This window comes from Limnohabitans sp. MORI2 (assembly GCF_027925025.1).
Taxonomy (GTDB): Bacteria; Pseudomonadota; Gammaproteobacteria; order Burkholderiales; family Burkholderiaceae_C; genus Limnohabitans.
Genome location: NZ_AP027058.1, coordinates 1,704,056 through 2,158,248, shown reverse-complemented (window position 1 = coordinate 2,158,248; position 454,193 = coordinate 1,704,056). Strand labels below are relative to the sequence as shown.

Sequence of the window (454,193 nt, the reverse complement as noted above, 5' to 3'; positions counted from 1 at the left end):
CTGTTTTATCAATACAGCGGTCGCTTCTCATCAGCCATCCGTTCGACGGACTTTCTGAATAACGTGTTCGTTGGCGAGTACATCATCGAGGGTGACACGAAAGCAGAGCCCGCCGACACAGTCTTGATCGATGTTGCCGTGCCAATGCCACCGGGCAAAGATGCTTTTGGCGAGGTGGAGTTGTTGATCACCGATCTCAAAACCAAACGCACCCTTGCACGCATGCAGCATGACATTGGCAAATTCAGCGAAGCAGGGGTGTCGCACGTGGCTTTCCTCTTCCCCTTTGGTTGCACTGGCGTCAGGTTAGAGGCGCGTGCCAAAACAGCAGGTATCCCTGCTTATTCAGCTTCTAAATGGATGTCGCTGCCGTTTGGGTGCGGTGAGTAATTGACCCCACACTCGCTTTAGGTGCGGGGTTTGTAAGACGACACCACAATCCCACCAATGATGAGCGCGAACGCGGCAGCGTGATAGAGCTGTGGCATCTCGCCCAAGACCAACGCTGACAGCGTGGCGGTGAATACGGGGATGAGGTTTACAAAAAAACCAGCGATGTTGGGGCCCACGCGTTGCACGCCCAGCCCCCAAAAGCGATACGCCAACACAGCAGGCCCTACGGACACATACACCAGTGCGGCAATCAAGGGCCAGCTCCAGCTGATGTGGGGATCAGCGATGCCTGTGAGGCCTGACCACTCGGCTGTACTGAATGCCGCAGACCAGAACAAACCAAATACCAGTTGCGACATCAAGAAGTTCGCCCAATTGCTGCGCGCTTCGACAGGTTCGTGGGTGCGCGCCAAGAGCCAGCTGTACCAAGACCAAGCCGCTGTCGCCAAGAGCACAAACACATCACCGATGACCAAGTGCACATTGGCCAAAGCGTGCCAATCACCTCGGCACAACACCACCAACACCCCAACGATGGACAGCAAAGCCCCTGCGATTTGGCGTTTACGCACGTGTTGTTGGAAGAACAAGGCACCGACCAACAGCATGAACACGGGCATGCTCGAGCCCACCAAGGTCACGTTGATGGGCGTTGAGGTTTGCAGCGCCAAATAAAGAAAGCTGTTGTAGCAGCCCACGCCCAACAGACCCAGCACGGTGTAGTGCTTCCAATGCGCCCACAACGGGCTGTTGCGACGCAAGATGGTGTGTGCCAAGGGCAGCAGGAGCACAAAGGCCAACACCCATCGGATGAAGTTCAGCGTGATGGGCGGAATCAGGTCCGCAATCATGCGACCAATCACCGCATTACCGGCCCAAAGGAGTGGAGGAATCAACAAAAGCGCCGCATTGCGCGGCGTCAAGGCATGAGGAACAACAGACATAAGGCCAGCACTGTACCCGAGCGGTGAATAACCCATGTGACAGCTTTGCCAGGGGTTTCGTGGCAGGATTCGGCATCTTAAAAATTCAACCTCTCTGGAGCATCACCCATGACCCAAGCAGTCATCATCGAACAACACGGCGGCCCCGAGCAACTCAAGCTCGTCAACGTGACCGTGGGCCAGCCCGGCCCTGGCGAAATTCGCATTCGCCACAAAGCCATCGGTTTGAACTTCATTGATGTGTACCAACGCAGCGGCTTGTACCAACTGCCCATGCCCTTGCAGTTGGGTATGGAGGCCAGCGGCATCATCGAAGCCGTGGGCGAGGGTGTGACCCATTTGAAAGTCGGCGACCGTGCTGCCTACGCCAGCCAACCACCCGGCAGCTATTGCGAAGAGCGCGTGATGCCCGCTAAGTGCGTGTGCAAATTGCCCGATGCGATTTCGTTTGAAACAGGCGCAGCCATGATGCTCAAAGGCTTGACCGCACAGTACTTGCTCAAGCGCACCTTGCCTCAAGGTGGTTTGCACGCCGGTGACTTCATTTTGTTCCACGCGGCCGCTGGTGGTGTGGGTCTGATCGCTTGCCAATGGGCCAAGGCCTTGGGCTACCAACTCATCGGCACAGCTGGTAGCGATGCCAAGTGTGCATTGGCCAAGGCCAACGGCGCTGCGCACGTGATCAACTACAACACCGAAGACTTCTTGGCCCGTGTGAAAGACATCACCGGCGGCAAAGGCGTGAAGGTGGTGTACGACTCGGTGGGCAAAGACACGTGGGACAAGTCGCTCGACTGCTTGGCCCCATTTGGTTTGATGGCCAGCTTTGGCAACGCCTCAGGCCCCGTGGACCCCTTCTCGCCCGGCATCTTGGGCCCCAAGGGTTCGATTTACGTCACACGCCAAACGCTGTTCAGCCACATCGTTACACGCGAAAGCACACAAGCGATGGCCGACGATTTGTTTGAAGCGGTGACCAGCGGCAAGGTGAAGATCCACATCGACCAAACTTATCCGCTGGCTGACATTGCCCAAGCGCACCGCGACTTGGAAGCCCGCAAGACCACGGGCTGCACCATCATCACCTTGTGATGACAGCGCAGGCGTTTCAGGCGCTAGGCTCGGCGTCTTGAAATTTGTCTGCGCGGCAGGTGAGCACCAGCGTGTCGCGATGGCCACCTTCAGCCAACGGCTGAATGGGCGTACTTTCGTGAATCACGCGGGTGTCGTCTAACAACATCAACGACCAAGGCTCGCTCAGGGTGAAGCGTTCGCCATGTGGACCGTTGGCATCAAATACGCGGGTTTCGCCGCCTTTGATGCCCACGCGTCCGAGCATGAATACCGCCACAAAATCCACGCCATCGCGATGCGCGCCTTCAGGCGTGGGGCGGCCAATGCCGTCGGTCGTGTCGATGCGGAATTGATGCGCTTCGATGCACCATTTGGTGTGGGGTTTGCCGCGCACTTGGGCGGCGGTATTGGCCAATGCGGTGAGCAATTTCGTCCATGCAGGTGTGGTTACCGTCGCCTCGTGCATAGGCTCAAACCAACGCTCCATACCGCCGTGCAAGGCGTTGTAGCTAAGGGGTTGCCAATGCGCGCGGTGAGGCACTTGGCTCAATGTGTTGTGCTCAAACACAAAGCTGCTGTGGCGACGGCGGCGGTAGCGGCCACCATCCTTCAGGTAGTTGTCGGGCGGCATGTTGTCCCAGTCGGGTGACAGGGCGAGCAGTTCGCTCAACGCACACCCCGCCCATTGCGCCACGCTGTGCGCGTTGAGCACGCCATAGCCTTTGTGAGCCAGTGTGGTGTTGAGTTGCTCAACGTTGACGGTGGTGGGGGCGAGTATTTGCATGCTCAGTTGCCTCGGCGCACGCGCAGCACTTCATCCAAGATGAGACACGCAGCGCCCACGCTGATGCCGCAGTCGGCCACATTGAACGCGGGGAAGTGAATGCCGGCGTAATAAAAATCGAGAAAGTCCACCACGTAGCCATACAGCACGCGGTCCATCACATTGCCTACTGCACCACCCAAGATGCAAGCGATGGCAAAGCCAAACAGTTTTTGGCCGGGGTGCTTTTTGAGCATCCACACCATGCCGAGCGTGGCAACCACACCGAGACCCGTGAAGAACCAACGCTGCCAGCCACCTGCCGTCGCGAGGAACGAAAACGCAGCGCCTTCGTTGTGCACACGCACGATGTTGAAAAAGCTATTAACGGCAAAACCTTCACCCAGCTGATACGTGCTGACCATCAACACCTTGGTGAATTGATCGGCCACCAAGACCAAGGCAGCCATGGCGATCCACACCCAAAACGACGTGGTGTTGCGAATGAAAGTGTGGCGTGCCATGTGTGTTGAAAAGCGTTAAGCGAAGTAACGCACTTCACCGTTGCCATGTAAGTTGCTGTCGCAACGACCGCACAGGGTGGGGTGAGCGGGGTTGTGGCCCACGTCGTCGCTGTAGTGCCAGCAGCGTTCGCACTTGTGCGCTTCGCTTGCTTTGACTTCAACAGTCAAGCCTGCGCCTGCAGTCTTCACCAAGGAAACCTGTGATGTGATGAACACAAATTTCAAATCGTTACCCAGCGAGGCCAACGCGTCATACGTCGCACCATCGCAGTGGATGACCAACTCAGCTTGCAGTGATGCGCCCACAACGCCAGCCGTGCGTTGGTTTTCGATTTCCTTGTTAGCGATTTCGCGCACCTGCTGTAGCGTGCCCCACTTATCCATCAACGCTATGTTGGTTGCGCCGAGATGGATGAAGGTTTCCAAGAAGATGGACTCCGACTTGCCAATCGTGCGCCATGCTTCTTCAGCGGTGAAGCTCAAGAACGGTGCCATCCAGCGCACAAATGCATGGGTGATTTGGTGCAACGCGGTTTGTGCGCTGCGGCGTGCAAGCGACTTAGGCGCTGTGGTGTACAGGCGGTCTTTGAGCACGTCGAGGTAGAACGCCCCCAAATCTTCTGAGCAATACAGTTGCAACTTTGAAACGACGGGGTGGAATTCGTACTTTCCGAAATGGCCACCTTCAAACACTTTTTTGTCGGTGTTGTAAGTGCCCAAAATTTCAGCTTGCAATTGCGCTGCGCGTGACAGCGCGTACTTGTCGATTTCTAACAAGTCATCAAATGCCACGGCGTCTTGGGTGGCATCGAAGTCGCTGATGTTGGCCATCAAGAAGCGCAGCGTGTTGCGGATGCGGCGGTAGGCATCGACCACACGGGCCAAGATTTTGTCGTCGATGTTCAAGTCGCCCGAGTAGTCGGTGTTGGCCACCCATAGGCGCAAAATTTCGGCGCCCATTTTGTCGCTCACTTCTTGAGGCGCGACGGTGTTGCCCAAGCTCTTGCTCATCTTGCGACCTTGGCCGTCGGTGGCAAAGCCGTGGGTCAGCAAGCCTTTGTAGGGCGCGCGGTCGTACAAGGCGCAGCCGAGCAGTAACGAGCTGTGGAACCAGCCGCGATGTTGGTCGTGGCCTTCCAAATACAAGTCGGCTTCTGGGCCTTGGTCGTGGTGTGGCGCGCGGTCGTAGGCGTCTTTGTGGCTGCCGCGTAGCACGTGCTGGAAGGTCGAGCCAGAGTCAAACCAAACTTCCAAAATGTCGGTGCTCTTGGTGTAGCTGCCTGCGTCGTCACCCGGTTGGTTGAGGATGTCCTCGACTGTCACACGGCTCCAAGCTTCGATGCCGCCTTTTTCAACGATGTCTGCCGCTTGGTCCATGATGGCCATGGTGCGTGGGTGCAACTCGCCGCTGTCTTTGTGCAAGAAGAACGGCACAGGCACACCCCAACTGCGTTGGCGCGAGATGCACCAGTCGGGGCGGTTGGCAATCATGTCGCGCAAGCGCGCACGGCCGTTCTCTGGATAGAAGCTGGTTTGGTCAATCGCGTTCAAAGCGAGTTCGCGCAATGATTTGCTTGACTTGTCGGTGATGAACTTGCCCGTGGTTTTTTCGGTGGTGCTGTCAAACGCGTCCATGCGGATGAACCACTGCGCTGCTGCTCGGTAGATGACGGGCGTTTTGTGACGCCAGCAGTGTGGGTAGCTGTGCGTGATGGTTTGCGTGGCCATCAAGCGGTCTGCGTTTTGCAACGTTTCCAGAATGACAGGCACAGCTTTCCAGATGTGCAAGCCACCGAACAGCGGGAAGTCTTCGGCGTAGCAGCCGTTGCCTTGCACGGGGTTCAAGATGTCGGTGTACTTCATGCCATTGGCCATGCATGAGTTGAAGTCGTCCACGCCATACGCGGGTGCGCTGTGCACGATGCCTGTGCCGTCGGCTTCGCCCACGTAGTCGGCCAAGTACACGGGGGCGGTGCGTTGGTAGCCAGCGTCCACATGGGCGAGTGGGTGGTTGAACTCAATCAAGCCCAGCTTGTCTCCCTTGGTGGTGGCGACCACTTTGCCTTCGAGCTTCCAGCGCTCCAAGCATTTCTCGGCTAACGAGGCGGCGCAGACAAACATGCCACGCTCGGTGTCGACCAAGGCGTACTCGATTTCGGGGTGCATGTTGAGCGCTTGGTTGGCGGGAATGGTCCACGCGGTGGTAGTCCAGATGACGGCAAAAGCTTCTTTGTCGATCTTGGCCAAACCAAAGGCTGCGGCCAGCTTTTCGGGTTGGGCGCACAAGAAGGCCACGTCCAGCGTGTCGCTCTTTTTGTCGGCGTATTCAATTTCAAACTCGGCCAGTGATGAGCCGCAGTCAAAACACCAGTACACGGGTTTCAAGCCGCGGTAGACAAAGCCACGCTCCATCACGCGTTTGAAGGCGCGCAGTTGGCCGGCTTCGTTGGCGGGGTCCATGGTGCGGTAGGGGCGCTCCCAATCGCCCAGCACGCCTAAGCGTTTGAAGTCTTCGCGTTGTTGGTCAATTTGCTCGGTGGCGAATGCACGGCTCTTGGCCTGCATGTCGTCGCGGCTCAATTTGCGGCCATGCAGTTTTTCGATGGCGTTTTCAATCGGCAAACCGTGGCAGTCCCAGCCGGGGATGTATTGCGCGTCAAAGCCAGCCAGTTGGCGGCTTTTCACAATCATGTCTTTCAGCACTTTGTTCAGCGCATGGCCGATGTGCAGCTTGCCGTTGGCGTAGGGCGGGCCGTCGTGCAACACAAACAGTGGTGCGCCGTGGCGCGCAGCGCGTAGCTTTTTGTACAAGCCTTCTTCGTTCCACGCTTGGGCCCACGCGGGTTCGCGTTTGGGCAAATCGCCACGCATGGGAAACGGCGTGTCGAGCATATTGAGCGTGTCGCGGTAGGTGCTGTTTTTATCGGTCATGGCTATCTCGGGTATCGGCGTCTCTGAGGGAGAGACTGGAAAGAGGGTGGGCAAGTGCTGGGTCAGTCAAGGTTTAGCCAGCAAGTTGAGAGGCGCGGGGCAATGTGCAGCAAGAGGGGGCTGCACGCCCCGTCAAATTCGGGCTGCAAGCCAGGCGCGTGCATCGTCGCAGTCTTTGTGTATGCCTTGCATCAAGGCGTCCAGACCGTCGTACTTCAGCTCGTCGTGTAATTTGTGCAGCAGTTCCACGCGGATGATTTTACCGTAGCCCCCCTCAGCGCCTAGGCTGTCGGGCCAGTCGAGGCAATGGGTTTCTAGCAGCACGCGACCGCCGTTCACATCGGTCGGGTCAAGCGAAGGGCGAATGCCCAAATTGGCCACGCCTGCCAAGGGCTGGTCGGTTAAACCGTGCACCTGCACCACGAAGATGCCGCTGGCCGCGGACTTCCAGTGGCTGAAGCGCAGATTGAGCGTGCGGCAGTTCAGCTCGCGGCCCAACTTGCGGCCATGCACCACATGGCCCGAAATGGCATAGGGGCGGCCCAGCAACTGCGCCACTTCTTGCATCGCGCCACGGCCCATGGCCTCGCGCACGGCAGAGCTGGAGACGCGCAGGTTCTTCACCTCGTAGCTGTTCATGCGGGCCACGTCGAAACCCAGCTTTCCACCTGCCGCATCCAGCATGGCGTAGTCGCCTGCGCGTTTGGCGCCAAAGCGGAAGTCGTCACCCACCAGCACGTATTTCACGCCGAGGCCTTTGACCAGCACGTCTTCGATGAAAGCTTGCGGTTCTTGCGAGGCAAAAGCTTGGTCAAACGGCAACACCACACATTGGTCTACGCCACAGGCCGCGAGTTCGTTGAGCTTGTCGCGCAGCGTGGCAATGCGGGCGGGGGCGAGCTCGGGCTTTTTGTGCTGCTCGGCGAAGAAGTCGCGGGGGTGGGGCTCAAACGTCATCACGCAACTGGGCACACCGCGGTGGCGTGCCTCGTTGTTGAGCAACGCCAGCATGGCTTGGTGGCCACGGTGCACGCCGTCAAAGTTGCCAATCGTCAAGGCACATGCCTTTGCTAACTGGGGGTGATGAAAACCGCGAAAAATTTGCATAAGTGAGTGAAAGGTGACAGACCTGAAACTGTCACGCAATGAAGGTATATTGTCCCCGATAGATGTGCATTCCCGATCGGTCGTTTGAGAAGCGAATGGAGGTGAGGTGTGAAGGTCTTGAAACTGTCTGCCCAAGGGCTACCGCAGTCGTGGATATCGCTGGAACAAGCGGTCATTCATTACGCGGCCGACGAGGTGCGCTGGGAGTCTGGCGGCGAGGTAGCGGTGTTTCATGGCGGCACCAATGCCATCACAGGGCAGCAGTCCATCATCACGGTCAACAGCATCATTGGCACCAAGGGCGTGCCCAACATCAACCCGTTTGATTTGAAATCGGGCCTGACCAACGACAAACTTTTCACCCGCGACCGCAACATCTGCGCGTATTGTGGTGACCACTTTCACGAATCAGAGCTGACCCGAGAGCACATTCGCCCCATCGGCCAAGGCGGCCCGAACACGTGGATGAATGTGGTGACGGCGTGTAAATCGTGCAACCACCGCAAGGGTAACCGCACGCCTGAGCAAGCGCGTATGCCTTTGTTGTATGCGCCCTATGAGCCATCGCTGTGGGAGGACTTCATCTTGAGAAACCGCCGGATCTTGGCGGATCAGATGGAGTTTTTGATGGCGCATGTGCCTAAGAGTTCGCGGCTTTTGGCTTGATTGTTTGCGTTCGCTCCGGCGAGGAGGCTGACTGCGGCTTCCTCATGCTGGAGTACCAGAAATCGTCAGCCGCAGCCAGCCTCCTCGCCTTCGGTGATTAAGATAAATATCAGCAAACTACTCCATTTGTGATGCGCTGTTTTTTCACATCAATGCCAAACCAGCATCGGTGCTCTTTGCGGTCTGCAGATTCAGTGCATTGCATTTCTTTGATGCGTTTGGTGAATGAACCATCGTCTGTGCATTCATCACGAAAGGGTTTGACTTTCATCGACTCAAAAAGATCTTTCGCTGCTGGCCCAGTAAGGTTGAAATAAATGTGCGGGTCGTTAGGTTCGTTGTCTGGCGCATCGTAGAAAGTTTTACCTCCGATGGAGTAACTGCCAGTGAGGAGTTGATATTCCCTAGCTCCAGCTACGAGATGGAGCATTAAAAAGATGATTGTTGCAATCGTGCGCATTTCGATTTTTAAATAGCCGGTACTGTTATGAAATTTTTTGCAAGTCGCCCATTCGCAAAATAGACTTTTGCTCCAGCTGATGAGTGGCTGAATCTAGCGAGTTGTGACTTGATTTGATGACTGTCACTTTGCCATTGATGTCTTTAGAGATTTTTAGGCTGTATCTGTTGTGAGCTACAACATCTAATTGAACTAGTTCTGTCACCGCTTCGCCAGTTGTAGTTGCGTAAGAGCATGATGCTTCTAATTTTTCCGCAGACAGCACGTTATCTTTAGTTGCGGTTTGCCTAACTTTTGTCTCGCTACTAATTTCAGACTTGTATAGAAATTGGATGAGCTTCACACCCACTATCGCTGTGATGAATCCACCTGTAATAGCTCCATGCCTAGGATTAACAAAGATTACGGTATCAAAAAATTCTCTTAAAGAGTCTAGCCACATGTGTCAATTTTTAATTCAAAAGAATTCATTCTATGTGACGGTTTTTATTCCGCATTCAATCAAAGCAGCTCCGCCACCGCCTTCGGATAAATCAAATGCTCCTGCGTCAACACCCGCGCAGCCAGTGTGTCTGCGGTGTCGTCGGGTAGCACGGGCACAACGGCTTGGGCAAGGATGGGGCCGTGATCTAGTTCGGCGGTTACGCGGTGCACGGTGGCTCCGGCAAATTTGCAGCCGGCGTCAATGGCACGTTGGTGGGTGTTGAGTCCGGCAAAAGCGGGCAGCAGTGAGGGGTGGATGTTGACCAAGCGGCCTTCGTAGTGCGCCACAAAACCTGGAGTGAGGATGCGCATGAAACCAGCTAACACTACGAGGTGCGGCTGGTGTTTGTCGATCTCGGTCATCAAGGCAGCGTCAAAGGCTTCGCGGGGTTGAGGGGCGCTGGCGAATGCTTTGTGGTCGATCACCGAAGTGGCGATGCCATGTTGTTTGGCAAAGGTTAAACCTTCCGCATCGGCTTTGTTGCTGATGACGGTGCTGATGCGGGCGTTGTAGCGTTGAGCCCAGTTTTGTTCTTCTGCGGTGCGCACGATGGCGGCCATGTTGGAGCCGCTGCCGGAGATCAGGATGACGATGTTTTTCATTGCCGCGAATTATCGGCGGGTGTGAATGAGCGCCTGCATACACAGGGCGTTTTAGGCGTCTGGCACTTTCTCAAAACGCTGGCGCACCACGCCATCGATCTCTACTGTTTCGGCAAACATGGCCGCAGGACGCACCCACAGACCGTGTGCTCCGTACAGGGCGCGGTACACGGTCATGGGCTCTAGTGTTTCGCTGTGGCGCGCGGTGCCAATCACCTCGTATTGGCCGCCTTTGTAGTGGCGGTAGAGGCCGATGGGCGTTTCTTGCAATGGGGGGAGGTCTTGGTCGTTCATAGGATGGGACAATACACCCTATGCATCCTAAAGCCCTGATTGAAGCTTGTACCGAGCTTGTTCGCCTCACTTTGAAGTTTGACCACCCTGCTGATGCGGTGGTGTCTAAGTTTTTCCGTGACTACCGTAAAACCTATGCCTTTGGCCCGCGCGAGCGTGCCGCCTTGGCCGAAACCGTCTACAACGTGTTGCGCAACAAGCTGCGCTATGACCACTTTGCGCCGTCTGGCTCTGGCCCCAAAGAGCGCCGTTTGGCCATTCTCGGGTTTGCCGACCACTTGAAACAGCAAGCGCCCAGCAAGGCCGCGCCCAAAAACGCGAAGCATGCCAACAACGGCCCGCTCGATTTTTTGATGGGCGCATTGAATAAACAAGAGGCCGCTTGGCTTGAAGCTTGTGAATCGGTGAACCCCTCTGACCTGATGGAACGCCACCGTCACAACTTGCCCGAGTGGTTGGTCGAACCCCTCAAAGCACAAGTGGGCGAGGGCTTTTGGCCCTTGGTGGAGCGTATGAACGGCGGCGCGCCGCTGGATTTGCGCGTCAACACCTTCACCGACAAACGCGCCGATGTACAGCACGAGCTGCAACTTGCAGGCATCAAGGCTGAAAACACGCCGTTCTCGCCTTGGGGTTTGCGCATTGACGGCAAGCCGGCGCTGAGTCAGCTCGATGCTTTTGCCCGTGGCGCGATTGAGGTGCAAGACGAAGGCTCGCAGTTGTTGGCCCTGTTGCTCGACGCCAAGCGCGGTGAGATGGTGGTGGATTTTTGCGCGGGCGCTGGCGGCAAAACATTGGCCATTGGCGCGTCGATGCGCAGCACCGGCCGCTTGTATGCGTTTGATGTGTCAGCGCATCGCTTGGAATCGCTCAAGCCGCGTTTGGCACGCAGCAAGTTGTCCAACGTTCACCCATCTGCCATTGCGCACGAGCGCGATGAGCGCGTCAAGCGCTTGAGCGGCAAGATTGACCGTGTGTTGGTCGATGCGCCTTGTTCGGGCCTCGGCACTTTGCGCCGCAACCCAGACCTCAAGTGGCGCCAGTCGCCCAAGGCGGTGCAAGAGCTGACCGAAAAACAGACCTCTATCTTGGCCAGCGCCGCGCGCATGGTGAAGTCTGGCGGTCGTTTGGTGTACGCCACTTGCAGTGTGTTGCCCGAAGAGAACGAAGCGATCGCGCAGGCTTTCAGTGCAGCCCACCCCAACTTTGTGCCCTTGTCAGTGGCTGAAACCTTGACGGAGTTAAAAGTTCTCAACGCCGCCAGTTTGTGTACGACAGACGGGATGTATTTGCGACTTTGGCCACACTTGCACGCCACAGATGGCTTCTTTGCTGCAGTTTGGGTAGCCAAATAAGTACCCAAACCTTAAAATCAAAAGTTGATTTCCACGCGTTGAAAGAGAAGACATGTTGTTACCCGATTGGGCTTGGCTAGACCCTGTGTTGAACTGGCTGAGCAATGGCTTGCTGAACTTTTCTGGTTGGCAAGTGTTCGCCGCCACCATGGTGTTGACTCACATCACCATTGCCAGTGTGACCATTTATTTGCACCGTCATTCGGCACACCGTTCGCTGGACTTGCATCCCATTCCCGCTCATTTCTTTCGCTTTTGGCTGTGGCTCACCACGGCTCAGGTGACCAAAGAGTGGACATCGATTCACCGCAAGCACCACGCCAAGTGCGAACAAGCTGAAGACCCACACAGTCCCCACATTCACGGCATCAAAACCGTGTTGTTCACAGGCGCTGAGCTGTATCGCAAAGAGGCTGAAAACCTCGAAACCCTTGAGCGTTATGGTCACGGCACGCCCAATGATTGGATTGAGCGCAACCTCTACACACCACACTCGGTGTGGGGTGTGGCGTTGATGCTCATCATCGACTTGGCCTTGTTTGGTGCCTTGGGCCTGACCGTGTGGGCCGTGCAGATGATGTGGATTCCTGTCACTGCCGCCGGCATCATCAACGGCGCAGCGCACTACTGGGGCTACCGTAATTTCGAAGCGCCCGATGCCAGCACCAACATCTCCCCTTGGGGCATCATCATCGGTGGCGAAGAGTTGCACAACAACCACCACACCTATCCCACATCGGCCAAGTTGTCGGTCAAGCCCTACGAGTTCGATTTGGGTTGGCTGTACATCCGCATCTTGGAAACCATTGGTTTGGCAACCGTCAAGAAGACGCCGCCCAAGCTCGCTTTTGGTGACATCAAGCCTGTGGCTGACGAGAAAACTCTAGAGGCTGTGATTGCCAACCGTTACGAAGTGATGGCCAATTACGCCACGCAGTTGCGTTTGGCCTTGAAGCAAGAACTGGCCAACATGCCTACTCTGCCTACAGATGCACTGCAGACGGTGGCCAAACGTTGGATGCACCGTGATGCTGAGAAAGTACCTGCATCTGTGGTGGCCCAGTTGGCCGCGGCTCGTTTGGCTTTGCCCGATGTCGACACCATGGTGAAGATGCGTGAAGAGTTACGCCAAATTTGGCTAAACACCCACCACACCCGTGCTCAGTTGGCGCAAGACCTGCAAGCTTGGTGCAAACGCGCTGAAGCCAGCGGCATTGCTGCTTTGCAAGAGTTCTCAATGCACTTGCGTGCGGCGCGTGTGTAAACACTGCAACACTTAGACAAAGGCACCTTCGGGTGCCTTTTCTTTGGCTTGTTGTTTTTGTTGAGGCAACAAAAAACCCGCCATCTTGCGAGAGCGGGTTTTTTATTGGGCCAGCCTGAATTACTTCAGTTTGGTTTCCTTGTATTCCACGTGCTTACGAGCTTTGGGATCAAACTTCATGATCGCCATTTTCTCGGGCATGGTTTTCTTGTTTTTGCTGGTCGTGTAGAAGTGACCAGTACCGGCTGAAGATTCCAGCTTGATTTTTTCGCGTCCGCCTTTAGAAGCCATGATCGTGTCCTTTCAGTGTCTGGAATTAAGCTTGACCGCGTGCGCGCAAGTCAGCCAACACGGCGTCGATGCCGTTTTTGTCGATCAAACGCAGAGCTGCGCTAGAAACGCGCAAGCGAACCCAACGGTTTTCAGACTCTACCCAGAAACGGCGGTATTGCAGGTTAGGCAAAAAACGGCGTTTTGTTTTGTTGTTTGCGTGGGAAACATTGTTTCCCGTCATTGGGCCTTTGCCCGTTACTTCACATACGCGTGCCATGTTGGACACTCCATATCAACGGCGGTCGTTCCCACGAGCGCCTCACCTCGCCAAAAAGGGTGGCGGTAACCCATCTTCTTCGCTGAATTCAGCAAAGCCTGAGATTGTAGCGCCTTTTACAAGGCGTTGGATCAGTGGCTGCCTTGCTCTAAGAAGCGTTGGGCGTCCAAAGCAGCCATACAGCCCGTGCCCGCGCTGGTGATGGCTTGGCGGTAGATGTGGTCTTGCACGTCGCCTGCAGCAAAGATGCCGGGCACGCTGGTCATGGTGGCAAAGCCCTCAGAGCCGCTCTTGGTCAGCAAATAGCCGTCTTTCATGGCCAATTGGCCTTCAAAAATGCCGGTGTTGGGCGAGTGACCAATGGCGATGAAGCAGCCTTGGGTGGCAATCTCACGGGTGCTGCCATCTTTGGTGCTCTTCAAGCGGATGCCTGTCACGCCAGACGCATCGCCCAAGACTTCGTCCAAGGTGCTGTCGGTTTCGAGCACGATCTTGCCTGCGGAGACTTTTTCCATGAGCTTGTCGATCATGATGGCCTCGGCCTTGAAGGTGTCGCGGCGGTGCACCAAGTGCACTTTAGAAGCGATGTTGGAGAGGTACAGGGCTTCTTCCACAGCGGTGTTGCCGCCGCCGACCACGCTGACCACTTGGTCGCGGTAGAAGAAACCGTCGCAGGTGGCGCAGCCAGACACGCCACGGCCCATGAAGGCTTCCTCAGAGGGGAGACCCAAATACTTGGCGGACGCGCCGGTGCAGATGATGAGGGTGTCGCAGGTGTAGGTGCCGCTGTCGCCCATCAAGGTGAAGGGGCGCTTAGAGAAGTCAACCTTGTTGATGTGGTCAAACACGATTTGGGTGTTGAAGCGCTCCGCGTGTTGCTGGAAGCGTTGCATCAGCTCTGGGCCTTGCACGCCGTGCACGTCGGCAGGCCAGTTGTCCACTTCGGTGGTGGTCATCAATTGGCCGCCTTGGGCCATGCCGGTGATCAACAGAGGCTTCAAATTGGCGCGGGCTGCGTAAACGGCGGCGGTGTAGCCAGCGGGGCCGGAGCCGAGAATCAAAACTTGGGCGTGTTGGGTCGTAGACATGGTTGGGGACAGCAATCAAAGAGACAATAAAGCCAAGATTGTAAGAACCTCTTTTTACCCTTGACGGCGCATGGTTGCCGCTCGGGTAAGCTCTGCCTCTAGACATGACTTACTCGCTCAATACATTAAAAAACGATCCGCGTGCCTCTTCTGCCGATGCGGACCATAAACCCACAGGCTTTCGCCGCTTTGCGCAAGAGATTGCGCTGACGGCGGGCTTTGTGTTCATGACCTTTTGGTTGCTGGCGCTCATCACCCATTCGCCGCTAGATCCTGCATGGACCACCTCTGGTGCGGGCAATACGGTGCGTAACTTTGGCGGTCGGGTGGGCGCAATATTTGGTGATCTGAGCTTTTTCTTGCTTGGCTATTCGGTGTGGTGGTGCTATGCAGCAGCCTTGGTGGCATGGTTGTCGGCCTTGGCCAACCGCTTGCGTGATGAGGATGAGCCCGCGCAGGAGCACAACAGCTGGCGCTACACGCGCTTTGCGTTTTGGGCTGGCTTGACCTTGTTGTTGATTTCAAGCACGGGCTTGGAGTGGACCCGCATGTACCGTTTTGAAGACCGCTTGCCCGGACACAGCAGTGGAGGGGTGTTGGGTTATTTGGTGGGGCCGTCGAGTCTGAGCTGGTTTGGCTTTAACGGCTCGTGTTTGATTTTCATTGTGTTTGGCGTCGTCGGCGCTTCGTGGGTGTTTCGCTTTTCATGGGGGCAAACCGCTGAAAACATTGGCGCGTTCATTGATGGCCTGTATGAAAAATGGCGCGAGCGCCGCGAACGCGAAGAAGACGTGGCTTACGGTTTGGTAGCTGCCCGTGAACGTGAAGAAGTGGTGTTGGAAGAGCGTGTAGAAATCAAAGAGCATCCGCCCATCGTGGTTCACATTGAGCCAGAAATTATTGAAGTACCCAAGAGCGCGCGCGTGGCCAAAGAGCGCCAGAAAACCTTGTTCACGGACATAGCCACCGATTCGCGTTTGCCGCAGGTTGATTTGTTGGATGACCCACTGACCCGACAAGACACCGTGTCACCCGAAACGCTGGAAATGACCAGCCGTTTGATTGAGAAAAAGCTCAAAGACTTCGGCGTTGAAGTCCGCGTGGTGGCGGCGTCTCCCGGGCCTGTGATTACCCGCTACGAAATTGAGCCGGCGACGGGTGTGAAGGGTTCGCAAGTGTTGAACCTCGCCAAAGATTTGGCGCGTTCACTCTCGCTGGTGTCGATCCGCGTGGTGGAGACCATCCCTGGCAAAAACTACATGGCGCTGGAATTGCCCAATGCCAAACGCCAGTCGATTCGCCTGAGCGAGATTTTGGGTTCCGACATTTACAACGAGTCCAAGTCGATGTTGACGATGGGTTTGGGCAAAGACATTGTGGGCAACCCCGTGGTGGCCGACCTTGCCAAGATGCCGCACGTGTTGGTGGCGGGTACCACGGGTTCGGGTAAATCGGTGGGTATCAACGCGATGATTTTGTCCTTGCTCTACAAGGCCGAAGCACGCGATGTGCGCTTGCTCATGATCGACCCCAAGATGTTGGAAATGTCGGTGTACGAAGGCATTCCGCATTTGCTGGCCCCTGTGGTCACCGACATGCGCCAAGCCGCACACGGCCTCAATTGGTGCGTGGGCGAAATGGAAAAACGCTACAAGCTCATGAGTAAGCTGGGCGTGCGCAACCTCGCGGGCTACAACGCCAAGATTGACGAAGCAGCGTCGCGCGAAGAGTTCATCTACAACCCATTCAGCCTCACGCCCGAGCAACCTGAACCGCTGCAACGCTTGCCACACATCGTGGTGGTGATTGACGAGTTGGCCGACTTGATGATGGTGGTGGGCAAGAAGATTGAAGAGCTCATTGCACGCTTGGCACAAAAGGCGCGCGCGGCGGGTATTCACTTGATTCTTGCCACACAACGCCCCAGCGTAGATGTGATCACGGGCCTCATCAAGGCCAACATCCCTTCACGTATTGCGTTCTCTGTGGGCTCCAAAATTGACAGCCGCACCATCCTTGACCAAATGGGCGCTGAAGCGCTTTTGGGTATGGGTGACATGCTTTATATGGCCAGTGGCACGGGCTTTCCGGTGCGTGTGCACGGTGCGTTTGTGAGTGATGAAGAAGTCCACCGTGTGGTCGAGTACCTCAAGAGCCAAGGCGAGCCTGACTACATTGAGGGTGTGCTTGAAGGTGGCACAGTCGATGGTGACGGTAACGCTTCAGGCCCTGATTTGTTTGGCGATGTGCCCGCTGAAAAAGACCCCATGTATGACCAAGCCGTTGAGGTGGTGTTGAAGAACCGCAAGGCCAGTATTTCGCTCGTGCAGCGCCATTTGAAAATTGGCTATAACCGTGCCGCCCGTTTGGTGGAAGACATGGAAAAAGCGGGCATGGTCAGCGCCATGAGCAGCAATGGTCAACGCGAGATTTTGGTGCCCAAGCGTGATGAATAAGTGTGTGGCTTTCGCGGCGCTGGCACTGAGCGCCAGTATGGCCTGTGCCAATGGCTTGGACACATTGGAAACGTTTTTGAAATCCACCAAGAGTGGCCGTGCTGATTTCACGCAAGTGGTCACACCACCCGCAAAAGCAGGGCAAACCACAGTGCGCAGCAAAACTTCAACGGGCCAGTTCTCGTTCATGCGCCCCACACGTTTTCGGTTTGATTACCTCAAACCTTTCCCGCAAGTCATCGTGGCCGATGGTCAAACATTGTGGTTGTACGACGCCGACCTCGAGCAAGTGACGGCACGTAAACAAGCGCAAGCGTTGGGCAGTACACCTGCGGCTTTGGTCGCTACCGCCGCAGACTTGAGTGCGTTGCAAAAAGAGTTCAGCCTCGAAGCGCAGGCGGATGCCGATGGCCTGCAATGGGTGCAAGCCACACCCAAGAACCGCGAGAGCACCATCCAATCGGTGCGCATCGGTTTGCGCACGGACGGTGCACAGGTCAGCCTTAGCAAGCTTGAGATTTTTGATGCCATGGGGCAGCGGTCTGTCTTGAGCTTTGAGCGTTTTGAAGTGAACCCTGCGAACTTTGGTGCTGCGCAGTTCAACTTTGCGTTGCCCAAGGGCGTGAGTGTGATTCGTCAGTGAGACTCGCCGAGCGCTGCGAAGAACGCAGTTCATGCATGTCGAATAAATAATTTAATACTTTAGTGCTTACATGTTTTAAATATAAAGAAATTTATTAATTGCGTTGATTTTTATGAGTTATAAACTCGTACTTAAAGATAAGTAAAGAGATACGCAAAGCCATGAGAAAAGTTCTGGTCGTCGACGATAACGCGGTCAATCGCAAGCTTGCTGTGGCGTTGCTCAAACGCCGTGGCATGCATGTGGAAGAAGCGGATGGCGGCAGAGTGGCGCTGGAAATGTTGCTAGCAGGGCAGTTCGATTCGGTATTGCTGGATATCAGCATGCCCGTGATGGATGGCAAAGAGGTCTGTCAAATTATTCGCAACACCCCAGCATTGATCGGCTTAAAGGTGGTGGCATACACAGCGCACGCCATGGAGTCTGAGCGGCAAAGCATCATGGCCGCAGGTTTCGACGACTTGTTGGTGAAACCCATCAGTGGCCAAGACTTGCTGCGTGTCCTACCTGATGAGCTTGCTTGAGTTCAGGAATAGAAAACTCAAAATAAGAGCCGACACCGATTTCTGAAGTCAGCTTTAGTGTGCCGCCCATGAGCTTCACAAACTCGCGAACCAAAGCCAAACCCAAGCCTGTGCCGCCATGTTCGCGTGTGACAAATGAGGTGGCTTGACGGAACCTCTCAAACACCACTTCTTGCACATGAGGGGCGATGCCCGGCCCTGTATCTCGGACACCCACCACCAAGGCTTCACCCATCCAATCGGCGGTTAGCGTGATGTTTCCCGCATTGGTGAATTTCACTGCGTTACTGAGCAAGTTGTTGATGACTTGACGCAACCGCGTGGGGTCCGTGTACATGCGCTCAGGTAAGTTGTCCGCGAGTTGAGCGTTCAATTGCAGGCCTTTTTGAATCGCGCAGTTGGTGTGCAACAGAGCCACTTCGTCAAGCAGGGTGCGAACATCAACCGCGACACACTCGAGTGTCATGTGACCTGCTTCAATCTTCGCCACATCCAGCATGTCATTGACGACAGATAACAAGTGCTGACCACTTTGATGGATGGTCTGAGCGAATTCACGCGTTTCAGAGTCTTTGGCGTCTTCCAAGATGATTTCTGAAAATCCCAAAATGCCATTGAGTGGTGTTCGCAACTCATGCGACACATTCGCCACGAAATCGCTTTTCATTTGGCTGTTCTCTTCAGCTTGACGACGCGCAGCTTCGCTTTGCTCTAAAGAGGATTGCACGCTGTCTGCCATGTGGTTGAGTGAGTGGTTCAAATGCCCGAGCTCATCGTTGGCACCGCGTTCAAAACGAAAGGACAAGTCGCCCGCTTCGATGCGTGCCAGACCTCCGACCAAGTCGGTGACGCGTCGTGTGAGGACTGAGGCTAACCAAATGGCAACGACCAGCACAAGAATCAACATCACCATAGTTGAGCCAGAGAGGTCTGCCGCGGTGTAGTTGACCGAGCGCTCAATCATTTCCTGCAACCCAGCTTGCTTACGCTTGAGCCGCTCAGTGAATTCAGTGACTTTGTTGTTGATTAACTCAGTTGTTGCAACAGCTGGTGCATGGAAGTCTTCTACATTCGCACCAATCGTGACGTAGCCAAACCCTCGGGGTGAGTTGGCATATTGGCCCGTGAAATAAGGAATCGCTGCAGCAGTCGTTCGCTTCCAAACGCCAGACCACAAAATCAGAAAAGAACCTGATCCGCCGTATTGCGTTAAGTCATGCCAGCCTTGGCACTGCGGTGCAAAGTTGAGGTAGCGACAGTCCAGTCCTAGCAAGCCAGCGCGCGTGAGTTCTTTGGCGGGTTTCTTGTCACGGCTTTGGTTATCAAACGTACGGATGTTGCGCAAAAAATCGGTGAGGGGTTGTTTGCTCGCCTTCCACTGTTGGTAAATGCTGTTTTCCAACCATGGCGTCGCGTACTCGCCCGTATCAGGGTCAAAACCAGTGATGGAGTGGTGGCGGGGGTGTGCGATGTTGCGATCTTTGTGGTCCCACATGAAAGCGTAGTTGCCGCTGCTGGCATCGGGCACAGCGGTGTAACGCTCGGGCGTGGGGGTGAGGTTGTCTGTGAAGCTGCGAATGTGCGTGTGGTTGAGCGCCATCGTCACATAGCCAGTGATGACATGGTCTTTGACCACGGGTGTCGCCCAGCGCACGATGCCCTGAAAGGGTTTTCCGTAGGGGTTCTCCTGCCCGGCAAAAGCTTCTTTCTCTGGCTCGTAGGGGATACCAGCTTGTTTGGCATGGTGCGGCGTGACAGGGCCAATCAAGCGAGAGGGAACATAGGGGCCGATGACCTCTGAAACATAAATTTGCCCAGGCTTCAAGCTTTTGAGGGCGCTGAAATACGTTTCGGCTTTGCTCCATGTGTTGGCTTTTTGTGAGACATCTCGCAGCTCTTTCGGCAGCACGTTGCCTTGTGTAGCTTTGATGATTTCTTGCCCGTTCAAATCGACAAACGTCAATTCGTAATAAAGCGGGCTGGGGTTGTTGCGGTTCACTGCTTCAGGCGGACGAGAGTGAAAGTCTTGCAAGTTTTCTGCGTTCTGCGATGACGCAAGTTCAAACGTGGGCTCGATTTTGTTTGTTGGCTCCCAACTTTGACCATCAGATGCAAGTTTCCAAGCGCCAATTTCGGTGGTGAAGCGGGTTCTTGTTTCAAGAAAGGTCTTGTACTGTTGCTCGTTGGTTGGCAAAGCCGCCGCCAACAAAATGTCGCGGTCACGGTCATACAAAAAATCGGCGACTGCACGTGCTGTATCTGTTGTGAGGCGTTCGAGTTCTTCTCGTGCGCGGTCGTCCAAGGCGCGTACGGACTCCTTGGCAAAACGGGCGCTCATGTCCGCCACCGTGGTTTTGACTTCTTCAGCGAGCTGATCGGTTTCTTGGGTCAGACTCTGTCCCAGTTGTTCCACCCCTTGCCAAGCCAAGTACGCGAGCAAGATGAGCGGCACGACTTTGATGACCACGAACAAGGCGATGAGCTTGGAGCGGATGCCAAATTTGATCACCGTCCAGTGATCTTGCGTTTTCATTTTTTATTTAAACTTAATAAATTAATGCTAGTTAATTATAGGTTCTGATTGCTTTGGCGGACTAAGCATCCCATCGGATGCTTAGCTGTAGATGGCTACACTTCCCGCACACTTTGAGAAGCCAATAACTTGATTGCCACTCACATTCCTCTCGCTGAACGTCTGCGCCCTCGCAACTTGGGTGAGGTCATTGGCCAGCAGCATTTGCTGGGCGAGGGCATGGCGCTGCGCGTGGCGTTTGAGTCGGGCCAGCCGCACAGCTGCATTCTGTGGGGGCCGCCGGGCGTGGGTAAAACCACCATCGCGCGCTTGATGGCCGATGCGTTTGACGCGCAGTTTTTGTCCATCAGCGCGGTGTTGGGTGGTGTGAAAGAAATCCGCGAAGCGGTGGAGCTGGCCCAAACGGCTCGCGATTCGCTCGACCCCAAACGCACCATCATGTTTGTGGATGAGGTGCACCGCTTTAACAAGAGCCAGCAAGACGCTTTCTTGCCACACGTCGAATCAGGCCTGTTCACTTTCATTGGCGCGACCACCGAAAACCCATCGTTTGAGGTGAACTCGGCCTTGCTCTCGCGTGCAGCGGTGTATGTGTTGCAGTCCTTAAGCGTAGACGACTTGCGCCAAATCATTGCCAAAGCACAAGCCATTGGCGCGGTGCCTGCCCTGCAAGACGCGGCGCTGCAACGGCTCATTGCCTATGCCGATGGCGACGCACGTCGCTTGCTCAACACGCTTGAAACCTTGGCAGTGGCGGCGACGCGCGAAAAGCACAACGAAATCACCGACGAATGGCTCCTCAAAGTCTTGGGCGAGCGCATGCGCCGCTACGACAAAGGCGGCGAACAGTTTTACGACACCATCAGTGCCCTGCATAAATCGGTGCGTGGCTCCGATCCCGATGCCGCGCTGTATTGGCTGGTCCGTATGTTGGACGGTGGGGCCGATCCGCGCTACATGGCTCGTCGCCTCATTCGCATGGCTGCTGAAGATATTGGTTTGGCTGACCCCCGCGCCTTGCGCTTGGCACTCGACGCGGCCGAGGTGTACGAGCGTTTAGGCTCGCCCGAAGGCGAGCTGGCGCTGGCCGAGTGTGTGGTGTATTTGGCCGTGGCGCCCAAGTCCAACGCCGTGTACAAGGCTTACAACGAAGCCAAAGCCCTGGTAAAAAAAGACGGCAGCCGCCCCGTGCCCATGCACCTGCGCAACGCCCCCACCAAGATGATGAAAGACATGGATTGGGGCAAGGGCTACCGCTACGCGCACGACGAAGAAGACGGCTTTGCCGCAGGCGAGAACTACATGCCACAAGGCTTAGAAGGTACGGGCTTTTACCGACCTGTCGAGCGTGGCTTAGAGATCAAAATCGCCGACAAATTGCGCCACTTGCGCGACAAGAACAAACAAGCAGGTCAATAACAAATGGACGTTTTGCTTCAACAAGTCATCAATGGCTTGGTGCTCGGTAGCATGTACGCGCTGGTGGCACTGGGCTACACCATGGTGTACGGCATCATCAACCTCATCAACTTTGCGCACGGTGAGGTGTTGATGGTGGGGGCCTTGTGTAGTTGGTCGGTGGTTGGGATATTGCAGCCTCTCATGCCCGACACACCAGGCTGGGTGCTTCTCTTGATTGCCATGGTGTTGGCCTCTATCGCAGCAGCGGCCCTGAACTACGCGATTGAAAAAATTGCTTATCGTCCGCTACGCAACGCCCCTAAGCTGGCCCCGCTCATCACCGCAATTGGCATGTCCATCTTGCTGCAAACCCTGGCCATGATTGTGTGGAAGCCCAACTACAAACCCTTTCCCACGCTGTTGCCCACCACGCCGTTTGAAATTGGTGAGGCTGTCATCACGCCCACGCAGTTGATGATTTTGGGTTTGACCGTGGTGGCCTTGGCGGTGTTGTCATGGTTGGTGAACCGTACCAAGTTGGGCCGTGCGATGCGCGCCACAGCCGAGAACCCACGCGTGGCCAGCCTCATGGGCGTCAAACCCGATGTGGTGATTTCAGCTACCTTCATCATCGGCGCAGTGCTGGCCACGATTGCAGGTGTGATGTGGGCCATGAACTACGGCACGGCCCACCATGCCATGGGCTTTTTGCCGGGCCTCAAAGCGTTTACCGCTGCAGTGTTTGGCGGTATTGGCAATTTGGGTGGTGCGGTGCTTGGCGGTGTGTTGCTGGGCTTGATTGAGTCGATTGGCTCGGGCTATTTGGGCGAGCTCACCGGTGGTGTGCTGGGGAGTCACTACACCGACATCCTCGCATTCATTGTGTTGATCGTCACACTGACGCTGCGCCCCTCGGGCCTGTTAGGCGAACGCGTGGCTGATAGGGCTTGATCACCATGACACACAAACTCTTTTCTAATCGTTGGCTGATGGCCGCCGTGTTGTTGGCGTTGCCCTTGCTTCTGCAAAGTTTCGGCAACGCGTGGGTGCGCATTGCCGATATGTCGTTGCTGTATGTGTTGCTTGCGCTGGGTCTGAACATCGTGGTGGGTTACGCCGGTTTGCTTGATTTGGGCTATGTGGCTTTCTTTGCGGTGGGGGCCTATATGTTTGGCCTCTTGGCTTCGCCGCATTTGACGGATGTGTTTCCGTGGATTGCCGCCATGTTCCCCGAAGGCTTGCACATGAGCTTGTGGCTCGTGTTGCCTTTGGCAGCTGGTTTGGCGGGCTTGTTTGGTGTGCTGCTGGGTGCGCCTACTCTGAAGCTGCGGGGCGACTATCTGGCCATCGTTACCTTGGGCTTTGGCGAAATCATCCGCGTGTTCCTCAACAACATGGACCATCCTGTCAATCTCACCAATGGCCCCAAAGGCTTGGGCCAGATTGATGCGGTGAGTGTGTTTGGTTATCCCTTGTCTAAGCGTTTGGATTTGGGTTTTATCGAGTTGCCATCGGTGACTTTGTACTACTACCTGTTCCTCGCCTTGGTGGTGTTGAGTGTGATCATCTCGCATCGTTTGGAGTACTCACGCATTGGCCGTGCATGGATGGCGATTCGTGAAGACGAAATTGCTGCCAAAGCGATGGGCCTGAATACCCGCAATTTGAAGCTCTTAGCCTTTGGCATGGGTGCCACATTTGGCGGTATTTCGGGGGCCATGTTTGCGGCCTTCCAAGGCTTTGTGTCGCCTGAGTCGTTCAGCCTCATGGAGTCAGTGATGATTGTGGCCATGGTGGTGCTGGGAGGCTTGGGACATCTGCCTGGCGTCATCCTAGGAGCCGTGCTGTTGGCTGCGTTGCCCGAGGTGTTGCGCTATGTGGCCAGCCCCTTGCAAGCCATGACCGATGGGCGTTTGGATGCCGCCATCTTGCGCCAACTGCTGATTGCTTTGGCCATGATTACCGTCATGCTCTGGCGGCCACGCGGTTTGTGGCCCACACCTGAACATGGCAAAAACCTCAACCCACAAGGAGGTGCGCGATGAGCGACCTCGTGTTGAATGTCTCCGGCATCTCCAAGCGCTTTGGTGGTTTGCAAGCCTTGACCGACGTGCGTATGCAGATTGAGCGTGGCCAAGTGTATGGATTGATTGGTCCTAACGGCGCAGGTAAAACCACGTTTTTCAATGTCATCACAGGTTTGTACACCCCCGACAGTGGTCGCTTTGAATTGGCGGGCCAGCCGTATGAACCCACCGAGGTGCACCGTGTGGCCCAAGCCGGTATTGCGCGTACCTTTCAAAACATCCGTTTGTTTGCTGACATGACGGCTCTAGAAAACGTGATGGTGGGACGCCATGTGCGCACGCACTCGGGCTTGTTGGGTGCAATTTTCAGAACGGCAACATTCAAAGCGGAAGAGTTGGCGATTGAACAACGTGCCCGCGAACTACTTGACTACGTGGGCATTGCCAGCTTGGCCGACTACAAAGCGCGCACGCTGAGTTACGGCGACCAACGTCGCTTAGAAATTGCACGCGCTTTGGCGACCGACCCGCAACTCATCGCGCTTGATGAGCCTGCGGCTGGCATGAACGCCACCGAAAAAGTACAGCTGCGTGAGCTGATCGACAAGATTCGCAGTGACCATCGCACAGTGCTCTTGATTGAACATGATGTGAAGTTGGTCATGGGCTTGTGTGACCGCGTGACCGTGCTCGACTACGGCAAAGTCATTGCGCAAGGCACACCTGCTGACGTGCAGCGCAACCCGCAAGTGATTGAAGCCTATCTCGGCACGGGAGGGCACTGACATGAAACACAACAACGCAAGCGTGCTCTTGAGCGTCCAGGATGTGAAGGTCGCCTACGGCGGCATTCAAGCCGTCAAAGGCGTGAGCCTAGAGGTGCGCGAGGGTGAGCTGGTCTCGCTCATTGGCTCCAATGGCGCAGGTAAAACGACCACCATGAAAGCCATCACGGGTCTGCTGCCCTTGGGTGGCGGTCATATTCAGCTGAACGGCAAAACCATTGACGGTCAAGGCCCTTGGGATTTGGTGCAACAAGGCCTCGCCATGGTGCCCGAAGGCCGCGGTGTGTTCACGCGCATGACCATTGTGGAAAACTTGCAAATGGGCGCCTACATCCGTGATGACAATGCAGCCATTGCCGATGACATCGAGCGCGTGTTCACCACCTTCCCGCGTCTCAAAGAACGCCGTGATCAATTGGCAGGCACCATGTCAGGTGGTGAGCAACAAATGTTGGCCATGGGCCGTGCGTTGATGAGTCGCCCCAAAGTGCTGTTGCTCGATGAACCATCGATGGGCTTGTCACCCATCATGGTGGACAAAATCTTTGAAGTGATTCAAGATGTGTCCGCTCAAGGTGTGACGATTTTGTTGGTGGAACAAAACGCCAGCCGTGCACTGCAAATTGCCGACCGTGGCTATGTGATGGAGTCGGGTTTGATCACCCTCAGTGGTAATGCACACGACATGTTGCACGACCCTAAAGTGCGTGAAGCCTATCTGGGTGAATAAGCCTGTGTCGGTGAGGAGGGTTTAGCCCTCCATCATCCAAATCAACACTTGTTTGGCAATGAAGCCCACCATGCCAAACGCCAACACCAAAAACAGCACAAACGTGCCGAACTTGCCCGCTTTCGATTCGCGTGCAAGCTGGTAGATGATGAATAGCATGTACAGCATGAAGCCGCCCACGCCAAAGGTCAGCCCAAATTGGGCAAATTGTTCTTCTGTCATAAAAATCAGTGCACCGTGGGGTCGTAAGCCACCAAGTCACGGTAAGCATGCCAACTGGCGTGGCCCAACATGGGGACAACGCCTAACAAACCCAAAAACGCGGAGCCAATGCCCAGCGCCGTGAATAAACACAAAATACCCGCCCAGCAAGCCATAGCCACTGGGTTCATGGCCACCACACGCCAGCTGGTTTGCACGGCTTGTTGCAAGGTTAGGCTGGGGTGATCCATCAACAAAGGAATGGTGACCAAGGTGGAGGCAAACATCGGCGCAGCGAGCAACGCCCCCATGATGACCCACAGCTCAAACAATCCGAATTGCGGCTGCAACACAACCAAACGCACAAAATCGGCAGGGGTGTGCACACTGGCGGGCAGCATCCACTGAATCAGCGCTGCCGAGCAGACCAGCCAGCCCGCACTTGAGACTGCAAGCAACAAACCAAACTGGATCAAGCGCTTGTCGCCACAGGTCCAAATGCGAAAAGCGTCGGTGAGCGTTGCTTCTTCGCCGCGTTCTAGGCGACGGCTGATGTCGTACAAGCCCGTGGCTAGCAGCGGTGCAATGATCATGCTCACAGACAACATGGCCGCAATCCACCAAAAGTCGTGACGTGCAAACCAAAACAAACCACCCGCCACCAAAGCCAAAATCAAGCCGTGGGTGACGCCTGCGGTGGGGCAGCGTTCCATGTCTTTCCATGCCAAGGCCAGCCAGTGCATGGGGCGAAATGCCTCAATGTCTTTGACTTCGAGGTGGGGGTGTGCAGGGGTGGACATGCGGATCAATCGATGCGTGCGCCGGAGCGTTTGATGATGGGGGCCCATTTCACCGACTCATCGTGAATGAGTTTGGTGAATTGTTCAGGCGACCCTCCAATGGGTTCAAGGCCTGCACCTTTGAGGCGATCTTTCACAGCGCTGTCGTGGATCGCAGTGTTCAAGGCCGTGTTGATGCGATCCACCACATCACGCGGGGTGCCCGCAGCCACCAGCACGCCGTTCCATGCCAAAGCTTCAAAGCCTTTGAGCTCTGGAACGCCGCTTTCAGCCACGGTGGGTACATCCGGTAACAAGGGGTAGCGTTGTGCGCTGGTGACGGCCAAATACTTCAAACGCCCTTGCTTGACTTGGGGCGCGATCACTGTGGGAACAGAGGCCATGAACTGGGTTTCGCCAGACATGGTGGCCATCACGGCAGGGGGGCTACCGTTGAAGGGAATGTGCACCGCATAGGTGTTGGTCACAGCCTTGATGTATTCCATCGTGAGGTGTGAGGAGCTGCCATTGCCGACCGATGCGAAGTTGTAGGTGCCTGGTGACTTTTTCATCAAGGCAATCGCTTCACGCATGGTGCTGACGGGCAGCTGGGCGTTGACGGCAATGACATTGGGCTGTGAGGTTGTGATCATCACCGGCTGCAAGTCTTTGAGAGGCTGATAAGGCAGCTTGGGATAAAGATAAGGCGCAAATGACAAGGGGCCGTTGTAGGACATCACCCATGTGTAGCCATCCGGTGCGGACTTGGCCACCTCGTTGGTGCCCAAGGTGCCACCAGCTTGCGGCTTGTTTTCAATCACAACGGCTTGTCCCAAGCTGTCTTTGAGCTTGTCTTGCATCGCGCGTGCAATGACGTCGAGTGACGAGCCAGCAGGTGCGACCACGATCCAACGAATTGGTTTGCTGGGGAAACTTTGCGCATGAGCGCTGGAGATGCAAAACCCTGCACCCAAGCTCAGCAAAGCAGGCAAGAGACAAAGCAGTTGGCGGCGAGGAAATGTGTGAGGGTTCTGCATAGTTTTCTCGTGTTTAGGCTTTGTCGGCCGCAGAGGTGAACGAGTCGGCGTAGAACTCGTCCGCTGGCAAACCCGCTTGTGTGTAGGCGGTGCGTGCTGAGTCCACCACGATCGGTGCGCCGCAGGCATACACCTGATGGCCGCTGAGATCGGCGTGGTCTTGCAATACGGCAGCATGCACAAAGCCTGTGCGACCCGTCCAGTTATCTTCCGGCAAGGCGTCTGACACCACGGGGATGTAGGTGAGGTTTGGCATGACAGCCGCTTGCGCTTGCACCCAGTCGTTCATGTACAGGTCCGCAGGGCGGCGGCCACCCCAGTAGAGCGACACAGGGCGTCTGAGCCCCAAGTGTTGCATGTGCTCCAAGATGGCTTTGATGGGCGCAAAGCCAGTGCCAGAGGCCAAGAACACCAAAGGCTTGTCTGAGTCTTCACGCAAGAAGAAGCTGCCTTGTGGGCCTTCGATGCGTTGGATTTCTTTTTCCTTCATCGCACCAAACACGTGGTCGGTGAACTTGCCGCCGGGCATGTGGCGGATGTGCAGTTCAATCGCGGGTGCACCTTCGACAAATGTGTGCGGTGCATTCGCCATGGAGTAGCTGCGGCGATCGCCATCGCGCAGCAAGAAGTCGACGTACTGACCGGCATGGAATTTCATCGGGTCAGTGGCGGGCAGTTGCAGTTTGACGATCATCACATCGTGTGAGGCCTTCTCCAGCGACATCACGCGCACGGGCATCTTCTTGATGGGGAAGGCGCCTTCTTCCACCACTTGGCGCGACTCCAGCACCACATCGCTGTGCGCGGTGGCGCAGCAGGTGAGCACAAAGCCATTGGCGGCTTCTTCAGCGCTCAGCGCTTTTTCTTGGTGGTTGCCGTGGGTGACTTCACCCGAAATCTTTTTGCATTTGCACGAGCCGCACGCGCCGTCTTTGCAGCCGTAGGGCAGGCCAATGCCTTGGCGCAGGCCAGCGGCCAGCAAGGTTTCGTCAGAGGTGGCGGTGAATGCGCGGCCACTAGGTTGGACCGTGATGTTGAAACTCATCTTTGGGTATCCTTGAACTTTTATAGGGTGTATTTTGCCTTCCAATCAATCCCCCCTCGGCGCTTTGCCCTCTCGCTTCAAACGCGAGCGTTTGCTCATCATCGGTTGCGGTGATGTGGGGCAACGCGTGGTGCGCGTGCAGCGCCATGTGCGTGTCGTGGCTCTCACCTCTAGCCCCGAGCGCGTGGCCGCTTTGCGCGCCCAAGGCGTAACGCCTGTGGTGGGTAATTTGGATGTGCCAGCCAGCTTGCAACGCTTGGCCGGTTGGGCCACACGGGTGTTGTATTTGGCGCCCCCGCCATTGCAAGGCAGCACCGACCCGCGCACTTTGGCGTTGACCCGCTTGTTGATGCGCCGCACCGCACCGCTGAGCTTGGTCTATGGCTCAACCAGCGGTGTGTATGGCGACTGCGCGGGTGAGTGGGTGAGTGAGAGCCGCACGGTCAAACCCATCACGCCCAGAGCGCAGCGGCGTGTGGATGCCGAAGCACGTGTGCGCCATGTGGGGCGTTTGCGTTCGAGCGCGGTGCGGGTGAGTGTGCTGCGCATTCCGGGTATCTATGCGCCTGACCGCGAGGGCGGCACGCCGCGTGAACGCCTGATGCGCGGTACACCGGTACTTGCCCGAGAAGAGGATGTGTTCACCAACCACATCCACGCCAACGACTTGGCCCGTGCCTGCCAGCTGGCGCTGTGGCGTGGCAAGCCTCAACGCGTTTACAACGTGAACGACGACTGCCAGTTGTTGATGGGCGACTACTTTGACATGGCGGCTGATTTATATGGTTTAGCCAAACCACCGCGCATCAGCCGTGCACAGGCGCAAACCGAGCTGCCCGCCATGCAGCTGAGTTTCATGGGCGAATCACGCCGCATGGTGAACACACGCATGAAGCGCGAGCTGCGTTTGCAGCTGCGCTACGCGAAAGTGGAGGATGGGTTACTTAGTCGAACTTGATGTTGCCTGCCTTGATAGCCTTGGCCCAGCTGACGGTGTCGCGCTCTAGCAGCTTGGTGGTGTTCTCAGGTGAGAGGTAGCGCACTTCCACACCTGCAGCATCGGCGCGTTGCTTGGTTTCGGCTTGCTCCATGCTGCGCTTGACGTCGGCCGATAGCTTTTGCACCACGTCTTTTGGGGTGCCGCTGGGCACGTACAAGGCCACCCACGACTCCAACTCAAAACCACTCAAGCCCGCCTCTGACACCGTGGGCACTTGTGGCATTTGTGGATGGCGTGTTTTGCCCGTTACCGCCAATGCTTTGAGCTTCCCGCTTTGCACATGGCCCATCACAGACGGTGGCGTGGTGATGAACACCTGCACTTGGCCCGCCAGCACATCTTGAATGGCTTGACCTGAACCCTTGTAAGGGACGTGCGTCATTTCAATGCCAGTTTGTTGTTTGAAGATTTCCGTGCCGATGTGAGACACCGAGCCATTGCCCTGCGAGGCGTAGTTGAGCTTGCCTGGGTTTTGTTTGGCCCATGCGATGAACTCTTTCAAGTTGTTCGCAGGCACGGAAGGGTGTACCGCAATCACGTTGGTGGCCACTGTGATGAGGCCGATGGGTGTGAGGTCTTTCAAGTCCCAAGGGAGTTTGTCCATCAGGATTGGGTTGGCAATGTGATAGCCCGAGTACGACACCAACACGGTGTAGCCATCTTTCGCGCTGCGTGCCACGTTGGAGTAGGCCAAGTTGCCGCTGCCGCCTGGCTTGTTGTCCACCACCACAGATTGACCTGTCACGCGAGACAAGGGCTCGCTCACCAAGCGTGCCGATGTGTCCACCAAGCCGCCGGGTGGGTTGGGCACCACCAAGGTGATGGGCTTGCTGGGGTAGGCGTCGGATTGCGCGTGTGCGACCAGGGGCGCGATGAAGGTGCTTGCGCTGATGACGCTGGTCGCCAACAGCGCTGCGTTGAGGTTGCGGCGTGTGAGATGTTTCATGTCATGTCTCCTGTTCGTGTTCTATCGTTGGCGCTTAGCGCTGCCCCATGTGCACGGACTCAAAAATGCCTTGTGCTTCGCGCGGCATGCATCGCCAGTACTGCGGGCTGGCTTGCACTTTGCCGTTCAAAGCGGCAGCTGCTTCCCACACCCAACGGGGTTTGTAGAGGAAGGCGCGAGCGAGGGCAATCAAATCCGCATCGCCGCGCGCCAAGATGTTTTCGGCTTGCTGCGGTTCGGTGATGAGGCCCACGGTGATGGTGGGCATGCCTGTCTTTTGCTTGACTAGTTTGGCAAACGGCACTTGGTAGTCAGGGCCAATGGCGATTTTTTGTTGTGCGGCCACGCCACCCGAAGAGATGTGCACAAAGTCTGCGCCTGCGAGTTTCAAACGCAGCGAGAAGTCGGCTGTTTCCTCGGGCGTCCAACCGTTCTCCACCCAGTCTGAGGCGGAGATGCGCATGCCCAGCGTGCCTTTGTAAACCGCGCGCACAGCTTCAAACACTTCCATGGGGAAACGTGTGCGGTTGTCAAAGTTGCCACCATAGGCATCGGTGCGATGGTTGGCGATGGGGGACAAAAACTGATGCAACAAATAGCCGTGTGCGCCATGCAGTTCGATGGCTTCAATGCCCATAGCTTCGGCGCGTTGGGCAGCTTTGGCAAACGCTTGTTTGATGCACTCTAGGCCTTGTGCGTCTAACTCATGCGGCGCAGTTTCTTGGGGCAGATGAGGAATGGCTGACGGGCCAACGGTGGACCAACCGCCTTGATCCATAGGCAGTAACTGCCCACCTTGCCAAGGCGCTGCGCTAGATGCTTTGCGCCCTGCGTGCGCAAGCTGAATACACACTGGCACATGGGGCGCGAGCTTGCGTGCGCGATGCAATTTGTCTTGCAAGGCTGCTGCTGTGGCGTCACCCCACAAGCCTAAGCATAGGGGTGTGATGCGCCCCTCTGGCACCACCGCAGTGGCCTCGATGATGAACATGGCTGCGCCGCTGTTGAGCAGGTTGGCCCAATGCGCCAAGTGCCAGTCGGTGGCATGGCCGTTTTCTGCCGAGTATTGGCACATGGGAGCCACGATGGCGCGGTTAGCCAGAGTCAGCGGGCCACGAGGCGAGGTGAGGGTGAATTCAGAAAATAAGTGGCTCACAGAAAACTCCAGAAACAAAAAAGCCTGCGGTTGAGGCAGGCTGGATCCTAATCAGGCGGACGACAAATCTGTGGCATCTGGGCGACAGTGCTTAGCCCAAATCCACCTTGAAGTCATCTGGGTTGCCTTTGTCGAGCTGGGTATCTTCTTTGTGTACTTTTTCTTCGAAGTCGGTGAGGCGGCTGTTGAGTGCGTCCACGTTGTGTTTGATACCCGCCAAGCGGCCATGAAAGGCGTCGTTGATTTGCTCGCGCTTGAGCTTGGCTTGCAGCTTTTCTGCCTCGGTCGCAGGGGCGCGTGGTGCTGCGGCAGGCTTGACTTGCGCTTTAGCCGTGGAGGCTTTGGCTGCTGCAGCTGTGTTTTGTGCAACGCCGCTGGCGCTACTTCCGCTGGGGAAATCGACCTTCTTACGCTCAACTGTGTCAGAGGGAAGTTGCTCGAAATGTGACTCAATCTTGCCGTTGTCAACGCCTTGGCGATTGATGCCAGGCGGCGCATTTTCAGGCGCAGCCTGTCGGTTCAAGATGGCTGCGTCTGTGGCGATGGGTTGGTTGTTGGGGCCAATGCCCGCAGGGGTTTCAAGCACTTGGTTGTTGGTGGCCAAGTTCTCTTGAGGCAGGGGCTGCTTGTTGTCTTGAATGGCGAGCTTGGCAATTCCTTGCTCATTCGATGAATGGGGGGTGCTTTGGATGCCTTGGCGGTTATCTGCTGTGCCATCATTTGGCAGCGTTTGACGATTGTTGATCGACTCATCTGCTGGCAGTGCCTGCAAGTTTGGCGCAGCGGCTGGATCGTTGCCGATACCTTGGCGATTCACACCAAGTGTGTCTTGTCCAACGGCTTGGTTGTTAGCGCTGAAACCACTTGCCTCCAAGGCTTGTTTGTTGGTGGCGACGCCATCAATCGCAATGTTTTGCACGTTGGCGCCAATGACATCGGTGGGGATATTTTGGCGATTGGCTTGAATGCCTTTGTCAGCCGCAATGTTCTGAATATTCGCTTGGATGTTGTCCGTGCCAATGTTTTGAATGTTGGCATCTATCACGTCCGTTGAGACGCTTTGCACATTGGGCGCTGCCGCTCCACTGTTGGCAATGGTCTGACGATTTTGTGCCGTTTGATCAGCCGTGATTTTTTGGATGTTGTCGTCAGCGGATGTTTCAGTCGCTATGTGTTCGGTGTGCTCAGCCAATGCGTCTGCTAAAGCTTTTTTTGCTTCTAGCTCGGCGAGTGCTTTTTGCTCGAACGCACGTTTGCGCGCCTCGGTCTCTTCTTCGTGAGACGTGACAATGTTTTTTGGGGTCTTGGCGTTGCCTGTGTGTTCGGAAACCGAAACAGAGTGCTCTGTGCCACTTCTGACTATGTTGGAAAACTCGTCGTCATGCATAGGATTGATGGCGCGTTATCGAGTCAGGACGGTAAGAGATACCGATGGTGCCCGGGGCCGGAATCGAACCGGCACGCCTCGCGGCGGGGGATTTTGAGTCCCCTGCGTCTACCAATTTCACCACCCGGGCACGGGAGAGAAGACCAAGATTATGCCACAGATTTTTTGGCGTATTGGCCTGCTGTGAAAAAACTTGTGTCATGCTGGTGAATCCGGATGGGGTGGGAGAGTTTGGGGTAGCGCAAGACCGTGTCTAGTAAGGTATCGACAGAATGCCTTAGGTCTTGAGAGATAGCGCTGAGTGCGGGTATCGGCTGTCGAGGGCTACTGGGAGATTTCCGAGAACTTGGACTCAACAACGGCAATCACTTGTTGGAAGCTCACGGGCTTGTGTAGCACGGGGATGTTGAGTTCTGAGAAATATTGGATATGCGACGGCGAGGTGTCGGCCGTGACAATCATGGCGGGTATTTCTTCGTTGTAAAGCTCCCTGAGCTTGCTGATCATTTCAGCACCTGAGCTTGTTTTTAAACGGTAGTCGCTGATGATGAAGTCGATGGTGCTTGCGTCAAGTAGTGCCATTTGATTGGCGAAGGCATCTCGCTCTAAAGCGACTTTGATGACGATGGCCCCCCGTGTTGTTAAGGCTTGCGCGTAAGCCTCCAACACAACCGGATCATCCTCGATCACTGCAATGGTTTTCCCCAGAATGGATGCAGAAGAAATCTTTTTTCTTTGTGTGCGATAGGGGTGTTCATCTAAAACGTCAATCTGCTCTGAAACAGGAAATTTAGTCGACACGGTAAAGACTGTGCCATGGTCGATTTTTGAATCGATAGAAATCTCAGCGCCAATCAATTTGCAAAGCCTGCTCACAATCGATAGACCTAGCCCTAATCCGTCGTGATGATCGCGTGTTTTGTCGACGCGGAAAAACTCTTGAAAAATTCGTGACTGGTCATCAAGCGAAATGCCACACCCTGTATCCGTCACGGATATGTGTAAACAGTTGGCATAGCTGAAAAAATTGACAACGACTTCGCCTTGATCTGTGTAGTGGATCGCGTTGTTGATCAAGTTCAGCAACATTTGACTCAGCAAGGCCTCATCTCCAACGGCATATTTAGGGCCTATGTTGAATTGAATTTTGAGTTGCTTATGCAGCGCATGAGGTTTAACAACCGCTTTGAGCGATTCAACCAATCGTTCGATTTCAAACGGCTGATTGGTGGATCTGAAGCTCATGCTGTCCAACTTGCTGATGTTCAACAAGGCTTCGAACATTTCATTGAGCGTGACGACGCTGTTCTTGATTTTGCTGATGGTGGCTTTTTCTGTCGGTGGCATCGCATCGGTATTCAGTGAATCTAGATACATGTTCACCGCATACATGGGCTGGCGAAGATCGTGGCTTGCTGACGCTACAAAATTTGACTTTGCCACGTTGGCTGCAATCGACTGATCCCTTTCAACGGAGAGTTCTTGATAGAGTTTTTCGTTGCGTAGTCTGAGTCGCACAGACTCTTCAAATGTTTTCGAAAAGTTCTTGGCGATTTTGATGACGCAGATGAACAAGATCGAAATTCCGATCGCAAAAGGCCATGGAAAAATATCACGATTCCACAAGACAGTCGAAATCGCAGGCACCATGGTTGGAATGATGAAACTGTAGAAAGTGGGCCAGTGAACGCAGTAGCCAAACATCGCGTTGAACATGCCGCCTGCTGTGACGTAGAGATAAATCATGCGATTCATCGTGTCTAAGTCTGGGACCAACAAAATCCAGCCGAGTCCCCAACCAAAACCGATCAGTGCCACACCGAATGTGACAACCGCCAAGTCTTTATTGGGGTTGTCGATTTTTTCTTCTTGGTATTCGAGTTTTGCAGTGAACCAAGTTCGGATGAACGTAGCAACCGCCATGTAAGCCAGCCAAATGGTTAACTTAAGAGGATCCGCGTCGTCATAAAAAAGTAGGAGTGCAAATAGCGGAGCCAGAATGTTGGTCACAGTCACCGAACGGGCTGTTTTAACAATGTAGGCAGATTTTTGTTTTGCGATCTGGCTAGACGAAAAGTTATTGAAATCAGTCGTGTTGAGGGTGTGGGGCATGGCACGTCGCTGTGGCAGCTCTTTGGAAAACTAAAGGCACGCAGTTGGTAAGCCAGCTGGACGTGTGTCCATCCATTGCTCACAATCTGGGTATCAACATATCTATTTTTTGAAAATATTGCCATAGCACATTAGATCTATCCCAAGTATTTAAAAAGTGCTCAAATCTTTAGTCTATTTGTCGTACAACAGATTGACTATTGTTCATCAGCATGTGATTGATTAGCATCGAAGAAAAATTAATCCATATGCGTAAAAAAGCACTTCTGATAGTTGATGATCATCCCGTTTACAGAGATGCTTTAGGCGATAAATTTTGTTCTGAATTTGCTAAGTTACAGGTTGCTGTAGAGCTTGCAGCTGATGCAACTGAAGGCCTTGAAATTCTGCAAAGACTGAGTGACCACGATTTGGTGGTGGTGCTTGATATTCTTTTACACGGCATCAGTGGCGAAGATGCCATTGCGTTATTCAAGTCTCAGGCAAACGTCAAGCATGTGGTGGCGATTTCTGGGCTCGACGAAAGTGAATGGAAGAAAAAAGCACTTCGCTCAGGTGCTTCAGCCTTTATTTCTAAAAACAACGTTAGTCAATTCATTTGTGATGAAGTCAAAGCACTGATGGATATGCCGAGTCTGCAGTTGAATGCGGCAGCGCAGGAAGGGTTGGAGTTTCGTTTGACAGCGCGACAACGCGAGGTCTTGGAACTCATTGCCAACGGTCATCCCAATAAGATCATTGCAGATCGACTCTCAATCAGTGAGCAGACTGTGAAGATCCACATCAATCAGATTTTTCGTGAATTAAAAGTGTTGAACCGTACTCAAGCGGCTCTGAAAGCTCAGAAGTACATGATTGTTTGAGTGATTCAATTTAAGTACATATTGCCGATCATTACAACCTTAGTTACGTTTTGAAATGTACGGTAATAAAACTTTGGAGCGATTCATAAAAATCTTTGGTAACGCGCATGTTGCGAGTTGCTGGGTGATCTTTTTATGACGCAATCGTATAAACAATTGTTGGCGCAGCTTGCACCAACCTCCGCTGATGCTCAGTTGGATCAACCGACTGAAAATAAAAATAGATTTGAAAAATTGCTGGTTTGGATTGACCAAAACATTGATTCGCCCATTTCTTTGAATGACTTGCTGGCGCAATCAGGTTTGTCATTGCTTGAGCTGAACAGGCAGTTCAAGCTACATACCAAACAGTCGCCCCTTCAATTCATCAAAGAATTTCGAAAATTCAAGCAGGAAGCGGCGTTGGCCAATCAGCCGATCATCGATCAAACCTACGCTTTGTTTGACCCATTCAAAAAATGAGGATTTTTGGGTGTCAATGAATGGGGTGTGAAGCAAGGCATAAGACTTATGGCACAGTAATGCCTTATGAGCTCACATCCGATTTATCCCACGATTGAAGGCGCCATTGGCAAAACACCGCTGGTGGCCTTGCAGCGCATTGGCGCAACTGACAATGCCAAGCGCGGCAACATCGTTTTGGGCAAGCTAGAGGGCAACAACCCGGCTGGCTCTGTGAAAGACCGTCCTGCGTTGTCGATGATTCAGCGCGCGCAAGAGCGTGGCGATATCAAGCCTGGGGACACCTTGATTGAGGCGACCTCAGGCAACACGGGGATTGCGTTGGCGATGGCGGCTGCCATCAAGGGCTATCGCATGGTGCTCATCATGCCGGAGGACTTGTCGATTGAGCGTGCCCAAACCATGAAGGCGTTTGGTGCAGACCTGATCTTGACGCCTAAGAGCGGTGGTATGGAATACGCCCGCGACTTGGCTGAGCGTATGCAAAAAGAAGGCAAAGGGCGAATGCTCGATCAGTTTGCCAACGAAGACAACCCACGCATCCATTACGAAACCACAGGCCCAGAGCTGTGGGAGCAAACGCAGGGCCGCATCACGCACTTCGTGAGCGCCATGGGTACGACGGGCACCATCACCGGTGTGTCGCGCTTTTTGAAAGAGAAAAACCCTGCCATTCGCATCATCGGCGCGCAGCCCTCAGAGGGCTCGCGCATTCCTGGCATTCGCAAATGGCCGCAAGAGTATTTGCCAAAGATTTACGACGCTAGCAACGTGGATGAGTTGGTTTACGTGAGCCAAGACGATGCCGAAGACATGTGCCGCCGCTTGGCCCGCGAAGAAGGCATTTTTGCTGGCATTTCAGCGGCGGGTGCTTGCTGGGTGGCGATGCAAATTGCCCAGCAGGTTGAGAACGCGACGATCGCTTTCATCGTGTGTGACCGAGGTGACCGCTACTTGTCGACTGGAGTGTTTCCCGCATGAACTTCGATGTAGAAATTGACACACGCGGGTTGAATTGCCCCTTGCCTATTTTGAAAGCCAAAAAGGCATTGACGGCGATGGCCAGTGGCCAAGTGCTGAGAGTGGTGTCCACCGACACAGGCTCGGTTCGCGACTTTGCGGCCTTTGCCAAGCAGACTGGAAATGAACTGTTGTCGCAAACCACCGAGGGCAGCGACTTTGTTCATATCTTGAAGCGACGCTGAATTAAGCGTCGCTAAGTCAGGCGACGTTGAGTTGCTTCAAGTAATCGCGAAACTCTGCGCCGACTTCGGCGTGTTGCAAGGCGAGCTCAACGCTGGCTTGTAAGAAGCCTACTTTGCTGCCGCAGTCGTACCGCTTGCCTTCGTAGGCGTAGGCCAACACTTTTTCGGTGGCCAACAAACCTGCAATGCCGTCGGTGAGTTGAATCTCACCTTGCACACCTCGGCCACCTGCGCGAATGCGTTCGAACACGGCTGGTGTCAAGATGTAGCGACCAGCCACCGTGGTGCGAGAGGGGGCCACTTCGGCTTTGGGCTTTTCGACCATTTGTTGGATGTCAACCAAGCCATTGCCCAAGTCTTTGCCCGCGACCACGCCATAGCGGTGCACATGCTCCAAAGGCACTTCTTGCACGGCCAGCACAGAAGACTGTGTGCGTGCAAACACATCGGCCATTTGCTTCAACACACCTGGACCACCTGGCTTGCCACGCATCAAGTCATCAGCCAGCAAAACGGCAAAGGGCTCGTCACCCACCAAGTGTTCGGCACACAACACGGCATGGCCTAAGCCCAGCGCGCGTGCTTGGCGCACGTAGACGCATTGCATGTCGTCGGGTTGCACGCTGCGCACAATGTCGAGCAAGGCTTGCTTGCCTGCGGCTTCGAGTTCAGTTTCCAACTCGTAGGCCATGTCAAAGTGGTCTTCAATGGCGCGCTTGCTGCGGCCTGTGACGAAGATCATTTCACGAATGCCAGCTTCATAAGCCTCTTCCACGGCGTATTGGATGAGCGGTTTGTCCACCACGGTCAGCATTTCTTTGGGGCTGGCTTTGGTGGCGGGCAAGAAGCGTGTGCCCATGCCTGCAACAGGGAAAACGGCTTTGGTGAGAGCTTTGGTCATATGCGAGAAATTAATAGTTTTGGCAAGTTTAGCGGCGCTTTATTTCTGCAGCTTGACAAGTTGCTCCTGCACCTTGGTCAAAGTGGCTGTGAAGTCGGCCACGCGTTTTTTGGCTTCTTCAATCACCGCAGGTGGGGCTTTGGCGACAAAGGCTTCGTTCTTCAACTTAGAGCCGGCTTTTTCAATTTCGTTTTGCAAGCGCTCGACTTCTTTGCCCAAGCGAATTTTCTCGGCGGCTACGTCCACTTCGATGAACAAGCACACACGCAACTCACCAATCACGGCCACAGGTGCGGCTTGTGCAGCGGCCGACCATTCGGCTTCACTGTCAAACACCTTGACTTCGCTGAGCTTGGCCAAGGCTTGCAACACTGGCGCGACGCTTTGCATGAAGGCATGTTCTTCGGCGCTGCCAGCCAGCGCAAACAAAGGCATCCGCGTGGCGGGTGACACGCCCATTTCGCCACGCAAGTTGCGGCAGGCATCGACCAGCGATTTCACGCGGGCGACATAGGCCTCAGCTTGCTCGTCAATGCGCTCAGGCTGGCTCACAGGGTAGGCTGCGATGCTGATGGACGCTGATGTGTCGTCAGCCGCTTTGCGACCCGCCACCACCGCCACGGTTTGCCACAGCTCTTCGGTGATGAAAGGGGTGATGGGGTGGGCCAAACGCAAAATGGTTTCGAGTGTGCGAATCAATGTGCGGCGCGTTGCACGTTTTTGCGAGTCATCGCCCACATTGATTTGCACCTTAGCGATTTCTAAATACCAATCGCAGAACTCGTTCCACACGAAGTCGTAAATCGTGTTGGCCACGTTGTCTAAGCGATAAGCTGCAAAGCCTTCTGCCACTTCGGCTTCCACACGCTGCAGCTTGGACACAATCCATCGGTCGGCTTGGCTGAACGTCAAGTACCCATGGGCTGAGCCACCCACGCTGCATTCTTCTTTGGTGTGTTCTTTGAGGCCGCAGTCTTGACCTTCGCAGTTCATCAGCACAAAGCGGGTGGCGTTCCACAGCTTGTTGCAGAAGTTGCGGTAGCCCTCGCAGCGCTTGCTGTCGAAGTTGATCGAACGACCCAACGTGGCAAGTGCCGCGAACGTGAAGCGCAGCGCATCTGCACCGTAGGCCGGAATGCCTTCTGGGAATTCTTTTTCAGTTTGCTTGCGCACCTTGGGTGCGGTCTCGGGCTTGCGCAAACCTTGGGTACGTTTTTCGAGCAGAGGCTCAAGTGTGATGCCGTCGATCAAGTCCACAGGGTCGAGCACGTTGCCCTCTGACTTGCTCATCTTCTTGCCTTGGGCGTCGAGCACCAGGCCGTGGATGTACACATGTTTGAACGGCACACGCCCTGTGAAGTGCGTGGTCATCATGATCATGCGGGCGACCCAGAAGAAGATGATGTCGTAGCCGGTGACCAGCACAGAGGATGGCAGGTACAGGTCGTAATCCGTGGAGCCGCTGGCGAGGGTGCCGGAACCGGCCTTGCTCCCACTCTCTTCGCTCGCAATGTCGCTGCGTCCAGTCCCGACACCCTCGCCAGCTACTGGCCAGCCTACAGTGCTGAAAGGCACCAATGCGCTGGAGTACCAAGTGTCGAGTACGTCTTCGTCACGCTTCAAGGTTTTGCCCGCACCCGCCTTGGCCTGTGCTTCGGCTTCATCGCGAGCAACGTAAACATTGCCGTCTTCGTCGTACCAGGCCGGGATCTGATGGCCCCACCACAGCTGGCGCGAGATACACCAGTCCTGGATGTTGTTCATCCACTGGTTGTAGGTGTTGACCCAGTTCTCGGGTACGAAAGATACCTGGCCGCTTTGCACGGCGTCGATGGCTTTTTGCGCGATGCTCTTGCCGGTGGCATCGCCTTTGCCGACTTGGTTCATGGCGACGAACCACTGGTCGGTCAGCATGGGCTCGATCACCTGGCCGGTGCGGGCGCAGCGCGGCACCATGAGCTTATGTTTCTTCACCTCGACCAACTGGCCTGCGGCTTCGAGGTCTGAGACGATACGTTTACGTGCCTCGAAACGATCAAGCCCTTGCAGGTGCGCTGGGATGAAGTTGCGAGCTTCATGCAAGTCATATGCACGGCTGAGTGTGCTTCTCAAGCTGTCATGAATTTGTTGAAGTTGTGCGTCTTTATGGACGATCTTCGCGTCCAGCGTTAATACGCAAACCATTGGCAGGTTGTGGCGAACAGCCACGGCATAGTCGTTGGTGTCGTGCGCGGGGGTGACCTTGACCACGCCCGTGCCGAATTCCTTGTCCACATACTCGTCCGCAATCACGGGAATGGTGCGGCCGCACAGCGGCAGGTTCACTTGCTTGCCGATCAGGTGTTTGTAGCGCTCGTCTTCTGGGTGGACCATCACGGCCACGTCGCCCAGCAGGGTTTCGGGTCGGGTGGTGGCTACGGTCAATGATCCGCTTCCATCGGCCAGGTCATAGCGGATGTGCCACATCGAGCCGTCTTCTTCCTCGCTCTCGACTTCCAGGTCAGACACCGCGCTCATCAGCACCGGGTCCCAGTTCACTAGGCGCTTGCCGCGGTAGATCAGGCCTTGCTCGTAGAGCTTCACAAAGGTCTCGGTCACTACCTTGGAGAGCTTGTCGTCCATGGTGAAGTACTCGCGGCTCCAGTCCACGCTGTCGCCCATGCGGCGCATCTGCTGGGTGATGGTGTTGCCCGATTGCTCTTTCCATTCCCAGACCTTGCTCACAAAGTTCTTGCGCGCTTCGGCGGGCGTGGGGCCCATGTCGTGGCGGCTGATGCCTTGGCCTTGCAGCTGGCGTTCCACCACGATCTGCGTGGCAATGCCCGCGTGGTCGGTGCCGGGAATCCAGGCGGTGTTGAAGCCACGCATGCGGTGGTAGCGCGTGAGCGAGTCCATGATGGTTTGGTTGAACGCATGGCCCATGTGCAGCGTGCCGGTCACGTTAGGTGGGGGCAACTGGATGGCGAAGTTTTTGCCGGCAGCGCTGGCCTCGGTGTTGGGTGCTGACGTGCCACGGTAGCCGGCCACGCCGTAGCCGCGTTTTTCCCACTCGGGGCCCCAGTGGGCTTCAAGGGCGGCGGGTTCGAACGACTTAGATAAGCTGTTCAAACCGGGTTGTTCGAGTGGGGTGGCGGATGCGTTGCTCATAGGGGTCTAGACAAATAAAAACGGCAAGCGCCAAGGCTGCCGTTGGGCCGAAATCGGGAATACACCATTTTACCTAGGGTGTAGGTAGGCAAGGTTGCGAGCGCCACTCTGAAGATTTGAGGTGTAACTTTGAAAAAATAGCCTTTTATGTTTAACAAGGGGTTTCCATGGGACGTATTTGCGGCATCGCCATATGCATGGTGTTGAGTTTGACCATGGCTGCCGTCGAGGCCAAAACATTGACGTTTTGTTCCGAGGGCGATCCAGAGACTTTGTCTCCCATTTTCAACACCAACACCACATCGGTGGACGTGACCACACAAATGTATGAGGGGTTGGTCGCATTCAAGAAAGGGACGACACAAATTCGTCCAGCACTGGCGGAGCGTTGGTCGATTTCAGACGACGGGCTGACGTATAAGTTTTTTTTGCGCAAAGGCGTGAAGTGGCATGCCTCAGACGATTTCACACCCTCGCGTGATTTGAATGCGGATGATGTGTTGTTTTCAATCCATCGTCAGTGGAATCCAGCCCATCCATTTTTCAAAATCAGCAGCGACCGACACCCGTATTTCAACGACATGAACATGGGGCAGGTGTTGGCATCGGTTGACAAAGAAGACCCCTACACCGTGGTCATTCAACTCAGCAAACCCATGGCTCCGTTGTTAGCGAATTTGGCCATGCCGTGGGCGAGCATCTATTCGCAAGAATATGCACAAGCCATGTTGCTGAAGGGAACGCCTGAGCGTTTGGATGAGAAACCGATTGGCACAGGTCCGTTTCAGTTCATCAGTTACACGAAAAATAAGACCATTGAGTTCAAGGCCTTCGATGCCTACTGGGGAGGGCGTGGCAAGGTTCAATCCTTGGTGTTTCTGATTGAGCCGAATTCTGAAATACGGCTGGCACATTTAGAGTCGGATGCCTGCCAAATTTTGGCTTACCCACCGCCTGTGGATTTGCAAAAAATCATGCGTAGCCACAAGCTCAAGTTGCTGAGTCAAACAGGATTGAATGTGGGGTATTTGGCCTACAACACAGAGAAAAAACCTTTTGATGATGTGCGTGTTCGACGTGCCTTGAACATGGCGATCAACAAAAGAAAAATATTGCGCGCGGTCTATAACCACACGGCCGTTCCTGCTGTGAATCCGTTTCCACCGATCCAATGGAGTTATAACCGCGAGGTGGACGATGACGAGTACAACCCCGCACGGGCTGTCCGTCTGCTGGCTGAGGCGGGCTATGCCCAAGGTTTTCAGGCTGAGTTGTGGGCCATGCCTGTGGCACGACCTTACAACCCAGATGCAGCGGCCGTGGCTAAGTTGATTCAAGAAGATCTGGCACAAGTGGGCGTCAGATTGGTGATCAAAAGTCCTGACTGGGCCGTGTATTCCAAAGGGATGCAAGCCGGTGCGCACCAGATGGCTTTGTATGGTTGGACCAGTGACAACGGCGATCCAGACAATTTCTTGAACACCTTGTTGGGGTGTCATGCCGTCAGAGGGAGCAATGTGGCCAAGTTTTGTCATATGGCCTACAACGATTTGGTGGTTCAAGCCAGTCAAACCACACGCATCGAAGATCGGACACGTTTGTACGAACGGGCGCAAAAAATCTTCAAAGCGCAGGCACCATGGTTCACCATAGCACACACCACACAATTCAAAGCCACGCGAGCTGATGTGGTTGGCTTTGAGTTAAGCCCGATGGGCATCAGTGAGTTCTTTGGTGTTGAGTTCAAGTCTCCCTGAGCTTGTCCAGGCATTTTCGATGCCCTTCATAATTCAGGCTTCTTCGTGAAGCCTTTTTTTGTGCCATGTTGTTTGTACTTTCCCCCGCCAAAGCCCTTGACTACGACACACCGGCAGGTGATGTGCCGCATACACAACCCATGTTTACTAAGCAGTCGGCTGAGCTGATTGCCGTGCTCAAAGACAAAACGCCACATGACATTGCCAGTTTGATGAGCTTGAGCGATGCCTTGGCTGCTTTGAATGTGACGCGTTACCAAGCGTGGTCGCCAAAGTTCACTGCTAAAAATTCAAAACCAGCCGTGTTGGCTTTCAATGGCGATGTGTACGAGGGCTTGGATGCCAAAACACTCAAGCCCAAACAACTCGATTGGGCACAAAACCATCTGGCCATCTTGAGTGGCTTGTATGGTGTGTTGCGCCCTTTGGACTTGATGCAACCTTATCGCTTGGAAATGGGCACCAGCTTAGCCAATGCACGCGGTAACAACCTCTACAAATTTTGGGGGGCTGACATTGCGGCTTATTTGAACGAGCGACTGCAAGGCGAGAAAGAACCCATTCTCATCAACCTAGCCTCACAAGAGTATTTCAAAGCGGTCGATCGCAAAACGCTCAAGGCCCGTGTGGTTGAGTGCGTGTTTGAAGACTACAAAGGGGGCAAGTACAAGGTCATCAGCTTCAACGCCAAGCGCGCACGCGGCTTGATGGCGCGTTACGCCATCACTACCCAAGCTAAAACGCCCAAAGACTTGGAAGGCTTTGATCTTGAAGGCTACGCTTTTGATGCTGCCGCTTCAGAGCCTGATCGCAAAGTTTTCCGCCGCAAACTCTGAACGCCCTATGAACACCCCCGAACAATCACAACTCGGCAAAACCTCGGCGTATGTGGATCAATACGACGCGTCGTTGTTGTTCCCAATTCCGCGCCAAACCAAACGCGACGAAATCGGCGTCCCCGCCCAGCCGCCATTTTTTGGCGCTGATTTTTGGACTGGCTACGAGCTCAGTTGGTTGAACCCCAAAGGCAAGCCGCAAGTGGCACTGGCGCGTTTCATGGTGCCTGCAGAGTCCACACACATCATTGAAAGCAAGTCGTTCAAGCTCTACCTGAACAGTTTTAACAACACGCGCATTGCCGATGTGGCCGAGTTGCAGCAGCGTTTGCGCGACGATCTGAGCGCCGCCATTTGGCACGGACAAGTTGTCAAGGCCCCTGTGAGCGTGCAACTGGTGTTGCCCGAAAACTTTGACCGTGAACCCGTGCACGAGTTGGACGGTCAAAACCTCGACCGTTTAGATTTGGACTGCGATGAATACCAGCCCAACCCAGCCTTGCTCATTGCCAACTTCAACGAAGCGCCTGTGACTGAAACCCTCACCAGCAATTTGCTCAAAAGCAATTGCTTGGTCACGGGTCAACCTGATTGGGGCAGTGTCCGCATCAGCTACACCGGCCCGCAAATTGACCAAGCGGGTTTGCTGCGTTACATCGTGAGCTTTAGAAATCACAACGAGTTTCATGAGCAATGCGTGGAACGCATCTTCATGGACATCACGCGCCAGTGCAAACCATTGCGCTTAGAGGTGTATGCGCGTTACACACGACGCGGTGGTTTGGACATCAACCCTTGGCGTACCAGCCACCCGCAAGCCATGCCAGCCAATGTGCGCACGGCGCGGCAGTGATCAGCTGCGCAGCGCTTTCACAAACGCATCGGTCATCTCAGGGCAAAACAGCGTCCCCTTGTTGCTCAAAATCACACGCACGGCATCGGCGGGGCTGCTTTCGCTCTTGGCGTAGTCACCTGATTGCAACTCTTCGTAGGCTTCCACAATCGCCACGATGCGTGCGCCAATGGGGATGTTGTTGCCCGACAAGCCATCTGGAAAACCCGTGCCGTTGAAGTATTCGTGGTGCGAACGAATGATGGCTGATACGCCTTGCATGTCGTCGAGGGTGTTGAGCGTTTGCTCGCCCATAGTGGTGTGTGTGCGATAGACCTTGGCATCGGCCAGTGGTAGTTCGATGAATTTGGTGTTGAGCACGCGGTCACTCAGGCCGATTTTTCCGATGTCGTGCAGCAAGCCCGCGATGTACACCGACTGACATTCGTCATCACTCAGCCCAGCCAACTTGGCCATCTTCATGGACAGCGTGGCCACACGGCGCGAGTGCGGCAACAAATCAGCACGACGCAGCTCTAGCAAGTTAGAGAACGCTTTGATCGATGCCACGTATGCCGCACGTAAATCTTTGGTGCGTTCTTGCACGCGTGACTCCAGCGTGTCCACCATTTCATTGAGTGATTCTTTTTGCGCTTCGGTCAGCGCCTCCAAGCGGTCATGTTCATTGGCCAAGGTACCAAACGCAATCGCAGATTTGATGGTGCCCAACAGTTCTTCGTCGTTCCACGGTTTGGCCGTGTATCGATAAATGGCGCCTTGATTGATGGCGTCAATCGCGCCTGACACATCAGATGCACCTGTGAGCATGAGGCGCATGGTTTGTGGCCATTGCGCTCGGACTTTTTCTAGCAACTCTTTGCCATTCATGCCAGGCATTTGCATGTCCGAGATGATCACGTTCACCGGTTGTTTGGCGAGCAGCTCAAGGGCTTGTGCACCACTGTCTGCGGTAAATACTTCAAAGCCTTCGAGTGACAACATGCGGCGTAGCGCCGACAAGATGTGGGGCTCATCGTCTACACACAGCACCTTGTATTGGCTGGCGTCCAATGATTCGTTGCTCTCGCTCATGCTGATCCTTTGGCCACAGGGCGTTTGATGGGAAGGGTGATTCTGAAAGTGGTGCCCACACCCACGGTGCTGTTGACGTCGAGCTTGCCTTGGTGTTGCTCCACGATGTTCAGCGACACCGACAAGCCTAAGCCCGTGCCCGTGCCTGGGTCTTTGGTGGTGAAGAAGGGGTCAAAGATTTTTTGCAAAATCTCAGCGGGTATGCCCGGGCCGTTGTCTTGTACCTCGATCCAAACTTCGCGTTCATTGCAATCGGTGCGAATGTCGATCAAGCCCATTTTGCCCTCAGGCATCGCTTGCGCTGCATTGACGATGAGGTTTAAAAACACTTGGTCAATCTGTGAAGGCGTGCATTCCACCAAAGGCAAATTGCCAAGACTGAGGCGCACATCGGCACGGTTTTTCAGTTGGTTGCGCGCGATGTTGAGGCTGGACTTGAGACCCACGTGAAGGTCAGATGCCACGTAATGCGAGGCCACATTGGTGCGGGCGTAGTCTTTCAGGTCTTGGATGATGGCCTTGACGCGGCCCACGCCCTCTTGCGTTTCTTTCACCAAGTTTTGTAGGTCTTCGCGTATGAAGTCGTATTTGTGTTTTTTCTTCACCGCCAACATGTCGTCGGTGTTGGCCTCTGGCGCATCCAACACTTTTTCGTAGACGGTCAAATACTTTTGCAAGCTGGTGAGGTTGGATGACACATAGCCCACCGGGTTGTTGATTTCGTGAGCCACGCCCGCCGCCAACTCGCCCAGTGAGGCGAGCTTTTCAGACTGCACCAAGCGCTTGGTCGCCTCGTCGAGCTTGGCTTCGGCCACATGCCCGCGCTTGACCACTGTGAAATACGCGCGCCACAAAAACACACTCAAAATCACGATGCCCGAAAACACCGACAGCACCGACAACCAAAACGTTTGCTGGCGCAAGCTGCCCAAGTCGGCGCTGTCGAGTTGGTTGTAGGTTTGCAGCTTCACCCAGCCGAGGTCAGAGCCTAAGTTGACCTTGGCCCAAGTGGTGATGTAAGCGTCATCGCGCGATTGGATGACTTCTTCATGGCTGTCGGGGGTAGGAATCCAATACGGGTCAAACAGCAAGCGTGGCTTTTGGCCAGGGTCGCGTTTGAGGGCGGACAGCACACGCCCCGACATGTCGGTGAGCATGACCGACGCCACCTCGGCGTTGGACATGGTTTGCAAAATCCGGGACTCCACGGTGGCGTAGTCTTTGACCACCATTTGGTCGGCCACTGCCACCACCAGCCCAACCGAGAGGTTGTGTGCGGTTTGGTATTTACCTTCCCACAGCAAGCTTTTGGATTGGTAGTACGCTGCCACGCCCGAGCCGATTTGCAGCAGCGCCAAGGCCAGCCCAATCAGCAAGGCGGGTTTGATGCTTTTCCACTCGGCGGCGCTCAGGCGGTGTAGCATGTTACTGTCCTGTCAGCACCAAAAACTTTTCCAGCTGCAGCGACTCCAAAGGCTTGTAGTGCTTGGCGTAGGTCACGGCTTGTGGCTTGTTGAGGTTGATGGCATCCAGCAGCTTGCGCCCTTCTTCGTCTTGGGTGAGCTTGAGCATGGCCTTCAAAAAGCGTTCACGTACCGCAGCGGGTACTGTGGGCAGCGTGGCAATGGGGTGGGGTGTGTAGGCGGGGGTTTCGAACAGCACGCGCAACTGTTGGCGAACTTCTGGCGCCTCGTTGTCGAGCGTGTTGTTCACGCCGCCACCCGCAGCGGCGTCTTGGCTGATGACGGAGCGATACACATTGCTGTGGGTTTTGACAAACATGGTGTTCGTATTGACTTTGCGCTTGGCCAGTTCAGCACGAATCAGCAACGATGCGGCAAACGCATTGGGTGCAGGGAACGACACCGTTTTGCCTTTGAGGTCGTCCAGGGTTTTGATGGGGCTGTCTGCACGCACCACCAAAATGCCGGTGAGCAAATCTTCGCTGTCGGCCAGCAAGGGCTGGTACTTGCGCTTTTGATAGCCCAGCACCGCGTGATAGGGGTTGAGGTACACAAACTGCGGGTCGCCTTTGAGCAAACGTTGCTCAAACTCAGGAATGGTGGGGGCCACGCGCAGATCAAAGCAAAGCCCTGTGTCTTGGCCAATGCGTTGCAGCAAGGGCGACCAAGAGCTGTAGACCTTGGCCGCAGTGAATTGAGGCACGACTTCGAAAGAATAAGTTTGGGTGGTGTTTTGCTCGCCTAGGCAGGCAGCATGGGCGCTGCCGGCCAGCAGCAGTGCGCAGGTTCCTAGCCGAAGAAAAAGTGAAGTCAGCATGCGCATAGATCAAACCCTAGTTTTGTTGGTTTTGCTATTTTGGCGCACGCAAACCATTTCTCAATTTGAGGTTTGGTTATCCCCAAACAACGATTCGGTATAGGGGTGTTGCGGGCTTTCGTGGGCTTGTTGCCCCTGCGCTTGCCAGTCTTCATGCTTCATCAGCGAGCCCACACGCACACCTAGCAAACGCAAGCGGCGCTTGAGGTCCACACGCTTCAAGCACAGCCCCGCTGTGGCCCGAATGGCGTCGGCTTGGTCAATGTAGTGGTCCAGCGTTTGGTCACGCGTCACGCTTTGAAAGTTGTCATAGCGCAGCTTGATGCCAATGGTCTTGCCCACATAGCCTTTGCGCTTGAGGTCACTCGCCACTTGCTCGCACAAGCGGGTGAAGATGCGGCCTAGCTCTTCACGGTCGGCCACGGCGTGCAAGTCGCGCTCAAAGGTGGTTTCGCGGCTCAGGCTCACGGGCTCGCTTTCGGTTTCCACGGGGCGGTCGTCTTTGCCGTGGGCGGCGTCAAACAGCCACGCGCCATAGCTTTTGCCAAAGTGCTGCATCAGCCACACGCGGTCGCGCTGCGCCAACTCGCCAATGGTGTGTATGTCATGCGCGGCTAGCTTGGCCTCGGCCTTGGGGCCAATGCCGTTGATCTTGCGGCAGGGCAGGGGCCAGATCATGCTTTGCAAATCCTCGGGCTGCACGATGGAAATGCCGTTCGGCTTGTTGAACTCACTCGCCATCTTGGCCAGCAGTTTGTTGGGGGCCACGCCCACCGAACAGGTGAGGCCCGTGTCGTCATAGATGGCTTTTTGAATCAGCCGCGCCAACACACGCCCGCCCTCGCGCTGGCCGCCGGGCACGTGGGTGAAGTCGATGTACACCTCGTCCACGCCACGGTTTTCCATCACGGGCGCGATGTCGGTGATGATGTTTTTGAAGCGTTGCGAGTAATGGCGGTATTGATCAAAGTCCACGGGCAGCAATATCGCATCGGGGCACAGCTTGGCCGCTTTCATGACCCCCATGGCCGAGCCCACGCCAAACTGCCGCGCCGCATAGGTGGCCGTGGTGATGACGCCGCGCCCTGTGTAGCCCGAGATGCGCGGGAAAAAGTCCAGCGGAATTTCGTGCAGCTTGTCTTCAGACCAGTTGTAGTCGGGCTGCTCGGCACGCAGCCGACCCAGCATGTCGTCCACCTTGCGCCGTCCTCCGCCAATCACCACGGGCAAGCCCTTGAGCTGCGGATAGCGCAGCAACTCGACCGAGGCGTAAAACGCGTCCATGTCGAGGTGGGCAATGCGGCGGGTGAGGGCTTCACTCATAATCGCAGCCACTTTCAAACCAAGGAGAACCCATGCCCACCATCCGCGTTGAACTCATCGAGGGCCGCACGCCCGAGCAGAAAAAACAACTGGCCCAAGCCATCACCCAAGCATGTGCTGACAAGCTGGGCAGCAAGCCCGAGAGTGTGGACGTGTTGTTCTTTGACATTCCGCGTCACGATTGGGCCACGGGTGGTGTGCCTTGGAGCGAGAAACTTTAAATTGCTTTTTGCACCAACCAGCCTTTGAAGAGCAAAGGCTGGCGCGGCTTGCCATCGCGTGGGCCGTTGTCTTTGTTTTCCACGCTGATGGCCAAGCTTTGCGCGCCTTCTAAGGCTTGCGCTGGCACTTCAAGCTGCTGTGTTTTGTATTTGTTGGTGAGCACGCCCAACATGCGCGGCGCATCACCCTCGGTCAGCGCCCACACGTGCAGGGCTTGTTCACGGCCCTCTTTCACATCGTTCAAACGCTGGACTTGCAGCTTTTGATTTTTTGGGTCGTAAGTCATCAGCATGGCGGGGGCTTGCGCGTCGTCAAGCAACACGGCCACTTCACGCACTTGCGGAATCTCCACCAGCTTGGCTTCAAGGTGATGAATTTGCGCTTTGAACTGCTCGTACATGCTGGCGCCCAAGGCCCAACCGAGCAAGACGACGAGGGCCAGAAAAATACTCAGGGCGCGCCACCAAGCACTGACGCCGGTGGAAGAGGGGGATGTGGTGTCAGTCATCCCCCAAGTATCCCCGACCCCGCAGGGGCCGCGCTGACTTAGCTCAAGCTTGACTTAGGCGACGGGAAACGTGCCGGGAATCAAGATGCCCTTGTCCACGTTTTGGATGTTGGTGTGGCCGCAGAAAGCCATGGTCACGTCCAACTCTTTGTGGATGATTTGCAGCGCCTTGCTCACGCCTTCTTCGCCCATAGCGCCCAAGCCATAGACCATGGCGCGGCCAATGAGTGTGCCGCGTGCGCCCAAGGCCCAAGCCTTGAGCACGTCTTGACCGGAGCGAATGCCGCCGTCCATCCACACCTCAATTTGGTCGCCCACGGCAGCCACGATGGCGGGCAGCGCTTCGATGCTCGACTGCGCACCGTCCAACTGACGGCCACCGTGGTTGCTCACCACAATCGCGTCAGCGCCGCTGCGTGCGGCCAGCACCGCGTCTTCCACGTCTTGAATGCCTTTCAAGATGAGCTTGCCGCCCCATTGCGCTTTGACCCAAGCCACGTCTTCCCACGAGAGGCGAGGGTCAAACTGTTCGTTGGTCCAGGAGGAGAGCGACTTCATATTGCTCACGCCTTTGACGTGGCCCACCAAGTTGCCAAAGGTGTGGCGGCGTGTGGTCGCCATGCCCAAACACCAGCGGGGCTTGGTCATGAGGTTGATGATGTTGGCGATGGTGGGGCTAGGGGGCGCGGTCAGGCCGTTTTTCAGGTCTTTGTGGCGCTGGCCAATCACTTGCAAATCGAGGGTGAGCACCAAGGCGCTGCACTTGGCTTTGCGCGCGCGCTCAATCATGTTGGCCATGGCTTCGCGGTCGCGCATCATGTAGAGCTGGTACATGAAAGGCGCGGTGGTGTGCGCCGCCACGTCTTCCATCGAGCAAATGCTCATCGTGGACAAAATGAAAGGAATGCCAAATTTTTCGGCAGCGCGTGCGGCTTTGATTTCGCCATCGGCGCTTTGCATGCCGGTGAGACCCACGGGCGCAATAGCCACGGGCATCTTCACATCCAAGCCCGCCATCTTGGTGGCGGTCGTGCGGTTTTCCATGTTCACCGCCACGCGCTGGCGCAGCTTGATTTTTTGAAAGTCCGCTTCGTTGGCGCGGTAAGTGCCCTCGGTCCAGCTGCCGGAATCGGCGTAGTCGTAGAACATGCGGGGCACACGCTTTTCGGCCAAAACGCGCAGGTCTTCAATGTTGGTAATCACGGGCATGAACAGGTCTCCTAAATTTGAAACCGATGGTAGCTCGAGGTTGGCAAGACGCCCTGTGAAGAGTGCGACAGCTGAGATGAAAAAAATTACACGCTAGTACTGATAGCCCATTCGAAGTCCAAGCCCATTGCCGTGGGATGAAAAGTCCATGTCGTCAAAGCCATTTTTTTGCCTTGCCCATAAAACTTGGGCAATGCCAAACATGCCGTTTGGCCAGTCGTGCCGCCAGGCTGCACTGAACTGTCGGGTTCGAATGTAAAACGGAGCGTCCTGGGCTGCGAATGTGCGTTGTGCGGTGTAAAAACGCCGATCGGTATCAAACTTGGTTTCGCTCATGCCAATGGACCACAAGTCAGCGGAGGTCGCTCGATAGGACAACTCTAAGGCTGTGGCAGTTTTTTGCTGTGTGACGCGCGTGTTGCACCAAGGATCTGACTCTAGCTGTGACCAGCATTCAATGTTTTGGTGTTGCATGAATTGCGTGAGTCGCACATGCAGCCTATTCGTGATCGGGGCTGCAACACCGAGGTACCAAAGATCTGATGTTTGTGGCGCTGTGCCACGTATGTTTTCCTCGGGCAATGTGGCGCGTTGATTGGCACGAATGTAGGACAAGCGTGTCTCAAAGGCTTTGTCCAAATGCAGCACATTGATGTTGAATCCCAGCTTGTGATTTTGCGTCACTTGAAAGTTGGGGCTCGGGGTGTAGTTGCCAAATTCTCGTGGTGCATAGTTGAACGCCAGCGGTCGGTAGAGGCCAATTTGGTTTTGAACCAAGTAGTTGCCCCATCGGGTGCTAGTGAATGCTTGAGCCCCGGGGGCACCGCCAGTGACATCACGCAAGCTCTTTGTCAAACAAACGGTTTCCACCTCACGTATCCATCCGTTGTCTGGCTCGTAGGTTCGGCACCAACTTGTTTTGTAATTCACAACCCCGGCTCGAACGCCAAAAGACGGGGAGATGTCGTGTTGCACCATGGCTTCATCGACGCGGAGCCCTTTGGTTTGATCTGCTTTCGCTTTCAGGCTGAAAAATGTGTTGTTTTGAATGTATTGATTGCCGATGACGGCCGCATAGGGCGATGTGTCGGCATAGCGCCACTTGGTCGCGGCATTGGGGAGTAACAGATTCGTGTTTTGTGCATTCCATGGCGCAGGGTCTTGCGCAACGGAAGCGTTCAATTGCCATGTGTCTACGCCAAGCTGATAAGACCATTTGGAAATCTCTAGGTCTTCTGCGGCATGAATGCTTTGACATACGAAAAGACCGAAGAGGCTCACAAGCCGAGCAAATTCATGGCGATTAATTTGTATTAATTTCTGATATTCAATGAGCATTTGCTCATTTTATGAGTCATAAAGATTTATTTGTCAAATCTTATGAACTCACCATCAATTCTGGAACTAATCTGTGCACATCTGCAGCCTGACTGAGTGATGTGCCGGGGGCCAGCAAAGCGGCTGCGCCAGATGCCATGGCGAATTGAAACGCTTTGAGCAAGCTATCGCCTCGCGCCAGGGCCCACACCATGCCAGCGACAAAACTGTCGCCTGCGCCCACAGTGGTTTGCACATCGACCTGGAGGGCTTGTGCTCGCCAATGCTCGGTGGCACTGACCACCATCGCCCCCTCAGAGCCCAATGAAATGGCCACAACGGCGGCCTGTCCACTTTGAATCAGTTCTTGAGCGGCCGCCATTTGGCTGGCTTCATCCGGTAAGGGGTGGCCCGTGAGCTCGCGCAGTTCACGCAAGCTCGGTTTGAATAAATACACGCCTACCTTCAGTGCTTCGGCCAATGCGGGGCCGTTGGCATCTAGCACCACGCGCACACCGTGTTGTTTCGCCAAGCTGGCCAAGCGGGCATAAAAGTTCTCAGGCACGCCAGGCGCTAAGCCTCCGCTGATGACCAAAAACTTCTTGGGCATGTGCTGTGCTACATAGTCAAAGCAAGCTTCGTATTCGGTGGCAGACACATTGGGGCCGGGAAGCACAAAGCGAAAGTCGTTGCCGCTTGAGGTTTCGTGTGCGGTAAAACTTTCGCGAGTCTCCTGCGTGATGGGCATCACATGGCAGCGCACCTTTTCGGCGCTCATCAGCTTGTGGTGGCGTTCTCCTGTCACACCGCCTGCCAAATACAAAGCCACGCAGTTTGCACCCAAGCGGTGCAGCACGCGCGCCACGTTGACGCCGCCACCCCCAGGGTGTTTGAGCGTGGGACCGCAACGCATCTTGTGTGTGTCGCTCACTTTGTCGATGGTGGTCAACACATCCAAGGCGGGGTTGAGGGTGATGGTGAGAATGTCAGTCATGCGTTTGATTTTGTTGATGGCGTCGCCACAAAGCATGCGTGAGGTAGCCCACGATGACGGCATTCAACACGACGATGAAGGCATTCAACCACGAAGGCTCGCGCACCCAGTGCACCACTTCAAACGGAATGTAGATGCCGCCCGACAGTGCGCCCAAGTATTCGCCCCACACTTTACAAAGCCACAAGCCCGTGGCTTCAATGAAGCGCAGCGTAATGTAGGCCGAGCCCAGCGCGACGAGCATTGGCACATCGGTCTCTGGAAGCAAATCAGCGTAATGCAGTAACAGCGAGGGGTAATGGGCGGTGGGGTCGAGGCCGAAGCGGCCAATGAGTGTCATCATGGCCGCACGCGCATCGTGGTGCAGCAAGTCGAGCACGCCAATCAAACCCGCCAACGCGGCCAAGCCTTTGGTCGCTTCAAAGATCGCGATGGCGTGGAGGGCGCTGCGCTGATCTTTGACTTCGGGCATGTCAGGCAAGACGTTTGTGATGACGCTCAATCTGCGCCCGCACTTGCACAGGTGCAGTGCCGCCCAAAGTGTTGCGTGCATTGAGCGAGCCATGCAGGCTCAGGCAGTCGTACACATCTTTTTCGATGGCTGGGTGAAAGCTTTTCAGCACTTCCAGTGGCAACTCCGACAAGTCGCAGTTGTGGCTGGCAGCTGCCTTCACCGCGTGCGCAACAGTCTCATGCGCATCGCGGAAGGGTTGACCTTTTTTGACCAAGTAGTCGGCCAAGTCGGTGGCGGTGGCAAAGCCTTTTTTGGCCGCGTCTTCCATGGCTTGGGCGTTGACGGTGATGCCGCCTTCTTTGTGGCCCGTAGCTGGGTTGACTTGGCCACCCACCATTTCGCTGAAGATGCGCAGCGTGTCTTTGAGCGTGTCCACCGTGTCAAACAAAGGCTCTTTGTCTTCTTGGTTGTCTTTGTTGTAGGCCAGTGGCTGGCCCTTCATCAGGGTGATCAGGCCCATCAAGTGGCCCACCACACGGCCAGTTTTGCCGCGTGCGAGTTCGGGCACGTCAGGGTTTTTCTTCTGCGGCATGATCGACGAGCCGGTGGTGAAGCGGTCGGCAATTTTGATGAAGCCAAAGTTTTGGCTCATCCACAAAATCAACTCTTCGGACATGCGGCTGATGTGCACCATGCACAGCGAAGCGGCGGCGGTGAACTCGATGGCAAAGTCGCGGTCGCTCACGCCGTCCAGGCTGTTTTGGCAAACCTGTGGGTGGCCGTGCTCGTCCACCATGCCTAGGGTGCGGGCCACGCGTTCGCGGTCAAACGGGTAGGTGGTACCTGCCAAGGCGGCTGATCCGAGGGGCAAGCGGTTGGTGCGGCGGCGCACATCGCTGAAGCGCTCGGCATCGCGGCTGAACATTTCGACGTAGGCCAGCAAGTGGTGTGCAAAGCTCACGGGCTGCGCCACTTGCAAGTGAGTGAAACCGGGCAAGATGACGTCGACGTTTTTCTCGGCCACTTCGACGAGTGACTTTTGCAAGTCAACTAGCAAGTCGATGATCAGGTCCATCTCGCCTCGCAACCACAGGCGCACGTCGGTGGCTACTTGGTCGTTGCGGCTGCGGCCGGTGTGCAGGCGTTTGCCCGCATCGCCCACGAGTTGGGTGAGGCGCGCTTCGATGTTGAGGTGAACGTCTTCGAGGTCGAGCTTCCACTCGAACTGGCCGCTTTCAATTTCGGCCCAAATTTGCGCCATGCCTTTTTGAATGGCTGCATGGTCGTCTTTGCCGATGATGCCTTGATGAGCCAGCATTTCGGCGTGTGCCAAGCTGCCAGTGATGTCGGCTTGCCACAAGCGCTTGTCAAAGAACACGCTGGCGGTGTAGCGCTTGACCAACTCGCTCATGGGTTCAGAAAACAGGGCGGACCAGGCTTGGGATTTTTTGTCGAGTTGGTTTGTCATATAGGCTAGATTTTATCGGGCTGGCAGCCGCTTGCTGCTGGGGGGACTCAGCTTTCCTGTTTGCTTATTGCAAGATCGGCGCGGTCATTGCAGAGATACGCCTGCTAACATTTGCCGCAATTGATTTCGCCACGTACCGCGTGGTCCCAGAAAAGCGAGTTTTGTTTTGTCTACTGCCCTCACATCCCCTGTTTTCTTGACCATCGCCACCCGCGAAAGCCGTTTGGCCATGTGGCAGGCCGAGCATGTGCAGGCCTTGCTCAAGGCCCAGGGCCACAGCGTGACGCTGTTGGGCATGACCACGCAGGGCGACCAAATTTTGGACCGCAGTCTCAGCAAGGTAGGCGGCAAGGGCTTGTTTGTGAAAGAACTCGAAGTGGCGCTCGAAGAAGGCCGCGCCAACTTGGCCGTGCATTCGCTCAAAGACGTGCCGATGGATTTGCCCGAAGGCTTTGATTTGGCTTGCGTGATGGAACGCGAAGACCCGCGTGATGCCTGGGTGTCGTCCAAATACGCACACCTCAATGATTTGCCGCAAGGCGCGGTAGTGGGCACGTCTAGCCTGCGCCGTACCGTGCTGCTGCGCGCCATGCGCCCCGATTTGAAGATTGAACCCCTGCGTGGCAACCTCGATACCCGTTTGCGCAAGCTCGACGAAGGCCAGTACGACGGCATTGTGTTGGCCGCTGCGGGCTTGAAGCGTTTGGGCTTGGGTGAACGCATTCGCCACATTTTTGAAACCACCGAAATGTTGCCCGCTGCAGGGCAGGGTGCGTTGGGCATTGAAGTGCGCAGCAATCGCGCCGATGTGGCCCAAGCTTTGGCCCCACTGGCCGATGCCGCCACGTGGCTGACCGTGACGGCCGAGCGTGCGGTGAGCCGCGCCATGGGCGGTAGCTGCTCCATGCCGCTGGCCGCGCACGCCACGTTTGCCAATGGCACATTGCATTTGCGTGCTGCGTGGGGCGACCCATCGGGTGAGCCTGTGTTGCTTCGGGCTGAAGTGGCGCAGGCGATAGATTTGGCCGCAGCGAATGCTCGCCAACAGGCGGAAGAGTTGGGCTTGCTGGTGGCGACGCGTTTGCGAGAGCAAGGCGCGCACTGAACTGCATGACGACCATGCGCGTTGTCATCACCCGCCCCGCAGGCGATGCCTCCGCATGGCGCGAGGCGGTGCAAACGGCAGGGTATGAAGCCCTTGTGTTGCCATTGATTGACGTCGGGCCTGCACACCATGCAGAACCCACTTTGCAAGCTTGGGCGCAATGGCCTCAGTGGCAAGCGGTGATGTTTGTCAGCGCCCAAGCCGTGCGTTATTTTTTTGAACGTCAACCCGACCACATGCGCTCTCATGCGGGCGATGCCGCGCGTGCAACATGGGCCCATGCGCCCCGCTGTTGGGCCACAGGCCCTGGCACGCACAAAGCCTTGCTACAGGCGGGTGTGCCGGAGGCTTGCATTGACAGTCCCAGCGCAGATGCCATGCAGTTTGACTCGGAAGCCCTGTGGGCACGGGTGGCTTCGCAAGTTCAAACCAAGCAACCCGTGTTGATTGTGCGAGGCCATGATGTGCGTGATGCCGCTAAGAGTGACGAATCGGCAAACGGGACGGGACGCGATTGGCTCGCGCAGCAGTTGCAAGCTGCGGGTGCCTCGGTGCACTTTGTGGTGGCGTATGAACGCCGAGTGCCGCTGTGGTCTGCCGAACAAATCGCGCAATGCCGTGAAGCCGCCGTCGATGGCAGCGTGTGGTGTTTCAGCAGCTCGCAAGCGATTCAACACCTCGCACAGCTGTGTCCTCAGCAAGACTGGTCAACCGCACGTTGCATCGTGACGCATGAGCGCATTGCCCAAGCCGCGCAGGCCTTGGGCTTTGGGGGAATTCACCTGTCTCGCCCCAGCGTGGCCCATGTGCTTGGCTCATTAGAATGTCTGGCATGAAGCCAGATCACGACGACACTTCCAATCTCCCGCCCTTGGGGCCTACCACCGAACCGTTGGCCAACGTCAGCGATCTCGCGCAAGCTCCGAACGCAGCGGGCCATAGTCAGTGGCTCATGCGCAGCATTGGCGTGTTGGCCGTCTTAGGTGTGGTCGGTTCGGGCCTGATGTGGGCCAAGCTCTCAGGCATTCAAGAACAACTGGCACGCCAAAGTGCTGACACGGGTAGTCAAGCTGTGGAAGCGCGTGTGACGTCCAAACAAGCCGAAGAACTGGCACGCGAAACCGCCGCCCGTTTGTCGGTGACCGATGCCAAGCTCAGCGAAGTGGCTCTGCAACGCAGCCAGCTCGAAGAGCTGATGCAAAGCCTCTCACGCTCACGCGACGAAAACTTGGTGGTCGACATCGAGTCAGCCATCCGCTTGGCGCAGCAACAAGCCCAGCTCACGGGCAGCGTGCAGCCTTTGTTGGCTGCACTCAATTCAGCCGAGCAACGTTTGACCAAAGTCGCGCAGCCGCGCCTTGCCCCCGTGCTGCGTGCTGTCACCCGTGACATTGAACGCATCAAAGCCACAGCCGTGGCGGATACGCCTGCGTTGCTGTTCAAGCTCGACGAGCTGGTGCGTGTGGTGGATACCTTGCCCTTGCTCAATGCCGTGGGCAACGTACCTCAACCCAAAGTAGCGCAACCCGTGCCTGCCACCAGTTGGGCCAAAGCCATCAGCATGAGCTGGTGGGAGAAGGTGTGGTCTGACATTTGGAGTGATGCGCAAAGCCTCATTCGTGTGAGCCGCATCGACAAACCAGAGGCCAGCATGCTCGCCCCAGACCAAAGCTACTTTGTGCGCGAAAACTTGAAGCTGCGTTTGCTCAATGCCCGCTTGGGTTTGTTGGCTCGCCACTTTGATGCGGTGCAGTCCGACATGAAGCAAGCCAACGATGACTTGGTGCGTTACTTCGACATGCAAACCCGCCAAGGCCAAACCACCTTGGCGTTGGCGCGCGAGGTGCTGGCGCAATCCAAACAAATCGAGATTCCGCGCGTGGACGACACCATCGCGGCACTCACCACAGCTGCAGCGGGGCGCTGATATGAAAGCCGCTCTTTGGTTGGTGGGCTTGTTTGGTGTTGCCGTCGCTTCGGCCTTGTTGGCTGGTGGCAACCAAAGCACGGTCACAGTGTTTTGGTCGCCTTACCGTGTCGACCTGTCGCTGAATTTGGTGTTGTTGGTGTTGGTGGTGTTGTTTGTCATGCTGCACTTGGCATGGCGTGCCATGTCGGCCTTGTTTGAATTGCCGCATCAAGCCCGCCGCTGGCGCTTGCAACAAAAAGAGCGCGCCATGCATGCTGCGTTGCTCGACGCTTTGTCTGAGTTGTGGAGCGGTCGCTATGTGCGTGCTGTGAAGTCGGCTGAAAAAGCTTTGGCCTTGGAAGAATTGCTCGCTTCGGTGCGCACAGCAGATGACCCTGCGCCACGTCATGCGCATCAACTGCGTGCGGTGGCTCATTTGGTAGCTGCTGAAAGCGCACACGCCTTGCGTGATCGCGACACACGTGTGACGCACTTGCAAGCTGTGATGGCCATGAACCGAGACGAAGCGGGTGAGACGGTGGAAGAAACCATGGAGTCCGCCTACCTTGCTGCAGCGCGTTGGGCCATGAGCGATCGCGATGCGCCCGAGGCGATGCGATGGTTGGATGGTTTACGCCACGGCGCTGCACGCCGCATGTTGGCTTTGCGCATGCGTCTCAAAGCCGCACGCTTGAACCAGCAACATGCGACGGCGCTTGAAACGACGCGCTTGTTGGCCAAGCACGGTGCGTTCTCCGATGCCGCCGGCCAAAGCCTGTTGCGTGAGCTGGCTGTGGCCAGCTTGAACGACGCGCACGACAGCGCCCAGCTGCAACGCGCGTGGGAGGGGTTAGAGACCAGCGAACGCTCACAACCTGAAGTGGTGCTGCATGCAGCGCAGCGCATGCTCAAACTCAGTGGTGAAGCCACAGCTGTCATGCCTTGGCTGACGCCCTTGTGGAACCGCATGGTGCAGCAGCCCGACAGCTGCGCGCCCGCCATTCGCGAGCGTGTGGCGCAAACCTTGGCCCGTGCTTTGTTGATGTTGCCCACCGATCCCGAGTGGCTGGCCAGCATTGACCGTGCGCGTCAAACTTACCCACGTTGGGTGGAGTTGCAGTATTTGGCAGGCATGGTGTGTTGGCATCATGCGCTGTGGGGCAAAGCGCAGCAAATGCTGGAGCAAGCTGCCCCCCAACTCACCAACGCAGACATGCAACGCCAAGCGTGGCGCACTTTGGCCCAATTGGCTGAGCAAAAAGAAGACGCGGGACGCGCCCAGTTGTGCTGGAAGCGAGCAGCGGAGGTGGTGGCATAAAGTGGCTGCACTTGCGGTGCAGTAAGAGACGCACAAGCAGCGCGTCGACGCAACAAACAAAAACGGCCTAGATTTCTCTAGGCCGTTTTCTTTTGGGGTTCACCACCCCGTGGGTAGTTTATAGATCCTTGCGGGTCTCAACCAACACCAAGGGGCCTTCATCCACGATCACCAAAGGCTTGCGCTCGCGAGGCACATGCACAGGTTTGGGTTCGGCGGCGATGGCGGCTTGTACAGCAGCGATGCGCTCAGGGTTGGAGTTGATCCACTCTAAGCCACTGCTTTGGGCCACGGCTTGCATGTCGGCCACGGGCAAGGTGAACGCTTGAATGCGTGGCATGCCCGTGCGTGCAGGGGCTTGCGTTGAAGGTTCAGCTTGTGGTGCTTCGTCGCGCGCTGTATGACGTGGGGTACGATCTTGACGCTCACCACGAGGCTCACGCGGTTGACGTGGTTCACGTGGCTCGCGGGCTTCTTGAGGGGCTTGCTCTTGTGAAGCGTGGTCGTGCTCAGCAGCATGGGCCTGATCGGCGTGTTCTGCTGCACCTTCTTCACGCGGTGCGCGGTCGCCACGCTCGCGGCGGTCACGGCCGTAGCGGTCGCGTGAGCGGCGCTCACGACGCTCGCCACCGTTCTCGTCGGTTTGCGGTGCTTGGCCTTCCACGGCTGCTGCGTTGTCGAGTGGCAAGACTTCTTGTGTGCCGTTCTCGTCAGCGCGAGGGGCGCGTTCTCGTCGGTTGTCGTTGCGCTCGCCGCGTGGGCTGCGTTCACGACGGCCTTGGCCACCTTCACTGCGTTGTTCGCCGTTTTCACTGCGTTCTTCGCGGGCGATGCGCTCGTTGCGTGCTTTGGCACGTGCTTCGGCTTGGGCTTCTGGAGAAGCGTTGTTGTCGAGCGCTGCTTGGCCTTCGGTGTTGCGTGGCTCACCACGACCACCGCGGTTGCGGTCTTGGCGTGGGCCGCGACCTTCGTTGCGAGTGCCTTCACCACGCTCAGCACGTTCACCGCGTGCGGGACGTTCGCCACGGGCTTCCACGCTTTCAGCGTTGCGTTCGTTGCGGCCTTCTTGACGCTCACCGCGTTCGGCGCGGTCACCACCACGGCCACCGCGACCACCACGGCCGCCTCGGCCATTGGCGTTGCGGCCATCACGGCGCTCGCCGCGTTCGCCTGGCTTTTTGTCGCCAGCGACGGGTTTGGCTTTTTTGTCGTCATCGCTGCTGAAGAGCGATGTGAACCAGCCCCACAAGCCGCCAGATTTGGCTTCTTTCTTGTCCGCATGCTTGGCCTTGGCGTGTGCTTTGGCAGGTGCCGCGGGCTTGGGTTCGTGGGCCGGTGCGGGTGCATCGGGTAACACGCCTTTGATGACGGGCGTTTGCTTGTTGGTTGGCTCTTGCGAGCGACGTGTCACGGCGGTTGGATCTTCGAACTCCTCGGCCATTTTGTAGCTGGCTTCGATCTTGTCCAAACGTGGGTCGTCGTGCTTCAAGCGCTCCAACTTGTAGTTGGGGGTTTCGAGCGTCTTGTTCGGCACGAGCAAGACGTTCAAGCGTTGTTGAATTTCGATCTTCGCAATTTCGGTACGTTTTTCGTTCAACAAGAACGAGGCCACTTCCACCGGCACTTGGGCGTGCACGGCGGCGGTGTTGTCCTTCATGGCCTCTTCTTGGATGATGCGCAAGATTTGCAGTGCCGAGCTTTCGGTGTCGCGCACGTGGCCTGAGCCACCGCAGCGTGGGCAGGGGATGGACGCGCCTTCGCTAAGCGCTGGGCGTAAGCGTTGGCGGCTCATTTCCATCAAGCCGAATTTGCTGATGGTGCCAAACTGCACGCGGGCACGGTCATGGCGCAAGGCTTCGCGCAAGCGGTTTTCCACTTCGCGTCGGTTCTTGCTTTCGTCCATGTCAATGAAGTCGATGACGATGAGGCCACCCAAGTCGCGCAAGCGCATTTGGCGGGCCACTTCGTCGGCGGCTTCGAGGTTGGTGCGGGTGGCGGTTTCTTCGATGTCGCCACCTTTGATGGCACGGGCCGAGTTGACGTCCACCGACACCAAGGCTTCGGTGTGGTCAATCACAATCGCGCCGCCCGAGGGCAGGTTGACGGTGCGGGCATAGGCCGATTCGATTTGGTGTTCGATTTGGAAGCGGCTGAACAACGGGGTTTCGTCGCTGTAGCGCTTCACACGGGCAGCGTGCTCAGGCATGACGTGGGCCATGAACTGGTGCGCTTGCTCATAGATGTCATCGGTGTCGATCAAGATGTCGCCGATGTCATGGTTGAAGTAATCGCGGATGGCGCGAATGACGAGGCTGGATTCTTGGTAAATCAAGAATGCGCCTTTGGCACCCTTGGCGCCGTCGATGGCGCTCCAGAGCTTGAGCAAGTAGTTCAAGTCCCATTGCAACTCAGGGGCGCTGCGGCCAATGCCAGCAGTGCGCGCGATGATGGACATGCCCTTGGGGTATTCCAGTTGGTCCATCGCTTCTTTGAGTTCAGCGCGGTCGTCGCCCTCGATACGGCGGCTAACGCCACCACCACGTGGGTTGTTGGGCATGAGCACCACATAGCGGCCAGCCAAGCTGATGAAGGTGGTGAGCGCCGCGCCTTTGTTGCCACGCTCTTCTTTTTCCACTTGCACCAAGAGCTCTTGGCCTTCTTTGATGACGTCTTGAATGCGAGCTTGGCTCGGCGAGACGCCTTCAGCAAAGTACTGCTTGGAGATTTCTTTGAAGGGCAAGAATCCGTGGCGGTCTTCGCCGTAGTCCACAAAGCAGGCTTCGAGCGAGGGCTCGACGCGGGTCACGATGGCTTTGTAAATATTGCCTTTGCGTTGTTCGCGACCTTCGATTTCGATTTCATAGTCGAGCAGTTTTTGACCGTCGACGATGGCCAGGCGGCGTTCTTCCGACTGGGTTGCATTGATAAGCATCCGTTTCATGATGCGGCTCCTTCACGTAAAACATCACAGGCCCATGACGGGCCAACGATGCCAGAGGGACGCTAGAAAACGAAGGGAATTGCCGCTGAAACCGCAGCCACTGTGCTCAAAGAAGCGCAGTGGTGTGGTGGTTGGGCGCGTGGATAAGGGCAAGAAGTCGCGGTTGTCCTGTGGTCGTGTGCGTGGCTTGATGAGCCGGTGCAGGGGAGACAGGGCTGGTCCAGCTGGCAAGGGTGCGACGCGCAACGCTGCACACAGTTGGTGGCAAAAGCCACTCTGTGCAGAGTTCCATCAACATCAACATTGCCACAACCATCGTTTTTGCTTCTCGCAGTGATCCGTCATGAAGGCTTTTCAAAAAGAGCCTCCACAACTTGGGGTATTCCGTTTCAGTGTTTTCTTAAGCGTCGGCTCAACTTCTGGGGCGAGTGCCACACCGTCTCTTGGGTACGGTGTCTGCGTCTCGAGCACAAAAGGGGCATCGACCTTACCGCGTTCGTCAGTACATGGTCTAATCTGTGTTAAATCAAGCACTTAGAGCAAAACGCTGGTGAATCACATTATAGGGGTTTCAAACCCCACCCCCACCCCCTCGGTCAAAACTCTCACAGTCGATGAAGACTCGGCGGGTCAGCGCCTCGATAACTTTCTGATGCGCCACTTGAAGGGCGTGCCGAAAACCCACGTCTACCGCATCATTCGCTCCGGCGAGGTTCGGGTCAACAAAGGTCGGGCCTCGGCAGAGCAGCGCGTGGAAGCGGGCGATTTGGTGCGTTTGCCGCCCGTGCGCGTGTCCGCCCAAGTGCAGGCCAAAGCCGAAGCACCGGCCCCAGCCCGTGAATTCCCCGTTCTGATGGAAGACGAGGCCTTGATGGCCATCGACAAACCCGCTGGCGTGGCCGTGCACGGCGGCAGTGGTGTGAGCTTTGGCGTGATTGAGCAACTGCGTCGCGCCCGACCTGCTTTGGCCAACCTTGAGTTGGTTCATCGTTTGGACCGCGAAACCTCAGGCGTGCTGTTGGTGGCCAAAAAACGCAGTGCCCTTAAAAACTTGCAAGACCAGTTCCGTGATCGCGAAACGGGCAAAACCTATTTGGCTTTGGTGCTGGGTTTGTGGCCATCGAACAAGAAGGTGATTGACTCGCCTTTGATGAAGTACACCATTCCAAATGGGGTGGGCGAGGGCGAGCGCCGCGTCAAAGTGGTGGGCAAGGACGACCCGAACGGCATGCGCTCCATCACGCTCGTGCGTGTGGCACGCACAGTGGGCCCGTACACGCTGCTGGAAGTGACCATCAAAACGGGCCGCACCCACCAAATTCGCGTGCACTTGGCCAGCCAAGGTCACCCAATTGCGGGTGACGACAAATACGGCGACTTCGAGCACAACAAACTTTTGCAGAAGATGGGACTCAAGCGCATGTTCTTGCATGCGTGGCAGCTCAAGTTCCAGCACCCGCAAAGCCATCGCCCTGTGAGTTTGCAGGCCCCGTTGCCGCCCGAGTTGAAAAGCTTTGTGGACGGCGTGCAACCTCCCATTCATCAACCGCACCTCGACGTATGAGCACACGCCCACGCCAGTTTGATTTGATTGCCTTCGATTGGGACGGCACGCTGTTTGACTCCACGCAAATCATCACCCGTTGCATTCAAGATGCGGTGGTGGATGTGGGTGGCGTCAAGCCCACCCAAGAAGCGGCTTCGTATGTGATTGGCATGGCCCTTATGCCTGCGCTGGCGCATGCCGCGCCCGATGTGCCGCAAGACAAATACCCGCTGTTGGGCGAGCGCTACCGCTTTCACTACATGAAGCACGCCAATGACATCGCCTTGTTTGATGGCGTCTTGCCTTTGCTGGCCGCTTTGCGGGAGCGCCACCACTGGCTGGCCGTGGCCACGGGCAAAAGCCGCCGAGGCTTGGATGACGCTTTGCACACCGCCGAACTCAAAGGCGTGTTCGATGGTTCGCGCACCGCAGACGAAACGGCAGGCAAACCTCACCCACGGATGTTGCACGAGCTGATGCGCGAGTTTGGGGTGGAGCCCGAGCGCACCTTGATGATTGGTGACACCACACACGACCTGCAAATGGCCGTGAATGCAGGCTGCGCCAGCGTGGGTGTGAGCTACGGCGCACACGACCACGGCCAGTTTGAACCCCTGAATCCACGCTTTGTCGCGCACTCTGTGAAGGAGTTGCACGACTGGTTGTTAGCCCACGCTTGACCGCCATGACTGACCTCGCTTCGCCCATCATTCCTCTTTGCAACAGCGCCGATTTGGCTGAAGGTGGCCGCGCTGTGCCGTTTGACGTGGTGTATGCCGGACAAACCTGCCGTGCGTTTGCCATTCGCTTTGAAGGTCAGCCCCACGCCTACCTCAACCGCTGCACCCATGTGGCGATGGAAATGGACTTTCAGCCAGACCAGTTTTTTGATGCCTCAGGACGCTGGCTGCTGTGCGCCACCCACGGTGCCGAGTACGCGCCTGACACGGGTGAGTGTGCAGGTGGGCCTTGCCGAGGGGGCTTGGTCAAAATTGAATTGAGCGAGGCCGATGGCGTTGTCCACTGGCATACTGCGTACAACTTGAAACCTTTCGAATTTCTAGATTAATCTCCAAAATCACTGTCATGTCAGAACATCACGAAAACCATGAAAAACCCAGCCACAAAACGGCTTGGGAGCGCGACACCCTCGAGCGCTTGGCGTTTGCCACGTTGGCCGAGCAACGCGCCAACCGCCGCTGGCGCATCTTTTTCCGCTTTGCATGGTTGGCTTTGATCATCGTGTTGCTGTGGACAGGTGCTCACAAAGGCGGCATGGGTGGCTCTAACCCTAGCCAGCCACATACCGCAGTGGTGGCCATCAAAGGCGAAATCGCCGATGGCGCCGATGCCAGTGCCGAGTGGGTCGTGACCGCTTTGCGAGCCGCGTTTGAAGACGAAGGCTCGCAAGCCGTGGTGTTGCAAATCAATTCACCTGGCGGTAGCCCTGTGCAAGCGGGCATCATCAACGACGAAATCCGTCGCTTGAAAGAAAAGCACAAAAAGCCTGTGTACGCTGTGGTGGAAGAATCATGCGCCTCAGCGGCGTATTACATCGCTGTAGCCGCCGACGAAATTTATGTGGACAAGGCCAGCATCGTGGGCAGCATTGGTGTGCTGATGGACGGTTTTGGCTTCACCGGTTTGATGGACAAGCTCGGCGTGGAACGCCGCTTGATGACCGCTGGCGTAAACAAAGGTTTCTTGGACCCGTTCAGCCCGCAAACCAAACCCCAGCGTGCTCACGCGCAAACGTTGTTAGACCAAATTCACAAGCAGTTCATTCAGGTGGTGCGCGATGGACGCGGCAAGCGTTTGAAAGAAACGCCAGAGTTGTTCAGCGGTTTGTTCTGGAGCGGTGAGCAAGCGGTGGAACTTGGTTTGGCTGACGGCTTGGGTAACCTTGACTATGTGGCCCGCGAAATTGTGAAAGCCGAAGACGTGATTGACTACACCCGTCACGAAAACGTGGCCGAGCGTTTGGCCAAGCGCTTTGGCGCGGCAATGGGCGAGGGGGCGGTGCGTGCGTTACAAACGATGCCTCAAGTTCGCTGATTTGCTTTGATATTTCAGAGATGGCTAGCGACTTTCACGCATGGCTGCAACAGAAAAAGGCTCCGAAAGGAGCCTTTTTCATGGTGCCTGTGCGCGTTATTTGCCAATCAAAAACACGGTTGGCTCTCCTGAGATTTGCACCTTGCTTGCACTGCGCCAGGCTTGCACAGTTTTGCAGTGCACTTGCATGCTGGCCAGGGTCAAGCCGCTGGCGCGTGCCAACCGGGTGTTGCCTTGCAGGCCATTCACCAGCGCGTCCCACAGGGCTTGGTTTCGGTAGGGTGTTTCAATGAACAGTTGGGTTTGCCCGTGTTTGGCTGCGAGGTTTTCTAACTCGCGCAAGCGCTGCGTGCGGGCTGCAGCGTCTTGCGGCAAGTAGCCCACAAACGCAAAGTTTTGACCGTTCAAACCGCTGGCCGCCAAGGCCAGTAGCAACGACACAGGCCCGATCAAAGGCACGACACGAATCCCTAGTTCGTGCGCAGCACGAACCACCGACGAACCGGGGTCAGCCACGGCAGGCATGCCCGCTTCGCTGACCAAGCCCACATCGTGACCCGCCAATGCAGCCTTGAGCAGGGGTTTGGCGTCAAAGCCACTGGTGTGATCGCCTTTTTTGTGAACCTCGCGTGGCAGCTCGGTGATGGTGTTTTCTTGAATCGTTTTGGCAAGCGGAACTTGGGCGTCGACGCGCTTTAAAAACGCGCGGGTGCTTTTGGCGTTTTCCGTGATCCAGTGGGTCACGCCCGCAGCCACGCGCAAAGTCTCTTGCGGCAGCACATCGGTGATGGGCGCTTGGGTGTCGCAGCCAAAGTCCAGTGGGGTGGGGACGAGGTAGAGGGTGCCTTTGTTCGCGGTCATTTTTGCAAAGCTCCCAGCAAGTCAACGCCAGCGGCGCGTAGCAAGCGGGCGGTGCGAATCATGGGCAGGCCAATGAGGGCGGTGGGGTCGTCGTTGTCGATGGCGTCGAGCAGGGCAATGCCTAGTCCTTCGCTTTTGGCGCTGCCAGCGCAGTCGTACGGTTCTTCGGCGCGAAGGTAGGCTTCGATTTCGGCATCGCTCAAGTCGCGAAAGCGCACTTTGATTTGCGCGAGTTCAGTTTGCGCAAAGCCGCTGGCTTGGCACACCACGGACACGGCGGTTTGAAACACCACGGTTTGGCCGCGCATTTTTTGCAGTTGCAGTACGGCGCGTTCGTGGGTGCCGGGTTTGCCCAGTGGCTCGCCGTTCAAATCGGCGACTTGGTCGGAGCCAATCACCACGGCGTTGGGGTGCTGTGCCGCCACAGCTTGCGCTTTGGCCAAAGCGAGGCGCATGGCCAAGTCGCTTGGGGCTTCGTGGGGGTGGGGGGTTTCGTCCACTTCGGGGCTGACCACGTCAAATGGCACACGCAGGCGTTGTAGCAGTTCGCGGCGGTATTTCGAGGTGGAGCCCAAAATGAGGGGGCGTGAGATGACGTGGGAGGCTTGGGACATGGGTGGATTCTCTTACACTGCCGCACATGCAAAAACCAAAGAACCTCCGAAGCCTTGATGTCAAAGCCTTTGCCAAAGCGCAAATGCGTCTTGAGGGCGAAACTCCCGTGGTTGAGTTTGAGCGCTTGGCTGAAGACTGTGTGGGCGATGTGACAGGCCAAGTTATTTGGTCCGTTGAAGGGGCCGTGCAACCAGATGCCAGTGGTAAAGATGCGATTTGGCTCCATCTGGAAGCCAAAGCCAACGTGCCGCTGACCTGTCAGCGTTGCTTGCACCCCGTGCCGGTCGAGTTGCTGATCGAGCAAGATTTCCGTTTCGTGGCCGATGAGGCCACGGCGGTGGCCGAAGATGATGAGTCCGAAGAGGATTTGTTGGTGTTAGAAGATCACTTCGATGTGTTGGCCTTGATCGAAGATGAGTTGTTGATGGCTTTGCCGTTGGTGCCCATGCATCCGACTTGTCTGAGTGAGCAGGCGCCAACTTCAAAAGAGGAAGAGGCCATCTTGGCTGAAGCCAAACCCAACCCATTTGCCGTGCTGGCATCGCTCAAAACACGTAAGCACTAAGAGCGGGTGAGTTGGGCTATAATCTTAGGCTTCGTGTCACGCTGACCCTGAGTTGGTTTGTGGCCCAACGGTTAACCCATATTTAGTTTCAGGAGCCAATCATGGCTGTTCAGCAAAACAAAAAATCTCCTTCCAAGCGCGGCATGCACAACTCTCACGCAGCGTTGACAGCTCCCGGTACAGCCGTTGAGCCAACAACTGGTGAAGTTCACTTGCGTCATCACATCAGCCCCAACGGTTTTTACCGTGGTCGCAAAGTGTTGAAGACCAAGTCTGAAGCCTAATTACTTCATACCTCATTGGCCCGTGGCTGTCTTTGGCGCCTCGGGCTTTTGTTTTTTTGACGAGAAGAAACCTGCATGACCACTCTGGCTGTTGATTGCATGGGTGGCGACCATGGCCCGCGTGTCACGCTGGTGGCCTGTCGCCGTTTCTTAGACACGCACCCAGACGCCAAGCTTTTGTTGGTTGGCCTGCCCGATGCGCTATCGTCTTTCTCGCATCCCCGTGCTCAAGTAGTCGCAGCTTCCGAAGTGGTGGCTATGGATGACCCCATCGAAGTCGCCTTGCGCCGCAAAAAAGACTCGTCCATGCGTGTGGCGATTGAACAAGTCAAGACAGGTGCTGCTCAAGCGGTGGTATCTGCTGGCAACACGGGTGCATTAATGGCGATCGCACGCTATCTTCTAAAAACTATTGACGGTATCGATCGTCCAGCTATTGCGGGCCGCATGCCCGACTTCAAAGGCGGCGGCACAACCATGCTCGATTTGGGTGCCAATGTGGATTGCACGCCGCAGCATTTGTTGCAATTTGCGGTCATGGGCTCAGCCTTGGTGTCAGTGCTCGACAACATCGAAAGCCCCACGGTTGGCCTGTTGAACATTGGCGAAGAAGATATCAAAGGCAACGAAGTCATCAAAAAAACAGGTGAACTGCTGCGAACTGCTGCGAACTCCGGTGATTTGAACTTCTTTGGGAATGTGGAAGGTACAGACATTTACCAAGGCACGGTCAATTTGATTGTGTGCGATGGCTTTGTCGGCAATGTGGCCTTGAAAGCCAGCGAGGGCCTGGCGCATAAGATCAGTGAAACGCTTAAAAATTCGTTTACACACAATATCTTTACGAAAATTGCAGCCATCTTTGCTTATCCTGTTCTTTCTGACTTTAAGGATAAGGTGGATCACCGTCGCTACAACGGTGCTGCGCTGCTGGGTCTCAATGGCATTGTTTTTAAGAGCCATGGATCAGCCGATGATGTGGCCTTTGGTACTGCTTTGAACCGCGCGTATGATGCAGCCCACCATAACTTGCTCGAACGTGTGCGTTCTCGCATTGCCCATGCGGCTCCTTTGTTAGCCCTAGGACAATCAGACGCCTCGGCCTGAGCCTCCTGATTAATGACCCTTTTCTCCCGAATCACTGGCACTGGTAGTTTTCTTCCTCCTCGCCGGTTGACCAACGCAGACTTGGTTGCGGAACTGGCCACACTGGGTGTGGAAAGCTCTGACGAATGGATTGTTGAGCGCACAGGCATCCGTGCCCGCCACTTTGCTGGCGCTGACGTGAGCAGCAGCGACTTGGCCTTTGAAGCTTGCAAGCAAGCTTTAGACGCAGCTGGTCGTCGCCCCCAAGACATTGACCTCATCATCGTGGCCACGTCCACGCCCGATATGGTGTTTCCCTCTACTGCCGCTATCTTGCAGCACAAGCTGGCGCAGTTGGACGAAGACGCGGCCGGTATTGCTGGCGCTCCCGCGTTTGACGTGCAAGCAGTGTGCAGCGGCTTTATTTATGCACTGACCGTGGCTGACGCCATGATTCGTGCGGGCAACGTCAAACGTGCGTTGGTGGTGGGTTCAGAACTTTTCTCGCGTTTGCTCAATTTCCAAGACCGCACGACTTGTGTGTTGTTTGGTGATGGTGCGGGTGCTGTGGTGCTTGAGGCTTCTGAAACGCCCGGCGTGTTGGCCACTGACATCCATGCCGATGGCAAACATGTGGGCATCTTGTGCGTGCCCGGCCATGTGAAAAACGGTGAAATTTTGGGTACGCCCATGTTGCAAATGGACGGTCAAGCCGTGTTCAAGCTGGCCGTAGGCTTGCTCGAAGGTGCTGCCCGCAATGTGCTCGATAAAGCTGGCTTGCAAGACAGCGACATTGATTGGTTGATTCCGCACCAAGCCAATATCCGCATCATCCAAAGCACGGCTAAAAAGCTCAAGCTCTCCATGGACAAGGTGGTGTTGACGGTGCACGACCACGGCAACACGTCTGCAGCGTCCATTCCTTTGGCATTGGACAAAGCAGTGCGCTCCGGCCAAGTGAAGAAAGGTCAAAACCTCATGCTCGAAGGCGTGGGTGGTGGCTTCACTTGGGGTGCTGTTCTCGTCAAGCTGTAAGCCTGCGCAAGGCTTGCAGTGACAAACTTCTAAACACGTTATGACTTCATTTGCATTTGTATTTCCAGGTCAAGGCTCGCAATCCGTCGGCATGCTTGACGCTTGGGGCGATAACCCTGTGGTTGCCCAAACTTTGGCCGAGGCGTCTGACGCCATGGGCGAAGACATTGGCAAGCTCATTCACGAAGGCCCTAAAGAAGCTCTGGCTTTGACGACCAACACTCAGCCCGTCATGTTGGTGGCTGCTGTGGCCGCTTACCGCGTGTGGTTGTCCGAAGGCGGTGCCAAGCCTGCAGTGGTGGCGGGGCACTCTTTGGGTGAGTACTCAGCTTTGGTCGCTTCTGGCGTATTGACGCTGGCTCAAGCAGCGCCGCTGGTGCGTTTCCGCGCCCAAGCCATGCAAGAAGCGGTGCCCGTGGGCACAGGTGCCATGGCCGCTATTCTTGGCTTGCCTGCTGACAAAGTGATTGCCGGTTGCGCCGAGGCGCAAGCCACGTTTGGCGCAGGTTCTGCTGAAGTGGTGGAGGCTGTGAACTTCAACGACCCCGGCCAAACCGTGATTGCAGGCAGCAAAGCGGCGGTTGAAAAAGCCTGTGAAGTGCTCAAAGCCAATGGTGCGAAACGCGCCTTGCCTTTGCCCGTGTCTGCGCCTTTCCACTCCAGCTTGATGAAGCCTGCGGCGGAACGCCTGAAAGAAAAACTGGCAGCCACCACATTTGCCGCTGCGCAGATTCCCGTGGTCAACAACATTGACGTGACGGTGGAAACTGATGCTGACCGCATTCGCGATGCGCTGTATCGCCAAGCCTTTGGCCCTGTGCGTTGGGTCGAATGTGTGGGCGCGATCAAAGCCCGTGGTGTGACCACTTTGGTCGAGTGCGGCCCAGGCAAGGTGTTGGCTGGCATGGCCAAGCGCATTGACGCTGAGCTCAATGGTTTGCCTTTATTCGATCCCGCTTCTTTGGCCGAAGTCAAAGCGGCTCTGGCCTGATAGGAAACAAGATGTCTGAAAACAAACAACACGTGGCCTTGGTGACCGGCGCTTCGCGCGGCATCGGTGCTTCGATTGCCCAGCAACTCGCCAACGAAGGCTACCTCGTCATTGGTACGGCTACATCGGATGATGGCGCAGCCAAAATTTCTCAAGCCTTGTCTGCCCACGCAGGTTGCCGTGGTGCGAACTTGAATGTGAATGACGGCGCGGCTGTGGAAGCCTTGATTGATCAAATCGTCAAAGACCACGGCGCATTGCATGTGTTGGTCAACAACGCTGGCATCACCCGCGACACCTTGGCCATGCGCATGAAAGATGACGACTGGGACGCTGTGCTCGACACCAACCTCAAAGCCGTGTTCCGCGTGTCGCGCGCTGTGATTCGTCCCATGATGAAGCAACGCTATGGCCGCATCATCAGCATCACCAGCGTGGTGGGCGCATCGGGTAACCCTGGTCAAGCCAACTACGCAGCGGCCAAAGCTGGCGTGGCCGGCATGACCCGCGCTTTGGCGCGTGAGCTGGGCAGCCGTGGCATCACCGTCAACTGCGTGGCCCCAGGCTTCATCGAAACCGACATGACCGCCGCATTGCCAGAAGAGCAACAAAAAGCTTTGCTGGGTCAAATTCCATTGGGCCACTTGGGTAAGCCCTCTGATGTGGCGCATGCCGTGGCTTACTTGGCAGGCGAAAAAGCCAGCTATGTGACGGGACAAGAATTGCACGTCAATGGCGGTATGTTCATGGCGTAAAGCCATTGAAATAGTAGCCTGCGAACAAAATCAATACGGTTAGGTTGTCCGGTTAAAATAACAACCTTATTTAACAACCCTTAGAGGGAATCCATGAGCGATATCGAAACACGTGTCAAAAAAATCATTGCTGAACAACTCGGCGTTGAAGAGTCCCAAGTGACCAATGAAAAAGCCTTCGTGGCTGATTTGGGCGCTGACTCCCTGGACACAGTGGAATTGGTGATGGCGTTGGAAGACGAGTTTGGCATCGAGATCCCAGACGAAGACGCTGAAAAAATCAACACCGTGCAAAACGCGATCGACTACGCGTTGGCCCACAAAAAAGCCTAATTAAGCTAGGAAATTTCGCATGAGCCGTCGTCGCGTTGTCGTGACCGGCCTTGGCTGTATCAGCCCCGTGGGTAACACGGTTGATACCGCTTGGGCCAATCTTTTGGCTGGTAAATCTGGCATTGCCAACATCACGCGTTTCGACGCGTCTGGCATCAATTGTCACTTTGCCGGTGAAGTCAAAGATTTAGACCTTGACCAATACATCGCCCCGAAAGAGGCGCGTGCCATGGACAAGTTCATTCATTACGGCATTGCTGCGGCGGTGCAAGCGGTCCAAGACTCAGGTCTCGCCACTGGCGAGGCCTTGAGCGAAGAAGAAGCGACGCGCATTGGCGTCGTGATTGGCTCTGGCATTGGCGGCTTGCCGCTCATCGAAGACATGCACAGCGAATACCTGAATAAGGGTGCGCGTCGCATTTCCCCATTCTTTGTGCCAGCGTCCATCATCAACATGATTTCTGGTCACGTGTCCATGCGTTACGGCTTTAAGGGCCCTAACTTGGCCGTGGTCACAGCCTGTACCACAGGCTTGCACAGCATCGGCGAAGCCGGTCGTCACATTGAGTACGGCGATGCCGACGTGATGATTGCAGGCGGCGCTGAATCCTGCATGTCGCCATTGGGCGTGGGTGGCTTTGCCTCCATGCGCGCTTTGTCGACCCGCAATGACGACCCCGCTACTGCTTCACGCCCTTGGGACAAAGACCGCGACGGTTTTGTGCTGGGCGAGGGCGCAGGTGTGTTGGTGCTCGAAGAGTACGAACACGCCAAAAAACGCGGCGCCAAAATTTACGCCGAATTGGGTGGCTATGGCTTGAGCGCTGACGCGGGCCACATGACAGCCCCCAACATGGACGGCCCACGTCGCGCCATGTTGAGCGCCCTGCGCAACGCTGGCGTGAGCCCTGATCAAGTGGATTACTTGAATGCCCACGGCACTTCCACCCCATTGGGTGATGTGAACGAAACCAACGCCATCAAGGCTGCCTTGGGCGATCACGCCAAGAAGACCGTGGTGAATTCCACCAAGTCGATGACGGGCCACTTGTTGGGTGGTGCTGGCGGTATCGAAAGCGTGTTCACGGCGCTGGCCGTTTACCACCAAAAGAGCCCACCCACCATCAACATCTTCAACCAAGACCCCGAGTGCGACTTGGATTACTGCGCCAATACTGCGCGCGATATGAAGATCGACGTGGCTTTGAAGAACAACTTTGGCTTCGGCGGCACCAACGGTGCCTTGGTATTCAAACGCGTTTAAGGTCTTAGCCTCATGCACAACGCCCCATCGGTGTCTTATCCGGTGGGGCGTTGTGCTTTTCAGTGTTGGCTTTACGCTGGGTTGACTGTGCTGACGTCAGCGGTGTTGTGGGCTTGGGCGTTGAACCTTGGCTTGTCATGGGTTTGGTGTATCGCCGCAAGTGCAACTGCAGCTGGTGTGTGGCAAGGTTGGCGCGCGCTGAAGGCGCTAGGCGTGCTCACTTGGGATGGGCAGGTGTGGTGCTTGCATGACCAAGGTGCTAACCATGAAGACGCCTTGGGTGAAGTTCATGTGATGTGGGATGTACAAAAAGCCTTGCTTTTGCGATGGCTGCCCGCATCTGACACACTGCACGCCAAGCCACAGTGGTTGTGGTTGGGTATGCATGACTCTGACAACCATTGGCAAAATTTACGTCGCGCTGTGTATCAACGCGGTGCTATGCGATGAAGGAAAGAAAAATGACACGTCCGTTGGCAATGAAACGTTCGATCTCTATCGGTTTGTTGTGCGCCTCTTTGTGGAGCGTTGGCTTGCAGCTGGTTGTCGTGCAACCTGCTGCTGCGCAAGTGGTGAAGGGTTTGCCCGATTTCACAGAGTTGGTCGAACAAGTGGGGCCTTCTGTGGTGAACATTCGCACGCTAGAGAAAGCAGCTGCGCGCGAGGTGCAAGGCAACGAACCCGATGCCGAGATGCAAGAGTTCTTTCGTCGATTCTTTGGTGTGCCGCTGCCGACGCCCAATATGCCTCGACAGCAACGCCCTAACCGTGGTCAGCCAGAAGAGGCTCAGCCCAAAGGTGTGGGGTCCGGCTTCATCTTGTCTGCAGACGGTTTTGTGATGACCAATGCACACGTGGTGGATGGTGCGGACCAAGTGGTGGTCACCTTGCCAGACAAGCGTGAATTCAAAGCCCGTATCGTGGGTTCAGACAAGCGAACCGATGTGGCTGTGGTGAAGATCGATGCCACAGGCTTGCCCGCAGTGAAGGTTGGCGATGTGAGCCGACTCAAAGTGGGCGAGTGGGTCATGGCGATTGGGTCGCCGTTTGGTCTTGATAACTCTGTGACGGCAGGCATCGTGAGTGCCAAGCAGCGTGATACGGGTGACTACTTGCCGTTCATTCAAACCGATGTGGCGATCAACCCTGGCAACTCTGGTGGCCCACTCATCAACATGCGTGGCGAGGTGGTAGGCATCAACAGTCAAATTTATTCGCGCTCAGGTGGTTTCATGGGCATCTCATTTGCCATCCCGATTGACGAAGCGGTGCGCGTGAGCGAGCAACTGCGTGCCACAGGCAAGGTGCAACGCGGGCGCTTGGGGGTGCAAATTGACCAAGTCAGCAAAGAAGTGGCTGAGTCTTTAGGTTTGTCCAAGGCGCAAGGGGCCTTGGTGCGTGGTGTTGAGCAGGGCTCGCCTGCAGAGAAGGCAGGCTTAGAGCCGGGTGACATCATCTTGAAGTTTGAAGGTAAGACCATTGAGAAGTCGAGCGACTTGCCACGGATGGTGGGCAATACCAAACCAGGTACACGTAGCGCTATTCAAGTGTGGCGTCGTGGCAGTGTCAAAGAGATGCACATCACGGTGGGTGAGTTCGAATCGGAGAAGCCAGTCAAAAAAGCATCTGCTCCCGACAAGTCATCCTCTGACGCAGTCGCCAAGGTGCTGGGCTTGACCGTCAGTGAGTTAACCGATGCGCAGAAAAAAGAACTCAAATTGCGCGGTGGTGTGCGCGTGGATGCAGTCGCTGAGCCTGCATCTCGTGCTGGCATCCAAGAAGGCGATGTGATTTTGGCGTTGGCTAATATCGAAACACCCAATGTGCAAGTGCTAGAGACGCTGACGGCGAAATTGGATCGCAGCAAGCCTGTGAGTTTGTTGGTGCGTCGCGGTGAGTGGGCGCAATACACGGTGATTCGACCTGCGCGTTAAACCCCTTTGTGGAAGTCGGGAATCTGGGGCTTGAAAAATATTTCTCAAGTTGGCGCTTGCTAACTTAAGAAATGTGTTCAAGCCCTTTTTGTATAGAATCGGGGGGTTGAATGCGTTTTTGCGATATATCGCAAGCCAAAAACTCCACGATACGGGATTGGTTGCTCAACTCCACAGGTGCTCCACAGATCGCCCACAAGTTGTCCCATAACCCCTTTGTCAAATTGTTAATAAGTTGTGGATAGATTCATGTTGCGAACCCGCAACGAGGCCGTGGTTGCGTTTAGATCACTGTGCAATTCGGGGTTTTTGCCTACAATGAACTCCCAACTTATGCAGTTGCCATTGCTTGTTGGTTCTGGGCGCGTCAGCAGATGACGCGCCCTTTTTTCTTGGCGCTGCCCCTTTGAATTCAATCACTTAAGTGCTCCCGTTGATGAACAACATCAGAAACTTTTCAATCATTGCCCACATCGATCACGGCAAATCAACGCTCGCAGATCGCTTGATTCAACGTTGCGGCGGACTAGAAGAGCGCGACATGGAAGCGCAAGTTCTCGACTCGATGGACATCGAGAAAGAGCGTGGGATAACTATCAAGGCGCAGACCGCTGCGCTGCAATACAAAGCGAAAGATGGACAGGTCTACAACCTGAATTTGATCGACACACCGGGGCATGTGGACTTCTCCTACGAGGTGTCGCGTTCGCTCTCAGCATGTGAAGGTGCGTTGTTGGTGGTCGATGCGTCGCAAGGTGTGGAAGCGCAAACGGTTGCGAACTGCTACACCGCACTCGACCTCGGTGTGGAAGTGGTGCCTGTGCTCAACAAAATGGATTTGCCCAACGCAGATCCAGACAATGCCAAAGCCGAAGTGGAAGACGTGATTGGCATTGATGCCACCGATGCAATTCCTTGCTCCGCCAAAACAGGCATGGGCATTGAAGAAATCTTAGAAGCCGTTGTGGCCAAAGTGCCGCCCCCCAAAGGCAACAAAGATGCACCGTTGCGCGCCATGATCATTGACAGCTGGTTCGACAGTTACGTCGGCGTGGTGATGTTGGTGCGCGTGGTCGATGGGCGTTTGGCCAAAGGCGAACGCTTCAAGATGATGGCGACCAATGCCGTCTATAACGCCGATAACTTGGGTGTGTTTACCCCCGCCAACGAGCCACGTCAGTCGCTCGAAGCCGGTCAAGTGGGCTACATCATTGCTGGCATCAAAGAACTGCAAGCGGCCAAAGTGGGCGACACCATCACTTTGGAAAAGAAGCTGCCTAACAACCTGGGCCCTGCCGAAGAAGCGTTGCCTGGCTTTAAAGAAATTCAGCCCCAAGTGTTTGCTGGGTTGTACCCCACCGAAGCGAATCAATACGACGGCCTGCGCGACGCGCTGGAAAAACTCAAACTCAATGACGCCTCGTTGCAATACGAGCCAGAAGTGTCGCAAGCCTTGGGCTTTGGTTTCCGTTGCGGCTTCTTGGGGCTCTTGCACATGGAAATCGTGCAAGAGCGCTTGGAGCGCGAGTTTGACCAAGACTTGATCACGACTGCGCCGAGCGTGGTGTACCAAGTGGTCATGCCCGGTGATGAAGTGATCATGGTGGAAAACCCATCCAAGATGCCTGACCAAGGCAAGCTGCACGAAATTCGCGAGCCCATCGTGACCGTGCACTTGTACATGCCGCAAGACTATGTGGGCCCCGTGATGACGCTAGCCAACCAAAAGCGTGGTGTGCAAATCAATATGGCCTACCACGGTCGTCAGGTCATGCTGACCTACGAGATGCCGCTGGGCGAGATCGTGCTCGACTTCTTTGACAAGCTCAAATCGGTGTCACGCGGCTATGCCTCGATGGACTATGAGTTCAAAGAGTACCGCGCGTCTGACGTGGTGAAGGTTGACATCTTGCTCAACGGCGAGAAGGTGGATGCTTTGTCCATCATCGTGCACCGCTCACAGTCTCAGTACCGTGGCCGCGCGGTAGTGGCCAAGATGCGCGAGATCATCAGCCGTCAGATGTATGACGTGGCCATTCAAGCCGCCATCGGCTCCAACATCATTGCGCGCGAAACCATCAAGGCTCTGCGCAAGAACGTGCTGGCAAAATGCTACGGGGGTGACATCACCCGTAAACGCAAACTGCTTGAGAAGCAAAAAGCAGGTAAGAAACGCATGAAGCAAATTGGCTCGGTGGAAGTGCCGCAAGAAGCCTTCTTGGCTATTTTGCAAGTGGAGGAATGATGGCAACGTTGACCGCATTTGTGCTGGCCGCCTTTGTGGGCTACGCCGGTTTTTGGTATGTGGGCATGATCGAAGGCAACTTTGCCTTGCTCATGTTCATGGCCACCGTGGTGACTGGTATTTACTGGTTGGCCGAGCAGTTCTACTTCTTGCCACAACGCAAAGCTGCGGCTGACGCGCTGCAAGCCCAAGCCGATAAACGCACAGCAGAGTTGCATGCACAAGGTATCACCCAAACCGATGTGAATGTGGCTGAAGCCAAAGAACGTTTGTACATGCAGCCTTGGTGGCTGGATTGGACAGCGGGCTTGTTCCCCGTCATCGCCGTGGTGTTTGTGCTGCGCTCGTTTTTATTTGAGCCGTTCAAAATTCCATCGGGTTCGATGATCCCCACCTTGCTGGTAGGCGACTTGATCTTGGTGAACAAATACCACTACGGCGTGCGCTTGCCTGTTCTCAATATCAAACTCACTGAGGGCAACCCAGTGCAGCGCGGCGACGTGATGGTGTTTCGTTACCCCCCCAAACCTAGCTTGGACTACATCAAGCGTGTTGTAGGCGTTCCCGGTGATGAAGTGGCTTACTTGAACAAGCAGCTCACCATCAATGGGCAACCCGTGGCTAAGACGCCGCGCACCGATTTCTTCGATCAAGACAGCATGCGTTACATCACCCAGTTTGAAGAAAAGTTGCCTCTGGGCAGCAAGCCAACTGAGATGACTGGCATGCGTACGCATAACGTGTTGAACGACAAAGATCGCCCTGCATTCATTCCAGGTGCTGATGACTTTGTGTTCAAAGACAACTGTCGCTACACCGTCGAGGGTGTGACCTGCACAGTGCCAGAAGGTCACTACTTCATGATGGGCGACAACCGCGATAACTCACTCGACTCGCGCTACTGGGGCTTCGTACCAGAGAAAAACATCGTGGGCAAAGCCTTCTTTGTCTGGATGAACTTTGGCAGCCTCTCGCGCATCGGCGCATTTCAATGACATCACGCGCACGCACAGTCCGTCCGAGCCTGTCTCAACAACAAATCATTGAGACACTCCAAGCCCGCTTGGAATACACGTTTCAAAACCCTGCGTTGCTCACGCAGGCCTTGACGCACCGCAGCTTCAGCGCTGACCACTACGAACGCTTGGAGTTTTTGGGCGACTCAGTGCTCAACTTGGCGATTGCCAACTTGCTCTACAAACGGTTGAACACCTTGCCCGAGGGCGACCTCTCACGCGTGCGCGCCAACTTGGTCAAGCAAGATACCTTGCACCACTTGGCTGTCGAGTTGGGCTTGTCGGGCATCTTGCGCTTGGGCGAGGGCGAAATGAACTCTGGTGGCCAAAAGCGCCCCTCCATCTTGGCCGATGCCTTAGAGGCCGTGTTGGGTGCGGTGTACCTCGATGCGGGTTACGCCACGGCTGACGCGTTGGTTCAACGCATTTTTGCCAAGGTTGAAATCAACCCTGAAATGCAAGCGGTTGGCAAAGACGCCAAAACCGAATTGCAAGAATGGCTGCAAGCACGCAAGTTCAAGCTGCCCATTTACCGAGTGGTGGGCACTTTGGGTGCCGCGCACAAACAAACGTTTGATGTGGAATGTGAAGTTCCAGAACTGGCCCGCTGCGAGCGTGGCATTGGCGGCTCGCGCCGCGCCGGAGAGCAAGCCGCCGCAGCAGCCATGCTCCAAGTGATTAAAGAACTCAAATAAATGGCTTCCTCTGACAACAAACCACAAACCCTGCAAGACATCGACGCCATGCTCGCTGCCAGCAAAGGCAACCGTGTCGTCGCTAGCCAAGCCGTGGTAGCACCTGCGGACCAGCGCTGCGGCCTGATTGCCATCGTGGGCAAGCCTAACGTGGGCAAGTCCACCTTGCTCAATGCCTTGGTCGGCCAAAAAATCAGCATCACCTCACGCAAAGCGCAAACCACGCGGCATCGCATCACGGGCATGCATACGCAAGGTGCATCGCAATATGTGTTTGTGGACACACCCGGTTTTCAAACCATCCACGGCAATGCCTTGAATAAGTCGCTCAACAAAGCCGTGCAAGGGGCAGTGGGCGATGTGGACGTGGTGTTCTTGGTGGTCGAGGCGGGCAGCTTCACGCCCGCTGACGAGAAAGTGTTGTCTTTGTTGGCCAAAGGCATCCCCACGATCTTGATTGCCAACAAGCTCGACTCGATGAAAAACCGTGACGAGATCATGCAGTGGTTGCAATCCATGCAAGACCGTCACCCCTTTGCTGAGATCGTGCCCATGTCGGCAAAGAACGACAAAGACGTGCAGCGCCTCTTGGGCATCGCCGAAAAATACCTGCCCGAGCAAGCGTGGATGTACGCCGCTGACGAGCTGACCGACCGCAGCGAAAAGTTCATGGCTGCTGAAATGGTGCGCGAAAAATTGTTCCGCCTCACCGGTGACGAATTGCCCTACACATCGACCGTCGTGATCGACAAATTCGAAGAAGAAAAAGGCAAAACCAAAGGCGTCAAACGCATGGTGCGTATTGCCGCCACCATCGTGGTCGAGCGCGAAGGCCACAAAGCCATGGTCATTGGTGACAAGGGCGAGCGCTTGAAGCGCATGGGCATGGAAGCGCGCACCGAGCTCGAAAAAATCTACGATGCCAAGGTGTTTTTAGAGCTGTGGGTCAAAGTGCGCTCGGGTTGGGCCGACGATGCAGCGCGGGTGCGTAGCTTTGGCTACGAATAAGTCCAGCACCTTCACGATGTCGCGGGGCATTCCCCGCATTCAGGACGAGCCTGCGTTCGTGGTGCACCGCTACGACTGGAGCGAGTCCAGCCTGATTTTGGAAACCTTCACCCGCCACTTTGGTCGGGTGGCCTTGGTGGCCAAAGGCGCTAAAAAACCTACCTCTAACTTTCGCCCCGTGTTGCTGCCTTTGCAGCCGCTGCACGTCAGCTATTCGGGCGATGCCGAAATTCGCACTTTGAAGGGCGCTGAATGGGTGGGTGGTCACATCATGCCCACGGGTGAGGCGCTGCTGTCGGGCTACTACATCAACGAGTTGCTGCTGCGCCTGCTGGCGCGTGACGACCCGCACCCTGGCTTGTTCGACCTGTACCGCCAAGTGGTGCAGGTGCTGGCCTCTGGCCATGAGGGCACGATTGCCCCTGCGCTGCGTGCCTTTGAGCTGCTGCTGTTGCGCGACATTGGCTTTTTGCCCGAGCTCAATGCGCAAACCCTTACTCTCAGCCCTTTGCAGCCCGATGCCTTGTATGTGCTGGTGGCCGAAGGTGGCCTGCGCACCCACAACGCGCAAGACCGCACAGGCCTAGCCGGTAGCGTGTGGCTGCAGCTGCATGACAGCCTCTCTACAGACGCACCATTCACCGCCACGCTGCGTTTGTGTGCCGAGATGCCCCCAGAGCAACGCAACGCCTTGCAGGGTCAGCTACGCGCCTTGCTGCACTACCATTGCGGGGTCAACACACTGCGCACACGCCAGATGATGATTGACATGCAATCGCTTTGAACCACGTCATGTCTGAACACACCCACACCGCGCTGTCCGTCAACCTCAATAAAGTGGCCTTGGTGCGTAACACGCGCCATTTGGGCATTCCCAGCGTCACGCGTGCGGCCACGCTGTGCCTAGAGGCGGGCGCTGCGGGCATCACCGTGCACCCGCGCCCTGATGAGCGCCACATCCGCGCCGGCGATGTGCATGATCTGGCGGCCTTGCTCAAAGCGTGGCCTGACCGCGAGTTCAACATTGAAGGTAACCCGTTTCACAACCTCATGGACTTTGTGCGCCAAGTACGCCCCCATCAGGTGACCTTTGTGCCCGATAGCGAAGGCCAGTTCACCAGCGACCACGGCTGGACGTTTCCGCAAGATGCCGAACGCTTGAAGCCCCTGATTGCCGAAGCCAAAGCCTTGGGTGCGCGCGTGAGTCTCTTTATGGATCCGATCCCAGAAGCGATGGCTGCCGCCAAAGCAGTAGGCGCTGATCGTGTGGAGCTGTACACCGAGACCTATGCCTCGGCCTATGGCACACCCAAACAAACCGAGGTGCTGGCTGCCTTCAAAGCCACCGCCGAAGCGGCTTTGGCAGTGGGCCTTGGCATCAACGCCGGCCACGACTTGAACCGCGACAACCTGCACACCTTCCTCACCACCGTGCCCGGTGTGCAAGAGGTGTCGATTGGCCATGCCCTCATCGCCGATGCGCTGGAGATGGGCTACACAGAAACTGTTCGCGCCTACAACGCGTGCATGCCTGCATGATTTACGGCATCGGCACAGACATTTGCGACATTCGCCGCATTCGTGCGTCTTTGGAAAAGCACGGCGAACGCTTTGCGCAAAAAGTGCTGAGTGATGCCGAAATGCAAACCTATCGCGCCCGCAGCGAGCGCTGGCCCGAGCGCGGTGTGCGCTATGTGGCCACACGCTTTTCGGCCAAAGAGGCGTTCAGCAAAGCCATTGGCATGGGCATGCGCATGCCGATGACCTGGCGCTTGTGCGAAGTGGCCAAGCTGCCCAGCGGCCAGCCCACCCTCGTGCTGCACGGCGTGCTCAAAGAATGGTTTGAAGCCAAAGGCCTCACCGCCCATGTGAGCGTGAGCGATGAAAGCGACTATGCCACCAGCTACGTGGTGGTTGAAACAAAGAACTGAAATACACACGATATGTCCCACCACGCCCCTCTTATCTTGGACGTTGCAGGCACCACGCTCACGGCGGTGGACCGTCAACGTCTCAAACACCCGCTGGTAGGCGGCGTGATTTTGTTTGGCCGCAACTGGGCCAACCGCCAACAGCTCACCCAGCTATGCGCCGACATCAAAGCCGTGCGCTCTGACTTGCTCATTTGCGTAGACCACGAAGGCGGGCGCGTGCAGCGCTTTCGCAACGATGGTTTCACGCACATCCCACCCATGCGCGCCTTGGGCGAGTTGTGGATGAAAGACAAAAAAGGCCAGCCTGGCAGCGGGGCCATGGCCGCGATGGACGCCGCCACGGCCAGTGGCTACGTGCTCGCCAGCGAGCTGCGTGCCTGCGGTGTGGACTTCAGCTTCACCCCCGTGCTCGACCTCGATCACGGCGAAAGCGGCGTGATTGGTGATCGCTCATTCCACCGCGACCCCCGCGTGGCGACCGCGCTGGCTAAGAGCGTCATGCATGGTTTGTTGCAAGCGGGCATGGCCAATTGCGGCAAACACTTTCCCGGCCACGGCTTTGTCAAAGCCGATTCGCATGTAGACATTCCTGTGGACAAGCGCAGCCTCAAGGCCGTGCTCAACGACTGCGCCTTGCCTTACCAATGGCTCACCACCACGCTCACCAGCGTGATGCCCGCTCACGTCATCTACCCCAAGGTCGATGCACTGCCCGCAGGCTTCTCGCCGCGCTGGTTGCAAGACATCTTGCGTGGTCGGTTGCATTTCAACGGTGCGATCTTCAGCGACGATTTGTCGATGGAAGGCGCACGTCGCATCGAAGGCCGCTCGGTCAGCTTTGCCGAGGCTGCAGTGGCCGCACTCAATGCAGGCTGCGACCTTGTGCTCTTGTGCAACCAAAGCATTGGCGATGGCCATGCGGTGGACGAGATGCTCGAAGGCCTGACCGAACGCCTCGTTAAAAACCAATGGCATGCCAGTGACGCGAGCGAACAACGCCGTCGCGCACTGCTGCCCAAAACTTCGCCGCTAGCTTGGGACGCGCTGATGACTCACCCCGCATATTTGCGGGCTTTGGACTTGTTGCCTTAAACCGCACACACGTCCACCACTTTTCACGAAAGCCGCAATGGCAACGCCCAACTACAACTACGAAAAACGTCAACGCGAATTAGCCAAAAAAAAGAAAAAAGAAGAAAAGCTGCGCGAACGTGATGCGCGCAAAAATTCGCCTGATGGCGAGTTCGGCCAAAATCCAAGTATGGACCTTGAGCCAGACCACACCCAAAGCCCAGATGGCGAAGCTCCAGTAGCTAGCCCAACCCAAACTTGATCTTTTAGGAGTTCAGCCATGTTTCCTTCCCGTCGTCACTTTGCCCTCTTAGCCTTGGTCCTGAGCTGCGGCTTAGCTTCTGCACAAAACGCAAAACCCATCAAGCTGATGGTTGGTTTCCCCCCAGGTGGCGGCACCGATGCGGTGGCGCGCATCTTGGCTGACAAACTCAAAGACGAGTTGGGGGCCCCAGTGGTGGTGGAGAACAAACCAGGTGCGGGCGGCCAGTTGGCAGCACAGGCTTTGAAGGCAGCGCCTGCAGATGGCACTGTGTTGTTCCTCTCGCATGACCACACCATTTCCATCTTGCCTTTGGTGGTTAAGAACCCAGGCTACGAGCCCGCGAAAGACTTTGCCCCTGTGGCGGGTTTTGCCACCTTTGTGAACGCCTACGCTGTGTCGGGCGGCACACCTGCCAAAACGTTCAGCGAATACGTGGCATGGGTGAAAGCCCAAGGCGGCAAAGGTTCAGTGGGTATTCCTGCACCAGCTTCCACGCCAGAGTTTTTGGTGAAAGTGGTGGGTGACAAGTTCAAGCTCGATTTGGTCTCTGCACCGTATCGCGGCAGCGCACCCATGATGGCCGACATGTTGGGTAATCAAATCGCTGCTGGTGTGGGCTCTGTGCCAGACTTCATCGAGAACCACAAGGCAGGTAAGGTGCGTGTGGTGGCGGTATTGGGCGCTAAGCGTCAAGCGGCATTGCCTGATGTGCCTACCTTTGCCGAGCTGGGTCTGAGCGGCTTAGAGGACATGCCTTACTACGGCATCTTCGCGCCCACCGGCACACCACAAGCCACCATCAACCACTTTGGCTCAGCCTTGTCCAAAGTGTTGGCCATGTCTGATGTGCATGAGCAGCTCACCAAAATGGGCTTGACCGTGGGCTACATGAACTCACATCAGTTGGAGCAGCGCGAACGTGCATACACACAAGTGTGGACCAAGCTCATCAAGAGCAGCGGTTTTCAGCCTCAGTAAATCTGCCTTATGCTGATCAGTCCAGCTTCGCGCCGGACGCTTTTGCAACTGCCGCCCAGCGCGGCAGTTCTGCATTTAAAAACTTCGCAAATGCCTCGTGACCTAAGAAAGCAGGGTCTGCGCCTTGCGTCACCATTTTGTTGCGCACCTCCGGTGTGTTCAGCACTTGTTGGAATGCGTTGCTGAGCTTGGCTACCACATCGGGTGGTGTGCCTGCAGGCGCTAAGAAGCCATAAAAGCCCACCACGTCAAAGTTGGGCACGCCAGACTCGATCACCGTGGGTATATCGGGTAGGGCGGGGTTGCGCTCTTTGCTGGTCACGGCCAAGGCCTTGACCTTGCCTTGTTTGTGATAGTTTGCTGCTTGCGGAATGGACTCGGCCATGAACTGCACTTGCCCCGCCATCAAGTCGGTGAACGCAGGTGCACTGCCACGATAGGGAATGTGCACCATGAACAAACCCGTGGCTGTTTTGAACATCTCAGGCACCAAGTGGCTGATGCCGCCATTGCCCGCCGAGCCGTAGTTGATTTGCCCAGGCTTGGCGCGTGCGTAGCTGATGAATTCTTTGAGGTTGTTCACAGGCACGTTAGGGTTGACCAACAGGGCCAACGGTTGCATGGCGGTGCGTGCCACGGGCACAAAGTCTTTCAGCGTGCCATAAGGCAACTTGCTGTACAGCGCAGGGTTGATCACCATGACGCCCGTGTTGGCCAACATGAGGGTGTAGCCATCGGGTGCGGCTTTCATCACGTCTTGCGCGCCCACTGTGCCGCCTGCACCGCTCTTGTAGTCAATGATGATGGGTTGGCCTAGCACCTGTTGCAAACGCTCGCTCAGCAGCCGTGCATGCTGGTCTAAGGGGCCACCCGCTGGGAAACCAATTACCACGCGAATGGGTTTGGTTGGAAATGTGGTTTGTGCGGTCGCTAAGCCGGAGCTGGCAATGAGCAACCAGGACAGGAAGATGCGAGAGAGTTTCATCAGTGTGTGTGTGTTCGTGAGAAATTGCCACAAGCATAAACAAAAACGCCTCCTAGTGAATTCACTAGGAGGCGTTGGAAGCTAGGGCTACTTGTTTAAGCTTCGCGGCGCAAAGCAGGGAACAGAATGACGTCGCGGATGCTGGGGCTGTCGGTTAGCAACATCATCAAGCGGTCAATACCAATGCCGCAGCCGCCGGTGGGTGGCATGCCGTATTCGAGGGCGCGCACAAAGTCATGGTCGTAGAACATGGCTTCGTCGTCGCCGCTGTCTTTGGCTTCGACTTGGGCGTGGAAACGCGCCGCTTGGTCTTCGGCGTCGTTCAACTCGCTAAAGCCGTTGCCGAACTCGCGGCCAGTGATGTAGAGCTCAAAGCGCTCAGTCACATCGGGCTTGCTGTCGCTGGCGCGGGCCAAAGGTGAAATCTCGACGGGATGTTCGCAGATGAAGGTGGGCTGCCACAGCTTTTCTTCCACGGTTTCTTCAAAGTACATCACTTGCAAGCTGGCCAAGCTGCGTGTGCTGAGTTTGTCTTTCTCTTCTTTGAAACCGAGTTTTTGCAAGGCGTTGATCAACCAAGTGGCGTTGTCCACGTTGTCGCCCGCTTCGGTGTGCTTCAGAATAGCTTCACGGATGGTCAAGCGCTCAAACGGCTGGCTCAAGTCCACTGGCTTGCCGCCGTAGGTGAGCAGCGTAGTACCAGCCGCCTTCATGGCGGCGTCGCGCACCAGCTCTTCGGTGAAGTGCATCAGGTCTTGGTAGTTCCAATACGCGGCGTAGAACTCCATCATGGTGAACTCGGGGTTGTGACGCACCGAGATACCTTCGTTGCGGAAGTTGCGGTTGATCTCAAACACGCGCTCAAAGCCGCCCACGATCAAGCGTTTCAAGTACAACTCTGGCGCAATACGCAGGTACATCTCTTGGTCGAGCGCGTTGTGGTGGGTGATGAAGGGCTTGGCGTTGGCGCCGCCGGGGATGGGGTGCAGCATGGGCGTTTCAACTTCGAGGAAGTTGTGTTGCACCATGAACTCGCGAATGCCGCTGACTGCTTTGCTGCGTGCCATGAAGCGTTTGCGTGCGGTCTCGTCCGTTATCAAATCGACGTAGCGTTGGCGGTATTTGATCTCTTGGTCAGCCACGCCGTGGAACTTATCGGGCATGGGGCGCAGGCTCTTGGTCAGCATGCGGATGCTGGTGGCGTGGATCGACAGTTCGCCTGTGCGGGTTTTGAACAGCCTGCCTTCGCATGCCACGATGTCGCCCAAATCCCAGTGTTTGAAATCGGCGTAGAGGTCTTCGCTCACGTCATCGCGTGTCACGTAAATCTGAATGCGGCCTGTGCTGTCTTGCAGTGTGGCAAAGCTGGCCTTGCCCATCACGCGCTTGAGCATCATGCGGCCCGCCACTTTGGCGAACTGGCCTTCTTCGGTCAACACCTCGGCGGTCTTGTCGCCATGCAACTCGTGCAAGGTGGCTGCGTGGTGCGCGGGTTTGAAATCGTTGGGGAAGGCAACGCCTTGGCCCGCAGCTTGACGCTCGCGCATGACCTTGAGTTTTTCGCGGCGCTCGGCAATGAGTTGGTTTTCGTCGACGGGAGCGGCTTCGGGCGTGGCGGGGGTGTTGTTGTTAGACATCTAAAGAGGCGTGAGTAGGGAGAGGGGCTGCCTCCAACGTGAAAAGCAGCAAACCGCTTATTTTAAGTGGAAGCCCTAGCTGTTTATGGCCTGTAGGCAGTGCCGCACGTACTACCCTTGAGCGGTTCGACAGCTACACCAATTCAATCTCATGCTTTCTCGTTTCACATTGCTGCGTACCGCTTGCCTCACCCTCGTGACGATGATCGCCTTCGCCGGCAATTCGGTGCTCTGCCGCATGGCGTTGAAGCACACCACGATTGATGCGGCCACGTTTACATCGATCCGCTTGGTGTCGGGTGCGGTGGTGCTTGGGTTGATCGTTCGCTTTGCGCCTGCGGGACGCGCGGGCGCTGGCAATTGGTGGTCGGCGCTGGCTTTGTTTGTGTATGCGGCGGGGTTTTCGTTGGCGTATGTCAGTCTCAGTGCGGCCACGGGGGCATTGCTGTTGTTTGGCTCTGTGCAGGCCACGATGATTGGCCGTGGCATTTGGCAGGGTGAGCGTTTGGCGCGTTTGCAGTGGCTGGGCCTTGTGCTGGCGCTGGCGGGTTTGGTGGGATTGATGCTGCCGGGTTTGGCCGCGCCCCCATTGCTGGGTGCCGCGCTGATGGTGTTGGCCGGTGCAGCGTGGGGCGAGTATTCGTTGCGCGGCAAAGGCGCGGGTGACCCAACGCTGGTCACAGCGGGTAACTTTTGGCGTGCGGCGGTGCTGGCTTTGGCGCTGAGTGCAGTGATGCAAGTCAGCGCAGTTTTAGATGCAAGCTGGGATGCCGAAGGCTTGGTTTATGCCGTGGCCTCGGGCGCGGTCACATCGGGCCTTGGCTACGCGCTTTGGTATTCGGTACTGCCCGCGTTGAAGGCTACGCAAGCCGCCACGATTCAACTGAGCGTGCCCGTGATCGCTGCTTTGGGTGGGGTTGTTTTGCTGGGCGAGGTGATGAATGAGCAGTTTGTGTTGGCCTCGGTGGCCACGCTCGGCGGGATTGCGCTGGTGATTTGGGGCAAGCGCTCAAGTTAAAGCCCCCAAGAAAAAAGCCACCGCTTTTCAGCGGTGGCCCATCCAACTTAGCCTAGCACCCAATGCAATCATCCAAGGCTACAAAGTGCATCAACCAAGGCCTACATGATATTTCAAGCCACAGCGTCTGCAGGTTGGCGCTGCAACATGGCCAATGTGCTGGCAATGGTTTTGCGCAGTTCGCGGCGATCGCAAATCATGTCCACTGCGCCTTTTTCTTGCAAGAACTCGGCGCGCTGGAAGCCTTTGGGTAAGGTGACGCGTACAGTGTTTTCAATCACGCGCGGACCGGCAAAGCCAATCAGGGCGTTGGGTTCGGCAATGACCACATCACCCACAAACGCAAAACCTGCTGACACGCCACCCATGGTGGGGTCGGTCAACACGGCGATGTAGGGCAAACCTTTTTTGGCCAAGCGAGTGAGCGAGGCGTTGGTTTTGGCCATTTGCATGAGCGAGAGCAAGCCCTCTTGCATGCGTGCGCCACCGGTGGCGGTGAAGCAAATGAAAGGTACTTTTTGTTCGATGGCAGTGTGCACGCCGCGCACAAAGCGCTCACCCACCACAGAGCCCATCGAGCCGCCCATGAAGTCGAATTCAAAACAGGCCACGACCACATTGATGTTGTGCACCGCACCGCCCATGACCACCAAGGCGTCTGTTTCGCCGGTGTTTTGCATGGCTTCTTTGATGCGCTCGGGGTACTTGCGGCTGTCCTTGAATTTCAAGGCGTCCACGGGCAACACTTCTTGGCCCACTTCGTAGCGGCCTTCGGCGTCGAGGAACATGTCCAAGCGATCGCGGGCGCTCATGCGGTGGTGGTGGCTGCAAGTGGGGCACACGTTGTGGTTGGCTTGCAAGTCGCTCTTGTAGAGCACGGTCTCGCAGCTGGGGCACTTCACCCACACGCCTTCGGGCACGCTGCGGCGCTCAGAGGGTTCGGTGTGTTGAATTTTTGGGGGAAGCAGTTTTTCGAGCCAACTCATGGTGAGCCTTTCGTCAATTCTTTTGGAATGCCGTGATTTTAACGGGCGGGGTGGTGGTGGCTAGGCAGAGCGCCTTAAGCGTCCAAAGCCTCACGAATGCCCGCCAAAAAGTCTTGCGCCGCAGCCACTTCTTGACCTGCCGGTGCGGCTTCGAGCAGCTGGATGATGCGGCTGCCAATCACCACCGCATCGGCTACGCGGCCCACGGCTTTGGCGGTGGCAGCATCGCGAATGCCAAAGCCCACGCCCACGGGGATGTGCACATGCTGGCGAATGCGCGGCAGCATGGCTTCCACGGCATCAGTGTCGAGGTTGCCTGCGCCGGTCACGCCCTTGAGGGACACGTAGTACACATAGCCGCTGGCCACGCGTGCCACTTGGTCCATGCGCTTGTCGGTGCTGGTGGGCGCGAGCAAGAAGATCAAGTCCATGTGGTGCGCACGCAAGGTGGCGGCGAACTCTTCACACTCTTCAGGGGGGTAGTCCACGATGAGCACGCCGTCCACGCCAGCGGCGGAGGCGTCTTTGACGAACGAATCAGCGCCGTGCTTGAGGTTGTAGCACTCCACGGGGTTGGCGTAGCCCATGAGCACCACGGGGGTGGTGTTGTCTGTCTTTCGGAATTCACGCACCATGTCCAGCACTTGGGCTGTGCCAATACCAAAGCTCAGCGCGGTTTCGCCCGCTTTTTGAATCACTGCGCCATCGGCCATGGGGTCGCTAAAAGGGACCCCGAGTTCGATGATGTTAGCGCCCGCTTTCACCATGCCATGCATGAGAGCAGGGGTGATGTCGGCTTTGGGGAAGCCCGCCATCACATAAGGAATGAGGGCTTTGCGGCCTTGGGCCTTGAGGGCGGAGAGGGTGGCGTCAATTCGACTCATGGTGCGCTCACTTCTTGATTTGGATGGTTTGCTCGCCACCTTTGACCGATTGGCCTCGGCAGCTGGGGCGACAGTAAAAGTCGGCTTGGCTTAAATCGGCCACGGTGCCAATGTCTTTGTCGCCACGACCTGAGAGGTTGACCAAGATCGATTGGTCAGCGCGCATGGTCTTGGCCAGCTTCATGGCGTAGGCCAAAGCGTGGCTCGATTCGAGCGCGGGGATGATGCCCTCGGTGCGGCACAGGTAATGGAAGGCTTCGAGCGCTTCCTTGTCGGTGATGCCCACGTACTCGGCGCGGCCAATGTCTTTGAGGAAAGCGTGCTCGGGGCCCACGCCCGGGTAGTCTAGGCCCGCGCTCACGCTGTGCGTTTCGGTGATTTGGCCGTTCTCGTCTTGCAAGATGTAAGTGCGGTTGCCGTGCAACACGCCGGGCGCACCCAGCTGCAACGAACAGGAGTGCTTGCCACTGTCCATGCCTTCGCCTGCTGCTTCGACGCCAATGAGGCGCGTTTTCTCGAACGGGATGTAGGGGTAGAAGATGCCCATGGCGTTGCTGCCGCCGCCAACGCAGGCCACCACGGCATCGGGTTGTTGCTCTGCCATCTTCAGGCTCTTAAACATGTCTGGCATTTGCGTGAGGCACTCTTCGCCAATCACGCTTTGGAAATCGCGCACCATCATCGGGTAGGGGTGTGGGCCAGCCACCGTACCGATGATGTAGAAGGTGTTATCTACGTTGGCCACCCAGTCGCGCATGGCTTCGTTCAGCGCGTCTTTGAGGGTGCGGCTGCCTGATTCAACGGGTACCACGGTCGCGCCCAAGAGCTTCATGCGGTACACATTGGGGCTTTGGCGTTTCACGTCTTCCGCGCCCATGTAGACCACGCATTCCAAGCCGTAGCGTGCGCAAATGGTGGCGGTGGCCACGCCGTGTTGGCCTGCGCCGGTTTCTGCAATCACGCGGGGCTTGCCCATGCGCTTGGCAAGCAAAGCTTGGCCAATGGTGTTGTTGATTTTGTGCGCGCCGGTGTGGTTGAGGTCTTCGCGCTTCAAGAAGATTTGCGCGCCGCCCATTTCGCGGCTCATGCGGTCGGCGTGGTAGATGGGTGAGGGGCGGCCCACAAAGTGCGCGAGCTCTTTTTTGAACTCGGCGATGAACTCGGGGTCGTGTTGGTATTTGGCGTACGCGTCTTTGAGCTCTTCAATCGCGTGGGTGAGCGTTTCGCTGATGAAGCTGCCGCCGTAAATGCCAAAGTGCCCCTTGGCGTCGGGTTGTTGGTAAGTGGACATACACATGCCTTGAAAAAATGGCCCACAGGCGTTGGGCTGAAAACAAAAAAGGGGAGAGAGGGCTTAGAGCGGATGCTCGGCGTCTGCGGCGCGCACGGCTCGGACAAACTCGCGAATCAGGTGAGCATCTTTGATGCCTTTGGCTGATTCCACGCCAGAGCTCACGTCCACTGCCAATGAATGGCCGTGGTTACGCAGCGCGCGAATGCCATCGGTCACGTTGGCAGCGTTGAGTCCACCAGACAAGACGAGGTGAGCGTTGACGTTTGGAGGAAGCTGTGACCAATTGAATGTTTTGCCGCCGCCGCCATAACCGTCAACATGAGCGTCGAGCAGCACAGCTTGGGCGTCTGAGTAATCTTGGGCGTATTTTAGAAGGTCGAAAGGTTCTTCGCCTTCAGGGGTTTCTAGCGGGATGCGGGCAGCGCGAATCCAGCGGCGGCCTAAGGTGCGGGCAATTTTGCGGCAGTGATCGGGCGTTTCATCGCCATGGAACTGCAGCCACGCGCCTGGCACTTGCACACAGGCGTGGGCAATGGCCTCAGCAGTTTCATTCACAAACAGCAGCACGGGTGTGACGAAGGCGGGCAATCGCAAGGCCAGCTCGGCGGCACGCTCCACCGTCACGGCACGGGGGCTAGGTGCGTACATGACAAAGCCAATGGCATCCACGCCAGCGGCCACGGCGGCGTCGACGTCTTGCTCACGGGTGAGTCCACAAATTTTGATACGCGTGCGGTTCATGGCAATCCATCATACGCAGGGGTACGGTCAGGCAAATCCCACTGTGCGTCATAGCGGGGGCCCAAGAAATACAAACCATCGGGGCTGAAGGTGGGGGCGGCGGCATCGCGGTCGCGGGCGGCCAGCACTTCGGCCATCCACTCCGGCGGTTTGTCGCCACTGCCGATCTTCACAAAGCAGCCCATCAGGTTGCGAATCATGTGGTGCAAAAACGCGCTGGCCTCAAACTCAAAGCGCCACACGGCCGAGCCGGGCTGTGTGCTTTTGCGGGTGATGTCGATGCGCGTCATGGTTTTGACGGGCGTGAGCGCTTGGCAGCTGGAGGCGCGAAACGAGGTGAAGTCGTGCTCGCCCATCACATACTGCGCGGCTTTTTGCATGGCTTCAAGGTTGAGCGGGCGGTATACCCAGCCCACGCGGCCCACTTCGACGCTGGGGCGAATGGCCGATTCCAGCACCACATAGGCATAGCGGCGCGCAATGGCGCTGCCACGGCAGTGAAATTCACGGGGCATTTCACGCGCCCACTGCACCGCAATGTCGAGCGGCAAATAGCGGTTGGTGCCCCTCACCCACGAGTAGGGCGTACGCTCGAGCTCAGTGTCAAAGTGAATCACTTGCATGAGGCCATGCACACCGGCATCGGTGCGGCCTGCACACAATGTAGAGACAGGGGTTTGGGTGAACTTGGACAGCGCTTGTTCAAGCTTGTCTTGTACCGTTTTACCCGAGGACTGGCTTTGCCAGCCTTCGTAGGCTTGGCCGTTGTAGCTCAAGCCCATCGCAATGCGCATGAGGGTTAGCCTCGTTCAGCCAGCCACTTGAGGGCTTTTTGCTCGTCTTCGCCAGAGGCTTCCATCGCCACTTCTTCCATGAGCGCTCTGCTGGTGTGCAGCTGGCCTAGGTTCCACAGTTCGTCAGCCAAGTCCATGCGTACTTGGTAGGGGCTGGCGGGAGCGGCTGTTGCTTCGTCGAGATCTAAATCCAAAGAAATATTGGGCATTTCTAAGGTAGGACGCAAGCTAGTTGCTTCATGATGTGGATGATCTTCTTCTTTCAGATCATCTTCATCATGCCCATGGCTTGTGTGTGCGTGGTCATGGGGATGCTCGTGCACATCGTGTGTGTGCGTGGCGACATCGTGGATGTAGGCGCGCTCGACAGGCTCTTGGGCATCATGGTCGGGCAAGTCAAGGTTGAACTTGACGTTGAGAGGAGGCAGGCCCTCAATGTTGTCTGCTTCTTTCTTTTGCGCACTGCGTCGCCACAAGCCAATCAGCACCAACAAGGCGATCAAGCTGCCTGCAGCGATGGGCGTGAGGCTGTTGTCACGTAGTTCGTTGAGCCACTCGCCATTGGCCTCAGCGGCGCTCGCTGGCACATCAACGGGCAATACGCCGGTGGAAGATGCTGGTGTTGACGCAGACTCAGCGGCAGGACTGGCGTTACCACCCACTGTGGCCGCTGCAATTTTGCCTAGTTCTGCAATGTTGCGGCTGAGTTCAGCTGCACGGCTCGCTACATCTTGAGCTTCACGTTGTTGTGCAATTTTTTCTTCGGCAACCGATTCTTTGCTGCCGGGTTTTGCCAAAGTCAACTTGTCTTGGTTGGCTTTGTCATTCTTGTTTTGGACCTTTGCCTCAAGCTTGCCGGCGCTGTCGCGCGCTACTTTGGGGACCACTCCGCCAGGGGCGCGTGCAGCCAGCTCAGCGCGGTAGGCTTCAAAGTCTTTGGCTTGCACTTGAATTTCACGGCGAGCGTCTTCGCGTGAAACGGCTTTGGCTTCTGCTTCAGAAGGCAAGGTGAGCAAAGCGCCTTCCTTCATGCGGTTGACATTGGACTCGACAAACGCATCTGGGTTACTGCGAAGCAGCGCCACCAACATTTGCTCAAGCGAAACGCCTTCTGGGGTTTGGCCAGCTGCTAGCTCACTGGCAGTGTCACCTCGCTTGACGAGGATCTTGCCGTCTTGTTCGCTTGCGCTTTTGCTCTTGGACGCTGGTTTTTCGACCTGCGTCGCTGTGCGCTCGCTCAGGCTTGGCATCAAAGGTGCAGTGGGTTTTTTGCTGCCCGTGTTGTCGATCGACAGCGTGACATCGCGCAGCATGCGACCCGTGGCCCAGCTCAAATCGATCAACAAATCAACGAAATTACTGGTGACGGGCTGTTTGCTGGTGATCTTCAAATAGGGCCAACCGTGGTCTCGGCGCAACAGTTGCACCTGAACATCGAGCGGTTGGCCGTTCACCATCGGCACATCCATCTTTGCCGCGTTGTAAACCTCGGGGCTGGCGATTTTGGCTTCGAGCTCGATTTGTTCAGCGATGGTGATCTCGCTGACATCAATCTCAACGCGCAAAGCCTCGCCCTGCTTGCTTTGTACGACGGGTCGGCTCAAGGTGAGCGCTTGCGCACTGCCGAAAACCGACAGTGATAAAGCGGCACATAGCGCAGTTCGTTTGAACAAATGGGAAGCAGAGCAGTAGGCTTTTTTCATACCCAGAGATATTACTTTGTTTTACGCTTCGAGCAGGATGCGCAGCATGCGGCGCAAAGGCTCGGCAGCGCCCCACAAGAGCTGGTCACCGACGGTGAACGCGCCCAAGTAGTCGTTGCCCATGGCCATTTTGTGCAAGCGACCCACTGGTACTGTCAAAGTACCGGTCACGGCTGCGGGTGTCAGGTCACGTTCGCTGATTTCGCGCACGTTAGGCACCACTTTGACCCAGTCGTTTGCACTGGCCAAGATGCTTTCGATCTCGTCCATCGGCACGTCTTTTTTCAGCTTGATGGTCAAGCCTTGTGAGTGGCAGCGCATCGCGCCAATGCGCACGCACAAACCGTCGATAGGAATCGAACCCGCTGTGCGGAATGCTGGGTTGCCCAAGATCTTGTTGCACTCAGCGCCGCCCTTCCACTCTTCCTTGCTTTGGCCGTGTTCAACAGGCACGTCGATCCAAGGGATCAAGCTGCCAGCCAAGGCGGTATTGCGGAAGTTTTTGGTGGGGAACTCGGCGCTGCGCATGGTGGCTGACACTTTGCGGTCGATGTCCAAGATGGCAGAAGAGGGGTTGGCCAAGTCGTCTTTGACGGCGGCGTGCAAAGCGCCCATCTGGCTGAGCAACTCGCGCATGTTTTGTGCGCCTGCACCTGAAGCCGCTTGGTAAGTCATCGCGCTGACCCACTCAACCAGGTTGTGTTGGAACAAGCCGCCCAAGCCCATGAGCATCAAGCTCACGGTGCAGTTGCCGCCGATCCAGTTCTTGCCGCCTTTGCCCAAGGCGCTGTCGATCACGTTGCGGTTGACGGGGTCCAAGATGATCACGGCATCGTCTGCCATGCGCAGGCTAGAGGCTGCGTCAATCCAGTGGCCGTTCCAGCCCGCTGCGCGCAGCTTGGGGTACACCTCTTTGGTGTAGTCGCCGCCTTGGCAAGTGATGATGATTTCGCAACGCTTCAGTGCGTCAATGTTGTTGGCGTCTTGGAGCGTGGTTTCGTTCTTGGCTTGCGCGGGGGCTTTGCCACCAGCGTTAGACGTGGAGAAGAACACGGGTTCGATCAGATCGAAGTCTTTCTCTTGAATCATGCGGTCGATCAACACCGAGCCGACCATGCCGCGCCAACCGACTAAACCTACTAACTTGCTCATTTTTCAACGCCTTTTCAAATGTAGAAAACAGTGCCAGACCTGACTGTTTGCCCGGCTCGTCTGGCCGGGGTGGCGCACGACGAACCGGAGCTGATTAGCCCTTAATGGTCGTGGTTTTGATGGTGATTGCACGCGCGCCAACAGCCACCAGTGCGGTGGCAGCGAAGTTCAGAGAGAACGAGCGGGCGTGAAACATGACAACTATTGTAGTGGATGGGGGCTTGTGGCTGGCTGACAAATTTAGAGGTTCAAGTCAGTGCGCTGAAATGAAAAACGCGCCCGAAGGCGCGTTTTCTAGGGTGGGACAGGAAGCGAATTAACGCAACGCCTTCACCACCGCATCGCCCATTTGCGCGGTGCCCACTTTGGTGGTGCCTTCGCTGTAAATGTCGGGGGTGCGCAGGCCTTGAGCCAGCACGGCTTTGACGGCGGTTTCAATGCGCTCGGCGGCTTCGGGCTGATTGAGCGAGAAGCGCAGCATCATGGCCGCAGACAAGATGGTGGCCAGCGGGTTAGCCACGCCTTTGCCGGCGATGTCGGGGGCGCTGCCGTGGCTGGGTTCGTACAGGCCTTGGTTTTTGCTGTTGAGCGAGGCCGAGGGCAACATGCCGATGGAGCCGGTGAGCATGGAGGCTTCGTCGCTCAGGATGTCGCCAAACATATTGCCGGTCACCACCACGTCAAACGCCTTGGGCGCTTTGACCAGTTGCATGGCCGCGTTGTCCACGTACATGTGTTGCAGCTCCACGTCGGGGTATTGGGCGTGCACTTCGGTGACCACGTCTTTCCAGAGCTGGAAGGTTTCGAGCACGTTGGCCTTGTCCACGCTGGTGACCTTTTTGTTGCGCTTTTGCGCGGCTTGGAAAGCCACATGCGCAATGCGCTCGATTTCGGGCTTGCTGTAGCGCATGGTGTCAAACGCTTCCAGCGCGCCGGGGAAGTGGCCGTCCACGGCGGTGCGGCGACCACGGGGCTGACCAAAGTAAATGTCGCCCGTGAGTTCGCGGATGATCAAAATGTCCAAGCCCGCAATCAGCTCAGGCTTCAAGCTCGATGCGCCCACCAGCTGCTCGTAGCAAATGGCGGGGCGGAAATTGGCAAACAGGCCCATGTTTTTGCGCAGGCCCAAAATGGCTTGCTCGGGGCGCAGGGGGCGGTCGAGTGTGTCGTATTTCCAGTCGCCCACGGCGCCAAACAACACGGCGTCGGCATCCATGGCGAGTTTCAAAGTGGCTTCGGGCAGGGGGTGGCCGTGCGCGTCAAACGCGGCGCCGCCGACCAAGGCCGATTCCATTTCAAACTTCAAGTCGAGGACATTCAAGACCTTGACGGCTTCTGCGACGATTTCGGTACCAATGCCGTCGCCGGGCAAAACTGCGATTTTCATTTTTCTTTTCTTTCTGAATTACACGGTGTGTGCCAACCAAGGCTTGGTGGCCAAGCGCTCGGCTTCGAAGGCGGCAATTTTGTCTTTGTGGCGCAGGGTCAGGCCAATGTCGTCAAAGCCGTTGAGCAAGCAGTATTTGCGGAAGGCCTGCACCTCAAACGGAATTTCTTCGCCTTGGGGGCGCACGATGACTTGGCGTTCCAAATCAATCGTCAACTCATAGCCGGGGAAGGCGTGCACTTCGTTGAACAGCAAGTCCACGGTGGCTTCGGGCAACACGATGGGCAACAAGCCGTTTTTGAAACAGTTGTTGAAAAAGATGTCGGCAAAGCTCGGCGCAATCACGGCGCGAAAACCGTATTGGTCAATCGCCCAAGGTGCGTGTTCGCGTGACGAGCCACAGCCAAAGTTCTTGCGGGCTAACAAGACCGAGGCACCCTTGTAGCGCGGCTGGTTGAGTACAAAGTCGGGGTTGGGTTTGCGTTCAGACTCAGGCACGCCAGGCTCGCCGTGGTCGAGGTATCGCCACTCGTCAAACAAGTTGGGGCCAAAGCCGGTTTTGCGGATGGACTTCAAAAATTGTTTTGGGATGATCGCGTCGGTGTCGACGTTCTCGCGGTCCATCGGGGCCACGATGCCTTTGTGGAGGGTGAATTTCTGCATGTGCGTCTCTCTTAGGCGAATTTGCGAATGTCCACAAAGTGGCCGTGAATGGCCGCAGCGGCGGCCATGGCTGGGCTGACCAAGTGGGTGCGACCACCATTGCCTTGACGGCCTTCAAAGTTGCGGTTGCTGGTGGACGCGCAGCGTTCGCCGGGCTCCAAGCGATCGGCGTTCATGGCCAAGCACATGGAGCAACCGGGCTCACGCCACTCAAAGCCAGCGGCTTTGAAAATTTCGTGCAGGCCTTCTTTTTCGGCTTGCTCTTTGACCAAGCCCGAGCCAGGCACGACCAAGGCTTGCTTGATGTTGCTCGCCACTTTTTGGCCGAGTTTTTTGACCACGGCAGCGGCTTCGCGCATGTCTTCAATGCGGCTGTTGGTGCATGAGCCAATGAACACTTTGTCCACATGGATGTCGCTCAGCGCCTTGCCGGGTGTGAGGTCCATGTAGGTCAGGGCACGCTCAATCGCGCCACGTTTGTTCGGGTCTTTTTCTTTGTCGGGGTCGGGCACCACGGCGCTCACACCCAGCACCATTTCGGGCGAGGTGCCCCAGGTAACTTGCGGTTCGATCTCTTCGGCTTTCAACTCCACCACCGCGTCAAATTTGGCGTCGGCGTCAGAGTGCAAAGTTTTCCAGTACGCCACGGCTTGGTCCCACTCCACGCCCGTTGGGGAGAGTAAACGGCCTTTCACGTACTCGATGGTTTTGTCGTCCACCGCCACCAAGCCAGCGCGTGCGCCGCCTTCGATGGCCATGTTGCACACGGTCATGCGGCCTTCCATGCTCAAGGCACGAATGGCCGAACCTGCAAACTCAATGGTGTAGCCCGTACCGCCAGCGGTGCCGATTTTGCCGATGATGGCTAGCACGATGTCTTTGGCGGTCACGCCCTTGGCCACTTGGCCTTCAACTTTCACCAACATGTTTTTGGCTTTTTTGGCCAGCAGTGTTTGCGTGGCCATGACGTGTTCGACCTCAGAGGTGCCGATGCCGTGGGCCAGCGCGCCAAACGCGCCGTGGGTGGAGGTGTGGCTGTCGCCGCACACCACGGTCATGCCGGGCAGGGTGGCGCCGTTTTCAGGGCCAATCACGTGCACGATGCCTTGGCGCTTGGACATGAAGGGGAAGAACGCGGCCGAGCCAAATTCGGCAATGTTGCTGTCCAGCGTGGTGATTTGCTCTTTGCTGATGGGGTCGGCAATGCCGTCGTAGCCCAGCTCCCAGCCGGTGGTGGGGGTGTTGTGGTCAGCGGTGGCGACGATGGAGCTGACGCGCCAGACCTTGCGGCCCGCTTGGCGAATGCCCTCAAACGCTTGGGGGCTGGTCACCTCGTGAACCAAGTGGCGGTCGATGTAGAGGATGGACGTGCCGTCCTCTTCGGTGTGAACAACGTGTTCATCAAAAATTTTGTCGTAAAGGGTGCGTCCCATGCGTGTTCCTTTTGTGCAGCCTTAGATTTTATGCGGGAGCACGCAGTAAGAAGGGTTAAAAGTGAACTAGGCATAAAAAAGCCGCTTTTAAAAGCGGCTGTGAAAGGCGAATAACCACCTACCTTAGAGAATTCAATTGGAAGCTTGGCTTGTAGCTGGCTGCAAGCCAAGATCGTGGGAGTGACTTTAGAAGTCGTAGCGCATCCCTAAAGCAAAGCCTTTTGTCTCTGTTCCACTAGCACTTGGAGTTACCTTGCTTCCATCTGCTTTACCCTCAGACCAAGGGGCAACTTTTGCTGCAGAGCCGTTTGTCACCATGGCGTAGTTCGCATAGAAGCGGAGTTCTTTGCTGATGATGCGGTCGATACCGATGGCTGTCATCTTTGAGTCAGAGTTAGCCTTGTTGGCTTTGCGATCCATGACATGTGCACGCAATACTGTGTGATTAGGAATAATTTGATATTCAGCACCAAACCCTGTCACTTTGCTGCCTTGGTCATCGTTTGCAGCTTTCATGTATGAAGCGTCTTGGAAGAATCCGACCAATTTGAGGTCATTCATCAACTTATATGACAAGGCCAAGCGTACGGCATCACGTTTCCCATCTGCATGATCTTTTTGATAGCTTTCTTGTGCCAGAGCAGCTGACATATCGCCTGAGTTGTAGGTAACGGACATGCTGGTCATCGCAGTCTCTTTAACTACGCCTGTTGTTGTGTTCACGTCTGCGACACCCGTGGATTGCGGTGAGTAGGCTAAAGCCAAACGCACACCACTCATATCAGGCGATTGATATTGGATGATGTTGTTGGGACGTTCATCAAATTTCGCACCTGCGCGAGTGATGTTGCGCATGTCACCCAATTGGTCACCAAACAAGTCTGCAGCTGCTCGGGCCACTTTCATTGGGGTGTCAAATTTACCTACTTTGACTTGACCAAAGCTGCCTTCAACACCAGCGAAAGTGTCACGAGAGGCAAATGTATTCGTTCCGGCTTTGTCAGCTGCTTGGGTTGTAGGTGCTGTGCCAGCAACAGCTTCTGTGCGGTTGAATTGAATTTCTGATTCAATTTGCCAGATGCCTTTCAAATCGCCAAAGCTTTTGTCGCCACGCAAACCTAAGCGAGACGAGTTACTAGACAAGTTGGTTTGTTTGTATTTGCTGCCATCATCTTGATTTTCCAAGGCGAGGTGCGCACGTCCATAAAACTCCCAATTACCAGCAGTTTTGATGGTGTTCGATTGTGCTTGTACTGATACGGCGATCGTGCCGATAGCCAAAGCCAAAGCTACATTTTTTTTCACGAGAGATACTCCTAGTTGGTTAAATAGACCTAGGTAGTTTTGGTTTGTTTCGTGACGTAGGTATTAAGTTTTTTTGAAGTTTTTGCTACACGATCATGTGCTCGAGTCTGATAAATGTTCACAGGAGTGACACAAAGCCTTCCTACAATGACTGATCTAGTACATCCACTTTGTCTTTTTGTCTACTCGATGCTTCAATTTCCGCGCCAACGACTTGCAGTTTTTGTGACGAGCAGCTTGGCTGCAGTATGCGCGTGGGCGCAACAGGCCCAAACGTTTGACATGGAAGACACCAGCGCTCGCTATCAGCTGACCTACAACTGGCAGCACCACGATTCATTTCGCGCGTCATATTCGGGTGCTAACAGTTTGTCTTCTCAAAGCGAGCAGATGTACACCTTCAGCACCACCGCACACTGGGGCTTTCGCCCATGGCAAGACGGTGAGCTGTATTTCAACCCAGAGGTGGCAGCAGGCGTGCCGTTCTCGGGTAATTTGGTGGGCCTAGGCGGCTTCACCAATGGCGAGATCACCCGTGCGGGCGGTAGCACGCCCAAGTTGTACCGCCAGCGACTGTTCTTGCGACAAACTTGGAACCACGGCGGCGAACAAGAGCAGATCGAGCCCGATTTCAACCAAATGGCAGGGCTAGTCGACAAAAACCGCTTTGTGTTGACGGCGGGTAACTTTTCTACGCTCGACGTGTTTGACGACAACGCCTATGCCAAAGACCCACGCACCCAGTTCATGAACTGGGGTAACTGGACGTATGCCTCCTACGACTATGCAGCGGATGCGCGTGGTTTTGGCTGGGGTTTTGCGGGCGAGTGGTACCAAGACAACTGGGTGCTGCGCTTTGGCCGCATGACCGGCCCTAAAACCCCCAATGGGTTGCCTGTGGACTTTGCCATTGGCAAACACTATGGTGACCAAGTAGAAATTGAACGCGGCCACATATTGGCTGATCAGCCAGGCAAGGTGCGTGTGTTGGCGTGGCGCAACCGCGCGCAATTGGCGAGCTTCAGCGACGCAACGCATGGGTTGCAAACACAATATGGCGTGCAGACCACACCGCAAGCTTTGGTCGATGTGCGTGGTGGCGAAAAAATCAAGTACGGCTTGGGCGTCAACATCGAGCAAGCGATCAACACCAGCGTGGGCTTTTTCTTGCGCGCCATGAAGGCCGATGGCAAAACCGAAACCTACGCCTTCACCGAAGCCGATGGCTCACTCTCAACGGGTTTGGTTTTCAAAGGCGGGTTGTGGGGCCGAGCTGACGATGCAGTGGGTGTTGCCTTCATGCACAACACCTTGTCGCCCGAGCGTCGTGGTTTCTTGGCGGCTGGCGGCATGTCGTATTTCATTGGTGACGCTGCCAGCACCACGCAAACGCTGAGCTACAAACCAGAGCAAATTTTGGAAGCCTTCTACAGTTTTCAAATGACGCGCGGCACGTGGCTCACCACCGACTACCAACGCATCCAAAACCCTGCATATAACGCGGACCGTGGGCCGGTCAATGTGTATGCGCTGCGCTTTCACGCTGAGTTCTAACTGCCTCGATGGGCGGCTGGCGCTGTCACCTGCGTGAAGACACGCGTGCGCACCTCGCATGCATTCGGCACAATGCCAAGCATGAAAAATCCAGCGACTCCAAGCACAACTCAAACCCCTCTTGACGGCCTGCGCGTGGTCGAACTCGGCCAGCTCATCGCAGGACCTTTTGCCGCCAAAACACTGGCCGACTTTGGTGCCGATGTGGTGAAGATTGAAACACCCAAAACAGGCGACCCGCTGCGCAAATGGCGCTTGCTCAAAGATGGCACATCGGTGTGGTGGCAAGTGCAGTCGCGCAACAAGCGCTCGGTGGCGTTGGACCTCAAAGACAATGAAGCCCAAGACATCGTGCGTCAACTCGTCAAAGACGCGGATGTGTTGATCGAGAACTTTCGCCCAGGCGCGATGGAAGGCTGGGGCCTCGGCCCCGATGATTTGTTGGCTCTCAACCCGCGCCTCATCATGTTGCGCATCAGTGGCTATGGGCAAACTGGGCCGTATCGCGACAAGCCAGGCTTTGGCGTGGTGGCTGAGGCCATGAGTGGTTTGCGCCACCTCACCGCCGAGCCAGGGCGTGTGCCTGTGCGCGTGGGGGTGAGCATTGGCGATACGCTGGCGTCGTTGCATGGCGTGATTGGCATTTTGATGGCCTTGCACGAGCGCGAGAAAAGCGGACAAGGCCAAGTGATTGACGTGGCTTTGTACGAAGCCGTCTTCAACTGCATGGAAAGTTTGCTGCCTGAGTACAGCGCGTTTGGCGCGGTGCGCGAAGCTGCGGGCAGCGCCTTGCCTGGCATCGCACCTAGCAATGCCTACCGCTGCAAAGACGAGGGCTACGTGTTGATTGCGGGCAATGGCGACAGCATCTTCAAACGCCTCATGCACACCATGGGCCGCGATGATTTGGGCAACGACCCAGCACTAAGTGACAACGCCGGGCGCGTCCAGCGTGTGGCCGAGATTGATGCTGCGATTGGCATGTGGACCGCGCAACTGACTGTGGCACAAGTGCTGGAGGCTTTGGATAAAGCCGACGTGCCCGCAGGCCGTATCTACACCGTGGCCGACATTGCGGCTGACCCGCACTACCAAGCACGCGGCATGATTCAACAGGTGCAGATGGATGACGGCACATCATTGGCGGTGCCCGGCATCATTCCGAAACTATCACGCACACCCGGCAGCCACCGCCGCAACGCGCCCACCATTGGGCAAGACACAGATGCCGTGTTGCATGAAATTGGGTTGAGTGCTGAGCAGATTCAAGCGCTCAAAGACAAAGGCATCGTGGCCTAAGTCGCTCACTTGGCGTTAAGGCGCAGCAAATTGCTCCGTGCCCACAATGCCAATCTTGGTCAGGCCTTGGCGTTGCGCACTGGCCAACACACCGGCGACCGCTTCGTATTTGGCTTTACCTTGCGCTTTGATGTGCAGCTCGGGTTGCGGCTCTTGGGCTTTGGCTTCTAGCAACAAAGCGTCGAGTGCGGCACGGTCAGCCAAAGGCTTGCCGTTCCAGTTGACCACGCTGCGTGCATCCACTTCGATGCGAACCACATTGGGCTTTTTGGTTTGCGGTGTGGCGCTTTGCGGCATGTCGAGGTTGACCGAATGCAGCTGCACGGGGATGGTGATGATGAGCATGATCAGCAACACCAACATCACGTCGATCAACGGCGTGGTGTTGATGTCCATCATCACTTCGGGTTCGTCTTGGCCGTTGGTCAAAGAGGGCAGGTTCATCGCCATGCTTATTTCCCTTGCGGCGCTTGTGTGGCAGCCCCTTGCGGGTCGGTGACAAACCTCACCTTGGTCAAGCCCGCTACTTGTGCGGCATACAGCACACGGCCTACCGCTTCAAAGTCGGTTTTGGCGTCACCGCGAATTTGCACTTCGGGCTGCGGCGTTTTCTCGGCAAAGCTTTGCAGCTGCTTGATCAAGTCCGCATTGCTGCGCACCGGTGCGTCATACAAATAGGCTTGGCCTTGCGCATTGACCGACAAGATGATGTTGTCGGGCTTTGTTTCACGTGGCTGTTGCACCTCGTGTGGCAGTTCCACTTTGACAGAGGTGGTCACTACCGGAATGGTGATGAGAAAAATGATGAGCAGCACCAGCATCACATCCACCAAAGGCGTGGTGTTGATGGTGGTTAGCAATTCATCGTCGCCCTCACTGGGGCCGAGGTTCATGGCCATGGTTATTTCTGAGCCGAACCCAACAACACCGCATGCAAGTCAGCGCCAAAGGCATGCACTTCTTCCATCGCCACTTTGTTACGACGCACCAGCCAGTTGTAGCCCAACACCGCAGGCACAGCCACGGCCAAACCAATGGCGGTCATGATGAGCGATTCGCCCACAGGGCCTGCCACTTTGTCGATGCTGGCTTGGCCTGACATGCCAATCTTCACCAGCGCGTTGTAAATGCCCCAGACCGTGCCGAACAAACCAACAAAGGGCGCTGTTGAACCGACAGTCGCCAACACTGCCAAGCCATCCTGCATGCGGCTTTGCACATTGTTCATGGCGCGTTGGATGCTCATGGTCACCCAGTCGTTGAAGTTAATGCTGCCAAGCAAACCCGTGTGCTTGCTCGCACCTTCCAAGCCCTTTTCGGCGATGAAGCGAAACGGGCTGTCCTCTTCCAAACCGTCTGCACCTTGGCGTACATTGCCTGCGTTCCAAAAATTGTTTTGCGCTGTTTGGGCATAACGCATCACGCGGTTTTGCTCGGCCAGTTTGGTGAAGATCACATACCAGCTGCCCATGCTCATGATGACCAAAATCAGCAGCGTGGCCTTGGCTACCACATCGCCTTGCGCCCACAGAGCGGACAAGCCGTAGGGGTTCTCAACGACTTCTTCAGCCATGACGCTGGCGCTAAATACCAGTGTTGAGAGTGCCGCAGCGGCGCGTGTGAAGATGTGTTGCAACATGGGTGTTTCCTTGTGACTGACTTTGTGTGGGGGCGGCGCTTATTCCAAGCGCCAGGTGTATTTGATGCTGGCCCAGCTTTGCTCAGGCTTGCCGTCCACCGTGCCGGGGCGGAACTGGCATTTCGACAGCGCATTGCGAGCGGCTTCGTCTAAGCGTGTGAAGCCGGATGATTTTTCAATCTCGGCTTGGAGTACTTTGCCGTCGATGCCAATCAAAAACTTAAGCGTGACGGTCCCTTCCTCCTCCATGCGCCTTGAGGCGCTTGGGTAATCGGGCTTAGCGCAAGATGCACCTGCTTGGATGATCGCCCCAGTGCGGATGGCTGGCGCAGCAGGTGCAGCAGCTGGTGGTGCGACGGGCTGCGTAATGGCTGGCGCGTTGGTGGTAGGTGCAGGAGGGGGCGGTGCAGGTGTTTTGGGGGGCGGCGCTTTAGGTGGTGGGGCAGGCGGTGGCGCTTCCGACATCAACACCGCTTCCACCGTGTTCTCGGTCATGCGTACGACTTGACGAGCCAATCCAGACGAAATCGCCCACAGCAACACAGCGTGCAGCAACACAACCAGTCCAATGCCGGTTAAGTGTTTGCGAGGGGAGCGTTGGCGCGCCGCATAGGGCGAAGACGCCAAATTTGACGCTGCAGACGCGCTGTGGGTGAAAGACGAGTGAGACAAACGAGGTAGCTCTGAAAGTTTCACTAATTCTAGGCGGGCTGCATCTCTCGCTGTATGCAGCAGCCTCAAGTGATACGGCCTTTGCTAGGGGCAAAGGCCGTGAGTCGGTGAAACCTTAGACCTGCTTCATGGCGCCTTTGATCTTGCCGCCACGTTCGATTTCAATTTCGCCATAAGTCACATCGCCTGTGACTTTGCCAGTGTTGCGCACAATCAACACATTTTTGCTGGTGATGGACTCGTTCAACTCACCTTTGACGTCGATGAAGTCAGCTTCGGTGGTGCCGGTCACGATGCCCGATGCGCCAATCAACACATCTTTGGCGACCAAATCACCTTCCACCGTACCTGAAATAATGGCTTGGTTGGGCGCAGTGATAGAGCCTTTGAACACCACACCGGTGCCAATGAAAATGCTTTTGTCTTTGGTGCCTTCGCTCATGTTGAAATCCTCTAAAAGTGATTGCTGGATATAGTTTATATTGCTATTGTGAATTTAAACAAATAAATACGCTTTTCGGTGTATGTTTTTGTCATCATTGAATTTTTTGGAGGTCGGGTATATGAAAGTTGTTGTTGTCGCGAACCCCAAAGGCGGTGCTGGCAAATCTACTTTGGCGACCAATATTGCCGGGTACTTTGCGTCCCGCGGTCACCATGTGATGTTGGGCGATGCAGACACCCAGCAGTCCTCCAGGTTTTGGTTGCAGCAGCGGCCTAGCCGTTTGCCACCCATCGTGACGTGGGAAATCGAAGCTGGCAAAGTACCCACAGCTAAGCCGCCCAAAGGCACAACCCATGTGGTGATTGACACGCCTGCTGGCTTGGGTGGTTCAGCCCTCAAGGAGTTGGTGCAACGGGCTGACAACGTGATCGTACCCTTGATGCCCAGCGTGTTTGACATGCAGGCGACCCATGCGTTCTTGATGGAACTGACCCAACTCACACGCAAATTACCCGCCCGAGTTGGGGTGGTTAGCAACCGTGTCGATGCGCGAACGTTGGCCAGTGGTCGTTTGAAAGAGTTTGCCCAAGCCTTGGATGTGCCAGTGTTAGGGTACTTGCGCGACACCCAGTACTACGTTCACATGGCGGCTCACGGTTTGTCCATGTTTGACATCACACCCACACAAATTGAAAAAGATTTGGAGCAGTGGGAGCCTATCTGTCACTGGCTCGATCAGCGCTGAGCTGCGTCAGCAGTTGCGTCAAGTTCAAGCCGCGTTGTCGACGTAGCGACCTTTGTAGCCGTGTGTGCTGAACGCCATGGCTTGAAAACCGTGGAAGTTAATTTCACGGATGAACTCACCCGACTGCTTGTTCACCACTTTCACGGAGAGTGTGCTGGATCGCTTGTCAAATGAGTAGTTCAGTTGACTGCGGTCCAGTGATTGGTTGAGTCGCTGTACACGCACTTCCTTGTCGGCTTGCATTTGTTGCACAGGATCTACTTTTTTGACCGCAGGCTCTGCCGAGGCCTGCTGTGCGTTACCCACGCTCACCTTCGCCGGTGCTTGCTTGATGGCAGGCACAGCTTGAGCGGGCGCAAGGTGTGACGAAATCGTGGGCACGGCTGTTCTCGGAGATGGTCGAGATTGATTTTAAGTTACACAAATTGTAAGCAAAGCATTGAAAACCCTAGTTGGGCGTAAAAAAACCCGCCAAATTGGCGGGTTTTCAGAGCTTTTAGGCTGATCAGTGGTTGTCTGTCAGCTGATCCAAGATCGCTGGGTTTTCCAGTGTCGAGGTGTCTTGTGTGATCGCCTCGTTCTTGGCCAAGCTACGCAACAAGCGACGCATGATCTTGCCAGAGCGGGTCTTGGGCAAGTTGTCGCCGAAGCGGATGTCCTTGGGCTTGGCGATGGGGCCAATTTCTTTGCCCACGTGGTCGCGCAAGATCTTGGCGATTTGCTTGGCTTCCTCGCCTGTGGGGCGTGGACGCTTCAACACCACGAACGCGCAGATGGCTTCACCGGTGGTGTCGTCTGGACGACCCACCACCGCAGCTTCGGCCACCAACTCGGTGCAGCTCACCAAAGCAGATTCGATTTCCATCGTGCCCATGCGGTGGCCCGACACGTTCAACACGTCGTCGATACGGCCGGTGATGGTGAAGTAACCGGTTTTCTCGTCACGGATCGCGCCGTCGCCAGCCAAGTAGTACTTGCCTTTGAAGTCGTCTGGGTAGTAGCTCTTCTTGAAGCGCTCTGGGTCACCCCAGATGGTGCGAATCATGGAAGGCCATGGCTTTTTCACGACCAAGATACCACCTTGGCCATTGGGCATGTCTTCGCCAGTTTCGCTGACGATGGCAGCTTGAATGCCAGGGAAGGGCAATGTGCAAGAGCCGGGAACCATCGGTGTCACGCCAGGCAGTGGGGTGATCATGTGGCCGCCAGTTTCTGTTTGCCAGAAGGTGTCCACGATGGGGCAACGGCTGCCGCCCACATGCTTGTAGTACCACTCCCATGCGGCAGGGTTGATGGGCTCGCCCACCGAACCCAGCAAGCGCAAGCTGGAGAGATTGAAGCTCTTGGGGTGCACAGCATCGTTGGCTTCAGCAGCTTTGATGAGTGAACGGATGGCTGTTGGTGCTGTGTAGAAGATGGAGACTTTGTGGTCTTGGATCATCTTCCAGAAGCGGCCAGCGTCTGGGTAGGTTGGCACGCCTTCGAACACGATTTCAGTGCCGCCCAAAGCCAAGGGGCCGTAGGTGATGTACGTGTGGCCTGTGACCCAGCCGATGTCGGCGGTACACCAGAACACGTCGTTGTCTTTCAAGTCAAACGTCCACTTGGTGGTCAAGGCTGCGTGCAGCAAATAGCCGCCGGTGCTGTGTTGCACGCCTTTTGGCTTGCCGGTAGAGCCTGATGTGTAGAGCAAGAACAAGGGGTGCTCAGCGCCCACCCATTCTGGTTCGCAGGTGGTGGCTTGCTTGTCTGCCAACTCGCCCAACCATTGGTCGCGGCCAGCGGCCATGGCAATGTCGCCACCTGTGCGCTTGACCACCAACACGTTTTTCACAGAGTCGCAACCGCCCATGGCGATGGCTTCGTCCACGATGGACTTCAGGGGCAGGTGCTTGCCGCCGCGCACTTGTTGGTCAGCGGTGATGATGGCCACGGCACCTGTGTCCTCAATGCGGTCACGCAAAGATTGGGCAGAGAAGCCGCCGAACACCACCGAGTGGGTTGCGCCGATACGGGCACAGGCTTGCATCGCGGCTACGCCTTCGATCGACATCGAGATGTAGATCATCACGCGATCGCCTTTTTTCACGCCGACAGATTTGAGCGCGTTGGCGTATTGGCAAGTCTTGGCCAGCAATTGGCTGTAAGTGGCTTTGGTCACTTCGCCGCCGTCGGCTTCGAAGATGATGGCGGTCTTGTCGCCCAGGCCTTTTTCAATGTTGCGGTCCAAGCAGTTGTAAGAGGCGTTCAATGTGCCGTCTTCGAACCACTTGAAGAAAGGTGCGTTGCTCTCGTCGAGCACTTTGGTGAATGGGGTCTTCCAGCTCAGCAGTTCGCGTGCTTGCTCAGCCCAAAAGCCTTCGTAATCTGTTTCTGCTTTTTTGCACAAGGCTTCGTAGGCGGCCATGCCGGACACGTTGGCTTGTTTTACGAATTCAGCTGATGGCTGGTGAATGGTGATGTCGCTCATGAACCGGTCTCCTCTTATATGGCGGTATCTGTCAAAACCCTGCGACTGTGAAACTGCGCTCTTACAAGGGTCTGACTTAGACAGTTCTGACAAACCCTTGCCCTTGAGCTAAATCAAAAGAGTCGGGCTAGAGGCGGTTTAATTTTGAGCGTCAGTTGGCATCAAGTCAGCCAAACTCAGGTGAATCCCTAGGTGCTGATCAATGAAGCGGCGAGCTGTGTCCTGCCAGCCGCCCAGTTCGGATTCGTAGTGCAACAGGCCGGGGTCATCCAGTTGGCCATCGTTGAAGTCCAGCGTGGTGGGAAAACGCAACTGGAACAGCTCGTACTCGTTTTGGTAGAGCTTTGGCGCTTGCTTGGCGTTGTATGCAATCGCGCGCAAGCGGCCTTGGTGGCTCCAGTCGCAAAACAAGATATTGCCCATGCGCAGCATCAGCACACATTGGTTGGGCGCGATCTTGCCCAAGATCTTGGCATAGCTCAGCTCGCCTGTCGGGTCAATTTTTTGCAGTTCTGTGACAGCTTGCTCGCCCAAGGCAATCCAAGCTTCCAAGATGTGGCCCGCGTGGAAATAGGCTTCCCAAAAACGGCGACGGTAAGGGCCAATCTCGTCTTCGGTGTGACGCAAGATTTCAAAAAACGCGTCCATCGTGCGGCTGGTCAGCCAGCGGCTGGCCGTCTCGATGGCTTCGCGGCGCACGCCCAGCCAGCCTGCGTGGTTGTGGCGCGGGTCGCCCAAGGTGCGCAGCAGCTCTGATAACAGCGCGTTCTTGATGTCTTGCGGTGGGTTGCGCTTAAACCAAGGCGAGAGCAGGCTGTAGGCAAACTCGTCGCGGCACAGCGGGTAGCGCAGGCGTTGCGTGGGCTTGCCCATGTCGTGCATGGCCCATTCGCACATGCGCATGACATAGCCGATGGTGCTGCGAATTTCTTCGGGCGCTTGCAAGGCTTCTAAAAACGCTTGCTTGCAAAAGTTGTTCAGCCAAAAGCCTTGGGTGAGCGCATGGCGCTCTTGCCATTGCTGCAAAGTTTTGTCGGCTGGCATACCCAAAATGTCATTGGCCACATGCACGGGTCCATTGAGCGGGTCCAACACATCAAGGGTGGTGATGAGCCGCTCCAAACCATTGGCTTCGGTCTCGGACAACGAGGCCAGCACGCGTGGGTCTAAAAAGAATGCGCGAGCTGTGTGGGCCAACTTTAAGAACACAGGGCTCTCTGGGTTGAAGCCTTGCAAATACGTGTGCAGCAAACCACGGCCCCATTTGAGTGGGCGGCGCGCATTCAGCGCCTCGGGCACGGCTTTGTCAAAGTAGCGATCAGTCAGCGGTGTGTGGGTGTGTAGGCCACGCTCACCATCAAGCCACAGCGCGTAGGGAATGTGTCGCCAATCGCGCTGGCGCGGTGCGGTGCTGTTGGGTGAAAACGCCACGCGCTCAAACGCGCTGTAGGTGCGCTCGCCCACGGTGCGCAAGTCTGGGTCTTTGCCAAAGCCGCCGCCGCGCTTGGTGCGCACAGCATGGGCCAGCTGGTCAAAGTCTTGCGGCAGGGGGGCGAAGAACTCTTGCATGGCGATGGCTTCTTAGCGCACGGTCTCTTGCATCTTCTTCAAGGTGCTGCTTGGGCCTTTCGCTGCGCCCGCTTCGGTGGGCTGGAAGGCCAGCACAAAGCGCAGCTCTACGCGGCGGTTTTGTGCGTCGTTGTCTTTGCTGGTGGGGCGCTCGTCGGCATACGAGCTGATGCCAAACACCGGTTGCTCGCGCTCGTTGCGGTAGCGCTGCATGCCCTCAGAGCCCAGCACTTTGTACACCGCTCGCGCGCGGTCTAGGCCCAAATGCCAGTTGTTGTAGTCGCCACGGTGCAGGGGCACAGAGTCGGTGTGGCCTTCAATCAGGATGGTTTCAATCTCCACCTGTTGTGGGTTGGGCGGGCAGTCGGCGGGCAGTTGGCGGCGCTGCGAATAGATGTAGCAAGGCAACACCTGTTGCAACTGCTCGGCAGATTGGCGCAGCGTGCGCACGCCCAAGGTTTCAAGCTCGGCGCTGCCGCGTGCAAACAAGGTGTCGGCTGGCAAGCTGATGACGCCTGACACTTGGTTGATTGTCACGGGCACACCCGCGTTTTGCAGCTTGGTCCCGATGGTGTGCACCACAGTGGCCAGTGGGTCGGCGGGTGGCTCGGGCGGTTCTTCGGGCTTGCGTGAGAGCAGCACCATCACCATGACGATGAAGATGAACAGGAGGCCAATCATCAAGTCACTGGCGGAAGCCATGTAACCTGACTCTTCCACCTGCTCGTTGGTGGCTGCAGTGTTGCGGCGTGTTTTGATGAGCATGTGTTACGCGTTTAGCTTTGACTTTTAGGCGTTATGCCTTGGGTGGCAAAGCGTCGATGAACTCGTCCAACACTTCTTCCAGGTTGGTGATGCTGCCGCTGAGTTGGTTGACCGCGCTGGCCAAGTGCTGGTCCATCTTGGTATGCAAGTCGGCAATCTGTGTGCTGTAGCCCGACACGCCTTTGGTGAGTGCATCTACCGTGCCGTTGAGCGCTTTTTGTGCATCTTGCAAATGCGTGCGCACATGGCCCAGCGCTTCTTCGGCGGTCACCGCGCTTTGTTTGAGCGTGTCCACGGTTTGGCCGAGGGCTTGGTTCATCGGAATCAAAGCTTCTTTGAAGTCAGTGGCCGCCGCACGTTGCAAGCCCACCGCGCCTTCGATGGCGCTGGCGCTGTCTTTGAACTTCTCTGCCGTTTGGTCAATGCGCTCGACCGTGCCTTGCAAGCCCGACATGGCGCCTTGCACCGTTTGCACGGTTTGCCCCAAGTTGCCCAGCAGGGTTTCGAGGTGTTGCGTGCCGGTTTGGCCCATGGCGCTGGCGCGGGCCAGCGAGGCGTCGAGCTCGGTGATGGTGGCGCGCGTGGCTTGAATGGTTTGCGACAAGGTGCCCACTGCATCGCCAAACGAGGCGAGGCCGCTGGAGATGCCTTGGGTCAAGGTCTCGCCCGCTTTGCTCAGCTCCACCGCCGCTTGGCTGCCGGCGTTGCCAAAGCTTTGGCTGGAGGTTTGAATGCTGTCGGCCAGTTGCGCCAACTTGTCAAACGCGGGCTGCATATTGCGCGACAGCGCATCGCCAATCGCATTGGCAAAGTCGCCTTCAAAGCGGCGCAGTTGGCTGACCTGTGAACGGTTCTCGTCCAAGATGTCTTGGAACAAAGCCAGCTGCATCCGCACGCTGGCTTCGGCTGCGTTGTCGGGCACTTTGCTGCGCAACGTGTGGCACAGCGTGTCGATGCTCGACTGCAAGTTTTCCAGCGCCACTTTGGCGCGCCAGTTCCACACCAGTGAACACAACAAACCCGCGATGGAGGTGATGAACTTACCGCCTGCTGTGGCAATGAGCGACTGCAAGGCTTGGTCTTGTTGACGCGCTGATACATCCAGTGCATTGAGCGCCAAGCCTGCTTGTTGCAAGGCCACCGCCAAGAAGATGAAGGTGCACATCAAGCCAAAACCAATCAGCAAATTGGGCATGGTCTCGAACAAGGCCAAGTTCATGCGGCCACCGAGCACGCTGCGCACCGTCCAAGTGTCGGCGTGGCTGCGAAAGCTATAACTACTGCGTGGGCCTTGGCTCACACTGTGTTGCGTGGGCAGGTCAATCAGGCCCGCCTCGGTTTCGCGCAACAAAAACTTCAGCTCGTCGTCGGTGGTTTTGCTTTCGGCCAACGCCAACGCTTCGCGGCTGCTGCCCTTGTGTGCGCCTAGGCGGGCATCGAGTGCTACGACCTCCGCACGCACGCGGCGAATGCGCGAAGCCCACACGCCGAAGCTGATGAGCGAGAACACAAAAATCACGGCCGCGATGGCCAGTGGGACAGCCAACTGTTCGAGTTGGGCGAGGTATTGATTCATAAGCATGGCTCTATTGTGAACAAGTCTGAGGCGCTACTTACCAAGTGTGACTGCAGCTGTTGTTCAGTCGCCCAAACCACCGCTGCGCAACACGCGTTGCGCACAGCCGTTCCACAGCACACCCAGTTGTGGGGCCCACATTGTGAGGCGCTGGCGCGCGCGCGTCAGACCGGTGTACACCAGCTCGCGTGTGAGCACGGGCGACTCTTGCGCGGGTATCACCAGCAACACATGCGTGAACTCTGAACCCTGCGATTTGTGCACCGTCATGGCAAACACGGTTTCCACACTGTCCAAGCGCGATGGCATGACCCAACGCACGCCGCCATTCACCGCAGGGAAGGCCACGCGTAGCGCACCGTCCGGCCCGGGCAGGCACAGACCAATATCGCCGTTCATCAGGTCGAGCGCGTAGTCGTTGCGTGTGACCATCACGGGGCGGCCGGCATACCAAGCGCTTTGGCCCAAGCCCAGTGCGTGCTCGACTTGCGCGTTGAGCTGCACCACACCCAGCGGGCCTTCGCGAATGGCGCACAACACACAAAATTCGGTGAAGGCTTTGAGCAGCTCAACGGCTTGTGCATCGCTGCACGGTGCAGCTGGCGCTGTTTTGCTGGGGCGGTGTGCGTCTAGCAAAGCCAGCCAGTTGCGCCATCCGTAGCGCAGGCCCACGGCCAGCTTGGGGTCGCTGGCGCTGGTCAGTTGCAGGCGTGTCACATCGGGTTCGGGTGTGTCTCCGTCAATGGTTTGTTGCAAAGGCAATGTCGCCAGCCAATCGGGCGCGGCGTTCCACAGCGTTTTGAGGGCGGGCGTGTTGTCAGCCGCGTCCGCGTTCACGGTGCGTGCCCATTGGCCAATGCCACTCTTGGCATCAAAGCGGTGGCTGTGAATGAGCGTCACGGTTTGCGCTTTGAGCAAACTGCCCGTGCACAGCTGCGACATCACCGCACCAGCTTCCACCGACGCCAGCTGGTCTTTGTCGCCCAGCAAGATCAAGCGTGCGGTGGGTGGCACGGCTTGCAGCAAGCGGGCCATCATCTCTAAGTCAATCATCGACGCTTCGTCGACCACCACCACATCGGTGGCGAGCTGGTGCACCTGTGCCGCTTTGCTATTCGTTTGCAACAAACGGTGCAGCGTTTGCGCTTGCGTGGGAATGCGCGCTTGCACATCGGCGGGCATGTGGGCGAGCGCGTTGCTGATGGACTCGGTCAAACGCGCCGCCGCTTTGCCCGTGGGCGCAGCGAGGTGAATTTGCAATTCTCTTGAAGACGTGCCCACTAAAAGCGACAGCAGTTTCACCACCGTGGTGGTTTTGCCCGTGCCGGGGCCACCCGTGATGAGCGTGATGCGATTTTGCGCGGCTACCTCGCAGGCGAGGCGTTGCATGTCGGGCTCGCGATCGCTGGCTGGTGTGAACAACGCATCCAAGCGTTGTTGCAAATCGGCAGGCACGTCGCAGGGTAGAGCCAAACGCTGCGCGATGTTGTGACGGATGTTTTGTTCAGCGGTCCAAGCGCGGCGTAAATACAAACGTGTGCCGTCTTTGTCTTCGGCCAGCACCAAGGGGCTGGCGTCGCCATGCGTCCACGGCAATGTGTTGGCGGCAAGGTGCAGGTCTGCGGGAAGAGCAGCAGCTTGTTCGTCGCTCCAGCCCAGCAATGCAGTGGCTTGAGTTTGCAAGGTGGTCAGATCAAGGCACGCATGGCCGCGTCCCCATTGGTGGCTGGTGAGGGCTGCTAGCCACAGGTGGCGTGGGTCATCGCTGGGTTGCTTGCTTTGAAGCAAGTTGGCTAGTGATTTGTCTAAACCTGTTAAGGGTGCGGCTTGCGCCCAAGATGCTTGGAGGAGCGGGGATAAGGCTTGCATTGAGTTCAAAGTGCGTCCGCAGACAGTGGGTCGCATTCAAATCGGCGCAGCACCAAATCAGAAGCTGCAGGCGCTTCACCGTTGGCCAGTATCAAGTGTTTGTTCAGATGGCTTTCAGAGGGCGCAAGCAAACGGCGGTAGAGCTCTTTGGTGAGCATGCGCGCAGTTTGACCTGGCCATTTGGCCGGCAACAGCACTTCTGGCAGCTCAGGGTCGCGTAAGAGCAAACGTCGGTAATCGTGGATCAACAGCGTGCGTGTGAGGAATGCGCTTTCTTCATCAATGCTCGGCTTCTTAGCTTTTTGCAACGCGTCCAAGATGCCTTTGTAGGTTTTGACAAACGCAACATAGTCCTCACTCAAATGCGCCAAGTCCCAGGCTGAGCGAACAATGTCAGCATCATTGGCTGATTGGCCTAGACGTGGGTTCACGGCCACGAGCGGCATGAGTTGAGGCAGGACATCGGCCATGCCGTCGACACGCAGCGCATCAAAGGCTGCTGCCAAGTCGGCGCTGGGGTGCACAAAACAGTTAGCGTTGAGTTCACCAAACCCTTGCCAATAAAACGCGCGGCGCAATTGCTCACGCACCTTAGGCGGCAATTCCGCCACCAACATGACGAGGCGCCAACGGTGGTCCCAGTGGGGTGCGTTGGAGGCGTAAATTTGTTTCGAGGCTTCTTCAAACCGTCGCCACCCGCTGGCCGACAGTTTGTAGTCGGTGCGACGGCCTTGGGTTTGCGTGGTGAGCCACTCGTCTTTGACCAAACGAAACACAGTGGTTCGAATGAGCCGCTCATTGAGATCAAGTGGGGCGAGCAAGTTGATCAACCCACCCAGCCAGATTTCGCCACCACGGGGCAAAACGGCATCGCCAAAAACCGAAATGATCAACGAGCCAGCTTTGACTCGATTTCTTTCGCGAAATTTGTCCAAGAGATCTTGAACAGGTTTGATGGAACATTGACTCATTGCATTTGATTTTACAGAGCCGTTGTTGAGTGATTAGAGAGACGCAAGTGTTTGAAGGTCAATCACAAATCGGTACTTCACATCACTTCGCTCCATGCGCTCAAAGGCGGTGTTGATGTCTTGCACGGGCATCAACTCAATGTCTGCCGAGATGTGGTGCTCGGCACAAAAATCAAGCATCGCTTGCGTTTCGGCAATGCCGCCAATGAGTGAGCCTTCAAGCGAGCGTTGGCCAAAAATCAACGGCGAGGTGTTGAGTGGCGGCTCAAGTGGCCCAAAGTAGCCCACCAAAACCAACTTGCCACCGTGCGTGAGCAAGCCCATGTACGGGTTGACGTCGTGCGCTTGAGGAATGGTGTCAAGGATGAGATCGAACCTGCCTCTGAGAGCAGACATGCTTTTCTTGTCGCCCGACAAAGCCACATGGTCAATGCCCAATGCCTGGGCTGCTTCAGCTTTGTCATGCGAGCGGGTGATGAGTGTCACCTCTGCCCCCAAGCCTTTGGCCAACTTAACGGCCATGTGGCCTAAACCACCCAAACCAACCACCGCCACTTGGCTGCCCTTGGTGATGTGAGCGCGCTTGAGTGGTGACCATGTGGTGATGCCTGCACACAGCAGGGGTGCGGCGCGACTGAGTTCAAGGCCATTCGGGATGCGCAGCACAAAGTCTTGCGACACCACGATCACATCCGAGAAACCACCTTGTGTCGCTTGTCCATCATGACGATCCAAGCTGCCGTAGCCATACGTGGGTTGCTTCACGCAAAACTGTTCATCCCCTTTTTGGCAAGGCTGGCATGTGCGGCAAGAATCAACCAAGCACCCCACACCCACGGCGTCATCGACTTTGAACTTCGTGACGCTTGCGCCTATTTGGATGACGCGCCCCACGATTTCATGGCCGGGCACCATGGGGTATTTGGAATAGCCCCAGTCGTTGCGGACGTTGTGCAAGTCGGAGTGACAAATGCCGCAGTAAAGAATTTCAATCACCACGTCGTCAGCGCGAGGGTCACGCCGCACGAAGTGAAACAAGCTTAAGGGGCTGGTGCTGGATAAGGCGGCGTAGCCACGAGAGGGAAATGGCATGTGAAATTCAATGGGGCACAGCGTGTGCTTTTTTCAAGCGTGAAAACAACCAAACGCTGATGGAGACATTGAGCAAGTTCCAAGCAATGCCGTTGAGAAACGCGGCCTTGTAGCTGCCGGTGAGGTCAAAAATCCAACCCGACATCCAACCGCCCAAGGCCATACCCAACAGCGTGGCCATGATGACACTGCCCACGCGTTCGCCCACTTGCTGGGGCGAAAAATGCTCACGCACGATGATGGCGTAAGAGGGGACGATGCCCCCTTGAAAAAGGCCAAACACGGCAGAGATCACATACAACGGCACCAAACCATCAAACGGCAAGAAGGCGACCAACGCCACGCCTTGCAACATCGAACCCAGCAGCAAAGTGCGAATGCCACCAATGCGATCGCAAATCATGCCCGAGACCAAACGGCTCACAATGCCGCAGCTGAGCATGAGCGACAACATTTCAGCGCCCCGTGCGGCCCCGTAACCCAAGTCGGTGCAATAGGCGACGATGTGCACTTGCGGCATGGCCATGGCGACGCAGCACGCCACACCCGCCACACACAACATGAACTGGGCGTGTGAGGCCTTCAAGCCAAACGGACGCGAACCATCGTTGTGCAGTGTCGAACTGGAGGCCACAGACACTTTGGGGATGGGCGGTTTGGCGCGCATCTTGAGTGACAGCAGCAGCATGCCCACGCCACACACAGAGCCTAGCAAGAGGTAGGTGGGGCGCCACCCGATGGTGGTGATGCCGTGTTGCACCAAGGGTGGCCAAATGGCGCCTGCAATGTAGTTGCCACACGCGCAAATGGCCACCGCAATGCCGCGTCGTTTTTGCCACCACAGGGCGGTGTCGGCCATTAACGGCGCAAAAGTGGATGAGCTGCCAATCAGTCCCAAGATGCCATGGGCCAGTCCAAATATCCAAATATTGGCCGCTTGCGAGGCCAGCGCGAACCCCGTGAAAACCGCCAGAGCTCCGCACCACAACACGGGGGGCAGGCCATAGCGGTCGGCCAAGCGACCAGTCCAAATACCACCCAACCCTAAACACACCATCATGAGCGTGTAGGGCAACGATGCTTCACCGCGACCAATGCCAAACTCAGTTTGCACCGCCGGCAACACCACCGACACCACGTACATGCTGCTGTTGCCCAAGATGACCAAGCCCAGCGTCACCAACAGGCGTATTGCTGCCTGCGGTGAATCGATCAGGCTCTCATCGGTGGCGGTGTGAGGCATGCAGGGTGGGGCAGAGTTTTAACGGTGGTCGAAGCTGATGACCAGTTTTTGCGTGGCCGCACGGGCTTGGCAGCTCAGTGCAAAACCTTGGCCCACTTCGTCGGCTTCGAGGGTGAAGTTTTTGTCCATGGTCACCTCGCCGTGTGTCACCTTGCAGCGGCAGGTGCTGCACACACCAGCCTTGCAAGAGAACGGCAAATCAAGCCCTGCATTCAGTGCAGCATCGAGCACATGCTCGTCGGGGCTGAGCGAGACTTCGTGTTCTTTGCCGTCGAGCACCACCGTCATGTGCACGCTCTTGGCTGAGGCTTGTTTGACTTTGGACGCATCGGTGTCGGCTTGCACCTTGTGCGCTTGCGATGCCGACGTGGTGAAGCGTTCGCTGTGCACGCGGTTGGCCGGCACGCCGCATTCGATCAAGGTTTTTTCGGTGATCTCAATCATGGCCTCAGGCCCGCAGATGAACACCTCGTCCATGCTCTTGGCGGGCAGTAGCGCGTTGATGATGGCTTTGATCTTGTCGCCATCGATGCGGCCTTGTAGCAAGTCCACCTCTTGCGCTTGCTGCGACAAGATGTGAATCATGGTGAAGCGACTGGGGAAGCGGTCTTTCAAGTCTTGCAGCGCTTCGTTGAACATCACACTCGACATGCGACGGTTGCCGTAAATCAGTGTGAACTTGGATTCGGTTTGCTCTTCGAGTGTGGTCGCAGCCATCGACAAAATGGGCGTGATGCCCGAGCCTGCCGCAAACCCCACGCGGTGAATGGCACGCGGTTTTTGGATGGTGAAGCGACCTTCGGGGGGCATCACTCTCACCGTGTCACCCGCTTTGAGTTGGGTCGCGGCCCAATTGGAGAACACACCACCTTCAACCGGGCGAATGCCAATTTCAAGCTCGCCGTGTTTTAAAAACTGGCTGCGTGGGCTGCTGATCGAGTAATTGCGGCGCACGTCTTGACCGTTGATGTCCGCGCGCAGGGTCAAAAACTGACCGGGTTCGAAATGAAACTTGTCCCGCGCATCCGATGGAATGTCAAAGGTGATGGCCACCGAGCCAGCGGCTTCAGGGCTGACTTTCTTGATGGCTAAGGCATGAAACGATGGGGAGGACATGGGGGATTTCTCCGGAAAACTTAATAAGGTTTGAAGTAGTCAAAAGGCTCTTGGCAATCCAGGCACTTGTAGAGCGCCTTGCACGCGGTTGAGCCAAAGTGCGAAGACTCCACCGTGTGGTGCGAACCGCAATGCGGGCATTCCACCGCTTGCTCGGCTTGCGCCGGTTTGCGCATGAAATGCACCACGCTGACTTGTTGTGACGGCGCACCACATTGCCGATTCGGCGGTGCAATGCCATAGGCTTTGAGCTTGGCTTTGGCCTCTTCGCTCATCCAATCGGTGGTCCAAGCGGGGGCGAGTTGCGTACGCACCTCCACTTGCAAGCCCAGCGCCTTGACGGTGCTACGCACATCGTCGTTGATTTGCTCCATGGCGGGGCAGCCGCTGTAGGTAGGGGTGATGACCACCACCACCGCGTCATCTGCGACGCGTTCCACGTCGCGGATGATGCCCATCTCACGCAGCGTCACCACAGGGATTTCTGGATCGGTCAAACCGTCCAGTGCATCCCACACCTGGTGAACCACGGGGTGCAAGTCGGCGCTGAGTTCTTGGCTCACCACACACCTTCTGGATGTGCACGGGCCAAGCTTTGCATCTCGCTCAGCAAAAAGCTCAAGTGCTCAGAATGACCGCCGTGTTTGCCTGTGGTCACAAAGCCTTCGGTGGAGGGCATCTGCAACGTGGCTTCTTCTACCGTGTGACGCACCATGGCTTCCCAGTCGGCTTTGAGTTGGGCTGTGTCCACGCCTGCACCTGATGCGAGCGCTGCTTTTTCAAAATCGCTCGATGTCCAAAACTCTTGGGTGTAGGGCATCAAGTGGTTCAACGCTGCTTGTGCGCGGGCGTGTGATTCGTCAGTGCCATCGCCAAAACGCACCAACCAGTCATGCGAGTGGCGCAGGTGGTAGCGCACCTCTTTGAGCGACTTGGCTGCAATGGCGGCTAAGTGTTCGTCTTTGGAGGTTTGCAGTTTTTCCCACACCAAGGCCATGAACGCGCTGTACAAAAAATTGCGCACAATCGTCACCGCGTAATCACGGTTGTCGACGGCATAGCCCACCAACGCGCCGTGATGGGGCAGCTCAAGCAGGGTGTAGTTGCGAAACTCTTGCGCGTCACGAAAGTAGGCCAGCGAGTCTTCGGTCGCATCACCGCCTTGGAGCGTGGCGGCGTACTGGTACAGCATGCGGGCTTGGCCAATCAAGTCCAAGCTGTTGTTGGCCATGGCAATGTCTTCTTCGAGGATGGGGCCGTGGCCACACCACTCGGCATTGCGTTGCCCGAGCACGATGGCGCTGTCGGCCAAATGCAGCACGTAATCTAAGTTGGCCATCACATGTGCCCCACTTCTTCAGGGATGGTGTAGAACGTGGGGTGACGGTAAATCTTGTCACTCGCGGGTTCAAAGAATTCGCCTTTGTCGTCGGGGGCGCTGGCTGTGATGCTGTTGGACTCCACCACCCAAATGCTCACACCTTCTTGGCGACGTGTGTAGACATCGCGTGCCATTTGCAGGGCGTGTTGGGCATCGCTGGCGTGCAAGCTGCCGCAGTGTTTGTGTTCCAAGCCTTGTTTGCTGCGAACGAAAACTTCCCACAAGGGCCATTCGCTCAGGGCTTTGGTGGTTTTGGTGGCGGTGTTCATGCGGCTTCCTTCATTTTGTTTTGTTTGCGTGCGTGGGCCAGGGCGGCATCGCGCACCCATTGGCCTTCGTTCCAAGCTTTGACGCGGGTGTTCAAACGCTCTTTGTTGCAAGGGCCGTTGCCGTTGACGGTGGCCCAGAATTCGTCCCAATCAATTTGGCCGTAGTCGTAGTGTTGGCGTGCTTCGTTCCACTTCAGATCAGGGTCGGGCAAGGTGATGCCCAAAACTTCGGCTTGTGGCACGGTGGCATCGACAAACTTTTGACGCAAGTCGTCGTTGCTGATGCGCTTGATGCCCCAACGCATGCCTTGTGCGCTGTTGGGGCTGTCGGCATCAGGCGGCCCAAACATGGCCAAGCACTTCCACCACCAGCGGTTGACCGCGTCTTGCACCATGGCTTTTTGTTCGGCAGTGCCGGTCATCATCACCAACAAAGCTTCATAGCCTTGGCGTTGGTGAAAGCTTTCTTCCTTGCACACGCGAATCATGGCGCGGGCATAAGGGCCGTAAGAGCAACGGCACAGAGGAATTTGGTTCATGATGGCTGCACCATCGACCAACCAACCAATCACGCCGACGTCGGCCCAAGTGAGGGTGGGGTAGTTGAAGATGGAGCTGTATTTGGCGCGCCCTGAATGCAAGGCGTCGAGCATTTGGTCGCGGCTGGCACCCAAGGTTTCAGCGGCGCTGTACAGGTACAAACCGTGGCCACCTTCGTCCTGCACCTTGGCAATCAAAATGGCTTTGCGCTTCAAGCTGGGGGCGCGGCTGATCCAGTTGCCCTCGGGCAGCATGCCCACAATTTCGCTGTGCGCGTGTTGGCTGATTTGTCGCACCAAGGTTTTGCGATAGGCCTCTGGCATCCAATCTTGCGGTTCGATGCGGCCATCTGCGTCAATGCGGGTGTTGAATGTTTCCATCAACTCGGGCGGTTCAATCGCTGCCACTGAGGGCTTGCCCTTGGGCGCAGAGTCATCAGGAACGCTGAAAGATTGTGTGTACATGAAATTTCCTTTGTAGGTACGGTCTGGCCGCACCGTTCAGAACGGGCCCACCGTGTGCGGTGTGCCGTGTTCTGAACGTGCGGTGGGCTTACTTGACCAAAGCCCAGTTACCGTTTTTGACTTCCAACATGCGGAAGGCAGACAGGTTCAAGCCCATGTGGTCTTCAGGGCTCATGTTGAAGGTGCCGCTGGTGGCGACCAAACCTTTGGTGGCTTCGATGGCATCACGCACCTTGGCTTTGTCGGTGCCGCCAGCACGCTTGATCGCGTCCACGCCGATCAACAGCGCGTCATAAGCGTAGCCACCAAAAGTAGAAGCTTCGGTTTTGTATTTCATCTTGTAGGCCGCGTCGTAGGCGCTCACGATGGCTTTTTGTGGGTCATTCGCTGGCAGTTGTTCTGGGATCAACTGAGCAGGCGAGGGCAAACGCACGCCATCCGCAGCAGGGCCAGAGAGCTTCAAGAACTCGTCAGAGGCCACGCCGTGTGATTGGTACAGCGGCAAGGTGATGCCGAGTTGACGGTAGTTCTTGGTCACGATGGCGGGGCCTTGACCCAAGCCAAACACAAACACGGCTTGCACGCCTTCGGTGTTTTTGATTTTGGTCAGCTGTGGGCTGGTGTCGGTGTCTTTGGGGCCGTAGGTTTCGTTAGCCACCAAGGTGATGCCGTATTTGGCAGCCACGGCTTCGGTTTCTTTTTTGCCCGATTGGCCAAAGCCGCTGGTCTCAGACAACAAAGCCACTTTGGTGAGGCCGCGTTTTTTCATGTCGTCAAACACTTTTTCGGCAGCCATGCGGTCGGTGTGCGGTGTTTTGAACACCCACTTTTTCACAGGCTCGACCACCACCACTGCACCGGCGAGAGAGATGAAAGGAACTTCGGCTTTGGTAACCAAAGGCACCATCGACATGGTGGCGCCGGTGGTGGTGCCGCCAATCAAGATGTCGATCTTGTCGTCTTCAATCAAACGCTTGGTGAAGCTGTTGGCTTTGTTGGCATCGCTGCCATCGTCGTAGTGCACGAGTTCGAGTTGACGGCCGAGCACGCCGCCTTTTTTGTTCAACTCTTCCACATAGAGTTGCAGCGTTTTGAGTTCAGGATCGCCCAAAAATGCGGCGGGGCCAGTGACCGAAAGCACCGAACCAATTTTGATAGGGTCGGCCGCCAAGGCTGACAGAGCGCTCACTGCCAGCGCAGTACCGAGGGCGATTTGCTTCAAAGAAAATTTCATAGTTGTCTCCTAGGGTTGTTCAAATGCGTTCGATGATTAAGGCAATACCTTGTCCGACACCAATGCACATCGTGCATAGGGCATACCGACCACCACGACGTGCCAGCTCGTAGCTGGCGGTGGTGATCAGACGTGCACCGCTCATGCCCAAGGGGTGGCCCAAGGCAATCGCACCGCCGTTGGGGTTGACGTGTGCGGCGTCATCGGGCAGGCCCAAGTCGCGCATCACTGCCAAACCTTGGGCAGCAAAAGCTTCATTCAGTTCAATCACATCCATTTGGTCGAGCGTTAAGCCGGTCTTGGCCAGCACCTTGCGTACCGCTGGTGCTGGGCCAAAGCCCATGATGCGAGGTGCCAAGCCCGCTGTGGCCATGCCGACCACACGCGCTTTGGGGGTGAGGCCATGCTTGGCGGCAGCGGCTTCGGAAGCCAGCAACAACGCGCAAGCACCATCGTTCACGCCCGAGGCGTTGCCTGCGGTCACAGTGAGCTCGGGGCCGTTGACACCTTTGAGTTTGGCCAACATGGCTGGGGTGGTTTCGGGCCGTGGATGTTCGTCGGTGGTGAAGACGATGGGGTCGCCTTTTTTCTGTGCGATGGTGACGGGCACGATTTCATCGGCAAATCGACCTGCGGCATGTGCGGCGGCCCAGCGTTGCTGTGAGCGAACGGCGAACGCATCTTGGTCTTCGCGGCCAATGTTGAAATCAGCGGCCACGTTGTCTGCGGTTTGCGGCATCGAGTGCGTGTCGTACATTTTTTTCATCAACGGATTGACGAAGCGCCAACCGATGGTGGTGTCGTACACGGCGTTGTTGCGGCTGAAGGCGGTGTCTGCTTTGGGCATGACAAACGGGGCACGGCTCATGCTCTCCACGCCGCCTGCGATCATCAGCTCCGTCTCGCCCGCTTTGATCGAGCGCGCAGCCAAGCCCACCGCGTCCATGCCCGAACCGCACAAGCGGTTGACGGTGGTGCCTGGCACTTCAGCGGGTAAGCCTGCCAACAGGCTCGCCATGCGGGCCACGTTGCGGTTGTCTTCGCCAGCTTGGTTGGCGCAACCGTAAATCACATCTTCCACCGCCGCCCAATCGACTTGGGGGTTGCGCGTCATCAGTGCTTTGATAGGAATCGCACCCAGGTCATCCGCACGAACCGCGGCGAGTGTGCCGCCATAGCGGCCAATGGGGGTGCGAATCGCGTCGCAAATAAATGCTTCAGTCATATGTGTTCAATTAATTTTGTTTGGGTCGCACGTCGATCACACGACGTGCCTTGCCCACTTCTGTACGTTGCATGCTGTTGGCTGGCATGACCTTCACATAGGTGGAGATACCGATCACGGTTTTGATGTGGTGCTGAAGTTCTTTCGTGATCTGTTGCGTTTCTGCAGGGTCCGCTGTTGGCAACAATTCGCAATGAACCTCCACGTTGTCCAAGTGGCCGTCGCGGTTGAGGTGAATTTGGTAGATAGCAGCCAAGCGTTTGTCGCGCATGATTTGCTCTTCAATTTGGCTGGGGAACACATTCACACCACGCACGATCAACATGTCGTCCGAGCGGCCGGTGATTTTTCCCATGCGGCGGAAAGAGCGTGAGGTGGGCTCTAACAGTCGCGTCAAATCGCGGGTGCGGTAGCGGATGACGGGGAACGCTTCTTTGGTCAACGAGGTGAACACCAGTTCACCCAACGAACCTTCGGGCAACACTTCGCCAGTTTCGGGGTCGATGATTTCTGGGTAGAAGTGGTCTTCCCAAATCACGGGGCCATCTTTGGATTCAACGCATTCAGAAGCCACGCCGGGGCCGATCACTTCTGTCAGGCCGTAAATGTCAACCGCATCAATGCCCAATTTGGCTTCGATGGCACTGCGCATGCCTTCACCCCAAGGCTCGGCGCCAAAAATGCCGACCTTCAACGAGATGTCTTTAGGCGCAATGCCTTGACGCTCAAACTCTTCGGCAATCACCAGCGAATACGAAGGCGTCACCATGATCGCGTCGGGCTTGAAGTCCATGATGAGCTGAACTTGTTTCTCAGTTTGGCCGCCCGACATGGGCACCACGGTGCATCCTGCACGCTCAATGCCTGCATGTGCGCCCAAGCCGCCAGTGAACATGCCGTAGCCATACGCGTTGTGCACCATCTCGCCAGGCTTGACGCCTGCGGCGCGTAGCGAGCGGGCCATCAAGTTGGCCCAATGGTCCAAGTCGCTCTTGGTGTAGCCCACCACCACCGATTTGCCGGTGGTGCCGCTGGACGCGTGCAAGCGTGCCACTTTGTCTCTTGGCACGGCGAACAGACCAAAGGGATAGTTGTCGCGCAAATCTGCTTTGGTCATGAAGGGGAACTTGGACAAATCGGCCAAGGTCTTCAAGTCATCAGGGTGCACGCCTTTGGCCACGCATTTCTCGCGATAGGGAGCCACGTTGTCATAGGTGTGGCGTACCGACCATTTCAGGCGCTCGAGTTGCAGAGCGCTGATTTCATCGCGGCTGGCTTTTTCAATCGGATCAAGCAAGGCGCTGTTGGGGCTTTGTTGGGCTGTCATGTTGTCTCTTCCACGTTTATTTTTTAAATCACGATTGGCCTTCTAGGCCGGCGATGACTTCGCCTTTGATGCGGTAGCTCTTGCCGCGGAACAAGGCCACGGTGTGGCCACCGACCACTTTCACTTCCACGTCATACACGCCGGTGCGGCCAGAGGCCGAACGTTCGACGGCTGTGGCTTCTAACACTTCGCCCTCGCGGCCAGGCGCTAAGAAGTCGATGCTGCACGCCGACGCCACGGTGTTGAGGTTGTAGCTGTTGCAGGCATAAGCAAATGCGCTGTCGGCCAAAGTGAAGATGAGTCCGCCGTGGCAGATGTGATGGCCATTGACCATGTCGGGTCGTACCTTCATGCGCAACACGGCGTGGCCGGGTGTGACCGATATCAGTTCCATGCCCAGTGCATGGGTGGCGTTGTCGCGGGTCCACATGGCTTGGCTGGCTGCCAGTGCCAACTCTTGCGGGGTGGTGTGCTCAGAGATGGGTTGGCTCATGGTCACTCTCCTGTGAATTGAGGGGCACGTTTTTCGAGGAATGCCGACACACCTTCCACATAGTCGGCACTCTTGCCGAGTTCGCGCATGAGCGTGCCCTCGTAGGTGAGGTGTTCTTCAAAAGTGTGGGTATGGGCCAATTGCATGGCTTGGCGTGTGCGCACCAACGCTTTGGTGGGCATCGTGGCGAGCTTGGCAGCCAAGGCATCGACGGTGCTGGCAAAGGCGGCGTCTTCGACCGCGTCCCAAATCATTCCCCAGTCTGCGGCTTGTTGGGCCGAGAGCTTTTTGCCGGTCAGCGCCAAACCCATGGCGCGTGCTTGGCCAATGCGTTGCGGCAAATGCCACGAGCAGCCCGTGTCTGGAATCAAACCAATGTTGGCAAAGGGCAGCACAAACGCTGCCGACTGGGTGGCCAACACCATGTCGCAGGCCAATGCCATGCTGGCGCCCGCACCGGCCGCAATGCCGTTGACGGCGGCGAGGGTGGGCACGCGCAGTTGGCTCAAGCGCATGACGAGCGGTTTGTAATGGCGTTCCACCACATCGCCCAAATCAGGTGGCGTTTCGCCTGGGGTGAAGCGCACCTCCGCGTCGGCCAAGTCTTGGCCCGCGCAAAAGCCTCGGCCTGCGCCGGTGAGCACCAGCACGCGCACGGCTGTGTTGGTTTGAATGCTGTCCAAAGCATGACGAATTTCTGCATGCATCTCTGCATTGAAGCTGTTCATCTTGTCGGGACGGTTGAGGGTGAGGCGAGCCACGCCCTCACGCACATCGAACTGAATGAGTTGGTAGTTCATGACGCGGGCTCTGGTTTAGACGTGGTAGCGGCGTTGCACCACGCGGAAGCGGTTGGCCACAAAGGCCGAGTCTGCGTAAGACGCGTTGGCCGATGGGTTGCCGCCGGTGCCGTGGTAGTCAGAGAACGCAGACGATTGGTTGACGAACACCCCGCCGGTGAGGTTGATCGACAAAGCCACTTTGCCGCGCCAGCTGGCATGGGTCATGGCATCAATCACGCTTTGTTGGGTGGAATACAAACCGACGGTCAACGCACCGTGGGTGCGCACAATGCGCTCAGACAACGCAATGGCCGCTGCTGTGTCTGCGGCTTTGACGATGAAGCTGATGGGGCCAAAGCGCTCTTCCATGTAGGCGCTCTCATCCGCGGCATCGCAGGCCAACAGCACAGGGGTGCGCACGTCAGCGCCTGTGAATTCAGGGTTGCTCAGCTTGGTCGAGGCCAACACCACTTGGCCTAGCTTGCCACTGTTGGCGAGGTCAATGCGGTCTGCCGTGGCGCTGGATTGGATGGCGCCCAATACGGCACAAGCCACTTCGGGTTTGCTCAAAAACTTCTCGACGGATTTCGCCAAATCGGCGCAGACCTCGTCGTAGCTCTTGTGGCCTTCGTCGGTCTCAATGCCGCCTGCGGGCACGATGATGGCTTGCGAGGTGGTGCACATCTGGCCTGAGTACAACGACAAGGTGAAGGCCAAATTGCCCAGCATGGCTTTGTAGGCGTTGGTCGAGTCGATGACGATGTTGTTCACTCCCGCCAGCTCGGCGTACACCTGCGCTTGCTTGCAGTGGTCGATCAACCACTGACCAAACACATTGCTGCCCGTGAAGTCCACTGACTTGACCAAGGGGTGTGTGGCCAATTCTTGGGTGGTGCTGCGTTGATCGGTCACGCACAGCGTGACCAAGTTGGGGTCGATGCCGTTTTCGCTCAACACCGCGCGGATGGTGCGCACCGTGATGGCCGCAGGCAACACCGCGTTGCTGTGGGGTTTGATGATCACGGCGTTGCCCGTGGCGAGTGCGGCAAACAAACCGGGATACGTGTTCCAAGTTGGGAAGGTGCCGCAACCGACGACCAAGCCCACGCCACGACCGACGATTTCAAAATGTTTCTTCATCACCAGCGCGGGGTTTTTGCCTTGTGGCTTTTCCCAAGTGCTCTCGGTGGGGACAAAGCTTTGTTCACGCCAAGCGTAGGCCACGGCTTCGAGGCCACGGTCTTGGGCGTGTGGAGCACCCGCTTGGAAGGCCATCATCCAGCCTTGGCCGGTGGTCATCATCACGGCGTGGCCGAGCTCAAAACTTTGCTTGTTCAAGCGGTCCAAAATTTCCAAGCAAATGCCCGTGCGACCTTGTGCGCCAACCGCTTGCCAGCCAGACATGGCCGCCTCGCCCGCGTTCAACAAAGTGTTGTGATCACACAAGGGGTACTTCACATTCAGTGCCACGCCATAAGGCGACGATTCGGCGCCCACCCAACCGTTTTGGCCTGGCTGGTTGAGTTCAAAGTTGTGGCCCAAGTGCGTGTCAAAGGCTGCTTTGCCGTCTGCTGCTGCGGTTTCACCATAGACCTTGGGGCTGGGCATTTCGCTGTAGGGTGACCAGTAGCCGCGCGTGGCGATGGCGTGCAAAGCACCATCCAAGGTGGCACGGTGTTTTTCAAGCAAGGGGTGAGACATGCAGTGGCTCCAATGAGGCGTGTGTGTGGTTTAAAACGTTACAAAATATCAATTTATGTCGATAAAAATGTATCGCAATGAGGGTTAAAAAAAGATCAGGGTTTTCCCACTGATCTTTTCTTTGGGTTTACATACCAAGGTAAGCAGCGCGCACCTTTTCGTTTTTGATGAGGTCTTGACCGTTGCCGGTCAAGGTGATTTCGCCCGTCTCCAGCACATAGCCGCGGTCGGCCAAGGCGAGTGCGGCAAATGCGTTTTGTTCGGCCAAGATGATGGTCATGCCTTCGCGTTTGAGGGCCTTGACCACGTTGAACACTTCTTCGACCAACAAAGGGGCTAAGCCCATGGAGGGTTCGTCTAGCAACAGCAATTTGGGGCGGCCCATCAGGGCGCGACCAATGGCCAGCATTTGTTGTTGTCCGCCCGAGAGCGTGCCCGCAGGCAAGTGGCGCTTTTCTTTGAGGATGGGGAACATGGTGTAGACCCGATCCAAATCGCGCGCCAAATACTCTTTGGGTTGTGTGTAAGCGCCCAAGCGCAAGTTGTCTTCAATCGACAGCGGGCCAAACACTTGGCGGCCCTCAGGGCTGTGACAAATGCCACGGCGCATGCGTTGGTCAGAGCGTACTTTGGAGACGTCTTCGCCATCAAACCAAATTTCACCTGCGCCCATGGGCTGCACACCCGAGAGGGTGCGCAAGAACGTGGTCTTGCCTGCACCGTTGGCGCCCACCAGCGCCACGGTTTCGCCGCGACGCACTTCGAGGTTCAAACCCTTTAAGGCTTTGATGCGACCGTAGCTGCTTTCCAGTCCTGTGACTTTCAGCACGATGTCGCCCGACACTGGTTTGGCGTGGCGATCCAGCGTGCCACTGCTGTGGCCGCCCAAGCCAATCGACTCAGGGGCCAAGCTCACCACGCGGTGGTAGAGCTCGCGAAAGTCCGCGCGCGCTTGCTCGCCAAACAAGGGGTCTTGGTTGTCTAAAAACTTGGCGTCAATTTCTTGCCAGTCTTCAGCTTTCAAAATTTGACGGGCCAGCGGCATGGCCTCGGTCTCTTCTTGCGTGATGTGGTTTTTCAGGCGGCGTGTGTAGTCACGCAGTGACGCGGTGAGGGAGGCGTAGTCGCCGTGTGGGGCTTGGGCAAATGTCGCTTTGAGTTGCGCCAAATGTTGCTCGGCCATGCGGTGGTCGTCTTCCAGCCCATCGATCATGGCTTTGGCGCTGTCCGAGCGCAAACGCATCAGGCGAAAGAGGTGGTCGTCTTCTTTCAGATGGTGGGCATGGTCGGCAAAGTTTTCGAGGTAGTTGAAGACCGATTCAAAAAACGCAGGATCGACCTTGACGCCTTGGTCGATCTCGTCGGCCACATGCTCGAGCGTGACGGCAATGCGCCAGAAGTTTTTGTGCTCGTCAGAGATGATGCGAAGTGCTTCCATGTTTGGGTCCTCAGGCGTGTGCGCCCAAATACGCGGCAATCACGTCGGGGTTTTTGCGCACTTCGGCGCAGGTGCCTTCGGTGAGCTTTTTGCCGTAGTCCAGCACCAAGATGCGGTCGGACAAGTTCATCACCATCTTCATGTCATGCTCCACCAACACCACGGTGATGCCCGAGTCGGCGAGCTTGCGCACCAAGTGGTCGATCTCGATGGTTTCCTTGGGGTTCAAGCCCGCAGCGGGTTCATCCAAAAAGATGACGCGTGGTTTCATGGCCAGTGCACGTGCAATCTCCAAACGCTTGAGCACGCCATAAGACAAGGCATCAGAGCGGGCATGGATGTGCTGCTCAAGACCCACAAACTTCATCAACTCAGCCGCTTCTTCACGCAGCTCGGCGTCGCGGCGGCGCAGGCTGGGCCAGCGCAGGGCGGCTTTGAAAAGGTTTCGGTCTAGCCGCAGGTGGGCGCCGACCATGACGTTTTCCAGCGCGCTCATGTTCATGCAGATTTGCAAGTTCTGAAACGTGCGTGCCACACCGCGCTCGGCGAGCTCGTTGGGTGACTTGCCTTGGATCATTTCGCCATCCAAGCGAATCTCGCCTGAGGTGGGTTTGTACACGCCAGTGATGAGGTTGAACAGCGTGGTTTTGCCCGCACCGTTGGGGCCGATGACCGAATACACAATGCCCGCGTCAATGTTGAACGAGACATTTTGAACAGCCTTCACGCCGCCGAAATGGATAGAGAGGTCTTTGACTTCAAGCAGTGACATGCTCACTCTCCCTTGCCCAATTTGGCTGCCAGTGTGGGCACCAGACCCTTAGGCAAAAAGATCATGCACAGCATCAGCACTGCACCGAACACCACGGTTTCCCAACCCTCAAAGGTGGCCAGTGCTTGTGGCAGGGCCGTCAGCAACACTGCACCCACGATGGAGCCAAACACCGAGGCCATGCCGCCGACCACCACCATCGTCACCAACTCAATAGAGTGGAAGAAGTCAGCAAAGTTGGGCGTGACAAATCCGATGTAGTGCGCGGTGATGCTGCCCATGAGGCTGGCAAACACGGCGGACATGACAAAGATCGCCACCTTGTATCGCACGATGTTCACGCCCACCACTTGTGAGGCGACTTCTGAGCCATGCAAGGCACGCAAGGCACGGCCAAAGGGCGAGTCGATGAGGTTGAGCGATGCCCACACGCTGATGGCCAACAAGGCGGCGACCACCCAGTACCACTGCTTGTCGCTGCTGAGTTCAAACCCCAACACACTGAGCGCAGGCACGGCCATGCCATCAGGCCCACCTGTCCATTGCGCTTCGTTGCGCAGCGCAATGTTGATGATGATGCCCAAGCCCAAAGTGGCCATGGCCAAGTAGTTGCCTTTGAGTTTGAAAATAGGCTTGGCCACCACGCCCGCAATCACGGCGGTCGCTGCAGCACCTGCGGCCATTGCCAACAAAGGGTGCATGCCAAAGTGGGTAGGCAGCACCGCCGAGGCGTAAGCGCCAATGCCCAAGAAACCCGCATGTCCCAAGCTGATTTGACCTGCAAAGCCGATGAGCAAATTCAAACCAATCACGATGATGGCGTTGATCGCCATGCGAATGGCCAAGTCGGTGTAATAGCTGTTGGGCAAAACAAAGGGCAATACCAACAACACGGCCACCACAAGGCCCAAACCTAAGTAAGCGTTCTTGTGCATGGTTACACCCGGTCTGTCGATTTGCCGCCAAACAGGCCACGCGGCATGAAGAAAAGAATGAACAAGATGAGCACAAATGGCACGGCGTCTTTGTAGGCCGACGAGATGTAGCCCGCGCCCATCGCTTCGAGAATGCCCACCAGCAAACCACCCAATACAGCGCCCAAGCCATTGCCCAAACCGCCCACCACTGCGGCCACAAAGCCTTTGAGGCCAAGCATGATGCCCACGTCATACGACGTCATGGTGATGGGCGTGACCAAAATGCCACCCACCGCGCCGAGGCCTGCCGACATGGCAAAGCTCAAAAACAACACAAAGTTGGTGTTGATGCCCACCAACTCAGCAGCTGTGCGGTTGAACGAGGTGGCCAACATGGCTTTGCCCGTCAGGGTGTGGCTGAAGAAATACCACAAGGCCGTCACCAACAAAGCGGTGACCGCGAGTACCCATAAGCTTTGAGGCAACAAGGTGGCGCCCAAAATGTGAATGGGCGCGTCCCCTGAGAAAGCGGGCAGGCTGAACGTGCCTTTGCCCAACCACACCTGAATGAGGCCACGAATCACCAGCGATGCACCAATGGTGATGATGATGAGTGACACCGTGTCCGCGCCCTTGACGGGTTCGATGGCGATCTTCTCCATCAAGATGCCCACCAGTGCAGGAATGACGATGGCCAACACCAACACCACAGGCAAAGGCAAACCCATTTGGGCAAACAACACTGCCAACATGCCACCCAACATGATGAACTCACCTTGTGCAAAGTTGATGACGTTGCTGGCGTTGTAAATGAGTGTGAAGCCCAGTGCTGCGAGGGCATAGGTTGCACCAACCGTGATGCCAGAAAACAAAAACTGCAAAAACTGTGAAAGCATCACATACCCTCTATTTGCGTTGGATCAAATCAAGCTGCTTTTCAATGTGTTACTTATTATTGTGGAAAAACGTAAAAAAAGTATCGCTTTGAAGTGTGAATACCCTATTTCTAGGGTAAGTCCTTATGCGCGAATCAAGGTCAAGGCACGGTCGGCGCGCTGAATTTCTCGGTCTTTTTCTAAGCTGGCCAAGGTTCGATACAAGGCCTCGTGAGTCACGCCGAGTTGGCTGGCCAGCGATTTCAGACCAGCGTCAACTGCGTAGGTGCCTTCTCGGCCTTCTGTGAGGATGAGGTGGCGCACACGCTCTTTGACCGACTTCAAACTCAACCGCTCGCATTGCAGACGCAGGCGTTTGACTTCTTGGTTGAGCATGCTGATCCAGCGTGCCGAAAAATCTGCGTCCTGCTGCAGCGCCTCTGCCAAGGCTTGAATGGGGATTTGCACCACATTCGAGTTGGTGACGGCGCGGGCATCGCAGTGGTATTTGGCCGATTGCAAACTGGCTTCACTCACAAAACCGTGCCGTGTGCGCTGTAGCACCACTGGGTCGCCCTGCTGGCTTAGACGTTCCAGGGTGACTTCGCCCTCGACCACAAAAAACATCCATTGCGGCTTTTTACCGGTTTGAAACAGCAAGCTGCCTTTCTTCATAAAGGCGGCAGTGCACTGGTCATGAAGGCGGATGGGCAGTAATTTGTGCAGGGAAGGTGGCAGATGGGCGGGGCTTGTTTTCATATGATTTGAATCATATGCGTTCGTGGTGACTCGGTTCACACTAAGGGCATACGTTGCAAGAAAAATTAAACAACGGATGTTTGTAAAAGGAGTTCTTATGACCATGAATCAAATTCAAGTGCATGTGGAAAACATCAAATGCGGTGGCTGCGAAAAGTCCATCGTCAAAGGCTTGGAGAGCATGGCCGGTGTGTCCAACATCGTGATCGATCGTGAACAACAACTCATCAGTGTCAACGCCGATGCGTCGTTACGCGAAGCGTTGATCGCCAAACTCAAATCCATGGGTTATCCAGAGCATGGCAGCGTCAGCGGCCTAGATGCTGGTTTGACCAATGCCAAGTCATTTGTGAGCTGCGCCATCGGGCGCATGTCTTGAGTTTTTAGGCGCCTGAAAACAAAGCGTCTAAAGCTTCGATCAGTTCTTGCGGTGGGCGCTGCAAATGCACGCCCGCACCTTCGGCGTGAATGCCGCGCAAAAACATATACACCGCGCCACCCATGTGTTGGGCGTAGTCGTAGCTGGGTAGGCGCACTTTGAGCAAGCGGTGCAGGGCCAAGGTGTAGAGCACATATTGCACTTCGTAGCGTTTGTGCAGCACGGCGTCTTGCAAGGTGGCGCTGTCGTAGCTGGGCAGTTTGTTGGACTTGTAGTCCACCACCCAATAGCGGCCATCGTGCTGCAGCACCAAGTCCATCGAGCCGGTGAGCAAGCCTTGCATCACACGCGCTTGTAGTGCAGGGCGTGGCGTGCCTTCAAACACATGGCGTTGAATGAGCTGGTCCAGTGCTGTGGCGCTGACATGGCTCACTTCTAAGTTGAACTCCATCTCGGGCCACATGTGCTCGGTGCTCAGGTCGCGCAGTGTCAAAGGCGCAGCGTTCAGCGCGTGCAAAGGCAACGGTGTTTGCACCACGGCTTGTAGCCATGGTTCGAGTTGCGCACGCGGTGCATCGTCGAGTTGCAACCAACTGACTTTGCGTTCTAGCAAATTGCCCCATGCTTGTTTGGCCCACTCAGGTGCGTTGTCATTCGCCACGGGCCAATGGTTTTGCGACAGCCATTCCAGCAAATCGTGCAGCAGTGTGCCGTAGCGCGCACCAGCGGGGAAGCTTTGCCACGCGCTGATGCTCTCGGGTTCAGGCGCAGTGGCAAGTGATGCAGCCACGACATCGGGCTGTGCATCCGTCATCGCATCAGCCACCGCTTCGTCGCGCTTCGATTCCGACACCAGCCCGCGCGTGATGGCACTGAAGCTTGCCGTCCACCACAGGCTGTGGTGGGTGCGTGTGGGTGTGAGCGCGTCTTGGGCTGCGGCTGATTCGCTGGGCGCTTGATAGACCACCTTGTCTTTTTCGGGCATGGTCTGAACGGCGATGTCTTTGCAGCTGCCCCACAAGGTATTGAGCTGAGTGCCCAAGTCGCCACGCGTTTGGCGTTTGAGCAGCTTGGCTGTGGCACTTTGTTTGAGCGTGCCTTTGGTGGCGTCGCCGCTGATGTCGCCATACGTTTCAGCCATGCCCAGCCACAGCGCACGTTGGGCGCGGGTGAGGGCCACGTACAGCAAGCGCATGTCTTCTTCTACCGATGAGGGTGCTTCTTTGTCTGAGGTGTCCTCATCGTCATCGGCGTAGCTGGACTTGGCTGCCGTTTCAGTTTTGAAGCTGCCTGCAAAGGGCACAAACACCAGCGGGTATTGCAAGCCCTTGCTCTTGTGATACGTGATGACTTGCACGCACTGCGCGTCGGTTTCGAGGCGCATCTTTTGTGCATCTGCGCTTTCTGTGGGCGAATGAATTTGCTCGCCTAAGAAACGCACCAAGGCGTGCTCACCTTGCAAACCCTGCGCGGCGTGTTGCAGCAGTTCGCCCAAGTGCAGCAGGTTGCTCAACCGTCGCTCGCCATCCATCTGTGCGAGCAGTCGTTGCGCCACACCTTGGCTGTGCATCCAGTGATGCAACATAGGCAGCACGCCTTGTTGTTGCCACATCTGATGCCATTGGTGAAAACTGTCGAGCAAGTTTTCCCACTCAGCTTCTTGGTCGGTGAGGTGCAGCACCTCGTCAAGCTCTAGCGCCCACAAACCACTGCCAACGGCGGAGCGCACCCACACGGTTTGGCGTGGTGATGCAGCGGCACGCAGCAAGCGCCACAGGTCTAGCGCCTCGGGAGATTTGTACACATTGCTGCGGTCTGACAAATACACACTGGGTATGTGGCGCTCGCGCAGCGCTGCGCGAATGGCGTCGGCGTGTTGTTGGCCGCGTACCAGCACGGCCATATCACCCGGCTGTGCCACACCCTCGTTGAGCAGCTGCGCCATGTGGTTGGCAAATGCCTCTGACATGCTGCGCACATACGCGCTGGCTTTGGTCGGTTTCTCGCCGCAGGGTATGTGCCACACCGTCATGGCGGTGTGGGCTTTGCCATCGGCTTGTGTGAGTGGTTCAACGCCACCTTCTGCGCTCACGCGCACGAAATCAATGTGTGATGAAAACGGTGTGTCGGTTTGTGTGAACACATGGTTCACCGCATTCACCAAACCATCGCTGGAGCGGCGGTTGCCGCTGAGGGTGTGCAGCGCGAGTGGGTTGTGTTCTAGCGCATCCTCACGCGCTTTCAGGTAAGTGCCCAAGTCTGCGCCACGGAAGCTATAGATGGCTTGCTTGGGGTCACCAATCATCACCAAGGCATTTGCATCGGTGCAGGCATGTGTGTCGTAGATGCGGTTGAGCGTGCCGTACTGCCAAGGGTCGGTGTCTTGAAACTCATCCACCAATGCCACGGGGTATTGCTGGCGAATGGCCGTGGCTAGTCGGCCGTCTTCGGCCATGACCGCGTGATACAGGTTTTGCAGCAGGTCTGAAAAGTCAAATGCAGCGCGTTGCGCCTTGGCTTCTTTGTACGCCGTGCCGATGGTGTGCGCCGCATGCAGCGCGATGTGCTTGTGCGTGTCGGGCTCTTCGTGCAGATAAGCCACGTAGTCTTCAACCGCGGCAAAGAACGCAAATCCTGTGGCATCAGCCCAGCCCTTATCGGTCAGCTCGCTGGTGGCAAAACGGTTGAGCCATTCGGTTTTGATGGGCGTGCCTTGCTCGGCCCATTCTTTCAGTGCATTCGACCAACGTGCCAAGTTGGGTGCGGTGATGCCTCGGCCTTTGATGGTTTTGTTGGCAATCGCTGCATCTAGGGCTTGCCACACGCTGTCAGTCCAGAGGGATCGGGCGTGTGTGGCTTTGGCTTCCAGCACAGTTTGCCAAGCCAAATATTGCGCCACCAGTTGTGTGGGCGTGGTGTCAGGTGCCTCGATGGTTTTTGGTGTGCGTTCTTGGTCACGCCAAATGCCTTGCACCGTGGTCAGCAAATCATCAGGTGCATGGCCGATGAGTGGTGTGATGTGTTGCAGCGTGTCGGCGCTGAGTGGATAAAACCATTCGCGCCAATAGTCTTGCACCAAGGTGCGTTGCAGGTCTTCGGCGTTGTCGAGGTGGTTTTGCTCAAACAGGTTGCGGCTGTCGAGTGCGTGTTGGCTCAGCATGCGGCGCGACCATCCATGGATGGTGTAGATGGCAGCATCGTCCATCCACTCGGCAGCACAGTTGAGCTGCATGGCGCAGCGTGGCCACAGCGATGCGTCAAAGCTATCGCGCAAACTCACCAAGAAAGGGTCAGGCTTCAAGCCTTGAGGCAATGCACGGTTTTGTGCGCTGGCATCAAAGTAAGCCGCAGCTTGACTCAGGCGTATGCGAATGCGGTCACGCAGTTCGGCGGTGGCGGCATCGGTGAACGTCATCACCAAAATTTGCGGTGGCAATAAAGCGTCTTCGCGCAGATGGCCCAACACCAAGCGCACATACAAAGCAGCGAGCGTCCAAGTTTTGCCTGTGCCTGCGCTGGCTTCGATCACTTGCCGCCCATGCAGCGGCAAGGTGAGGGCGTCTAGCGCTTGGGCTTGATGGTTGGGCTTTTGCGTCATGCGTCAGCCTCCTCAGACGCCTTCGCTGCACTCAGCAGTCTGGCGCTTTTCACCATCTTGCCGTACATGCGTTCGGCCATGTCTGGCAATTCGTTTTGCAAATCGGCAAAGCTATGGAACACACGTTGCAGCGTGGTGCTGCTTTCGTATTCGCCGGTGAGGTTGCGGCTGCCATCAAACACCACTTGTGCGGCTTGCAGGGCAAGGTCTCTTGCGTTTGTGTCTTGGCTTGTGAGCTGAGTCATTACAAACGCACACGCCGTCTTGCGTGCCACAGGCAGTGGCTTGTGCCATGCCTCTTGGTAGAGCGTGACCAAATTTTGCAATTCAGCCAAGGCGTCAGACGGAGACAGCGCATCTAACTGTACCGCACCGTTGAGGCCAATTTGCACGCTGGTGGTGGGCGTGCCACTGGCGCAAGCCACGAGGTGATTGAGCCACAGCGTGGTGAGTGTTTGCGCACGTGGGTGCTTGGCTTTTTCTTTGCCTTCCAGCACCGAGCCGGGGCGCATCTCTACTTGTAGCCACGCGGATTGATCAGCCTTGCTTTTCCAAATCTGTTGCCCATTCGCCCATTCGGCGCTCAGGCTGTGTGCGCCCAGTGCAAAGCGGCTGGACTGCACGGGTACATCCATGGGCCAGTTTTTGGCAATCTCGTCAAAGCGCTCTAGCAACTCGTCGCGTTGTTGCAGCAGCATGTCTTGCTGCGCTTGACCAAAACCAGCCAAGGCCAGCTCGCCGCTCAGGCGCAGCACTTGCAGCGCGTGTTCGGGGTCGGGCGCTTGCACGATGCTTTGCGTGAGGGTGTAGCTGTCGAGGTGGTCGAGCGCAAAGGGTTCTTCTTGAGCGCTGGCTGCTTCGGGTGTGTCTAGGTGCAAGCGCAAACGGTCGCGCACAAACACATCCACGGGTTGTTTGAGCAAACGGTTGAGCTGCTTGAGGGTTAGCTCTGTAGGGGCTTGGTCTGCCGCTTCTTGTTTAGTGTGCGGTGTTTTGCTATTTGAATTGCTTTGCGCTTGTTGCCAATCGGCGGCATAGGTTTGCACACCCGTGCCTTGGCGAAAGTAGGCTTGCGAAAACGCTTGCAGCGGCTGCAGTGGTGCAACGCATGCGGGCATGGGTTCGCCTTTGTCATTGCGCTGCGTCCACACCGCATTGAGGTAGTCCATCAGTTGTGCCACCAACACCGACGGTGGTTTGATTTCGTGGTCCGTCGTGCGGCGGCCTTGCCAGCTGATGTAGAGCTTGTCGCGTGCCGACAGCAACGCCTCTAAAAACAAATAGCGGTCGTCCTCGCGGCGCGATCGGTCGCCTGCGCGCCAATGTGATTGGGTGCTGCCTGCATGTGCGGCGTCGCTCATCAAGTCAAAGTCGCGTGGGGTTTGGCTGCGTGGGTAGTCGCCATCGTTCATGCCCAGCAAGCACACGCACTTGAAGGGGATGGAGCGCATGGGCATAAGCGTGGCGAACTGCACGCCACCGCCAAAGAAGCGGCGTTGCATGGCGGGCTGTTGCAGCTGGGCCATCCAGTGTTCGCGCACCACCACCAATGGCAGTGGGCTGTCGAGGCGCGCCAGTTGGCATTCGGCCAGCCATGTTTCTAGCGGAGCCATCACGCGCTCGATCAATCGCTCATCGGCTTCGTCGTTCGGCTTAAAGAACAACGCGACGAGCTGCTGCAGCACTGCCACCCATTCGGTAGGTGTGTGTTCTTGGCGCAGTTTGATCAGCGCTATTTGTGTGTGGCGCAGCCACTGCAACAGGCCATCGACCACGCGTGCGTCTAGCCCGCCCACGCCTGCTTGGGGCAGGGTGTCGGCCCACGGTGTGGCGAGGTCGTCGCTTGCGCCCGTGGCGTAGCCCAGCAGCAAACGCTCGATGCCAAACAGCCAACTGTTTTGGTTGGCGTCGGCCATGTCGGGCGCAATGCCCCACGGTTTGCGGTGCGGCGCGTCGAGGCCCCAGCGCACGCCGGCGTCGGCCAGCCAGGTGTCGAGCTGGGCCACGTCGTGTTCTTCTAGGCCAAAGCGTTCGCGCACGGCGGCCACTTCAAACAGGCTTTGCCACTCCACGCGCGTCACGCGCAGTTGGGGCAGTTGCAGCAGGGTGTCGAGGGCTTGCACCAGTGGCTCGGTGCGCGGCGTGGTGTCGGCCACGGTGTAGGGAATGTGGCGTAACTCATGCGACGCAAAACGGCCAAACACCGCATGGATGTGCGGCGCAAAGTTGGCCATGTCGGGCACCATCACCATGATGTCGGCGGGCTTCAAAGTGGGGTCGGCATCGAGCCACGCCAGCAAGCGGTCGTGCAGTACCTCGACCTCGCGCTGGGCCGAGTGCGTTTGCACAAAGCGCACGCTGGTGTCGTCTGCGGGCACGTCGGTTAAGTGGTCGGGCAGTGGCGCAAGGTTGAGCAGGGACGACTGCAAGTGCTCCAGCATCGTGGGCTTGCGGCCTTCGTCGGCGGCTGTGTCTGCGGGGTCGACAAACACATCCACGCGGTTGAACTGGCCTTTGTATTGGTCTACGTCGTCAAAGCCATCGAGCAAGTGCAAGTAGTCGCGGCCATGTTTGCCCCATGCGGCCAGCAGGGGGTGCGTGTCGGTGTGCAACTTGTATTGATCGGCTTCGCTCAACGAGCCATCGTCTTGCGGAATCGGCAAATCTTTTTTATGGGCTTGGCGTTGCTTGCTCAACTTAGCCAATGGCACACGGCTTTCCACCACATGGCCCCAGTAGTGCTGACAGGGGTTTTGCACCAGCATGAGCACTTGGCACACGCGGCCCAAAGCGGCCAGCGCCTGCACGGTTTGCATGGGCAGCGATGTGACGCCAAACACCATGATGCGGTGCGGCACACCCGCAGGGCGTTGGCCTTCGGGCAAGGTGGCCATCTTGGCCATGAACGCCTCGTGCACTTTGGCGCGTGAGCTGTAGCTGTGTTGCAGCTCAGCCTTCACCTCGGCGTCAGCCGCAAGGTCGTCTAGCAAATCGCGCCATAGCTCTGGCTGCCAGCTTTGTGCGGCGGGCAGGGGTGTGGCTGTGCCTGTTTGCGTGCGTAGTGTGTCTTTGTGATTGGCCCAGTCTTCTAGCCAATCGGCGCGGTAGTTTTGGTAGCCGTCTAGCACGTCGGCCAGCTGCGCGGCCAGTTGATACGCGCGGCGGTTCATGGGCGACGCGTCAGCCTCGGCTTGGCCTAGGTAGTTTTTCAGTGGCGCAAAGCTGGGCTTGGCCAACAAACTGGGGAGCAAGCGCATGATGCGCCACACCAGTGGCGACTTGTCCAGCGGCATGTGCGCGGGCACATTGCTGGGGCCCAGCACGGCGCGGTAAATCTGCCACAGCTTGGCAGACGGCAGCTCCACCTGCGTGGCCGCGCAAATGCCTAGGTCTTTGGCCAAAGCCAGTTCTAGCCAATGCTTCATGCCGTTGCTTTGCACCAGCAGCACCTCGGGCGCGAGCACGGGCAGCGGGTGGTTGCGGATGAACTGCACCGCCAACTCGCGCAGGCCCTCTAGCTGGTTGCTATGAAGCACCATAAAACCGGTGGCGTGGGGGCTAGACATGTGGGGCAGAACGGGCGAAAAAAGGGGCTTAATAGGTGCGTGAGCCAGTGAGCATACTGGATGGCTGGGTGCAAACCGTGAGCCTGCTAATTGTCGATAAACAGACACAATAGAATTAACTTAAATTTAATAAACGAATACATGACGGTTAATTGACATGCATCTGCCGCAAATTGCCACCTTCTGCGCTATTGCCATAGCCAGCTGCGCCTGCACGCCGTCTGAACCAGCCACCAAGCCCGCCACCGAAATGGCCAACCCCGCATCGGTGCACTGCATCAACGCTGGCGGCAAGCTGACCATCAAGCGCACGCCGCAAGGCGAAGTTGGCATGTGCGAATTGCCCTCGGGCAAGGTGTGTGAGGAGTGGGCTTTGTTTCGGGGGGAGTGTTTATGAATAACAAAAGGAAATTTGAAATGAATGAGCTGTTTACGAAAGTCAAGGGCTACTTGCAGTCAGTTGGCAAGTTGACATTAGCGCTGTTTGTTGCTTTGCTGGGAGTTGTAGTTGTCGTAAGTGTTTACGGAAAAATTGAAGATTTCTATCGAAAGAAAAACGACGAAAAATATGAAAAGGTTCAAGAGTGGGTGTCTGACCTGTCAGTTATCAACTTGAAGGTGACAGCAAAAACAAAGGTGGTCGATCGCAAGCTATTGGTTTCACTTGATATTGACGGCTATCCAGAGTACTTTTCGCACCCTCAATTAGCAAAGAAAAATCAACAAGAGAGTTTCATCGTTACCTTTTCAGATAACGATAATTTTCAAGTTTTTCAAAAAAGAATTGGATTTTCTGAATTCTCTACAAACGTTGATCCGACTGGAAAACCTAAAGGCTTATCGCACCAGTTTTCACAATTTTTAGATACGTCTGACTATGTGAAGTTTGCGAGTATGAAAGTTCTGTGGACCTTCGATACGCAAATTCCCAAGGTGGTTACTAACAATGCCAAGCCATCTTCGACTGCTGGCGCTGATCATTGCGCGCCGAGCTTAAGTAAGTCTGAACGTTTGAAGCGACTTGCGGCGTTCGGTACGGTTCGGGAAACAGGTAAAGACTCGTATTCAGCTGGTGGACGTAGCGTACTGTTTGGTTGGGATGGAGGTGTGATTTATTGCAATTAACCAAAAATTGATTGACTAAGCAAATGCATCTTCTCGTATTTTTAAAACGCCCCAATTTTTGGATCTGCCTTGTTGGGGTTTTGTCGTTGGCTTTAGTTGCCTGGTCTGTTACTGGTTTAGTAGATGAAAAAGATTTCAAGCAGATTGCTTTTGATTTTGGATTGGCAATTCTTGTTAGTTTACTAATCTACGTATTGATCTCGTGGTGGCCGGAGAAGAGAAAGAAGATTGCACTCCAGCGCTATCTTAAAAGCCAGTATGAAGAACTGCTAGATGACCTAATTCCAGAATATTTGTTCGCATGTGGCAATCACTCAGATTTAGGCACTCCAGAGCAATTGAAGTCTCAGGAAGTTTTCAGAGCGTATTTCAAAGAGAAATTTAGTGACTCACAAGATCGGTGGCACGCAGTAGCTAGCTGTTTACAAAGTGATACCGATATGTATGTCCGAGTTATTTTGACTCTGAAGCGATTTCAGTCAGAACTAGATGTTTGCGTTACGTTATCAGCAGTCAATATAGAGCAGGGTGGATTCGCGCAATTGCGTCATATGTCGCAGGTGTTGAGGCAAACCATTAATCAATCAACGGAACAAGACTATGACGGCATCAAGCAGCTTTGTCGTTTCTTATGGTCCTTGCATACAGGGTGGAGTTTTGCTGATGGCTATACAGGTGAAGATCACTTCAAAGAGACAATCCGAAACGTCTTTTAAAGAACTATTAAGTGCGAGTGTATTGAGCGTATGCGCCCTAAGGCGAATGTCACCCAATATAGCCATTCACCCACCGCACCAAATCAGCTGCTGATCGCGCACCCGAAATGCGATCCACCTCACGCCCACCTTTAAAGATAGCCAGCGTGGGGATGCTGCGAATGTTGTGCTGCGCGCCCGCATCTTGGTGGGCTTCGGTGTCGACCTTTACCAGTCGAGCTTTGGGCTCTAGCGCGGCGCAGGCTTTTTCGTATTCGGGGGCCATCATGCGGCAGGGGCCGCACCACGGGGCCCAAAAGTCCACCACCACGGGTACATCGCTCTTGGCAATTTGAGCGTTCAGTCCTGCGGTGTTGAGTGCAGCGGGGTGTTGGTTAAACAGAGGCTGATGGCATTTGCCACACGACAGTTCAGCGCTGCCATCGAGCTTGTCTTTGGGTACGCGATTGGTGCTGTGGCAGTGTGGGCAAACAATGTGTTGGGTCATGGCAAAACTCTTTGTCTTTAAATAAGTGTGTGCTGATGTAGTTGGGGTGGGGTTGCGATAAATCAAGCGCTTTTAATTTTGATGAACTTATGCTTTTCGTTGATTCAGCGAAAGGGAGTTCCATCATGCATAAAAAAACAATCATTCAATTCATCACATTGGCTTTGGCCACGTCTGCTGCCTGCGCACAAGAGCCCGCCAAAGCCCACACCATTGGCGCACCTGAAAGCTACGACGTGTCGAACTTGCCCGATGACCACTACGGTCGCTTGGTGCGCTACGGCAAAGAACTGACCGAACGCACCTTTGCCTATATTGGCCCTGAGGTGAAAAACCCCAAGATGCGCTACGCAGGCAACAACTTGGCTTGTGTGTCGTGTCACGAAAACTCGGCCACCAAACCCTTTGCCATGCCATGGGTGGGGGCACATGCCACATTCCCGCAATACCGTGGCCGTGAGGACGAAGTCAGCACCATTGACGAACGAGTCAACGGTTGCATGGAGCGCAGCATGGCCGGTAAGCCCTTGCCTTTAGACAGTCGTGAAATGAAAGCCTATGCCACCTACATTCACTTTTTGTCCAAGGGCGTGCCCACAGGCGGCAAGGTTGAAGGCCAAGGTTTGCCACCCTACAAAGCCCCAGACCGCAAAGCCGATGTGCAAGTGGGCGAGGGCATTTACAAAGAGAAATGCGCCAGTTGCCACGGTGACAAAGGTCAAGGCGTGCGCGCAGGTGCGGTAGGTTCAGCCACGGGCTATGTGTTCCCGCCGCTGTGGGGCAACGATACCTTCAACACCGGTGCAGGTATGAACCGTTTGCTCACAGCTGCAGCCTTCATCAAAGGCAATATGCCTTTGGGTTCAAGCCACGCGCAGCCACAACTCAGCACCGATGAGGCTTATGACGTCGCCGCCTTTGTGTTGAGCCAACCCCGCAAGGTCAAACCCAACTTGGACAAAGACTTTCCCGCACGTTGGAACAAACCTGTGGACGCGGCCTTTGCCCCCTATGTCGATGGCGCATCGGCTGATCAACACAAGTACGGCCCCTTCGCACCTTTGCAAGCCAATATGAAAGCGCTCAAAGACAAGCTGTCTGGTGGAAAATAAGCGCTTTCTTATGAAAGGGTAGGCATGCAATTCATCGAGCAGTATTGGCCCCTAATGGCCTTGGTCGCTTGGTTTGGCTACAAGTGGTGGGCTGCCAAGCAAGTGGTGCGCATGCTGCCCGAGTTGCGCCAAAACGGCGCGGTGTTTGTGGATGTGCGTTCGCAGGCCGAGTTTGCATCGGGCAACGCGCCGGGCAGCATCAACATTCCGTTGAACGAGTTGCCATCGCGCATGGGCGAACTGCCGCAAGACCGCGATGTGGTGGTGTTTTGTGCCAGCGGCTCGCGCAGCGGCATGGCCAAGATGATGCTCAAGACCAAAGGTTTTCAAAAAGTGCACAACGCGGGCACATGGGGCAATGTGTGTTGATGCAGGTGCACCATGCAGTGTGACCCAGACCAGTTGCCCTTAGCTGGCGACGAGCTTGATGTGCTGGCCCAGATGGTGGCCGCACAAGGTCAGCCCCTGCAAGCCCAAGCCATCATCGAGCTGGGCTGCGGCAACGCCCGCTTATCTTGCAGCTTGGTGCAGCGCTATGCGCAGTGCACCGTCACGGGCTTAGAGGTGGATGCTGTGCAGCACGCCAAAAATCTAGCGCGTGCGCCTGCTGGCGTCACGTTTGTGGCCGCAGGTGCGCAAGACGTGCCGTTTGGCGATGCCACGTTTGACCTTGCACTCATGCTCAAGTCGCTGCACCATGTGCCGCTTGATTTGATGGATCAAGCTCTGCGCGAAGTGGCGCGTGTGTTGCGCCCCGGCAGTTTGTTTTATGTGTCAGAGCCAATTTATGGCGGCGCGTTGAACGAGATCGTGCGTCTCTACAACGACGAAGGCTTGGTGCGCCCCGCGGCGCAAGCCGCCTTAGATCGCGCGATTGCCAAAGGCGAGCATTGGCAGCAAATGGCTGAGCATCGGTTTGCGCAAGCCGTGCATTACGCGAGCTTTGACGAGTTTGCCAAGCGCATGCTGTACCCGACGTTTGCCGACCACGGCATTGACGAAGCCATCACGCAGCGCGTGCGTGAGGCGTTTGAGCCGCATTGCACCGCAGAGGGTGCATCGTTTGTGCGGCCCATGCATGTCAGGCTGTTCAAGCGCGGGGCTTAAATGCCTTCAGGCTTGATTTGCGCCCTTGCAATCACAGGCTTCCAACGCGCTTGTTCGAGTTTGATGAAGGCTTCAAATTCGGCACGCGTGTTGCCAATGGCCAGCGCCGTGTCTTGGCTGAGTTTGTCGTGCACCACTTTGCCGCGTGCGGCAGCCACAGCTTCTTTCTCTAGCTTGTCGATGTAGGGCTTGGGCATTTTGCTGGGTGCCATCAAGCCGTACCACTGCGTCATCTCAAAACCTTTGAAGCCTTGCTCGGCCACGGTCGGCACATCGGGCAACAACGGCAAGCGTGCGCTGCTGCCCGTGGCGATGCAACGCAACTTGCCTGCTTTGATGAATTGCATCAGCGCAGGTGCACCTGCTGCTGCGGCATCTAATCGGCCAGCCATGAGGTCGGTCAGCATGGCGCCCGTGCCACGGTAGGGCACATGCAGGATGAAGGTGTCGGTAGCCATCTTCAAATATTCAAATGCCAAGTGCCCCGCGCTGCCGTTGCCTGCCGAGCCGTAGCTGAGCTTGCCGGGGTTGGCCTTGGTGTAGGCGACAAACTCTTTGAGGTTCTTCACGGGTAGATCAGGATGCACCACATACAGGCTGGGCACTTTAGAGATGAGTGTGATGGGCGTGAAATCTTTGTTAGGGTCGTAGGGCAGTTTGGGAAAGATGTATTGGTTCACCGCCAGTGTGCCGATGTGACCCAAGATGAGGGTGTGGTCGTCGGTGGCGTGTGCCACTTCTTGCATGGCAATGTTGCCTGCACCGCCTGGCTTGTTGTCCACAAACACGTTTTGGCCAATGGTCTTGGCCATCTCACCCGCTAAGGCGCGCGCCACAATTTCGCTGCTGCCACCAGGGGCAAACGGCACGACCAAACGCAAGGGTTTGGTCGGCCAAGCTTCTGCGTGCGTACTTGTGGCGCAAAGCGCAAGTGCCGATGCGGCTGTGTGCGCTACAAATTGACGTCGTGTGGTGAACATGGGGGTAAGGGGCATAACAGCATCCATTCGCAAGCAAGGGAGAAAACTAGCCCTGTAGTATGCCAAGCCATTCAAGGTTTAGGATGTGGTGATGAAACGCTCAATCTTTCTCATGACATTGGCTGCTTGGCTCGTTGGCCCTGTGTGGGCCGATGCCGTGTATCCCAATAAGCCCATTCGCATCATCGTTCCCTTCACGCCGGGTGGCAGCCCCGATGTGTTGGCGCGCGCCATGGGCCAAAAAATTTCCGAGAACACAGGCACACCTGTGGTGATTGAAAACGTGGCCGGTGCAGGCGGCACGGTGGGGGCTGATCGTGCATCCAAAGCGGCACCCGATGGGTACACGCTGCTGATGGGGCATGTGGGCACCTTGGCGGTGGCACCGGCGGTGTACCCCAATTTGCCGTATGACCCTGTCAAATCATTTGCGCCCGTGGCATGGGTGGCCAAAGTGCCCAATGTGTTGGCGGTTCACCCATCGATGCCTGTGAACACGGTGGCTGACTTGGTGAAGTACCTCAAGGCCAATCCAGGCAAGGTCAACTACGGTTCGGGTGGTAATGGCAGTGCCGCACATTTGGCGATGGAGTATTTCAAGCTGTCCACCCAAACCTTTGTGGTGCATGTGCCGTACCGTGGCACGGCCCCGTCGGTGACCGACGCCGTGGCGGGACAAATTCAAATGGTGTTCACCGGTGCGCCTGCACTGGTGCCGATGGTTAAGGCAGGTAAGTTGAAGGCCATTGCCGTGTCGAGCCCCAAGCGTTTGGACTTGTTGCCTGATGTGCCCACTTTGGCCGAGTCAGGTGTGAAAGGGTTAGAGGGTTTTGAAGCAGACCAGTGGTATGGCTTGGTGGCACCTGCTGGCACGCCGGCTGCAGTGGTGCAAAAACTCAACCAAGTGGTCAATGCCAATTTGACGGCACCAGAAATGGTGGCCCGACTCAAAACCGAAGGTGCCACCGCAACACCCACCACGCCTGAGGCATTTGGCCAACTCATTCAACGCGAGATCAAACGCTGGCGACCCGTGGTGCTCAACGCCAAAATTTCTGCCGATTAATACTGAAAGGAAAACGCATGCTTGCCCAAGCCATCCCCGACTTCATTCGCACACTCACAGCCCTGAGTGGCATTCTTGAAAAAGGCGCAGCCTCTGCGCAAGCGCGCAAGATTGATCCACTGGTGCTGACCAGCGCACGTCTGGCCCCCGATATGTTCCCGTTGACCAAGCAAGTGCAAATTGCCTGCGATGTGGGCAAGCTAGGCTTTGCACGCTTGAGCGGCATTGAAGCGCCGAAGTTTGCAGACACAGAAACCACGTTTGAAGAGCTGCAAGCGCGTATTGCCAAAACGATTGATTACTTGCGCACGGTCACTGCCGAGAGTTTGGTGGGTGTGGAAGACAAAGTGGTGTCGTTTCCCGCTGGCCCCGAGCGAGTGTTGAAGCTCAAAGGCCGCGACTTCTTGTACCAGTGGATGACGCCGAATTTGTACTTTCACACGACGACGGCTTACGCCATCTTGCGCCACAACGGGGTGGATGTGGGCAAGCTGGATTACCTCAAGGGCGCTGACTTGCTGCCTTGAGGTGCTCAGTGTTGTTTGCCTTGTTTGGGTGCGCCTGAGAACCACGACACATACAAGGCTGGCAACACCACCAGCGTGAGCAAGGTGGCAGTGATCAAGCCACCAATCACCACGATTGCGAGAGGACGCTGAGTTTCAGAGCCAATGTCATGGCTCAAGGCCATGGGCAACAAGCCCAAGGCTGCGAGCATGGCAGTCATCAACACAGTACGCAGGCGTTGTAGGGCGCCTTCTTTGACTGCATCAATCACGGTGTAGCCTGCATTGCGCAGTTGTTGGAACACCGAGAGCATCACCACCCCGTTGAGTACAGCTTGGCCCGACAACGCGATGAAACCAATCGCCGCAGAGACCGACAACGGAATGTGAAACACCCACAGCGCCACAAAGCCACCGATCAAAGCCAAGGGCACGTTGATCAAAATCAGACCTGCGGTTTTGAAGGAGCCAAAGGCATCGAACAACAACACAAAGATGAGCAGTAACGAAATAGGCACCACCACGCCCAAACGTTGCATGGCGCGTTCTTGGTTTTCAAACTCACCCGACCAAGTGACCGAGTAGCTGTCTGCAATCGTTACGTTTTTGGCCACGCGTGCTTTCATGTCGGCAACGACTGACCCCATGTCACGCCCCTTCACAAAGATGCCAATCGCCATGGTGCGTCGGCCCGCTTCACGTGCAATGTTCATCGCACCGCTGCCTTGGCGAATGGTGGCCACGTTCTCTAATGTGGCGTAGCCACCGCTAGGTAAGGCAATGGGGGTCGCGGGTAAATTGATGACTGAGCGACGGTCGCCTGACAAACGCAACACGACTGAAAATTTGCGTTCACCTTCCCAAATTTGAGTGGTGGCACGGCCCGCCAAGGCAGACTCGACCACATCTTGGATGTCTCCCACGTTCAGCCCTAAGCGGGCGGCACGATCGCGGTCAATGTCGATGATGAGTTGAGGTACTTCGCCCAAGCGGTCAATCTCGGCACGCTGTACGCCCACCACTTGTTTGAACTCGCGTTGCATGGCCTCGGTGGTGGTGCGCAGCACATCAAGGTCGTCCCCTGATACCTTCACCACAATCTGGCCTTTGATTTGAGAGATCGATTCCAGCACGTTGTCGCGAATGGGCATTGAAAACGCGGGGTCAACACCGGGGATGACCGAGAGCTTTTGGTCCATCTCTTCGATGAGCATGTCATGTGTCATGCCTTTGCGCCATTCTTCGGCAGGCTTCACGTCGACAAACACCTCGGCCATGCTGAGTGTTTTGGGGTCGGTTCCGTCTTCAGGTTGACCTGCTTTGGATACGACGGTGCGCACCTCTGGAATGGTGAGCAGTTGCAAGCGTGCCTTGCGAAGTACCTTGGCCGCCTCTTCTTGCGACACGCTGGCTGGCATGTCCCAGTTGACCCAGAAAGTGCCTTCGTTGAGTTCAGGTAAAAACTCAGAGCCCAAACTTGCAGCTGCCAAGATGGAAGCCGCAAAACCTGTCAAAGCAATTTTGACCACCTTGCGGGGTTGTTCGAGCGCCCAGTTCAACACCGGTTCATACACACGCTTGGCCCATGACACCAAGTTGTTGTCGCCGTGGGGCACGCCTTTGCGCAGCATCCAGTAGGCCAGCAGTGGCACGAGGGTGAGTGAGAAGATGAGTGAGCCAATCAGCGCCGTCGTCACTGATAACGCCATGGGTTGGAAGATGCGGCCTTCATGGCGTTGCAGCGCAAAAATCGGAATGTGCGCCGCAATGATGATGAGCATTGAGAACAAAGTAGGGCGGCCCACTTCGTTGGCTGCGTTGGTGATGAGGGTGCGACGCTCTTTCTCATTCATGCCTTCGCCGCGTTCGGCCAAGCGGTGCATGATGTTTTCAATCACGATCACCGCACCGTCGACGATGATGCCAAAGTCCATCGCGCCCAAGCTCAGCAAGTTGGCGGGCACGCCCATGATCTTGAGGCCTAAGAAAGTCGAGAGCAGGGCCAAAGGAATGACCACCACCACCGCCAGCGAAGCGCGCATATTGGACAAGAACAGGTACAGCACCAGCGACACCAACAGTGCGCCCTCGACCAAATTCTTGAACACGGTGGTGAGGGTCTTGCCCATCAACCATGTGCGGTCGTAAAACGGCACGATTTGCACGCCCTTGGGCAACACACGGTCGTTGAGGTCAAGTAATTTTTCTTTGACGCCCTTGAGCACCACGCTCGGGTTCTCGCCCTTGCGCATGATGATGATGCCGGTGACCACATCGTCATCCATGTCTTGGCCCACCGTTCCTAGGCGGGGCACTGCACCAATCGCCACGTTGGCCACGTCTTTGACCAGCACAGGCGTGTTGCCGCGTGCCGTGACCACGATGTTGCCAATGTCTTGCGCCGAGTGCAGCAAACCAATGCCACGGATGGCGAACTGCTGTGTGCCTTGAGCCACATAGCTGCCGCCTGCGTTGGCATTGCCACGGCCCATGGCATCTTGCAGGTCTTGCAAGGTGAGTTTGTAGGCACGGAGCTTTTGCATGTCCGGCTGCACTTCGTATTGCTTGATGTAGCCGCCCATGCCCACCACATCGGCCACGCCCGGAACTTGGCGCAACGCACGTTCGACGGTCCAGTCTTGAATGGTGCGCAGCTCGGTCGATGTTTTGCCATCGCCTTTGAGTCGGTAGCGCATCACCTCGCCCACAGGTGTGGCGTTGGGCATGACGTTGGCTTGCACACCCGTGGGCAAGTCGACGCTGCTCAAGCGTTCGTTCACTTGTTGGCGTGCTAAGTTGACTTCAGCTTTGTCGTCATAAGTGACCACGGTGAATGACAAACCAAACTGCGTGTGTGAGAACACGCGAATGGAATTGGGTAAGCCAGACAAGGCCACTTCAATCGGCAACGACACTTCTTTCTCGACCTCTTCAGCCGCACGGCCTGGGTAGAGGGCAATCACCGTCACTTGCGTGTCGGTGACATCAGGAAAAGCTTCGACCGACAGGTTTTTAAAGGCGAACACGCCTGCCATCACAAACAGCAAGGTACCCAGCAGGATGAACAGAGGCTGGTTCAGCGCGTAGTCAATCAGACGCTTCATTTTTGACCTGTACTGCTAGCGGCTGTAGATGCAGATGTGGCGCTGGTGTGTGGTCGGGCTTCGTCTTGTGCGTTGCGAAACTCACGCGCTAAAAGCAAACTGTTTTCTTTGACCACCAATTCGTTGGCTTGCACGCCATCGACGATGAGCACTTCTTGCAGCCCCTCGTAGCCGAGCTTGACGCGGCGGGGTTCAAACACACCGGGTTCGGTTTGTACATAAGCCCAATGCTCGGTGCCACGCAATTGCACCGCACTGGCAGGCACCAATACGCCAGCCGTCAATTTGCGTTCAATGTGCGCAGTGCCCAGCATTTCAGCTTTGAGCAATCGTTGCGCGTTGTCAATCACGGCACGCACTTTGATGGAGCGGGTGTTGCTGTCGATGAAGTCACCGGTCGCGGTGATCTTGGCATCAAAGCTTTGGTCAGGGAAATTGGGCAAGCTCAGCTTGATTTTCGTGCCGGGTTTGAGGGACGCCGTGTCAGATTCACGCGCATCAATTTGCACCCACAGCACACTGGGGTCGCTCACCACAAACAAAGCTTGGTTGCCGGGACCACCTTGGTCGGGGCGAACTTCTTGGCCTGCGCTGAGGTTGCGCTCGACCACCACCCCTTTGACTGTCGCGGCCAAGCCCAGTTGTTGGTTGACGGTATTGGCACTGCTGCCGTACATGCGTGTGCGGGCTTGTGCACGCGCCAACTCTGCGCGTGCGCGTAAGGCATCTGCTTCGGTCAGGTCGAGTTCTTTGCGAGAGATGACGTCGGCTTCAAACAACGTTTGGTGGCGAGCCAATGCGCGGTCTGCCACTTGGGCATCTGCCAAGGCCTTGGCTGTGTCCGCTTGCGCAGCACCGAACTCTGGGGAGGCCAAGGTGGCCAGTACTTGACCCGCATTCACGCTTTGACCAATGTCGGCGTTGAGCGTCAACACACGACCGGCAAAGGCGGGATAGATGCGTTGCGTGCGTTCCTCGTTCCAAACCAAGCGTGCTGGCAGTTCGATGGTGATGCTATCGGCAGCTTTCGCCTCGATGGTGCCTAGCAAAACCAGCTGCGGGTGACCTGCAGGGAAACGCAGCTGTTGGCCTTGCACAATGGGCAGGGGCGCGGGTGGTTTGATGGGGGTGTCGGTATTCAACAAGGCATAAGCCAGCACGGCAATGGCCAATGCGCTACCCGCCGCCACATAGCGTTTGGTGGGGGTGTTCAGCAATTGATCAGCGGTTGTACGCAAGCGGTCTGGAAGGTTATGTCGTATGCTCATGCCACGTTTATCGTTGATCTTCACTGACCAGTTCCTGACCTGTGCTTTGATTTAACTCTGGCGAATACTTTTGTGCGAATTTTGTTGATTGAAGACGATGCCGTCTTGCAGACGGTCATGCTGCGCAGCTTGAGCGATGCAGGTCACCGCGTGGACGCCGCCAGCCATCTGGAAGAGGGTGGGCATTTTTGGCGCGTACAGGCGTATGACGCGGTGTTGCTAGATTTGAATTTGCCACTCAATGTCCAACCTCATGCCGCACAGGGCAGCGGCTTGCAGCTTTTGCGTGAAGCGCGTGCGCGTGGGGACCGGACCCCTGTGTTGGTGTTGACGGCTCGCAATCGAACCGATGAGCGTATTGCAGGCCTAGACGCGGGCGCCGATGACTATTTGGGTAAGCCATTTGATTTGGATGAGGTCGAAGCCCGTTTGCGAGCCTTGGTTCGACGCACCCAAGGTGTGAGCGATGAGGTGCAAGTGGGCCGTTTGCGGCTCAATCGCAAGCTAGGCCGTGTCTTTATGGGGGATGCCGACTTGGCGTTGCCAGCCCGCGAGTTTGAGGTGTTGTGTGAATTGATGACGCCACCAGGTCGAGCCGTGAGTAAGCGGGTGTTGTCAGAAAAACTGTCTGATTTTGATGAGGCTTTGGGGGACAACGCGCTAGAAGCCTTCATTTCAAGGTTGCGCAAAAAGCTAGCCGACAGTGGTGCCAAGATTCGCACGCTGCGCGGCATTGGCTACGTTTTAGAGGAACAGCCATGAGCGATCTACACGCCAAGCCTTCGCTTCGTAACCGTTTGATGCGCCATGTGCTGGTGCCCTTGGCCGCCACGTGGTTGGTGGGTGCAGCCTTGGTGGTGGGCATCGCGTCGTACTTCGCACAGCAGGCGTTTGACCGTGCGTTGTTGGATGATGCGTACTTGGTGGCTAGCCATGTGCAGCGCTCGGCTGATGAGTCGGGCAATTTGGATTTAAGCCTGTCCGCACAAGAGATGAGCACCGTACTTTTTGACCAAAGCGAGTCGCTGTACTTTGCGGTGTTGGGCCCTAGCGGTAATTTGTTGGCAGGTCACGCAGGCTTGCGTCCGCCACAGTTTTTTGAAGGAAGCAAACCGCAGTTTGCTGCCATGGAATATCAAGGGCGTGTGCTGCGCACGGTGACTGTGCATCGTCATCAGCCCGGTGAGTTTTATGTGGTGATGGCACAAACCACAGCCAGCCGTGATCGGTTGTTGCAGCGTTTGTTGACCTTTTCCATCGTTCCACAGTTGCTGTTGTTGGGTTTGTTGGCCGCTTGGCTGCAACGTGCGATTGAAGACGACCTGACGCCTTTGGCTGCTTTGGAAGAAGCCGTGGGGCAACGTGATGCGCGTGACCTGACGCCTGTGCCCGTGAGCGCCACGACCCGCGATGTGCAGCGATTGGGCAAAGCCATCAACGCCTTGCTAGGGCGTATTGCGGCGAGCGTGCAGGCGCAGCGCGAGTTCTCGGGTAATGTGGCGCATGAGTTGCGCACACCTCTGGCAGGCATTCGTGCGTTGGCCGATTACGGCTTACGCCAAAACGATCCGCAGGTATGGCGCGAACAACTGCAAGGCATTGCGCAAAGCCAAGAGCGAGCCAGTCATTTGGTGGACCAGTTGTTGGCCTTGGCGTTGGCCGACGAAGCCAAACAGACACTGGAGCAAACCGAGCTGGCATTGGATGTTTTGGTGGGTGAGGCTGTCTTGCGCTTCTTGCCACGTGCCGATGCCGCAGGTATTGATTTGGGGGCAAAGGGCATTGATCACACGGTCAAGGTGCATGGCAACGCCGCACTGATTGAAGGCATTTTGAACAACCTCATTGACAACGCTTTGCGTTATGGCCAAAGCCCTCATGGGGAAAGCCACATCACGGTGTCTGTGACGCAAACCTACACGCACGTGACCTTGTCCGTCACGGATAACGGTCCAGGCGTACCCAGCGACAAACTTGAGCAAATCAGCCAGCGCGGCGTACAAGGAGCAGCAGGCGAGGCACTCAAAGCTGGTGTCGGACTCGGTTTGGCGATTGTGGGAACCTATGCCAAGTTGTTAGATGCGCGTATGAGCCTCACGCCTGCGCAACCGAATGGTCTGTGTGTGTCCGTGCAATTTCAAACGCGCGCTGATCTCACATGATTAATTTTTCGGACGCCACATCTTGAACAATTGTTCAGGCCCGATGGTGAAGTAATCAGCAGGTCCACCTCCTCGCAAGATATGTCCTGCACTGGCGGTGTCGTAAATGCCGTCCTTGAGCAAGTGTTCAGCAATGTGCACGCCCACCACTTCACCCAAGACCAACCACGTTGGGACTTTCTGTTTGTCCAAACCCTCGAGTTGAATGATTTGCGTGCTGCGGCACTCAAACGATACGGGGCTATCGGCCACGCGCGGCACATCCACCACGCGGGATGGTGCTGTGGCTAAGCCAGCCAGTTCAAACTCATTCACCTCTGGACCCACAGGCGCGCAGGTTTGGTTCATGGCTTCAGCCAAGGGACGTGTGACGAGGTTCCACACAAACATGCCGTTCTCTTGCACATTGCGCAGCGAGTCTTTGGGGCCTGTGCTTGAGAAACCCACAATGGGCGGGATGTAGTTGAAGGCGGTGAAGAAGCTGTAGGGGGCGAGGTTTAACACACCATCGTTGCTGCGGGTGGATACCCAACCAATGGGGCGAGGGCCGACGATGGCGTTGAAGGGATCGTGGGGTAGGCCGTGGCCTAAACGGGGTTCATAGAAGTAAGTCATACCCGTACCTTAAACCCAAACGCGCAAGTCAGCTGTCGCCGACTTGCAAGACCACGTCAAACGCTGGGCCTAAAGCGTTCGCTTTGACACAAGGGCCAAGACATCCAGTTCGATCTGATGTTCGGTGGGTATCTGTTTGAGATGTTTGCGCAAGGCATCTTCCCCTGCTGCTTGTGTAATGAGTGCCAACTGATCCACCAGTAATTTGAACTGAGCACTGGCCAATGCAGGGTGTGCTTTGGCATCCAAGACTAAACCGTTGGCGCGTGTTTGATCTTCTACTTCTTTGGCGGCGAATTCTGCGCGTGCCTCTTCAGTCAGGCGTTTGACTTCTTCATGTGACAAGTGCAAACGTTCAGACTCTGCCACGATCAATTCGCGCTCAGCGTTGTCGAGCATGCCGTCTTCGTAAGCCAGCATCAGACGTTGCTTGAAAGCATCGCGGTCAATGCGGAGTTGGTCGGTGAATGCAGACGCCAACAGACCAGCGGGGATGGCGAAAATGCCGATGCCTACCAGCGCCAACACCACGGTGAGTGCGCGGCCCATGGGCGTGATGGGTGAGATGTCGCCATAGCCCACAGAAGCCAGAGTGACCACAGCCCAGTAAATGGATTGAGGAATGTTTTCAAACTTATCGGGTTGTGCTGTGTGTTCAAACAAATAGCCCAAGCTAGCAGTCAGAACCACCAACAACATCATCACAAAGACCGACGCGAAGATGACCTGCCATTCGCGTAACACGACTTTGTAGAGCGTTTCCATCGCAGAGGTGTAGCGTGTGAGCTTGAGCATGCGCATCAAGCGGAAGACACGCAAGAAACGCAAATCGATGTGTTGGCTAAAGAAGCTCTCTAAGATGAAAGGCAAGATGGTCAGCAGATCAATGACGGCTTGGCCAGACCGCATGTGCGACCAATGCGGCATGCTCAGGTGCTTGTACTTTGGGTTTTCAGGGGCACAGTAAACACGAGCGATGTATTCCACAGTGAAAACGCTGAATGCGATCACGTCAATGACGGCGAATTCGGTGGCAAATAAGGCGCGTACAGATTCAACGGTTTCGAACACAACACAGATGATCGACAACGCAATCCAAAACACAATGAAATTGTCGATGTAGGTGTGCAGGCGGCCAGAGTGGCCGGTGGGTTCCAGCATCGCATAGACCTTGGCTCGGAAACTGCGCCCTTGGTTCAGTTCTTGAAACTCGTGCCATGCAGGAATGATTTGGCGTGAGAGTTTGAACATTCGCGCCAGTCGCATGATTCGCAAGACACGCAACATTTCCACATCGACATCGACAAAGCGTGCGAAGTAAAACGGTGCGATGGCAATCAAGTCGATCAGTGCGTAAAAACTGAAGGTATATCGCAAACGTGGAAAGTTTTTATTTGCAAACTCAGGATTGAGATGAGCAGTGGCTACCCGCATGACATATTCAGCCGTGAAGATACCGACGGTGAGAACATCAAACCAATGAAACCAATGCTTGTAGTCGTTGTAAATTTCAGGTGTGTTCTCGAGCAATACCGCAATCACACTCGCCACGATCAAGAACGCGATGGTGCGTTCAACTTGACGTTGGAAGCCGTGCTTGAACTCTGGGTCAAACACCCATTTGTAAAAGCTGGCGAGTGGCGATGTGTGATGGGTGGTCATCGTGTGTTCTTTTCAATCAGTAATTGACGCAGCTCTGCCATTTCTTGGCGAAGCGCTTGTAACTCTTCTTGCACGCTGAGTTGGTGGTGGTGATCGCGATGGTCTTTGTCTTTGTCTGCAGTGATGGAATCCACGATCACGGCAATGAACAAGTTGAAGATGATGAAGGTGGCGATCAAAATGAACAAAATGAAGAAGACCCAAGAATAGGGGAACACCTCCATCACTGGTCGTGCAATGCCATCTGCCCAGCTCTCAAGCGTCATCACTTGGAATAAGGTGAAGGCACTGGTGGTTAGGCTGCCAAACCAGTCTGGAAAATCTTTGTGATACAGGTTGGTGGCAATGACCGATGCCACATAGAAGATGATCATGATCAGGCCGAACACCGAGCCCAAGCCTGGCAGTGAGCTGAGCAAGCCACCCACGACTTTTCGCATGCTCTCGACTTTGTTGATGAGGCGCAGCACCCGTAACACGCGCAGCGCACGCAACACAGACAAGGAGCCAGAAGCAGGCACCAAGGCAATGCCAACGACGATGAAGTCAAACACGGACCAAGCATCTTTGAAAAAAGAGAAGCCACGTGCAGCCATGAGCAACACGATTTCTAAAATGAAAATGCCCAAGATGATGTGATCGAGCAAGAACAACTCATGGCCCCATACGTCCATCACATCGTGGTTGGTTTCAATGCCCAAAATGGCCGCGTTGACGACGATGAGGAAAACTAAAAAACTTTGAATTGTGCGGTGCGTGATGAATTGCTCAATTCGTTCACGCCAAGGTGTTGCCGAAGAAGTGCTTTGCATTGCTAAGAAATGGATCAGAGTGAACGTGACAAAAAAGCCCCTTGCGGGGCTTTGATGATTTTTATGCTTAGATGAAAAGCATAAAACCGTTGATGGTCGAGAGGATGCCTAAAGCTCCCAAGGCACAAGGTACCCAGAACAGCACATGTGCGCCGGTGAGGATGGCCACCGAAGTCAACACAATGGCGATTTGTAGCAACGCTTCTGCATAGTCAAACCAAGGGTCTTGGCGCAAAGCGATATCACGCTCGTGCTCGTGCGCTTTGGCTTTTTCCATCAGCTCTTTTTTGCCATCGCCCGTTTCTGGCTCTGACTCATAGCGAGCGATGTTCTTTTCATAAGCTTCGAGTTTTTTCTCTGCCATTTGTTTGGCGGCAGAAGATAGCTTGTCGTTGGCGATTTGAATGCGCAATTCATCAGCAGCGATTTTGTAATCGGTCTGGCGAATGTTCTTGGCTTGATAGAACGCATACGCGTTAGAGGCCAAGATGTTGTTGCTCATGCTCTCTTTAGAGGCATTGTTGCCGCCCAAGCTGGCAATGGCCAAGCACATGGCCAAGCACGACACCAGCATGGCGCAGCGCGTGCGGAATGGATCGTTGCCGTGTTCTGGTAATTCAGTTTCTGGAACTTCACTCATGGTTCTTCCTTGTTATTCGTCGTGATGATCTTCAGATTGCTTGTCTTTGTTGCGTGTGAAGATTTTGTAAATGGCGATGATCGCTAAAGCAATCGCTACGCCGCATACGACCAGTTCTGTATTGGTGAGTTGGTGCACAAACTTGTCGAGGTAGTCATAGGTCGACAGAGGTGTGTAAACGTCTGGATTCTCTTGCTTGTATTTTTCGTATGCGCCGTTGTCCATAGGGTCACCTCTGCTGAGTTATTTAACTTGTTTATTGGCGTCAGAGATTTGCTTCTCTTCTTCCATTTGGTGTTTGATGGCTTCGACTTGTTCATCAGACATGCCAAGTTTGGCTTGCATGATTTTAAGTTGTGCTTGCTCTTCTTCGGTCACAACACCGTCGGCGAGCACGTTTCGCACTTCCATTTCATACAAAGCTTGACGTCGCTCAACTTGCGCCGTGTAAGCAGTAGCCACCACACCGGTCAGGATGGCGGCCAAAGCGATGGACAAAATTTGCGTGAAGATCACCAAGATCGTGCCCACGAAAGTGACAGGGTCCACGTTGCCCCAGCCAGAGATGATGGTGATGACAAACCAGTGCATCGCGGCCGGAATAGAGGGGAATACTTCAGGCTGCTCATGGCCTTCGATGATGTAAATCAGCGAAGAGAACAGCAAGCAACTGATGAACAGCAAGAACACCGCAGAGGAGAAAGAATCTTTCTCGGCTTTAACCGCTGCCACCATGTCTTCAAACGCGCTGTTGTAGCGTGAGAGTTTGAAAATCCGCATCAAACGGAACATCCGAAGCACGCGCAAGTCAGCGCCAGGGAAGATCAACTGCAAGTAAAACGGCACAGTGCTCACAAAGTCGATGATGCCGTAGAAGCTAAACACATATTCTTTGCGGCCATCCCATGCGGTGCCACCGCTGTGAATGTACTTTTCGCTGTACGACCAAACGCGCATGACGAACTCAATCGAGAAGACAGCCACGCTGAACATGTCAAACAAATGGAACTCGTGTTCTAAAGCGTCGTGGATCTCAGGGACTGATTCCAAGATGATGCCAATCACGTTGGCCACCACCAGCAAGGCGATGAAGATTTCGACGAAGTTGCTGTACTTGTCCGGTACTTCACCTTCCATGATTTCGAAGGTGCGGCGCTTGATGCGCTGGTAGGTAGAGGGGGTCGGAACTGCTGTGGTCATGGTTCGCTCAGTCCTTGGCGGACGATTTGTTTTTGGCGCGAAGCATCATGGCTTCGACTTGTTCATCTGACAGGCGGTAGTGCGCTTGCAAACGCTTCAATGTTTCTTGCTCTTCTTCGGACATATTGCCGTCTTTGAAGACTTCGCGCAGTTGAGCCTCAAACGCGGCTTTCTTGCGTGCCACTTGGTTGGAGAACGCTGAGGCCACGATACCGGTCATGATGGCGGCCATACACACGCCCAAGAAGCCGGTGATCAGTGCGATGGCTTCGCCCGCTTTGGTCATCGGTTCGACGTTGCCATAGCCGGAAGTGATGGTCACGATCGACCAGTAGATCGAGTGAGGAATCGTGCCGAAAAACTCGGGCTGATGGTGGCCTTCTGCAAAGTGCATCAAAGAGGCCGACACAATGGTGGCGATGGTCAGCAAAAACACAGCAGAGCCAAACGCTTGACGCTCTGAGTGGATGGCGTGAAACAAGTCTTGCAGCGCTGTGTTGTACTTGGAGAGCTTCAAAATTCGCAGCAGTCGCAGCACACGCAAGATACGCAAATCGAGCGTCGGGAAGAACATGTGCATGTAGTGAGGCATGGTGGCAAAAAAGTCCACCAAGCCAAATGCACTGAACATGTATTCGAAACGTCCCTTCCATGCGCCACCGTTTTCTCGGCTGTATTTGGCGCCCAAAGACCACACGCGTGCGATGTATTCCACGGTAAAGAACATCACGCTCCAAAACTCCAACTCGTGGAAGAAGTCTTTGAATTCAGCGTGAATTTCTGGAACGGAATCAAGAATCACCGCCGAGCAGTTCACCAGCACCACAAGGGTGATGAGCCACTCCACGTATCGGCTCGCCGTATGTTTGGGCGAGCCGTCCAGTATTTCCATCAGGGTGTTTTTAAAACCTGTAGTCATTGCGAGGGTCTAACGAATGGGAAGGTAGGTCGTGTTGGAATAGAAAAGCGGCCACACAGTCAAGCGTGGCCGCTTTGTTTGGGGCTTAAGCCTTACCTTGAATTTTTTGCCACAAGGCAAATTCGTTGGCAGACAGACGCTCGCCTTGTTGAGCTGCTTGGTCAAACTGCGCAGCATCGACTTGCACGCCGAGTTGACGAATCTGGCCCAACAGGACTTTGTAATGCTCCACAGCCAAGGCTGGGTTTTCGGCAATCTTGTGGATGGGCAGCGGGTTGCGCTCTTCGAGCTCGTGCTCTTTGATCACCACCTCAATCAGCTTGTTCACTTCTTCCACCGTCAAATGCAGGCGCTTGGCTTCTGCACGGATGATGGCGGCTTCTGCTTCACTGATGTGGCCATCTTTCAAAATGGCAAACAAGTTGGCTTTCAATTGGTCACGTTCTTTCACCAATTCGTCGCTGAAGGCAGAAGCCAACAACGCAGCAGGGATGGCGAAGATACCAATGCCCAACAGCGCCAAGACGCTGGTCATGGCACGGCCCATGGGCGTGACGGGTGAAATGTCACCGTAACCCACAGAGGCCAAGGTAATGACCGCCCAGTAGATAGAGGTGGGGATGTTCTCGAACTTCTCAGGTTGAGCGTCGTATTCAAACAAGTAGCCCAAGCTGGCGGTCAAGACCAACAGCAACATCATGATGAAGGTGGCAGCGCCCATCACTGGCCACTCGCGCACCACCACTTTGACCAACACGGCGGTCGCATCGCTGCCGCGTGTGAGTTTGAGCAATCGTGCCAAACGGAACACTCGCAAGAAGCGCAAGTCGATGAGGTGATGCAGGAACACTTCTAAGAAGAAGGGCAAGATCGCCAAGAAGTCGATGAAAGTCGATGGATTCTTGGCCTGACGGAAACGACCCAAGAAGGCACCTTTGTAGCCAGGTTCTTCCACACAAGCGTACATGCGCATGCAGTACTCAACTGTGAAAATGGCCACAGCCACGGCGTCCAAGATGACGAATTGCAAATGCAAGATGTAGTTGATGCTCTTGACGGATTCCAAGATCACGGCCATCACAGACAAGATCACCCATACGCCAATGAACACTTCAAAAATGTGTTGCATGGTGCCGCCGTACTCGCTGGGGAACACGAGTGCATGCACTTTTTGACGGAAGGTGCGGTTCTTGTTGAGCTCTTTGAATTCAGCCAGCGCTGGAATCAACACACGGAACAACTTCAAGATTCGCAAGAGTCGCAGGAATCGCAACACGCGCAAATCGATTGGAATGAAGGCTTTCAAGTAGAAAGGAGCCACAGCCAAGAAGTCGATGATGGCAAAGGGGCTTGTGACGAAGCTAAAGCGCGCATGCTTGCGGTTTTTAAATTCCTCGTCTTCAGGAGCGAGGTACAAGCGCAAGGCGTATTCAATGGTGAACACGGCCACTGAGAAGATGTCGAACAGCTCAAACCAGGTGCGGTAGGGCTCATACACCGCTGGCACGTGTTCAAACATCAGGCTGAACAAGTTACCGATGATCAAGTAGCTGATCCACTTGTCGAGTTCTTTTTGGAAGTTGCCGGGGATGTTTGGATCCAGCAACCAAGAGTAGAGCCACTTGCGCATCGGCAAGTTGCGGTCGATGTTGGCTTCTTCGTCTTGGCCCAGAATGGATTTGACGTCGAGGTCTTCCAGGAATTTGTCTTGTTTTGTCGTGGTATTCATGTCAGACCTCAGAATTCAAATTCAGCAACTTTGATGGCATAGCCGCCTTTGTCACATACGGACAAACGCAGTTGCATCTTGTAGTCAATGGCATCCGTCTCAACCAGTTGAGAGGCCACGAATGGGGTGGCTGAACCGGGAGGTGTCGGCATCAAGTCTTCTAACAGGATGGCGCCCATCAACGTACGGTCTTTGGGATCGCAAGCGGCCACAAAGTGAGGCGCTACGTTGAAGAATGGGTTGATTTGATCTTTCAGCTCGGTGGTTTCCAAGATGTGAGTCAAACAAGCGCCCCAAGTGCCGGGTGTACCAGCTTTGGCATCGGCCGCTGGTTTGACGCCGCCTTTGCAGGCTGGGTGTTGTGTATCAGCTTCAAAGCGTGTGGCGCCGGTTTCGGTCAGCCATGCCACCCAAGCCTCGCCATTGCTTTTGGAGGTTTCAACCTTGATGGCTTCTTTGTAGTTGACGACACCCAATAAGGTGACGGCAGCAACAACGAGCACCAAAAAGGCAATAAAGAGCTTGTCTGCGGTGGTTGTGCCGAGGTGTTGATGCTCGGAGGTGTGATCTGTGGAAGATGCCATGGGTATCGCCATTCAAGTAAAGGAAATCCGGCTTCAACATAGGGTTATTTGAGCCGGGCGAAAGTGGGTTTGATGATATTCGCAAATAACGCGAATTTATCGAATTAACACTAGATATTCGGCGAAGTTAGTGTTTTTAATGAATATTAAAGACGTAAAAAAGCCGCTCTCGAAGCGGCTTTTTTGTCTCTCAAACCTCAGTGGTTTTGCGAGCCTCGGTGCGCCCAAGCCGTGGTGTGTTTCTCCACCCAGCTAAAGAGCTCGTACATGACCATGGCCATCGCACCCACCACCACCAAGCCCGCAAACGCCAAGCCCATTTGCATGGCCGACCCTGCGGAGATGAGCAAGTAGCCAATGCCTTCGTTGGCAGCGGTCATCTCTGACACGGTGGTACCCACAAACGCCAAGGTGATGGCCACTTTGAGCGAGCCGTAGAAGTATGGCAACGAGCGGGGTAAGCCCACCTTCACCAACACGTCCCAGCGCTTGGCACCCAGCACGCGCAACACGTCTTCGAGCTCAGGCTCTAAGGTGGCCAAACCGGTCGCGATGTTGACCATGATGGGGAAGAAGCTGATGAGGAATGCGGTCAAGATGGCCGGGCCTACGCCAATGCCAAACCACACCACCAAGATCGGCACAAACGCCGCTTTGGGCAGCGCGTTAAAGCCGGTCATGAGCGGGTACACGGCGGCATAGGCCAAGCGCGAGCTTCCAATGACAAAGCCCAGCAACACGCCCACCACGATGGCAATGCCAAAGCCGACCATGGTCACCCAGAAGGTGCGCCAAGCGTGGCCGGCAATCACATCGCGGTACTCGACCATTTGCTCCCAAATGCGCAGCGGCGAGGGGAACACAAACTCAGACACATTCAGCGCCGTGCACAGCACTTGCCACACCACCAGCGTGAAAACCAGCAAGCCCCAGGGCGCCCATTTTTCAAGTTGTTTTTGATTCATCTTCATTGCCCCAAGTTGACGCCGTCTTTGCGCATGGCCCCAATGTGGCCGCGCAGTTCGTGCACGATGTCGGTGAACTCGGGCGTGTAAGTCACTTCCAAGTCACGCGGGCGGGGCAGGTCGATGTGGCGCTTGACCACAAAGCGGCCTGGGCTCTTGCTCATCACATACACGGTGTCAGCCAAAAAAACCGACTCGCGCAAATCATGGGTGACCAAGATGACGTTGAACTTTTGCGCCGCTTGCAAGTCGCGCAGCGTGCACCACAGCTCTTCGCGGGTGAAGGCGTCGAGCGCGCCAAAGGGCTCGTCGAGCAACAGCATCTTGGGCTCGTGAATCAGCGCACGGCAAATGCTGGCGCGTTGTTGCATGCCGCCAGACAGCTCCCATGGAAACTTGCGCTCGTAGCCTGTCAATCCCACGCTTTGCAGCAGGGCAATGGCGCGGGCTTCGTACTCGGCTTTTTTAGCTTTGAAGTTGGAGCGGTAGGGCTCCACGATTTCCAAGGGCAGCAACACGTTGTCTAGCGTGGTACGCCAGGGCAAGAGCGAAGGCGACTGGAAAGCCATGCCACTGATTTTGAGCGGACCGTTGACGGGCTGACCATCCACATGAATCGTGCCACGGCTGGGCTTTTTCAAACCCGTGGTGAGCTTCATGAAGGTGGACTTTCCACAACCCGAAGGCCCCACGATGGCGATGAACTCGCCTTGTGTGACTTGCAGGTTGATGTCTTCTACCGCAAAGTGGTTTTGCGCTAACAACTCGTCGTTGTAGGCCAGCCAGACATTTTGGAAATCAACAAAGTGTTCAGGAGATGCGGTCATGCAACAGTGCCTAAATTACTTTTTGCCTTTGGGCAACACGTCGAGTTCTTTGGCCGTGGGCAAGAACGAACCGTTCCAAATGTCTTCTGCCTTCACGCGGGTTTTGGTGTTGAACACATCAGACACTTGAGAGGCCATCAAGCTCAGGCGAGGGCCTTTGACTTGACCAAAACCTTCAGCGCGTGCGTCAGGGCTGTTGATGACGGTGTCAATTGCCAACTTCAAGCGGCGTGTTTCGAGTTCGGTATTGATGATGCCATCGCGTGCCTTGACGGTTTCAATGGCTTTGGCGGGATCAGCGATCACGTCTTTGGCGCCCTTGGCGAAGGCGGCCAAGAAAGCTTTGAGGGCGGCGGGGTTCTCTTTGATCAGCTTGGGGGAAGCGATGATGGCATTGCCATACAACTTCACGCCAAAGTCTGGGTATTGCATGATCACCACATCTTCAGCTTTCACGCCGCGTGCTTCGATGTTGAGCAACGATGTGAAAGTGAAGCCAGTGATGGCGTCCACATCGCCGCGAACCAACATGGTTTCACGCAGGGGTGGGTCCATGGACACCCAGTTGACGGTGCCCACTTTGTTTTCTTTGGCGAAGATGGGGAAGCCACGACGGCCTGCATCAAAAACGGGAGCACCCAGTTTTTTACCTGCCAAATCAGCTGGGGTTTTGATGCCTGATTTTTTCAAGGCCATCACCGAAGCGGGCGTGTTGTTGTAGACCATCATCACGGCCACAGGTTTGTTGGGTGCGTCTGGGTTGTTGGCGTGGAATTCCATCAAGGCAGCCAAGTCTGCAAAGCCCACGTCATAAGCGCCAGAAGCCACGCGGTTGACCGCGCCGCCAGAGCCGTTGCCAGCGTCCACGGTTACATCCAACTTCGCATCTTTGAAATAACCTTTGGCGGCGGGCACCAAGAAGAAGGCGGAAGGGCCTTCAAAGCGCCAGTCCAGTTGGAATTTCAAAGGTGTGGTTTGCGCTGAAACGCCTGCAAAACTGGCAGCCAGTGCCAAGCCGAGGGTGGTTTTGATGAAGGTACGTTTGATCATGAGGGCCTCTGAAAACAAAATGAGAAAGGATCGATGTATACGACCTTGCAATAAAGGTGCCTGCTGTGTGCGCCCGATTGCGTGGTGTTGAGCGCAAATTGTGCGCGACTTTGGTTTGTATACAAGCTGACGATGCACCAACACAGGGAGCTGCACTTTTGCGGTGCGCTCCTCGTCGCTCATGCGGGTATGAAAAAAGCCAGCACGAAGGCTGGCTCTTGGGTCGTAGTGAAAAAGCAGATTGGCTTATTCAGCTTCTACAGCCTTGTGATGTTGTGCAGACTTGAATTTGCCCCAGCCCAACACGATCACAGCACCTGCGGCAGCACATGCCATGTGGAACCATGTATTGGCTTGGCCAAATTCTTTAAGGACCACATCGTTGGCCACGGTTTCGCCGCCCACCCAGCCGATCAAACAGGCACCTAGGGTGATGATGATGGGGAAGCGCTCCATGAGTTTGATCATCAAGGTGCTACCAAAGATGACCAACGGAATGCTGATAGCCAAGCCGATGATGAGCAACACTTCGTCGCCCTTGGCTGCAGCAGCCACGGCAATCACGTTGTCCAAGCTCATGACCAAGTCAGCGATCAAGATGGTGCGAATGGCGGCAAACAAGTTGCTGTGCTCGCTGGCTTCTTCATCGCTTTCTTCTTCGGCTTCCAACAATTGCGCGCCAATCCACAGCAGCAACAAACCGCCAATAATTTGCAGGTATTCCAAAGTCATCAACTTGGCCGCAACCACGGTCAAGCCAATACGCAACACCACCGCTGCGCCAGAACCAAAGAAGATGGCTTTCTTTTGTTGCTCGGGAGGCAAGCTGCGCGCGGCCAATGCGATGACCACAGCGTTGTCGCCTGACAAGATGATGTTGATCCAAATGATCAGCATCAAGCCCAACCAGAAGTCAGTGCTTTGCAGAATTTCCATGTTTGATGTGCTCCAAGAGGTGTCTAGTTTTGGTGTGCCGAGGTGGCCGCTTATTGAGATACGAGTGTAACGGCCGAGTAGAGCCGAGGCGTTGGTATTACTGCTTATGCGACACCTGACGCTGTATGCGCTGTGCAGTCCTCAAAGAAAAAGCCCGTCATTTTGACGGGCTTTTCAACAGAGCGTGAGCGCCGATCAGTGGCTATCTGCTTGACGGGCTGCGGCTACTGCTGCGGATTCGTCTTCTGACGCGCCGTTGAAGAACAAGTTCAACAACACAGCAGACAACGAAGCCAACAAGATGCCAGACTCAATCAGTGGGTGCAGGTTGTGGGGCATCCATTGCTTGAAGTTAGGCGCAATCAGCGGAATCATGCCGATGCCGATGGAGATGGCGACAACCAAGCTGTTGTAGCGGTTGTTCTTGAAGTCCACACCACCCAAGATGCGAATGCCGGTGGCCGCCACCATGCCAAACATCACCAAGCCAGCGCCGCCCAAGACGACGGTGGGGAGCGACTCAACCAAAGCTGCCATCTTAGGAATCACGCCCAAGATGATGAGGATGATGCCGCCAGCCACACACACAAAGCGGCTCTTCACGCCCGTGACGGCAACGAGGCCCACGTTTTGCGAGAAGCTGGTGTAGGGGAAGGTGTTGAAGATGCCGCCAATCAGCGTGCCCAAGCCGTCGGTGCGCAGACCACGGGTGAGTGCAGGGCGGTCGACATGACGGTCAGTCATTTCGCCCAACGCCAAAAACATGCCGGTGGATTCGATCATCACCACGATCATCACCAAAGTCATGGTGAGGATGAGCACGGGGTCAAACACAGGCATACCAAATTGGAACGGTGTGACGATGCCAAACCAGTCGGCCTTGCCCACTTTGTCAAAGTTCATCAAGCCCATGCTGGTGGCCACGATGCCACCAATGATGATGCCCAAGAGCACCGAAATGTTGGCGATGAAGCCTTTGGCGTATTTGGCAATCAACAAAATGGAGCCCAGCACCAATGCGGCAATGCCCACGCCAGTGAGGTCAGCGTATTTGGGGTTGGGCATCTTGGCCATCAGGGCCAAATCTTTAGGCACTGCAGGCAAGGTGGAGCCGGGGGCTGATGCAGCCGCAGCAGCGTCAGCCAGCCACTTGGCGTGTTCTGGGTTGACGATGGAGGGTGCAGTGGGGCCGAAGGGGTTGCCAAAAATCCAGTTGATGCCAATGCGCATCAAACTGATGCCGATGACGGCAATGATGGTGCCGGTCACCACGGGTGGGAAGAAGCGCAACATGCGACTGACCAGCGGTGCAATCAATATCGAGATGGCACCTGCGCCCATGATGGCACCGAAGATGAGTTGTGCACCTGCGTCGCCGGGGTTGGCGTTAGCCATGGCCACCATCGGCGCAACAGCGGCGAAGGTCACGCCCATCATCACGGGCAAGCGAATACCAAACCATTGTGTAGCGCCCCACGACTGAATGAGCGTGACCAAGCCACACACAAACAAGTCAGCAGAGATAAGCATGGCCACTTGTTCGGGGCTGAGCTTCAAAGCACGGCCAACGATGAGTGGCACAGCCACAGCGCCTGCATACATGACGAGCACGTGTTGCAGACCGAGAGCGGCGAGCTTGCCGGTGGGCAAGTGTTCGTCGACGGGGTGAGTGGATTGGGTCATCGGTTCTCCTTGAGGATTTTTCGCATACAAAACTGTATACAAAATTGCCTTGGGTTGTTTTAAGGAGAAACCCTATTTCTGCTTTTGTTTTGCTGAGCTCGCTGAAGGTGGACGCAGTGGGCAGGTTCCTCATGCTGGAGTACCAGAAATCGTCACCTGCCCACTGCCTCCACCTACAGACTGCGGCGAGCAGTTTTTCAGATGAAACAGTTGAGCCGCTTGGGTACGGCGGCCAACGATTTCTGGTACTCCAGCATGAGGCGGCCGCCGTACCCAAGTGGCTCAACCCTATCCGGAGAGAGCCCCCACGAGTTAGATTTAGCTCAACAAATCCAAGAGAGTGCGCGCCACCACCTTGGTCGCCCGACGCACATCTTCCAACATCACACGCTCATCGTTGCGCTTGGCGTGGCTCTCCAAGACCGTGCGTGGGCCTGCGCCGTAGATGACGCCGGGGATGCCCTGCGCCACATACAAACGCACATCTGTGTAGAGCGGTGTGCCCACAGCGGGGATGGGTTCGGCAAACAACTCGCCGCCATGTTTTTGAATGGCGTCCACCAAAGGCTTGTTGCCAGCGAGCGGCACCATGGCTTTGGCGAGTAAGAGCCGTTTGATGTCGACCTTGAGTTGCTTGCCGCCACGCGGTGGGTTGAAGGAGGCAGCGGCTTGCTCAATGGTTTGGCGAATTGACGCTTCCACCTCGGCAGGGTTCTCTTCGGGAATCATGCGGCGGTCGAGTTTGAACACGACTTTGCCTGGCACCACGTTGGTGTTGGTTCCCCCGCTGATTTGCCCCACGTTCAGATAAGGGTGGGTGATGCCTTCAATCTTGGAGGTAACTTTTTTGTAGTCCTCATTGAGCGCGTGCAGCGCATTCAGGATATGCACCACGCCTTGCAGCGCATCGGTGCCGCTGTCGGGAATGGCGGCATGCGCCATTTCGCCTTGCACGGTGACTTCCATTTGCAAGCAGCCGTTATGGGCGGTGACCACTTGGTAACTGAAGCCTGCTGCAATCATCAAGTCGGGTTTGGTCAAGCCGTGTGAGAGCAACCAGCCTGGACCTTTTTCGCCGCCGAATTCTTCGTCGTAGGTGAAGTGAAGTTCGACGCAGCCTTTCAATGGAAGGCCGAGTGACTCCAATGCGCGCGTTGCAAAAGTGAAGGTGGAGAAGTCGCTCTTGCTCACCGCTGTGGCGCGGCCATACATGGCACCGTTTTCAATCTCTGCGCCGTAAGGCTTGTGGGTCCAGCCGTCACCCGGGGGCACGACGTCGCCATGGGCGTTGAGCGCAATGGTTTTGCCGCCTTCAGCAAACTTGCGACGCACGATGAGGTTGGTGATGCTTTCCAAACCATAGGCCTTCACCTCGTCGCTCGGCACGGCATGCTTTTCAGCTTCGTAGCCAAAGCCTTGGAGCAACTCGGCGGTGCGCTCGGCATGGGGGGCGTTGTTGCCGGGGGGCGTGTCGGTGGGGACTTGCACCAAGGCTTGCAAGAACTTCACTTGCTCGTCAAAGTGCGCGTCAATCCAAGCGTCGAGTTGGGCGTATGGGGTTTGGCTCATGGTGTGTCTCTGGTTGTTATGGGTGGTGCGCAGGCTTTAAGCGTGCGTGTTTTGCAGCAAGTGCATGAAGGCGTCGATGGCCAGTTGCATGTCGTCGCTCGTTGTCGACTCAAGCGGGTTGTGGCTGATGCCTGCGTTTTGGCCGCGCACAAATAACATGGCTTGTGGCATGACTTCGTGCAGCTTCATCGCATCGTGGCCCGCACCGCTGGGCAGGTGGAACACGGGCACGCCCAAGCTTTGCACGGCGTGTTCCCACGCAGCTTGCAGCTTGGCGTCGCTTGGTGCAGCGCTGGCGCGCATGGTTTCTTCGAGGGTGAAGTGCAAGCCACGGCGTTCGCAAATGGCTTTGAGTTCGGCCAACACATCGTGCATTAGGCTGTCGCGCAACTCATTGGTGGTGGCGCGCAAGTCGAGGCTGAATTGGCAGCGGCCCGGCACCACGTTGATCGAGCCATTGGGCACAGTCAGCATGCCGATGGTGCCCACCAAGTTCGGCTCTTGCGCGGCGCGCATTTCAACGTACAACGCAAGCTCGGATACAGCAGTCGCTGCATCACGGCGGCGGTCCATCGGTGTTGTGCCTGCGTGGCTGGCCATGCCTACCACTTCGCCGACAAAGCGCACGCTGCCGTTGATGGAGGTGACGATGCCCAACGGGATGTCGAGTTCGTTCAACACAGGGCCTTGCTCGATGTGGACCTCCACAAAGCCTAAGTAGTCAGCCGCGTTGCGAGTGAGTTGAGGGATGTCTTCAATCTTCAAGCCGGCTTGCTTCATGGCTTGGCGCATGGTGACGCCATCGGCATCTTGTTGGTCCAGCCACTCTTGTTTGAAGTCGCCCACCAAAGCACCAGAGCCTAAGAACGTGGCTTTGTAGCGTTGGCCTTCTTCTTCGGCAAAGGCCACGACTTCGAGGTTGAAGGGCAAACGTTGGCCCGCACGGGCCAGCTCGCGCACGCAGGCCATGGGCACAAAGATGCCCAAGCGCCCGTCGTATTTGCCACCGTTGCGCACCGTGTCGTAGTGCGAGCCGGTCATCAAAGTTTTGGCACCTTGCGTTGCAGCTTTGTAGACGCCCACCACGTTGCCCACGGCGTCGATGCGCACATCATCAAAGCCGCACGCTTTCATGCCTAACTCAATCGTGCGGGCGCATTTCAGGTGTGCGTCAGTGAGGTAGGTGACGGTGAGTGCATCGGGTGCGTCGCTGAACTGGGCCAGCCATTCGTGCCAGTCCCACACCTCGTGGCCCAGCGCGGGCTCGTAGCCGAGTTTGTCGTTCAAGCGAATCTCCACAATGCGGTGGATGTTGCGCAAGCATTCGGCCAGTTCGTAGTCGGGGTGGTTGTGCAAACGGCGCTCGAAGGTGCTGATGATTTGCTGTTTGTTCAGGCCCGAGCCGCGTGGGCCGCGCACGGCCAAGATGAACGGAAAGCCGAACTTGTCGTTGTAACTGGCGTTGAGTTGCTGGATGTGCGCAAACTCTTCGGGGGTGCAGTTGGTCAAGCCCGCTTTGGTTTGCTCGTTGGTCGATTCAGCGGTGAGGCTTTTGCTCACCATCGCTTTGCCAGCCAACTCGGGGTGGGCACGCACCAAGGCGACTTGGGGTTCACGGCCTGCGTCGTTGAGCACCTTGACCATCGCGTGTTTGAGCGCGGCAGCCGATGCGAAGGGGCGCATGTCCAAAGCTTGCGCAGCAATCCAATCGGAGTGCTCATACAAGCCAGTGAGCAAAGCCGCAGCCTCGGCGTGGGGCAGGGTGTTGATTTGGTTCAGCGTGATGTGGCTCATGGGGTTGTCCTGCTGTTTAGTTGCCGCTGTAGGGATGCGCTTGTTTCCAATGGCGTGCAATGTCGATGCGACGTGGCACCCACACGCGGTCGTGTTTGGCAATGTGGTCTAAAAACTTTTGCAAGGCCACAATGCGCCCGGGCTTGCCGAGCAAGCGGCAGTGCATGCCCACGCTCATCATCTTTGGGGCTTCGTCACCTTCTGCATACAGCGCATCAAAGCTGTCGCGCAAATACACAAAGAAGTCGTCCGCTTGGCTAAAGCCTTGGGGCAGGGCAAAACGCATGTCGTTGCAGTCGAGTGTGTAGGGCACAACGAGTTGGGGCACGACATCACCATTGCTTTTTTTGACCTTCATCCAAAAGGGCAGGTCTTCGCCGTAGTAGTCGCTGTCGTATTCAAAGCCGCCGTGGTCGGCCACGAGGCGGCGGGTGTTGGGGCTGTCACGGCCGGTGTACCAGCCTGCGCCATGAATGCTGTTGCCGTGTGTTGTGCTGGTGAGGCGCTCGATGATCTCGATGCCTTGCTTCATGTGCGTACGTTCGGTGGCTTCGTCAATGGTTTGGTAGTTGATCCAACGGTAGCCGTGGCAGGCAATTTCGTGGCCTAGTTCTACAAACGCGGCTGTGAGTTCGGGGTGGCGCTCCAGCGCCATGCTCACGCCAAACACGGTGAGGGGCAGGCCGCGTTTTTCAAACTCGCGCAGGATGCGCCACACGCCCACGCGTGAGCCGTATTCGTAAATACCTTCCATGCTCAAGTGGCGGTCTGGAAAGCTGGGCGGGTTGAACATCTCGCTCAAAAACATTTCGCTGCCAGCATCGCCGTGCACCGTGGCGTTCTCGCCGCCTTCTTCGTAGTTCAGTACAAATTGCACCGCAATACGGGCTTGGCCCGGCCACTGGGCGTGGGGCACATTGCGGCCGTAGCCCACCAAGTCGCGGGGGTAGGCGGCGGTGCTGTCGTAAATGGCTTTGGGGTTAGACATGCGGTTGAACTCCAAAAGATTTAAGACAAAGCCATGGCAATGTCGTTGCTAGGCACTTTGCGGTCGAGGGCCAAGCCTTCTTCCACGTTCCGCAAGTGTTCGTCCATCAGCTTGACGGCTAGCTTTTCGTCTTTGGCCACGATGGCTTTCAAGATTTCCGCGTGCTCTTCGGCTGAGTGTTCGGCGGCATTGCTGCTTTGGTACATCAGCGTGATGAGGGCGCAGCGTGAAATAAGTTCGCTCAAGATTTGGGCGAGGACTTGGTTGCCCATCAAATCGGCCATGCGCACGTGGAAGTCGCCTAGCAAATCGGTGCGGCCAGGCACATCGCCTCGGCTGACGGCGGCTTTCTCTTCGGCCACGTGGTCCTTGAGTGCTTTGATTTGTGCGGGGGTGACGTGGCGCACAAAACTGCGCGTCATCTCAAGCTCCAGCATGCGTCGTACAGCAAACACTTGGCGGGCTTCATCAGAAGAGGGCGTGGCCACAAACGCGCCACGTGCGGGCTCCATGCGAATGAGGCGCTTTTGCACAAGTTGAAACAGCGCCTGACGAATGAGGGTGCGTGACACACCAAAGTGATCAGCCAGCTTTTGCTCGGCCAGTTTGGTGCCGGGGTGCAGGCGGTGCTCCACAATGGCTTTGGTGAGGGCATCCACAATGCTGCGGGTGGCGGTTGAGCTGTCCATGTTGGGTCTCCGGCGAATTCACTGAGGTCCATGATAGACCTAAATGGAAAAATTGTATACACTTTCAGTCGACCAAGTCGGTCGCTAACCATTTTCGGAGCATTTCATGGGATTGAGCACACACGTTTTAGACACCATGCACGGCGGCCCTGCAGCGGGCATGAAAGTGTCGTTGTTCACCACCGCCGAGGACGGCCACGCCACCTTGGTCAAGTCGTTCCACTTGAACCACGATGGTCGTAACCCCGACGGCCCGCTGTACGACAACGACAGCTTGAAAAAAGGCACCTACCGCTTGGTGTTTGATGTGAAGGGCTACTTTGCCTCTAAGAACGTTGAATTGCCAGAGCCCAATTTTTTAAACCAAGTCAGCCTTGACTTTGGCGTGGCCCACACCGACCAGCACTACCACGTGCCCTTGTTGGTGAGCCCGTGGAGTTACTCGACCTATCGCGGTTCTTGAGTTCAACTTACGGGTAACTCCCGTCAAACTTTCATTTAAATGCATCAATATCGCCAATAATGCCGAAATAATTAATTTAGTCGTTATTGGAGATTTGCTTTGGAAAAGTTTGATGTCTGCGTGATTGGTGCCGGTCCGTCCGGTTTTGCGGCGGCCATGCGCGCCATCGACTTTGGCAAGCGTGTGGCGCTGGTCGAGCGCAACAAGGTGGGGGGCGCTGGTATTTTTGACGGTGCGCTGTCTTCCAAGACGTTGTGGGAGCTGTCAGAGAGCTACCAACAAACGCACAACACCAATTTGGGCTACACCGTGTATGACTCGGAGGTGCATTTCTCCAGCGTCATGCACCAAGCGCACCGCGCTGTGGCTGAAAAGCATGTGCAGCTCAAAAAGCAAATTGCGTATTTCCAAAAAACGGGGCAGATCACGTTTTTCAACGGCCACGCCAAGTTTGCATCCAAAAACGAAATTGGCATCACCGATGCCGAAGGCCAAACCCAAACCATTTGGGCCGACAACACCGTGATGGCCGTGGGCAGCCGCCCACGCTATCTGCCCCACATCCCGATTGACGAAAAGATCATCCTGACCAGCGATGGCGTGTCGTCGTTGCCTGATTTCCCCAAGAGCATCGTGATTTTGGGCGCGGGTGTGATTGGTTGTGAATTCGCCACCATCTTCTCGAACTTTGGCAAAACCAAGGTTTTCTTGATCGACAAGGAAGAGCGCATCTTGCCCTTCGAAGACGAAGACATTTCACATGCCGTAGCGGCCAATTTGGAAGACAACGGCGCGGTGATTCACCACGGCGCAGCGCTTGAAAAAATGAGCATCGTCGACGGCAAAGTCGAATATGTGCTCAGCTTCAAAGATGGGCGCAAAGAAACCCACACGGTTGAAAAAGCTCTGATTTCCGTGGGGCGTGTGTCTAACCACGAGAACCTCGGCCTTGAAGCCGCAGGCGTGACCTTGAACGACCGTGGCTGTATTGACGACGAGCACACCCGCTCCAACGTGCCCAATATTTACGCGGTGGGCGATTTCACTGCCGACATTTCATTGGTCAACGTGGGCGAACTCGAAGGCCGCCACGCGGTGGAGCGCATGTTTGGCGAGCCTAAGCGCGAGCTGGTGTACGAAAACATTTCCACCATCATGTTCTTGAACCCCGAAGTGGCTGCCGTGGGCTTGAACGAAACCCAAGCGCGGAAAAAGAAAATTCCGTACCGCTTGGCGTCCATGCACTACCGCTACGTCAACCGTGCTTTGGCCATGCACAAGCTCGATGGCTTTTTCAAAATCTTGGTGTCTGACGACGACGAGATGAAGATTTTGGGCATGCGTGTGATGGGGCCGCATGCCTCAAGCACCATCATGGCCGTGGCATTGATGATTTCGATGGACATTGGCATCGAGCATTTGGCCGAACTGATCTTCCCGCATCCCTCGATTCCAGAAGGCATTCAAGAATGTGCCCGCATGTTGATGGGTACCTCGATTGTGAAACCAGAGGTATTCAATTTGGACGTGCGTTGCTACCGCGTGGATGCCGAGGGCCGCATCGAAGACCTGTAAATATTTGTATACCAAGCGGCATACCTGCTGCGGATTTGGGGTGCAAGTCACTAAAATCTGGGTCTTTCCCCCAGATTTCACACCCCACCATGTCACAAGTCACCAACACCGTGCGCTTTGTGCTCGACGGCCAGATCGTCGAAGCACAGGGCGAGCGCCGCACCACCACTGTTTTGGACTATCTGCGCGAGCAGATGCACCGCACCGGCACCAAAGAAGGTTGCGCCGAGGGCGACTGTGGCGCTTGCGTCATCATGGTGGGCGAGCTCAACGCCGCTGGCACGGGCGTGGACTATGTGCCCACCAACGCCTGCATTCAGTTGCTGCCTTCGCTCGATGGCAAATCGGTCAAGACGGTCGAGAGCCTGAAAAAAGCCGATGGCACCTTGCACCCCGTGCAAGACGAAATGGTCAAGTGCCACGGCTCGCAATGCGGCTTTTGCACACCCGGCATCGTCATGAGCTTGGTGAACTTGGTGCAAACCAACACCGCGCCCAACCGCCAAGAAATCACAGATGCTTTGAGCGGCAACCTGTGTCGTTGCACAGGCTATGCGCCCATCATCGATGCGGCCTCTAAAGCCTGCCAACACAAAGCCGCTTTGAAAGTGGATGACAGCGCCGATGTGCCGCTGTTGAAAGAAATCAAACGTGCCAGCACGCCCACCATGAGTTTGGATGGCGAAATCATCGTGCAACCCGTGGTGCGCACGCGCAAGGGCAACGAGTTTGTGTCGCCCTCGACCTTGGCCGAAGTGGCCGACTACTTGGTCAAGCACCCCACCACCACTTTGCTGGCAGGTAGCACCGAAATTGGTTTACAGGTGAACAAGCAGTTCAGCCGCCCCGACCACATCATGTATTTGGGCAACGTCAAAGAGCTGCGCCAAGTGAGCGAGACCGACAAAGCCTGGCGCATTGGCGCGGCGGTGTCGCTGGCCACGGTAGAAACTTTGGTCGCCAAGGCCTACCCCGACTTTGCCGAAGTGCTGCGCCGCTTTGGCTCCACGCCCATTCGCTCCACCGCCACGCTGGCTGGCAACATTGCCAACGGCTCACCCATTGGCGACTCCATGCCTTGCTTGCTGGCGCTGGGCGCCAACCTTGTGCTGCGCCGTGGCGAGAAGACCCGCAACGTCTTGCTCGAAAACTTCTACAAAGGCATGAAGCAAAACGTGCTCGAAGCGGGCGAGTTCATTGAAGCCATTGAATTGCCCAAGCCTGTGGCCGGTCAAGTGTTCCGCGCCCACAAGGTGAGCAAGCGTTTTGAGCAAGACATCTCGGCCACGTGTGCCGCCATCAGCTATACGCTCCAAGGTGGTAAGTTGAGCGGCGTGAAGTTGGCCTACAACGGCCTGAGCCCATTCCCAGCACGCGCACCCAAGCTCGAAGCCGTGCTTGAAGGCAAAGCCCCAGCCGATGTGAAAGCAGCTGACTTGGATGCCGCGATTGCCGCAAGCTTCACCGCTCGCGACGGCCTGCGTGCCACATGGGCCTACCGTGCTTTGGTGGCCCGCAATTTGGTGCTTGAATTCATTGAAGAACAAACGACGGAGGTGGCATAAATGAACGCTCCTACCAACCTGAAAAACCTCTTGCCTGCCTCTCATATTCAGCAGGGTACTGATGTGGTCCACGAGTCTGCCCACTTGCACGTGACAGGCACGGCCACCTACATCGACGACATTCCCGAGCACGCAGGCACTTTGTATGCGGCGATCATCAAATCGCCCGTAGCGCATGGTGAATTGATTGGCGACGGCATTGACCGCGACGCCATTCTCAAAGAGCACGGCGTCGTAGCCGTCTACACCGCCAAAGACATTCCGGGCGAAAACAACTGCGGCCCCATCGTCCATGATGACCCGTTCCTCGCTGCTGGCAAGGTCGAGTTCGTGGGTCAAGCTGTGGCCGTGGTGGTCGCGCGTGAAATGATTTACGCCCGCGAAGCTGCCAAAAAGGCCAAGGTCTTGGTTAAAGAACTCAAACCCATCTTGACGGTGGAAGAGGCCATGGAAGCCGGCAGCTTCATCATGCCGCCCAAAGGCATCACACGCGGTGACGCTGCGGCTGCCATTGCCAGCGCGCCACACAAAATCAAAGGCACGACTCGCACAGGCCAGCAAGAACAGTTTTACCTCGAAGGCCAGATCACCTATGCGGTGCCCAAGGAAGACGGTCAGCTCACGCTGTACGTGTCGACCCAGCACCCAGATGGCAATCAGCGCGAAGCCGCGCACGCCCTGAACCTGCACACCAACGACGTCGAAGTGATTTGCCGCCGCATGGGTGGTGGCTTTGGTGGCAAAGAGGGCAATGCCAGCATCTTCAGCCAGAGCGCTGCCCTGGCCGCGCACAAACTGGGCAAGCCCGTCAAGCTGCGCGTGAACCGCGACGACGACATGACCATCACTGGCAAGCGCCACGACTTCCGCATCGACTACGAAGTGGGTTTTGACGACAACGGCCGTGTGCTGGGCGCCGACATCACGCTCATGTCGCGCTGCGGTTACAGCACCGACTACTCCGGCCCAGTGAACGACCGCGCCTGTTTGCACATAGACAACAGCTACCACATCCCAGCACTCAAGCTGGTGAGCCACCGCTGCAAAACCAACACACAAAGCGCCACGGCTTTCCGTGGTTTTGGCGGCCCACAAGGCATGTTCGGCATCGAAACCGTGATGGACGAAATTGCGATGACTTTGGGCAAAGACCCACTGGAAGTGCGCAAGCTCAACCTCTACAAAGACCCCGCCATCAGCGGCACCCCCGACACCATGACCACCCAATACAACCAGCTCATCGAAGACTGGGTGGGCGACAAGGTGATCGCGCAAGTCGAGCAAGAGTCGAAGTACGCCGAGCGTCGCGCAGCAGTGCAAGCCTTCAACGCCAAGAGCAAAACCCGCAAACGCGGCATTGCGCTCGTGCCTTTGAAGTTCGGCATCAGCTTCACCGCCACGCACTTGAACCAAGGCGGCGCATTGCTTGTGGTCTACATGGATGGCTCGGTGAGCTGCAACCACGGCGGTACCGAAATGGGACAGGGCTTGAACACCAAGATGGCGCAGGTGTGCGCCGATGGTTTGGGCATTAGCGTGGACCATGTGCGCATCACTGCTACTGACTCGCAAAAAGTGCCCAACGCTTCTGCCACCTCGGCATCGAGCGGTGCAGACATCAACGGCGCGGCCATCATGAACGCGACCGCGCAAATGCGCGAGCGCTTGAAGCCTGTGGCTGCCCGCATGTTGGGTTGCGCAGCCGAAGAAGTGACGTTTGCCAATAACGAACTGCACGGCGGCGGCAAGTCGGTCAAGTGGGCCGATGTGACCAAGCAAGCGTGGCTCGACCGCGTGGGCTTGTCAGTCACGGGTTTCTACATGACGCCTGAAATCAAATACGACTTCACCACCCTGAACGGCCGTGCTTTCTATTACTACTGCTACGGCGCGGCCGTAAGCGAAGTGGAGATCGACACCCGCACCGGCGAGTGGTGGCTCAAGGCCGTGGACATCGTGCACGACGTGGGTCGCAGCATCAACCCCGCATTGGACAAAGGCCAGATCGAAGGCGCCTACGTGCAAGGCATGGGCTGGCTCACCATGGAAGAGTGCATTTGGGACAAAAAGGGCAAGCTGCTCACGCACGGCCCCAGCACTTACAAGATTCCAGTGGCAGGCGATATTCCTGAACACTTCAATGTGTCGTTGTTCGAGAACCAGAACATCAAGCCCACGCCGTTCAACAGCAAGGCCACGGGCGAACCGCCTTTGATGCTCGGCTTGTCGGCCTTCTTCGCCTTGCGCGACGCAGTGGCGGCCAGCGCCGACCACAAGGTGGTGGTGCACATGGATGCACCGGCTACGCCCGAGCGCATCTTGATGGCGTGCGAAGCCGTCAAAGCAAAAGCCGCTGCTTGATGCACAGCAAGCCCGTCGCGTGCGCGTGACGGGTTTTGCTGGCTTCACATCCATGCCTCGCCACACGGCAGAACTTTTGCAACAACTCCAACATGCCGATGGTGTGTTGGTGTCGGTTGAGCGTGTGCAGGGCTCTGGCCCACGCGAGGTAGGGTCTTGGATGGCGGTGTTTCCGCAGACTTTGGTGAACACCATTGGTGGCGGGCATTTGGAGTTTCAGGCCATCACCGAAGCGCGTGCTTTGTTGTCACGGCCCGCGCACATCAATCCCTCGGATAACGCTGCGTCGTCTGCACACGGCAATGTGCCATCGCCACTTACGCACGAAGACAACACCCTCACCACGCGCTACGCCCTAGGCCCCGCCTTGGGCCAATGCTGCGGCGGCGTGGTGCATTTGAAATTCGAGCGCATCAGCGCTGCCGATGCATCAGCACTCAAACAACGCTTGCTGGCTAACGGCCAACCACTTGCCTTGTTTGGCGGTGGTCATGTGGGCCGCGCTTTGGTGAGCGTGCTCAGCACCTTGCCCTACAACGTGCAGTGGATTGATAGCCGAGACGAAATCTTTCCTGCGCACCTGCCGCCCAATGTGGTGTGCGAGCATTCCGACCCCGTGCAAGCGGCTGTGGCCGATGTGCCCAGCGGTGCCAGCGTGCTCATCATGAGTTTTAGCCACGCAGAAGATTTAGATGTGGTGGCTGCGTGCTTGATGCGCCAACGCATCCACGGTGATTTGAAGTTTGTCGGTCTCATTGGCAGCAAAACCAAATGGGCCACGTTTCAACACCGCCTCGAAGCCAAAGGCTTTACCGCCGAAGAATTGGCTTTCATCACATGCCCTATCGGGGTGAGTGGTATCACGGGCAAAGAGCCAGAAGTCATTGCCGTGGCTGTGGCCGCGCAGTTGTTGCAACTGCGCTGAGCTTTAGTCCTTCATCACCTCGTGCATCAAAGCACGCACCTTGCCGAGCAGTGGCGGTTCGGTCCGTGTGGCGATGGTGACCAAGCCGAAGCGTGCTTTGGCATTCAAGGCGGGCGTGACAGCGAGCTCCACCAAATCGGGGGCCGAAGCGCGAATGGCCAGCACGATGGCGTTGCTGCTGCGCGCCACATCAAGCAAGCTGGAAATTTCTTCACATCGCAAATTCACCAATGTGTTGGGGTGGGCTTGTGCGCCGAATCGCTCCATCAAAATGCGAGCCACCTCATCGCTCAAAGGGGTGGAGGCGATAGGGTAGTCACGCAGCATGTCAAATGTCACTTGGCGTTTTTTGGCCAGCGGGTGTGTGGGCCGACACATGAACGTGCCCTTCATTTCTTTGAGCGCTTCTATTTTTAAATCAGCAGCGGGTTGCAGTGAGCGAATGTCCAAGATCAACGCATCCAACAAACGATCTCGGAGTGCTTGTACCAAGAGCTGAGTGCTGCCCCGCGAAATGTCGATATGGGCCTGTGGATGTTCGTGGGCCATGACCATGAGCAGTGGGGTCATCAACATGGCGCCGGGGCCAGAACCCATGCCCACCCGAAGTTGCCCTAGCTCTCCGGTTTTGAGCAATTGGCCGGTGCGGCGCAATTCGTTGGCCTCGTCTACCAAAGCGCGAGCGCGCTGAACAATCTGCGCACCAAACGTGGTCAGCTCATTGCGCCGTCCCACACGGTCAAACAAAGGTTGGCCGAGTTCATCCTCCAATGCTTTGATGCTTCGGCTCAATGCAGGCTGCGTCAGGTGGAGCTTGTTGGCCGATTGACTGAACGAGCCACTGCTGGCCAATTCGATCAAATGTTTGAGTTGAACCAAGGTCATGGCATCTCCAATCTATGCATTTAAGTTATTGAATATGACACAAAAATGCATTGGACATTATAGAAATCGCTTTTCACAATGCCCCCATAACAACCACTTTGGAGTGAGACATGTCTTTTTCTTTCAAATCATTCAGCACAGCGCTCGCAGGCTTGTTGTTGGCAGGCTCTGTGGCTGCGCAAACTTACCCTAGCAAACCCGTCACCTTGATGGTGCCGTACCCCGCAGGCGGTTTGTCGGACGTGATTGCACGCACAGTCAACAACACCTTGTCTAAGAACATGGGCCAGCCCGTGATCGTGGAAAACCTCGGCGGTGCCAGCGGTTCCATTGCGGCACAGAAGGTGCTCAATTCACCTTCCGACGGACAAATCATTTTTCAGGGCTCACCCAATGAATTGATCTTGGCCCCTTTGGCGATTTCCGCTGTGAAGTTCAAGAGCGAAGACTTCCGCTTGGTGCAAATGATTGCGACCGCACAAATTGCATTTTTGGCCCGCAAAGATTTGCCTGTGAGCAATGTGGATGAGTTTTTGGAGTACGCACGTAAAGAGGCCAAAGAAGGTCGCCCCATCACCTACGCTAGCGTGGGGCCTGGCTCGTTTTATCACTTGCTGGGCGAGCATTTGTCCAAGGTGACCAACATACCGATGACCCATGTACCCTACAAAGGCGCAGCCCCTGCTAACCAAGATTTGTTGGGTGGTCAGGTCGATATCTTTTTGGCGCCCTTTGGCAAGTCATATGAAGAGTTGAACAAACAAGGCAAGCTCAAAGTCTTGGCCATGCTCAACCACGATCGCTTGGAGTCGGTCAAAGACTACCCCGCCATCAGCGAGAGCAAGTCGCTCAAAAACTTCACCTTCAACATCTGGACCGGCTACTTTGTGAAGAAGGACACGCCCGAGCCCATCGTGCAAGTGATTCACAAAGCCATCACCGATTCACTCAACGACCCTGCTGTGCGCGGCGGTCTCGAGGCCAACAGCCAATTGGTGGCCAAGCCTTTGTCTTTGCAAGCGGTGGGCAAGGCCTACAGCGATGGCACAGCGCAGTTCCGTGCGATTGCCAAGTCGATCAACTTGCAACCTCAGTGATATGACGTATTTGCGTGACGCCATCAGCGCGCGTGTGGGTGAGTTCATCCAACTGCGCCGCGACATTCACCAACATCCAGAGCTCGCGTTTGAAGAACACCGCACGGCAGACTTGGTGGCTAGCAAGCTAGAGAGCTGGGGCTATGCCGTGCACCGTGGTTTGGGTGGCACTGGCGTGGTGGGCACGCTCAAGCGTGGCAGCAGTGCCCGTCGTTTGGGTTTGCGTGCCGACATGGATGCCTTGCCCATTCAAGAAGCCACCGGTGTGGATTGGGCCAGCAGCACGCCTGGCCTTATGCACGCGTGTGGCCACGATGGGCATACCGCCATGTTGTTGGCCGCCGCCAAAACCATTGCGAGTGACGCCACGTTTGACGGCACTTTGAATTTAATTTTTCAACCTGCCGAAGAAGGCGGCGGTGGTGCAGTGCGCATGATGGCCGATGGCTTGTTTGAGCATTACCCGTGCGACGCTGTGTTTGCCATGCACAACATGCCAGGCGTGCCGCAAGGCCACTTTGTGTTTCGCGATGGCGCGGCCATGGCGTCGAGCGACTATGTGACCATTCGCGTGCATGGCACAGGTGGGCATGGGGCCATGCCACATCGTGCGGCTGACCCGCTGGTGGCCGCTGCGTCCATCGTCATGGCGCTGCAAACCATCGTGGCCCGCAATGTTGACCCCTTGCACACCGCAGTGGTCACGGTGGGGGCGATGCACGCAGGCCAAGCCAACAACGTCATTCCGGCTTTGGCCACTTTGGAGTTGAGTGTGCGTGCCTTGGATGCCGATGTGCGCCGCTTGCTAGAGCAGCGCATCAAAGCCTTGGTGGCTGCACAGGCTGAGAGCTTTGGCGTGACGGCCGAAGTTGATTGGCGGCCCGGCTACTGTGTGCTGGTCAACAGCGTGGAGGAAACCAACTTCGCGCGTGACGTGGCGCTCAGTTTGGTGGGGGCAGAGCACGTCACCTTGCACGGCCCCGCGCTCACGGGCAGTGAAGACTTTGCTTTTATGCTCGAAAAAATTCCTGGCAGCTATTTGCTCATCGGCAATGGCGACGGCGACTCGGCTGGTGCGTGCATGGTGCACAACCCCGGCTACGACTTCAATGATGACAACATCGCCACCGGTGCGGCCTACTGGGTGGCGCTGGTAGAGAGGTATTTGTCCGTCTAGAATGATTTGAAATTCAATCGACGACACGTCGACGTGTTGACCGGGAGAGACTGCCAGCGTTTTCAAGCGTGTGGGCAGCGCCGAAGGAGCAACCGCCCCGGAAACTCTCAGGCAAAGGGACCGGTCACACGCACTATCTCTGAAGAGCTATTGGCGCTTACGTCCGCCAGTGCACCGAAGGAGCAAGCAAACCGCGTGAGTGGTTTGTGAATCTCTCAGGTCAAGATACAGAGGGGGCGCATTGGGCACGCGGCTTGCGTGCTTGGCGCACAACCCCTTGACGTCTTGAAAGCTCTTAATCATGAAAACCATCGCAATCATTGGTGGCGGCATCACCGGCGTGACCACCGCTTACGCACTCGCCAAGCGCGGCTTTGACGTCACTTTGTTTGAACGTCACCGCTATGCCGCCATGGAAACCTCGTTTGCCAACGGCGGCCAACTCTCGGCATCTAACGCCGAAGTGTGGACGCACTGGAGCACCATTCTCAAAGGTTTGAAATGGATGCTCAAGAGCGATGCACCGTTGTTGGTCAACCCCGCACCGACTTGGCACAAGCTCTCGTGGTTTGCCGAGTTCATGGCCTCCATTCCAGACTATGAACGCAACACGGTAGAAACCGCACGCATGGCTGTGGCCGCCCGCCAGCATTTGTTTGCATGGGCGGCGGAAGAGGGCATCGACTTTGACCACAAGCGCGAAGGCATCTTGCACATTTACCGCGACAAAAAAGGCTTTGACCATGCGGGCAAAGTGTCCGAGCTGTTGGCCAAAGGCGGCCTGCCACGCCGCGCGGTGACACCCACTGAAATGAAAGCCATCGAGCCCACGTTGGCAGGTACTTACTACGGTGGCTATTTCACCGAGAGTGACTCGACAGGCGACATTCACAAATTCACCAACGGTTTGGCTGCTGCTGCGGCTCGTTTGGGTGTGCGCACCTTGTATGGCCAAGACGTCGCAACCGTGCAAAGCAACGGCACACAAGTCGTTATCACCGTGGCACAAGAAGACGCCGCACCGAGCGTTCACACCTTTGATGGCGTGGTGGTGTGTGCGGGTGTGGCCAGCCGCGACTTTGCAGCGCAGTTGGGCGATCGTGTCAACATCTACCCCGTCAAAGGCTATTCCATCACCGTCAACTTGAACGACGCGGCCAGCCAAGCGGGCGCACCCAATGTGAGCTTGCTCGACGATGAAACCAAACTCGTCACCAGTCGCTTGGGGGTAGACCGCTTCCGCGTGGCGGGCACAGCCGAGTTCAACGGCGTGAACCGTGACATCCGAGCTGACCGCATTCGCCCATTGATCGATTGGGTGGAGCAATGTTTCCCCAACATCAACACCCGCTCCGTGGTGCCATGGGCAGGCTTGCGCCCCATGATGCCTAACATGATGCCGCGTGTGGGTAAGGGGCGTGCGGCCAATGTGTTCTACAACACGGGGCATGGCCACTTGGGCTGGACCTTGTCGGCAGTCACGGCCGATATGCTGGGCAACGTGGTGGCAGACACCGCCCGTGCCGTGCAAGTGCCGGGCCATTTGCAAACCGCTTGACCTGCCCAACGGGGCCTGCATGGCGCAGGCCTTGCTAGGGTTTATCCGAGACCTGTCCGTTTTGACTGGCGACAAAAATTGTATACACTTCATGTCACCTGTCGCAGCGGAGCAGGCCTTGGAGTCGAGGCCTTGTTCGCGACCCTCGTGCCATTCACAGCGCCCGCAGTGGTGAAAGGCAAACTAGCATCAAGTGACTGAGGTCTCGACATGGACGCATATTTTTTAGACTGGGCCAACCTGCTGTTGCGTTGGGTGCACGTCATCACCGCCATCGCATGGATCGGTTCTTCGTTTTACTTTGTCTTCTTAGACAACAACCTCATCAAACCCAACTCGCCTGACCTGCTTGAAAAAGGCGTGGACGGTGCGATGTGGGCTGTGCACGGCGGTGGTTTTTACAACCCGCAAAAGTACATGGTGGCGCCAAAGAAGATCCACACCAAACTGCACTGGTTCTATTGGGAAAGCTATTCCACTTGGCTCACGGGCTTTGGTTTGTTCACCGTTCTGTACCTTTGGAACGCGAGCACGTTTTTGATTGACAAGTCGCTCATGGACTGGTCGCCCGCTGCGGCCATCAGCGCAGCTTTGGGTTTCTTGGTCGCGTTTTGGTTGATCTATGACACCGTGTGTCGCGTGTTTGGCTTCCGTGAAAACGGCGAGCGCATCGTGGCCCTCACCATGATCGTGGTGGTGGCGTTTGCGTCTTGGCTGTCGTGCCAGTTATTTGCAGGCCGTGCAGCTTTCTTGTTGGTGGGCGCGATGATTGCCACATCGATGAGTGCCAACGTGTTCTTCTGGATCATCCCAGGCCAACGCAAGGTGGTGGCCGCCATGACATCGGGCGTGGCGATGGACCCCAAAGAGCTGGCCACGCACGGCAAGCGCGGCAAGCAGCGCAGCGTGCACAACACCTACTTCACGCTGCCCGTCATCTTTGCAATGCTGAGCAACCACTACAGCTTTCTGTACACGCACGAAAACCACTGGATCATCTTGGTGATGATGATGTTGGCCGGCGCCTTGATTCGTCAGTTCTTCGTGCAACGCCACGGCTACCACTTGGGCCGCGCCAAAAACCCGCTGCCGTTTGCCATTGCAGGTGTGGTGATTTTGCTGAGCGTCATTGTGTGGATGCGCCCAGCGCCATCTGCCACCGTAGCTGCAAGTGATGCGCCTGTGACGTTTGCAGAAGTGAATGCCATCTTTGTGCAACGCTGCCAAAGCTGCCACGGCGAGCAAGTGCAAATGAAGAACGTGCGCTTCGACACACCAGAAGGTGTGAAGCAACATGCTTTGGGCATTTACCAACAAGCCGTGGTGACCAAGCAAATGCCGATGAACAACGCCACAGGCATCACCGAGGCCGAACGTGCCACCATCAAGCGTTGGTACGAAGCAGGAGCCGCGCTGAGATAATCAGCGCCTATGACACTACGCCTGATGCTGGCTTTCGCCAGCACTCTTTTTTTTGCTGCTGCACAAGCGGGTGAAGTGACGGTGGCTGTCGCAGCCAACTTCACCGCTCCCATGCAAAAAATCGCCAAGGCGTTTGAGCAGGACACGGGGCACAAAGCCCAGTTGGCATTTGGTGCGACGGGCAAGTTCTACGCACAAATTAAAAACGGTGCGCCGTTTGCTGTGTTGTTGGCCGCCGATGACGAAACCCCTGCACGCTTAGAAAAAGAAGGCCTCGCTATTGCAGGCACGCGCTTTACTTATGCCACGGGCCGGTTGGCGCTGTGGAGCAAACAAGCCAACGTGGTGGATGACAAGGGGGAAGTGCTGCGCAGCAACAGCTTGAACAAGTTAGGGATCCACAAGATAGCCATTGCCGACCCCAAGCTCGCACCCTATGGCATTGCGGCGATGGAAGTGATTCACAAGATGGGCGTGCAGGGCAGCGTGATACCGAAGCTCGTGCAAGGCGAAAGCATTGGCCAGACTTACCAATTCGTCAGCACCGAAAACGCGCAGCTGGGTTTTGTGGCCTTGTCGCAAATCTCTGTTGATGGTCGCATTCCCCAAGGCTCGGCGTGGGTTGTGCCGCAACACTTGCACACGCCTTTGAAGCAAGATGCTGTGCTGCTCAATGCAGGTAAAGACAACGCGGCTGCAACGGCGCTGCTGAAATACCTGCAGGGCGACACTGCCAAAACCATCATCAAAAGTTACGGCTACGCCTTGTAAAGTGTGGGCATGAACTTAAGCGCCGAAGATTTTCAAGCCATCTCGCTGACGCTGCAACTCGCCAGCGTCACCACGGTGTTGCTGCTGTTGCTGGCCACGCCCGTGGCGTGGTGGCTGGCGCATACGCAGTCGGCTTGGCGTGCGCCTGTGGCCTCGCTCGTCGCGCTGCCTTTGGTGTTGCCGCCTACGGTGTTGGGTTTTTATTTGTTGCTGGCGCTCGGGCCCAATGGCCCGATTGGCCAATTCACCCAGTGGGCGGGCTGGGGCACGTTGGCGTTTAGCTTTTGGGGCTTGGTGTTGGGCTCAATCGTGTATTCGTTGCCGTTTGCTGTGCAGCCTCTGGTTAATGCTTTTGAGGCGATGGGCCCACGCCCGATGGAAGTGGCTGCCACTTTGCGAGCCAGCAAGTGGGATGCTTTCTTTACCGTGGCCGTGCCTTTGGCCAAACCTGGTTTTGTGATGGCTGCGATGTTGAGCTTTGCGCACACCGTGGGCGAGTTTGGTGTGGTGCTGATGATTGGCGGCAACATCCCCGACAAAACGCGCGTGGTGTCCACCCAAATTTATGGCCATGTGGAAGCGATGGAATACAGCCAAGCGCATGGTTTGGCGGGCGTGATGTTGGTGTTCTCGTTTGTGGTGTTGTTGGGCTTGTCGTGGTTTAACCGTCGTACGACTCGTCATCAAAAGGTGGGTGCATGAACATCCACCTGCAGCTCGATATTGCGCGTGCCGACTTTGATGTGTCAGTGGATGTGCAGCTGCCCGCACACGGCATCACCGTCATCTATGGCCCCTCCGGCTGCGGCAAAACCACCTTGCTGCGCTGTGTTGCAGGCCTAGAGCCGCAAGCGCGTGGCATGGTGCAGCTGGGTCATGAGGTTTGGCAAAACGATGCGCAGAACGTGTGCCTACCCACGCACCAACGTGCCTTGGGCTATGTGTTTCAAGAGGCGTCGTTGTTTGACCACTTGGATGTGGCGGGCAACTTGGCCTACGGCCATCAGCGTGCGGAAAAGCTCAGCCGCAACGCGATGAGCCAAGCCGTGGTGCAACAGGTGACTGAGCTGCTGGGCATTGGCCACTTGCTCAAACGCCGCAGCCACGAGCTATCGGGCGGCGAGCGCCAACGCGTGGCGATTGCCCGTGCCTTGGTCACACAGCCGCGTTTGTTGTTGCTCGACGAACCCTTGGCTGCACTCGACCACGCACGAAAACAAGAAGTGTTGCCGTGGCTTGAAAAACTGCGCGACGATTTAAATATCCCCATGCTCTACGTCACTCACGCGGTTGATGAAGTGGCGCGCTTGGCCGACACACTTGTAGTGATGAACCAAGGCCGTGTGCAAGCCAACGGCCCTGTTGCCGAGGTGCTGACCCAAGCCAACTTACCCGTGGTGGTGGGTGAGGATGCAGGCGCGTTGCTCACAGGCATCGTGCTGGCCATCGACACACAATGGCACTTGGCTCAGGTCGGCTTTGCCGGTGGTGTGCTGTGGGTGCGTGACAGTGGCTTGGCGGTGGGTCAAACCGTGCGCCTTCGTGTGCTGGCCCGCGATGTGAGTGTGACCTTGCACGAAGCCACACACACCAGCATTCAAAACCACGTGCCCTGCGTGGTGGACGCCATCACGCCAGAGGCACATCCGTCACAAATGCTGCTGCGTTTGAGTTGTGGCGATACCGTGCTGCTGGCACGCGTCACGGCGCGTGGCGTGCATGACTTGGAGTTGCAGATGGGCATGCCTGCGTGGGCGCAGGTGAAGTCGGTGGCGCTCGTTAAATAAACGCAAGTGTTTGTGTACTTGCGGGCTTAGGCAGACTCGCAAAATTGTGGAACCACCACAAGTAACGTATGTGTTACCATTAACATGCCAATCAAAGTAGAAGAGTACCTACGCGAGGACGCCTCAAGCCCTTATAAAACTTGGTTTGACAGCTTGCCAGCGCAAGCTGCTGCCAAGGTGACGGTGGCCAAACTTCGCATGGAGTTAGGCAACACGTCAAATATCAAGTGGTTTGACGGCATGGGCGAATACGTCATCGACTGGGGGCCGGGCTACCGGATTTACCTAGCCAAAGAAGGTGACACGCTCATCATTTTGTTTGGCGGTGGAACCAAGCGCGGGCAACAGCGCAACATCGACAAGGCCAAGGTTTTGTTGGCTGAGTACAAAGCCCGTAAAAAGCAAAAGAGGTGAACATGGCGCTGACCAGAAATTTCAAAGAAACCGTCATTCAACGCGTGCAGACCGATGCATCGTTTGCACAAGCCTTGCTCGACGAAGCCGCTACTTTGTTCTTGAATGGCGAGCCAGAAACCGCACGACTCATCTTGCGCGACCTCGTCAACGCCACGATTGGGTTTGAGCAACTCGCCACGATGACGCATAAACCTAGCAAGAGCTTGCACCGCATGTTGTCGCCCACGGGGAACCCGAGCATGGACAACTTGGCAGCTATCTTTTTGGCGATGCGCGAGAAGCTGCAAGTGAGCTTGTCTGCCCACTCAGTGGCGGTTTAAAACCACCAAGCCACCGCATAAGGAATCATCACCGCACCCACAATGCCGTGTAGGCCCATGCCTAGGCTGGCATACGCACCGGCTTCTGGGTGCACGCTGAACGCGCGCGATGCGCCTAAGCCGTGCGCGGCCACGCCGAGGGCAAAGCCGCGTTGCCACCATCGCGTGACGCGCAAGGCGTCAAGCACGTAGCGACCCAGAATGGCGCCCAAGATGCCTGTGCTCACCGCAAAGATAGCCGTCAACGTGGGTGAGGCTTGCACCCGTTCGGCAATGCCCATCGCAATCGGCGCGGTGACCGACTTGGCCACTAAGCTGCTCACCAACGATTCGTCCACACCCAACCAACGCGCCATACCCACGGCGGTGAACACCGAGGTGATGCCACCCGCTATCAGAGACAGCAGCAACACGCCCATACGCCCTTTGAGCGACGCAAAACCTTTGTAGATCGGAATGGCCAGCGACACCGTGGCCGTGCCCAGCAAGAAGTGCACAAACTGCGCACCCTCGAAATACTTGGCATACGGCATGTCGAGCACGCTGATGCTGAACGTGACCACCACCACCGCAATTAATACAGGGTTGGCCAGCGGGTTGCGCTGGCTGCGCTCGTACAGCGTGAGGCCCAACAAATATGCGCTCAGTGTCAGCACCAAGGCCAGTAGCGGGCTGCCCGAGAGGTACACCCAGATGTCAGAGATGGGCGGCAACTGCGTTTGAAATTCGTTACGCATCGGTCGGCTCCTTCTTGGCCAACACTTTGAGCAAGCCCGCCGTCACCGCCACCGTGGCCACCACGCTCACCACCAGCGCCGCGCTGATGGCCCACGCATTGGCCTGCAACACGGGCAAGTAAAGCACCACGCCCACCGACGCGGGGATGAACAACAACCCCAAGTGTTGCAGAACGCTGCCACCCACCAAATCAATCGCCGCAGGCACGTGGCCGCGCACGCTCAGATACGCCAGCAACAAAACCAAGCCCAACACAGGGCCTGGGATGAAGGGCAGGGCGAACTTAGAGATGAGTTCGCCGAGGGCTTGGAAGATGAAGAGTTGGACGAGGCCTTGGATCATGCATGCCAGTGTAGGCGTGTACGTGTGTGGTGGCGAGTGCAAACAGTTTTGACTTTTCGTTTCACTCTCTAGTGGTCAGGCTTCTAAAAATGGAGCGCACTAGAGAGGTTTTCATGGCCAAACATGGAAGTATCTAAATGGATACAATAAAGCGATACCACCTAGAGCAAACATCTGCGTTCAGTCGCTGGCTTAAAAATCTGAAGGACTTGCAAGCCAAAGCAGCCATTGTGTTGCGGCTCAAGCAAGTGCAAGCGGGTCACTTGGGTGATGTGAAGTCTGTGGGAGGTGGGGTATCAGAACTGCGATGGCACTTGGGGCCGGGCTATCGCGTGTATTTTTGTAAGCGTGGAGATCAGATTATTTTGTTGCTCGCGGGCGGCGACAAGTCAACACAGCAGCGAGACATCGTTCGCGCCCAACAATTGGCCAAGGAGCATACGCATGGGTAAGACAACAGAATTCGACGCAGCCAGTTACCTCGATAGCGAGGAGATGATCGCCGAGTACCTGAACCAAGCTTTAGCTAGCGGTGACACTGACTTGTTGCTCTCTGCCATTGGCGACGTGGCCAAAGCCAGAGGCATGGCACAGATAGCGCGGGACACGGGCTTGGGGCGCGAGAGTTTGTACAAAGCCTTTGCGGTAGGCGCTAAGCCGCGCTTTGACACGGTGCTTAAAGTATTGCGTGCTTTGGGCGTTGAAATACACGCCTATCCACAAGCGCACTGATCTTTACTTTGCCCCCAACGCCAATTGCAACGCCAGCTGGTTATGCGTCTCAATCAACGGCCCCATGTCCACCGTGGCAATCTCACCTTGGCGCACCACCACACGCCCATTGACGATGGTGTAGTCTGCGTTGTCGCTGGCGCACAGCAGCAGCGCTCCCACGGGGTCGTGCACGGCGCCACCGGCCATGCTGAGGGTGTCGGTGCGGAACATGGCGATGTCGGCGCAATAGCCCTCTTTGATTTGCCCCAGCTCGTGGGCGCGGCCCAGCACTTCAGCGCCGCCGCGTGTGGCTAGGCGCAGGGCGTCGCGCGGAGTCATCTCGGCAGGGCCGTGGTCGCAACCAAAGTCGTCCAGTGCTCGGCCCACGCGTGCCAGCAGCATGGCTTGGCGTGCTTCGTTCAGCAGGTGCGCCGCATCGTTGCTAGCGCTGCCGTCGACGCCCAAACCAATCGGCACCCCGGCGTCTAGCATTTTGCGCAGGGGCAGGATGCCGCTCGCCAATCGCATATTGCTGCACGGGCAGTGGGCAATGCCGGTGCGTGTGCGTGCAAACAAATACGTGCCTTCATCGTCCAGCTTCACGCAGTGGGCGTGCCACACGTCATTGCCAACCCAGCCTAAGTCTTCGGCGTATTGCGCGGGGGTGCAGTTGAATTTTTCTTTCGTGTACGCAATGTCGTGGTCGTTCTCGGCCAAGTGCGTGTGCAGGCGCACCTTGTGCGCGCGGGCCAGTTTGGCAGCTTCGCGCATGAGGTCTTGGCTCACGCTAAAGGGCGAGCAAGGGGCCACAGCCACGTGGGTCATCGCGCCAAAGCTGGCGTCGTGATACGTCTCAATCAGGCGTTGCGTTTCTTTGAGGATGAAGGCTTCTTTTTCCACCACGCGGTCGGGCGGCAGGCCGCCTTGGCTTTCGCCCACGCTCATGCTGCCGCGAGTGGCCGTGAAGCGCATACCGATCGTGTGCGCGGCTTCGATGCTGTCGTCCAGTCGCACGCCGTTGGGGTAGATGTACAGGTGGTCGCTGCTGGTGGTGCAGCCACTCAGCAGCAGCTCGGCCATCGCCACCTGGTTAGACACCAACACCATCTCGGGTGTGAGCCCCGCCCAAATGGGGTACAGCCCTTGCAGCCAGCTGAACAGCTCTGCGTTTTGCACCTGCGGCACGGCACGCGTGAGGCTTTGCACCATGTGATGGTGCGTGTTGATCAGGCCAGGCACCACCACGTGGCGGCGTGCGTCAATCACTTCGTCGACTTGCTTCAAAAGCTCGTCGATGTTTTCGTTGGCAGGAATGATGCGATCGATACGACCATCACGTAGCAGCAGCGAAGCGTCTTTGAGTTCGGTGTTGGCATCGTCTTGTGTGGCGATGCAGCGGGCGCGGTGGATGAGCAAGGTGGTCATGGACTTGTCCTTCAAAAACAATCAAACAAGTCGTGGCCGAGTCCCCTTGGTTTGGGCGAGCACCACGTTGCCGCGCATCCCGGGCTTTTGCAGTGCTGTGATTTTAGGCTTTTGGCAACACCTGATTCACCGGCACCCCGCGCACAAACGCTTCCACGTTGTCGATGAGCTGATCGGCCAAGGCCTGAATGGCCTCAGCACTCGCCCATGCCACGTGCGGGGTGAGGATGAAGTCGGGGCGGTCCAGCAATGCCATGAATGGATGGTCTGCGGGCGGTGGCTCCACGCTGGTTACATCAAACGCTGCACCTGCAATGTGGCCGGCTTGCAGCGCGGGGCCGACAGCGGCTTCGTCTACCAAGCCACCGCGTCCGGTGTTGATGAGCAAGGGCTTGCGCGCCATCTGTGCAAACTCTGCTGCACCAATCATGTGGCGTGTGTTGGTGTTGAGCGGGCAGTGCAGGGTGAGGATGTCGGACTGCTTCAGCACTTCTTCAAATGGGGTGTACAGGCTGCCTTGGCCTGTGCGACCTTTGTGCGCCGAGAACAGCACGCGCATGCCCAAGGCGCGGCCAATGGCAGCCACCGATTGGCCCAACACGCCGTCACCAATCACGCCGAGCGTTGAGCCTGCGAGGTCACGAATGGGGTAATCGAAAAAGCAAAACTGTGCAGCCTCTTGCCAGCGCCCAGTCTTCACCGCATCGCGGTACGCGCAGATGCTGCGGCGCAACGCGAAGATGAGCGCAAAGGTGTGTTCGGGCACGGTGTGCTTGGCGTAGTTGCGCACATTGCTCACCACGATGCCGCGTTGTTGGCAGGCTTGCAGGTCAATGTTGTCGGTGCCTGTAGCGGCCACAGCAATCAGTTTGAGCTTTGGGGCTTGAGCCAAAACTTCAGCCGGCAGCTTGACCTTGTTGACGATGACGATGTCGGCATCTGCAATGCGCGCCGCTGCTTGATCAGCGCTGGTGCGGTTGTGTTGCACCCACTCGTGTGCGAATGACGGGGCACGTAAGGTGGTGTAGGGCGAAATGGTGTCGCGGTCGAGGAAAACGATTTTCATGGCTGGCAATTTCTCAACAAAAGGTGTGTGTGCAAGGGCAGGCGTCGAATGTCAGGTGAACCAACCTCATGCCAACAAGCGGCGAGCTTCAGCCACCACCGCTTCAGGCGTGATGTTGAAGAGTTTGTACAACTCATCTGCGGGGCCCGAAGCGCCAAAGCCAGTCATGCCCACAAAGCCGCCGTCGATGCCAAGGTAAGCATCCCAACCTTGGCGCACTGCAGCTTCTACACCTATGCGCACAACGTCGCCCAACACACTGCGCTTGTAGGCGGCGTCTTGCACGTTGAACAACTCCCAGCAGGGCATGGATACCACGGCCGTGCCCACGCCTTGCGCTTCCAGCTGTTCGCGCGCTTGCACGGCCAGCAACACTTCAGAGCCTGTGGCCAGCAAAGTCACTTGGCGTGGGCCACACGCTGCTTCGTGCAGCACATACGCGCCTCGGCTTGTGAGGTTGTCGGTGGTGTGTGTGTGACGCACCAAGGGCAATGATTGGCGTGCAAACACCATGCTCACAGGCCCGTCTTGGTGTGCCAATGCCAGCTCCCAGCACTCGGCCGCTTCCACTGCATCAGCCGGACGCATGACCCACATATTGGGCATGGCACGCAGCGAAGCGATGATTTCCACCGGTTGGTGTGTTGGGCCATTGCGGCCAATGCCAATCGAGTCGTGACTGAACACAAACTTCACAGGCAAGCCCATAAGCGCGGCCATGCGCATGGCAGGGCGTTCGTAGTCGGCAAACGCGAGGTAGGTGACCGACAGGGGAATGATGCCGCCGTGTGCCGCCATGCCGTTGGCCATCGAGCCCATCACATGCTCGCGCACGCCGCAGTGCACATACGAGCCTGCGCGGTCGTGCGCGCTGAAAGCGGTCAAGCCGCGCTTGTGGCTGGTGGGCGCTTCGAGGTCGGCACAGCCCACCATGCGCTCGGGCAACATGTGGGTGAGCAGGTCGTTGATTTCAGCGGAGATGAAGATGCCGCTTGGCGCGGGTGGTGCACTCTGTGCTTTGTGTTTGTAGTCGTGCAACACCTGTTGCCAGTTGGCAGGCAATTCGCCGCGCATCACGCGTTCAAACTCAGCACGTTCGGCAGCGGGCAGGGCGGCCACGCGGGCTTGCCAGGCTTGGTAGTCGCCAGCGCTGCGTTGGCCTGCAGAGCGCCATGCTTGCTGCACGTCCGCAGGAATTTCAAACGGGCCGTGCTTCCACCCCAACAGTTCGCGTGCCGCTTGTGCATCTTCTTCAAACAAGCGACCACTGTGCCCGCCGCGTTGGCCTTGTAGGCGCGCAATGCCTTTGGCAATCACCGTGCGGCACGCCAGCATGGACGGGCGTGGGTCTTGGCGTGCAGCGTCCAGCGCGGCAGACACCGCTTCAATGTCGTGGCCGTCGAGCTCAATCACATGCCAGCCTGCGATGCGAAAGCGCTCTGACACGTTCTCGCTGATGGACAAGTCGGTGCTGCCGTCGTCGGTGATGAGGTTGTCATCCCACAGCAAGATGAGCTTGCTCAGTTGCAAATGACCGGCCAGTGAAATCATTTCTTGGCCCACACCTTCTTGCAGGCAACCGTCGCCCACAAACGCATAGGTGAAGTGGTTGACTAGGTCGTTGCCAAAGCGGGCGTTCAAGTAAGCCTCGGCCACCGCCATACCAAAGGCGTTGGCAATGCCTTGACCCAGTGGGCCGGTGGTCACTTCAATGCCGTTGGCTGCAACGTGTGCTGCGCCGTGGGGGCGCTCGGGGTGGCCTTCGCACACCGAGCCCAACACGCGAAAGCGCTTGATTTCTTCAATCGGAAAAGCGGGGTAGCCGGTCAGGTGCAACAGCGAATACAGCAGCATAGAGCCATGTCCGTTGGACAACACCACACGGTCGCGGTCAAACCAACCGGCGTCTTGTGGGTGGTACTTCAGGTGACGGGTGTACAGCGCGGTGGCAATTTCGGCCATGCCCAGCGGCACACCTTGGTGGCCTTCTTGGGCTTTGACGATGGCGTCAATCGAGAGAAAACGGATGGCGTGCGCCAGAGCTTGTTGTGGGTGTGTGTGCGTCATGGCGGTGGATTTTTCCCATCCGCATACATGAACGCAAGCGATGAATATTCAGGTTTGAATGAACTTAATTCAACCTTTGGTCGGTGATGCTTCTTCTCTCAACCACTCCACAAAACTCTTCACCTCAGGCCGCGAAGCGTGGCGTGCGGGGTAGACCATGAAGTGGGCTTGGGCTTCCATGCTGAGCTTGTCGCCAAACACAGCTTGAAGTTTGCCGCTGCTGATGAGCGATTGGCCGATGCTGGCGCTCTCCAGCGCCACGCCGAGTTTTTGCACGGCAGCATCGAGGCTCATCATGGCGCGGTCGAAGCGCAGGCCCATGCGTTCTGGGCGCACATCGCCGCCGAAACGAGCAAACCACTCAGGCCATTGCACCAAGTTCACACTCGATTGAATGAGCGGCACACGCAGCAAATCGGCAGGTTCATGCAAAGCATGGGTGCGAATGAACTCTGGGCTGGCCAGCGGCATGATGCGCTCGGTGAAGATAGGCTCCACTTCGAGGTTGGGCCAGTTGGGCATGCCGTAACGGATATCGATGTCCATTTGCCCCAACTGAAAGTCCGAGTGCACATGCGATGCCGACAGCATGAGGGAAATGTTGGGGTGGCGTTCGCCAAAGCGCGCAATGCGCGGCATCAGCCACAGGCTGGCAAAGCTGGGGCTGCTGTGCACATACAAGGTGTCTTGCACGCCGTGTCGCAAGTCTTCGGTGGCGGTGTTGATGGCGCCCAAGGCGCTGGCCACACGTTGCAGGTATTGCTGACCAGCAGGGGTCATTTCCACGCCTCGGGCCGAACGCTCAAACAAACGCACATGCAGCAGGCCTTCGAGCTTGGCCACTTGGTGGCTGACGGCTGAAGGGGTGAGGTGCAGCTCCTCGGCCGCCAGCGCAAAGCTCTTGCGGCGGGCGATGGTTTCAAAGGCTTGTAGGGCGGCTAGTGGCGGGATCATGGCTTGAAATCCGTTCAATTGTTGCAGTGCAACATGAATTAAATTGAATTGCTGGTGAGTTTATATCGTTTGTCTTCATGCAAAAGCCTGCCAACAATCACGCCACTCGATCAACGCAGTGCAATCAAAAGGAGACACGCATGCTGCTCAAAGACAAAGTCGCCGTCATCACTGGCGGTGCAGGTTTAAACGGTTTGGGTTTTGCCACCGCCCGCATGATGGCGGCACAAGGTGCCAAGATCGTCATTCTCGATTTGGAAGTGGCCAACCCTCAAGCCGCCGCCACCCAACTTGGTGCTGAGCATCTGGGGCTGGTGGCCAACGTGACTGACAAAGCATCTTGCGAAGCAGCCGTGGCGCAAATCAAAGCCAAGTACGGTCGCGTGGACATCTTGGTCAACAACGCCGGTATCACCCAACCCGTGAAGTTCTTGGACATCACAGGCAGCGACTACGACCGCATCATGGACGTGAGCCTGCGTGGCACGCTCTACGCCTCACAAGCCGTGTTGCCTTTGATGATTGCGCAAAACAGCGGCTCCATCGTGTGTATTTCTTCCGTGTCTGCCCAACGTGGCGGTGGCATTTTAGGTGGCCCTCACTACTCGGCAGCCAAAGCAGGTGTGCTCGGTCTGGCCCGCGCCATGGCTCGCGAGTACGGCGGCAACAACATCCGCGTCAATTGCGTGACACCTGGTCTCATCGCCACCGACATCAACAAGGGCAAGATTCCCGAAGATAAGCGCCAAGGCATTTTGGACGGCATCCCACTCGCACGCATTGGCGAACCCAATGACGTCGCAGGTTGCGTGGTGTTCCTCGCCAGCGACTTGTCCAAGTACTGCACCGGCGTCACGCTCGACGTGAACGGTGGCATGTTGATTCACTAAGTTTTCCCTCGTCAGTCAACCACTTCAAAAACATCAGGAGACAAATCCATGAAACACGTATCTTTCATCCGTCGTACCGTATTGGCCACAGCTTTGCTCGCCGTCACCGGCTTTGCATCGGCTCAAACCGTCAAGCTGACCATGGCCCACGGCAATCCACCTGACAACCCTCGCCACGTGGCCGCTGTGAAGTTTGCCGAAACCGTCAAAGCCAAAACCAATGGCCGCGTTGAAATTCAAGTGGCGCACTCAGCCCAGTTGGGCGATGACGCTGCGATGGTGACAGCCTTGCGTTCTGGCACGCTGGACTTCTCGGCCAACAGCCAAGGCGCTGTGTCGTCGGTGGTGCCTGAGTACGCTGCCTTGGGCATGCCTTTCTTGTTTGGCAACGTGCAAAAAGCGTGGGAAGTGATGGACGGCCCCATCGGCAAAGAGTTGGGTGACAAGACCGCTGCTAAAGGCATGGTGTTGTTGGGCTTGTGGGACAACGGCATTCGCCAAATGTCCAACAGCAAGCGCCCCATCAAGTCGCCAGCCGACATGAAGGGCCTGAAGATGCGCACACCACCAGACGCTGTGACTGTGGACATCATGCAAGCCATGGGTGCCGATGCACAACAAATCAAGTTCTCTGAGTTGTATGTCGCCTTGCAACAAGGCGTGGTCGATGGCCAAGAAAACCCACTGACCAACATCGCGTCCGCCAAACTGTACGAAGTGCAAAAGTACATCTCGTTGTCAGGCCACAAGTACGAATCCACCCCGTTCTTGATGAGCAAGCGCACTTGGGACCGCATGACACCTGCTGACCAAAAAGTGGTGACTGAAGCTGCGGCTGAAGCCACCCAATTGCAACGCCGCTTGAACAAAGAAGTGGACGACAAATTGGTAGCCGACCTCAAAGGCAAAGGCGTGCAGATTGACACCATCGACCGCAAAGCGTTTGTGGACGCATCTGCCTCTGTCTACACCAAGTGGACCTCTGGCCCCATCGGTGACTTCGTGACACGCGTGGTGCAAGCCGCTCGTTAATTGTTCTTCAACCAGGGCCCGCTGCATCAGCGGGCCCGCAAGGTGTTGCCATGAATCCTCTCTTCAAAGCGATCGACTCGGTCATCTCTTGGTGGTGTCACACGGTGCTGTACATCACGTTGTCCGTGGTGTTTGTCATCCTCAGTGTGAATGTGTGTTTGCGCTATGCCGCAGGCACCAGCCTGTCATGGGCGTCGGAGCTGCCCGAGCTGATGTTCCCTTGGATGATCATGTCGGGTGTGGTCATTGCCGCACAACATGGCTCACACATTGCTGTGGTGTTGCTGACCCAAAAACTCGGCGCGGCCCGCCGCTGGGTGTTGACCGGCGCATCCTTGGTGGTGGCGGGTTTGTACTTGGGCTTGGCCTATGCCGCTTGGCCCGTGTTTGAAATTGCTGCGGACGAGCGTTCGCCCATCATGCAAGTGCCAGGCTCGGTGAGCGTGGGTTGTTTGCTGCTCGGGTTTGTGATGCTCGCCATCGTCACGCTGTGCCGTTTGCCCCAAGTGTGGCGCGGTGAAGAACACAACGAAATTGGAGCCGACGCATGACCCTCTTAATCATTGCTTTGTTCATCGCTGCGGCGCTGTTCTCTATTCCTATCGCGCATTCGCTGGTGTTGGCGTCTGTGGCGGGTTTGCTCATCATTGACCGTGTGCCTGTGCACTTGGCGGTGGAGCAAATGATCACGCAAACGCAAAGTTTTCCGCTGATCGCGATTCCGTTTTTCATGATGACGGGAGCGTTGATGGTCAGCGGTCGTTTGGGTCAGAGCTTGGTCAACTTGCTCACCATGATGATTGGCCGTGTGCACGGCGGCCCTGCGCAAGTGGGCGTGTTGTCGTCCACCATTTTTGGTGGTGTGTCGGGCTCTGCGGTGGCGGATGCTTCTGCGATTGGTTCCATGTTGATTCCATGGCTCAAAAAGCTGGGCTACCCCGCGCCATTCGCGGCAGGCACCTTGGCCGCCGCCGCCACGATTGACATCTTGATTCCACCCTCGATTCCGATGATCGTGTACGCCTTGGTATCGGGTGCGTCCATTGGTGCTTTGTTTGTGGCGGGCATCTTGCCTGGTCTTTTGATGTGCGGCGGCTTCATGCTGGTGTGCTACGTGCAGGGGCGTCGTCGCAACTTCCCGCGTGACACCACGCCGTTTGAGTGGGGCGCATTCATGCACCAGTTGTTGCATGCTGGTCCCGCGCTGGCGATGCCTGTGCTCATCATCATCTTCTTGCGCTTTGGCATTGCCACACCCACCGAAGTGAGCGTGATGTCGACCCTGTACGCCTTGGTGGTGTCGGGCTTGGTGTACCGCGATTTGGATATGACCAAGTTGAAGTCTGCAGCGATCGAAGCTGGTATCTCCACTGGTGTGGTGTTGCTCATCATCATGGCCTCTAGCGTGGTGGGTTGGATCGTGACGTATGAGCAGTTGCCTGCCGCCTTCACCCTGTATGCCAAAGAAACTTTGCAAGAGCCTTGGCTCATCATCTTGGCGATGAACCTCATCATGTTGGCCACCGGCATGTTCATTGACTTGCCTGCGGCGGTGTTGTTGCTCACGCCCATGTTTGTGCCACTCGCTTCTGCCGTGGGCATGGACACCATTCAGCTGGGCATCATGATGATCGTGAACTTGTCCATCGGCTTGTACCACCCACCGATTGGCACCACGCTCTTCATCACCAGCTCAATTGCCAAAGTGCGCATTGGTGATGTGGTGATGGAGCTGATTCCTTTCTACGCGGTTGCAATCGCGCTCTTGCTCGGTTTTGCCTACTTGCCTTGGCTGACCTTGCGTTGATTCACTTTGTTTGACTAAGACCTATGAGTACTCTTCAAGAAATTGCCAGCTGCGCTTGGCGCATCCGCCGCTATGCGGTGCGCATGGGTGAGGTGCAAGGCCAAGGCTATGTGGGCCAAGCCTTGGGCTATGCCGATGTGTTGGCGGTGGCCTACGGCCACGCCATGAAATTCAAACCCGAAGACCCCGAGTGGGAAGGGCGCGATCGCTTTTTGCTCTCGCACGGCCATTACGCCATTGCGCACTACGCCGCGATGATCGAGGCGGGCATCATCCCCGAAACCGAACTCGAAACCTACGGTAGCGACGACAGCCGTTTGCCCATGTCTGGCATGGCTACGTACACGCCGGGGATGGAAATCTCGGGCGGCTCATTGGGCCAAGGTTTGCCCATCGGTGTGGGCATTGCCTTGGGTCTACGCCATCAAGGCAGCAAAGCCTTTGTGTACAACTCCATGTCCGATGGCGAGTTGGACGAAGGCTCTACGTGGGAAGCCGCCATGTCTGCTGCCCATCATGGGTTGGGCAACTTGATTTGCATGGTGGACATCAACAACCAACAAGCCGATGGTCAGTCCAGCAAAGTTTTGGGCTTTGAGCCACTGGCCGACAAATGGGCTTCGTTTGGCTGGCATGTGCAACGCGTTGATGGCAACCACTTGCCCGCCGTTGTGCGTGCGTTTGATACCGCCCGCGCATTGAGCGATGCCAAACCCCGCGTGATCTTGTGCGACACCTTGATGGGCAAAGGTATCCCGTTCTTAGAAGCTCGCGAGAAAAACCACTTCATCCGCGTTGACCCTCCTGAGTGGCAACAAGCCTTAGAAGTGTTGGACGCCAACCGTCCTTAAAGGAATAGACATGAGTTCTGTCACTGAAAAAAAACCTCGGCTGACCACCTCAGCCATGATTGCCTCCATCGCGTCTGAAGGCCAACGCGTGCAAGCTGCGCCCTTTGGTAAAGCCTTGGTGGAATACGCAGCTAGCCACCCCGAAGTGGTAGGTATGACCGCCGACTTGGCCAAGTACACCGACTTGCATTTGTTTGCACAGGCCTATCCCGAGCGCTTTTTCCAAATGGGCATGGCCGAGCAGTTGCTCATGGGTGCTGCGGGTGGCATGGCCAAAACAGGTTTGGTGCCATTCGCCACGACCTATGCTGTGTTTGGCACACGCCGCGCGTATGACTTCATCCATCAAGTGATCGCCGAAGAAAACTTGAACGTCAAGATTTGCTGCGCCTTGCCCGGTCTCACCACCGGCTACGGGCCCAGCCACCAAGCCACCGAAGACCTCGCAATGATGCGTGCCATTCCCGGCCTCACGGTGGTGGACCCTTGCGATGCGCTCGACATCGAGCAAGCTGTGCCGCAAATCGCTGCCCACCAAGGCCCCGTGTACATGCGCTTGTTGCGTGGCAACGTGCCGCTGGTGCTGGACGAATACAACTACAAGTTCGAGTTGGGCAAAGCCAGGCTGCTGCGCGAAGGCAATGATGTGCTGGTGATTTCCAGTGGTTTCATGACCATGCGTACGCTCGAAGTGGCGAAGGCGCTCGAAGCCGACAAGGTGAATGTGGCTGTGCTGCATTGCCCCACCATCAAGCCCCTCGACGACGCCACCATCTTGGCCGAAGTGCGCAAGCCCGGTCGTTTGGTCGTGGTGGCTGAAAACCATTCTGTGATTGGCGGCCTGGGCGAAGCGGTGGCTGGTTTGTTGTTGCGCGAAGGTGCAGCTCCTGCCAAGTTCCGCATGCTGGCCTTGCCCGATGCGTTCTTGGACGCGGGCGCCTTGCCCACCTTGCACGACCGCTACGGCATTTCCGCTGAGAAGATGTCGGCCACGATCAAAGGCTGGTTGGCTTAAGCGTGCCTGTGTGCGTGGTGGCTTGAGTGGGTGAGTGCAGCGTTACGATAGTCAGATGACCGACCCACGCACAGCCCCTCAAGCCTTTTTGCGACAGCTCTACGACGCTGCCGTACACCGCGCCTTGCCCCTGCACAACACCGCAGCCTATTTGCCGCCGCCACCCAAAGGTCGTACGGTCGTGTTGGGTGCGGGCAAAGCAGGTGGGGCGATGGCGCAAGCGGTGGAGGCGTTGTGGCCTGCTGACAAACCTTTGTCGGGTTTGGTGGTCACGCGCTACCACCACATACCACCGCGCCCAGCGGGCGTGCCTGAGCGCATTGAGGTGGTCGAGGCCTCTCACCCCGTGCCCGACGCGGCTGGCCTGGTAGCGGCTGAGCGCATCTTGGCGCTGACGCAGGGGCTGACCGAAGACGATTTGGTGCTGTGCCTTATTTCAGGCGGTGGCTCTGCTTTGCTCACGCTGCCCGCCGATGGGTTGACGCTGGAAGACAAACAACGCATCAACAAAGAGCTGCTCAACAGCGGTGCCAACATTGGCGAAATGAACTGTGTGCGCAAGCACCTCTCTCGCATCAAAGGTGGCCGCTTGGCCGCCGCGTGCGCCCCTGCGCAAGTGGTGACGCTCACCATCAGCGATGTGCCGGGCGACGATCCCTCGGTCATCGCCAGCGGACCCACCGTGGCTGATGCGACGACCTGTGCCGATGCGTTGGCGATTTTGAAGCGCTACCAAATTGAAGTGCCTGCAAGTATTGAAGCCGCATTGAAAGCAGGCACGCTCGAAACACCCAAGCCCAGCCCAGCGTGGGACAAGAACCCAGTGCACCTGATTGCCACCCCCCAACAGTCGCTAGATGCCGCCGCCGAGCTGGCGCGTGCCGCAGGCTTGAATGCCTATGTGTTGAGCGACGAGCTAGAAGGCGAATCCCGCGAAGTGGGCAAGGTCCACGCCGCGTTAGCGCGTGCGGCAGCGCACGGCAAAGGCCCGTTCCAAAAGCCCTGCGTCATCTTGAGCGGTGGCGAAACCACCGTAACGATCCGCAAAGACCTGCGTGCGCAAGGGCGCTCTGCGCAGGTCAAGGAGGAGACCGCGCAGCGGTCGGGGGACACGGAGCCGAGCGCTCTGCCGCATGCTCGGCCTGGCCGTGGCGGCAGAGCAGGGGAGTTCTGCCTAGGCCTAGCCGTAGCCTTGCAAGCGCAGCCCAATGTGTGGGCCATCGCCGCCGACACCGATGGCATCGACGGCATCGAAGACAACGCCGGAGCCTACGTGTCGCCCGACACCTTGGCCCGCGCCGAGGCCAAAGGCGTGAAAGCCGCTGACTGCCTCGACCGAAACGACGCCTACGGTTTTTTCGAAGCGGTGGGCGACCTGGTGGTCACAGGCCCCACACACACCAATGTGAACGACTTTCGCGCCATCTTGGTGCTTTGAGGCTTGGCTCAATAGGCACGGTGTTTGCAATAGCCTTGGCAAATCCTGCAAGCTCGGCAGCAGAGACTGCTGGTAACCTTGCAACCTTTCGCCTCTCAGTCCAACCCGCGATGACCCAGCCTCGACTACAACTCACGCACATCACCAAACGCTATCCGGCGGTGGTGGCCAATGACGGTGTCAGCCTTACGGTGCAGCCCGGCGAAATTCATGCCGTGTTGGGCGAAAACGGCGCGGGCAAATCCACGCTGATGAAAATCATCTACGGCGCGGTCAAGCCCGATGCGGGCGAGGTGCGTTTCAACGGCGAGGTGGCCCACATTCGCAACCCGCAAGAGGCGAGGCGCTTGGGCATCAGCATGGTGTTTCAGCACTTCAGCTTGTTTCATACGCTGAGCGTGGCCGAGAACGTGTGGCTGGGCCTCGACAAGTCGCTCAGCCTCGCAGAGGTGACCGAGCGCATCACCCAAACCGCTGCGCAATACGGGCTCGACATTGACCCCGAGCGTCCTGTGCACACGCTGGGTGTGGGAGAAATGCAGCGCGTTGAGATCATCCGGGCTTTGCTCACCAACCCGCAGCTGCTCATCTTGGACGAGCCCACCTCGGTGCTCACGCCGCAAGCGGTGGAAAAACTATTCGTGGTGCTGCGCCAGTTGGCGGCAGAGGGCCGCAGCATTTTGTACATCAGCCACAAGCTGCACGAAATTCGCGCCTTGTGCACCGCCTGCACGGTGATGCGCGCTGGCCGCGTCACGGGCGTGTGCGACCCGCGCCAAGAAACCAATGCCTCGCTGAGCCAACTCATGATTGGCAGCTTGCCACCCGAGTTACATGTGCGCGAGCACCAGCCCGGCGCGGTGGTACTCGATGTGAAAGAGTTGGCCTTGCAGGCTGACGACCCCTTTGGCGTCGACCTCAAAGGCCTGAGCTTGCAAGTGCGTGCTGGTGAGGTGGTGGGCATTGCCGGTGTGTCGGGTAACGGGCAGCGCGAGTTGTTGTTTGCCTTGTCGGGCGAAGACTGCCGCGCGCAGCCACAAGCCATTGCGCTCAGCGGCCAAGCCGTGGGCCAACTCGACCCCGATCAACGCCGCGCCTTGGGCCTGCACTTTGTGCCCGAAGAACGCTTGGGTCGAGGCGCTGTGCCCAGCTTGAGCTTGGCGCAAAACCTGTTGCTCACGCGGCATGAGGCCGTGGCTTCCACAGGCGCTGGCGCTGCTGTGGGCTGGCTCAATTTGCACAGCTTGCAAGCGCAAGCCGCAAACATCATTGCCAAATACAAAGTCAAGGCTGGTGGGCCCGATGCCGCGGCGCAGTCGCTCTCGGGTGGCAATTTGCAAAAGTTTTTGGTGGGGCGCGAGATTGAAGCTGCGCCTAAGTTGTTGATCGTTTCGCAGCCCACTTGGGGTGTGGACGTGGGCGCTGCCGCGCAAATTCGTGCAGCGCTGTTGGCCTTGCGCGATGCAGGCTGCGCAGTGCTGGTGGTGAGTGAGGAGTTGGACGAATTGCTAGAGCTGTCAGACCGTTTGCATGTGATCGCGGATGGCCGCTTGTCGCCCGCGCTCTCGCGTGAAGAAGCCAATGTCTCGCGCATCGGCGCGTGGATGAGTGGCTTGTGGGACAACGCAGTACAGGAGGTGAACCATGCTGCGTCTTGAGCCCCGCGCCCAAACCTCTCAGCTATGGCGTTATGCCTCGCCTTTGTTGGCGTTGGCCATCACGGTGGTGTTGGGGGTGATTCTTTTCGTCGCGCTGGGCAAAGACCCGGTGCGTGGTTTGCAGGTGTTCTTTTGGGAGCCCATCAAAAGCGTGTATGCCTTGTCCGAATTGATGGTCAAGGCCACGCCGCTGCTGCTCATTGCCTTGGGGCTGGCCGTGTGCTTTCGCTCCAACGTGTGGAACATTGGCGCAGAAGGCCAGTTCGTCATGGGTGCGGTGTTTGCCGCCGGCGTGGCGCTGACGGCTGACGCCAATACAGGTGCAGGCTTTTGGGTGCTCATCTTGCTCGCGGGTATTGCAGGCGGCATGGTGTGGGCGGGCATCACCGCGTTCTTGCGTGACCGTTTTCATGCGAGCGAAATTTTGGTCAGCCTCATGCTGGTGTACGTGGCCATCATGCTGCTCAACTTTTTGGTCTACGGCCCTTGGAAAGACCCACTGGGCTACAACTTTCCGCAAACCAAAACCTTTGACGCCATCACTCAGATTCCCAAGCTCATCAGCGGCACGCGGGTGAACGTGGGTGTGCTCATGGCGCTGGCGGGTGTAGGCGCGTTGTGGGTGTTTTTGTTTCGCACGCACGCAGGCTTTGCGCAGCAGGTTGGCGGCTTGGCCCCTGATGCGGCGCGGTATGCAGGCTTCTCGTCACGCAAGGCCTTGTGGCTGGCGCTGCTCACCTCGGGTGCTGCCGCCGGTTTGGCGGGCGCACTAGAAGTAGCGGGGCCGCTGCGTCAGCTCACGCCGTTTGTACCCGTGGGCTATGGCTTTGCGGCCATCATCGTGGCCTTTGTGGGGCGCTTGCATCCGGTGGGCATGGTGTTCTCGGCCATTTTGATGAGCATGTTTTACATCGGTGGCGAGCTGGCGCAGTCGCGCCTTGGCTTGCCCCGTTCACTCACAGGTGTGTTTCAAGGTTTGTTGTTGTTCACGCTGCTGGCGTGTGACACCTTGATGCAATACCGGGTGCGTTGGGTATCCCGCGCAGCCAATCCGAATTCTGTGGAGGCACTGTGATGGAGACTTACGCACTCTTGTGGGCCGCCACCATGAATGCTGGCACTGTTTTGGCGCTGGCGTCGCTGGGTCTTTTGATCAACGAAAAAGCAGGCATCGTCAACTTAGGCGCAGAAGGCATGATGCTCTGCGCCGCCATTGCTGGCTTTGCCACCGTGGCCACCACGGGCAGCGACACGCTGGGTTTTTTGGCGGGCATGGGCGCAGGTGCTTTGATGGCTGCGCTGTTTGGCGTGTTGGTGATTTGGCTCAACACCAACCAATACGCTACAGGCTTGGCGCTCAGCCTGTTTGGCGGTGGCTTCTCGGCCTTTGTGGGTACGAGTTATGTGCAGGCCAAGTTGCCTGAGCGCATGCAGTTTGAAGTGCCGTACTTGGCCGATATTCCCGTGCTCGGAGCCGCCTTGTTCAAGCACCACCCCTTGGTCTACGGGGCGATTGCGCTCGCGCTGGGCTTGATTTACTTTTTCTACAAAACCCGTGCAGGCTTGGTCTTGCGTGCCGTGGGCGAATCGCCCGAATCGGCCCATGCCTTGGGGTACCCGGTGCGTCGTATCCGTTTACTGGCCGTGGTGGTTGGAGGAGCGTTTTGTGGGTTAGCAGGGGCTTACATCTCTGTCATTTACACGCCGCTATGGGTCGAAGGCATGATTGCGGGCAAAGGGTGGATTGCTTTGGCCTTGACCACCTTTGCCACTTGGCGTCCGGCACGAGTGTTGCTTGGTGCTTATTTGTTTGGTGGCGTCACCATGCTTCAGTTCCATTTGCAGGCCACCGGCGTGGATGTGCCCAGCCAGTTCTTGAGCATGTTGCCCTACCTGTCAACCATTGTGGTGCTGGCGCTGATTTCTAAAAATCCAAGCTGGCTCAGGGTAAACATGCCTGCCTCAATTGGGAAACCGTTTTTCCCTGGTTGATAATTTGTTCGCTTTTTTAATGGTTCTTTTTAACAAGGATTTTGAATGACTAATTTAATCAAACGTCGCTGGTTGCAGGCCGTCGCCTTGACTGCAGTTTCTGCCGCTGTGTTGGTTGGCTGTGGCAAAAAAGAAGAAGTCAAACCTGCAGAAGCACCTGCTTCTGCAGCCAAGCCTGCGCCTTTGAAGGTCGCATTCGCCTACGTCGGCCCTGTGGGCGACGGCGGCTGGACATTTGCGCACGACAACGCACGCAAAGCATTGCAAGCTGAGTTTGGCGACAAGATTGAAACCTCATTCGTTGAAAACGTGCCAGAGTCTGCTGACGCAGAGCGCGTCATTCGCGACATGGTCGGCCAAGGCAATAAGCTGATTTTTGGCACCACCTTTGGCTACATGGAGCCCATGCTCAAAGTGGCTGCTGACACGCCCGATGTCAAGTTCGAGCACGCCACTGGTTACAAGCAAGCCCCCAATATGCGCACCTACGACAGCCGCACCTACGAAGGTGCCTATATGGCTGGCGTGATTGCAGGCAAGATGACCAAGAGCAACACCTTGGGTGTGGTGGCGTCTATTCCAATTCCTGAAGTCATTCGCAACATCAACAGCTTTACTTTGGGCGCGCAATCGAGCAACCCCAAAGTCAAAACCAAAGTGGTGTGGGTCAACGAGTGGTTCAACCCACCTAAGGAAACCGAAGCTGCTACATCGCTCATCAACGGCGGTGCAGACATCTTGTTCCAAAACACAGACTCTCCAGCCGTGTTGAAAACAGCCCAAGACAAAGGCAAGCGCGCTTTCGGTTGGGACTCTGACATGACTGCCTACGGCCCCAAAGCCCACTTGGCTTCTGCTGTGATCAACTGGACGCCTTACTACATCAATGCCACGCGTGAAGCGCTCGAAGGCAAATGGACTGGCGGCGGCCACACATGGTCTGGCGTGAAAGATGGCGCGATTGACATCGTCTCTATCGCCGATGATGTGCCAGCCGACACCAAAGCCAAAGTGGACGAAGTGAAAAAAGGTTTGAAAGATGGCAGCTTCGCCATTTGGAAAGGCCCACTCGCTGACAACACAGGTAAAGAAGTGTTGAAGAAAGGCGAAGTCGCTGACGACAAGTTCTTGAGCGGCATCAACTTCTACGTCAAAGGCGTGGAAGGCAAAGTGCCAGGCGCTAAATAAACCGTTCATACGGTTCGTATCAAAGCCACCTTCGGGTGGCTTTTTTTATGGGTGCAGCACAGTGCACAGGCGCACATTTTTGGTGGCTCTTGCCTACCTTGTGCTCTTGTGTGCACGCAGTTGATGCGAGATAGATGGTTATTTTTTATATTTTGTTTGGCTTGGAAATTGCGTAGTGGATTGCGCGTTGAACGCAACTAACTTAAGGAGTTTCCATGAAAAAAAGTTCCCTTCGCCCATACCTTATTTCGGTTGTCGCAATGGCCGCAGCCATGAGTGCCCAAGCCGAGATGACCATCGGTGGTGTATTAGATTTGGGCTACGCAAGCACCAAGAAACCAGGCTTGACCACGAAAAAAGTAGATGGTTCTTACTCTGACTTGTCGCGCGTTGTCATCAGTGGCGATGTCGCGCTGAACAACGGTGTCAAGGGCATCTTTACGGTTGAGACTGACTTTTTCAGCCCAGGTTCAGGCACTGCGGTGAACGGCTCTTTTGCCAACGGGGAAGTGCAAGCTGGATTGACCGGTGGTTTTGGCACGTTGCAAGCTGGCCGCGTGAACACAGCAACATTTTTCAACACGCTGTTTTACCAACCCTACGGCACAGCGGTGGGCAGCAACTTCAACACTTACACAAACGGCGTGGTGCGCTACGACAACAGCGCCAAGTACACAACGCCAAGCCTGAGCGGGTTCAAAGCATCGTTGCTTTACTCTGCTAAAAATTCGAGCTCTACATCAGCGGCAGACAAAACAGCCGGCGTGACTGAATTCGGTTTGAGCTACAACGGCGGCCCGCTGTCTGTGGGTTTTGCTTCCTTGAAAAATGAAGTGGCAGGCGGTGCAACTGGTAACGACAACGCCAGCAATGCTTCTTTGAGCGCTACCAAGGAATACACAGTCAATTCATTGGGCGCAAGCTACGTCCTTGGCAACGGTTTCAAAGTCATGGGGCTTTATGACGCGCAAAAGGCTGACAGCGGTGCCACAGCAGATCGCACACACACAGCGCTTAGCGGCGTGTACACCACGGGTCAATACCAAGCTTCTGCCACTTTGGGAACTTACAAAGACAACAAAGCAGCAGGCAGCGCCACTGCAGGCTACTACTCGTTTGGCTATGACTACTTCTTAGACAGCAAAGCCACATCTGCTGCCTATGTTCGTTACACGTCGACAGACAACAAAACACTGGCCGCTGCGAAAGCGGGCACCTACAGCACTGTGGCTGTGGGATATCGCTTCAGCTTCTAAGATGCGTAGCCCATCACCCGTGAGGGGGATGGGCTTTTCAAAGTTCCACGAAACCAAGCATTTTTTGGTTAGCATGAAGTCTTGCTAGGAGACTGTCATGTTCAAAGTTCACGCCGTTGCCCCTCATCGTTTGCCTCAGCTGTTGTGCGAGATGCCCAAGGTTGAGCTGCACATTCACATCGAGGGCTCGCTAGAGCCTGAACTCATTTTTGCGTTGGCCGAGCGCAATGGCGTGAAGCTGCCTTACGCCAGCGTGGAGGCGCTGCGTGCGGCCTATGCCTTCACCAACTTGCAGAGCTTCCTCGACATTTACTACGCGGGGGCGAGTGTGCTGCTGCACGAGCAAGATTTCTACGACATGGCGTGGGCCTACTTGCAACGCGCCAAGGCTGACAACGTGGTGCATGCCGAAATCTTCTTTGACCCGCAAACCCACACCGACCGCGGCGTGCCCATGGCTACCGTCATCAACGGCCTGCACCGTGCGTGTGCGGATGCACAAGCGCAGCTGGGCGTGAGTGCGCAGCTCATCTTGTGTTTCTTGCGTCACTTGAGCGAAGAGGCTGCTTTGCAAACCTTCAAAGACGCGCTGCCTTTCAAAGACAAATTCATCGGCGTGGGTTTGGACTCTAGCGAAGTGGGCCACCCGCCTGAGAAATTCAAAAACGTGTTTGCCTTGGCGCATGCACACGGCCTGCACCTCGTGGCCCATGCGGGCGAGGAGGGACCACCTGCCTACATGTGGAGCGCCTTAGATGTGTTGCATGTTGAGCGCATCGACCACGGCGTGCAAGCCGTGCACGACGCAGCGCTCATGCAGCGCCTGGCCAAAGACCGCACACCGCTCACCGTGTGTCCACTGTCCAACCAAAAGCTGTGCGTGTTCCCCGACCTCAAACAACACAACATCGGCCAGCTGCTCGACGCGGGCCTTTGCGTCACCATCAACTCCGACGACCCCGCCTACTTTGGCGGCTACATGAACGACAACTTTGTCAAAACCTTTGAAGCCACGGGCCTGAGTGCCCAGCAAGCCTATGTGCTGGCGCGTAACAGCTTTGAAGCCAGCTTTGTGCCCGAGCCGCAACGCCAGAAGTGGCTACACGAGCTCAAAGTTTGTTTTGAGCGCTTCGCCGAAGGCGACCACTGAGCCATTTTTGATAGCCCCTAAAATCACGCCATGAGCATCAAATCAGACAAATGGATTCGCCGCATGGCTGAGCAGCACGGCATGATCGAGCCGTTCGAGCCCGGTCAGATCCGCCAAAACGCCGCCGGCCAAAAAATTGTGAGCTACGGCACCAGCAGCTACGGCTACGACATTCGTTGTGCGCCCGAGTTCAAGGTGTTCACCAACATCCACAGCACCGTGGTCGACCCCAAGAACTTCGATGAGAAGAGCTTTGTCGACATTCACAGCGACGTGTGCATCATCCCGCCCAACAGCTTTGCGCTGGCCCGTACGGTCGAGTACTTCCGCATCCCGCGCAGCGTGCTCACTGTTTGCTTGGGTAAGAGCACGTATGCGCGCTGCGGCATCATCGTCAACGTCACCCCGTTCGAGCCCGAGTGGGAAGGCTACGTGACCTTGGAGTTCTCCAACACCACACCACTGCCCGCCAAGATTTACGCAGGCGAGGGCTGCGCGCAAGTGTTGTTCTTTGAGAGCGACGAAGAGTGCGAAACCAGCTACAAAGACCGTGGCGGCAAGTACCAAGGCCAAGTGGGCGTGACGCTGCCCAAGACCTAATTGACCACACTCAACGTCATCGGATGCGGCCGCGTGGGGCAAACCCTCGCGGCCTTGTTGCATCAGCACGGCGTGTGTGTGGTGCAAGACCTGTATTCACGCACCCCAGCCAGCGCCGAGCAGGCCGCCCGCTTTGTGGGTGCAGGCCATGTGGCCGTCTCGCTGGCCGCCATGCGCCCCGCAGAGCTTTGGCTCATCAGCGTGCCTGATGGGCAAATTGCTGAAGTGGCCGCGCAACTGGCCGCAGCGCAGGACCAAGCCATGCAAGGCGCTGTGGCCTGGCACAACAGCGGCTTTTTAAGCGCGGAGGTGTTGGCTCCCTTGCAAGCCGCAGGCGCGGCCACCGCCAGCGTTCATCCTGTGTTGAGCTTTGCCTCGCCTGCCAGCGCCGTGGCGCAGTTTGCGGGCACTTTGTGCGGGCTAGAGGGGCAGCCCCAAGCCTTGGCCGTGTTGCGCCCTTTGGTGGCTGCCATCGGCGGGCAGGGCTTTGAGATTGAATCGGCCAAAAAACCGCTGTACCACGCGGCGGCTGTGTTTTGCAGCAACTTCACCGTGGTGCTGCAAGGCGTGGCGCAAGAGGCTTGGCGTGAATCGGGCGTACCCGCTGAATTACTAGCGCCGCTCACGCAAGCCCTGCTGCAAAGCAGCGTGGCCAATGTAGCCAAGCTCGGGCCTGCTGAGGCCCTTACTGGCCCTGCGGCGCGTGGCGACACCGCCGTGGTGCAGCGCCAAGGCGAAGTGGTGCAGGCGTGGCACGGTCAAGCTGGCGAGGTTTACCAACTGCTCAGCGACATGGCCACAAAGCTCAAACGCACAGGGCGCACACAGGGCTAAAACCCAGCCAAAGCCGCGCCCGCGTGGGATGCGACAATAGAGGGACATGACAACTTCTTTCTCCCAACTGCAGCTGGCCCCCACGCTGGCACGTGCCGTAGCCGAAATGGGCTACGAAAACATGACCCCCATCCAAGCCCAGGCCATTCCTGTGGTGCTCACAGGCAAGGATGTGATGGGCGCAGCCCAAACTGGCACGGGTAAAACCGCTGCGTTCTCGCTGCCGCTGCTGCAACGTTTGCTCAAACACGAAAACAGCTCCACCTCGCCCGCACGTCACCCCGTGCGCGCACTGGTGCTGTTGCCCACCCGCGAGCTGGCCGACCAAGTGGCCCAGCAAATCAAACAATACGCTGTGCACACCAACCTGCGCAGCGCCGTGGTGTTTGGCGGCATGGACATGAAGCCCCAAACCATCGAGCTCAAAAAAGGCGTCGAGGTGCTGGTGGCCACCCCTGGCCGTTTGCTTGACCACATTGAAGCCAAAAACGTCGTGCTCAACCAAGTGGAATATGTGGTGCTCGACGAAGCCGACCGCATGTTGGACATTGGCTTCTTGCCAGATCTGCAACGCATCTTGAGCTTCTTGCCCAAGACCCGCACCACCTTGCTCTTCTCGGCCACCTTCTCGCCCGAGATCAAGCGCTTGGCCGGCAGCTACTTGCAAGACCCCATCACCATCGAAGTGGCGCGCCCCAACGAAACCGCAGCCACCATCACGCAGCAGTTTTACAGCGTGGCCACAGACGACAAGTACCACGCCTTGCGTCAGCTCATCAAAGCCAACGGCATGAAGCAAGCCTTTGTGTTTTGCAACAGCAAACTCGGCTGCGCCCGCTTGGCACGTTCGCTAGAGCGCGATGGTTTCCGTACCAGCGCCTTGCACGGCGACAAGAGCCAAGACGAACGCCTCAAAGCCCTCGAAGGCTTCAAGCAAGGCGAGGTCGATTTGTTGGTGTGTACCGATGTGGCCGCTCGCGGCTTGGACATCAAAGACGTGCCCGCGGTGTTCAACTTTGACATCCCGTTCAACGCCGAAGACTATGTGCACCGCATTGGCCGCACAGGCCGCGCCGGTGCTTTGGGCCACGCCATCAGCTTTGTGTCGAACAGCGACCAACGCTTGGTGGGCGACATTGAGAAGTTGCTCAAGACCAAAATCAAACTCGAAACCGTGACGGTTGAGCAAGACCGCTCGCGTGAGCGTCGCGAACCCCGTGAATCACGCGGTGAGTCGCGTGGTGAATCACGTAGCGAGCGCTACGACTCGGGCCGTTCACGCGGGGGCCGCGACAGCGACGAGCGCCGCCGCGAAGTGGGCTACGTGCCCGCACCGCGCATCAAGAACGACCCGTTCTTTGACAAACCCTACGAGCCCACAACTCGCTCTACCGATGCACCCAAAGTGGCCGCACCCGAGCCGCTGCGCAAGTCGGCCAACATCAAGCCCAAGCGGGTGGTGGCGGCTTTGTTCAAGTCGACGACTTAAGTGAATGTAAAAAGCCCCATAAATGGGGCTTTTTACATTCAGTATGAATTGCGAATCCGCCTTACTCAGGCTTAAAGCCTGCGCCTTTGAGAAGCTCAGCGTTTTCGTTGATGTACTTGCCGGTGTACTTTTTGAATTCGTCGACCGACTCCACAACGGGCTCAATGCCCAGTTGTTCGAAAGCCCCTGATTTGGTGAGTTGACGCACCGCTTCATTGGCTGCCTTGTTTAAGAATTGAACTCGGTCATCCGGTGTGCCTTTGGGGGCCCAAATGCCATACCAAGACTCGGTCACAAACTTGGGATAGCCACTCTCTGAAGCAGTAGGTACATTGGGCATCACAGAGCTTCGTTTGGCAGATGTCACGATGATGGGTTTGACCTTGCCAGCTTTGGCCATGGATTGCAGCGAGATGATGGAGTCAATCAAGATTTGCGAGTGTCCCCCAGCAACATCGGTCAATGCCGGGGCCGTGCCTTTGTAGGCAGTCATGGTCAGGTTGAGGTTGCCTTCCTTGGCAAACATCAAGGTGGCCAAATGACTGGCAGCGCCTAATGCGGGCAAGCCAGCCGTCCATTTGTCTGGGTTTTGTTTGGCTGCTTCCATGACTTCTTTCAATTTCGTTTGTGGCAATGTCGGCGCAATGACCATGAGCAATGGTGCTTCGCCGACACGGGCCACATAAGAGAAATCGGTCAATGGGTCGTAGGGTGGATTTGCAATGACCAGCTTGGTCAGTGCTTGTGTGGATGCAGAAAAAAGCAATGTTTGACCATCAGGTGGGGCCGCTTGAACAAACTTCGCACCAATCGTTCCACTGGCGCCAGGCTTGTTCTCAACCACGATGGGGGTATTCAAATTTGTTTGCATTTGTTTTGCAATCAAACGAGCGGCGTTATCCACACCACCGCCCGCAGCAAACGGCACGATCAATTTGATCGTGCCATCGGGAAACTTGGTCTGTGCAGATGCAAGTGCTGTTGCGGTCAGCAATGCAATAGACAGCATTTTTTTAGTCAATGAAATCATGTTTGTCTCCAATAAATTTTGAACTCACACCTGATCAATCTCTGTAACCTTTGCGCCACGAGGATGAGCCTCCAAATAAGGGAGCCTCAGGTGCAGGGCCGTGCAGCTTGGCGTATGACTCAATCGTTTTTGTCATACGTGGCAGCAGCCAATCGCTGACAGATTCGCTCACGTCCTCGTCTTCTTCCAAGCGGCTCAAGATGCTTCGTATGGCTTGGTTTTGTGAGGCGATAGGGCCTGGGGCCAGCAAAAAGGCTACGACATCTGTTTGACCTAGTCGCTCACTTTCCGCCCATAAGTAGTCTGCAATGTCGAGCTCGAAGTCTTCGAGCGTGACACTCATACCGCTCATCGTGCATGAGCATCCCATCGCAATGTGCTGACCTGACAACCGGTTCCAAAGACCGGAAAGGTAAGCAGCTTGCTGCTGGGATGCTGTCATTTCAAATAACTCAAGCAAGGGCTTTGCTTCGCAATGTTTGGGTCTCAGATGACATCACTTCACCGCTGTCATCCAACACCACGCCATAGAGTTTTTCAGCAGCTTCGCGACTGACATAGCCTTCGCGCACGTCATGCGCCACGGCTTGTGCATCGCGTTTGAATGGACTGCCAAAACCACCGCCACCACCCGAGAGCATCTTGTAGGCGTCGCCGCGTTCCAAGCGAACGTTGAAGATTTTGGCGTTGGGTAACTCTGAATTCCACTCACCCTTGTGGCGAATGGCAATGCCATTGCCTGCGGCCTCTCCGCCACCTTCTAAGCCCCAAGGCTTGCAATGCATGCGGTCAATGCGGGTCGTCACCGAGAACGGGGACAAGGCTTGCACCACCATCTCAGCGCCTAAGCCACCGCGGAACTCGCCAGCGCCTGCGCTGTCTTCACGAATCTTATAGCTTTCAACCAGAACTGGGTATTTCGCTTCCAGTTGTTCGGTTGGGCTGTTGTGTGTGTCGCCATCGTTGATACAGACCGTGACGGACACACCATCTTCGCGAGACTTGGCACCCCAGCCGCCACCCAAGGGGCCAATGCCCACAATGAACAAGCGACCATCTTCAGGCGAAATACCGTGGATGTTGGGGAACACCAAGTCAGCGTGATGGCCCGCAATGGCACGGTGCGGTATCGCTGGTGCGAGGGCTTTGAAAATGGTGTCGATCACAGTCATGGGAAACGTCATCCACACACGCATGGGGTAGGGCCGTTCAGCACTGATGACCGTGCCCATGGGCATGATGACTTTCAGAGGTCGGAAGCTACCGTCATTCACTGGGTAGTCGGTCGGTGTGGTCAAACATTTGTAGGCAACTTGTGCGCAAGCAATGCCTGTGGTGAAGCCAGAGTTGTAGAAGCCTTTGACTTGTTTACTCACATCCGACAAGTCCACTTCCATCTCATCACCTTTGACGGTGACCTTGACGCGAATAGGGATGCGCTTGCCGATTTCTAAACCATCGTCATCCATGAACGACTCGGCTTCGTACACACCATCCGGAATAGACAAGGTGTTTTGACGCGCCAGAGCTTCAGAGGCATCCATGATTTGAAGAATGGCGGCTTGGACATCATGATTGCCGTAACGTTGCACCAACTCCAAGAATCGACGTTCACCTGTGGTGATGGCCGTGATTTGTGCGCGTAAGTCACCCAGGGCACGCTCAGGCATACGCACGTTCATGGCAATGATGTCGACGAGGTCTTGGTTGACTTTGCCAGCAGATTGATATTTCACAATCGGAATCTGGATGCCTTCGGAGTAAATATCCGTGGTGATCTGTCCCAAGCTGCCACCCACATCCAGCCAGTGCGCCATGCAACAGGTAAAGCCAATCAGCTCATCCTCATGAAACACGGGCATGGTGAATGTGAAATGGTTCAAATGGCTGCCTGTGGTGTAGGCATCGTTCGTGACCAAGATGTCACCAGGGTGGATGTTTTCGTAGCCAAAGTGACGAATCTTCGATTTGACAGTTTCAGACATCCCGCGAATGAACATGGGCAAGCCCAAGCCAATGGACACCGTATCGCCTTCTTTGGTAAATAAGCCGACTGTGAAATCCAACGCTTCATAAATGATGAGGTTGTAGGCGGTGCGCATCAAATTGGTTTTCATCTCCTCGGTCACGGCAAACAGGCCGTTACGGATGATCTCCACTATGACTGGATCTACAGCCTGTGCATTGGTGTGTTGTACGTGTGTCGTGCTCATGAGCGGTCACTCCCGATGGAAATTTGAAGGTTGCCGTACAGATCAACTTTGACGCTATCGCCAGGTTGAACAACGGTGGTGGATGCATGCTCTTCCACGAGGGCAGGGCCGTGGAACTCGTTGCCGCTCTTGAGTAAATCGCGTCGGTACACAGGCGTGTCAACGAACTGACCCGCGCTGCGGAAATAAACCGGCTTGTGCGCACGCAATGCCTTGGCATCGGGGGCGGCTTGTCCAGATTCCACAGCGTTACGCGGTGGTTTTTTCATGCGTCCCAACACGGTGACCCGCAAGCTGACAATGTCGGCAGCTTCTTTGGGGGCAGAAGTTCCATAGCGAACTTTGTGTACTTCGTCGAAATGGTTTTTGATCGCCGCACGGTCTTTGCTGACAAAAAACTCGTGAGGCAAGTCAACTGTCACAGCATGCTCTTGGCCGAAGTAACGCATGTCTGCGGCACGCTCAAAGACGATTTCTTCTGGGCGAATTTGTGAGGCGCTGATGGCTGCACGGCCTTCGTCTTCCATCTCTTTGTAATAGGCTTCGATTTCATCAAATGACAAACCGTCCAAGCGGCGGAACACTGAGCGGACATAGTCGTAGCGCAAGTCACTGAACAACATGCCATAGGCAGAGAAGTAGCCTGGTGCATAGGGAATCAAAACTTTGCGGATGCCAATTTCACGCGCAATGGCTGATGCGTGTAGGGGGCCTGCACCACCGTACACCACCATGGTGAAACTGCCGGCATCCAAACCGCGTTCGGTCGTCACGGCTTTGACTGCATGTGACATCTGGGTCACAGCGATACGCAAAATGCCATCGGCAGCTTTGGTGGCATCCAAGCCCAGAGGTTTGGCGATTTTTTCTTCCATGGCCTGCTTGGCACGGTCCAAGTACAACGGCATTTCGCCACCGAGAAAGTTGTGTTCGTCCAAGCGACCCAGAATCAGGTTGGCATCTGTCACAGTGGGTTCAGTGCCATCGCGACCGTAGCAAACGGGGCCTGGCATGCTGCCCGCAGAGCGCGGGCCGACGCGCAATGAGTTACCCAACTCAACGCGTGCGATCGAACCGCCACCTGTGCCCACTTCAAAAATATCCATCATTGGGATCTGAATTGGCAAAGCCTTTTCATAACCCCCGATGAGGGCGCTGCCTGTCGTCAAGGGACGACCTTCGCTGATCACGCCGGCCTTGGCAGTTGTTCCACCCATGTCAAAGGCAATGGAGTCGGGCATGCCCAATTGCTCGCAAATGGCTTGCGCACCAATCACACCCGCTGCAGGGCCAGACTCCAGCATGCGCACGCAATCGCGGCGTGCGTGCTCAACCGGAAACAAACCACCGGTAGATTGCACCGCATAAAAGTCACCCTCAAATCCTTTGTCGTTCAAGTGATGCTCTAGTTCACCCAGATACTCCGAGACGCGCGGGCCGACATATGAGTTTGCGACGGCTGTCGAGACGCGCTCGAACTCGCGGTACTCCTGTGATAGCTCATGTGAAGCCGTCACAAATGCGCCTGGAATTTCCTCTTGCAAGATGGCCTTGACGCGACGCTCGTGGTCAGGGTTGCGATATGAATGAAGCAACAGCACTGCAACTGCTTCAATGTGTTTTGCTTTCAGCTCTCGTGCAAGTGCGCGCACAGCTTGTTCATCCAAAGGCTTGTGCAAGGAGCCATCGGCGCGCAGGCGTTCCGATACTTCGTAGCGCAAAGAGCGTGGAACCAGAGGCTCATGCTTTGAGAAGAACAGGTTGTAGGCGTCGGGTCGGTTCACGCGGCCAATTTCATAGATGTCGCGAAAGCCTTCGGTGATCAACAAAGCGGTTTTTGCGCCATTGCGCTCAAGCAAGGTGTTGATCGCAATGGTTGAGCCGTGCAAGAACAGATAGCCATTGCTCAAATCAACGCCAGCGCCGTCGAGGGTGTTTTGAATACCAGTGACCAGTTCACCATGGGTGGAGAGTGCTTTGCCGAATGAAATTTCACCTGTGGACTCGTCAAAGCAAGCCATATCTGTGAATGTGCCGCCGATATCGACTGCAATTCGTAAAGAGTTTTTTGATTTAGACATGGATGATTCCTTTAAGCGGCGTTTGACACCACATTGCGCAGCGTGCCCAAGCCAGTGATTTCGACTTCAATCACATCACCCGCTTGCATGTACACAGGGGGTTCGCGACGATCGCCCACACCACCAGGTGTGCCAGTGGCGATGACATCGCCAGGGGAGAGGTTCGTAAATCCAGAGAGGTATTCGATGATCACGGGCAAGGTGTAAATCAAGTCAGACACAGATGCGTGTTGCATGACTTCACCATTGAGACGGGACTCCAACGTCAGTTGGTTCACATCAGGAATTTCTTTGCGCGTGGCCATGAATGGCCCAAGGGGGCCAGTGGATGGGAAGTTCTTGCCCGGAATCCACTGGTGCGTGTGGCGTTGCCAATCGCGTGCTGTGCCATCGTTAAAGCAGGCATAACCCGCAATATGTTCAAACGCTTGTGCCTGCGTGATGTTGCGTCCACCTTTGCCAATGATGACGGCGAGTTCGCCTTCAAAGTCAAAGCGTTGAGTTTCCTTAGGGCGTGGCAGTGGTGCGTTGTGTGCGGTCAGGCTATCAGCAAAGCGCGTGAAGATGGCGGGGTATTCGCTGTCGGCACGTTTGGTTTCTGCTACGTGTGTTTTGTAGTTCAAACCAATGCAAAAAATTTTGTTGGGATTGGGAATCACGGGCAGAAGACGTGCTTGTGATGCCGTCACCGCTGTGCCACTTTGGTGTGTCAGTGCTTCCAACTCGTCGAGTTTGTTAGCAGCGATGACGGACTTCAAATCTGCATATTGAGCTTGGAATGCCTGCGGCACTTGAATCCAGTTGCCTTCATCTTTCCAGAGGCCATACGTGTGTTGACCGGCAATTTCAAAACTGACAAAGCTCATCGTTTTTCCTTTGGTTTGTTGCACCGACCATCGATGCATCTGAACAATGAGCGCGAGTTTATGGATGGATAAACCATCTGCATAGAATGTTTTCTGAGATTTCAGATATGCCTAAAATGGCATATCACAGGGGTTCGTATGCAAATCAATGAGTTACGCTTATTTATGGAAGTCGCTGAACTTGGCAGCTTCACCAAAGTGGCAGCACAGAGAAATACCGTGCAGTCCCACATCAGTCGACAAATCAGTGAGTTTGAAAAAAACTGTGGAGGTGCGCTGTTCAGGCGAACAGGGCGAGGTGTTGTGTTGACCGAATTCGGCGAGCATGTGCAGCAGCGTGTGCGAGGTTGGCTCAAAGACAGCGATGAGCTTTTTGCCGATATTCGTCAAACGTCCAAAGTGCCCATGGGCGAGGTAAGGATTGGTGTGCTGCCATCAGCCGCGCATCCATTGATGACGCATATTTTCAAACGCCTGCACCACGAGTACCCCAAGATCAAACTGAACATTCGTGAAGGGCAAGGCAGCGAACTCGATACGCTCCTAGATACAGGAGCCGTTGATATGGCTATCTTGTTTCGGTATGAAAAGCCAACAGGAAGTGATGAAACACTTTTATCGACAGCGAATACTTACCTAGTCTCTTGTCCGGGGCTCTCATTGACCTATTCAGAAACCGTAGACTTCAAGCGGCTCGAAGGACTGCCTTTGGTTTTGCCGCGTCGCCCCTCGTATTGGCGATCGATCTTGGATGAAACCGCAAAAAGCAAGGGGTTTAGCTTGATGGCTGAATTGGAGGCCGATTCATTGCGCGTTCAAAAGGAAATCATTGCGTCCAACCCGCATATGTATGCTTTGCTAGGGCCGTTTTCTGTTGATGATGAGTTGCGTACTGGCAAGTTGCAAGCTGCAAAGGTCATTGCGCCAGACCTGAAACGCTATGTCACGCTTGCCCACCCAAAACAAGGGTATTTCACACAAGCCAGTCGAATTGTTTCACAGCTCATCAAAGAAACTGTGGCGAGTTGGAAAGGGCAACTCAGTAACCCTTCAGGCTTGAATTAGTCTGATCAGGCCAAAGGGTCCATGGTTTGTGGGCACTTCACGCTCAGTCGCTCCCACGCAGGAGCTTCGGCGACGCTGGCATGCGTTGCTGAAGCTTCAAGCTTCGCCGCGCTCAAGCACCCACCCCACACGCAGCCATCGTCAAGGCAAATCACATCTGCGCGATCTTCAATGTGCACGGTAGACCAATGGCCAAAAGCAATACGCACATCAGCCGTCAGTCGGTCCGGCGCATCAAACCACGGCATCAAGTGCGCTGGGGCTTTGTCAGCCCCTTCTTTCACGCTGAAATCCATCGCGCCTTGTTCATCGCAAAAGCGCAAGCGGGTGAGGGCGTTGACGATCACGCGCAAGCGGTCTGCACCGGCTAGGTCATCACGCCACGCATTGGGCAGGCCGCCATACATCTGCGGCATGAAGTGCACCCAGTCGTCGCTGCGCAGCACGGTTTCTACTTCGCCTGCGAGTGTCATGGTTTGTTTGGCAGTCCATTGCGGCAGCACGCCTGCATGCACCATCAGCACTTGACCCACTTGCATCGCCATGTGTTGGTGGCGCAGCCAGTGCAGCAACTCGGCGCTGTCGGGCGCGGTCAAGATGTCTTGGGTGGTGTCTTGTTTGTTGGGTTGGCGCACGCCCTGCGACACCGCGAGCAAGTGCAAATCGTGGTTGCCCAACAAACATTGCGCACTGCTGCCGAGCGCCATCAAGCGGCGCAGCACGCCCGCGTTGTCGGGGCCACGGTTGACCAAGTCGCCTAGCAAGTAGAGGGTGTCGCGGCTGGGGGAGAACGCGATGTGCGTTAACAAACGTTCTAAGGCTTCGTCACAGCCCTGCACGTCGCCAATCAAGTAAAGTGCCATGTGTTGATTGTCTCTATTATTTTTACTGTTTGATTGCGCAATGGACGTTCTGCTGATTGTTTTCCTCACCTTGCTCAATGGCGTGTTTGCCATGACTGAGATGGCTTTGTCATCCAGCCGCAAAGCACGTTTGGCTGCGTTGGCCGAGACGGGCGATGGTGGCGCGTATGCCGCGCTGGTGTTGATGGAGCAGCCCACGCAGTTTTTATCGACGGTGCAAATTGGCATCACGTCCATCGGTGTGCTCAACGGCATTGTGGGTGAGGCCGCCTTCAGTCAAGATCTGTCGTACTGGATGCTCGTACAAGGCGTCCCCGACAACGTGGCCGCTGGTTTAGCCACTGCTTGCGTGGTGACGCTCATCACCTTCAGCACCATTTTGTTTGGCGAACTCGTGCCCAAGCGCATCGGTCAGTTGTTTCCAGAGTCGGTGGCGCGGCTCACGGCTCCCATGATGTTGGCGCTGGCCACTTTGGCCAAGCCTTTTGTGCATTTGCTCTCGGCCAGCACCAGCGCCATGCTCCAGTTGTTGCGCATCAACGCGCACGGCGCGCGCACGGTGACGGAAGAAGAAATTTCTGCCAGCTTGGTCGAAGGTGTCGATGCGGGTTTGATTGAACAACACGAACACCAGATGGTGCAAAACGTGTTCAATCTCGACGAGCGTCCGCTCACCTCCATCATGGTGCACCGCTCAGACATTGAGTGGCTCGATGCCAAACTGTCTGTGCCTCAAGCCTTGGCGCAAGTGGGTGCGAGCGGTGCCCACTCGTGGTACCCCGTGTGCCGAGGCGATTTGGACAACGTGGTGGGTGCGATCAGCGTGTCTCAGCTTTTGCGTTTGCCACCTGGCACGGACATGATGGTCGAGGCCTTGGCCAAACCCGTGGCCTTTGTGCCCGAAACCTTGAGTGGCATGGACTTGCTCGAGCAATTCCGTAAACCCGCCGAACGTGCCACTGCGCATGGTCGCATGGTGTTGGTGGTGGACGAGTACGGCGTGGTGCACGGCTTGCTCACGCCGCGCGATTTGCTAGAAGCCATCACGGGTGAGTTGTTACAAGCCACGTCTACCGACGAGGCTTGGGCCATTCAACGCGCAGATGGTTCGTGGTTGATCGATGGCTTGATGCCCGTGAGCGAATTCAAAGCCCGTTTAGGCATCAAAGAGTTACCAGACGAAGACCGTGGCATTTACAACACGGTGGCTGGTTTGCTCATGGCCATCTCAGGTCAGTTGCCCGTCGAGGGGGATGTGGTGGAGTTTGGTCAATGGCGCTTTGAAGTGATGGACCTCGATGGGCGTCGCATTGACAAACTCTTGGTGAGTCGCCTCCTCAGTGACGAGGACGCTGCGCACGCTTGAACGGTATTTGGTACATCCACACAGGTCGTCCATCGCGGCAGGTGAGGGTTGCTTGAGGCATCAGTTCTTTGGCTTCAAACTCTAAGCTCACCAGCCACGCACCTCGACGCAATTCAGCTTCTGCTTTTTCAACGGCACGGGGCATGCTCTCGGGGCGTTGAAACATGTAAACCACGTCAAAGCTGCGCCAATCCACCAGCCAAATATCGCCTTGGCGAATGCGTGCAAACGAGCAGCGCATGGCGCTCAACACACGCAAAGGCCAACTCATTTCCACGCCGTGTAACTCGGCACGCGGGTAGGCTTGGCGCAATGCCAGCAAGCCATCGCCCATGCCGCTGCCTGCATCCAAAATGCGCGCGCCTGCAGGCAAGGCAATGTGCTCTGGCATTTCACGCAACGCTTGTTTGGGCGTGGGAAACAACGGCGCATCACGCCATGCTTTGCGTGGATAGATCAACACAATCAAAGCGAGCAACAACAACCAAGCCAAGGGCGGCACGCTGAGGGTGCTTGATGACACCACCACCGACATAGGAAAGCCCAACACGATCAACGCCTTGCGCATGGGGGTATGGCCAAAGCGGCTTAAAAATCCGCCCCAAAACGCCGCCAACACCAACGCGATGGTTTCGCTCAAACCAACGCTTTGCAGGCCTTTAAAAATAAGCCAAGACGAACCCCAAGCCAGTAGGGCGGGAACAGGCCAAGTCATGAATTTCATGACGAGAATCATAGAGCCAATGTGACAGCCAATTAGGCTGAATTTGACTGAGAATCAAGGGTAAAGAAATTCGTTCTACACACCTCATGACTCAGCCCTCTACACAGACACTCAGCTCGGTGGACGATATGCGCCAAACCCTGCGCCGTATCAGTCACCTCAAAGGTCGCCAAGCCGATGCGACATCGTTACAAGAGGTGCGCGCATTGGTGTCGGCGTTTGACCGACGCGACTTGCTGATCGAACACTTGCACGCGTTGAACGATACCTATCGCGGTTTGTACGAGCGTCATTTGGTGGCGTTGGCGCATGAGATGCGTTTGCCCATGGCCGAGGTGTTTGAGGTGGCTACCTTCTATCACCACTTCGAGGTGTTGCCCAACGACGCTAAGCCTGCAGCACTCATGGTGCGCGTGTGCGATGGTCTGAGTTGTGAGATGGGTGGTGCTAAACAACTGTTGGCTAAGCTGCCCAACATCTTGGGTTCTGATGTGCGTGTGATCAGCGCCCCATGTGTGGGCCGCTGCGAGCAAGCCCCTGTCGCTGTGGTGCATCAAAACGCTGTGCCGCATGCCACGCCCGACACCGTGGCGGCTGCCGTCAACGCCAAGGCTATTCAACAGGCTTTGCCAGACTACGTGGACATGGCTGCATATGTGGCCGATGGCGGATATGCTCTGGCCGCTTCGCTGGTCAACGGTAGCGTTAAGACAGATGAGGTGCTGCAAGCCATGGAGGCCTCGGGCTTGCGCGGCTTAGGAGGTGCGGGCTTTCCGGCAGGGCGCAAGTGGCGCATCGTGCGCGAGCAAACCGCACCGCGTGTGATGGCCGTCAACATCGACGAAGGCGAGCCCGGCACTTTCAAAGACCGCACGTATTTGGAGCGTGACCCACATCGCTTTTTAGAAGGCATGTTGGTCGCAGCGCAAGTGGTGGGCATTGAGGCCATCTACATTTACCTGCGTGACGAGTACCACGGCTGTCGTGAACTGTTGCAAAAAGAATTGGCCGCCTTGCAAGCCACCCCACCCTGCCCACTGCCGCACATTGAGTTGCGCCGAGGTGCGGGAGCGTATGTGTGCGGCGAAGAGTCCGCCATGATTGAAAGCATCGAAGGAAAACGCGGCGAGCCACGCATGCGCCCGCCCTACATTGCGCAAGTGGGCTTGTTTGGCAAGCCCACCCTCGAACACAATTTTGAAACGCTCTATTGGGTGCGCGACATCGTCCAAAAAGGCCCGCAGTGGTTTACCAGTTTTGGTGCCAATGGTCGCGTGGGCTTGCGCAGCTTCAGTGTGAGTGGCCGTGTCAAACAACCGGGTGTCAAGCTCGCGCCTGCGGGCATCACGGTGCAGGCGTTGATTGACGAGTATTGCGGCGGCATGTTGGATGGCCACACGCTGTACGCCTATTTGCCCGGCGGTGCATCGGGTGGCATCTTGCCTGCGCGGCTCAACAATGTGCCGTTGGACTTTGACACGCTGCAAGAGCACGGTTGCTTCATTGGCTCGGCTGCTGTGGTGGTGCTGAGCCAGCACGACAAAGCACGCGATGCGGCTTTGAACGCGATGCAATTTTTTGCACACGAGAGCTGCGGCCAATGCACACCCTGCCGCGTGGGCACGGCCAAGGCGGTGCAGCTCATGCAAGCGCCCAAGTGGGACAACGCCACGCTGGAAGATTTGAACCAAGTGATGATCGACGCATCCATTTGTGGCCTTGGCCAAGCAGCGCCCAACCCTGTGCGTTGTGTGCAAACCTATTTCTCGCACGAGGTGGCGTGAATGATTGATTTCAAACTCAACGACAAAACTGTTCAAGCCTATGAGGGCGAGAGCATTCTCAAAGCCGCGCAACGCAACGGCGTCGACATTCCTCACCTGTGCTACACCGACGGCTTGCGAGCCGATGGCAATTGCCGTGCGTGTGTGGTCGAGATCAAAGGCGAGCGCACCTTGGCACCTAGCTGCTGTCGCAATGCCACCGCCGGGCTTGAGGTGCTGGTGAGTGACCGTGCGGTCAAGAGCCAGAAGATGGTGCTTGAAATGCTGTTGTCGGATATGCCTGATGTGGGCTACAAGTGGAACGATGCTTCTTCTCTCGCTGCTGCGACGGGGGATACGCCGGGCGCCTCATGCGGCGAGCCAAAATCATTGCCCGGCGCATCCCCCATCGCAGCGGGTGTGGGTGAGCATGGTGAGCTCAGTGACTGGGCTGCGCGCATGGGTGTGGCTGTGCGGCCTGAGTTGCGTGCCTTGCGCCGCGAGCAACCCACGAGCGATGCGTCTCACCCCGCCATGGCAGTGAACCTCGATGCGTGCATTCAGTGCAACCGCTGTGTGCGTGCCTGCCGTGAAGAACAAGTCAACGATGTGATTGGCTATGCCAACCGTGGTGCGCATTCGCAAATCGTGTTTGATTTGAACGACCCGATGGGCTTGAGCAGTTGCGTGGCCTGTGGCGAGTGTGTGCAGGCGTGCCCCACAGGCGCGTTGATGCCCAAGGCGCATGTGGGCTCGCAAGCAGTGGACAAAAAAGTGGATTCGGTCTGTCCGTTCTGTGGTGTGGGCTGCTTGCTCACCTACAACGTGAAAGACAACACCATCGTCAGCGTGGATGGGCGCGATGGCCCCGCCAACCAAGGCCGCTTGTGTGTGAAAGGTCGCTTTGGTTTTGACTACATCCACAACCCCCAACGCTTGACTGTGCCACTCATTCGCAAGGCGGGTGTACCCAAAGAACCCGAAGCATTGAATGAACTCAATCTCCATGCTGCCGATTGGTCGCAAGTGTTTCGCGAAGCCACATGGGAAGAAGCGCTCGACCTCGCTGCATCCAAACTCAAACACCTGCGCGACACACATGGCAAAAAAGCACTCGCAGGTTTTGGCTCGGCCAAGGGCAGCAACGAAGAAGCGTATCTGTTCCAAAAACTGGTGCGCACGGGCTTTGGCTCCAACAACGTCGACCACTGCACGCGCTTGTGTCATGCGTCTAGCGTTGCTGGCTTGCTCGAAGGTGTGGGCTCTGGCTCGGTGACAAATCAAGTCAATGATGTTGAGCACTCTGACTTCATCTTGGTCATTGGCTCTAACCCAACGTCGAACCACCCCGTAGCAGCCTCGTGGATGAAGAACGCTGCCAAACGCGGCGCCAAAGTGGTGGTGGCAGACCCACGCGGCACCGATCTTGGCAAACACGCATGGCGCGCTTTGCACTTCAAGGCCGACACCGATGTGGCCATGCTCAATGCCATGTTGCACGTCATCATTGAAGAGGGATTGGTAAATGAAGCTTTCATTCGCCAACGCGTGAACAACTTTGATGCCATCAAAGCCAACGTCAAAGCATTCAGCCCCGAGGCCATGGCGCCCATTTGCGGCATTGATGCACACACGCTGCGCGAGGTAGCGCGTGCTTATGCCACCGCCCAAGCAGCGATGATCTTGTGGGGCATGGGCGTGAGCCAGCACGTGCATGGCACAGACAACGTGCGCTGCTTGATTGCCTTGTCATCCATCACCGGTCAAGTGGGCAAGCCTGGTTCTGGCTTGCACCCGCTGCGCGGCCAAAACAATGTGCAGGGTGCCAGCGATGCGGGCCTCATCCCCATGATGTACCCCAACTACCAACGCGTCGCTCAACCCGAGGTGCACGATTGGTTTGAAAAGTTTTGGGGCATGCCGCTTGACCCACAGCCCGGCTACACCGTGGTGGAGATCATGGGCAAGATCTTGGCCGACGAGAGCGACCCCCATAAGGTGCGCGGCATGTACATCATGGGCGAGAACCCCGCCATGAGCGACCCCAACCTCAACCATGCGCGTCATGCCTTGGCCTCGCTTGAACACATGGTGGTGCAAGACATCTTCATGACCGAAACCGCATGGCTTGCCGATGTGGTGTTACCCGCCACAGCATGGCCTGAAAAAACCGGAACGGTCAGCAACACTGACCGCATGGTGCAGCTGGGCCACCAAGCCATCACGCCGCCGGGCGATGCACGGGCTGATTTGTGGATCATTCAGCAAATGGCCCAACGCATGGGTCTGAACTGGCACTACGCCGGTGATCACCACGGCGTGGCAGAGGTGTACGAGGAAATGCGCCAAGCCATGCACGCTGCTATCGGTGGCATCACGTGGGAGCGCTTGCAACGCGAAAGTAGCGTGACCTACCCGTGCCACAGCGCAGACGATCCGGGTGAGCGCACCGTGTTCACCGATCACTTCGCCACCGACGATGGCAAGGTGCATTTGGTGCCCGCAGGTTTGATTTCGGCCAACGAGCCGCCCGATGCGCAATACCCTTTTGTGCTCATCACTGGACGCCAACTTGAACACTGGCACACCGGCAGTATGACGCGCCGCTCCGAGGTGTTGCACGCCGTTGAGCCCATGCCCACGGTGTCGATGTGCAGTGCCGACCTCAACGCCTTGGGCGTGCAAGCCGGTGATGTGGTGACGGTAGCCTCACGCCGTGGTCAAGTGTGTTTGCGTGTGCGCTTGGACGAGGGCACGCCTGTGGGCGCGGTGTTCATTCCGTTTGCGTATCAAGAGGCCGCAGCCAACTTGTTGACTAACCCCGCGCTCGACCCGTTTGGAAAAATTCCAGAGCTCAAGTACTGCGCGGTGTCCGTCACTGCGGGGGGCACGCTGGCGCACCCCGCAGGTTTTGGCGTCAGCGCTTAAAGCGCTTACTGCGTGACCACCGTGATCTTCTTCGCGGCGGCACGCGCACGTTCGAGTGCGTTCTCGCCTTTTGCCAAAGCCACCGCCATGCGGCGGTAAGGGCGCGTGGTGGGCTTGCCGAAGATGCGCACATCGGTGCCTGGCTCGCTCATGGCGTCGGCCACGCCTGTGAAAGTGGGTGACACACCTTCTTTCGTCGCCAGCACCACCGCGCTCGCGCCTTCCACCGTGTCGATGTTCGGGATAGGCAAACCCAAAATGGCGCGGGCGTGCAAATCAAACTCGCTCAAATTTTGGCTGATGAGCGTGACCATGCCCGTGTCGTGTGGGCGAGGGCTGAGCTCGCTGAAGATGACTTCGTCTTTCGTCACAAAGAACTCCACCCCAAACAAACCCGCACCGCCCAGGTCGGACGTGACCTTCTCGGCCATTTGTTCTGCGGCCTTCAGGTATTCAGGCTTCATGGGTTGAGGTTGCCAGCTGTATTGGTAGTCGCCGCGCTCTTGCACATGGCCAATGGGTTGGCAAAACACCGTGTTGCCATTGCGTTGGCGAATGGTGAGCAGGGTGATTTCAAACTCGAAGTGGATGAATTCTTCCACGATGACGCGTCGGCGGTCACCGCGCATGCCTTCGCACGCGTAGTCCCAACTGGTTTGAATGTCGGCTTCGGTCTTTGCCACGCTTTGGCCTTTGCCCGACGAGCTCATCACCGGCTTGATGACCACCGGAAAACCAATCGCCTTGGCTTGGCTCATCAACTCCTCGGCTGACTCGGCGTAGCTGAACTTGGCAGTGCGCACACCCAAGCCCACGGCCACGTCACGAATGCGATCGCGGTTCATGGTGAGGTTGGCAGCGCGGGCGCTGGGGATGACTTCAAAGCCTTCTTTCTCCACCTCGAGCAACACTTCGGTCCGAATGGCCTCAATCTCAGGCACGATCAAGTCGGGTTGGTGTTGGGCAATGGCTGCACGCAATGCCGCTTCGTCCAACATGCTGAACACGCTGCACTCGTCGGCCACTTGCATGGCCGGTGCGCCTGCATAGCTATCGCAGGCCACCACATAGCAGCCCAAGCGCTTGGCGCTAATGACGAATTCTTTGCCGAGCTCGCCGGAACCTAAGAGGAGGATTTTTTTCATAAAGGCTTATCAAGAAAATGGATAGCCTTTATTTTCTGAACTCCCAAATGGAGGGCGTATACAAAATGCCTGCGAGCTGGGAAGTACGTGGCAGGCGATTAACTGCCCAGCTTGTGCTTCATCTCGTCTATGGCTAAGCGAACCAAGCGCTTGTGTTCTTCCAGCGCTTCGTGGTGTGTGGCGAAGTTTTGCAGCATCACATAGCTGCCTTCGGGGAGCAGCGACATGGCTTCGTGCGAGATGGTTTCAAAGTGGTTGTTGCGTTCAATCACATACCAAGTGTTTGCAAAGTTCATTCGGTGGCCTGCAAGTTGAATGTTTTGAATGCAGCCAAGAGCTTTGCCTTGGCCTCTTTGGTCAGTGCCGATTGGGGCGGTCGTACACGTTCCCAACTCTCCATGCGGTAGTGCTGTGACAGCATTAGCTTGAGGGCCGCCACTTGCGGGTAGTTGTCCAAAATGGCCATCAACTCTGTCACGCGGTCATCAGGCTTTGCCACTTTCATGCCTGGCACCTTGGTGGCGTTGTTCACAAAGTCATGGGCGATCACATGCTTGATGGTGTTGGGCATCACATTGGCCAATGCAGACACGCATACCTCTGTGGGACTGAGGATGGTCAGGTTAGGCTCGTGGCACGATGCAATGGCAAGTGTGGTGTCGAATGCGCGAATCAACTCCACCGTGTGGTTGACGTGGCTATCTTGGTCCACGATGCCTACAAAAATCTGCGGGTGTGTCTTTTGCAAATCAGCCAAGGTGGCCTCTGGCAAATCAGACGCTTGGTTTTTGCCACCCAACTGATGAATGAACAGTTGCCAGTCGCTTTGATTGACTTGCCTGATCATCTGGTCGAAATAATCAAACAACCCAATGTGGCTATACGGTTGGTCATACAGCGGTGCCGACACCAAAAACCGTCGCCCGCCAAGGCCATAAGCCTTGCGCATGAACTGCGCGGCCTCGGTGTATGAAGACGAGCTCACGCCCAGCAGTAAATTTTTGGCTTCCACGCCAGCCGCAATCACATGCGTCATGGCGGCCAGTTTTTCATCGGCTGAAAACGATGTGCCTTCGCCTGCATGACCAAACAACACAAAGTTCTCGAACCCTTTGGCGCTCAGGTTGCGCAGGTGCGAAGCCAACTTAGGCTCGTCAATGCTGAAGTCCGCTTGAAGCGGCATCAAGACATCTACCCAAACGCCGTCGAAACCGATTGAATTTGCAATGTTTTCATGAGCCATGGCGTTTGTTCCTTGTCAATCAATGGAGGTCATTCCACCTTCGCCGCATTCACCAGCTTTTGCACATATTCCGCGCGTTCTTGGGCGAAGACGGCATTCACCAGTTGTTGCTTGCTTTCTTCAAAAGTAGGCACTTTGAATTTGCGCTTTCCTTCCACCATCAAAATTTGCCAACCTTCGGGCGTGGCGATGGGGGTGGTGGTGATGCTGCCAATGTTGAGATTCATCACCACATTGGCCAGCACAGGGGTAATTTGATTGGGCAAAAGCCACCCTAAGTTGCCACCATTTTGTGCGCTGGCATGAATCGACTTCTCGCGCGCTAGCTTGGCGAATGTGGTGTTTTTCTTGGCATTCAACTCTTTGATCACCGCTTTCGCATCCGCCTCTGTGGCCGTGACGATGTGGCTGACTTGGTACTGCTCGGCATCCTTGAGTTGTTCTACTTGGCGGTTGTATTCGGCACGCAGCTTTTCTTCAGCGATTTGCAGATTGGCAAACTGCTTGGCCAGCAAGCCGTCTATCAGCAAGCTGTTTTGTTGCATCTGCAACTGCATCTTGAAGGTCTTCTCTTTGTCCACGCTTTGCTTTTTGGCCTCTTGCACCAGCACCTCGCGAGAGATCAGCTCGGTCTTGAGTGCTGCCCGTAAATCGGGCGTGTCTTTGATGCCTTGTGCCACATTGTTGGCGACCAAAAACTCCAACACATCACTGCTGATTTTGGCGCCATTGACGGTGGCAATCGTGGTGTCCGCCGCGAGTGTTGCCCCAGCGAATACAAACAAAGCGCTCGCCAAAATCGAGTGACGCAGCGTGTTGGTTTTAGATTTCATAACTTCTTTCATGTCATTAACGTTTTCCATCTAGCACCGTCACAAACGCAATTTTGCTCACGCCTGCAGCACGTGCCAGCGCCAGTACTTCGGCCACACGGCCGTAGCGCACATTGTCATCTGCTTCGATGGACAGCGCATAGTTTTCGTCTTGTGCTTTGTCGCTCAAGTACTTGGGCAATTGCTCTGAGGTGATGGCGCGATCATCCATGCGCAAATCACCTTTGTCATCCAGCGTCAAACGCCCCTTGTTGGGCTGTTGGGGCGATTTGACGGATGCTGTTTTCGGCAAGTGAATGCCAATGCTTTGTGGCACCAAGAGTGGCGCCGTCACCATGAAAATCACCAGCAACACCATCATCACATCCACCAGCGGTGTGATGTTGATGTCGGCCAACATGCCGCTTGCGTTGTCTTCTTGTGCGCCAATCATGCGCCGCTCCACTTTCCTCGGTGCTTCAAAGCGAGGCGCAAAAAGCGCTCAGCGAAAGCTTCCAGCTGCGTCACATGCAAACGCGTGTTGCGCATCAACACGTTGTAAAAAATCAAAGCAGGCACTGCAGTGGCAATACCAATGGCGGTGGCAATCAAGGCCTCGCCAATCGGGCCAGCCACCACCGCAATCGTGGCTTGTCCTGTTTCACCAATCACCACCAAGGCGTGCATGATGCCCCACACCGTGCCAAACAAACCCACAAACGGTGCAATCGAACTCACGCTGGCCAACACACCCAACCAGCTTTCACGCTCGCGTGTGAGTTGCTTGATCTCTTGCCCCAAACCCGCAGACACCAAGGTATACAACTCTTCGGTGCCATATTGACCGTGGGTGCATTCGTGGCATATCGACATGCCGGCATGGCTCAACTTGGCCAAGTCACTGTCTTGTGCGTGTGTGGCATCGCTGAGTGTTTCCCAGCGAGGTGATTGCCATTGCGTTGCCAAATACTGCGCAGTGGCACGTTGGCTTCGCCATGCGGCCAAGGTCTTGGCGATAAAAATACTCCAGCTCAAAAACGACATGAACGTGAGCAAATACAAAGTGGTGTCAATGACCCAAGAAGAATGCATGGTGGTTTACTTTTGGAGAACGCGAAAGTGAATGGGAATCTCAATCCATTGGTCAATGGCTTCACCGTTTTTGCGTGCGGGCTGTAGCTCCCACTTGGCAAGGGTGTCGAGGGCTGATTTGTCTAACTGTGCTGAACCACTGGTTTGCAGCAACTGAACCTCTGCCGGCTTGCCATCGGCCATGACATGCACTTTCACAATCACACGCCCTTCAATGCGGGCCATGAAAGCCGCAGGCGGGTAGGGTGGGCGAGGGTTCTTGGTGCTGCCTACTTCGTAGGTCACATTCGTGCTGGGTACCTCTGCCCCTTGTGTGGCGGGTGCGGCGGCACGGCTCATCGTGGGTTGTGGGGCCACCTCGTCGGCGGCCTCTCGTGTACTTGGTTTGGGCAAGGCACGCGGCGGTGGTGTGAGTGCGGCTGTCTCGGGCGTGCGCGTGGTCGCCATGGGCCGATTGGCTGCCACCTCAATCACCACTTCAACCTCATCTTCGCGGGTGTCTTCGTCAGAGCCCCACGACACGGGATGCAAAGCCAAAAGATGCACAACCGCGACCCCCGCTATGAGGGCCAACGTGAGTTGGTCAAACTTTTTATGAACCTGAACCATGCGTGAATACCAAGCGGATACGCGTTGAAGCGCGCTTGCCTTGGCGATCTGTGGCCGTCACTTTCACATCGAGCGACTTCACATGCTTGGGGGCTTCACCGCTGAAGCTGCGATCTCTGAACGAGAACTTCACCCAGCGTGGCAAATTCGCACCATTGCTCAGGGTGGCAGAAAGCTTCAGGTACTCGCCCTCGCGGCTGTGCACAAACGTGTCCGCTGGCAACTCAAACACGAAAGGTTTCTGAGCTTCCAAGGCTTGCGGTGCAAACTCACGCACCTGCACAAACGCACCGGAGCTGCTCACGTTCACCGTTTGTGCCTGCACGCGTGACACATTGCCGCTTGAGACGTTGGGCAGCGTGGTGGCTTCATTGCCCACTTGCACATCGGCCACCATCTGGCCCGATGGTTCGCGCAACACCTTCATCGGTGCATCGTTGACCGCCAATTGCGCAACACGCGTGCGGTGTGCCATGGACCACTGAGAGCCTGCTTCAATGGCATCAAGGCCTGTGGTCGTGTTGACCACGCCAGCGTTGCTATTGCCGCTACTGTTTGAACTGCCGCCTTGGTTAGGTGCGTTTTGATGGAAATTGGTTGGCAGCACGATGTCGTTGCCAACACCCGCCAAACGCAATCTGAAATCAGGTGTGCCGCTACTCCAAGTCAAGGTGGGCGAGCCAGTAGGTGCTAGCAACTGCTCGGCAATCATCTCAGGTGCAACATCCACAGTCAGGTTGCCCTTGAGCACGATGTCACCCTTGTAGTTGGTATCGCGGCGTGAGGCGTCATCGGTCTTGATGTCTGTCACCATCGCGCCTGAGACAGTGCTTTGCGTACCTGCCGCTAACCGCAAGCTCGCCAAAGGCGAGGTGGTGCCCACGTTGTCCTCAAAGGTAATGGTGGGCACGGGCGTGCTGCCGGTGATGGCGGCCAGGCTGATGGCACGCACATCCAAACCGTTCACCTTGCCTGCAGGGGCGATATCGTCCACGGTGCCTTTGAAGGTGATGCTCGGGTCCACCGACACCAACAAACGTGTATTGCTGTTCAACGTGTTGTTGCCCACGCGCACTGCGCCATCGTAGGTTTGTGAATCAAAGGTGGTCACATCGCCCAACAGTTTGATGGTCGGTGCAGTCACCGTCAACGCGTAAGGGCTGGTGTCTAGCAGCCCGGAGGTGAGGTAGATGTTGAAGTCAAGGTTCTTGACCATACGGCCCACTTGGTCGTTGAACAACACACTGCCTTGAGGGGCTGCAACTGCCAATGAGCGCTGTGCTGTTTTAGAGCCACTGCCGGCACTCACCGTGCCTAAGAAGTCGACATTGCCTGCATCTGACTCAAAGTTAGGCGCTTGCGCCGTGCCCGAGCTGAGGAAGGTCAATGCCCCGTTGTACACCTGATCGCCGGTGGTCTTGATAGCAGTGTCTACCGTCACCGCACCATCCACATGCAAGGCTGACAGCGTCACGCCCGACGCTACCGACAACTGCCCACCACTGGCCACCACATGCCCTGTGCCCAATGCTTGCGCGTTGTTGAGCGTGGCTTGGTAGCTGCCAATGTCTAAGTTGCCAGTGAAGTTGGTGTTGGTGCCGCTCACCGTCAGCATGCCGTTGCCGCGTTGTTGCAAGTCACCTGCGCCTGACACCGTGTTGGCCAGCGTGAACGCATTGCTGGATGTGAAGCGAACTGCACCATCCACCGTCAATGTGCTGCCAATCGTGCCCACTTGGTCGCTGTTGTAGACCACCGTCTTACCCGTGGGGACGATGACTTGCGCCACGTTGTTGCGGTCAGGCATGGCGCCCCCTGCCCAGTTGCTGAAGTCTGACCAGTTGCCGTTGCTTGCCCCCGTGTAGGTGACCGAGGCCAACTGCGTGATTGATCCTGTGTTGGTCGTGAAACTTGGCGTGGCCAAAGCGTAGTTGGCCGAGTCGGTGCCGAGCAAGCCCAAACTCAGATTGACGGTTTTGTTGGTCGCCACATGGCGGTCATCAAAGCTGCCAGAGCCAGTCAAGCTCACCGTGTCGCCCGTGGTGACACCTGCCAAGGGTTGGTCGAAATTCAAACCCAAATTGCTGATGCTGGCACTGCCGTCATACACCTTGGTGATGGGTTGCACGCCCAAATTGCTGTTGAGCACTTTGGGGTTCACCGTCAGGCCACCCGTCATCACCAAGTTTTGGAAGTTATTGCCGACCTTCACCACATTGCTGGCTTGCAAGTTGTAACCACCCGCTTGCACATTGCCCGAGCTGCTCAGCGTGGCGTTGGCGGCAGTGATGGCAAAACTTGCCGAGCCACCAGCGTTGTCGTTCACCGTCAATGCGTTGCCAGTCACGGTGGGGGTGAGGGTGACGATGGTGTTGTTGCTGCCATCCAAGTACTGCGCGACGGGTGTGTAAGTCGCCGCCGTGCCATACGTGGTGCTGACCGTGGGCACACGCACCAGCAGGGTGTGTGCCCCCACAATCGTGTAGTCGCCCGCAACGTAGCTAATGTTGTAGTTGCCCGACTGCCAACCTGACGCTTGCAACGTGCCTGTGTATTGGCCTGCACCCGTGTTGGTGTTGGCATTGTTGCGTGCAATGGTGCCGGTTGTGAGCACCGATGCGGTTTCGCCGCCTACCAAACCGTTGTACACCACGCCTGCGTAGCCAGCGGCATCGGCTTGCGTCACAAAGCGTGCATCACTGACTGCCGTCACGGTCAGCGGTGCTTTGTTGATCACGCCCGTGTTCACATCCAACTTGCCCACGGTGTAGTTGTTGCCACCGTTGTCATCGTTGATGGTCACGCTGTTGAGCATCACGCGTTTGTTGCTGCCTGCGTTTTTGTCGGCATACGTCACCTGGGCCGCTGTCACGCGATCGCCGCCCACCAACTGGCTCGACAGGGCTGTCAAATCAGCTGCACTCACTTGGTACAACGTGGTGCTGTCATAGGTCTTGTTGGCCGATGGCGCATTCAGGTTCACTGCCAAGGGGGTGACCGACACCTGCGTGTCACTCGTAGCCAAAGCCGCATAGTTGCTGGTCAGCGCGCCGCTGTTGCCACTCAGGCTCAAGCCCGCCACGCTAGACAAAGCTTGGTTGGTTTGCACGTTCTTGCTGCCCATCGTGCCAGAGCCCGTGGCTGCAAAAGTTTCGCCATTCACGCCTGACACGGTTAGCCCTGCGGCATTAAATGCCACCAAGCCGTCATACGTCTTCGTGCCCGATGCACTCAAGCGCGCGGGGGTGATGCTGCCTGTACCCGTGGCGCTGGTGGGCAACACATAGTTGCTCAGCAATGTTCCGCTGCTGGCGGTGTAGTCGCCAGCGGCCAAGCTGGCCGTGACAGACGTGGCATTCAACACATTGGGGCTGTTGTAGCTGGCCTGTGTTTGCGACACGGTAGCGCCTTCACCACTCATAAAGCCGGTGAGCGTTAGGCTGCCATTGGCCAGTGTGGCATTGGTTGTGCCGTCGTACACCTTGGTTTGGCCAGTCAGGCTCACGCTCAACGGAGCTTTGTTGATTGTGTAGGTGCCGTTTACAAACGTGAGGTTGTAGTTGCTGTCGGTGCCACTGGCTGTGGCGGTGTAGGTGCCTGCGTTGGTGCCTGTGGCACCGGCCGTCACGCTGCTCAGCACGGCTGTGGTTTCGCCGTTCACCAAGCCTGTGGCGGTAAAGCCGCTGACCGATTGTGCTGCCCCGTTGTAGGTGGTGCTGCCGCTGTTGGCTGTGACCGTGGCACTCGCCTTGCCAATGGTGAGCGCACCATCCACAAAGGTGAGGTTGTAGTTGGCAGCCGTGCCACTGGCGGTGTGTGTGTAGCTGCCTGCATTGGTGCCGGTGCCGCCGGTGGTGCTCACACCTGTGAGCACTGTGGCAGTTTCGCCGTTGACCAAGCCAGAGGCCGTGAAGCCACTCACCGATTGGGCCAAGCCTGTGTAGGTGGCGGTGCCGCTGCTGGCTGTCACGGTGGCGTTGGCTTTGTTGATCGTCAACGTGCCGTTGACGAAGTTGGTGAAGTCGTAGTTGCTGGCAGTCAATGTGCCCAAGCTGGGAGTGATGACGGCGGTGCCTGCACCAGTCAAAGCGGTGGCCGTGGTGCTGGCGGCTCCTGCACCTGAGACGCCTGATGTACCCAAAGTTTCCCCATTCACAAATCCACTCACAGTGGCACTCAGCGTTGGATTGGCAGCACCATAGGTTTTGCTGGCGTTGTCTGCAGTGACGGTGAGGTGTGCTTTGTTGATGGTGAACGAGCCAGGAACAAAGGTGAGGTTGTAGTTGGTGTCGGTGCCGCTGGCGGTTGAGGCGTATGTGCCTGCATTGGTGCCCGTGCCGCTGGCCGTGATACCCGTGAGTACAGAGGCAGATTCGCCATTGACCAAGCCTGAGGCTGTGAAGCCACTCACCGACTGAGCCAAGCCTGTGTAGGTGGCTGTGCCACTGTTGGCGGTCACGGTGGCATTGGCTTTGTTGATGGTGAATGCACCATTCACAAACGTGAGGTTGTAGTTGGTGTCGGTGCCTGTTGCTGTGGAGGCATATGTGCCCGCATTGGTCGCTGTGACACCGGCACTGACGCCTGTGAGTACGCTTGGAGATTCGTTGTTCACCAAGCCGGTGACGGTGAACCCACTGACTGATTGCGATAAGCCGTTGTAGGTGGTGGAGCCACTGCTGGCGGTCACGGTGGCATTGGCCTTGTTGATGGTGAGCGCACCGTTGACGAATGTGAGGTTGTAGTTGTTGTCGGTACCAGTGGCGACAGAGGCGTAGCTGCCAGCATTCGTGCCTGTGGCACCAGCACTCACGCCAGACAGGACTGCGGCAGTCTCACCATTGACCAAACCAGTGGCCGTAAAACCACTCACCGATTGAGCCAAGCCTGTGTACGTGACTGTGCCGCTGCTGGCTGTGACGGTGGCGTTGGCTTTGTTGATGTAGGCACTTAAGCCAGTGGGTTGTGTGAGGGTGTAGTTGCCTGCGCTGCCGCCACCCAATGTGTCGGCGGCAGTTACTGCAATGGGGGAGCTGCTGGCATTGATCGATGCAAACGTGCCAGCTTCATTCAAGGTCACGGTGTCACCCGCAATCACACCCACCAATGTGCCGCCGCTGAGCGTGGCTGTGTTGGTACCGCTGTAGGCTTTGTTGGCGACGGTGGTGTTATTCACCGTGAGTGCTTTGGCTGTGATGTCAGCACTTAAACCTGTAGGTTGAATGAGCGTGTAGTTGCTGGCGCTGCTGCCACTGATGGTGTCGTTGGCTGTTACCGCGATGCCGTTGCCCACATTGGCCGATGCAAAAGTGCCAGCTTCCGTCAAAGTCACACTGTCGCTGCCCAGCACACCGACCAACGAACCGCCGCTGACAGTGGCAGCGGTTGTGCGGTCGTAAGTTTTGTTGGCAGCGATGGGGGTGCCGCCCACGGTGAGAGTGGCTTTGGCCACTGCCACGATCAAGGGGTTGAAGGTGAAGCTGTAGTTGCTGGCGGCTGCGCCCGCACTCAAACTGTTGAGGCTGGGTGTGACAGAGAAGTTACCAGCCTGCGCCACGCCTGTGCTGACCGCCACGCCATTGCTGGTGACTGCATAGTTCAGGCTTGCAATGCTGTCGCTACCCACCATCGGAATATTGGTGGTGTAAGCCGTCAAGCCGGATGCAAGCGTGGCATATGACGTCACAGCATCGTAGGTGTAGGTGCTGCTGGGTGATGCCAACGTCACTTGAATTGACTTGGCGTTGACGGTGGCTCGGTTGTTGTTTGCGCTATAGCTGTAAGCAGGCAGTACATAGTTGCTGGCTGTGCCAGTGCCATTGGTCAAGACCAAGCCTGTGCCCGAGATGTAATTGTTGGCAGTGGCCACATTGGCATCCATCAAGCTGGCTGTGCCGCTGTATCCCAAAGTTTGCGTCACGCTGCCTACGGTCACGCCCGTGATGGTGAGTTGGCTTCCTGTCAACGATGTGTTGCCATCGTAGGTTTTGGTGGCAGTCAATATGGCAGTGGCGGGCTGCACGGTAAAGCTGGAGCCAGTGGTACCCAAGACGTTGTAGTTGGTTGAAGCGCCTGCATTGATGCCATTGCTGGCGCCTAGAGTCAAACCAGTCACGCTGGTCATGAGCGCGTTGGTTTGAACATCGGCAGTGCCGAGGTTGCCGCTGGCACCTGTGCCAGTGATCGCGAACGACTCGCTATGCACACCCGTGGCAATCAATTGCGCGCCAGAGACAGACGATGTGCCGTCGTACGTTTTAGAACCCGTCAATACCAAGTTGGCTTTGTTGATCGTGGCGGACCCGCCAGTGGTCGACATAGACAGACCTTTGATGGTCCAAGTGGCTGTATTGATGGATGCACCACCCAAGGTCAACGTTTTTGTACCTGCATTGGCATCATTGAAGTTGGCTGTGGTGAATGCAAAGCCAGTGACGGCTCCAATGCCTGACTCATCAGATGAGAGGCCAGACACAGACGCCGCGCTGGTGTCGATGTAGCCCAAGGCGTTGTTTGTACCGTCGTATGTTTTTGTTGCCCGTATACCAGTGGCTGTGACGCCGGTGGGGCTGGCACGGTAATAAAAGTTACGTGTGCCCGCGACCACAGTGCTTAGTGAGGCTAGGTTGGCGTTGTAGGTTTTGTATTGGATGGCGCCTGTGGCTCCAGCCATTTTGAGACTCAGATTGGCTGTTGAGCCATTCGCCGGAACGAATGTTGGAGAGCCTGCAAAAATAGCAACGGTTCCGGTGGCGCTGGTGGTGATTGTGTTGGTTAACGTGACATCACTTAGCAATGAAACACCCGCTGCCGAATTGGCACCCGCTTCAACATAGATGGTGCTGGTAGCACCACTCAATGTGATGGCTGCATTGACATTGACGGTGCTTGCGGACTGCACAGTGATGTTGCCCGTGCCAGTGATGCCCGCAGATGCAATGCTATTCAACGTTAATGCACCTGAGCGAGAGATGATTAAATTTCCGTTGTCAGTGACTGCGCCTGATCCAAGGGTTCCTGACGTACCACTCAAACTGCCCACTTGCAGTGTGCTTCCGCTGTTGATGGTTGTTGTACCTGTATAGCTGTTGGTGCCGGTCAAGGTCAACGTACCCGTACCACTGTCTGTCAAAACACCTGCGACGCCTGAAATTGCTCCCGATAAGGTTTGAGTTGCAGATGAGGCATAGTTGAAAGTTCCAGTGTTGGTTATTGCACCTGCATACGTCCCACCACCGAGTGAGCCTGCACCACCAATCGTCAACGTGCCAGTGCCAATGGTTGTGCTGCCTGTGAACGTGTTGGCACCATTGAGTGTCCAAGTGCCAGCGCCATTTTTGGTCAACGTGCCTGCACCCGTGCCAATGATGCTGTTGATGGATCCGCCCGCTGCACCATCGAGCGTCAAACCAAAACCGCCTGTGATGGTGCCTGTGTGGGTCAATGCAATAGAACCTGTGCCAGCCACGATTGAACTGGCTGTACCCAAAGTGAGCAAGCCTGCAAAGCTTGCACCTGTCGCGCTGCTGTTGATCAAAGCCCCGCCGCTGCTGATGCCTGTGCCGTATAAGGTTAAGCCTGTGTTGCCGGTGATGGTTTGTCCATTGAGGTCCAACACAGCCCCGCTGGTTTCAATAACAGCGCCTGAGCCAAAAGCACTGGCACTGCCTGCTTTCAAAGTGCCTGCATTGATGTTTGTGTTGCCAGTGTAGGTGTTGGTGCCTGTAAGTGTGAGAGTGCCAGCGCCTTGCTTGGTAAAGCTGCTGCCGGTGTTTCCAAAAGAAGATGCCAGCGTGATGTTTTGACTGTTGGTATCAATCTTGTAAAGCTGATTGATGGCGTTGCTGAATCGGTTAGAAAAATCGGTGGTGTAGCCTGTGCCGTATTTCAAAGCGCCACCGCCAAAGCTGATGGTTCCACCAATCCCCAATGCATTGGTCGAGCCTACGGTCAGCGTACCTGCATTGATGTTGATGCCACCTGTGAAGCTGCTGTTGTCACTCGTTACTGTAGTGGTACTCGTGCCAGTTTGCGTTAAATAGCCAGCGCCACTGATGACGTTGTTTAATGTGTAAGCAGTTGTCGTGTTGATAGAGAGAGTGCCGTTATCGACGACGGAGCCTGAGCCTAGTGCACCAACCGTACCCATCCCACTTGCTACTTGCAAGGTCCCCCCCGCGCCAATGGTGGTGCCACCGTCATAGGTGTTGGCTGCCGTTAAATTCAGTGTGCCGCTGCCTATTTTGGTGAGCACGCCCCCTACACTGGTTAAGGCTGTGGCAAATGTGACGGATTGACCGCTTGTGTCGATACGGTAGTTTTGCCCGGCTGTGGTGATGAAGTTTTGCGAATAGTCGTAAGTGTCATTGGCTGAGTATTTCAGCGTGCCACCGTTGAATGTGAATTTGAGTGTTGCTTGGCCGGAGCCTTGCATAAGCGTGCCAGAACTTGCAAGGATGCTAGGACTCAAATGCAAAGTGCCTGCATTCAAAACAACCGAACCAGCAAAAGAGCCAGACTTTGACAAGGTCACCGTGTTCGCGCTGTTAAGAATGAATGCACCGCTTCCGCTCATACCAGCAGTGAGACCTGCGATCGAAAAATCATCACTGCGGTTAATAATGACCGTGCTGTTGTAATTGATAGATAAACTCGTTGTACCTATATCACCTAGGCCTGCACTGCCGTTTCCAATCTGTACAGTACCTCCACTCACCCCTGTGGAAAGTCCAGAAAAATAGCCAGATAAGCTACCCGTGTAGGTGAAAGTTCCTGTGCCATTTTTAACAATATTGGGGCCTGCGGCTGCATCGCCTTTGAATATGCCACTGAACGTGGTACTGGTGTTATCGTTCCCCATGTACAAAGTCACTGGTCCAGTGGTACCTGTTCCATAAACTGTGCCCGCACCGCTCAAGCTACCAATATATACGCCGGAAATGTATTTGAGCGTTGCTCCAGATTCGACAGTGTGCGGTGAATACACATTGAGCACACCGCCCATGCTGTTATAGAAAAGAGTTCCTGATTTAACGAGAGTGGGGCCTGAGTACTTGTTATTGGCAAATGACATTGACATGCTCAAGGTACCATTACCAATTTTGGTCAAACCACCAGCACCGCCGACTGCCAATGAGCTGTACGTGATGTCATCGCTGCGATTAAAGATGAGGGTGGTATTGGCAGTAGTTGTCACTGCTGCGTTGTTAGCGATGGCACCGGTTGTATTGCCATCACCTATCTGCAAGATTCCACCGTTGATTGTGACGCCTGTGATGCCGGTGTCTGTGCCAGTTAGCGTCAGGGTGCCGCCACCTGATTTCGTCAGAGTGGCTGCCCCTAAATTGGCGGCAAGTTTGATGTCATAGCCATTCGTGTCAATGAGATAGTTGTAACCGGCTACAAGACCAAATCGAGCAGAGTAATCGGTGGTGTTGTTATTACTTGAAAATTGCAATGTGCCACCCGCAAATTGCATGGTGCCACTGGTGCCAATGGCGTTGGCCGAGCCCAGATTCAATGTGCCTGCTGAGAGTGTGGTTCCGCCTCCGTAGCTGTTGTTACCTGTGAGTGTGAGTGTTCCAGCGCCTAACTTAGTTAGTTTTGCATTGGTTCCACTGATGATGCCAGAGTAGGTTGAGCTGCCAGTTTGACTGAAGATCACTCCTGTACCTGCAGCACCTGCCATTGAAATATTACCAGTGCCGCTGACACCGCCGAGTGCTGTCAGTGTCAGTGTCCTGATGCTGGACCAAGAGAGGTCAGCGTTGACCGTGATGTTGCCGCTTCCATTGCCATCAGGTGCTGTACCGCCCGTGGTGATAGTCACGTTGCTACCACCAGTACCGCTGCCCAGTGCACCTGTGATGCTTGACACCAAAATCGTACTGGTTGCGGCCGATGTATAAGGATTTGCCCAAGTTGTTCCCGTTGCATTGCTCGAGTCGATGGTGATGTCCCAAGGGTCAAGCAACCACATGCCAGTTGCACTGTTTTGCGATTGCGTGCTGATTTGAATGCCATCCACATTCAACACATGGCCCGACGTTTCAATCTGCCCACCATCACCGCCATTGGGTCCTGCTTCTGCTTTGATGCTGCCATTCACTCGCGTCACGCTGTCGGCGTTGTGAATGTCACTCCACAACACCACCTTGCCGCCGTCGCCGTTGTCGGTGGCACTGGCGTCAATGGTGGCACCAGCCTCCATCGTCACCTTGGTGGCTTGTCGCACATCGCCACTGCCTTGCCAATCGCCGCCCACCAGCACCACGCCGCCGCCTGTGCGGCCTTTGGCTTCTATCTTGCTGTTGCGGTCCATGACGATCTCGTCGCCCTCTAAAACAATCTTGCCGCCTTTGTTGACCAAACTGTTGGCTTCTAGGCTGCCGCTGTTTTTCACCACACCGGCTTGCAGTTTGTCTAGCGCCACGGCAGACAAAATAATTTGCCCATCAGGGGCGAGCACAACAAGTTTGTTTTCTATCAGTGCATCAATGGTGCTGGGTGTGGTGGTGATGCCCGCCAAGCTGCCTGCGCCATCGATGTTGAGGGTAATCAGTTCACCCGCAGCCATGGCCACGGTGCCTGCGCGTGCCACGACCACGCCTGCGTTTTGCACCTCGGGTGCGAGCAAGGCCACATAGCCACCCAAAGCGGCGGTGATGTTGCCTTCGTTAATGACTTTGCCTGTGGCCCCGTTGCGCTCAAACACATACTTGCCCGACATGAAGTTGTCGTCGGTGATGCTGTGGGTGGTGGCAGTGATGGCGCCCACGTCCACCGACGAGGTGGGCGAGAAGTAAATGCCATTGGCGTTGGTGATGAACACTTGGCCATTGGCGGTGATGCGCCCAAAGATTTGACTAGGGTTGCTGTCGTTCACGCGGTTGAGTGTCACGGCTTGTGCGTTGGGCTGCACAAAGTTCACACTGGCATTGCTACCGACGTTGAAGGTGTTCCAGTTGACCACCGCGCGTTGGCTGCTTTGGTTGACCACCATGGCCGCCGCTTGTGCAGTAGCCGTTTGGCTGATGGTGGCGGTGCCGCGTGCCACGTTGCCACCCGTGGGCAGTTGGTTGATGGCGGGGGGCGGCGCCGGAGGCGATTGTGCGCCCGCACCCCCTTGCAAGGACAAGCCCAAGGCAACCGATGCCACCACACCGCCCGCTGATGACTTACTTTTTTTGCCAGCGGTTTTAGCGGTCTCAGGCACGGCTTGCCACGACTGCGTGGCGGCTGACCAAAGGGTGCGGTAGATGCGGTTCATGTGTGCGTTGCCTTAAAAGCCAATGCCAGCGCTGATCCACAGGCGCAGGGTGTGTTTGGTTTTGTCGCTGTCCATGCCCAACACGTCTGCGTTGGGATTGCTGGCAATGCGTCGGGCGAGGGTGGTTTTGAACTCGATGTTTTTGCTGTCTTGCCATGCCACAGAGGCGCCGTAGCCTTTGAGGTCATAGGCGTTCAAGTGGGTCAGGACAGCGCTGCTGTCTATGGCTTTGGCGTTGTGCTGGTTGACGGTGATGTGACCGACGTCATAAAAGCTCGTCAGCGTGAAGTTGTTGTCTAAGCGTTTGCGCAGCTCTAGCGTGACGGCATGGCCAGCCGCGCCACCAGCTTCGCTGGCGGGGAAGGCGCGCACACCGGTGGCGCCGCCCAAGTACATGCGTTCAGAGGAATCTAAGTTTTTGTCGGCCACTTGTGCCGACAGCGATGCATAAAAGCTCACGTCTGTGGTGAGGGCTTGCAAGCGGTTGATGCTGATGTTGAATTTGCTGTACGTGCCTGCCACATGCGCACCTTGCGCATCGGCCACTGCATTGGGTGAGCCATCGTTGTTGAGGTTGCCTTGGGTGATGGTGGCCGAGGTGGAGGTGAAGCCACCGCGCCCCCAGTTGTCGCTGTGGTTGGTGCTGAGGCTCACATTGCTGGCTTTGATTTTGTAGCTCGAGTTGAGGATTTCGCCTGCGAAGTTCTCGAGTTTCTTTTCGTCGTAGCTCCAAGTGAGGTTGACGTTGTTGAACTGGCTGCGTAGCAGTGGGTAGCTGGCGTCGAAGCCTGTGGTGTCGGCTGTACCGTAGGTGCCAGAGGCTGAGGCGTCGTAGCTTTCCAACACTTTGTAACGCAGGCTGCTGGTGTGAATGCCTGCACGAGCGCCGTTGTAGCCCACGGGCAGGCTGTAGCTGCCGCGTGCATAGGTGCTGCCACGGCCGTAGCTGCTGTCACGGGTTTGCAACAGGTTGGTGCTGAGCAAGTCGCCCATGCGTGCGGGGCTGTTGAGGTTGAGGTTGACGCTCAGGCGGTTGGTGCCGGTGGCGCGTGAGCCTTGGTTGTCGATGCTGGCGTTACCTGTGAGCAGGGCATCGTCGGCGGCAAAGATAGCGAGGTCGGTTTCGCCATCGTGTTGGCCTTCTGCCAAGTTGCCCGAGACGCTGATGCCTGGGAGGTCATCGAGCAAGAGCAGGGCGCGGTCAATGTCGTTGGCGTGGATGGGTTGGCCTTGGGTCAGCAGGGCTTGGGCCATGTTCACCAAGCGTGAGGCTTCGATGCGTTCGAGCGATGTGGTTTGCACGCGAGCGTTGCCAAACACGGCTTCGACGATTTGCAGGGTGACCACACCGTTGTTGATTTCTTGTTTGGGCAAGTAGGCCCGCACGGTCCAACCCGCTTCGCGATAGGTGTTGGTGATGGCATCGGCCGCTTCTTTGAGCTGAGCCAGCGTGAGTGCACGGTTGGTGAAGCTGGTGAGTGCGGTTTGCAGCGCATCGCTGCTGAGCAAGGTGTTGCCTTTGAATGCAAAGGCTTTGACTTGCACAGTAGCTTCTGTGTTTTGCGCAGCGGCTGTGGGTGCTGCTTTGCGAGGTGCGCGTTTTTTGGCGGCCTTGGCGGGCTTGAGGTCTTGTTCAGCTTGGCGCAGCAGGCTACCTGCATCGACATTCGGGCTAGCGGCGTGTGCGTAGGACAGGCACAGTGCCAGACTTGCGCTGGCGAGAAGGGTGATGCGAGGGTGTGCGGTGTGTGACATTCAGCTGGAATTAGTAAAAACCAGCATGAATTGTCAAAAAAGCCAAATTTGTTTTATTACCGTAAATTACAGAACGTAACTTTAGTTTTAGAGAATTTGGATATGTGTTGTTAATTTGTAACCGATGTTGCGCAAAGACTCGATGACGACGCCTTCGGCGCCTGTGTCCATGAGTTTTTTGCGCAGGCGCACCATGCGCACAGCCAGGCTGGCTTTGAAGGGTTCGTCGACTTGTGCACCCAGCAAGTCTGCAATTTGCCATGTTTCCAAACGACCCGCTGGCGCGCGTGCAAGTGCGGTGAGCACAATGGCTTCTTGGGTGGTGAGCTTGACGGTGGTTTGTTTGCCTTGCAGCTCAAGTTTGTTGAGGGTCAAGCCTTGCGGTGTGATGTGTGTGAGTGTGGCCATGCGGCGACGCGCAAAGCTGCGCAGTGCGGCCGATAGCTCTGGCAACGAGACAGGTTTGGTGAGGTAGATGTCGGCACCGCAGTCGTAGCCGTTGAGCTTGTCGTCCAATGCCGAGCGCGCCGAGAGCATGATGATGCCCACCAAGGGGTGGGCTTTGCGAATGCGTTTGGCAAGGGTGAGGCCGTCTTCGCCGGGCAGGTTGATGTCAATCAAAAATGCATCGGCGTGATCGCTGCCAGCTTGGTCTTCGAGCTCTTCGGCGCACGACAAAGGGATGACGTGATGACCGTCTTTGCGCAAGGCCTTTTCTAGGAGCGTGCGCAAGTCGGTGTTGTCTTCAACGACGACGATGTTTAGTTGGGTAACCATACGCTGAATCTCACATGGATGTCATCTGGTTCATAGGTGCAAGTGCCGCCCAAGAGGGTGCAAATGCTACGCACCAAGAACAGCCCCAAGCCCGTGCCAGAAATGGTTTTGGCACCGATGCTGCGGTAGTACTTGTGAAACACCTTGTCGGCTTCAGGCCATGAGGCAATGCCCGGTTTGTTGGCCACACGGATGGCAATGCCCGATTGGCCTTGTGCATTGTTTTGAGCCAGCACTTCGATGTCGATGGCTTGGCTGTGGTCGCCGTAGCGCAGCGCGTTGTCTAACAGGTTGCTCAGCACAATGCGCAGGCATTGGTAGTCGGTGTGAAGGGTGATGGGCGAGACAGCGAAGTGCACATGGAATGTTTGGTTGTCGCGTTGTTTTTCTGTGGTGAGATCGTCGATGATTTCGATCAAGTCCACGTTTTGTTTTTGGATGGTGATTCGCCCGTCTGACAGGCGATCGGCACTCAAGCATTGGTCTAGCACGTTGCGAATGATGGATACGTTGCGGCTGACGTAGTCTCTGGCATGTGCGTCTTCAGAGGTTTGCTGAGCCAGGTCGATGACGGCCAAGGGGTTTTTGAGCTCATGCATGAGCATGGTGAGCAGTTGTGTGGATTCTTCGTGGCGGTTTTTTTCAATCAGCACTTGTTGTTCTGACAGGGCCAGATCACGCGACATTTGTGCGTGCGCTTTGCGTAGCTGTCTGGCACGAAGGTCCATCAAGATGGCGATGTTCAAGCTAGACAGGAGAGCGTAGTACACCAAGCCACTGGCGGCAAATTCGCTCCCAGCCATTTTGCCGAGGTAGGGCAAGATGCTGAATGTCATCAAGCCGGTGAGGAGAACGTAGTAGCTGATGATGAATTTTTTCTTCAGCACTGAGGGGTTATTTTTTTGTCCAGGGGGTTGGTCTTTGATGAAGAAGACAGACAAAGCCAGCAGCGAAATCATGCCCGCAGCGTTGAGCATCATGTTGGCTTTGAGGCCGTAGTGGGCATGGCCTAAGCACAGCAGCGCACCCACGAAGCCAGACCACATGAAGTAGCCCCTGAATACGTGTTGCACCCACAGCGGACGTTTGTATTCAGACAGGAAACGTGTTTCAAACCAAAGAGAAACAGCGGTTGCACCGACGATGAGCCAGTTGTATCCCAAGTCCAAGTCATGAGCGGACACCGAGCCGCTCAACAAATAGCGATGCAAGCCAAAGAAGGCAGCGGTGTAGATCAAGTAGATGAAGTTGCGAAACGCAAAGGCGGCATATAACGATTCGCGTGTGTTGAACCAGTTCATCAGGCCGAGCATCAAAAACACGCTGATGAGTGACAGCGTGAAGTAGCCACTCAACATGAGTGTGTGTTCAGCGGTGTGCATGCCGTCAAGCGTGAGGGCTTGCGCGTGCATCATGGAGGTGCTGGTAGATTGAATGCGTAGCCAAACAAAGCGAGGCTCTGTGCCTGCTGGAATGACAAAGGCATGCGAGAGAGAGCGGTACTCTTCGTCTTGGTATTCGGTTTGGTCGCCGCTGGTGCGTGGTGTGTCGCGTGGGTCCAGCGGATCAAACAGGTTGATTTTGTCGAGGTAGATGGGGCAAATGCGCAGCACCAGTTTGTCGTCTGACTTGGCGCCCTCGGGCGGGGCAATTTGAAAACGCACCCAAATGACCGACTGTGTGTAGCCACGGCTGAGCACTCCGTCATAGGAGGTGAATGTTTGTTGTTGCGCTTGTTCGAATGAGGCTTGTGCCGATGGGTCTTCCCAGTACGCGCGTTGTTGGATGTGGTCGTGCACCGACGCCATCGCCATTGAGCCAATGAACATGCTCAGAGCAAAAAGACAGCGTGCAACAAGTTGAGAGAAAAGCATCAGTACATTTTTTGAATTTGTGAATAAGCCTAGCACTGCCGCTTGGTGGTTTTATTTCCGTACATTACATAACTAGTCAAAAGACAAAGGCCCGCATGATGCGGGCCTTTTTTTTGAAGTGTAAATATTTACTTTTGGGTGTGATAACTGGTCACACGGTCCACTTCGTTTTTCGAGCCCAAGATGACGCTGACACGTTGGTGCAGCTGCGTGGGTTGAATGTCCAAGATGCGTTGTTGGCCATTGGTGGCGGCACCACCGGCTTGCTCGATCAACCAGCTCATGGGGTTGGCTTCGTACATCAGGCGCAGCTTGCCAGCTTTGCCTGGCTCGCGCTTGTCCCAGGGGTACATGAACACGCCGCCACGGGTGAGGATGCGGTGCACGTCGGCCACCATGGAGGCGATCCAACGCATGTTGAAGTTTTTGCCGCGTGGGCCTTCTTCGCCTTGCAGGCACTCGTCGATGTAGCGCTTCACGGGCTCGTCCCAGTGGCGCATGTTGCTCATGTTGATGGCGAATTCTTTGGTGTCTTCTGGCACTTTCACGTTTTCTTGGGTCAACACAAACGATCCTTGCTCGCGGTCCAAGGTGAACATGGCCACGCCGTCGCCCACGGTGAGCACCAAGGTGGTTTGCGGGCCGTACACGCAATAGCCCGCAGCCACTTGCTGGGTGCCTGGTTGCAAAAAGTCGTCTTCGCTCACGCCTTTGCTGGGGTCTACTTTTTTGAGTACGCTGAAGATGGTGCCAATGCTCACGTTGACTTCGATGTTGCTGGAGCCATCGAGTGGGTCAAACATCAACAGGTATTCGCCTTGGGGGTAGCGGTTGGGCACGACGTGGATGCTGTCCATTTCTTCGGACGCCATGGCGGCTAAGTGGCCACCCCATTCGTTGGCTTCAATCAACACATCGTTGGCGATGATGTCGAGTTTCTTTTGCACTTCGCCTTGGATGTTTTCGCTGCCAGCGGTACCCATGACTTCGCCCAAAGCACCTTTGTTCACAGCGTGGCTGATGCTCTTGCAAGCGCGTGCCACGACTTCGAGCAACAAGCGCAGCTCAGAGGGAATGAGGCCTTTGGCGCGTTGTTGTTCGACCAGATAGCGGGTGAGAGAAACACTCATGGCAAGTCCTTAGTTGGAGAGCGCGCGTGAGACCACCTCACGCACGTCGTTGCTTAAATCGGTTTTGGCGGCGACGCGTTTGATGGCTTCGTGCGCTGCGGTGCGGTAAGGCTCGGCGAGCTTGCTCCAACGGTCCAAGGCGCGTGCCAAACGGGCGGCGACTTGGGGGTTGATAGCGTCGAGCTCTAACACGCGTTCACTCCAGAACACATAACCTGCCGCATCGCTGCGGTGGAAGGCACCGGGGTTGGCACTGCAGAAACTGAAGATCAGGCTGCGAGCGCGGTTGGGGTTTTTGATGTGGAAATCGGGGTGCAACATGAGGTTGCGCACCAGCGACAAGATGTTGCCACCACGGTCGGTGCTGCCAGCTTGCAAGGCAAACCACTTGTCCATCACCAAGGCTTCGTTGCGGAACTGGTTGTAAAAGCGCTGCAATGCGTCAGCGGCCAAGTCGTGGCCGTTGCTCACTGACTGTGCTTGCACCAACGCATTCAAAGCGTTGAAGCGGTCGGTCATGTTGTGCGCGTCTTTGAAGCGCTGGTAGGTTCGGCCGGGCCACACCACATCGCCGCTGGTGCGAGCATCCAAACACAACATGGTGAGGGCCATGCCGCTCAAAGCACGGCGACCGCTCGACACAGGGTCGGGGCGGAAGGCGCCGTTGTCTTGATGCGCTTCAAAAGCCCACGCCCAATCGTCGTGCAGTTCGCGGGCGAGTTGCGCACGCATGGCTTCACGCACTGCGTGGATTCGTTGGGGGTCGACCACGTCGAGCTGTTCAGCGATGTAGGTTTCTGACGGCAGCGTGAGCACGAGTTCTTTGAACGCAGCATCGAGCGCAGGGTTGCGCAGCACGGTGCGCAGGGCTTGCACCAACGCGGCGTCGAGCACCTGCGTGGGTTCATCGCTTTGTGCGATGGCGTGCAAGGCCGCGTTCAAGCACAAGCGTTGCGCGGCTTCCCATTGGTTGAATGGGTCGGTGTCGTGCGCCAAGAGGGTGAGTAGTTGCGTGGCGGTGAAATCTTTTTCTAACACCACAGGGGCGCTAAAGCCGCGCAGGATGGAGGGCACGGGCTCTTCACCGGCTTGCAGGTTGAGGTCTTTGAACTCGAAGTTTTGCTTGGCCTCGGTCAGCACCAAGAGTTGCGTGGGCAACACCTCGCGGCCATCGGCACCGAGCAAACCGAATTGCACGGGAATGACGAACGGTTCTTTGTGGTCTTGGCCGGGGCTGGGTGGGCAGCTCTGGCTCAAGGTGAGTGTGTAGCTGCGTGTGTCGGCGTTGTAGCTGCCTGCAGCTTGCACGCGTGGCGTGCCTGCTTGTGCGTACCAACGCTTGAACTGCGCCAAGTGCGTGGCGAGGGCAGAGCCGGGGTTGGCATCGGCAATGGCTTGAGCGAAGTCGTCGCACGTTACCGCTTGGCCGTCGTGGCGCTCGAAATAGAGCGTCATGCCTTTGGCAAAGCCTTCACGGCTCGTTAAGGTTTGCATCATGCGCACAACCTCAGAGCCTTTTTCGTAAATCGTGACGGTGTAGAAGTTGTTGATTTCTACATAGCTGTCAGGACGCACGGGGTGGGCCATGGGGCCTGCGTCTTCTGGGAACTGCGCGGTGCGCAACAAGCGCACGTCTTCGATGCGCTTGACGGCTTTGGCCGAGGCGGCAGCTGTTGGGTTGTCTTTCAACGCTTCAGCAGCCAAGTCTTGGCTGAACTCTTGGTCGCGGAAAACGGTGAGGCCTTCTTTGAGCGAGAGCTGGAACCAATCGCGGCAGGTGACGCGGTTGCCCGTCCAGTTGTGGAAGTATTCATGACCGACCACGCTCTCGATGTTGGCGTAGTCCATGTCGGTGGCGGTGGCAGAGTTGGCCAACACAAACTTGGTGTTGAAGATGTTGAGGCCCTTGTTCTCCATCGCGCCCATGTTGAAGTCGCTGGTGGCGACGATCATGAAACGTTCGAGGTCGAGGCTCAAGTTGAAACGCTGCTCGTCCCACTTGATGCTGGCCATGAGCGAGTTCATGGCGTGTTCGGTTTTGTCTAAATCGCCCGAGCGCACATAGACCTGTAGCAAATGTTCTTTGCCTGATGGCGCTTTGACGCGCTGCTCGCGGCACACAAACTGGCCTGCGACCAAGGCAAACAAGTAGCATGGCTTTTTGTGGGGGTCGACCCACTTGGCAAAGTGGCGGCCTTCTTCGAGGTCGCCTTCTTCCACCAAGTTGCCATTGCTCAGCAACACAGGGAAGGCTTGTTTGTCAGCGCGCAGCGTGACGCTGTAGCTCGACATCACATCGGGGCGGTCTAAGAAATACGTGATGCGGCGAAAGCCCTCAGCCTCGCATTGGGTGAAGAACGAGTCGTTGCTCACGTACAAGCCCATGAGCTTGGTGTTCTTCGCGGGGTTGCAGGTGGTGAAGATTTCTAGGTCGAAAGCTTCGTGACCTTCGGGCAAGTTCTCCAGCACCAACTGGCTGCCGTCCATCTTGAACGACGTGCCTTGGCCATTGACCAACACGCGGGCGAGGTTGAGCTCATCGCCATCCAAACGCAGTGGCTGAGCCGCCACGTCGGGGTTGCGACGCACGCGCATTTTGTTGAGCACGCGGGTCTTGGCGGGGTCAAGGTCAAACGTCAGATCGACGGTGTCGATCCAAAACGCAGGCGCGGTGTAGTCGGCGCGTTGAATCAATGGGGCTGTGCCTTCGCGGAACATAGTTTTCCTTAAATACCTTGCTTGAGTGACGCTTCGATGAAAGCATCGAGGTCGCCGTCCAAGACTTTTTGTGTGGCCGAGACTTCAACGTTGGTACGCAAGTCTTTGATGCGGCTGTTGTCCAGCACGTAGCTGCGAATTTGGTGACCCCAGCCCACATCGGTCTTGGTGTCTTCGAGCTTTTGCTGTTCTTCTTGGCGCTTGCGCATTTCAAAGTCGTACAAGCGCGAGCGCAGGCGTTTCCAAGCTACGTCACGGTTGCTGTGCTGGCTTCGGCCGTCTTGACACTGCACCACGATGCCGGTGGGGATGTGGGTCAAACGCACCGCAGAGTCGGTTTTGTTGATGTGCTGACCACCCGCGCCCGAGGCACGGTAGGTGTCGGTGCGCACGTCTGAGGGGTTGATGTCGATCTCGATCGAGTCATCAATTTCGGGGTACACAAACACCGACGCGAACGAAGTGTGGCGACCACCCGAGCTGTCAAACGGCGACTTGCGCACCAAGCGGTGCACACCAGTTTCGGTGCGCAACAAACCAAAGGCGTATTCGCCTTCGATCTTGATGGTCGCGCCTTTGATGCCGGCTACGTCGCCAGCAGATTCGTCTTCCACCGTGGTTTTGAAGCCTTTGCGTTCGGCGTACTTGAGGTACTGGCGCAGCAACATGCTGGCCCAGTCGCAGGCTTCGGTGCCACCGGCACCGGCTTGGATGTCCAAGAAGCAATTGAGCGGGTCGGCCTCGTTGCTGAACATGCGACGGAATTCGAGTTCTTCGATGGTTTTGACCAAGCCTTGGGTGTCGGTCTCGATGGTCATCAAGCCGTCTTCGTCGTTGTCGGCTTTGCTCATTTCAAACAACTCGGCGTTATCTGCCAACTCTTGCGTGAGGCGGGTGAGGGTGACGACCACGCCGTCGAGGGCTTTTTTCTCACGACCCAGCTCTTGGGCTTTCTTGGGGTCGTTCCAGATCGTTGGGTCTTCTAGCGAAGCATTGACAGTGCGCAGGCGTTCGGCTTTGGCATCGTAGTCAAAGATACCTCCGTAGATCCACCGTGCGCGCGCTCAGGTTGGCCAGGGTGGTTCCAATGAGGTTGATGCGTTCTGCTTCCATGATGAGGTCTTCTTTGTGTATTGGCGAAAACCTTGGATTTTCTCACGTTCGGGCCGCGGCTTAGAAGCTGCGTACGTAAGCAAATGTGACACCTGCTGTTCCTAGCAAAAAGGCTTGCGCAGATTCTTTGGGGTTGAAGGCATACCCCAGTGACGGAATGATGGCAGGGGCGATACCCGCTGAGTTGAATCCAATCGCGTCTTTGTGCTTGCCTCGGTAGCCATAGATGAAACCGGCGGACACTTTAGTGAATAACTGGGGGTTGCCCAGGATGTTGTTCCATTGCTGGCCCACGTAGCCATAGGCCGAGGGTTGACCAAAGGAGTTGGTGAACAGGGCCAAGCCACAGAATCGGCCACCCGAGACATGTCGGTCAAGCGCCACCAGTTTGACGGGTTTGTGTTCCGAGCTGCTGTGCCAGTGGTGGGTGAAGGGCGAGAGCGTCAAATCCCACGTCTTGTCCGCTTTCGCGCCACCTTCAACGGCCAAGCTGTCAGGGCAAGGTTGCAAGTCGTAGAGGCTGTCCTCTGCGGCATGGGCGTGCCCGAGGCCGACAGTGCCGATGAGTGCGCAGCTTGCAATCCAAGCGCTGAGTTTGGAGGGAAAAGACATGATGGATTCGATTTAAAAAGTGCCTGATTCTAATCAGTTAAGCGGCACTTTTAATGCTTAAGAATTCTTCTATCAGTCTCGCGAGTTTTTCGGGTTGGTCATGGTGCAGCATGTGGCCTGCATCTTCAATCACCGCATGGGTCAGATGGGGCACAGCCGCAATGCGTTGCTTGAACTCGTGCAAGGTGTAGTTGTCTTTCCACCACTGGCTCATGCTGTCGCTGTCGGCCACCACACAGAGGGTGGGCGCGGTGATGCGTTCGTAGATGGCTTGGGTTTCATCGATCTTGAACAGCTGCGCATTGACCACTTTGTGGCCCGCATGGCCCAAGATGCGCCACTGGCCTTGTGCATCGGGTTGTGCCCAATGCTGAGCCAGCCAATGGGCTTTGTCTGCGTCCAAGCGCGGGTTGGTTTTGATGAGGCGCTGCGCTACCGACTCTTGGTCGGGGTACGGGCGCAGCGTCATCTCGCCGCGTTGCACGGCTTTGAGCTCGTCCATCCATTTGGCCAAACGACCTGGGGCCTGCGAGGGACGCGTGGCGGGCATGCCAAAGCCTTCGAGGTTGATGAGGGTTTGAATGCGTTCAGGTCGAACGCCCGCATACATCGTGGCGACGTGGCCGCCCATGCTGTGGCCGATGAGGTGAACTTTGCGGTCGCCCACATAGTGGTCGAGCAGCTGGTCGAGATCGGCCAAGTAATCGGGGAAGAAGAAGTGATCGACGTTGGGTGTTTCTGTGAGACCAAAGCCACGCCAGTCGGGGGCGATGATCCAGTGGTCGTCTTTCAGGGCGTCAATGACGAATTGAAATGAGGCGGCGACATCCATCCAGCCGTGCACCATGACGAGGGGTGTTTTGTCGGGTGAGGGCGTGCCCCACTGCAAGACGTGGTAACTCAGGTGACGGATTGGGACAAACTCGCTGCGCGAAGGTTTTTGGATTGGGTACATTGCACGTAATCATAAGGACCGAGACATGGCCAAGCATTCCGTAGGGACGACTTCACACGACTTTTACCAAGCCATGCAAGATGGTTTTTGCTGGCAGGTGCCCGAGCACTTCAACATGGCTGAGGTGTGCAGCCGTCGATGGGCAGCGCAACCGGATGCGACTGAGCGCGTGGCGATTGTTGAGCACGCCGCTGCGGATGCGAGCGGACATGCGGTTGCGCCGCGCAGCTACACCTATGCGCAGTTGCAGCAAGCCGCAGATGCGTTGAGCCATGTGTTGGCTGACCTTGGCGTGCAGCGTGGCGATCGCGTGGCCATCGTGCTGCCGCAACGCTTTGAAACCGCCGTGGCCTATATGGCCGTGATGCAAATGGGCGCGGTGGCCATGCCGCTGTCGTTGCTGTTTGGCCCTGAGGCTTTGGAATACCGCTTGCAAGACAGCGAGGCCGTGGTGGCGATTGTGGATGCATCGTCGGTGAACAACGTGCTGACGGTGCGCGCCCAGTGCCCCGCGCTACGCGAGGTGATCGGGGTTGAGCTAAGCAACGCCGCCGACATGCTGCACGTCGATGTGGATTACGCCAGCGCCACTGCCGCGCAGCAGCGGGCCTTCACAGCGGTGCAAACCAAAGCGGACGAAGGCGCGGTGTTGATTTACACCAGTGGCACCACAGGCCCACCCAAAGGTGCACTCATTCCGCATCGTGCGCTGATTGGTAACTTGACAGGTTTTGTGTGTAGCCAAAACTGGTTTGGCTTTGCCACGAAAGCCACTTCAAACCAAGCTTCAAACGCCGCGCATTTGCCCACAGGCAGCGATGCGGTGTTTTGGTCGCCCGCCGATTGGGCATGGACTGGCGGCTTGATGGACGCTTTGTTACCCACGTTGTACTTTGGTCGCCCCATCGTGGCGTGGAACGGGCGCTTCAGCCCAGAGCTGGCATTCACGCTCATGCAGCAGCATGGTGTGACGCACACGTTTTTGTTCCCCACAGCGTTGAAGGCCATGATGAAGGCCTACCCCAAGCCCAGCAGCCAATTCAAACTCAAACTGCAAGCCATGATGAGCGCGGGCGAGGCTGTGGGCGATGCGGTGTTTGGCTATTGCCAAACCCAGCTGGGTGTGACGGTGAATGAGATGTTTGGTCAAACCGAGATCAACTACATCGTGGGCAACTGCGCGATGGAGTGGGGCACCATGGGCGAGGGCGTGTCTACCCACCGCACGAACGTGGGCTGGCCCGCCAAGCCCGGCAGCATGGGCAAGGGCTACCCCGGTCACCGCGTGGCGGTGATTGACGAAGACGGCAACGAGTGCCCCACAGGTGTGCCCGGTGATGTGGCGCTCAACCGCTACAACCAACACGGCCAGCCTGACCCGATTTTCTTTTTGGGCTATTGGAAAAACGAAAAATCGACCTTGGGCAAATACACGGGCGACTGGTGCCGCACCGGCGATATGGCGGTGCGCGACGAAGACGGCTACCTTTGGTACCAAGGCCGTGCAGACGATGTGTTCAAAGCGGCGGGCTATCGCATTGGTCCGAGCGAAATTGAAAACTGTTTGGTCAAACACCCCGCTGTGGCTAACGCCGCCGTGGTGCCCAAACCTGATGCTGAGCGTGGCGCTTTGGTGAAGGCCTATGTGGTCTTGGCCGCAGGGTTTGAAGCCAGTGATGCCTTGGTGGCCGACCTGCAACTGCATGTGCGTGGCAAGCTCGCGCCGTATGAATACCCCAAAGAGATTGAGTTCATTGGTGAACTGCCCATGACCACCACGGGCAAGGTGCAACGCCGTGTGTTGCGCTTGCAAGAAGAAGAGCGCGCCAAAGCGCAATAAGCAAACTTTATTCAAGCCCCGGCAGGCTTTAGACTTGTCGGGTTTTTCATCTGTCTCCTTTCTCGGAGTAAATACACATGACTTTTCCCCTCGTTCAGCTGGGCAACAGCGATTTGCACGTCACCCCCATTTGTTTGGGCACCATGACGTTTGGCGAGCAAGTGAATGAAACCGATGCACATGCCATCCTCGAACGATCGCTGGCGCGTGGCGTGAACTTCATCGACACCGCCGAGATGTATTCGGTGCCCCCTAAGGCTGAGACCTTTGGCCACACCGAAACCATCATTGGCAGCTGGTTTGCCAAGAACCCCGGTGCCCGCCAGAAGCTGGTGTTGGCCACCAAAGTGGCTGGCCCCTCGCGTGGCATGCCGTGGGTGCGTGAAAACCAAGGCATGTCGGCTGACGACATCTTGGCTTCGTGCGAAGGTAGTTTGCGCCGCCTGCAAACCGATGTGATTGACCTCTACCAAATCCACTGGCCCGAGCGTCATGTGCCGGCTTTTGGCGCGGTGTATTACGACCCGAAAAAAGAGAATTCCAAAACCAGCATTCACGAACAACTTGAAGCCTTGGCCAAGTTGGTGAAGGCGGGCAAAGTGCGCCACATTGGTTTGTCGAACGAAACACCGTATGGCGTGCACGAGTTTGTGCGCTTGGCCGAGCAACACGGCTTGCCGCGCGTGGCCACGGTGCAAAACCCATACTGCCTGATCAACCGCAGCTATGAAAACGGTTTGGACGAAACCTGCCACCGCTTGAACGTGTCGCTCTTGGCATATTCGCCATTGGGCTTTGGCTTGCTCACGGGTAAGTACGATGACAGCGGCTTGTTGGGCGAGCAAGCGCCCAAAGAGGGCCGCATGGCCAAGTACGAGAGCATGCGCAAGCAACGCTGGGGACGTCCCGAGTCGCTGGCTGCGGCCAAGCGCTACAACGCGTTGGCGCGTGAAAACGGCATGACGCCCACGCAAATGGCCTTGGCGTTTTGTTACACCAAGTGGCAAGTGACCAGCACCATCATTGGTGTGACATCCCTCGCGCAGTTGGATGCCGATTTGGATGCATGGGGCACCACGCTGTCGCCAGAGGTGTTGGCGGCGATTGACGCCATTCGTTGGGACATGCGCGATTTGGCGCAATAAATTTGCGCGTCATCAGGGAGATTGATTTTGGATAAGACGTTGTTGGTGTTGGCTTTGGCTGGCTATTTGTTTGGTTCGTTGTCGTTTGCAGTGATCGTCAGCCGTGTGATGGGCTTGGACGACCCCCGTACCTACGGCAGCCAAAACCCAGGCGCGACCAATGTGCTGCGTTCGGGCAACAAAAAAGCGGCCTTGGCCACCTTGTTGTTGGATGCGCTCAAGGGCTACTTCCCTGTGCTCTTGGTCAAGTGGTATGGCCCTGCATTCGGCTTAGACGACGAAGCCGTGGCTGTGGTGGCAATGGCCGCGTTTGTGGGGCATTTGTGGCCAGTGTTCTTCCGCTTCAAAGGCGGCAAGGGTGTGGCCACCGCAGCAGGTATTTTGTTTGCTGTGGAGCCCTTGCTGGGCGCTGCTGTGATGGGCACTTGGCTCTTGGTCGCGTTCGTCACGCGCTACTCGTCATTGGCCGCTTTGATGGCGTCGGTGCTGTCGCCTGGCTACTACCTGTTTGGCAACGAAGTGTTGTGGCAAACCAGCGCAGCTGAGCTGTTGACGGTCATGGTCATGAGCCTCTTGCTCTTGTGGCGTCACAAAGAAAACATTGGACGCTTGCTGCGTGGGCAAGAATCGAAAATTGGCGCGAAGAAGGAAGCAGCGGCTGCCGACGGCGCCGAGTAAAGCGGATTCAGACGCAAAACAAAAGGGCCTCTGTTGAGGCCCTTTTCGTTGGTGGCGTTAGCGCTTAATCGCGGAAGTTGTTGAACGACAAAGGCAAGTCGGTCATTTCTTTGCGAATCAAAGCCATCGCGGCTTGCAAGTCGTCGCGCTTGGCGCCGGTCACACGCACGGCATCGCCTTGGATGGCGGCTTGCACTTTGAGCTTGCTGTCTTTGAGGTGGCGTTGGATCTTTTTCGACACTTCGGTTTCGATGCCATTGCGAATTTTGATGACTTGTTTGACCTTGTCGCCACCGATTTTTTGCACATCGCCTCGGTCGAGGAAGCGTACATCCACTTCACGCTTGGTCAGCTTGTTGCGCAACACGTCTTCGACTTGAACCAGCTGAAAGTCGGCATCGCCAAACATGGTGATTTCTTTGTCTTTCAGCTCCACAGCAGCAGAGGTGCCTTTGAAGTCGAAACGGGTGGCAATTTCTTTGCTCGCATTTTCAACGGCGTTTTTCACTTCAACCAAGTTGGGCTCGAGGACGGTGTCAAAAGAAGGCATGGCAGTCGGCTTTCAAATTCAGAATGAGACAATTGCCGTATGTTAGTGGAACCCAACACCCCCCTTCAGGCCTACAACAGCTTTGGCATTTCGGCCAAAGCCTTGCAGCTGGTGCGCGTGCACAGCGACGCCGATGTGCAGGCTGTGCTGGCCGATGCGAACCTGCGCGACGCGCCCAAGTTTGTGTTGGGTGGCGGCAGCAACATTGTGCTCACGGGCGACGTGAAGCCCTTGGTGCTCAAGGTGGAAATGAAGGGCATGCGCTTGGTCGAAGAGACCGACAAAGCCTGGATTGTGGAAGCCGCCGCCGGTGAAAAATGGCATGACTTGGTGGCGTGGACGCTTGAGCAAGGTTGGCCTGGTCTAGAAAACATGGCCCTCATCCCCGGCACAGTGGGCGCTTCGCCTGTGCAAAACATTGGCGCGTATGGCGTGGAGCTGCAAGACCGTTTTCACTCGCTCGATGCGATTGACCTCACCACAGGCCAAGGCTTCAGCCTGAATGCCGCGCAATGTGCGTTTGGCTACCGCGACTCGGTGTTCAAACACGAAAGCAGCGGACCGAATGGTTTGGGCTTAGCGGGTAAGGCGTTGATCACCCGTGTGCGGTTTGACCTGCGCAAAGACTGGAAGCCTGTGCTGGGCTACCTCGACCTCGAACGAAAAATGGCCGAGACCGGCATCAGCCAGCCCACGGCTCAGCAAATTTTTGAATGGGTGTGCGCCATTCGCCAAGCCAAGCTGCCTGACCCTGCGGTGATTGGCAACGCGGGCAGCTTTTTTAAGAACCCCACTGTCACGCAAGACCAGTGTGACGACATCATCGCCCGCGAACCCAAAGTAGTTCACTACCTGCTAGACGATGGCCGCATCAAGCTCGCAGCCGGTTGGCTGATTGACGCTTGCGGTTGGAAAGGCAAAACCGTGGGCAACGCCGGCGTGTACGAGAAACAAGCCTTGGTGCTGGTCAACGTGGGCGGCACCGAACACCCCTGCACCGGTGGTGAGGTGATGACGCTGGCCAAAGCCATTCAGACCAGCGTGTACGAGCGCTTTGGCATTCGGCTGGAGCCGGAGCCAGTGGTGGTTTAAATCTCTCGCATCTCAACTGAGCGGCGCATGAAAAAAGCGACCTCGCAAGGTCGCTTTTTCTTTGGCGTGTCGAAGTGCGGTTAAGCCTTCTTCACAAACTCCGTCTTGAGCTGCATCGGGCCAAAGCCGTCGATCTTGCAGTCGATGTCATGGTCGCCGTCGATGAGGCGAATGTTTTTGACCTTGGTGCCCACTTTGACGACCGAGGACGAGCCTTTGATCTTCAAGTCTTTCATCAGAGTCACGGTGTCGCCGTCTTGCAGCACATTGCCGTGGGCGTCTTTCCAGACGCGCTCGGCAGGTTCGGCAGCGGCGCTTTCTTCCGCGCTCCACTCGTGGGCACAAACGGGGCAAATGAACAAGCTGCCGTCTTGATAGGTCAAGTCGGCGCTGCACAGAGGGCAGTTGGGTAAGGCGCTCATCTCTTATTGCTTGTCGTTAGAGAGGCTCAAGAAGTGGTCGCCTTTACCCAGCGACAACAAGCCGCTTTGCGAGTAGATGCCCAGCTTGCCACGCGTGTCCACGATGTCGAGGTTGCGCATAGTGAGTTGGCCGATGCGGTCCAGCGGGCTGAACGGTGCGTCTTCGACTTTTTCCATGCTCAAACGCTCGGGCGCGTAGGTGAGGTTGGGGCTGTCGGTGTTGACGATGCTGTAGTCGTTGCCACGACGCAGTTCGAGCGTGACTTCGCCGGTGACGGCGCGGGCCACCCAGCGTTGCGCAGTTTCGCGCAGCATGATGGATTGCGGGTCAAACCAACGGCCTTGGTACAACAAGCGGCCCAAGCGCAGGCCGTTGATGCGGTACTGCTCGATGGTGTCTTCGTTGTGAATGCCGGTGACTAAACGCTCGTAAGCGATGTGCAGCAACGCCATGCCGGGAGCTTCGTAAATGCCACGGCTCTTGGCTTCGATGATGCGGTTCTCAATTTGGTCGCTCATGCCCAAACCGTGGCGGCCACCGATTTCGTTGGCTTTCAAGAACAGTGCCACGGGGTCGGTGTATTCGACGCCGTTCAAGGCGACGGGCACGCCTTCTTCAAAGCGCACGGTGACTTCTTCGGCTTTCACGTCGACTTCGGGTTTCCAAAACGCCACGCCCATGATGGGGTTGACGATGCGGATGCCGCTGTTGAGGTGCTCCAAGTCTTTGGCTTCGTGCGTCGCGCCGAGCATGTTGCTGTCGGTGCTGTAGGCTTTTTCGGCGCTCATCTTGTAGCCAAAACCGTTGGCAGTCATGAACGCTGACATTTCAGCGCGGCCACCGAGTTCGTCGATGAACAGTTGGTCCAGCCAAGGCTTGTAGATTTTCAAGCTGGGGTTGGTGAGCAAGCCGTAGCGGTAGAAGCGCTCGATGTCGTTGCCTTTGAAGGTGGAGCCATCGCCCCAGATGTTGACGTCGTCTTCTTTCATCGCGGCCACGAGCATGGTGCCGGTGACGGCACGGCCCAAGGGTGTGGTGTTGAAGTAAGTCACGCCACCGGTGCTGATGTGAAACGCGCCGCATTGGATGGCAGCAATGCCTTCGTGGGCGAGTTGGGTGCGGCAGTCGATGAGGCGGGCTTTTTCAGCACCGTATTCCATCGCTTTGCGTGGGATTTCGTTGTAGTCCGCTTCGTCGGGTTGGCCGAGGTTGGCGGTGTAGGCGTAAGGCACAGCGCCTTTTTGTTTCATCCACAGCAACGCGGCAGAGGTGTCGAGGCCGCCCGAGAAGGCGATGCCGACTTTTTGCCCTTTGGGCAAGTTTTGAAGAATGGTGCTCATGGTCTTGGCCCTTTGGAATTAACCGAAGTGGCAGATGTAGTGGTAGGGCTCGGTCACGCGGATGTCGAACTTGGAGTTGCCGGGGACGTTGAACTGCTCGCCAGCCGAAGACTTGACCCAAGTGTCGGAGCCGTCGAGTTTGTATTCGCAAAAGCCAGCCACGCATTCCATGATTTCAGGTACGCCGGTGTTGAAGGTGAGTGTGGCGGGCAAGATCACGCCCACAGATTTTTTGGTGCCGTCGGCGAAAGTGATGGCGTGGCTCACGCATTTGCCGTCAAAGAAAACATTGGCTTTGGTGGTGACGCTGACGCTGTCGATTTTTTCTGTGGTCATGGTGCGACTCGGTGGTTAGATGCAAAACCGTTGATTTTAAAGGATGGGGCGTGCTGGCCAAGAAAAAAGCCGCTGGGGGCAGCGGCTTGGGTCGTGAGCACCAGCAAGTGCTTAGTAGCGTGGGGCAGATCCGGGAGGGGGCACATTGCCGTATGCGGGTGGTGGAACCACAGGGGTGACTTGCAAGCGCACGGTGGGGCCTGGGTCTTGTGGCATTTGCACGGTGTATTGCTTGCCTGCAAATTCATAGACCACGTTGTAAGCCATGGTGCGGTTCTCGTACACGGTTTGGGTGCTGCAGTTTTGAACGTTGCGGACTTCGGGAGTGCCGCCGCCTTCAATGTTGTCACCCAGAATTGCGCCGCCGAACAAACCTGCCATGGTGGCTAAAGCATTGCCTGAACCTTTACCGACTTGGTTGCCAATGACGCCGCCTGCGATGGCGCCCATGGCTGCACCTGCACCAGATTTTTGGCCGCCTGTGACGACTTGCTGGTTGGTACACACTTGTCGTGGCACCGCCACTTGTTGAATGATGGGCGTGCTGGAGAGTACTTTGCCGACCTCTTGGGCTTGAACAGCCGTAGAGGCGCAAGCGGCCATCAAGCCCGTGATCAAACCGATTTGGATAGATTTGTTTTTCATAGGGAATCCCTTTTTTAACTTGGCAGAAGTGTAGTGCTTGGCTTGCCGTGCTCTGTAAAGCGGCGGTAAAACCTGCACCGTCACAACTCAAACCACAACGTTTGCCCAAGCTTCGGGGTTGACGCCCACGATCACAGTTTTGCCTTTGACCACCACGGGGCGCTTGATGACGCTGGCGTGTTCGAGCATCAAAGCACGAGCCGAAGCGGTGTCGATCACCTGGGCTTGTATGTTTGCATCCAGCTTGCGCCAAGTGGTGCCTTTGCGGTTGACCAAGACCTCCCAGTCAACGGCTTTGAGCCATGTGTCGATGGCCTCGGCGGGAACACCTTGCTTTTTGAAATCATGAAACACGTAGTCTACGCCGCGTTCTGTGAACCACCCGCGGGCTTTTTTGACGCTGTCGCAGTTGGGGATGCCGTAAACGGTGATGGTTGTTTTGCTCATGGGGGTGAATCATGCCCCAAACCCGATGGCCGCAAACGCTGGGTGACAATTGCGGCATGAATTCACTCGACAGCTGGCTCGCACATTGCGAGCGCTTGCACCCCAAAAACATCGACATGGGCTTGGACCGCGTGCGTACCGTGGCCGAGCGCATGGCGCTCAAATTCAACTGCCCCGTCATCACGGTGGCGGGCACCAACGGCAAGGGTTCGACCTGTGCCATGTTGGAGGCGTGTTTGCTTGAGGCGGGTTATCGCCCCAGCGTCTACACCTCGCCGCATTTGGTGCATTTTCAAGAGCGTTGCCGTGTGCACGGCGAAACCGTACAGCCCGACGACTTGCTGCCGCACTTTGAACGCGTTGAGGCTGCACGCACGCAAGGGGGTGAGGTGTCGCTCACTTACTTCGAGTTCACCACCTTGGCGATTTTGAGCTTGATGGCTTCGTCTCCGATTGACGTGGCCATTCTTGAAGTCGGCTTGGGTGGGCGTTTGGATGCGGTGAACGTGATTGACCCGACTTGCGCCATCATTACCAGTGTGGACTTGGACCACATGGATTTTTTGGGCAACGACCGCGAAACGATTGGCCGCGAGAAGGCGGGCATCATGCGCACGGGACGTCCGGTGATTGTGAGCGACCCTGTGCCGCCCCAAAGCGTGATCGATCACGCCACCGAAATTGGCGCAGATCTGTGGCTGTTTGGCCGCGACTTTAATTTCACCGGTGACAAGCAGCAGTGGGGTTGGGCAGGTCGTGGCCGTCGTTACAGCGGTTTGGCCTACCCCGCACTGCGCGGGGCCAACCAGCTGGTCAATGCCAGCGGCGTGTTGGCGGCACTCGAGGCCTTGCGCACCGATATGCCGGTGACTGCGCAAGCCATTCGCAATGGTTTGGCCATGGTGGAGCTGCCAGGGCGTTTTCAAATCGTGCCAGGCCAGCCCGCTTTGGTGTTTGACGTGGCGCACAACGCCCACGCTGTGGCGGCCCTGACCGAAAACCTCGACGCGATGGGCTTTTACCCGACCACCCATGTGGTATTCGGCGCGATGGCAGACAAAGACGTGGCTCCCATGTTGGCGCGTGTGGGCCCCTTGGTGGATCGCTGGTACTTTTGCGATTTGCCCACCGAACGCGCAGCCAAAGCGGTGGACCTGCAAGACGTTTGGCAAGCAGGCAATACCCGTCAAGAGGTCCAAGCCACCACGCATGCAAACCCGCAAGCCGCACTCGATGCGGCGGTAGCTGCAGCGGGCCCCACTGATAGAATCGTGGTCTTCGGCTCGTTCTTCACAGTCGGGGGGATTTTGGCCAACGGCATCCCTCGTCTGGACGCCCCTCATTTGAGCTCTTGAGACTCCATCCACATGGCTTTTTTTAAGTTTCGACTCCCCGGTCAAGCCGCTGCAGAGCCGCAAGGCAACGCCAGCAACTCTCCTGCCGAGAGCGTGGACGCTTTGCGTCGCCGTGCTCGTCACCGTTTGATTGGCGCTTCGGTGTTGGTCGTTTTGGGGGTGGTGGGCTTCCCAGTGTTGTTCGATACCCAGCCTCGTCCGGTGTCGGTGGACATCGCGGTCGATATTCCAGACCGTGCCACCGCCAAGCCGTTGGTGGACACATCGACGCCTAAGCCGTTGTCGGCCTCCGCAGGCTTGGATGCCAAAGAGGAAGTGGTCGATTCAAAACCCGAAGCTAAACCAGAAACCAAGCCCGAAGCCAAAGTGGACATCAAGCCCGAAGTGGCTGTGGCAGGTGTCGCTGGTGCAGCCGCTGTGGCCGCGGTAGCCCCCAAGGCTGAGACAAAGCCTGAACCTGTGAAAGCAGAAGTTAAAACAGACGCCAAGGCCGATGCCAAGGTCGAGGCCAAAGCCGCCAAGCCCACCGACAGCAAAGACGCTGGTCGATTTGTGGTGCAGGCGGGCACGTTCTCAGATGAGTCCAAATTGCGCGAAACACGCAGCAAGCTAGAGAAGGCGGGCATCAGTACCTACACCCAAGTCATCGAAGGCAAAGAGGGGCGTCGCGTGCGTGTGCGCGTGGGGCCGTTCACCAGCCGCGATGAAGCCGACAAAGTAGCACGCAAGATCAAGCAGTTGTCGTTGCAGCCGCAAGTCTTGACGCTGTAATACGACCGCCATGCAAGCAATTTCGGCCGTAGATTGGATTCTGCTGGCCGTCTTGGGCCTGTCGTTGCTGCTAGGGATGTGGCGCGGCATTGTGCAAGAGGTGTTGTCGTTGGTTGGTTGGGTGGCTGCGTTTTATGTTTCGCAGATGTATGCACCACTCGCCGCCGCGTGGTTGCCCATGGAAGGCAGCAGCCAGATGTTGCGTTATGCCGCAGGTTTTGTGGTGGTGTTTGTGGCGGTGTTGGTAGCCACGGTGCTCGTCAGCTGGGTGGTGAAAAAGCTGGTGTCAGCTGTGGGCTTAGGACCGCTCGACCGCCTGCTCGGCAGCTTGTTTGGATTGATGCGCGGTGTGGTCATCTTGTTGGCCGTGACTGTGTTTGTGGGCATGACGCCGATGCGCGAAACCGATGGTTGGAAACAAGCCCAAGGTGCGCAGTGGTTGCAACAGTTTTTGCATGTGTTGAAGCCGGTTTTGCCGGCTGATTTTGGAAAGTACCTCCCCTAATGTGTGGCATCGTCGGCGTTGCAAGCAACGCACCCGTGAACCAATTGATTTATGACGCCTTGTTGCTCTTGCAGCACCGAGGCCAAGATGCTGCGGGCATCGTCACCCAGTTGGACCGTAAATTCTTCATGCACAAAGCCAAAGGCATGGTGCGTGATGTGTTTCGTACGCGCAATATGCGAGCCTTGCCCGGCAACTGTGGCTTGGGTCAAGTGCGCTACCCCACAGCAGGCAATGCGTTCAGCGAAGAAGAGGCGCAGCCGTTTTACGTGAACGCTCCCTTCGGTCTGGTGTTGGTGCATAACGGCAACTTGACCAATGCGCACGCGCTCAAGGCTGAGTTGTTTTCGCAAGATCACCGCCACATCAATACCGAGAGCGACTCTGAAGTCTTGCTCAACGTGTTGGCGCACGAGATTGACAAAACCACTCGCGGTCTGCCTCTCAAGTCGGATGACGTGTTTGAAGCCGTGCGTCGTGTGCACCGCCGTATCAAAGGCTCGTATGCGGTGATCGCCCTGATTGCGGGCCACGGCTTGTTGGCGTTTCGCGACCCATTTGGCATTCGCCCTTTGTGCATTGGCCGCGGTGCTGACGGCACCTACATGCTGGCTAGTGAGTCGGTGGCTTTAGAAGGCACAGGCCATGTGTTTGAGCGCGATATTGCACCAGGCGAGGCGGTGTTCATTGATATGGCGGGCCAAGCCCATTTCATGCAATGCGCCGATGCGCCGCAGCTCAAGCCTTGTATTTTTGAATACGTGTACTTGGCTCGTCCCGATTCCACCATGGATGGCATTTCGGTTTACCAAGCTCGCTTGAACTTGGGCGAGACATTGGCCAAACGCGTGATTTCGGTCGTGCCACCGACAGACATTGACGTGATCATTCCGATTCCAGAATCAAGCCGCCCCAGCGCTACACAGCTGGCGCATTTGTTGGGTGTGCCTTACCGCGAAGGGTTTGTGAAAAATCGTTACGTGGGTCGCACCTTCATCATGCCGGGCCAAGGCGTGCGCAAAAAATCGGTGCGCCAAAAGCTCAACGTGATTGCTAGTGAATTTAAAGGCCGCAACGTGTTGTTGGTCGATGACTCCATCGTGCGCGGTACGACGAGCAAAGAAATCGTACAAATGGCGCGTGATGCGGGCGCACGCAAGGTCTACATGGCCAGCGCTGCGCCGCCTGTGCGCTTCCCCAACGTGTACGGCATTGACATGCCCACGCCCGAAGAGTTGGTCGCGCACAACCGCAGCATCGACGAAGTGCGCGACCTCATTGGTTGCGACGCTTTGATCTATCAAGATGTGGATGCGATGAAACAAGCTGTGCATGCCGCCACGGCCACGGATGCCCATCAGCTTGATGGCTTTGATGCCTCATGCTTTGACGGTGTGTATGTGACGGGCGATGTGTCTGTGGGTGACATCGCGCGCTTGAATGAAAAACGCGTGGGCACAGAAGAGGGCGCTGAAGATAACTCGCGCCTTGCTTTGCCCAACCAATCGGAGTGAGTAAGGTATGAGCCAACACCCTTTGCCTACTGATTTGCATTTAGAAACCTTGGCCGTGCGCTTGGCTGCAGACCGCAGCCAATACGGTGAAAACTCCGAAGCGCTGTACCTCACCAGTGGTTATGTGCAACCCTCTGCTGAAGCCTCAGCCCGCCGCTTTGCGGGTGAAGAGGAGGGCTACACCTATGGTCGCTCGGGTAACCCAACAGTCACCAGCTTTGAAATGCGCTTGGCCGCTTTGGAAGGCAGCGAGGCTTGCTTGGCCACATCGTCCGGCATGTCGGCTGTGATGCTGATGTTGTTCAGCTTGCTCAAGGCGGGTGACCACGTGGTGTATTCGCAGTCGATGTTTGGCTCGACCTTGAAGTTAGTGGGCTCGGAGTTTGCACGCTTTGGCGTGGAATCGACCGTGGTGCCCCAAACCGACTTGGCCGCGTGGAAAGCCGCCATTCGCCCCAACACCAAAATCCTATTCGCTGAAACACCCACCAACCCGTTGACCGAGGTGTGCGACATCGCGGCCTTGGCCGACATGGCGCACAACGCAGGCGCTTTGCTGGCGGTGGATAACTGTTTTGCCACGCCTGCATTGCAAAGGCCTATCCCCATGGGCGCAGACATCGTCATGCACTCGGGCACCAAGTATTTGGACGGTCAGGGGCGTGTGATGGCTGGCGCTTTGTGCGCGAGCGAGCAACTCATCAAAGAAAAATTGCTGCCTGTGATGAAAAACAGCGGCATGGTGTTGTCGCCCTTCAATGCATGGGTGGTGCTCAAAGGCTTGGAAACACTCGACTTGCGCATGCGCGCCCAAAGCGCTCATGCACATGCCTTGGCCGAGTGGCTGGAACTTCACCCGCGCGTGTCACGCGTGTACTACCCAGGCTTGGCTAGTCATCCACAACATGATTTGTCGATGAAGCAAATGTCGGGTGTTGGCGGTGCGGTGTTGTCGTTCGATGTGAAAGGGGCTGACCCACACACGTCACGCGCCAATGCTTTTCATGTGCTCGACAGCTTGCGCACGCTCTCGCTGTGTACCAACTTGGGCGACACCAAAACTTTGCTCACGCACCCCGCCAGCACCTCGCACGGCAAGCTCTCGGAAGACCAGCGCCAAGCTGCTGGCATTGGCCAAGGGTTGATTCGTGTCGCGGCTGGCTTAGAGCATTTAGACGATATGAAAGCCGATCTTTCACGCGGCTTGGACACTCTGTAAATTTTGTAATGACTTCAAAAATTCGTACCCGCTTTGCCCCGTCTCCCACGGGCTTTATTCACCTCGGCAACATCCGCTCGGCTTTGTACCCTTGGGCGTTTGCACGTGCCAATGGTGGCGACTTTATTTTGCGCATTGAAGACACCGACCTTGAGCGATCTACTCAAGCCTCGGTAGACGTGATCATCGAAGGCATGAAATGGTTGGGCTTGGATCATGACGAAGGCCCGTTCTACCAAATGCAACGCATGGACCGCTACAAGGTTGTGTTGGAAGAGCTCAAGGCCGCTGGCCATGTGTACCCCTGCTACATGAGCATGGAAGAGCTCGACGCTCTGCGCGAGCAGCAAATGGCCAACAAAGAAAAGCCACGCTACAACGGCATTTGGCGCCCAGAGCCTGGCAAAACATTGCCTGCGATTCCTGAAGGTGTGAAGCCCGTGTTGCGCTTTAAAAACCCACAAGGCGGCTCGGTTGTGTGGGAAGACAAAGTCAAAGGCCGCATCGAAATCAGCAACGACGAGCTGGACGATTTGGTGATTGCTCGTCCTGACGGCACGCCCACCTACAACTTCTGCGTGGTGGTGGATGACATCGACATGGCCATCACCCACGTCATCCGTGGCGATGACCATGTGAACAACACGCCGCGCCAAATCAACATCTTCAAGGCGCTGGGCAAAGAGCCGCCTGTGTATGCCCACTTACCGACGGTGCTCAATGAGCAAGGCGAGAAGATGAGCAAACGCAATGGCGCCAAAGCCGTGACCCAATACCGTGACGAAGGCTACTTGCCCGATGCCATGGTGAACTACCTTGCACGTTTGGGCTGGAGTCACGGCGATGATGAAATTTTCAGTCGCGCTCAGTTCTTGGAGTGGTTCAATCTCGATCACCTCGGCCGCAGCGCAGCGCAGTTTGATGAAGCCAAGCTCAAGTGGGTGAACGCCCAGCATTTGAAAGCCATGGCGGATGATGCGCTCGCATCTTTGGTGAGTGCCGAGTTGTCCAAGCGCGGCATCACCGCTGACGATCGCTTGCCTGCTATTTGTGGTTTGTTCAAAGACCGCTGCGACACCTTGTTGGTCTTGGCCGATTGGGCTAGCGCTTTCTACAAAGACGTCACACCGCAAGCGGATGATGTGGCCAAACATATCACCCCTAATGTGTTGCCAGCACTGGACGCTTTGGCCGCAAAGCTGGGTGCATTAGCGGAGTGGAGCGTGTTGAATGTCAGCGCAGCTTTCAAAGAGGTGTTGACCGAGCAAGGTTTGAAAATGCCGCAACTCGCCATGCCCGTGCGCGTGTTGGTGATGGGTACACCGCAAACACCCTCGGTGGATGCGGTGCTTTTCTTGTGCGGCAAAGAAAAAGTTTTGGCTCGTTTGACCAAACGCTGAAATTCTTGCTATACTAACGTTCTCGACACCCAACGGGGGTATAGCTCAGCTGGGAGAGCGCTTGCATGGCATGCAAGAGGTCAGCGGTTCGATCCCGCTTACCTCCACCAAATGTCGAGACGTTTCGCAAGAAACACGTCCAGGTTATGACCCTATCGTCTAGAGGCCTAGGACATCACCCTTTCACGGTGAGTACCGGGGTTCGAATCCCCGTAGGGTCGCCAAGTTTTGTAGCACTTGGCTAGGTTGCTAAAGCAACTCAGCAAACGCTACTGCTACCAGGAGTGGTAGTTCAGTTGGTTAGAATACCGGCCTGTCACGCCGGGGGTCGCGGGTTCGAGCCCCGTCCACTCCGCCAAATAAAAAGCCTAAGTAGTTCGCTACTTAGGCTTTTTTCTTTTCTGAATAAAAAAACACAGCAGTGATGCCCCACAGCTGTGTTTCGTCGATAGTTGATCAGCGAATTTCAACAACCTCCGATGATCGATTGGACACATAGATATTCAAGCAATTGTCATATTGGTCTGTGATCACCCAGGGGTGAGTTTGAAATGTGGGTTGGGTGTAGTTGCCGTTGGGCGCAATGGCTTTGTAGAACACGCGTCGACCGTTGTAGTCCAGCCAATACGAGCGGACCTCATGGCTGGTGTGGTTCACAAACTTCATGGTGTTGTGCACATTGCCTTGCACTGAGCGCAGGCTGCGCTCGTCACGGCAAGATGCGTTGGCATTGTTGTGGTGATCGTCATCGTGACGGCCGTGGTGTTCACGGCGACCGCGGTGTTCACGGTCATCTTGTCTCTCGCTGTATCGCTCGTTGTCAGAGCTACGCTCATTGCTGCGTTGCTGCAATTTTTCTACGCCTTGGTTGACGATTTGTTCTAGCGGGTTCGCCGCGTGGGCCGCACCTGCCAAGGTCAGTGCTGTCATCAGGCCCAATGTGATCAGTGGGGCTTTTACTTTGAAGCTCATATGCTTTCTCTCTAAAGTTGTTAGAAAGAAAGTAACGAATTGAAGGTAAATTTAGTTTACTTATATTACTTATTTATTCTAATTTAACAATCATGACCATAACGTTCTTGGCAAAGCTGGCGCGCGTTTGGCATGCCATGCATTCATGAACAAACAAATTACAGCCAGAAACCGCAGTGCAATGAGCCCTGTTATCCACTGCATGGGCGATTCGCTCAGGTATATATAAGCATTGAAGTAATCCATGACCAATGCGGTGAGGGCGATACCGACATAGAGCAGTGAGACTTTTTCGAAATACCAATCTTTCAAATAGCTGAAAAGGTAAATCGCGCTGATGGTCAGTACGAAGCAAGCTCGAAACACGAGGTAGTGTTCAAACGCCTGTGGATCGAGCTTGCCTATTTCAAAGTTGCCAATGGCTAAGTGTGAGAAAAACAGCAGCTTGACGACCTGAGAGATCATCACAACCAACAAAAACAAATTACGGTACTTGAACCACGCATCTGTGTTGGACACAACAGGCGCATCCTCATCCATGAGCGCATGGCGCTCTTCATCAGTGATAAGCGGTTGACCTGCGTGGAGATTGCGCATGGGCGTCTTTCAACTTGATCTGCATTTCAAGTTTCAAAAAGTGTAAGCCCTGCGTCTCGTTGTGTCTGTGTTGCTACGGCTAAGTTATGTAAAGACTAGGGTTGTTTTTTGATAAGTAATGGGGCATCAATGCGTTGGTTGGACGTCCTTGACCCAGTCCATGCCTTGCGCCAATGCATATTGGGCCGCGTCATCGTGGGTGGCAAATTCGTCAATGAAGCACATGATGCGTGCTGTGCTTGCGCTGCCTTGGCCGCTGGCCACAGAGACTTGTGCGGCAAAACGGCCACTGGGTAGAGCACGTGGGCAGGCCGCGATGCGGTATTTGCCAAGCGTGATGGATGTATGTTGGGGTTGAATAGCTGAAATCATGAAAATCTTAAAAATAGAACGACAAAACGCAGTGCAGTTGGCACTGGTTGGAAATACGCGTAGAAGTGGGAATTTACTTAAAACGCCCCTTTGCTAAGAGGCTGGCACGCGCTAGGTAGAGGTAGCGTGCTAGAAGTCGACTAAAGCGATCAACTAATGTAACAGGCTTGTGCGTGCCGTGGTTGTTTATTTTCTTCCGACCAAACCTGAAGCCAAAGCCGTGCCCGCCACGATGACCACGGCGCAGCCCATCATCCAATGCGTGACGACCTCATCCAAAAAGATCACGCCCAGTAAATTGGCGAACACGGGGATCAGGTAGGTCACGGTCATGGCGCGTGCAGGGCCAGTGCGCGTCATCAACCGAAAAAATAGCACATAGGCCAAGGCAGTACACAGGAGGCCTGCAATACCAAGCGCGGCCCATGCGTGTAAGCTGGGGGCTGCGTCGGGCCATGTGAGCAAGGCCGGAATACCCAGCCCCAAACTTGCGCCCCACAAGCTGCCCGTGGTGGTGACCAAAGAGGGTACGTTTTGTAAATAGCGTTTGGTGAAGCTACCCGAGATGCCGTAGCAAAACGTGGCCACCAAACAAGCGGCTATAGCCAGCCCTGAGCCGCCTTCCTTGAACGAGATACCGCCCGGCACATCGCTGGCCAACAGCACCACACCTGTGAAGCCCAGCGCCAAGCCCAAAGCGCGCATGGCATTGAGTTTGTCGCCTAACCAGAACCAAGCGATGAGTGCGCCAAACAAAGGCGTGGTGGCGTTCAAGATGGAGGTGAGGCCAGTGTTGATGTGCATCAGCGCATAGGCATAGCAGGCAAACGGAATGCCTGCATTGAGTACGCCGGCTGACATGGCCTGACGCCAATGCACGATGAGTACGGGTACTTCTCTGCGCCACACCAAAACGGGTGTGAGAAAGAGGGCAGCCAAGGTGACGCGTACCCACGATGTGGGAAAGGGCCCAAATTCATGGGCGCCTTCGCGCATGAACAAAAACGACGAACCCCACAGCACGGCCAGCAGCACAAAGTCGGGCACCCACTCGCGCCAATGCAAATGACGATCGCTCATGCGTGCGTGGCCTCGTGGTGTAGCAAATGTTGTTTACGGTCTAAGCCGCCTGCAAAACCTGTGAGCGATCCGTTGGCTCCCACCACGCGATGGCAGGGCACGATGATGCTGTGTGGGTTTTGCCCAATGGCTGCACCCACAGCACGCACGGCTTTGGGGTTGCCAATGTCGCGCGCAATATCACCATAGGTGCTGGTGCGCCCGTAGGGGATGCGCAGCAAGGCTTGCCACACGGCACGTTGAAACAGCGTGCCCCAAGCGGGTTGCAGCGGCAGATCGAAGGTCTGGCGTTGGCCGTCAAAGTACTCCAGCAGTTGTGCTGCCGCAGCCCTCAAGGTGGGATGGGCTTCGTCAGTCGTCCATTGGCGGCTGTCGGGCATGTGTTCTTGACGGTGCACAAACCACACGCCTGCCAAGCCTTGCTCGGTGGCGGCCAGTAGCACATCGCCGAGGGGCGAGGTGGTGTGGCTTTGGACAATGCGGGGGATGGGAGTAGCAGGCACGAAAAAGTGTTTTAGAGGCTGGTGCTAGATCATCATAGTGGGCTCTGGAAAGCCGTGTTGGGCTCTCTACAATCTGATCACTATGCAAGTTAACGCCTCTATCTTCAAAGCCTACGACATCCGCGGTGTCGTTCCCTCCACCCTCAATGTCGAAGTGGCCGAAGCCCTTGGTAAAGCCTTTGGTACACACGCTGCGGCATGCGGCGAAACCACTGTGGCCGTGGGCCGCGATGGTCGTTTGAGTGGTCCTTCGCTGGTCGAAGCCCTCATGCGCGGCTTGGTCGCTGCAGGCGTGCAAGTGATTGACGTAGGCGCTGTGACCACCCCCATGCTGTACTTTGCTGCCAGCACGCTGTGCAAGAGCGGTATTCAAGTCACGGGCAGTCACAACCCCAAGGACTACAACGGTTTCAAAATGGTTCTCGGTGGTCGCGCCATTTATGGTGACGAAATTCAAGGCCTGCGTGACATCATGCAAACCGAGAGCTGGACGCTCAAAGCAGGTGGCAGCATCAAGCAGGTCGATGTGACGGCCGACTATGTGGCGCGCATCGTGGGCGATGTGCGCCTGAGCCGTCCCATGAAAGTGGTGGTCGATTGCGGCAACGGCATTGCAGGTGCCACAGCCCCTGCCATCTTCCGCGCTTTGGGCTGCGAGGTGACGGAGCTGTTTAGCGAAGTGGATGGCAACTTTCCTAACCACCACCCAGACCCCAGCAAGCCAGAAAACTTGAACGATGTGATTCACGCTCTGAAGACCACCGATGCAGAACTCGGCTTGGCCTTTGACGGTGACGGAGACCGTTTGGGTATCGTCACCAAACAAGGTGAAACCATTTACCCTGACCGCCAAATGACCTTGTTTGCACAAGATGTGCTCTCACGCGTGCCAGGCGGTGCGATTGTGTTTGACGTCAAGTGCTCACAACGCTTAGCTCCCGCCATTCGCGCAGCCGGTGGAGAGGCCTTGATGTTCAAAACAGGTCACTCGCTCATCAAAGCGAAGATGAAAGAAGTCAACTCGCCCTTGGGTGGTGAGATGAGCGGCCATATCTTCTTCAAAGAGCGTTGGTTTGGTTTTGACGACGGCACGTATGCCGGTTGCCGCTTGCTCGAAATTGTGAGTCGTAGCCCCGATGCCAATGCGGTGCTCAATGCTTTGCCCACCAGCTTCTCTACGCCTGAATTGAACGTGGGCTGCGCCGAAGGCGAGCCACACCGTTTGAGTGCTGAGTTGCAACACATCGTGTCTAGTGAAGCCTTGCCTTCGCCCGAGTTCAAGCCCGAGGCTTGTGTGATTGATGGCCTGCGCATCGATTGGGAAGACGGCTTTGGCCTCATTCGTGCCTCCAACACCACACCGGTGTTGGTGTTGCGCTTTGAGGGCCAAACCCAAGCCGCGCTAGACCGTATTGAGCATGACATGCTGGCGCTGCTGCGTCGCGTCAAGCCTGATGCGAAGTTTCAAGAGGCTGCGCATTGAGCCACGCCTTGCATGACCGACAAGCACCGTTGAAGGTGCTCATCGTCAAGCTCTCGTCATTGGGCGATGTGGTGCATGCCATGCCTGCGGTGATGGACATTCAAGCCGCGTTTCCCAATGCCCAAATTGATTGGGTGGTGGAACGTGGCTTTGCCCCTTTGGCCGCACGGTGTGCGGCTGTGCATCGCGTGATTCCGTGTGAGATACGCAAATGGCGCAAAGCTTTTTTCAAAGCCGATACCCGTGCCCAAACACGTGCCGAGTGGCAAGCCTTCAAAGCCGATTTGCAGCAAGAGGCGTACGACGTCATCCTCGATTTACAAGGTCTGACCAAGTCAGCCATAGTGGCATGGCTGGCACGCAAAGCTAAAGGCGGCAAGCGCTATGCCTTGGGCAATCGCACCGATGGTTCGGGCTACGAGCGCCCCACTCGCTGGGTGGCTGATGTGGCTGTGCCCATCACGCCGCACATCCATGCGGTGGAACGCGGGCGCGTGCTCTGTGCCAAAGCCTTGGGCTATGACGTTCCCAAATATTTGAACTACGGATTAGGCCAAGCGGCAATGCAGCGCAAGCCTTTGGTGGCTCTTGTGCATGGCACATCGCGTGCTGACAAAGAATGGCCCTTGTCGCATTGGCATGAGTTGGGTTTACGTTTGAAACAGCAAGGTTTTGATGTGGCACTGCCCCATGGCAGCGAAGCAGAACGCTTGCGTAGCGTTGCCATGGCAGAGATGCTGCCGGGCGCTGTGGTGTGGCCCCGCTTGTCGCTAGACCAACTCACCACCGAGATGGCGCAATGCGTCGGTGTGATTGGTGTGGACAGCGGTTTGAGCCATATTGCTGTCGCGCTGGATTTGCCCCATGTTCAGATTTACAACTTCGACACCGCATGGCGCACAGGTCCCGAGGGCTTGACGCGTCAGCGCAGCGTGGTGGATTGCCCTACGCCCAGTGTCGATGCCGTATGGGATGCGTGGCAAAGCTGTTTGCACGCGCCAGGTGCTGCGACATGAGTGTTGTGATGCAAGCCGCGTTGTCTGTGTACAGCTTGGCGATGTGGGCCTTGCAGCCTTTGTTGCGCCGCAAGCTGCAACGGCGTGGGCGCGAAGAAGCGGGTTATTTGCACGCGATTGAAGAACGCTTTGGCCACTACACGCAAGCTCCTAATGAGGGTGGCTATGTGTGGGTACATGCCGTGTCTTTGGGCGAAACACGCGCAGCTGCCGTGCTGCTACAAGCCTTGCGTGCAGCGCAGCCGGGCATTCGCATCTTGCTCACACATGGCACGGCCACAGGGCGTGCGCAAGGCGTGAGCTTGTTGCAAGAAGGCGATGTGCAAGTGTGGCAACCTTGGGACACCCCCGCCGCTGTGCAACGTTTTTTGAAGCAGTTCAAACCGCGTGTAGGCATCATCTTAGAAACCGAGTTGTGGCCCAACTGGGTGGCGCAGTGCAACAAGGCCCATGTGCCGCTGGTGTTGGTGAATGCGCGCATGAGTGAAAAAAGCATGCATCAAGGGCTGCGCTTGTCATGGTTGTCGAGGCCTGCGTACCAAGGCCTATCAGCGGTGCTGGCACAAACGATGGCCGATGCTGAACGCTTGCAAACTTTGGGCGCCAAGGTCGATGCCGTGTTGGGCAACTTGAAATTTGATGCCAAGCCTGATGCCACACAACTGGCGCAAGCGCTGGTTTGGAAAGAAAAGCTCCAGCGTCCAGTGATCTTGTTCACCAGTTCACGCGAAGGCGAAGAGGCCCTGTGGCTGGACACGCTGCAAGCTTTGAAAGACGCGCCACGTGATCACCAAGACCACATCCATGCTGTGCAATGGTTGCTTGTACCGCGTCACCCGCAACGCTTTGATGAGGTGGCTGCATTGATCGCGGCGCGAGGCTGGAACGTGTCACGTCGCAGCCAATGGGCAGATGGGCCAGATGCCGAACAACCAAACGAAGTCAACACCATTTGGCTGGGTGATTCCTTGGGCGAAATGGCTTTGTATTACGGCCTGTCAGACGCCGCTTTGCTAGGCGGTAGTTTTGCGCCCTTGGGCGGTCAAAACTTGATTGAGTCTACAGCCTGTGGGTGTCCCGTCATCATGGGGCCACACACATTCAACTTTGCAGAAGCAGCTCAGTTGGCCGAAGAGGCAGGCGCAGCCTTGCGTGTGCAAGACATGGCGCAAGCGGTGACGACTGCTTTGCAAATGGTGCGGTCTGGCCCTGATGAAAATGCGCATGTGCAAGCATGCATGGCGTTTTCTCACGCACACCGGGGTGCGGCACAGCGCACAGCACAAGCGCTGTTGCCGTATTTGACAACGAATTAAGGCGCGAGCAAGTCGTTGATCGGCTGCAAGTCTGCAGGCGTCAACGTGCCAGCAGCTTGGCGCAGTTTGAGGTTGGTCACCAACACGTCGTAACGGGCCTTTGCCAAGTCGCGCTTGGTTTGGTAGAGCTGGCTTTGTGAGTTCAGCACATCGATGTTGATGTTCACACCGACTGAGTAGCCGAGCTTGTTGGCATCCAACGCGCTTTGGCTGGAAGCTTCAGCGGCTTCGTAGGCTTTGACTTGGCTCAGACCTGCGATCAAACCGAAGTAGGTGTTGCGTGTGGCTTGCTCTGTGGCGCGACGTGCGTTTTCTAAATCAGACTGTGCTTTGTCTTTCAAAGCGATGGCTTCTTTGACTTTGTAAACGCCACTGAAACCTGTGAACAAAGGCATGTTCAAGACCAGACCCACGGTGGGGTTCCAAGTGGTGGTGGGTGTTGCCACGTAGGTGGTGCCTACATAGCCACCTTTTAAGTTTTCAGTGCGACCATAGGTCATTTGCGCATCTAACGTTGGCTTATGAAGGGCTGTGGCTTTGTCCATCTCGTAGTCAGCCACTTCAACGGCAAGTTCAGCTTGTCGCACGATGGGACTGGTGGTTTGAGCTTGGCTCACCCAAGTGTTGACGTCTTCTTTGGGAGGGGCCACCAAGGTCGCAGTGTTGGCAAGTCGTTTGGGCTTGGCATCGGTCAGCCCCACCACCATGTTGAGCGCTAGGCGCTTGGTGCGTAAATCGTTTTCGGCAGCAATGGCTTGGGCATTGGCCAAGTCAAAGCGTGCTTGTGCATCACGCACGCCAGTGATGGTGGCCGTGCCCACTTCAAAGTTGCGCTGGGCCGAGGCCAGTTGCTCGCTGACCGCTTTCTTTTGGGTTTGAACCAGCTCAAGGTTGTCTTCGCTGGTCAATACATCGAAATAAGCTTGAGACACACGAATCAACAAGTCGTGTTCGGCGCTTTCGTATTGCGCCGTAGCTTGCAGCAATTGGCGACCGCCTTGTCGGTAGCTTGCCCAAGCGGTAGGGCGATAAATGGGCTGAACCAAAGTAGCTGCTGTGGTTTTGGTTTCGAGTTCTGTGATGGCTGTTCTTTCGGCACCTTGCGTTTGGCGTTGAAAGTCTGTTCGGACTTGGCTCACGGAGACTGCAATGTTGGGCAAGATACCGCCCAGTGCTTGATTGGCTCTCGCTAAGTTCGCCTCGTACTGCGCTTTGGCAGAAATAAAGCCTGCGTCATAGCCACGCGCTGCGTCGTACATCTCGACCAAACTTTGGGCTTGTGCATGGGGTGCAAAAGCCATCACCACTGCAGCAGTCAGAGGAAGGGTGCGAAACACAGTGCGAGAGAGAGACATTCAGTTCTTTCAAAAATCAATACGTCGGCACAGAGGCGTCCACTTGTGACGACCAAGCGTTGATCCCACCCGCGATGTTGGCCACACGGCTGAAACCTTGTTGCACCAAAAACGCGGCCACTTGCATGCTGCGGCCACCGTGGTGGCAGAGCACAGCAATGGGTTGATCGCGGTCGAGCTCAGACAAGCGAGGTGGGATGAGGTGCATGGGAATCTTCACCAACTCAAAGCCTTGCGCAGTCACGCAAGCGGTTTGCACTTCCCATGCTTCACGTACATCCAGCACGACGGTTTTGCCATTCGTTGCTTGCGATGCAATCCAGTCTTGCAGCTGCGCAGGTTGGACTTGGTCAATCATGCCGTGCTTTTAGAACTTGAAGCGTGTGGGCTCTGTAAAGCCTTGTAAACGTGGGGCGGTATGGTCCCACAAGGCTTTGCTGTCCCATGCTGCATCGGCGGTGCGTGTGTACAAGACAGCGGCCATGACATGGTCTTGACCCACGATGGCCAAGAGGTGACCGCCGACTTTGAGTTGTTGCAACAAGGTTTGTGGCACTTCGGCCACCGAGCCGCTGAGCACGATGGCATCAAACGGGGCATCGCCTGCAGCGCCTGTGCTGCCGTCGGCCACGCGCACATCTACGTTGGTCACGCCTGCGCGTTGCAAGTTGCTGCGGGCGGTGTTGGCCAGTTCAGCATTGATTTCCAAGCTCACCACACGCTGTGCGCGGCCAGCCAACAAGGCGGTCATGTAGCCGCTGCCTGTGCCGATTTCCAAAACTTTTTCAGCGCCGGTCAGGTGCAAGTCGTGCATCAAACGCGCTGCCACACGGGGGTGCAACATGGCTTGGCCGTGGCCTAGAGGAATGTCGGTGTCGGTGTAGGCCATGGCTTGGTAAGCCTGTGGCACGAACAGTTCGCGTTGCACGTTAGACAACACGTTCAGCACTTGGGGGTCGAGCACTTGCCAAGGGCGGATTTGTTGTTCGACCATGTTGAAGCGGGCTTGTTGGGTATTCATCTCAAAACTCCGAAATCATTCAGTTAAAGCTGGGCAAAATTTTAACGGGCGGGGCTGTCAGAGCCTGACGACCACTTGCGTTTCATCCATTGGGCCAAATCGTCCAAATAGCAATACACCACGGGCACGACCACTAAAGTAAGCAGGGACGAGGTAATCACCCCGCCAATCACGGCTTGGCCCATGGGGGCGCGCTGTTCAGAGCCCTCTGATAGGGCGAAAGCCAAGGGCACCATGCCAAAAATCATGGCCAAGGTGGTCATCAAAATAGGGCGCAAACGCACCTCAGCGGCCAGCAACAGGGCTTCGTGGCGGCTCAGGCCTAGTTTGATGGAGCCATCGGGCTGCTCTTGGGGCTCACGCGAGCGGATGGCAAAGTCGACCAAGAGAATGGCGTTCTTGGTAACCAAGCCCATCAGCATGATCACGCCAATGATGGAGAACATCGATAGGCTGGAGCCAAACATCAACAAAGCCAACACCACGCCAATGAGGGTGAGGGGCAGGGCCGTCATCAATGCCATGGGTTGCAAGAAGCTTTTGAACTGGCTGGCCAAAATCATGTAGATGAACACGATGGCCAATACCAAAGCCGAGATGGCGTAGCCAAATGACTCGGCCATGTTTTTGGTGGAGCCGCCAAATTGGTAGCGGTAGCCGGGGGGCAGCTGCATGCCGTCCATGATTTTGCGAATGTCACCCGACACTTCGCCTGCCGAGCGGTTGTACACGTTGGCATTGATGGCCACTTCGCGCATCAAATCGCGGCGGTTGATTTGGTTGGGGCCAGTGCCTTCTTCCACTTTGGCCACTTGGTTCAAGCGCGCCACGCGGGGGCTGCCGTCGGCATTGGTGCCGATGGTGAAGGGCAAGCGTTCCAGGTCTTGCATGGCGTTGCGGGCGTTGGGGGCCAAGCGCACATTCACGTCATAGGTTTGGTCATCGGCGGCACGCCAGTTGGTGACGGTGGATCCTGCCACCAAGATGCGCAGCTGATTGCCAATCGCACCCAGTGACAGGCCAAGGTCGTTGGCCGCTTCACGTTGCACATTGACTTCGATGGTGGGTTTGTTGGGTTTGACGCTCGAATCCAAATCGACCAAGCCTGGGACGTTGCGGATTTTGTCCATCACTTGGGTGGTCAGGCGTTCAAGCTCTCGCAGGTCGCTGCCTTGCAAAGAGAACTCCACTTGCTTGTTGCCGCCCACGGCATCGAGCAAACCTGCGTGCGTGACGGTGATGCCCGGTACTTGACGCAAGCGCTCGCGCAGGGTGGCTGACATTTGATCGACATTGCGTTTGCGGTCTTTGCGGTCGACCAAGCGCACGTAGATGCTGGCGTAAATCTTCCCGTTGGCATTGCCAGTGTTGATGGTCGAGAGCGTGTAGCGAACCTCAGGAAACTCGCGAATGATGGCTTCGACTTGTTTGGCTTTGGCCTCTGTGACTTCGAGTGACGAACCCACAGGGGTGTAAAAATTCACCGAGGTTTCTGAAAAATCTGCCTTGGGCACAAATTCAGTGCCTAGCAAAGGCACCATAAAAATGCTCAAGACAAACGTGCCAATGGCTAAGCCCACCGTAGCGCGTTGGTGGATCAAGGCCCATTTCAGAATGCGTTGATAAAGTGCCACCAATTTGTCGGTGGTGCTCTCAAACCATGTGGTCACAGGGCTGATGAAACGGTCGTAAAACGCGTTGGTGTGACCATGCTGGCCGTGCGCATGAATGCTGGGGTCATGCCAAACAGACGAGAGCATGGGGTCGAGTGTGAAGCTCACAAACATCGAAATCATCACCGCAGCCACGATGGTGATGCCAAACTCGTGGAAGAACTTGCCGATGATGCCACCCATGAAACCAATCGGCAAAAACACCGCCACGATCGAGAGCGTGGTGGCCAACACGGCCAAGCCAATTTCTTGTGTGCCGTCCATCGCCGCTTGGTAGGGCGCTTTGCCCATTTGCACATGGCGCACGATGTTTTCGCGCACCACGATGGCGTCGTCAATCAACAATCCCACGCACAGCGACAAGGCCATGAGCGTGATCATGTTGATGGTGAAGCCAAACATGTACATGAACAAAAACGTGCCGATGATGGCAATAGGCAGCGTGAGGCCCGTGATCACGGTGGAGCGCCACGAGTTCAAGAACAAGAACACGATCAGCACCGTCAACAACGCGCCTTCAATGAGGGTTTGACGCACGTTGGCCACACCCACACGGATGGGGCGCGAACCATCTTGCACTTGCTCTAAGCGGATGCCCGGTGGCAGCTGCGCTTTCATCTCGGCCACGGTTTTGTTCAGGCCGTCAATCACGTCAATCGTGTTTTCGTCTTGTGCTTTTTGCACCGTCATCAAGAGCGTGCGTTGGCCGTTGTACAGCGCCAAGCTTTCCACCTCTTGCGCACCATCACTCACGGTGGCGACTTGGTTCAAGCGAATGGGCGTGGTGTTTTTGCGTGCCACGATGATTTGGCCAAAGTCTTCGGGGCGCAGCATGCGCCCTTGAATTTGAATCACGCGGTCTTGTTGCAGCGAGCGCAGGGTGCCCACGGGCAAATCTTGGCTTTCTGTTTTGACAGCATTCACCACTTGGTCCGCGCTGACGCCGAGTGACTCCATGGCTTGCGGATTCAAATACAAGTTGATCTCCCGCTTGGTGCCACCCACCAGCGACACCGAGCCCACGCCGCGCACGTTCTCAAGACGCTTCTTTAAGACTTGGTCAGCCCAGTTGGTCAGCTCCACAGCCGAGAGCGATGTGCCGCCTTGGGTGGCTTCGGGTAACACTGCCAGCGACCAAATGGCGCGGCTAGAGGGGTCAAAGCGCAAGACCTTGGGTTCTTTGACTTCGCTGCGCAGGGTGGGACGCAGGGCGGCGACTTTTTCGCGTACATCATCAGCGCCTTTGCGACCGTCGATGTGGAGTTGAAACTCGATCACCACCACCGACATGCCTTCGTAGCTGCGAGAGGTGAGAGCACTGATGCCCGCAATCGAGTTGACGCCTTCTTCGATTTTTTTGCTGACTTCGCTTTCCACAATCTCAGGCGATGCGCCTGGGTATTCGGTGGTGATTACCACCACGGGAAAGTCGATGTTGGGAAATTGGTCAATCTTGAGGCGTTGGTACGAGAATAAACCCAGCACCACAAAGGCGAGCATCACCATGGTGGCAAAGACCGGGTTTTTCAGACTGACTTTGGTGAACCACATGTTGTGTCAGTTGTTTCAGTTGGCGTTGCTTGCGCTGACAACGGGTGCGATGGCAGCTGATGCGTTGGCAGTAGGTGCATTGGCCGACGCTGCCGTGTACTTGACCACCATGCCCTCGCGTAAGGCGCCTACATGGCTTTTGAGCACAGTGCTGCCTTCAGCGAGGCCCGTCACACCCACCATGATTTCAGATTCAGGTTGTGTCAAATCTATGCCACGCACGCCTAGGGTGACGGTTTTGTGAGCCACTTGCAGTTGGTCGCCCACTTGTTCGACCACTTGAACATACGGTTGCGCACGATCGGTGCGCACGGCGGATAAAGGCACAGCCATCACTTGGCTTTTGCCTAGCCCCAAAATGCCTTTGGCAAACAAGCCGTGGCGCAAGCCTTCGGCTTTGTCGAGTGTCAAATAAATCAGCACGCTGCGGCTGCCAGTTTGGGCGCTGGGGCTGATGCGTTTGACCTTGGCCCCCACGGTTGCTTGTCGGTCTTCAATTTGCAACGCAGCTGCTTGACCAATGCGCACATCCATCGATTCGCTGGGGCTCAAAGGCACTTCCACTTCGAGCTGGCTCAAGTCCACCAATTCCATGATCTTGGCATCAATCGCCACGCGCTCGCCCACTTGTGCAGCACGGCCCGACACGATGCCTGCAAACGGCGCGCGCAAGGTGGCGTCATCCAAGGCTTTGCGGGCTACATCGGCTCCGGCGATCGCTGCTTTGTGACTGGCAATGGCACCTTGGTAAGACGCGATGGAGTTGTCCATCGCCGCTTTAGAGATGAAGCCTTGATCCACCAAAGCTTTGTTGCTGTCCCATGCGCGTTGTGCAATTTCCATTTGCGATTTGGCAGCACTGGCTGTTTCAGATGCTTGTAGCCAGCGGCGTTGGTATTCGGTGGGGTCGATGCGTGCGAGCACATCGCCAGCTTTAACGGAGTCACCTTCGCGCGCGATCACTTCTTTAAGTTCGCCTGCGACGCGGGCTTTGATGACGGCATAGTTCACGGCCTTGACCGTGCCTGAAACGGCCAAGCCTTGGGTGATGTCGCGCAGCTCAGCCTTCATCACATCCGTGTTGGCAACTTCGATCTGCGTCACTGCGCTGGCAGGGGCAGACGCAGCGGCTTGCTGTGCGCGCTTGTTGCTGATGGCGCGAACGATGCCAGCAACCAGCGCGAGTACGACCAAGCCGATGACGATCCAACGAGGTTTGATTTTTTTCATGTGTTTGACTTGGTTATGCCGTGCAACAACACATCGACTTGCATGTGAATGAATTGCTCTGGGTCAACAATCTTGGCCGATGCAGCGCAAGCGCCCATGGAGTGTTTCCACATCATCAGAAAAATCATGGGGGCCACAATGATGTGCACCGCTTGCTCAAGGTCTACCTCGCGAAATTCACCGCTTTGAATGCCACGCTCCACAATGCGGCGAATCATGGCGTTGCCAGGGCGGATGACTTCTTCTTGGTAGAAGCTTGCAATTTCGGGGAAGTTTTGCGCCTCGCTCATCACCAGTTTGGTGATGCCACTGGCGCGTGTTTTACCAATGCGCTCCCACCACGAGACCAAGGCATAGCGCAGCATCTCAGCGCTACTGCCCTCGAAGGTGAGGAACTCTTCTTCCCAAGTGGGAAACTGGTTGGCAATGTTTTCGCGCACCACCGCTTTGAACAAATCGACTTTGCTTTGAAAGTACAAAAACAAAGTGCCTTTAGAGACGCCCGCACGCGCCGCCACCTCTTCGACCCGCGTGGCAGAGAAACCTTTTTCTACAAACAAATCCAACGCCGCGTCCAGCAATTCGCCCGGGCGTGCTTCTTTGCGGCGCTCGCGTTTGGGCGCTTGTTCAGCTGGATGAAGGAGGGTTTCGGAGGTCATGAGTTGTTAATGACTGACGGGTTAGTAATGTACCAGCTTAATTCTTTTGGAGCACTTAAGTGAGCAAAAGCCCCAGCCATTCTCTGAGAATCCAACCGCTGTCGCGCAGGCCTTTGCCACTGGGTAGCCATTGCAGCAGAGGCGATACATCACTGCGGATGTAGCCCATCGGGGCAGGGGTGACTTGCAGCCCTGTGGCCTCAAACTGGCGCACGCTGCGTGGCATGTGCCAAGCATGGGTGACCAAGGCGATGTGGGTGATGCCGTCGTTTTTCAGCAGTGCGGCTGTAAGAAGCGCGTTTTCACGCGTGTCGCGGGATTGGGTTTCTTGCCAGCGCAGGGCAGGTGCACCTAGACGCGTCAGTGCAATTGCCGCTACCTGAGCCTCCGACGTTTGGCCATCTTTGCCCGCCCATCCAACACCGCCGGTGTACGCCATGGGCAGCTGAGTGCTACGGGACAGGTGTACGCCATACAGCAAACGCGACATCGCATCAGGTGACAAGGTGGGCCCGCTGTATTCAATCGCCTTGTTTTCAACGCCGCCGCCCAGTACCACGATGGCTTGCACATGTTGACGTTTGAGATCGTCTGCGTTGATGGGGCTGACTTGTGGGAGCAGGTGCACAGACAGCCAAATGGCCACCGCTTGGCAGCTCAGCAGCCACAACGCCAGAGTTGTGACACCCGCCAGTGCAATAGGCACACGCATTTGTGCGCGTGCACTGTGACGCCAAGCCCACATCAGCATCGCGAAGACAGCGAGCAAGCCACTGCACGCAGGCAAGATAAGTGTGGTGAGAATGGGTTTGAGGGCGAGCAAGGTGTCCATGAATTCGGTGTGCCTACAAGTGTTACGGGTATCTGTGCTGCAGCGCGTGCAATCATAGAATCAAGCGTTATGACAGATACCACAACACCCAATGTGCACGCCAAGGTCATCACCTTAGGCGGGGGCTGCTTTTGGTGCACCGAAGCCGTGTTTGTTCGCGTGCAAGGCGTGTTGGATGTGGAGTCTGGTTATTGCAATGGCCACACCTTGAATCCCACCTACGCACAAGTGTGCGAGGGAGATACCGGCCACAACGAGGTGGTGCGTTTGACCTACGACTCACAAGTCATCAGCTTGCGTGAGCTGTTAGAAATTTTCTTTGTCATCCATGACCCCACGACCTTGAACCGCCAAGGCAATGACACGGGTACGCAATACCGCAGCGGTATTTATTTGAGTGACGAAGCCGACCGCGAGGTGGCACAGCTTGTGTTGAACGAGGTCAATACAGCGCTGTCTGGGCGTGTGGTCACGGAGCTGCAAGCTTTGAACAACTACTCGCCAGCCGAGGACTACCACCAAGACTACTTTGAGCGCAACCCACACCAAGGCTATTGCGCTTTTGTGGTGGCTCCGAAGGTGCAAAAGTTTGTGCAGTCTTTTGCAGACAAAATGCGCCATGACTAATCTGCAGCGCGATTGGCCCAAGGCGTTGAGCACGCGCGGCTTGCAGTGCCTGCTGTTGGGTTTGTTGATGGCTTTGAGCTTGATGCAAACGCTTGGCCTGCTGCATCGAGTTGCGCATATGCAGCAGAGCGCTGGCGCTATCTCGCAGAAGACCCAGCTAGTGGTTCGGGACGATGCCAGTTTGGTTGCTGCTGTTTGGGGGGATCACAGCAGCTCTGCTGAATGTCAATTGTTTGATCAAGCTTGCCCAGATTTGTTGCAAGGCCCAGTTTGGGCGTTGCCCGCTTCATTGTCCAAGCCAAGTTGGACGGCAGCCCTACTCCTCGAACGATTTGCATTGTTCGAGCGTTTCTATGCGGCCCGAGGGCCACCTGCTGCTTTGCTTTGAACAGCTGTTGCGCGCTCAGTTTGGAGCTGGTGTGCTGACTTCTCATTGCATGACATAAAGGGCGATGGCTCGCCTCGTAGGAACATTAGATGACACACGTTTTTCAACGCAGCGCCGTAGCCGCTGCTGCTTATTCATTTTTTTCTCTCTCCTTGGGTAACGTCTTTGCGCAAACCGAGCACACCGATGATGTGCATCGCTTAGATGAGGTGACCATCACTGCCCGCAGCTTGGAAGGCGGCGGTTTGTTGGTCCCCGCACAGCAGCTCTCAGGAGCAGCGCTCACCCAGCGCCAGGGCAGCACCTTGGGCGAAACGCTAGACAGTTTGCCCGGCATTGCCAACAGCGCATTTGGCCCCAATGTGGGACGCCCCATCATTCGCGGTATGGAGGGCGACCGCACGCGCATCTTGCAAAACAGTGGCGCGAGTATGGATGTGTCGGGTTTGAGCAACGACCATGCTGTCCCGATTGATCCCCTCACGACCGAGCGCATTGAAGTGCTGCGCGGTCCCGCTACTTTGCTGTACGGTGGCAGTGCCATAGGTGGCGTGGTGAATGTGATCGACAACCGCATTGCGCGTGAACGTACGTTTGACGCCAAAGGTGGCGTGATGGGTAAAGCCGAAGTGCGAGCAGGCGGTGCAGCCGACGAGCGCAGCACAGGCGCGATGGTGGAGGCCGGTGATGACAAAGTGGTGTTGCACATCGATGCGTTTGACCGCAGCACCCAAAACTTGCGTGTGCCCAAAGACATGACGTGCGGCTTGGGCGGCCCTTCAAATGGCCGCCGCGTGTGTAACTCAGCCAGCGACAGCAAAGGCGGTGCAGTGGGCGGCACGCTGCTGTTTGACCGTGGATATTTGGGTGCGTCGACCAGCGAGTACCGCAGCACTTACGGCACAGTGGCAGAGCCTGGCGTGACGATTGGTTTGGTGCGTCGTCACCACGCCATGGAAGGCCTGTTGCGCGATGTGGGGGCATTTGAGAGTGTCAAGTTTCAGTTGGGAAATACCCATTACAGCCATACCGAGTTTGCTGGGGTTCATCCAGAATCCACTTTTTCAAACCGTGGTCACGATTGGCGTGTAGAGGGGCGTGAGCAGGCCATGGTTTTGAGCAATGGGATGCAGTTGAATGGCACGGTGGGTATTCAGCATGAGCAAAATAATTTGCAAGCCAAAGCTGAAGACGGGACCAACACACTGTTGCCGCCTACGCGATCGCGCAGTACAGGTGTGTTTACCTACCAAGTCTTGCAAACATCTTGGGGGCAGCTCAGTGCAGGTGCACGCGCCGAAGATGTCGAGGTGGCGTCACTTGAAGATCATTTGGGTAGCTTGGCGCAAACCAAAAAATTCAAACCTCTCAATTTCGCTTTGGGTGCCATGCGTAACTTACGCGCAGGCGAGGCACAAAACGGCTGGCAGCTCACCACCAACCTTAGCGCCAGCCAACGTGCGCCCAAAGACTATGAGTTGTTTGCGCACGGCGACCATGCTGCAACGGGGACTTATGAGATAGGGCAATCAAGTCTTAACTTAGAAAAAGGCACGCAATTGGATGTGGGCGGGGAATGGAAGCAAGGTCCGCATCAATTTGGCATCACTGGTTTTGCTTCGCAGTTCTCTAACTTCATCTCTTTGCAAGCAACCAATGCGGCGGCAAGCCCGCCTGAATACACCTTTGAAGGTGTCCGCGCCCGTTTCTACGGCATTGAGTCCACCGCCAAGGTGCGTGTGGTTGGTGGTCAAGCAGCGTTGTTGTCTCCCAATGCAGCTCACGGTGTCATGGACCTAGAGTTGCGTGCCGATGTGGTGCGCGCTAAAGACCTAACGCACGCCAGCGACTTGCCACGCATTGCACCCATGCGCATGGGTGCAGATGCCGTGTGGTCACGACATGCGTGGGGTGCGCGTTTCGGCTTTATGCATGCAGCAGCTCAAAACCGTGTGCCAGATGGCAACATCGCCACAGTCGGTCATACGCTGTGGAATGCTGGCATCAACTACCACGCACACACCTATGGCCCGACACATTGGTTGTTGTTTGCCAAGCTCGACAATATCACTAACAAGCTGGCATATTCGTCTACATCGGTGTTGACTCAGACCATGCGTGAGAATGCGCCACCCATTGCAGGACGCAGCTTAAAGGTGGGCGCTCAAGTGAGTTTCTAATGCCGTAAGAAAAAGCGGCCTTCATGACCGCTTTTTCTTGAGTTGGTTCAAGGAGCCAAACGTTCTCGAATCCAAGCCCCTTCGCTGGATTGGCGATAGCGCAAACGGTCATGCAAACGGCTCTTACGGCCCTGCCAAAACTCCCATTGCTCGGGCACCAAGCGATAGCCGCCCCAGTGCGGCGGGCGAGGCGGCTGCAACAAAAACTGAGCACCGTATTTGGCGGCGTTGGCCACCAAGGTGCCTCGCCCATCAATGACTTGACTCTGCGGACTGGCCCATGCGCCGATGCGCGAATCCAGCGGGCGGCTGTTGAAGTAGTCGTCACTCTCGGCATCACTCACTTTTTCAACGCGACCTTCGATGCGCACCACGCGTTCGAGTTCGACCCAGTGAAACTGCAAAGCTGCAAAGGGGTTACCTGCCAATTGTTGGCCCTTGCGGCTGTTGTAGTTGGTGAACCAAACAATGCCGCGTTCGTCGTATCCCTTGATGAGCACGATGCGTGTGCTGGGGCGCAAGTCGCTGCTCACTGTAGCCAAGGTCATGGCATTGGGTTCTGGGACTTCACTCGCTATAGCCTCTTTCAGCCATTGGTCAAACTGCTGCATGGGGTCGGCAGCCGAGGCTGATTCGTTGAGTTCGGCGCGTTCGTAGCTTTTACGGAGATTGGCAATGTCGTTCATGCCTTAAGGATAGCGCCAAGATGCAGATAAACCCTGTGATTTGATGTCGATCAATCGCAGTGCCAAGTCTGTCGTTAAGATATAGCCTGCCAGTATGTTCTGGCCCAATTTCAAACTTTCCCAAGGGGACATTGATGAACAAACCTACCAACCGTCGCGTATTCATGATGCAAACCATTTCTGTTGCAGGCGTTGCCGCCTTCGCAACAACCGCTGCACAGGCAGCGATGGTTGACGAAAAAGACCCACAAGCTGCTGGCTTGGGCTACAAAGCTGACGCTACCAAAGTGGACAAAGCCAAGCAACCCAAATACGCTGCTGGCCAACAATGCAGCAACTGCCAATTGTTCCAAGGCAAAGCGGCTGACGCTGCTGGCGGCTGCCCCTTGTTTGCTGGCAAACAAGTGTCTGCCAAGGGCTGGTGCTCGGCTTACGCCAAGAAGGCTTAATTTCAGCCTTGGCCTGTTCGCGGGCCAAAACCAAATGGGAGCCACATGGCTCCCATTTTTTATGCGCATCGCCTTTTAGTTGCCAGTGAACTTAGGCGCACGGCGTTCAGCAAATGCAGCGCGACCTTCGGCAAAGTCTTGGGTGTGTACCGATTGGCGTGAACGTTCCTTCAGTGCAGGCTCGTTGTACAAACCGGCAGCAATTTCATTTAAGCTTTTCTTGGTTTGCGCCAAAGCCAACGGGGCCATTTGGCTGAGGATGTCGACCAAGTTTTGGACTTTGGCTTCAAACGCATCGGCTTCGACCAAGGCTTCAAAAATACCCAGTGGCGCTAAGTCTTCGTAAGGCATGGGTTGCCCCAGTAAAAATGCACGCTTACTGGCTTGCAGTCCAAAGCGGCTCACATAGCGGCGCAAACCGCTGGGGTAATAGTGCAGTCCCAATGCTGCCGCAGGCATGCGCCATGTGTAGCCACGTTGCGCCACGGTGAAGTCGCAGGCCAGCACAAGGTCGGTGGCGCCGCCGTACACGCTGCCGTTCAAGGCGCAAATCGTCACAGGGCGAAGGCGTTCTAGGGCTTCTGGGATTTTTTCAAAAAACAGCGGGGCCATCGGGTCGTTGTCAAAGCCACCCACGTTGTAGCCTGCGCTGAACACGGCTTGCTTTTGTGCCGTGGTGTCAGCGCGCAACACCACCACATGCACGGCGGGGTTGTGGTGGATGGTTTCAAAATGGGTGAGCAGCGTGTTGAGGTCATCGTCCGTCAAGCTGTTGCGCTGCGAGGGGCGACGCAAGGTGAGGGTGGCCACAGCGCCAGTGATGTCGAGGAGAGGGGTGCCTTCAGTCATAGCCTGCGATGGTAGCCAATCAGAGAGTAGAGTAAGGGGCAATACACAAAGGACAAGCTGGAGGAAGCAGCCATGGCTCAAGAAATCATGCAAGTCTCTCCCTTGCCGCCTTTCATGATGAAGGCGTTGCAAGAGGCCGATTTCATCGTGCACGACCATACGCACATCAAAGACCCTGGTGCTTTGAGCAAGGTCACGGCTTTGATCGGTACGGGATCAGCCAAGGTAGATAAGAAGCTTCTCACCATGCTGCCCCATGTGAAACTGGTCGCCATCTGTGGCGTGGGCTACGACGGGGTGGATGTGGAGGCCTGCAAAGAAAAAGGCATTGTGGTCACGCACACCCCCGGCGTCTTGACGGATGACGTGGCAGATTTGGCTATGGGCTTGGTGTTGTCGATTGGTCGCCGAATTCCGCAAGCCGATAAGTTTGTGCGCAATGGCGATTGGGTGGATGACCAGTTTGCCCTGGTTCACAAAGTGTCAGGCGCACGAATCGGCATCGTCGGCATGGGGCGCATTGGCCGTTCAATAGCCAAGCGTGCGGCTGCATTTGATATGCGTATTTCTTATACCTGTCGAGAGGCCAAAACAGATGTGCCGTACGCCTTTCATCAAACCGTCACGCAGTTAGCGGCTGAGGTTGATTATTTGGTGGTGGCAGTTCCTGGGGGCGATAGCACCAAGAACATGGTTGGTGCTTCTGTCTTGAAAGCCTTGGGCAACAAGGGCTATCTCATCAACATTGCGCGAGGCTCGGTGGTCGATCAACCCGTGTTGGTGCAAACGCTCAAGGACAAAGAAATCGCGGGGGCTGCTTTGGATGTGTTTTGGGATGAGCCCATCATCGACCCCGAGTTGCGTCGCTTGCCCAACGTGGTGCTGACGCCGCATATCGCCAGTGCGACAGTCGAAACACGTCAAGCCATGGCAGCATTAACGCTTTCAAACTTGCAGGCCTTCTATGAAAGGAGGGCTTTGCCAACGCCAGTGCCTGAGTGCCAGTAATTGAAGGAAATCCATGAGCGCCTCTTCATCGTCTTTGCCCGCGCGACCTTATCGACGTATTGCCACTGAAGAGGCGTTTTCTCCCCCCGAAATGCTGGAAATTTACAAGCGCATTTTGGCCAAAGACGATGTCGATGTGGGCTTCAAGCATTTGATGGGCTTTTACATGAGCAGCCCGAGTGAGCGCGCCACCCACATCATGCGTTGCTTGACCGACTTAGACGCGCTGCGCTTGCAGCACATGGACGAGGCGGGTGTGGATGTTCAAGTCATCGGGCTCACATCACCCGGTGTGCAGATCATGGACAAAGACACAGCCGTGTCGTTTGCGCCAGTGGCCAACGACATCTTGGCTGAAGCAATGCGTCGCCATCCCGACCGTTTGGTCGGCATGATCGCTGTGGCGCCTCAAGACCCTGCCGCCGCCGCCAAAGAAATTCAGCGTGGTGTGAACCAGTTGAACATGCATTCGGTGGTGATCAATTCACACACCCAAGGCGAGTATTTGTCTGATCAAAAGTTTTGGCCGATCTTTGAAGCGGCCGAGGCGATGGATACGCCCATCTACCTGCACCCCAATGCGATGCCCGCGAGCATGATTCAGCACTTCATTGAAGCTGGCTTGGATGGTGCGATTTACGGCTTTGGCGTGGAGACAGGCTTGCATGCTTTGCGCCTCATCACCTCGGGTGTGTTTGATCGCTTTCCTAAATTGCAAATCATCTTGGGTCATATGGGGGAAGCCCTGCCGTTCTGGGCTTACCGCTTGGACTACATGCACGCAGCCACCGTGAAGTCGAAGCGCTATGCCAGCATGCAACCGATCAAGCGCAAACCCAGCGACTATCTGCGCGAAAACTTCCACATCACCAACAGCGGTGTGGCATGGGGTGCGGCCTTGAAATTCACGCAGGACTTCATGGGGCCCGATCGCGTGCTCTATGCGATGGACTACCCCTACCAATATGTACCAGAAGAAGTGGCGATGCTGGAGAACCTCGACATGGCGCCCCAAGTACGCAAAGCCTTTTTCCAAGACAACGCTGAGCGCTTATTCAAAATTCCACCAGCTTCCAAAGCCGGTTAAGTGACTTATCTATTGGAGAACATGGAATGATGAACCTTGACCGTCGACAACTGGCCGTTTTTGCAATGGCTGCGGTGAGCTTTTTGAGTTTGGGTGTGTCTGCACAGAGCACCTACCCGAATCAGGCCATCAAGATCGTGGTGCCTTTCACGCCCGGCACAGGTATGGACACCATTGCGCGTGTTGTGGGACCACGTTTGAGTGAGCGTTTGGGGCAACCTGTGGTGGTGCAAAACCAACCGGGGGCTAGCGGCAACATTGGTGCAGAGGCCGTGGCCAAATCGACCCCCGATGGCTACACGCTGTTGATGGGGGCCAACACCATGTTGATCGCGTCACAGCTCTACAAGAACGTTGGCTTTGATCCTGTGAAAGACTTTGCACCTGTCTCGATGGCCGCCTACGGTTCATTGATGTTGGTGGCCAATCCGAAAACAGGCATCAAGTCCTTGGCCGATTTGATCAAAGAGGCGCAAGCTAAGCCAGGTGCGATCAGTTTTGGGTCGCCTGGGGTGGGAACCCCGCACCACATGGCGATGGAGTTGTTCAAGCTCGAGTCCAACACCTTCATGTTGCATGTGCCGTATCGCGGCACAGCGGGCTACACGCAAGACCTGTTGGGCGGCGAGCTCAATGTGGGCTTCTTGCCTGTACACATTGCGCAAGGCTTTGTGAAGAGTGGTCGCTTGAACGCCTTGGCGACCGGTAGCCCCAAGCGTCATCCTGTGGCGCCCGATGTGCCCACGTTTGAAGAGATGGGTGTCAAGCGCATTGACGTTGATCTTTGGTATGCCTTCTTTGCACCGAGCAAGACACCTGCTGCGGTGGTGACACGTTTGAACACAGAGATGGCAGCCATCTTGCGCCAAACTGAAGTGAAAGATCTCTTGGGCAAAGCCGGGCTGGATGCTTCGGCGTCGTCCCCAGCTGAGTTGGCTGCGATCGTCGCCAAAGACTATCCACGTTGGGGTACTGTGATTCGCACCAAGCAAATCACAGGCGATTGAACTGACCTCGCACGCGCTTGAACAACTGATGGGCTAGGTCGGCGTGAATGGTTTGCGCTTCGCTGGTCCATGCCACGAATTGATCGGGGCGAATCAAAATCCAACGGGCTTCATAGCGGTCAGCTTGTGAACCTGTCGGTTCTTGAATCACGGTCAGTGGCACGCCCGCGGCAGCGGCTGCGTCAACTAGCACTTGTGTGTCGGTCGATGCAGCACCCAAGGCGAGCAGGGTGAAACCATCGCCCAATACTTCAAACACATTTTTTCCGTTGCTGAGGCACGCAGGCGCCAAGTGGTGGCCCGTGCGTGCTTTGAACTGGTGCGAGCCTTTGGCGCTGCAAACATGTGCTGCAACTTGGGTGTACCACACCACGGGTGAGCCTTCGTAGTTGGGCTCAAACGCATGCACCTCACCCACCGCACCATGTGATCGTTCTGTCCAAGCGGTTTCGAACGCCGCAGCATCTTGCGCGGGATCAAAGTCTGCTAAAAATGCGCGGTCCGTCTCGATGGATTTGGCGATGAAGTCATCGATGGTCGATGCAAACACGGGGCGGCGTTCCGCGTCATACGAGTCGAGCAACGCATCATCGCCCCAACCTTGCAAAACCGCAGCCAACTTCCAGCCGAGGTTGCGCGCATCCTCAAATCCTGAATTGACGCCATAGCCGCCATAAGGTGGGTGGCTGTGTGCCGCATCGCCCGCAATGAAGATGCGGCCAGCGCGGTATTGGTCGGCCAAGGCAAATCGCAAATCCCAAAAACCGATGTGTTGGAACTCAATTTCAAATTCAGCCCCCACAGATTCGTGGAGGTATTTCTTGAAGTCAAAGTTGTCTGCGGTCGTGCCCATGGGCACAGGCGCATGAAAGAACCATGTGTTGCCGAGATCCACGCGACCAAAAAACTTCCAATAGCCTTTGAGCTCTGGATGTAGCACGTTGTAAAACGATTTGCCAGGAAAGCGCGACAGCAGCGTGTGAAGTTCTTGCGATTTGAAAACCAGCAGCACCATGCATCGGTCATGGTCTGACAGGGTCTGTGTGATACTTGCTTGCTCTCGGGTTTTAGAGCGACTCCCATCACAGCCCACCACGTAGGCTGCACGGATGGTTTGCTGTTCTTGGCTGCTGCGTTCAGTCAGTGTGACGGTGGTGCTAGTCTCGTTTTGCGTGAGGGTGTCCGCATCCCAGCCATACAGCACTTGGACAGTCGGCAGCGCAGCCACACGTTGACGCAGTACTTTTTCGGTTTCGTACTGTGGCAGGCGTTCGTTGTCTTTGAAGTAATACGGTTTGACCAGTTCACGTTGTAGCCAGTCGTAGTGGTGACCGCTCAGCAACGAGCCATAAGCGGTCAAGCCGCCAATGCCGTATTCAGGAGGAATGGTGCGGGCCGCACGTAGCTGTGGTTCAGCACCCCAAAAATGAAAGTGCTCCATCGTGCGCTGCGTCAGGTTTTGTCCCTTCGGGATCGGCTGAGGCTGTGCGTAGCGCTCTGCCACGATGCAGCGAATTCCGCGTTGGCCCAATTCAATGGCTAAACCCAGGCCCACAGGGCCACCACCGATGATCACCACATCGGTTTCATGAGGAGTGTGAATGCTGTCAGTCATGTGCGTCAGTTCTAAAGCGCACATTGTTGCGATCTTTGTGAATGGCCTCTGTCGCGAACTTGCCAGCAAGTCAGTCCTGATGGCTTGTCAACAAAAGCGTGGGGCTGCCTCACGCCTTGTTGATCACGCAGCTTTAACGACCGTAACCGCCACCACTAAAACCGCCGCCGCTGCGACCACCACCTGAGCGGCCACCGCCAGAACGGTTGCCACCACCGCCAGAGCGGCGACCATAACCACCCCCGCCACCGCGTTTGCGCTCGGTCATGAGGTCGATGCTGGTGCGTGTAGGGTCAGGTTGACGACCGCCACCACCTTGGGTCTTATGGCCAAACGCGTTCACGCCACTTTGGGTGCCCAAATGGGCGTTGGCGCGAGGTTGGAAGTCGTCATCGTCGTGGTGACGTGGCTCGCGAGGGCCATCTTGGCGGGGACCACGGTTGTCAAATTGGCGTGGTGGGCGTTGGCCACCTTGGCCGCCGCCATGACCTTGCGGGCGATTGCCACCGCGTGCGTTGCGATTGGCATTGCGTGGCGGGCGGTCACCCAAGGCCTCGCTGCGTTCACCATCGCGTGGAGGTCGATCGCCCATGCGATCACGGCTGACATGGCCATTAGGGCGTGGGGCTCTGCCTCCTTCTCCACCTTGGCTGCCACGGCCACCGCCAGCGGCCTTGTTGTCGCGGATGCGCTGCATCATTTCGCTGCGTGCGGCTTTGGCCGCTGCCGCCATGACGTCGCGGCCTGGGGGCTTGCCTAGGCCGCCCCACAGGGTTTGGCGGCCCATCGCAATGGGTTCGGCTTTTTCATCGGGTTCTGGGCCAAAGCCTTCGACTTCAACCACGGGTACTTGTTGTTTGGTGAAGATTTCAATGTCGCGCATGAAACCTTGCTCGTCCAACGACACCAAACTCACGGCTTCGCCACTTGAGCCCGCGCGGCCTGTGCGACCAATGCGGTGTACATAGTCTTCGCTGATGTTGGGAATTTCGTAGTTGACCACGTGTGGCAACTCGTCAATGTCAATGCCGCGTGCGGCGATGTCGGTGGCCACCAAGGCGCGTATTTCGCCAGTCTTGAAGCCTGCCAAAGCTTGCGTGCGAGCAGTTTGACTCTTGTTGCCGTGCAACGCCATGGCGCTGATGCCGTTCTTGGTCAAAAACTCGGCCACATTGTTGGCGCCAAACTTGGTGCGTGTGAACACCAGCACTTGGCTCCAGTTGTGCTCGTTGATGATGTGGGCGAGCAGGGCCTTTTTCTTGCCTCGGCCCACAGGGTGAACCACTTGCGTGATGCGTTGCACCGTGGTGTTGCTGGGCGTGACCTGAATGCTTTGTGGGTCTTTGAGCAGGTTGTTGGCCAGTTCACGAATTTCGTCGCTGAAGGTGGCTGAGAACAACAAGCTTTGCTTGTCTTTAGGCACCAAGGCCAAGATTTTCTTGACGTCGTGAATAAAACCCATGTCCAGCATGCGGTCAGCTTCGTCAAGCACCAAGATTTCGACAGTGGACAAGTCGAGCTCGCCTTGTTGCTGCAAATCCAGCAAGCGGCCAGGGGTAGCCACCAAAATGTCCACGCCTTTTTTCAAGCGAGAGATTTGTGGGTTCATGCCCACGCCACCAAAGATGACGGTGGAGGTGAGTTGCAAATATTTGCCGTAGTTGCGTACCGACTCTTCCACTTGGGCCGCGAGTTCACGGGTGGGGGTCAGCACGAGGGCGCGCACACCATACACGCCAAACTTGTTTTCTTTGCTGCGGCTCATGGTGAGCTTGTGCAGCACAGGCAGTGTGAAGGCGGCCGTTTTACCCGTGCCGGTTTGCGCGCCTGCCAACAAATCGTGACCAGCCAGAACGGCTGGAATGGCTTGCTGCTGAATGGGAGTTGGCGTTTCGTAGCCCTGTTCGGCCACAGCTTTTTGGATGGCCGGAGCCAAATTTAAATCTTCAAATTTCATGATGGAGCGCTTCAAGTCAGCGCATGACACCAACCCGCTTGGCCCGAGGGCCACCCAGTCAAAGGTCGGCAATATTTACAGGTGAGCTCTAGAAATCTCAAACAGAAGTGTTTGGAACAGGCTCCAGCAGAAGTGCTGATGTTGCGGCAACTGGCGGCGGCAACTGACGCTATTGTGGCATGGATTGAGATAGCTGGGATAATCAGCGTTTTATTGCATTCGCTACCCGAAAGAAAAACAAATGGCTCAGTACGTTTTCAGTATGAACCGCGTCGGCAAAATTGTGCCGCCCAAGCGTCAGATCTTGAAAGATATTTCCCTGTCCTTCTTCCCAGGCGCCAAGATTGGTGTGTTGGGTTTGAACGGTTCGGGTAAGTCCACCTTGCTCAAAATCATGGCGGGCATCGACAAAGAGATCGAAGGCGAAGCCATTCCCATGGCCGGCTTGAAGATCGGATATTTGCCTCAAGAGCCTCAGCTCGACCCAGAGCACACTGTGCGTCAATCGGTCGAAAGCGGCATGGGTGAAGTGGCCGAAGCCAAGCAGCGCTTGGAAGAGGTGTACGCCGCTTACGCTGAAGAAGACGCCGACTTTGACGCCTTGGCGGCCGAGCAGGCCAAACTCGAAGCCATCATCAGCGCGGCAGGTGCAGAGGGTGACTCTGAGCATTTGTTGGAAATTGCGGCTGACGCACTGCGTTTGCCACCCTGGGACGCCATCATTGGCAAACTGTCTGGCGGTGAAAAGCGCCGCGTGGCCTTGTGCCGTTTGTTACTGTCTAAGCCCGACATGCTGTTGCTCGACGAACCGACCAACCACTTGGACGCTGAATCCGTGGACTGGCTGGAACAGTTCTTGGCTCGCTTCTCAGGCACGGTGGTTGCCATCACCCACGACCGCTACTTCTTGGACAACGCCGCCGAGTGGATTTTGGAACTCGACCGTGGTCACGGCATTCCTTATAAAGGCAACTACTCCACATGGTTGGAACAAAAAGAAGCCCGTTTGGAGCAAGAACAACGCACCGAAGACGCACGCACCAAGGCCATGAAAAAGGAATTGGAATGGGCGCGTCAAAACCCCAAAGGCCGCCAAGCCAAGAGCAAGGCCCGTTTGGCCCGCTTTGAAGAGTTGTCTGACTACGAATACCAAAAACGCAACGAAACACAGGAAATCTTCATTCCCGTGGCCGAACGCTTGGGCCATGAAGTGTTTGAGTTCAAGAACGTCAGCAAATCATTTGGCGATCGTTTGTTGATCGATAACCTCAGCTTCACCGTGCCTGCGGGTGCGATCGTGGGCATCATCGGCCCCAACGGCGCAGGTAAATCCACCATGTTCAAGCTCATCGCGGGCAAAGAGCAACCTGACAGCGGCGAAATCAAAGTGGGTCAAACCGTCAAGATGGCCTTTGTCGACCAAACCCGTGACGACTTGTCTGACGAAAAAACCGTGTGGGAAGATATCTCTGGCGGTTTGGACATCTTGAACGTGGGCAAGTTCCAAATGCCAAGCCGTGCTTATTGTGGCCGCTTCAACTTCAACGGCGGCGATCAACAAAAGAAAGTTGGCATGTTGTCAGGTGGTGAGCGTGGTCGCTTGCACTTGGCCAAGACTTTGATCGAAGGCGGCAACGTGTTGCTGCTGGACGAACCTTCCAACGACTTGGACGTGGAAACTTTGCGTGCGTTGGAAGACGCGTTGTTGGAATTTGCGGGCTCCGTCATGGTGATCAGTCATGACCGTTGGTTCTTGGACCGCATTGCCACCCACATCTTGGCTGCCGAAGGCGATAGCCAATGGGTGTTCTTTGATGGCAACTACCAAGAGTACGAAGCCGACAAGAAGAAGCGTTTGGGTGAAGAGGGCGCCAAGCCCAAGCGCGTGCGCTTCAAAGCACTCAAGTAATTCTTTTATTTTTTTGTTTGCCCCAGATCATGAGTTCATGGTCTGGGGTTTTTTGTTTTTAAGTGGCATAAATTTCTTGGTTTAAAAGTTTTGCTTCATCATTTTTAATACTTTAATGGGTTTAATTGACTATACAATGCATACGAATAGTTGCATGTTTGCGTGTAGCTTTCCACAAATTAGTTAAGAGAACAGGAACTTGTAATGAATATGCCTAAGGAACCGTACGATGGGTATTGCGGTACCAGCTACGCCGCCAAGATGTTGGGTATCTCTGTAGGAACAGTCCAAGGTTTGGTTGAGAAGAATGACCTCAAGGCATGGAAGACCCAAGGCGGTCATCGCCGCATTTCTTTGCAATCGATTCAAGACTATCAGCGCCGTCACAACTTAGCCCCAGCATCCATGATGCAAGGTGAAGACCGTTTGCGCGTCTTGGTGGTGGAAGATGATGAAAACACACGTTTGATGCTGCAGGCTAACTTCGACCAATGGGGCTTGCCGCTCGATGCGGTGATGTACGCTTCGGCCATGGAAGCATTGCTCGACATGCCCAGCTTGCAGCCCCAGGTCTTGTTGACTGACTTGAAGATGCCCAATGTGGATGGTTTCGAGTTTTTGAAAACACTCAGCACGCACAACTTGTTCAGCAATTTGGCCGTGGTGGTGATGACGGGCATGAGTCCTCAAGACGTGCAGGCCAAAGGGGGGTTGCCCGATGGTGTGCAAATGTTGCAAAAACCGATCGACATGGATTGGTTACACGGATTCTTTGATGCATTGATGTCAGTGCGTCAAATCAACCGACGCGCACGTCAAGCCGCTTGATACGCAAGCCGTTTGTACCTGTGTGACAGCAGGGACAGGCAGAGCCAGTTAAGCTCTGCCCCGTGCTCAAACTCTCTGTCCTCGATCAATCCGTTGCTGCCGCTGGCCGAAGCCAAGACGCAGCCCTTCGCCAGACCCTAGCCCTTGCCACCCAATGCGAGGCATGGGGCTATCACCGTTTTTGGGTGAGCGAACACCACAGTCATCCCAGCATCGTGGGCACTGCGCCCGAGGTGTTGATGGCGGCCATTGCTGCGCGCACCACCCGCATTCGGCTGGGCAGTGCAGGCGTCATGTTGCCGCACTACGCTCCTCTCAAAGTTGCCGAGCAATTCCGCGTGCTCGATGCCCTAGCGCCTGGCCGCATTGACCTCGGTGTGGGCCGTGCCCCCGGCAGTGATGGTCGTACGGCGCAGTTACTTAATCCTGATCGGCATGCGGCTGAACACTTCCCTCAGCAAGTGATGGAGCTGCAGGCGTGGGTCACTGGCGAACCCATTCCCGCAGGCCATCCTGGACATGGCGTGTATGCCTATCCCAGCGGGCCCACATCGCCCGATGTTTGGATGCTGGGCAGCTCAGACTACGGCGCACAGTTGGCCGCGCATTTGGGCTTGCCGTATGCCTTTGCTTACTTCATCACCGAAGGGCAGGGCGCGGACAACGCGTTCAACCTTTACCGCGCCAACTACCGTCCCAACGAACGCAACCCCAAGCCACGTGCCACGGTGTGCGTGTGGGCTTTGGCGGCGGATACCGAAGAAGAAGCATGGCGTCTCTTTCAAAGCCGCGCCCGCTGGAAGATGGACCGCAATACAGGACGCCTAGGAGCTTTGTTGCCGCCCGAGCAAGCCGTGCGCGAGTACAACGCCTCTGAACAAGTGGCGATGGCTGAGCTGCGTGCTGGCGCTTTGGTGGGCAGTGCGCCACAAGTGGCCGACAAATTACGCCAATTAGCCGAACGCTTGCAGCTGGACGAAGTGGTCATCATCACGTGGACGCACGACGCAGCAGCACAAGCCCGCTCGTATGAGCTGTTGGCCCAAGAGTTTTCATTGACAGCATCCATCTAAAACCAAAACGGAGACCACACCATGTTTTCAACCGCAATTGCAGGCAGCTTGCCCAAACCCGAATGGTTGGCTGAGACCAACAAACTCTGGCCCAAGTGGCAGGCACAAGGCGATGCACTTTTGCAAGCCAAAGCCGATGCCACGCTGCTGTGGATCAAAGCGCAAGAAGACGCGGGTCTGGATGTGATTGGCGATGGCGAGCAATCGCGCCAACATTTTGTGCACGGCTTTTTAGAGCAGGTCGAAGGCATCGACTTTGAAAACAAAGTGACGATGGGGATTCGCAACAACCGCTACGACGCTCAAGTGCCGCAAGTCATCGCGCCCTTGAAGTTGAAAGGCCGCGTGCACGCATTTGAAGCGCAGTTGGCCCGCGCCCATACCAAGAAAAAACTCAAATTCACGTTGCCTGGCCCCATGACCATCGTCGACACCGTGGCCGACCGTTTCTACGGCAAGGGCAAAGACCCCATACAAGGACGCATCGACATGGCTTTTGCGTTTGCCGAGTTGCTCAATCAAGAAGCCTTGGCACTGCAAGCCGATGGCGTAGACATCATTCAGTTTGACGAACCCGCCTTCAATGTCTACTTGGATGAGGCTGCCGATTGGGGTGTCAAGGCCTTAGAGCGTGCGGCACAAGGGCTGACCTGCACCACCGCTGTTCACATTTGCTATGGCTATGGCATTGAAGCCAATAACAACTGGAAAAAGACCTTGGGCGACGAATGGCGTCAATACGAAAAAGTATTGCCCGCCTTGTCCAAGAGCAGCATCCAGCAAGTGAGTTTGGAGTGCTATCACTCGCACGTGCCACCTGAGTTGATGGCATTGTTAGAAGGCAAAGACGTGATGGTGGGCGTGATCGACGTGGCCAGCGATGTGATTGAAACGCCTGAACAAATTGCTGACACGATCGGCATGGCGTTGAAGTACGTGCCGAAAAATCACTTGATAGCCTGCACCAACTGCGGCTTGGCGCCCATGAGTCGCGAGGTGGCGATGAAGAAACTAAAAGCCTTGGCCGATGGTGCGGCTCTGGCTCGCCAGCGTTACGCTTAATAGTTGCGTATCAAGGCTTAAGCGCAGCCACCGTCACCGCAGCTCCCGCTGCCATGGATCTCGCCCTCTGGCAGAGATTCTGGTGCGGTGACTTTGCCTGTGGCTTCGTCGTAGCCCACACGGCGCAGGTGCAGTGCCAAAGCCGCGTCCATGGCTTGGGCGTGTTGGGGAAACCAAATGCCCAATTCGTGGGCCATTTGGCGCACCACGTCTAATTCACCTTTTTCACGGCCACGTCTCAAGCCTTCGCGCATGACTTGTAGCACCACGTTGTGTTGCATGGTGTGGCAGTTGGTGGATGAAAACTGGGTGTCGGCCATCCACTTGTCTTCGCGACCAAAGTGGTCGTCGGTGTGGTCAATCAAGTCAGAAAAACGGTCCAGCACCGTGTCGTCATCGGCCAGCTCGGTAGCGGCCAGCAGGTCGACAAACTCGCGATGCGTGTCGTCCATGAAGTCCAAATCCAAAACCAAAGCATCGGACCAAGCCAAGGTCACTTCACGGGTGGGGATCAGGGTGTCTGTCATGGGTGTCTTTCCAAAGAGTGAGGCTAAGGATAAACCGAAAGCCTTGCGTCAAAGTTGCGCTAGGTCAAGCACAAAGCCAAGCCCGAAAGCGATGAATGTATTGCGGCTCTCTGTAAAAGAGCCATGCGTTGAAGGCAATGTTGCCAAGCCCAGTTGCCAAAATGACTTCGGGAATGGAAAGCCCGTTGCTCAGCAGCGCGCCTGCAATGAGCGAGCTGGCAATCATGAACAAGGCGTTTAGGATGTTGTTGGTGGCAATGATGCGTGCCGTATGGTGCGCATGGCTGTGGTGTTGGATGAGCGCGTACATGGGCACGCTGTAGATGCCCGCAAACAAACTCAGCAGCAGCAAATCGGACATCACGCGCCAGTGCGCGCTGATGCCGATAAACGTGGACATGTCCATCAACGGCGCATCGGGCAGACCGCGCGTGGCAAAGTACAGATCAACGGCAAACACGCTCATGCCAATAGCGCCTAAGGGAGCGAGCCCCATCTCCAGTTGTCGACGGCTCAAGCTCTCGCACAACAGAGAACCGATGCCAATGCCCACCGAAAACAACACCAACAAAAGCGATGCGACTTGCGCGTCGCCATGCAACACCTCTTTGGCAAGGCTGGGAAATTGGCTCAAAAAAATCGCGCCAAAAAACCACATCCAACTGATGCCCAACAGCGTGTGAAACACGGTGGGCTTTTCGCGTGCCAAGCGCAGGTTGTGAGAGGTCTCGGTGACGATGTTCCAGTTGATTTTTAAATTCGGATGGTGTGCAGGGACCGATGGAATCCAACCGCTGAACACTCGGCCCAACACGGCAATGCCAATGCAGGCAATCGCTACGCTTTGATGATGGGCCTCAGGCAGCGCCACCAACAAACCGCCCGCGACGTTGCCCAACAAAATGGCCACAAAGGTGCCCATCTCCACCATGCCGTTGCCACCTGTTAGCTCATGCGGTTGCAAGGTTTGTGGCAGGTATGCGTATTTGACGGGACCAAAAAGCGTGGAGTGTGTGCCCATCAAAAACACGCAAGCCAAGAGCACCGCCACTTGGTGCTGGGCAAAGCCCCAAGCGGCCAGCAGCATGATGGCGATTTCGAGGTTTTTGACAAAACGCATGAGCACGGCTTGGTCGTATTTGTTCGCCACTTGGCCGCTGGTGGCTGAGAACAAAAGGTAGGGCAAGATGAACAAGGCCCCAATCACCAAGCCCGCCAAGCTGGGGGGTAGCCAACTCACATTGAGCTGGTAAGTCACCAGAACGGTGAAGGCAAATTTAAAGACGTTGTCGTTGGCCGCGCCACAAAACTGCGTCCAAAAAAATGGCGCGAACCGCCGTTGACCCAAGAGGGTAAATTGGTTCGCGCCAGAGGATGTTGGTTCTGTTTTCACAGAACCGGACTTTACATTACATGCGTTCAAAAATAGCAGCGATGCCTTGACCGCCACCGATACACATCGTGACCAAAGCATAACGGCCTTGAATGCGTTGCAACTCGTACAAAGCTTTCACAGTGATGAGCGCACCGGTTGCGCCAATGGGGTGGCCCAAAGAAATACCAGAGCCGTTGGGGTTGACCTTGGCGGGGTCGAGGCCCAGCTCTTGGGTCACCGCGCAAGCTTGTGCGGCAAAGGCTTCGTTGGCTTCGATCACGTCCAAATCGTTCACGGTGAGGCCTGTGCGCTTGAGCACGGCTTGCGTGGCCGAGATGGGGCCCACGCCCATGATTTTGGGGTCAAGGCCGGTGTGGGCATAACCCACCAAGCGGGCCAAAGGCTTCAAGCCGCGGGCTTGTGCGGTTTTGGCTTCCATCAACACCACGGCAGCGGCAGCGTCGTTGATGCCCGAGGCGTTGCCAGCGGTCACGGTGCCGTTTTCTTTCTGGAACACGGGCTTGAGCTTGGCGAAGTCGGCCAGGGTCGCGCCGGTGCGGAAGTGCTCGTCTACGGTGTAGGCCACATCGCCTTTTTTGCTCTTGAGCATCACGGGCACGATTTGGTCTTTGAACAAACCAGCGGCAGTGGCTTTCTCGGCGCGGTTGTGGCTCTCTACCGCTGCAGCGTCTTGCATCTCGCGGGTGATGCCGTATTTGGCGGCCACGTTTTCAGCGGTCACACCCATGTGGATGTTGTGGAAGGGGTCGTGCAAAGCGCCCACCATCATGTCGATGACTTTGGCGTCGCCCATGCGGCTGCCCCAGCGTTGGGTGAGGTTGGCATACGGCCCACGGCTCATGTTTTCTGCGCCGCCGCCAATGGCTACATCGCAGTCGCCCAGCGCGATGGCTTGGCTGGCGTTGATGATGGCTTGCAAGCCCGAACCGCATAGGCGGTTAACGTTGAAAGCAGGGGTGGTTTCAGCGCAGCCGCCGTTGATGGCCGCCACGCGAGAGAGGTACATGTCTTTGGGTTCGGTGTTCACCACATGGCCAAACACCACATGGCCCACGTCTTTGCCTTCTACGTGGGCACGTGCCAGTGACTCACGCACCACTTGGGCGGCCAGCTCGGTGGGGGGAATGTCTTTGAGGCTACCGCCGTAGGTACCGATGGCGGTACGAACACCGCTGACCACTACTACTTCACGCATCTTCATCTCCAGTTATAAAAGTTAGAACTGAAACAGTGTGCGCTGGATTTGCTACAGATCTCTTACGGCTGAGCGTTTAAAACATAGGGGTTTACCGCAGACCACGCCACGGGAGCCTTGAAAAGCAAGGGTTCTTCGCTGAACGGATGAGGAAATCCAAGGTCTTGCGCATGCAGCATCAGACGCGGTGTGAGCGCTTTGATGTCAGGCGGTGCATACAGCGAATCGCCCAACATGGGGTGCCCCAAGCTTTGCATGTGCACACGCAGCTGGTGCGTGCGGCCCGTGAAGGGCTCTAGCTCAATCAAGCTGGCGGTGTCACCCGCTTGCACCATGCGCCACAGGCTGAGGCTCGGTTTGCCATCGGGGTGAATGATGTGAATGGGCCGACGCTCCCAGTCGAGCATGATGTTGCCTTCAATGGCACGCCAGCCCTCTTCGTTGGTGGGCACGTGCGTTTGGCTCAAAAGCGGGTTACCCGCCACCACCGCCATGTAGCGCTTGCTCACCTGACGGGTTTCAAACAAACGGCTGATGCGTCGCTGCGCTTCAATGCCACGCGCCATGACGATCAGGCCCGAGGTGTCTTGGTCGAGGCGGTGCACCACCAGCGCGTCGATGTAAATGTCTTGCACGCGCTTAGAGAGGCAGTCTTGCTTTTCAGGCCCACGCCCGGGCACAGACAGCAAACCGCTGGGCTTTTCAAACACCAGCAGGTGTTCGTCTTCGTAAAGTGGTTGCATGTTCAGCTGGCGCGAGCTTCGGTTTGCTCGATCACCACATGGCTGGTGGGCCGCGCCACGCAGGGCAGCACATAGCCTTCGGCTTTTTCTTCGGCGCTCAAGCCCGGCCACTCGACGGTGTAAGTCACCTCGCCACTCATCAACTTGCACAAGCACGTGCGGCATGTGCCGTTGCGGCAAGAACTGGGTAGCTCAATGCGCGACATTTCGGCTGCTTCGAGCAGGCTCAAGTCACCCTCGACGTCATATTGCAAACCTGCAGGCTCCACTTTGACAGTGAAGATTTGAAAAGGGTCACGGATAGTCATGCTGGCGTATCAAGTTGGCGTATCGAGCTGGGCTTCGGCCTTGTCCAACACCATGACCAAACTGTCGAGCAAATCGGTTTGGCTGAACGAACAGCTCTCTTCCGTGAACAAGGCACTGGACTCGAGTCGGTCAAGCAAGTTCAGCCACACGGTTTCAAACTTGGGCGGCAACGCTACAAACAATTGGGTTTGCGTGCGGGCGGTCTGCACAAACGCACGGTCTGTCATGACGTTGCTACGCAAATCGGCCAAAGCTTGGCGCAAGGCGTGAAGGCTTTCGATGGGGGTAGACATAACGAAGGGATAGAAGAATGTCTCAATTATCCCTGTGCGGGCAGCACAGCGGTTTGCGCCCATGTGCCTTGCTCAAGGTCGGCCAAGTTGTAGGGGCCAATGGCGGTGCGAATGAGCCGCAACGTGGGCAGGCCCACGGCAGCCGTCATACGGCGCACTTGTCGGTTACGGCCTTCGCGAATCGTCAATTCGAGCCACGCGGTGGGAATACTCTTGCGCTCACGAATGGGCGGCGTGCGCGGCCACAGCCAATCTGGCTCGTCTACTGCGCGTGCATCAGCGGGCAGGGTAGGGCCGTCGTTCAGCTGCACACCTTGACGTAGCTGGCGCAACGCGTCTTCGCTGATTTCGCCTTCCACTTGCGCCAAATACGTTTTGGCCATTTTGAAACGTGGGTCGGCAATACGCGCTTGCAGCGGGCCGTCGTCGGTGAGTAACAACAAGCCTTCGCTGTCTGCGTCCAATCGGCCTGCAGCATGCACGCCAGGTAGGTCGATGAACTCTTTCAGCCCACGCCAACGGCCCTCAGCCGTGAACTGGCTGAGGACACCGTAGGGTTTGTTGAAACGAATGAGCACGCAGATACACCCCGCCTTGGCAGGGGCGCTGCTTACTTGATTTCAGTGACGAAATGCTCGCGTGGGCGGCGCACTTTTTTGAGTGGTGCGAGCCAGTCTTGCTCAGCCAAGCGGTAGCCCAAAGGCATGATGGCCACGCTGCGCAAACCGCGTGCATGCAAGTTCAAAATTTCGTCCACGGCCTTGGGGTCAAAACCTTCCATTGGCGTAGCGTCCACTTCTTCAAACGCAGCGGAGATCAACGCTGCGCCCAAGCCAATGTAGGCTTGGCGAGCGGCGTGTTCAAAGTTCACATGTGCGTCACGCGCAGGGTAGTTGGCCAACAACATTTGGCGGTAGTTTTCCCAGCCTTCGTTGGTGCCGCCGCGCTGTGCGTTGGTCAGGTCAAACATCATGTTGATGCGATCAGCTGTGTAGGTGTCCCACGCAGCAAACACCAAGAGGTGAGAGCCTTCGGTGATTTGCGCTTGGTTGTGTGCGCTGGCTTGAATTTTGGCGCGCACGTCGGGGTTGGTGACCAAAAAAATTTCAAACGGCTGCAAGCCGCTCGATGTGGGGGCCAAGCGGGCCGCTTCGATGATGCGTTCCACTTTGTCTTGAGGCACGGACTTGGTGGCGTCCATTTTTTTGGCGGCGTAGCGCCATTGCAGTTTGTCGAGAAGAGTAGACATTGATTGAGTTCCTTTACGGGGCGTAAGGATAACCAAGCCTGTGATGCTTCGCTGGCTAGGGGGTATTGATAAGGGGGTGTTTTGTTGCTGCCCGTTTTAAAGGCAGTGCGTGGCAGGCCTGATGGAATCTAGGCTGTAGATGATATCCAAGCTGTTGTCCACAGCCTCATGCACAGAGGCGTGGGACAACTTTTGAATGATTACTTCGCCCAAGTGTCCTTGAGCCCCGTGATCTTGTTGAATACCAACTTGCCTTGCGTGTGGTCCACACGGTCGGTCACAAAGTAGCCGTGGCGTTCAAACTGAAAGTGCGCACCTGCGGGCACGTGGGCCAGTGATGGCTCCACATATGCGGTCACCACTTTCAGGCTATCGGGGTTGAGGGCGGCTAGGAAGTCTTTGCCGCCTGCGTCGGGTTGTGCGTCGGTGAACAAGCGGTCATACATGCGCACTTCAGCTTGCAGGCCGTCGTTCACGCCCACCCATGTGATGGCGGCGCTGGCCTTAACGGTGGCGCTGCCGGGTGTGCCGCTCTTGGTGTCGGGGATGACGGTGGCAAGCACCTCGGTGATCAAACCATTTGCATCTTTGGTGCAGCCTGTGCACTCGATGACGTAGCCGCCTTTGAGGCGCACCTTGTTGCCGGGGTAGAGGCGTTTGTAGCCTTTGGGCGGCACTTCGGCGAAGTCGTCACGCTCAATCCACACTTCTTTGCCAATTTTGAAATGGCGTGTGGGCACTTCAGCACCTTCCTCTGCGTGGGGCAGCGCAGGTTGTGTGCAGGGCTCTAGGTGGCCCGCGCCCATCACTTCGTCCCAGTTAGTGAGCACGAGTTTGACGGGGTCCAGCACGGCCATGGCGCGGTGTGCGGTGTTTTCTAGGCTTTCGCGCAAGCAGCCTTCGAGCGTGCTGTAGTCAATCCAGCTGTCGCTCTTGGTCACGCCAATGCGTTCGGCAAACAGTTGCAGGCTCTCGGGCGTGTAGCCACGGCGACGCAGGCCGACGATGGTGGGCATGCGGGGGTCGTCCCAGCCGCTGACCTTGCCTTCGTTCACCAGTTGCGCGAGTTTGCGTTTGCTGGTGATGACGTAGGTGAGGTTGAGGCGCGAGAACTCGTATTGTTTGGGCGCAGGGGTAGCCAGCAGGCCGCACTCGCACAAGCGATCCATCAGCCAGTCGTAGAACGGGCGTTGGTCTTCAAACTCCAGCGTACAAATGCTGTGTGTGATTTGCTCCAGCGCGTCTTCGATGGGGTGGGCAAAGGTGTACATCGGGTAGATGCACCATTTGTCGCCGGTGTTGTGGTGCGTTGCGCGGCGAATGCGGTAGATGGCGGGGTCGCGCAGGTTGATGTTGGGCGAGGCCATGTCAATCTTGGCGCGCAGCACCATCGAACCATCAGCGTGTTGGCCGTCGCGCATTTCGCGAAAGCGGGCCAAGTTTTCAGCAGGCGTGCGGCTGCGGAAAGGGCTGTTCACACCAGGCTTCGAAAAGTCGCCACGGTTGACGCGCATTTCTTCGGGCGTTTGTTCGTCCACGTAGGCGTGGCCGGCTTCAATCAAGGCCTCTGCTGCACGGTACATGAAGTCGAAGTAGTCGCTGGCTTGGTAAGCCGCGTCGTTGCCGGGTTGGCTCCAGCTAAAGCCCAGCCACTTCACCGCGTCGATGATGGAATTGACGTATTCCGTGTCTTCTTTTTCGGGGTTGGTGTCGTCAAAGCGCAGGTGGCACACGCCACCGTAGTCACGCGCCAAACCGAAGTTGATGCAAATGCTTTTGGCGTGACCCACATGCAAGTAGCCGTTGGGCTCGGGTGGAAAGCGGGTGCGAATTTTGGCGGGATCGGGCTCGCCCTTGGCATGGTGCGCTGCGTCCCCTGGGCTGCCCGCCCAGCGGCGGCTGGCGTAAGTGCCTTGGGCCAAATCGTTTTCGATGATTTGGCGCAAAAAGTTGCTGGGCTTGTGGTCTTGTTCTGTCGCGGGGTTGGCGGGTTTCGTCATGCCGTGATTTTAGGCGGCATGCGGGGCTGAATCAGAGCCAGCCGAGCCATTCATGCCAAATCAATTGCCCAAAATAGCGAGAGGGCAGCAGCGTGAAAGCGCCTGCTACCACGCAAGCGCCAATGTAGAGGCTTTGCATCGTTTTTCGATGGGCTACAAATTCTCGTCTGGCCAATGCACGAAAGGCAAAAAACAAGCTCATCAGAGTGACCGGAATGAGTACATGAATCGGCGTGTAGCCTGCGATGTTGGGCAAATTGAAGTCTCGGATGAAGAGGGCGCTGATGGCCGCCACCAACATCAGCGTGGTCCATGCATAGCCCAGTGCACGGTGCAGCCATGGCCGGACATGCTGGCCTAAGCGTGCCCACAGCACAACGGGGCCAATCGCAAATGCGGTGATCGCTGCGCTCATGTGGATGGCGATGACGGGCGTGAGTTGCATGTGTTTCGGATTTTAGGAGGCAAACACACAAGGGATAATTCAACCCATCTAAGGAGTTGTATGGATATCGTTTTATTGCTCAAAGCTGCAGCCATGGGTGTGGTCGAGGGTTTGACCGAGTTTTTGCCTATTTCATCGACAGGTCATCTGATCTTGGCTGGCGCTTTGCTGGGCATGGATGATGAAAAAGCCAAGGTGTTTGACATTGCCATTCAGACCGGCGCGATCTTTGCCGTGATCATTGTTTACTGGCAAAAGATTTTTAGCACCGTGGTGGCGTTGCCTACGCAAGTTGAGGCGCGTCGCTTTGCGTTGAACGTGTTCATCGCCTTTGTGCCAGCGGTGGTGCTGGGCTTGGTGTTTGGCAAGTTCATCAAAGCGCATTTGTTCACGCCCACCGTGGTGGCCAGCACCTTCATCTTGGGTGGCTTCATCATTCTGTGGGCTGAAGGCTGGGGCCGTGCCAAGCCTGAGGGCGAAGACGAGTCAGCGGTTGAGCCCGCGCGTATTGAAACTGTGGAAGCCATGTCGGCTACCGACGCTTTGAAAGTGGGCTTGGTGCAGTGCTTGGCCATGATTCCCGGCACGAGCCGCAGTGGCGCGACCATCATTGGTGGCATGTTGCTGGGCTTGTCGCGCAAAGCAGCCACTGACTTTTCGTTTTATTTGGCCATCCCGACGCTCATTGGTGCGGGGGCATATAGCCTTTACAAAGAACGCGAGTTGCTAAGCTTAGCTGATGCGCCTGTGTTTGCCGTGGGCTTGGTGTTCTCATTCATCAGCGCGTGGATTTGTGTGCGCTGGTTGCTGCGCTACATCGCCAGCCACAGCTTTGTGCCATTTGCTTGGTATCGCATTGTTTTTGGCATCGTGGTGCTCGCTACAGCGTGGACTGGCACAGTGACTTGGGCGGCGTAATCAGCCAATCAAATTCAGCAGTGCGGTTTCCACGGCCGCCGCTGCCACCAACGGATGCTCCATCGGAAACAGATGCGTGCCGTCAATCTTCATCACGCGGCCCTGCGTGACGCGACGGCTGAAATCTAAGCCTACTTGTTTCAACTCACGCGATTGCAAGCCGCCGATCAGGGCGGCTTTGCATTTGAGCGGGTGGCGCTTGAAGTAGGTTTCCAAATGGTCGGGCAGACCGTTGTAGATGGCGCTCTCGATATCGCGATCAAAGCTCAGCACGCGGCGTGTGCCGTGTGCGGTTTGTTCGTCGTGTGTGCCGTAGGTCACGTAGTCTTTCAGCACTTGTGGGTGCCACTTGGCAAAGGCTTTTTTGCGTTGGAAGTGTTCCAGCACTTCGGCTTCGTTGGCCCATGTGGTGCGACGTTTGCGGCTGATGGCAGCGGGTGAAAACACCTCAGCGCCTGGCACGCGCTTGACCGTTTTGAGCAGCTTGGCTTTCCAGCCACCCAACATGGGCGAATCGAGCAGCACTACACCGCGCACCAGCTCGGGGTGTTTTGCTGCCACCATCATGCTCAAGATGCCGCCTAGCGAATGGCCGACTAAAAAAACGGGGCCGTTGTGCGACGTCAATGGCTGGACGAAGTCGGTGAGTTGTTGCACCAAGTGAGGCCAGTTGTTGGTGACGGGATAGCGCGGGTCGTGGCCGAATTTTTCAACCGCCTCGACGCGAAAACCGCGTGCTCGTAGGGAGTCGAGCATGACGCGGTAAGTACTTGCTGAGAAGCTGTTGCCGTGCGAGAAAACAATCAAAGGCTGCTGAGACATGACAACAAGGATTACGACAGTTTTTTGAGTTGATACAGCAAGTCCAAGGCATCGCGTGGGGTGAGTTGATCCGGGTCAATCTCGGCGAGTTTGGCTTGCAGTGGGCTGGGGCCTGCGTCTTCTTGCAAAGGAGGTGGGGCAAACAAATCGACCTGCACTTTGGAGGCATCGGCCCCTGCTTCGAGCGAGGTGAGCGCATGGCGTGCGTGGTTGAGCACGGGCGTTGGCATACCGGCCAAACGTGCGACTTGAATCCCATAGCTGCGGCTGGCGGGGCCAGGCTGAATTTCGTGCAAGAACACGATGCTGCTGCCGTTCTCTGCCGCGCTCACATGCACGTTCACCGCACCCTTGTGTTTGGCGGGAAAGTCGGTGAGTTCAAAGTAATGCGTGGCAAACAACGTGAAGGCTTGGGTCTTGTCGTGCAAGTGCGTGGCAATGCCGCTGGCCAAGGCCAAGCCGTCAAAGGTGGAAGTGCCTCGGCCAATCTCGTCCATCAACACCAAGCTGTGAGGCGTGGCGGCGTGCAAGATTTGCGCGGCCTCGGTCATCTCGAGCATGAAGGTCGATTGCGCGTTGGCCAAATCGTCGGCCGCGCCGATGCGGGTGTGGATGGCGTCAATCGGGCCTAAGCGACATGCCGTGGCGGGCACATGGCTGCCGATGCTGGCCAGCAACACGATGATGGCCACTTGCCGCATGTAGGTCGATTTACCGCCCATGTTGGGGCCAGTGATGACTTGCATGCGGTGAGGGTGGCCCAAGTGCGTGTCGTTGGCAATGAAGGTTTTGGCCGCACCACCGTTGACCACGCCATGCGTTTCGGCCAAGCGGGCTTCTACCACGGGGTGGCGTCCTTGGCTAATCTCAATGCACGGGTTTTTGACAAACTCAGGCGCACACCAGCCCAGCGTGAGCGAGCGTTCGGCCAAGGCGCACAGTGCATCGAGCGTGGCTACAGCTTGCGCCAAGCGGGTGAGGGCTGGCACAAAGGGCTGCAAGGTGTCGAGCAGTTGTTCGTACAAAAACTTCTCGCGAGCCAAGGCGCGTTCTTGGGCACTCAGGGCTTTGTCTTCAAAGGCTTTGAGCTCGGGCGTGATGAAACGCTCGGCATTTTTGAGGGTTTGACGGCGCGTGTAGTCGGCGGGCACTTTGTCGATCTGGCCTTGCGTGACCTCGATGTAAAAGCCATGCACTTTGTTGAACTGCACACGCAAGTTGGCAATGCCGGTGCGCTCGCGTTCACGGGCTTCGAGTTCGAGCAAAAAACCGTCGCAGTTGTTTTGGATGTTGCGCAGCTCATCAAGCTCGGCATCAAAGCCGTGGCCAATGACGCCGCCATCGCGAACCAACACGGCGGGCTCGGGCAGCAAGGCGCGCTCAAGCAAAGCACCGCATTCTGGCGGTACGCCCATGTCTTGGGCTATTTGCGCTAAAAGCGTGGGCGGCAGACCGCTCTGCTGCGTGTCCCCCGCTCGCTGCGCGAGCTCCTCCTTGACCTCCGCAGAGCGACCTACCTCCCCCGCTTTTAGCGAGATAGGAATGAGTGGCTGAATGCGCAACGCCTTTTGCAGCGCTTGGCCCAATGACACCAACTCACGCGGACGCACTTGGCGCAACGACACGCGGGCGCTGATGCGCTGCACATCACCCGAGCCTTTGAGGGCGTCGCGCAAAACTTTGTAGCTTTGCGTGCGGTTGTCTTGCAGCGCTTCGATGGCGGCCAAGCGTTGCATGGCTTGGCTGCGGTCACGCTCAGGCGAGAGCAGCCAGTTTTTCAACTGGCGGCTGCCCATGCCCGTCATGCAGGTGTCTAGCAACGAGAAGAGTGTGGGCGAGTCTTCGCCGCGCAGGGTTTGCGTGAGCTCTAAGTTTCGTCGTGTGGTGAGGGGTAGGTCGATCAGTGCATCGTTGCGCGCCACGTACAGGCCATGTACATGTGTGAGGGTGCGGCCTTGTGTGTGTTCAGCGTAGGCCAGTAGCGCAGCGGCAGCGGCGTGGGCTTGCGGCACGTCTTGCGCGTTCCACGGTTGCAACGAGGCGGCTTGCAAATGCTCTTGCAGCTTGCGCGCACCCAAGGCCGCGTCAAATTGAAACGCGGGGCGCACTTGTACGGGCAAGCCCAACTGTGCACAAAAACCTTTGAGCTGTTGTTCAAAGCCAGGACTAACTTCTGCGCTGTACACCACTTCGTTGGGGGCGATGCGCGCAATCCAGTTGGGTAGTTCGTTGGTTTGGCATTCGGCCAAATGCACCACACCCTGGGTGACGCTGAGCCAAGCCAAGCCACAACCGGCGCGTTCGCTTTGATGAATGGCCAGCACATAGGCTTCGGTTTTGTCACTCAGCAACGCGCTGTCGGTGAGTGTGCCAGGCGTGACCACGCGCACCACCTTGCGCTCGACTGGCCCTTTGCTGGTGGCCACATCGCCCACTTGTTCGCAAATGGCGACCGATTCGCCGAGCTTGATGAGGCGGGCCAAATACGTTTCGACCGAGTGAAACGGCACACCCGCCATGACCACCGGCTCGCCGTTGGACTGGCCGCGTTGCGTGAGCGTGATGTCGAGCAAGCGCACCGCTTTTTCGGCATCGGCAAAGAACAACTCGTAAAAGTCGCCCATGCGATAAAACAGCAGTGTGTCTGGGTACTCGGCCTTGAGGCCTAAGTACTGCTGCATCATGGGGGTGTGCCCAGATAAATCGCGCATTGCCGTGCTCACCAAAAAGAGTGTGCCTTGGTGTGGTTACAGCGGTGCGTCGGGTGTTTGACGCGAGAGGCTCAAGGTTTTAGCCGCTGTACCGGCAGCACGCTTGTCGTCTGCACCTGCAAACTTGGAGTACTTGGTGGTGAGTGGCACCAATTGCGCATAAATGCGGGGTGGTGCGGCCAAGCACTCTTCGTGCTCCAGATAAGGGCCTTCGCCTGTGAAGTTACTCACCAAGCCACCGGCTTCGGTGATCAGCAAGGCGCCTGCGGCCATGTCCCAAGGCTTCAAGCCGAGTTCAAAGAAACCATCGCTAAAGCCTGCGGCCACATAGGCCAAGTCGAGTGCCGCAGCACCAGGGCGGCGCAGGCCAGCGGTGCGTTGCATCACATCGCCCATCAGGCTCAGGTATTTGTTGAAGTCGTCACCGGGACGGAACGGAAAGCCCGTGGCCAGCAAACACTCTTCCAAGCGGGTGCGTTTGCTCACGCGGATGCGGCGGTCGTTCATGAACGCACCACGGCCTTTGGTGGCGGTGAACAAGTCGTTGCGGGTGGGGTCGTAAATGACGGCTTGCTCTAAGCGGCCTTGTACTTGCAAAGCAATGCTCACGCAGTAATAGGGGAAGCCGTGGATGAAATTGGTTGTGCCATCCAATGGATCGATGATCCAAATGTGGTCAGCGTTGGGGTTGCCGTGCATGGTGCCTGACTCTTCGGCCAAGATGCCGTGGTCAGGGTAGGCGGTGAGGAGGGTTTCGATGATGACGCGTTCGCTGTTTTGGTCAACTTCAGTCACAAAGTCGTTCACTTGCTTTTGCGAGATGCGAACCGCTTCCACGTCGAGCGCGGCGCGGTTGATGATGGCGCCTGCGGCGCGGGCGGCCTTGATGGCCACGTTGAGCATAGGATGGGTAGTGGACGACATAAATTGTGTGAAAGAGCTGACGCCAAAACTGGCAAAGAAAGCGCCCGAGCGATGCGGGCGGCGACAATGGGACAGATTTTACGCGCTTAGACTGACAAAACGCCCATGAAAACCCGCTTCATACTTTTAAATACCAGCCACGCCGGCAATGTGGGCGCAGCCGCCCGCGCCATGAAGGTCATGGGGTTTAGCGATTTGGTCCTGGTCGCGCCCCGCTGGGCGAACGTGTTGCGCCGTGATGAAACCATTCAGCGGGCCAGCGGCGCCTTGGATGTGCTGGCCAATGCTCGCGTGGTGGAGACCTTAGACGAGGCCATTGAAGGGCTGCATCACCTGTGCGCCACCGCCATGACGCCGCGTGACTTTGGCCCACCCACGTTGGAGCCGCGTCCACACTTTGCGGCTTTGGCGGCTGAACATCGCGAGAACGCCGACTTTGGTGTTGGCTTTTTGTTTGGCTCCGAACGCTTTGGCATGCGTAACGAAGATGTGTACCGCTGCCACACCTGCCTGCGCATACCCACCAACCCCCAGTTTGGCTCGCTCAACTTAGGCGCGGCGGTGCAGGTGTTGGCGTATGACTGGCGCGAAGCACTGGGCGGACTGGCCACGATGTTGCCCGATGCAGCCGGTGCTTTGACGCACATGGCTGTAGAGCCAGAACCCGCACCCTTGGCCGATGCCCAACAACTCGCAGGCTTGCTCGACCACTGGCAGCAATCTTTGACAGACATTGGTTTCTTGGACCCAGAAGCACCCAAGAAACTCATGCCACGTTTGAACCAGTTGTTCAACCGCGCACAGGTGACGCAAGAAGAAATTCACATCTTGCGCGGCATTGCCAAAACCATGTCGCAAGTGGCTAAAACCACAACCGAGAAAAGCAAGGGTTGAGGCAACGATAATCACGCCACTATGTTTTCACGCCTACGCTCTGACGTTCAATGCATTTTGGACCGCGACCCCGCTGCACGCAGCTGGTGGGAAGTGCTCACCTGCTATCCCGGTTTGCATGCGGTGTTGCTGCACCGCTTGGCGCACGGCTGCTGGAACATTGGCCTGAAGTGGTTGGGCCGCTTTATTTCGCACATCTCGCGCTGGTTCACCGGCATTGAAATTCACCCCGCTGCCAAGATTGGCGACCGCGTTTTCTTCGACCATGCCATGGGCGTGGTGGTGGGCGAGACGGCCGAGATTGGCGACGGCTGCACGATTTACCAAGGCGTGACCTTGGGCGGGACATCGCTGTACAAAGGTGAAAAACGCCACCCCACCTTGGGCAAAGATGTGGTGATTGGTGCAGGTGCCAAAGTGTTGGGTGGTTTCACTGTGGGCGACGGTGCCAAAGTAGGCAGCAATGCTGTGGTGACCAAGCCCGTGCCTGCAGGTGCGACGGCGGTGGGAAACCCTGCACGCATCATTCAAGCAGAGACCGATGCCAAACGTGAAGAGGCTGCATCCAAGATGGGTTTCTCAGCCTACGGCGTGACTCAAAACGACGACCCTGTGAGTCAAGCCATGCGTGGCTTGATTGACAACGCGGCTTCGCAAGAGCACCAAATTGCATTGCTCTGGAAAGCGATTGAACAACTGTCAACGGGCCAGGCCAAACCCGATTGCGTGCCGACCGATGCCGCTCGCCATGAGCACTTCGAGGCATCACGAATTAACCAACTACTGGATTGATGATGCGTTTTTTGAATGTGTACCCCAAGCGTTTGATTGCAACGCTGAACGCGGATGGTGTGTTTGAAGGGCAAATCGTTTTCGATTTAGAGCAGTACGGGTTGGTCACGAACGACATTGTGTGTGGTGTGACAGTGTGCGAAGACGCAGTCATGGCAGGGCAGTGGAAGATCATTGTGAAGCCGATGCTCAATGTGGATATGCCTCACTTCGACAAGTTTGTGGACACCCTCAACCACTATGTGTTTGAAGTATTGCAGTACATGCCTAGCCGAAGTGCTTCAGGAAAAGAGCTGCCCTTGGTGAAAATATTTTTCACAGGGATGTACTTCGACATGTCAGGTGATGAGCCGGTCGTGCAAAAGATTGGTGTGAGCGCTGATAAATAAAAAAGCCCGCTGATTCAGCGGGCTTTTTTGTGTGGGCATCACGTTACACACGCTTTGACTTCAGCGCGGTTTTGGGTCGCCAGCCTTTGCAAAACTCATCACGCGTTTCCATGTAAGGGCCGCCGATCAAGTCGATGCAATAGGGCACTGCCGCGAATACGCCGTCCACAATTTGCTTGCCCTCGGCATCTTTCAGTCCGCCCAGAGTTTCTTGGATGGATTTGGGTTGGCCTGGCAGATTGATGATCAGTGTCTCATTGCGAATCACCGCAACTTGGCGCGACAAGATAGCGGTGGGCACAAACTTCAAACTCACTTGGCGCATTTGTTCGCCAAAGCCTGGCATTTCTTTGTGAGCCACAGCCAGTGTGGCTTCGGGTGTCACGTCGCGCTTGGCGGGGCCTGTACCGCCGGTGGTCAACACCAAATTACAACCTGCATCAACCAGCTCAATGAGTGCTTGGCTGATGGTGGCTTGCTCGTCAGGAATCAGGCGCTCAACGTATTCAATCGGGTTGTACAAGGCTTGGCCTAACCAATCACGCAAGGCGGGTAGGCCTTTGTCTTCATACGTGCCGCTGGATGCGCGGTCGCTGATGGACACGATGCCCACCTTGATGGTGTCACAACGGGCATCGGGGGTGGGCAAGGTGGTGTCAGTCATGGCTTGTAGCTTTCTTCGTCTTCTTCTGGCGTGTGCAATGCGTCTTCTACCAAGTTGAGCTGTTCTTTGATGAGTTGAAAAATCTCACGGTACGAACGGCTTTGACGTGGCAGCAAGCCTTTGGCAATGTCGGCCTTGGTGGTGACATCGTCTTTGCGGGCTTGGCGTACCAATGCACGCAGCTGTTGGCTGTCGGTGCTGGGGTATTCGTTCATCCATTCTTGTAAGGCCGTGTCTTCGGCCATCAGGCGGTCACGCCAGCTTTCAGCCAAGTGCAGTGCCAAGGTGTCTTTGGTGCTGCCCATGCGTTGCTCGTTCAAGGCGTCTTTGACCGCCTCAATCGATTCGTCGCTGAGTTTGCGCATAAGCTTGCCCACGTACTGCATTTGACGGCGCTTGCCTTCAAAGTTGGTGATGCGACGGGCTTCGGCCAGTGCTTCGCGCAGCAGGTCGGTCATATGGCCTTGGGCATGCAGGCGCTCGGTGAGGTCATTGCGCAGCGTGAGCAGCTCAACGCCTAACTCTTGACGGCCATCGCTGTCTTTTTTGCGGTCAGTCCGGGTTTTACCCTCTGTGCCTCTGAGTTCGGCTTTGAGTTCGAGGTCGAGTTCGCTGCCTTCGGCCACGAACATGCCTTTGACAAAGTAGCCTTTTTTGGGTTTGCGTGACATAAATGAGGAGCTTGAAATAGGTCGGTTTGTCCCTCAGTGCAAAGGGCAAACGCTGTGACAAGTATCATAGCCGCCGATATGACCAAAGCCGCCAAACCCCAAGCCTCATCCCACACGCCTGCCCAAGGTTTCAGTTACAGCCGCGAGCACTTCGAATCGCTGGTGGATGCAGCTTTGAAGCATGCCAAAAAACTAGGTGCCACCGATGCCGGTGCGGATGCTTCCGAAGGTTGTGGTTTGAGCGTGTCGGTGCGCAAAGGCGAGCTAGAAAACGTCGAGCGCAACCGTGATAAGTCGCTGGGCGTGACGGTTTACTTGGGCCACCGCCGAGGCAATGCCAACACCTCTGATTTCTCGCAAGCCGCGATTGAGCGCACGGTACAAGCGGCTTACGACATTGCCCGTTTTACAGCGGAAGACCCAGTGGCTGGCTTGCCTGACGAGAAAGACATTGCCCAGCATCATCCTGATTTGGATTTGTTCCACCCATGGAACATCACCAGTGCCGATGCAGCAACGCTGGCTCTGCGTTGCGAAGCGGCGGCCATGCAAACCGACAAACGCATCACCAACAGCGAAGGCGCTGCAGTGTCGGCCCAACAAAGTCATTTTTTCAGCGCACACACCCACGGTTTTCGTGGTGGCTACGCCAGTTCGCGCCACACGATTTCGGTGGCACCCATTGCAGGCAAGGGCGACGGCATGCAGCGCGACGCGTGGTACAGCTCCATGCGCAATGCCAGTGAGTTGGCTTCACCCGAAGCGGTAGGGCGCTACGCTGCAGAACGTGCCCTGAGCCGTTTGAAGTCACGCAAGATTGCAACCGTCGAATGCCCCGTGTTGTTTGAAGCACCTGTGGCGGCGGGTCTGTTGGGCGGTTTTGTACAAGCGGTGAGTGGCGGTGCGTTGTACCGCAAGAGCACGTTCTTGCTCGACTCGTTGGGCAAGACTGTGTTTCCTAAACACATCGATATTTACGAAGATCCCTTTGTCATGCGTGGCAAAGGCAGCTCGCCGTTCGACGATGAAGGTGTGACTACTCGCGCACGCCGCGTGGTGGACGCTGGCCGTGTGGAAGGTTATTTCCTCAGCAGCTACACCGCGCGCAAGTTGGGCATGCCCACCACGGGCAACTCAGGTGGTTCGCACAACTTGGTGATGTCTTCACGCTTGACCCAAAGCACGGATGATTTGGATGCCATGCTGCAAAAACTGGGCACGGGTTTGTTGGTGATTGAGCTGATGGGCCAAGGCGTGAACTACGTGACGGGCGACTATTCACGCGGAGCCAGCGGCTTTTGGGTGGAGAACGGCCGCATTGCCTATCCCGTGCAAGAGATCACCATCGCGGGGAATATGAAGGACATGTTCCAAGGCATTGAGGCCATTGGTTCGGATGCTTACACGATGGGTGCCAAGACGATTGGTTCTGTGTTGATCAATCGCATGAAGGTGGCGGGTAGCTAATTTTCTTTGCTCGGTGCGTTTTGGTTTTGTAGTTTGCTGAGGCGCGAATGCGGTGTGGCGTGACTGCCCTAGGCTCCTCTTCGCTGCGCTCAGAATGTCGCTACGGATTGCGGGGGCCTAGACCCGTCAACAGTAAGAGCAGGGGAGTTCGTCACCCCAAGCCACAACAGTTAAGCAAGAGCAGCGAAGACTTAGCCTGCCAACGCAGTCTTAACAGCAGCAGACACCAGTCCCATATCCGCCTTACCGGCCAACTGTGCCTTCACAGCACCCATGACTTTACCCATATCGCCAGGGCCCGCAGCGCCCACTTCAGCCACGATGGCCTTCACGGCGGCTGTGATTTCTTCGGCGCTCAAACGCTGAGGCAAATACACCTCCAGCACTTTCATCTCTGCAGTTTCCACATCGGCCAAATCTTGGCGACCAGCGCTGACGTAAGCTGCCACAGAGTCTTTGCGTTGCTTGATCAGCTTGTCCACGATGGCGATCACCATGGCGTCGTCCAACTCCACGCGCTCGTCGACTTCTTTTTGCTTCATCGCGGCTTGCAGCAAGCGGATGGTGCCCAAGCGCACGCTGTCTTTGGCGCGCATGGCGGTTTTCATGTCTTCGGTGATTTGTGCTTTGAGGCTCATGGTGTGTTCCTACAGGGAAAAATGATTCGAAAAAAAAGCCCGCTGAGGCGTCCCTAGCGAGCTTTTTTGGGGCAGAGGCTGCTTAGTACAGCTTCTTGGGCAACTGCATGCTGCGGATGCGCTTGTAGTTGCGTTTCACGGCTGCTGCTTTTTTGCGTTTACGTTCAGCGGTTGGCTTCTCGTAGAACTCGCGAGCGCGCAAGTCGGTCAACAGACCCAATTTTTCAATGGTGCGCTTGAAGCGACGCAGAGCGACGTCAAACGGTTCGTTTTCTTTTACACGGATGGTGGTCATTACCAAAAGTTTCCAAATTGTGCAGCCAGAGGGTGTTCGGGAAGATCGGGCCCAAGCGCCTTAACTGCGGTGTTCCCCAACATTAAGTTGATCAGGCCGTTGGGGATTTGCCAGCAAAGACCAAGATTATAGCGACTAAACCGCCGATTTCAAACGCTCGCCCAGGGCTTTTGCGCAGGCATGGGCGCTAGACCACGCCCACTGGAAGTTGTAGCCGCCCAGCCAGCCGGTGATGTCGACCACTTCACCGATGAAATACAGGCCTGGCTGCTTGGATTCCATGGTTTGCTGGGATAAATCACGGGTGTCCACGCCGCCCACGGTAACTTCGGCTTTTTTGTAGCCCTCAGTGCCCGTGGGGGTGAGCGACCAACGGCTCAAACGCTCGGCGAGTTGGTTCAGTGCCTTGTCGCTGGCTTCAATCACGGGGCGTTGCCATGCCGAATCTTGACTTGTCCAAGTGTCGGCCAAGCGCGAGGGCACCCCCCAAGCGTTGAGCTCGTTGGCGATGCGTTTTTTAGACTGCTGTTTGGCGGTCATCAGCGCTTCTTGCAGATCGATTTCGGGCGCTAGGTTGATGCGTATGTCAGTGCCTGCTTGCCAGTAGCTGGAGATTTGCAGCACACCCGGTCCCGACAAGCCGCGGTGGGTGAAGAGCAAATCTTCGTCAAAACTTTGCAGGGCTTTCTTGGCCCCAGTTTCGATGCGCACCGGGAGAGAGAGGCCGGAGAGCTGTGCGTATGGTGCCCAAGCTTTGTCGTCAAAGGTGAGGGGCACCAGTCCTGGGCGAGGTTCAACCACACGCAGGGTGAATTGCTTGGCGACTCGGTAGCCAATGTCGGTCGCACCAATTTTTGGAATGGACAGCCCGCCGGTTGCAATCACCACTGCGCTTGTCTGGATGACCCCTTGTGAAGTGTCGACGTCGTAGCGTTGCGTTTGGGGTGCGGCGTCTGAGTAGCGAATGGCTTTGAGGCTGCAAGGCTGCCAGCGCGTGACGCTGCCGCCGTTGGCTGAGCCGTTGCATTCGGCCAAGAGCATTTGAATCAGGTCTTCGGCAGAGCGCTGGCAAAACAACTGACCTTTGTGTTTTTCTTCAAACGGGATGCTGTGTTGCTGCATCAAGCCGATGAAGTCTTGCGGCGTGTAGCGCGACAAGGCGCTGCGGCAAAACTGCGGGTTGTCGCCCACAAAGTGTTTGTGGGGCGCGCGCACATCGATGTCACGGTTGGTGAAATTGCTGCGGCCACCGCCAGAGATGCGAATTTTCTCTGCCACTTTTTCGCTGTGGTCGAGGATGAGCACTTGCAAGCCCTGTTGTGCCGCGACGCCTGCACAAAACAAACCGGCAGCACCTGCGCCCACAATCACAACATCAAAAGTCTTCATGCGGCGAGTTTAGTGTGCACTCATCCAGCAGACGCTTGCAGCGCCGCTTTGCTTTGCATGGCCAATAGCCCTTTGAACACATCGCCTACGACGATCACCGATGGACTGGCTAACGATTCACGAACGATGGTGGCATGCAGTTGCTGCAGCTCGCACACCACATGGCGTTGTGTGGGTAGGCTCACTTGATGAATGACGGCGACAGGCGTGTCTGCTCGCATGCTTTGCAACAGCGTCTCTTGCAAATGTGCGGCACCGCTCACGCCCATGTAGACGACTAAGGTGAGCTTGGCTTGTTGCGCAGTGCGACCGAGTGCAACCCAGTCCACACCGTCTGCTGCGTCTTGCTTGGCGTGGCCTGTGATGAACACCACGCCGTGCGCGTGTTCGCGGTGGGTAAGGGGAATGCCCAGTGACGTGACACCGGCCAAGCCGGAGGTGATGCCGTTGATGACGGTGACAGCAATGCCTTGGGCTTGCAGGTGTTCGACCTCTTCGCCACCGCGACCAAAGATGAAGGGGTCGCCGCCCTTGAGGCGCACCACGGTTTCGCCAGCCAGTGCTTCTTGCGCCATGAGCTTTTCAATAAAGGCTTGTGGCGTTGATTGACAGCCCCCGCGCTTACCTACATGAATGATGCGTGCATTGGGAGATGCGTGTGCCGTGATGGCGTCACTCACCAAATCGTCTACCAACAACACGGTGGCAGCGGCAATGGCTTTGACGGCTTTGAGTGTCAACAGCTCTGGGTCGCCTGGGCCAGCGCCGACGAGGGTGACATGGGGTTGAAATGTGTGCGTCATGGTCAAAGGCTCAAGGCTTTCATCACCGCTTGGGCTTGTGCGGTCAACGGTGCAGGTACTGGCAATTTGTCATTGAGTACGGCTTGCGTGTAACGAGCGGTGCTGGCCGCATCTATTTCAGTGGGTAACTCTGGCAGTTTGGTGAGTGAGCCTGGTTGGGGCTCCACCAAAGGTGTGCGTGTGCCGCGCAAAAAGGCGTCCATTTGCGGCGTGCGGCGTGCATCGGCCACCACTTCGCCTTCAGTGCCGCGCAGCAGCAGAGCGCGTGCGCCTGTGAGCTCAAACGTCGCCGCCATCGAAATAGCGTATTCGGGGTGGGTGTAGCTGCTCACCAGCAAAGCATCGGCTGCTGTGGTGGGGTTCATCAGTTTGACCAAGCTGTGCGCAGGGTTGCGCAGTCCGACGACGCGTCGTACGTCAAGCAAGCGCTTGAGTCCAGGGCACAGTACTTCCGTGGGCACAAACACCACCTCGCCCGCGTTGACGGGTCGAGGCTGGCTAAGACTTGTCACGCCCATGGCGGTGAGTACATCTTGGCTCGTCACTCGCGTGGATTCGGTGGGGGTGCCGTGCATCACCACGGCCAGACCTTCACGAGCCAGCAGATGTGCCAGCAGTGGTGTGAGTACCGGCAGTTTGCGTGCGCCGTTGTAGCTGGGTAGCACCACGACAGGAGATGCAGCGCTGATCAGCTGGAGTCGTGCATGCGTGGCATCTAAAAAACCGGCCATCTCTTGGTCGGTTTCGCCTTTGATGCGCATGGCCAGGCAAAAAGCACCCAGCTCTATATCGCTGACCTGTCCATCCAAAATTTGGCCCATCAAATCAGCGGCTTGCGCACGATCGAGCGCGCGTGCGCCATCGCGTCCGCGGCCGATTTCTTTGATGTAGTGGCTGATGCTCATGCGGCGATTGTCTCGCAGGCTTGATAACTTATGGCTATATGGTCAATCAAGTGCACATAAACTCTGGCGCTTATGTTGATCCTCGGTATTGAATCTTCTTGCGACGAAACGGGTGTGGCGCTGGTCCGTTCAGATGGCCAAGCCGTGCCCACCTTGCTGTCACACGCGCTGTATAGCCAAGTGGCCATGCATGTGGCTTATGGCGGTGTGGTGCCTGAGTTGGCCAGTCGCGACCATATTCGACGCGTCATTCCGCTGGCGCGTGAGGTAATCGCTGAGGCAAAACACGGTTTGCAAGATGTGGATGTGGTGGCCTATACCCGTGGCCCCGGCTTGGCTGGCGCTTTGCTGGTGGGGGCGGGCGTGGCTTGCGCTTTGGGGGCGGCCTTGAACAAGCCTGTGCTGGGTGTGCATCATCTTGAAGGTCATTTGCTGTCCCCATTTTTGAGCGAAGACCCGCCCGAGTTTCCGTTTGTCGCCCTGTTGGTGTCTGGTGGCCATACGCAGCTCATGCGCGTGGACGGGGTGGGGCGCTACGAATTGCTGGGCGAAACCATTGATGACGCTGCGGGTGAGGCGTTTGACAAGTCGGCCAAGCTCATGGGTTTGGGTTACCCCGGTGGCCCAGCGCTCTCGAAGCTGGCTGAGCAGGGGGATCCTGACGCTTTCAAGCTGCCGCGCCCCTTGCTGCACAGTGGGAATCTGGATTTTTCGTTCGCGGGACTCAAAACTGCGGTGATGACTCAAGCCAAAAAACTGGGCGATGACTTTGAGGCGCGAAAGGCCGACTTGGCCGCATCCACCGAAGCTGCGATTGTTGAGGTGCTTTTGAAGAAATCACTCACTGCGTTGCGTGAAACTGGTTTGAAACGGCTGGTTGTTGCAGGTGGTGTAGGCGCCAACCGACATTTGCGTGAGCAACTCAATGCGGCATGCCAAAAGCGTGGCGTGCGCGTGCATTACCCCGAGCTCCATTTATGCACCGACAACGGCGCCATGATTGCCATGGCGGCTGCCATGCGCTTGCAAAGCGGGGGGGGCGGCATGGCACAAGCCCAGCCGCGCTACAGCTTTGACGTCAAACCCCGCTGGCCGTTGGCTGAATTGGCCTGATTCAGGCCTCTTGGCCCAAGGTGGCTGTGCCTGCTATACTCTGCGGGCTTTACCTTTTGGGGTAAGCAAAGCACGTTGCACCAACTTCCACGGTACAACGCAAGTCAAATATTTAAGGAAAAAACCATGTTGACAGCAAAAATTGCAGAAGTCGTTAAAGACAACGCACGTTCAGCCGGCGATACAGGTAGCCCCGAAGTCCAAGTGGCTTTGTTGACTGCTCGTATCAACGAACTCACACCTCACTTCAAACAACACGCCAAAGACCACCACGGTCGTCGCGGTTTGTTGCGCATGGTGAGCCGTCGTCGCAAATTGCTCGACTACCTCAAGTCCAAAGATGCTGACCGTTACACCGCGCTGATCGCCAAGTTGGGCCTGCGCAAGTAATTGTTTAAGCTCTAACGACAAACGCCTGAGTTTTCAACAAGCTCAGGCGTTTTGCACTTTTAAACATACTTTTTAACCACCGGCAAGACAACTCAGCGCAGACTCGAAAGCTGTGTCATTCCAAAAAAGCCCCCACTTTTCTGGAATGGCATCGTTGACTGCATCAGTGGCTTGCCAAATTTCATCAGGAAAACACATGTCTATTTTCAATAAAGTGACCAAAACATTCCAATGGGGCCAACACACGGTCACCATGGAAACCGGCGAAGTGGCTCGCCAAGCTGGCGGCGCTGTGCTCGTCAACATGGACGACACCGTGGTGCTCGCCACTGTGGTGGGTTCGAAGATCGCCAAAGCTGGCCAAGACTTCTTCCCCTTGACCGTTGACTACATCGAGAAAACCTACGCTGCTGGCAAGATCCCTGGCAGCTTCTTCAAGCGCGAAGCCAAGCCCAGCGAACACGAGACATTGACCAGCCGTCTGATCGACCGTCCTATCCGTCCTTTGTTCCCAGAAGGTTTCTACAACGACGTGCACGTCGTTGTGCACACCGTGTCGTTGAACCCAGAAGTCGATGCTGACATCGCTGCCTTGATCGCTGTGTCTGCCGCTTTGAGCATCTCTGGCATTCCTTTCAACGGCCCCATTGGTGCCGCGCGCGTGGGTTACATCAATGGCGAATACGTCTTGAACCCAGGTCAAACACAACGCAAAGACAGCCAGATGGACCTCGTTGTTGCAGGTACCGAAGCTGCTGTGTTGATGGTGGAATCTGAAGCGCAACAGTTGTCAGAAGACATCATGTTGGGCGCTGTGGTGTTCGGCCACGAGCAAGGCAATATCGCGATCAACGCCATCCACGAATTGGTGCGCGATGCTGGCAAGCCCGCTTGGGATTGGACGGCGCCTGCCAAGGACGAGCCACTGATTGCCAAGGTGCAAGCTCACGGCGAAGAAAAGCTCCGTGCTGCCTATCAAAACCGCAACAAGCAAGCCCGTACGCTGGCTTGCCGTCAAGCCTACGCGGCAGTGATGGAAGCGCTCAAAGCCGACGGCGTTGAGTTTGATGCGGTCAAAGTCGAAAACATGTTGTTCGACATCGAAGCCCACATCGTTCGCAGCCAAATCTTGGCCGGTGAGCCACGCATCGACGGTCGCGATACACGTACTGTGCGCCCCATCGAAATCCGCAACAGCGTGTTGCCACGCACTCACGGTTCTGCCTTGTTCACACGCGGCGAAACGCAAGCCTTGGTGGTCTCCACTTTGGGTACCGAGCGCGATGCACAGCGTATTGACGCTTTGGCGGGTGAGTTTGAAGACCGCTTCATGTTCCACTACAACATGCCTCCCTTTGCCACCGGTGAAGTGGGCCGCATGGGTTCGACCAAGCGCCGCGAAATCGGCCACGGCCGTTTGGCCAAGCGTGCTTTGGTGGCTGTGTTGCCAACCAAAGAAGAGTTCCCTTACACCATGCGCGTGGTGTCTGAGATCACAGAATCCAACGGTTCTTCATCGATGGCTTCGGTCTGCGGTGGCTGCTTGTCCATGATGGACGCTGGCGTGCCCATGAAAGCACACGTGGCCGGTATCGCCATGGGCTTGATCAAAGACGGCAACCGCTTTGCCGTGTTGACCGACATCTTGGGTGACGAAGATCACTTGGGCGATATGGACTTCAAAGTGGCCGGTACCACAAACGGTATTACTGCGTTGCAGATGGATATCAAGATCCAGGGCATCACCAAAGAGATCATGCAAGTGGCATTGGCTCAAGCCAAAGAAGCACGCATGCACATCTTGGAAAAAATGCAAGCCGCTATGGGTGAAGCCAAGACCGAAGTGTCTAACTTTGCGCCCAAGCTCTTCACCATGAAGATCAACCCAGAGAAGATCCGTGACGTGATCGGTAAAGGTGGCGCCACCATCCGTGCGTTGACCGAAGAAACTGGCACACAGATCAACATCGAAGAAGACGGCACCATCACCATCGCCGCCACAGACGGTGCGAAGGCTGAAGAAGCCAAGCGTCGCATCGAAGAGATCACAGCTGAAGTCGAAATCGGCAAGGTTTACGAAGGCCCCATCACCAAGATTTTGGACTTCGGTGCTTTGGTCAACTTGTTGCCAGGCAAAGACGGTTTGCTGCACATCAGCCAAATCGCACACGAGCGCGTTGAGAAGGTCACCGACTACCTCAGCGAAGGTCAAATCGTGCGCGTGAAAGTGCTCGAAACCGACGAAAAAGGTCGCGTGAAGTTGTCGATGAAGGCGTTGATCGAGCGTCCACAAGCTGACCACGCACACGACGCTGCGCCCCAAGCCTAAACAGGGTTTGAGGCGGTTGCGCGCATGATGCACATCGTTGAAATCACCACGCACGGCGCCCCTGAGGTGCTGCGCGTTGGCCAGCGGCCTGTGCCGCAGGCGGGGGAGGGGGAGTTGCTGATTCGTGTCAGCGCCAGTGGCGTGAACCGCCCTGACGTGTTGCAGCGAATGGGCCACTACCCCGTGCCCGCTGGTGCGTCAGATGTGCCAGGCCTTGAGGTGGCGGGTGTCATCGAATCAGGTGATGCAGCAGCTTTGGCTGAGGCTGGCTTGAAGGTGGGCGACCGTGTGTGTGCCTTGGTGGCTGGCGGTGGTTATGCAGAGTATTGCGTGGCACCTGTGGCTCAGTGTTTGCCAGTGCCTGCAGGGTTGAGCGATGTTGAGGCGGCGTCGTTGCCCGAGACATTCTTTACCGTGTGGAGCAATGTGTTTGACCGTGCGCAGTTGCAAGCGGGTGAAACTTTGCTGGTTCAAGGTGGCTCTAGCGGCATCGGTGTGACGGCAATCCAAATGGCCAAGGCCATGGGCGCGACCGTCATCGTGACGGCCGGTAGTGACGACAAATGTGCGGCTTGTGTGGCGCTGGGCGCAGACCATGCGATCAACTACAAAACCCATGACTTTGCGGCCGAGGCCATGCGCTTGACGAGCGGCCAAGGTGTGGATGTTGTGCTTGATATGGTGGCGGGCGACTATGTGGCCCGTGAGGTGGATTGCTTGGCAGAAGATGGCCGTTTGGTCGTCATTGCTTTGCAAGGCGGCACCAAAGCTAACTTTGACGCTGGCAAAGTGCTGCGTCGTCGTTTGCACATCACGGGCTCGACCTTGCGTCCGCGTCCTGTGACATTCAAGGCTGCGATTGCGCGTAATTTGCGCGAACGCGTTTGGCCATTGATTGAATCTGGGCGTATCAAGCCTGTGGTTCATGCCACATTTGATGCGGCTTCTGATGACGGTGCTGCGAATGCGCACCGTTTGATGGAGTCCAATCAACACATTGGCAAGATTGTTTTGACTTGGAGTAAGTGATGAAGCAAAAACTTATTGCAGGCAATTGGAAGATGAATGGCAGCTTGGCTGTCAACGAGGCTTTGGTGCATGGTGTGCAGCAGGGCTTGGTGCAAGCTTTGGCTGGTAAGCACGCGCAAGTTGCGGTGTGTGTGCCTGCGGCGTATTTGTCGCAAGTGCAGCAGCTGGTCAAAGGCTCTGGCATAGACCTAGGTTCACAAGATGTGTCGGCGCACGAGCAGGGCGCCTACACCGGTGAAGTTTCGGCTGCGATGTTGAAAGACTTTGCGGTGCGTTACGCCATCGTGGGTCATTCAGAACGTCGTCAATACCACGGCGAAACCGATGAGCAAGTGGCGCACAAAGCGCAACGCGCTTTGTCGGCAGGCATCACGCCCATCGTGTGTGTGGGCGAAACTTTGGCGGAGCGCGAAGCGGGCAAAACCGAAGAGGTGGTCAAGCGCCAATTGGCGGCTGTGATTCACACCAATGGTCATTGCATCAGCGAAATCGTGGTGGCTTACGAGCCCGTGTGGGCCATTGGTACTGGCAAAACTGCCACGCCTGAGCAAGCCCAAGCGGTGCATGCGGTGTTGCGTGCACAACTCAAGGCGGCCACATCCCATTCAGATCGCGTGCACATCTTGTATGGCGGCAGTATGAATGCGGCGAATGCCGCTGAATTGCTGGCGCAGCCCGACATTGATGGCGGCCTCATTGGTGGCGCAGCCCTCAAAGCGGCAGATTTCTTAACCATCATCGCGGCTGCGGCGCGTTGAAAGTAATTATTTTTTCGGAGTTTTTATGAGTTTGATTTTGAATATCGTTCAAGTGGTCCAGTTGTTGTCTGCTTTGGGCATGATTGGTCTGATCTTGGTTCAGCACGGCAAGGGTGCTGACATGGGTGCAGCTTTTGGCAGCGGCAGCTCTGGCAGCTTGTTTGGTGCGAGCGGTGGTGCGAACTTTTTGTCACGCACCACGGGTGTGTTGGCGGCTGTGTTCTTTGTCTGCACATTGGCGCTGGCATATTTTGGTAATTTGCGTCCTGCCAGCTCTGGCAGCGTGCTCGAAGGTGCTGTGGTGGCGCCTGCCCCAGTGGCTGAAGTGCCTGCTTCTGGTGCAGCACAAATTCCTACAAAGTAATCGTAAAACCTTCACGCCTCAGAGCGAACGGGGCCCTTTTTCGGGGTAAACTCTGAGGCTGTTCAGGAAGCGTTATACCTCTTCGCTTCTTTAGAACAAACAACCCAAAGCCGTCGTGGTGAAATTGGTAGACACGCTATCTTGAGGTGGTAGTGGCGAAAGCTGTGCGAGTTCGAGTCTCGCCGACGGCACCATCCAAAAAAGTCTGCTGTAACTCTGGTGTCAACCAGTTACGGCAGACTTCGCAGACTAAAAACCAGATAGTCAGACCGCGAGATTGCGATGAGCTTAGAACAATACCTTCCCGTCCTCTTATTCATCCTTGTGGGCCTTGGCGTGGGGGTTGCTCCCCAAGCGATCGGCTTCTTCTTAGGTCCTCGTCGTCCTGACGAAGCAAAAAACTCCCCTTACGAATGCGGCTTTGAAGCGTTTGAAGACGCGCGCATGAAGTTCGATGTGCGTTACTACTTGATCGCCATCCTCTTCATCTTGTTCGATTTGGAAATCGCATTTTTGTTCCCTTGGGCCGTGGCGCTCAAGGAAATTGGTTTCATTGGCTTCATCGACATGATGATCTTCCTTGCCATCCTCGTTGCAGGCTTTGCCTACATGTGGATCAAGGGTGCCATCGACTGGGAATAAGGACTCACTATGTCACTTGAAGGCGTTTTCAAAGAAGGCTTCATCACCACGTCGTATGACTCGGTGGTGAATTGGGCTAAAACAGGCTCTTTGTGGCCCATGACTTTCGGTTTGGCTTGCTGCGCGGTTGAGATGATGCATGCGGGCGCGGCCCGTTATGACATCGACCGTTTTGGCATGTTGTTCCGTCCAAGCCCACGCCAGTCCGACTTGATGATCGTGGCGGGTACGTTGTGCAACAAGATGGCTCCCGCTTTGCGCAAGGTTTACGACCAAATGTCTGAACCACGTTGGGTGTTGTCCATGGGTTCATGTGCCAACGGTGGTGGCTATTACCACTACAGCTACTCGGTGGTGCGCGGTTGTGACCGTGTGGTGCCTGTGGATGTGTACGTGCCAGGCTGCCCGCCCACGGCTGAGGCTTTGTTGTATGGCATCTTGCAACTGCAGAGCAAGATCCGCCGCGAAAACACCATTGCTCGCTGATTAGGAAAAACAGATGAGTCATTCCATTCAAACGCTTGAAGCGGCCTTGCACGATGTGCTGGGCAGCAAAATCAAGCTTCTCGAATCCGCTTTGGGCGAATTGACCTTGACGGTCTCTGCTGCCGATTACCACGGTGTTTGCCAAACCTTGCGCGACGATTCGCGTTTGGGTTTTGAGCAGTTGATGGACCTGTGTGGTCTGGACTACTCAGGTTACAAGGACGGCGCCCATTCCAAATTTACGGATGGCCCACGCTATGCCGTGGTGAGTCACCTGTTGTCGGTGAGCCATAACTGGCGCCTGCGCGTGCGTGTATTTGCTGTGAACGACGACCTGCCAGTGGTTGCTTCTGTCAATGACTTGTGGAACTCGGCCAACTGGTTCGAGCGCGAAGCGTTTGACTTGTTCGGCATCGTGTTCGAAGGTCACCTCGACTTGCGTCGCTTGTTGACCGATTACGGCTTTGTGGGCCACCCTTTCCGTAAAGATTTCCCAACCTCGGGTCACGTGGAAATGCGTTACGACGCCGAGCAAAAACGTGTGGTGTACCAACCCGTCACCATCGAGCCGCGCGAAATCACGCCGCGCATCATTCGTGAAGACAACTACGGCGGTACGCACTGACCATGGCTGATATCAAGAACTACACCCTGAACTTGGGCCCTCAACATCCTGCAGCACACGGTGTGCTGCGTTTGGTGTTGGAACTCGACGGCGAAGTGGTCCAACGCGCTGATCCACACATCGGCTTGTTGCACCGCGCCACCGAAAAACTGGCCGAGAGCAAAACCTACATTCAATCGTTGCCGTACATGGACCGTCTTGACTACGTGTCCATGATGTGTAACGAGCACGCTTACTGCTTGGCCATCGAAAAAATGATGGGCATTGAAGTGCCAGAGCGCGCGCAGTACATCCGCGTGATGTATTCCGAAATCACGCGTTTGCTCAACCACTTGTTGTGGTTGGGTTGCCACGGTTTTGACTGCGGCGCGATGAACATCTTGATTTACTGCTTCCGTGAGCGTGAAGACTTGTTCGACATGTACGAAGCGGTCTCTGGTGCTCGTATGCACGCGGCTTACTTCCGTCCAGGCGGCGTGTACCGCGACTTGCCAGACAGCATGCCTCAGTACAAGGCCAGCAAAGTGCGCAACGCCAAGTCTGTGGCGCGTTTGAACGAAAACCGCCAAGGTTCTTTGCTCGATTTCATCGACGACTTCACGCAACGCTTCCCCAAGTTGGTCGACGAGTATGAAACGCTGTTGACTGATAACCGTATTTGGAAACAACGTACCGTGGGTATCGGTGTGGTTACTCCAGAGCGTGCGAAAAACCTCGGTTTCTCAGGCGCTATGTTGCGTGGCTCAGGCATCGCTTGGGACTTGCGCAAGCACCAGCCTTACGACGTCTATGACCGCATGGACTTCGATATTCCAGTGGGCAAAACCGGCGACTGCTACGACCGCTATTTGGTGCGCGTCGAAGAGTTGCGTCAGTCCAACCGCATCATCAAGCAATGTGTGGACTGGTTGCGTGCCAACCCTGGCCCTGTCATCACTGACAACCACAAGGTGGCTTCGCCCAGCCGTGAAGGCATGAAGTCCAACATGGAAGAGCTGATTCACCACTTCAAACTCTTCACAGAAGGTTTCCACGTGCCCGAAGGCGAAGCGTATGCCGCCGTTGAGCATCCCAAAGGTGAGTTTGGTATCTACCTCGTGAGCGATGGTGCCAACAAGCCCTACCGTATGAAGATTCGCGCACCTGGCTTTGCCCACTTGGCAGCCATGGATGAAATGGCGCGTGGCCACATGATCGCTGACACCGTCGCGGTGATTGGCACCATGGACATTGTGTTCGGGGAAATTGACCGATGAGTTCTGTAAACACCCACCACAGCGCACCGCTGTCGGCCGAGGCGCACGCGCGTTTTGCGCGTGAAGTCGCTAAATACCCAGACGATCAGAAGCAATCTGCCGTCATGGCTTGCTTGTCGATTGCGCAGCAAGAGCAGGGCTTTGTTAGCGCCGAGAGCGAGCGCGTGATTGCTGAGTTGCTCGGCATGGCCCCCATGGCTGTGCACGAAGTGACCACCTTCTACAACATGTACAACCAACAACCCGTTGGCAAGTTCAAGATCAACGTGTGTACCAACCTGCCTTGCCAATTGCGCAACGGGCAGGGCGCTTTGTTGCACATGGCCAAGAAGCTGGGTATCGAAGTCGGCGGCACTACGCCTGATGGCTTGTTCACCTTGCAACCCGGCGAATGCATGGGCGCTTGCGCCGATGCACCTGTGCTCTTGGTCAACGACCGCACCATGTGCAGCTTTATGAGCGACGACAAGCTCGACAAATTGGTCGACGACTTGCGTGCGGTGAAGGAATAAGCATGACGACTTCACAAAAAGCACTCGACGTATTGGCTCAGTTCCGTTCATCTGGCGCTGACACTTGCTTCCACGACCGCCATATCGGTCCCCAAATTTTGGCGGGCTTGAATGGCAACAACTGGTCGATCGCCGACTACCAAGCACGTGGTGGCTACCAAGCCCTGCGCAAGATCTTGACCACAGGCATGACACAAGATGAAGTCATTGCCGTGGTCAAAGAATCCGGTTTGCGTGGTCGTGGCGGTGCGGGCTTTCCCACCGGTTTGAAGTGGAGCTTCATGCCTCGCCAGTTCCCAGGCCAAAAATATTTGGTGTGTAACTCGGACGAGGGCGAGCCCGGTACTTGCAAAGATCGTGAAATCTTGCAACACAACCCCCACATCGTGATTGAGGGTATGGCCATCGCCGCGTATGCCATGGGCATCAGCGTGGGCTACAACTACATCCACGGCGAAATTTTCCAAACCTACGAACGTTTTGAAGCTGCCCTCGAAGAAGCCCGCGCAGCTGGTTTCTTGGGTGACAACATCTTGGGTTCTACGTTCAGCTTCCAGCTGCACGCCGCCCACGGTTTTGGCGCTTACATCTGTGGCGAAGAAACCGCGTTGCTCGAATCGCTCGAAGGCAAAAAGGGTCAGCCCCGTTTCAAGCCACCGTTCCCCGCGAGCTTTGGTTTGTACGGCAAGCCCACCACCATCAACAACACCGAAACATTCGCGGCGGTGCCATGGATCATCAACAACGGTGGTCAGGCTTACCTCGAATGCGGCAAGCCCAACAACGGCGGCACCAAGATCTTCTCGGTCAGCGGTGATGTCGAGCGTCCCGGTAACTACGAAATCCCCATGGGCACACCGTTCTCCAAACTGTTGGAGTTGGCCGGTGGCGTGCGCAAAGGTCGCAAGCTCAAGGCGGTGATTCCTGGTGGGTCATCTTCGCCTGTCATCCCTGGCGACTTGATGATGACCCTGACCATGGACTACGACAGCATCGCCAAAGAGGGCGGTTCGATGTTGGGTTCGGGTGCTGTGATCGTGATGGACGACAGCCGTTGCATGGTCAAGAGCTTACAGCGTTTGAGCTATTTCTACATGCACGAGTCATGTGGCCAATGCACACCTTGCCGCGAAGGTACAGGTTGGTTGTGGCGCATGGTCGACCGCATCGAGCGCGGTGAAGGCCGCGAAAGCGACTTGGCTTTGTTGGATAACGTGGCTGAAAACATCATGGGTCGCACGATTTGCGCGCTCGGTGATGCAGCCGCCATGCCCGTGCGCGGCATGATCAAGCACTTCCGCCACGAATTTGAACACCACATCCAGCACAAGACCTGCGTGGTCTCTGCCTACGTTTGACACGGATAAGTGCCATGATTGAAATTGAACTCGACGGTAAAAAGGTAGAGGTCCAAGAAGGCTGCATGGTCATGCATGCAGCTGAAAAGGCCGGTACTTACATTCCGCATTTCTGCTATCACAAGAAACTCAGCATTGCGGCCAACTGCCGCATGTGCTTGGTCGATGTGGAAAAAGCTCCCAAGCCCATGCCTGCATGCGCCACGCCCGTGACGCAAGGCATGGTGGTTCGCACCAAGAGCGAACGCGCCATCAAGGCCCAACAGTCGGTGATGGAGTTCTTGCTCATCAACCACCCACTCGATTGCCCGATTTGCGACCAAGGCGGTGAGTGCCAGTTGCAAGACTTGGCGGTGGGCTACGGCGGCACCACGTCACGTTACGAAGAAGAAAAACGTGTGGTCAACCCCAAGGACGTCGGTCCTTTGGTGAGCATGCAAGAGATGAGCCGCTGTATCCAATGCACACGTTGCGTACGCTTTGGTCAAGAAGTGGCAGGCATCATGGAATTGGGCATGTCCCACCGTGGTGAACATGCGCAGATTGAAACCTTTGTGGGTCAATCGGTCGACTCCGAGTTGTCTGGCAACATGATCGACATCTGCCCCGTGGGTGCGTTGACCAGCAAGCCATTCCGTTACAGCGCACGTACTTGGGAATTGAGCCGTCGCAAATCGGTCAGCCCACACGATGCCACCGGTGCCAACCTGATCGTTCAAGTCAAGAACAACAAAGTCATGCGCGTTGTGCCTTTGGAAAACGAAGACGTCAACGAATGCTGGATTGCTGACCGTGACCGTTTCAGCTACGAGGCTTTGGACAGCGCAGACCGCTTGACCAAGCCCATGCTCAAGCAGGGCGGCGAGTGGAAAGAAGTCGATTGGCAAACAGCCCTTGAATACGTGGCCAACGGCTTGCAAGGCGTCAAAGCCCAGCACGGCCCTCAAGCCATCGGCACTTTGGCCAGCCCACACAGCACCGCTGAAGAATTGTTCTTGGCTGCTAACCTGACCCGTGGTCTGGGTAGCCAAAACATCGACACACGTTTGCGCGCTGCAGACTTTCAAACTGATGGCAAAGCCCGTTGGTTGGGTACCTCGGTGGCTTCACTCACCACGCTGCAACGTGCGTTGGTGATTGGCGGCAACATCCGCAAAGACCAACCTTTGTTGGCCCAACGTCTGCGCCAAGCTGTGCGCAACGGTGGCAAGGTCAACGCCTTGAACGCACAAGCTTACGACTGGGCCATGCCAGTGGCCAACACCTTGGTGGCTGATGCCGCCAACTGGGTGCAAGCCTTGGCTGACATCGCCGCGGCTGTGGGCGCTATCACCGGTGCTGCGGCTCCTGTGGCAGGCAATGCCAACAGCGCAGAAGCACAAGCCATCGCCAAGTCATTGACGGGCGGTGAGCGCAAAGCCATTTTGTTGGGTAACGCAGCGGCGCACCACGCCAAAGCATCGAGCTTGCTCAGCTTGGCCAATTGGATTGGTGCACAAACCGGCGCCACCGTGGGTTACCTCGGCGAAGCCGCTAACACAGTGGGTGCGCAAGTGGTGGGTGCCTTGCCAAAAGCGGGCGGTCAAAATGCAGGCCAAATGTTGGCAGGTGGTTTGAAGGCCGTGGTGTTGCTCAACACTGAACCCGCCTTTGACGCTGCCAACGGCGCAGCTGCTGCACAAGCCATCGGTCAAGCCGAAATGGTCGTCACCTTGTCGCCCTTCAAGGCCAATATGGACATCAGCGATGTGCTGTTGCCCATCTCGCCTTTCACTGAAACTGCGGGCACGTTCATCAACACAGAAGGTCGCGCACAAAGTTTCCACGGTGTGGTCAAGCCTTTGGGCGAGACACGTCCTGCATGGAAAGTCTTGCGCGTGTTGGGCTCTATGCTCCATGTGCCAGGCTTCGAATTCGAGACGATCGAAGAGGTGCGTGCACAAGCGATCCCTGCTGATGTGCAAGCTTTGTTGTCCAACGCCTGCACGGCACAAGTGGACGTGAGCCCTGCAGCAGGTCAGCCTGCCACTGCGGCGATTTACCAACTCGACAGCTTGGTGCGTCGCGCGCCATCGCTGCAACTCACGGCTGATGCGAAGGGAGGCCTGTGATGGTTGAAAACATTTACAACGCAGGCTTCGGCTTGTTGCCCGATGTGTGGTGGACCACACTGGCTTGGCCCGTACTCTGGGCTTTGCTCAAAATCGTCGCTGTGCTGTTGCCTTTGCTCGGTTGCGTGGCTTACTTGACTTTGTGGGAACGCAAAGCGATTGGCTACACCCAAATCCGTAAAGGTCCCAACCGCACTGGCCCGGGTGGTTTGTTGCAACCTATCGCTGACGCGCTGAAGTTGCTCACCAAAGAAATCATCATCCCAACTCAAGCTACTACTAGCTTGTTCTTCTTGGGGCCGATCATGACCATCATGCCAGCCTTGGCTGCCTGGGCCGTGATTCCATTTGGTCCTGACGTGGCTTTGGCCAACGTCAACGCAGGCTTGCTGTTCTTGATGGCCATCACGTCACTTGAGGTGTATGGCGTCATCATCGCGGGTTGGGCCTCTAACTCCAAGTACGCGTTCATTGGTGCGATGCGTGCCTCGGCTCAAATGGTGAGCTACGAAATCGCGATGGGTTTCTGCTTCGTGATCGTCTTGATGACTTGTAACAGCTTGAACATGACCGACATCGTCATGAGCCAAGCCAAGGGCATGATGGCTGACAAGGGTTTGGGCTTCTTGTCATGGAACTGGTTGCCTTTGTTCCCCGTGTTCTTGATTTACTTCATCTCTGGTTTGGCTGAAACCAACCGTCACCCCTTTGACGTGGTGGAAGGTGAATCTGAAATCGTGGCTGGCCACATGATCGAATACTCGGGCATGTCTTTCGCCATGTTCTTCTTGGCCGAATACGCCAACATGATCTTGGTCTCTATGCTGAGCGTCATCATGTTCTTGGGCGGCTGGTTGTCTCCTGTGGACAACGCCTTGTTCAACATGATTCCCGGTTGGATTTGGCTTGGCATCAAGACCTTTGTGGTCGTGACCATGTTCTTGTGGGTGCGTGCCACGTTCCCACGCTATCGCTATGACCAAATCATGCGTTTGGGTTGGAAGATCTTCATTCCAATCACCTTGATTTGGTTGTTGGTGGTGGGTGTTTGGATTCAAACACCTTGGAATATCTGGAACTAAGGCCGGAAATACACCATGACAACAACTACACAATCCGCTCCTTTCTCGTTGCGCGACTTTTTGTCGAGCTTCTTGTTGCTCGAGCTGTTCAAAGGCATGGCCCTCACCGGCAAATACATGTTCTCGCGCAGCATCACCATTCAGTTCCCGGAAGAGAAGACACCTTTGTCGCCTCGCTTCCGCGGCCTGCATGCTTTGCGTCGTTATGAAAACGGCGAAGAGCGTTGCATTGCGTGCAAACTCTGTGAAGCTGTGTGCCCTGCAATGGCGATCACCATCGAATCAGACCAGCGCGCAGACGGCAGCCGCCGTACTACACGCTACGACATCGACTTGACCAAGTGCATCTTCTGTGGCTTCTGCGAAGAGAGCTGCCCCGTTGATTCGATCGTTGAAACACACATCTTTGAGTACCACGGCGAAAAACGCGGTGACCTGTACTTCACCAAAGAAATGTTGTTGGCAGTGGGCGACCGCTACGAACCCGAAATCGCTGCCAACAAAGCAGCTGACGCCAAATACCGTTGAAAGATTTCATGATGGACGTTCAATCGGCTCTTTTTTACGCGTTCTCAGCAGTCATGCTGTTTGCGTCATTCCGCGTCATCACGGCGCGTAACCCAGTGCACGCCGCGCTGTACCTGGTCTTGGCTTTCTTCCAAGCCTCGGGTATTTGGATGTTGCTCAAAGCAGAATTCCTCTCTATCGCGCTCGTACTCGTGTATGTGGGCGCAGTGATGGTCTTGTTCTTGTTTGTGGTGATGATGCTCGACATCAACATCGACAGCATTCGCCAAGGTTTTTGGAAGCACTTCCCACTCGCAGCGACTGTGGGTGCGGTGGTTGCCCTCGAACTGGCAGGCGTTTTGTTGGGCGGTTTCCGCATCAGCGAACCCCAAAAACAACTGACGGCTCAAGTCATCTCTCCAGCGGCCGTTACTGCGGTGGCGCCTGTTGATGTGGCTTCGGCTGCTGTCGATGCCGCTTCTGCTGCATTGAGCACAGCGTCTGCGGCCGATGTGGGCCACATGGTGGTGGCGCAACCCTCCAACACCAAAGCCTTGGGTGTGTTGCTCTACACCGAGTACCTCTACCCCGTGCAAGTCGCTGCGTTGATTTTGTTGGTGGGCTTGATTGCTGCCATCGCTTTGACCTTGCGTGCACGCAAAGACAGCAAATTCCAAAATGCGGGCGACCAAGTGCGCGTCAAGGCCCGTGACCGTGTGGAACTGGTGAAGATGGATGCGGTCAAGCCCGCACCTGCAGCACCAGCCGCAGAGGAGACCCAAGCATGAGCATCACCTTAGGCCACTACCTCACGCTGGGAGCGATTTTGTTCGCACTCTCTGTGATCGGCATCTTCTTGAACCGTAAAAACTTGATCGTCTTGTTGATGGCGATTGAATTGATGTTGCTAGCGGTCAACATGAACTTCGTGGCGTTCTCACACTACTTGGGTGACTTGAACGGCCAAATCTTTGTTTTCTTCATCTTGACCGTGGCGGCTGCTGAATCTGCCATCGGCTTGGCGATTCTGGTGCAGTTGTTCCGCAACAAGTCCAGCATCAACGTGGATGAACTCAACACGCTCAAGGGTTAATTCATCATGTCACAAACCCTGCAAGCTTCTACATTGTTGGCAGTGCCATTGGCACCGCTGGTGGGCTCGGCTTTGGCTGGTATTTTTGGTACGCGCTTTGGCGGTAACAAAATTGGCCGCGGCTTGACCCACTCACTCACCATCCTGGGCGTGTTCATCGCCTTCGTGTTGTCTGCCATGACGCTGCAAAGCGTGGCCTTGGACGGCGCGCGTTTCAACGAAACCCTCTACACCTGGATGGTGGTGGGCGATCTCAAAATGGAAATCGGCTTCATGGTCGATGGGCTGACGGCGATGATGATGTGCGTCGTGACCTTTGTGTCATTGATGGTTCACCTCTACACCATTGGCTACATGGAAGAAGACGAAGGCTACAACCGCTTCTTCTCATACATCTCTTTGTTCACCTTCTCTATGTTGATGCTCGTCATGAGCAACAACATGCTCCAACTGTTCTTCGGTTGGGAAGCTGTGGGCTTGGTGTCTTACCTGTTGATCGGTTTCTGGTTCAACAAACCCACCGCGATCTTCGCGAACATGAAAGCCTTCTTGGTCAACCGCGTGGGTGACTTCGGTTTCATCTTGGGTATCGGTTTGATCGCGGCCTACGGCGGCACGTTGAACTACACCGAAGCGTTTGCCAAAGCTGCTGAACTGGGCGCACTCACATTCCCTGGCACCGACTGGATGCTGGTGACGGTGATTTGTATCTGCTTGTTCATCGGCGCGATGGGCAAGTCGGCTCAGTTCCCACTGCACGTGTGGTTGCCTGACTCGATGGAAGGTCCAACTCCGATCTCTGCGTTGATTCACGCAGCGACCATGGTGACCGCTGGTATCTTCATGGTCACCCGCATGTCGCCATTGTTTGAGTTGTCAGACACTGCGCTGAACTTCATCTTGGTGATCGGTGCCATCACAGCCTTGTTCATGGGTTTCTTGGGCCTGATCCAAAACGACATCAAGCGCGTGGTGGCTTATTCCACACTGTCTCAACTCGGTTACATGACGGTGGCCTTGGGCGCATCGGCTTACTCTGTGGCCGTGTTCCACTTGATGACCCACGCGTTCTTCAAAGCGCTGCTGTTCCTTGGTGCCGGTTCCGTCATCATGGGTATGCACCACAACCAAGACATCCGCTGGATGGGCGGCGTGCGCAAGTACATGCCCATCACTTGGATCACATCCTTGTTGGGTTCGCTGGCTTTGATCGGTACACCGTTCTTCTCTGGCTTCTATTCCAAAGACAGCATCATTGAAGCTGTGGCTGAAAGCACCTTGCCTGGTGCTGGCTTTGCCCACTTCGCAGTGTTGGCCGGTGTGTTTGTGACAGCGTTCTACTCGTTCCGCATGTATTTCCTCGTGTTCCACGGCGAAGAGCGTTACGACCAAAACCCTGATGCGCATCACGATGACCACCACGCACATGACGACCATCATGGCGATCATGGTCACGACCACGGTCCACATGAGTCCCCATGGGTGGTGACGGTGCCTTTGGTCTTGCTCGCCATTCCTTCTGTGCTGATTGGTTTCTACACCATCGACCCACTGTTGTTTGGTGAGTTCTTCAGCGATGCCATCTTCATCAACGCTGACAAGCATCCTGTGATGCACGAGTTGTCACACGAGTACCACGGCGCTGTGGCCATGGCCATGCACGCCTTCAACACAGCCCCATTCTGGTTGGCTCTGGCTGGTGTGGTGACGTCTTACTACATGTACATGATCAACCCAGCTGTGCCTGCGGCGATCAAACGTGCGTTCAACCCCATCTATGTTTTGTTTGAGAACAAGTACTACATGGATTGGTTCAACGAAAACGTGTTGGCCCGTGGTGCTCGCGCTTTGGGTACCGGTTTGTGGAAGGGCGGCGACCAAACCATCATCGAAGGTGGTGTGGTAAACGCTTCTTGGAAATTGGTGGGTTGCGTGTCCTCACTGACACGTCAGTTGCAAACTGGCTACCTCTACCACTACGCCTTGGCCATGATCCTGGGTGTGTTCTTGCTGATGACTTGGTTCGTCTGGCTCAAATAAGGAGAATAAAAAATGGGTTTATTGAGCCTTGCCATTTGGACACCCATTGTGTTTGGTGTCATCTTGCTCGCCTTTGGGCGTGACGAACATGCAAAGGTTGTGCGTTGGATCGCGTTGATCGGTTCTGTGGTCAGCTTGGCTGTCACATTGCCTTTGTTCAACAACTTCGATGTCTCTACGTCAGCGCTGCAATTTGTTGAAAAGTCGATGTGGATCGAGCGCTTCAATGTGTTCTACCACCTCGGTGTGGACGGTTTGTCCTTGTGGTTCGTGTTGTTGACGGCTTTCATCACCGTGATCGTTGTGATCGCTGGTTGGGAAGTGATCACCGAGCGTGTGAACCAATACATGGGCGCGTTCTTGATCTTGAGCGGCTTGATGATCGGCGTGTTTGCCGCAGCTGACGGCATGCTGTTCTATGTGTTCTTTGAAGCCACGCTGATTCCGATGTACCTCATCATCGGTGTGTGGGGTGGTCCTAACAAAATCTACGCTGCGTTCAAGTTCTTCTTGTACACGCTGTTGGGTTCTTTGTTGATGTTGATCGCCTTGATCTATCTGTACACCCAATCCGGTGGCAGCTTTGACTTGGCCACTTGGCACAAACTGCCATTGCCAATGTCTGCACAAACCTTGTTGTTCTTTGCCTTCTTCGCTGCCTTTGCGGTGAAGGTGCCCATGTGGCCAGTGCACACATGGTTGCCAGACGTGCACGTGGAAGCGCCTACCGGTGGCTCTGCAGTGCTGGCCGCGATCATGTTGAAGCTCGGTGCTTATGGCTTCTTGCGCTTCTCCATGCCCATCGCACCTGATGCTGCACATGAATACGCATGGCTCATGATTGCTCTGTCGCTCGTGGCTGTGGTCTACGTGGGCTTGGTGGCCATGGTGCAAGAAGACATGAAAAAGCTGGTGGCTTATTCATCAGTCGCTCACATGGGCTTCGTGACCTTGGGCTTCTTCATCTTCAACGACATCGGTGTGTCTGGTGCGGTGGTGCAAATGATTGCCCACGGCTTTGTATCTGCCGCCATGTTCTTGTCGATTGGCGTGTTGTACGACCGCGTGCACTCACGTGAAATCGCTGCTTACGGTGGCGTGGTCAACACTATGCCCAAGTTCGCTGCTTTTGCTTTGTTGTTTGGTATGGCCAATTGCGGCTTGCCAGGTACGGCAGGTTTCGTGGGCGAGTGGATGGTCATCTTGGGTGCGATCAAGTACAACTTCTGGGTGGGCTTTGCAGCCGCCTCAGCCTTGATCTTCGGCGCGGCTTACACCTTGTGGATGATCAAGCGCGTGTACCTCGGCCCCGTCGGCAATGACCACGTGAAAGAGTTGGACGACATCAACAGCCGCGAGTTCTTGATGATGGCCTTGTTGGCAATCGCTGTGTTGGCCATGGGTATCTTCCCCAAGCCATTCACCGATGTGATGGATGTGTCTGTGGCTGACTTGCTCAAGCACGTGGCCATCTCCAAATTGCCCCAATAAAGAGGGATTGAAAAATGTTTGAAAAACTGAGCATCGCTGCGGTTTATCCCGAAATGGTGTTGGCTGTCATGGCCATCGTCATTGCGATGGTGGACTTGTTCGTCAAGTGCCCACGTCGCACCACCACGTATGCCTTGTCGCTCCTCACCATTGGTGTGGTCGCGTACATGGAAGCTGTCTCTGCAACACAAGGTCAAACGGTCTATAGCTTTGGCAACATGGTCGTCTCTGACGCCATGGGCAGCTGGCTCAAGTGCTTCTCGGCTTTGGCTGTGATGGTCACTTTGGTCTATGGCCGTCCTTATGCGGCTGAGCGCGACATGTTGCGCGGTGGTGAGTTATTCACCTTGGGTTTGTTTGCTTTGCTGGGCATGTTCGTCATGATCTCGGGCAACAACTTCCTCGTTTTGTACCTCGGCTTGGAATTGCTGACTTTGTCTAGCTACGCCATGGTGGCCTTGCGCCGCGACAGCGCTGTGGCCAGCGAAGCTGCGATGAAATACTTTGTGTTGGGCGCGATGGCCAGCGGCTTCTTGCTCTATGGCTTGTCCATGTTGTACGGCGCTACAGGTTCACTGGACATCAGCACCGTGTTCAAGGCTGTGGCCTCTGGCCAAATCAAGCACCAAGTGTTGGTGTTGGGCTTGGTCTTCGTGGTCTGCGGCTTGGCATTCAAATTCGGTGTGGTGCCATTCCACATGTGGATCCCTGATGTGTACCAAGGTGCACCTACAGCCATCACCTTGATGATTGGTGGCGCACCTAAGTTGGCCGCATTTGCCATGACCATCCGTTTGTTGGTGGAGGGCTTGTTGCCCTTGGCCGTGGACTGGCAGCAAATGTTGATGGTCTTGGCTGTCGCTTCGTTGTTGATTGGTAACTTGGCTGCCGTGGCGCAAAACAACCTCAAGCGCATGTTGGCTTTCTCGACCATCGCCCAAATGGGTTTTGTGTTGATCGGTTTGCTCTCGGGTGTGGTCAACGGCAACACCGCTGCCGCTGCCAATGCCTACAGCTCATCCATGTTCTACGTCATCACCTACGTGATGACTACCTTGGCCACCTTCGGCATCATCTTGTTGTTGGCGCGTGAAGGCTTTGAGAGTGAAGAAATTGCTGACCTTGCTGGTTTGAACCAACGCAGCCCGCTGTACGCAGGTGTGATGGCCGCGTGTATGTTCTCGCTGGCAGGCGTGCCTCCGCTGGTCGGCTTCTACGCCAAACTGTCGGTGTTGCAAGCCTTGATCGCTTCTGGTCAAACAGGCGCAATTGCTTTGGCCATCTTCGCTGTGATGATGTCGTTGATTGGCGCGTTCTACTACTTGCGCATCGTCAAGGTCATGTACTTTGACGCTCCCATCACGGCCACCACCGTGTCTGCAGGTAACGATGTGCGCGTGGTTTTGAGCCTCAACGGTGCCTTGATTCTGATCTTGGGTATCTTGCCCGGTGGCTTGATGGCCTTGTGCGCCAAAGCCATCGTGACCACGCTGGGTACTTAAGCCCTTGCGAACTTTACAAAGCCAGCTTTCGAGCTGGCTTTTTTCATGATGACTATGAACCCCACTTCTGATGACCATTTGGTCGAGCACACGCTAGACCATGTTGAGCTGCTCAAAGGCCACTTCTTGCACGCCTTTCGAGACACCGTGCGCTTGCCCAGCGGCGACACGGCGACGCGCGAATTTGTGATTCATCCGGGCGCGGTGATGATCATTGCCATGCATGACGATGGCCGTTTGGTGATGGAGCGCCAATACCGCTACCCAGTGCAACAGGTGATGATTGAGTTTCCTGCGGGCAAGCTTGATCCCGGTGAGGATCGATTGGCATGTGCCCAGCGTGAATTGCTAGAAGAAACAGGCTACCGCGCCACTGAATGGGCGCATGCGGGTGTGTTGCACCCTGTCATCAGCTATTCCACCGAGTTCATCGACATTTGGTTTGCGCGTGGCTTGACGCAAGGCGAACGTCATTTAGACGAGGGCGAATTCTTGGATGTGTTCGATGCCAGCGCGGACGAGTTGTTGGCGTGGTCGCGCGATGGTCAACTGACCGATGCCAAAACCCTGACGGGTTTGCTGTGGTTGCAAAACTACCTGAGTGGTGCGTGGCCACTGCAATGGCAACGCGTCTGAGGCAAGCTACGGGATAATTCGAAGCATGAAAGTGTTAGACCTTCAGTGTAGTCACAGCCATGTGTTTGAAGGCTGGTTTGGTTCCGAAGAGGACTTCCAAAGCCAGCTCACGCGTGGGCTGCTCACATGCCCGATGTGCGGTGATGCGAGCGTGAGCAAAAAGCTCAGCGCCCCACGTTTGAACTTGCACACGGCGCGTGGTGAGCGCGATGCATCTCAAGCCCACGCCGCGTCTTCAAACGGCACGGCCTCAACACCACTGTCAACAACTGACACGACAAGCGATGCTGCAGCGCTCAGTACAGCTGCGCCCGCATTGCCGAGCTTGCAAGAGGTGGCGAACTTAGAGCCGGCGCAGCTCCAAGCTGCTTTGCTCAAAATGGTGCGCCATGTTGTCGCCAACACCGAAGATGTGGGCGACAGCTTTCCCGAGGAAGCCCGCAAGATGCACTACGGCGAAACGGAGGCGCGCAATATTCGCGGCCATGCGACGCCCGAAGAAACTGAAGAATTGATGGACGAAGGCATTGCCGTCATGCCTTTGCCACTGCCTGACGCGCTCAAAGAGCCGCTGCAGTAAACCGCTTAACCGTGGCCAGTGTTTGTGCCAAGGCATCGGGTGCATCACACGCAATGACGATGCGTTCATCCATGCCACGCAACCACGTGAGTTGGCGCTTAGCCAGCTGGCGCGTGGCGGCCACACCGAGTTCGTGTAGCTGCGGCAAGATGCTTTGAGGCGATGCGCCTGTTGCCTCAGCCGCATCAAGTAACTCCCACGCTTGGCGATAGCCCACGCAACGAATGCTGGGTAACTCGATGTGCAAGTCACCTCGTGCACGCAGGGATTGCACTTCATCTAAGAAGCCTCCCGCCAGCATGAGCTCAAAGCGCAGCGCGATGCGTTGGTGCAACCATGCGCGGTCAAGGGGCTCTAGTGACAGCAAGGGCATGTTCAACGCGGGTTGTGCAGCACGCGTGGCTTCACCTTCCGCAAACCATTGCGACAACGCTTTGCCACTCACGCGCCACACCTCAAGGGCGCGTGAGATGCGCTGTGCATCGTTAGGTGCCAAGCGTGCAGCGGTGATTGCGTCGACCTTCGCTAGCTCAGCGTGCATGGCTGGCCAACCCACAGTGAGGGCTTGCTGTTCAATCTCTGCACGCAGTTCGGGTTGTGCGGTGGGCAAGTCGTCAATGCCATCGCGCAAAGCTTTGAGGTAGAGCATGGTGCCACCCACCAGCAGTGGCAGTTTGCCGCGTGCGTGAATGTCGGCTATCAGCGTCGTGGCATCGCGCGCAAATTCGGCTGCGCTGTAGGCGTGCAGTGGGTCGCGAATGTCAATCAAGTGGTGCGGGACTTGTGCCAGTTCGTCAGCGGTCGGTTTGGCCGTGCCAATGTCCATGCCGCGATACACCAAGGCCGAGTCCACACTGATGATTTCTACGGGCCAGTGTTGCGCGATGGCCAATGCCGCAGCTGTCTTGCCGCTGGCTGTGGGGCCGACCAAGGCGATGGCGTCAACGGACCAGCGCTGCGGTTGATGTACCTCGTTAGACACGCGCACCTCCACGGCGCAACACCAACAACCAAGCAGACAAGGCCGTCAACACGGACCAAAATGCAATGCTTTGCGCCATCGGCATAGATGAGCCATCTTTCGCACCACCCAGCCACACTCCCGTGACAAAGGCTGCCACCATCATCAAAAACCCACCCAAGGCCGAGGCTGCGCCTGCCGCTTTGGGGAAGGGGCCAACAGCGCCACTTTGTCCGCAAGGCTGATGAATGCCATGCGCCAAGATGAACAAATAAAACGGCCCCATCAAACCAATCCAAGTTTCCCAGCCCGACCAGGCTGCCAGCAAAAGCCCGCAGCCGCCTAGCAAGCTCAAAGTGCCGCCTATGGCGACGGTCCGGTGTACGCCAACACGCACCAACCAACGTCGACACAATAAAGTGCCCAAGATGTACGTGAAGGCCATCGAAAACAACAGCAAGCCGTATTGCCAACGCGTCAAACCAATCAGACCAATGAACACGAAAGAGGAGGATGCCAAGAAGGTAAAGAGGCCCCCATAAGACGCGGTAGACACGGCTGTGAATGCCACAAACGTGGGGTCACGCACAATGTGCCACCAAGTTTTTGCGAGCACCTTCACCTGCAAGGCATTTGGATTTTTGCGGTGCACGGTTTCTTTGAAAGTGAGAAACACCAACCCAAGCGCGAAAGCGCCAGAACCCATCACCGTCGCCAACGCTGCATGCCAACTGAACAAGTCGGTGAGCAAGCCACCCAAGGGGGCGCTGATGCAGGCCAATAAACCCAAACCTGTGAAGGCTTTGGACATGACCCTCGCGCCGGTTTCAGGGGTGTAAAGGTCTCGCACGATGGCGCGTGCACACATCACCACAGCGCCCATGGCGGCACCTTGCAAGGCACGCCAAACAATCAACTCGTTCATACTGCTTGCCAGCACGCAACCCAAGCCGGCGAGGGTGAAAGTGCTGAGACCCCACAACAAAATAGGTCGGCGGCCAAAGCGGTCTGACAGGGGGCCCCATGCCAGCTGAGATGTGCCAAAGGCCAACAGCAAAGCGCTGAGAGTGAGCTGCACTTGAGACAGCTCCGCACCAAACTCTGCTCGGATGGCAGGCAAGGCAGGCAGATACAAATCGGTGGTCACAGGTTGAATGCCCATGAGCATCGACAACAACACGATGATGAGTGTGTGTGACATCAGCGGCCGCGCAAAAACAGCGCGTCGAGTTCACGCATCGACAGTTGTCGCCAGGTGGGGCGACCGTGGTTGCATTGATCAGAGCGTTCGGTGATTTCCATTTGACGCAGTAGGGCGTTCATCTCATCGAGTGTGAGCTTGCGGTTTGCACGCACTGCGCCGTGGCAGGCCATGGTGGCTAGAAGCTCGTTGCGCGCGCGTTGCACCACGGTGCTGGCATCGTGCTGACTCAACTCCGCCAAGACGCTGCGTGCCAACGCCACCGCATCGCCTTGCGCCAAGGTGCTGGGCACCGCACGCACGGCGAGCGTTTTGCTGGAGAGCGAAGAGATTTCTAAACCAAGCTCTTGAAGTGCATCAGCACAAGCTTCGGTGGTGGCCACCTCTTGCGCGGTGGCAGGGAAGGTGGCGGGAATCAAGAGCGGTTGGCTGCTGATGCGCTGCGCATCAATTTGTGTTTTGAGCTGCTCGTAGACGATGCGCTCGTGTGCGGCGTGCATATCGACCAGCACCAAGCCTTGCGCGTTCTCGGCCAAGATGTACACACCATGCAGCTGCGCAATGGCTTTGCCGAGCGGCCATGTTTCGGGGTCGGCCTCTTGTAGTGATGAGGTGGGTGTGTAGGCTGCGCTGAAAGCGCTGGGTGGGAAGCTTTGTGCGCCTTGTTCTTCAGCGGGCAAAGCTGTGCGTGGTGTGGATTGCCAGAGGGCACCTACATCCGCCACACGCGTGCCAGCCAAAGGCATCGGCGCTTGCTGCCAATGGGCGTTGGGCCAACTGGGTGATGTTGGTGTACCCAAAGCCGTTGTGCCGCTAGCAGTGCCACCCAATCCAAATGTCCCTGCCATTGGCAGTTCGTGGCTTTGCAGTGCGTTGGCCATCAGCATATTGGCGCGTGGCACAGCCAAAGCGTTTTCTACCGCGTGACGCACCGCTTGGTGCACTTCGCGTCCATCGCGAAAACGTACTTCAATTTTGGTGGGGTGCACGTTCACGTCCACGCGCGTGGGATCAATCTCGACATACAGCGCATAGATGGGTTGGCGGTGGCCGTGCAGCACATCTTCATAGGCGCTGCGTGCGGCGTGCGTGATGACTTTGTCACGCACATAGCGGCCATTCACATAGGCGAACTGGTGGTCGGCACGTGAGCGTGCGGCGTCTGGAATGCCAGCGCGTCCCACCACGGTCACGTTGCCCGATTGGTAGTGCACGGCGACTGAATTTTCTAAAAAGTCGTCGCCCAACACATCGGCTAAGCGGCGGTCTAGTGCGGCTTGGTATTGGGCATTCAAGTCTTCACCCGATGTGGCGTCAATGGTTTGCGCACGCCACTGCTCGACCAACTTGCCTTCGTGCCAAATGGCAAAGCCCACCTCGGGGCGGGTGAGGGCGTGGCGACGCACGGCTTCGACGCAGTGGGCCAGCTCGGTGTTGTCAGTCTTTAAAAATTTACGGCGTGCGGGCGTGCTGTAAAACAGCTCTTTCACTTCCACGGTCGTGCCTTGTGCACGTGCCGCAGGTTGCAGCTCACCGCTGCGGCCGTCCAGAAGCATGGCGCTGTCTTGTGTGGCGGTGCGCGACAACACCGACAACTCAGACACCGATTGAATCGCCGCCAATGCCTCGCCGCGAAAGCCCATCGTGCCCACGGACTCCAACTCGTTCAAGTTGGTGATCTTGCTGGTGGCATGGCGCTTCAAAGCGACGGGTAATTCGCTGGCGGGAATGCCTACGCCGTTGTCTTCCACGCTGATGAGGCGTACACCACCTGCTAACAAGCGCAGGGTGATTTGAGTTGCGCCCGCATCAAGTGCGTTGTCCACCAGTTCGCGCACCACGGAGGCGGGGCGTTCGACCACCTCGCCAGCGGCGATTTGGCTGATCAGTTCATCGGGGAGTTCGCGAATGGCGCGTGGGGGTTGGGTCGCAGGGTGCACGGTTCCATTTTAGAGGCAGGGGATAATCCTGCTTATGGAACTTATGACCTTCTTGATCGACTTCATCCTCCACGTAGACCGCTATTTGGAAGCCTTTGTGCAAGCCAATGGCACATGGGTGTACGCCTTGCTATTTCTCATCATTTTTGTGGAGACCGGTTTGGTGGTGATGCCGTTCTTGCCTGGCGATTCGTTGCTGTTTGTGGTGGGCGCCATGTGCGGTGTGGGTTTGATGGATTACGGCTTGTCTGTTGCCTTGTTGCTGAGCGCTGCGGTGGCGGGTAATCAAACCAACTACACGATTGGCCGCTTCTTTGGGCCCAAAGTGTTTGCGTGGGAAGACTCCAAGTTTTTCAACCGCCGTGCTTTTGACCAAGCCCATGCGTTTTACGAGCGCTACGGCGGTGTGACCTTGATCGCCGCCCGTTTCATGCCCTTTGTGCGGACCTTTGCGCCCTTTGTGGCAGGTGTGGCGCAGATGACGCGTCGCAAGTTCACTTTCTTTGACGTGACGGGTGGTGCGTTGTGGGTAGGCGGCATCGTGACCGCAGGCTACTTCTTTGGCAACATTCCGTGGGTCAAAACCCATTTGGACAAAATCATTTGGGCGATGATTTTTATTCCGGGTTCTTTGGCCATTTATGGTTCTTGGAAAGCCTCGCGTGCCTCACAAGCCAATGTCGAGCCGCCTGCTGCGCAATAACGCGTCCCACGAAGTTTGTAATTAAGCCAAGCGAGGCGGTTTAAAACCCTTGTTCTGCACGGCGCATGTCCCGCAGCATGAACAAGTACAAGCTCTCCACCTTGTCGCGCGCCCATGGTGTTTTACGCAAAAACTTCAGACTTGAGCCCACGCTCGGGTCATGCGTGAAGCAGCGGATGTTGATGCGTGCGCCCAACTCTTCCCAACCAAAGTAATCAGCCAGTTCGGTGACGATAGCCTCTAAGGTTTTGCCATGCAAAGGGTTGCGTGGCTGCGTGTTGGCGTCGTTCATGTTTAAGTGTTGCGTGTTTTGGCCAGCGGCGGGTTGCGTGAGAAGTAGCGCTCAATGCCCTTCATCAGCGCATCGGCCAAATCGTTTTGGTATTGCGGGCTGACCAAGCGGCGCTCTTCTTCGGGATTGCTGATGAAGGCTGTTTCTACCAGCACGCTGGGGATGTCGGGCGCTTTGAGCACGGCAAAACCCGCTTGCTCCACGCGGCCCTTGTGCAGTTTGCCGATGTGTTTGATTTGCCCGAGCATCGCACTGCCGAGCTTGAGGCTGTCTTTGATTTGCGCGGTGGTGCTCATGTCGAGCAAGGCGCGTTGAACGGCGGCGTCTTGGCTCTTGATGTTCAAGCCGCCAATCAAGTCGGCACGGTTTTCCTGCTTTGCCATCCACTTAGCAGCCGCGCTCGATGCTGCGCCATCGCTCAAGGCAAACACGCTGGCACCTTTGGCATTAGGCGTTTGAAACGCATCGGCATGGATGCTGATGAACAAATCGGCTTGCACCTTGCGGGCTTTTTCGACGCGCTGTTGCAGTGGCACAAAGTAATCGGCATCGCGTGTGAGGTAAGCCCGCATAGGCAAACTGCCATGCTTGGTTTTGATGACGGTTTTGTTGATGCGGTCGCGCAAACGGTGTGCAATTTTCAACACCACATCTTTTTCGCGCGTGCCACTGGGCCCAGAGGCGCCGGGGTCTTCTCCGCCATGACCTGGGTCCAGCGCGACGATGATGAAACGCTCTGCGTCGGGTTGAGATGCCACCGAAGCTGCTGTGGTGATAGGGGCTGAAGCCGCAGAGGCAGCCGCTGAAGCTGGTTCAGAGGGGGCGTTGGGTTTAGCCATCAAGTCGTCCACAGGGTCGGCATGTGTGCCGAGCTTCGATGCGGGGGGCGGCGTTGGCGTGGCCGTCATCGATGGCGCGTTGTAGGTCGTGCCGCCTTTGAGCTTGTCGACAATCAAGGCTTCGAGAGGGTCGGCCACTTCAGAAGGGTAAAGGTCGAGCACCAAGCGGTGTTGGTATTGCGTGTTACCGGTCTTCACGGGCTGCAAGTTGAACACTTGCGGCTTGACCATGCGGCGCAAGTCCAGCACCAAGCGCACGGTTTTGTTAGCGTACTGGCCCACGCGCACGCCCGTGATGTAGGGGTCGTCCGAGCGCACTTTGCCCACGAGTTCTTTGAGGGCGGGGTTGAGCTCAATGCCTTCAATGTCCACCGCCAAGCGCGGTGGGTTGGCCACAAAGATGGGCACTGTTTTGAGTGCGGTGTCGCTTTCAATCGTCACGCGTGTGTAGGCTGCAGCGGGCCACACGCGCACAGCCACGATGCTGGCACCCCAAGCGATGTCGGCATTGCCCAGCAACAACGCGAGCGAGCCGCCTTGCAAAAGGCGACGACGCTGAATGCCTGTGTGCTGCGTCATGCCAGCAGCTCCTGCCCGCGCGGGGTGAGGGCGCTGATGCGCACTTGGCGTTGCTCGGTGTCGTCTACTTGGATGTCGAGTTCAAGGTCGGGCGTGGGCATCACGCCTGCGGCGTTTTGCGGCCATTCGCACAGCTTCAAGCCTGTGCTTGCAAAGATGTCGCGAAAACCAGCGTCTTCCCACTCGCGTGGGTCGCTGAAGCGGTAGAAGTCGAAGTGCCACACGTCGCCTGCTGTCACCATGTAAGGCTCGACCACGGCATAGGTGGGGCTTTTGATGCGGCCCTCAACGCCCAAGGCACGCAACAGGTGGCGCACGAAGGTGGTTTTGCCCGCGCCCAAATCGCCGTGCAAGGCGATGCAAGCATTCAGGTCGGCGCGTGTCAATGCGGCAGCCAGCTGCGTGGCAAACGCAGCGGTGGCGGCTTCATCGGGCCAAACCAGAGTTTTTACAATGGGCAAATTATTCAAAGGTGTCCGTTGTCAATCGATTACAAATTGTTGCTCACGCAAATTCAGGCTTTAGGACAAACACTGGGATTTTCGCAAATTGCGGTGGCCCCTTTGGATTTGTCCTCGGCCGAGCCACATTTGCAACATTGGCTGGCCCAAAACTTCCACGGCAGCATGGACTACATGGCTCGCCACGGCATGAAACGCGCGCGACCTGCTGAGCTGGTGCCTGGCACCTTGAGCGTGCTGACCGCCCGCATGAACTACTTGCCGCGTGACACCACCGAGGGCTGGCAAGAGGTGGAGTGGCAGCGCTTGCGCAACCCGCATGAGGCTGTGGTCTCGGTCTATGCCCGAGGGCGCGACTACCACAAAGTGCTGCGCAACCGGCTCGACACCTTGGCTCAGCAAATCGATGCCTTGTTGGTCGATACCCTGAAACCCGATGGCTTTGAATACCGCGCCTTCACCGATTCAGCCCCCGTGCTTGAGGCCGAGCTTGCCACGCGCAGCGGACAAGGCTGGCGCGGCAAGCACAGCTTGGTGCTCAACCGCGAAGCAGGCTCGATGTTTTTCTTGGGCGAGATTTTTTTGAACGTGGCTTTGCCCGCATCAGAACCCACCAGCGCTCACTGCGGCCAATGCACCGCATGCATCGACGTGTGCCCCACGCAAGCCATCGTGGCCGAAGGTTTGGTGGATGCACGCCGCTGCATTTCGTATTTAACGATTGAGCACGATGGCGCCATCGACGAAGCGCTGCGCCCTTTGATGGGCAACCACATCTATGGCTGCGACGACTGCCAGCTGATATGCCCATGGAACAAGTTTGCTCAGAGTTCAAGCTTGCCCGACTTCGATGTGCGTGCAGGCTTGGTGGGGCAGGGCATGGCGTGCTTGTTGGCGTGGACCGAAGAAGAGTTTTTGCGCTACACCGAGGGCAGCCCCATTCGTCGTATTGGTCATGTGCGCTGGCTGCGTAATTTGGCGGTGGCTTCGGGCAACGCGTTGCGTCAGGCGGACGATGCGTCGTTACGACACGCCTTGCAAGCACGTCTCATGCATCCGAGCGAGGTGGTGCGGGAGTGTGTGCAGTGGGCCTTGGTGCAAAGTTCGCAAAGTGTGCAAAGGTAATATCAAGTCATGGCATTTTTCACACGTTTGATCTTCGCGCTGATGGGCATGGCATTCGCCACTTTGTTTGCCATCGGTGTGTTGTGTTGGCTGACTTTGTATGTGGTGTTCGCTTGTTTGCGTTGGCTCGCAACGGGTCAAAAACCACAAGTGCTGTTGATGTGGCAGCAAATTCAAATCATGCGCAAAAGCATGCCATCGGGGCAGGGGGCTAGTTGGGCCAGCTGGTCACGCACCAGTGATGGCCAATGGCATGAAGCACATGGGCATACCCCAGCCAGCGGTCGCAACGCGGATGTCATAGAAGACGCCGTGGTGCGTGAAATCCATGACAAGCCTAGTTTGCCCAAAGGCTGAGCGATTTTTTTAGCGTGCGCTGGACTGGATAGACGTCAACGCACGATTTGCTTTCACCGCTTGCCCCAACTCAATCACCGCTAGGGCGTAGTAACTGCTCCAGTTGTATCGTGTCACCACATAAAAGTTATCGGTGCCCGCCACATAGCTGGGGGGCTCATCGCCATTGAACAACTCCACCAACGCCAGTTGTCCGTTGTGCTTTTGCGCTTGTTCGTCCAGTACCGCGCCTTTGGCAGTGAAGTTGCTCACGCTGAATGAGGGCAAGATGTCGGGCGCGAGCAAGGTGGGTTTATCCAAACGCGCTTCATCAAAGCTGACGGGGTAGTGCGTGGGCATGCCCGTTTGCCAACCAAAGGCTTTGAAGTAATTGGCCACCGAACCAATCGCGTCTACAGGGCTGTTGCGCAAATCGATGCGGCCATCGCCATCAAAGTCCACCGCAAATTTGGCAATGCTCGATGGCATGAACTGCGGCCAGCCCATGGCGCCTGCAAAACTGCCGGTGGCATTTGCATCGCCTTGCTTGTGCGCTTGCACCAAGAAGTGCCCCAGCTCTGATTTGAAAAACGCTTGTCGTTCAGCGGCGCGTGGGTGTGCGCTGGGGAAGTTGAGGGTGAGGGTGGTCAGCGCATCAAGCACGCGATAGTTGCCCATGTTTTGACCGTAAAAGGTTTCGACGCCGATGATGCCCACCACCATTTCGGCAGGAACACCATAGGTTTGCTCGGCGCGGGCTAAGGCGCTTTGGTAGGTTTGCCAAAACTGTGTGCCGGCCTCGATGCGGCGGCTTTCGATGAAACGCTCGCGGTAAGCGCGCCAGTTTTTGGCGGTAGGCACAGACGGCGGCATGACCATTTTGGGCACGCCTTTGAGGTGCTGGGCTTGGCTGATTTGTTCGCGTACCCATGTTTTGGGCAAGTCGTATTGTTGGGCCAGCTCATCGGCCAGGGCTAAGGCTGTTGTCGTTTTCCCAAAGGCCGGGCCTTTGGTCGATGCTTTGTGCGCAGCCACTTTGTGGGCGGCTGATTTGTGAGCTTTCGCATGCGGTTTGGTGGAGGCGGTCGCCGTCAATGCAGCCATTAGCAACAAGCCGGTGGTGATTTGACGTAACGCAAGAGTTGGCTGCAAAGCCATATGAAACGGGGCTGTATGTGTTTTCACGCAGGATTTGCAAGGGAAAAAGCAAGGCCTACATGGTAAGCTGACTTCAAGAAGATTGAGGCAGACACGCGATGAGTAAAACAGGCTATTACACACACCCGCTGTGCTTGAAGCACGAGATGGGTGAAGGACATCCCGAATGTCCCGAGCGGCTCAGCGCCATTCAAGACCGATTGCTCATCAGTGGCGTCGATTTAGGTCTGACCCCCATGGAAGCGCCCGAAGCGCCGTTGGCGGACATTGAGCTGGCGCATGACCGCATGTACATCGCCTCATTGCGTGGGCTCTCCGACCAATTGGTAGAAGACATGGCTGCAGGTGGCCCCGCTTACGGGCACTTGGATGCAGACACCAGCATCAACAGTTTCACCTGGAAAGCCGCATTGGCGTCAGCAGGCGCGGCGGTGGCTGCCACCGATGCTGTGATTGCCGGTGAATTGAGCAATGCGTTTTGTGCGATTCGCCCACCTGGGCACCATGCAGAACGTGCCAAGGCAGGCGGCTTTTGCTTTTTCAACAACATCGCCATTGCGGCCAAGTACGCGCTGGAGCGTCACGGGTTGAAGCGTGTTGCGGTGGTGGACTTTGATGTGCACCACGGCAACGGCACCGAAGACATTTTGAGTGGCGATGATCGCGTGTTGATGGTCAGTTTTTTTCAGCACCCGTTTTATCCCCACAGCGGCACCGAGAACCCTGCCGCCAATATGGTGAACATTCCTGTGCCTGCATATACCAAGGGCATGGAGGTTCGCGAGTTGATTGAGACCTATTGGGTGCCCCGCCTTGAAGAATTCAAACCTGAGATGATTTTCATCAGCGCGGGTTTTGATGCGCACCGCGAAGACGACATGGGGCAGATGGGCTTGGTCGAGCAAGACTACGCTTGGATCACCCACCGGCTGCGCGACATTGCCGCACGTCATGCACAAGGGCGCATCGTGTCTTGCCTCGAAGGCGGGTACGATTTGAGCTCGCTGAGTCGCAGCGTGGAAGCGCATGTGCGCGTATTAGCCGATATTTAATCCATGAATGAATTGCAAGAGTTGTTGCTGGACCTGCAGAGTCCAGCAATCGTGTTAGAGCTCGCCGGTTTGGTGTTGTGTTTGGCCTTGGCTTGGGGGGTGAGCTGGGCCTTGGGTCGGCAATCCACGGCGCGTGGTTCGATTTTGTTTGGCCGTCGCTTGGTGGACGGCTTGTTGTTTCCCAGCTTGGCGCTCGTGCTGACCTATGGCTTGAAACTGGTGCTCATGAAGACCCAGCGTGTGTCGGTGCTCAAGGTGGCTTTGCCGGTGCTGGTGTCGTTGGTGTTGATTCGCTTGATTGCCCGTGTGTTGGCGGCGGTGTTTCCTCATTCGCGTTGGGCGCGCATCCTAGAACAAGTGGTGTCTTGGCTGGCGTGGGGCTTGGCGGTGCTGTGGGTCACGGGCTGGTGGGGGCCGATGGTCGATGAGCTCGATGGCTTGCAGTTCACCCTTGGCAAGACCCATGTGAGCGTGACGCATGTGTTGGAGGTGGTGTTCACCTCGAGCTTGGTGTTGGTGCTGGCGCTGTGGCTGTCAGCGACGCTGGAACAACGTGTGCTCAACCGTGCGTTTGACGATTTGTCGATGCGCAAAGTGGCCGCCAACGCGTTGCGCGTGTTGTTGTTGGTCATTGGCACTTTGTTTGCCTTGTCTTCTCTGGGGTTTGACCTCACGGCACTTTCTGTCTTGGGTGGAGCCTTGGGCGTGGGGATTGGTTTTGGCTTGCAAAAACTCGCGGCCAACTATGTGAGTGGTTTTGTCATCTTGCTGGAACGCTCGCTGCGTATTGGCGACTTTGTGCGCGTAGATGGCTTTGAAGGCCGTGTGACCGACATCAAGACGCGCTATACCTTGGTGCGTGCGAGCAATGGCAGCGAATCAGTGGTGCCTAACGAGTTGCTTTTGACGCAACGTGTGGAGAACTTGTCCTTGGAAAGCCGCCACTTGCTGCAAACCTGCACGTTTTGGGTGGGTTTGGAAAGTGATGTCGAACGTGTGCAAGATTTGCTGGTTCGAGCGGCCTTGGGTGTCGAATGGGTGTTGTCTCAGCCCGCGCCTCAGGCTTTGCTAGGCGAGGTGGCGCCCCAAGGCTTACGATTCAACCTGAATTTTTGGATGGAAGACCCCGTCAATGGCCAATCGCTGACGCGTTCGCGTGTCAATATTGCGGCTTTGAGCGCTTTACGTGCTGACGGGGTGATGCTGGTGCATTCCCCTCAAGAGGTGGTTTTGCGCCATCCGGCATGAGTTTTTCCTAGGGACTTCCCTAAAAAAGCACGGTCGTTCTATCAAAAAGTCGGTTTGCTAACTACAATGTTACGTTTACGTAAACGTCAATCTGTTTAATTCTAAAAATTGGAGCTTTTGCCATGAAAGTTTTGGTCGCTGTCAAACGCGTGGTGGACTACAACGTCAAGGTCCGCGTGAAGTCGGACAACTCAGGCGTTGACATTGCCAACGTCAAAATGAGCATGAACCCGTTTGATGAGATTGCGGTGGAAGAAGCTGTGCGCCTCAAAGAAAAGGGCGTGGTCACTGAAGTGATTGCTGTGTCTTGCGGCGTGGCGCAGTGCCAAGAAACTTTGCGCACCGCGATGGCCATTGGTGCGGATCGTGGCATCTTGGTGGAAACCGCTGAAGAGCTGCAACCCTTGGCTGTGGCCAAACTGCTCAAAGCTTTGGTGGACAAAGAGCAACCCGGCTTGGTGATCTTGGGCAAACAAGCGATTGACGACGACTGCAACCAAACTGGCCAAATGTTGGCGGCTTTGACTGACATGCCGCAAGCGACCTTTGCTTCTAAAGTTGAACTGAGCGCCGACAAAGCCAGCGTGACCCGCGAGGTGGATGGCGGTTTGGAAACTGTCTCTGTGAACTTGCCAGCCGTGGTGACCACCGACTTGCGCTTGAACGAGCCTCGCTATGTGACCTTGCCCAACATCATGAAGGCCAAGAAAAAACAGCTCGACACCTTCAAGCCCGAAGACTTGGGCGTGGATGTGGCGCCTCGCATCAAGACCCTCAAAGTGGTCGAGCCTGCCAAGCGCAGCGCGGGCATCAAGGTGCCAGATGTGGCGACCTTGGTGGACAAGCTCAAGAACGTTGCCAAAGTTATCTAATTTAAAAACGCAGGAAGAAACAACATGACATCCCTCGTTATTGCAGAACACGACAACGCCAGCATCAAAGGCGCAACCTTGAACACCGTCACAGCCGCAGCAGCCATTGGCGCTGATGTGCATGTGTTGGTGGCTGGCCACAACGCAGGTGCCGCTGCAGCCGCTGCAGCGCAAATTGCAGGCGTGAGCAAAGTGATTCACGCCGACGGTGCAAGCCTTGAAGCAGGTTTGGCTGAGAACGTGGCAGCGCAAGTCTTGTCCATTGTTAGCAACTACACCCACATCTTGTTCCCTGCGACTGCCAACGGCAAAAACGTTGCCCCTCGCGTGGCTGCTAAGTTGGATGTGGGCCAGATCAGCGACATCACCAAGGTGGACAGCCCTGACACGTTTGAGCGCCCCATCTACGCCGGTAACGCCATTGCCACCGTGCAAAGCGCCGATGCGGTGAAAGTCATCACTGTGCGCACCACAGGTTTTGATGCAGCCGCTGCCACAGGTGGTTCTGCTGCTGTCGAAACCGCAGCAGCCGCAGCCGATTCAGGCAAGAGCAGCTTTGTGGGCCGCGAAGTGACCAAGAGCGACCGTCCTGAGCTGACCGCCGCCAAGATCATTGTGTCGGGTGGCCGTGCTTTGGGTAGCTCAGAGAAGTTCAATGAAGTCATGACGCCACTCGCCGACAAACTCGGTGCGGCCATTGGTGCGAGCCGCGCTGCGGTGGATGCAGGCTATGCCGCCAACGACTTGCAAGTGGGTCAAACCGGCAAGATCGTCGCGCCCCAGTTGTATGTGGCCTGCGGCATCAGCGGTGCGATTCAGCACTTGGCGGGCATGAAAGATTCCAAGGTGATCGTGGCGATCAACAAAGACCCAGAAGCCCCCATCTTCAGCGTGGCGGACTTCGGTTTGGAGGCCGACCTCTTCACCGCTGTGCCTGAGCTGGTGTCAGCCCTTTAATCACACGTTTTAAAAAGCACTCTGCGGGGTGCTTTTTTCTTGACCAATTTTTGGAGACATAGAACATGAGTTACATCGCCCCCGTCAAAGACATGCTGTTCAACATGGAGCACTTGGCTGGTCTCAACCAAGTGGCCCAAATTCCTGCGTTTGAAGACATGGGTGTGGAAACTGCCCAAGCTGTGTTGGAAGAAAGTGCCAAGCTGACCCAAGACGTGTTGGCGCCTTTGAACTGGGAAGGCGACAAAAACCCATCGTCTTTCAAAGATGGCCATGTCACCACCACGCCCGGCTTCAAAGAAGCCTACCAACAGTATTGCGAAGGCGGTTGGCAAAGCTTGCAGCATCCTGGTGACTTCGGCGGCCAAGGCTTGCCCAAGACCATTGGCGCGGCGTGCGGCGAAATGCTCAACTCGGCCAACATGAGTTTTGCCTTGTGTCCCATGTTGACCGATGGCGCGATTGAGGCCCTGCTCACAGCAGGCTCTGACGAACTGAAAGCCACGTACCTCGAGAAGCTCATCTCCGGCGAGTGGACCGGCACGATGAACTTGACCGAGCCACAAGCGGGCTCTGACTTGGCCGCTGTGCGCAGCCGTGCCGAGCCTTTGCCTGATGGCACTTACAAAGTGTTTGGCACCAAGATTTTCATCACCTACGGTGAGCACGACATGGCTGAGAACATCATTCACTTGGTGTTGGCCCGTGTGCAAGGCGCTCCCGAAGGCGTGAAGGGCATCAGCTTGTTTGTGGTGCCTAAGTTCATGGTGAACAAAGATGGCTCATTGGGCGCACGCAACGATGTGCACTGCGTGAGCATCGAGCACAAGATGGGCATCAAAGCCAGCCCCACAGCCGTGTTGCAGTATGGCGACCATGGTGGTGCGATTGGTTACCTCGTCGGTGAAGAAAACCGTGGCCTCGAATACATGTTCATCATGATGAACGCCGCGCGTTACGCTGTGGGCGTGCAAGGCATCTCCATTGCCGAGCGTGCGTACCAAAAGGCAGTGACGTTCTCGCGCGACCGCGTGCAAAGCCGCCCTGTGGACGGCAGCATGAAGACCAGCGCCCCCATCATTCACCACCCAGATGTGCGCCGCATGTTGATGACCATGCGCGCCTACACCGAAGGCTGCCGTGCGATGGCTACTGTGGCTGCTGCTGCGTACGACGCATCGCACCACCATCCAGATGCTGACACCCGCAAAGAGAACTTGGCGTTCTATGAGTTCTTGGTGCCTTTGGTCAAAGGCTTCAGCACCGAGATGAGTTTGGAAGTCACCAGCCTTGGCGTGCAAGTGCACGGCGGCATGGGCTTCATTGAAGAAACAGGTGCGGCACAGTACTACCGCGATTCCAAAATTTTGACGATTTACGAAGGCACGACTGCCATTCAAGCCAACGACTTGATTGGCCGGAAAACAGGTCGTGACGGTGGTCAAACCGCCAAAGGCATTGCAGCGCAAATCGCCAACACCGAGGCTGACTTGTTAAAGAGCGGCAGTGCCAACGCCAAGGCGATGGCCGCACGTTTGAAAGCAGCCCGCGAAGCTTTCTTGGATGTCGTCGACTTCGTGGTGGCAGGCGCCAAAGCCAGCCCCAATGCCGTGTTTGCTGGCAGCGTGCCCTACCTCATGCTCACCGGCAACTTGGTGGCAGGCTGGCAAATGGCACGTGCGTTGTTGGTGGCTGAGGCTGAACTGGCCAAAGGCAACGACGCGGTGTTCATGCAATCCAAAATCACCACGGCGCGTTTCTATGCCGACCACATCTTGACCAAAGTGCCAGGCATGCGCGACAGCATCGTGGACGGTGCGGACAGCGTGACTGAGTTGGCGCTCGACGCGTTCTAAAACCAAGCCATGCGCGGCCTCGCTCGCATTCGAAGTCTTCTTCGTGCCGCTTGTGTGGGCTGCGTGCTGGCATGTTTGCTTGCACCTGCTTGGGCGGCGGATCGATTGATGTCGGTGAGCACACGCCCCGAGGTCACCACCGGTTACTGGTGGATGCCGCGTGACGGTGCTGCAGCCACTGTGGTGCTTTTTTCAGGCGGCACGGGCGGCATTGGCTACCGCGATGGCGAGCCTAAGTCGGGCAACTTCTTGATTCGCAGCCGCGACGAATTTGCCAAGGCGGGTTTCAACGTGGCTTTGATGGGCAATCCCAGCGATATGCCCAAACTCAACCCAGTGTTTCGTCAGTCGCCTGAGCACTTTGCGGATGTGCGAGCGGTGCTGCAAGACATTCGCACGCGCAGCCCTGCGCCTATTTGGTTGGTGGGCACGAGCCAAGGCACCATCAGTGCCGCAGCCGCAGGGATTGATCTGGGTTTTTCCATTCAAGGTGTGGTGTTGACCGCCACTTTGAGTGGTCACCAATTCGGTGGTTCAGTGTCGGACTTGCCTTTAGATAAATTGAGCGTCCCAGTACTGGTACATCAACATGCCAAAGACAGTTGCAAAATCACGCCGCCGTATTTGGCCGCACGATTGATGGGCAAGCTCACGGCGGCTCCCGTTAAGAAATACATGGAAGTCGATGGCGGGCAAAACCCCACAGGCCCACCGTGTGAGGCTTTTCACTACCATGGCTACATTGAGATGGAGTCCGAGGCGGTAGCCCAAATCTCAGCTTGGATCAAACACCCTGTGCCCTAGGCACATTACTTTTTGAAAGCGCGACGCATGTCTAAACTCCCTGCCGTTTTCGATGCACTCAAATTTCCAGTCATTGCTTCGCCCATGTTCATTCTCAGCACACCTAAGCTGGTGATTGCGCAGTGCAAGGCGGGGGTGGTGGGATCGATGCCCGCGCTGAATGCACGCCCTGCTGAGCAACTGGAGGAGTGGTTGATTGAAATCACGGAGGCCTTGGCCGCGCACAACCGCGATCACCCCGACCAACCCGCAGCACCATTTGCCATCAATCAAATCGTCCACAAAAGCAATGACCGCTTAGAGCACGACATGGCCATGTGTGTGAAGTACAAGGTGCCCATCATCATCACGTCGCTCGGGGCGCGTGAGGATGTGAATGCCGCTGCGCACAGCTACGGTGGCATCGTGATGCACGATGTCATCAACAACACCTTTGCCAAAAAGGCGATAGAAAAAGGCGCTGATGGTTTGATTGCCGTGGCAGCTGGCGCTGGGGGGCATGCAGGCGTGAAGAGCCCATTTGCTTTGATTCAAGAAATTCGCGAGTGGTTTGATGGTCCCTTGGCTTTGAGTGGCTCCATTGCCACGGGCGGGGCCATCTTGGCTGCGCAAGCCATGGGCGCAGACTTTGCCTACATTGGCTCCGCTTTCATTGCGACCGAAGAGGCCAGAGCAGCAGAGGAATACAAACAGGCGGTGGTAGACGCCACATCGGATGACATTGTGTTGAGCAATTTGTTCACCGGTGTGCACGGCAACTACTTGGCCCCGTCGATTCGCAAGGCAGGTCTTGATCCTGCCAACCTACCCGAGAGCGATCCGAGCAAGATGAACTTTGGGGGCGGCGCACAAAAAGCTTGGAAAGACATTTGGGGCTGCGGCCAAGGCATTGGTGTGGTCAAAGCCGTGGTCCCTGCCGCAGAGTTGGTGGCGCGTTTGAAGCGTGAGTACCAAGCGGCGAAGCAACGCGTGAGCGCTTAAATAGGAAAGCCGCTCAGTGAGCGGCTTTTGAGTGTGCAGCGTGAGGTGATTAACGCAGCACCAACACCGGTACGTTGGCGTGTGTCAACACCTGTTGTGTCTCGCTGCCCAACAGCAAGCGCTTGATGCCACGGCGGCCGTGTGAGGCCATGACGATCAAATCGGCCTTGTGTTTTTTGGCAGCAGCGATCAGTGCGTCAGACACGATGTCGGATTTGACAACCACGGCTTTGGTGTTCACACCTTTGGCTTTGGCGGATTTCACGACAGCGTCCAACACTTTTTGTGCGCCGTCTGTCCAGCCTTTTTCAATTTTGGAAACTTCTGATGCCGTCAATGGCAAGGAGCCTTCGAAGTAACTTTGTGGGTAACGTGGGGTAACCTTGACTGCAATCAGCTCAGCGCCACTCAAGGCCGCCAATTCAATGGCGCTGTTGATGGCTTTTTTGGACAAGGTAGAACCATCTGTCGCGACCAAAATGCGTTTGTACATAAACTGCTCCTCTTGTTGATTTTGATGGTTTAGCTTAACCCATGTATCAAAACCCGTGTTGATACACGTCAAGTCTAAGTTAGACCCAGCCGTTAGGCTACATACCTATGCATCCAGATTCATCGATGGTTGAACTGCTTGACGACCGCCAAGAGTGGTTGCGATTCAGTCAGCAGCACAAAAATAAACAAAACCCTCAAGCCAATGACTGCTGGGATTCCCATGTGGTCATTCAAGGCATGCACTGTGCCGCCTGCGCATTCACAGTGGAAGCGGCGCTCATGTCAGTGCCTGGCGTGCAGTCGGCCGAAGTCAATGCCGCAACGCATCGCGCCAAAGTGGTGTGGTCGGAGCGCCAAGTCAAACCTTCGGCGTGGATGGCTGCCATCCACAAAGTGGGCTACGGCGCGTTGCCTGCAGCCGACAGCAGTTTGCGCCAAGCCCGCCATGAAGAAGGTCGACGTGCCTTGTGGCGCTGGTTGGTTGCTGGCTTTTGCATGATGCAGGTGATGATGTATGCCTACCCAGCCTACGTGGCGCAAGAGGGAGACATCACAGCTGACATGGTGTTTTTGCTGCGCTGGGCCTCGTGGGTGCTGACCTTGCCCGTGGTCTTGTTTTCGTGCGGACCATTTTTTAGCAACGCCCTGCGTGACATTCGCGCACGTCAAGTGAGCATGGATTTGCCAGTGGCCTTGGGCATGGTGATCACGTTCTTGCTCAGTTCGGTGGCCACGTTCGAACCGAACGGTATTTTTGGTGCGGAGGTGTATTACGACTCGCTCACCATGTTTGTGTTCTTCTTGCTCACAGGGCGTTGGCTAGAGCTACGCGTGCGCGACCGCACAGCAGGTGCCTTAGAAGCCTTGATGAACCGTTTGCCCGACAGCGTGGAACGCCAGTTGCCCAACGGCGATTTTGAGCGTGTGGCTGTTCGACGTGTGATGGTGGGAGATGTGATTCGTGTATCGCCCGCGGAGAGCTTTCCGGCCGACGGTGTCATTTTGCAAGGGCAGACGCTGACCGATGAGGCTTTGCTCACGGGAGAGTCGCACCCGCAATCGCGTGGTGAGGGTGACACGGTGGTGGCAGGTAGCCACAACCTGAGCGGCATCGTCACTGTGCGTGTGGTGCAGGTGGGCGAGGGCACGCAGTTCTCGCAAATCGTGTCGTTGATGGAAAACGCTTCCTTGCAAAAACCACGCTTGGCGCAGTTGGCCGATCGCATTGCCAAACCGTTTTTGATAGGCGTGTTGGTGTTGGCAGTGCTTTCGGCCGTGTATTGGTGGCCCACCAATCCGGGGCATGCCTTGATGATTGCGGTGGCTGTGTTGGTGGTGACGTGTCCCTGCGCCTTGTCTTTGGCCACGCCCGCAGCCATGTTGGCTGCTGCTGGTAATTTGGCACGTCACGGTGTTTTGGTGCGCAATCTGCAAGCCTTGGAGTCGTTGGCTGAGATTGACACTTTGATTTTTGACAAGACGGGCACGCTCACGCAAGACGGTCAGCGCATCACGCAGGTGATGACGGCTGAGGGCATATCCCCCGAATACGCCTTGCGCTTGGCCGCGGCATTGGCCAAGCATTCCTTGCATCCTTTGTCACGTGCCTTGGTCAAAGCGCACGACGCGTCAGGGCAGGGGGATGCACTCGATGCACAAGATGTAAACGAAATGATTGGTCTTGGCTTAGAGGGGCAGCTGGATGGTTTGCTGCGCTTGGGTTCTGCCAAGTTTTGTGCGCCAAAAACCAAGGGAATACCCGATAAAGCCAGTCTTTGCCAAGTACACTTGTGTACTGAAAACGAGTGGTTGGCGAGCTGGCGGCTGTCCGAAGATGTTCGCGATGACGCGGTGCAGACCGTGCAAGCGCTGAAAAGTTTGAATGTCGATGTATGGCTGCTGTCGGGTGACAGGCCCGAATCAGCTCAGCATGTGGCCCAAGAAGTGGGTATTGCCCAGGCTTTTGGGGCGTGTACACCGCAAGACAAGCTCTCACGCATGCAAGCTGCGCAGTCGCAAGGCGCGCGGGTGGCGATGGTGGGTGATGGCCTCAATGATGGTCCCGTTTTGGCAGGTGCCCATGTGTCCATGGCGTTTGGCAATGCGGTGCCCTTGGCGCAGTCCAAATCGGACTTGGTGCTGATGGGGGGCAGCTTGTTGGTGGTGGCGCAAAGTGTCAAGTTGGCCAGACACACCCTCAGGGTGGTCAAGCAAAACTTGGTGTGGGCTGCCGTCTACAACGCCTTGTGCGTGCCATTGGCTGTGGTCGGGTTGTTGCCCGCATGGTTGGCTGGCTTGGGTATGGCGCTGAGCTCGTTGTGGGTTGTGTTGAACTCTTTGCGACTCACCAAAGGATTTTGATGGATATCTTGTATTTGTTGATCCCGCTGTCGGTGCTTTTGGTTCTTTTCATCTTGGGAGGCCTCTGGTGGGCCATCCATAGAGGCCAATTTGACAGCGTAGAGCAAGAAGGCGAGCGTATTCTTCGAGACGATTGATTTGAATCAATAACTTTTTTGAGTTATTTGAGGATACTGGTTTGAAAAATGAAAGGTGACCGATGAACACATCAGAGCACGCTGTTTACAACGATACCGTTGTACGGCAGTTTTCCATCATGGCGGTGGTTTGGGGCGTTGTGGGCATGTTGGTGGGCGTTATCGTCGCATCGCAGCTTGCTTGGCCTGAACTTAACTTTGGTATCCCTTGGTTGACTTACGGTCGTCTGCGTCCGTTGCACACCAATGCGGTGATTTTTGCGTTCGGCGGTTCTGCGCTGTTTGCGACCAGTTACTACGTGGTGCAGCGCACTTGCCACACCGCTTTGTTCTTGCCTAAGCTCGCTTCCTTCACCTTCTGGGGTTGGCAGTTGGTCATCTTGGCTGCGGCTGTGAGCTTGCCTTTGGGTTTTACCCAAGGTAAGGAATACGCTGAACTCGAGTGGCCCATCGACATCTTGATCGCTGTGGTGTGGGTTGCGTACGCTGTGGTGTTCTTCGGCACCGTCGGTACACGCAAGATCAAACACATTTATGTGGCCAACTGGTTCTACGGTGCCTTCATTATTGCGGTGGCTTTGTTGCACATCGTCAATAGCGCAGCGATTCCTGCTGGCATGATGAAGTCTTACTCTGCATACGCTGGCGCACAAGACGCCATGGTGCAGTGGTGGTACGGCCACAATGCCGTGGGCTTCTTCTTGACCGCTGGCTTCTTGGGCATGATGTACTACTTCATCCCCAAGCAAGCTGGTCGCCCTGTTTACTCTTACCGTTTGTCCATCGTCCACTTCTGGGCTTTGATCTTCACTTACATGTGGGCGGGTCCTCACCACTTGCACTACACCGCGTTGCCTGACTGGACTCAGTCTTTGGGTATGGTGTTCTCTTTGGTGTTGTTGGCTCCTAGCTGGGGCGGCATGATCAACGGCATCATGACCTTGTCTGGCGCATGGCACAAACTGCGTGACGACCCTATCTTGCGCTTCTTGATCGTGTCCTTGTCGTTCTACGGTATGTCCACGTTCGAAGGTCCCATGATGGCCATCAAGACAGTGAACGCTTTGTCTCACTACACCGATTGGACCGTGGGCCACGTGCACTCTGGTGCTTTGGGCTGGGTGGGCTTGGTGTCCATGGGGTCTATCTATTACTTGGTGCCTAAGTTGTTTGGCCGCAAGGAAATGTTCAGCGTCAAAGCCATCGAAGTGCACTTCTGGTTGGCCACCATCGGTATCGTGTTGTACATCGCTGCCATGTGGATTGCCGGTGTGATGCAAGGTTTGATGTGGCGCGCTATCAATGCGGACGGCACATTGACTTACACCTTCGTGGAGTCTGTCAAAGCCACTTATCCGTTCTACGTGATTCGTGTGTGCGGCGGCTTGCTGTACCTGAGCGGCATGATCATCATGTTGTGGAACGTTGTGAAAACTGCGACCAACGGTCAAGCAGCCACCGTTGCCATTCCAGCACCTGCACACGCCTGAGGAGAAATAAATGTCTGATAACCATTCCCAAGGCGGCTTGTCACACGCACGTGTGGAGACCAGCAACTTTTTGATGATCGTGTTGATCTTGATCGCTGTAGCTTTCGGCGGCTTGGTCGAGATCGTGCCTTTGTTCTTCCAAAAATCCACCACTGAACCTGTGACGGGCGTCAAGCCTTACACCGCATTGCAGTTGGCTGGTCGCGATGTGTACATCCGCGAAGGTTGCTACAACTGCCATTCACAAATGATTCGTCCCTTCCGCGCAGAAACACTGCGTTACGGTCACTACTCAGTGGCTGGCGAGTCTGTGTATGACCACCCCTTCCAATGGGGCAGCAAGCGCACCGGTCCAGACTTGGCTCGCGTGGGCGGCAAGTACAGCGACGAATGGCACCGTGTTCACTTGAACAATCCACGCGATGTGGTGCCTGAGTCCAACATGCCTGAATACCCATGGTTGGCTAAGAACGTGGTGAACGCTGCACAAGTGCCTGCCAACATGAGCGCTTTGCGTAAAGTGGGCGTGCCTTATACGGATGAAGAAATCGCTAAAGCAGCGGAAGATGTGACAGGTAAAACTGAACTTGAAGCTGTGATTGCTTACCTCCAAGGCTTGGGTCTCGCGCTCAAATAAGGAGACATGACCATGGATGTCAACGATCTGCGAGTCATCACCACGGTGCTGTCATTTGCTGTGTTTGTCGGCATCATGGTCTGGGCTTTTTCTCGACGTAACAAAGAAGATTTTGAGGCAGCCTCGAAGCTGCCCCTCGATCAAGACTAAGGCCTAGAGGTCTTTGTAAAGGAATCGAATCATGAGTGATTTCACAAGTAATTTTTGGTCGATCTTCGTATCTGCCATTGCAATTTTGGGTATCGTGTACTGCGCGTTTTTGCTGTGGTTCTCGGCCAAAGTCAAGGTGTCTGCACACGAAGAAGACGGTACCACTGGCCACGTGTGGGACGGTGATTTGCGCGAAATGAACAATCCGTTGCCACGTTGGTGGTTGTGGTTGTTCATCATCACCATGGTGTTTGCTGTGGTGTACGGTTTGGCATACCCAGGTTTGGGTAGCTTTGCTGGCAAATTGGGCTGGAGCTCAGCCGGTCAATACGAAGCTGAAGTGGCCAAAGCCAACCAAGAGTTGGAGCCACTGTATGCGGCTTTCAATGCACAAACACCAGAGCAACTGTCTCAAGACCCCAAGGCCATGGCTGTGGGCGAGCGTTTGTTCATGAACAACTGCGCACAGTGCCACGGCTCTGATGCACGCGGTTCAAAAGGCTTCCCCAACTTGACCGACAAGGACTGGTTGCACGGCGGCACAACCGACAAGATCAAAGAGACCATCACCAAAGGTCGCATTGGTCAAATGCCTCCTATGGCTGCTGCCGTGGGTACACCTGACGATGTGCGCAACGTGTCTCACTACGTGATGAGCTTGTCTGGTAGCCCACACGACTCTGTGCGTGCCGCTTTGGGTAAAGGCAAGTTCGGTGCATGTGCTGCATGTCACGGCCCTGATGGCGCTGGTATGCAAGCGGTGGGTTCTGCCAACCTGACTGACAAGATCTGGTTGCACGGTTGGGGCGAAGAGGCCATCACCGCCATGATCAACAACGGTAAAGTGAACCAAATGCCTGCACAAGAAGGCCGTTTGACAGAGTCACAAATCCACGTGTTGACTGCTTATGTTTGGGGCTTCTCTAACAAACCTGCTGCCACGAAGTAATTTGCTTTGAATTCTGCTGACGACTCTAAGCAGCGCAAAACCATCCCCATCGTTCCAGAGCCTTCGGGCTCTGCGGACGAGGCGATGGTTTCGCTTTATGCTGCATCTAAAAAAATCTACCCTCGCTCTGTCGAGGGTATCTTTGCTTATTGGCGTTGGATTTTTGTAGTCCTGACGCAGCTGATTTTTTACGGTTTGCCGTGGTTTGAGTGGGGCACACGCCAAGCGGTGTTGTTTGACCTTACTTCGCGCCGTTTTTATATTTTTGGTTTGGTCTTGTACCCGCAGGACTTCATTTACCTCACCGGCTTATTGGTGATCTCAGCCTTGGCGCTGTTTTTGTTTACCGCCGTAGCAGGGCGCTTGTGGTGTGGCTACGCCTGCCCACAAACGGTGTACAGCGAAATCTTTTTGTGGATCGAGCGCAAGATCGAGGGCGATCGTTCAGCCCGCATGCGCTTGGATGATGCAGATTTCTCACTCGAGAAACTGGTCAAGAAATGGTACAAGCACCTGATTTGGATCTTTCTCTCGATCTGGACAGGCTTTACCTTCGTGGGTTACTTCACGCCGATTCGTGAGTTGGTGATGGAGTTCTTCCTCACGCAAATGTCTTCGTGGGAACTCTTTTGGGTTTTCTTTTATGCGTTTGCCACCTATGGCAATGCGGGCTTCATGCGTGAGCAAATTTGCAAATACATGTGCCCCTATGCGCGCTTTCAAAGCGCAATGTTTGACAACGACACGCTCATCGTCACCTATGACGCTGAACGTGGCGAGCCACGCGGCCCACGCTCGAAGAGTGCTGATGTTGCTGCCTTGAATTTAGGGGCCTGTGTGGACTGCACCTTGTGCGTGCAGGTGTGCCCCACAGGTATTGATATCCGTGATGGTTTGCAGTACGAGTGCATTGGCTGTGGTGCCTGTGCCGATGTGTGCGATACCGTGATGGATAAGCTGGGTTACGCCAAAGGTTTGGTGCGTTACTCCACCCAAAACGCCTTGGACAACAAGTGGACGCCTAAGCAAATTTGGCAACGCGTCATGCGCCCACGCATTCAGATTTACACCATGATTTTGGTGGCAATCACGCTCAGCTTATTGGTGTCGTTGGGTTTGCGTACGCCGTTCAAGGTGGACGTGGTGCGAGATCGCTCGACCCTGTCACGCATCACCGAAAGCGGCACGCTGGAGAATGTGTACCGCTTACAAATTATGAACGCCGCCGAAGTGGCGAGGACTTATCGTTTGTCGGCCAAGGGCTTGACTGGTTTGCAAATCACCACAGACAAAGAAGTGCTGGTCGAGCCAGCGCAGGCGCGCTGGGTGGTGTTGCGTGCAGACATTCCTTACGGCTCAGCCCCAAGTGGTTCACACAAAATCCAATTTGAAATTCAGGCAACCGACACGGATGATGTGGTTGTTGAAAAATCTGTGTTCATCGTTCCAAGGTAAATCATGACAAGCAACCAAACTTCTGATACCAAACGATGGTGGCAATATGGTCACGTGTGGCTCATCATTGCAGGCCCAGCGGCTGTGATTGTGGCGGGCTTTGTAACGTTGTTCATCGCCATTCGGTCGCCAGATCCTGTGCTGGCTGAAGACTATTACAAACGCGGCCTAGATATCAATAAAACCTTGGCTGCTGAGAAAGACATGCAGCTGGCACCTGCGATGCAATCGCGTAACCATGTGGTCACGCCCAGAGTGGATGCTGATAAAAAGCCCTAAGCCTTGCGGCTTGCGCTGCGCTCAGTGACAGCTGGGTGCGTTGACGATGAGCTTGAGCCCATCTGGGTTCAGGATGCGGACATGGCGTTGCTTGACTTCGACAATGCCGTCTTCTGCAAACTTTGAAAATGTGCGGCTCACGGTTTCTAATTTGAGGCCCAAATAGCTGCCAATTTCTTCACGCGTCATGCGCAACACCAACTCCGATTGAGAGAAGCCACGCGCATGCAGGCGTTGTACCAAGTTGAGCAAGAATGCCGCCAAACGCTCCTCGGCACGCATGCTGCCTAAGAGCAACATGACCCCGTTTTCTCGCACGATTTCACGGCTCATGATTTTGTGCACATGGCGTTGCAAAGAGGTGATTTCACGCGAGAGATCTTCAATGCGATCAAAAGGCATGACACACACTTCGGCATCTTCCAGCGCCACAGCGTCACACGTGTGGTGATCACTCACGATGCCGTCTAAACCGATGATCTCGCCGGCCATTTGGAAACCCGTTACCTGATCGCGACCATCTTCTGCCGAAATGCGGGTTTTAAAAAAACCGGTTCGGATGGCATACAGCGCGTTGAACTTATCGCCATTTCTAAACAGGTTGTCGCCACGTGCCACTTTGCGGCGGGTTGCTACCATTTCGTCGACACGCTCCATCTCGGTTTCATTCAAACCAAGCGGCATGCAGAGCTCGCGCAAATTGCAGTTAGAACAAGCGACTTTGATACTGGTAGAACTCATGGGAACGGATGGACTTTGTGTTGACACAAGTCAACTTTTATCAGCGGTGACGCCTCTATTATGGAGCGCAAATTTAGGTGTGAACTTATGCATTCTCTTGTCTTGAACCCAGAACTCTTGCAGCGCTATGACGTGGCAGGGCCTCGTTACACCTCATACCCGACGGCTGATCGATTTGTGGAAGCATTTGGCGAGGCAGACTATTTGCAAGCGTTAGAGCAACGACGCGATGGCGTGGGCACCAAAGCGTACCCCTTGTCCCTGTACGTGCACATTCCGTTTTGTGAGTCACTTTGCTACTACTGCGCGTGCAACAAAATCATCACCAAGCACTACGAGCGCGGCGCTGAATATTTGCGCTACCTTGAGCGTGAGGTGGATCTGAACATTGCGCACTTGGGTCAAGGCCAAGTGGTGTCGCAATTGCACTTGGGTGGTGGCAGTCCCACGTTTTTGAATGATGCCGAGTTGGCTCAGCTGATGGCCATGCTGCGTCGCAATTTTCAGTTTGCGCCTGGCGGTGAATACTCGGTCGAGATTGATCCGCGCACCGTCACGCGTGAACGCTTGGCGCATTTGGCAGAGCAGGGCTTTAACCGCTTGAGCTTTGGCGTGCAAGACTTTGAGCCTGCCGTGCAAAAAGCGGTGCACCGTATTCAACCTGCTGAACAGGTGTTTGACTTGGTGGCTGCGGCTCGAGAGTTGGGTTTTGAATCTGTCAATGCCGATTTGATTTATGGTTTGCCTATGCAAACGCCAGAAACGTTTGAACGCACGCTTGAAAAAATCACCCAGTTGCGCCCTGACCGCATTGCCTTGTATGCGTATGCGCACTTGCCGGAGCGCTTCAAGCCGCAACGCCGTATCCACACGCAAGATTTGCCGCCTGCCGCGTCTAAACTGGTTATGTTGTCCAGCGCGATGCGCGTGTTGGTGGAGGCGGGTTATGTGTATGTGGGCATGGACCACTTTGCTTTGCCCAACGATGCGCTGGCTGTGGCCAAACGCCAAGGCCGTTTGCACCGAAATTTCCAAGGCTACAGCACGCAGCCCGATTGCGACTTGATTGCTTTGGGCGTCTCATCAATCGGTCGCGTGGGCCCCACCTTCAGCCAAAATGTGAAGACCTTGGACGAGTATTACGACTTGCTCAACCAAGGCCGTTTGCCCGTGGCCCGTGGCATGGCGCTCTCGCGTGATGACTTGGTGCGTCGCACCGTCATCATGGCGTTGATGTGTCAGGGTAGTGTGCTGTTTGAATCGGTGGAGTTGTCGCATTTGGTCGACTTCAAGCAGTACTTCGCCCCCGAGATGGAGGCCTTGGCGACGATGCAAGAACAGGGCTTGTTGACCATCGATGACACCGGTATTCACGTGACTGAGCTGGGCTGGTTTTTTGTGCGTGGCGTCGCCATGGTGTTTGACAAATACCTGCAGGCTGACAAGAACCGAGCTAGGTTCTCTAAAATCATCTGATGAACACAACTCTGGCTCTCACCGCACTCCTCATGGGGCTCGCGGGTGGGCCGCACTGTTTGGCCATGTGCGGTGCGGCGTGTGCAGGCATTGGTCGTGCGGCCCAAAAACAAACGGGCGGGCAGGGTGTGTCAGCCATGCTCTTATTTCAACTCGGGCGCGTCATCGGCTACAGCGCTTTGGGTGCAGTGGCTGCCAGCACCATGCAAGGTGTGGGCTGGCTGAGTACTCAGTCAGCGGTATTTCGCCCTTTGTGGACGTTGTTGCACATCGTCGCCTTCATGGTGGGCGGGTTGTTGCTCTGGCGTGGTGAGCAGCCCATTTGGTTAGAAGATGTGGGACGCGGCATTTGGCGTCGTGTGCAAAGCATGACGGCCCATCTCAAATTACGTCATGGGGGAGCCGTGGTGCTTGGTGCCCTGTGGGCGTTGATGCCCTGTGGTTTGCTCTATGGTGCGCTGCTCGTGGCTGCGTTGAGCAATAGCCCCATCGAAGGTGCTGCAGTGATGGCGCTGTTTGCGTTAGGCAGCGCGGTGGTGTTGACCGTGGGGCCTTGGATTTGGTTGCGCTTGCGAGCGGGGCAAGTCATGCACACAGGTAATGGTGCATGGGGCGTGCGCTTGGCAGGGTTGGCTTTGGCTGTCAGCTCAGGTTGGATCTTGTGGATGGGCCTCGTGGAGTACCAAGCACCTTGGTGCTTGGTGCCTCAATGATCAACTGCTGATGCCTTTGTAAAACATATAAGCCGCGAGCACATACAACACGCTGGCAAACACGCGCTTGAGTTTTTTCACGGGCAACATGTGCGCGGCCTTGGCGCCTAGGGGGGCAGTGAGCACGCTGCACGCCGCAATCACCACCAGGGCGGGAATCCAGATGAACCCAAATGCATCGTCGGGTAAGCCTTGTACGGACAAACCGCTGATGATGTAGCCCGCCACGTTGGCCACGGCAATCGGAAAACCCAAAGCTGCGCTGGTGGCCACCGCGTTGTGAATGGCCACATTGCACCAGGTCATGAACGGCACGCTGATAAAGCCGCCACCTGCACCCACCAGCCCAGAGATAAAACCAATCACACCACCCGCGCCTATGAGGCCTGCGGTAGCAGGCACTTGGCGTGAGGGAGCTGGTTTTTTGTCTAAGAACATTTGCGTGGCTGAGAAACCCACAAACAAGCCAAAGAAGATGGCCAGGTATGCGCCTTTGAGCAAGGCGAACACGCCCAAGCTGCCAATCATGCTGCCCAACACAATGCCGGGTGCCAGACCTTTGACCAAATCCCAACGCACCGCGCCACGCTTGTGGTGAGCGCGCACACTAGAGACGGAAGTGAAGATGATGGTGGCCATCGATGTGGCAATGGCCATTTTGACCGCCAAGTCAGCATCGACACCGCGCTGCGTGAGCATGAATGTGATGAAGGGGACCATCACCATGCCGCCGCCAATGCCAAGCAAGCCTGCTAAAAAACCAGTGCAAGTGCCCAGCAGGGCGAGTTCGATGATGAGTTGCGGTTGGAGGTCCATGCGAGTGCAAGCCTTAGAAGATAGAAGGTGTCTGCAAGGATCCTCAAGGCCGTCATCCTGAACCGGGGGTTCAGGTGGGCGAGGTCAGGTCAACGTTGGGTTCATCTGACGCGAGACGATCACGCTCATCGACCGATGTTCCAAGCCCGAGCTCAATGAGCATTGGTTCAAGGAAATATAAAGCCCCAAGGGCTTGCAGACGCGCTGATTGTAGGCGCGCTTAGATGAGTTGGTTGTCGCGTGCGAGCACCGCATCCATGCGCTGCAACAGATTGTGCAGGTCGGTGCTGGAGGTGCTGCTGTCGCCACTGACTGCTGCTGCGGCAGGGCGATCGGTCAAGTCAAATGCCAAGTTGAGGGCTGCTAACACCGCAATACGGTCGCGGGCCTTGATCTTGCCAGCATCGCGGATTTTGCACATGGCCTCATCCACCTTGGCCACAGCTTCGCCCAAGCGTGTTTCACCGCCTTCGGGGCAGCCCAACACATAGCCTTGGCCCATGATTTGAACTTCGATCTGTTTCATGCGTTGTCCTTGGCTTCGGCGCCTTGAGGTAGGCGATCTATCAATGCATCAATGCGGTGGCGAGCTGCGCCCAAGCGTGATTTGAGCAAATCACGCTCGTGTGTGAGTTCTTGGACTTGAGTCGCTAACAAGGCATTGGTGCGTTGCAACTCTTCGTGACGCAGCAATAAATGCTCGACACGCTGGGCAATTTGATCGATCAGGGATGTTTGTGGCATGGCCGCACGATTTTAAGGTGGCTGAAAGGTAAATCGTTAAAATTATCAATGTTGGTGCTCGAGGTGTGGTTCACACGCCTCAGTTCAACGGGAAGCAGGAGGGTTGTGTCGCCAAGCGCGACAACACCTAACCTGCGCTGCCCCCGCAACGGTCAAGCGGACGAGCATTACTGCTCCGCTTCTGTCACACAAGCCACTGAGCGCCTTGAACAAGCGCTTGGGAAGGCGACAGAGGTAGTCTCCGCCAGCCCGGATACCGGCCAACAAGGTGGCGGTGCGCCTTAAAACGCGCCGCTAAATCGCTCAAGCACTGTCGGGGAAGGCGGTGAGAGCACATCCAGTTGGTATTTAAATCATGAAGAAATCTATTCGTATTCGTGCGCACGTCTTTACGCCTGCGCTTTCTGTGTTGGCTTTGGCCGTTACTGCGTCTGTGCAGGCTCAGGGGATTGAAGTTAATCCGGTGGTGATTTCTGCGACGCGTATGGAGCAGCCTTTGTCGGAAGTTTTGTCTTCGGTCTCGGTGATTACGCGACAAGAGATTGAAAAATCACAAGCAGCTAGCTTGGCTGATTTGATTCAAGGCGAGGCAGGTGTTGAGTTTGGTCGTACAGGTGGTCCTGGTTCAACGACTTCATTTTTCTTGCGCGGTCAAAATAGTACTAATTTAGTGATTCTGATTGACGGCGTTCGCTCTCAAGTTGATCCTTATGGGAACTTGCAAATTACGGATATTCCATTGCAACAAGTTGAGCGCGTTGAAGTTTTGAGGGGTAATGCCAGTGCGTTGTACGGTAACGCAGCGGTGGGTGGAGTCATTAATGTGTTGACTCGCCAAGGACAGGGTAATCCATCAGCATACGGTAGTGCGACATATGGCTCTCTTGGTACGGCTAATCTTTCTGTTGGCTATTCGGGTTCCAATGACGATTCAAGGTTTGATCTCAATGCTGGGCGTAACCACTACAGAGGAACATCCTCAATGGATTCGAAGATTAATCCGCGTGTCAATCCAGATAATGATGGCTATACCAATGAGTATTTTTCAGGAAAGTTTGAGAAAAAAATTGAATCGAGCTTGACACTGGGGACACGTTTTACGACGAGTACTGCACAAGTGAATACAGATAGCGGTGAAGCTGCGGACCCATCTAATGGTGTCATTGGTGATGTTGCAACCGATGTTCAAAAGTTTAAAAAGAAAACAAACTCATTTGGTATTTATGCCAAAAAAGCCGTAACTGATGATTGGTTGAGCACCATAGATGTTTCGCAATCAACTTTGAAATATGAAGATTTCAAGAATGGCACCCGTTACTTCAGTGGGTATGGCGAATCGTGGCAAAACGGTTTAATTGAAGGCACGCAAAATGCCGCGCGTTGGTTCAACACTTACCAATTAACACCTGCGGTTAAAACCGTATTTGGTGCGGATTTTGAGAGCGAGAAACTTTCAGCTGAAGGCAATAGCCCATATTCATTGAAACGTGAATCGCATGGTTACTTCGGTGGAGCAACAGCAACCATTGATAAGTTGAGTTTGCAGGCCAATCTTAGAAAAGACACATTAGATGTGTCGCATAACCAATATGGCTCAGACAGCAACAGTAAACCCAGTGCGACATCGGGACTGCTGGGTGCAGGCTACCAACTAAACCAAAGCTGGCGGTTGACTTCGACGATTTCAACAGGGTTTAGAGCGCCGGGTACAGCTGAAATCGCTAGTTCAGCGACCATCAAGCCCGAAACTCATACAAGTAAAGAAGCCGGTGTGAGCTATTCCTCGGATCGAACGTTTGCTCGTGTTGTTTATTTCCAAACGCAAACCAAAGATGCCATTGCATACGGTGGTGCACCTGATTACGCCTTGTCAAATATCGGGAAGACTCAAAATGAAGGGGTTGAGGCTTCCGCGCGTGTTGTTTGGGGTGGTCACAGTTTGAAGGCTTCATATGTGCGTCAAGATCCATGGAACGTGAGCGACGATAAGCCAATGGCTCGTCGTGCACGTGAATATGGGTCACTTGATTTCTCACGATCTATTCAGATGTATGACGTAGGCGCGAAGGTTTATGCCTCTGGTTCGCGCGCAGATGGTGCAACAGCGAATACGCTAGCAGGCTATACATTGTGGACACTCTATGCAAGCAAGAGAATCGACAACGAATGGACTGCGCGCGTGAAACTGGAGAACGTGTTTGATCGCCAGTATCAATTGGCATATGGGTTTAACACCCCAGGCCGCGGTATCTACGCCACCTTGCAATACCAACCCAAGTAACGTCAATGCTTGATCTTTTCCCCCAACGCATCGTCTGCCTCACCGAGGAAACGACAGAGTGGCTGTACATGCTGGGGGAAGAGGCGCGCATTGTGGGTATCTCGGGGTACACCGTGCGCCCGCGTCGTGCGCGTGATGAGAAACCCAAAGTGAGCGCATTCTTGAGCGCCAAGATTGACAAGATCTTGGCGCTCAAGCCCGATTGCGTGTTTGGGTTTTCTGATTTGCAGGCTGACATCGCGGCCTTGCTCATCCGTGCCGGCGTGCAGGTCACGGTGTTCAACCAACGCAGTGTGGATGAGATTTTTTCGATGCTCTACCAAGTGGCGGCAATGGTGGGGCAGGCCGAGCAAGGTTTGCAGCGCTTGAAGCAGATGCGTGCACAGTTGGACGCCATTCAACAAACGGCAGCTACATTCAAGCGCCGTCCCAAGGTGTATTTTGAAGAATGGGATGAGCCGCACATCAGTGGCATTCGTTGGGTGTCTGAGTTGATTGGCATTGCAGGGGGAGATGATTGTTTTCCTGAACTAGCCCAAATGCCCATGGGCAAAGATCGCATCATTGCCAACGGTCAAACCATTGTGGAGCGCGCGCCCGACATCATCATTGGCTCGCTGTGCGGTAAAAAGTTTCGCCCTGAAAAAGCAGCGGCACGTGAAGGCTGGGCCGATGTGCCTGCGGTTCGAAACAAGCAAATTTTTGAAATCAAGTCGGCGGATATTTTGCAGCCAGGCCCTGCGGCCTTGACTGATGGCGTAGCACAGTTGCATCGCATCATTCAGCAGTGGGAGGCAACGCATGCTTAACGGTATCAAGTCGATTCGCGGGTTTGCGCTGGTTGCGCTAATGGCGTTCGGCAGCATCGCCCAAGCCATGGTGTTGCGCGATGACCGCCAAGTGGAAGTGACCATTGCCAAGCCTGTGCAACGCATCGTCAGTCTGTTACCTTCACTCACTGAGACAGTGTGTGCATTAGGACAGTGCCAAAAGCTAGTGGGCGTGGATCGTTATTCCAACTGGCCCGAGAGCATTGCCAAGTTACCGCGTATGGGTGGTGGCATTGATCCGAACATTGAAAGCGTGGTCGCCGCCAAGCCAGATTTGGTCTTGATGGCAACCTCAGCGCGGGGCGCTGAACGCTTTGCAGCTTTGGGCTTAACCGTATTGGCGCTAGAGCCACGCTCACATGCCGATGTGCAACGCGTCATGCGCATCGTGGCACAAGCTTTGGATGTGTCAGTGGCTGAGAGTGATCGCGTTTGGCGTCATATCGATGCAGCCGTGAATGCGGCTGCGCAATCAGTGCCTGCAAAAGCCAAAGGCCAACGCGTGTACTTTGAAGTCAGCGCTGCGCCGTATGGTGCCAGTGAATCGTCGTTCATTGGCGAGACGTTGCAACGCTTGGGTGCGGGCAACATCTTGCCTGCATCGCTAGGGCCGTTTCCCAAAATCAATCCAGAGTTTGTGGTGCGTGCGCAGCCCGACATCATCATGGTGGGTGATAGCAACTTTGCGGACATGACCACGCGCCCCGGATGGCAAAACATGCGCGTCATGCGCACGCAGCGCGTGTGCCATTTCAAATCGGAAGAGTCGGATGTGTTGGTGCGTGCTGGTCCGCGTATGGACGAGGCCGCGCGTTTGATGGCGAAATGTCTGATTGACAAAAGCGATGCAAGCAAAGTCAATGACAAGTTGAGAGGTCAGCCATGACAGTTCACAGCGTGCGTTGGTCGCCTGTGCTGGTGGCGCTTTGTTTGTTGGCGTTAAGCGCACTGGGCATCGCCCTTGGCAGCGCGGTAGGCAGCACAGGGTTTGAAAGCTGGTTTGCCGCCCTGCAAGACGACACCGCATGGCAAATCGTGTGGGATATCCGTTTGCCACGCAGTGTGGGCGCTTGTGCTGCAGGTGCGTTACTCGGGTTGGCCGGTGCACTAGCGCAAGGCTTGTTTCGCAATCCCTTGGCTGATCCGTATTTGTTGGGTAGTGCATCCGGTGCGTCGCTGGGTGTGGCTGTGGCGTTGGCACTGTTTGGCGGCAACCCGTTTGCGACAGAGTTTTTGGTGCGTTTGGGTTTGACAGGCGCAGCGTTTGTGGGCGCGGTACTGGCCGTGTTGCTCACGCTTGTGTTGGCGCGTGGCGTGCAACACACTTTGCGTTTGTTATTGGCTGGCGTGATTGTGGGTGTGGTGTTGGGTGCGTTGGCATCGCTCATCACGCTCTTGCGTCCTGATGTGTTGCAGGGCATGCAAGGCTTTTTGTTGGGTTCCACCAGTTTCATCGCTTGGAATGCTTGTGTGTTGATGTTGGGTGTGTTGCTGCTTTGTGTGACGAGTGCCTTTGTCCTGAGCCGTGTGTTGGACGCTTTGAGCTTGGGCGAGTCGACTGCCTTGAGCTTGGGGGTGCCACTCGCACCTGTGCGTGTGGCGCTGGTGTGTGTGTTGGCATTGGCAACGGGGACGGCTGTGGCGCAAACGGGCTTGGTGGCCTTTGTGGGCTTGGCTGCGCCGCACCTGGTGCGCTCTTTGGTGAACGCCAAACACAACTGGGTTGTGTTGTTGTCCACCTTGATGGGCGGTGTTCTGCTGCTGTTTGCTGATTTGTTGGCACGACTGTTGTTGTCACCGCAAGAGATGCCTGTGGGGGTCTTGACCGCTGTCTTGGGTGGTGGCTATTTGCTGTGGTTGATGTATCGCAGCCAAACGGCGAGGGCAGCACGATGAATGCGCCGCTGATGGCTTTGCGTTTGCGCGATGTGCATGTGTCTCTTGCAGGGCAAGAGGTGTTGCACGGCATTGACATGTCGTTTGCGGCGGGGCGTTGGACCAGCATCGTCGGACCCAACGGCGCGGGCAAGTCCACTTTGCTCAAAGCCATGGCAGGGTTGTTGCCAGTCAGTGGCCGCATCTTTTTATTCGACCAAGAGCTCGTGGCCATGAACCGCAAAGAGCGCGCGCAGCAGTTGTCGTGGCTAGGCCAAAACGAATCAACGTCTGACGATTTGCGCGTATGGGATGTGGTCATGCTCGGGCGAATGCCGCATCAAGATTGGTTGGCTGCGCCCAATGAGAACGACCATGCGGTGGTAGAGACTGCGCTGAAAGCCACCCAAGCTTGGGACTGGCGTGAACGCTCTATTGCTCAGCTCTCGGGCGGGGAGCGTCAGCGCGTGCTGCTGGCACGTGCCATGGCCGTGCAAGCGCAAGTGATGTTGATGGATGAACCACTTGCTAACCTTGATCCACCTCACCAAGTGGATTGGCTAGAACAAGTGCGCTGTCTCACCTCGCAACACACCACCGTCATCAGTGTGTTACACGAAGTCGGCATGGCCCTGCATGCCGATGACATGGTGGTGATGCAAGCTGGTCGTGTGGTCCATCAAGGTGCGTGTACCGACGCGGAAACGCACCGCGCTGTTGAAGCCGTGTTTGACAACCGCATTGCTATCCATTCGCTGAATGGTCAGTGGGTGGCGGTGCCCAAGCTTTAAAACCCAAAGGATTTGCCATGACGGCCAAGTGTGTGATGGTGTTGGGGACATCCAGTGGCGCAGGTAAAAGCTGGCTCACCACAGCGCTGTGCCGCTGGTACGCGCGTCAAGGGTTGAAGGTGGCCCCTTTCAAAGCACAAAACATGAGCAACAACGCGCGCGTGGTGGCCTCACACAACGGTCTTGGCGAAGTGGGCTCTGCCCAATACTTCCAAGCACTCGCAGCCAAAGCCGAGCCAGATGTACGCATGAACCCTTTGCTGCTCAAACCCGAAGCCGACACGCACAGCCAAGTGGTGTTGTTAGGCGAGGTGAACAACGAGCTGACGAATACACCTTGGCGCGGTCGCAGCGAAAAAGTGTGGCCACATATCGCTGCATCGCTTGACGCGTTACGTGCTGAAAATGACGTGGTGGTAATTGAGGGCGCTGGCTCTCCCGCAGAAATAAACCTCATGACCAGCGACATCGTCAACCTCCGCGTGGCGCGTCATGGTGATGCGCGTTGCCTGCTGGTGACCGACATCGACAAAGGCGGTGCGTTTGCCCATCTCTACGGCACATGGGCCTTATTGCCCCCAGAAGACCAGGCACGTATCACTGGTTTTGTGCTCAATAAGTTTCGTGGCGATGCATCACTGCTTCCGCCCGCACCTGAGATGCTGCAAGCACGCACAGGTGTTCCTACAGTGGGTGTGCTGCCCATGTGGTGGCAACACGGTCTGCCCGAAGAAGATGGGGTGTTTGATGACCGCAGTCGCGCCACCGGTGTGGTGAGCAAAACAGTCGCCGTCGTTGCTTACCCACGCATCAGCAACCTTGACGAATTTCAACCATTAAAGAATGTGCCTGGTGTGCGCCTGCTGTGGGCGCGTAGTCCTGCTGACCTCGCGGGTTTGCAGGCCACCGATTGGGTCATCTTGCCCGGCTCAAAGCACACCAGCAGTGACTTGGCTTGGTTGCGTACAAACGGTCTAGATGCCGCCATTGCCCAGCACGCCGCGCAGGGTGGGGCGGTGCTCGGCGTGTGCGGTGGTTTGCAAATGTTGGGCGAGGCCTTGATTGACACCCACGGCATCGACGGCAATGCCGCTGGCTTGGGGCTCTTGCCAGTGGTCACGCAGTTTGCGACAGATAAAACCGTCCAACGCACGCAGGCGCAGTTTGGCGCGTTGCGCGGCGCATGGTCGGCGTTGTCGGGCGTGCAAGTGAGTGGCTACGAAATTCACCACGGTCAAACCCACGCGCACAGCGCCATGCTGGCGGCGGGGCAAGTGGCGCACGAGGTGATGCCAACGTTGGCTTGGCAAAACGATGCAGGCAATGTGATGGGCACCTATTTGCATGGCCTGTTTGAAGACCCCGCAGTGCTGCATGCGTTGTTTGGTGCACAAACGCCCACGCTAGACACCGTGTTTGAAGGCTTGGCCGATTACCTCGACCAACACATGAACGCTGAGGTGTTGCACAGCTTGATTGCTTGAGGTGCTCAAGCGCATGACGCCCCTCAAGGTCGAGGCGTTTTGGGCTTGAAGCTACAAAACTCAGACACACCACATTGCCAGCACAGTGGCTTGCGTGCTTGGCACACATAGCGACCATGCAAGATGAGCCAGTGATGTGCGTCCACCAAATAATCGGCAGGCACGCGTTTCATCAACTGCATTTCCACCTCGTAAGGCGTTTTACCTTTCGCCAGCCCTGTTCTGTTCCCCACGCGAAAGATGTGCGTGTCCACTGCCATGGTCGGTTCGCCAAAGGCGACGTTGAGCACCACGTTGGCTGTTTTGCGGCCCACGCCTGGCAGGGCTTCTAGGGCTTCACGCGTGCGAGGCACCGCGCCCGCGTGTTGGTCCACCAAGATGCGGCAGGTTTGCATCAGGTGCTTGGCCTTGCTGCGGTACAGGCCAATGGTTTGGATGTAGCGCTCCAAGCCCTCTAAGCCCAAATTCAAAATTTGTTGCGGCGTGTTGGCCGCTGGAAACAAGCGGCGTGTGGCCTTGTTCACGCCCACATCGGTGGCCTGTGCGCTCAGCAGCACAGCGGCCAGCAGCTCGAACACGCTGGTATATTCCAACTCGGTATTGGGCTGCGGATTGGCTGCTTTCAGCGTCGCAAAAAAAGGCTCAATGTGCTGTATTTTCATTCGCTCATTATCCCCATCATGCAATTTGCTGACCGCCTCAACAATGTTGAAACCTCTGCCATCCGCGAACTGTTCAAACTGCTGGGCAAGCCCGGCATCATCAGCTTTGCGGGTGGCTTTCCCGACAGCGCCATGTTTGATGTGGACGGCATCCGCGCAGCCAGCGAAGCGGCATTGACCCAAGAGCCAGGCGCTGCGCTGCAATACGGTGCGACCGAGGGCTACCAACCACTGCGCGAACAACTCGCTGCCTTCATGGCCAGCAAAGGCGTGAAAGGCTTAGATGCCAACGGCCTCATCGTCACCACAGGCAGCCAACAAGCGTTGGACTTGATTGCCAAGACTTTGCTCAACCCCAGCGATGTGGCCTTGGTGGAAGGCCCCACATTTTTGGCTACCATTCAGTGCTTCCGTTTGTACGGCCCCCAAGTGGTGGGCGTGCCCATTGACGCGCATGGCGTGCAGGTGGACAAGCTCGAAGAAATGATGGTGCAACACAAGCCAAAACTGGTGTACCTCATTCCTACGTTCGGCAACCCGAGTGGTGCCACGCTCAACCTAGAGCGCCGTTTGCGCGTACTCGAACTCGCCGTGAAATACAAAACCGTGGTGGTCGAAGACGACCCTTATGGCGACTTGTACTTTGGCGATGCCCCGCCACCTTCATTGCTCGCTTTGAGTGACCAAGTGCCAGGCAGCCGCGAGTGGTTGATTCACTGCGGTTCGCTCAGCAAAGTCTTGTCACCCGGTCTGCGTGTGGGCTGGATGATTGCCCCGCCCGAGTTGTTGGCCCGCGCCACCATGTGCAAGCAGTTCAGCGATGCGCACACTTCCACCTTTGCACAAGCCACCGCCGCGCACTACCTCAAAGCAGGCCGCATGCCCGCCACCTTGGCGCATGTGCGCAGTGTGTATGCCGAACGTGCCAAAGCGATGGGCGATGCCCTGAAGCGCGAGCTGGGCGATGCATTGACGTTTACCCAACCACAAGGCGGCCTCTTTTTCTGGGCCAACCTCACCGGTGCAGGTGGCAAAGTGAAAGATGGCAGCGAACTCGCCAAACGTGCGATTGAGCAAGGCGTGGCCTTTGTGCCCGGTGCGCCGTTCTTTGCAAGCAATCCAGACACCACCGCCATTCGTTTGAGCTTTGCCACGGCGGATGTGGACAAAATCAACGAAGGCATTGCACGCTTGGCGAAGGCCTTGTAACGTCACTTGATGATGAGTAATGATGCAAGCTTTCGCACCGAGAGAACACTGCCGTTCTCGCCTCAAGCGGTGTACAACGCATTTGCGTCGTCAGATTTGCTGGCCACTTGGTGGGGCCCAGAGGGGTTCACCAACGAATTTCAAACCTTTGAATTCAAAGAAGGTGGGCGTTGGACTTTTGTGATGATGGGGCCAGATGGCGCGCGCTACCCGAATCAAAATGTGTTCACTGAACTGGAGCCTGCATCGCGTGTGGTGATTCGTCACGATTGCCAGCCCTTTTTCACGCTCACTGTGCAACTGACCCAAGTTACAGACGGCACGCATTTGCGTTGGCAACAAGTGTTTGATGACACGCAAATCGCACAAACCGTCAAAGCGATGGTTGAGCCAGCCAATGGGCAAAACCTCGATCGGCTGACGCGAGCGCTGATCAGTCAGCCTTGAAGCCTGTTGCCGCAACGGCTTTTCCCCACGTCACAGTGTCAGCAGCAATGATGCGCGCAAACTCATCTTTGTTGGTGCCCGTCACGCGAAAGCCGGATTCTTCCAGCTTGGCTTTGGTGTCAGCAGACTTCACCGCTTTTTGAACGTCGGCACTCAGCTTGGCTTGAATGTCTGCAGGCACTTTCGATGGAGCGACGATGCCAAACCATGATGAGAACTCGAGGTTGTTGTAACCCTGCTCCTTGATGGTGGGCACATCGGGCAATGCGCCTGTGCGGGTTGCACCAGTGCTACCCAATGCCACAAGCTTGCCCGCCTTCACGTTAGGTGCAGCCAAACCCACGCTGGCGAACACGCCTTGCACATCACCGCTGAACAAACCGCCCAGCGCATCGGCTGTGCTCTTGTAGTGCACGGCTTCGGGCTTGAGTTTCACGGCATCACCAAACATGAACGCGCCGAAGTGGCCGGGCGTGCCCGCACCAAAGGTGGCCATGAAGAGGCCTTTTTGTTGCTGCGTCCAGCTCACGAATTCCTTCACGTTTTTGGCAGGAACTTTTTGCGGGTTGACCAAGAGCACAAAGTCGGCGCTGACCACTTGGCTGATAGGTGCGAAGTCTTTGGCGGGGTCATAGGGCAGCTTGTTGTAGCTGCTGGGTGCAATGCTGAGCTGGCCTGTTTCGCCCAGCATCAAGGTGTAGCCATCGGGGGCGGCACGGGCGGCTTCGCTCGCTGCGATGAGGCCACCTGCGCCGGGCTTGTTGTCCACAATCACGCCCATGTTGTTCCAGCCTTCGGATAGCTTTTGAGCGACCAAACGTGCCACGATGTCTGGGCCTGTGCCTGCGGGGAAGCCCACAATGATGCGGACGGGGCGGGTGGGGTAGTTGGGTTCTGCCGATGCGCCCATGCTCGCGCCTAAGGCCGCCAAGCCCATGCCGATGATCAAGCTGCGACGTGTGAATTGTGGTTTCATGTGTGTCTCCTTAGGGGTTTGTTTTAATTTGGAAAAAGTAGGTGCGATCAACAGACTTCAAAGAAGCGCATGACCACACGGTCTGGGTGCCGTGCCCCGGTACCAATGAACAAACGTTCGCTGATCCATGACAGAGCAGGAGATGCGGTTTCAAAGCGGGGCGTGCAGCGGAAGTAAACCGATTCGGGGTTCACCACTTCACCTTTGATGAGTTTGGCCATCACCTCGGGTGAGGCGGTGCGGATGGCGTGGTTTTGGACGTAAATCACATCGCCAGCGTCTGTCTCTAGGGCGTAGCGTGCATCTAGCTCGGCCATTTGCGCATTCACGATCAGCTGGAAATCTGCGCCGCCCGGCAGCACGCGTGCGGTCCAGCCATCGCCTTGGACCGTGCCGCCAAGAATAGAGATGAGTCGACGCGTGCCGTGAATGGTTTGGCCCACTTCAATGGGCTTGGCAACTTCGACAGACAAATCTGCGAAAAACTTGAGGTTGGGGGTGGGTAAATCAGACATGCGTCACAGGGTAATCCCAATAGGTCTAACCCGTTGTCATCCCTTAGGATGACAAGCACAAAGGCAACTCATTATTCAAAATGCGTCAATGGAATTTGCACTCGCCATCCGCGCATGTCCATGCACTGGATGGCTTGATTGGATTGATGGGCCAAAACGATTTTGAGGCTCAATTTCTACCGCACCTGCAAGACGTGGTGCCCGCTGCGTCGTACTCCATTTACCGAACTGGTCGCCAGTGCGTACCCACCCGTTTCATGTCGGCTAGCTTGGGCGTGGCTGACCATACCCAGGCCTGCTGGAATGCTTATTTGTCTGGTCCGCAAAAGAACGATCAAACCCTGGCTGCGCCTGTGATGGAGAGTGGTCATGCCTTGTTGTGCCATATCACTGACAAAGAAATTCCAGCTCAGCATAAGGCACTGGTTTATGAGCCGCACGGTATGAAAGAGCGTTTGTCGGTCATTCAACAAGAGGCTGCCTCGGTTTTTGCGATTAACTTCTACCGCCATGTCCATCAGCGTCCCTTCACAGATGCGCATTTGTCAAACCTCGCCTCTTTAGCGCCGGTGCTGCTCACGCTTGTGCAAAAGCAAATTGCCTTGTCCACGCCGCAGGCGGCAGGCGCTGGCCGTGATGTGAACCATTGGATTGCCAAGCTCATGGCCTACAACCCTTCATTGACAGAGCGAGAACTCGATGTGTGCGCGCGTTTGCTCACAGGCATGACGCAGGATGGCATTGCCAGCGATTTAGGGCTGTCCTTGGCGACCGTTAAAACTTATCGCAACCGTGCCTTTGCAAGACTCGGGATTCACTTCAAGAACCAACTTTTTTCTTTGTTTTTGCACTGATGTGAGCTAAGTGATTCCGCAATAAAAAAGGCTGCTCTGTGAGCAGCCTTGTTGTTTGGATCGTGGGGATTAACCCGTGATGCCTTGATATGCCGCATCATCCATCAGTCCATCCAGCTCCGCTGCATTGTTGAGCTTGACTTTGTAAAACCAGCCTGCACCCTCGGGGTCGCTGTTGGCCAGTGAGGGATCGGCTCGCAAGGCTTCGTTGTGTTCAAGGATTTCCACAGTTGCAGGCATGTGCACATCGGCGGCGGCTTTGACCGACTCGACCACACCGGCCACGGTGCCTTGCGCTGCGGTGGTACCCACGGGGGCGAAGTCGACAAACACGATGTCGCCCAGCGTGTCTTGTGCGTGTTGGGTGATGCCCACCAAGGCGGTGTCGCCTTCGATGCGCACCCACGTGTGTTCTGCGTGATATTTGTTCATAGTCTTTACATGCCGCTGTAGTTGGGGCCGCCACCGCCTTCGGGTGTGACCCACACGATGTTTTGGGTGGGGTCTTTGATGTCGCAGGTTTTGCAATGCACGCAGTTTTGTGCGTTGATTTGCAGGCGGTCAGAGTTGTCGTCGTTCTTCACGTACTCGTACACACCGGCGGGGCAATAGCGGCTCTCGGGGCCTGCGAACTTGGCGAGGTTGATGTTGACGGGCACCGACGCGTCTTTGAGCGTCAAGTGCGCGGGTTGGTTTTCTTCGTGGTTGGTGTTGCTGATGAACACGCTGCTCAAGCGGTCAAACGTGAGCTTGCCATCGGGCTTGGGGTAGTTGATTTGCGCGTGCTGCGCTGCAGGCTCCAAGTTCACATGGTCGGGCTTGGTGGCATGCAGTGTCCATGGTGGGTTGTCGACGCCGAGCTTGGGCAAGAGCCAGTGTTCGATGCCGGTCATCACCATGCCGACGAGCTTGCCTTTTTTGAACCACAGTTTGAAGTTGCGGTATTGGTTGAGCTCTTTGCTGAGCCAGCTCTTTTCAAATGCGGCGGGGTAGGCGCTGAGTTCATCGTTGGCGCGACCTGCCGACACAGCTTCATACGCTGCATCTGCAGCGAGCATGCCGCTCTTGATGGCGGCGTGGCTGCCTTTGATGCGGGCTGCGTTCAAGTAGCCTGCATCGCAACCAATCAGTGCGCCACCGGGGAACACGGTTTTGGGCAAGGCTTGTGGCGTGCCGTTGTTGATGGCGCGTGCGCCGTAACCAATGCGTTTCGCACCTTCGAGGTGAGCTGCAATGGCTGGGTGTGTTTTCCAGCGTTGCATTTCTTCAAAGGGGCTGAGCCATGGGTTTTTGTAGTCGAGGCCGAGCACAAAACCGAGGGTGACTTTGTTGTCTTCGAGGTGGTACAAAAAGCCGCCGCCAAACGCGTCGTCTTGCATGGGCCAGCCAGAGGTGTGCACCACCAAGCCAGGCTTGGCTTTGGATGGGTCCACTTCCCACAGTTCTTTGATGCCGATGGCGTAGCTTTGTGGGTCTTTGCCCTCGGTCAAGTTGTATTTGGCAATCACTTGCTTGCCCAAATGGCCACGGGCGCCTTCGGCGAAGATGGTGTACTTGGCGTGCAGCTCCATGCCGAGCTGGAAGTTGTCAGTGGGCTCGCCGTCTTTGCCAATGCCGAGGTTGCCAGTGGCGACGCCTTTCACACTGCCGTCGTCGTTGTAAAGCACTTCAGCCGCCGTGAAGCCAGGGAAAATTTCCACGCCGATGGATTCAGCGTGCGCTGCCATCCACTTGACCACATTGCTGAGCGACACCACATAGCAACCGTCGTTGTGCAAGTTGCGGGGTAGCAGCCAGTCTGGCGTGCGTTGGGCATCGGTTTCGCTGAGGAACAACACATCGTCGCCCGTGACTTCTTGATTCAGTGGGCAGCCGAGTTCTTTCCAGTCGGGGATGAGTTCGGTCATGGCCTTCGGGTCCATCACCGCGCCCGACAAAATGTGTGCGCCGGGCTCTGAGCCTTTTTCGAGGACGACCACTGACATATCGTTGCCTTTTTCGGCAGCGAGTTGCTTGATGCGAATGGCCGTGGCCAGACCGCCAGGGCCGCCACCGACCACGACCACGTCGTATTCCATGGCTTCGCGGGGACCAAACTGGGCGAGGATTTCTTCTTGTGTCATGTGCGTTGTCTCATTCTGTTTGTTGTCAGAGGTGAGACAGATTTTAGGGCCTGCCATAGACGCACTTGTCATAATGAAATAACTCAACAATCTGGAGGTCAACATGGCGTACAGCCTAGATTTGTCGGGCCGCGTGGCTTTGGTCACCGGCGCATCAAGTGGTTTGGGGGCTCAATTTGCCAAAACCCTGTCACGTGCGGGTGCCGCTGTGGTGTTGGCTAGCCGCCGCATGGACAAGCTCAAAGAGTTGCGTGCCGAGATTCAAGCCGAAGGCGGCGACGCCCATGTGGTGAGCCTAGACGTGACCACGTTGAGCAGCATCCAGTCGGCCGTGGCTCATGCCGAGACCGAGGTGGGCAGCATTGACATATTGGTGAATAACTCGGGCGTGAGCACCACCCAACGCGTGCAAGACGTGACGGAAGAAGACTTTGACTTCACCTTCAACACCAACGTGAAAGGCTCGTTCTTCGTGGCCCAAGAGGTGGGCAAGCGCATGTTGGCCCGTGCCAAGGGGGCTGCGCCTGGCACTTACACGGGTGGACGCATCATCAACATCGCCTCTGTCGCTGGCTTGCGCGTGTTGCCGCAAATTGGCCCGTATTGCATGAGCAAAGCTGCTGTGATTCAAATGACCAAAGTGCTGGCCATGGAGTGGGGCCGTTTTGGCATCAATGTGAATGCGATTTGCCCTGGCTACATCGACACTGAAATCAATCACCACCATTGGCAAACGGAGCAAGGACAAAAGCTGGTCAGCATGTTGCCGCGTAAGCGTATCGGCAACCCGCAAGATCTGGACGCCTTGTTGGTGTTGCTGGCCAGTGCAGAAAGTGGCTTTATCAATGGTTCCATCATTTCAGCCGATGACGGCTTTGCAGTATGAAATACGAAATACCTGAAAACAAAAAACTCGTTTACGAAATGACCGTTCCCATTCGCTGGGGCGACATGGATGCGATGGGGCATGTGAACAACACGCTGTACTTTCGTTACCTTGAAATCATCCGTGTGGAGTGGCTGGCCAAGAACAATGCCCAGCCTTCGCCCGAAGGGCAGGGGCCGGTGATCGTCAATGCGTTTTGTAATTTCTACAAACAGCTTGAATACCCAGGTGATGTGCTGCTCAAGCTCTATGTCAGCGACCCAGCACGCACCACGTTTGAAACCTGGACCACGATGGAGTCGGCCAGCAACCCCGGCACGATTTACGCCGCTGGCGGTGCGACCACGATTTGGGTCGACTTTCCTAAGCAAAAATCGATTGAACTGCCCGACTGGGTGCGGGCTTTGGTCACGCCTTGATTCTCAAGGCGCAGTGAGTGCGTCTAAGCGTGAGAGCCACACGATGGCCTCCTCACGCGAAGTGCCGCACATCTCGGCTGAAGGTTTTAAACCGCCGCAAAACGCAGGCCGCTCAGGCCTGCCGAACACCGCGCAGCGCATGTCATCCATCAACTGTGCACAGGGCACACCTGCCGGTTTGCCATGTGGCATGCCAGGCAGTGGGCTGGTGATGGACGGGGCAATGCAGCAAGCCCCGCAAGCGGCGCGACAGTCCATTTATTTTTGGCGTGGCACGCGGCCTAGCAGATAAAACTCGGGGTTGGGCATCATGCTGCTGAAGCTGGCAATGCGGTTGCTCATGCCAAAGAAAGCAGTGATGCTGGCAATGTCCCAAATGTCTTCGTCATTGAAGCCGTGGGCGTGCAAGGCGGTGAAGTCGTCATCGTTCACTTCGTCGCTGTGCAGGCACACCTTCATGGCGAAGTCGAGCATGGCGCGTTGGCGTGGTGTGATGTCGGCTTTGCGGTAGTTCACGGCCACTTGGTCGGCCACCAAAGGTTTCTTTTCGTAGATGCGCAAAATTGCACCGTGCGCCACCACGCAGTACAAGCAGTTGTTGGCTGCGCTGGTGGTGGTGACGATCATTTCGCGGTCACCTTTGGAGAGGTTGCTCTCGCGGCCCACGGTCTCGGGCATCATCAGCGCATCGTGATAGGCAAAGAACGCACGCCACTCGGCAGGACGGCGGGCCAAAGCCAAAAACACATTGGGTACAAAGCCAGACTTTTCTTGGACTTCCAAAATTTTGGCGCGCAGGTCTTCGGGTAAGCCTTCGATGTCAGGGAATGGGTAGCGGGTCATGGAGTCTCCGTTATTCAAATTTGGCAGCGATTATGCTTGGCAAGATTTTGCGGAGAAGGAACACAGATGACAGACAAAAAATCGTTGCCCTCGGATGAGGCGTTTCAAAAAGGTTTGGCCATGCGTACCCAAGTCATGGGTAAGCCATTTGTCGACAAGGCATTTGGTGGCATGACCGACTTCACTGAGCCCATGCAGCACCACATCACGCGTGCTGCTTGGGGTGACACATGGCAGCGCGGTGTGTTGGATTTGAAAACCCGCAGCCTCATCACGGTGGCCATGCTGACCGCATTGGGAAGATCACATGAACTCAAAGGGCATGTGCGCGGTGCGTTGAACAACGGGGCAACCAAAGAAGAGTTGCAAGAGGTGTTGTTGCATGCGGCGATTTACTGTGGTGTGCCGACAGCCGTCGAAGGCTTTCGCGCCGCTGCAGAAGTGGTGGACGCGCCTCAATCCTAAGCAGGCGTTCAGCCCACCACCAGCTTGTGCACCAGGTCTGCGGTGGTGGAGGCTTTGTATTTGCGCATCAGTTTGGCGCGGTAAATTTCTACCGTGCGGTGACTGATGCCAAGCACTTTGCCGATTTCTTTGGAGGTCATGCCCTCCATCAAGAAGGCCGCCACCTCGCGCTCACGTGCTGTCAGTTCGGCGCGCACGGGGCGCGTGGCGCTGAGGTCTTCAAAACTCCAAATGCCAGCCTCATGTGGCGACTCTAAATTCAACGCCCGGCCCGTCACATGGCACCAAAACGGCTCGCCTTTGAAGCGGCCATCAATGCGCTTCATCAAACGATCGTCTGCGTACAGACCTTTGGCGTTGAGGCTGAGTTTGATGCGTGCACCCGTGCGTTCGTATTCATCTGCACTGGGGTAAAGCACTTGAAACGACTGACCAATCAGCTGCTCACGCGTGGCCCCAAACATGTCGCACACGTGCTGGTTGCAATCCACCATTTGGCGGTTGCGAGACAGCACCAAGCCCACGGGGGCGAGGTCAAAGGCTTGGCGGTAATCAATCATGGATGGGGTCTAGGGGGTCTGTGCTTACGAAAAACTACGTATCTCAATACGTAGTATCGTAAGCGCATTCTGTTGTACTTTGACTGGAGCATCCCTTGAACAAAGTTTTCCCTTCTGCTGCTGAAGCACTCAAAGACATCGTGGCCGACGGCCAGCTGATGGCTGTGGGTGGTTTTGGCTTGTGTGGCATTCCTGAAGCCTTGATTGACGCCTTGCGCGACACGGGCGTGAAGGACTTGACCGTGGTTTCTAACAACGCTGGCGTGGACGGCTTTGGTTTGGGCAAGTTGCTCGAAACCCGCCAAATCAAAAAAATGATTTCCAGCTACGTGGGCGAGAACAAAGAGTTCGAACGCCAATACCTCTCTGGCGAGTTGGAGCTCGAATTCACGCCCCAAGGCACGCTGGCTGAAAAGCTGCGCGCGGGCGGTGCAGGCATTCCCGCCTTCTTCACCAAAACCGGTGTGGGCACTGTGGTGGCCGAAGGCAAAGAGTTGCGCGAATTCAATGGCGAAACCTACGTGATGGAGCACTCCTTGGTGCCCGAGGTGTCGCTCATCAAGGCCGATGTGGCTGACCGCTCAGGCAACCTGCGCTTCAACATGACCGCGCGCAACTTCAACCCCGCAGCCGCCACTGCTGGCAAGATTTGCGTGGTCGAAGTTGAGCGCATTGTGGCCACGGGCGAGTTGGCCCCCGACGACATTCACTTGCCTGGCATTTATGTGCACCGCATCGTGCACAACCCCACGCCCGAGAAGCGCATTGAAAAGCGCACCACCCGCGACCGCAAATAAGGACACACCATCATGGCTTGGACTCAAGACGAAATGGCCGCACGCGCGGCAAGCGAACTGCAAGACGGTTTTTATGTGAACCTGGGCATCGGCATCCCTACGCTGGTGGCTAACCATGTGCCCGATCACGTGGAAGTGTGGCTGCAAAGCGAAAACGGCATGCTCGGCATTGGCCCGTTCCCCTATGAAGATGAAGTCGACGCTGACCTTATCAACGCAGGCAAACAAACCGTGACCACCATCAAAGGCTCGGCTATTTTTGGCAGCGATCAATCGTTTGCCATGATCCGTGGCGGCAAGATCAACCTCTCAATCCTTGGCGCGATGCAAGTGAGCGAGAAGGGCGATTTGGCCAACTGGATGATCCCCGGCAAGATGATCAAAGGCATGGGCGGCGCGATGGATTTGGTCGCGGGCGTCAAGCGCGTGATCGTGTTGATGGAACACGTGGCCAAGAAAAAAGATGGCACCGAAGATTTGAAAATCTTGCATCAGTGCACCTTGCCTTTGACAGGCGTGGGCGTGGTGGATCGCATCATCACTGATTTAGGGGTGATGGATGTAACCCCTGAAGGCTTGAAGGTCGTTGAGTTGGCAGAAGGGGTAACCCCAGAATTCATCCAATCGAAAACTGGTGTAAAGCTGGTCTTTTGATGGATGGAAATGAATTTGCAGATGCAAACTCATCCGCCATCAGTTGAAGCGTAAAACCTCTACTACGGGGTCATCGTGGTGTGCCACGGCCCCTGGTTTTGGAGCTGACACCTCAATGGACTTGCCCTCTCGTACAAGAAGCGGAAGAAGGGACATTGGGGCATCTAGTTCAGCTATTGAACCACTTGGGTATGCTTCTCGCGTGTGGAAATTGAACCACCGCTGTCCATCTGGAAGTTTGGGTAGATAGAGTTTTCGGGTGTTTGCGCCAGGCCCCACTACCGGGGCTACTAAAAGGGCCTCGCCTAACATGAATTCATCGCAGTCATTCAAGCAATTTTGATCGTCTGGAAAATCAAAAAATGTTGGCCGAATGATAGGTTGATGAGTGGAGCAAGCTGCTTCAAAGCAAGCCCAGAGATAAGGCATGAGTCGATATCGCAACTCAATGGTGCTGCGAATTGCATCAGTCACCTCTGGATGCATCCAAGGCAGATTGCTGACGTTTCCTTCTTTCCAAGAGTTCATTACCATGCGAGGATTCAGCGCACAGGCTTGAACCCAGCGAAGAAACAGCTCGGGATCAGGCACGGGGCCAAAAAAACCGCCTACATCGTGCCCCACGTTGAACATGCCAGATAGGCTCATTTGCAAGCCTGTTCGGATATTCCATTTGAGCGTTTTCCAGCTAGTGGTGTTATCCCCCGACCAAGTTTGAGCATAGCGCTGGATACCCGGAGGGCCTGCACGTGTCACAGTAAAAAGATGGTCACGGTCTGGATTGGCAATGAGGTCTTCACGTTGCGCCTCGAAGCTCGCTCTCGTCATCAGCAATGCATGCAAAGGGCGACTTCGGTGCATCGGGATAGCTTTCCCCCAGCCTGCACTGAACGCATCTTCAGCTGCAATGGCGTATTCGTTGTTATCGTTCCAACCTACTTGAATGCCGTAATCCAAAATTTGGCTTCTTAGTTGTTCTTGCCACCACTTAACTGCGTTTGGTCGAGTGAAATCGAGGTGTGACCCTTGCCCATCCCAGTAGGGTTCAACCACAGGTTGGTGCGTGTTTTCATGCTCGATAAAAGCATGCTCTTTTGCCAATTTCGAGTAGGCTGGATGGTCATCTAAGAGGCAGGGTTTCAAATTGGCCACCAGTTTAAGGTTGGCGCCACGAAACTTTTCATTCAGCCGTTTGGGGTCAGGAAACTTAGAGCGATTCCAAGTAAAAACATAACGCTGTTTTCCCCTACTCGAATAGCCAGAACCATAGTGAAAAGCAGAGATAGGAACTTTGTGGCGTTGACATTCGTCGATGAATGCATCCAGTTGATCTTGAGCATCCGGCGCGTCAGCCAAGCCCATTGCTGTTTGTGCGAAACCCAAGGTCCATCGGGGGGGTAAGTGGCTGCCTCCGATCAATTGAACAAACTGAGCCACCACCTCTGCTGGGGTTGTTCCCAGCATGAAGTAGTAATCCAAGTCTCCGTCGTCGATGTCAACGCTGCGAAACAGTCCGTGGTAATTGTCATGTTCACAACCTAGGTCAAATGTGCAGGCAGACAACGTATCGTAGTAAATGCCTGTCCACAAACCATCAATAGTTCGAGTGATGACAAACGGCCAGTGTTTATAGAGTGGATCACCTGAGTGAGCGTCGTATCCGATGGCATCCTGACCCATGCAACGCAATCGCCTGCCATGCAAATTGAGCGGGCCAGTTTTGTCACCTAGGCCGAAGAAGTATTCGTTGGGGTCTCGCACGACACTGTGGCGAACAAGCCCCGTTCTTTTTTCATGCAAGTAGGCTGAGGTCACACGGTCTTGCAAGATCACTTGGTCTGATTGTGCATCTCGCCAAATGACACGAACTGGCAATCCGTTTCCTCCTTCAAAACTCGCTTTGAGTCGTCTAGTGCTGATCGTGTGTTCTGAAGTGTGGATGATGCTTGGTCTTTCAAAACCTTCGAGGCTCGATCGTGAGCGGCCCTCCCACGGAACATCTTGAACCCGATGGTCGTGTGTGGGCGCGATGGCCCATGTGCGTGGTTCACGAAAACCGCTCGAAGGATGCCAGTAAACCCGCGCCATTGTGTCTGACAGAAACACCATATCCAATCGATCGCCACCCGCTAATTTCGCATGAGCATCACTTTGCGAATTGCCAGGATGGACTTGCCATGCCTCTGATTGAACGGGGGTCATTTCGTCTCCGAATTAATGCGTTGCCCTTGATCGTCAAAAGCATGTATGTGATCGGGGTGAGCTTTGAGGTGTACAAGCTCCCTGATAGGCATCTGCAGACCCGCATCTACTAGTAGCTCCACACGTGTTTTGTCTTCAAGTTCAGCGACAACTAGTCGTTGAGCGCCAAGGTATTCTGAAGACAAGACTGTCATCGCTAGCCCATCAGATGCGTCTGCGGGAATCCAATGCTCTGGGCGAACGCCAACTTGGTGTATGCCTGCTGGCAGCAAAGCGCTTAATGATGGACAACCTGATGTCACCCGATAACTGAATAAATTCATCCGAGGGCTACCAATAAATCCAGCTACAAATACATTGCACGGTTTTTGGTAGAGGGACTCTGGCGTTCCGACTTGTTCCACGCGTCCGGCACGTAAAACAACGATTCGATCCGCCATAGTCATTGCTTCGACTTGATCATGTGTCACATAGATCATCGTCACACCTAACCGACGGTGAAGTTCGCGAAGCTCTGAACGCATGGATACCCGTAGTTCAGCATCTAAATTTGACAAAGGCTCGTCAAACAAAAAAATCTTTGGATTTCTGACGATAGCCCGACCAATCGCAACCCGCTGACGCTGGCCGCCAGAAAGTTGTGTGGGGCGTCGATCAAGCAAGTGTTCAAGGCGCAACATGACTGCCGCTTCTTGGACTTTTTGCTCAATTTCTTTGTTGGGGACTTTCGCATTTTCAAGGCCAAATGCCATGTTGGCATAAACCGTCATATGAGGGTAAAGCGCATAGGACTGAAAGACCATCGCACAACCACGATCAGCGGCACCAAGATGATTGACCTGTTCGCCATCGATACGCAATAGCCCATCAGTTGGTTCATCTAGACCTGCAATGAGTCGCAGGAGTGTGGATTTCCCGCAACCCGAAGGCCCGACAAAAACTATGAATTCTCCATGTTCAACATGCAGGTCGACACCATGAATGACGGGTGTCTGATCAAAGGTTTTGCGTATGGCGTGAAGTTCAAGAGTAGACACGTGAAATACCTAGTATGAAAAAGTTATTTAACACCTGCACTGGCGATACCAGTTGTGATGTGTCGTTGCAAGAAAGCAAAGACCAAAGTGACAGGTAACAAAGTGATCACCGTCATCGCAAGTAAATAGTGCCACTGCGTATTGAGTTCACCTTGAAATGAATTCAACGCGAGTTGTAGAGTGAAATGTTCGTTTTGCGAGAGCACGATCAGTGGCAGCAAGAAGTCATTCCATCGCCACATCACTGAAAAAATTGCCAGCACGGCAAGTGCAGGCGCAGAAAGGGGAAGAATAATCCGCCAATAAATGCGCCATTCACTGGCGTGATCCATACGCGCTGCCTCGATGAGTTCGTCCGGAATTGTGAGCATGTATTGGCGAAGCAGAAATACGCCAGTGGGTGTTGCTACAGCGGGCAAAATCACGCCCCACAGTGAGTTAAGTAATCCGATTTGATTGATCACTAAAAATACTGGTACCAAGATGATGGTGGGTGGGATCATCAGGGTGGCAATGATTAATAGAAACACAACCTTTTGACCAGTGAAGCGATATTTTGAGAGAGCAAAAGCAGCCATTGAATTAAACAGGAGTGTTAACAGCGTTGCAACCAAGGTGATGAAAACGCTATTCCACAGGTAAGTTCCAAAAGCGAACTTCCTAAACAAGTCGGTGTAATTGTTCCAGGCCCACTTGATTTCGTTGACAGGCTGTCGTTGTTTGATGTTTACCTGAATACGTTGTTCAGGCGAGTCGGGATCTACCATCATGGCTGATATACCCATGCGGCTCGCTTGGGCCAGAGTTTTGCTTGTGCCATCGTCTAGGTTCACGTTGAACAAGGGCAACGGATGGTTGTACCCACTCACTTCCACAGTCTTCTGAGCATAAGGCAGCAGGGTTGGGGGGAACTGGGCTATAGCAGCCTCAGATTTAAATGACGATAAAACAAGCCATAAAACAGGGGCAAACATTGTGACCAACCCCAAGAGTAAATAGGCATAGCTCAGAGTGTCGGTCCAATGCAGCTTACGGCGACCTCGGGTGCGAAGTAAAAATTCTAAGATTTTCATGTCATTTACCCTTGGGGCCCAATTCTTGGGCACGAGTTAGGCGAAGTTGCGCGAGTGTGAGCACAATTAGAAAAGCTGCCAAAGCCAAGGATGCCGCCGCTGCAAGCCCGTACAAGTGAATCTGTTCTGCAAAGCCAGTTTGGTAAATGAACTGCACGATAAATGTGGTGGCTGAGCCAGGCCCACCCCCTGTGAGTACGAATACCTCATCGAAGATTTGAATTGCGCGAATGGCGGCAAGTACTAAGACCACAATTAAATTAGGCATCAGCAAGGGGAGTGTGATCTTTCTGAGAGTACGCCATGGGCTAGCACGGTCCATTTGTGCAGCTTCGTAGAGGTCTTTGGGAATTGCTTGTAACCCTGCAAGCAGAATGAGCGTGTAAAAACCCATATGTGCCCAAATGGAAATGAAGATGGCCCAAAAGAAAGCTGGCTTGGCTTGGGTCAGCCATTCAACGGGTGCAAGGTCAAGTGCAACCAACCCAGCATTGAAGGCTCCTTGGCTTTGTAACAACCATTTCCAAATGAGCGCGACCACGACGGGTGATAACAAGACTGGATAAAAGAAAACACCCCGCCAGAAGCCTCGGCCTAGGATCTTTTTGTTCAGAACTAAGGCAGTGATGAGGGCGAACAAAACCATCAGTCCAACTTGAAAAAAACTAAACTTTAAAGTGTTGAAGATGGCTCGCCAAAACACGTCTTTGCGACAAGATGAAACATCCAAGTAGTCTCGGCATTCAAAAAGAATTTGAAAGTTTTCAAGACCAGTAAACGGACGTTGAGTCGGGATTAAATTGACGCCGCCAGTCGTGGCGTAAATCAGGTTAATTAGGATTGGTAAGAAACAAAAAATACCGAATACCAATAAATTTGGGGCGACGAAAAACCATCCTAAGCGATGGATGCCAAGTAAACGCTGGCCCATGGCAAAGATGGGTTCTAGCAAGTTTAGGAGTAAACCCAGTAATTTCATAAAAATATGGCTTACCAAAAGGGGCAGAAGCGAATAGCTTCTGCCCGCTTGGCTGACTAAATGAAATGTTTTAGATCTTTATTTCTGCGCTTGCTTGACGGCGTCTTGCATGTCCGCCACGATCTTGTTGATGGCTTCGTCGGAATTCATCTCGCCCACAATAGCTTGGGTGACACGAGTCACAGTTGGCAACATGATGGCTCGGTTGAATTTGTATCCTTGGAATTGATAAGCAACAGGAGACAGGTTTGCGACGCCAGCGCTGAACACTCCCAGTGCCGCCTTTGATGCAGGATCAGCTGAAGCGTAATTGACCCCTTTCTTTGCGAGACCTGCATGCGCTGGAATGTTATTGGTCCGCGCTGTAAATTCAGCATAAGCTGACTCTGACGCCATGAATTCAAGGAAAGCGGCGGTTTCTTTTGGAGATTTGCTGGTTTTCAGTGCCACCCATGCAGCGCCACCTGGTATGCCAGAGCAAGCAGTTGAGCCGCAAGGGTTAGGGACTGCAACCCAGTCGAATTTGTTACCGACTTTCTTTTGAAGATTGCCAATTTGCCAGCTTCCTGCTAGGACCATGACGACATTACCGTTGATAAATTCATCGATGGATGAGGCATAAGTAGAGCCGCCAGAGCCAGCCCATACTTCACGCATCATCGTGCCGTCTTTGTGCCAACCTACAAATTTGTTCACAGCATTTTTGTAGCCAGCATCAATCACGGGATTGCCGCTAGCATCAAAAATTTTGGCGCCATAACTGATGGCTGGCCCTGCAAAACGGTGGCCTGACCTATCCCAAGCCATTGCGGCTTTGGTTTCGGTGGTCTTGGCTACTTTGCGCGATGCTTCTACCCACTCATCCCATGTGGCTTTAGGCCCTGGTAATGCGACTTTGGCTTGATCAAACAAAGTTTTATTGACAAACGGCCCAGTCATGGTCAGCTGCGACATGAACCCATAAACGCCCTTGTCTCCTGCGGTGGGCGCTAACCAAGGCGCTGTGGCGCTGAAGTTTTGATCGAGGCTCTTGCGGTTTTTGATGTCTTTAGAAATATCTAAGTAAAACTTTGATAAGCCGCCGAGATCAGTAACTCGGGCAATATCGGGTCCTTGGCCTGCCGCAAGCTGAACGGGCAATTGCTCAACAATCGTTTTATAGGGGACGGTGTCAATGATGATTTTTGTCCCAGGATTTTGGGACTCAAAACGCTTTGCTAATTCCGCAGTGACATCGCATTCGATGCCATCTTGATAGCACATGACGCGAACATCGCCAGCTTGGGCGAAACTGCACAGCGTTGCAAGGCCAAGTGCCAAGGCCAATTGATTGATTCGAATATTTTTCATGAGTGTCTCCTGTGAATGGTTTGATAATAAAGCGACTGGCGTTGAAACGCTCTTATGGTTTGTTTGAATGAGCAAGGAAAGCAAAAAGATTATTTCGACAGCTGGACAGGATCGCCTTGGCATTGATGCATTTTTTGGTCCTTTGCCGGGGCGAGAAGATTCTGTAAACGCAGTTTTGTTGCACGAGTTGCAACAATCGCGTAGGGTGCTGCGTGAATGGCAGGTTCAGGTCGGAGAGCCTGCTTGGTTGAATTTCACGATGTATTGTGTGTACCCCACCGGTCAAAGTTCTTTTCCCATACTTTTGAGCCCTGATGGCTGCTGGCCTCACGTTCTTAGTGCAGAGGCTATAGATGCGGTGATTCAGGAGGGGGTTGCTTTGGCTTGGTTTAATCGAACCGAATTGGCCTTCGATAACCCTGACTGCCAACGCCGAGGGCCGGTACACAGCCGCTGGCCAGAGGGTAGTTGGTCTGCCTTGTCTGTTTGGGCTTGGGGACTGATGATTTGTGCCGATGTTTTGAGTCGAAGTGCCAATGAAGTTAGGGGCAAACTTGGCGCAGTGGGTCATTCTCGAGGCGGAAAAGCTGCGCTTTTGGCCGCCCTGTTGGATGCCCGATTTGATGCTGTAGTTGCCAACAACAGCGGTACAGGCGGTGCTGCATCGCTTCGAGTGCATGATCGAGGTTGTGAGACTCTGTTTGATTTGGTCACTCGTTTTCCCCATTGGTGTGGGCCTGATGCGACTGATGTCGAACTTCAGCAACGTCTTATCGCGGAGGATGCCCCTATCAATTGGCTTACTCAATTGGCACCACGGGGGCTCTGTGTATTGCAAGCCAAAGATGATTTTTGGGCAAATCCGACCGGCGCGAAGCATTTGGTGGAGTCCTTGCAGACAGCCTGGAGTGAACATCCACATCGACTCAGATGGGTTGAACGTCTGGGTGGACACGCCATGACTCGAGCTGATTGGCGAGAAGCGGCCCGCTTCATGCGCGAGCTTTAGTTGTTTCGACCGACTACAGCGGGCGTTCATGCTGTGAGATGACTTTCGGCTTACGAGCATCACAAGCCATCCAGTTGAGACCAGGCGTATTTGCCTTGGGTTAAGTCAATAGACATGCCAGTTTGCGCAGATTCTTGAGCAGCTAAGCCCATGAGTACGGCTGCGAGTCCATCTCTCAAACTTACCTCCACCATTCCCTGGCCACGAACGACCGCATTGAATTTCTGATGCTGATAAAACGTCGAGCCATTGTGATCACCTGCAGCAAGTGCGACAGGGTCAACAGGTACTTCAAGCTCTCTTGGACCTTTGGGATTGCGAGGGCTGATGATCACTTTGGGGACAGGCGCTGCACCTAAGTGTTCAGGCCAGAAGCGACCAGGTCCTGGGACAAAACATTCCACCTTGCCGGTGGGACCTACCACTGAGATTTCCTCTTGGTAGCGCGAGCCTTCGGCAAACATGCAAAGTTCTAGCATGGCACGTTGACCACTTTGAAAATCCACCACAACGTAGGCATGATCAAGTATGTCAGGCGTCCCCTCGGGATAGTGTTCATCTAGATGGTTGTGTGCAACTGAAGCAGAAGCATAGATTCGAATGGGTTCGCTGCGAGTGAGGTGACGCATGAGATCGAAGAAATGGCAACACTTCTCAACCAAGGTGCCTCCTGTGTAACGGTTGAACCGATTCCAATCCCCGACTTTGGTCAAAAAAGGAAAACGATGTTCACGTATCGAGATCATCTTCACTGGCCCTGTGTGCAGTTGGTTGTGAACCTCTGCAGACAAAGAAGCAACCGGAGGCATATATCGGTATTCCATCGCGACCCAAATGGGTTGCGGGTAACGTTTACCCAATTGGATTAAATTCTGAACTTCTGACAAACTGGTGCATGCAGGTTTTTCCAAAAGTAAAGGTAATGGACGCAACTTAGCAATCGCATTTAATTGTTCTGCATGGCGAAAGTTTGGGCTCGCGATCAGTAGGCAATCTACATCCTCAGATGTGACGACGTCCTCAAGACTTGATGCGGGTTGCGCACCGCTAGCGAGGCTCAAACTAAGCTCAGTCATATGAGGGTCTGGCTCAAAGATGCGGGTGACGGATGTTTGAGCCAGCAATGCAATGTTGCGCAGATGTTCTTGCCCCATCATGCCGCAACCGATGATGCCGTATCGAACTGCTTGATTTCCTGTTGAATTCACGCCTTTGTCTCCAAGTCAAAAGTTGTTTCCTGAGTCAGTCAATCATGACCTTGAGAAATCTCGGAAAGAGTGTATTGGTCACAGAGTATTTCGAAATCATGCAACTGCGGATTGATGCCAGTCTCGGCTTGTAGGTATCTGGCCACTTTTGGGGCCATCACCTTTGCCATTCGAGCATCTAGGAACAAGGCGCGCCAACGTCGAGCGAGCATGTCTTCTACCGTGACGGCCCATTCATTTCGGGCACTGTATCTGACCATGTGTTCGGTGAGTCCAAGTCCTATGGTGTCATTGGGTCCAGTCATGTCTTGAATAATCGCGCTAGCTGTTCCATACAAATTCAAACTGGGAGCGTCCCTCAGACGATGAGTCGCGAAGGCGGGTGCACCTTTCAGTGCGTGATTCTGAGTCTGCGCATGTACAGAAGACGCAGGCAGATCATTTGACTCGACCAAGGATTTCATCACCAACTCGGCCATTGATCGGTAGGTGGTCCACTTGCCGCCAGTGACTGTGATGAAGCCCGGTTGTTCTCGAACAATCAAGTGCTCACGAGAGATCTGGCTTGTGGTGCGTTCATCAGATGTGCGATTGACCAAAGGACGCAACCCGGCCCAAACGCTTTTTATGTCACTGATGTGTAACTTGACGCCCAAGTGTCGATGCGACTCTTCGAACAGAAATTTCAATTCATGACTGTAGGGGCGAGGTTCCAGCGGTGCATCATTTCGAGGCGTGTCAGTGGTGCCAATTACTATTGATCCCAGCCAAGGAATTGCAAAAAGTACGCGTCCATCTCTTGTTCGAGGCACCAAGACAGCCTCGTTCAATGGCAATACCTCGCGACTGACCACCAAATGAACGCCTTGGCTGGGTTGTACCCATCGATCTGATAAATGCTTGCTTGAGGATGCTCCTCCACTTGTTTTAGGGGAGGTTAGTAATTGGTGCCGCAAATCGTCAACCCACACCCCCGTTGCATTTACAACACAACGGGTTCTTATTTGGCTGGTTGTTCCGTCGAAGCTGTCTCTCAGCCCCAGGGTCCAACCCTCTGCGTTATTTTGCAAGCTCGTGACCAACGTGTGGTTGCGAATCATTGCCCCTGCGGCATTGGCGGTTTGTGCAAGCGCTATTGCATAGCGGGCATCATCAAATTGACCGTCCCAATAACGTACGCCAGCTGCCGCTGGTGGCAAAGTTGGTGCAATTTGGTGAAGAGCTTTTGATGAAACACCTGCGGTGGGTCCGAGACTGAGATTCCTGGACAGCATTTGATAAATGTTGAGTCCAAGACTTGAAACTAACCAAGATGACCATTTCCGCTCTGCCACTACGAACGGTATCGGTTGTGCCAAGTGTGGGGCAAGCTTAAGCATGATCGAGCGTTCACGCAATGCCTCTTGAATAAGTCGAAACTGGCCCTGCGCCAAATAGCGTACCCCGCCATGAAGCAATTTCGTGGAGCGGGAAGATGTACCACTGGCGAAATCCCGACCTTCAATCAATGCAATCCTTCGCCCTTCTAAAGCAGCCTGAACTGCAACACCAAGGCCAGTGGCTCCTCCGCCTACTACGACCACATCGAAGTGATGCGAGCTTTGGGAGGCTGTCCATTGGTTAAGATCAGGCCTAATCATGAAAAGTCAAAAAAGATGAATTTTTTGTGTTGTTTTTGATTCGTATGTGAGTTTATAGCTTGAAAACGAAGGGGGTGAGCATGCTCGTAATCCCTAGAAATTCGAGTGAATTGAAAGGATATAACGCTCTCATGACTCGGGCTCTTAATCCTAGGCAGCTGGCACTCTTGCAAGCGGTGCGCGAACACGGCGCGCTGAAAACCGAAGCGATTGCTGTTCAATTGGGAACTACGTTACAAACAGTTCGGCGTGATATCCAACGACTCAGCGAGGCTGGTGCGCTGGAACGTTTTCACGGGGGAGTTCGCGTGCTGGACAGTATCACGCGAAACACCGCCTATGTTGAACGTCAGCGCACCAACGCGCAAGCTAAACAACGTATCGCTAGATCGGTGGCTGCAGCAATCCCTCCTGGCGCGAGCCTATTCATGAACATCGGCACCACAGTCGAGGCAGTTGCCGCTGAGTTAATTCATCACCGTGATTTACGTGTGGTGACCAATAACTTGCATGTTGCAAAAATCTTGGCTGTTAACCCAAATTGCGAAGTAGTGGTCGCGGGTGGTGCTGTGCGATCTGAAGATTTGGGCGTGGTGGGTGAAGCGGCACTTTCGTTTATTCGCCAATTTAAGGTTGACTTCGGTTTGATTGGCATCAGTGGCATTGATGCCGATGGCTCTTTACGTGATTTCGATATGCGTGAAGTCATGGTAGCCCGGGCTATCGTCGCTAATTCTCGACAGGTTTGCTTAGTCGCAGACGCGAGTAAGTTTGGGCGCACGGCAATGATCGAAATGGCCCCGATTCATGTTGTGCATACGCTTTATACCGACGCTAGACCTGGGCCTGAATTTGAAGGCCTACTTCACGAACAAAATGTAAATTGCGTGATCGCACCAGATTGAACCTGATTTAGAAGGAACTCCTTGTCATGCCCGAGCCTATTTTTTTACTTGCACTTGATCAAGGAACAACCAGCTCTCGTGCCATTGTTTTTACCCAGGATGGCGTAGTGCACAGCATGGCTCAGCAAGAGTTTGAGCAGATTTACCCTGAGCCTGGTTGGGTCGAGCACCGACCAGAAGACCTTTGGAATAGTCAGCTTCAAACCATTCTTCAAGTGCTTGAAAAAGGTCAACTTTCTATCAATGAAATTGCTGCAATCGGAATTACCAATCAGCGTGAGACCACTCTGCTTTGGGATCGTCATACAGGGAAACCAATTTATAACGCCATTGTTTGGCAGGACCGTCGAACCGAGGGCTTTTGCCTTGAGCTGAAGGCGAAGGGGCATGAGTTACGCATCCAAGAACTCACGGGCTTACGTATAGATCCCTATTTTTCCGCGACCAAGTTGCGCTGGTTGCTAAACAACGTTCCAGGAGCTAGAGAAAAAGCACAGCGTGGCGAGTTGGCGTTTGGAACGGTGGATACATGGCTGATCTGGCAATTGACAGGGGGTAGAAGTCACGTAACTGATATCACGAATGCCAGCAGAACTTTGTTGCTCAATATTCATTCAGGTGAATGGGACGATGAGCTGTTAGCTTTGTTCGATATTCCTCGCCAAGTTTTGCCTCATGTTCTGCCATCGGTTGGCGATTTCGGTCGCGTGCAGCCGGGCTTGTTAGGAGCTGGCCATGTTCCCGTTATTGGAGGGGTGGCGGGAGATCAGCAATCTGCGCTTCTGGGACAGGCCGGTGTTTCACCCGGTGATGTGAAAAACACCTACGGCACTGGATGTTTCATGCTGATGAACACTGGAGAGCAGGCCTTAACGAGTCGCAATGGACTTATCACGACTTGTGCTACAAGTTTTGGGGCCGACTCAGGGCTAACTTACGCTCTTGAGGGAAGTGTGTTTATGGGGGGGGCTGTAGTTCAATGGTTGCGTGATGGACTGAGGGCTATTCAACACAGCAGCGAGGTTGAAGCACTGGCCTGCAGCGTGCCGGATACCCAAGGTGTAGTTTTAGTCCCTGCATTTACAGGGTTAGGTGCACCTTACTGGTTACCGCATGCAAGAGGCAGCATCCAAGGTCTGACACGGGGTACTACTGTGGCGCATATCGCGCGTGCTGCTTTGGAAAGCATTGCCTTACAAAGTGCTGTTCTTTTGCAAGCAATGCAGCGTGATGCACATGGAATGAAGGATTGTCAAGTCAAGGCTTTGAGAGTTGACGGAGGTGCCTGTGCGAACAATTTACTCATGCAGATGCAAGCCGATTTGATGGGGATACCAGTCTTGCGCCCTCAAACCTTGGAAACCACAGCGTTAGGCGCCGCTTTATTGGCGGGCTTGCATATTCAGGTTTTTCAGGACCCTCTCTCGCTGCGCAATCAAATGCGCATTGAGCGCGTGTTTGAACCGCAATGGAGTTCCGATCAGGCTCAAAGTAGGCTTGCTAGTTGGGAGTCTGCAGTTGCACAACTGAAATGAAACGTTTCATTGGCTCAACCGAGAGGAGTAGCAGCACATAGATGGATCAAACCATGTTTGTGAAAACTCAGCAACTTCATTTGTTGATGTTCGTGACACACGCTCAATGAATCCTGTCGGCTGTCCTGGACTGATACCAAAAGGGGGACAGGCCCACATTGGAGCTGTGTCAACAGATATACGATCCTCTACGCGCGCAATCCAAATGCCAAAATTTTCTTGGTAAAACAGATACATGGAGTCACCCAAGGTGTGCACTGACAAATTTTGCACATGGTCTCCGTTAAACCAAATCTCTTCCAATGCAACTGGCACGTGACTTAGCGAGCGAAGCCTACGAACTCGCCACGCGTGAGTACTCCTGCCATTCCCAAAAGCGGGTACATCAGCTGGGCGAAGTTCAAGGCTGACATCCAAGATTAATGCGGTTGGTAAACCTGGTCCTGAATTCAGTTCCAAGCGAAAGAGCTCATAGATTTGCCCTGTGCCTGCCGCTTTTTTGACGTAAGTGCCTGATCCTTGAATTCGCTCAACTACGCCCTGCTTAGCGAGCAGTGCCAATGACTTGCGCAATGTGCCTACAGCGACATTCAATTGTGTGGACAGTTCTGCCTCAGTCGGTAAGCGTTCATCTTCTCGCCAGTGACCAGCCTTGATCCGACGTGCTAATAACTCAGCGATTTGCAAATAGACCGGTAATGGTTTAGCTGGAATTGGCGTTGTCATAAGACAAGTATGTCAAAACACGGTTGCTAAGCATAAACCCTTAAATTAAAGTCTATCAATTCATATACTATTCATTCATAGTTTTTGGAGGGGTGTTATGAGCGTTGTTCCTGTCAAAGGTGAGTCAATTGATGGCGCTGAGATCGCGTGGTTTGCGCCACTTTGTTCAGATGACTTTCAATATTTGGGTGTTCCTGATGGCAATTACCGAAGCAACTGGGCGAACACGAGTCGCATTGCTAAGAGGGCGGATGAGTTAGGTTTTCGAAATATTTTGTGTCCATCGTCTTATCAGGTGGGACAGGACACCCTGAGTTTCGTGGCGGCCATGGCACCTCAAATCAAGCAAATGAACATGTTGGCAGCTATTCGGTGCGGAGAGCTGCAGCCTGCCATGCTTGCTCGAACGGTTGCCACGCTTGATCATTTACTAGAGGGGCGCCTGACTTTGAATGTGATTTCCTCTGACTTTCCTGGGGAGCAAGCCGACAGTGCCTATCGTTATCGCCGTAGCTGGGAAGTAGTCGAAATTTTGAAGCAAGCCTGGACTCAGGATGAAATCAATTACGAAGGGCAGATTTATCAAATCAAGGGCTTGAGTACAGATCCAGTTCGTCCTTACCAGACCCAAGGTGGACCTTTACTTTACTTTGGTGGCTACAGTCCGGATGCGTTAGAGCTGTGCGGTGCACATTGCGACACCTATTTGATGTGGCCAGAGCCTAAGGAGACCCTTGCTCAGCGCATGCGTGACGTACACGCTCAGGCCCAAAAGTATGGGCGCGTATTGGACTATGGGTTGAGGGTACACATGATTGTTCGTGACACCGAAACTGAGGCGAGGGAATACGCCAGAGAGTTAGTTTCGCAGCTCGATGATCAAGCTGGTCAAGCTATTCGAAATCGAGCGCTAGACGCAAAAAGCTTAGGCGTGGCATTCCAAAGTTCGAATCGTGAAATCGCCGACGAAGATGGTTATATCGAGCCGCATCTTTGGACTGGTGTTGGCCGAGCTCGCAGTGGGTGTGGTGCTGCACTAGTCGGAAGTGTCGATCAGGTTTTGTCTGAAATTCACGATTACATGAAGATGGGAATTCGTGCCTTTATTTTCTCGGGCTATCCGCATCTGAATGAGTGTGAACAATTTGGAACCAAGGTTTTGCCTCATCTTAAAACTGTCTCTTTGGCTCAAGCCTATGGTCGTGTGCCCTCAACTACACCGGCGACGCCCTTAGGTGTGGGGGCGCGTCGCTAGGGTGCCTTCCAATAAACGTCTTAGTTGGAATTGGAAATTTAAATTCATCATGAAACGAATCACATTACCTAACGGTCAGCATATCAGTCAGATGGCATATGGTGTATGGCGTCTATCTGAGGCTAAAGATTGCAGTGTGGCGACTAATTTGGCTCGAATTGATGCCTGCTTGGCGCAAGGCATCACGACATTCGACCATGCAGATATTTATGGTGACTATGCGTGCGAACAATTGTTTGGCGACGCGCTCAAGGCGAGACCATCTCTGCGTGATGAAATTGAAATTGTTACTAAGACAGACATCATGTTGATGTCAAGAAAGTGGCCGCAAACACGTGTGAAACATTACGACACAAGTGCTGCACATGTTCGTGAAAGTGTTGAGCGTTCGTTAAAGCGTATAGGTGTGGACAACATTGATTTGCTCCTCATCCATCGCCCTGATCCCTTGTGTGATGCGAGTGCTTTGGGGAATTGTCTTGATCAGCTGATTGATTCAGGCAAAGTTCGCGGCGTTGGCGTGTCCAATTACATGCCTTGGGATGTGGATTTGCTGCAATCGTGCATGCGTCATCAATTGCAGACCAATCAAATTGAAATGAGCCTCTTATGTACATCCGCGTTGACCAATGGCCAAATCGCTCATGCGCAGCAGCACAGGATGCCCATCATGGCTTGGTCTCCACTGGGTGGAGGGCGCCTTCATCACCAAGCCGGCCAACCTGAGACTGCAGCTGCAAGACTGGCTCCAAAACTGGCTGCGCTTGCTCTTGCGCATCATGTAGATGCCACGGCCATCGCAATGGCGTGGTTGATGTATCACCCCGTTGGCGTTGTCCCAATTATGGGCAGCAATCAAGTGGATCGGATCCGACATTTTGCTGATGCATTGAAAGTGTCTATGGATCGTCAGACATGGTTTGAGCTGTATGAGTTGGCCAACGGCCATGAAGTTCCTTAACTCCGTTCATGATCTCTCAATAAAGGTACTCAATGAGACACTTGACAGACGATCTTGCAGTTCTTGATTTACCGCGCCCAGATCAATCCCAAGCTGATTACAAGAGGGCGTTGTCGTGTTTTGCAACCGGTGTGACGGTTGTTACAACGCGATGGGAGGGGGCAGACTGGGGAATGACTTGCAATTCATTTGCATCAGTTTCTCTTGAGCCTCGATTGGTTTTATGGAGCATTCGTAGAGCGGCCTCTAGTTTGGACGCTTTTACTCGCTCTGGTCGTTTCAGTGTGAGTGTTTTGTCTACGAATCAACAAGGCTTAGCACGGCAATTTGCAACGGGTGATATGGCCTCACGTTTTATCGGGGTAGAGGTCAATCGTCAAAAAAATCAGTGTCTACGTCTGTCAGATGCCGTTGCCTTTTTCGATTGCGAGCTGCATGAATTGGTTCCAGCTGGCGACCACTTGATTCTTATAGGTCACGTATCGGATTTTGGATGGCAGGATAAGTCCGTGTTAGGTTTTTGCCAAAGTGCCTTCGGGCAATTCATGCCATTGCCTGCATGATGAGCTTGATATTGATTTTTTTTCTAGTAGGTGCCGCAGGGGGATTCACAGCTGGTCTTTTTGGCGTCGGAGGTGGTTTGGTGATCGTGCCAACCTTGTATGTGCTTTGGAGGGACGATCCGCTACTGGGGCCTGATGTCATGCATTTCGCAGTAGCGACTTCTCTGGCATGTATCGTCATTACCTCCCTTACCAGTACATGGATCCATTGGCGTGCAAAACGTATCAGGCCTGGTGTTGGCGTGTGGCTCACAGCTGGTGTGGGTATGGGGGCCGTGCTCGCTGTGTCACTTGTCGCGAGCTTGCCGACAGTAGGGCTCAAACTAGGCTTTGGATTTTTTGCCCTCATTATGGCAATTTCAATGCTTCGACAACCCGTCCGAATAACTTCAGATGTCTCACCCCAGCCCACTGAACTGATTGGCGTGGGGGTCGTGATTGGTCACATTTCAACCCTTTTGGGTGTCAGTGGTGGCGCAATGACTGTTCCATATTTGGTTACCAGGGGCACAGATATGAGGGATGCCGTGGTGGTGAGTTCAGCAGTGGCGATTTTTATTTCCATGATTGGCGCTGTTGGCATGGGCCTTGTGGGGCCAAATTTACCAAATACTTGGGGCTATGTGCATTGGCCAGCCTTTGTAGGCATCAGTGCCAGTAGTCTTTTCTTTGCGGCATGGGGCGCTAGGGTGTCCCAAGTAATAAATCGAGACAAATTGCAGAAGTCATTTGCTGGCTTTTTACTGCTTGTCGCGATGCACATGTTTGCCAGTTGAAGGCAATCCTATACGAAGCTTCTCATTGGAGCGGGTGATGGGAATCGAACCCACGTTATTTGCTTGGGAAGCAAGAGTCCTACCATTGAACGACACCCGCATCGGCACTCATTGTAGGGGCTGTCAAACTGGACTAGCATTTCAAATGTGGATTTTTGATGCGGAGGACAGTATGAAAACAATCATCCAAATATGCATGGCTTCATTTTTGGCGTTGCCCATGTTGGCATCTGCACAAGCCTGCAACGACATCAAAGACAAAGACAAGGCCAACTACTGTCGCGCCATCGATACCAATGACAAGTCGCATTGCCAAAAAATAGGCAGCAACGATTTGCTGAATTTATGCATGGGCAAAGTGGAGAACGACATAAAGTACTGCCGTCGTATCACCACAGACAAAATCAAAAAGCGCTGCGAAAACAGCATTCGCTAAAAACAAAAAAGCATCCACTAGGGATGCTTTTTGCAAACGGGACTGGGCTTTTTATGCTTGAGCCAGTGCCTGTTGCATCACTTGACCCACTTGTTCAAAGTAGGCGTGCGCGCAAGGGGTTGGCACCAAATATTTGGTGCGACGGTTTTTGCCTTCAAACACGGTATCGATCATGCCAAGTTCGCGCAGTTGGTCGAGTTTTCGGTGAATCGTGGCGGGAGATGCGATGCTGTTAAGTGCCATGGCATCTGTCACGGTCAAAGGTTTTTCTTGAGCGTGACGCACAGCAATCACTTCGAGTAGCTTTTTGGCATCCAAGTCCATCGCAGGCGCATTCGCTCCGCCATCCAATGCGTGGATCAGGTTGAGAAAGCGCAGATAGATTTGTTTAGATTCCATGATAGATATGCCTTTTCTTACATAGGTAAGCTACTGTGAATTGTATACACCGATTTTGTTGAAATTTCCGTAAAACCACGTAGACCTACGTTTTCAAAGGCTTTTTAACTTATTTGAGGATGTCGCCCAAGCACAAATACTTCATTTCGAGGTATTCCTCCATGCCATGTTTAGAACCTTCGCGTCCTAAGCCAGACTGCTTGACACCACCAAACGGCACATGCTCGGTGGCGATGATGCCCACGTTGATACCCACCATGCCGTACTCCAGCGCTTCGCTCACGCGGTAGATGCGGCCAATGTCGCGGCTGTAGAAATAGCTGGCCAAGCCAAACTCGGTGTGGTTGGCTGCGTCAATGGCTTCTTGTTCTTTGTGAAAGCGGAACACAGGCGCAAAGGGGCCAAAGGTTTCCTCACGGGCGCACATCATGTCTGCGCGTGCGTCGGCAATCACGGTGGGTTCAAAAAATTGACCTTGCAGTTTGTGACCACCGGCCAGCACCTTGCCACCTTTGGCAATCGCGTCTTGCACATGGCGCTCCACTTTTTCAAGCGCCGCTGGCTCAATGAGCGGGCCTTGCACCACATCGGCGTCAAAGCCGTTGCCCACTTTGAGCGACTTCACTTTGTTGGCAAATTTTTGAACAAACTCGTCGTACACGCCGTCTTGCACGTAAATGCGGTTGGCGCACACACAGGTTTGGCCGGCGTTGCGGTATTTGCTGGCCATGGCGCCTTCCACGGCGCTGTCAATGTCGGCATCGTCAAACACGATGAAGGGCGCGTTGCCGCCCAGCTCCAGCGACAGCTTTTTCACTGTGGGGGCTGATTGAGCCATGAGGATGCGGCCCACCTCGGTAGAGCCCGTAAAGCTGATGTGGCGCACCACATCGCTGGCGCAAAACACTTTGCCCACGGCAATGCTGTTGTCGCTGTCGGCGGTGAGGATGTTGATCACCCCTGCCGGAATGCCCGCACGCACCGCCAGCTCTGCCGCAGCCAATGCGGTAAGGGGAGTGAGCTCGGCGGGCTTGATGACCACGGGGCAGCCCGCCGCCAAAGCTGGGGCCACTTTGCGGGTGATCATGGCCAGCGGGAAGTTCCACGGCGTGATGGCGGCGCACACGCCGATGGGTTGCTTCAAGACCATCAAGCGGCGGTTGTTGTCAAACTGGGGCAGGGTTTCGCCATTGACGCGCTTGGCTTCTTCGGCAAACCACTCCACAAAGCTCGCGCCATAGGCCACTTCGCCTTTGGCTTCGGCAAACGGCTTGCCTTGCTCGGCGGTCATCAAGCGGCCTAAGTCTTCCTGGTTGGCCATGAGCAGGTCAAACCACTTGCGCAGCAAGATGCTGCGTTCTTTGCCGGTTTTGTTGCGCCATGCGGGCCATGCGGCGTTGGCAGCGTCAATGGCGGCGGTGGCATCAGCAGGGCCTAGGTTGGCCACATCGGCGAGTTTTTGGCCGGTGGCGGGGTCATGCACATCAAAGCGGCTGGCGCCTTTGACCCATTGGCCGTTGATCAAGGCATCGGTCTTGAGCAGGGTGGGGTCATTTAAGAGCGAGAGCGGTGATGTCTTTATGTCCATGTGGGTCTCCAAAACAATGGGGCAAAGCATAACGCGCACGGGCTACGGCCCCTGACACCTAGGTGATTCAAAAGGGGCGGGGGCGCGTGAAACTTATAATTTGAGGATGACCCAAAAACAATTCACCGTCGCAGACATTCGTAAAACATTCTTGGACTTTTTCGAGTCCAAAGGCCACACGGTCGTGGCTTCCAGCCCCTTGGTGCCGGGCAACGACCCCACCTTGATGTTCACCAACTCGGGCATGGTTCAGTTCAAAGACGTGTTCTTGGGCACCGACAAACGCTCGTACGTGCGCGCCGCCTCGGTGCAAGCCTGCTTGCGCGCCGGTGGCAAACACAACGACTTGGAAAACGTGGGCTACACCGCCCGCCACCACACCTTCTTCGAGATGTTGGGCAACTGGTCGTTTGGCGACTACTTCAAACGTGAATCGCTCAAGTGGGCTTGGGAGTTGTTGACCGAGGTTTACAAGCTGCCCGCCGACCGCTTGCTGGCCACCGTCTACCAAGAGGACGACGAGGCCTACGACATTTGGACCAAGGAAATTGGCCTGCCACCTGAGCGCGTGATTCGCATTGGCGACAACAAAGGCGGCCGCTACAAGAGCGACAACTTCTGGATGATGGCCGACACCGGCCCTTGCGGCCCTTGCTCTGAAATTTTCTACGACCACGGCCCTGAAATTCCTGGTGGCCCTCCCGGCAGCCCCGACGAAGACGGCGACCGCTTCATTGAAATTTGGAACAACGTGTTCATGCAGTTCAACATGGCCGAAGACGGCAGCGTCACTCGCTTGCCCGCACCTTGCGTGGACACGGGCATGGGCCTCGAGCGCTTGGCCGCCATCTTGCAGCACGTGCACAGCAACTACGAAATTGACTTGTTCGATGCGCTCATCAAAGCCGCCGCACGTGAAACAGGTTGTAAAGACTTGGGCCACAAGAGCCTGCGCGTGATTGCCGACCACATCCGTGCCACTTCGTTCTTGGTGAGCGATGGCGTGGTGCCCAGCAACGAAGGCCGTGGCTATGTGCAACGCCGCATCATTCGCCGCGCCATTCGCCACGGGTATTTGTTGGGTCAGAAAAAACCGTTTTTCCACAAGCTCGTGCCTGACTTGGTCAAGCTCATGGGCGATGCCTACCCCAATATGGCCAGCCAAGCCGAGCGCATTGCGTCGGTGTTGAAGGCCGAAGAAGAACGCTTCTTCGAAACCCTCGAAGTGGGCATGCAAATTTTGGACAGTGCCCTGGAAGGCGGCGTCAAAGTGTTGCCAGGCGAAGTGGCCTTCAAGCTGCACGACACCTACGGTTTCCCGCTCGACTTGTCGGCCGACGTGTGCCGCGAGCGCAACCTGACCGTGGACGAAGCAGGCTTTGCCGCCGCCATGGAAAAACAAAAGAGCCAAGCCCGCGCCGCAGGCAAGTTCAAGATGGACAAGGCTTTGGAATACACCGGCGCAGGCAATGCGTTTGTGGGCTACGACGAGCTCAAAGCCACGGCCAAAGTGTTGGCTGTGTATGTGGACGGCAACTCCGTGGCTGAATTGAAAAATGGCCAAAGCGGCGTGGTGGTGTTGGACACCACACCTTTCTATGCCGAAAGCGGTGGCCAAGTGGGCGACCGAGGCGTGTTGGTCAGCGGCTCAGCCAAGTTCGCGGTGGAAGACACCTCGAAGATCAAAGCCGATGTGTACGGCCACCACGGCACGCTCACCCAAGGCACCTTGGCCGTGGGTGACCATGTGGATGCTCAAGTGGATATGGCCGTGCGTGCCGCTACCGTGCGCAACCACAGCGCCACCCACTTGATGCACAAAGCCTTGCGTGAAGTGCTGGGCGATCATGTGCAACAAAAAGGCAGCTTGGTGAATGCCGAGCGCACACGCTTTGACTTTGCGCACAACGCCCCTGTGACTGATGCGCAGATTCGCGAGATCGAAGCGAAGGTCAACGCCGAAATTTTGGCTAACGCTGCGGCGCAAGCCCGTGTGATGGACATCGAGTCCGCTCAGAAAACAGGCGCGATGATGTTGTTCGGTGAGAAGTACGGCGAGACCGTGCGCGTGCTCGACATCGGCTCTAGCCGCGAGTTGTGCGGTGGTACGCACGTCAAAGCCACGGGCGACATTGGCTTGTTCAAAGTCGTGGCCGAAGGTGGTGTGGCCGCTGGTGTGCGCCGTATTGAAGCTGTTACAGGCGCCAACGCGCTGGCTTATTTGCAATCGCTCGAAGACTCCGTGGCTCAAGCCGCTGGCGCACTCAAAGCGCCACCGACAGAGCTCAACGCACGTTTGGCCCAAGTGTTGGAGCAAATCAAAACACTCGAAAAAGAAGTCTCTGCCCTCAAAGGCAAAGTGGCTTCTGCGCAAAGCGACGAGTTGATGACGCAAGCGGTGGATGTGAAGGGCGTCAAGCTCTTGGTGGCCAAGCTCGAAGGCGCAGACGTGAAAACCTTGCGCGACACCATGGACAAGCTCAAAGACAAGATGAAGTCTGCGGTCATCGTGTTGGCTGCGGTGGATGGCGAGAAAGTCAACATCGCCGCAGGCGTGACAGCTGACCACACCGCCAAAGTCAAAGCGGGTGAAATGGCCAACTTTGTCGCTCAACAAGTGGGCGGCAAAGGCGGCGGCAAGCCCGACATGGCCATGGCCGGTGGCAGCGATGCCGCAGCCTTGCCCAAAGCGCTGGCCAGCGTGCAAGCATGGGTGGCTGAGCGCGTTTGATTCAAATGAACTCACGCACCATCGTGCAAACAAAGGCCCAACCCGTGTTGGGCCTTTTTCTTGGCGTGCTCTTGGCGTTGTTGGGGACGAGCTTTTTCGCATCCAACGCATGGGCGCAGTTTGACAAAACCACATGGCCCGCCAAAGTGGCTACGCCAGCACTTGACGCTGTCGATTTGCAAGGCAAAACATGGAACACCACAGAGCTATTAGGCAAAGTGGTGGTGCTCAACTTTTGGGCCACATGGTGCGCCCCGTGCAAAGACGAGTTGCCCACGCTGCAAACTTTGCATGACATCAGCGATAGCCAAACCGTGGTGCTTACTATCAATGTGCGTGAACCCGCTGCACGCGCGGCGCGTTACATGCAAAGCACGGGCCTGACGTTTCCTGTCATCTCTGATGCCAAAGGTGAACTCGCCAAACGCTGGGGCGTGACGGTGTATCCCACCACCATCCTCATCGCGCCCAATGGCCCAGCCCGCTGGCGCATCATGGGTGACGTAGATTGGAGTGGGGCACAAGCCAATGCATGGCTGGCCGATCTACGCCAAAACACCTCCGCCCCGAACGCCGCTGCCAAGCCTGCACCGCACAAGCCATAATCCATCCGCTTTGCGTGTTCTGCGCATCGTGACCTGCCTTCGGGGCATCTAGGTATGTGCCGACAGGTCTCTTCATTTATTCGGAGCTCTCTTTCATGACTCTCGTGCGTCGTTCCCTTCTCAAGGGGGCCGCAGCTGCGTGCGCCCTCAGTGGTGTGCCTGGCTTTGCCTTGGCCCAAACATCTTCTCCAGCCGCTCGCCGTTTCGAGCCACAAGCGGGCCAGTGGCGCACGTTTGAAATCACTACCCGCGTGGACTTGGCCGATGTCAAAAATGCAGCCTCTCGTGTGTGGTTGCCCGTGCCCAGCATCAACTCGGATTGGCAACGTTCGTTAGAAAGTAATTTCAGCAGCAACGGCACCTCACGCATGACCAGTGACGGCACAGACGGTGCTCGTATGCTCTACACCGAGTTCGCCGCTGGCGTGACCCCGTTTGTCGAAGTGACCAGCCGTGTGCAAACCCAAAGCCGTTTCGTGGACATCAGCAAGCCTTCTGCGCATGCCTTCACGCGTGAAGACGCAGGTACCTTGTACTACTACACCCGCCCCACCAAGTTGTTGCCCACCGACGGCATTGTGCGCACTACGGCCCTCAAAGCCACGCAAGGCGCCAAGACCGACGCGCAAAAAGCACGCGCCATTTACGACTGGGTCGTGGCCAACGCATGGCGTGAACCCAAGACACGCGGCTGCGGCGAGGGCGACATCAAAACCATGCTGGAGACGGGGAACTTGGGCGGCAAGTGCGCCGACATCAACGCCTTGTTTGTGGGCCTGTGCCGCTCGGTGGGCGTGCCCGCACGCGATGTGTACGGCATTCGCTTGGTGCCTTCGGCCTTTGGCTACAAAGAGTTGTCGGGCAACCCCGCTAGCTTGAAAGGCGCGCAACACTGCCGCGCCGAGGTGTATTTGCAAGCCCACGGTTGGGTCGCGATGGACCCCGCCGATGTGGCCAAAGTGATGCGCTTAGAAACGCCCGAGTGGATCAAGCGCACTGACAACGCCGTGGTGCAGCCCGTGTACAACCGTTTGTTCGGCGGCTGGGAAGGCAACTGGATGGGCTGGAACACCGCGCACGATGTGGCTTTGCCCGGCAGCAAAGAAGACCGCTTGGGCTTCTTGATGTACCCCGTGGCCGAAACGGTGGATGGTCGCGCAGACTCTTACGCGCCTGACACGTTCAAGTACCAAATCACGGCACGAGAAATCAAGGCTTAACGCTTTTTCACAGCGCAATGCTCAAACGCATCGCGCTGTGAAACTCTCTGGCCTCGCCCGTCACGGGGTCAGTGAAAGCCACGCGTTTGGCCAGCAGCTGCAACGGGTTGCTGAAGTCCTCTTCGTCATCTGGGCCACGCAGCACGGTGGGGTAAAACTGATCGCCCTCTAGCGGAAAACCCAACGCCATCATGTGCACGCGCAGTTGGTGGCGTTTGCCGCTGACGGGCTCTAGCTCATACAGCGCACGCGTGCCTTCCACCTTGAGCAGACGAATGCGTGTTTCGCTGTTGGGCTCGCCATCCACTTCTTGGGTTCTGAAAAATAGTTCGTCCGGCTGCAAGCGGCTGATGTGCGTGCGTGGCAATTCAATCGCAGGGTTGTACGCAGCCACTGCCTCGTACACCTTGTGCATGGCTTTGTCGCGAAACAGGGCGTGGTAGGCATCGCGGTCAGCTATACGTTTGCCAAACATCACAAGTCCCGCCGTTTCGCGGTCGATGCGGTGCAGGGGCACTAGGTCGTCGTTGCCAGTGAGGTGCTTGAGTTGCACCAACAGGCTTTGCTGCACATAACGGCCTGCAGGTGTGACGGGCATGAAATGCGGTTTGTCCGCCACGATCAAGTGCTCGTCCTCAAACACGATGCTGGCTTTTTCGTGCAGTACAGGCTCATCGGCGATGTGGCGGTAGTAGTAGAGCTTGGTGTGCGGCGTGTAGGCCTGCGTGGCTGCCACGGGCTGCGCGTTGTCGTTGAGCACCAGTTGGTCGGCAAAGCGTTGTAGCCATTCGTCGCGCGAAATGTCGGGCATGCGCTCTAGCAAAAAATCCAGCACCGTGGGCCAAGGCCCGGCGGGTAGCGACACGCGGCTGGCGCCTACGCCGTTGCGCGTGGGGATGCGCATGCGCGTCCTTAAACCTTGATGAACACCAAGTCCCACACGCCGTGGCCGAGTTTCAAGCCACGGTTTTCAAACTTGGTGAGGGGGCGGTAGGCGGGTTTTTCGGCGAAACCGCTGGGATCGGTGGCTGTGTTTTTCAACAAACCTTCGGCCGACAGCACTTCGAGCATTTGCTCTGCATACGGTTCCCAATCGGTCGCCAAGTGCAAATAGCCGCCGGGCTTGATGTGCTTGGCCAAGCGGTTGACGAACGGGGACTGAATCAAGCGTCGCTTATGGTGGCGGCTTTTGTGCCAAGGGTCGGGGAAGAAGATGTGCACGCCGTCTAGGCTGTTTTCACCCAGCATGTGGTCCATCACTTCGACCGCGTCGTGTTGCAGGATGCGGATGTTGCCAATGCTTTCTTCACCGCAACGCTTGAGCAGCGCACCCACGCCTGGGGCGTGAACTTCGCAGCATAAAAAGTTGTCGTCAGGGCGCGTGTGCGCAATCTTGGCGGTGGCGTCGCCCATGCCAAAACCAATTTCCAAAATCAAAGGTGCAGCGCGGCCAAAGGTCGCGGCCGCATCTAAACGCTCAGGTGTGTATGGCACCAAAAATTGAGGACCGAACTGCTCAAACGCCCGCACTTGGCCCGAACCCATGCGGCCTGCACGCAGCACATAGGTTTTGATGACGCGCATAAAGGGAGCGTCCGTTTTGGCGTGTTGGTTGTCAGAGGAAGAGGGCAAATCGGCAGAAGTCATCACGGGCTAGCTTTTCAAACAAGCCGTGATTATCGCGGTGTGTAGCTACTGGGCTGCGCCCCACGCATCAATCCACACAGTCAAGGCTTGCACCATGGGTGTGTGCGCTGGGGTAGCAGGCAACCCCAAGGCCTGCGCGGCTTGGTTCAAGGCTTGCAGCGGGTTGGCTAAATCCAAAGCCTGCGCCCCGTTTTGTTTGCTGAGTTTTTCCCCGTTCTCACCCAGCACCAATGGCGTATGCATGTAGCTCGGCGTGGGTAAACCCAATGCGCGTTGTAACACGATTTGCCGTGCGGTGTTGTCGGTCAAGTCTTCGCCGCGCACGATGTGGGTGATGCCTTGAGCGGCATCGTCCACCACCACGGCGAGTTGGTAGGCCCATAGGCCATCGGCGCGGCGTAGCACGAAGTCGCCTACCTCATGGGGCACGTCTTGGCGTTGATCTCCAAGCAAACGGTCTTGCCAAGTCATCGGTGTGGGCAGTTGTAAATCGTCGATGACGCGCTGCACATTGAGCCGCCAAGCGCGTGGGGCTTTGCCATTCAAACCATCACGGCAAGTGCCGGGGTACACGGCTGCGGTGTGGCGTTCGCGGGTGTGGCCCAGTTGGGCCTGGGTGTCTTCAATTTCCTTGCGCGAGCAGCCGCAGGGGTAAGCCCAGTCTTTGGCGATCAAGGTGTCCAGCGCGGTTTGGTAGGCCTCGTTGCGTTGCGATTGGTACATGACGGGCGCATCGCTCACCAAGCCGCAGAGCTTGAGCTGTTGCAGGATGGTTTGATCTGCACCAGGGATGCAGCGTGGGGTGTCAACGTCTTCCATGCGCACCAGCCATTGGCCATTGTGCGCACGTGCATCGAGCCAGCTGGCGAGGGCCGCAACAAGCGAGCCCGCATGTAGCGGGCCCGTGGGGGAGGGAGCGAATCGACCGATGTACGTCAATTACAAACGCTTGGCTGATTGGCAAACGGCCAATGCGAGTTCTAGGCCTGAGACAAACGCATCTTCCACGCGGTGGCCTAAGTGCCAGTCGCCGCAGGTGCCCAAGCCGTTGGCTGGGTTGTATTGGTGCGACACGCCGAGTGGTGTGATGGTTTTGGCGTAGAGCCAGCGGTGCACTTGTGTGTGTGCAGGCTCTGCGCGAATGCCGGTGAGTTCGGCAAAGGCGCGCAAGAGTTTGGCTTGCACACGCGCATCGGTGTCGTTGATGTGCTCGGCAGACCAAGCGGCGCTGGCTTGCACCGTCCAACGCTCGACCTTTCCGCGTCCTGGCTTGGAGGACTCGCGGGCCAGCCATGCAATGCGGTGGTGAATGCTGCGAGCAGCGTTCCATTGCGGGCCAATGTGCAGATTGGGTTGTGTGGCGTTGGGGAAGGCCACCATCATCGTCCAGCATGGCGCTACTTCAACCGCGTTCATGGCTTTGAGCCAATGTGCATCGGCAGCGTCTTTGCCCGAGGCTTTGAGCAAGTTGACGGCTTGCACCGAAGGGATGGCCAACAGCACATGGTCGAATCCTGTGAACTTGTGGTCGCCGGTGTGCAGCGTCCACAAACCTTTGGTGCCACGCTCTAGGCGGGTGATTTGCGTGTTGTTGTGAATGGCTTTGCCCAAGGGCTCCGCCCAGTGGCGCACCAAGGCATTCATGCCGGGCTTGGCAACGAAGTGGGCTTCTTTGCTGGCGCGTGCTGCTTCAAACACATGGCCCAGCGGGTCGAGCACGCGCACAGCGTTGGCGCTCCAAGGGCGGCAAATGTCGGTGGTGCCGGGCACGGCTTGCAGGGCCAGCGAGAAGCGTGGGTCGCGCACGGTGAAGTACTGTGCGCCGTGGTCAAACGTGCCGAAGTTGCTTTCGCGGGTGGACATGCGTCCACCGGGGCCACGGCTTTTTTCAAACACCTGCACATGGTGGCCAGCGTTGGCCAAAGTGCGGGCGGCGGTGATGCCAGCGATGCCGGCTCCAATGATGGCGATGTTCAAGGTCATGGTTGCACTCTACACCTTCCGTGTGGATGAATTGAATCGGGGGTTCACCAATAGCGCTGCGCGTGTGGCGGTGCTCTTGAGTTGTTTGAGCCACCACTGCAAAGCGCGTCCACCGCGCTCACCTTCGCTGCCATCAGGGATGCGCCAAGCGTAACTGAGTTGGGCCACACGTTGCGGGCGGTCTACCTCACGCACCACCAACACGCCTTGATCAATCAAGGGCTGCACCATCAACTCGGGCACAAAGCCCACGCCGAGGCCACGCACTTGCGCTTGAATTTTGCTGCTCATGTCGGATACGGTGAACACGTCTTGCCCTGGAAGCAGGCCAATCGTCACGCCTGCGCCGCGTTGCACCGAATCAGCCACGGCCACGGCGCGGTGTTGGCCGATGAGTGCATCGCTCAAGGGCTCGGGGGCTTGGGCTAAGGGGTGATGGGGCGCCACGGCAAACACAAACCGCATCTGCCCAAGGGCGTGGCTGTGAATGCCGGTGGCCGTGCCGTTTTCGCTGAACGAGCCTGCAATGCCTAGCGCCAAATCGGCTTGACCGCTGGTGAGCGCCTCGAGCGTGCCGGTGAGCGTTTCGTCGCGCAGCTTCAGGCGTGTGGGGGCGTTGAGGGCGAGGAAGGCTTCACACAGCTCCATCACGGTTGTGCGGTCGATGATGCCGTCGACCGCGAGGGTGAATTGGCTTTCCCATCCTGTGGCCACGCGTTTGACGCGGTTGGCAATGGCGTCCATGTCGGCCAGCAGGCGTTCGCCTTCACGCATGAGTTCATGACCTGCGGCGGTGAGCTTGGCTTGGCGAGAGCTGCGGTCAAACAGCAGCACATCCAGTGCATCTTCGATTTGGCGCACACGGTAGGTGAGGGCGCTGGGGACCACGCCCAACGTGCGTGCAGCCGCTGCAAAGCTGCCTGCTTTTTCGATCGCGTGCAGCATCGAGAGCGAGTCGGGGGTGAGGACGTCACGGGGGGATGTCATGCCAAAAGGGGTTTATCGTTCAAATAATTTGAATGATGCCATCAAATGCCGTGCATGGCAAAGGTGGGGTGGGGGCCTAAAGTTCATGCCATACCCAACAAGGAGCACACGCTATGTTGACCGTTCGCAAATCACAAGACCGAGGCTATGCCGATCACGGCTGGCTCAAGTCGTTTCACAGCTTTTCGTTTGCCCACTACTACGACCCCGAGTTCATGGGTTGGGGCAATTTGCGTGTCATCAACGAAGACCGCATTGCGCCCGGCACTGGCTTTGGCACGCACGGCCACCGCGACATGGAAATCATCAGCTACGTGCTGAGTGGCAACTTGGCGCACAAAGACAGCATGGGCAACGTCAAAGGCATTCCACCCGGTGACGTGCAGCGCATGAGCGCTGGCAGCGGCGTGCAGCACAGCGAGTTCAACCACGCGCCACAAGAAGTGACGCACTTTTTTCAAATTTGGATTGAGCCCAATGTGCGCGGCATTCCTGCGAGCTACGAGCAAAAACAAGTGCCGCCTGCATCCAAGCGCGGCGCTCTGAGTCGTATTGCAGCGCCCGACAACGCGGTGGTGAAGATTCACGCCGATGCTGCGCTGTACGCCGGTTTGTTTGATGGCGATGAGTCGGCCACGCTCACCATCGCACCAGGCCGCAAAGCCTACGTTCACCTCATTCGCGGCAGCTTGCACGTCAACGGCGTGGCGCTGACCACTGGGGACGCCGCTTTGCTTGACAACGAAACCACCATTGCATTAACCCACGGCCAAGACGCCGAGGTGTTGGTGTTTGATTTGGCACCTTGATTTTTCATTTCCCGTCTTTATTTTTTGCACAGGAGTTTTCATGAACAACGCTTTGAACCTCGTCGGTCGCCTTTTGATTGCAGCTTTGTTTTTACCTGCAGGCCTGGCCAAGCTCTCGGGTTTTGAAGGCACAGTGGGCTACATTGAGTCCGTCGGTTTGCCATTGCCTGCGGTAGCCGCAGCTGGCGCTTTGGCCTTGGAGATTTTGGGTTCTGTGGCTTTGATCGTGGGTTTTCAAACCCGCATCGTTGCCGCTGTGATGGCCGTGTTCACCTTGGTCGCTTCCATCTTCTTCCACGCGTTTTGGGCCGCTGCGCCAGAGCAAGCGTTTGTGCAACAGCTGTTGTTCTTCAAGAACATCGGCGTGATTGGCGGCTTGTTGGCGTTGGTCTCTTCAGGCGCTGGCGCTTGGAGCATTGACGCTAAAAAAGAAGCCCAATAATTCATTTCATTTTTCAACCTCTTTATCAACCCATCAAGGAAACACACCATGACTAAAACTGTCGTCGTTTACCACTCCGGCTACGGCCACACACAACGCGTGGCCCAATTCGTGGCCGAAGGCGCTAAAGCTACCCTCGTTGCCATTGATGCAGACGGCAACATCACCGACGCCGAGTGGGAAGCGCTCAATGCAGCGGACGCCATCATCTTTGGTTCACCCACCTACATGGGCATGGCCTCATGGCAGTTCAAGAAGTTTGCTGACGCGACATCTAAGCAATGGTTTGGCAGCGCATGGAAAGACAAAGTGGCCGGTGGCTTCACCATTTCCGCCAGTCCTAGCGGCGACAAACTGTCGACCATCCAATACTTCATCACCTTGGCCATGCAACAAGGCATGGTGTGGGTGGGGCAGCCTGCTATGAACGACGGCAACATCAACCGCATGGGTTCTAACTCTGGCGTGATGGCGCAAGTGGGCCCCACCAGCCCAGCCGCTGACATTCCTCAAGGCGACTTGGACACAGCCAAGGCCTACGGCGAACGCGTGGCCGCAGTGGCTGCCAAGCTGCGCGGTTAATTGCGTTGGGCTCAAGCTCACCCGTCCTAGGCGGGTGATGAAATAAAAGGGTAGATCGATTCGGTCTGCCCTTTTTCTTTGGGTAGCATCTGGCCATGAAAATCATTCAACTGCTGCCTTGGACCGATTGGTTTGCACTCGGCTTTTTTGTGCTGGTGTGGGTGGGCTACGCTGCATTTGCCAAGTACAGCAGCGAGCACCATCACTCTATTTTGGCCATGACCAACCGTTATCGCCATTTGTGGATGTTGCAAACCACAGCGCGTGACCCGCGTATGTTGGATGGCATCATCACGCAGACCTTGTCCAACACGCCTGCGTTTTTTTGCTCCACCACGATTTTGATTTTGGGTGGTTTGTTTGCTTTGCTCGGGACCACCGACAAGGCCGCCGAGCTGGTGCGTGAAATTCCGTTTGCCGAGCAAACCCCGATCTTGGTCTTTGAGTTCAAGATCTTGGTGTTGGTGGTGATTTTTGTGTACTCATTTTTTCGGTTTTCATGGTCGATGCGCCAGTACACCTTTGTGGCGTTGTTGATTGGTGCTATGCCGCCGGCGGACAGTTTTGAAAGTGGAGAGGTGAGCAACCGTCAGCACTATGCCGACCGCGCTGCAGCCATGACAGGTTTGGCAGCCGAAACTTTCAATGGTGGCTTGCGGGCTTACTACTTTTCGTTTGCTGCGCTAGGGTGGTTTTTTTCACCGGCTATGTTTGTGATGGCAACTTTGCTGGTGGTTGGCGTGTTGTACACCCGAGAATTCCGCTCTGAAGTTTTAGCGCTGTTGCAGGAATGACCAGCGCTAATTGGCGCTAAATGCACTCTTTTTGGTGTCTTCAAGCCATGAAGTGGTTGGCGGCAATCTCTACAATCTGACGCATGTTTGTTCACCTGCGCCTTCACTCTGAATTTTCTGTCGTTGACGGGACCAACCGCATCGACGAAGTGGTGAAAGCAGCCGCAGCCGACCAACAGCCCGCGCTGGCCATCACCGACATCAACAACCTGTTTGGTGGCATCAAGTTTTACAAAGAAGCGCGGGGCAAAGGCGTCAAACCCGTGTTGGGCGCTGAGATTTATTTAGAAAGCCTGACCCAAGATGCGGCGCAGACGTCGCGCATGGTGCTCTTGGTGCAAACCCATCAGGGCTATTTGAATTTGTGCGAATTGCTCAGCCGTGGCTGGACGCAAAACGTGCATAAGGCCGTGGCCGTCATCAAGCTCGAATGGCTGCAAGAGTTGTCGCAAGGCCTCATTGCTTTGTCGGGCGCACAAGCCGGTGCGGTAGGCCAAGCCTTGGTGCAGGGTGACACCACGCGTGCGGGTGAGGTAGCTTTGCAGATGGCGGGCATCTTCCCGCATCGTTTTTACATTGAGCTGCAGCGTGCAGGCCGCGCCGACGACGAGACGCATGTGAGCGCAGCGGTTCAACTCGCCGCACGCTTGAAGCTGCCCGTGGTGGCCACGCACCCCGTGCAGTTCACTGCGCCAGACGACTACGAAGCGCACGAAGCGCGGGTGTGCATTGCCGAAGGCGAAATCTTGGGCAACCAACGCCGTGTGCGCAAGTTCACCCGCGAGCAGTATTTCAAATCGTCCGCACAAATGTGCGAGCTGTTTGCCGATGTGCCCAGTGCCATTGCCAATACGGTGGAGATTGCCAAGCGTTGCAACCTCACGCTGGTGTTGGGCAAGCCGCAGTTGCCTAACTTTCCCATTCCGCCTGTGAATGGCGTGGTCATGTCGGTGGAAGACTATTTCCGCCACGTGTCGCACGAAGGTTTGGAAGAACGCTTGGTGCATTTGTACCCAGACGCGACCAAACGCGATGCCGAACGCCCACGCTATGTGGAGCGTTTGGAGTTTGAGCTGACCACGATTTTGAACATGGGTTTTCCCGGCTACTTCTTGATCGTGGGTGATTTCATTCAGTGGGCCAAAAACAATGGCTGCCCAGTAGGACCTGGCCGTGGTTCGGGTGCGGGCTCGTTGGTGGCGTATGCGCTCAAGATCACCGACCTTGACCCGCTGCAATACAACTTGCTGTTCGAGCGTTTCTTGAACCCCGAGCGGGTGTCGATGCCCGACTTTGACATTGACTTTTGCCAAACCAACCGCGACCGCGTGATTGACTACGTGAAAGACAAATACGGCCGTGAAGCCGTGTCGCAAATTGCGACCTTCGGCACCATGGCCGCGCGCGCTGCGATTGGCGACGTGGGCCGTGTGCTCGATATGAGCTACACTTTCTGCAAGGGCATCAGTGGCTTGATTCCCAACAAGCCAGGCCAGCACATCACCATCGCCGGTGCGATTGAGGTCGAGCCCATCTTGGCTGAGCGTTTGGCCAAAGAAGACGAAGTCAAAACCCTGTTGGAGCTGGCGCAAAAGCTCGAAGGCATGACGCGCAACGTGGGCATGCACGCCGGTGGCGTGTTGATTGCGCCGGGCAAGCTGACCGACTTCTGCCCGCTGTACCAACAGCCCGGCAGCGAATCGGCGGTGAGCCAGTTTGACAAAGACGACGTCGAAGCCGCGGGCTTGGTGAAGTTCGACTTTTTGGGCTTGGCCACGCTGACCATTTTGGAGATTGCGCGCGAGTTCATCATGGCGCGTCACAAGGGCCAAGAGAACTTTGCCTTTGAAAACATTCCGCTGGACGATGGGCCGACCTATCGCTTGTTCCAAGACGGCAAAACCGAAGCTGTGTTCCAGTTTGAAAGTCGCGGCATGCAAGGCATGTTGCGCGACGCGCGTCCCACGCGCTTGGAAGACTTGATTGCGCTCAACGCTTTGTATCGCCCAGGCCCAATGGACCTGATTCCGAGCTTTGTCGCGCGTAAGCACGGCCGCGAAGAGATTGAGTACCCGCACCCCATGGTGGCGCAGATGCTGTCGGAGACCTACGGCATCATGGTGTACCAAGAGCAGGTGATGCAGACCGCGCAGATTTTGGGCGGCTACTCACTCGGTGGCGCTGACATGTTGCGCCGCGCCATGGGTAAGAAAAAGCCCGAAGAGATGGCGGAACACCGCGAAATTTTCCGTGCAGGTGCAGCCAAAAACAACATCAACCAAGACAAAGCGGACGAGATCTTTGACTTGATGGAGAAGTTCGCGGGCTACGGCTTTAACAAGTCGCACGCGGCGGCTTATTCTTTGCTCGCGTATCACACGGGTTGGCTCAAGGTGCACTACACCGCAGAGTTTTTCTGCGCCAACATGACCGTGGAAATGGACAACACCGACAAGCTCAAGGTGTTGTTTGAAGACGCGCAAAAAATGGGGCTCACGTTTGAGTCGCCCGACGTCAACCGTGGCCGCTACCGTTTTGAGCCCATCTCGGACAAAGTGATTCGCTACGGCTTGGGCGCCATCAAAGGCTCAGGCCAGCAAGCGATTGAAGCCATCATGGCCGCACGCGAAGAGGGCGGTCCCTTCACCAGCTTGTTTGATTTCTGCCGCCGTGTGGACCGCACGCGCATGAACAAACGCACGGTGGAAGCCCTCATCAAAGCGGGTGCGTTTGACAACTTGCACCTCAACCGCGCCGAACTGCTGGCCAGTGTGGAGCGTGCGTTTGACTTTGCTGCTGCGAGTGAAGCCAACGCCAACCAAGGTGGCTTGTTTGACATGATGGGCGAAGACGCCCACGGTTCCAGTACGCAAGAGCCTGAGTATGTCGAGATGCTGCCCTGGGGCGTGAAAGAGCGCCTCACGCACGAGAAGGTGGCACTGGGCTTTTACCTGTCCGGTCATTTGTTTGATGAGGTGGAGCGCGAAGTGCGCCGCTTTGCGCGCACGCGCATTGAAGATCTGATGGATTCACGTGAACCGCAGTTGCTGGCGGGCATCGTGAGCGATATGCGTGTGATCAACGGGCAGCGTGGCAAGCTCGCCATCTTCAAGCTCGACGACAAATCTGCGGTGATCGAAGCCACGGCCGACGAGGCCACCATCAACACCTACCGCAACACCCTGAAAGATGACGAGATGGTCATCATCATGGGCAAAGCGCAGCCCGACCGTTTTTCGGGCGGCTTGCGTTTGTCCATCCAACAGGTGTGGAGCTTGGAGCAGGCGCGTTGCCGCTTTGGCAAATACCTCAGCGTCACCGTCAATGGCACATCGCCGGACATCGCCCGTATCTTGCGTGAGCACCCCGCCAAAGTGGAACAGTCGGAGCAGGGAGAACTGGTGCGTGGCATGGGGGTTCGATTGAAGCTCTTGCGCGACGGTGCTACGGCTGACGTACAGTTGGGCGATAACGCCAAATTCTTCCCCAGCGATGCGGCCTTGGCCAGTTGGATGGCACAAGCGCACGACGGACAATCACAGATCATTTACGAGTAACCCTTATGTGGACCATCCCTACGCTCATGACGCTGGCTCGTATTGCGGCCATTCCGCTCATCGTGGGGTTGTTTTATTTGCCCATCGAAACAGCGGAGCGCAACCTGTGGGCCACCGTGATGTTTGTGGTGTTTGCGTTGACCGACTGGTTGGATGGCTACTTGGCGCGCAAGCTCAACCAGTCTTCTGCTTTTGGCGCGTTCCTCGACCCCGTTGCAGATAAGTTTTTGGTCTGTGCCAGCCTGTTGGTGTTGGTGCACTTAGACCGCGCCGATGTGTTGGTGGCGCTCATCATCATCGGCCGAGAAATCGCGATTTCTGCCTTACGTGAGTGGATGGCGCAAATCGGTGCTTCACGCAGCGTGGCAGTGCATGTGTTGGGCAAACTCAAAACGACAGTGCAAATGGTGGCGATTCCCTTCTTGCTGTACGACGGAACTTTGTTTGGTGTGATTGATACCGCCTTATGGGGCACGGTACTGATTTGGGTGGCTGGCGTGCTCACCGTTTGGTCGATGGTCTACTACTTGCAAAAAGCTTGGCCTGATATCTTGGATCACGCCAAGTAATGAGCGAATCTAACGATCGCACGGGCTTGCAGCTCATGCCTGCGGTGTTTGTGCTCATTTGGAGCACGGGCTTTATCGTGGCGCGCTACGGCATGCCCAACTCGCCACCGTTTACTTTTTTGTTGTGGCGTTACATTTTTTCCATTGCGTGTTTTGTGCCTTGGATCGTGTGGGCGCGTGTGCCTTGGCCCAAGGGAAGGGCGCAGTGGTTGCACCTGAGTGTGACGGGCATCTTGATGCACGCCTTGTACTTGGGCGGTGTATGGGCGGCAGTCAAAGCCGGCATGGGCGCTGGGCTGACTGCGCTCATCGTCGGCTTGCAGCCCGTCATCACGGCCATGTGGTTGTCGTCACGCGGTGGGCACATCACGCGGCGTCAATGGCAAGGCTTGGTGTTGGGCTTGCTGGGGTTGAGTTTGGTGGTGTGGCCTAAGCTGCAAAGCGGGGTGGAGGTAACGCCCTGGAGCTTGACCATGATCGTCATGGCCTTGTGCGCCATCACCACGGGCACCTTGTATCAAAAACATTTTGTCAAACCGTGTGATGTGCGCACAGCCAACACGGTGCAGCTGTTGGCGGCTTATGTGTTTACCTTGCCGATTGCACTGAGCGAGGCAGAGCCTGCCTTGTGGAACCCCGAAATGATGGGGGCCATGGCCTGGGCCGTGGTGGGCCTGACTGTGGGAGCGAGCTCGTTGCTGTATATGTTGATTCAACGTGGTGCGGCCACCAGTGTGACGAGCTTGATGTATTTGGTGCCGCCAACCACCGCCTTGATTGCATGGGTGTTGTTTGGTGAACCAATCACCTGGGTGACACTCACGGGCATGGCGCTGACCGCTTTGGGCGTGAGCCTGGTGGTGCGGCCTCCTAAAATTGCCGCTTGATTTTTAAAGGTGAACGATGAGTCAAAAACGCATTGCAGTGATTGCAGGGGATGGCATTGGTAAAGAAGTAATGCCTGAAGGCATTCGCGTCATGGACGCGGCGGCACGCAAGTTTGGCATTGACCTGAAGTTCGACCACTTTGATTTTTCAAGCTGGGACTATTACGAGAAACACGGCAAGATGTTGCCCGACGATTGGAAAGACCAAATCGGCGGTCACGATGCTTTGTACTTTGGTGCAGTGGGCTGGCCCGACAAAATTCCAGACCATATTTCGTTGTGGGGTTCTTTGCTCATGTTTCGCCGTGAGTTTGACCAGTACATCAATTTGCGACCTGCGCGCTTGATGCCCGGCATCATCGCGCCCGTGGTGCGCCGTGATGGCTCGCCACGCCAGCCGGGTGAGATTGATATGTACATCGTGCGCGAGAACACCGAGGGTGAATATTCCAGCATTGGTGGGCGCATGTACCCTGGTACCGAGCGCGAGATCGTGATGCAAGAAACGGTGATGTCACGCATCGGTGTGGACCGTGTGTTGAAGTTTGCGTTTGAGTTGGCTCAAACCCGTCCCAACAAGCACCTGACCAGCGCCACCAAATCCAACGGCATTGCCATCACCATGCCTTATTGGGATGAGCGCGTGGCGGAGATGGCCAAGCACTACCCAGACATCAATGTGGACAAGTTCCACATCGACATCTTGACCGCGCACTTTGTGCAGCGCCCCGACTTCTTTGATGTGGTGGTGGCTAGCAATTTATTCGGCGATATCTTGAGTGATTTAGGTCCAGCCTGTACGGGCACGATCGGCATTGCGCCTAGCGCCAACTTGAATCCTGATCGCAAGTTTCCTTCGCTCTTTGAGCCCGTGCATGGTTCTGCGCCAGATATTGCAGGCAAAGGCATTGCCAATCCGATTGGTCAAATTTGGTGCGGCGCGATGATGCTGGAATTTTTGGGCCACAAAGAGGCGCATGACGCAGTGATGGCTGCGATCGAGAAAGTACTAGAACCTAAGAGTGGTGCACCTAAGACACCAGACATTGGGGGTAACGCGAATACTTCTGATCTCGGGCGTGCGATTGCTGAAGCTTTGTGATTTTCAGTCCCAAAAACGACTAGAATTCGATTCCATGCCGTGTTGTGTACAGTTTCTCTTTGAAGAGGCACATTGCATCGAGATGTCAACATCCACGGTAGCGTGAAATCACGTCGTGCTAGTAAACTAGTACACCCATTGACCAACATCACATCTCATTGAGAGGGGATTTTTGTGAATAAGACTGAACTGATTGAATACATCGCCAAGCACGCTGATATTTCTAAAGCAGCGGCTACTCGTGCACTCGAGTCCACCATCGGTGCTGTGAAGACCACCTTGAAAAAAGGCGGCACAGTTTCTTTGGTTGGTTTCGGTACTTTTGCAGTCGGCAAGCGTGCCGCTCGCACTGGCCGTAACCCACGCACTGGCGCAGCGATCAAGATCAAGGCAGCCAAGGTGCCTAAGTTCCGTCCAGGCAAGGGTTTGAAAGACGCCTTGAACTAATTTGCGGTTTCGGTTGGGTGCTTAGCTCAGTTGGCAGAGCGGCTGCCTTACACGCAGTAGGTCGGCGGTTCGACCCCGTCAGCACCCACCACCCATTAAAAAGGCGAACTCAATGGTTCGCCTTTTTTCTTGGCTTCTCCGATTTCACGATGAGTCCATCACATGTTTGATTTTGTTCGCAAGCACACACGGGTCATGCAGTTTTTGCTGTTCCTGTTGATCTTCCCGTCTTTCGTTTTGTTTGGCTTAGAGGGCTACAACCGTTTCCGTGAGGGCGGTGCCACTGTGGCTACGGTGGATGGCCATAGCATCACGCAAGCCGAGTGGGATGCTGCACATCGCAGTCAAGTCGAGCGCATGCGCAGCAATATGCCCAATGTGGACGTGAAATTGTTTGACACGCCAGAAGCCAAATACAGCACGCTCGAGCGCATGGTGCGCGACCGCTTGTTGCAAGTGGCTGCCAACAAACTCCACTTGGGGGCAAGCGATGCACGCCTAGCCGCCGAGTTGCAACAAAACCCAACCATTGCGGCCTTGCGTCGTGCCGATGGCACCCTGGACATGGAACGCTATCGCCAACTGTTGGCCACGCAGGGCATGTCACCCGAATCGTTTGAAGCGCAAGTACGCGGTGATTTGGCGTCTCGTCAAGTCATGTCGGGCGTGGGGGTGACGAGCTTCAGTTCAGCGGCTTTGGCTGATGTGACTTTGAATGCGTTTTATGAGCAACGCCAAGTGCAAGTGGCTCGTTTCGCGCCTGCTGACTTTGTGAGCCAAATCAACCTAACAGACGCAGAGCTGGAGGCGTATTACAAAGCCAACGCCGATAAGTTTCAGTCGACTGAGCGTGCCGACATTGAATACGTGGTGTTGAACTTGGCCGCCGTGCAAAAAGACATCGTGGTGCCTGAGGCGGAGCTCAAGTCGTACTACGAACAAAATTCAGCCCGATTGGCAGGGTTGGAAGAACGTCGTGCCAGCCACATTTTGATCAATGCCGATAAAGGCGCACCTGCTGCAGAGCGTGATGCGGCGCGTGCCAAAGCGCAAGCTTTGTTGACCGAAGTCCAAAAGTCGCCCAATCAATTTGCTGAATTGGCGCGTAAAAACTCGCAAGACACAGGCTCCGCCACCAAAGGTGGTGATCTTGATTTCTTTGGTCGTGGCGCCATGGTCAAGCCTTTTGAAGATGCTGCATTTGCTTTGAAAAAGGGCGAGATCAGTGGTGTGGTGGAAACTGAATTTGGCTTTCACATCATTCGATTGACGGATATCAAGCAGCCCGAGCAAAAAAGCTTTGAGTCGCAACGCGCCAAGCTCGAACAAGAAGTGCGCGCTCAACTGGCGCAGCGCAAATTTGCTGAAGCGGCAGAGCAGTTCACCAACATCGTGTACGAGCAGTCAGACAGCTTGAAGCCAGCGGCAGAACGCTTGAAGTTAGAAGTGCAAACTGCTAGCAACTTGGCCCGCGAGCCTGTTGTTGGAAACACTGCAGCGAACAACCCCAAACTCTTGGCTGCCGTTTTCTCACAAGACTCGATTGAGAAAAAGCGCAACACCGAGGCGGTGGAGTTGGCTCCCAATGTGTTGGCTGCTGCACGCATCACCAACTACAGCCCTGCACGTACTTTGCCTTTGGATGAAGTCAAAACCCGTGTGCGTGAGCAAGTGGTGGCCAAGCAAGCCACTGAGCGTGCACGCGCCGAAGGCGTCGCGAAGTTAGCCGAATGGAAAGCCAGCCCCGATGCTGCTAAGTTGCCCGCATCCATTGTGGTGTCACGCGAGTCAAAGCAAGCCCAACCATCCACATTGGTAGAAGCAGCTTTGCGTGCCAGCACGCAAGCCTTGCCAGCTTGGGTGGGCGTGGACTTGGGTACCAATGGCTATGCCGTGGTGAAAGTTGAAAAAGTGTTGCCGCGTGACACCTCTAACGCTGAAGGCATCGCGCGTGAACGTGACCAATACGCGCAGTGGTGGGCCTCTGCGGAAGGTTTGGCTTACTACAAGCTATTAAAAGAAAAATTCAAGGCGGAAATCAAAATAGCTAGGTTATAATTTTGGCTTCTACGGTGGCTGTAGCTCAGTTGGTAGAGTCCAGGATTGTGATTCCTGTTGTCGTGGGTTCGAGCCCCATCAGCCACCCCAAAAATTAAAAAGGGTTCCCAATCGGGAGCCCTTTTTTCATGGGCGCTTGGACCTCACCAAGTGCCCACATTGGGCATGTCGATCCAGGGCGATTGAGGGGCCAAGGCGTCACCTTTTTGTAGCAACTCAATGGAGATATTGTCTGGCGAACGGACAAAGGCCATGCGGCCATCGCGTGGTGGTCGAAGAATGGTCACGCCATGGCTCTGCAACTTTTCACACATCGTATAAATGTTGTCGACCGCGTAAGCCAAATGACCGAAATTGCGTCCGCCGCTGTAGACCTCAGGATCCCAGTTGTAAGTCAGCTCTAATTGCGCCTCTTCATCGTCGGGCGCTGCCAAGTAAACCAAGGTGAAACGCCCTTGTGGGTATTCGTTGATGCGAAGTACGCTGAGGCCTAGGGCGTCTCTGTAAAAACGCAACGAGGCGTCAAGGTTGGTCACTCGGACCATGGTGTGTAGGTATTTCATGTGTAGGTTGTAACATGCTTCAAACAGGGAGATGCAAATGAAACTGTCATGGTGTGCATGGGTGCTTGCAAGTGTGTGTCTGGCTACCTCTGCTGCGGAGGATTACCAAATCAAAGTCGATGTGACGCAACAAGGCGATGTGTTTCACACGCAAGCTAGTTTCTTCCTTCCGTTGAGCTTGTGTCAGTCCTACCGGTATCTCACGGATTACGATGCAGCAACCCAAATACCAGGCGTGGTGTCATCTGTCACCACGCGCTTGGAGGCCAATAGGGCGAGGGTCGAACGCGTGTTGCAAGAGCGCATTTTGTTGTTCCCCATCAAGATGCGCATGGTCATGGAGGTGTCAGAGCTACCCAATCAAGGTACTGACTTTGTTCAGATCAGAGGCGAGGCTAAATCGTACAAAGGCGGCTGGCGCTTAGAGCCAGGAAGTCAAGGGACATGGTTCAAATACCGAACCGAATCAGAGCCTGATTCGGTCTTTCCAAAAGCGGTGATTGAGTACTTCATTAAAAACCGCTTGAACGGGAGCTTTGAAGCCATGGCCAAAGCCGGCGCGCAACGCGCCAAGCAGCCCTGCTGAATAACGGCAGCGAATTAAGGCAAACGTGGGGCAGTTTGCAACAAAGCAGCCACTTCGTTTTTCCACCATTTGGCTTGACCGGTGGTGCCATGGCCAGCGGTTTGGTCGCTGCCAGGAATCAGTAGCAAGCGTGCATTGGGGATTCTTGCCAAAGCCTTGTTCATCACATTGAGCTCTGGTGGATTGCGTTCGTCATCGGCAGAGTTGATGGCCAACAGGGTGGCTTTGATTTTTTCAAGTTGTGCCAGCGGGTTGTAATCGCGCGATGCATCCCATTGGTACAAATGGTCGTTGGCATCGCCAGAGAAAGGTGCACTGAGCCGTTGGTTGAGCAGTTGATCGGCTTTCTCACGCGTGGGGGCCAAGCGTTGTAAACCTTGATTGCCGCCGTTGGTGCCAATGGCATAAAAGACCGATGCAAATTGCAAGCTTCGCGGTTGCTGCGTGTAGTTGCCATTCATCCATTCGGGGTCGTTGCGGATGCTGTCAATGATGAGGCGGCGCATCATCCAGTTGCGGCCTGACATTTCGGAGGGCATGGCAGCCATCGGTACCAAGATGTCGGAGAAGCCGGGGTATTGAATGCCCCACAGCCATGTTTGCATGCCGCCCATGGAGTTGCCCAGCACCATGCGCACATGTTTGAGCTTCAAACCTTCCGTGAGCAATCGGTATTGCGCCAACACCATGTCGTCATAGTTGTAGCGAGGAAACTTCGCGCGCATGCCGTCTGATGGCTTGCTAGATTTGCCCGTGCCAATCGAGTCAGGCAACACAATGAAATATTTAGCTGCATCCAAAGGTTGACCAGGGCCGAAGAGTTCACCCCCGAAAGCTGTATTGAGCATGCCCACGCCTGTGCCAGTGGTGCCATGAAGAATGACCACGGGTTCACCTGCGGGATTGCCAAGCGTGGTGTAGCCAATGTTCAGTGACGGCATGACCTCACCGGTGTGAAAGCGAAAATCTTTCGCTGTCCACACTTCGGTTTTTTGATTAGGAAAAGTTTGCGCCATGGCTGCTGAACTCTGAAGGTAGACAAATATAGACAAACAAAGCGTTAGAAATTTGCGCATACATCCCCCGGGTGAGTGATTGAGAAATCCTGTTGGTTTAGTGGGGCCGCTGTGCGAACACATCCACCAAGTCAGGCATCAAAAGCGTGCCTTGATGTTGGTCACAGGCAGCTTTCAATGTGGTTTGAATGGCAGACGCCACAGCATGCTCAGCCTGCATGTGCTCGGCCATGTCGTTGTAGTAGGTCAAGTCTTTCAACGCGTTGGCGATGGTGAAACGCAGGCCAGTGTTGTCGTGGTTCAGCAGGAATGGTTTCAAGCGTTCTAGCGGTGCCCCCCAGCCGCCACCCATGGCAAGCACATCAACAAAGGTCTGCGGATTCACACCACCGATTTGAGCGCAGGCTGCAGCCTCTGCCAACAAGGCTACCGAGCCGAGCGACACATAGTTGTGCAGCAGCTTCATGCGGTGCCCAGAGCCTACAGGCCCCACATGCACAATGTTTTCAGCAAAGCATGCCAAGAGGGGACGGCAGGTTTCAAACAGGGCGGCGTCAGCACCTACCAACAAGTTCAGGCGACCTTCAGCGGCCTCTTTGGGCGTGCGTGTCATGGGCGCATCCATGAACAAGCCACCTTGCGCGACCACCGCTTGCGCAATTTTCTCGGTCGAAGCTGGCATGGCGGTGGAGCAATCAATCACGATCGTGTTGGGGCGCAGTCCTTTGAGTACACCGTCTTCGCCCAGCAGCACGGCTTCGACTTGCGGGCTACCGGTGACGCACAAGATCACCACATCTGAATGTGCAGCCAAGTCTTTAGGGGTGTTGAAGGTTTTGACGCCGTGTTGCACCAAATCATCGATGGGTTGGTTGCCTGCATGGGCCAGCACCGAAAGCGTGTGTCCGTGTTTGACCAAATTGCTGGCAATACCATGGCCCATCATCCCAATACCGATCATGCCAAGGGTTGTCATGTCTTATCCTTGTTGGTGAAACCAAGTCAAACCATCGTGCGTACCGTTGGGTACAGCGCCACGCGCAGGGCGGTACTCGCAGCCAATCCAACCCTCCCAGCTACAAGCGGCAGACACTTCGTCAATCACGTCAAAGAGGTAAGGGTGGTTGAGCTCGCCCAAATCTGGCTCGTGGCGCATGGGCACACCCGCAATTTGAAAGTGACCAACGCGCCCTGTAGGCAAGTACTGGCGAATCTTGGTGGCCAAGTCGCCTTCCATGATTTGGCAGTGGTAGAGGTCCATCTGCACTTTCACGTTGGAGGCTCCGATGTGCTCAACGATGTTGTGGGCTTGTTCTTGGTAATTCAAGAAAAAGCCGGGAATGTCACGGGTGTTGATGGGTTCAATCAAGACATCGCGGCCAGACTTCTTTGCTTCGGTTGCTGCCCATGTGATGTTTTGGATATAGGTTTTTTCAAGCGTGGCCACGTCTGCGCCTTGTGGCTTGAGGCCTGCCATGACGTGGATGCGAGGGCAATTCAAGGTGTCTGCATAAGCCAAGGCTTTGTGAAAGCCTTCTTGAAATTCGCTTTCGCGCCCGGGTAAGCAAGCCAAGCCGCGTTCACCTGCATCCCAGTCGCCAGGCGGTGCGTTGAAGAGCACTTGTTGCAAGCCGTTGTCGCTCAAGCGTTGCTTGAGCTCATGTGCATCGAATGCGTAGGGGAACAAATATTCAACAGCTTTGAAACCGTCTTTGGCAGCGGCGGCAAAGCGGTCTAAAAATTCGTGCTCGTTGTAGAGCATGCTGAGGTTGGCGGCGAAACGTGGCATAGGTGTGTGTGGAATGAATGGTTTACCAAAGAGCCCCAAAGGTCTCTCGCAGTTCTTGAATTTGGGCTTCGCTCAAAGCGGTGGCTTGGCGATCGGACATGAGCCACAGCTTGGCGGTTTCTTCGAGTTCTTCCAGTACTGCGCTGGCTTCGGCAGGGCTGGCGTGCCAGACCACGGGGCCAAGGCGCTCTAGCATCACGCCGCGAATGGGGGTGTGTGCGGCAACGCTTTGTGCAATGCGTGAGGTGACTTCAGTGGTAACACCTGGGGCACCTGGGCGTTGGTAGGCAATCAGCGGCACATGGCCAACTTTCATCACGTAATACGGTGTGATGGGCGGCACGATGTCGGTGTCACGCCACACGCCTTGCAGTGTGAGGCTCACCAAGTGTGTGGCATGGGTGTGAATCACGCAGCGTGCTTGCTGTGATGCTTCGTAAATGCTGCGATGTAAGACCAATGTTTTGGAAGCGCGTGCGCCGCTGAGCTGCACGCCGTCAGCCCCGACATGGGCCAGTTCACTGGCCACCAAGTTGCCTAGGCACGCATCGGTGGGTGTGATGAAGAAGCTACCGTCATCGAGCTTGACGCTGATGTTGCCCGCACTGGCGTGCACATAGCCACGTGCGTAAAGCGATGCGCCGATGCGGCAAATTTCTTGGCGAGATTCGAGTTCGTTCATGGGGTGGTCACGGATGGGGCATCATTTGAGCTGTGCAAATGATTTTTCAAAAAAATCATGCGTGCCAAAGTTGCCAGATTTCAAGGTGACATGCACTGTATCGCCGTTACACACGGGTGATGTCACCGATGTCCATGGCACGCCCGGATCAATTTGCGGGCCGATGACCATGCGTTCTACCTCGAGGGCTTGCACCACGGCCCCCGATGTTTCGCCACCAGCCACTACGAGTTGACGCACACCGGCTTGCACCAAGCCTTTGGCGATGCTCGACAAGGTGTGTTCCACCAGTTCACCCGCTTGGGTGACACCCAGTTGGCTTTGAATGGCTTTGACGGCTTCGGGTTCGGCGGTGGCGTAAATCAGCACAGGGCCTCGGGCGAGTAAAGGTGTTGCCCACTGCAGAGCTTGCGTCACCACGTCGGTGCCAGATGCAATCGCCAAAGGATCGATGGCAAATGCGGGCTTACCGCTTGCACGCCAGTGCTGCACCTGCGCGTTGGTGGCGACTGAGCAGCTGCCAGAGACTACAGCTTGGTAACCGGTGGCAGCAGCCAGTGTGTCGGCTTTGGCGTTGGCTGCTAATGCACCGCGTGCTTTCCAGTTTTGAGGTAAGCCAATGGCGACGCCAGAACCTGCGGTGACCAGCGGCAGATCTGCCAAGGCTTGGCCCATGTGCATGAGGTCTAGGTTGCTGATGGCGTCGATCACGGCGACGCCAACGCCTTCGGCTTGCAACGTTTCGAAACGCGCGCGAATGGCATCAGGCCCAGCTGCGACGCAGGACTGTTCCACCAAGCCGACCTTGCGTTGGGTTTGTGATTGCATGACGCGCACCAAGTTGGCATCGGTCATGGGGGTGAGTGGGTGGTTGCGCATGCCGCTGTCAGACAGCAACACGTCGCCCACAAACAAGTGGCCTTTGAAGATGGTTCGGTTGTTTTCAGGGAAGGCGGGGCAGACGATGGTGAAGCCTTGCCCCTTGCCATGAATGGCATCCATCAACGCTTCAGTCACAGGGCCGATGTTGCCTTCGGGGGTGGAGTCAAAAGTGGAGCAGTATTTGAAATAAATCTGCTCGACGCCTTGAGCTTTCAGCCATGCATACGCTTCCAACGATTGCGCAATGGCGTCTCTGGCGGGAATGGTGCGTGACTTGAGCGCCACCACGATGGCGTCCGCATCAACCGTTTGGTTGTTGGTGGGCACACCAATGGTTTGCACAGTGCGCATGCCAGCGCGAACCAAGTTGTTGGCGAGGTCAGTGGCGCCTGTGAAATCGTCGGCAATACAGCCCAACAGGGGCTTGGTAGAAGTTAGGGTCATGGATGTGTTCAGAACGTCAAGGTGCAGCTGATGGCTTGCGGATGACGTGAGGCATAGGATTGAATGAGGCTCTTGACGGAGGTGTCAGCGACGAGGCCGAGGCTCTTGGCGCGGTCGTTGTCAAACTGGCTGGGCCAGCCGCTGACGATGGCTTGCACTTTGGCATCGATTTGCCAGTTCAGCAAAGCTGCGGTGGCGTCGCCAGCCACTTCTTTCAAGGCTTGCGCCATCTCACCCACAGTGGTGGTGAGTGCAGGCAGGTTGACCGCCGTGGGGGCTCCCCATTGCGATGTGGGCGTGGTGAGGGCACACAACAAACCTTGCATGGTTTTGTCCGTGGAAGCGAGGGCCACGCGTGTGTCTGCTGGTACGGGCACAGTGCAAGCTTGGCCAGCCAAAGGTTCGCGGAACATGCCACTCAAAAAGCTGGAGGCCGCGCCGTTGGGTTTGCCAGGGCGAACTGAGACGGTCATCAAACGCACATTGCGTCCATGGATGAGGCCCTTGCGTGTGAAGTCGGCCACCAGTTGTTCGACCATGAATTTTTGGATGCCGTAGCTGCTCTGTGGTGTGGGCTGAAATGTGTCCGAAATGCTGCTGGGCAGTTGTTGCCCCGCAGACGCACCAAACACGGCCACTGAGCTGGCAAACACAAACACGGGTTGCTTGGCTTGATGGCGCGCGGCTTGCAGCAAGTTCAACGAGGTTTGCAAATTGCTTTGCAAACCCAAGTCCAAATTGGCTTCGCATTCACCACTCACTGCGGCGGCCAAATGCACGATGGCATCGACACCCGCTAGCGAGAGGGCTTGCGTGCTGAGCAGGTGGCTCAGATCGCCCACTACGGCACGCACGCGTGCATCGGCTTGCAAGTCTGCAGGCGGTGCTACGAGATCGGTCAGCACCAGTTCAGTGACTGGGCCAGAGCCTTTGCCTTCGAGGTGAATGTTCTGCGCTTGCAGCAACTCGCGCGCGAGGCTCGCGCCCAGAAAGCCGCCACCACCGGTGATGAGGATACGCATGCCTAGCCCTTTGACTCTGAATTAGTTGGCGTGTGGCAACTCAATGCCAGGGAAGATTTTGATGACGGCCGAGTCGTCTTCGCGGCCATGACCTGCAGTCGATGCCTGCATGAACATTTGATGTGCCGTGGCCGACAAGGGCAGTGGGAATTTTGTGGCACGTGCGGTGTCGAGCACCAGCCCCAAATCTTTCACAAAGATGTCAACGGCGGACAAAGGTGTGTAGTCGCCTTTGAGTACATGCGCCATGCGGTTTTCAAACATCCAACTGTTGCCTGCGCTGTTGGTGATGACTTCATACAAAGCATCTGCTGCCACGCCTTCACGCAAACCCAAAGCCATAGCCTCTGCGGCGGCTGCAATGTGCACACCCGCCAGGAGTTGGTTGATGATTTTGACTTTGCTGCCGTAGCCTGCGCGGTCGCCGAGCTTATACACATTGGCAGCCATGCTCTCGAGGGCGTTGCCTGCTTTGGCGTAGGCCGCTGCTTGACCCGAAGTCATCATGGTCATTTGGCCGGAAGCTGCTTTGGCTGCCCCGCCTGAGATGGGGGCGTCCAAGTACAACAAGCCTAGATCGTTCATACGCTTCTCCAGAGCCGCTGACCAGTTGGGGTCGACGGTCGAACACATGATGAACAGGCTGCCTGCTTTCATGTGGGCGGCTGCGCCGTGTTCACCAAACAAGACTTGCTCAGTTTGGTCAGCGTTGACCACCACGCTCACAATGATGTCCACATGTTTAGCCAATGCGGCAGGTGTTTTGTACGCTGTGCCGCCCTCTTGGGCAAAGGCTTCTGCAGCATCAAAGCGCACATCGCAGACGCTGACTTGGTGCCCAGCACGGCGCAGCGAACTGGCCATGCCTTTGCCCATCGCGCCTAAGCCAATCACGCCAATGGCGAGGGGGGGGGAGGTGTTGATTGTCATAACTTAGATTGGTGTTTATTGAAAACCCAAGGCGTGCGGTGCCCATGTGCTCAACGCAGGGATGAAGGTCAGCAGGGCCAAAATAATGGCGTGTGCGATCAAGAAAGGTTTCAGCTCACGCGTGAGTGCATCGAGGGGGACTTTGGCCACGTTAGACGTGACGAACAGCAATCCACCCACAGGCGGCGTGATCATTCCGAGCGTTAAGTTGAATATGACGACCATTGCAAAGTGAATCGGATCAATGCCAAGTTTGGCTGCAACAGGCGCCAAGATGGGGACCAAAACCATCACGCCAGGCAAGGGCTCGATGAAGATGCCGAAGATCAACAAGAAAATGTTGACAGCAATCAAGAAAGTGAAGGCCGACATCTCTTGTGCACCCATCCACTCAGCCAGTTTGATGGGCAGACCATCGATCGTCAAAATCCATGCAAAGGCGTTGGAGGTGCCGATGATGATGAGGACTGAAGCTGTCATCAGCGCAGACCGAGACAGGATGTCAGGTACGGCTTTCCACTCCAAGGTACGGTAAATCCATTTGCCGCACACCAAGGCGTAGAACACGGCGACCACAGACGCTTCGGTGGGTGTGAACCAACCCGCACGCATGCCACCCAAAATGATCACGGGCAACAAGAGCGCAGGAATGGCTTTCCAAGTGACCAGCATTTTTTCGGCAAATGTTTCGTTACCGGGAATGCCTTTGTAGTTGCGCTCCTTCGACACATACCAGTTCACTGCAGCCATGCCTGCCGCAATCAAAATGCCCGGGATAAAACCAGCAATAAAGAGGGCGCCCACAGACACGCGATCATCTTGCAAGGCATAAATGATCATGATGATGGACGGTGGAATGATGGGGCCCACAATGGCCGTGGCAGCGGTCAAGGCCGCTGCGTACGAGCGGTCGTAGCCCGCCTTGTCCATCATGCGAATCATCATCGAGCCAGGGCCAGCAGCATCAGCCAATGCAGAGCCTGAAATGCCAGAGAAGAAAGTGAGCGAGACGACGTTGGTGTAACCCAAGCCGCCACGTTTGTGACCCACAAACTGCGCCGCAAACTTGAGCAGCACTTCGGTGAGCGAGCCGCCGCTCATCAGCTCAGCTGCCAAGATGAAGAACGGCACCGCCATGAGCGGGAAGCTGTCCACACCCTCGTAGGTTTGTTTGAGCAAAACGAACAGTGGAAAGTCAGCGCCAAAAATCAAGGCGGTGAGCGTCGAGAAGCCCAGTGCAAATGCAACAGGAAACCCGATGGCTAAATAAAAGCAGCAGCTCAGAAGGAGGATGACACTCAGGCTCATAGTGATGCGCTCGCTGTGGCGTCGAAATGTGAATCAGAAGCGAAGGTGCGTGTGAGCACGTAGTCGCGGACAATGAGCAGCCAATGCAAGAGCAGCAACACGCCACCTGCGGGCATAGCGCCGTAGACCCAGGACATGGAGACTTGCGTGGTAGGTGTCATTTGGTATTGAACGCGGTCTACATAGATGGCGCCGTACCAAATGATGAAGATGAAAAATCCTGTCAGCATGACAGCGATGAAGGCGCGAATGGCGCGTGCCCATGAGATGGGCAAACTGTCTTGCAGGTTCTCTACGGCAATATGGCCGCCGTAGCGCAGCACAGGGCCAGCACCTAAAAAGGTGAGCCACACCATCATGTAGCGAGCCACTTCTTCGGCCCACTCAATCGATTGGTTGGTGGCGTAGCGCAAAACCACATTAGCAAAAATGATGATGGCCATGGCAGCAAGCAAGGCAATCAATACGCCGCGATTGGCGATCATTAAATATTTTTCGAAAGATTTCATGGGGTGTTCCATGCGCAGCAAGCCAGCGAACTGGCTTGCTTGAAAGGTGAAGAAATACCGATTACTTCACAGCTTGGATGGCTGCAATCTTGTCTGCGCCAAACTCTTTGGCGTAGTTGGCGTAAGGGCCTTTGAGTCCGTCGTTGAAACTGGCACTGTTGACCTTCTTGACTACTTGCATGCCTTCGCGTTCGAGCTGGGCGATGCCATTGGCTTCGTCGTCGTTCACTTTCTTACGTGTCGCGGCCACGCTCTTGGCGGCTGCGTCATAGAACGCTTTTTTGTCAGCTTCACTGAGCTTGTTCATGATGCGTGGTGAGGTGATGATGAGGCCGGGTGAGTAGACGTGGCCCGTGAGTGACAAGTGTTTTTGCACCTGTGAGAACTTGGAAGCCAAGATCACAGGGATGGGGTTTTCTTGACCATCCACAACGCCTTGCTGCAAAGCGCCAAACACTTCTGGGAATGCCATAGGGGTTGGCTGAATGCCAAAGGCACGGTAGCCTTCCATGTGCACTTTGTTTTCCATGGTGCGCATCTTCAAGCCGCTGGCATCTGCTGCGCTGACGATGGGGCGTTTGTTGTTGGTCATGTGGCGGAAACCGTTTTCGCTCCAAGCCAACGCCACCAAGCCGTGGTTGGGGAACTTGGCCAACATGTCTTGACCGATTTTGCCGTCCAACACTTTGCGAGCATGGTCGTAGTCACGGAACAAGAATGGAATGTCCACGATCTTCATCTCAGGCACAAAGTTGCCCACGGGGCCTGTGGAGGTGATGACCAAATCTTGCGTACCGATTTGCACCGCTTCAACTTGCTCGCGTTCGCCACCCAAAGCACTTGCTGGGTAGACCTGGCACTTGTAGCGACCTTGGGTGTTTTTGTCGAGGTTTTCGCAGAACACATTGGCGCCAATATCGTAGTGAGAGCCTTTGGCTAGCACATGACCCATTTTTAATACGGTTTGAGCTTGTGTGGGTAAGGTGGCAAAGACGGCTGAGGCTGCGAGGGCAATGGCCCATTTTTTATTGAGAAAAGTCTTGGACATCATGTCTCCTGAGGTTTAAGAGCGACAACACCAACAGCCTCTCAGCTGTCTGGTTGTATGACAAATTATCTTGAACTAATCAGGGTGTTTTGCTAGGACTAACCCGCAAAACGATCTAGGGCTGATGACGAAAATTGGTGCGCAGCTTGCTCGCCAGTGCGCGTCCTTGCGACGTCCAGAAAACAGGGTCTGCATTGCCGATTCGCTTGGCTGCATTGAGCATATGCTTGGTGCCAGCAAGTCGTGCTGCTTTCACATCGCCTGCTTCGATGGCCTGAAGAATGGCGTGATGTTCGTGACGAACAGCCTCTTCTAAATCGGCTCGGGTGGCTTCATTGGCGCGTGTTACGCGTGTGGCATTTTCCAGAAATTGGTTCAGGTAAGACAGCGTGTCTAACAAGAATGGGTTGTTGGCTGCTTGCGCAATGGCGGCATGGAAGGCCACATCTTCACTCACACCATCACCGCCGCTGGTCACCGCTTTGTCTAAGGCCTTCATGGCTTGTTTGATCTTTTGCAACGATTTGGCCGTTCGTCGCTCGGCTGCCAAAGCAGCAGATTCGGCTTCTAGCGCACGTCGCACTTCGACGACTTTCAAGACCGCATTGACCGATCCGTCAGGTTTGAGCTTAAGTTTGCTGGTTTCGGGGTGAGGCAATGGTTTGACAAATGCGCCAGAGCCTTGACGCGTTTCTATCAGGCCCAGAGTTTTTAGGCGTGAAAAGGCTTCGCGCACCACCGTTCGACTGACGCCGTGCTTTTCCACCAAGGCGTTTTCGGTGGGTAATTTTTCCCCCGTTTTCAGCTTGCCTTCGCGAATGCTGTTTTCCAAGGCTTGGGCTAGCTTTTCTGAGAGCGAGGCGCCTAGTTGAATTCTCGGCATGGTGGAACTTTGGCTGGATGTGGCAAAGATTGAGCGTTATGAAATCATATGCGACAAATCACGAGCCTTTGCTGGCTTGGGCTTAGGTATGATGGCGCATTCAAAGGAGCTTTCAGCATGGCGGATATCAACCCAACCAACAACAACCTCGTGATTGGCGAGGGCGTCACATTCAAGGGCTCAATCAGCGCCCCAGGTAAAGCTGTGATCAACGGCAATGTCTCTGGCGAATTGACTGCAGATGATTTGTTGATTGGCACCAAAGGTCAAGTTACGGGCACAGTGCGCGCACGTGAAATCGATGTGCATGGCGAGTTGAACGAAGACATCGTGTGTAAAGAACATTTGCTGATTCACAGCACAGGCAAGGTGTCGGGCACCTTGGAATACCACGAGTTGGAAATCCAACGCGGCGGTAAGTTCAAAGGCAATATGAACCAGAAATGAGTCGGTTTGCCAACCGGCGCGCTGCTTTTTGGTGCGGCATCCGTGATGCCTTAGGTGCGCCGGTTTTGGTTTTGTTTGCAGGTATGGTGGGCTTTGGAGCCATGGGACGTAGCCATGGTTTTGATGCATGGATGACGGGGCTTACCAGCTTTCTGATGTTTGCATTGCCGGGTCAAGTGGTGATGCTAGAGATGTTTATATCTGGTGCTTCGTTGTTGGCAATTGGCTTTGCCGTGACGCTGACTTCAACCCGTTTTGTCACCATGGTGGTGACGCTTTTCCCCCAACTCCATCGACGTGATCGCAACCCACTGTTGTACCTGTGGGTGCATATGCTGGCCATGACCGCATGGGCGGTGTCGATGCGCGAGTTTCCTTCGATGGCTCCCAAACACCGTTTGAGTTATTTCATTGGGTTGGCTTTGCCATGCTGGTTGATTTCTCCACTCGGTACAGTACTCGGGTACTTTGTCGCAGGTTGGGTTCCGGTAGCAGTGACCTTAGGTTTGGTGTTCATCAATCCTTTGTTTTTTCTTCTCACGTTCACCGAGGTCAAGCCTTCGGTGAATCGTATGGCGATTGGCTTGGGCTGTCTGTTGGGTCCTGCTTTCTATCTCTGGGATGCAGATAGCAGCTTGTTGTTGACAGGCGTTGTGGCGGGATCTTTGGCTTATGGTGTAGATCGTCACTGGCTGCGTGCGCGTCGCGTCGAGGTGAGGTCATGAGTGCAGACATACAAGGCTGGGGTGTTTGGTTGGCGCTGAGTGCCGCCTGTGTGGGAACCTATATATGCCGGGCCGCAGGTGTCAAGCTTTCAGGCCACATCCACCAAGACAGCGAGGTGTTTCGTTGGCTTTCTGCAGTGACCTATGCCATGGTGGCCGCTTTGACAGTCCGCATGATCGTCATGCCGTTGGGCTTGCTAGCCACAGTGCCTTTGTGGCTGCGTGTCTTGATCTGTGCGTTGAGCCTGGCTGTGATGGTGTCTCGCCCTGAGCGTCGTCTGGTACCTGCATTGTTGACGGGCACGCTGCTGATGTTGGCATACGGCGTCTTACGAACGACGCCATAGTTTGTCAGGCCTGCCGTCGGACGCACCTACAATTCGTGCGCAACCCTAAGGCATCATGAATATCCTGATTTCTAACGACGATGGCTTTCAAGCCCCGGGCATCGTGGCCCTGTATGAAGCTCTCAAAGATTTGGGGCGTGTTGAAGTAGTCGCGCCAGAGCACAACAACAGCGCCAAATCGAATGCGCTGACCTTGCATTCCCCTCTGTATGTGCATCAAGCCAGTAACGGATTTCGTTATGTCAACGGCACACCGGCAGATTGTGTGCACATCGCGTTGACGGGGTTGCTGGATTACAAGCCCGACTTGGTTGTGTCTGGCATCAACAACGGCGCCAATATGGGGGATGACACGATTTACTCGGGCACCGTCGGCGCGGCTATGGAAGGCTATTTGTTTGGCATTCCGGCCATCGCGTTTTCGCAGGTTGACAAAGGCTGGGCGCATATTGATGCGGCAGCCGCCCAAGCACGTCGGCTGGTTCAACAGATGTTGAGTCAGTCACAGGTGCCAGACGCACCTTGGCTGTTGAATGTGAACATCCCGAATCGACCGTTGGATGACATGAAGCCTTTGCGTGTCACGCGTTTAGGGCGCCGTCATTCGGCTGAGCGTGTCATCACGCAAACTAGCCCGCGCGGTGAAACCATGTATTGGATTGGTAACGCGGGTGCGGCTAAGGATGACAGTGACGGCACCGACTTTCATGCCACGTTTGAAGGTCATGTGTCGGTCACCCCGTTGCACGTGGATTTGACCGAGCACGCGAGCTTGCCTGCATGGGCCGCTCGCTTGGGTGAGGGGTGCGCATGAAGCAGCGCCCCAGCTTTCCTGCACGTATAGACACAGGGCAGTCCCAGGCTAAACCTCAAACCTTGTTGACGGCGACGCGGGTGGTTGCGCCAGCATCGCCTAAGCAACTCAAACCAACGGGGTTGAGCAGCCCCTCAGGCATGGGGCTAGACTCATCGGCAGTGCGTGCGCGCATGGTTCAAAAGTTGACAGCGCAGGGGATTTCGGACCCAGTCGTTTTAGAAGCCATGGGACATGTTGAGAGGCACCGTTTTGTTGACAGTGCTTTGGTGAATCAAGCGTATGAAGACACCAGTTTGCCCATTGGCTTAGGGCAGACCATTTCCAAACCCAATGTGGTGGCTCGCATGATTGCGTTGCTGCGTGAAGCGCCAGGTCGGCAGGGATCGCCTGCAATGGGGCGTGTTTTAGAAATTGGTACGGGCTGTGGCTATCAGGCCGCTGTGCTGTCATGTGTGGCGCGTGAGGTCTACAGCATCGAGCGTTTGCGGGGTTTACATGACAAAGCCCGAGAGAACTTGCGGCCTCTGCGGTTGTCTAATGTGCACTTGATTTTTGGTGATGGCATGTTGGGGTACGCGCAAGGAGCACCATACAACGCCATCATTTCTGCAGCTGGCGGAGAGAACGTTCCCCAAGCGTGGATTGATCAACTGGCCATAGGGGGGAGATTGGTCGCGCCTACGCATACCCAATCGGGTCAGCAAGCTTTGGTGGTGATTGATAAAACGCCGCAGGGTTTGCAGCAAAGCCTGCTAGAGGCGGTGAACTTTGTACCTCTAAAATCAGGCATTGCTTGAATACTGGAAAATAAGAATGTTTCGTTCTGGAATGTGGGGTGTGCTTGCGCTGGTTGCTGCCCTGGTGTTGTCGGCTTGTTCGAACAAAGGGCGTTTGGCTCCTGTTGATGACCATTCGGTGAGCGCCACTCGAGGTGCTGCTCGTGTTCTGCCTGGTTCTGAAAACGCAGGTAAACCTGGTTACTACACCGTGAAGCCAGGTGATACCTTGATCCGCATCGGCATGGATCATGGGCAGAGTGGGCGCGATATTGCGCGTTGGAACAAGCTTGAAAATCCCAACTTGATTGAAACAGGCCAGGTCCTGCGCGTGTTGCCCCCAGGCCCAGATGCGCCAGTAACTAAACCCACGAGTTCTGCGAGCGGCACCAATGCGCCTCCCATGCCGTCTGCACCTGCGACGCCCACACCTCCTGCTGCAAATGCAGCGCCAGCTGGTGCCGAGGACACGATCAGTTTTCAATGGCCAGCGCGCGGCAACTTGATTTCTGGCTTTGATGAGTCGAAAAACAAAGGTTTGGACATTGGCGGCAAAGTGGGTGACCCCGTGATGGCTGCTGCGGATGGTCGCGTGGTCTACGCCGGCGCAGGTTTGCGTGGCTACGGCAATCTGATCATCTTGAAGCACAACAACACCTATTTGACCGCTTACGCACACAACCAAACCTTGCTGGTGAAAGAAGACCAAGTCATCAAACGTGGCCAAAAAATTGCCGAAATGGGCAACAGCGATGCAGACCAAGTGAAGCTTCATTTTGAAATTCGCCGTCAAGGCAAGCCGGTTGATCCTGCCAAGTATTTATCGGCCAACTGATGACAGACACAACGACAGAAAAACAGTGGCCTGACAACGCGCTCACCATCGAATCGATGGACCTAGAAGCGCAGGGCGTGGGTCACCGCGCCGATGGCAAAGTGGTGTTTGTCGACGGTGCCTTACCCTTTGAGGTGGTGCGCGCCAATGTGCACCGCAAAAAAGACAACTGGGAAAAAGCATCGCTGCTCGAAGTGCTGCATGAGTCCTCGCAGCGCGTCACGCCTGGTTGCCCTCACTTTGGCTTGCATGCGGGTGCAT

The 454,193-nt window shown here is 55.9% G+C and carries 436 protein-coding genes, 8 tRNA genes, 2 pseudogenes and 2 riboswitches (2 of these 448 running past the window's edge); of the genes and pseudogenes, 221 read left to right on the top strand and 225 right to left on the bottom strand.

The features are described 5' to 3' along the window. Nucleotides 1–390, top strand: the 3' portion of a protein-coding gene (locus QMG27_RS10260) for a hypothetical protein (protein WP_281811026.1). The gene continues 78 nt to the left of window position 1, outside the view; only the last 390 of its 468 coding nucleotides appear in the window; the start codon falls outside the window, past its left edge; it ends in the stop codon at nt 388–390. 17 nt (nt 391–407) lie between these two features. Here the strand turns inward: QMG27_RS10260 and QMG27_RS10255 are convergent, their stop codons facing one another. Continuing rightward, entirely contained in the window at nt 408–1,337 is a 930-nt protein-coding gene (locus QMG27_RS10255) for a DMT family transporter (RefSeq protein ID WP_281811024.1), read from the bottom strand. 108 nt (nt 1,338–1,445) lie between these two features. On the opposite strand from QMG27_RS10255, the gene QMG27_RS10250 reads away from it, so the two are divergent. Next, nucleotides 1,446–2,429, top strand: coding sequence for a quinone oxidoreductase (locus QMG27_RS10250; RefSeq protein WP_281811022.1), 984 nt, complete (start codon nt 1,446–1,448; stop codon nt 2,427–2,429). A 16-nt stretch (nt 2,430–2,445) separates the two neighbouring features. On the opposite strand, the gene QMG27_RS10245 is transcribed toward QMG27_RS10250, so the two are convergent. The 4 genes from QMG27_RS10245 to QMG27_RS10230 form a co-directional block, all read right to left on the bottom strand. Next, complete coding sequence (locus QMG27_RS10245) at nt 2,446–3,195, bottom strand: 2OG-Fe dioxygenase family protein (RefSeq protein WP_281811020.1); 750 nt, start codon at nt 3,193–3,195, stop codon at nt 2,446–2,448. A gap of 2 nt (nt 3,196–3,197) precedes the next feature. Then, nucleotides 3,198–3,698 carry a signal peptidase II gene (lspA, locus tag QMG27_RS10240; RefSeq protein ID WP_281811018.1) on the bottom strand — a complete coding sequence of 167 codons (501 nt, stop codon included), beginning with the start codon at nt 3,696–3,698 and terminating at the stop codon, nt 3,198–3,200. A 15-nt stretch (nt 3,699–3,713) separates the two neighbouring features. Further along, nucleotides 3,714–6,629 carry an isoleucine--tRNA ligase gene (gene ileS / locus QMG27_RS10235; RefSeq protein ID WP_281811016.1) on the bottom strand — a complete coding sequence of 972 codons (2,916 nt, stop codon included), beginning with the start codon at nt 6,627–6,629 and terminating at the stop codon, nt 3,714–3,716. A gap of 132 nt (nt 6,630–6,761) precedes the next feature. Beyond that, complete coding sequence (locus QMG27_RS10230; RefSeq protein ID WP_281811014.1) at nt 6,762–7,736, bottom strand: bifunctional riboflavin kinase/FAD synthetase; 975 nt, start codon at nt 7,734–7,736, stop codon at nt 6,762–6,764. Nucleotides 7,737–7,844: 108 nt separating this feature from the next. Between QMG27_RS10230 and QMG27_RS10225 the strand changes: the two genes are divergently transcribed. Further along, nucleotides 7,845–8,402 carry an HNH endonuclease gene (locus QMG27_RS10225; protein ID WP_281811012.1) on the top strand — a complete coding sequence of 186 codons (558 nt, stop codon included), beginning with the start codon at nt 7,845–7,847 and terminating at the stop codon, nt 8,400–8,402. 109 nt (nt 8,403–8,511) lie between these two features. On the opposite strand, the gene QMG27_RS10220 is transcribed toward QMG27_RS10225, so the two are convergent. The 4 genes from QMG27_RS10220 to QMG27_RS10205 are packed head-to-tail and all read right to left on the bottom strand — an operon-like array spanning nt 8,512 to nt 10,242. Continuing rightward, nucleotides 8,512–8,862 carry a hypothetical protein gene (locus QMG27_RS10220; RefSeq protein ID WP_281811010.1) on the bottom strand — a complete coding sequence of 117 codons (351 nt, stop codon included), beginning with the start codon at nt 8,860–8,862 and terminating at the stop codon, nt 8,512–8,514. Between the two features lie 25 nt (nt 8,863–8,887). Further along, nucleotides 8,888–9,304 (bottom strand): hypothetical protein, encoded by a 417-nt coding sequence (locus tag QMG27_RS10215; protein ID WP_281811008.1) that lies wholly within the window; start codon nt 9,302–9,304, stop codon nt 8,888–8,890. A 59-nt stretch (nt 9,305–9,363) separates the two neighbouring features. Then, nucleotides 9,364–9,948, bottom strand: coding sequence for a phosphoribosylglycinamide formyltransferase (gene purN / locus QMG27_RS10210; RefSeq protein ID WP_281811006.1), 585 nt, complete (start codon nt 9,946–9,948; stop codon nt 9,364–9,366). Between the two features lie 51 nt (nt 9,949–9,999). Then, on the bottom strand, nt 10,000–10,242 hold the full coding sequence (locus QMG27_RS10205; protein WP_281811004.1) for a DUF1653 domain-containing protein: 243 nt from the start codon (nt 10,240–10,242) through the stop codon (nt 10,000–10,002). 20 nt (nt 10,243–10,262) lie between these two features. On the opposite strand from QMG27_RS10205, the gene QMG27_RS10200 reads away from it, so the two are divergent. Then, on the top strand, nt 10,263–11,597 hold the full coding sequence (locus tag QMG27_RS10200; RefSeq protein WP_281811002.1) for an RsmB/NOP family class I SAM-dependent RNA methyltransferase: 1,335 nt from the start codon (nt 10,263–10,265) through the stop codon (nt 11,595–11,597). Nucleotides 11,598–11,649: 52 nt separating this feature from the next. After that, on the top strand, nt 11,650–12,861 hold the full coding sequence (locus QMG27_RS10195) for a fatty acid desaturase (protein ID WP_281811000.1): 1,212 nt from the start codon (nt 11,650–11,652) through the stop codon (nt 12,859–12,861). A 120-nt stretch (nt 12,862–12,981) separates the two neighbouring features. Here the strand turns inward: QMG27_RS10195 and rpmG are convergent, their stop codons facing one another. From rpmG to trxB, 3 genes are all read right to left on the bottom strand, one after another. Next, on the bottom strand, nt 12,982–13,152 hold the full coding sequence (gene rpmG / locus QMG27_RS10190; RefSeq protein ID WP_196986082.1) for a 50S ribosomal protein L33: 171 nt from the start codon (nt 13,150–13,152) through the stop codon (nt 12,982–12,984). A 25-nt stretch (nt 13,153–13,177) separates the two neighbouring features. After that, entirely contained in the window at nt 13,178–13,411 is a 234-nt protein-coding gene (rpmB, locus tag QMG27_RS10185; RefSeq protein WP_281810995.1) for a 50S ribosomal protein L28, read from the bottom strand. A gap of 131 nt (nt 13,412–13,542) precedes the next feature. Then, nucleotides 13,543–14,499, bottom strand: a complete 957-nt coding sequence (gene trxB, locus QMG27_RS10180; RefSeq protein WP_281810993.1) for a thioredoxin-disulfide reductase — start codon at nt 14,497–14,499, stop codon at nt 13,543–13,545. Between the two features lie 104 nt (nt 14,500–14,603). On the opposite strand from trxB, the gene QMG27_RS10175 reads away from it, so the two are divergent. The 3 genes from QMG27_RS10175 to QMG27_RS10165 all read left to right on the top strand — a co-directional run bounded on the left by QMG27_RS10175 (nt 14,604) and on the right by QMG27_RS10165 (nt 18,122). Then, nucleotides 14,604–16,955: a DNA translocase FtsK gene (locus QMG27_RS10175; RefSeq protein WP_281810991.1), complete on the top strand. Its 2,352-nt coding sequence runs from the start codon at nt 14,604–14,606 to the stop codon at nt 16,953–16,955. Beyond that, on the top strand, nt 16,948–17,598 hold the full coding sequence (gene lolA / locus QMG27_RS10170) for an outer membrane lipoprotein chaperone LolA (RefSeq protein ID WP_281814609.1): 651 nt from the start codon (nt 16,948–16,950) through the stop codon (nt 17,596–17,598). Before QMG27_RS10175 ends, lolA begins: the two co-directional genes overlap by 8 nt. A gap of 161 nt (nt 17,599–17,759) precedes the next feature. Further along, nucleotides 17,760–18,122, top strand: coding sequence for a response regulator (locus QMG27_RS10165; RefSeq protein ID WP_281810989.1), 363 nt, complete (start codon nt 17,760–17,762; stop codon nt 18,120–18,122). Here QMG27_RS10165 and QMG27_RS10160 read toward each other — a convergent pair. Beyond that, nucleotides 18,076–20,655, bottom strand: a complete 2,580-nt coding sequence (locus tag QMG27_RS10160; protein ID WP_281810987.1) for an ATP-binding protein — start codon at nt 20,653–20,655, stop codon at nt 18,076–18,078. The genes QMG27_RS10165 and QMG27_RS10160 overlap by 47 nt on opposite strands. Nucleotides 20,656–20,787: 132 nt before the next feature. Here QMG27_RS10160 and QMG27_RS10155 point away from each other — a divergent pair, with 132 nt between their 5' ends. The 5 genes from QMG27_RS10155 to QMG27_RS10135 are packed head-to-tail and all read left to right on the top strand — an operon-like array spanning nt 20,788 to nt 25,598. After that, nucleotides 20,788–22,074, top strand: a complete 1,287-nt coding sequence (locus tag QMG27_RS10155; protein ID WP_281814606.1) for a replication-associated recombination protein A — start codon at nt 20,788–20,790, stop codon at nt 22,072–22,074. A 3-nt stretch (nt 22,075–22,077) separates the two neighbouring features. After that, entirely contained in the window at nt 22,078–23,007 is a 930-nt protein-coding gene (locus QMG27_RS10150; protein WP_281810985.1) for a branched-chain amino acid ABC transporter permease, read from the top strand. Nucleotides 23,008–23,012: 5 nt separating this feature from the next. Beyond that, complete coding sequence (locus QMG27_RS10145) at nt 23,013–24,101, top strand: ABC transporter ATP-binding protein (RefSeq protein WP_281810983.1); 1,089 nt, start codon at nt 23,013–23,015, stop codon at nt 24,099–24,101. Beyond that, on the top strand, nt 24,098–24,868 hold the full coding sequence (locus tag QMG27_RS10140; protein WP_281810981.1) for an ABC transporter ATP-binding protein: 771 nt from the start codon (nt 24,098–24,100) through the stop codon (nt 24,866–24,868). Before QMG27_RS10145 ends, QMG27_RS10140 begins: the two co-directional genes overlap by 4 nt. Nucleotide 24,869: 1 nt before the next feature. Beyond that, nucleotides 24,870–25,598 (top strand): ABC transporter ATP-binding protein, encoded by a 729-nt coding sequence (locus tag QMG27_RS10135; RefSeq protein WP_281810979.1) that lies wholly within the window; start codon nt 24,870–24,872, stop codon nt 25,596–25,598. 21 nt (nt 25,599–25,619) lie between these two features. On the opposite strand, the gene QMG27_RS10130 is transcribed toward QMG27_RS10135, so the two are convergent. From QMG27_RS10130 to QMG27_RS10115, 4 genes are read right to left on the bottom strand one after another with little or no spacing between them, the layout of a single operon-like run. Beyond that, the gene (locus QMG27_RS10130; RefSeq protein ID WP_281814603.1) at nt 25,620–25,829 is read right to left on the bottom strand and encodes a DUF2788 domain-containing protein; all 210 of its coding nucleotides are present in this window, start codon (nt 25,827–25,829) and stop codon (nt 25,620–25,622) included. Then, nucleotides 25,826–26,599 (bottom strand): DUF2189 domain-containing protein, encoded by a 774-nt coding sequence (locus QMG27_RS10125; RefSeq protein ID WP_281810978.1) that lies wholly within the window; start codon nt 26,597–26,599, stop codon nt 25,826–25,828. Before QMG27_RS10125 ends, QMG27_RS10130 begins: the two co-directional genes overlap by 4 nt. A 5-nt stretch (nt 26,600–26,604) precedes the next feature. After that, nucleotides 26,605–27,615, bottom strand: coding sequence for a tripartite tricarboxylate transporter substrate binding protein (locus QMG27_RS10120; protein ID WP_281810976.1), 1,011 nt, complete (start codon nt 27,613–27,615; stop codon nt 26,605–26,607). Nucleotides 27,616–27,628: 13 nt separating this feature from the next. Then, entirely contained in the window at nt 27,629–28,660 is a 1,032-nt protein-coding gene (locus QMG27_RS10115; RefSeq protein WP_281810974.1) for a CDP-6-deoxy-delta-3,4-glucoseen reductase, read from the bottom strand. Nucleotides 28,661–28,694: 34 nt separating this feature from the next. Between QMG27_RS10115 and QMG27_RS10110 the strand changes: the two genes are divergently transcribed. Next, nucleotides 28,695–29,618, top strand: coding sequence for an NAD-binding protein (locus QMG27_RS10110; protein ID WP_281810972.1), 924 nt, complete (start codon nt 28,695–28,697; stop codon nt 29,616–29,618). Here the strand turns inward: QMG27_RS10110 and QMG27_RS10105 are convergent. The 5 genes from QMG27_RS10105 to QMG27_RS10085 all read right to left on the bottom strand — a co-directional run bounded on the left by QMG27_RS10105 (nt 29,605) and on the right by QMG27_RS10085 (nt 35,261). Then, complete coding sequence (locus tag QMG27_RS10105; RefSeq protein ID WP_281810970.1) at nt 29,605–30,606, bottom strand: tripartite tricarboxylate transporter substrate binding protein; 1,002 nt, start codon at nt 30,604–30,606, stop codon at nt 29,605–29,607. The two genes, QMG27_RS10110 and QMG27_RS10105, sit on opposite strands and share 14 nt — an antisense overlap. A 34-nt stretch (nt 30,607–30,640) precedes the next feature. After that, nucleotides 30,641–31,762, bottom strand: coding sequence for an NADH:flavin oxidoreductase/NADH oxidase (locus QMG27_RS10100; protein WP_281810968.1), 1,122 nt, complete (start codon nt 31,760–31,762; stop codon nt 30,641–30,643). Between the two features lie 91 nt (nt 31,763–31,853). After that, nucleotides 31,854–33,149 carry a hypothetical protein gene (locus QMG27_RS10095; protein ID WP_281810966.1) on the bottom strand — a complete coding sequence of 432 codons (1,296 nt, stop codon included), beginning with the start codon at nt 33,147–33,149 and terminating at the stop codon, nt 31,854–31,856. A gap of 45 nt (nt 33,150–33,194) precedes the next feature. Then, nucleotides 33,195–33,279: transfer RNA gene (locus QMG27_RS10090), tRNA-Leu, on the bottom strand. Nucleotides 33,280–33,473: 194 nt separating this feature from the next. After that, nucleotides 33,474–35,261 (bottom strand): ATP-binding protein, encoded by a 1,788-nt coding sequence (locus QMG27_RS10085; RefSeq protein WP_281810964.1) that lies wholly within the window; start codon nt 35,259–35,261, stop codon nt 33,474–33,476. A gap of 218 nt (nt 35,262–35,479) precedes the next feature. On the opposite strand from QMG27_RS10085, the gene QMG27_RS10080 reads away from it, so the two are divergent. From QMG27_RS10080 to QMG27_RS10065, 4 genes are all read left to right on the top strand, one after another. After that, nucleotides 35,480–36,124: a response regulator transcription factor gene (locus tag QMG27_RS10080; RefSeq protein WP_281810962.1), complete on the top strand. Its 645-nt coding sequence runs from the start codon at nt 35,480–35,482 to the stop codon at nt 36,122–36,124. A 135-nt stretch (nt 36,125–36,259) separates the two neighbouring features. Next, a complete protein-coding gene (locus tag QMG27_RS10075) occupies nt 36,260–36,586 on the top strand; it encodes a hypothetical protein (RefSeq protein WP_281810960.1) in 327 nt (108 codons plus the stop codon). 66 nt (nt 36,587–36,652) lie between these two features. After that, nucleotides 36,653–37,567, top strand: coding sequence for a cysteine synthase CysM (gene cysM, locus QMG27_RS10070; protein ID WP_281810958.1), 915 nt, complete (start codon nt 36,653–36,655; stop codon nt 37,565–37,567). Then, nucleotides 37,564–37,791, top strand: a complete 228-nt coding sequence (locus QMG27_RS10065; RefSeq protein WP_281810956.1) for a sulfurtransferase TusA family protein — start codon at nt 37,564–37,566, stop codon at nt 37,789–37,791. The genes cysM and QMG27_RS10065 overlap by 4 nt, the downstream gene beginning before the upstream one ends. Nucleotides 37,792–37,807: 16 nt before the next feature. Here the strand turns inward: QMG27_RS10065 and galU are convergent, their stop codons facing one another. Together galU and QMG27_RS10055 are read right to left on the bottom strand one after the other, a co-directional pair. After that, nucleotides 37,808–38,692, bottom strand: a complete 885-nt coding sequence (galU, locus tag QMG27_RS10060; protein WP_281810954.1) for a UTP--glucose-1-phosphate uridylyltransferase GalU — start codon at nt 38,690–38,692, stop codon at nt 37,808–37,810. A gap of 39 nt (nt 38,693–38,731) precedes the next feature. Further along, on the bottom strand, nt 38,732–41,839 hold the full coding sequence (locus QMG27_RS10055; protein WP_281810952.1) for a valine--tRNA ligase: 3,108 nt from the start codon (nt 41,837–41,839) through the stop codon (nt 38,732–38,734). Nucleotides 41,840–42,006: 167 nt separating this feature from the next. On the opposite strand from QMG27_RS10055, the gene QMG27_RS10050 reads away from it, so the two are divergent. From QMG27_RS10050 to queF, 3 genes are all read left to right on the top strand, one after another. Further along, nucleotides 42,007–43,596 (top strand): ABC transporter substrate-binding protein, encoded by a 1,590-nt coding sequence (locus QMG27_RS10050; protein ID WP_281810950.1) that lies wholly within the window; start codon nt 42,007–42,009, stop codon nt 43,594–43,596. A gap of 65 nt (nt 43,597–43,661) precedes the next feature. After that, nucleotides 43,662–44,432 (top strand): peroxide stress protein YaaA, encoded by a 771-nt coding sequence (yaaA, locus tag QMG27_RS10045; protein WP_281810948.1) that lies wholly within the window; start codon nt 43,662–43,664, stop codon nt 44,430–44,432. 7 nt (nt 44,433–44,439) lie between these two features. Then, nucleotides 44,440–45,285 carry an NADPH-dependent 7-cyano-7-deazaguanine reductase QueF gene (gene queF, locus QMG27_RS10040; protein WP_281810946.1) on the top strand — a complete coding sequence of 282 codons (846 nt, stop codon included), beginning with the start codon at nt 44,440–44,442 and terminating at the stop codon, nt 45,283–45,285. Here queF and QMG27_RS10035 read toward each other — a convergent pair whose 3' ends face one another. Genes QMG27_RS10035 through dinB form a run of 4 tightly spaced genes read right to left on the bottom strand, consistent with a single transcriptional unit; the run spans nt 45,286 to nt 49,959 of the window. Further along, the gene (locus QMG27_RS10035) at nt 45,286–46,356 is read right to left on the bottom strand and encodes an HD domain-containing phosphohydrolase (RefSeq protein WP_281810944.1); all 1,071 of its coding nucleotides are present in this window, start codon (nt 46,354–46,356) and stop codon (nt 45,286–45,288) included. It abuts the gene before it with no gap. Next, nucleotides 46,353–47,780 (bottom strand): ATP-binding protein, encoded by a 1,428-nt coding sequence (locus QMG27_RS10030; protein ID WP_281810942.1) that lies wholly within the window; start codon nt 47,778–47,780, stop codon nt 46,353–46,355. Before QMG27_RS10030 ends, QMG27_RS10035 begins: the two co-directional genes overlap by 4 nt. 1 nt (nt 47,781) lies before the next feature. Next, nucleotides 47,782–48,636 carry a phosphate/phosphite/phosphonate ABC transporter substrate-binding protein gene (locus tag QMG27_RS10025; RefSeq protein WP_281810940.1) on the bottom strand — a complete coding sequence of 285 codons (855 nt, stop codon included), beginning with the start codon at nt 48,634–48,636 and terminating at the stop codon, nt 47,782–47,784. 60 nt (nt 48,637–48,696) lie between these two features. After that, on the bottom strand, nt 48,697–49,959 hold the full coding sequence (gene dinB, locus QMG27_RS10020) for a DNA polymerase IV (RefSeq protein WP_281810938.1): 1,263 nt from the start codon (nt 49,957–49,959) through the stop codon (nt 48,697–48,699). Nucleotides 49,960–49,991: 32 nt separating this feature from the next. On the opposite strand from dinB, the gene QMG27_RS10015 reads away from it, so the two are divergent. Continuing rightward, nucleotides 49,992–50,180, top strand: a complete 189-nt coding sequence (locus QMG27_RS10015; RefSeq protein ID WP_281810936.1) for a 4-oxalocrotonate tautomerase — start codon at nt 49,992–49,994, stop codon at nt 50,178–50,180. Here QMG27_RS10015 and QMG27_RS10010 read toward each other — a convergent pair. The 6 genes from QMG27_RS10010 to argH form a co-directional block, all read right to left on the bottom strand. Next, nucleotides 50,177–50,689 carry an anti-sigma factor gene (locus tag QMG27_RS10010; RefSeq protein WP_281810934.1) on the bottom strand — a complete coding sequence of 171 codons (513 nt, stop codon included), beginning with the start codon at nt 50,687–50,689 and terminating at the stop codon, nt 50,177–50,179. The two genes, QMG27_RS10015 and QMG27_RS10010, sit on opposite strands and share 4 nt — an antisense overlap. Nucleotides 50,690–50,743: 54 nt before the next feature. After that, nucleotides 50,744–51,898, bottom strand: coding sequence for an alpha-hydroxy acid oxidase (locus QMG27_RS10005; protein ID WP_281810932.1), 1,155 nt, complete (start codon nt 51,896–51,898; stop codon nt 50,744–50,746). Nucleotides 51,899–51,991: 93 nt separating this feature from the next. Beyond that, complete coding sequence (locus QMG27_RS10000; RefSeq protein WP_281810930.1) at nt 51,992–53,080, bottom strand: hypothetical protein; 1,089 nt, start codon at nt 53,078–53,080, stop codon at nt 51,992–51,994. A gap of 196 nt (nt 53,081–53,276) precedes the next feature. Continuing rightward, nucleotides 53,277–54,209, bottom strand: a complete 933-nt coding sequence (locus tag QMG27_RS09995) for a 1-phosphofructokinase family hexose kinase (RefSeq protein WP_281810928.1) — start codon at nt 54,207–54,209, stop codon at nt 53,277–53,279. Continuing rightward, nucleotides 54,202–54,681, bottom strand: coding sequence for a DUF2127 domain-containing protein (locus tag QMG27_RS09990; RefSeq protein ID WP_281810926.1), 480 nt, complete (start codon nt 54,679–54,681; stop codon nt 54,202–54,204). Before QMG27_RS09990 ends, QMG27_RS09995 begins: the two co-directional genes overlap by 8 nt. A 1-nt stretch (nt 54,682) precedes the next feature. Continuing rightward, nucleotides 54,683–56,131 (bottom strand): argininosuccinate lyase, encoded by a 1,449-nt coding sequence (argH, locus tag QMG27_RS09985; protein WP_281810924.1) that lies wholly within the window; start codon nt 56,129–56,131, stop codon nt 54,683–54,685. Nucleotides 56,132–56,297: 166 nt separating this feature from the next. Between argH and hemC the strand changes: the two genes are divergently transcribed. The 4 genes from hemC to QMG27_RS09965 are packed head-to-tail and all read left to right on the top strand — an operon-like array spanning nt 56,298 to nt 60,463. Continuing rightward, nucleotides 56,298–57,236, top strand: a complete 939-nt coding sequence (hemC, locus tag QMG27_RS09980; RefSeq protein WP_281810922.1) for a hydroxymethylbilane synthase — start codon at nt 56,298–56,300, stop codon at nt 57,234–57,236. A gap of 5 nt (nt 57,237–57,241) precedes the next feature. Beyond that, nucleotides 57,242–58,072, top strand: coding sequence for a uroporphyrinogen-III synthase (locus QMG27_RS09975; RefSeq protein WP_281810920.1), 831 nt, complete (start codon nt 57,242–57,244; stop codon nt 58,070–58,072). After that, nucleotides 58,069–59,163, top strand: coding sequence for a uroporphyrinogen-III C-methyltransferase (locus QMG27_RS09970; protein ID WP_281810918.1), 1,095 nt, complete (start codon nt 58,069–58,071; stop codon nt 59,161–59,163). The genes QMG27_RS09975 and QMG27_RS09970 overlap by 4 nt, the downstream gene beginning before the upstream one ends. Before the next feature lies 1 nt (nt 59,164). Continuing rightward, the gene (locus QMG27_RS09965) at nt 59,165–60,463 is read left to right on the top strand and encodes a heme biosynthesis HemY N-terminal domain-containing protein (RefSeq protein WP_281810916.1); all 1,299 of its coding nucleotides are present in this window, start codon (nt 59,165–59,167) and stop codon (nt 60,461–60,463) included. Nucleotides 60,464–60,581: 118 nt separating this feature from the next. Here QMG27_RS09965 and QMG27_RS09960 read toward each other — a convergent pair whose 3' ends face one another. Next, nucleotides 60,582–63,404 (bottom strand): Rne/Rng family ribonuclease, encoded by a 2,823-nt coding sequence (locus QMG27_RS09960; RefSeq protein WP_281810914.1) that lies wholly within the window; start codon nt 63,402–63,404, stop codon nt 60,582–60,584. Between the two features lie 550 nt (nt 63,405–63,954). Between QMG27_RS09960 and QMG27_RS09955 the strand changes: the two genes are divergently transcribed. From QMG27_RS09955 to QMG27_RS09940, 4 genes are read left to right on the top strand one after another with little or no spacing between them, the layout of a single operon-like run. Then, nucleotides 63,955–64,968 carry an RluA family pseudouridine synthase gene (locus tag QMG27_RS09955; protein WP_281810912.1) on the top strand — a complete coding sequence of 338 codons (1,014 nt, stop codon included), beginning with the start codon at nt 63,955–63,957 and terminating at the stop codon, nt 64,966–64,968. After that, nucleotides 64,965–65,630 (top strand): HAD-IA family hydrolase, encoded by a 666-nt coding sequence (locus QMG27_RS09950; protein WP_281810910.1) that lies wholly within the window; start codon nt 64,965–64,967, stop codon nt 65,628–65,630. Before QMG27_RS09955 ends, QMG27_RS09950 begins: the two co-directional genes overlap by 4 nt. Before the next feature lie 5 nt (nt 65,631–65,635). Then, nucleotides 65,636–66,019, top strand: coding sequence for a Rieske 2Fe-2S domain-containing protein (locus tag QMG27_RS09945; protein WP_281810908.1), 384 nt, complete (start codon nt 65,636–65,638; stop codon nt 66,017–66,019). A 17-nt stretch (nt 66,020–66,036) separates the two neighbouring features. Continuing rightward, on the top strand, nt 66,037–67,005 hold the full coding sequence (locus QMG27_RS09940; protein ID WP_281810906.1) for a S49 family peptidase: 969 nt from the start codon (nt 66,037–66,039) through the stop codon (nt 67,003–67,005). Between the two features lie 96 nt (nt 67,006–67,101). Here QMG27_RS09940 and QMG27_RS09935 read toward each other — a convergent pair whose 3' ends face one another. Further along, nucleotides 67,102–67,866 (bottom strand): SAM-dependent methyltransferase, encoded by a 765-nt coding sequence (locus QMG27_RS09935; RefSeq protein WP_281810904.1) that lies wholly within the window; start codon nt 67,864–67,866, stop codon nt 67,102–67,104. Then, nucleotides 67,863–68,480, bottom strand: a complete 618-nt coding sequence (locus tag QMG27_RS09930; RefSeq protein WP_281810902.1) for a Maf family nucleotide pyrophosphatase — start codon at nt 68,478–68,480, stop codon at nt 67,863–67,865. Before QMG27_RS09930 ends, QMG27_RS09935 begins: the two co-directional genes overlap by 4 nt. A 26-nt stretch (nt 68,481–68,506) precedes the next feature. On the opposite strand from QMG27_RS09930, the gene QMG27_RS09925 reads away from it, so the two are divergent. From QMG27_RS09925 to QMG27_RS09830, 20 genes are all read left to right on the top strand, one after another. Continuing rightward, entirely contained in the window at nt 68,507–69,046 is a 540-nt protein-coding gene (locus QMG27_RS09925) for a YceD family protein (protein ID WP_281810900.1), read from the top strand. A gap of 101 nt (nt 69,047–69,147) precedes the next feature. Then, nucleotides 69,148–69,330, top strand: a complete 183-nt coding sequence (gene rpmF / locus QMG27_RS09920) for a 50S ribosomal protein L32 (RefSeq protein WP_281810899.1) — start codon at nt 69,148–69,150, stop codon at nt 69,328–69,330. A 75-nt stretch (nt 69,331–69,405) separates the two neighbouring features. Next, a complete protein-coding gene (gene plsX, locus QMG27_RS09915) occupies nt 69,406–70,437 on the top strand; it encodes a phosphate acyltransferase PlsX (protein WP_281810897.1) in 1,032 nt (343 codons plus the stop codon). A gap of 12 nt (nt 70,438–70,449) precedes the next feature. Next, nucleotides 70,450–71,451 (top strand): beta-ketoacyl-ACP synthase III, encoded by a 1,002-nt coding sequence (locus QMG27_RS09910; protein ID WP_281810895.1) that lies wholly within the window; start codon nt 70,450–70,452, stop codon nt 71,449–71,451. A gap of 40 nt (nt 71,452–71,491) precedes the next feature. Continuing rightward, nucleotides 71,492–72,442 carry an ACP S-malonyltransferase gene (fabD, locus tag QMG27_RS09905; RefSeq protein ID WP_281810893.1) on the top strand — a complete coding sequence of 317 codons (951 nt, stop codon included), beginning with the start codon at nt 71,492–71,494 and terminating at the stop codon, nt 72,440–72,442. Nucleotides 72,443–72,453: 11 nt separating this feature from the next. Beyond that, the gene (fabG, locus tag QMG27_RS09900) at nt 72,454–73,197 is read left to right on the top strand and encodes a 3-oxoacyl-ACP reductase FabG (protein WP_281810891.1); all 744 of its coding nucleotides are present in this window, start codon (nt 72,454–72,456) and stop codon (nt 73,195–73,197) included. Between the two features lie 93 nt (nt 73,198–73,290). Next, nucleotides 73,291–73,530 carry an acyl carrier protein gene (gene acpP, locus QMG27_RS09895; protein WP_281810890.1) on the top strand — a complete coding sequence of 80 codons (240 nt, stop codon included), beginning with the start codon at nt 73,291–73,293 and terminating at the stop codon, nt 73,528–73,530. Nucleotides 73,531–73,549: 19 nt separating this feature from the next. After that, a complete protein-coding gene (gene fabF / locus QMG27_RS09890) occupies nt 73,550–74,794 on the top strand; it encodes a beta-ketoacyl-ACP synthase II (RefSeq protein ID WP_281810889.1) in 1,245 nt (414 codons plus the stop codon). Between the two features lie 12 nt (nt 74,795–74,806). After that, entirely contained in the window at nt 74,807–75,244 is a 438-nt protein-coding gene (locus tag QMG27_RS09885; protein ID WP_281810888.1) for a hypothetical protein, read from the top strand. An 11-nt stretch (nt 75,245–75,255) separates the two neighbouring features. Next, the gene (locus tag QMG27_RS09880) at nt 75,256–76,728 is read left to right on the top strand and encodes a DegQ family serine endoprotease (RefSeq protein WP_281810887.1); all 1,473 of its coding nucleotides are present in this window, start codon (nt 75,256–75,258) and stop codon (nt 76,726–76,728) included. A gap of 436 nt (nt 76,729–77,164) precedes the next feature. After that, on the top strand, nt 77,165–78,973 hold the full coding sequence (lepA, locus tag QMG27_RS09875; RefSeq protein ID WP_281810886.1) for a translation elongation factor 4: 1,809 nt from the start codon (nt 77,165–77,167) through the stop codon (nt 78,971–78,973). Further along, nucleotides 78,973–79,968, top strand: coding sequence for a signal peptidase I (lepB, locus tag QMG27_RS09870; RefSeq protein WP_281810885.1), 996 nt, complete (start codon nt 78,973–78,975; stop codon nt 79,966–79,968). The genes lepA and lepB overlap by 1 nt, the downstream gene beginning before the upstream one ends. Further along, nucleotides 79,965–80,684 carry a ribonuclease III gene (gene rnc / locus QMG27_RS09865; RefSeq protein WP_281810884.1) on the top strand — a complete coding sequence of 240 codons (720 nt, stop codon included), beginning with the start codon at nt 79,965–79,967 and terminating at the stop codon, nt 80,682–80,684. The genes lepB and rnc overlap by 4 nt, the downstream gene beginning before the upstream one ends. Further along, a complete protein-coding gene (gene era / locus QMG27_RS09860) occupies nt 80,685–81,692 on the top strand; it encodes a GTPase Era (protein ID WP_281810883.1) in 1,008 nt (335 codons plus the stop codon). Nucleotides 81,693–81,708: 16 nt separating this feature from the next. Then, on the top strand, nt 81,709–82,476 hold the full coding sequence (recO, locus tag QMG27_RS09855; protein ID WP_281810882.1) for a DNA repair protein RecO: 768 nt from the start codon (nt 81,709–81,711) through the stop codon (nt 82,474–82,476). 8 nt (nt 82,477–82,484) lie between these two features. Further along, nucleotides 82,485–83,231 carry a pyridoxine 5'-phosphate synthase gene (locus tag QMG27_RS09850; RefSeq protein WP_281810881.1) on the top strand — a complete coding sequence of 249 codons (747 nt, stop codon included), beginning with the start codon at nt 82,485–82,487 and terminating at the stop codon, nt 83,229–83,231. After that, nucleotides 83,228–83,623 (top strand): holo-ACP synthase, encoded by a 396-nt coding sequence (gene acpS, locus QMG27_RS09845; RefSeq protein ID WP_281810880.1) that lies wholly within the window; start codon nt 83,228–83,230, stop codon nt 83,621–83,623. The genes QMG27_RS09850 and acpS overlap by 4 nt, the downstream gene beginning before the upstream one ends. Before the next feature lie 12 nt (nt 83,624–83,635). Further along, a complete protein-coding gene (gene nagZ, locus QMG27_RS09840; protein WP_281810879.1) occupies nt 83,636–84,718 on the top strand; it encodes a beta-N-acetylhexosaminidase in 1,083 nt (360 codons plus the stop codon). Between the two features lie 37 nt (nt 84,719–84,755). After that, the gene (locus tag QMG27_RS09835; protein ID WP_281810878.1) at nt 84,756–84,959 is read left to right on the top strand and encodes a hypothetical protein; all 204 of its coding nucleotides are present in this window, start codon (nt 84,756–84,758) and stop codon (nt 84,957–84,959) included. Between the two features lie 18 nt (nt 84,960–84,977). After that, entirely contained in the window at nt 84,978–85,940 is a 963-nt protein-coding gene (locus tag QMG27_RS09830) for a Bug family tripartite tricarboxylate transporter substrate binding protein (protein WP_281810877.1), read from the top strand. 16 nt (nt 85,941–85,956) lie between these two features. Here the strand turns inward: QMG27_RS09830 and QMG27_RS09825 are convergent, their stop codons facing one another. Both QMG27_RS09825 and lysS read right to left on the bottom strand, forming a co-directional pair. Next, entirely contained in the window at nt 85,957–86,925 is a 969-nt protein-coding gene (locus QMG27_RS09825; protein ID WP_281810876.1) for a tripartite tricarboxylate transporter substrate binding protein, read from the bottom strand. Nucleotides 86,926–87,020: 95 nt separating this feature from the next. Continuing rightward, entirely contained in the window at nt 87,021–88,562 is a 1,542-nt protein-coding gene (gene lysS, locus QMG27_RS09820; RefSeq protein WP_281810875.1) for a lysine--tRNA ligase, read from the bottom strand. 151 nt (nt 88,563–88,713) lie between these two features. Between lysS and QMG27_RS09815 the strand changes: the two genes are divergently transcribed. Further along, nucleotides 88,714–89,580 carry a DMT family transporter gene (locus tag QMG27_RS09815; protein WP_281810874.1) on the top strand — a complete coding sequence of 289 codons (867 nt, stop codon included), beginning with the start codon at nt 88,714–88,716 and terminating at the stop codon, nt 89,578–89,580. Nucleotides 89,581–89,693: 113 nt separating this feature from the next. Here the strand turns inward: QMG27_RS09815 and accD are convergent, their stop codons facing one another. From accD to QMG27_RS09760, 11 genes are all read right to left on the bottom strand, one after another. Further along, nucleotides 89,694–90,566, bottom strand: coding sequence for an acetyl-CoA carboxylase, carboxyltransferase subunit beta (gene accD / locus QMG27_RS09810; RefSeq protein ID WP_281810873.1), 873 nt, complete (start codon nt 90,564–90,566; stop codon nt 89,694–89,696). A 74-nt stretch (nt 90,567–90,640) separates the two neighbouring features. After that, nucleotides 90,641–91,450, bottom strand: a complete 810-nt coding sequence (gene trpA, locus QMG27_RS09805; RefSeq protein ID WP_281810872.1) for a tryptophan synthase subunit alpha — start codon at nt 91,448–91,450, stop codon at nt 90,641–90,643. A gap of 7 nt (nt 91,451–91,457) precedes the next feature. Beyond that, a complete protein-coding gene (gene trpB / locus QMG27_RS09800) occupies nt 91,458–92,741 on the bottom strand; it encodes a tryptophan synthase subunit beta (RefSeq protein ID WP_281810871.1) in 1,284 nt (427 codons plus the stop codon). A gap of 63 nt (nt 92,742–92,804) precedes the next feature. Then, nucleotides 92,805–93,485 (bottom strand): phosphoribosylanthranilate isomerase, encoded by a 681-nt coding sequence (locus tag QMG27_RS09795; RefSeq protein ID WP_281810870.1) that lies wholly within the window; start codon nt 93,483–93,485, stop codon nt 92,805–92,807. Next, on the bottom strand, nt 93,482–94,279 hold the full coding sequence (gene truA / locus QMG27_RS09790; RefSeq protein ID WP_281810869.1) for a tRNA pseudouridine(38-40) synthase TruA: 798 nt from the start codon (nt 94,277–94,279) through the stop codon (nt 93,482–93,484). Before truA ends, QMG27_RS09795 begins: the two co-directional genes overlap by 4 nt. A 5-nt stretch (nt 94,280–94,284) precedes the next feature. Beyond that, entirely contained in the window at nt 94,285–95,883 is a 1,599-nt protein-coding gene (locus tag QMG27_RS09785) for a FimV/HubP family polar landmark protein (protein ID WP_281810868.1), read from the bottom strand. A gap of 120 nt (nt 95,884–96,003) precedes the next feature. Next, complete coding sequence (gene asd, locus QMG27_RS09780; RefSeq protein WP_281810867.1) at nt 96,004–97,134, bottom strand: aspartate-semialdehyde dehydrogenase; 1,131 nt, start codon at nt 97,132–97,134, stop codon at nt 96,004–96,006. A gap of 316 nt (nt 97,135–97,450) precedes the next feature. Next, nucleotides 97,451–98,521 (bottom strand): 3-isopropylmalate dehydrogenase, encoded by a 1,071-nt coding sequence (gene leuB / locus QMG27_RS09775; protein WP_281810866.1) that lies wholly within the window; start codon nt 98,519–98,521, stop codon nt 97,451–97,453. Between the two features lie 18 nt (nt 98,522–98,539). Then, on the bottom strand, nt 98,540–99,184 hold the full coding sequence (gene leuD / locus QMG27_RS09770) for a 3-isopropylmalate dehydratase small subunit (protein WP_281810865.1): 645 nt from the start codon (nt 99,182–99,184) through the stop codon (nt 98,540–98,542). 11 nt (nt 99,185–99,195) lie between these two features. Continuing rightward, entirely contained in the window at nt 99,196–100,617 is a 1,422-nt protein-coding gene (leuC, locus tag QMG27_RS09765) for a 3-isopropylmalate dehydratase large subunit (RefSeq protein ID WP_281810864.1), read from the bottom strand. 186 nt (nt 100,618–100,803) lie between these two features. Further along, the gene (locus QMG27_RS09760; protein ID WP_281810863.1) at nt 100,804–101,922 is read right to left on the bottom strand and encodes a porin; all 1,119 of its coding nucleotides are present in this window, start codon (nt 101,920–101,922) and stop codon (nt 100,804–100,806) included. 282 nt (nt 101,923–102,204) lie between these two features. Here QMG27_RS09760 and QMG27_RS09755 point away from each other — a divergent pair, with 282 nt between their 5' ends. Together QMG27_RS09755 and QMG27_RS09750 are read left to right on the top strand one after the other, a co-directional pair. Next, nucleotides 102,205–103,476 carry a carbohydrate porin gene (locus QMG27_RS09755; RefSeq protein WP_281810862.1) on the top strand — a complete coding sequence of 424 codons (1,272 nt, stop codon included), beginning with the start codon at nt 102,205–102,207 and terminating at the stop codon, nt 103,474–103,476. A gap of 72 nt (nt 103,477–103,548) precedes the next feature. Then, nucleotides 103,549–104,775, top strand: a complete 1,227-nt coding sequence (locus QMG27_RS09750) for a CaiB/BaiF CoA-transferase family protein (protein ID WP_281814600.1) — start codon at nt 103,549–103,551, stop codon at nt 104,773–104,775. A gap of 15 nt (nt 104,776–104,790) precedes the next feature. Here QMG27_RS09750 and QMG27_RS09745 read toward each other — a convergent pair whose 3' ends face one another. From QMG27_RS09745 to QMG27_RS09725, 5 genes are all read right to left on the bottom strand, one after another. Continuing rightward, complete coding sequence (locus tag QMG27_RS09745; protein WP_281810861.1) at nt 104,791–105,225, bottom strand: biopolymer transporter ExbD; 435 nt, start codon at nt 105,223–105,225, stop codon at nt 104,791–104,793. 2 nt (nt 105,226–105,227) lie between these two features. Further along, nucleotides 105,228–105,674, bottom strand: a complete 447-nt coding sequence (locus tag QMG27_RS09740) for a biopolymer transporter ExbD (protein ID WP_281810860.1) — start codon at nt 105,672–105,674, stop codon at nt 105,228–105,230. A 2-nt stretch (nt 105,675–105,676) separates the two neighbouring features. Beyond that, nucleotides 105,677–106,414, bottom strand: a complete 738-nt coding sequence (locus QMG27_RS09735) for a MotA/TolQ/ExbB proton channel family protein (RefSeq protein ID WP_281810859.1) — start codon at nt 106,412–106,414, stop codon at nt 105,677–105,679. A 39-nt stretch (nt 106,415–106,453) separates the two neighbouring features. Continuing rightward, nucleotides 106,454–107,086 carry an energy transducer TonB gene (locus QMG27_RS09730; RefSeq protein ID WP_281810858.1) on the bottom strand — a complete coding sequence of 211 codons (633 nt, stop codon included), beginning with the start codon at nt 107,084–107,086 and terminating at the stop codon, nt 106,454–106,456. A 115-nt stretch (nt 107,087–107,201) separates the two neighbouring features. Next, nucleotides 107,202–107,528 (bottom strand): polymer-forming cytoskeletal protein, encoded by a 327-nt coding sequence (locus tag QMG27_RS09725; RefSeq protein WP_281810857.1) that lies wholly within the window; start codon nt 107,526–107,528, stop codon nt 107,202–107,204. A gap of 121 nt (nt 107,529–107,649) precedes the next feature. On the opposite strand from QMG27_RS09725, the gene QMG27_RS09720 reads away from it, so the two are divergent. Continuing rightward, nucleotides 107,650–108,276, top strand: a complete 627-nt coding sequence (locus QMG27_RS09720) for a ParA family protein (protein WP_281810856.1) — start codon at nt 107,650–107,652, stop codon at nt 108,274–108,276. A gap of 24 nt (nt 108,277–108,300) precedes the next feature. Here the strand turns inward: QMG27_RS09720 and QMG27_RS09715 are convergent, their stop codons facing one another. From QMG27_RS09715 to QMG27_RS09590, 26 genes and pseudogenes are all read right to left on the bottom strand, one after another. Beyond that, nucleotides 108,301–108,657, bottom strand: a complete 357-nt coding sequence (locus QMG27_RS09715; protein ID WP_281810855.1) for a flagellar protein FlaG — start codon at nt 108,655–108,657, stop codon at nt 108,301–108,303. Nucleotides 108,658–108,781: 124 nt separating this feature from the next. Then, the gene (acs, locus tag QMG27_RS09710; RefSeq protein ID WP_281810854.1) at nt 108,782–110,746 is read right to left on the bottom strand and encodes an acetate--CoA ligase; all 1,965 of its coding nucleotides are present in this window, start codon (nt 110,744–110,746) and stop codon (nt 108,782–108,784) included. A 138-nt stretch (nt 110,747–110,884) separates the two neighbouring features. Beyond that, entirely contained in the window at nt 110,885–112,315 is a 1,431-nt protein-coding gene (locus QMG27_RS09705) for an EH signature domain-containing protein (protein WP_281810853.1), read from the bottom strand. A gap of 12 nt (nt 112,316–112,327) precedes the next feature. After that, nucleotides 112,328–113,080: an OmpA family protein gene (locus tag QMG27_RS09700; protein ID WP_281810852.1), complete on the bottom strand. Its 753-nt coding sequence runs from the start codon at nt 113,078–113,080 to the stop codon at nt 112,328–112,330. Between the two features lie 31 nt (nt 113,081–113,111). Beyond that, entirely contained in the window at nt 113,112–114,656 is a 1,545-nt protein-coding gene (locus tag QMG27_RS09695; RefSeq protein WP_281810851.1) for a hypothetical protein, read from the bottom strand. A gap of 63 nt (nt 114,657–114,719) precedes the next feature. Further along, nucleotides 114,720–116,525: an exodeoxyribonuclease V subunit alpha gene (recD, locus tag QMG27_RS09690; RefSeq protein WP_281810850.1), complete on the bottom strand. Its 1,806-nt coding sequence runs from the start codon at nt 116,523–116,525 to the stop codon at nt 114,720–114,722. 5 nt (nt 116,526–116,530) lie between these two features. Next, on the bottom strand, nt 116,531–117,496 hold the full coding sequence (paaX, locus tag QMG27_RS09685; RefSeq protein WP_281810849.1) for a phenylacetic acid degradation operon negative regulatory protein PaaX: 966 nt from the start codon (nt 117,494–117,496) through the stop codon (nt 116,531–116,533). A 33-nt stretch (nt 117,497–117,529) separates the two neighbouring features. Then, nucleotides 117,530–118,588 (bottom strand): NAD(P)-dependent alcohol dehydrogenase, encoded by a 1,059-nt coding sequence (locus tag QMG27_RS09680; RefSeq protein ID WP_281810848.1) that lies wholly within the window; start codon nt 118,586–118,588, stop codon nt 117,530–117,532. A gap of 7 nt (nt 118,589–118,595) precedes the next feature. Beyond that, nucleotides 118,596–119,831, bottom strand: coding sequence for an MFS transporter (locus tag QMG27_RS09675; RefSeq protein ID WP_281810847.1), 1,236 nt, complete (start codon nt 119,829–119,831; stop codon nt 118,596–118,598). Nucleotides 119,832–119,849: 18 nt separating this feature from the next. Further along, nucleotides 119,850–120,947: a 2Fe-2S iron-sulfur cluster-binding protein gene (locus QMG27_RS09670; protein ID WP_281810846.1), complete on the bottom strand. Its 1,098-nt coding sequence runs from the start codon at nt 120,945–120,947 to the stop codon at nt 119,850–119,852. A 20-nt stretch (nt 120,948–120,967) separates the two neighbouring features. Continuing rightward, complete coding sequence (gene paaD / locus QMG27_RS09665; protein ID WP_281810845.1) at nt 120,968–121,510, bottom strand: 1,2-phenylacetyl-CoA epoxidase subunit PaaD; 543 nt, start codon at nt 121,508–121,510, stop codon at nt 120,968–120,970. After that, nucleotides 121,507–122,286: a 1,2-phenylacetyl-CoA epoxidase subunit PaaC gene (gene paaC, locus QMG27_RS09660; RefSeq protein WP_281810844.1), complete on the bottom strand. Its 780-nt coding sequence runs from the start codon at nt 122,284–122,286 to the stop codon at nt 121,507–121,509. Before paaC ends, paaD begins: the two co-directional genes overlap by 4 nt. Next, nucleotides 122,286–122,597, bottom strand: a complete 312-nt coding sequence (gene paaB, locus QMG27_RS09655; RefSeq protein WP_281810843.1) for a 1,2-phenylacetyl-CoA epoxidase subunit PaaB — start codon at nt 122,595–122,597, stop codon at nt 122,286–122,288. The genes paaC and paaB overlap by 1 nt, the downstream gene beginning before the upstream one ends. Next, nucleotides 122,594–123,601 (bottom strand): 1,2-phenylacetyl-CoA epoxidase subunit PaaA, encoded by a 1,008-nt coding sequence (gene paaA / locus QMG27_RS09650; protein WP_281810842.1) that lies wholly within the window; start codon nt 123,599–123,601, stop codon nt 122,594–122,596. Before paaA ends, paaB begins: the two co-directional genes overlap by 4 nt. Before the next feature lie 88 nt (nt 123,602–123,689). Next, entirely contained in the window at nt 123,690–124,835 is a 1,146-nt protein-coding gene (locus QMG27_RS09645) for an ABC transporter substrate-binding protein (protein ID WP_281810841.1), read from the bottom strand. A gap of 19 nt (nt 124,836–124,854) precedes the next feature. Continuing rightward, entirely contained in the window at nt 124,855–126,060 is a 1,206-nt protein-coding gene (gene pcaF, locus QMG27_RS09640; protein WP_281810840.1) for a 3-oxoadipyl-CoA thiolase, read from the bottom strand. Between the two features lie 10 nt (nt 126,061–126,070). After that, complete coding sequence (gene paaK, locus QMG27_RS09635; RefSeq protein ID WP_281810839.1) at nt 126,071–127,387, bottom strand: phenylacetate--CoA ligase PaaK; 1,317 nt, start codon at nt 127,385–127,387, stop codon at nt 126,071–126,073. Between the two features lie 28 nt (nt 127,388–127,415). After that, on the bottom strand, nt 127,416–127,880 hold the full coding sequence (paaI, locus tag QMG27_RS09630; protein ID WP_281810838.1) for a hydroxyphenylacetyl-CoA thioesterase PaaI: 465 nt from the start codon (nt 127,878–127,880) through the stop codon (nt 127,416–127,418). Nucleotides 127,881–127,882: 2 nt separating this feature from the next. Then, nucleotides 127,883–128,680, bottom strand: a complete 798-nt coding sequence (gene paaG / locus QMG27_RS09625; RefSeq protein ID WP_281810837.1) for a 2-(1,2-epoxy-1,2-dihydrophenyl)acetyl-CoA isomerase PaaG — start codon at nt 128,678–128,680, stop codon at nt 127,883–127,885. 15 nt (nt 128,681–128,695) lie between these two features. After that, nucleotides 128,696–130,363, bottom strand: coding sequence for a phenylacetic acid degradation protein PaaN (gene paaN, locus QMG27_RS09620; RefSeq protein ID WP_281810836.1), 1,668 nt, complete (start codon nt 130,361–130,363; stop codon nt 128,696–128,698). 127 nt (nt 130,364–130,490) lie between these two features. Further along, on the bottom strand, nt 130,491–131,192 hold the full coding sequence (locus QMG27_RS09615) for an ABC transporter ATP-binding protein (RefSeq protein ID WP_281814597.1): 702 nt from the start codon (nt 131,190–131,192) through the stop codon (nt 130,491–130,493). A 216-nt stretch (nt 131,193–131,408) separates the two neighbouring features. Then, nucleotides 131,409–131,801, bottom strand: a pseudogene (locus QMG27_RS09610) (hemerythrin domain-containing protein); the annotation flags it as partial. 10 nt (nt 131,802–131,811) lie between these two features. Further along, entirely contained in the window at nt 131,812–132,573 is a 762-nt protein-coding gene (locus QMG27_RS09605) for an ABC transporter ATP-binding protein (RefSeq protein ID WP_281810835.1), read from the bottom strand. Between the two features lie 2 nt (nt 132,574–132,575). After that, nucleotides 132,576–133,508, bottom strand: coding sequence for a branched-chain amino acid ABC transporter permease (locus QMG27_RS09600; protein WP_281810834.1), 933 nt, complete (start codon nt 133,506–133,508; stop codon nt 132,576–132,578). A 2-nt stretch (nt 133,509–133,510) separates the two neighbouring features. Beyond that, nucleotides 133,511–134,386 carry a branched-chain amino acid ABC transporter permease gene (locus QMG27_RS09595; protein ID WP_281810833.1) on the bottom strand — a complete coding sequence of 292 codons (876 nt, stop codon included), beginning with the start codon at nt 134,384–134,386 and terminating at the stop codon, nt 133,511–133,513. Between the two features lie 123 nt (nt 134,387–134,509). Beyond that, nucleotides 134,510–135,040 carry a Crp/Fnr family transcriptional regulator gene (locus QMG27_RS09590; protein ID WP_281810832.1) on the bottom strand — a complete coding sequence of 177 codons (531 nt, stop codon included), beginning with the start codon at nt 135,038–135,040 and terminating at the stop codon, nt 134,510–134,512. Between the two features lie 181 nt (nt 135,041–135,221). Between QMG27_RS09590 and QMG27_RS09585 the strand changes: the two genes are divergently transcribed. After that, on the top strand, nt 135,222–135,503 hold the full coding sequence (locus QMG27_RS09585) for a heavy-metal-associated domain-containing protein (protein ID WP_281810831.1): 282 nt from the start codon (nt 135,222–135,224) through the stop codon (nt 135,501–135,503). 4 nt (nt 135,504–135,507) lie between these two features. On the opposite strand, the gene recB is transcribed toward QMG27_RS09585, so the two are convergent. Then, nucleotides 135,508–139,101 carry an exodeoxyribonuclease V subunit beta gene (recB, locus tag QMG27_RS09580; RefSeq protein ID WP_281810830.1) on the bottom strand — a complete coding sequence of 1,198 codons (3,594 nt, stop codon included), beginning with the start codon at nt 139,099–139,101 and terminating at the stop codon, nt 135,508–135,510. Then, nucleotides 139,098–142,667, bottom strand: coding sequence for an exodeoxyribonuclease V subunit gamma (gene recC, locus QMG27_RS09575; RefSeq protein WP_281810829.1), 3,570 nt, complete (start codon nt 142,665–142,667; stop codon nt 139,098–139,100). Before recC ends, recB begins: the two co-directional genes overlap by 4 nt. 157 nt (nt 142,668–142,824) lie before the next feature. Here recC and QMG27_RS09570 point away from each other — a divergent pair, with 157 nt between their 5' ends. From QMG27_RS09570 to QMG27_RS09560, 3 genes are read left to right on the top strand one after another with little or no spacing between them, the layout of a single operon-like run. Further along, nucleotides 142,825–143,064: a DUF333 domain-containing protein gene (locus QMG27_RS09570; RefSeq protein ID WP_281810828.1), complete on the top strand. Its 240-nt coding sequence runs from the start codon at nt 142,825–142,827 to the stop codon at nt 143,062–143,064. A 20-nt stretch (nt 143,065–143,084) separates the two neighbouring features. Then, complete coding sequence (locus QMG27_RS09565) at nt 143,085–143,792, top strand: hypothetical protein (protein WP_281810827.1); 708 nt, start codon at nt 143,085–143,087, stop codon at nt 143,790–143,792. Nucleotides 143,793–143,815: 23 nt separating this feature from the next. Next, on the top strand, nt 143,816–144,508 hold the full coding sequence (locus QMG27_RS09560; RefSeq protein ID WP_281810826.1) for a hypothetical protein: 693 nt from the start codon (nt 143,816–143,818) through the stop codon (nt 144,506–144,508). Between the two features lie 49 nt (nt 144,509–144,557). Here the strand turns inward: QMG27_RS09560 and trxC are convergent, their stop codons facing one another. Beyond that, nucleotides 144,558–144,995 carry a thioredoxin TrxC gene (gene trxC / locus QMG27_RS09555; protein ID WP_281810825.1) on the bottom strand — a complete coding sequence of 146 codons (438 nt, stop codon included), beginning with the start codon at nt 144,993–144,995 and terminating at the stop codon, nt 144,558–144,560. Between the two features lie 125 nt (nt 144,996–145,120). Here trxC and QMG27_RS09550 point away from each other — a divergent pair, with 125 nt between their 5' ends. Genes QMG27_RS09550 through QMG27_RS09540 form a run of 3 tightly spaced genes read left to right on the top strand, consistent with a single transcriptional unit; the run spans nt 145,121 to nt 147,214 of the window. Further along, on the top strand, nt 145,121–146,107 hold the full coding sequence (locus QMG27_RS09550) for a c-type cytochrome (RefSeq protein ID WP_281810824.1): 987 nt from the start codon (nt 145,121–145,123) through the stop codon (nt 146,105–146,107). Between the two features lie 24 nt (nt 146,108–146,131). Further along, entirely contained in the window at nt 146,132–146,476 is a 345-nt protein-coding gene (locus QMG27_RS09545) for a rhodanese-like domain-containing protein (protein ID WP_281810823.1), read from the top strand. Nucleotides 146,477–146,488: 12 nt separating this feature from the next. Beyond that, nucleotides 146,489–147,214, top strand: a complete 726-nt coding sequence (locus QMG27_RS09540; protein ID WP_281810822.1) for a class I SAM-dependent methyltransferase — start codon at nt 146,489–146,491, stop codon at nt 147,212–147,214. Here QMG27_RS09540 and QMG27_RS09535 read toward each other — a convergent pair. Then, nucleotides 147,211–148,209, bottom strand: coding sequence for a tripartite tricarboxylate transporter substrate binding protein (locus tag QMG27_RS09535; RefSeq protein ID WP_281810821.1), 999 nt, complete (start codon nt 148,207–148,209; stop codon nt 147,211–147,213). The two genes, QMG27_RS09540 and QMG27_RS09535, sit on opposite strands and share 4 nt — an antisense overlap. A 76-nt stretch (nt 148,210–148,285) precedes the next feature. Here QMG27_RS09535 and QMG27_RS09530 point away from each other — a divergent pair, with 76 nt between their 5' ends. Both QMG27_RS09530 and QMG27_RS09525 read left to right on the top strand, forming a co-directional pair. Beyond that, nucleotides 148,286–149,260 (top strand): tripartite tricarboxylate transporter substrate binding protein, encoded by a 975-nt coding sequence (locus QMG27_RS09530; protein WP_281810820.1) that lies wholly within the window; start codon nt 148,286–148,288, stop codon nt 149,258–149,260. 17 nt (nt 149,261–149,277) lie between these two features. Continuing rightward, entirely contained in the window at nt 149,278–149,787 is a 510-nt protein-coding gene (locus QMG27_RS09525; protein ID WP_281810819.1) for a DUF1993 domain-containing protein, read from the top strand. A gap of 5 nt (nt 149,788–149,792) precedes the next feature. On the opposite strand, the gene QMG27_RS09520 is transcribed toward QMG27_RS09525, so the two are convergent. Next, nucleotides 149,793–152,870, bottom strand: a complete 3,078-nt coding sequence (locus QMG27_RS09520; RefSeq protein WP_281810818.1) for a CusA/CzcA family heavy metal efflux RND transporter — start codon at nt 152,868–152,870, stop codon at nt 149,793–149,795. Next, a complete protein-coding gene (locus QMG27_RS09515; RefSeq protein WP_281810817.1) occupies nt 152,867–154,138 on the bottom strand; it encodes an efflux RND transporter periplasmic adaptor subunit in 1,272 nt (423 codons plus the stop codon). The genes QMG27_RS09520 and QMG27_RS09515 overlap by 4 nt, the downstream gene beginning before the upstream one ends. 72 nt (nt 154,139–154,210) lie before the next feature. Between QMG27_RS09515 and QMG27_RS09510 the strand changes: the two genes are divergently transcribed. After that, entirely contained in the window at nt 154,211–154,900 is a 690-nt protein-coding gene (locus QMG27_RS09510; RefSeq protein WP_281810816.1) for a response regulator transcription factor, read from the top strand. Further along, nucleotides 154,897–156,300 (top strand): sensor histidine kinase, encoded by a 1,404-nt coding sequence (locus QMG27_RS09505; protein ID WP_281810815.1) that lies wholly within the window; start codon nt 154,897–154,899, stop codon nt 156,298–156,300. Before QMG27_RS09510 ends, QMG27_RS09505 begins: the two co-directional genes overlap by 4 nt. Here QMG27_RS09505 and QMG27_RS09500 read toward each other — a convergent pair whose 3' ends face one another. From QMG27_RS09500 to QMG27_RS09415, 18 genes are all read right to left on the bottom strand, one after another. After that, entirely contained in the window at nt 156,301–156,915 is a 615-nt protein-coding gene (locus QMG27_RS09500; RefSeq protein WP_281810814.1) for a flavin reductase family protein, read from the bottom strand. A gap of 69 nt (nt 156,916–156,984) precedes the next feature. Then, nucleotides 156,985–158,577 carry an ion transporter gene (locus tag QMG27_RS09495; RefSeq protein ID WP_281810813.1) on the bottom strand — a complete coding sequence of 531 codons (1,593 nt, stop codon included), beginning with the start codon at nt 158,575–158,577 and terminating at the stop codon, nt 156,985–156,987. Further along, a complete protein-coding gene (locus QMG27_RS09490; RefSeq protein WP_281810812.1) occupies nt 158,574–159,389 on the bottom strand; it encodes an ion transporter in 816 nt (271 codons plus the stop codon). The genes QMG27_RS09495 and QMG27_RS09490 overlap by 4 nt, the downstream gene beginning before the upstream one ends. 67 nt (nt 159,390–159,456) lie before the next feature. After that, nucleotides 159,457–160,029, bottom strand: coding sequence for a DUF4337 domain-containing protein (locus QMG27_RS09485; protein WP_281810811.1), 573 nt, complete (start codon nt 160,027–160,029; stop codon nt 159,457–159,459). Between the two features lie 12 nt (nt 160,030–160,041). After that, nucleotides 160,042–160,254, bottom strand: coding sequence for a hypothetical protein (locus QMG27_RS09480; protein ID WP_281810810.1), 213 nt, complete (start codon nt 160,252–160,254; stop codon nt 160,042–160,044). An 18-nt stretch (nt 160,255–160,272) separates the two neighbouring features. Beyond that, complete coding sequence (locus tag QMG27_RS09475; RefSeq protein ID WP_281810809.1) at nt 160,273–161,229, bottom strand: ion transporter; 957 nt, start codon at nt 161,227–161,229, stop codon at nt 160,273–160,275. 7 nt (nt 161,230–161,236) lie between these two features. Beyond that, a complete protein-coding gene (locus QMG27_RS09470) occupies nt 161,237–162,148 on the bottom strand; it encodes an ion transporter (protein ID WP_281810808.1) in 912 nt (303 codons plus the stop codon). Between the two features lie 85 nt (nt 162,149–162,233). Next, nucleotides 162,234–163,877 (bottom strand): ion transporter, encoded by a 1,644-nt coding sequence (locus QMG27_RS09465; protein WP_281810807.1) that lies wholly within the window; start codon nt 163,875–163,877, stop codon nt 162,234–162,236. 8 nt (nt 163,878–163,885) lie between these two features. Beyond that, nucleotides 163,886–164,461, bottom strand: coding sequence for a hypothetical protein (locus QMG27_RS09460; RefSeq protein ID WP_281810806.1), 576 nt, complete (start codon nt 164,459–164,461; stop codon nt 163,886–163,888). A gap of 197 nt (nt 164,462–164,658) precedes the next feature. Continuing rightward, entirely contained in the window at nt 164,659–165,426 is a 768-nt protein-coding gene (locus QMG27_RS09455) for an ABC transporter permease (RefSeq protein WP_281810805.1), read from the bottom strand. A gap of 2 nt (nt 165,427–165,428) precedes the next feature. Further along, nucleotides 165,429–166,253, bottom strand: coding sequence for an ABC transporter ATP-binding protein (locus QMG27_RS09450; RefSeq protein WP_281810804.1), 825 nt, complete (start codon nt 166,251–166,253; stop codon nt 165,429–165,431). A 15-nt stretch (nt 166,254–166,268) separates the two neighbouring features. After that, complete coding sequence (locus tag QMG27_RS09445) at nt 166,269–167,303, bottom strand: ABC transporter substrate-binding protein (RefSeq protein WP_281810803.1); 1,035 nt, start codon at nt 167,301–167,303, stop codon at nt 166,269–166,271. A 246-nt stretch (nt 167,304–167,549) separates the two neighbouring features. Beyond that, nucleotides 167,550–168,239, bottom strand: a complete 690-nt coding sequence (locus QMG27_RS09440) for a TerC family protein (protein ID WP_281810802.1) — start codon at nt 168,237–168,239, stop codon at nt 167,550–167,552. Between the two features lie 195 nt (nt 168,240–168,434). After that, nucleotides 168,435–169,922 (bottom strand): nucleobase:cation symporter-2 family protein, encoded by a 1,488-nt coding sequence (locus QMG27_RS09435; protein WP_281810801.1) that lies wholly within the window; start codon nt 169,920–169,922, stop codon nt 168,435–168,437. 318 nt (nt 169,923–170,240) lie between these two features. After that, a complete protein-coding gene (locus QMG27_RS09430) occupies nt 170,241–171,491 on the bottom strand; it encodes a M20/M25/M40 family metallo-hydrolase (protein WP_281810800.1) in 1,251 nt (416 codons plus the stop codon). 36 nt (nt 171,492–171,527) lie between these two features. Beyond that, complete coding sequence (gene uraD / locus QMG27_RS09425; RefSeq protein ID WP_281810799.1) at nt 171,528–173,285, bottom strand: 2-oxo-4-hydroxy-4-carboxy-5-ureidoimidazoline decarboxylase; 1,758 nt, start codon at nt 173,283–173,285, stop codon at nt 171,528–171,530. Between the two features lie 16 nt (nt 173,286–173,301). Continuing rightward, the gene (puuE, locus tag QMG27_RS09420; protein WP_281810798.1) at nt 173,302–174,273 is read right to left on the bottom strand and encodes an allantoinase PuuE; all 972 of its coding nucleotides are present in this window, start codon (nt 174,271–174,273) and stop codon (nt 173,302–173,304) included. 20 nt (nt 174,274–174,293) lie between these two features. Beyond that, the gene (locus QMG27_RS09415) at nt 174,294–174,962 is read right to left on the bottom strand and encodes a GntR family transcriptional regulator (protein WP_281810796.1); all 669 of its coding nucleotides are present in this window, start codon (nt 174,960–174,962) and stop codon (nt 174,294–174,296) included. A gap of 106 nt (nt 174,963–175,068) precedes the next feature. Between QMG27_RS09415 and uraH the strand changes: the two genes are divergently transcribed. The 5 genes from uraH to xdhC all read left to right on the top strand — a co-directional run bounded on the left by uraH (nt 175,069) and on the right by xdhC (nt 181,851). Then, entirely contained in the window at nt 175,069–175,425 is a 357-nt protein-coding gene (uraH, locus tag QMG27_RS09410; protein ID WP_281810795.1) for a hydroxyisourate hydrolase, read from the top strand. A gap of 99 nt (nt 175,426–175,524) precedes the next feature. Then, the gene (locus QMG27_RS09405) at nt 175,525–177,000 is read left to right on the top strand and encodes an NAD(P)/FAD-dependent oxidoreductase (RefSeq protein WP_281810794.1); all 1,476 of its coding nucleotides are present in this window, start codon (nt 175,525–175,527) and stop codon (nt 176,998–177,000) included. A gap of 89 nt (nt 177,001–177,089) precedes the next feature. Continuing rightward, on the top strand, nt 177,090–178,565 hold the full coding sequence (xdhA, locus tag QMG27_RS09400) for a xanthine dehydrogenase small subunit (protein ID WP_281810793.1): 1,476 nt from the start codon (nt 177,090–177,092) through the stop codon (nt 178,563–178,565). Further along, nucleotides 178,566–180,926, top strand: a complete 2,361-nt coding sequence (xdhB, locus tag QMG27_RS09395; protein WP_281810792.1) for a xanthine dehydrogenase molybdopterin binding subunit — start codon at nt 178,566–178,568, stop codon at nt 180,924–180,926. 52 nt (nt 180,927–180,978) lie between these two features. After that, the gene (gene xdhC, locus QMG27_RS09390; protein ID WP_281810791.1) at nt 180,979–181,851 is read left to right on the top strand and encodes a xanthine dehydrogenase accessory protein XdhC; all 873 of its coding nucleotides are present in this window, start codon (nt 180,979–180,981) and stop codon (nt 181,849–181,851) included. A gap of 3 nt (nt 181,852–181,854) precedes the next feature. Here xdhC and QMG27_RS09385 read toward each other — a convergent pair whose 3' ends face one another. After that, entirely contained in the window at nt 181,855–182,736 is an 882-nt protein-coding gene (locus tag QMG27_RS09385) for a LysR family transcriptional regulator (protein WP_281810790.1), read from the bottom strand. A gap of 110 nt (nt 182,737–182,846) precedes the next feature. Between QMG27_RS09385 and QMG27_RS09380 the strand changes: the two genes are divergently transcribed. From QMG27_RS09380 to QMG27_RS09340, 9 genes are all read left to right on the top strand, one after another. Continuing rightward, on the top strand, nt 182,847–183,833 hold the full coding sequence (locus QMG27_RS09380; RefSeq protein WP_281810789.1) for a tripartite tricarboxylate transporter substrate binding protein: 987 nt from the start codon (nt 182,847–182,849) through the stop codon (nt 183,831–183,833). 1 nt (nt 183,834) lies between these two features. After that, entirely contained in the window at nt 183,835–185,010 is a 1,176-nt protein-coding gene (locus QMG27_RS09375) for a M20 aminoacylase family protein (RefSeq protein ID WP_281810788.1), read from the top strand. A gap of 31 nt (nt 185,011–185,041) precedes the next feature. Then, nucleotides 185,042–185,143: riboswitch (glycine riboswitch) on the top strand. Nucleotides 185,144–185,311: 168 nt separating this feature from the next. Next, a complete protein-coding gene (locus QMG27_RS09370) occupies nt 185,312–186,568 on the top strand; it encodes a D-amino acid dehydrogenase (protein WP_281810787.1) in 1,257 nt (418 codons plus the stop codon). Nucleotides 186,569–186,778: 210 nt separating this feature from the next. Further along, a complete protein-coding gene (locus QMG27_RS09365; RefSeq protein ID WP_281810786.1) occupies nt 186,779–187,990 on the top strand; it encodes a urate hydroxylase PuuD in 1,212 nt (403 codons plus the stop codon). A 9-nt stretch (nt 187,991–187,999) separates the two neighbouring features. Further along, entirely contained in the window at nt 188,000–188,761 is a 762-nt protein-coding gene (gene modA / locus QMG27_RS09360) for a molybdate ABC transporter substrate-binding protein (RefSeq protein ID WP_281810785.1), read from the top strand. 9 nt (nt 188,762–188,770) lie between these two features. Further along, nucleotides 188,771–189,463, top strand: coding sequence for a molybdate ABC transporter permease subunit (gene modB / locus QMG27_RS09355; RefSeq protein ID WP_281810784.1), 693 nt, complete (start codon nt 188,771–188,773; stop codon nt 189,461–189,463). Then, a complete protein-coding gene (modC, locus tag QMG27_RS09350) occupies nt 189,460–190,548 on the top strand; it encodes a molybdenum ABC transporter ATP-binding protein (protein WP_281810783.1) in 1,089 nt (362 codons plus the stop codon). The genes modB and modC overlap by 4 nt, the downstream gene beginning before the upstream one ends. Nucleotides 190,549–190,632: 84 nt before the next feature. Then, nucleotides 190,633–190,962 carry a type II toxin-antitoxin system RelE/ParE family toxin gene (locus QMG27_RS09345; protein WP_281810782.1) on the top strand — a complete coding sequence of 110 codons (330 nt, stop codon included), beginning with the start codon at nt 190,633–190,635 and terminating at the stop codon, nt 190,960–190,962. Nucleotides 190,963–190,964: 2 nt separating this feature from the next. Beyond that, complete coding sequence (locus QMG27_RS09340; protein ID WP_281810781.1) at nt 190,965–191,285, top strand: transcriptional regulator; 321 nt, start codon at nt 190,965–190,967, stop codon at nt 191,283–191,285. Here the strand turns inward: QMG27_RS09340 and QMG27_RS09335 are convergent. Then, complete coding sequence (locus QMG27_RS09335; RefSeq protein WP_281810780.1) at nt 191,282–192,022, bottom strand: LrgB family protein; 741 nt, start codon at nt 192,020–192,022, stop codon at nt 191,282–191,284. The genes QMG27_RS09340 and QMG27_RS09335 overlap by 4 nt on opposite strands. Next, a complete protein-coding gene (locus tag QMG27_RS09330; protein ID WP_281810779.1) occupies nt 192,015–192,365 on the bottom strand; it encodes a CidA/LrgA family protein in 351 nt (116 codons plus the stop codon). The genes QMG27_RS09335 and QMG27_RS09330 overlap by 8 nt, the downstream gene beginning before the upstream one ends. A gap of 137 nt (nt 192,366–192,502) precedes the next feature. Here QMG27_RS09330 and QMG27_RS09325 point away from each other — a divergent pair, with 137 nt between their 5' ends. Together QMG27_RS09325 and QMG27_RS09320 are read left to right on the top strand one after the other, a co-directional pair. Next, entirely contained in the window at nt 192,503–192,817 is a 315-nt protein-coding gene (locus QMG27_RS09325; protein WP_281810778.1) for a type II toxin-antitoxin system RelE/ParE family toxin, read from the top strand. Further along, nucleotides 192,804–193,097, top strand: coding sequence for an addiction module antidote protein (locus tag QMG27_RS09320; protein WP_281814595.1), 294 nt, complete (start codon nt 192,804–192,806; stop codon nt 193,095–193,097). Before QMG27_RS09325 ends, QMG27_RS09320 begins: the two co-directional genes overlap by 14 nt. A gap of 3 nt (nt 193,098–193,100) precedes the next feature. Here the strand turns inward: QMG27_RS09320 and QMG27_RS09315 are convergent, their stop codons facing one another. From QMG27_RS09315 to QMG27_RS09300, 4 genes are all read right to left on the bottom strand, one after another. Further along, nucleotides 193,101–194,504, bottom strand: coding sequence for an 8-oxoguanine deaminase (locus QMG27_RS09315; protein ID WP_281810777.1), 1,404 nt, complete (start codon nt 194,502–194,504; stop codon nt 193,101–193,103). Nucleotides 194,505–194,607: 103 nt separating this feature from the next. Continuing rightward, nucleotides 194,608–195,570 carry a D-2-hydroxyacid dehydrogenase gene (locus QMG27_RS09310; RefSeq protein WP_281810776.1) on the bottom strand — a complete coding sequence of 321 codons (963 nt, stop codon included), beginning with the start codon at nt 195,568–195,570 and terminating at the stop codon, nt 194,608–194,610. Nucleotides 195,571–195,636: 66 nt separating this feature from the next. Next, nucleotides 195,637–197,637 (bottom strand): transketolase, encoded by a 2,001-nt coding sequence (gene tkt, locus QMG27_RS09305; RefSeq protein WP_281810775.1) that lies wholly within the window; start codon nt 197,635–197,637, stop codon nt 195,637–195,639. 69 nt (nt 197,638–197,706) lie between these two features. Further along, a complete protein-coding gene (locus QMG27_RS09300) occupies nt 197,707–198,591 on the bottom strand; it encodes a LysR substrate-binding domain-containing protein (RefSeq protein WP_281810774.1) in 885 nt (294 codons plus the stop codon). Between the two features lie 140 nt (nt 198,592–198,731). Between QMG27_RS09300 and QMG27_RS09295 the strand changes: the two genes are divergently transcribed. The 16 genes from QMG27_RS09295 to QMG27_RS09220 all read left to right on the top strand — a co-directional run bounded on the left by QMG27_RS09295 (nt 198,732) and on the right by QMG27_RS09220 (nt 215,791). Continuing rightward, on the top strand, nt 198,732–199,481 hold the full coding sequence (locus QMG27_RS09295; protein ID WP_281810773.1) for an SDR family oxidoreductase: 750 nt from the start codon (nt 198,732–198,734) through the stop codon (nt 199,479–199,481). A 48-nt stretch (nt 199,482–199,529) separates the two neighbouring features. Beyond that, nucleotides 199,530–200,513: a TRAP transporter substrate-binding protein gene (locus QMG27_RS09290; RefSeq protein ID WP_281810772.1), complete on the top strand. Its 984-nt coding sequence runs from the start codon at nt 199,530–199,532 to the stop codon at nt 200,511–200,513. A gap of 50 nt (nt 200,514–200,563) precedes the next feature. Then, a complete protein-coding gene (locus QMG27_RS09285) occupies nt 200,564–201,064 on the top strand; it encodes a TRAP transporter small permease subunit (protein ID WP_281810771.1) in 501 nt (166 codons plus the stop codon). Beyond that, nucleotides 201,061–202,320, top strand: a complete 1,260-nt coding sequence (locus tag QMG27_RS09280; protein ID WP_281810770.1) for a TRAP transporter large permease — start codon at nt 201,061–201,063, stop codon at nt 202,318–202,320. Before QMG27_RS09285 ends, QMG27_RS09280 begins: the two co-directional genes overlap by 4 nt. A gap of 23 nt (nt 202,321–202,343) precedes the next feature. Then, the gene (locus tag QMG27_RS09275; protein ID WP_281810769.1) at nt 202,344–203,171 is read left to right on the top strand and encodes a transketolase; all 828 of its coding nucleotides are present in this window, start codon (nt 202,344–202,346) and stop codon (nt 203,169–203,171) included. 10 nt (nt 203,172–203,181) lie between these two features. Further along, nucleotides 203,182–204,186 (top strand): transketolase C-terminal domain-containing protein, encoded by a 1,005-nt coding sequence (locus tag QMG27_RS09270; RefSeq protein WP_281810768.1) that lies wholly within the window; start codon nt 203,182–203,184, stop codon nt 204,184–204,186. 55 nt (nt 204,187–204,241) lie between these two features. Then, a complete protein-coding gene (locus QMG27_RS09265) occupies nt 204,242–205,624 on the top strand; it encodes a glycerate kinase (RefSeq protein ID WP_281810767.1) in 1,383 nt (460 codons plus the stop codon). 110 nt (nt 205,625–205,734) lie between these two features. Further along, nucleotides 205,735–207,282, top strand: coding sequence for an ABC transporter ATP-binding protein (locus QMG27_RS09260; RefSeq protein ID WP_281810766.1), 1,548 nt, complete (start codon nt 205,735–205,737; stop codon nt 207,280–207,282). Further along, on the top strand, nt 207,269–208,357 hold the full coding sequence (locus tag QMG27_RS09255; protein ID WP_281810765.1) for an ABC transporter permease: 1,089 nt from the start codon (nt 207,269–207,271) through the stop codon (nt 208,355–208,357). Before QMG27_RS09260 ends, QMG27_RS09255 begins: the two co-directional genes overlap by 14 nt. Continuing rightward, nucleotides 208,357–209,274, top strand: coding sequence for an ABC transporter permease (locus tag QMG27_RS09250; RefSeq protein ID WP_281810764.1), 918 nt, complete (start codon nt 208,357–208,359; stop codon nt 209,272–209,274). Before QMG27_RS09255 ends, QMG27_RS09250 begins: the two co-directional genes overlap by 1 nt. 45 nt (nt 209,275–209,319) lie before the next feature. Then, nucleotides 209,320–210,462 carry a BMP family ABC transporter substrate-binding protein gene (locus QMG27_RS09245; protein ID WP_281810763.1) on the top strand — a complete coding sequence of 381 codons (1,143 nt, stop codon included), beginning with the start codon at nt 209,320–209,322 and terminating at the stop codon, nt 210,460–210,462. 215 nt (nt 210,463–210,677) lie between these two features. Next, nucleotides 210,678–211,718, top strand: a complete 1,041-nt coding sequence (locus QMG27_RS09240; protein ID WP_281810762.1) for a porin — start codon at nt 210,678–210,680, stop codon at nt 211,716–211,718. A gap of 97 nt (nt 211,719–211,815) precedes the next feature. Then, nucleotides 211,816–212,868, top strand: a complete 1,053-nt coding sequence (locus QMG27_RS09235; RefSeq protein ID WP_281810761.1) for an adenosine deaminase — start codon at nt 211,816–211,818, stop codon at nt 212,866–212,868. 30 nt (nt 212,869–212,898) lie between these two features. Beyond that, nucleotides 212,899–213,468, top strand: coding sequence for a dCTP deaminase (gene dcd, locus QMG27_RS09230; protein WP_281810760.1), 570 nt, complete (start codon nt 212,899–212,901; stop codon nt 213,466–213,468). After that, a complete protein-coding gene (locus tag QMG27_RS09225) occupies nt 213,469–214,302 on the top strand; it encodes a Rossmann-like and DUF2520 domain-containing protein (protein WP_281810759.1) in 834 nt (277 codons plus the stop codon). Between the two features lie 46 nt (nt 214,303–214,348). Beyond that, complete coding sequence (locus QMG27_RS09220; RefSeq protein WP_281810758.1) at nt 214,349–215,791, top strand: DEAD/DEAH box helicase; 1,443 nt, start codon at nt 214,349–214,351, stop codon at nt 215,789–215,791. 61 nt (nt 215,792–215,852) lie between these two features. On the opposite strand, the gene QMG27_RS09215 is transcribed toward QMG27_RS09220, so the two are convergent. From QMG27_RS09215 to QMG27_RS09195, 5 genes are all read right to left on the bottom strand, one after another. After that, a complete protein-coding gene (locus QMG27_RS09215; protein WP_281810757.1) occupies nt 215,853–216,821 on the bottom strand; it encodes a tripartite tricarboxylate transporter substrate binding protein in 969 nt (322 codons plus the stop codon). Nucleotides 216,822–216,855: 34 nt separating this feature from the next. Further along, the gene (locus tag QMG27_RS09210; RefSeq protein WP_281810756.1) at nt 216,856–217,164 is read right to left on the bottom strand and encodes a hypothetical protein; all 309 of its coding nucleotides are present in this window, start codon (nt 217,162–217,164) and stop codon (nt 216,856–216,858) included. Nucleotides 217,165–217,273: 109 nt separating this feature from the next. Next, nucleotides 217,274–219,034 carry a hydantoinase B/oxoprolinase family protein gene (locus tag QMG27_RS09205; protein ID WP_281810755.1) on the bottom strand — a complete coding sequence of 587 codons (1,761 nt, stop codon included), beginning with the start codon at nt 219,032–219,034 and terminating at the stop codon, nt 217,274–217,276. Beyond that, nucleotides 219,031–221,115 carry a hydantoinase/oxoprolinase family protein gene (locus tag QMG27_RS09200; RefSeq protein ID WP_281810754.1) on the bottom strand — a complete coding sequence of 695 codons (2,085 nt, stop codon included), beginning with the start codon at nt 221,113–221,115 and terminating at the stop codon, nt 219,031–219,033. Before QMG27_RS09200 ends, QMG27_RS09205 begins: the two co-directional genes overlap by 4 nt. Before the next feature lie 11 nt (nt 221,116–221,126). Further along, on the bottom strand, nt 221,127–221,981 hold the full coding sequence (locus QMG27_RS09195) for a fumarylacetoacetate hydrolase family protein (RefSeq protein ID WP_281810753.1): 855 nt from the start codon (nt 221,979–221,981) through the stop codon (nt 221,127–221,129). Between the two features lie 138 nt (nt 221,982–222,119). On the opposite strand from QMG27_RS09195, the gene QMG27_RS09190 reads away from it, so the two are divergent. Beyond that, the gene (locus QMG27_RS09190) at nt 222,120–223,046 is read left to right on the top strand and encodes a LysR family transcriptional regulator (RefSeq protein ID WP_281810752.1); all 927 of its coding nucleotides are present in this window, start codon (nt 222,120–222,122) and stop codon (nt 223,044–223,046) included. 5 nt (nt 223,047–223,051) lie between these two features. On the opposite strand, the gene QMG27_RS09185 is transcribed toward QMG27_RS09190, so the two are convergent. Beyond that, the gene (locus QMG27_RS09185; protein WP_281810751.1) at nt 223,052–223,909 is read right to left on the bottom strand and encodes a symmetrical bis(5'-nucleosyl)-tetraphosphatase; all 858 of its coding nucleotides are present in this window, start codon (nt 223,907–223,909) and stop codon (nt 223,052–223,054) included. Nucleotides 223,910–223,949: 40 nt separating this feature from the next. Between QMG27_RS09185 and QMG27_RS09180 the strand changes: the two genes are divergently transcribed. Further along, nucleotides 223,950–225,275 carry a hemolysin family protein gene (locus tag QMG27_RS09180; RefSeq protein ID WP_281810750.1) on the top strand — a complete coding sequence of 442 codons (1,326 nt, stop codon included), beginning with the start codon at nt 223,950–223,952 and terminating at the stop codon, nt 225,273–225,275. Here the strand turns inward: QMG27_RS09180 and QMG27_RS09175 are convergent. Next, nucleotides 225,247–225,999, bottom strand: coding sequence for a class I SAM-dependent methyltransferase (locus QMG27_RS09175; protein WP_281810749.1), 753 nt, complete (start codon nt 225,997–225,999; stop codon nt 225,247–225,249). The genes QMG27_RS09180 and QMG27_RS09175 overlap by 29 nt on opposite strands. An 86-nt stretch (nt 226,000–226,085) precedes the next feature. Between QMG27_RS09175 and QMG27_RS09170 the strand changes: the two genes are divergently transcribed. Further along, complete coding sequence (locus QMG27_RS09170) at nt 226,086–227,783, top strand: NADH-ubiquinone oxidoreductase-F iron-sulfur binding region domain-containing protein (RefSeq protein ID WP_281810748.1); 1,698 nt, start codon at nt 226,086–226,088, stop codon at nt 227,781–227,783. Further along, nucleotides 227,784–230,690, top strand: a complete 2,907-nt coding sequence (gene fdhF / locus QMG27_RS09165) for a formate dehydrogenase subunit alpha (RefSeq protein ID WP_281810747.1) — start codon at nt 227,784–227,786, stop codon at nt 230,688–230,690. A gap of 5 nt (nt 230,691–230,695) precedes the next feature. On the opposite strand, the gene purT is transcribed toward fdhF, so the two are convergent. The 16 genes from purT to QMG27_RS09085 form a co-directional block, all read right to left on the bottom strand. After that, nucleotides 230,696–231,835, bottom strand: coding sequence for a formate-dependent phosphoribosylglycinamide formyltransferase (purT, locus tag QMG27_RS09160; protein ID WP_281810746.1), 1,140 nt, complete (start codon nt 231,833–231,835; stop codon nt 230,696–230,698). A 98-nt stretch (nt 231,836–231,933) separates the two neighbouring features. Then, nucleotides 231,934–232,131 (bottom strand): hypothetical protein, encoded by a 198-nt coding sequence (locus tag QMG27_RS09155; RefSeq protein ID WP_281810745.1) that lies wholly within the window; start codon nt 232,129–232,131, stop codon nt 231,934–231,936. After that, nucleotides 232,128–233,078, bottom strand: a complete 951-nt coding sequence (locus QMG27_RS09150; protein WP_281810744.1) for a dihydrodipicolinate synthase family protein — start codon at nt 233,076–233,078, stop codon at nt 232,128–232,130. The genes QMG27_RS09155 and QMG27_RS09150 overlap by 4 nt, the downstream gene beginning before the upstream one ends. A 29-nt stretch (nt 233,079–233,107) precedes the next feature. Further along, a complete protein-coding gene (locus tag QMG27_RS09145) occupies nt 233,108–233,911 on the bottom strand; it encodes a peptidylprolyl isomerase (protein WP_281810743.1) in 804 nt (267 codons plus the stop codon). Between the two features lie 16 nt (nt 233,912–233,927). Further along, on the bottom strand, nt 233,928–234,344 hold the full coding sequence (locus QMG27_RS09140) for a biopolymer transporter ExbD (protein ID WP_281810742.1): 417 nt from the start codon (nt 234,342–234,344) through the stop codon (nt 233,928–233,930). After that, nucleotides 234,341–234,982 (bottom strand): MotA/TolQ/ExbB proton channel family protein, encoded by a 642-nt coding sequence (locus QMG27_RS09135; RefSeq protein ID WP_281810741.1) that lies wholly within the window; start codon nt 234,980–234,982, stop codon nt 234,341–234,343. Before QMG27_RS09135 ends, QMG27_RS09140 begins: the two co-directional genes overlap by 4 nt. Nucleotides 234,983–234,988: 6 nt before the next feature. After that, entirely contained in the window at nt 234,989–235,591 is a 603-nt protein-coding gene (locus QMG27_RS09130) for a TonB family protein (protein WP_281810740.1), read from the bottom strand. After that, nucleotides 235,575–246,860, bottom strand: a complete 11,286-nt coding sequence (locus tag QMG27_RS09125) for a YDG domain-containing protein (protein WP_281810739.1) — start codon at nt 246,858–246,860, stop codon at nt 235,575–235,577. The genes QMG27_RS09130 and QMG27_RS09125 overlap by 17 nt, the downstream gene beginning before the upstream one ends. Nucleotides 246,861–246,872: 12 nt before the next feature. Then, nucleotides 246,873–248,615, bottom strand: coding sequence for a ShlB/FhaC/HecB family hemolysin secretion/activation protein (locus tag QMG27_RS09120; RefSeq protein WP_281810738.1), 1,743 nt, complete (start codon nt 248,613–248,615; stop codon nt 246,873–246,875). An 87-nt stretch (nt 248,616–248,702) separates the two neighbouring features. Then, nucleotides 248,703–249,392 (bottom strand): response regulator transcription factor, encoded by a 690-nt coding sequence (locus tag QMG27_RS09115; RefSeq protein WP_281810737.1) that lies wholly within the window; start codon nt 249,390–249,392, stop codon nt 248,703–248,705. After that, nucleotides 249,377–251,221, bottom strand: a complete 1,845-nt coding sequence (locus QMG27_RS09110) for a 7TM-DISM domain-containing protein (protein WP_281810736.1) — start codon at nt 251,219–251,221, stop codon at nt 249,377–249,379. The genes QMG27_RS09115 and QMG27_RS09110 overlap by 16 nt, the downstream gene beginning before the upstream one ends. A gap of 173 nt (nt 251,222–251,394) precedes the next feature. Continuing rightward, complete coding sequence (locus QMG27_RS09105; RefSeq protein ID WP_281810735.1) at nt 251,395–252,396, bottom strand: class 1 fructose-bisphosphatase; 1,002 nt, start codon at nt 252,394–252,396, stop codon at nt 251,395–251,397. Nucleotides 252,397–252,405: 9 nt separating this feature from the next. After that, nucleotides 252,406–255,114, bottom strand: a complete 2,709-nt coding sequence (gene pepN / locus QMG27_RS09100) for an aminopeptidase N (RefSeq protein WP_281810734.1) — start codon at nt 255,112–255,114, stop codon at nt 252,406–252,408. 8 nt (nt 255,115–255,122) lie between these two features. Further along, nucleotides 255,123–256,227 (bottom strand): peptide chain release factor 2 gene (gene prfB / locus QMG27_RS09095; RefSeq protein WP_281810733.1). Its coding sequence is split into 2 segments (ribosomal slippage): nt 255,123–256,145 and nt 256,147–256,227, totalling 1,104 coding nucleotides; the frame shifts between segments, so codons are not numbered across the junction. 60 nt (nt 256,228–256,287) lie between these two features. Next, nucleotides 256,288–256,839, bottom strand: coding sequence for a hypothetical protein (locus tag QMG27_RS09090; protein WP_281810732.1), 552 nt, complete (start codon nt 256,837–256,839; stop codon nt 256,288–256,290). Nucleotides 256,840–256,876: 37 nt separating this feature from the next. Then, nucleotides 256,877–257,794 carry an alpha/beta hydrolase gene (locus tag QMG27_RS09085; protein ID WP_281810731.1) on the bottom strand — a complete coding sequence of 306 codons (918 nt, stop codon included), beginning with the start codon at nt 257,792–257,794 and terminating at the stop codon, nt 256,877–256,879. 25 nt (nt 257,795–257,819) lie between these two features. Here QMG27_RS09085 and QMG27_RS09080 point away from each other — a divergent pair, with 25 nt between their 5' ends. From QMG27_RS09080 to plsY, 3 genes are all read left to right on the top strand, one after another. Beyond that, entirely contained in the window at nt 257,820–259,634 is a 1,815-nt protein-coding gene (locus tag QMG27_RS09080; protein ID WP_281810730.1) for an AMP-binding protein, read from the top strand. A 77-nt stretch (nt 259,635–259,711) separates the two neighbouring features. After that, nucleotides 259,712–260,779 (top strand): aldo/keto reductase, encoded by a 1,068-nt coding sequence (locus QMG27_RS09075; RefSeq protein ID WP_281810729.1) that lies wholly within the window; start codon nt 259,712–259,714, stop codon nt 260,777–260,779. Nucleotides 260,780–260,806: 27 nt separating this feature from the next. Next, nucleotides 260,807–261,457, top strand: a complete 651-nt coding sequence (gene plsY, locus QMG27_RS09070) for a glycerol-3-phosphate 1-O-acyltransferase PlsY (RefSeq protein WP_281810728.1) — start codon at nt 260,807–260,809, stop codon at nt 261,455–261,457. Nucleotides 261,458–261,521: 64 nt separating this feature from the next. On the opposite strand, the gene QMG27_RS09065 is transcribed toward plsY, so the two are convergent. Next, nucleotides 261,522–262,007, bottom strand: coding sequence for a YajQ family cyclic di-GMP-binding protein (locus QMG27_RS09065; protein WP_281810727.1), 486 nt, complete (start codon nt 262,005–262,007; stop codon nt 261,522–261,524). Nucleotides 262,008–262,046: 39 nt separating this feature from the next. Here QMG27_RS09065 and murB point away from each other — a divergent pair, with 39 nt between their 5' ends. Next, nucleotides 262,047–263,099, top strand: a complete 1,053-nt coding sequence (gene murB, locus QMG27_RS09060; RefSeq protein ID WP_281810726.1) for a UDP-N-acetylmuramate dehydrogenase — start codon at nt 262,047–262,049, stop codon at nt 263,097–263,099. An 80-nt stretch (nt 263,100–263,179) separates the two neighbouring features. Here murB and QMG27_RS09055 read toward each other — a convergent pair whose 3' ends face one another. The 5 genes from QMG27_RS09055 to QMG27_RS09035 form a co-directional block, all read right to left on the bottom strand. Further along, complete coding sequence (locus tag QMG27_RS09055; RefSeq protein ID WP_281810725.1) at nt 263,180–263,521, bottom strand: zinc ribbon domain-containing protein YjdM; 342 nt, start codon at nt 263,519–263,521, stop codon at nt 263,180–263,182. 3 nt (nt 263,522–263,524) lie between these two features. Beyond that, complete coding sequence (gene argG / locus QMG27_RS09050) at nt 263,525–264,862, bottom strand: argininosuccinate synthase (protein WP_281810724.1); 1,338 nt, start codon at nt 264,860–264,862, stop codon at nt 263,525–263,527. Nucleotides 264,863–264,880: 18 nt separating this feature from the next. Beyond that, nucleotides 264,881–265,198 (bottom strand): pyrimidine/purine nucleoside phosphorylase, encoded by a 318-nt coding sequence (locus tag QMG27_RS09045; protein ID WP_281810723.1) that lies wholly within the window; start codon nt 265,196–265,198, stop codon nt 264,881–264,883. Between the two features lie 111 nt (nt 265,199–265,309). Beyond that, nucleotides 265,310–265,843 (bottom strand): glycine zipper 2TM domain-containing protein, encoded by a 534-nt coding sequence (locus tag QMG27_RS09040; RefSeq protein WP_348773617.1) that lies wholly within the window; start codon nt 265,841–265,843, stop codon nt 265,310–265,312. 87 nt (nt 265,844–265,930) lie between these two features. Next, complete coding sequence (locus QMG27_RS09035; RefSeq protein WP_281810722.1) at nt 265,931–266,290, bottom strand: arsenate reductase; 360 nt, start codon at nt 266,288–266,290, stop codon at nt 265,931–265,933. A gap of 56 nt (nt 266,291–266,346) precedes the next feature. Between QMG27_RS09035 and folC the strand changes: the two genes are divergently transcribed. The 9 genes from folC to QMG27_RS08990 all read left to right on the top strand — a co-directional run bounded on the left by folC (nt 266,347) and on the right by QMG27_RS08990 (nt 273,412). Next, on the top strand, nt 266,347–267,645 hold the full coding sequence (gene folC / locus QMG27_RS09030) for a bifunctional tetrahydrofolate synthase/dihydrofolate synthase (protein ID WP_281810721.1): 1,299 nt from the start codon (nt 266,347–266,349) through the stop codon (nt 267,643–267,645). A gap of 12 nt (nt 267,646–267,657) precedes the next feature. Next, on the top strand, nt 267,658–268,416 hold the full coding sequence (locus QMG27_RS09025; RefSeq protein WP_281810720.1) for an SPOR domain-containing protein: 759 nt from the start codon (nt 267,658–267,660) through the stop codon (nt 268,414–268,416). A gap of 10 nt (nt 268,417–268,426) precedes the next feature. Then, a complete protein-coding gene (locus tag QMG27_RS09020) occupies nt 268,427–268,921 on the top strand; it encodes a CvpA family protein (protein ID WP_348773616.1) in 495 nt (164 codons plus the stop codon). After that, entirely contained in the window at nt 268,921–270,435 is a 1,515-nt protein-coding gene (gene purF, locus QMG27_RS09015; protein ID WP_281810719.1) for an amidophosphoribosyltransferase, read from the top strand. Before QMG27_RS09020 ends, purF begins: the two co-directional genes overlap by 1 nt. 7 nt (nt 270,436–270,442) lie before the next feature. Then, nucleotides 270,443–271,654 carry an O-succinylhomoserine sulfhydrylase gene (locus QMG27_RS09010; RefSeq protein WP_281810718.1) on the top strand — a complete coding sequence of 404 codons (1,212 nt, stop codon included), beginning with the start codon at nt 270,443–270,445 and terminating at the stop codon, nt 271,652–271,654. Between the two features lie 8 nt (nt 271,655–271,662). Further along, complete coding sequence (gene gltX / locus QMG27_RS09005; RefSeq protein WP_281810717.1) at nt 271,663–273,054, top strand: glutamate--tRNA ligase; 1,392 nt, start codon at nt 271,663–271,665, stop codon at nt 273,052–273,054. 34 nt (nt 273,055–273,088) lie between these two features. After that, a tRNA-Ala gene (locus tag QMG27_RS09000) sits at nt 273,089–273,164 on the top strand. A 38-nt stretch (nt 273,165–273,202) separates the two neighbouring features. Continuing rightward, nucleotides 273,203–273,278 (top strand) — tRNA-Glu (locus QMG27_RS08995). A gap of 57 nt (nt 273,279–273,335) precedes the next feature. Beyond that, a tRNA-Asp gene (locus QMG27_RS08990) sits at nt 273,336–273,412 on the top strand. A gap of 98 nt (nt 273,413–273,510) precedes the next feature. On the opposite strand, the gene QMG27_RS08985 is transcribed toward QMG27_RS08990, so the two are convergent. From QMG27_RS08985 to QMG27_RS08965, 5 genes are all read right to left on the bottom strand, one after another. Continuing rightward, nucleotides 273,511–274,026 carry a hypothetical protein gene (locus tag QMG27_RS08985; RefSeq protein WP_281810716.1) on the bottom strand — a complete coding sequence of 172 codons (516 nt, stop codon included), beginning with the start codon at nt 274,024–274,026 and terminating at the stop codon, nt 273,511–273,513. Nucleotides 274,027–274,116: 90 nt separating this feature from the next. Then, nucleotides 274,117–274,623, bottom strand: coding sequence for a hypothetical protein (locus tag QMG27_RS08980; protein WP_281810715.1), 507 nt, complete (start codon nt 274,621–274,623; stop codon nt 274,117–274,119). Nucleotides 274,624–274,749: 126 nt separating this feature from the next. Further along, nucleotides 274,750–274,995, bottom strand: a complete 246-nt coding sequence (locus QMG27_RS08975) for a hypothetical protein (protein WP_281810714.1) — start codon at nt 274,993–274,995, stop codon at nt 274,750–274,752. A 186-nt stretch (nt 274,996–275,181) separates the two neighbouring features. Then, complete coding sequence (locus tag QMG27_RS08970; RefSeq protein WP_281810713.1) at nt 275,182–276,075, bottom strand: DMT family transporter; 894 nt, start codon at nt 276,073–276,075, stop codon at nt 275,182–275,184. Continuing rightward, a complete protein-coding gene (locus QMG27_RS08965; protein WP_281810712.1) occupies nt 276,072–276,578 on the bottom strand; it encodes a methylated-DNA--[protein]-cysteine S-methyltransferase in 507 nt (168 codons plus the stop codon). Before QMG27_RS08965 ends, QMG27_RS08970 begins: the two co-directional genes overlap by 4 nt. Nucleotides 276,579–276,660: 82 nt before the next feature. On the opposite strand from QMG27_RS08965, the gene QMG27_RS08960 reads away from it, so the two are divergent. The 3 genes from QMG27_RS08960 to QMG27_RS08950 are packed head-to-tail and all read left to right on the top strand — an operon-like array spanning nt 276,661 to nt 280,393. Continuing rightward, nucleotides 276,661–278,061 carry a phosphomannomutase/phosphoglucomutase gene (locus tag QMG27_RS08960; protein ID WP_281810711.1) on the top strand — a complete coding sequence of 467 codons (1,401 nt, stop codon included), beginning with the start codon at nt 276,661–276,663 and terminating at the stop codon, nt 278,059–278,061. Beyond that, entirely contained in the window at nt 278,058–279,077 is a 1,020-nt protein-coding gene (gene waaC / locus QMG27_RS08955; RefSeq protein ID WP_281810710.1) for a lipopolysaccharide heptosyltransferase I, read from the top strand. The genes QMG27_RS08960 and waaC overlap by 4 nt, the downstream gene beginning before the upstream one ends. Then, the gene (locus tag QMG27_RS08950; RefSeq protein WP_281810709.1) at nt 279,074–280,393 is read left to right on the top strand and encodes a 3-deoxy-D-manno-octulosonic acid transferase; all 1,320 of its coding nucleotides are present in this window, start codon (nt 279,074–279,076) and stop codon (nt 280,391–280,393) included. The genes waaC and QMG27_RS08950 overlap by 4 nt, the downstream gene beginning before the upstream one ends. Here the strand turns inward: QMG27_RS08950 and QMG27_RS08945 are convergent. From QMG27_RS08945 to QMG27_RS08915, 7 genes are read right to left on the bottom strand one after another with little or no spacing between them, the layout of a single operon-like run. After that, a complete protein-coding gene (locus tag QMG27_RS08945) occupies nt 280,390–281,748 on the bottom strand; it encodes a TolC family outer membrane protein (protein ID WP_281810708.1) in 1,359 nt (452 codons plus the stop codon). The genes QMG27_RS08950 and QMG27_RS08945 overlap by 4 nt on opposite strands. A gap of 16 nt (nt 281,749–281,764) precedes the next feature. Further along, on the bottom strand, nt 281,765–282,106 hold the full coding sequence (locus QMG27_RS08940; RefSeq protein ID WP_281810707.1) for a rhodanese-like domain-containing protein: 342 nt from the start codon (nt 282,104–282,106) through the stop codon (nt 281,765–281,767). A gap of 9 nt (nt 282,107–282,115) precedes the next feature. Continuing rightward, nucleotides 282,116–282,769, bottom strand: a complete 654-nt coding sequence (locus QMG27_RS08935; RefSeq protein ID WP_281810706.1) for a protein-L-isoaspartate O-methyltransferase — start codon at nt 282,767–282,769, stop codon at nt 282,116–282,118. A 41-nt stretch (nt 282,770–282,810) separates the two neighbouring features. Beyond that, complete coding sequence (locus tag QMG27_RS08930) at nt 282,811–285,993, bottom strand: efflux RND transporter permease subunit (RefSeq protein ID WP_281810705.1); 3,183 nt, start codon at nt 285,991–285,993, stop codon at nt 282,811–282,813. Between the two features lie 15 nt (nt 285,994–286,008). Beyond that, nucleotides 286,009–287,223 (bottom strand): efflux RND transporter periplasmic adaptor subunit, encoded by a 1,215-nt coding sequence (locus QMG27_RS08925; protein ID WP_281810704.1) that lies wholly within the window; start codon nt 287,221–287,223, stop codon nt 286,009–286,011. Further along, nucleotides 287,220–287,882, bottom strand: coding sequence for a TetR/AcrR family transcriptional regulator (locus QMG27_RS08920; RefSeq protein ID WP_281810703.1), 663 nt, complete (start codon nt 287,880–287,882; stop codon nt 287,220–287,222). Before QMG27_RS08920 ends, QMG27_RS08925 begins: the two co-directional genes overlap by 4 nt. Nucleotides 287,883–287,937: 55 nt before the next feature. Further along, nucleotides 287,938–288,714: a YdcF family protein gene (locus QMG27_RS08915; protein WP_281810702.1), complete on the bottom strand. Its 777-nt coding sequence runs from the start codon at nt 288,712–288,714 to the stop codon at nt 287,938–287,940. A gap of 69 nt (nt 288,715–288,783) precedes the next feature. Here QMG27_RS08915 and msrA point away from each other — a divergent pair, with 69 nt between their 5' ends. The 3 genes from msrA to QMG27_RS08900 all read left to right on the top strand — a co-directional run bounded on the left by msrA (nt 288,784) and on the right by QMG27_RS08900 (nt 291,909). Beyond that, nucleotides 288,784–289,341: a peptide-methionine (S)-S-oxide reductase MsrA gene (gene msrA / locus QMG27_RS08910; protein ID WP_281810701.1), complete on the top strand. Its 558-nt coding sequence runs from the start codon at nt 288,784–288,786 to the stop codon at nt 289,339–289,341. Beyond that, on the top strand, nt 289,334–289,729 hold the full coding sequence (locus QMG27_RS08905) for a hypothetical protein (RefSeq protein ID WP_281810700.1): 396 nt from the start codon (nt 289,334–289,336) through the stop codon (nt 289,727–289,729). Before msrA ends, QMG27_RS08905 begins: the two co-directional genes overlap by 8 nt. Nucleotides 289,730–289,818: 89 nt before the next feature. Beyond that, nucleotides 289,819–291,909: a TonB-dependent receptor gene (locus QMG27_RS08900; protein ID WP_281810699.1), complete on the top strand. Its 2,091-nt coding sequence runs from the start codon at nt 289,819–289,821 to the stop codon at nt 291,907–291,909. Between the two features lie 47 nt (nt 291,910–291,956). Here the strand turns inward: QMG27_RS08900 and pdxH are convergent, their stop codons facing one another. Then, nucleotides 291,957–292,595 (bottom strand): pyridoxamine 5'-phosphate oxidase, encoded by a 639-nt coding sequence (gene pdxH / locus QMG27_RS08895; RefSeq protein WP_281810698.1) that lies wholly within the window; start codon nt 292,593–292,595, stop codon nt 291,957–291,959. Nucleotides 292,596–292,729: 134 nt separating this feature from the next. Between pdxH and QMG27_RS08890 the strand changes: the two genes are divergently transcribed. Further along, on the top strand, nt 292,730–293,044 hold the full coding sequence (locus QMG27_RS08890; RefSeq protein ID WP_281810697.1) for a high-potential iron-sulfur protein: 315 nt from the start codon (nt 292,730–292,732) through the stop codon (nt 293,042–293,044). 75 nt (nt 293,045–293,119) lie between these two features. Here the strand turns inward: QMG27_RS08890 and QMG27_RS08885 are convergent, their stop codons facing one another. Continuing rightward, nucleotides 293,120–293,893 carry an enoyl-CoA hydratase-related protein gene (locus QMG27_RS08885; RefSeq protein WP_281810696.1) on the bottom strand — a complete coding sequence of 258 codons (774 nt, stop codon included), beginning with the start codon at nt 293,891–293,893 and terminating at the stop codon, nt 293,120–293,122. Between the two features lie 72 nt (nt 293,894–293,965). Here QMG27_RS08885 and QMG27_RS08880 point away from each other — a divergent pair, with 72 nt between their 5' ends. The 3 genes from QMG27_RS08880 to QMG27_RS08870 are packed head-to-tail and all read left to right on the top strand — an operon-like array spanning nt 293,966 to nt 296,995. Further along, complete coding sequence (locus tag QMG27_RS08880; RefSeq protein WP_281810695.1) at nt 293,966–294,901, top strand: 2-hydroxyacid dehydrogenase; 936 nt, start codon at nt 293,966–293,968, stop codon at nt 294,899–294,901. 13 nt (nt 294,902–294,914) lie between these two features. Beyond that, nucleotides 294,915–295,988, top strand: coding sequence for an amidohydrolase family protein (locus QMG27_RS08875; protein WP_281810694.1), 1,074 nt, complete (start codon nt 294,915–294,917; stop codon nt 295,986–295,988). Between the two features lie 26 nt (nt 295,989–296,014). Continuing rightward, nucleotides 296,015–296,995, top strand: a complete 981-nt coding sequence (locus QMG27_RS08870; protein ID WP_281810693.1) for a tripartite tricarboxylate transporter substrate binding protein — start codon at nt 296,015–296,017, stop codon at nt 296,993–296,995. Here QMG27_RS08870 and QMG27_RS08865 read toward each other — a convergent pair. Further along, nucleotides 296,982–298,610 carry an FAD-dependent monooxygenase gene (locus QMG27_RS08865; RefSeq protein ID WP_281810692.1) on the bottom strand — a complete coding sequence of 543 codons (1,629 nt, stop codon included), beginning with the start codon at nt 298,608–298,610 and terminating at the stop codon, nt 296,982–296,984. The two genes, QMG27_RS08870 and QMG27_RS08865, sit on opposite strands and share 14 nt — an antisense overlap. A 133-nt stretch (nt 298,611–298,743) precedes the next feature. Further along, nucleotides 298,744–300,567 (bottom strand): DEAD/DEAH box helicase, encoded by a 1,824-nt coding sequence (locus QMG27_RS08860; protein ID WP_281810691.1) that lies wholly within the window; start codon nt 300,565–300,567, stop codon nt 298,744–298,746. Between the two features lie 241 nt (nt 300,568–300,808). Between QMG27_RS08860 and ettA the strand changes: the two genes are divergently transcribed. From ettA to QMG27_RS08840, 4 genes are all read left to right on the top strand, one after another. Beyond that, on the top strand, nt 300,809–302,476 hold the full coding sequence (ettA, locus tag QMG27_RS08855) for an energy-dependent translational throttle protein EttA (RefSeq protein WP_281810690.1): 1,668 nt from the start codon (nt 300,809–300,811) through the stop codon (nt 302,474–302,476). 204 nt (nt 302,477–302,680) lie between these two features. Next, complete coding sequence (locus QMG27_RS08850) at nt 302,681–303,304, top strand: response regulator (RefSeq protein ID WP_281810689.1); 624 nt, start codon at nt 302,681–302,683, stop codon at nt 303,302–303,304. A gap of 62 nt (nt 303,305–303,366) precedes the next feature. Further along, on the top strand, nt 303,367–304,377 hold the full coding sequence (locus QMG27_RS08845; protein ID WP_281810688.1) for an LLM class flavin-dependent oxidoreductase: 1,011 nt from the start codon (nt 303,367–303,369) through the stop codon (nt 304,375–304,377). Between the two features lie 21 nt (nt 304,378–304,398). Then, on the top strand, nt 304,399–305,439 hold the full coding sequence (locus QMG27_RS08840; RefSeq protein ID WP_281810687.1) for a methionine synthase: 1,041 nt from the start codon (nt 304,399–304,401) through the stop codon (nt 305,437–305,439). 17 nt (nt 305,440–305,456) lie between these two features. Here the strand turns inward: QMG27_RS08840 and QMG27_RS08835 are convergent, their stop codons facing one another. The 10 genes and pseudogenes from QMG27_RS08835 to QMG27_RS08790 all read right to left on the bottom strand — a co-directional run bounded on the left by QMG27_RS08835 (nt 305,457) and on the right by QMG27_RS08790 (nt 313,596). After that, nucleotides 305,457–305,966, bottom strand: coding sequence for a hemerythrin domain-containing protein (locus QMG27_RS08835; protein ID WP_281810686.1), 510 nt, complete (start codon nt 305,964–305,966; stop codon nt 305,457–305,459). A gap of 67 nt (nt 305,967–306,033) precedes the next feature. After that, a pseudogene (locus QMG27_RS08830) lies at nt 306,034–307,359 on the bottom strand (MFS transporter); the annotation flags it as partial. Between the two features lie 16 nt (nt 307,360–307,375). After that, on the bottom strand, nt 307,376–308,557 hold the full coding sequence (gene bktB / locus QMG27_RS08825) for a beta-ketothiolase BktB (protein WP_281810685.1): 1,182 nt from the start codon (nt 308,555–308,557) through the stop codon (nt 307,376–307,378). A gap of 62 nt (nt 308,558–308,619) precedes the next feature. Beyond that, on the bottom strand, nt 308,620–309,300 hold the full coding sequence (locus QMG27_RS08820) for an RluA family pseudouridine synthase (RefSeq protein ID WP_281810684.1): 681 nt from the start codon (nt 309,298–309,300) through the stop codon (nt 308,620–308,622). 2 nt (nt 309,301–309,302) lie between these two features. After that, entirely contained in the window at nt 309,303–309,608 is a 306-nt protein-coding gene (locus QMG27_RS08815; RefSeq protein ID WP_281810683.1) for a 2Fe-2S iron-sulfur cluster-binding protein, read from the bottom strand. 9 nt (nt 309,609–309,617) lie between these two features. Further along, on the bottom strand, nt 309,618–309,902 hold the full coding sequence (locus tag QMG27_RS08810; protein WP_281810682.1) for a hypothetical protein: 285 nt from the start codon (nt 309,900–309,902) through the stop codon (nt 309,618–309,620). Between the two features lie 26 nt (nt 309,903–309,928). Further along, a complete protein-coding gene (locus QMG27_RS08805) occupies nt 309,929–310,480 on the bottom strand; it encodes an rRNA large subunit pseudouridine synthase E (protein WP_281810681.1) in 552 nt (183 codons plus the stop codon). Nucleotides 310,481–310,512: 32 nt separating this feature from the next. Continuing rightward, nucleotides 310,513–311,151, bottom strand: a complete 639-nt coding sequence (locus QMG27_RS08800) for an NAD(P)H-dependent oxidoreductase (RefSeq protein WP_281810680.1) — start codon at nt 311,149–311,151, stop codon at nt 310,513–310,515. A 200-nt stretch (nt 311,152–311,351) separates the two neighbouring features. After that, complete coding sequence (locus QMG27_RS08795) at nt 311,352–313,151, bottom strand: glutamine--tRNA ligase/YqeY domain fusion protein (protein WP_281810679.1); 1,800 nt, start codon at nt 313,149–313,151, stop codon at nt 311,352–311,354. Nucleotides 313,152–313,182: 31 nt separating this feature from the next. Continuing rightward, entirely contained in the window at nt 313,183–313,596 is a 414-nt protein-coding gene (locus tag QMG27_RS08790; protein ID WP_281810678.1) for a DUF2306 domain-containing protein, read from the bottom strand. 60 nt (nt 313,597–313,656) lie between these two features. On the opposite strand from QMG27_RS08790, the gene QMG27_RS08785 reads away from it, so the two are divergent. Continuing rightward, on the top strand, nt 313,657–314,514 hold the full coding sequence (locus QMG27_RS08785) for an undecaprenyl-diphosphate phosphatase (RefSeq protein WP_281810677.1): 858 nt from the start codon (nt 313,657–313,659) through the stop codon (nt 314,512–314,514). Here the strand turns inward: QMG27_RS08785 and QMG27_RS08780 are convergent, their stop codons facing one another. From QMG27_RS08780 to QMG27_RS08770, 3 genes are read right to left on the bottom strand one after another with little or no spacing between them, the layout of a single operon-like run. Beyond that, nucleotides 314,515–315,336, bottom strand: coding sequence for an alpha/beta hydrolase (locus QMG27_RS08780; protein WP_281810676.1), 822 nt, complete (start codon nt 315,334–315,336; stop codon nt 314,515–314,517). A gap of 11 nt (nt 315,337–315,347) precedes the next feature. Next, a complete protein-coding gene (mutS, locus tag QMG27_RS08775) occupies nt 315,348–318,047 on the bottom strand; it encodes a DNA mismatch repair protein MutS (protein ID WP_281810675.1) in 2,700 nt (899 codons plus the stop codon). Nucleotides 318,048–318,083: 36 nt separating this feature from the next. Next, nucleotides 318,084–318,971: an inositol monophosphatase family protein gene (locus tag QMG27_RS08770; protein ID WP_281810674.1), complete on the bottom strand. Its 888-nt coding sequence runs from the start codon at nt 318,969–318,971 to the stop codon at nt 318,084–318,086. Nucleotides 318,972–319,076: 105 nt separating this feature from the next. Here QMG27_RS08770 and QMG27_RS08765 point away from each other — a divergent pair, with 105 nt between their 5' ends. Genes QMG27_RS08765 through QMG27_RS08755 form a run of 3 tightly spaced genes read left to right on the top strand, consistent with a single transcriptional unit; the run spans nt 319,077 to nt 321,046 of the window. Continuing rightward, nucleotides 319,077–319,865: an RNA methyltransferase gene (locus QMG27_RS08765; RefSeq protein ID WP_281810673.1), complete on the top strand. Its 789-nt coding sequence runs from the start codon at nt 319,077–319,079 to the stop codon at nt 319,863–319,865. 21 nt (nt 319,866–319,886) lie between these two features. Next, the gene (cysE, locus tag QMG27_RS08760; RefSeq protein ID WP_281810672.1) at nt 319,887–320,657 is read left to right on the top strand and encodes a serine O-acetyltransferase; all 771 of its coding nucleotides are present in this window, start codon (nt 319,887–319,889) and stop codon (nt 320,655–320,657) included. After that, nucleotides 320,657–321,046 (top strand): hypothetical protein, encoded by a 390-nt coding sequence (locus QMG27_RS08755; RefSeq protein WP_281810671.1) that lies wholly within the window; start codon nt 320,657–320,659, stop codon nt 321,044–321,046. The genes cysE and QMG27_RS08755 overlap by 1 nt, the downstream gene beginning before the upstream one ends. 43 nt (nt 321,047–321,089) lie before the next feature. On the opposite strand, the gene mog is transcribed toward QMG27_RS08755, so the two are convergent. Next, nucleotides 321,090–321,710: a molybdopterin adenylyltransferase gene (gene mog / locus QMG27_RS08750; RefSeq protein WP_281810670.1), complete on the bottom strand. Its 621-nt coding sequence runs from the start codon at nt 321,708–321,710 to the stop codon at nt 321,090–321,092. Beyond that, nucleotides 321,707–322,381 (bottom strand): ribosome biogenesis factor YjgA, encoded by a 675-nt coding sequence (gene yjgA / locus QMG27_RS08745; RefSeq protein ID WP_281810669.1) that lies wholly within the window; start codon nt 322,379–322,381, stop codon nt 321,707–321,709. The genes mog and yjgA overlap by 4 nt, the downstream gene beginning before the upstream one ends. A gap of 78 nt (nt 322,382–322,459) precedes the next feature. Here yjgA and pmbA point away from each other — a divergent pair, with 78 nt between their 5' ends. Continuing rightward, nucleotides 322,460–323,848: a metalloprotease PmbA gene (pmbA, locus tag QMG27_RS08740; protein ID WP_281814588.1), complete on the top strand. Its 1,389-nt coding sequence runs from the start codon at nt 322,460–322,462 to the stop codon at nt 323,846–323,848. A 191-nt stretch (nt 323,849–324,039) separates the two neighbouring features. On the opposite strand, the gene QMG27_RS08735 is transcribed toward pmbA, so the two are convergent. The 5 genes from QMG27_RS08735 to ybiB all read right to left on the bottom strand — a co-directional run bounded on the left by QMG27_RS08735 (nt 324,040) and on the right by ybiB (nt 327,878). Further along, a complete protein-coding gene (locus QMG27_RS08735) occupies nt 324,040–324,486 on the bottom strand; it encodes a GatB/YqeY domain-containing protein (protein WP_281810668.1) in 447 nt (148 codons plus the stop codon). Nucleotides 324,487–324,568: 82 nt separating this feature from the next. Then, on the bottom strand, nt 324,569–324,781 hold the full coding sequence (gene rpsU / locus QMG27_RS08730) for a 30S ribosomal protein S21 (RefSeq protein WP_006296472.1): 213 nt from the start codon (nt 324,779–324,781) through the stop codon (nt 324,569–324,571). A 135-nt stretch (nt 324,782–324,916) separates the two neighbouring features. Beyond that, nucleotides 324,917–326,170, bottom strand: coding sequence for an NAD(P)/FAD-dependent oxidoreductase (locus QMG27_RS08725; RefSeq protein ID WP_281810667.1), 1,254 nt, complete (start codon nt 326,168–326,170; stop codon nt 324,917–324,919). A 20-nt stretch (nt 326,171–326,190) separates the two neighbouring features. Then, a complete protein-coding gene (gene cobA / locus QMG27_RS08720) occupies nt 326,191–326,973 on the bottom strand; it encodes a uroporphyrinogen-III C-methyltransferase (RefSeq protein WP_281810666.1) in 783 nt (260 codons plus the stop codon). Nucleotides 326,974–326,975: 2 nt separating this feature from the next. Next, on the bottom strand, nt 326,976–327,878 hold the full coding sequence (gene ybiB, locus QMG27_RS08715) for a DNA-binding protein YbiB (RefSeq protein ID WP_281810665.1): 903 nt from the start codon (nt 327,876–327,878) through the stop codon (nt 326,976–326,978). 72 nt (nt 327,879–327,950) lie between these two features. On the opposite strand from ybiB, the gene tsaD reads away from it, so the two are divergent. The 23 genes from tsaD (at nt 327,951) to QMG27_RS08600 (ending at nt 349,782) form a co-directional block, all read left to right on the top strand. Continuing rightward, the gene (gene tsaD, locus QMG27_RS08710; RefSeq protein ID WP_281810664.1) at nt 327,951–328,991 is read left to right on the top strand and encodes a tRNA (adenosine(37)-N6)-threonylcarbamoyltransferase complex transferase subunit TsaD; all 1,041 of its coding nucleotides are present in this window, start codon (nt 327,951–327,953) and stop codon (nt 328,989–328,991) included. Between the two features lie 126 nt (nt 328,992–329,117). Further along, nucleotides 329,118–329,381 (top strand): 30S ribosomal protein S15, encoded by a 264-nt coding sequence (gene rpsO, locus QMG27_RS08705; protein WP_281810663.1) that lies wholly within the window; start codon nt 329,118–329,120, stop codon nt 329,379–329,381. 196 nt (nt 329,382–329,577) lie between these two features. Continuing rightward, a complete protein-coding gene (gene pnp / locus QMG27_RS08700; RefSeq protein ID WP_281810662.1) occupies nt 329,578–331,710 on the top strand; it encodes a polyribonucleotide nucleotidyltransferase in 2,133 nt (710 codons plus the stop codon). 27 nt (nt 331,711–331,737) lie between these two features. Further along, the gene (locus QMG27_RS08695; protein WP_281814586.1) at nt 331,738–332,739 is read left to right on the top strand and encodes an NAD(P)H-quinone oxidoreductase; all 1,002 of its coding nucleotides are present in this window, start codon (nt 331,738–331,740) and stop codon (nt 332,737–332,739) included. Continuing rightward, entirely contained in the window at nt 332,739–333,497 is a 759-nt protein-coding gene (gene tpiA, locus QMG27_RS08690) for a triose-phosphate isomerase (RefSeq protein ID WP_281810661.1), read from the top strand. Before QMG27_RS08695 ends, tpiA begins: the two co-directional genes overlap by 1 nt. 25 nt (nt 333,498–333,522) lie before the next feature. After that, nucleotides 333,523–333,861, top strand: a complete 339-nt coding sequence (secG, locus tag QMG27_RS08685; protein ID WP_281810660.1) for a preprotein translocase subunit SecG — start codon at nt 333,523–333,525, stop codon at nt 333,859–333,861. A 109-nt stretch (nt 333,862–333,970) separates the two neighbouring features. Next, a tRNA-Leu gene (locus tag QMG27_RS08680) sits at nt 333,971–334,055 on the top strand. A gap of 88 nt (nt 334,056–334,143) precedes the next feature. After that, a complete protein-coding gene (locus QMG27_RS08675) occupies nt 334,144–334,503 on the top strand; it encodes an NADH-quinone oxidoreductase subunit A (RefSeq protein WP_108282178.1) in 360 nt (119 codons plus the stop codon). 9 nt (nt 334,504–334,512) lie between these two features. Then, nucleotides 334,513–334,989 (top strand): NADH-quinone oxidoreductase subunit B, encoded by a 477-nt coding sequence (locus QMG27_RS08670; protein WP_100132916.1) that lies wholly within the window; start codon nt 334,513–334,515, stop codon nt 334,987–334,989. A gap of 13 nt (nt 334,990–335,002) precedes the next feature. Further along, nucleotides 335,003–335,614, top strand: a complete 612-nt coding sequence (locus tag QMG27_RS08665; RefSeq protein WP_281810659.1) for an NADH-quinone oxidoreductase subunit C — start codon at nt 335,003–335,005, stop codon at nt 335,612–335,614. Between the two features lie 2 nt (nt 335,615–335,616). Next, entirely contained in the window at nt 335,617–336,870 is a 1,254-nt protein-coding gene (locus QMG27_RS08660; RefSeq protein WP_281810658.1) for an NADH-quinone oxidoreductase subunit D, read from the top strand. Next, entirely contained in the window at nt 336,867–337,382 is a 516-nt protein-coding gene (gene nuoE, locus QMG27_RS08655; RefSeq protein WP_281810657.1) for an NADH-quinone oxidoreductase subunit NuoE, read from the top strand. The genes QMG27_RS08660 and nuoE overlap by 4 nt, the downstream gene beginning before the upstream one ends. A 2-nt stretch (nt 337,383–337,384) precedes the next feature. Further along, the gene (nuoF, locus tag QMG27_RS08650; protein ID WP_281810656.1) at nt 337,385–338,740 is read left to right on the top strand and encodes an NADH-quinone oxidoreductase subunit NuoF; all 1,356 of its coding nucleotides are present in this window, start codon (nt 337,385–337,387) and stop codon (nt 338,738–338,740) included. Between the two features lie 14 nt (nt 338,741–338,754). Next, complete coding sequence (gene nuoG / locus QMG27_RS08645) at nt 338,755–340,851, top strand: NADH-quinone oxidoreductase subunit NuoG (RefSeq protein ID WP_281810655.1); 2,097 nt, start codon at nt 338,755–338,757, stop codon at nt 340,849–340,851. Continuing rightward, nucleotides 340,851–341,933, top strand: coding sequence for an NADH-quinone oxidoreductase subunit NuoH (gene nuoH / locus QMG27_RS08640; protein ID WP_281810654.1), 1,083 nt, complete (start codon nt 340,851–340,853; stop codon nt 341,931–341,933). The genes nuoG and nuoH overlap by 1 nt, the downstream gene beginning before the upstream one ends. 15 nt (nt 341,934–341,948) lie before the next feature. Next, nucleotides 341,949–342,461, top strand: a complete 513-nt coding sequence (nuoI, locus tag QMG27_RS08635) for an NADH-quinone oxidoreductase subunit NuoI (protein WP_281810653.1) — start codon at nt 341,949–341,951, stop codon at nt 342,459–342,461. 11 nt (nt 342,462–342,472) lie between these two features. Then, the gene (locus QMG27_RS08630; protein WP_281814584.1) at nt 342,473–343,228 is read left to right on the top strand and encodes an NADH-quinone oxidoreductase subunit J; all 756 of its coding nucleotides are present in this window, start codon (nt 342,473–342,475) and stop codon (nt 343,226–343,228) included. Beyond that, complete coding sequence (gene nuoK / locus QMG27_RS08625) at nt 343,225–343,533, top strand: NADH-quinone oxidoreductase subunit NuoK (protein WP_104799163.1); 309 nt, start codon at nt 343,225–343,227, stop codon at nt 343,531–343,533. The genes QMG27_RS08630 and nuoK overlap by 4 nt, the downstream gene beginning before the upstream one ends. 6 nt (nt 343,534–343,539) lie before the next feature. Then, nucleotides 343,540–345,573, top strand: coding sequence for an NADH-quinone oxidoreductase subunit L (nuoL, locus tag QMG27_RS08620; protein WP_281810652.1), 2,034 nt, complete (start codon nt 343,540–343,542; stop codon nt 345,571–345,573). Nucleotides 345,574–345,585: 12 nt separating this feature from the next. Further along, a complete protein-coding gene (locus QMG27_RS08615) occupies nt 345,586–347,064 on the top strand; it encodes an NADH-quinone oxidoreductase subunit M (RefSeq protein ID WP_281810651.1) in 1,479 nt (492 codons plus the stop codon). A gap of 14 nt (nt 347,065–347,078) precedes the next feature. Continuing rightward, nucleotides 347,079–348,566: an NADH-quinone oxidoreductase subunit NuoN gene (gene nuoN / locus QMG27_RS08610; protein WP_281810650.1), complete on the top strand. Its 1,488-nt coding sequence runs from the start codon at nt 347,079–347,081 to the stop codon at nt 348,564–348,566. Between the two features lie 48 nt (nt 348,567–348,614). After that, a complete protein-coding gene (locus tag QMG27_RS08605) occupies nt 348,615–349,202 on the top strand; it encodes an NUDIX hydrolase (RefSeq protein WP_281814582.1) in 588 nt (195 codons plus the stop codon). Between the two features lie 25 nt (nt 349,203–349,227). Then, nucleotides 349,228–349,782: a DUF1178 family protein gene (locus QMG27_RS08600; RefSeq protein ID WP_281810649.1), complete on the top strand. Its 555-nt coding sequence runs from the start codon at nt 349,228–349,230 to the stop codon at nt 349,780–349,782. On the opposite strand, the gene miaA is transcribed toward QMG27_RS08600, so the two are convergent. Genes miaA through mutL form a run of 3 tightly spaced genes read right to left on the bottom strand, consistent with a single transcriptional unit; the run spans nt 349,763 to nt 353,884 of the window. Beyond that, on the bottom strand, nt 349,763–350,764 hold the full coding sequence (miaA, locus tag QMG27_RS08595) for a tRNA (adenosine(37)-N6)-dimethylallyltransferase MiaA (protein WP_281810648.1): 1,002 nt from the start codon (nt 350,762–350,764) through the stop codon (nt 349,763–349,765). The two genes, QMG27_RS08600 and miaA, sit on opposite strands and share 20 nt — an antisense overlap. Further along, a complete protein-coding gene (locus tag QMG27_RS08590) occupies nt 350,757–351,944 on the bottom strand; it encodes a multidrug effflux MFS transporter (RefSeq protein WP_281810647.1) in 1,188 nt (395 codons plus the stop codon). Before QMG27_RS08590 ends, miaA begins: the two co-directional genes overlap by 8 nt. Beyond that, nucleotides 351,944–353,884, bottom strand: coding sequence for a DNA mismatch repair endonuclease MutL (gene mutL, locus QMG27_RS08585; protein ID WP_281810646.1), 1,941 nt, complete (start codon nt 353,882–353,884; stop codon nt 351,944–351,946). Before mutL ends, QMG27_RS08590 begins: the two co-directional genes overlap by 1 nt. Nucleotides 353,885–353,918: 34 nt before the next feature. Here mutL and QMG27_RS08580 point away from each other — a divergent pair, with 34 nt between their 5' ends. Further along, a complete protein-coding gene (locus QMG27_RS08580; protein ID WP_281810645.1) occupies nt 353,919–354,587 on the top strand; it encodes a DedA family protein in 669 nt (222 codons plus the stop codon). Nucleotides 354,588–354,627: 40 nt separating this feature from the next. Here the strand turns inward: QMG27_RS08580 and QMG27_RS08575 are convergent, their stop codons facing one another. The 3 genes from QMG27_RS08575 to tsaE are packed head-to-tail and all read right to left on the bottom strand — an operon-like array spanning nt 354,628 to nt 356,758. Beyond that, complete coding sequence (locus QMG27_RS08575) at nt 354,628–354,879, bottom strand: VF530 family protein (RefSeq protein ID WP_281810644.1); 252 nt, start codon at nt 354,877–354,879, stop codon at nt 354,628–354,630. Nucleotides 354,880–354,881: 2 nt separating this feature from the next. Next, a complete protein-coding gene (locus QMG27_RS08570) occupies nt 354,882–356,297 on the bottom strand; it encodes an N-acetylmuramoyl-L-alanine amidase (protein ID WP_281810643.1) in 1,416 nt (471 codons plus the stop codon). Further along, nucleotides 356,294–356,758 carry a tRNA (adenosine(37)-N6)-threonylcarbamoyltransferase complex ATPase subunit type 1 TsaE gene (gene tsaE, locus QMG27_RS08565; protein WP_281810642.1) on the bottom strand — a complete coding sequence of 155 codons (465 nt, stop codon included), beginning with the start codon at nt 356,756–356,758 and terminating at the stop codon, nt 356,294–356,296. The genes QMG27_RS08570 and tsaE overlap by 4 nt, the downstream gene beginning before the upstream one ends. Before the next feature lie 39 nt (nt 356,759–356,797). Between tsaE and queG the strand changes: the two genes are divergently transcribed. Together queG and QMG27_RS08555 are read left to right on the top strand one after the other, a co-directional pair. Further along, nucleotides 356,798–357,883, top strand: coding sequence for a tRNA epoxyqueuosine(34) reductase QueG (gene queG, locus QMG27_RS08560; protein WP_281814580.1), 1,086 nt, complete (start codon nt 356,798–356,800; stop codon nt 357,881–357,883). A 9-nt stretch (nt 357,884–357,892) separates the two neighbouring features. Continuing rightward, nucleotides 357,893–358,240: a hypothetical protein gene (locus QMG27_RS08555; RefSeq protein WP_281810641.1), complete on the top strand. Its 348-nt coding sequence runs from the start codon at nt 357,893–357,895 to the stop codon at nt 358,238–358,240. Between the two features lie 9 nt (nt 358,241–358,249). Here the strand turns inward: QMG27_RS08555 and mltB are convergent, their stop codons facing one another. After that, entirely contained in the window at nt 358,250–359,404 is a 1,155-nt protein-coding gene (gene mltB, locus QMG27_RS08550) for a lytic murein transglycosylase B (RefSeq protein ID WP_281810640.1), read from the bottom strand. Between the two features lie 71 nt (nt 359,405–359,475). Between mltB and QMG27_RS08545 the strand changes: the two genes are divergently transcribed. The 7 genes from QMG27_RS08545 (at nt 359,476) to QMG27_RS08515 (ending at nt 367,147) form a co-directional block, all read left to right on the top strand. Next, nucleotides 359,476–360,429, top strand: a complete 954-nt coding sequence (locus QMG27_RS08545; RefSeq protein ID WP_281810639.1) for a histone deacetylase family protein — start codon at nt 359,476–359,478, stop codon at nt 360,427–360,429. 3 nt (nt 360,430–360,432) lie between these two features. Further along, nucleotides 360,433–361,677, top strand: a complete 1,245-nt coding sequence (locus tag QMG27_RS08540; protein WP_281810638.1) for a mechanosensitive ion channel domain-containing protein — start codon at nt 360,433–360,435, stop codon at nt 361,675–361,677. 122 nt (nt 361,678–361,799) lie between these two features. Continuing rightward, nucleotides 361,800–362,549 carry an electron transfer flavoprotein subunit beta/FixA family protein gene (locus tag QMG27_RS08535; protein WP_281810637.1) on the top strand — a complete coding sequence of 250 codons (750 nt, stop codon included), beginning with the start codon at nt 361,800–361,802 and terminating at the stop codon, nt 362,547–362,549. Nucleotides 362,550–362,573: 24 nt separating this feature from the next. Further along, complete coding sequence (locus QMG27_RS08530; protein ID WP_281810636.1) at nt 362,574–363,506, top strand: FAD-binding protein; 933 nt, start codon at nt 362,574–362,576, stop codon at nt 363,504–363,506. Nucleotides 363,507–363,571: 65 nt separating this feature from the next. Then, nucleotides 363,572–365,362 carry an acyl-CoA dehydrogenase C-terminal domain-containing protein gene (locus tag QMG27_RS08525; protein WP_281810635.1) on the top strand — a complete coding sequence of 597 codons (1,791 nt, stop codon included), beginning with the start codon at nt 363,572–363,574 and terminating at the stop codon, nt 365,360–365,362. A gap of 9 nt (nt 365,363–365,371) precedes the next feature. Then, nucleotides 365,372–366,166, top strand: coding sequence for an alpha/beta hydrolase (locus QMG27_RS08520; protein ID WP_281810634.1), 795 nt, complete (start codon nt 365,372–365,374; stop codon nt 366,164–366,166). A 27-nt stretch (nt 366,167–366,193) separates the two neighbouring features. Further along, complete coding sequence (locus QMG27_RS08515) at nt 366,194–367,147, top strand: nitronate monooxygenase family protein (protein WP_281810633.1); 954 nt, start codon at nt 366,194–366,196, stop codon at nt 367,145–367,147. A gap of 49 nt (nt 367,148–367,196) precedes the next feature. Here QMG27_RS08515 and QMG27_RS08510 read toward each other — a convergent pair whose 3' ends face one another. After that, complete coding sequence (locus tag QMG27_RS08510; protein ID WP_281810632.1) at nt 367,197–367,640, bottom strand: universal stress protein; 444 nt, start codon at nt 367,638–367,640, stop codon at nt 367,197–367,199. A 107-nt stretch (nt 367,641–367,747) separates the two neighbouring features. On the opposite strand from QMG27_RS08510, the gene QMG27_RS08505 reads away from it, so the two are divergent. From QMG27_RS08505 to QMG27_RS08470, 8 genes are all read left to right on the top strand, one after another. Further along, the gene (locus QMG27_RS08505; RefSeq protein WP_281810631.1) at nt 367,748–370,003 is read left to right on the top strand and encodes a cation-translocating P-type ATPase; all 2,256 of its coding nucleotides are present in this window, start codon (nt 367,748–367,750) and stop codon (nt 370,001–370,003) included. After that, nucleotides 370,003–370,140 carry a cbb3-type cytochrome oxidase assembly protein CcoS gene (gene ccoS, locus QMG27_RS08500; RefSeq protein WP_281810630.1) on the top strand — a complete coding sequence of 46 codons (138 nt, stop codon included), beginning with the start codon at nt 370,003–370,005 and terminating at the stop codon, nt 370,138–370,140. The genes QMG27_RS08505 and ccoS overlap by 1 nt, the downstream gene beginning before the upstream one ends. 62 nt (nt 370,141–370,202) lie before the next feature. Next, complete coding sequence (gene ccoN / locus QMG27_RS08495) at nt 370,203–371,630, top strand: cytochrome-c oxidase, cbb3-type subunit I (protein ID WP_281810629.1); 1,428 nt, start codon at nt 370,203–370,205, stop codon at nt 371,628–371,630. Between the two features lie 10 nt (nt 371,631–371,640). Then, entirely contained in the window at nt 371,641–372,267 is a 627-nt protein-coding gene (gene ccoO / locus QMG27_RS08490) for a cytochrome-c oxidase, cbb3-type subunit II (RefSeq protein WP_281810628.1), read from the top strand. 12 nt (nt 372,268–372,279) lie between these two features. Continuing rightward, the gene (locus tag QMG27_RS08485) at nt 372,280–372,417 is read left to right on the top strand and encodes a cbb3-type cytochrome c oxidase subunit 3 (protein ID WP_281810627.1); all 138 of its coding nucleotides are present in this window, start codon (nt 372,280–372,282) and stop codon (nt 372,415–372,417) included. A gap of 31 nt (nt 372,418–372,448) precedes the next feature. Continuing rightward, nucleotides 372,449–373,366 (top strand): cytochrome-c oxidase, cbb3-type subunit III, encoded by a 918-nt coding sequence (gene ccoP, locus QMG27_RS08480; RefSeq protein WP_281810626.1) that lies wholly within the window; start codon nt 372,449–372,451, stop codon nt 373,364–373,366. Between the two features lie 84 nt (nt 373,367–373,450). Then, on the top strand, nt 373,451–374,821 hold the full coding sequence (ccoG, locus tag QMG27_RS08475; protein ID WP_281814578.1) for a cytochrome c oxidase accessory protein CcoG: 1,371 nt from the start codon (nt 373,451–373,453) through the stop codon (nt 374,819–374,821). Between the two features lie 3 nt (nt 374,822–374,824). Further along, nucleotides 374,825–375,100: a FixH family protein gene (locus QMG27_RS08470; protein ID WP_281810625.1), complete on the top strand. Its 276-nt coding sequence runs from the start codon at nt 374,825–374,827 to the stop codon at nt 375,098–375,100. A 21-nt stretch (nt 375,101–375,121) separates the two neighbouring features. Here the strand turns inward: QMG27_RS08470 and fnr are convergent, their stop codons facing one another. Then, the gene (gene fnr / locus QMG27_RS08465) at nt 375,122–375,841 is read right to left on the bottom strand and encodes a fumarate/nitrate reduction transcriptional regulator Fnr (RefSeq protein ID WP_281810624.1); all 720 of its coding nucleotides are present in this window, start codon (nt 375,839–375,841) and stop codon (nt 375,122–375,124) included. Nucleotides 375,842–375,928: 87 nt separating this feature from the next. On the opposite strand from fnr, the gene hemN reads away from it, so the two are divergent. After that, on the top strand, nt 375,929–377,317 hold the full coding sequence (hemN, locus tag QMG27_RS08460; protein ID WP_281810623.1) for an oxygen-independent coproporphyrinogen III oxidase: 1,389 nt from the start codon (nt 375,929–375,931) through the stop codon (nt 377,315–377,317). Further along, a complete protein-coding gene (locus QMG27_RS08455; RefSeq protein ID WP_281810622.1) occupies nt 377,317–378,030 on the top strand; it encodes a sulfite exporter TauE/SafE family protein in 714 nt (237 codons plus the stop codon). Before hemN ends, QMG27_RS08455 begins: the two co-directional genes overlap by 1 nt. On the opposite strand, the gene QMG27_RS08450 is transcribed toward QMG27_RS08455, so the two are convergent. The 3 genes from QMG27_RS08450 to QMG27_RS08440 all read right to left on the bottom strand — a co-directional run bounded on the left by QMG27_RS08450 (nt 378,031) and on the right by QMG27_RS08440 (nt 379,590). Further along, nucleotides 378,031–378,846 carry a sulfite exporter TauE/SafE family protein gene (locus QMG27_RS08450; protein ID WP_281810621.1) on the bottom strand — a complete coding sequence of 272 codons (816 nt, stop codon included), beginning with the start codon at nt 378,844–378,846 and terminating at the stop codon, nt 378,031–378,033. A 220-nt stretch (nt 378,847–379,066) separates the two neighbouring features. After that, the gene (locus QMG27_RS08445) at nt 379,067–379,372 is read right to left on the bottom strand and encodes a cell division protein ZapA (protein WP_281810620.1); all 306 of its coding nucleotides are present in this window, start codon (nt 379,370–379,372) and stop codon (nt 379,067–379,069) included. Then, a complete protein-coding gene (locus QMG27_RS08440) occupies nt 379,369–379,590 on the bottom strand; it encodes a DUF904 domain-containing protein (RefSeq protein WP_281810619.1) in 222 nt (73 codons plus the stop codon). The genes QMG27_RS08445 and QMG27_RS08440 overlap by 4 nt, the downstream gene beginning before the upstream one ends. Before the next feature lie 35 nt (nt 379,591–379,625). Continuing rightward, a riboswitch (cobalamin riboswitch) is annotated at nt 379,626–379,870 on the top strand. Nucleotides 379,871–379,945: 75 nt separating this feature from the next. Here QMG27_RS08440 and QMG27_RS08435 point away from each other — a divergent pair. Genes QMG27_RS08435 through QMG27_RS08410 form a run of 6 tightly spaced genes read left to right on the top strand, consistent with a single transcriptional unit; the run spans nt 379,946 to nt 386,851 of the window. Beyond that, nucleotides 379,946–381,871, top strand: coding sequence for a TonB-dependent receptor (locus QMG27_RS08435; protein ID WP_281810618.1), 1,926 nt, complete (start codon nt 379,946–379,948; stop codon nt 381,869–381,871). Nucleotides 381,872–381,876: 5 nt separating this feature from the next. Continuing rightward, nucleotides 381,877–382,680, top strand: coding sequence for an ABC transporter substrate-binding protein (locus QMG27_RS08430; RefSeq protein ID WP_281810617.1), 804 nt, complete (start codon nt 381,877–381,879; stop codon nt 382,678–382,680). Continuing rightward, nucleotides 382,673–383,587 carry a helical backbone metal receptor gene (locus QMG27_RS08425; RefSeq protein ID WP_281810616.1) on the top strand — a complete coding sequence of 305 codons (915 nt, stop codon included), beginning with the start codon at nt 382,673–382,675 and terminating at the stop codon, nt 383,585–383,587. Before QMG27_RS08430 ends, QMG27_RS08425 begins: the two co-directional genes overlap by 8 nt. After that, nucleotides 383,584–384,597 (top strand): iron ABC transporter permease, encoded by a 1,014-nt coding sequence (locus QMG27_RS08420; protein WP_281810615.1) that lies wholly within the window; start codon nt 383,584–383,586, stop codon nt 384,595–384,597. The genes QMG27_RS08425 and QMG27_RS08420 overlap by 4 nt, the downstream gene beginning before the upstream one ends. Further along, nucleotides 384,594–385,367: an ABC transporter ATP-binding protein gene (locus tag QMG27_RS08415; RefSeq protein WP_281810614.1), complete on the top strand. Its 774-nt coding sequence runs from the start codon at nt 384,594–384,596 to the stop codon at nt 385,365–385,367. Before QMG27_RS08420 ends, QMG27_RS08415 begins: the two co-directional genes overlap by 4 nt. A gap of 17 nt (nt 385,368–385,384) precedes the next feature. Further along, nucleotides 385,385–386,851: a cobyric acid synthase gene (locus tag QMG27_RS08410; protein ID WP_281810613.1), complete on the top strand. Its 1,467-nt coding sequence runs from the start codon at nt 385,385–385,387 to the stop codon at nt 386,849–386,851. A 23-nt stretch (nt 386,852–386,874) separates the two neighbouring features. Here the strand turns inward: QMG27_RS08410 and nth are convergent, their stop codons facing one another. Beyond that, a complete protein-coding gene (gene nth / locus QMG27_RS08405; protein ID WP_281810612.1) occupies nt 386,875–387,513 on the bottom strand; it encodes an endonuclease III in 639 nt (212 codons plus the stop codon). A gap of 18 nt (nt 387,514–387,531) precedes the next feature. On the opposite strand from nth, the gene QMG27_RS08400 reads away from it, so the two are divergent. Together QMG27_RS08400 and QMG27_RS08395 are read left to right on the top strand one after the other, a co-directional pair. Next, on the top strand, nt 387,532–388,722 hold the full coding sequence (locus tag QMG27_RS08400; protein WP_281810611.1) for a PLP-dependent aminotransferase family protein: 1,191 nt from the start codon (nt 387,532–387,534) through the stop codon (nt 388,720–388,722). 12 nt (nt 388,723–388,734) lie between these two features. Beyond that, complete coding sequence (locus QMG27_RS08395) at nt 388,735–389,169, top strand: SRPBCC domain-containing protein (RefSeq protein ID WP_281810610.1); 435 nt, start codon at nt 388,735–388,737, stop codon at nt 389,167–389,169. On the opposite strand, the gene QMG27_RS08390 is transcribed toward QMG27_RS08395, so the two are convergent. Beyond that, entirely contained in the window at nt 389,156–390,106 is a 951-nt protein-coding gene (locus QMG27_RS08390) for a tripartite tricarboxylate transporter substrate binding protein (protein ID WP_281814576.1), read from the bottom strand. The genes QMG27_RS08395 and QMG27_RS08390 overlap by 14 nt on opposite strands. 86 nt (nt 390,107–390,192) lie before the next feature. Then, entirely contained in the window at nt 390,193–390,660 is a 468-nt protein-coding gene (locus QMG27_RS08385) for a DUF3237 domain-containing protein (protein ID WP_281810609.1), read from the bottom strand. An 80-nt stretch (nt 390,661–390,740) separates the two neighbouring features. On the opposite strand from QMG27_RS08385, the gene QMG27_RS08380 reads away from it, so the two are divergent. Continuing rightward, a complete protein-coding gene (locus QMG27_RS08380; protein WP_281810608.1) occupies nt 390,741–391,514 on the top strand; it encodes a LuxR C-terminal-related transcriptional regulator in 774 nt (257 codons plus the stop codon). Between the two features lie 69 nt (nt 391,515–391,583). On the opposite strand, the gene gcvH is transcribed toward QMG27_RS08380, so the two are convergent. Together gcvH and QMG27_RS08370 are read right to left on the bottom strand one after the other, a co-directional pair. Continuing rightward, nucleotides 391,584–391,946 (bottom strand): glycine cleavage system protein GcvH, encoded by a 363-nt coding sequence (gene gcvH, locus QMG27_RS08375; protein WP_281810607.1) that lies wholly within the window; start codon nt 391,944–391,946, stop codon nt 391,584–391,586. 5 nt (nt 391,947–391,951) lie between these two features. Then, nucleotides 391,952–393,637, bottom strand: a complete 1,686-nt coding sequence (locus tag QMG27_RS08370) for an electron transfer flavoprotein-ubiquinone oxidoreductase (RefSeq protein WP_281810606.1) — start codon at nt 393,635–393,637, stop codon at nt 391,952–391,954. Between the two features lie 103 nt (nt 393,638–393,740). Here QMG27_RS08370 and QMG27_RS08365 point away from each other — a divergent pair, with 103 nt between their 5' ends. Continuing rightward, the gene (locus QMG27_RS08365; protein ID WP_281810605.1) at nt 393,741–394,523 is read left to right on the top strand and encodes an SDR family oxidoreductase; all 783 of its coding nucleotides are present in this window, start codon (nt 393,741–393,743) and stop codon (nt 394,521–394,523) included. After that, nucleotides 394,520–394,942 (top strand): acyl-CoA thioesterase, encoded by a 423-nt coding sequence (locus QMG27_RS08360; protein ID WP_281810604.1) that lies wholly within the window; start codon nt 394,520–394,522, stop codon nt 394,940–394,942. The genes QMG27_RS08365 and QMG27_RS08360 overlap by 4 nt, the downstream gene beginning before the upstream one ends. A gap of 3 nt (nt 394,943–394,945) precedes the next feature. Here the strand turns inward: QMG27_RS08360 and QMG27_RS08355 are convergent, their stop codons facing one another. Both QMG27_RS08355 and QMG27_RS08350 read right to left on the bottom strand, forming a co-directional pair. Further along, a complete protein-coding gene (locus QMG27_RS08355; protein ID WP_281810603.1) occupies nt 394,946–395,200 on the bottom strand; it encodes a YkgJ family cysteine cluster protein in 255 nt (84 codons plus the stop codon). Beyond that, nucleotides 395,201–395,785, bottom strand: a complete 585-nt coding sequence (locus QMG27_RS08350; RefSeq protein ID WP_281810602.1) for a peroxidase-related enzyme — start codon at nt 395,783–395,785, stop codon at nt 395,201–395,203. A 66-nt stretch (nt 395,786–395,851) separates the two neighbouring features. On the opposite strand from QMG27_RS08350, the gene QMG27_RS08345 reads away from it, so the two are divergent. After that, on the top strand, nt 395,852–396,250 hold the full coding sequence (locus QMG27_RS08345) for a carboxymuconolactone decarboxylase family protein (RefSeq protein ID WP_281810601.1): 399 nt from the start codon (nt 395,852–395,854) through the stop codon (nt 396,248–396,250). 8 nt (nt 396,251–396,258) lie between these two features. Here QMG27_RS08345 and QMG27_RS08340 read toward each other — a convergent pair whose 3' ends face one another. Then, nucleotides 396,259–396,810: a PAS and helix-turn-helix domain-containing protein gene (locus QMG27_RS08340; protein WP_281810600.1), complete on the bottom strand. Its 552-nt coding sequence runs from the start codon at nt 396,808–396,810 to the stop codon at nt 396,259–396,261. 95 nt (nt 396,811–396,905) lie between these two features. On the opposite strand from QMG27_RS08340, the gene QMG27_RS08335 reads away from it, so the two are divergent. Together QMG27_RS08335 and QMG27_RS08330 are read left to right on the top strand one after the other, a co-directional pair. Continuing rightward, nucleotides 396,906–397,607: a CoA transferase subunit A gene (locus QMG27_RS08335; RefSeq protein WP_281810599.1), complete on the top strand. Its 702-nt coding sequence runs from the start codon at nt 396,906–396,908 to the stop codon at nt 397,605–397,607. Between the two features lie 12 nt (nt 397,608–397,619). Continuing rightward, entirely contained in the window at nt 397,620–398,261 is a 642-nt protein-coding gene (locus QMG27_RS08330; RefSeq protein ID WP_281810598.1) for a 3-oxoacid CoA-transferase subunit B, read from the top strand. A gap of 39 nt (nt 398,262–398,300) precedes the next feature. Here QMG27_RS08330 and QMG27_RS08325 read toward each other — a convergent pair whose 3' ends face one another. The 5 genes from QMG27_RS08325 to QMG27_RS08305 form a co-directional block, all read right to left on the bottom strand. Further along, nucleotides 398,301–400,463 (bottom strand): TIM-barrel domain-containing protein, encoded by a 2,163-nt coding sequence (locus QMG27_RS08325; protein ID WP_281810597.1) that lies wholly within the window; start codon nt 400,461–400,463, stop codon nt 398,301–398,303. Next, nucleotides 400,460–401,500 (bottom strand): ABC transporter ATP-binding protein, encoded by a 1,041-nt coding sequence (locus QMG27_RS08320; protein WP_281810596.1) that lies wholly within the window; start codon nt 401,498–401,500, stop codon nt 400,460–400,462. Before QMG27_RS08320 ends, QMG27_RS08325 begins: the two co-directional genes overlap by 4 nt. Before the next feature lie 23 nt (nt 401,501–401,523). After that, nucleotides 401,524–402,573, bottom strand: a complete 1,050-nt coding sequence (locus QMG27_RS08315) for a carbohydrate ABC transporter permease (protein WP_281810595.1) — start codon at nt 402,571–402,573, stop codon at nt 401,524–401,526. A 1-nt stretch (nt 402,574) separates the two neighbouring features. Further along, nucleotides 402,575–403,552 (bottom strand): sugar ABC transporter permease, encoded by a 978-nt coding sequence (locus tag QMG27_RS08310; protein WP_281810594.1) that lies wholly within the window; start codon nt 403,550–403,552, stop codon nt 402,575–402,577. 78 nt (nt 403,553–403,630) lie between these two features. After that, the gene (locus QMG27_RS08305) at nt 403,631–404,902 is read right to left on the bottom strand and encodes an ABC transporter substrate-binding protein (RefSeq protein WP_281810593.1); all 1,272 of its coding nucleotides are present in this window, start codon (nt 404,900–404,902) and stop codon (nt 403,631–403,633) included. A 67-nt stretch (nt 404,903–404,969) separates the two neighbouring features. Here QMG27_RS08305 and QMG27_RS08300 point away from each other — a divergent pair, with 67 nt between their 5' ends. Next, nucleotides 404,970–405,911: a hypothetical protein gene (locus tag QMG27_RS08300; protein WP_281810592.1), complete on the top strand. Its 942-nt coding sequence runs from the start codon at nt 404,970–404,972 to the stop codon at nt 405,909–405,911. A gap of 59 nt (nt 405,912–405,970) precedes the next feature. Here the strand turns inward: QMG27_RS08300 and QMG27_RS08295 are convergent, their stop codons facing one another. Further along, entirely contained in the window at nt 405,971–407,119 is a 1,149-nt protein-coding gene (locus QMG27_RS08295; RefSeq protein WP_281810591.1) for a Gfo/Idh/MocA family oxidoreductase, read from the bottom strand. A gap of 38 nt (nt 407,120–407,157) precedes the next feature. Beyond that, entirely contained in the window at nt 407,158–408,759 is a 1,602-nt protein-coding gene (locus QMG27_RS08290) for a glycerol-3-phosphate dehydrogenase/oxidase (protein WP_281810590.1), read from the bottom strand. Nucleotides 408,760–408,890: 131 nt separating this feature from the next. Between QMG27_RS08290 and QMG27_RS08285 the strand changes: the two genes are divergently transcribed. Further along, nucleotides 408,891–409,664 carry a DeoR/GlpR family DNA-binding transcription regulator gene (locus tag QMG27_RS08285; protein ID WP_281810589.1) on the top strand — a complete coding sequence of 258 codons (774 nt, stop codon included), beginning with the start codon at nt 408,891–408,893 and terminating at the stop codon, nt 409,662–409,664. Nucleotides 409,665–409,690: 26 nt separating this feature from the next. Continuing rightward, nucleotides 409,691–411,199 (top strand): glycerol kinase GlpK, encoded by a 1,509-nt coding sequence (gene glpK / locus QMG27_RS08280; protein WP_281810588.1) that lies wholly within the window; start codon nt 409,691–409,693, stop codon nt 411,197–411,199. 6 nt (nt 411,200–411,205) lie between these two features. Here glpK and QMG27_RS08275 read toward each other — a convergent pair whose 3' ends face one another. Beyond that, complete coding sequence (locus tag QMG27_RS08275; protein ID WP_281810587.1) at nt 411,206–411,925, bottom strand: GntR family transcriptional regulator; 720 nt, start codon at nt 411,923–411,925, stop codon at nt 411,206–411,208. A gap of 97 nt (nt 411,926–412,022) precedes the next feature. On the opposite strand from QMG27_RS08275, the gene QMG27_RS08270 reads away from it, so the two are divergent. The 4 genes from QMG27_RS08270 to QMG27_RS08255 are packed head-to-tail and all read left to right on the top strand — an operon-like array spanning nt 412,023 to nt 415,480. After that, nucleotides 412,023–413,180: an LLM class flavin-dependent oxidoreductase gene (locus tag QMG27_RS08270; protein WP_281810586.1), complete on the top strand. Its 1,158-nt coding sequence runs from the start codon at nt 412,023–412,025 to the stop codon at nt 413,178–413,180. Between the two features lie 49 nt (nt 413,181–413,229). Continuing rightward, nucleotides 413,230–414,141 carry an aldo/keto reductase gene (locus QMG27_RS08265; RefSeq protein WP_281810585.1) on the top strand — a complete coding sequence of 304 codons (912 nt, stop codon included), beginning with the start codon at nt 413,230–413,232 and terminating at the stop codon, nt 414,139–414,141. Nucleotides 414,142–414,182: 41 nt separating this feature from the next. Next, the gene (locus QMG27_RS08260) at nt 414,183–414,704 is read left to right on the top strand and encodes a flavin reductase family protein (RefSeq protein WP_281810584.1); all 522 of its coding nucleotides are present in this window, start codon (nt 414,183–414,185) and stop codon (nt 414,702–414,704) included. Beyond that, nucleotides 414,701–415,480, top strand: coding sequence for a sulfite exporter TauE/SafE family protein (locus tag QMG27_RS08255; RefSeq protein WP_281810583.1), 780 nt, complete (start codon nt 414,701–414,703; stop codon nt 415,478–415,480). Before QMG27_RS08260 ends, QMG27_RS08255 begins: the two co-directional genes overlap by 4 nt. A 26-nt stretch (nt 415,481–415,506) precedes the next feature. On the opposite strand, the gene QMG27_RS08250 is transcribed toward QMG27_RS08255, so the two are convergent. Further along, a tRNA-Gly gene (locus QMG27_RS08250) sits at nt 415,507–415,580 on the bottom strand. Nucleotides 415,581–415,652: 72 nt separating this feature from the next. Here QMG27_RS08250 and QMG27_RS08245 point away from each other — a divergent pair. Further along, complete coding sequence (locus tag QMG27_RS08245; RefSeq protein WP_281810582.1) at nt 415,653–415,916, top strand: hypothetical protein; 264 nt, start codon at nt 415,653–415,655, stop codon at nt 415,914–415,916. Between the two features lie 51 nt (nt 415,917–415,967). Here QMG27_RS08245 and QMG27_RS08240 read toward each other — a convergent pair whose 3' ends face one another. Together QMG27_RS08240 and QMG27_RS08235 are read right to left on the bottom strand one after the other, a co-directional pair. Further along, nucleotides 415,968–416,315 carry a hypothetical protein gene (locus QMG27_RS08240; protein WP_281810581.1) on the bottom strand — a complete coding sequence of 116 codons (348 nt, stop codon included), beginning with the start codon at nt 416,313–416,315 and terminating at the stop codon, nt 415,968–415,970. A 109-nt stretch (nt 416,316–416,424) separates the two neighbouring features. Next, nucleotides 416,425–417,903: an NAD-dependent succinate-semialdehyde dehydrogenase gene (locus tag QMG27_RS08235; RefSeq protein ID WP_281810580.1), complete on the bottom strand. Its 1,479-nt coding sequence runs from the start codon at nt 417,901–417,903 to the stop codon at nt 416,425–416,427. Between the two features lie 106 nt (nt 417,904–418,009). Between QMG27_RS08235 and alaS the strand changes: the two genes are divergently transcribed. The 3 genes from alaS to QMG27_RS08220 all read left to right on the top strand — a co-directional run bounded on the left by alaS (nt 418,010) and on the right by QMG27_RS08220 (nt 422,459). Then, nucleotides 418,010–420,634: an alanine--tRNA ligase gene (gene alaS / locus QMG27_RS08230; RefSeq protein WP_281810579.1), complete on the top strand. Its 2,625-nt coding sequence runs from the start codon at nt 418,010–418,012 to the stop codon at nt 420,632–420,634. Between the two features lie 5 nt (nt 420,635–420,639). After that, a complete protein-coding gene (locus QMG27_RS08225; RefSeq protein ID WP_281810578.1) occupies nt 420,640–421,239 on the top strand; it encodes a TlpA disulfide reductase family protein in 600 nt (199 codons plus the stop codon). A gap of 95 nt (nt 421,240–421,334) precedes the next feature. Beyond that, the gene (locus tag QMG27_RS08220) at nt 421,335–422,459 is read left to right on the top strand and encodes a transglutaminase domain-containing protein (protein WP_281810577.1); all 1,125 of its coding nucleotides are present in this window, start codon (nt 421,335–421,337) and stop codon (nt 422,457–422,459) included. Between the two features lie 7 nt (nt 422,460–422,466). Here the strand turns inward: QMG27_RS08220 and QMG27_RS08215 are convergent, their stop codons facing one another. The 5 genes from QMG27_RS08215 to QMG27_RS08195 are packed head-to-tail and all read right to left on the bottom strand — an operon-like array spanning nt 422,467 to nt 427,076. Then, nucleotides 422,467–423,363, bottom strand: coding sequence for a pseudouridine synthase (locus QMG27_RS08215; RefSeq protein ID WP_281810576.1), 897 nt, complete (start codon nt 423,361–423,363; stop codon nt 422,467–422,469). Between the two features lie 8 nt (nt 423,364–423,371). Then, nucleotides 423,372–424,106 (bottom strand): tRNA (guanosine(46)-N7)-methyltransferase TrmB, encoded by a 735-nt coding sequence (trmB, locus tag QMG27_RS08210; protein ID WP_281810575.1) that lies wholly within the window; start codon nt 424,104–424,106, stop codon nt 423,372–423,374. 45 nt (nt 424,107–424,151) lie between these two features. Next, nucleotides 424,152–425,045: a tRNA glutamyl-Q(34) synthetase GluQRS gene (gene gluQRS / locus QMG27_RS08205; RefSeq protein ID WP_281810574.1), complete on the bottom strand. Its 894-nt coding sequence runs from the start codon at nt 425,043–425,045 to the stop codon at nt 424,152–424,154. Continuing rightward, nucleotides 425,046–426,089, bottom strand: coding sequence for an FAD-dependent oxidoreductase (locus QMG27_RS08200; RefSeq protein ID WP_281810573.1), 1,044 nt, complete (start codon nt 426,087–426,089; stop codon nt 425,046–425,048). Between the two features lie 9 nt (nt 426,090–426,098). Next, nucleotides 426,099–427,076, bottom strand: coding sequence for a LysR family transcriptional regulator (locus tag QMG27_RS08195; RefSeq protein ID WP_281810572.1), 978 nt, complete (start codon nt 427,074–427,076; stop codon nt 426,099–426,101). A 113-nt stretch (nt 427,077–427,189) separates the two neighbouring features. On the opposite strand from QMG27_RS08195, the gene QMG27_RS08190 reads away from it, so the two are divergent. From QMG27_RS08190 to QMG27_RS08135, 12 genes are all read left to right on the top strand, one after another. Beyond that, nucleotides 427,190–427,885 (top strand): pirin family protein, encoded by a 696-nt coding sequence (locus tag QMG27_RS08190; protein ID WP_281810571.1) that lies wholly within the window; start codon nt 427,190–427,192, stop codon nt 427,883–427,885. Nucleotides 427,886–427,925: 40 nt separating this feature from the next. Beyond that, nucleotides 427,926–428,327: a DoxX family protein gene (locus QMG27_RS08185; RefSeq protein ID WP_281810570.1), complete on the top strand. Its 402-nt coding sequence runs from the start codon at nt 427,926–427,928 to the stop codon at nt 428,325–428,327. A gap of 48 nt (nt 428,328–428,375) precedes the next feature. Further along, on the top strand, nt 428,376–428,909 hold the full coding sequence (locus QMG27_RS08180; RefSeq protein WP_281810569.1) for a flavodoxin family protein: 534 nt from the start codon (nt 428,376–428,378) through the stop codon (nt 428,907–428,909). 95 nt (nt 428,910–429,004) lie between these two features. Continuing rightward, a complete protein-coding gene (locus tag QMG27_RS08175) occupies nt 429,005–429,703 on the top strand; it encodes a DUF599 domain-containing protein (protein WP_281810568.1) in 699 nt (232 codons plus the stop codon). An 83-nt stretch (nt 429,704–429,786) separates the two neighbouring features. Beyond that, a complete protein-coding gene (dnaE, locus tag QMG27_RS08170; protein WP_281810567.1) occupies nt 429,787–433,260 on the top strand; it encodes a DNA polymerase III subunit alpha in 3,474 nt (1,157 codons plus the stop codon). 5 nt (nt 433,261–433,265) lie between these two features. Further along, a complete protein-coding gene (gene pgsA, locus QMG27_RS08165) occupies nt 433,266–433,829 on the top strand; it encodes a CDP-diacylglycerol--glycerol-3-phosphate 3-phosphatidyltransferase (protein WP_281810566.1) in 564 nt (187 codons plus the stop codon). Continuing rightward, a complete protein-coding gene (locus QMG27_RS08160; protein ID WP_281810565.1) occupies nt 433,829–434,716 on the top strand; it encodes a DMT family transporter in 888 nt (295 codons plus the stop codon). Before pgsA ends, QMG27_RS08160 begins: the two co-directional genes overlap by 1 nt. A 16-nt stretch (nt 434,717–434,732) precedes the next feature. After that, complete coding sequence (locus tag QMG27_RS08155; RefSeq protein WP_281810564.1) at nt 434,733–435,818, top strand: tartrate dehydrogenase; 1,086 nt, start codon at nt 434,733–434,735, stop codon at nt 435,816–435,818. Between the two features lie 174 nt (nt 435,819–435,992). Beyond that, the gene (locus QMG27_RS08150; RefSeq protein WP_281810563.1) at nt 435,993–436,265 is read left to right on the top strand and encodes an HU family DNA-binding protein; all 273 of its coding nucleotides are present in this window, start codon (nt 435,993–435,995) and stop codon (nt 436,263–436,265) included. A gap of 15 nt (nt 436,266–436,280) precedes the next feature. Further along, nucleotides 436,281–436,356: transfer RNA gene (locus QMG27_RS08145), tRNA-Val, on the top strand. A gap of 71 nt (nt 436,357–436,427) precedes the next feature. Then, nucleotides 436,428–438,323, top strand: a complete 1,896-nt coding sequence (locus tag QMG27_RS08140) for a SurA N-terminal domain-containing protein (protein ID WP_281810562.1) — start codon at nt 436,428–436,430, stop codon at nt 438,321–438,323. Between the two features lie 14 nt (nt 438,324–438,337). Then, nucleotides 438,338–438,413 (top strand) — tRNA-His (locus QMG27_RS08135). A 53-nt stretch (nt 438,414–438,466) separates the two neighbouring features. Here the strand turns inward: QMG27_RS08135 and QMG27_RS08130 are convergent. Further along, nucleotides 438,467–438,886: a VOC family protein gene (locus QMG27_RS08130; RefSeq protein WP_281810561.1), complete on the bottom strand. Its 420-nt coding sequence runs from the start codon at nt 438,884–438,886 to the stop codon at nt 438,467–438,469. A gap of 37 nt (nt 438,887–438,923) precedes the next feature. Between QMG27_RS08130 and QMG27_RS08125 the strand changes: the two genes are divergently transcribed. Next, complete coding sequence (locus QMG27_RS08125) at nt 438,924–439,472, top strand: SRPBCC family protein (protein ID WP_281810560.1); 549 nt, start codon at nt 438,924–438,926, stop codon at nt 439,470–439,472. 14 nt (nt 439,473–439,486) lie between these two features. Here QMG27_RS08125 and QMG27_RS08120 read toward each other — a convergent pair whose 3' ends face one another. The 11 genes from QMG27_RS08120 to QMG27_RS08070 all read right to left on the bottom strand — a co-directional run bounded on the left by QMG27_RS08120 (nt 439,487) and on the right by QMG27_RS08070 (nt 449,985). After that, nucleotides 439,487–440,548 carry an alpha/beta fold hydrolase gene (locus QMG27_RS08120; protein ID WP_281810559.1) on the bottom strand — a complete coding sequence of 354 codons (1,062 nt, stop codon included), beginning with the start codon at nt 440,546–440,548 and terminating at the stop codon, nt 439,487–439,489. Between the two features lie 37 nt (nt 440,549–440,585). Continuing rightward, complete coding sequence (locus QMG27_RS08115; RefSeq protein WP_281810558.1) at nt 440,586–441,464, bottom strand: NAD(P)-dependent oxidoreductase; 879 nt, start codon at nt 441,462–441,464, stop codon at nt 440,586–440,588. Nucleotides 441,465–441,467: 3 nt separating this feature from the next. Further along, a complete protein-coding gene (otnI, locus tag QMG27_RS08110; protein ID WP_281810557.1) occupies nt 441,468–442,277 on the bottom strand; it encodes a 2-oxo-tetronate isomerase in 810 nt (269 codons plus the stop codon). Nucleotides 442,278–442,299: 22 nt separating this feature from the next. Further along, nucleotides 442,300–442,959, bottom strand: a complete 660-nt coding sequence (locus tag QMG27_RS08105; RefSeq protein ID WP_281810556.1) for an aldolase — start codon at nt 442,957–442,959, stop codon at nt 442,300–442,302. Nucleotides 442,960–442,980: 21 nt separating this feature from the next. Then, a complete protein-coding gene (gene otnK / locus QMG27_RS08100) occupies nt 442,981–444,285 on the bottom strand; it encodes a 3-oxo-tetronate kinase (protein ID WP_281810555.1) in 1,305 nt (434 codons plus the stop codon). A gap of 8 nt (nt 444,286–444,293) precedes the next feature. Beyond that, on the bottom strand, nt 444,294–445,307 hold the full coding sequence (gene denD, locus QMG27_RS08095; RefSeq protein ID WP_281810554.1) for a D-erythronate dehydrogenase: 1,014 nt from the start codon (nt 445,305–445,307) through the stop codon (nt 444,294–444,296). 21 nt (nt 445,308–445,328) lie between these two features. Continuing rightward, nucleotides 445,329–446,237, bottom strand: coding sequence for an L-threonate dehydrogenase (gene ltnD, locus QMG27_RS08090; RefSeq protein WP_281810553.1), 909 nt, complete (start codon nt 446,235–446,237; stop codon nt 445,329–445,331). Between the two features lie 15 nt (nt 446,238–446,252). Next, nucleotides 446,253–447,545, bottom strand: coding sequence for a TRAP transporter large permease (locus tag QMG27_RS08085; protein ID WP_281810552.1), 1,293 nt, complete (start codon nt 447,543–447,545; stop codon nt 446,253–446,255). Continuing rightward, nucleotides 447,542–448,054: a TRAP transporter small permease gene (locus QMG27_RS08080; RefSeq protein WP_281810551.1), complete on the bottom strand. Its 513-nt coding sequence runs from the start codon at nt 448,052–448,054 to the stop codon at nt 447,542–447,544. The genes QMG27_RS08085 and QMG27_RS08080 overlap by 4 nt, the downstream gene beginning before the upstream one ends. 61 nt (nt 448,055–448,115) lie before the next feature. After that, complete coding sequence (locus QMG27_RS08075) at nt 448,116–449,102, bottom strand: TRAP transporter substrate-binding protein (protein ID WP_281810550.1); 987 nt, start codon at nt 449,100–449,102, stop codon at nt 448,116–448,118. A gap of 115 nt (nt 449,103–449,217) precedes the next feature. Further along, entirely contained in the window at nt 449,218–449,985 is a 768-nt protein-coding gene (locus QMG27_RS08070; RefSeq protein ID WP_281810549.1) for an FCD domain-containing protein, read from the bottom strand. Between the two features lie 117 nt (nt 449,986–450,102). On the opposite strand from QMG27_RS08070, the gene QMG27_RS08065 reads away from it, so the two are divergent. The 7 genes in view from QMG27_RS08065 to rlmD are tightly spaced (at most 55 nt apart) and all read left to right on the top strand, a layout consistent with a single transcriptional unit that may run on beyond the window. Continuing rightward, a complete protein-coding gene (locus QMG27_RS08065) occupies nt 450,103–450,432 on the top strand; it encodes a polymer-forming cytoskeletal protein (RefSeq protein WP_281810548.1) in 330 nt (109 codons plus the stop codon). Next, entirely contained in the window at nt 450,429–451,157 is a 729-nt protein-coding gene (locus QMG27_RS08060) for an AzlC family ABC transporter permease (RefSeq protein ID WP_281810547.1), read from the top strand. The genes QMG27_RS08065 and QMG27_RS08060 overlap by 4 nt, the downstream gene beginning before the upstream one ends. Continuing rightward, entirely contained in the window at nt 451,154–451,504 is a 351-nt protein-coding gene (locus QMG27_RS08055) for an AzlD domain-containing protein (RefSeq protein WP_281810546.1), read from the top strand. The genes QMG27_RS08060 and QMG27_RS08055 overlap by 4 nt, the downstream gene beginning before the upstream one ends. A gap of 55 nt (nt 451,505–451,559) precedes the next feature. Next, a complete protein-coding gene (gene surE / locus QMG27_RS08050; protein ID WP_281810545.1) occupies nt 451,560–452,318 on the top strand; it encodes a 5'/3'-nucleotidase SurE in 759 nt (252 codons plus the stop codon). After that, nucleotides 452,315–453,118 carry a protein-L-isoaspartate(D-aspartate) O-methyltransferase gene (locus QMG27_RS08045; protein ID WP_281810544.1) on the top strand — a complete coding sequence of 268 codons (804 nt, stop codon included), beginning with the start codon at nt 452,315–452,317 and terminating at the stop codon, nt 453,116–453,118. The genes surE and QMG27_RS08045 overlap by 4 nt, the downstream gene beginning before the upstream one ends. A 10-nt stretch (nt 453,119–453,128) precedes the next feature. Continuing rightward, complete coding sequence (locus QMG27_RS08040; protein ID WP_281814574.1) at nt 453,129–453,932, top strand: peptidoglycan DD-metalloendopeptidase family protein; 804 nt, start codon at nt 453,129–453,131, stop codon at nt 453,930–453,932. Further along, nucleotides 453,932–454,193, top strand: partial view of a 23S rRNA (uracil(1939)-C(5))-methyltransferase RlmD gene (rlmD, locus tag QMG27_RS08035; protein ID WP_281810543.1) — the 5' end (the start) only. 1,133 nt of this gene lie beyond the right edge of the window; only the first 262 of its 1,395 coding nucleotides appear in the window; it begins with the start codon at nt 453,932–453,934; the stop codon falls past the right edge of the window. Before QMG27_RS08040 ends, rlmD begins: the two co-directional genes overlap by 1 nt.

Bases quoted from the DNA above. Each gene is read 5' to 3' on its own strand.
- era (WP_281810883.1), top strand. From the start codon at position 80,685: ATGGCTTCCTCTGACAACAAACCACAAACCCTGCAAGACATCGACGCC.
- QMG27_RS09175 (WP_281810749.1), bottom strand. From the start codon at position 225,999: ATGAAATTCATGACTTGGCCTGTTCCCGCCCTACTGGCTTGGGGTTCG.
- QMG27_RS08190 (WP_281810571.1), top strand. From the start codon at position 427,190: ATGTTGACCGTTCGCAAATCACAAGACCGAGGCTATGCCGATCACGGC.
- QMG27_RS09170 (WP_281810748.1), top strand. From the start codon at position 226,086: ATGACTCAGCCCTCTACACAGACACTCAGCTCGGTGGACGATATGCGC.
- QMG27_RS08555 (WP_281810641.1), top strand. From the start codon at position 357,893: ATGGCATTTTTCACACGTTTGATCTTCGCGCTGATGGGCATGGCATTC.
- QMG27_RS09105 (WP_281810735.1), bottom strand. From the start codon at position 252,396: ATGAGTGTTTCTCTCACCCGCTATCTGGTCGAACAACAACGCGCCAAA.
- QMG27_RS10105 (WP_281810970.1), bottom strand. From the start codon at position 30,606: ATGAAACATCTCACACGCCGCAACCTCAACGCAGCGCTGTTGGCGACC.
- QMG27_RS08235 (WP_281810580.1), bottom strand. From the start codon at position 417,903: ATGGACATAAAGACATCACCGCTCTCGCTCTTAAATGACCCCACCCTG.
- QMG27_RS08240 (WP_281810581.1), bottom strand. From the start codon at position 416,315: ATGGAATCTAAACAAATCTATCTGCGCTTTCTCAACCTGATCCACGCA.
- QMG27_RS09140 (WP_281810742.1), bottom strand. From the start codon at position 234,344: ATGATTGGCGCACAAGAAGACAACGCAAGCGGCATGTTGGCCGACATC.
- QMG27_RS08355 (WP_281810603.1), bottom strand. From the start codon at position 395,200: ATGGACTGTCGCGCCGCTTGCGGGGCTTGCTGCATTGCCCCGTCCATC.
- plsX (WP_281810897.1), top strand. From the start codon at position 69,406: ATGACCACTCTGGCTGTTGATTGCATGGGTGGCGACCATGGCCCGCGT.
- QMG27_RS09295 (WP_281810773.1), top strand. From the start codon at position 198,732: ATGCTGCTCAAAGACAAAGTCGCCGTCATCACTGGCGGTGCAGGTTTA.
- puuE (WP_281810798.1), bottom strand. From the start codon at position 174,273: ATGTCTAACCCCAAAGCCATTTACGACAGCACCGCCGCCTACCCCCGC.
- QMG27_RS09960 (WP_281810914.1), bottom strand. From the start codon at position 63,404: ATGAAACGGATGCTTATCAATGCAACCCAGTCGGAAGAACGCCGCCTG.
- QMG27_RS08470 (WP_281810625.1), top strand. From the start codon at position 374,825: ATGACAAGCAACCAAACTTCTGATACCAAACGATGGTGGCAATATGGT.
- QMG27_RS09475 (WP_281810809.1), bottom strand. From the start codon at position 161,229: ATGACCACAGCAGTTCCGACCCCCTCTACCTACCAGCGCATCAAGCGC.
- QMG27_RS08055 (WP_281810546.1), top strand. From the start codon at position 451,154: ATGAGTGCAGACATACAAGGCTGGGGTGTTTGGTTGGCGCTGAGTGCC.
- QMG27_RS08505 (WP_281810631.1), top strand. From the start codon at position 367,748: ATGCATCCAGATTCATCGATGGTTGAACTGCTTGACGACCGCCAAGAG.
- QMG27_RS09750 (WP_281814600.1), top strand. From the start codon at position 103,549: ATGCCAAGCATGAAAAATCCAGCGACTCCAAGCACAACTCAAACCCCT.
- nuoE (WP_281810657.1), top strand. From the start codon at position 336,867: ATGAGTTCTGTAAACACCCACCACAGCGCACCGCTGTCGGCCGAGGCG.
- recB (WP_281810830.1), bottom strand. From the start codon at position 139,101: ATGACGCAAAAGCCCAACCATCAAGCCCAAGCGCTAGACGCCCTCACC.
- QMG27_RS08630 (WP_281814584.1), top strand. From the start codon at position 342,473: ATGGACGTTCAATCGGCTCTTTTTTACGCGTTCTCAGCAGTCATGCTG.
- QMG27_RS08815 (WP_281810683.1), bottom strand. From the start codon at position 309,608: ATGACTATCCGTGACCCTTTTCAAATCTTCACTGTCAAAGTGGAGCCT.
- hemN (WP_281810623.1), top strand. From the start codon at position 375,929: ATGCATTCTCTTGTCTTGAACCCAGAACTCTTGCAGCGCTATGACGTG.
- QMG27_RS09075 (WP_281810729.1), top strand. From the start codon at position 259,712: ATGACTTTTCCCCTCGTTCAGCTGGGCAACAGCGATTTGCACGTCACC.
- QMG27_RS09445 (WP_281810803.1), bottom strand. From the start codon at position 167,303: ATGATCAAACGTACCTTCATCAAAACCACCCTCGGCTTGGCACTGGCT.
- QMG27_RS09505 (WP_281810815.1), top strand. From the start codon at position 154,897: ATGAGCGATCTACACGCCAAGCCTTCGCTTCGTAACCGTTTGATGCGC.
- QMG27_RS09935 (WP_281810904.1), bottom strand. From the start codon at position 67,866: ATGACCGCGAACAAAGGCACCCTCTACCTCGTCCCCACCCCACTGGAC.
- QMG27_RS08305 (WP_281810593.1), bottom strand. From the start codon at position 404,902: ATGAAAAATATTCGAATCAATCAATTGGCCTTGGCACTTGGCCTTGCA.
- QMG27_RS08365 (WP_281810605.1), top strand. From the start codon at position 393,741: ATGGCGTACAGCCTAGATTTGTCGGGCCGCGTGGCTTTGGTCACCGGC.
- QMG27_RS09260 (WP_281810766.1), top strand. From the start codon at position 205,735: ATGACCCAGCCTCGACTACAACTCACGCACATCACCAAACGCTATCCG.
- QMG27_RS08105 (WP_281810556.1), bottom strand. From the start codon at position 442,959: ATGAACGAACTCGAATCTCGCCAAGAAATTTGCCGCATCGGCGCATCG.
- QMG27_RS08905 (WP_281810700.1), top strand. From the start codon at position 289,334: ATGACTAATCTGCAGCGCGATTGGCCCAAGGCGTTGAGCACGCGCGGC.
- QMG27_RS08160 (WP_281810565.1), top strand. From the start codon at position 433,829: ATGAGCGAATCTAACGATCGCACGGGCTTGCAGCTCATGCCTGCGGTG.
- QMG27_RS10195 (WP_281811000.1), top strand. From the start codon at position 11,650: ATGTTGTTACCCGATTGGGCTTGGCTAGACCCTGTGTTGAACTGGCTG.
- QMG27_RS08780 (WP_281810676.1), bottom strand. From the start codon at position 315,336: ATGTCTCAGCAGCCTTTGATTGTTTTCTCGCACGGCAACAGCTTCTCA.
- QMG27_RS09045 (WP_281810723.1), bottom strand. From the start codon at position 265,198: ATGACCACAGAAAAAATCGACAGCGTCAGCGTCACCACCAAAGCCAAT.
- QMG27_RS08225 (WP_281810578.1), top strand. From the start codon at position 420,640: ATGAACTCACGCACCATCGTGCAAACAAAGGCCCAACCCGTGTTGGGC.
- QMG27_RS09550 (WP_281810824.1), top strand. From the start codon at position 145,121: ATGCATAAAAAAACAATCATTCAATTCATCACATTGGCTTTGGCCACG.
- QMG27_RS08065 (WP_281810548.1), top strand. From the start codon at position 450,103: ATGGCGGATATCAACCCAACCAACAACAACCTCGTGATTGGCGAGGGC.
- QMG27_RS09110 (WP_281810736.1), bottom strand. From the start codon at position 251,221: ATGTTCATTGGCTCAATGGCGATGGCGTCGGTGCACGACCACATCCAA.
- QMG27_RS09345 (WP_281810782.1), top strand. From the start codon at position 190,633: ATGCCAATCAAAGTAGAAGAGTACCTACGCGAGGACGCCTCAAGCCCT.
- QMG27_RS09815 (WP_281810874.1), top strand. From the start codon at position 88,714: ATGCTTTCTCGTTTCACATTGCTGCGTACCGCTTGCCTCACCCTCGTG.
- QMG27_RS08920 (WP_281810703.1), bottom strand. From the start codon at position 287,882: ATGACCTCCGAAACCCTCCTTCATCCAGCTGAACAAGCGCCCAAACGC.
- QMG27_RS08425 (WP_281810616.1), top strand. From the start codon at position 382,673: ATGCTTAACGGTATCAAGTCGATTCGCGGGTTTGCGCTGGTTGCGCTA.
- secG (WP_281810660.1), top strand. From the start codon at position 333,523: ATGAGTTTGATTTTGAATATCGTTCAAGTGGTCCAGTTGTTGTCTGCT.
- QMG27_RS09795 (WP_281810870.1), bottom strand. From the start codon at position 93,485: ATGAACCGCACGCGTATCAAAATTTGTGGACTCACCCGTGAGCAAGAC.
- QMG27_RS08785 (WP_281810677.1), top strand. From the start codon at position 313,657: ATGGATATCGTTTTATTGCTCAAAGCTGCAGCCATGGGTGTGGTCGAG.
- QMG27_RS09330 (WP_281810779.1), bottom strand. From the start codon at position 192,365: ATGATCCAAGGCCTCGTCCAACTCTTCATCTTCCAAGCCCTCGGCGAA.
- QMG27_RS10245 (WP_281811020.1), bottom strand. From the start codon at position 3,195: ATGCAAATACTCGCCCCCACCACCGTCAACGTTGAGCAACTCAACACC.
- QMG27_RS08890 (WP_281810697.1), top strand. From the start codon at position 292,730: ATGAACAAACCTACCAACCGTCGCGTATTCATGATGCAAACCATTTCT.
- QMG27_RS09515 (WP_281810817.1), bottom strand. From the start codon at position 154,138: ATGAGCATACGACATAACCTTCCAGACCGCTTGCGTACAACCGCTGAT.
- QMG27_RS09200 (WP_281810754.1), bottom strand. From the start codon at position 221,115: ATGTCTAAATCAAAAAACTCTTTACGAATTGCAGTCGATATCGGCGGC.
- nuoG (WP_281810655.1), top strand. From the start codon at position 338,755: ATGATTGAAATTGAACTCGACGGTAAAAAGGTAGAGGTCCAAGAAGGC.
- QMG27_RS08930 (WP_281810705.1), bottom strand. From the start codon at position 285,993: ATGTGGTTCACCAAAGTCAGTCTGAAAAACCCGGTCTTTGCCACCATG.
- ettA (WP_281810690.1), top strand. From the start codon at position 300,809: ATGGCTCAGTACGTTTTCAGTATGAACCGCGTCGGCAAAATTGTGCCG.
- QMG27_RS08870 (WP_281810693.1), top strand. From the start codon at position 296,015: ATGATGAACCTTGACCGTCGACAACTGGCCGTTTTTGCAATGGCTGCG.
- QMG27_RS09195 (WP_281810753.1), bottom strand. From the start codon at position 221,981: ATGAGCTTTGTCAGTTTTGAAATTGCCGGTCAACACACGTATGGCCTC.
- QMG27_RS10200 (WP_281811002.1), top strand. From the start codon at position 10,263: ATGCATCCTAAAGCCCTGATTGAAGCTTGTACCGAGCTTGTTCGCCTC.
- QMG27_RS10175 (WP_281810991.1), top strand. From the start codon at position 14,604: ATGACTTACTCGCTCAATACATTAAAAAACGATCCGCGTGCCTCTTCT.
- nuoH (WP_281810654.1), top strand. From the start codon at position 340,851: ATGGTTGAAAACATTTACAACGCAGGCTTCGGCTTGTTGCCCGATGTG.
- alaS (WP_281810579.1), top strand. From the start codon at position 418,010: ATGACCCAAAAACAATTCACCGTCGCAGACATTCGTAAAACATTCTTG.
- QMG27_RS10005 (WP_281810932.1), bottom strand. From the start codon at position 51,898: ATGCCCGTGATTACCAACATTGAAGACCTGCGCGTTTTGGCCGAAAAG.
- leuD (WP_281810865.1), bottom strand. From the start codon at position 99,184: ATGCAGAAATTCACCCTCCACAAAGGCATCGTGGCCCCGATGGACCGC.
- QMG27_RS10010 (WP_281810934.1), bottom strand. From the start codon at position 50,689: ATGACTGACACCACATCCCCCTCTTCCACCGGCGTCAGTGCTTGGTGG.
- nuoK (WP_104799163.1), top strand. From the start codon at position 343,225: ATGAGCATCACCTTAGGCCACTACCTCACGCTGGGAGCGATTTTGTTC.
- QMG27_RS09415 (WP_281810796.1), bottom strand. From the start codon at position 174,962: ATGGACAGCTCAACCGCCACCCGCAGCATTGTGGATGCCCTCACCAAA.
- gcvH (WP_281810607.1), bottom strand. From the start codon at position 391,946: ATGAACAAATATCACGCAGAACACACGTGGGTGCGCATCGAAGGCGAC.
- QMG27_RS08875 (WP_281810694.1), top strand. From the start codon at position 294,915: ATGAGCGCCTCTTCATCGTCTTTGCCCGCGCGACCTTATCGACGTATT.
- pmbA (WP_281814588.1), top strand. From the start codon at position 322,460: ATGACCAAAGCCGCCAAACCCCAAGCCTCATCCCACACGCCTGCCCAA.
- QMG27_RS09600 (WP_281810834.1), bottom strand. From the start codon at position 133,508: ATGCACAAGAACGCTTACTTAGGTTTGGGCCTTGTGGTGGCCGTGTTG.
- QMG27_RS10050 (WP_281810950.1), top strand. From the start codon at position 42,007: ATGGGACGTATTTGCGGCATCGCCATATGCATGGTGTTGAGTTTGACC.
- QMG27_RS08840 (WP_281810687.1), top strand. From the start codon at position 304,399: ATGTTTTCAACCGCAATTGCAGGCAGCTTGCCCAAACCCGAATGGTTG.
- QMG27_RS09315 (WP_281810777.1), bottom strand. From the start codon at position 194,504: ATGACCACCTTGCTCATCCACCGCGCCCGCTGCATCGCCACACAAGAC.
- tsaD (WP_281810664.1), top strand. From the start codon at position 327,951: ATGTTGATCCTCGGTATTGAATCTTCTTGCGACGAAACGGGTGTGGCG.
- QMG27_RS08545 (WP_281810639.1), top strand. From the start codon at position 359,476: ATGAGTAAAACAGGCTATTACACACACCCGCTGTGCTTGAAGCACGAG.
- QMG27_RS08850 (WP_281810689.1), top strand. From the start codon at position 302,681: ATGAATATGCCTAAGGAACCGTACGATGGGTATTGCGGTACCAGCTAC.
- recO (WP_281810882.1), top strand. From the start codon at position 81,709: ATGTCGCGGGGCATTCCCCGCATTCAGGACGAGCCTGCGTTCGTGGTG.
- QMG27_RS08880 (WP_281810695.1), top strand. From the start codon at position 293,966: ATGGCTCAAGAAATCATGCAAGTCTCTCCCTTGCCGCCTTTCATGATG.
- mog (WP_281810670.1), bottom strand. From the start codon at position 321,710: ATGACTGACACCACCTTGCCCACCCCCGATGCCCGTTGTGACACCATC.
- QMG27_RS08315 (WP_281810595.1), bottom strand. From the start codon at position 402,573: ATGAAAATCTTAGAATTTTTACTTCGCACCCGAGGTCGCCGTAAGCTG.
- rpsO (WP_281810663.1), top strand. From the start codon at position 329,118: ATGTTGACAGCAAAAATTGCAGAAGTCGTTAAAGACAACGCACGTTCA.
- QMG27_RS08800 (WP_281810680.1), bottom strand. From the start codon at position 311,151: ATGTCTACTCTTCTCGACAAACTGCAATGGCGCTACGCCGCCAAAAAA.
- tkt (WP_281810775.1), bottom strand. From the start codon at position 197,637: ATGACGCACACACACCCACAACAAGCTCTGGCGCACGCCATCCGTTTT.
- QMG27_RS08575 (WP_281810644.1), bottom strand. From the start codon at position 354,879: ATGAACGACGCCAACACGCAGCCACGCAACCCTTTGCATGGCAAAACC.
- rpmF (WP_281810899.1), top strand. From the start codon at position 69,148: ATGGCTGTTCAGCAAAACAAAAAATCTCCTTCCAAGCGCGGCATGCAC.
- ccoP (WP_281810626.1), top strand. From the start codon at position 372,449: ATGAGTGATTTCACAAGTAATTTTTGGTCGATCTTCGTATCTGCCATT.
- QMG27_RS09850 (WP_281810881.1), top strand. From the start codon at position 82,485: ATGTCTGAACACACCCACACCGCGCTGTCCGTCAACCTCAATAAAGTG.
- QMG27_RS08770 (WP_281810674.1), bottom strand. From the start codon at position 318,971: ATGTCGTCCACTACCCATCCTATGCTCAACGTGGCCATCAAGGCCGCC.
- truA (WP_281810869.1), bottom strand. From the start codon at position 94,279: ATGCGCATTGCGATGGGCTTGAGCTACAACGGCCAAGCCTACGAAGGC.
- QMG27_RS09440 (WP_281810802.1), bottom strand. From the start codon at position 168,239: ATGGAAATTCTGCAAAGCACTGACTTCTGGTTGGGCTTGATGCTGATC.
- pcaF (WP_281810840.1), bottom strand. From the start codon at position 126,060: ATGACTGAAGCATTTATTTGCGACGCGATTCGCACCCCCATTGGCCGC.
- QMG27_RS09910 (WP_281810895.1), top strand. From the start codon at position 70,450: ATGACCCTTTTCTCCCGAATCACTGGCACTGGTAGTTTTCTTCCTCCT.
- QMG27_RS10255 (WP_281811024.1), bottom strand. From the start codon at position 1,337: ATGTCTGTTGTTCCTCATGCCTTGACGCCGCGCAATGCGGCGCTTTTG.
- leuB (WP_281810866.1), bottom strand. From the start codon at position 98,521: ATGAAAATCGCAGTTTTGCCCGGCGACGGCATTGGTACCGAAATCGTC.
- QMG27_RS10015 (WP_281810936.1), top strand. From the start codon at position 49,992: ATGCCCACCATCCGCGTTGAACTCATCGAGGGCCGCACGCCCGAGCAG.
- paaC (WP_281810844.1), bottom strand. From the start codon at position 122,286: ATGGCCAACTTAGATTACGTGCTGCATTTGGCCGACAGCGCCATCGTG.
- dcd (WP_281810760.1), top strand. From the start codon at position 212,899: ATGAGCATCAAATCAGACAAATGGATTCGCCGCATGGCTGAGCAGCAC.
- QMG27_RS09965 (WP_281810916.1), top strand. From the start codon at position 59,165: ATGAAAGCCGCTCTTTGGTTGGTGGGCTTGTTTGGTGTTGCCGTCGCT.
- QMG27_RS10150 (WP_281810985.1), top strand. From the start codon at position 22,078: ATGGACGTTTTGCTTCAACAAGTCATCAATGGCTTGGTGCTCGGTAGC.
- QMG27_RS08440 (WP_281810619.1), bottom strand. From the start codon at position 379,590: ATGCCACAAACATCCCTGATCGATCAAATTGCCCAGCGTGTCGAGCAT.
- QMG27_RS08580 (WP_281810645.1), top strand. From the start codon at position 353,919: ATGGAACTTATGACCTTCTTGATCGACTTCATCCTCCACGTAGACCGC.
- leuC (WP_281810864.1), bottom strand. From the start codon at position 100,617: ATGGGACGCACCCTTTACGACAAAATTTTTGATGAACACGTTGTTCAC.
- paaA (WP_281810842.1), bottom strand. From the start codon at position 123,601: ATGTACACACAATCTTTCAGCGTTCCTGATGACTCTGCGCCCAAGGGC.
- otnI (WP_281810557.1), bottom strand. From the start codon at position 442,277: ATGCCACGTTTCGCCGCCAACCTCAGCATGCTCTACAACGAGCACGAA.
- QMG27_RS09945 (WP_281810908.1), top strand. From the start codon at position 65,636: ATGACTGACCTCGCTTCGCCCATCATTCCTCTTTGCAACAGCGCCGAT.
- QMG27_RS08600 (WP_281810649.1), top strand. From the start codon at position 349,228: ATGAAAGTGTTAGACCTTCAGTGTAGTCACAGCCATGTGTTTGAAGGC.
- QMG27_RS09325 (WP_281810778.1), top strand. From the start codon at position 192,503: ATGGATACAATAAAGCGATACCACCTAGAGCAAACATCTGCGTTCAGT.
- QMG27_RS08070 (WP_281810549.1), bottom strand. From the start codon at position 449,985: ATGCCGAGAATTCAACTAGGCGCCTCGCTCTCAGAAAAGCTAGCCCAA.
- lolA (WP_281814609.1), top strand. From the start codon at position 16,948: ATGAATAAGTGTGTGGCTTTCGCGGCGCTGGCACTGAGCGCCAGTATG.
- murB (WP_281810726.1), top strand. From the start codon at position 262,047: ATGTTAGTGGAACCCAACACCCCCCTTCAGGCCTACAACAGCTTTGGC.
- msrA (WP_281810701.1), top strand. From the start codon at position 288,784: ATGACAGATACCACAACACCCAATGTGCACGCCAAGGTCATCACCTTA.
- QMG27_RS10025 (WP_281810940.1), bottom strand. From the start codon at position 48,636: ATGCTGACTTCACTTTTTCTTCGGCTAGGAACCTGCGCACTGCTGCTG.
- QMG27_RS09745 (WP_281810861.1), bottom strand. From the start codon at position 105,225: ATGGCGATGAACCTGCCCTCTTTGACCAACGGCCAAGACGAACCCGAA.
- QMG27_RS08180 (WP_281810569.1), top strand. From the start codon at position 428,376: ATGACTAAAACTGTCGTCGTTTACCACTCCGGCTACGGCCACACACAA.
- QMG27_RS08350 (WP_281810602.1), bottom strand. From the start codon at position 395,785: ATGACCCGCTACCCATTCCCTGACATCGAAGGCTTACCCGAAGACCTG.
- nuoL (WP_281810652.1), top strand. From the start codon at position 343,540: ATGTCACAAACCCTGCAAGCTTCTACATTGTTGGCAGTGCCATTGGCA.
- QMG27_RS10065 (WP_281810956.1), top strand. From the start codon at position 37,564: ATGAACTTCGATGTAGAAATTGACACACGCGGGTTGAATTGCCCCTTG.
- QMG27_RS09380 (WP_281810789.1), top strand. From the start codon at position 182,847: ATGTCTTTTTCTTTCAAATCATTCAGCACAGCGCTCGCAGGCTTGTTG.
- fabD (WP_281810893.1), top strand. From the start codon at position 71,492: ATGACTTCATTTGCATTTGTATTTCCAGGTCAAGGCTCGCAATCCGTC.
- QMG27_RS09125 (WP_281810739.1), bottom strand. From the start codon at position 246,860: ATGAACCGCATCTACCGCACCCTTTGGTCAGCCGCCACGCAGTCGTGG.
- QMG27_RS09705 (WP_281810853.1), bottom strand. From the start codon at position 112,315: ATGCAAGAGTTCTTCGCCCCCCTGCCGCAAGACTTTGACCAGCTGGCC.
- QMG27_RS08885 (WP_281810696.1), bottom strand. From the start codon at position 293,893: ATGACTGAAGGCACCCCTCTCCTCGACATCACTGGCGCTGTGGCCACC.
- QMG27_RS09065 (WP_281810727.1), bottom strand. From the start codon at position 262,007: ATGCCTTCTTTTGACACCGTCCTCGAGCCCAACTTGGTTGAAGTGAAA.
- QMG27_RS08915 (WP_281810702.1), bottom strand. From the start codon at position 288,714: ATGGACACCTTGCTCGCCCTCAAACCCATTCTCACCACACTTATCTTG.
- QMG27_RS09755 (WP_281810862.1), top strand. From the start codon at position 102,205: ATGGAAGACACCAGCGCTCGCTATCAGCTGACCTACAACTGGCAGCAC.
- QMG27_RS09145 (WP_281810743.1), bottom strand. From the start codon at position 233,911: ATGAAATCTAAAACCAACACGCTGCGTCACTCGATTTTGGCGAGCGCT.
- QMG27_RS09995 (WP_281810928.1), bottom strand. From the start codon at position 54,209: ATGACTGACATTCTCACCATCACCCTCAACCCCGCCTTGGATGTGTTG.
- asd (WP_281810867.1), bottom strand. From the start codon at position 97,134: ATGAGCAAGTTAGTAGGTTTAGTCGGTTGGCGCGGCATGGTCGGCTCG.
- QMG27_RS08200 (WP_281810573.1), bottom strand. From the start codon at position 426,089: ATGACCTTGAACATCGCCATCATTGGAGCCGGCATCGCTGGCATCACC.
- QMG27_RS09470 (WP_281810808.1), bottom strand. From the start codon at position 162,148: ATGACTACAGGTTTTAAAAACACCCTGATGGAAATACTGGACGGCTCG.
- QMG27_RS08290 (WP_281810590.1), bottom strand. From the start codon at position 408,759: ATGATTAGGCCTGATCTTAACCAATGGACAGCCTCCCAAAGCTCGCAT.
- QMG27_RS08130 (WP_281810561.1), bottom strand. From the start codon at position 438,886: ATGAAATACCTACACACCATGGTCCGAGTGACCAACCTTGACGCCTCG.
- bktB (WP_281810685.1), bottom strand. From the start codon at position 308,557: ATGCGTGAAGTAGTAGTGGTCAGCGGTGTTCGTACCGCCATCGGTACC.
- QMG27_RS08255 (WP_281810583.1), top strand. From the start codon at position 414,701: ATGATGAGCTTGATATTGATTTTTTTTCTAGTAGGTGCCGCAGGGGGA.
- trpB (WP_281810871.1), bottom strand. From the start codon at position 92,741: ATGTCCACTTACCAACAACCCGACGCCAAGGGGCACTTTGGCATTTAC.
- acpP (WP_281810890.1), top strand. From the start codon at position 73,291: ATGAGCGATATCGAAACACGTGTCAAAAAAATCATTGCTGAACAACTC.
- paaK (WP_281810839.1), bottom strand. From the start codon at position 127,387: ATGACAGCCCAACAAAGCCCCAACAGCGCCTTGCTTGATCCGATTGAA.
- QMG27_RS08590 (WP_281810647.1), bottom strand. From the start codon at position 351,944: ATGTCACACACACTCATCATCGTGTTGTTGTCGATGCTCATGGGCATT.
- xdhC (WP_281810791.1), top strand. From the start codon at position 180,979: ATGCCTCGCCACACGGCAGAACTTTTGCAACAACTCCAACATGCCGAT.
- tpiA (WP_281810661.1), top strand. From the start codon at position 332,739: ATGAAGCAAAAACTTATTGCAGGCAATTGGAAGATGAATGGCAGCTTG.
- dnaE (WP_281810567.1), top strand. From the start codon at position 429,787: ATGTTTGTTCACCTGCGCCTTCACTCTGAATTTTCTGTCGTTGACGGG.
- QMG27_RS09885 (WP_281810888.1), top strand. From the start codon at position 74,807: ATGCACAACGCCCCATCGGTGTCTTATCCGGTGGGGCGTTGTGCTTTT.
- paaN (WP_281810836.1), bottom strand. From the start codon at position 130,363: ATGTCTCACCCCTTGCTTGAAAAACACCGTGCCACCTTGGATGGTGCT.
- QMG27_RS09880 (WP_281810887.1), top strand. From the start codon at position 75,256: ATGACACGTCCGTTGGCAATGAAACGTTCGATCTCTATCGGTTTGTTG.
- QMG27_RS09970 (WP_281810918.1), top strand. From the start codon at position 58,069: ATGAAGCCAGATCACGACGACACTTCCAATCTCCCGCCCTTGGGGCCT.
- QMG27_RS09500 (WP_281810814.1), bottom strand. From the start codon at position 156,915: ATGACTTACTTCTATGAACCCCGTTTAGGCCACGGCCTACCCCACGAT.
- ileS (WP_281811016.1), bottom strand. From the start codon at position 6,629: ATGACCGATAAAAACAGCACCTACCGCGACACGCTCAATATGCTCGAC.
- QMG27_RS09460 (WP_281810806.1), bottom strand. From the start codon at position 164,461: ATGGCATCTTCCACAGATCACACCTCCGAGCATCAACACCTCGGCACA.
- QMG27_RS09275 (WP_281810769.1), top strand. From the start codon at position 202,344: ATGAGTACTCTTCAAGAAATTGCCAGCTGCGCTTGGCGCATCCGCCGC.
- QMG27_RS09115 (WP_281810737.1), bottom strand. From the start codon at position 249,392: ATGGTTACCCAACTAAACATCGTCGTCGTTGAAGACAACACCGACTTG.
- QMG27_RS08400 (WP_281810611.1), top strand. From the start codon at position 387,532: ATGCAATTTGCTGACCGCCTCAACAATGTTGAAACCTCTGCCATCCGC.
- QMG27_RS08385 (WP_281810609.1), bottom strand. From the start codon at position 390,660: ATGTCTGATTTACCCACCCCCAACCTCAAGTTTTTCGCAGATTTGTCT.
- QMG27_RS08535 (WP_281810637.1), top strand. From the start codon at position 361,800: ATGAAAGTTTTGGTCGCTGTCAAACGCGTGGTGGACTACAACGTCAAG.
- QMG27_RS09255 (WP_281810765.1), top strand. From the start codon at position 207,269: ATGCTGCGTCTTGAGCCCCGCGCCCAAACCTCTCAGCTATGGCGTTAT.
- QMG27_RS09185 (WP_281810751.1), bottom strand. From the start codon at position 223,909: ATGGCACTTTACTTGATTGGCGACGTGCAGGGCTGTGACGAAGCCTTA.
- fnr (WP_281810624.1), bottom strand. From the start codon at position 375,841: ATGAGTTCTACCAGTATCAAAGTCGCTTGTTCTAACTGCAATTTGCGC.
- QMG27_RS09530 (WP_281810820.1), top strand. From the start codon at position 148,286: ATGAAACGCTCAATCTTTCTCATGACATTGGCTGCTTGGCTCGTTGGC.
- QMG27_RS08310 (WP_281810594.1), bottom strand. From the start codon at position 403,552: ATGAAATTACTGGGTTTACTCCTAAACTTGCTAGAACCCATCTTTGCC.
- ybiB (WP_281810665.1), bottom strand. From the start codon at position 327,878: ATGAGCATCAGCCACTACATCAAAGAAATCGGCCGCGGACGCGATGGC.
- QMG27_RS09190 (WP_281810752.1), top strand. From the start codon at position 222,120: ATGCAAATCAATGAGTTACGCTTATTTATGGAAGTCGCTGAACTTGGC.
- ltnD (WP_281810553.1), bottom strand. From the start codon at position 446,237: ATGACAATCAACACCTCCCCCCCCCTCGCCATTGGCGTGATTGGCTTA.
- QMG27_RS08540 (WP_281810638.1), top strand. From the start codon at position 360,433: ATGAATGAATTGCAAGAGTTGTTGCTGGACCTGCAGAGTCCAGCAATC.
- QMG27_RS08275 (WP_281810587.1), bottom strand. From the start codon at position 411,925: ATGACAACGCCAATTCCAGCTAAACCATTACCGGTCTATTTGCAAATC.
- cysE (WP_281810672.1), top strand. From the start codon at position 319,887: ATGTTTTCACGCCTACGCTCTGACGTTCAATGCATTTTGGACCGCGAC.
- QMG27_RS08265 (WP_281810585.1), top strand. From the start codon at position 413,230: ATGAAACGAATCACATTACCTAACGGTCAGCATATCAGTCAGATGGCA.
- QMG27_RS08520 (WP_281810634.1), top strand. From the start codon at position 365,372: ATGCGCGGCCTCGCTCGCATTCGAAGTCTTCTTCGTGCCGCTTGTGTG.
- acpS (WP_281810880.1), top strand. From the start codon at position 83,228: ATGATTTACGGCATCGGCACAGACATTTGCGACATTCGCCGCATTCGT.
- QMG27_RS09680 (WP_281810848.1), bottom strand. From the start codon at position 118,588: ATGCCATTTCCCTCTCGTGGCTACGCCGCCTTATCCAGCACCAGCCCC.
- QMG27_RS09040 (WP_348773617.1), bottom strand. From the start codon at position 265,843: ATGAAAAACAAATCTATCCAAATCGGTTTGATCACGGGCTTGATGGCC.
- trxB (WP_281810993.1), bottom strand. From the start codon at position 14,499: ATGTCTACGACCCAACACGCCCAAGTTTTGATTCTCGGCTCCGGCCCC.
- QMG27_RS08900 (WP_281810699.1), top strand. From the start codon at position 289,819: ATGACACACGTTTTTCAACGCAGCGCCGTAGCCGCTGCTGCTTATTCA.
- fabG (WP_281810891.1), top strand. From the start codon at position 72,454: ATGTCTGAAAACAAACAACACGTGGCCTTGGTGACCGGCGCTTCGCGC.
- QMG27_RS09540 (WP_281810822.1), top strand. From the start codon at position 146,489: ATGCAGTGTGACCCAGACCAGTTGCCCTTAGCTGGCGACGAGCTTGAT.
- paaI (WP_281810838.1), bottom strand. From the start codon at position 127,880: ATGAGCCAACCCATCTCTGAGCACACCACCCCGCAAGAGTTGGCACTG.
- QMG27_RS08155 (WP_281810564.1), top strand. From the start codon at position 434,733: ATGAGTCAAAAACGCATTGCAGTGATTGCAGGGGATGGCATTGGTAAA.
- QMG27_RS09480 (WP_281810810.1), bottom strand. From the start codon at position 160,254: ATGGACAACGGCGCATACGAAAAATACAAGCAAGAGAATCCAGACGTT.
- QMG27_RS08080 (WP_281810551.1), bottom strand. From the start codon at position 448,054: ATGAAATCTTTCGAAAAATATTTAATGATCGCCAATCGCGGCGTATTG.
- QMG27_RS08765 (WP_281810673.1), top strand. From the start codon at position 319,077: ATGAAAACCCGCTTCATACTTTTAAATACCAGCCACGCCGGCAATGTG.
- QMG27_RS08245 (WP_281810582.1), top strand. From the start codon at position 415,653: ATGAAAACAATCATCCAAATATGCATGGCTTCATTTTTGGCGTTGCCC.
- QMG27_RS08445 (WP_281810620.1), bottom strand. From the start codon at position 379,372: ATGAAACAGATCGAAGTTCAAATCATGGGCCAAGGCTATGTGTTGGGC.
- QMG27_RS09180 (WP_281810750.1), top strand. From the start codon at position 223,950: ATGGACGTTCTGCTGATTGTTTTCCTCACCTTGCTCAATGGCGTGTTT.
- glpK (WP_281810588.1), top strand. From the start codon at position 409,691: ATGCCCGAGCCTATTTTTTTACTTGCACTTGATCAAGGAACAACCAGC.
- QMG27_RS09695 (WP_281810851.1), bottom strand. From the start codon at position 114,656: ATGAATCAATACCTCGCCCAACTCGAACAGTTGGCTGTCCCACTGGCC.
- ccoN (WP_281810629.1), top strand. From the start codon at position 370,203: ATGAACACATCAGAGCACGCTGTTTACAACGATACCGTTGTACGGCAG.
- QMG27_RS09300 (WP_281810774.1), bottom strand. From the start codon at position 198,591: ATGATCCCGCCACTAGCCGCCCTACAAGCCTTTGAAACCATCGCCCGC.
- QMG27_RS08665 (WP_281810659.1), top strand. From the start codon at position 335,003: ATGAGTCATTCCATTCAAACGCTTGAAGCGGCCTTGCACGATGTGCTG.
- QMG27_RS09055 (WP_281810725.1), bottom strand. From the start codon at position 263,521: ATGAGCGCCTTACCCAACTGCCCTCTGTGCAGCGCCGACTTGACCTAT.
- ccoO (WP_281810628.1), top strand. From the start codon at position 371,641: ATGTCTGATAACCATTCCCAAGGCGGCTTGTCACACGCACGTGTGGAG.
- accD (WP_281810873.1), bottom strand. From the start codon at position 90,566: ATGAGTTGGCTCGAAAAACTGCTTCCCCCAAAAATTCAACACACCGAA.
- QMG27_RS10095 (WP_281810966.1), bottom strand. From the start codon at position 33,149: ATGCATGACGACGAGTTTTCCAACATAGTCAGAAGTGGCACAGAGCAC.
- QMG27_RS09590 (WP_281810832.1), bottom strand. From the start codon at position 135,040: ATGAAGAAAGGCAGCTTGCTGTTTCAAACCGGTAAAAAGCCGCAATGG.
- QMG27_RS09545 (WP_281810823.1), top strand. From the start codon at position 146,132: ATGCAATTCATCGAGCAGTATTGGCCCCTAATGGCCTTGGTCGCTTGG.
- QMG27_RS09370 (WP_281810787.1), top strand. From the start codon at position 185,312: ATGAAAACCATCGCAATCATTGGTGGCGGCATCACCGGCGTGACCACC.
- QMG27_RS09725 (WP_281810857.1), bottom strand. From the start codon at position 107,528: ATGAGCGAAGGCACCAAAGACAAAAGCATTTTCATTGGCACCGGTGTG.
- QMG27_RS08950 (WP_281810709.1), top strand. From the start codon at position 279,074: ATGAGTGTTGTGATGCAAGCCGCGTTGTCTGTGTACAGCTTGGCGATG.
- QMG27_RS08820 (WP_281810684.1), bottom strand. From the start codon at position 309,300: ATGCAACCACTTTACGAAGACGAACACCTGCTGGTGTTTGAAAAGCCC.
- QMG27_RS09560 (WP_281810826.1), top strand. From the start codon at position 143,816: ATGCATCTTCTCGTATTTTTAAAACGCCCCAATTTTTGGATCTGCCTT.
- QMG27_RS08195 (WP_281810572.1), bottom strand. From the start codon at position 427,076: ATGACATCCCCCCGTGACGTCCTCACCCCCGACTCGCTCTCGATGCTG.
- QMG27_RS09670 (WP_281810846.1), bottom strand. From the start codon at position 120,947: ATGTCCTCCCCATCGTTTCATGCCTTAGCCATCAAGAAAGTCAGCCCT.
- QMG27_RS09150 (WP_281810744.1), bottom strand. From the start codon at position 233,078: ATGGCTCATGAAAACATTGCAAATTCAATCGGTTTCGACGGCGTTTGG.
- QMG27_RS09280 (WP_281810770.1), top strand. From the start codon at position 201,061: ATGACCCTCTTAATCATTGCTTTGTTCATCGCTGCGGCGCTGTTCTCT.
- QMG27_RS09090 (WP_281810732.1), bottom strand. From the start codon at position 256,839: ATGTCTTTTCCCTCCAAACTCAGCGCTTGGATTGCAAGCTGCGCACTC.
- trpA (WP_281810872.1), bottom strand. From the start codon at position 91,450: ATGAGTCGAATTGACGCCACCCTCTCCGCCCTCAAGGCCCAAGGCCGC.
- uraD (WP_281810799.1), bottom strand. From the start codon at position 173,285: ATGAGCCACATCACGCTGAACCAAATCAACACCCTGCCCCACGCCGAG.
- QMG27_RS08115 (WP_281810558.1), bottom strand. From the start codon at position 441,464: ATGACAACCCTTGGCATGATCGGTATTGGGATGATGGGCCATGGTATT.
- QMG27_RS09025 (WP_281810720.1), top strand. From the start codon at position 267,658: ATGGCTTTTTTTAAGTTTCGACTCCCCGGTCAAGCCGCTGCAGAGCCG.
- QMG27_RS09740 (WP_281810860.1), bottom strand. From the start codon at position 105,674: ATGGCCATGAACCTCGGCCCCAGTGAGGGCGACGATGAATTGCTAACC.
- QMG27_RS08940 (WP_281810707.1), bottom strand. From the start codon at position 282,106: ATGATTGACCAAGTCCAACCTGCGCAGCTGCAAGACTGGATTGCATCG.
- QMG27_RS08125 (WP_281810560.1), top strand. From the start codon at position 438,924: ATGAAACTGTCATGGTGTGCATGGGTGCTTGCAAGTGTGTGTCTGGCT.
- QMG27_RS10220 (WP_281811010.1), bottom strand. From the start codon at position 8,862: ATGCGCACGATTGCAACAATCATCTTTTTAATGCTCCATCTCGTAGCT.
- QMG27_RS09950 (WP_281810910.1), top strand. From the start codon at position 64,965: ATGAGCACACGCCCACGCCAGTTTGATTTGATTGCCTTCGATTGGGAC.
- nuoI (WP_281810653.1), top strand. From the start codon at position 341,949: ATGACAACAACTACACAATCCGCTCCTTTCTCGTTGCGCGACTTTTTG.
- QMG27_RS10125 (WP_281810978.1), bottom strand. From the start codon at position 26,599: ATGTCCACCCCTGCACACCCCCACCTCGAAGTCAAAGACATTGAGGCA.
- QMG27_RS08615 (WP_281810651.1), top strand. From the start codon at position 345,586: ATGGGTTTATTGAGCCTTGCCATTTGGACACCCATTGTGTTTGGTGTC.
- QMG27_RS10055 (WP_281810952.1), bottom strand. From the start codon at position 41,839: ATGAGCAACGCATCCGCCACCCCACTCGAACAACCCGGTTTGAACAGC.
- QMG27_RS09430 (WP_281810800.1), bottom strand. From the start codon at position 171,491: ATGAGCCAAACCCCATACGCCCAACTCGACGCTTGGATTGACGCGCAC.
- fabF (WP_281810889.1), top strand. From the start codon at position 73,550: ATGAGCCGTCGTCGCGTTGTCGTGACCGGCCTTGGCTGTATCAGCCCC.
- QMG27_RS10140 (WP_281810981.1), top strand. From the start codon at position 24,098: ATGAGCGACCTCGTGTTGAATGTCTCCGGCATCTCCAAGCGCTTTGGT.
- QMG27_RS09220 (WP_281810758.1), top strand. From the start codon at position 214,349: ATGACAACTTCTTTCTCCCAACTGCAGCTGGCCCCCACGCTGGCACGT.
- QMG27_RS09645 (WP_281810841.1), bottom strand. From the start codon at position 124,835: ATGAAATTTTCTTTGAAGCAAATCGCCCTCGGTACTGCGCTGGCAGTG.
- QMG27_RS08660 (WP_281810658.1), top strand. From the start codon at position 335,617: ATGGCTGATATCAAGAACTACACCCTGAACTTGGGCCCTCAACATCCT.
- QMG27_RS09215 (WP_281810757.1), bottom strand. From the start codon at position 216,821: ATGATTTCATTGACTAAAAAAATGCTGTCTATTGCATTGCTGACCGCA.
- QMG27_RS09435 (WP_281810801.1), bottom strand. From the start codon at position 169,922: ATGACCCAATCCACTCACCCCGTCGACGAACACTTGCCCACCGGCAAG.
- QMG27_RS08670 (WP_100132916.1), top strand. From the start codon at position 334,513: ATGTCACTTGAAGGCGTTTTCAAAGAAGGCTTCATCACCACGTCGTAT.
- QMG27_RS09990 (WP_281810926.1), bottom strand. From the start codon at position 54,681: ATGCCCGAAGTCAAAGATCAGCGCAGCGCCCTCCACGCCATCGCGATC.
- QMG27_RS09120 (WP_281810738.1), bottom strand. From the start codon at position 248,615: ATGTCACACACCGCACACCCTCGCATCACCCTTCTCGCCAGCGCAAGT.
- mutS (WP_281810675.1), bottom strand. From the start codon at position 318,047: ATGCGCGATTTATCTGGGCACACCCCCATGATGCAGCAGTACTTAGGC.
- QMG27_RS09455 (WP_281810805.1), bottom strand. From the start codon at position 165,426: ATGAATCAAAAACAACTTGAAAAATGGGCGCCCTGGGGCTTGCTGGTT.
- QMG27_RS09925 (WP_281810900.1), top strand. From the start codon at position 68,507: ATGCAAAAACCAAAGAACCTCCGAAGCCTTGATGTCAAAGCCTTTGCC.
- recC (WP_281810829.1), bottom strand. From the start codon at position 142,667: ATGTCTAGCCCCCACGCCACCGGTTTTATGGTGCTTCATAGCAACCAG.
- QMG27_RS08185 (WP_281810570.1), top strand. From the start codon at position 427,926: ATGAACAACGCTTTGAACCTCGTCGGTCGCCTTTTGATTGCAGCTTTG.
- QMG27_RS09080 (WP_281810730.1), top strand. From the start codon at position 257,820: ATGGCCAAGCATTCCGTAGGGACGACTTCACACGACTTTTACCAAGCC.
- nuoN (WP_281810650.1), top strand. From the start codon at position 347,079: ATGTTTGAAAAACTGAGCATCGCTGCGGTTTATCCCGAAATGGTGTTG.
- QMG27_RS09240 (WP_281810762.1), top strand. From the start codon at position 210,678: ATGAAAAAAAGTTCCCTTCGCCCATACCTTATTTCGGTTGTCGCAATG.
- QMG27_RS08510 (WP_281810632.1), bottom strand. From the start codon at position 367,640: ATGTACAAACGCATTTTGGTCGCGACAGATGGTTCTACCTTGTCCAAA.
- QMG27_RS08325 (WP_281810597.1), bottom strand. From the start codon at position 400,463: ATGACCCCCGTTCAATCAGAGGCATGGCAAGTCCATCCTGGCAATTCG.
- QMG27_RS09595 (WP_281810833.1), bottom strand. From the start codon at position 134,386: ATGCTTTCACAGTTTTTGCAGTTTTTGTTTTCTGGCATCACGGTTGGT.
- QMG27_RS09285 (WP_281810771.1), top strand. From the start codon at position 200,564: ATGAATCCTCTCTTCAAAGCGATCGACTCGGTCATCTCTTGGTGGTGT.
- yjgA (WP_281810669.1), bottom strand. From the start codon at position 322,381: ATGTCACGCAAACCCAAAAAAGGCTACTTTGTCAAAGGCATGTTCGTG.
- QMG27_RS08300 (WP_281810592.1), top strand. From the start codon at position 404,970: ATGAGCAAGGAAAGCAAAAAGATTATTTCGACAGCTGGACAGGATCGC.
- QMG27_RS09735 (WP_281810859.1), bottom strand. From the start codon at position 106,414: ATGTTGCAACACATCTTCACACGCGCCGCTGCGGCACTCTCAACACTG.
- QMG27_RS08865 (WP_281810692.1), bottom strand. From the start codon at position 298,610: ATGACTGACAGCATTCACACTCCTCATGAAACCGATGTGGTGATCATC.
- QMG27_RS08605 (WP_281814582.1), top strand. From the start codon at position 348,615: ATGACTATGAACCCCACTTCTGATGACCATTTGGTCGAGCACACGCTA.
- QMG27_RS10120 (WP_281810976.1), bottom strand. From the start codon at position 27,615: ATGCAGAACCCTCACACATTTCCTCGCCGCCAACTGCTTTGTCTCTTG.
- QMG27_RS08860 (WP_281810691.1), bottom strand. From the start codon at position 300,567: ATGAAATTTGAAGATTTAAATTTGGCTCCGGCCATCCAAAAAGCTGTG.
- QMG27_RS09975 (WP_281810920.1), top strand. From the start codon at position 57,242: ATGACGACCATGCGCGTTGTCATCACCCGCCCCGCAGGCGATGCCTCC.
- dinB (WP_281810938.1), bottom strand. From the start codon at position 49,959: ATGAGTGAAGCCCTCACCCGCCGCATTGCCCACCTCGACATGGACGCG.
- QMG27_RS08795 (WP_281810679.1), bottom strand. From the start codon at position 313,151: ATGACGAAACCCGCCAACCCCGCGACAGAACAAGACCACAAGCCCAGC.
- QMG27_RS09085 (WP_281810731.1), bottom strand. From the start codon at position 257,794: ATGTACCCAATCCAAAAACCTTCGCGCAGCGAGTTTGTCCCAATCCGT.
- QMG27_RS10035 (WP_281810944.1), bottom strand. From the start codon at position 46,356: ATGAGCGAGAGCAACGAATCATTGGACGCCAGCCAATACAAGGTGCTG.
- QMG27_RS08175 (WP_281810568.1), top strand. From the start codon at position 429,005: ATGAAAATCATTCAACTGCTGCCTTGGACCGATTGGTTTGCACTCGGC.
- QMG27_RS09385 (WP_281810790.1), bottom strand. From the start codon at position 182,736: ATGACCTTGGTTCAACTCAAACATTTGATCGAATTGGCCAGCAGTGGC.
- nth (WP_281810612.1), bottom strand. From the start codon at position 387,513: ATGAAAATACAGCACATTGAGCCTTTTTTTGCGACGCTGAAAGCAGCC.
- uraH (WP_281810795.1), top strand. From the start codon at position 175,069: ATGGGATTGAGCACACACGTTTTAGACACCATGCACGGCGGCCCTGCA.
- QMG27_RS08395 (WP_281810610.1), top strand. From the start codon at position 388,735: ATGAGTAATGATGCAAGCTTTCGCACCGAGAGAACACTGCCGTTCTCG.
- QMG27_RS10135 (WP_281810979.1), top strand. From the start codon at position 24,870: ATGAAACACAACAACGCAAGCGTGCTCTTGAGCGTCCAGGATGTGAAG.
- ccoS (WP_281810630.1), top strand. From the start codon at position 370,003: ATGGATATCTTGTATTTGTTGATCCCGCTGTCGGTGCTTTTGGTTCTT.
- QMG27_RS09265 (WP_281810767.1), top strand. From the start codon at position 204,242: ATGACCGACCCACGCACAGCCCCTCAAGCCTTTTTGCGACAGCTCTAC.
- pnp (WP_281810662.1), top strand. From the start codon at position 329,578: ATGTCTATTTTCAATAAAGTGACCAAAACATTCCAATGGGGCCAACAC.
- cysM (WP_281810958.1), top strand. From the start codon at position 36,653: ATGAGCTCACATCCGATTTATCCCACGATTGAAGGCGCCATTGGCAAA.
- QMG27_RS10115 (WP_281810974.1), bottom strand. From the start codon at position 28,660: ATGAGTTTCAACATCACGGTCCAACCTAGTGGCCGCGCATTCACCGCC.
- QMG27_RS10250 (WP_281811022.1), top strand. From the start codon at position 1,446: ATGACCCAAGCAGTCATCATCGAACAACACGGCGGCCCCGAGCAACTC.
- rpsU (WP_006296472.1), bottom strand. From the start codon at position 324,781: ATGACCACCATCCGTGTAAAAGAAAACGAACCGTTTGACGTCGCTCTG.
- rpmB (WP_281810995.1), bottom strand. From the start codon at position 13,411: ATGGCACGCGTATGTGAAGTAACGGGCAAAGGCCCAATGACGGGAAAC.
- QMG27_RS10075 (WP_281810960.1), top strand. From the start codon at position 36,260: ATGACGCAATCGTATAAACAATTGTTGGCGCAGCTTGCACCAACCTCC.
- QMG27_RS08975 (WP_281810714.1), bottom strand. From the start codon at position 274,995: ATGATTTCAGCTATTCAACCCCAACATACATCCATCACGCTTGGCAAA.
- QMG27_RS09490 (WP_281810812.1), bottom strand. From the start codon at position 159,389: ATGCAAAGCACTTCTTCGGCAACACCTTGGCGTGAACGAATTGAGCAA.
- QMG27_RS09450 (WP_281810804.1), bottom strand. From the start codon at position 166,253: ATGACCGCATCTCCTGAACACTTTGTTGATTTCCAAAATGTCTGGCTG.
- QMG27_RS08285 (WP_281810589.1), top strand. From the start codon at position 408,891: ATGACTCGGGCTCTTAATCCTAGGCAGCTGGCACTCTTGCAAGCGGTG.
- QMG27_RS09940 (WP_281810906.1), top strand. From the start codon at position 66,037: ATGTCAGAACATCACGAAAACCATGAAAAACCCAGCCACAAAACGGCT.
- trmB (WP_281810575.1), bottom strand. From the start codon at position 424,106: ATGACTTCTGCCGATTTGCCCTCTTCCTCTGACAACCAACACGCCAAA.
- modB (WP_281810784.1), top strand. From the start codon at position 188,771: ATGAACTTAAGCGCCGAAGATTTTCAAGCCATCTCGCTGACGCTGCAA.
- modC (WP_281810783.1), top strand. From the start codon at position 189,460: ATGAACATCCACCTGCAGCTCGATATTGCGCGTGCCGACTTTGATGTG.
- QMG27_RS08220 (WP_281810577.1), top strand. From the start codon at position 421,335: ATGACTCTCGTGCGTCGTTCCCTTCTCAAGGGGGCCGCAGCTGCGTGC.
- QMG27_RS09375 (WP_281810788.1), top strand. From the start codon at position 183,835: ATGACGTATTTGCGTGACGCCATCAGCGCGCGTGTGGGTGAGTTCATC.
- QMG27_RS09340 (WP_281810781.1), top strand. From the start codon at position 190,965: ATGGCGCTGACCAGAAATTTCAAAGAAACCGTCATTCAACGCGTGCAG.
- pepN (WP_281810734.1), bottom strand. From the start codon at position 255,114: ATGTTCCGCGAAGGCACAGCCCCATTGATTCAACGCGCCGACTACACC.
- lysS (WP_281810875.1), bottom strand. From the start codon at position 88,562: ATGTCTAACAACAACACCCCCGCCACGCCCGAAGCCGCTCCCGTCGAC.
- paaX (WP_281810849.1), bottom strand. From the start codon at position 117,496: ATGAGTCAATGTTCCATCAAACCTGTTCAAGATCTCTTGGACAAATTT.
- QMG27_RS10085 (WP_281810964.1), bottom strand. From the start codon at position 35,261: ATGCCCCACACCCTCAACACGACTGATTTCAATAACTTTTCGTCTAGC.
- QMG27_RS08340 (WP_281810600.1), bottom strand. From the start codon at position 396,810: ATGATTGATTACCGCCAAGCCTTTGACCTCGCCCCCGTGGGCTTGGTG.
- QMG27_RS09830 (WP_281810877.1), top strand. From the start codon at position 84,978: ATGTTTCCTTCCCGTCGTCACTTTGCCCTCTTAGCCTTGGTCCTGAGC.
- QMG27_RS08415 (WP_281810614.1), top strand. From the start codon at position 384,594: ATGAATGCGCCGCTGATGGCTTTGCGTTTGCGCGATGTGCATGTGTCT.
- QMG27_RS09835 (WP_281810878.1), top strand. From the start codon at position 84,756: ATGGCAACGCCCAACTACAACTACGAAAAACGTCAACGCGAATTAGCC.
- QMG27_RS09675 (WP_281810847.1), bottom strand. From the start codon at position 119,831: ATGCCTCACACCGCCACCGATGAGAGCCTGATCGATTCACCGCAGGCA.
- QMG27_RS08755 (WP_281810671.1), top strand. From the start codon at position 320,657: ATGATGCGTTTTTTGAATGTGTACCCCAAGCGTTTGATTGCAACGCTG.
- QMG27_RS08525 (WP_281810635.1), top strand. From the start codon at position 363,572: ATGAGTTACATCGCCCCCGTCAAAGACATGCTGTTCAACATGGAGCAC.
- queF (WP_281810946.1), top strand. From the start codon at position 44,440: ATGAACACCCCCGAACAATCACAACTCGGCAAAACCTCGGCGTATGTG.
- QMG27_RS08695 (WP_281814586.1), top strand. From the start codon at position 331,738: ATGCACATCGTTGAAATCACCACGCACGGCGCCCCTGAGGTGCTGCGC.
- QMG27_RS08370 (WP_281810606.1), bottom strand. From the start codon at position 393,637: ATGACACAAGAAGAAATCCTCGCCCAGTTTGGTCCCCGCGAAGCCATG.
- QMG27_RS08045 (WP_281810544.1), top strand. From the start codon at position 452,315: ATGAAGCAGCGCCCCAGCTTTCCTGCACGTATAGACACAGGGCAGTCC.
- QMG27_RS08330 (WP_281810598.1), top strand. From the start codon at position 397,620: ATGGCTTGGACTCAAGACGAAATGGCCGCACGCGCGGCAAGCGAACTG.
- rpmG (WP_196986082.1), bottom strand. From the start codon at position 13,152: ATGGCTTCTAAAGGCGGACGCGAAAAAATCAAGCTGGAATCTTCAGCC.
- QMG27_RS09825 (WP_281810876.1), bottom strand. From the start codon at position 86,925: ATGAAACTCTCTCGCATCTTCCTGTCCTGGTTGCTCATTGCCAGCTCC.
- fdhF (WP_281810747.1), top strand. From the start codon at position 227,784: ATGATTGATTTCAAACTCAACGACAAAACTGTTCAAGCCTATGAGGGC.
- argG (WP_281810724.1), bottom strand. From the start codon at position 264,862: ATGAGCACCATTCTTCAAAACTTGCCCAAAGGGCAAAAAGTCGGCATC.
- QMG27_RS08215 (WP_281810576.1), bottom strand. From the start codon at position 423,363: ATGCGCATCCCCACGCGCAACGGCGTAGGCGCCAGCCGCGTGTCGCTA.
- QMG27_RS08435 (WP_281810618.1), top strand. From the start codon at position 379,946: ATGAAGAAATCTATTCGTATTCGTGCGCACGTCTTTACGCCTGCGCTT.
- QMG27_RS08735 (WP_281810668.1), bottom strand. From the start codon at position 324,486: ATGAGCCTCAAAGCACAAATCACCGAAGACATGAAAACCGCCATGCGC.
- denD (WP_281810554.1), bottom strand. From the start codon at position 445,307: ATGCGTATCCTCATCACCGGTGGTGGCGGCTTTCTGGGCGCGAGCCTC.
- gltX (WP_281810717.1), top strand. From the start codon at position 271,663: ATGACTTCAAAAATTCGTACCCGCTTTGCCCCGTCTCCCACGGGCTTT.
- QMG27_RS10165 (WP_281810989.1), top strand. From the start codon at position 17,760: ATGAGAAAAGTTCTGGTCGTCGACGATAACGCGGTCAATCGCAAGCTT.
- trxC (WP_281810825.1), bottom strand. From the start codon at position 144,995: ATGACCCAACACATTGTTTGCCCACACTGCCACAGCACCAATCGCGTA.
- QMG27_RS09310 (WP_281810776.1), bottom strand. From the start codon at position 195,570: ATGAAAATCGTTTTCCTCGACCGCGACACCATTTCGCCCTACACCACC.
- QMG27_RS09335 (WP_281810780.1), bottom strand. From the start codon at position 192,022: ATGCGTAACGAATTTCAAACGCAGTTGCCGCCCATCTCTGACATCTGG.
- purN (WP_281811006.1), bottom strand. From the start codon at position 9,948: ATGAAAAACATCGTCATCCTGATCTCCGGCAGCGGCTCCAACATGGCC.
- QMG27_RS09465 (WP_281810807.1), bottom strand. From the start codon at position 163,877: ATGAATACCACGACAAAACAAGACAAATTCCTGGAAGACCTCGACGTC.
- modA (WP_281810785.1), top strand. From the start codon at position 188,000: ATGACACTACGCCTGATGCTGGCTTTCGCCAGCACTCTTTTTTTTGCT.
- nagZ (WP_281810879.1), top strand. From the start codon at position 83,636: ATGTCCCACCACGCCCCTCTTATCTTGGACGTTGCAGGCACCACGCTC.
- QMG27_RS09250 (WP_281810764.1), top strand. From the start codon at position 208,357: ATGGAGACTTACGCACTCTTGTGGGCCGCCACCATGAATGCTGGCACT.
- QMG27_RS09930 (WP_281810902.1), bottom strand. From the start codon at position 68,480: ATGTCCCAAGCCTCCCACGTCATCTCACGCCCCCTCATTTTGGGCTCC.
- QMG27_RS10030 (WP_281810942.1), bottom strand. From the start codon at position 47,780: ATGCTACACCGCCTGAGCGCCGCCGAGTGGAAAAGCATCAAACCCGCC.
- lspA (WP_281811018.1), bottom strand. From the start codon at position 3,698: ATGGCACGCCACACTTTCATTCGCAACACCACGTCGTTTTGGGTGTGG.
- QMG27_RS08485 (WP_281810627.1), top strand. From the start codon at position 372,280: ATGGATGTCAACGATCTGCGAGTCATCACCACGGTGCTGTCATTTGCT.
- QMG27_RS09210 (WP_281810756.1), bottom strand. From the start codon at position 217,164: ATGAGTGTCACGCTCGAAGACTTCGAGCTCGACATTGCAGACTACTTA.
- QMG27_RS08935 (WP_281810706.1), bottom strand. From the start codon at position 282,769: ATGAATACCCAACAAGCCCGCTTCAACATGGTCGAACAACAAATCCGC.
- QMG27_RS08810 (WP_281810682.1), bottom strand. From the start codon at position 309,902: ATGTCTACCCCCATCGAAAGCCTTCACGCCTTGCGCCAAGCTTTGGCC.
- QMG27_RS08060 (WP_281810547.1), top strand. From the start codon at position 450,429: ATGAGTCGGTTTGCCAACCGGCGCGCTGCTTTTTGGTGCGGCATCCGT.
- purF (WP_281810719.1), top strand. From the start codon at position 268,921: ATGTGTGGCATCGTCGGCGTTGCAAGCAACGCACCCGTGAACCAATTG.
- QMG27_RS10230 (WP_281811014.1), bottom strand. From the start codon at position 7,736: ATGCAAATTTTTCGCGGTTTTCATCACCCCCAGTTAGCAAAGGCATGT.
- QMG27_RS09720 (WP_281810856.1), top strand. From the start codon at position 107,650: ATGAAAGTTGTTGTTGTCGCGAACCCCAAAGGCGGTGCTGGCAAATCT.
- QMG27_RS09365 (WP_281810786.1), top strand. From the start codon at position 186,779: ATGGACGCATATTTTTTAGACTGGGCCAACCTGCTGTTGCGTTGGGTG.
- QMG27_RS10145 (WP_281810983.1), top strand. From the start codon at position 23,013: ATGACACACAAACTCTTTTCTAATCGTTGGCTGATGGCCGCCGTGTTG.
- QMG27_RS08515 (WP_281810633.1), top strand. From the start codon at position 366,194: ATGTCTAAACTCCCTGCCGTTTTCGATGCACTCAAATTTCCAGTCATT.
- QMG27_RS08980 (WP_281810715.1), bottom strand. From the start codon at position 274,623: ATGCGCAATCTCCACGCAGGTCAACCGCTTATCACTGATGAAGAGCGC.
- argH (WP_281810924.1), bottom strand. From the start codon at position 56,131: ATGACAAACCAACTCGACAAAAAATCCCAAGCCTGGTCCGCCCTGTTT.
- QMG27_RS09605 (WP_281810835.1), bottom strand. From the start codon at position 132,573: ATGTCACTGCTTGAAGTCAAAGACCTCTCTATCCATTTCGGCGGCGTG.
- QMG27_RS08075 (WP_281810550.1), bottom strand. From the start codon at position 449,102: ATGTCCAAGACTTTTCTCAATAAAAAATGGGCCATTGCCCTCGCAGCC.
- QMG27_RS09535 (WP_281810821.1), bottom strand. From the start codon at position 148,209: ATGCCCCTTACCCCCATGTTCACCACACGACGTCAATTTGTAGCGCAC.
- QMG27_RS09135 (WP_281810741.1), bottom strand. From the start codon at position 234,982: ATGCATTCTTCTTGGGTCATTGACACCACTTTGTATTTGCTCACGTTC.
- QMG27_RS08925 (WP_281810704.1), bottom strand. From the start codon at position 287,223: ATGAAAAAAATCAAACCTCGTTGGATCGTCATCGGCTTGGTCGTACTC.
- QMG27_RS09205 (WP_281810755.1), bottom strand. From the start codon at position 219,034: ATGAGCACGACACACGTACAACACACCAATGCACAGGCTGTAGATCCA.
- QMG27_RS08380 (WP_281810608.1), top strand. From the start codon at position 390,741: ATGCGTCAATGGAATTTGCACTCGCCATCCGCGCATGTCCATGCACTG.
- QMG27_RS08345 (WP_281810601.1), top strand. From the start codon at position 395,852: ATGACAGACAAAAAATCGTTGCCCTCGGATGAGGCGTTTCAAAAAGGT.
- ccoG (WP_281814578.1), top strand. From the start codon at position 373,451: ATGGTTTCGCTTTATGCTGCATCTAAAAAAATCTACCCTCGCTCTGTC.
- QMG27_RS08390 (WP_281814576.1), bottom strand. From the start codon at position 390,106: ATGGGCTTGGCGGCCTTAGGCGCGAGCATGGGCGCATCGGCAGAACCC.
- folC (WP_281810721.1), top strand. From the start codon at position 266,347: ATGAATTCACTCGACAGCTGGCTCGCACATTGCGAGCGCTTGCACCCC.
- pgsA (WP_281810566.1), top strand. From the start codon at position 433,266: ATGTGGACCATCCCTACGCTCATGACGCTGGCTCGTATTGCGGCCATT.
- paaG (WP_281810837.1), bottom strand. From the start codon at position 128,680: ATGAACTACCAACTCATTCAGTTCGATGTGCGTGAGGGCGTGGCTCGC.
- QMG27_RS10215 (WP_281811008.1), bottom strand. From the start codon at position 9,304: ATGTGGCTAGACTCTTTAAGAGAATTTTTTGATACCGTAATCTTTGTT.
- QMG27_RS08945 (WP_281810708.1), bottom strand. From the start codon at position 281,748: ATGTCTCTCTCTCGCACTGTGTTTCGCACCCTTCCTCTGACTGCTGCA.
- QMG27_RS09245 (WP_281810763.1), top strand. From the start codon at position 209,320: ATGACTAATTTAATCAAACGTCGCTGGTTGCAGGCCGTCGCCTTGACT.
- QMG27_RS08985 (WP_281810716.1), bottom strand. From the start codon at position 274,026: ATGAGCTTCAAAGTAAAAGCCCCACTGATCACATTGGGCCTGATGACA.
- QMG27_RS08140 (WP_281810562.1), top strand. From the start codon at position 436,428: ATGTTTGATTTTGTTCGCAAGCACACACGGGTCATGCAGTTTTTGCTG.
- cobA (WP_281810666.1), bottom strand. From the start codon at position 326,973: ATGACGCACACATTTCAACCCCATGTCACCCTCGTCGGCGCTGGCCCA.
- lepA (WP_281810886.1), top strand. From the start codon at position 77,165: ATGAACAACATCAGAAACTTTTCAATCATTGCCCACATCGATCACGGC.
- QMG27_RS08960 (WP_281810711.1), top strand. From the start codon at position 276,661: ATGCAAGTTAACGCCTCTATCTTCAAAGCCTACGACATCCGCGGTGTC.
- lepB (WP_281810885.1), top strand. From the start codon at position 78,973: ATGGCAACGTTGACCGCATTTGTGCTGGCCGCCTTTGTGGGCTACGCC.
- QMG27_RS09570 (WP_281810828.1), top strand. From the start codon at position 142,825: ATGCATCTGCCGCAAATTGCCACCTTCTGCGCTATTGCCATAGCCAGC.
- QMG27_RS09585 (WP_281810831.1), top strand. From the start codon at position 135,222: ATGACCATGAATCAAATTCAAGTGCATGTGGAAAACATCAAATGCGGT.
- xdhB (WP_281810792.1), top strand. From the start codon at position 178,566: ATGAACGCTCCTACCAACCTGAAAAACCTCTTGCCTGCCTCTCATATT.
- QMG27_RS08455 (WP_281810622.1), top strand. From the start codon at position 377,317: ATGAACACAACTCTGGCTCTCACCGCACTCCTCATGGGGCTCGCGGGT.
- QMG27_RS09485 (WP_281810811.1), bottom strand. From the start codon at position 160,029: ATGAGTGAAGTTCCAGAAACTGAATTACCAGAACACGGCAACGATCCA.
- paaB (WP_281810843.1), bottom strand. From the start codon at position 122,597: ATGAACACCGCCACCAAAACCACCAAAGCCCTGAGCGAATGGCCCTTG.
- recD (WP_281810850.1), bottom strand. From the start codon at position 116,525: ATGCAAGCCTTATCCCCGCTCCTCCAAGCATCTTGGGCGCAAGCCGCA.
- purT (WP_281810746.1), bottom strand. From the start codon at position 231,835: ATGAAAAAAATCCTCCTCTTAGGTTCCGGCGAGCTCGGCAAAGAATTC.
- QMG27_RS08270 (WP_281810586.1), top strand. From the start codon at position 412,023: ATGAGCGTTGTTCCTGTCAAAGGTGAGTCAATTGATGGCGCTGAGATC.
- QMG27_RS08570 (WP_281810643.1), bottom strand. From the start codon at position 356,297: ATGACGCAGCACACAGGCATTCAGCGTCGTCGCCTTTTGCAAGGCGGC.
- QMG27_RS09020 (WP_348773616.1), top strand. From the start codon at position 268,427: ATGCAAGCAATTTCGGCCGTAGATTGGATTCTGCTGGCCGTCTTGGGC.
- surE (WP_281810545.1), top strand. From the start codon at position 451,560: ATGAATATCCTGATTTCTAACGACGATGGCTTTCAAGCCCCGGGCATC.
- galU (WP_281810954.1), bottom strand. From the start codon at position 38,692: ATGACCAAAGCTCTCACCAAAGCCGTTTTCCCTGTTGCAGGCATGGGC.
- QMG27_RS09035 (WP_281810722.1), bottom strand. From the start codon at position 266,290: ATGAGCAAAACAACCATCACCGTTTACGGCATCCCCAACTGCGACAGC.
- QMG27_RS09565 (WP_281810827.1), top strand. From the start codon at position 143,085: ATGAATGAGCTGTTTACGAAAGTCAAGGGCTACTTGCAGTCAGTTGGC.
- otnK (WP_281810555.1), bottom strand. From the start codon at position 444,285: ATGACCCTAACTTCTACCAAGCCCCTGTTGGGCTGTATTGCCGACGAT.
- QMG27_RS08410 (WP_281810613.1), top strand. From the start codon at position 385,385: ATGACGGCCAAGTGTGTGATGGTGTTGGGGACATCCAGTGGCGCAGGT.
- QMG27_RS08085 (WP_281810552.1), bottom strand. From the start codon at position 447,545: ATGAGCCTGAGTGTCATCCTCCTTCTGAGCTGCTGCTTTTATTTAGCC.
- QMG27_RS08675 (WP_108282178.1), top strand. From the start codon at position 334,144: ATGAGCTTAGAACAATACCTTCCCGTCCTCTTATTCATCCTTGTGGGC.
- QMG27_RS08420 (WP_281810615.1), top strand. From the start codon at position 383,584: ATGACAGTTCACAGCGTGCGTTGGTCGCCTGTGCTGGTGGCGCTTTGT.
- QMG27_RS10205 (WP_281811004.1), bottom strand. From the start codon at position 10,242: ATGAACGACCAAGACCTCCCCCCATTGCAAGAAACGCCCATCGGCCTC.
- QMG27_RS08450 (WP_281810621.1), bottom strand. From the start codon at position 378,846: ATGGACCTCCAACCGCAACTCATCATCGAACTCGCCCTGCTGGGCACT.
- QMG27_RS09155 (WP_281810745.1), bottom strand. From the start codon at position 232,131: ATGAACTTTGCAAACACTTGGTATGTGATTGAACGCAACAACCACTTT.
- pdxH (WP_281810698.1), bottom strand. From the start codon at position 292,595: ATGAACGACATTGCCAATCTCCGTAAAAGCTACGAACGCGCCGAACTC.
- QMG27_RS08120 (WP_281810559.1), bottom strand. From the start codon at position 440,548: ATGCGCAAATTTCTAACGCTTTGTTTGTCTATATTTGTCTACCTTCAG.
- QMG27_RS08790 (WP_281810678.1), bottom strand. From the start codon at position 313,596: ATGCAACTCACGCCCGTCATCGCCATCCACATGAGCGCAGCGATCACC.
- QMG27_RS08430 (WP_281810617.1), top strand. From the start codon at position 381,877: ATGCTTGATCTTTTCCCCCAACGCATCGTCTGCCTCACCGAGGAAACG.
- QMG27_RS08835 (WP_281810686.1), bottom strand. From the start codon at position 305,966: ATGACAGACACCCTGATCCCCACCCGTGAAGTGACCTTGGCTTGGTCC.
- QMG27_RS09290 (WP_281810772.1), top strand. From the start codon at position 199,530: ATGAAACACGTATCTTTCATCCGTCGTACCGTATTGGCCACAGCTTTG.
- QMG27_RS09010 (WP_281810718.1), top strand. From the start codon at position 270,443: ATGAGCCAACACCCTTTGCCTACTGATTTGCATTTAGAAACCTTGGCC.
- QMG27_RS08530 (WP_281810636.1), top strand. From the start codon at position 362,574: ATGACATCCCTCGTTATTGCAGAACACGACAACGCCAGCATCAAAGGC.
- QMG27_RS09700 (WP_281810852.1), bottom strand. From the start codon at position 113,080: ATGCTCATCAAAACACGCCGCAACACTGCAGCCACCAACGAGCAGGTG.
- QMG27_RS09235 (WP_281810761.1), top strand. From the start codon at position 211,816: ATGTTCAAAGTTCACGCCGTTGCCCCTCATCGTTTGCCTCAGCTGTTG.
- QMG27_RS08725 (WP_281810667.1), bottom strand. From the start codon at position 326,170: ATGAAGACTTTTGATGTTGTGATTGTGGGCGCAGGTGCTGCCGGTTTG.
- QMG27_RS10160 (WP_281810987.1), bottom strand. From the start codon at position 20,655: ATGAAAACGCAAGATCACTGGACGGTGATCAAATTTGGCATCCGCTCC.
- QMG27_RS08970 (WP_281810713.1), bottom strand. From the start codon at position 276,075: ATGAGCGATCGTCATTTGCATTGGCGCGAGTGGGTGCCCGACTTTGTG.
- xdhA (WP_281810793.1), top strand. From the start codon at position 177,090: ATGTCACAAGTCACCAACACCGTGCGCTTTGTGCTCGACGGCCAGATC.
- acs (WP_281810854.1), bottom strand. From the start codon at position 110,746: ATGAGCGACATCACCATTCACCAGCCATCAGCTGAATTCGTAAAACAA.
- rnc (WP_281810884.1), top strand. From the start codon at position 79,965: ATGACATCACGCGCACGCACAGTCCGTCCGAGCCTGTCTCAACAACAA.
- QMG27_RS08360 (WP_281810604.1), top strand. From the start codon at position 394,520: ATGAAATACGAAATACCTGAAAACAAAAAACTCGTTTACGAAATGACC.
- QMG27_RS09520 (WP_281810818.1), bottom strand. From the start codon at position 152,870: ATGAAGCGTCTGATTGACTACGCGCTGAACCAGCCTCTGTTCATCCTG.
- QMG27_RS09130 (WP_281810740.1), bottom strand. From the start codon at position 235,591: ATGGTTCAGGTTCATAAAAAGTTTGACCAACTCACGTTGGCCCTCATA.
- QMG27_RS09525 (WP_281810819.1), top strand. From the start codon at position 149,278: ATGCTTGCCCAAGCCATCCCCGACTTCATTCGCACACTCACAGCCCTG.
- yaaA (WP_281810948.1), top strand. From the start codon at position 43,662: ATGTTGTTTGTACTTTCCCCCGCCAAAGCCCTTGACTACGACACACCG.
- QMG27_RS09495 (WP_281810813.1), bottom strand. From the start codon at position 158,577: ATGACCACCCATCACACATCGCCACTCGCCAGCTTTTACAAATGGGTG.
- nuoF (WP_281810656.1), top strand. From the start codon at position 337,385: ATGACGACTTCACAAAAAGCACTCGACGTATTGGCTCAGTTCCGTTCA.
- QMG27_RS09270 (WP_281810768.1), top strand. From the start codon at position 203,182: ATGAGTTCTGTCACTGAAAAAAAACCTCGGCTGACCACCTCAGCCATG.